General features: G+C 74.4%; 355 protein-coding genes, 6 tRNA genes and 1 pseudogene (1 of these 362 running past the window's edge). 229 read left to right on the top strand and 133 right to left on the bottom strand.

Annotated features, from left to right (window positions below; translation table 11 throughout):
- From DQ241_RS13915 to DQ241_RS13900, 4 genes are all read right to left on the bottom strand, one after another.
- Positions 1 to 968: serine hydrolase (locus DQ241_RS13915; protein ID WP_113830766.1), on the bottom strand; the 968-nt coding region annotated here is incomplete at its 3' end.
- Between the two features lie 64 nt (positions 969 to 1,032).
- A complete protein-coding gene (locus tag DQ241_RS13910) occupies positions 1,033 to 1,653 on the bottom strand; it encodes a nucleoside triphosphate pyrophosphatase (protein ID WP_113830765.1) in 621 nt (206 codons plus the stop codon).
- Positions 1,650 to 1,865: an acyl-CoA carboxylase subunit epsilon gene (locus DQ241_RS13905; RefSeq protein WP_113830764.1), complete on the bottom strand. Its 216-nt coding sequence runs from the start codon at positions 1,863 to 1,865 to the stop codon at positions 1,650 to 1,652. The genes DQ241_RS13910 and DQ241_RS13905 overlap by 4 nt, the downstream gene beginning before the upstream one ends.
- Positions 1,862 to 3,490, bottom strand: coding sequence for an acyl-CoA carboxylase subunit beta (locus tag DQ241_RS13900; RefSeq protein WP_113830763.1), 1,629 nt, complete (start codon positions 3,488 to 3,490; stop codon positions 1,862 to 1,864). Before DQ241_RS13900 ends, DQ241_RS13905 begins: the two co-directional genes overlap by 4 nt.
- Positions 3,491 to 3,592: 102 nt before the next feature.
- Between DQ241_RS13900 and DQ241_RS13895 the strand changes: the two genes are divergently transcribed.
- From DQ241_RS13895 to DQ241_RS13880, 4 genes are all read left to right on the top strand, one after another.
- The gene (locus tag DQ241_RS13895) at positions 3,593 to 4,438 is read left to right on the top strand and encodes a biotin--[acetyl-CoA-carboxylase] ligase (protein ID WP_113830762.1); all 846 of its coding nucleotides are present in this window, start codon (positions 3,593 to 3,595) and stop codon (positions 4,436 to 4,438) included.
- A 31-nt stretch (positions 4,439 to 4,469) separates the two neighbouring features.
- Positions 4,470 to 5,090 (top strand): PH domain-containing protein, encoded by a 621-nt coding sequence (locus DQ241_RS13890; RefSeq protein WP_113830761.1) that lies wholly within the window; start codon positions 4,470 to 4,472, stop codon positions 5,088 to 5,090.
- A gap of 84 nt (positions 5,091 to 5,174) precedes the next feature.
- A complete protein-coding gene (locus DQ241_RS13885; protein WP_113830760.1) occupies positions 5,175 to 6,323 on the top strand; it encodes an exonuclease SbcCD subunit D in 1,149 nt (382 codons plus the stop codon).
- Positions 6,320 to 9,280 (top strand): AAA family ATPase, encoded by a 2,961-nt coding sequence (locus tag DQ241_RS13880; protein ID WP_113830759.1) that lies wholly within the window; start codon positions 6,320 to 6,322, stop codon positions 9,278 to 9,280. The genes DQ241_RS13885 and DQ241_RS13880 overlap by 4 nt, the downstream gene beginning before the upstream one ends.
- Here the strand turns inward: DQ241_RS13880 and DQ241_RS13875 are convergent.
- Positions 9,277 to 10,722: a hypothetical protein gene (locus DQ241_RS13875; protein WP_113830758.1), complete on the bottom strand. Its 1,446-nt coding sequence runs from the start codon at positions 10,720 to 10,722 to the stop codon at positions 9,277 to 9,279. The genes DQ241_RS13880 and DQ241_RS13875 overlap by 4 nt on opposite strands.
- Positions 10,723 to 10,951: 229 nt before the next feature.
- On the opposite strand from DQ241_RS13875, the gene DQ241_RS13870 reads away from it, so the two are divergent.
- Genes DQ241_RS13870 through DQ241_RS13860 form a run of 3 tightly spaced genes read left to right on the top strand, consistent with a single transcriptional unit; the run spans position 10,952 to position 13,874 of the window.
- Positions 10,952 to 12,163, top strand: a complete 1,212-nt coding sequence (locus tag DQ241_RS13870; RefSeq protein WP_199584517.1) for a 5-(carboxyamino)imidazole ribonucleotide synthase — start codon at positions 10,952 to 10,954, stop codon at positions 12,161 to 12,163.
- Between the two features lie 49 nt (positions 12,164 to 12,212).
- Positions 12,213 to 12,692, top strand: a complete 480-nt coding sequence (gene purE / locus DQ241_RS13865) for a 5-(carboxyamino)imidazole ribonucleotide mutase (RefSeq protein WP_113830819.1) — start codon at positions 12,213 to 12,215, stop codon at positions 12,690 to 12,692.
- 24 nt (positions 12,693 to 12,716) lie between these two features.
- Positions 12,717 to 13,874, top strand: a complete 1,158-nt coding sequence (locus DQ241_RS13860; protein WP_113830757.1) for an acyl-CoA dehydrogenase family protein — start codon at positions 12,717 to 12,719, stop codon at positions 13,872 to 13,874.
- Positions 13,875 to 14,159: 285 nt separating this feature from the next.
- Here the strand turns inward: DQ241_RS13860 and DQ241_RS13855 are convergent, their stop codons facing one another.
- From DQ241_RS13855 to DQ241_RS13835, 4 genes are all read right to left on the bottom strand, one after another.
- Positions 14,160 to 14,852, bottom strand: a complete 693-nt coding sequence (locus DQ241_RS13855) for a bifunctional 2-polyprenyl-6-hydroxyphenol methylase/3-demethylubiquinol 3-O-methyltransferase UbiG (protein WP_113830756.1) — start codon at positions 14,850 to 14,852, stop codon at positions 14,160 to 14,162.
- Between the two features lie 271 nt (positions 14,853 to 15,123).
- Positions 15,124 to 15,915, bottom strand: a complete 792-nt coding sequence (locus DQ241_RS13845; protein WP_113830755.1) for a TIGR03089 family protein — start codon at positions 15,913 to 15,915, stop codon at positions 15,124 to 15,126.
- Between the two features lie 32 nt (positions 15,916 to 15,947).
- Complete coding sequence (locus DQ241_RS13840) at positions 15,948 to 17,597, bottom strand: LCP family protein (RefSeq protein ID WP_233492429.1); 1,650 nt, start codon at positions 17,595 to 17,597, stop codon at positions 15,948 to 15,950.
- A 211-nt stretch (positions 17,598 to 17,808) separates the two neighbouring features.
- A complete protein-coding gene (locus DQ241_RS13835; RefSeq protein ID WP_233492428.1) occupies positions 17,809 to 19,185 on the bottom strand; it encodes an LCP family protein in 1,377 nt (458 codons plus the stop codon).
- A 550-nt stretch (positions 19,186 to 19,735) separates the two neighbouring features.
- Between DQ241_RS13835 and DQ241_RS13830 the strand changes: the two genes are divergently transcribed.
- From DQ241_RS13830 to DQ241_RS13810, 5 genes are all read left to right on the top strand, one after another.
- The gene (locus tag DQ241_RS13830; protein WP_113830753.1) at positions 19,736 to 21,715 is read left to right on the top strand and encodes an N-acetylmuramoyl-L-alanine amidase; all 1,980 of its coding nucleotides are present in this window, start codon (positions 19,736 to 19,738) and stop codon (positions 21,713 to 21,715) included.
- Positions 21,705 to 23,639 (top strand): SpoIID/LytB domain-containing protein, encoded by a 1,935-nt coding sequence (locus tag DQ241_RS13825; RefSeq protein WP_113830752.1) that lies wholly within the window; start codon positions 21,705 to 21,707, stop codon positions 23,637 to 23,639. Before DQ241_RS13830 ends, DQ241_RS13825 begins: the two co-directional genes overlap by 11 nt.
- Positions 23,640 to 23,731: 92 nt before the next feature.
- Positions 23,732 to 24,571 carry an ABC transporter permease gene (locus DQ241_RS13820; protein WP_199584515.1) on the top strand — a complete coding sequence of 280 codons (840 nt, stop codon included), beginning with the start codon at positions 23,732 to 23,734 and terminating at the stop codon, positions 24,569 to 24,571.
- Between the two features lie 2 nt (positions 24,572 to 24,573).
- Positions 24,574 to 25,350, top strand: coding sequence for an ABC transporter ATP-binding protein (locus DQ241_RS13815; protein WP_113830751.1), 777 nt, complete (start codon positions 24,574 to 24,576; stop codon positions 25,348 to 25,350).
- Positions 25,347 to 26,258 carry a glycosyltransferase gene (locus DQ241_RS13810; protein WP_233492427.1) on the top strand — a complete coding sequence of 304 codons (912 nt, stop codon included), beginning with the start codon at positions 25,347 to 25,349 and terminating at the stop codon, positions 26,256 to 26,258. Before DQ241_RS13815 ends, DQ241_RS13810 begins: the two co-directional genes overlap by 4 nt.
- Positions 26,259 to 26,264: 6 nt before the next feature.
- Here DQ241_RS13810 and DQ241_RS13805 read toward each other — a convergent pair whose 3' ends face one another.
- From DQ241_RS13805 to DQ241_RS20615, 3 genes are read right to left on the bottom strand one after another with little or no spacing between them, the layout of a single operon-like run.
- On the bottom strand, positions 26,265 to 27,167 hold the full coding sequence (locus DQ241_RS13805; protein WP_199584513.1) for a glycosyltransferase family 2 protein: 903 nt from the start codon (positions 27,165 to 27,167) through the stop codon (positions 26,265 to 26,267).
- The gene (locus DQ241_RS13800) at positions 27,164 to 28,780 is read right to left on the bottom strand and encodes a glycosyltransferase (protein ID WP_113830749.1); all 1,617 of its coding nucleotides are present in this window, start codon (positions 28,778 to 28,780) and stop codon (positions 27,164 to 27,166) included. The genes DQ241_RS13805 and DQ241_RS13800 overlap by 4 nt, the downstream gene beginning before the upstream one ends.
- 50 nt (positions 28,781 to 28,830) lie before the next feature.
- A complete protein-coding gene (locus tag DQ241_RS20615; RefSeq protein ID WP_158545938.1) occupies positions 28,831 to 30,756 on the bottom strand; it encodes a DUF6541 family protein in 1,926 nt (641 codons plus the stop codon).
- A gap of 125 nt (positions 30,757 to 30,881) precedes the next feature.
- Here DQ241_RS20615 and DQ241_RS13790 point away from each other — a divergent pair, with 125 nt between their 5' ends.
- Positions 30,882 to 32,192, top strand: a complete 1,311-nt coding sequence (locus DQ241_RS13790) for an acyltransferase (RefSeq protein ID WP_147252381.1) — start codon at positions 30,882 to 30,884, stop codon at positions 32,190 to 32,192.
- 25 nt (positions 32,193 to 32,217) lie between these two features.
- Here DQ241_RS13790 and glf read toward each other — a convergent pair whose 3' ends face one another.
- On the bottom strand, positions 32,218 to 33,405 hold the full coding sequence (glf, locus tag DQ241_RS13785; protein WP_113830747.1) for a UDP-galactopyranose mutase: 1,188 nt from the start codon (positions 33,403 to 33,405) through the stop codon (positions 32,218 to 32,220).
- Between the two features lie 158 nt (positions 33,406 to 33,563).
- Here glf and DQ241_RS13780 point away from each other — a divergent pair, with 158 nt between their 5' ends.
- The 5 genes from DQ241_RS13780 (at position 33,564) to DQ241_RS13760 (ending at position 38,413) form a co-directional block, all read left to right on the top strand.
- The gene (locus DQ241_RS13780; RefSeq protein WP_113830746.1) at positions 33,564 to 34,478 is read left to right on the top strand and encodes a glycosyltransferase family 2 protein; all 915 of its coding nucleotides are present in this window, start codon (positions 33,564 to 33,566) and stop codon (positions 34,476 to 34,478) included.
- A 2-nt stretch (positions 34,479 to 34,480) separates the two neighbouring features.
- Positions 34,481 to 35,578, top strand: coding sequence for a mannose-1-phosphate guanylyltransferase (locus DQ241_RS13775; protein WP_113830745.1), 1,098 nt, complete (start codon positions 34,481 to 34,483; stop codon positions 35,576 to 35,578).
- A 116-nt stretch (positions 35,579 to 35,694) separates the two neighbouring features.
- Positions 35,695 to 37,095 carry an acyltransferase gene (locus DQ241_RS13770; protein WP_158545937.1) on the top strand — a complete coding sequence of 467 codons (1,401 nt, stop codon included), beginning with the start codon at positions 35,695 to 35,697 and terminating at the stop codon, positions 37,093 to 37,095.
- 77 nt (positions 37,096 to 37,172) lie between these two features.
- Complete coding sequence (locus tag DQ241_RS13765) at positions 37,173 to 37,994, top strand: glycosyltransferase family 2 protein (protein WP_199584511.1); 822 nt, start codon at positions 37,173 to 37,175, stop codon at positions 37,992 to 37,994.
- Complete coding sequence (locus tag DQ241_RS13760) at positions 37,991 to 38,413, top strand: DUF2304 domain-containing protein (protein ID WP_158545936.1); 423 nt, start codon at positions 37,991 to 37,993, stop codon at positions 38,411 to 38,413. Before DQ241_RS13765 ends, DQ241_RS13760 begins: the two co-directional genes overlap by 4 nt.
- 50 nt (positions 38,414 to 38,463) lie before the next feature.
- Here DQ241_RS13760 and DQ241_RS13755 read toward each other — a convergent pair whose 3' ends face one another.
- The 3 genes from DQ241_RS13755 to DQ241_RS13745 form a co-directional block, all read right to left on the bottom strand.
- Positions 38,464 to 40,392 (bottom strand): HNH endonuclease signature motif containing protein, encoded by a 1,929-nt coding sequence (locus DQ241_RS13755; RefSeq protein ID WP_113830742.1) that lies wholly within the window; start codon positions 40,390 to 40,392, stop codon positions 38,464 to 38,466.
- 205 nt (positions 40,393 to 40,597) lie between these two features.
- Positions 40,598 to 41,608 carry a glycosyltransferase family 2 protein gene (locus DQ241_RS13750; RefSeq protein WP_113830741.1) on the bottom strand — a complete coding sequence of 337 codons (1,011 nt, stop codon included), beginning with the start codon at positions 41,606 to 41,608 and terminating at the stop codon, positions 40,598 to 40,600.
- A complete protein-coding gene (locus DQ241_RS13745) occupies positions 41,599 to 42,912 on the bottom strand; it encodes a lipopolysaccharide biosynthesis protein (protein ID WP_147252380.1) in 1,314 nt (437 codons plus the stop codon). Before DQ241_RS13745 ends, DQ241_RS13750 begins: the two co-directional genes overlap by 10 nt.
- A 429-nt stretch (positions 42,913 to 43,341) precedes the next feature.
- Between DQ241_RS13745 and DQ241_RS13740 the strand changes: the two genes are divergently transcribed.
- Both DQ241_RS13740 and DQ241_RS13735 read left to right on the top strand, forming a co-directional pair.
- Positions 43,342 to 44,574 carry a hypothetical protein gene (locus tag DQ241_RS13740; protein WP_113830739.1) on the top strand — a complete coding sequence of 411 codons (1,233 nt, stop codon included), beginning with the start codon at positions 43,342 to 43,344 and terminating at the stop codon, positions 44,572 to 44,574.
- A gap of 298 nt (positions 44,575 to 44,872) precedes the next feature.
- Positions 44,873 to 46,297, top strand: coding sequence for an SGNH/GDSL hydrolase family protein (locus tag DQ241_RS13735; protein WP_158545935.1), 1,425 nt, complete (start codon positions 44,873 to 44,875; stop codon positions 46,295 to 46,297).
- 400 nt (positions 46,298 to 46,697) lie between these two features.
- On the opposite strand, the gene DQ241_RS13730 is transcribed toward DQ241_RS13735, so the two are convergent.
- Positions 46,698 to 47,111 (bottom strand): polymer-forming cytoskeletal protein, encoded by a 414-nt coding sequence (locus tag DQ241_RS13730; RefSeq protein WP_113830737.1) that lies wholly within the window; start codon positions 47,109 to 47,111, stop codon positions 46,698 to 46,700.
- A 217-nt stretch (positions 47,112 to 47,328) separates the two neighbouring features.
- On the opposite strand from DQ241_RS13730, the gene DQ241_RS13725 reads away from it, so the two are divergent.
- The 5 genes from DQ241_RS13725 (at position 47,329) to DQ241_RS13705 (ending at position 53,385) form a co-directional block, all read left to right on the top strand.
- Positions 47,329 to 48,249, top strand: a complete 921-nt coding sequence (locus DQ241_RS13725; protein ID WP_147252379.1) for a hypothetical protein — start codon at positions 47,329 to 47,331, stop codon at positions 48,247 to 48,249.
- A 45-nt stretch (positions 48,250 to 48,294) separates the two neighbouring features.
- On the top strand, positions 48,295 to 49,065 hold the full coding sequence (locus tag DQ241_RS13720) for an SDR family NAD(P)-dependent oxidoreductase (RefSeq protein WP_113830735.1): 771 nt from the start codon (positions 48,295 to 48,297) through the stop codon (positions 49,063 to 49,065).
- Between the two features lie 158 nt (positions 49,066 to 49,223).
- Positions 49,224 to 50,162 (top strand): DNA-3-methyladenine glycosylase, encoded by a 939-nt coding sequence (locus DQ241_RS13715; RefSeq protein ID WP_113830734.1) that lies wholly within the window; start codon positions 49,224 to 49,226, stop codon positions 50,160 to 50,162.
- Positions 50,163 to 50,378: 216 nt separating this feature from the next.
- On the top strand, positions 50,379 to 51,947 hold the full coding sequence (locus DQ241_RS21380) for a glycine-rich protein (RefSeq protein WP_199584510.1): 1,569 nt from the start codon (positions 50,379 to 50,381) through the stop codon (positions 51,945 to 51,947).
- A gap of 157 nt (positions 51,948 to 52,104) precedes the next feature.
- A complete protein-coding gene (locus DQ241_RS13705; RefSeq protein ID WP_147252378.1) occupies positions 52,105 to 53,385 on the top strand; it encodes a hypothetical protein in 1,281 nt (426 codons plus the stop codon).
- Between the two features lie 13 nt (positions 53,386 to 53,398).
- Here DQ241_RS13705 and rfbA read toward each other — a convergent pair whose 3' ends face one another.
- Genes rfbA through cofD form a run of 3 tightly spaced genes read right to left on the bottom strand, consistent with a single transcriptional unit; the run spans position 53,399 to position 56,292 of the window.
- On the bottom strand, positions 53,399 to 54,268 hold the full coding sequence (gene rfbA, locus DQ241_RS13700) for a glucose-1-phosphate thymidylyltransferase RfbA (protein ID WP_113830732.1): 870 nt from the start codon (positions 54,266 to 54,268) through the stop codon (positions 53,399 to 53,401).
- Positions 54,269 to 54,296: 28 nt separating this feature from the next.
- Positions 54,297 to 55,349, bottom strand: coding sequence for a coenzyme F420-0:L-glutamate ligase (locus tag DQ241_RS13695; protein ID WP_113830731.1), 1,053 nt, complete (start codon positions 55,347 to 55,349; stop codon positions 54,297 to 54,299).
- Complete coding sequence (gene cofD / locus DQ241_RS13690; RefSeq protein ID WP_113830730.1) at positions 55,342 to 56,292, bottom strand: 2-phospho-L-lactate transferase; 951 nt, start codon at positions 56,290 to 56,292, stop codon at positions 55,342 to 55,344. The genes DQ241_RS13695 and cofD overlap by 8 nt, the downstream gene beginning before the upstream one ends.
- Before the next feature lie 349 nt (positions 56,293 to 56,641).
- On the opposite strand from cofD, the gene DQ241_RS13685 reads away from it, so the two are divergent.
- Both DQ241_RS13685 and DQ241_RS13680 read left to right on the top strand, forming a co-directional pair.
- Complete coding sequence (locus DQ241_RS13685; RefSeq protein WP_179722282.1) at positions 56,642 to 56,896, top strand: WhiB family transcriptional regulator; 255 nt, start codon at positions 56,642 to 56,644, stop codon at positions 56,894 to 56,896.
- 65 nt (positions 56,897 to 56,961) lie between these two features.
- Complete coding sequence (locus DQ241_RS13680) at positions 56,962 to 57,816, top strand: hypothetical protein (protein ID WP_199584509.1); 855 nt, start codon at positions 56,962 to 56,964, stop codon at positions 57,814 to 57,816.
- On the opposite strand, the gene DQ241_RS13675 is transcribed toward DQ241_RS13680, so the two are convergent.
- Together DQ241_RS13675 and DQ241_RS13670 are read right to left on the bottom strand one after the other, a co-directional pair.
- Positions 57,791 to 58,684 (bottom strand): hypothetical protein, encoded by an 894-nt coding sequence (locus DQ241_RS13675; protein WP_147252377.1) that lies wholly within the window; start codon positions 58,682 to 58,684, stop codon positions 57,791 to 57,793. The genes DQ241_RS13680 and DQ241_RS13675 overlap by 26 nt on opposite strands.
- A 42-nt stretch (positions 58,685 to 58,726) precedes the next feature.
- Positions 58,727 to 59,194, bottom strand: a complete 468-nt coding sequence (locus tag DQ241_RS13670; protein ID WP_113830727.1) for a metallopeptidase family protein — start codon at positions 59,192 to 59,194, stop codon at positions 58,727 to 58,729.
- A 140-nt stretch (positions 59,195 to 59,334) separates the two neighbouring features.
- On the opposite strand from DQ241_RS13670, the gene DQ241_RS13665 reads away from it, so the two are divergent.
- The 8 genes from DQ241_RS13665 (at position 59,335) to DQ241_RS13630 (ending at position 67,447) form a co-directional block, all read left to right on the top strand.
- Positions 59,335 to 59,685 (top strand): DUF3499 domain-containing protein, encoded by a 351-nt coding sequence (locus tag DQ241_RS13665; protein WP_113830726.1) that lies wholly within the window; start codon positions 59,335 to 59,337, stop codon positions 59,683 to 59,685.
- Between the two features lie 24 nt (positions 59,686 to 59,709).
- Positions 59,710 to 61,074 (top strand): phosphomannomutase/phosphoglucomutase, encoded by a 1,365-nt coding sequence (locus tag DQ241_RS13660; protein ID WP_113830725.1) that lies wholly within the window; start codon positions 59,710 to 59,712, stop codon positions 61,072 to 61,074.
- The gene (locus DQ241_RS13655; RefSeq protein ID WP_255410991.1) at positions 61,071 to 61,280 is read left to right on the top strand and encodes a Trm112 family protein; all 210 of its coding nucleotides are present in this window, start codon (positions 61,071 to 61,073) and stop codon (positions 61,278 to 61,280) included. Before DQ241_RS13660 ends, DQ241_RS13655 begins: the two co-directional genes overlap by 4 nt.
- A 10-nt stretch (positions 61,281 to 61,290) precedes the next feature.
- Positions 61,291 to 62,433: an SIS domain-containing protein gene (locus tag DQ241_RS13650; RefSeq protein ID WP_113830724.1), complete on the top strand. Its 1,143-nt coding sequence runs from the start codon at positions 61,291 to 61,293 to the stop codon at positions 62,431 to 62,433.
- 102 nt (positions 62,434 to 62,535) lie between these two features.
- Entirely contained in the window at positions 62,536 to 63,480 is a 945-nt protein-coding gene (locus DQ241_RS13645) for a DUF808 domain-containing protein (RefSeq protein WP_113830723.1), read from the top strand.
- Between the two features lie 19 nt (positions 63,481 to 63,499).
- Entirely contained in the window at positions 63,500 to 65,278 is a 1,779-nt protein-coding gene (locus DQ241_RS13640) for a glycerol-3-phosphate dehydrogenase/oxidase (RefSeq protein WP_113830722.1), read from the top strand.
- A 66-nt stretch (positions 65,279 to 65,344) separates the two neighbouring features.
- Positions 65,345 to 66,520, top strand: a complete 1,176-nt coding sequence (gene manA / locus DQ241_RS13635; RefSeq protein ID WP_113830721.1) for a mannose-6-phosphate isomerase, class I — start codon at positions 65,345 to 65,347, stop codon at positions 66,518 to 66,520.
- A 66-nt stretch (positions 66,521 to 66,586) separates the two neighbouring features.
- Positions 66,587 to 67,447, top strand: coding sequence for a DUF1524 domain-containing protein (locus DQ241_RS13630; RefSeq protein ID WP_113830720.1), 861 nt, complete (start codon positions 66,587 to 66,589; stop codon positions 67,445 to 67,447).
- A gap of 4 nt (positions 67,448 to 67,451) precedes the next feature.
- Here the strand turns inward: DQ241_RS13630 and DQ241_RS13625 are convergent, their stop codons facing one another.
- The 3 genes from DQ241_RS13625 to DQ241_RS20610 form a co-directional block, all read right to left on the bottom strand.
- Positions 67,452 to 67,823, bottom strand: coding sequence for a multidrug efflux SMR transporter (locus DQ241_RS13625; protein WP_158545934.1), 372 nt, complete (start codon positions 67,821 to 67,823; stop codon positions 67,452 to 67,454).
- Between the two features lie 2 nt (positions 67,824 to 67,825).
- Complete coding sequence (locus DQ241_RS13620; RefSeq protein WP_255410992.1) at positions 67,826 to 68,440, bottom strand: bifunctional 2-polyprenyl-6-hydroxyphenol methylase/3-demethylubiquinol 3-O-methyltransferase UbiG; 615 nt, start codon at positions 68,438 to 68,440, stop codon at positions 67,826 to 67,828.
- A gap of 73 nt (positions 68,441 to 68,513) precedes the next feature.
- A complete protein-coding gene (locus DQ241_RS20610; RefSeq protein ID WP_158545933.1) occupies positions 68,514 to 69,509 on the bottom strand; it encodes a glycosyltransferase family 2 protein in 996 nt (331 codons plus the stop codon).
- A gap of 237 nt (positions 69,510 to 69,746) precedes the next feature.
- On the opposite strand from DQ241_RS20610, the gene DQ241_RS13610 reads away from it, so the two are divergent.
- The 9 genes from DQ241_RS13610 to hpf all read left to right on the top strand — a co-directional run bounded on the left by DQ241_RS13610 (position 69,747) and on the right by hpf (position 82,562).
- A complete protein-coding gene (locus DQ241_RS13610; protein ID WP_158545932.1) occupies positions 69,747 to 72,059 on the top strand; it encodes a hypothetical protein in 2,313 nt (770 codons plus the stop codon).
- 156 nt (positions 72,060 to 72,215) lie between these two features.
- Positions 72,216 to 74,084: a glycosyltransferase gene (locus tag DQ241_RS13605; protein WP_113830715.1), complete on the top strand. Its 1,869-nt coding sequence runs from the start codon at positions 72,216 to 72,218 to the stop codon at positions 74,082 to 74,084.
- A 58-nt stretch (positions 74,085 to 74,142) separates the two neighbouring features.
- On the top strand, positions 74,143 to 74,937 hold the full coding sequence (locus DQ241_RS13600; protein WP_113830714.1) for a class I SAM-dependent methyltransferase: 795 nt from the start codon (positions 74,143 to 74,145) through the stop codon (positions 74,935 to 74,937).
- Positions 74,938 to 75,093: 156 nt separating this feature from the next.
- Positions 75,094 to 76,590 carry an adenosylhomocysteinase gene (gene ahcY, locus DQ241_RS13595; protein WP_113830713.1) on the top strand — a complete coding sequence of 499 codons (1,497 nt, stop codon included), beginning with the start codon at positions 75,094 to 75,096 and terminating at the stop codon, positions 76,588 to 76,590.
- 150 nt (positions 76,591 to 76,740) lie between these two features.
- A complete protein-coding gene (mtrA, locus tag DQ241_RS13590) occupies positions 76,741 to 77,457 on the top strand; it encodes an MtrAB system response regulator MtrA (RefSeq protein ID WP_113830712.1) in 717 nt (238 codons plus the stop codon).
- A gap of 46 nt (positions 77,458 to 77,503) precedes the next feature.
- Complete coding sequence (mtrB, locus tag DQ241_RS13585) at positions 77,504 to 79,240, top strand: MtrAB system histidine kinase MtrB (protein WP_113830711.1); 1,737 nt, start codon at positions 77,504 to 77,506, stop codon at positions 79,238 to 79,240.
- The gene (locus DQ241_RS13580) at positions 79,237 to 80,952 is read left to right on the top strand and encodes an LpqB family beta-propeller domain-containing protein (RefSeq protein WP_113830710.1); all 1,716 of its coding nucleotides are present in this window, start codon (positions 79,237 to 79,239) and stop codon (positions 80,950 to 80,952) included. The genes mtrB and DQ241_RS13580 overlap by 4 nt, the downstream gene beginning before the upstream one ends.
- An 82-nt stretch (positions 80,953 to 81,034) precedes the next feature.
- Positions 81,035 to 81,790, top strand: a complete 756-nt coding sequence (locus tag DQ241_RS13575; protein ID WP_113830709.1) for a ComF family protein — start codon at positions 81,035 to 81,037, stop codon at positions 81,788 to 81,790.
- 103 nt (positions 81,791 to 81,893) lie between these two features.
- On the top strand, positions 81,894 to 82,562 hold the full coding sequence (gene hpf, locus DQ241_RS13570) for a ribosome hibernation-promoting factor, HPF/YfiA family (protein ID WP_233492426.1): 669 nt from the start codon (positions 81,894 to 81,896) through the stop codon (positions 82,560 to 82,562).
- A gap of 38 nt (positions 82,563 to 82,600) precedes the next feature.
- On the opposite strand, the gene DQ241_RS13565 is transcribed toward hpf, so the two are convergent.
- The gene (locus DQ241_RS13565) at positions 82,601 to 83,152 is read right to left on the bottom strand and encodes a GNAT family N-acetyltransferase (protein ID WP_113830707.1); all 552 of its coding nucleotides are present in this window, start codon (positions 83,150 to 83,152) and stop codon (positions 82,601 to 82,603) included.
- 10 nt (positions 83,153 to 83,162) lie between these two features.
- Entirely contained in the window at positions 83,163 to 83,555 is a 393-nt protein-coding gene (locus tag DQ241_RS13560; RefSeq protein WP_113830706.1) for a TIGR03618 family F420-dependent PPOX class oxidoreductase, read from the bottom strand.
- Positions 83,556 to 83,658: 103 nt separating this feature from the next.
- Between DQ241_RS13560 and secA the strand changes: the two genes are divergently transcribed.
- A complete protein-coding gene (secA, locus tag DQ241_RS13555) occupies positions 83,659 to 86,610 on the top strand; it encodes a preprotein translocase subunit SecA (protein WP_113830705.1) in 2,952 nt (983 codons plus the stop codon).
- 57 nt (positions 86,611 to 86,667) lie between these two features.
- On the opposite strand, the gene DQ241_RS13550 is transcribed toward secA, so the two are convergent.
- Both DQ241_RS13550 and DQ241_RS13545 read right to left on the bottom strand, forming a co-directional pair.
- Positions 86,668 to 87,228: an Rv3235 family protein gene (locus DQ241_RS13550; RefSeq protein ID WP_113830704.1), complete on the bottom strand. Its 561-nt coding sequence runs from the start codon at positions 87,226 to 87,228 to the stop codon at positions 86,668 to 86,670.
- A 49-nt stretch (positions 87,229 to 87,277) separates the two neighbouring features.
- On the bottom strand, positions 87,278 to 87,988 hold the full coding sequence (locus DQ241_RS13545) for a LysM peptidoglycan-binding domain-containing protein (RefSeq protein ID WP_113830703.1): 711 nt from the start codon (positions 87,986 to 87,988) through the stop codon (positions 87,278 to 87,280).
- A gap of 93 nt (positions 87,989 to 88,081) precedes the next feature.
- Here DQ241_RS13545 and DQ241_RS13540 point away from each other — a divergent pair, with 93 nt between their 5' ends.
- Positions 88,082 to 88,651, top strand: a complete 570-nt coding sequence (locus DQ241_RS13540) for a hypothetical protein (RefSeq protein ID WP_113830702.1) — start codon at positions 88,082 to 88,084, stop codon at positions 88,649 to 88,651.
- Between the two features lie 10 nt (positions 88,652 to 88,661).
- Here DQ241_RS13540 and DQ241_RS13535 read toward each other — a convergent pair whose 3' ends face one another.
- Positions 88,662 to 88,922 carry a helix-turn-helix domain-containing protein gene (locus DQ241_RS13535; protein WP_113830701.1) on the bottom strand — a complete coding sequence of 87 codons (261 nt, stop codon included), beginning with the start codon at positions 88,920 to 88,922 and terminating at the stop codon, positions 88,662 to 88,664.
- Positions 88,923 to 89,122: 200 nt separating this feature from the next.
- On the opposite strand from DQ241_RS13535, the gene DQ241_RS13530 reads away from it, so the two are divergent.
- From DQ241_RS13530 to DQ241_RS13515, 4 genes are all read left to right on the top strand, one after another.
- Positions 89,123 to 89,902 carry an SAF domain-containing protein gene (locus DQ241_RS13530; protein WP_113830700.1) on the top strand — a complete coding sequence of 260 codons (780 nt, stop codon included), beginning with the start codon at positions 89,123 to 89,125 and terminating at the stop codon, positions 89,900 to 89,902.
- Positions 89,902 to 91,194: a chromosome partitioning protein gene (locus tag DQ241_RS13525; RefSeq protein ID WP_113830699.1), complete on the top strand. Its 1,293-nt coding sequence runs from the start codon at positions 89,902 to 89,904 to the stop codon at positions 91,192 to 91,194. The genes DQ241_RS13530 and DQ241_RS13525 overlap by 1 nt, the downstream gene beginning before the upstream one ends.
- A gap of 63 nt (positions 91,195 to 91,257) precedes the next feature.
- Positions 91,258 to 92,640 (top strand): wax ester/triacylglycerol synthase family O-acyltransferase, encoded by a 1,383-nt coding sequence (locus DQ241_RS13520; protein ID WP_113830698.1) that lies wholly within the window; start codon positions 91,258 to 91,260, stop codon positions 92,638 to 92,640.
- A gap of 85 nt (positions 92,641 to 92,725) precedes the next feature.
- Positions 92,726 to 93,238 carry a hypothetical protein gene (locus tag DQ241_RS13515; RefSeq protein ID WP_113830697.1) on the top strand — a complete coding sequence of 171 codons (513 nt, stop codon included), beginning with the start codon at positions 92,726 to 92,728 and terminating at the stop codon, positions 93,236 to 93,238.
- On the opposite strand, the gene DQ241_RS13510 is transcribed toward DQ241_RS13515, so the two are convergent.
- Positions 93,181 to 97,395 carry an FtsK/SpoIIIE domain-containing protein gene (locus DQ241_RS13510; RefSeq protein WP_113830696.1) on the bottom strand — a complete coding sequence of 1,405 codons (4,215 nt, stop codon included), beginning with the start codon at positions 97,393 to 97,395 and terminating at the stop codon, positions 93,181 to 93,183. The two genes, DQ241_RS13515 and DQ241_RS13510, sit on opposite strands and share 58 nt — an antisense overlap.
- Before the next feature lie 149 nt (positions 97,396 to 97,544).
- Here DQ241_RS13510 and DQ241_RS13505 point away from each other — a divergent pair, with 149 nt between their 5' ends.
- The gene (locus DQ241_RS13505) at positions 97,545 to 97,838 is read left to right on the top strand and encodes a WXG100 family type VII secretion target (protein ID WP_113830695.1); all 294 of its coding nucleotides are present in this window, start codon (positions 97,545 to 97,547) and stop codon (positions 97,836 to 97,838) included.
- A gap of 196 nt (positions 97,839 to 98,034) precedes the next feature.
- The gene (locus DQ241_RS13500; protein ID WP_113830694.1) at positions 98,035 to 98,544 is read left to right on the top strand and encodes a MaoC family dehydratase; all 510 of its coding nucleotides are present in this window, start codon (positions 98,035 to 98,037) and stop codon (positions 98,542 to 98,544) included.
- Between the two features lie 36 nt (positions 98,545 to 98,580).
- Here DQ241_RS13500 and DQ241_RS13495 read toward each other — a convergent pair whose 3' ends face one another.
- The gene (locus DQ241_RS13495; protein WP_199584504.1) at positions 98,581 to 99,000 is read right to left on the bottom strand and encodes an NUDIX domain-containing protein; all 420 of its coding nucleotides are present in this window, start codon (positions 98,998 to 99,000) and stop codon (positions 98,581 to 98,583) included.
- Between the two features lie 60 nt (positions 99,001 to 99,060).
- On the opposite strand from DQ241_RS13495, the gene DQ241_RS13490 reads away from it, so the two are divergent.
- The 6 genes from DQ241_RS13490 to DQ241_RS13470 all read left to right on the top strand — a co-directional run bounded on the left by DQ241_RS13490 (position 99,061) and on the right by DQ241_RS13470 (position 102,793).
- The gene (locus DQ241_RS13490; protein ID WP_113830693.1) at positions 99,061 to 99,684 is read left to right on the top strand and encodes a DUF6758 family protein; all 624 of its coding nucleotides are present in this window, start codon (positions 99,061 to 99,063) and stop codon (positions 99,682 to 99,684) included.
- 186 nt (positions 99,685 to 99,870) lie between these two features.
- On the top strand, positions 99,871 to 100,029 hold the full coding sequence (locus tag DQ241_RS20880) for a hypothetical protein (protein WP_199584502.1): 159 nt from the start codon (positions 99,871 to 99,873) through the stop codon (positions 100,027 to 100,029).
- Positions 100,030 to 100,036: 7 nt separating this feature from the next.
- On the top strand, positions 100,037 to 100,678 hold the full coding sequence (locus tag DQ241_RS13485) for a PH domain-containing protein (RefSeq protein ID WP_233492425.1): 642 nt from the start codon (positions 100,037 to 100,039) through the stop codon (positions 100,676 to 100,678).
- A gap of 47 nt (positions 100,679 to 100,725) precedes the next feature.
- Positions 100,726 to 101,583 carry a PHP domain-containing protein gene (locus DQ241_RS13480; RefSeq protein WP_113830811.1) on the top strand — a complete coding sequence of 286 codons (858 nt, stop codon included), beginning with the start codon at positions 100,726 to 100,728 and terminating at the stop codon, positions 101,581 to 101,583.
- A gap of 38 nt (positions 101,584 to 101,621) precedes the next feature.
- Entirely contained in the window at positions 101,622 to 102,476 is an 855-nt protein-coding gene (locus DQ241_RS13475) for a PD-(D/E)XK nuclease family protein (protein WP_233492424.1), read from the top strand.
- A 2-nt stretch (positions 102,477 to 102,478) separates the two neighbouring features.
- The gene (locus DQ241_RS13470) at positions 102,479 to 102,793 is read left to right on the top strand and encodes a hypothetical protein (protein ID WP_113830692.1); all 315 of its coding nucleotides are present in this window, start codon (positions 102,479 to 102,481) and stop codon (positions 102,791 to 102,793) included.
- On the opposite strand, the gene DQ241_RS13465 is transcribed toward DQ241_RS13470, so the two are convergent.
- From DQ241_RS13465 to DQ241_RS13450, 4 genes are read right to left on the bottom strand one after another with little or no spacing between them, the layout of a single operon-like run.
- The gene (locus DQ241_RS13465) at positions 102,783 to 103,664 is read right to left on the bottom strand and encodes an oxygenase MpaB family protein (protein ID WP_233492423.1); all 882 of its coding nucleotides are present in this window, start codon (positions 103,662 to 103,664) and stop codon (positions 102,783 to 102,785) included. The two genes, DQ241_RS13470 and DQ241_RS13465, sit on opposite strands and share 11 nt — an antisense overlap.
- The gene (locus tag DQ241_RS13460; protein ID WP_113830691.1) at positions 103,661 to 104,569 is read right to left on the bottom strand and encodes an alpha/beta fold hydrolase; all 909 of its coding nucleotides are present in this window, start codon (positions 104,567 to 104,569) and stop codon (positions 103,661 to 103,663) included. Before DQ241_RS13460 ends, DQ241_RS13465 begins: the two co-directional genes overlap by 4 nt.
- 43 nt (positions 104,570 to 104,612) lie before the next feature.
- Positions 104,613 to 105,740: a PQQ-binding-like beta-propeller repeat protein gene (locus tag DQ241_RS13455; RefSeq protein WP_113830690.1), complete on the bottom strand. Its 1,128-nt coding sequence runs from the start codon at positions 105,738 to 105,740 to the stop codon at positions 104,613 to 104,615.
- A 58-nt stretch (positions 105,741 to 105,798) separates the two neighbouring features.
- Complete coding sequence (locus DQ241_RS13450; protein ID WP_113830689.1) at positions 105,799 to 107,334, bottom strand: DEAD/DEAH box helicase; 1,536 nt, start codon at positions 107,332 to 107,334, stop codon at positions 105,799 to 105,801.
- Between the two features lie 454 nt (positions 107,335 to 107,788).
- Here DQ241_RS13450 and DQ241_RS13445 point away from each other — a divergent pair, with 454 nt between their 5' ends.
- The gene (locus tag DQ241_RS13445) at positions 107,789 to 108,439 is read left to right on the top strand and encodes a ferritin-like fold-containing protein (RefSeq protein ID WP_113830688.1); all 651 of its coding nucleotides are present in this window, start codon (positions 107,789 to 107,791) and stop codon (positions 108,437 to 108,439) included.
- A gap of 57 nt (positions 108,440 to 108,496) precedes the next feature.
- Here DQ241_RS13445 and DQ241_RS13440 read toward each other — a convergent pair whose 3' ends face one another.
- The gene (locus DQ241_RS13440) at positions 108,497 to 108,733 is read right to left on the bottom strand and encodes a DUF3107 domain-containing protein (RefSeq protein WP_113830687.1); all 237 of its coding nucleotides are present in this window, start codon (positions 108,731 to 108,733) and stop codon (positions 108,497 to 108,499) included.
- 97 nt (positions 108,734 to 108,830) lie between these two features.
- On the bottom strand, positions 108,831 to 109,481 hold the full coding sequence (locus tag DQ241_RS13435; RefSeq protein ID WP_113830808.1) for a TetR/AcrR family transcriptional regulator: 651 nt from the start codon (positions 109,479 to 109,481) through the stop codon (positions 108,831 to 108,833).
- A gap of 71 nt (positions 109,482 to 109,552) precedes the next feature.
- Here DQ241_RS13435 and DQ241_RS13430 point away from each other — a divergent pair, with 71 nt between their 5' ends.
- The 8 genes from DQ241_RS13430 to DQ241_RS13395 all read left to right on the top strand — a co-directional run bounded on the left by DQ241_RS13430 (position 109,553) and on the right by DQ241_RS13395 (position 121,290).
- On the top strand, positions 109,553 to 110,587 hold the full coding sequence (locus DQ241_RS13430; protein ID WP_113830686.1) for an alpha/beta fold hydrolase: 1,035 nt from the start codon (positions 109,553 to 109,555) through the stop codon (positions 110,585 to 110,587).
- A 256-nt stretch (positions 110,588 to 110,843) separates the two neighbouring features.
- Positions 110,844 to 111,629, top strand: a complete 786-nt coding sequence (locus tag DQ241_RS13425) for a DUF3152 domain-containing protein (protein ID WP_233492422.1) — start codon at positions 110,844 to 110,846, stop codon at positions 111,627 to 111,629.
- 86 nt (positions 111,630 to 111,715) lie between these two features.
- Positions 111,716 to 112,876: an adenylyltransferase/sulfurtransferase MoeZ gene (gene moeZ / locus DQ241_RS13420; RefSeq protein ID WP_113830684.1), complete on the top strand. Its 1,161-nt coding sequence runs from the start codon at positions 111,716 to 111,718 to the stop codon at positions 112,874 to 112,876.
- Between the two features lie 73 nt (positions 112,877 to 112,949).
- Positions 112,950 to 113,531: a TIGR03086 family metal-binding protein gene (locus tag DQ241_RS13415; RefSeq protein ID WP_113830683.1), complete on the top strand. Its 582-nt coding sequence runs from the start codon at positions 112,950 to 112,952 to the stop codon at positions 113,529 to 113,531.
- An 84-nt stretch (positions 113,532 to 113,615) separates the two neighbouring features.
- Positions 113,616 to 113,909, top strand: coding sequence for an MGMT family protein (locus tag DQ241_RS13410; protein ID WP_113830682.1), 294 nt, complete (start codon positions 113,616 to 113,618; stop codon positions 113,907 to 113,909).
- A gap of 86 nt (positions 113,910 to 113,995) precedes the next feature.
- Entirely contained in the window at positions 113,996 to 114,730 is a 735-nt protein-coding gene (locus DQ241_RS13405; protein ID WP_158545931.1) for a biosynthetic peptidoglycan transglycosylase, read from the top strand.
- 72 nt (positions 114,731 to 114,802) lie between these two features.
- Positions 114,803 to 117,985 carry an ATP-dependent DNA helicase gene (locus DQ241_RS13400; RefSeq protein WP_113830680.1) on the top strand — a complete coding sequence of 1,061 codons (3,183 nt, stop codon included), beginning with the start codon at positions 114,803 to 114,805 and terminating at the stop codon, positions 117,983 to 117,985.
- Complete coding sequence (locus tag DQ241_RS13395) at positions 117,982 to 121,290, top strand: ATP-dependent DNA helicase (protein ID WP_113830679.1); 3,309 nt, start codon at positions 117,982 to 117,984, stop codon at positions 121,288 to 121,290. Before DQ241_RS13400 ends, DQ241_RS13395 begins: the two co-directional genes overlap by 4 nt.
- 9 nt (positions 121,291 to 121,299) lie before the next feature.
- Here the strand turns inward: DQ241_RS13395 and DQ241_RS13390 are convergent, their stop codons facing one another.
- Entirely contained in the window at positions 121,300 to 121,569 is a 270-nt protein-coding gene (locus tag DQ241_RS13390) for a glutaredoxin domain-containing protein (RefSeq protein ID WP_113830678.1), read from the bottom strand.
- A gap of 65 nt (positions 121,570 to 121,634) precedes the next feature.
- Entirely contained in the window at positions 121,635 to 122,480 is an 846-nt protein-coding gene (locus DQ241_RS13385; protein WP_113830677.1) for an alpha/beta fold hydrolase, read from the bottom strand.
- Between the two features lie 57 nt (positions 122,481 to 122,537).
- On the opposite strand from DQ241_RS13385, the gene DQ241_RS13380 reads away from it, so the two are divergent.
- Entirely contained in the window at positions 122,538 to 123,950 is a 1,413-nt protein-coding gene (locus DQ241_RS13380; RefSeq protein ID WP_113830676.1) for a M20/M25/M40 family metallo-hydrolase, read from the top strand.
- Here DQ241_RS13380 and DQ241_RS13375 read toward each other — a convergent pair.
- Complete coding sequence (locus DQ241_RS13375; protein ID WP_199584500.1) at positions 123,947 to 124,714, bottom strand: putative protein N(5)-glutamine methyltransferase; 768 nt, start codon at positions 124,712 to 124,714, stop codon at positions 123,947 to 123,949. The genes DQ241_RS13380 and DQ241_RS13375 overlap by 4 nt on opposite strands.
- 45 nt (positions 124,715 to 124,759) lie before the next feature.
- Here DQ241_RS13375 and DQ241_RS13370 point away from each other — a divergent pair, with 45 nt between their 5' ends.
- A complete protein-coding gene (locus tag DQ241_RS13370; protein ID WP_113830675.1) occupies positions 124,760 to 125,644 on the top strand; it encodes a DUF2510 domain-containing protein in 885 nt (294 codons plus the stop codon).
- A 16-nt stretch (positions 125,645 to 125,660) separates the two neighbouring features.
- On the opposite strand, the gene DQ241_RS13365 is transcribed toward DQ241_RS13370, so the two are convergent.
- Positions 125,661 to 126,140, bottom strand: a complete 480-nt coding sequence (locus DQ241_RS13365) for a GNAT family N-acetyltransferase (RefSeq protein WP_199584498.1) — start codon at positions 126,138 to 126,140, stop codon at positions 125,661 to 125,663.
- 72 nt (positions 126,141 to 126,212) lie between these two features.
- Between DQ241_RS13365 and DQ241_RS13360 the strand changes: the two genes are divergently transcribed.
- Genes DQ241_RS13360 through nudC form a run of 3 tightly spaced genes read left to right on the top strand, consistent with a single transcriptional unit; the run spans position 126,213 to position 129,837 of the window.
- Positions 126,213 to 127,523: a pitrilysin family protein gene (locus DQ241_RS13360; RefSeq protein WP_199584496.1), complete on the top strand. Its 1,311-nt coding sequence runs from the start codon at positions 126,213 to 126,215 to the stop codon at positions 127,521 to 127,523.
- Positions 127,520 to 128,869 (top strand): pitrilysin family protein, encoded by a 1,350-nt coding sequence (locus DQ241_RS13355; RefSeq protein WP_113830674.1) that lies wholly within the window; start codon positions 127,520 to 127,522, stop codon positions 128,867 to 128,869. The genes DQ241_RS13360 and DQ241_RS13355 overlap by 4 nt, the downstream gene beginning before the upstream one ends.
- Positions 128,866 to 129,837 carry an NAD(+) diphosphatase gene (nudC, locus tag DQ241_RS13350; RefSeq protein ID WP_199584494.1) on the top strand — a complete coding sequence of 324 codons (972 nt, stop codon included), beginning with the start codon at positions 128,866 to 128,868 and terminating at the stop codon, positions 129,835 to 129,837. Before DQ241_RS13355 ends, nudC begins: the two co-directional genes overlap by 4 nt.
- On the opposite strand, the gene DQ241_RS13345 is transcribed toward nudC, so the two are convergent.
- The 3 genes from DQ241_RS13345 to DQ241_RS13335 form a co-directional block, all read right to left on the bottom strand.
- Positions 129,830 to 130,363, bottom strand: coding sequence for a uridine kinase (locus tag DQ241_RS13345; protein ID WP_233492421.1), 534 nt, complete (start codon positions 130,361 to 130,363; stop codon positions 129,830 to 129,832). The two genes, nudC and DQ241_RS13345, sit on opposite strands and share 8 nt — an antisense overlap.
- Positions 130,364 to 130,479: 116 nt before the next feature.
- Positions 130,480 to 131,082: an ANTAR domain-containing protein gene (locus DQ241_RS13340; protein ID WP_113830672.1), complete on the bottom strand. Its 603-nt coding sequence runs from the start codon at positions 131,080 to 131,082 to the stop codon at positions 130,480 to 130,482.
- A 7-nt stretch (positions 131,083 to 131,089) separates the two neighbouring features.
- Positions 131,090 to 131,353, bottom strand: a complete 264-nt coding sequence (locus DQ241_RS13335) for a mycoredoxin (RefSeq protein ID WP_113830671.1) — start codon at positions 131,351 to 131,353, stop codon at positions 131,090 to 131,092.
- Between the two features lie 152 nt (positions 131,354 to 131,505).
- On the opposite strand from DQ241_RS13335, the gene DQ241_RS13330 reads away from it, so the two are divergent.
- The 4 genes from DQ241_RS13330 to DQ241_RS20405 all read left to right on the top strand — a co-directional run bounded on the left by DQ241_RS13330 (position 131,506) and on the right by DQ241_RS20405 (position 134,744).
- Positions 131,506 to 133,536, top strand: coding sequence for an ATP-dependent helicase (locus DQ241_RS13330; RefSeq protein WP_113830670.1), 2,031 nt, complete (start codon positions 131,506 to 131,508; stop codon positions 133,534 to 133,536).
- A gap of 190 nt (positions 133,537 to 133,726) precedes the next feature.
- Positions 133,727 to 134,023 carry a hypothetical protein gene (locus DQ241_RS13325; protein ID WP_113830669.1) on the top strand — a complete coding sequence of 99 codons (297 nt, stop codon included), beginning with the start codon at positions 133,727 to 133,729 and terminating at the stop codon, positions 134,021 to 134,023.
- 140 nt (positions 134,024 to 134,163) lie between these two features.
- On the top strand, positions 134,164 to 134,508 hold the full coding sequence (locus DQ241_RS13320) for a WhiB family transcriptional regulator (RefSeq protein WP_199584492.1): 345 nt from the start codon (positions 134,164 to 134,166) through the stop codon (positions 134,506 to 134,508).
- Positions 134,505 to 134,744 (top strand): hypothetical protein, encoded by a 240-nt coding sequence (locus DQ241_RS20405; RefSeq protein WP_147252376.1) that lies wholly within the window; start codon positions 134,505 to 134,507, stop codon positions 134,742 to 134,744. The genes DQ241_RS13320 and DQ241_RS20405 overlap by 4 nt, the downstream gene beginning before the upstream one ends.
- An 88-nt stretch (positions 134,745 to 134,832) precedes the next feature.
- Here DQ241_RS20405 and DQ241_RS13315 read toward each other — a convergent pair whose 3' ends face one another.
- The 3 genes from DQ241_RS13315 to DQ241_RS20875 form a co-directional block, all read right to left on the bottom strand.
- A complete protein-coding gene (locus tag DQ241_RS13315) occupies positions 134,833 to 136,155 on the bottom strand; it encodes an AarF/ABC1/UbiB kinase family protein (protein ID WP_233492420.1) in 1,323 nt (440 codons plus the stop codon).
- Positions 136,156 to 136,235: 80 nt separating this feature from the next.
- On the bottom strand, positions 136,236 to 137,279 hold the full coding sequence (locus DQ241_RS13310; RefSeq protein ID WP_113830668.1) for a ThiF family adenylyltransferase: 1,044 nt from the start codon (positions 137,277 to 137,279) through the stop codon (positions 136,236 to 136,238).
- Positions 137,280 to 137,386: 107 nt separating this feature from the next.
- Positions 137,387 to 137,539 carry a DUF5679 domain-containing protein gene (locus DQ241_RS20875; protein ID WP_012950213.1) on the bottom strand — a complete coding sequence of 51 codons (153 nt, stop codon included), beginning with the start codon at positions 137,537 to 137,539 and terminating at the stop codon, positions 137,387 to 137,389.
- A gap of 412 nt (positions 137,540 to 137,951) precedes the next feature.
- Here DQ241_RS20875 and DQ241_RS13305 point away from each other — a divergent pair, with 412 nt between their 5' ends.
- Positions 137,952 to 138,626, top strand: coding sequence for a M48 family metallopeptidase (locus DQ241_RS13305; protein WP_233492419.1), 675 nt, complete (start codon positions 137,952 to 137,954; stop codon positions 138,624 to 138,626).
- A 43-nt stretch (positions 138,627 to 138,669) separates the two neighbouring features.
- On the opposite strand, the gene DQ241_RS13300 is transcribed toward DQ241_RS13305, so the two are convergent.
- Positions 138,670 to 140,007 carry a zinc-dependent metalloprotease gene (locus tag DQ241_RS13300; RefSeq protein ID WP_113830667.1) on the bottom strand — a complete coding sequence of 446 codons (1,338 nt, stop codon included), beginning with the start codon at positions 140,005 to 140,007 and terminating at the stop codon, positions 138,670 to 138,672.
- A 104-nt stretch (positions 140,008 to 140,111) separates the two neighbouring features.
- On the opposite strand from DQ241_RS13300, the gene DQ241_RS13295 reads away from it, so the two are divergent.
- The 3 genes from DQ241_RS13295 to DQ241_RS13285 all read left to right on the top strand — a co-directional run bounded on the left by DQ241_RS13295 (position 140,112) and on the right by DQ241_RS13285 (position 144,407).
- On the top strand, positions 140,112 to 141,134 hold the full coding sequence (locus DQ241_RS13295) for a PDZ domain-containing protein (RefSeq protein WP_113830800.1): 1,023 nt from the start codon (positions 140,112 to 140,114) through the stop codon (positions 141,132 to 141,134).
- 161 nt (positions 141,135 to 141,295) lie between these two features.
- Positions 141,296 to 144,259 carry a UPF0182 family protein gene (locus tag DQ241_RS13290; protein WP_233492435.1) on the top strand — a complete coding sequence of 988 codons (2,964 nt, stop codon included), beginning with the start codon at positions 141,296 to 141,298 and terminating at the stop codon, positions 144,257 to 144,259.
- Between the two features lie 71 nt (positions 144,260 to 144,330).
- Positions 144,331 to 144,407 (top strand) — tRNA-Met (locus tag DQ241_RS13285).
- A 56-nt stretch (positions 144,408 to 144,463) separates the two neighbouring features.
- Here DQ241_RS13285 and DQ241_RS13280 read toward each other — a convergent pair.
- Positions 144,464 to 144,919 carry a hypothetical protein gene (locus DQ241_RS13280; RefSeq protein ID WP_147252375.1) on the bottom strand — a complete coding sequence of 152 codons (456 nt, stop codon included), beginning with the start codon at positions 144,917 to 144,919 and terminating at the stop codon, positions 144,464 to 144,466.
- An 83-nt stretch (positions 144,920 to 145,002) separates the two neighbouring features.
- Positions 145,003 to 146,361: a threonine/serine exporter ThrE family protein gene (locus DQ241_RS13275; RefSeq protein WP_158545930.1), complete on the bottom strand. Its 1,359-nt coding sequence runs from the start codon at positions 146,359 to 146,361 to the stop codon at positions 145,003 to 145,005.
- 171 nt (positions 146,362 to 146,532) lie between these two features.
- Here DQ241_RS13275 and DQ241_RS13270 point away from each other — a divergent pair, with 171 nt between their 5' ends.
- The 6 genes from DQ241_RS13270 to DQ241_RS13245 all read left to right on the top strand — a co-directional run bounded on the left by DQ241_RS13270 (position 146,533) and on the right by DQ241_RS13245 (position 150,324).
- Positions 146,533 to 148,071, top strand: coding sequence for a BCCT family transporter (locus DQ241_RS13270; protein ID WP_113830663.1), 1,539 nt, complete (start codon positions 146,533 to 146,535; stop codon positions 148,069 to 148,071).
- The gene (locus DQ241_RS13265) at positions 148,068 to 148,271 is read left to right on the top strand and encodes a hypothetical protein (RefSeq protein ID WP_113830662.1); all 204 of its coding nucleotides are present in this window, start codon (positions 148,068 to 148,070) and stop codon (positions 148,269 to 148,271) included. Before DQ241_RS13270 ends, DQ241_RS13265 begins: the two co-directional genes overlap by 4 nt.
- Positions 148,272 to 148,290: 19 nt before the next feature.
- Positions 148,291 to 148,367: transfer RNA gene (locus DQ241_RS13260), tRNA-Met, on the top strand.
- 138 nt (positions 148,368 to 148,505) lie between these two features.
- Positions 148,506 to 149,783 (top strand): cytochrome P450, encoded by a 1,278-nt coding sequence (locus DQ241_RS13255; RefSeq protein WP_233492418.1) that lies wholly within the window; start codon positions 148,506 to 148,508, stop codon positions 149,781 to 149,783.
- On the top strand, positions 149,780 to 149,974 hold the full coding sequence (locus DQ241_RS13250) for a ferredoxin (RefSeq protein WP_113830661.1): 195 nt from the start codon (positions 149,780 to 149,782) through the stop codon (positions 149,972 to 149,974). The genes DQ241_RS13255 and DQ241_RS13250 overlap by 4 nt, the downstream gene beginning before the upstream one ends.
- A gap of 59 nt (positions 149,975 to 150,033) precedes the next feature.
- A complete protein-coding gene (locus DQ241_RS13245) occupies positions 150,034 to 150,324 on the top strand; it encodes a GNAT family N-acetyltransferase (RefSeq protein ID WP_113830660.1) in 291 nt (96 codons plus the stop codon).
- Between the two features lie 6 nt (positions 150,325 to 150,330).
- Here the strand turns inward: DQ241_RS13245 and DQ241_RS13240 are convergent, their stop codons facing one another.
- Complete coding sequence (locus DQ241_RS13240; RefSeq protein ID WP_113830659.1) at positions 150,331 to 150,840, bottom strand: VOC family protein; 510 nt, start codon at positions 150,838 to 150,840, stop codon at positions 150,331 to 150,333.
- Positions 150,841 to 150,930: 90 nt separating this feature from the next.
- Between DQ241_RS13240 and DQ241_RS13235 the strand changes: the two genes are divergently transcribed.
- Positions 150,931 to 151,236: an antibiotic biosynthesis monooxygenase gene (locus DQ241_RS13235; protein ID WP_113830658.1), complete on the top strand. Its 306-nt coding sequence runs from the start codon at positions 150,931 to 150,933 to the stop codon at positions 151,234 to 151,236.
- Positions 151,237 to 151,238: 2 nt separating this feature from the next.
- Here DQ241_RS13235 and DQ241_RS13230 read toward each other — a convergent pair whose 3' ends face one another.
- A complete protein-coding gene (locus tag DQ241_RS13230; protein ID WP_113830657.1) occupies positions 151,239 to 151,508 on the bottom strand; it encodes a helix-turn-helix domain-containing protein in 270 nt (89 codons plus the stop codon).
- A gap of 54 nt (positions 151,509 to 151,562) precedes the next feature.
- On the opposite strand from DQ241_RS13230, the gene map reads away from it, so the two are divergent.
- Entirely contained in the window at positions 151,563 to 152,333 is a 771-nt protein-coding gene (gene map / locus DQ241_RS13225) for a type I methionyl aminopeptidase (RefSeq protein ID WP_113830656.1), read from the top strand.
- A gap of 59 nt (positions 152,334 to 152,392) precedes the next feature.
- Here the strand turns inward: map and DQ241_RS13220 are convergent, their stop codons facing one another.
- The gene (locus tag DQ241_RS13220; protein ID WP_113830655.1) at positions 152,393 to 153,529 is read right to left on the bottom strand and encodes a cystathionine gamma-synthase; all 1,137 of its coding nucleotides are present in this window, start codon (positions 153,527 to 153,529) and stop codon (positions 152,393 to 152,395) included.
- Positions 153,526 to 154,935: a cystathionine beta-synthase gene (locus tag DQ241_RS13215; protein ID WP_113830798.1), complete on the bottom strand. Its 1,410-nt coding sequence runs from the start codon at positions 154,933 to 154,935 to the stop codon at positions 153,526 to 153,528. The genes DQ241_RS13220 and DQ241_RS13215 overlap by 4 nt, the downstream gene beginning before the upstream one ends.
- A 119-nt stretch (positions 154,936 to 155,054) precedes the next feature.
- On the opposite strand from DQ241_RS13215, the gene DQ241_RS13210 reads away from it, so the two are divergent.
- From DQ241_RS13210 to DQ241_RS13200, 4 genes and pseudogenes are all read left to right on the top strand, one after another.
- Positions 155,055 to 156,065 (top strand): aldo/keto reductase, encoded by a 1,011-nt coding sequence (locus DQ241_RS13210; protein WP_113830654.1) that lies wholly within the window; start codon positions 155,055 to 155,057, stop codon positions 156,063 to 156,065.
- Between the two features lie 7 nt (positions 156,066 to 156,072).
- Positions 156,073 to 156,366 (top strand): annotated as a pseudogene (locus DQ241_RS21295) (FGGY family carbohydrate kinase); the annotation flags it as partial.
- A gap of 91 nt (positions 156,367 to 156,457) precedes the next feature.
- The gene (locus DQ241_RS21100) at positions 156,458 to 157,447 is read left to right on the top strand and encodes an FGGY-family carbohydrate kinase (protein ID WP_255410989.1); all 990 of its coding nucleotides are present in this window, start codon (positions 156,458 to 156,460) and stop codon (positions 157,445 to 157,447) included.
- 91 nt (positions 157,448 to 157,538) lie between these two features.
- The gene (locus DQ241_RS13200; protein WP_113830653.1) at positions 157,539 to 157,718 is read left to right on the top strand and encodes a hypothetical protein; all 180 of its coding nucleotides are present in this window, start codon (positions 157,539 to 157,541) and stop codon (positions 157,716 to 157,718) included.
- A gap of 21 nt (positions 157,719 to 157,739) precedes the next feature.
- Here DQ241_RS13200 and hisN read toward each other — a convergent pair whose 3' ends face one another.
- Complete coding sequence (gene hisN, locus DQ241_RS13195) at positions 157,740 to 158,513, bottom strand: histidinol-phosphatase (RefSeq protein WP_370444378.1); 774 nt, start codon at positions 158,511 to 158,513, stop codon at positions 157,740 to 157,742.
- A 52-nt stretch (positions 158,514 to 158,565) separates the two neighbouring features.
- Positions 158,566 to 158,748 (bottom strand): DUF2795 domain-containing protein, encoded by a 183-nt coding sequence (locus DQ241_RS13190; protein ID WP_113830797.1) that lies wholly within the window; start codon positions 158,746 to 158,748, stop codon positions 158,566 to 158,568.
- A 52-nt stretch (positions 158,749 to 158,800) separates the two neighbouring features.
- On the opposite strand from DQ241_RS13190, the gene DQ241_RS13185 reads away from it, so the two are divergent.
- The 3 genes from DQ241_RS13185 (at position 158,801) to DQ241_RS13175 (ending at position 160,910) form a co-directional block, all read left to right on the top strand.
- Complete coding sequence (locus tag DQ241_RS13185; protein WP_113830651.1) at positions 158,801 to 159,337, top strand: DUF2087 domain-containing protein; 537 nt, start codon at positions 158,801 to 158,803, stop codon at positions 159,335 to 159,337.
- Positions 159,338 to 159,356: 19 nt separating this feature from the next.
- Positions 159,357 to 160,085 (top strand): peptidase E, encoded by a 729-nt coding sequence (locus tag DQ241_RS13180; RefSeq protein WP_113830650.1) that lies wholly within the window; start codon positions 159,357 to 159,359, stop codon positions 160,083 to 160,085.
- A gap of 66 nt (positions 160,086 to 160,151) precedes the next feature.
- On the top strand, positions 160,152 to 160,910 hold the full coding sequence (locus DQ241_RS13175; RefSeq protein ID WP_113830649.1) for a hypothetical protein: 759 nt from the start codon (positions 160,152 to 160,154) through the stop codon (positions 160,908 to 160,910).
- 63 nt (positions 160,911 to 160,973) lie between these two features.
- On the opposite strand, the gene rsgA is transcribed toward DQ241_RS13175, so the two are convergent.
- The 3 genes from rsgA to DQ241_RS13160 form a co-directional block, all read right to left on the bottom strand.
- Positions 160,974 to 161,843, bottom strand: coding sequence for a ribosome small subunit-dependent GTPase A (gene rsgA / locus DQ241_RS13170; protein WP_233492417.1), 870 nt, complete (start codon positions 161,841 to 161,843; stop codon positions 160,974 to 160,976).
- 131 nt (positions 161,844 to 161,974) lie between these two features.
- Positions 161,975 to 163,258 carry a 3-phosphoshikimate 1-carboxyvinyltransferase gene (gene aroA / locus DQ241_RS13165; protein WP_113830648.1) on the bottom strand — a complete coding sequence of 428 codons (1,284 nt, stop codon included), beginning with the start codon at positions 163,256 to 163,258 and terminating at the stop codon, positions 161,975 to 161,977.
- A gap of 28 nt (positions 163,259 to 163,286) precedes the next feature.
- Entirely contained in the window at positions 163,287 to 164,750 is a 1,464-nt protein-coding gene (locus tag DQ241_RS13160) for an NAD-dependent succinate-semialdehyde dehydrogenase (RefSeq protein ID WP_113830647.1), read from the bottom strand.
- 134 nt (positions 164,751 to 164,884) lie between these two features.
- Here DQ241_RS13160 and DQ241_RS13155 point away from each other — a divergent pair, with 134 nt between their 5' ends.
- The 3 genes from DQ241_RS13155 to DQ241_RS13145 are packed head-to-tail and all read left to right on the top strand — an operon-like array spanning position 164,885 to position 167,581.
- Positions 164,885 to 165,631, top strand: coding sequence for an SOS response-associated peptidase (locus DQ241_RS13155; RefSeq protein WP_113830646.1), 747 nt, complete (start codon positions 164,885 to 164,887; stop codon positions 165,629 to 165,631).
- A 1-nt stretch (position 165,632) separates the two neighbouring features.
- Positions 165,633 to 167,156: a fused MFS/spermidine synthase gene (locus tag DQ241_RS13150; RefSeq protein WP_113830645.1), complete on the top strand. Its 1,524-nt coding sequence runs from the start codon at positions 165,633 to 165,635 to the stop codon at positions 167,154 to 167,156.
- 38 nt (positions 167,157 to 167,194) lie between these two features.
- The gene (locus tag DQ241_RS13145; RefSeq protein ID WP_113830644.1) at positions 167,195 to 167,581 is read left to right on the top strand and encodes a nuclear transport factor 2 family protein; all 387 of its coding nucleotides are present in this window, start codon (positions 167,195 to 167,197) and stop codon (positions 167,579 to 167,581) included.
- 3 nt (positions 167,582 to 167,584) lie between these two features.
- Here DQ241_RS13145 and ybaK read toward each other — a convergent pair whose 3' ends face one another.
- The gene (gene ybaK / locus DQ241_RS13140; protein ID WP_113830643.1) at positions 167,585 to 168,058 is read right to left on the bottom strand and encodes a Cys-tRNA(Pro) deacylase; all 474 of its coding nucleotides are present in this window, start codon (positions 168,056 to 168,058) and stop codon (positions 167,585 to 167,587) included.
- 206 nt (positions 168,059 to 168,264) lie between these two features.
- On the opposite strand from ybaK, the gene DQ241_RS13135 reads away from it, so the two are divergent.
- Together DQ241_RS13135 and rsrA are read left to right on the top strand one after the other, a co-directional pair.
- Positions 168,265 to 168,951 carry a sigma-70 family RNA polymerase sigma factor gene (locus tag DQ241_RS13135; RefSeq protein ID WP_113830642.1) on the top strand — a complete coding sequence of 229 codons (687 nt, stop codon included), beginning with the start codon at positions 168,265 to 168,267 and terminating at the stop codon, positions 168,949 to 168,951.
- The gene (gene rsrA, locus DQ241_RS13130) at positions 168,951 to 169,280 is read left to right on the top strand and encodes a mycothiol system anti-sigma-R factor (RefSeq protein WP_113830641.1); all 330 of its coding nucleotides are present in this window, start codon (positions 168,951 to 168,953) and stop codon (positions 169,278 to 169,280) included. The genes DQ241_RS13135 and rsrA overlap by 1 nt, the downstream gene beginning before the upstream one ends.
- A gap of 111 nt (positions 169,281 to 169,391) precedes the next feature.
- Here rsrA and DQ241_RS21465 read toward each other — a convergent pair whose 3' ends face one another.
- On the bottom strand, positions 169,392 to 169,466 hold the full coding sequence (locus tag DQ241_RS21465; protein WP_099459150.1) for a 50S ribosomal protein bL37: 75 nt from the start codon (positions 169,464 to 169,466) through the stop codon (positions 169,392 to 169,394).
- Between the two features lie 172 nt (positions 169,467 to 169,638).
- Here DQ241_RS21465 and DQ241_RS13120 point away from each other — a divergent pair, with 172 nt between their 5' ends.
- Both DQ241_RS13120 and DQ241_RS13115 read left to right on the top strand, forming a co-directional pair.
- A complete protein-coding gene (locus DQ241_RS13120; protein ID WP_113830640.1) occupies positions 169,639 to 170,679 on the top strand; it encodes a biotin carboxylase N-terminal domain-containing protein in 1,041 nt (346 codons plus the stop codon).
- A gap of 53 nt (positions 170,680 to 170,732) precedes the next feature.
- Positions 170,733 to 170,954 carry a biotin/lipoyl-binding carrier protein gene (locus tag DQ241_RS13115; RefSeq protein WP_113830639.1) on the top strand — a complete coding sequence of 74 codons (222 nt, stop codon included), beginning with the start codon at positions 170,733 to 170,735 and terminating at the stop codon, positions 170,952 to 170,954.
- A gap of 4 nt (positions 170,955 to 170,958) precedes the next feature.
- On the opposite strand, the gene DQ241_RS13110 is transcribed toward DQ241_RS13115, so the two are convergent.
- On the bottom strand, positions 170,959 to 171,456 hold the full coding sequence (locus DQ241_RS13110) for a GNAT family N-acetyltransferase (protein ID WP_113830638.1): 498 nt from the start codon (positions 171,454 to 171,456) through the stop codon (positions 170,959 to 170,961).
- A gap of 27 nt (positions 171,457 to 171,483) precedes the next feature.
- On the opposite strand from DQ241_RS13110, the gene DQ241_RS13105 reads away from it, so the two are divergent.
- Complete coding sequence (locus DQ241_RS13105) at positions 171,484 to 172,965, top strand: sensor histidine kinase (protein WP_113830637.1); 1,482 nt, start codon at positions 171,484 to 171,486, stop codon at positions 172,963 to 172,965.
- A gap of 78 nt (positions 172,966 to 173,043) precedes the next feature.
- On the opposite strand, the gene DQ241_RS13100 is transcribed toward DQ241_RS13105, so the two are convergent.
- Positions 173,044 to 173,295 carry a WhiB family transcriptional regulator gene (locus tag DQ241_RS13100; RefSeq protein ID WP_113830636.1) on the bottom strand — a complete coding sequence of 84 codons (252 nt, stop codon included), beginning with the start codon at positions 173,293 to 173,295 and terminating at the stop codon, positions 173,044 to 173,046.
- A 292-nt stretch (positions 173,296 to 173,587) separates the two neighbouring features.
- Complete coding sequence (locus tag DQ241_RS13095) at positions 173,588 to 174,610, bottom strand: diacylglycerol kinase family protein (protein WP_113830635.1); 1,023 nt, start codon at positions 174,608 to 174,610, stop codon at positions 173,588 to 173,590.
- A gap of 82 nt (positions 174,611 to 174,692) precedes the next feature.
- Between DQ241_RS13095 and DQ241_RS13090 the strand changes: the two genes are divergently transcribed.
- Positions 174,693 to 175,163 carry a hypothetical protein gene (locus tag DQ241_RS13090; RefSeq protein WP_233492416.1) on the top strand — a complete coding sequence of 157 codons (471 nt, stop codon included), beginning with the start codon at positions 174,693 to 174,695 and terminating at the stop codon, positions 175,161 to 175,163.
- A 5-nt stretch (positions 175,164 to 175,168) separates the two neighbouring features.
- Here the strand turns inward: DQ241_RS13090 and DQ241_RS13085 are convergent, their stop codons facing one another.
- The 5 genes from DQ241_RS13085 to sodN form a co-directional block, all read right to left on the bottom strand.
- Positions 175,169 to 175,951 carry an HAD-IIA family hydrolase gene (locus tag DQ241_RS13085; RefSeq protein WP_113830634.1) on the bottom strand — a complete coding sequence of 261 codons (783 nt, stop codon included), beginning with the start codon at positions 175,949 to 175,951 and terminating at the stop codon, positions 175,169 to 175,171.
- Between the two features lie 76 nt (positions 175,952 to 176,027).
- Entirely contained in the window at positions 176,028 to 176,507 is a 480-nt protein-coding gene (locus DQ241_RS13080) for a GNAT family N-acetyltransferase (RefSeq protein ID WP_113830633.1), read from the bottom strand.
- A 13-nt stretch (positions 176,508 to 176,520) separates the two neighbouring features.
- Positions 176,521 to 177,321 (bottom strand): CDP-diacylglycerol--serine O-phosphatidyltransferase, encoded by an 801-nt coding sequence (gene pssA / locus DQ241_RS13075; protein WP_113830632.1) that lies wholly within the window; start codon positions 177,319 to 177,321, stop codon positions 176,521 to 176,523.
- Positions 177,322 to 177,333: 12 nt separating this feature from the next.
- On the bottom strand, positions 177,334 to 177,999 hold the full coding sequence (locus DQ241_RS13070) for a phosphatidylserine decarboxylase (RefSeq protein WP_113830631.1): 666 nt from the start codon (positions 177,997 to 177,999) through the stop codon (positions 177,334 to 177,336).
- 143 nt (positions 178,000 to 178,142) lie between these two features.
- Positions 178,143 to 178,547 (bottom strand): superoxide dismutase, Ni, encoded by a 405-nt coding sequence (gene sodN / locus DQ241_RS13065; protein ID WP_113830630.1) that lies wholly within the window; start codon positions 178,545 to 178,547, stop codon positions 178,143 to 178,145.
- Between the two features lie 50 nt (positions 178,548 to 178,597).
- Here sodN and DQ241_RS13060 point away from each other — a divergent pair, with 50 nt between their 5' ends.
- The gene (locus DQ241_RS13060) at positions 178,598 to 178,966 is read left to right on the top strand and encodes a S26 family signal peptidase (protein ID WP_233492415.1); all 369 of its coding nucleotides are present in this window, start codon (positions 178,598 to 178,600) and stop codon (positions 178,964 to 178,966) included.
- 4 nt (positions 178,967 to 178,970) lie between these two features.
- Here DQ241_RS13060 and DQ241_RS13055 read toward each other — a convergent pair whose 3' ends face one another.
- The gene (locus DQ241_RS13055; RefSeq protein ID WP_113830629.1) at positions 178,971 to 179,573 is read right to left on the bottom strand and encodes a dTDP-4-dehydrorhamnose 3,5-epimerase family protein; all 603 of its coding nucleotides are present in this window, start codon (positions 179,571 to 179,573) and stop codon (positions 178,971 to 178,973) included.
- A gap of 45 nt (positions 179,574 to 179,618) precedes the next feature.
- On the opposite strand from DQ241_RS13055, the gene DQ241_RS13050 reads away from it, so the two are divergent.
- Complete coding sequence (locus tag DQ241_RS13050; RefSeq protein WP_113830628.1) at positions 179,619 to 180,806, top strand: NADP-dependent malic enzyme; 1,188 nt, start codon at positions 179,619 to 179,621, stop codon at positions 180,804 to 180,806.
- Positions 180,807 to 180,813: 7 nt separating this feature from the next.
- On the opposite strand, the gene DQ241_RS13045 is transcribed toward DQ241_RS13050, so the two are convergent.
- Positions 180,814 to 181,539, bottom strand: coding sequence for an RtcB family protein (locus DQ241_RS13045; RefSeq protein ID WP_233492414.1), 726 nt, complete (start codon positions 181,537 to 181,539; stop codon positions 180,814 to 180,816).
- Between the two features lie 252 nt (positions 181,540 to 181,791).
- Here DQ241_RS13045 and DQ241_RS13040 point away from each other — a divergent pair, with 252 nt between their 5' ends.
- Both DQ241_RS13040 and DQ241_RS13035 read left to right on the top strand, forming a co-directional pair.
- Complete coding sequence (locus tag DQ241_RS13040; RefSeq protein WP_158545929.1) at positions 181,792 to 182,457, top strand: TauD/TfdA family dioxygenase; 666 nt, start codon at positions 181,792 to 181,794, stop codon at positions 182,455 to 182,457.
- Positions 182,454 to 183,371: a hypothetical protein gene (locus DQ241_RS13035; protein WP_113830626.1), complete on the top strand. Its 918-nt coding sequence runs from the start codon at positions 182,454 to 182,456 to the stop codon at positions 183,369 to 183,371. Before DQ241_RS13040 ends, DQ241_RS13035 begins: the two co-directional genes overlap by 4 nt.
- A 28-nt stretch (positions 183,372 to 183,399) precedes the next feature.
- Here the strand turns inward: DQ241_RS13035 and DQ241_RS13030 are convergent, their stop codons facing one another.
- Positions 183,400 to 183,810, bottom strand: a complete 411-nt coding sequence (locus tag DQ241_RS13030) for a hypothetical protein (RefSeq protein ID WP_113830625.1) — start codon at positions 183,808 to 183,810, stop codon at positions 183,400 to 183,402.
- A gap of 121 nt (positions 183,811 to 183,931) precedes the next feature.
- Entirely contained in the window at positions 183,932 to 184,429 is a 498-nt protein-coding gene (locus DQ241_RS13025; protein ID WP_113830624.1) for a hypothetical protein, read from the bottom strand.
- An 83-nt stretch (positions 184,430 to 184,512) separates the two neighbouring features.
- On the opposite strand from DQ241_RS13025, the gene DQ241_RS13020 reads away from it, so the two are divergent.
- Positions 184,513 to 185,067: a hypothetical protein gene (locus tag DQ241_RS13020; protein WP_113830623.1), complete on the top strand. Its 555-nt coding sequence runs from the start codon at positions 184,513 to 184,515 to the stop codon at positions 185,065 to 185,067.
- A 244-nt stretch (positions 185,068 to 185,311) separates the two neighbouring features.
- Here the strand turns inward: DQ241_RS13020 and DQ241_RS13010 are convergent, their stop codons facing one another.
- The 6 genes from DQ241_RS13010 to DQ241_RS12985 all read right to left on the bottom strand — a co-directional run bounded on the left by DQ241_RS13010 (position 185,312) and on the right by DQ241_RS12985 (position 192,225).
- Complete coding sequence (locus tag DQ241_RS13010; RefSeq protein WP_113830621.1) at positions 185,312 to 185,731, bottom strand: hypothetical protein; 420 nt, start codon at positions 185,729 to 185,731, stop codon at positions 185,312 to 185,314.
- Positions 185,728 to 187,668 (bottom strand): hypothetical protein, encoded by a 1,941-nt coding sequence (locus tag DQ241_RS13005; RefSeq protein WP_113830620.1) that lies wholly within the window; start codon positions 187,666 to 187,668, stop codon positions 185,728 to 185,730. Before DQ241_RS13005 ends, DQ241_RS13010 begins: the two co-directional genes overlap by 4 nt.
- Positions 187,665 to 189,455, bottom strand: a complete 1,791-nt coding sequence (locus DQ241_RS20605; protein ID WP_158545928.1) for a hypothetical protein — start codon at positions 189,453 to 189,455, stop codon at positions 187,665 to 187,667. The genes DQ241_RS13005 and DQ241_RS20605 overlap by 4 nt, the downstream gene beginning before the upstream one ends.
- Complete coding sequence (locus tag DQ241_RS12995; protein ID WP_113830619.1) at positions 189,452 to 190,882, bottom strand: hypothetical protein; 1,431 nt, start codon at positions 190,880 to 190,882, stop codon at positions 189,452 to 189,454. The genes DQ241_RS20605 and DQ241_RS12995 overlap by 4 nt, the downstream gene beginning before the upstream one ends.
- 88 nt (positions 190,883 to 190,970) lie before the next feature.
- A complete protein-coding gene (locus tag DQ241_RS12990; RefSeq protein ID WP_233492413.1) occupies positions 190,971 to 191,462 on the bottom strand; it encodes an RtcB family protein in 492 nt (163 codons plus the stop codon).
- Between the two features lie 49 nt (positions 191,463 to 191,511).
- Complete coding sequence (locus DQ241_RS12985) at positions 191,512 to 192,225, bottom strand: metal-dependent hydrolase (protein ID WP_113830618.1); 714 nt, start codon at positions 192,223 to 192,225, stop codon at positions 191,512 to 191,514.
- Between the two features lie 126 nt (positions 192,226 to 192,351).
- On the opposite strand from DQ241_RS12985, the gene DQ241_RS12980 reads away from it, so the two are divergent.
- Entirely contained in the window at positions 192,352 to 192,843 is a 492-nt protein-coding gene (locus DQ241_RS12980) for an SRPBCC domain-containing protein (RefSeq protein ID WP_158545927.1), read from the top strand.
- Between the two features lie 87 nt (positions 192,844 to 192,930).
- Here DQ241_RS12980 and DQ241_RS12975 read toward each other — a convergent pair whose 3' ends face one another.
- The 6 genes from DQ241_RS12975 to DQ241_RS12950 form a co-directional block, all read right to left on the bottom strand.
- Entirely contained in the window at positions 192,931 to 193,116 is a 186-nt protein-coding gene (locus DQ241_RS12975) for a DUF6104 family protein (protein WP_113830616.1), read from the bottom strand.
- A gap of 11 nt (positions 193,117 to 193,127) precedes the next feature.
- Positions 193,128 to 196,895 (bottom strand): multifunctional oxoglutarate decarboxylase/oxoglutarate dehydrogenase thiamine pyrophosphate-binding subunit/dihydrolipoyllysine-residue succinyltransferase subunit, encoded by a 3,768-nt coding sequence (locus tag DQ241_RS12970; protein ID WP_233492412.1) that lies wholly within the window; start codon positions 196,893 to 196,895, stop codon positions 193,128 to 193,130.
- Between the two features lie 147 nt (positions 196,896 to 197,042).
- On the bottom strand, positions 197,043 to 197,852 hold the full coding sequence (locus DQ241_RS12965) for an ankyrin repeat domain-containing protein (protein ID WP_113830614.1): 810 nt from the start codon (positions 197,850 to 197,852) through the stop codon (positions 197,043 to 197,045).
- A gap of 64 nt (positions 197,853 to 197,916) precedes the next feature.
- On the bottom strand, positions 197,917 to 198,672 hold the full coding sequence (locus DQ241_RS12960) for an ABC transporter permease (protein ID WP_113830613.1): 756 nt from the start codon (positions 198,670 to 198,672) through the stop codon (positions 197,917 to 197,919).
- Positions 198,669 to 199,568 (bottom strand): ATP-binding cassette domain-containing protein, encoded by a 900-nt coding sequence (locus tag DQ241_RS12955; RefSeq protein ID WP_113830793.1) that lies wholly within the window; start codon positions 199,566 to 199,568, stop codon positions 198,669 to 198,671. Before DQ241_RS12955 ends, DQ241_RS12960 begins: the two co-directional genes overlap by 4 nt.
- Positions 199,569 to 199,739: 171 nt before the next feature.
- The gene (locus DQ241_RS12950) at positions 199,740 to 200,948 is read right to left on the bottom strand and encodes an MFS transporter (protein WP_113830612.1); all 1,209 of its coding nucleotides are present in this window, start codon (positions 200,946 to 200,948) and stop codon (positions 199,740 to 199,742) included.
- A gap of 91 nt (positions 200,949 to 201,039) precedes the next feature.
- On the opposite strand from DQ241_RS12950, the gene DQ241_RS12945 reads away from it, so the two are divergent.
- The 5 genes from DQ241_RS12945 to DQ241_RS12925 are packed head-to-tail and all read left to right on the top strand — an operon-like array spanning position 201,040 to position 205,812.
- The gene (locus DQ241_RS12945; RefSeq protein ID WP_233492411.1) at positions 201,040 to 201,510 is read left to right on the top strand and encodes a universal stress protein; all 471 of its coding nucleotides are present in this window, start codon (positions 201,040 to 201,042) and stop codon (positions 201,508 to 201,510) included.
- 14 nt (positions 201,511 to 201,524) lie between these two features.
- Positions 201,525 to 202,586, top strand: coding sequence for an adenylate/guanylate cyclase domain-containing protein (locus tag DQ241_RS12940; RefSeq protein ID WP_113830610.1), 1,062 nt, complete (start codon positions 201,525 to 201,527; stop codon positions 202,584 to 202,586).
- A gap of 28 nt (positions 202,587 to 202,614) precedes the next feature.
- A complete protein-coding gene (locus DQ241_RS12935) occupies positions 202,615 to 204,252 on the top strand; it encodes an ABC-F family ATP-binding cassette domain-containing protein (protein ID WP_113830792.1) in 1,638 nt (545 codons plus the stop codon).
- A 19-nt stretch (positions 204,253 to 204,271) separates the two neighbouring features.
- Complete coding sequence (locus DQ241_RS12930; protein WP_113830609.1) at positions 204,272 to 205,042, top strand: SDR family NAD(P)-dependent oxidoreductase; 771 nt, start codon at positions 204,272 to 204,274, stop codon at positions 205,040 to 205,042.
- A gap of 26 nt (positions 205,043 to 205,068) precedes the next feature.
- The gene (locus DQ241_RS12925; RefSeq protein ID WP_233492410.1) at positions 205,069 to 205,812 is read left to right on the top strand and encodes a glycoside hydrolase family 16 protein; all 744 of its coding nucleotides are present in this window, start codon (positions 205,069 to 205,071) and stop codon (positions 205,810 to 205,812) included.
- Positions 205,813 to 205,819: 7 nt separating this feature from the next.
- Here DQ241_RS12925 and DQ241_RS12920 read toward each other — a convergent pair whose 3' ends face one another.
- The 4 genes from DQ241_RS12920 to DQ241_RS12905 all read right to left on the bottom strand — a co-directional run bounded on the left by DQ241_RS12920 (position 205,820) and on the right by DQ241_RS12905 (position 208,588).
- Positions 205,820 to 206,236: a nitroreductase/quinone reductase family protein gene (locus DQ241_RS12920; protein ID WP_199584490.1), complete on the bottom strand. Its 417-nt coding sequence runs from the start codon at positions 206,234 to 206,236 to the stop codon at positions 205,820 to 205,822.
- A 73-nt stretch (positions 206,237 to 206,309) separates the two neighbouring features.
- A complete protein-coding gene (locus DQ241_RS12915) occupies positions 206,310 to 207,203 on the bottom strand; it encodes an alpha/beta fold hydrolase (RefSeq protein WP_113830791.1) in 894 nt (297 codons plus the stop codon).
- Positions 207,204 to 207,251: 48 nt separating this feature from the next.
- Positions 207,252 to 207,671, bottom strand: coding sequence for a VOC family protein (locus DQ241_RS12910; protein ID WP_113830606.1), 420 nt, complete (start codon positions 207,669 to 207,671; stop codon positions 207,252 to 207,254).
- 62 nt (positions 207,672 to 207,733) lie between these two features.
- Positions 207,734 to 208,588: an SDR family oxidoreductase gene (locus DQ241_RS12905; protein WP_113830605.1), complete on the bottom strand. Its 855-nt coding sequence runs from the start codon at positions 208,586 to 208,588 to the stop codon at positions 207,734 to 207,736.
- Positions 208,589 to 208,719: 131 nt separating this feature from the next.
- Here DQ241_RS12905 and DQ241_RS12900 point away from each other — a divergent pair, with 131 nt between their 5' ends.
- Positions 208,720 to 209,079 carry a helix-turn-helix domain-containing protein gene (locus tag DQ241_RS12900; protein WP_113830604.1) on the top strand — a complete coding sequence of 120 codons (360 nt, stop codon included), beginning with the start codon at positions 208,720 to 208,722 and terminating at the stop codon, positions 209,077 to 209,079.
- Positions 209,080 to 209,112: 33 nt separating this feature from the next.
- On the opposite strand, the gene DQ241_RS12895 is transcribed toward DQ241_RS12900, so the two are convergent.
- The 3 genes from DQ241_RS12895 to DQ241_RS12885 form a co-directional block, all read right to left on the bottom strand.
- Positions 209,113 to 209,184: transfer RNA gene (locus tag DQ241_RS12895), tRNA-Arg, on the bottom strand.
- 60 nt (positions 209,185 to 209,244) lie between these two features.
- Positions 209,245 to 209,865 carry a DUF305 domain-containing protein gene (locus tag DQ241_RS12890; protein ID WP_233492409.1) on the bottom strand — a complete coding sequence of 207 codons (621 nt, stop codon included), beginning with the start codon at positions 209,863 to 209,865 and terminating at the stop codon, positions 209,245 to 209,247.
- A 58-nt stretch (positions 209,866 to 209,923) separates the two neighbouring features.
- Positions 209,924 to 210,718 (bottom strand): DUF3105 domain-containing protein, encoded by a 795-nt coding sequence (locus DQ241_RS12885; protein ID WP_113830603.1) that lies wholly within the window; start codon positions 210,716 to 210,718, stop codon positions 209,924 to 209,926.
- A gap of 121 nt (positions 210,719 to 210,839) precedes the next feature.
- On the opposite strand from DQ241_RS12885, the gene argS reads away from it, so the two are divergent.
- The 24 genes from argS (at position 210,840) to DQ241_RS12765 (ending at position 234,460) form a co-directional block, all read left to right on the top strand.
- Positions 210,840 to 212,501: an arginine--tRNA ligase gene (gene argS, locus DQ241_RS12880; RefSeq protein WP_113830602.1), complete on the top strand. Its 1,662-nt coding sequence runs from the start codon at positions 210,840 to 210,842 to the stop codon at positions 212,499 to 212,501.
- On the top strand, positions 212,498 to 213,991 hold the full coding sequence (gene lysA, locus DQ241_RS12875; RefSeq protein ID WP_113830601.1) for a diaminopimelate decarboxylase: 1,494 nt from the start codon (positions 212,498 to 212,500) through the stop codon (positions 213,989 to 213,991). The genes argS and lysA overlap by 4 nt, the downstream gene beginning before the upstream one ends.
- A complete protein-coding gene (locus DQ241_RS12870; protein ID WP_113830600.1) occupies positions 213,988 to 215,283 on the top strand; it encodes a homoserine dehydrogenase in 1,296 nt (431 codons plus the stop codon). Before lysA ends, DQ241_RS12870 begins: the two co-directional genes overlap by 4 nt.
- Complete coding sequence (gene thrC / locus DQ241_RS12865; protein WP_113830599.1) at positions 215,280 to 216,353, top strand: threonine synthase; 1,074 nt, start codon at positions 215,280 to 215,282, stop codon at positions 216,351 to 216,353. Before DQ241_RS12870 ends, thrC begins: the two co-directional genes overlap by 4 nt.
- A complete protein-coding gene (thrB, locus tag DQ241_RS12860) occupies positions 216,350 to 217,312 on the top strand; it encodes a homoserine kinase (protein WP_113830598.1) in 963 nt (320 codons plus the stop codon). The genes thrC and thrB overlap by 4 nt, the downstream gene beginning before the upstream one ends.
- A gap of 354 nt (positions 217,313 to 217,666) precedes the next feature.
- Positions 217,667 to 219,658 carry a transcription termination factor Rho gene (gene rho / locus DQ241_RS12855; RefSeq protein WP_370444381.1) on the top strand — a complete coding sequence of 664 codons (1,992 nt, stop codon included), beginning with the start codon at positions 217,667 to 217,669 and terminating at the stop codon, positions 219,656 to 219,658.
- Between the two features lie 134 nt (positions 219,659 to 219,792).
- Positions 219,793 to 220,023 (top strand): 50S ribosomal protein L31, encoded by a 231-nt coding sequence (gene rpmE / locus DQ241_RS12850; RefSeq protein WP_113830596.1) that lies wholly within the window; start codon positions 219,793 to 219,795, stop codon positions 220,021 to 220,023.
- A 135-nt stretch (positions 220,024 to 220,158) separates the two neighbouring features.
- On the top strand, positions 220,159 to 221,238 hold the full coding sequence (gene prfA / locus DQ241_RS12845) for a peptide chain release factor 1 (RefSeq protein ID WP_113830595.1): 1,080 nt from the start codon (positions 220,159 to 220,161) through the stop codon (positions 221,236 to 221,238).
- The gene (gene prmC, locus DQ241_RS12840) at positions 221,235 to 222,089 is read left to right on the top strand and encodes a peptide chain release factor N(5)-glutamine methyltransferase (RefSeq protein WP_113830789.1); all 855 of its coding nucleotides are present in this window, start codon (positions 221,235 to 221,237) and stop codon (positions 222,087 to 222,089) included. The genes prfA and prmC overlap by 4 nt, the downstream gene beginning before the upstream one ends.
- Before the next feature lie 24 nt (positions 222,090 to 222,113).
- The gene (locus DQ241_RS12835; protein WP_113830594.1) at positions 222,114 to 223,505 is read left to right on the top strand and encodes a Stk1 family PASTA domain-containing Ser/Thr kinase; all 1,392 of its coding nucleotides are present in this window, start codon (positions 222,114 to 222,116) and stop codon (positions 223,503 to 223,505) included.
- A 46-nt stretch (positions 223,506 to 223,551) separates the two neighbouring features.
- Positions 223,552 to 224,193, top strand: a complete 642-nt coding sequence (locus tag DQ241_RS12830; RefSeq protein WP_113830593.1) for an L-threonylcarbamoyladenylate synthase — start codon at positions 223,552 to 223,554, stop codon at positions 224,191 to 224,193.
- A gap of 165 nt (positions 224,194 to 224,358) precedes the next feature.
- Positions 224,359 to 225,600, top strand: a complete 1,242-nt coding sequence (locus DQ241_RS12825; RefSeq protein ID WP_233492407.1) for a glycosyltransferase family 4 protein — start codon at positions 224,359 to 224,361, stop codon at positions 225,598 to 225,600.
- The gene (locus DQ241_RS12820) at positions 225,597 to 226,091 is read left to right on the top strand and encodes a hypothetical protein (protein WP_113830592.1); all 495 of its coding nucleotides are present in this window, start codon (positions 225,597 to 225,599) and stop codon (positions 226,089 to 226,091) included. Before DQ241_RS12825 ends, DQ241_RS12820 begins: the two co-directional genes overlap by 4 nt.
- A 118-nt stretch (positions 226,092 to 226,209) precedes the next feature.
- Complete coding sequence (locus DQ241_RS12815) at positions 226,210 to 226,449, top strand: AtpZ/AtpI family protein (protein ID WP_233492406.1); 240 nt, start codon at positions 226,210 to 226,212, stop codon at positions 226,447 to 226,449.
- Complete coding sequence (atpB, locus tag DQ241_RS12810) at positions 226,446 to 227,264, top strand: F0F1 ATP synthase subunit A (protein WP_113830590.1); 819 nt, start codon at positions 226,446 to 226,448, stop codon at positions 227,262 to 227,264. The genes DQ241_RS12815 and atpB overlap by 4 nt, the downstream gene beginning before the upstream one ends.
- A gap of 64 nt (positions 227,265 to 227,328) precedes the next feature.
- Positions 227,329 to 227,556, top strand: coding sequence for an ATP synthase F0 subunit C (gene atpE / locus DQ241_RS12805; RefSeq protein WP_164704633.1), 228 nt, complete (start codon positions 227,329 to 227,331; stop codon positions 227,554 to 227,556).
- Between the two features lie 40 nt (positions 227,557 to 227,596).
- Positions 227,597 to 228,169: a F0F1 ATP synthase subunit B gene (locus tag DQ241_RS12800; RefSeq protein WP_113830589.1), complete on the top strand. Its 573-nt coding sequence runs from the start codon at positions 227,597 to 227,599 to the stop codon at positions 228,167 to 228,169.
- Positions 228,169 to 229,041 (top strand): F0F1 ATP synthase subunit delta, encoded by an 873-nt coding sequence (locus DQ241_RS12795; RefSeq protein WP_113830588.1) that lies wholly within the window; start codon positions 228,169 to 228,171, stop codon positions 229,039 to 229,041. Before DQ241_RS12800 ends, DQ241_RS12795 begins: the two co-directional genes overlap by 1 nt.
- 67 nt (positions 229,042 to 229,108) lie before the next feature.
- The gene (gene atpA / locus DQ241_RS12790; RefSeq protein WP_113830587.1) at positions 229,109 to 230,746 is read left to right on the top strand and encodes a F0F1 ATP synthase subunit alpha; all 1,638 of its coding nucleotides are present in this window, start codon (positions 229,109 to 229,111) and stop codon (positions 230,744 to 230,746) included.
- A gap of 3 nt (positions 230,747 to 230,749) precedes the next feature.
- Positions 230,750 to 231,724, top strand: a complete 975-nt coding sequence (locus tag DQ241_RS12785; protein WP_113830586.1) for a F0F1 ATP synthase subunit gamma — start codon at positions 230,750 to 230,752, stop codon at positions 231,722 to 231,724.
- 56 nt (positions 231,725 to 231,780) lie between these two features.
- The gene (gene atpD / locus DQ241_RS12780; RefSeq protein ID WP_113830585.1) at positions 231,781 to 233,226 is read left to right on the top strand and encodes a F0F1 ATP synthase subunit beta; all 1,446 of its coding nucleotides are present in this window, start codon (positions 231,781 to 231,783) and stop codon (positions 233,224 to 233,226) included.
- Between the two features lie 170 nt (positions 233,227 to 233,396).
- Positions 233,397 to 233,579 (top strand): hypothetical protein, encoded by a 183-nt coding sequence (locus DQ241_RS12775; protein ID WP_113830584.1) that lies wholly within the window; start codon positions 233,397 to 233,399, stop codon positions 233,577 to 233,579.
- Positions 233,580 to 233,649: 70 nt separating this feature from the next.
- Positions 233,650 to 234,045 carry a F0F1 ATP synthase subunit epsilon gene (locus DQ241_RS12770; RefSeq protein WP_113830583.1) on the top strand — a complete coding sequence of 132 codons (396 nt, stop codon included), beginning with the start codon at positions 233,650 to 233,652 and terminating at the stop codon, positions 234,043 to 234,045.
- Positions 234,046 to 234,058: 13 nt separating this feature from the next.
- Entirely contained in the window at positions 234,059 to 234,460 is a 402-nt protein-coding gene (locus DQ241_RS12765) for a DUF2550 domain-containing protein (protein ID WP_113830582.1), read from the top strand.
- Here the strand turns inward: DQ241_RS12765 and DQ241_RS12760 are convergent.
- Positions 234,457 to 235,071, bottom strand: coding sequence for a cob(I)yrinic acid a,c-diamide adenosyltransferase (locus tag DQ241_RS12760; RefSeq protein ID WP_113830581.1), 615 nt, complete (start codon positions 235,069 to 235,071; stop codon positions 234,457 to 234,459). The two genes, DQ241_RS12765 and DQ241_RS12760, sit on opposite strands and share 4 nt — an antisense overlap.
- A 112-nt stretch (positions 235,072 to 235,183) precedes the next feature.
- Here DQ241_RS12760 and DQ241_RS12755 point away from each other — a divergent pair, with 112 nt between their 5' ends.
- From DQ241_RS12755 to murA, 3 genes are read left to right on the top strand one after another with little or no spacing between them, the layout of a single operon-like run.
- On the top strand, positions 235,184 to 235,954 hold the full coding sequence (locus DQ241_RS12755; RefSeq protein ID WP_113830580.1) for an ABC transporter ATP-binding protein: 771 nt from the start codon (positions 235,184 to 235,186) through the stop codon (positions 235,952 to 235,954).
- Positions 235,955 to 235,960: 6 nt separating this feature from the next.
- Complete coding sequence (locus DQ241_RS12750) at positions 235,961 to 238,375, top strand: ABC transporter permease (protein ID WP_113830579.1); 2,415 nt, start codon at positions 235,961 to 235,963, stop codon at positions 238,373 to 238,375.
- Positions 238,376 to 238,401: 26 nt separating this feature from the next.
- Positions 238,402 to 239,682, top strand: a complete 1,281-nt coding sequence (gene murA, locus DQ241_RS12745; RefSeq protein WP_113830578.1) for a UDP-N-acetylglucosamine 1-carboxyvinyltransferase — start codon at positions 238,402 to 238,404, stop codon at positions 239,680 to 239,682.
- 4 nt (positions 239,683 to 239,686) lie between these two features.
- On the opposite strand, the gene DQ241_RS12740 is transcribed toward murA, so the two are convergent.
- Positions 239,687 to 239,980 (bottom strand): hypothetical protein, encoded by a 294-nt coding sequence (locus tag DQ241_RS12740; RefSeq protein ID WP_113830577.1) that lies wholly within the window; start codon positions 239,978 to 239,980, stop codon positions 239,687 to 239,689.
- A 111-nt stretch (positions 239,981 to 240,091) separates the two neighbouring features.
- Here DQ241_RS12740 and DQ241_RS12735 point away from each other — a divergent pair, with 111 nt between their 5' ends.
- The 3 genes from DQ241_RS12735 to DQ241_RS12725 all read left to right on the top strand — a co-directional run bounded on the left by DQ241_RS12735 (position 240,092) and on the right by DQ241_RS12725 (position 244,436).
- Complete coding sequence (locus DQ241_RS12735; RefSeq protein ID WP_113830576.1) at positions 240,092 to 242,110, top strand: protein meaA; 2,019 nt, start codon at positions 240,092 to 240,094, stop codon at positions 242,108 to 242,110.
- A gap of 18 nt (positions 242,111 to 242,128) precedes the next feature.
- Positions 242,129 to 242,899: an enoyl-CoA hydratase-related protein gene (locus tag DQ241_RS12730; protein WP_113830575.1), complete on the top strand. Its 771-nt coding sequence runs from the start codon at positions 242,129 to 242,131 to the stop codon at positions 242,897 to 242,899.
- A 178-nt stretch (positions 242,900 to 243,077) separates the two neighbouring features.
- Complete coding sequence (locus DQ241_RS12725) at positions 243,078 to 244,436, top strand: dicarboxylate/amino acid:cation symporter (RefSeq protein WP_113830574.1); 1,359 nt, start codon at positions 243,078 to 243,080, stop codon at positions 244,434 to 244,436.
- 51 nt (positions 244,437 to 244,487) lie between these two features.
- Here the strand turns inward: DQ241_RS12725 and DQ241_RS12720 are convergent, their stop codons facing one another.
- On the bottom strand, positions 244,488 to 245,348 hold the full coding sequence (locus DQ241_RS12720; protein WP_113830573.1) for a hypothetical protein: 861 nt from the start codon (positions 245,346 to 245,348) through the stop codon (positions 244,488 to 244,490).
- 56 nt (positions 245,349 to 245,404) lie between these two features.
- On the opposite strand from DQ241_RS12720, the gene nucS reads away from it, so the two are divergent.
- The 3 genes from nucS to DQ241_RS12705 all read left to right on the top strand — a co-directional run bounded on the left by nucS (position 245,405) and on the right by DQ241_RS12705 (position 248,252).
- Positions 245,405 to 246,076 (top strand): endonuclease NucS, encoded by a 672-nt coding sequence (gene nucS, locus DQ241_RS12715; protein ID WP_113830788.1) that lies wholly within the window; start codon positions 245,405 to 245,407, stop codon positions 246,074 to 246,076.
- Positions 246,077 to 246,162: 86 nt separating this feature from the next.
- Positions 246,163 to 247,944: a 3-hydroxyacyl-CoA dehydrogenase family protein gene (locus DQ241_RS12710; RefSeq protein WP_113830572.1), complete on the top strand. Its 1,782-nt coding sequence runs from the start codon at positions 246,163 to 246,165 to the stop codon at positions 247,942 to 247,944.
- A 2-nt stretch (positions 247,945 to 247,946) separates the two neighbouring features.
- Positions 247,947 to 248,252: a hypothetical protein gene (locus tag DQ241_RS12705; RefSeq protein ID WP_113830571.1), complete on the top strand. Its 306-nt coding sequence runs from the start codon at positions 247,947 to 247,949 to the stop codon at positions 248,250 to 248,252.
- Here DQ241_RS12705 and DQ241_RS20600 read toward each other — a convergent pair.
- The 4 genes from DQ241_RS20600 to mce all read right to left on the bottom strand — a co-directional run bounded on the left by DQ241_RS20600 (position 248,249) and on the right by mce (position 252,860).
- The gene (locus DQ241_RS20600) at positions 248,249 to 249,565 is read right to left on the bottom strand and encodes a class F sortase (RefSeq protein ID WP_158545926.1); all 1,317 of its coding nucleotides are present in this window, start codon (positions 249,563 to 249,565) and stop codon (positions 248,249 to 248,251) included. The genes DQ241_RS12705 and DQ241_RS20600 overlap by 4 nt on opposite strands.
- A gap of 86 nt (positions 249,566 to 249,651) precedes the next feature.
- Positions 249,652 to 250,827, bottom strand: a complete 1,176-nt coding sequence (locus tag DQ241_RS12690; RefSeq protein ID WP_113830570.1) for a hypothetical protein — start codon at positions 250,825 to 250,827, stop codon at positions 249,652 to 249,654.
- Between the two features lie 160 nt (positions 250,828 to 250,987).
- A complete protein-coding gene (ccrA, locus tag DQ241_RS12685; protein ID WP_113830569.1) occupies positions 250,988 to 252,319 on the bottom strand; it encodes a crotonyl-CoA carboxylase/reductase in 1,332 nt (443 codons plus the stop codon).
- 76 nt (positions 252,320 to 252,395) lie between these two features.
- Positions 252,396 to 252,860: a methylmalonyl-CoA epimerase gene (gene mce, locus DQ241_RS12680; protein ID WP_113830568.1), complete on the bottom strand. Its 465-nt coding sequence runs from the start codon at positions 252,858 to 252,860 to the stop codon at positions 252,396 to 252,398.
- Positions 252,861 to 253,070: 210 nt separating this feature from the next.
- On the opposite strand from mce, the gene DQ241_RS12675 reads away from it, so the two are divergent.
- Both DQ241_RS12675 and meaB read left to right on the top strand, forming a co-directional pair.
- Complete coding sequence (locus DQ241_RS12675; RefSeq protein WP_113830567.1) at positions 253,071 to 254,261, top strand: acetyl-CoA C-acetyltransferase; 1,191 nt, start codon at positions 253,071 to 253,073, stop codon at positions 254,259 to 254,261.
- The gene (gene meaB / locus DQ241_RS12670) at positions 254,258 to 255,283 is read left to right on the top strand and encodes a methylmalonyl Co-A mutase-associated GTPase MeaB (RefSeq protein WP_113830566.1); all 1,026 of its coding nucleotides are present in this window, start codon (positions 254,258 to 254,260) and stop codon (positions 255,281 to 255,283) included. Before DQ241_RS12675 ends, meaB begins: the two co-directional genes overlap by 4 nt.
- On the opposite strand, the gene DQ241_RS12665 is transcribed toward meaB, so the two are convergent.
- Both DQ241_RS12665 and DQ241_RS12660 read right to left on the bottom strand, forming a co-directional pair.
- Positions 255,247 to 256,134: an MFS transporter permease gene (locus tag DQ241_RS12665; RefSeq protein WP_113830565.1), complete on the bottom strand. Its 888-nt coding sequence runs from the start codon at positions 256,132 to 256,134 to the stop codon at positions 255,247 to 255,249. The two genes, meaB and DQ241_RS12665, sit on opposite strands and share 37 nt — an antisense overlap.
- On the bottom strand, positions 256,131 to 256,613 hold the full coding sequence (locus DQ241_RS12660) for a hypothetical protein (RefSeq protein ID WP_113830564.1): 483 nt from the start codon (positions 256,611 to 256,613) through the stop codon (positions 256,131 to 256,133). Before DQ241_RS12660 ends, DQ241_RS12665 begins: the two co-directional genes overlap by 4 nt.
- A 127-nt stretch (positions 256,614 to 256,740) precedes the next feature.
- Here DQ241_RS12660 and DQ241_RS12655 point away from each other — a divergent pair, with 127 nt between their 5' ends.
- The gene (locus DQ241_RS12655) at positions 256,741 to 258,219 is read left to right on the top strand and encodes an NAD(P)/FAD-dependent oxidoreductase (RefSeq protein WP_113830563.1); all 1,479 of its coding nucleotides are present in this window, start codon (positions 256,741 to 256,743) and stop codon (positions 258,217 to 258,219) included.
- A 20-nt stretch (positions 258,220 to 258,239) separates the two neighbouring features.
- Here DQ241_RS12655 and DQ241_RS12650 read toward each other — a convergent pair whose 3' ends face one another.
- A complete protein-coding gene (locus tag DQ241_RS12650) occupies positions 258,240 to 258,746 on the bottom strand; it encodes a C40 family peptidase (RefSeq protein WP_233492405.1) in 507 nt (168 codons plus the stop codon).
- 358 nt (positions 258,747 to 259,104) lie between these two features.
- Positions 259,105 to 259,998 (bottom strand): endonuclease domain-containing protein, encoded by an 894-nt coding sequence (locus DQ241_RS12645; RefSeq protein WP_113830786.1) that lies wholly within the window; start codon positions 259,996 to 259,998, stop codon positions 259,105 to 259,107.
- A 149-nt stretch (positions 259,999 to 260,147) separates the two neighbouring features.
- Between DQ241_RS12645 and DQ241_RS12640 the strand changes: the two genes are divergently transcribed.
- From DQ241_RS12640 to DQ241_RS12625, 4 genes are read left to right on the top strand one after another with little or no spacing between them, the layout of a single operon-like run.
- Positions 260,148 to 260,684: a MarR family winged helix-turn-helix transcriptional regulator gene (locus tag DQ241_RS12640; RefSeq protein ID WP_113830561.1), complete on the top strand. Its 537-nt coding sequence runs from the start codon at positions 260,148 to 260,150 to the stop codon at positions 260,682 to 260,684.
- 22 nt (positions 260,685 to 260,706) lie between these two features.
- On the top strand, positions 260,707 to 262,386 hold the full coding sequence (locus DQ241_RS12635) for a methylmalonyl-CoA mutase (protein WP_113830560.1): 1,680 nt from the start codon (positions 260,707 to 260,709) through the stop codon (positions 262,384 to 262,386).
- A gap of 25 nt (positions 262,387 to 262,411) precedes the next feature.
- Positions 262,412 to 262,771 carry a VOC family protein gene (locus tag DQ241_RS12630; RefSeq protein WP_113830559.1) on the top strand — a complete coding sequence of 120 codons (360 nt, stop codon included), beginning with the start codon at positions 262,412 to 262,414 and terminating at the stop codon, positions 262,769 to 262,771.
- 46 nt (positions 262,772 to 262,817) lie between these two features.
- Entirely contained in the window at positions 262,818 to 263,780 is a 963-nt protein-coding gene (locus DQ241_RS12625; protein WP_113830785.1) for a tetratricopeptide repeat protein, read from the top strand.
- Positions 263,781 to 263,787: 7 nt separating this feature from the next.
- On the opposite strand, the gene DQ241_RS12620 is transcribed toward DQ241_RS12625, so the two are convergent.
- The 5 genes from DQ241_RS12620 to DQ241_RS12600 are packed head-to-tail and all read right to left on the bottom strand — an operon-like array spanning position 263,788 to position 273,389.
- A complete protein-coding gene (locus tag DQ241_RS12620) occupies positions 263,788 to 265,170 on the bottom strand; it encodes a neutral zinc metallopeptidase (RefSeq protein ID WP_233492404.1) in 1,383 nt (460 codons plus the stop codon).
- Positions 265,171 to 265,199: 29 nt separating this feature from the next.
- Positions 265,200 to 268,055 (bottom strand): 1,4-alpha-glucan branching protein GlgB, encoded by a 2,856-nt coding sequence (gene glgB / locus DQ241_RS12615; RefSeq protein WP_199584487.1) that lies wholly within the window; start codon positions 268,053 to 268,055, stop codon positions 265,200 to 265,202.
- Positions 268,056 to 268,106: 51 nt separating this feature from the next.
- A complete protein-coding gene (locus DQ241_RS12610) occupies positions 268,107 to 269,477 on the bottom strand; it encodes a hypothetical protein (protein WP_113830558.1) in 1,371 nt (456 codons plus the stop codon).
- Entirely contained in the window at positions 269,474 to 271,306 is a 1,833-nt protein-coding gene (gene treS, locus DQ241_RS12605; RefSeq protein WP_113830557.1) for a maltose alpha-D-glucosyltransferase, read from the bottom strand. Before treS ends, DQ241_RS12610 begins: the two co-directional genes overlap by 4 nt.
- 52 nt (positions 271,307 to 271,358) lie before the next feature.
- Positions 271,359 to 273,389: an alpha-1,4-glucan--maltose-1-phosphate maltosyltransferase gene (locus DQ241_RS12600; RefSeq protein WP_113830556.1), complete on the bottom strand. Its 2,031-nt coding sequence runs from the start codon at positions 273,387 to 273,389 to the stop codon at positions 271,359 to 271,361.
- A gap of 137 nt (positions 273,390 to 273,526) precedes the next feature.
- Between DQ241_RS12600 and glgP the strand changes: the two genes are divergently transcribed.
- The 3 genes from glgP (at position 273,527) to DQ241_RS12585 (ending at position 278,254) form a co-directional block, all read left to right on the top strand.
- Positions 273,527 to 276,076, top strand: coding sequence for an alpha-glucan family phosphorylase (gene glgP, locus DQ241_RS12595; protein ID WP_113830555.1), 2,550 nt, complete (start codon positions 273,527 to 273,529; stop codon positions 276,074 to 276,076).
- Positions 276,077 to 276,199: 123 nt separating this feature from the next.
- The gene (locus DQ241_RS12590) at positions 276,200 to 277,168 is read left to right on the top strand and encodes an FHA domain-containing protein (protein WP_113830554.1); all 969 of its coding nucleotides are present in this window, start codon (positions 276,200 to 276,202) and stop codon (positions 277,166 to 277,168) included.
- A gap of 768 nt (positions 277,169 to 277,936) precedes the next feature.
- Positions 277,937 to 278,254, top strand: a complete 318-nt coding sequence (locus DQ241_RS12585) for a hypothetical protein (RefSeq protein WP_113830553.1) — start codon at positions 277,937 to 277,939, stop codon at positions 278,252 to 278,254.
- Positions 278,255 to 278,376: 122 nt separating this feature from the next.
- On the opposite strand, the gene DQ241_RS20400 is transcribed toward DQ241_RS12585, so the two are convergent.
- Both DQ241_RS20400 and DQ241_RS12580 read right to left on the bottom strand, forming a co-directional pair.
- Entirely contained in the window at positions 278,377 to 278,565 is a 189-nt protein-coding gene (locus DQ241_RS20400; RefSeq protein WP_147252374.1) for a hypothetical protein, read from the bottom strand.
- Between the two features lie 91 nt (positions 278,566 to 278,656).
- Positions 278,657 to 279,463 (bottom strand): hypothetical protein, encoded by an 807-nt coding sequence (locus DQ241_RS12580; RefSeq protein WP_113830552.1) that lies wholly within the window; start codon positions 279,461 to 279,463, stop codon positions 278,657 to 278,659.
- Positions 279,464 to 280,449: 986 nt separating this feature from the next.
- Here DQ241_RS12580 and DQ241_RS12575 point away from each other — a divergent pair.
- A complete protein-coding gene (locus DQ241_RS12575; RefSeq protein ID WP_113830551.1) occupies positions 280,450 to 280,647 on the top strand; it encodes a hypothetical protein in 198 nt (65 codons plus the stop codon).
- A 420-nt stretch (positions 280,648 to 281,067) separates the two neighbouring features.
- Here DQ241_RS12575 and glgX read toward each other — a convergent pair whose 3' ends face one another.
- Positions 281,068 to 283,200, bottom strand: coding sequence for a glycogen debranching protein GlgX (gene glgX / locus DQ241_RS12570; protein WP_113830550.1), 2,133 nt, complete (start codon positions 283,198 to 283,200; stop codon positions 281,068 to 281,070).
- Between the two features lie 70 nt (positions 283,201 to 283,270).
- Between glgX and DQ241_RS12565 the strand changes: the two genes are divergently transcribed.
- From DQ241_RS12565 to ligA, 14 genes are all read left to right on the top strand, one after another.
- A complete protein-coding gene (locus DQ241_RS12565) occupies positions 283,271 to 284,077 on the top strand; it encodes an ABC transporter ATP-binding protein (RefSeq protein ID WP_233492403.1) in 807 nt (268 codons plus the stop codon).
- A gap of 10 nt (positions 284,078 to 284,087) precedes the next feature.
- Positions 284,088 to 284,876: an enoyl-CoA hydratase/isomerase family protein gene (locus DQ241_RS12560; RefSeq protein ID WP_113830548.1), complete on the top strand. Its 789-nt coding sequence runs from the start codon at positions 284,088 to 284,090 to the stop codon at positions 284,874 to 284,876.
- Between the two features lie 145 nt (positions 284,877 to 285,021).
- Positions 285,022 to 286,167 carry an extracellular solute-binding protein gene (locus DQ241_RS12555; RefSeq protein WP_199584481.1) on the top strand — a complete coding sequence of 382 codons (1,146 nt, stop codon included), beginning with the start codon at positions 285,022 to 285,024 and terminating at the stop codon, positions 286,165 to 286,167.
- Positions 286,168 to 286,292: 125 nt separating this feature from the next.
- Positions 286,293 to 287,072 carry an ABC transporter permease subunit gene (locus DQ241_RS12550; protein ID WP_233492402.1) on the top strand — a complete coding sequence of 260 codons (780 nt, stop codon included), beginning with the start codon at positions 286,293 to 286,295 and terminating at the stop codon, positions 287,070 to 287,072.
- A complete protein-coding gene (locus tag DQ241_RS12545; protein ID WP_233492401.1) occupies positions 287,069 to 287,956 on the top strand; it encodes an ABC transporter permease in 888 nt (295 codons plus the stop codon). Before DQ241_RS12550 ends, DQ241_RS12545 begins: the two co-directional genes overlap by 4 nt.
- A complete protein-coding gene (locus DQ241_RS12540) occupies positions 287,953 to 289,026 on the top strand; it encodes an ABC transporter ATP-binding protein (protein WP_113830546.1) in 1,074 nt (357 codons plus the stop codon). The genes DQ241_RS12545 and DQ241_RS12540 overlap by 4 nt, the downstream gene beginning before the upstream one ends.
- Entirely contained in the window at positions 289,023 to 290,129 is a 1,107-nt protein-coding gene (locus DQ241_RS12535; RefSeq protein WP_113830545.1) for a PLP-dependent cysteine synthase family protein, read from the top strand. Before DQ241_RS12540 ends, DQ241_RS12535 begins: the two co-directional genes overlap by 4 nt.
- 137 nt (positions 290,130 to 290,266) lie before the next feature.
- Positions 290,267 to 291,046, top strand: a complete 780-nt coding sequence (locus DQ241_RS12530; RefSeq protein ID WP_113830544.1) for an electron transfer flavoprotein subunit beta/FixA family protein — start codon at positions 290,267 to 290,269, stop codon at positions 291,044 to 291,046.
- A gap of 36 nt (positions 291,047 to 291,082) precedes the next feature.
- Positions 291,083 to 292,045, top strand: a complete 963-nt coding sequence (locus DQ241_RS12525) for an electron transfer flavoprotein subunit alpha/FixB family protein (RefSeq protein WP_113830543.1) — start codon at positions 291,083 to 291,085, stop codon at positions 292,043 to 292,045.
- Positions 292,046 to 292,144: 99 nt separating this feature from the next.
- On the top strand, positions 292,145 to 293,536 hold the full coding sequence (locus DQ241_RS12520; protein ID WP_233492400.1) for an MFS transporter: 1,392 nt from the start codon (positions 292,145 to 292,147) through the stop codon (positions 293,534 to 293,536).
- On the top strand, positions 293,533 to 294,723 hold the full coding sequence (locus DQ241_RS12515; protein WP_113830542.1) for a cysteine desulfurase family protein: 1,191 nt from the start codon (positions 293,533 to 293,535) through the stop codon (positions 294,721 to 294,723). The genes DQ241_RS12520 and DQ241_RS12515 overlap by 4 nt, the downstream gene beginning before the upstream one ends.
- A complete protein-coding gene (gene mnmA, locus DQ241_RS12510) occupies positions 294,720 to 295,793 on the top strand; it encodes a tRNA 2-thiouridine(34) synthase MnmA (RefSeq protein ID WP_113830541.1) in 1,074 nt (357 codons plus the stop codon). Before DQ241_RS12515 ends, mnmA begins: the two co-directional genes overlap by 4 nt.
- The gene (locus DQ241_RS12505; RefSeq protein ID WP_113830540.1) at positions 295,790 to 296,770 is read left to right on the top strand and encodes a methionine synthase; all 981 of its coding nucleotides are present in this window, start codon (positions 295,790 to 295,792) and stop codon (positions 296,768 to 296,770) included. The genes mnmA and DQ241_RS12505 overlap by 4 nt, the downstream gene beginning before the upstream one ends.
- Positions 296,771 to 296,828: 58 nt before the next feature.
- Positions 296,829 to 298,967 (top strand): NAD-dependent DNA ligase LigA, encoded by a 2,139-nt coding sequence (gene ligA, locus DQ241_RS12500; RefSeq protein ID WP_113830539.1) that lies wholly within the window; start codon positions 296,829 to 296,831, stop codon positions 298,965 to 298,967.
- 10 nt (positions 298,968 to 298,977) lie between these two features.
- On the opposite strand, the gene DQ241_RS12495 is transcribed toward ligA, so the two are convergent.
- Positions 298,978 to 300,816, bottom strand: a complete 1,839-nt coding sequence (locus DQ241_RS12495; protein ID WP_113830538.1) for an HNH endonuclease signature motif containing protein — start codon at positions 300,814 to 300,816, stop codon at positions 298,978 to 298,980.
- A gap of 137 nt (positions 300,817 to 300,953) precedes the next feature.
- Positions 300,954 to 301,622 (bottom strand): ACT domain-containing protein, encoded by a 669-nt coding sequence (locus tag DQ241_RS12490; protein WP_113830537.1) that lies wholly within the window; start codon positions 301,620 to 301,622, stop codon positions 300,954 to 300,956.
- A gap of 178 nt (positions 301,623 to 301,800) precedes the next feature.
- Here DQ241_RS12490 and gatC point away from each other — a divergent pair, with 178 nt between their 5' ends.
- Genes gatC through gatB form a run of 4 tightly spaced genes read left to right on the top strand, consistent with a single transcriptional unit; the run spans position 301,801 to position 305,337 of the window.
- The gene (gatC, locus tag DQ241_RS12485; protein WP_113830536.1) at positions 301,801 to 302,118 is read left to right on the top strand and encodes an Asp-tRNA(Asn)/Glu-tRNA(Gln) amidotransferase subunit GatC; all 318 of its coding nucleotides are present in this window, start codon (positions 301,801 to 301,803) and stop codon (positions 302,116 to 302,118) included.
- A complete protein-coding gene (gatA, locus tag DQ241_RS12480; protein WP_199584480.1) occupies positions 302,115 to 303,653 on the top strand; it encodes an Asp-tRNA(Asn)/Glu-tRNA(Gln) amidotransferase subunit GatA in 1,539 nt (512 codons plus the stop codon). The genes gatC and gatA overlap by 4 nt, the downstream gene beginning before the upstream one ends.
- Positions 303,650 to 303,838: a hypothetical protein gene (locus DQ241_RS12475; RefSeq protein ID WP_113830535.1), complete on the top strand. Its 189-nt coding sequence runs from the start codon at positions 303,650 to 303,652 to the stop codon at positions 303,836 to 303,838. The genes gatA and DQ241_RS12475 overlap by 4 nt, the downstream gene beginning before the upstream one ends.
- Complete coding sequence (gene gatB, locus DQ241_RS12470) at positions 303,835 to 305,337, top strand: Asp-tRNA(Asn)/Glu-tRNA(Gln) amidotransferase subunit GatB (RefSeq protein WP_113830534.1); 1,503 nt, start codon at positions 303,835 to 303,837, stop codon at positions 305,335 to 305,337. Before DQ241_RS12475 ends, gatB begins: the two co-directional genes overlap by 4 nt.
- Here the strand turns inward: gatB and DQ241_RS12465 are convergent.
- A complete protein-coding gene (locus DQ241_RS12465; protein WP_113830778.1) occupies positions 305,334 to 306,479 on the bottom strand; it encodes a sorbosone dehydrogenase family protein in 1,146 nt (381 codons plus the stop codon). The two genes, gatB and DQ241_RS12465, sit on opposite strands and share 4 nt — an antisense overlap.
- Positions 306,480 to 306,527: 48 nt before the next feature.
- Here DQ241_RS12465 and DQ241_RS12460 point away from each other — a divergent pair, with 48 nt between their 5' ends.
- The gene (locus DQ241_RS12460) at positions 306,528 to 307,472 is read left to right on the top strand and encodes a 2-hydroxyacid dehydrogenase (protein ID WP_199584477.1); all 945 of its coding nucleotides are present in this window, start codon (positions 306,528 to 306,530) and stop codon (positions 307,470 to 307,472) included.
- Here DQ241_RS12460 and DQ241_RS12455 read toward each other — a convergent pair.
- On the bottom strand, positions 307,466 to 307,846 hold the full coding sequence (locus DQ241_RS12455) for a PH domain-containing protein (RefSeq protein WP_113830533.1): 381 nt from the start codon (positions 307,844 to 307,846) through the stop codon (positions 307,466 to 307,468). The genes DQ241_RS12460 and DQ241_RS12455 overlap by 7 nt on opposite strands.
- 38 nt (positions 307,847 to 307,884) lie before the next feature.
- Positions 307,885 to 308,838, bottom strand: coding sequence for a helix-turn-helix transcriptional regulator (locus tag DQ241_RS12450; RefSeq protein WP_233492398.1), 954 nt, complete (start codon positions 308,836 to 308,838; stop codon positions 307,885 to 307,887).
- 87 nt (positions 308,839 to 308,925) lie between these two features.
- On the opposite strand from DQ241_RS12450, the gene ilvD reads away from it, so the two are divergent.
- The 6 genes from ilvD (at position 308,926) to ilvC (ending at position 319,818) form a co-directional block, all read left to right on the top strand.
- The gene (gene ilvD / locus DQ241_RS12445; RefSeq protein ID WP_113830532.1) at positions 308,926 to 310,632 is read left to right on the top strand and encodes a dihydroxy-acid dehydratase; all 1,707 of its coding nucleotides are present in this window, start codon (positions 308,926 to 308,928) and stop codon (positions 310,630 to 310,632) included.
- A gap of 68 nt (positions 310,633 to 310,700) precedes the next feature.
- On the top strand, positions 310,701 to 313,313 hold the full coding sequence (locus tag DQ241_RS12440; protein WP_113830531.1) for a bifunctional diguanylate cyclase/phosphodiesterase: 2,613 nt from the start codon (positions 310,701 to 310,703) through the stop codon (positions 313,311 to 313,313).
- Entirely contained in the window at positions 313,310 to 316,030 is a 2,721-nt protein-coding gene (locus DQ241_RS12435) for a bifunctional diguanylate cyclase/phosphodiesterase (RefSeq protein WP_113830530.1), read from the top strand. Before DQ241_RS12440 ends, DQ241_RS12435 begins: the two co-directional genes overlap by 4 nt.
- A 218-nt stretch (positions 316,031 to 316,248) precedes the next feature.
- On the top strand, positions 316,249 to 318,132 hold the full coding sequence (locus tag DQ241_RS12430; RefSeq protein ID WP_113830529.1) for an acetolactate synthase large subunit: 1,884 nt from the start codon (positions 316,249 to 316,251) through the stop codon (positions 318,130 to 318,132).
- 13 nt (positions 318,133 to 318,145) lie between these two features.
- Complete coding sequence (gene ilvN / locus DQ241_RS12425) at positions 318,146 to 318,673, top strand: acetolactate synthase small subunit (protein WP_113830528.1); 528 nt, start codon at positions 318,146 to 318,148, stop codon at positions 318,671 to 318,673.
- Between the two features lie 116 nt (positions 318,674 to 318,789).
- The gene (gene ilvC / locus DQ241_RS12420) at positions 318,790 to 319,818 is read left to right on the top strand and encodes a ketol-acid reductoisomerase (RefSeq protein WP_113830527.1); all 1,029 of its coding nucleotides are present in this window, start codon (positions 318,790 to 318,792) and stop codon (positions 319,816 to 319,818) included.
- 80 nt (positions 319,819 to 319,898) lie between these two features.
- On the opposite strand, the gene DQ241_RS12415 is transcribed toward ilvC, so the two are convergent.
- Positions 319,899 to 320,510, bottom strand: coding sequence for a DUF805 domain-containing protein (locus tag DQ241_RS12415; protein WP_113830526.1), 612 nt, complete (start codon positions 320,508 to 320,510; stop codon positions 319,899 to 319,901).
- Between the two features lie 191 nt (positions 320,511 to 320,701).
- Here DQ241_RS12415 and serA point away from each other — a divergent pair, with 191 nt between their 5' ends.
- The 3 genes from serA to DQ241_RS12400 are packed head-to-tail and all read left to right on the top strand — an operon-like array spanning position 320,702 to position 323,831.
- Positions 320,702 to 322,303, top strand: a complete 1,602-nt coding sequence (gene serA / locus DQ241_RS12410) for a phosphoglycerate dehydrogenase (protein WP_113830525.1) — start codon at positions 320,702 to 320,704, stop codon at positions 322,301 to 322,303.
- A 16-nt stretch (positions 322,304 to 322,319) separates the two neighbouring features.
- Positions 322,320 to 323,342, top strand: coding sequence for a 3-isopropylmalate dehydrogenase (locus tag DQ241_RS12405; RefSeq protein WP_113830524.1), 1,023 nt, complete (start codon positions 322,320 to 322,322; stop codon positions 323,340 to 323,342).
- 15 nt (positions 323,343 to 323,357) lie between these two features.
- The gene (locus DQ241_RS12400; RefSeq protein ID WP_113830523.1) at positions 323,358 to 323,831 is read left to right on the top strand and encodes a hypothetical protein; all 474 of its coding nucleotides are present in this window, start codon (positions 323,358 to 323,360) and stop codon (positions 323,829 to 323,831) included.
- A 7-nt stretch (positions 323,832 to 323,838) separates the two neighbouring features.
- On the opposite strand, the gene DQ241_RS12395 is transcribed toward DQ241_RS12400, so the two are convergent.
- Positions 323,839 to 324,243, bottom strand: a complete 405-nt coding sequence (locus DQ241_RS12395; protein WP_113830522.1) for a hypothetical protein — start codon at positions 324,241 to 324,243, stop codon at positions 323,839 to 323,841.
- A gap of 197 nt (positions 324,244 to 324,440) precedes the next feature.
- On the opposite strand from DQ241_RS12395, the gene cimA reads away from it, so the two are divergent.
- Entirely contained in the window at positions 324,441 to 326,027 is a 1,587-nt protein-coding gene (gene cimA / locus DQ241_RS12390; RefSeq protein WP_113830521.1) for a citramalate synthase, read from the top strand.
- 1 nt (position 326,028) lies between these two features.
- Here the strand turns inward: cimA and DQ241_RS12385 are convergent, their stop codons facing one another.
- Positions 326,029 to 326,358, bottom strand: coding sequence for a putative quinol monooxygenase (locus DQ241_RS12385; protein WP_199584475.1), 330 nt, complete (start codon positions 326,356 to 326,358; stop codon positions 326,029 to 326,031).
- 69 nt (positions 326,359 to 326,427) lie between these two features.
- Entirely contained in the window at positions 326,428 to 326,844 is a 417-nt protein-coding gene (locus DQ241_RS12380) for a VOC family protein (RefSeq protein ID WP_113830519.1), read from the bottom strand.
- A gap of 42 nt (positions 326,845 to 326,886) precedes the next feature.
- Here DQ241_RS12380 and DQ241_RS12375 point away from each other — a divergent pair, with 42 nt between their 5' ends.
- The 10 genes from DQ241_RS12375 to DQ241_RS12330 all read left to right on the top strand — a co-directional run bounded on the left by DQ241_RS12375 (position 326,887) and on the right by DQ241_RS12330 (position 335,066).
- Positions 326,887 to 327,699 (top strand): fumarylacetoacetate hydrolase family protein, encoded by an 813-nt coding sequence (locus DQ241_RS12375; RefSeq protein WP_113830518.1) that lies wholly within the window; start codon positions 326,887 to 326,889, stop codon positions 327,697 to 327,699.
- Positions 327,696 to 329,168 (top strand): glutamate--tRNA ligase, encoded by a 1,473-nt coding sequence (gene gltX, locus DQ241_RS12370; protein ID WP_113830517.1) that lies wholly within the window; start codon positions 327,696 to 327,698, stop codon positions 329,166 to 329,168. Before DQ241_RS12375 ends, gltX begins: the two co-directional genes overlap by 4 nt.
- Positions 329,165 to 330,151 (top strand): type II CAAX prenyl endopeptidase Rce1 family protein, encoded by a 987-nt coding sequence (locus DQ241_RS12365; protein WP_147252373.1) that lies wholly within the window; start codon positions 329,165 to 329,167, stop codon positions 330,149 to 330,151. The genes gltX and DQ241_RS12365 overlap by 4 nt, the downstream gene beginning before the upstream one ends.
- Positions 330,152 to 330,228: 77 nt before the next feature.
- A tRNA-Gln gene (locus tag DQ241_RS12360) sits at positions 330,229 to 330,300 on the top strand.
- Between the two features lie 47 nt (positions 330,301 to 330,347).
- Positions 330,348 to 330,420: transfer RNA gene (locus DQ241_RS12355), tRNA-Glu, on the top strand.
- 101 nt (positions 330,421 to 330,521) lie between these two features.
- A tRNA-Glu gene (locus DQ241_RS12350) sits at positions 330,522 to 330,594 on the top strand.
- 184 nt (positions 330,595 to 330,778) lie between these two features.
- Positions 330,779 to 331,867 carry a galactose-1-phosphate uridylyltransferase gene (galT, locus tag DQ241_RS12345; protein WP_113830515.1) on the top strand — a complete coding sequence of 363 codons (1,089 nt, stop codon included), beginning with the start codon at positions 330,779 to 330,781 and terminating at the stop codon, positions 331,865 to 331,867.
- Positions 331,864 to 333,033, top strand: coding sequence for a galactokinase (galK, locus tag DQ241_RS12340; RefSeq protein WP_113830514.1), 1,170 nt, complete (start codon positions 331,864 to 331,866; stop codon positions 333,031 to 333,033). The genes galT and galK overlap by 4 nt, the downstream gene beginning before the upstream one ends.
- A gap of 27 nt (positions 333,034 to 333,060) precedes the next feature.
- Positions 333,061 to 334,743: a sodium:solute symporter family protein gene (locus DQ241_RS12335; protein WP_113830513.1), complete on the top strand. Its 1,683-nt coding sequence runs from the start codon at positions 333,061 to 333,063 to the stop codon at positions 334,741 to 334,743.
- Between the two features lie 17 nt (positions 334,744 to 334,760).
- Entirely contained in the window at positions 334,761 to 335,066 is a 306-nt protein-coding gene (locus tag DQ241_RS12330) for a hypothetical protein (protein WP_113830512.1), read from the top strand.
- Positions 335,067 to 335,109: 43 nt separating this feature from the next.
- On the opposite strand, the gene DQ241_RS12325 is transcribed toward DQ241_RS12330, so the two are convergent.
- Positions 335,110 to 335,811 (bottom strand): IclR family transcriptional regulator, encoded by a 702-nt coding sequence (locus tag DQ241_RS12325; RefSeq protein WP_113830511.1) that lies wholly within the window; start codon positions 335,809 to 335,811, stop codon positions 335,110 to 335,112.
- Positions 335,812 to 335,871: 60 nt separating this feature from the next.
- Here DQ241_RS12325 and leuC point away from each other — a divergent pair, with 60 nt between their 5' ends.
- Positions 335,872 to 337,278: a 3-isopropylmalate dehydratase large subunit gene (leuC, locus tag DQ241_RS12320; protein WP_199584473.1), complete on the top strand. Its 1,407-nt coding sequence runs from the start codon at positions 335,872 to 335,874 to the stop codon at positions 337,276 to 337,278.
- A 3-nt stretch (positions 337,279 to 337,281) separates the two neighbouring features.
- Entirely contained in the window at positions 337,282 to 337,887 is a 606-nt protein-coding gene (gene leuD, locus DQ241_RS12315) for a 3-isopropylmalate dehydratase small subunit (protein ID WP_113830509.1), read from the top strand.
- On the opposite strand, the gene DQ241_RS12310 is transcribed toward leuD, so the two are convergent.
- The 3 genes from DQ241_RS12310 to cofC are packed head-to-tail and all read right to left on the bottom strand — an operon-like array spanning position 337,884 to position 341,506.
- Positions 337,884 to 338,804, bottom strand: coding sequence for a bifunctional NUDIX hydrolase/histidine phosphatase family protein (locus DQ241_RS12310; protein ID WP_113830508.1), 921 nt, complete (start codon positions 338,802 to 338,804; stop codon positions 337,884 to 337,886). The genes leuD and DQ241_RS12310 overlap by 4 nt on opposite strands.
- Positions 338,788 to 340,860 carry an RNA degradosome polyphosphate kinase gene (locus DQ241_RS12305; protein WP_233492397.1) on the bottom strand — a complete coding sequence of 691 codons (2,073 nt, stop codon included), beginning with the start codon at positions 340,858 to 340,860 and terminating at the stop codon, positions 338,788 to 338,790. Before DQ241_RS12305 ends, DQ241_RS12310 begins: the two co-directional genes overlap by 17 nt.
- Positions 340,861 to 340,864: 4 nt before the next feature.
- Positions 340,865 to 341,506, bottom strand: coding sequence for a 2-phospho-L-lactate guanylyltransferase (gene cofC / locus DQ241_RS12300; RefSeq protein WP_158545925.1), 642 nt, complete (start codon positions 341,504 to 341,506; stop codon positions 340,865 to 340,867).
- 113 nt (positions 341,507 to 341,619) lie between these two features.
- On the opposite strand from cofC, the gene DQ241_RS12295 reads away from it, so the two are divergent.
- From DQ241_RS12295 to DQ241_RS12285, 3 genes are read left to right on the top strand one after another with little or no spacing between them, the layout of a single operon-like run.
- Positions 341,620 to 342,438 carry a 1-acyl-sn-glycerol-3-phosphate acyltransferase gene (locus tag DQ241_RS12295; protein ID WP_233492396.1) on the top strand — a complete coding sequence of 273 codons (819 nt, stop codon included), beginning with the start codon at positions 341,620 to 341,622 and terminating at the stop codon, positions 342,436 to 342,438.
- Positions 342,435 to 343,430, top strand: coding sequence for an NAD(P)H-dependent glycerol-3-phosphate dehydrogenase (locus tag DQ241_RS12290; RefSeq protein WP_113830505.1), 996 nt, complete (start codon positions 342,435 to 342,437; stop codon positions 343,428 to 343,430). Before DQ241_RS12295 ends, DQ241_RS12290 begins: the two co-directional genes overlap by 4 nt.
- Positions 343,427 to 344,563 carry a cystathionine gamma-lyase gene (locus DQ241_RS12285; protein ID WP_113830504.1) on the top strand — a complete coding sequence of 379 codons (1,137 nt, stop codon included), beginning with the start codon at positions 343,427 to 343,429 and terminating at the stop codon, positions 344,561 to 344,563. The genes DQ241_RS12290 and DQ241_RS12285 overlap by 4 nt, the downstream gene beginning before the upstream one ends.
- Here the strand turns inward: DQ241_RS12285 and DQ241_RS12280 are convergent.
- On the bottom strand, positions 344,537 to 345,304 hold the full coding sequence (locus DQ241_RS12280) for a phosphatidylcholine/phosphatidylserine synthase (protein WP_113830503.1): 768 nt from the start codon (positions 345,302 to 345,304) through the stop codon (positions 344,537 to 344,539). The genes DQ241_RS12285 and DQ241_RS12280 overlap by 27 nt on opposite strands.
- Positions 345,305 to 345,381: 77 nt before the next feature.
- Between DQ241_RS12280 and DQ241_RS12275 the strand changes: the two genes are divergently transcribed.
- Both DQ241_RS12275 and DQ241_RS12270 read left to right on the top strand, forming a co-directional pair.
- Positions 345,382 to 346,527, top strand: coding sequence for a D-alanine--D-alanine ligase family protein (locus DQ241_RS12275; RefSeq protein WP_113830502.1), 1,146 nt, complete (start codon positions 345,382 to 345,384; stop codon positions 346,525 to 346,527).
- A complete protein-coding gene (locus tag DQ241_RS12270) occupies positions 346,524 to 347,186 on the top strand; it encodes a hypothetical protein (RefSeq protein ID WP_233492395.1) in 663 nt (220 codons plus the stop codon). The genes DQ241_RS12275 and DQ241_RS12270 overlap by 4 nt, the downstream gene beginning before the upstream one ends.
- A gap of 4 nt (positions 347,187 to 347,190) precedes the next feature.
- On the opposite strand, the gene DQ241_RS12265 is transcribed toward DQ241_RS12270, so the two are convergent.
- Both DQ241_RS12265 and DQ241_RS12260 read right to left on the bottom strand, forming a co-directional pair.
- Complete coding sequence (locus DQ241_RS12265; RefSeq protein WP_233492394.1) at positions 347,191 to 347,721, bottom strand: DUF3515 domain-containing protein; 531 nt, start codon at positions 347,719 to 347,721, stop codon at positions 347,191 to 347,193.
- A gap of 94 nt (positions 347,722 to 347,815) precedes the next feature.
- Positions 347,816 to 348,049 (bottom strand): Lrp/AsnC ligand binding domain-containing protein, encoded by a 234-nt coding sequence (locus DQ241_RS12260; protein ID WP_113830500.1) that lies wholly within the window; start codon positions 348,047 to 348,049, stop codon positions 347,816 to 347,818.
- A gap of 92 nt (positions 348,050 to 348,141) precedes the next feature.
- On the opposite strand from DQ241_RS12260, the gene DQ241_RS12255 reads away from it, so the two are divergent.
- From DQ241_RS12255 to DQ241_RS12245, 3 genes are read left to right on the top strand one after another with little or no spacing between them, the layout of a single operon-like run.
- On the top strand, positions 348,142 to 349,179 hold the full coding sequence (locus DQ241_RS12255) for a thiamine-phosphate kinase (protein ID WP_113830499.1): 1,038 nt from the start codon (positions 348,142 to 348,144) through the stop codon (positions 349,177 to 349,179).
- Positions 349,166 to 349,678, top strand: coding sequence for a GNAT family N-acetyltransferase (locus DQ241_RS12250; RefSeq protein ID WP_113830498.1), 513 nt, complete (start codon positions 349,166 to 349,168; stop codon positions 349,676 to 349,678). The genes DQ241_RS12255 and DQ241_RS12250 overlap by 14 nt, the downstream gene beginning before the upstream one ends.
- Positions 349,666 to 350,292: an AAA family ATPase gene (locus tag DQ241_RS12245; RefSeq protein WP_233492393.1), complete on the top strand. Its 627-nt coding sequence runs from the start codon at positions 349,666 to 349,668 to the stop codon at positions 350,290 to 350,292. The genes DQ241_RS12250 and DQ241_RS12245 overlap by 13 nt, the downstream gene beginning before the upstream one ends.
- A gap of 169 nt (positions 350,293 to 350,461) precedes the next feature.
- Here the strand turns inward: DQ241_RS12245 and rpmB are convergent, their stop codons facing one another.
- A complete protein-coding gene (gene rpmB / locus DQ241_RS12240; RefSeq protein WP_029339036.1) occupies positions 350,462 to 350,653 on the bottom strand; it encodes a 50S ribosomal protein L28 in 192 nt (63 codons plus the stop codon).
- Positions 350,654 to 350,793: 140 nt separating this feature from the next.
- Between rpmB and DQ241_RS12235 the strand changes: the two genes are divergently transcribed.
- From DQ241_RS12235 to smc, 12 genes are all read left to right on the top strand, one after another.
- A complete protein-coding gene (locus tag DQ241_RS12235) occupies positions 350,794 to 352,416 on the top strand; it encodes a DAK2 domain-containing protein (protein ID WP_113830497.1) in 1,623 nt (540 codons plus the stop codon).
- A 22-nt stretch (positions 352,417 to 352,438) separates the two neighbouring features.
- Positions 352,439 to 354,622: an ATP-dependent DNA helicase RecG gene (gene recG, locus DQ241_RS12230; protein ID WP_233492392.1), complete on the top strand. Its 2,184-nt coding sequence runs from the start codon at positions 352,439 to 352,441 to the stop codon at positions 354,620 to 354,622.
- Entirely contained in the window at positions 354,619 to 355,173 is a 555-nt protein-coding gene (gene rsmD / locus DQ241_RS12225; RefSeq protein ID WP_113830495.1) for a 16S rRNA (guanine(966)-N(2))-methyltransferase RsmD, read from the top strand. Before recG ends, rsmD begins: the two co-directional genes overlap by 4 nt.
- A complete protein-coding gene (gene coaD / locus DQ241_RS12220; RefSeq protein WP_113830494.1) occupies positions 355,170 to 355,655 on the top strand; it encodes a pantetheine-phosphate adenylyltransferase in 486 nt (161 codons plus the stop codon). Before rsmD ends, coaD begins: the two co-directional genes overlap by 4 nt.
- A complete protein-coding gene (locus DQ241_RS12215) occupies positions 355,652 to 356,332 on the top strand; it encodes a hypothetical protein (RefSeq protein ID WP_113830493.1) in 681 nt (226 codons plus the stop codon). Before coaD ends, DQ241_RS12215 begins: the two co-directional genes overlap by 4 nt.
- Before the next feature lie 161 nt (positions 356,333 to 356,493).
- Positions 356,494 to 357,117, top strand: coding sequence for a DUF177 domain-containing protein (locus DQ241_RS12210; protein ID WP_113830492.1), 624 nt, complete (start codon positions 356,494 to 356,496; stop codon positions 357,115 to 357,117).
- A 2-nt stretch (positions 357,118 to 357,119) separates the two neighbouring features.
- Positions 357,120 to 357,299, top strand: coding sequence for a 50S ribosomal protein L32 (gene rpmF / locus DQ241_RS12205; RefSeq protein ID WP_113830491.1), 180 nt, complete (start codon positions 357,120 to 357,122; stop codon positions 357,297 to 357,299).
- A 47-nt stretch (positions 357,300 to 357,346) separates the two neighbouring features.
- On the top strand, positions 357,347 to 358,087 hold the full coding sequence (gene rnc, locus DQ241_RS12200) for a ribonuclease III (RefSeq protein WP_370444380.1): 741 nt from the start codon (positions 357,347 to 357,349) through the stop codon (positions 358,085 to 358,087).
- 5 nt (positions 358,088 to 358,092) lie between these two features.
- The gene (mutM, locus tag DQ241_RS12195) at positions 358,093 to 358,995 is read left to right on the top strand and encodes a bifunctional DNA-formamidopyrimidine glycosylase/DNA-(apurinic or apyrimidinic site) lyase (RefSeq protein ID WP_113830489.1); all 903 of its coding nucleotides are present in this window, start codon (positions 358,093 to 358,095) and stop codon (positions 358,993 to 358,995) included.
- Positions 358,992 to 359,261 (top strand): acylphosphatase, encoded by a 270-nt coding sequence (locus DQ241_RS12190; protein WP_113830488.1) that lies wholly within the window; start codon positions 358,992 to 358,994, stop codon positions 359,259 to 359,261. The genes mutM and DQ241_RS12190 overlap by 4 nt, the downstream gene beginning before the upstream one ends.
- Before the next feature lie 151 nt (positions 359,262 to 359,412).
- Complete coding sequence (locus DQ241_RS12185) at positions 359,413 to 359,601, top strand: hypothetical protein (protein ID WP_113830487.1); 189 nt, start codon at positions 359,413 to 359,415, stop codon at positions 359,599 to 359,601.
- 60 nt (positions 359,602 to 359,661) lie between these two features.
- Entirely contained in the window at positions 359,662 to 363,228 is a 3,567-nt protein-coding gene (smc, locus tag DQ241_RS12180) for a chromosome segregation protein SMC (protein ID WP_113830486.1), read from the top strand.
- A gap of 59 nt (positions 363,229 to 363,287) precedes the next feature.
- Here smc and DQ241_RS12175 read toward each other — a convergent pair whose 3' ends face one another.
- Both DQ241_RS12175 and DQ241_RS12170 read right to left on the bottom strand, forming a co-directional pair.
- On the bottom strand, positions 363,288 to 364,103 hold the full coding sequence (locus DQ241_RS12175; protein ID WP_113830485.1) for an endonuclease/exonuclease/phosphatase family protein: 816 nt from the start codon (positions 364,101 to 364,103) through the stop codon (positions 363,288 to 363,290).
- A 12-nt stretch (positions 364,104 to 364,115) separates the two neighbouring features.
- Entirely contained in the window at positions 364,116 to 365,771 is a 1,656-nt protein-coding gene (locus tag DQ241_RS12170; RefSeq protein ID WP_113830484.1) for an alkaline phosphatase D family protein, read from the bottom strand.
- Positions 365,772 to 365,825: 54 nt separating this feature from the next.
- Here DQ241_RS12170 and ftsY point away from each other — a divergent pair, with 54 nt between their 5' ends.
- The 7 genes from ftsY (at position 365,826) to DQ241_RS12135 (ending at position 373,400) form a co-directional block, all read left to right on the top strand.
- Entirely contained in the window at positions 365,826 to 367,013 is a 1,188-nt protein-coding gene (gene ftsY / locus DQ241_RS12165; protein ID WP_113830483.1) for a signal recognition particle-docking protein FtsY, read from the top strand.
- Entirely contained in the window at positions 367,003 to 368,181 is a 1,179-nt protein-coding gene (locus DQ241_RS12160; RefSeq protein ID WP_147252372.1) for a hypothetical protein, read from the top strand. The genes ftsY and DQ241_RS12160 overlap by 11 nt, the downstream gene beginning before the upstream one ends.
- The gene (locus DQ241_RS12155) at positions 368,178 to 368,786 is read left to right on the top strand and encodes a hypothetical protein (protein ID WP_113830481.1); all 609 of its coding nucleotides are present in this window, start codon (positions 368,178 to 368,180) and stop codon (positions 368,784 to 368,786) included. The genes DQ241_RS12160 and DQ241_RS12155 overlap by 4 nt, the downstream gene beginning before the upstream one ends.
- Positions 368,787 to 369,000: 214 nt before the next feature.
- On the top strand, positions 369,001 to 370,332 hold the full coding sequence (locus DQ241_RS12150) for an ammonium transporter (RefSeq protein ID WP_113830480.1): 1,332 nt from the start codon (positions 369,001 to 369,003) through the stop codon (positions 370,330 to 370,332).
- Positions 370,329 to 370,667, top strand: a complete 339-nt coding sequence (locus DQ241_RS12145; RefSeq protein ID WP_113830479.1) for a P-II family nitrogen regulator — start codon at positions 370,329 to 370,331, stop codon at positions 370,665 to 370,667. Before DQ241_RS12150 ends, DQ241_RS12145 begins: the two co-directional genes overlap by 4 nt.
- 100 nt (positions 370,668 to 370,767) lie before the next feature.
- The gene (locus DQ241_RS12140; RefSeq protein ID WP_113830478.1) at positions 370,768 to 373,131 is read left to right on the top strand and encodes a [protein-PII] uridylyltransferase; all 2,364 of its coding nucleotides are present in this window, start codon (positions 370,768 to 370,770) and stop codon (positions 373,129 to 373,131) included.
- A gap of 80 nt (positions 373,132 to 373,211) precedes the next feature.
- Entirely contained in the window at positions 373,212 to 373,400 is a 189-nt protein-coding gene (locus DQ241_RS12135) for a hypothetical protein (protein WP_113830477.1), read from the top strand.
- A gap of 7 nt (positions 373,401 to 373,407) precedes the next feature.
- On the opposite strand, the gene DQ241_RS12130 is transcribed toward DQ241_RS12135, so the two are convergent.
- Together DQ241_RS12130 and DQ241_RS12125 are read right to left on the bottom strand one after the other, a co-directional pair.
- Entirely contained in the window at positions 373,408 to 374,457 is a 1,050-nt protein-coding gene (locus DQ241_RS12130) for a hypothetical protein (protein ID WP_113830476.1), read from the bottom strand.
- On the bottom strand, positions 374,454 to 374,897 hold the full coding sequence (locus DQ241_RS12125) for a hypothetical protein (protein WP_113830475.1): 444 nt from the start codon (positions 374,895 to 374,897) through the stop codon (positions 374,454 to 374,456). The genes DQ241_RS12130 and DQ241_RS12125 overlap by 4 nt, the downstream gene beginning before the upstream one ends.
- Before the next feature lie 288 nt (positions 374,898 to 375,185).
- On the opposite strand from DQ241_RS12125, the gene ffh reads away from it, so the two are divergent.
- Positions 375,186 to 376,108 carry the 5' portion of a signal recognition particle protein gene (gene ffh, locus DQ241_RS12120; protein ID WP_113830474.1) on the top strand. It continues 643 nt past the right edge of the window, so 923 of the gene's 1,566 nt are visible here — the first part of the coding sequence; the start codon lies at positions 375,186 to 375,188; the stop codon falls past the right edge of the window.

Below are 376,108 nucleotides of genomic sequence, written 5' to 3'. Positions count from 1 at the left end.
CCGTCCCAGTCGCCGACGTACACCTCGTCGGCGGGCTCGCCGTACCGGAAGACCCGGTTGGCCACCCCGGTGAACCTGTCGTCGAGGAAGTACGCGGACCCGCTGCCCCCGATCGCACTGGAGTTCTGCGGGTCGAGGTCGACCGAGCCCTCCGGGAACATGGCGCGCACGGCCCCCGTGACGGAGGCCTCGAGGTGGGCTCCGCCGCGTGCGCTGGGCTCGGTGGCGAGCACCGCGAACACATAGCGCCCCCCCGGCCCGACGAACCCGGTGGAGTGCCGGAAGACCGCGCCGTCGACGCAGCACATCCAGCCCTGCTTCTGGCCGATCCACGCCTCTCCCGGCAGCCCGTCCCGCAGTCCGAAGAACTGCCAGTAGCCGTCGGTACCGCGAGGTGTGGACCGTTGCAGCTGGTCGATGATGAATGCGCGCGACCCGGCCGAGAGCCCACCCGCACCGGCCAGGAGCCCCTGGTAGTAGACGACCATGTCGTGCGCGGTGACGAGGGTGTTGCCCCAGTACCTGACGTTGGACGTCAGGTCGGTCTCGCGGAGCCCGTACCGGCCGATGACGTCGCGGACGATGGTGTTACCGCCGTAGGCCGACCAGAAGCGGTTCGCGGCCGCGTCGTCGGAGGACCTCAGCATCGAGCCCAGGGCGTCGAGATCCGCGGCGCTGAGGCGGATCTGGCCGAGGTCCTGCCGTCGGAGGAGGTTGTCCGCGATGAACACCTTCATCACCGACGCCGACTGGACGTGCTGGTGCGCAACCGCACCGTTGTCCCTGTACTCGCCGGTGACCCGGTCGAGCACCGCGATCCGGATCGTCGTCCCCCGGGTGGCCGCGTAGCTGGAGCCTGCGTCGACCCGTGACTGGAGGCTGCCGGCTGCCTGCGCCGCGGTCACGGTGCCGAGGATCAAGGCGAGCCCGACGACCGCCGTCGTGGCGCGGCGGAGCAGTCGAGACATCCAACCCCCGTAAGTCCGCGGAAGCATCGCACGCCGGTCAGGGGCGGTCAAAGACGCCCGGGCTCTACCGGTGGCTGTCGTCGGCCCACAGGTCGGTGATCGCCAGGCCGCGCTTGGCCAGCTGCGTCCGCAGCACCGTCAGCGACAGACCCACGACCGCGGCAGGGTCGCCCTCGACGCGTCGTACGAACGGCGCTCCCAGCCCGTCGAGGGTGAAGGCGCCCGCGACCGCGAGGGGTTCTCCGCTGGCGAGGTAGGCCTCGATCTCCTGGGAGGTGGGAGTCGCGAAGTACACGACCGTCGAGGCCACCGCGATGTCGCGGCTGACGACGGCGCCGTCCCGGACGTCGAACAGCGCCTGCCCGGTGTGCAGGACGCCCGACCGGCCGGACATCCGGCGCCAGCGGTCGCGCGCCTCGGCGGCGTCGGCGGGCTTGCCGAGCGGCTTGCCCGCGAACTCCAGCAGCGAGTCGGCGCCGATCACCAGGGCGTCGGTCTCCCGCTTGGCGACATCGGCGGCCTTCGCCGTGGCGAGCAGGGCGACCTGCTCGGCGACGCGGGGGGCGGAGTACGCGGACTCGTCGACCCCGCTGACCACGACCTCCGGGGCGAGGCCCGCCTGCCGCAGCAAGGACAACCGTGCCGGGGAGGCCGAGGCCAGCACCAGCCTGCGCTCGACGCTCACGCGGATCTCCCGGCGGCGAGCCAGCCGCCCGGCCCGGGCCGCAGCGGCCGGCGGTGGGAGAAGGCGGGTGAGGCCCACGCGCCCACCGGGGTGGGGCGCCGGCGCCCGCGGCGCTGCGACAGGGCGGCCACCACGACGGTGAGCGCGGCGAGCTCCTCGGCCGAGGGCTCGCCGCGGACGACCCGCAGGAGTGGCTGCTGCTCCTCGCTCACAGCGGGATGTTCCCGTGCTTCTTGGCCGGCAGGGTCTGCCGCTTGTTCGCGAGCACCCGCAACGCCTTGGTCACCTGGACGCGGGTGTGCGACGGCGGGATGACGGCGTCGACGTACCCGCGGTCCGCGGCGATGTAGGGGTTGGCGAGGGTGTCCTCGTACTCGGCGATCAGCTCGGCGCGGCGTGCCTCGGGGTCCTCGGCCGCGGCCAGCTCCTTGCGGTACAGGATGCCGACGGCGCCCTGCGCGCCCACGACGGCGATCTGCGCGCTGGGCCAGGCGAGGTTCACGTCGGCGCCGAGGTGCTTGGAGCCCATGACGTCGTAGGCGCCGCCGTAGGCCTTGCGGGTGATCACGGTGATCAGCGGGACGGTGGCCTCGGCGTAGGCGTAGATCAGCTTCGCGCCGCGGCGGATGATGCCGTCCCATTCCTGCGAGGTGCCGGGCAGGAAGCCGGGGACGTCGACGAAGGTGAGCACCGGGATGTTGAAGGCGTCGCAGGTGCGCACGAAGCGCGAGGCCTTCTCGCTGGCGTCGATGTCCAGGGTGCCGGCGAACTGGGTGGGCTGGTTGGCCACGACGCCCACCGGGCGGCCCTCCACCCGGCCGAAGCCGATGAGGATGTTCGGCGCGAACAGCGGCTGCACCTCGAGGAACTCGCCGTCGTCGAGCACGTGCTCGATGACGGTGTGCATGTCGTAGGGCGTGTTCGCCGAGTCCGGGATGAACGTGTCGAGCTCGAGGTCCTCGTCGGTGAGCGCGTCGGGCAGCACCGTGTCGACGGGGGCGACGTCCAGGGCCGGCAGCGGGTCGAGGTTGTTGCTCGGCAGGTAGGAGAGCAGCGCCTTGACGTAGTCGAGGGCGTCCTCCTCGTTCTCCGCCAGGTAGTGCGCGACGCCGGACTTCGTGTTGTGCGTGCGGGCGCCGCCGAGCTCCTCGAGGGAGACGTCCTCGCCGGTCACGGTCTTCACGACGTCGGGACCGGTGATGAACATCTGGCTGGTCTTGTCGACCATCACGATGAAGTCGGTGAGCGCGGGGGAGTAGACGTGCCCACCGGCGGCCGGGCCCATGACCAGTGAGATCTGCGGGATGACCCCGGAGGCGTGCACGTTGCGCTGGAAGATCTCGCCGTAGAGGCCGAGCGAGACCACGCCCTCCTGGATCCGCGCGCCGCCGCCCTCGTTGATGCCGATGACGGGGCAGCCGTTCTTGATGGCGAAGTCCTGGACCTTGACGATCTTCTCGCCGTAGACCTCGCCGAGGCTCCCGCCGAAGACGGTGACGTCCTGGGAGAAGACCGCGACCGGCCGGCCGTCGACGGTGCCGTACCCGGTGACGACGCCGTCGCCGAACGGGCGCTTCTCGGCCATCCCGAAGTTCGTCGAGCGGTGGCGGGCGAACTCGTCGAACTCGGTGAACGAGCCCGGGTCCAGCAGCGCCTCGATCCGCTCGCGGGCGGTCATCTTGCCCGCTGCGTGCTGCTTCTCGACCGCTCGCTCGGAGCCCGCGTGCTGGGCCTCCTGCACGCGGCGCTCGAAGTCGGCCAGCTTCCCGGCCGTGGTGTGGATGTCGATGTCGTCGGGGACGTGCTCCCCGGCGTTCTCGAGTTCGGCGGCACTCACGCGGTGCTTCTCCTCGCTGGGCGCTGTCCGGCCGCGTCGCTGCGGCACTGCTTGGGTCGCGCGTGACCTCGGCAGCTCGGTCACGGGCCGTAGCGTAGGGGAGTGCCCGACACGCCCTCATCCCGATCCCGGTGGACGGATCTCGAGCGTCCCGCGCTGGACGCGGAGGCGCTGCAGTCGGCGCTCGTGCGGGACACCTCGCTGTGGCGCTCCCTGGAGGTCCTGCCCGAGGTCGGGTCCACGAACACCGAGCTGCTCGACCGCGCCCGGGACGACCTCCCGGAGGGGGCCGTCCTCGTGGCCGAGCACCAGGTCTCCGGTCGCGGGCGGCTGGACCGGGTGTGGACGTCGCCGCCGCGCGCGGGCCTGACCGTCTCCTTCCTCCTGCGGCCCGACGTGCCCGCGGCCCGGCGGGGCTGGCTCCCGCTGCTGACCGGGGTCGCGCTGGCCGAGTCGGTGCGCGAGACGACCGGGGTGCTGTCCTCCCTCAAGTGGCCCAACGACCTGCTCGCCCGGGACGGGCGCAAGCTGGCGGGCATCCTGGCCCAGAGCAGCGGCGACGCCGTCGTCGTCGGCGTGGGGCTGAACGTCTCCACATCGGCTGCGGAGCTGCCCGGAACCGGGACGTCGCTGTCGGTGGTCACCGGGGGGACCGTCGACCGCGGGCCGCTGCTGCTGGCCTTCCTGCGCGCGGTCGAGTCCCGCTACCGCCGGTGGGCGACCGTGCTCGGCGACCCGGTGAGCTCGCAGCTCGCGCAGGACTACCTCGGCTGGTCCTCGACGGTCGGCAGCGAGGTGGAGGTGACCCTGCCGGACGGCTCGGCCCTGCACGGCACCGCCCAGGCGGTCGACTGGGACGGCCGGCTGGTCGTGCGGACGCCCGAGGGCACGGTCGAGCTGGCCAGCGGCGACGTGCGACACGTGCGGACACGCGCCGCGGAGGGCTGATCGCCGCCGGTTCCTCCGTCATCCTGGCGGCATGCCCTACCCGGACAAGCTGCTCGCCGAGGACGAAGAGGTCGTGCGGCACCTGCACCCGCACTGGCTGACGGTCTTCTGGCCGGTCGTCCGGCTGCTGCTCGTCGTGGCGGCGGCGTCGTTCGGTGCCGCGATCGTGCCCGACGGCCGCCAGCAGGGCGTGGTCCGGCTCGGCATCGTGCTGCTGGCCGCGTTCCTGGTCCTGGTCACCGTCGTCGTCCCGCTGCTGCGCTGGCGCACCACCCACTACGTGATCACCACCCACCGGCTGCTGTTCCGCGAGGGGATCCTCGCCCGGCGCGGCCGCGACCTCGGCCTGGGCCGGATCACCGACGTCTCCTACACCCAGACGCTCTGGGAGCGGCTGATCAACAGCGGCACCCTCACCATCGAGACCGCCGGCGACAGCGGCGCCACCGTGCTGGAGCGGATCCCCGACAGCGACGGCGTCCAGCAGCTGGTCAACCACATGATCGAGGAGGACGCCGACCGCCGGGCCCAGGAGAACGCGGGCTACATCCGCGACGGCTGGGACGACGGGTGGGCCGACGACCACCGGGACCGCTGGGACGACGGGTGGGGCGACGACCCGGGCGGCACCCGGCGCACGCGGGTGCTGTGACAGCAGGGGCGCCCGCCCCGGTGTGACGGTTCCGTCACGGCGAGCCTGACCGGTTCTGTCGGACCCCCTGCCTACGTTCCGGCCATGCGGCTGCTGCACACCTCCGACTGGCACATCGGCCGCACCCTGCACGGCACGGACCTGCTCGCCGAGCAGGAGCAGGTGCTCTCCGGCCTCGCCGACGTCGTGACGGCGGAGCGGGTGGACGCGGTGCTGGTGGCCGGGGACGTGTACGACCGCGCCGTCCCCTCCGCGGACGCGACCGCGGTCCTGGACCGGGTCGTCGGGCGCCTGCTCCGCGCCGGCGCCCAGGTGGTCCTCACCCCCGGCAACCACGACTCCGCCCGCCGGCTGGGCACCTTCTCCGGCCTGCTCGCCGCGGCCGGGCTGCACGTGCGGGCGGCGACCGCGGCGCTGGACGAGCCGGTGCTGCTGGCCGACGAGCACGGCGAGGTCGCCGTGTACGGCCTGCCCTACCTGGAGCCCGAAGTGGCCCGGCACGAGCTGGGGTTGACCGGGGGCCGCAGCCACGAGGCGGTGCTCACGGCGGCCATGGACCGCGTGCGGGCCGACCTGTTCCTCCGGCCGGGAGCCCGCTCGGTCGTCCTCGCGCACGCCTTCGTGGGTGGCGGGATGCCCAGCGACAGCGAGCGCGACATCTGCGTCGGCGGGGTCGACCTGGTCCCGGCGCCGGTGTTCGACGGGGTCGACTACGTCGCCCTGGGCCACCTGCACCGCCCGCAGACCCTCTCGCCTCGGCTGCGGTACAGCGGATCGCCGCTGGCCTACTCCTTCGGCGAGGCGGGGCAGCAGAAGCAGGCCTGGCTGGTCGAGCTCGACGGGGCCGGCCTCTCCGGCGTGCGCCCCGTCCCGCTGCCCACGCCGCGCCCGCTCAGCGTGCTCACCGGCGAGCTCGACGAGCTGCTCGCCGACCCGGCCCACGCCGCCGCCGAGGAGCACTTCGTCTCCGCCCGGCTCACCGACGCCGTCCGCCCGACCGACCCGATGCGGCGGCTGCAGGCGCGCTTCGCGCACTGCGTCCACCTGGAGTGGTCCGGCACGGCGGCCGCGGGCGACGGGCGCAGCTACCAGGAGCGGTTGCGCGGTCGCGGTGACCTCGAGATCGCCGGCGAGTTCGTCGACCACGTCCGGGGTGCGGCCATGACCCGCGCCGAGCGGGAGCTGCTGGCGCGCGCGCTGGGCGCCGCCGACCGCGCCGAGGTGCTCCGGTGAGGCTGCACCGGCTCGCGCTGACCGCCTTCGGGCCCTTCGCCGGCACCGCGGAGGTCGACTTCGACGAGGTGGGCCGCGACGGACTGTTCCTGCTGTGGGGGCCGACGGGCGCGGGCAAGACGACCCTGCTCGACGCCGTCGTCTTCGCGCTCTACGGCACCGTGCCCGGGGCCCGCGGGGAGGAGAAGCGGCTGCGCAGCGACCACGCCGACGCCGCCACCCGCACCGAGGTCACCTGCGAGCTGACCCTGGGCGCCGAGCGGCTGCGGGTGACCCGCCGCCCCGAGCAGCAGCGCCCGAAGAAGCGCGGTGAGGGGTGGACGAAGGAACAGGCCACGCTCACCGTCACCCGGCTGACCGACGGCGGCTGGGAGCCGGTCAGCACCCGCATCGACGAGGGCTCCGAACACCTCCGCACCCGGCTCGGGCTCGACGTCCACCAGTTCTGCCAGGTGGTGCTGCTGCCGCAGGGTGACTTTGCCCGCTTCCTGCGGGCCGAGCCCGAGCACCGGGCGGAGCTGCTGCGCACGTTGTTCGACGTGGGCCGCTTCGCCCGGGCGGAGGAGTGGCTGGCCGAGGAGCGGGCGGCCGCTCGCGACCGGGTGGCGGCGCAGCGCGCCCGGCTGAGCACGCTGCTGGCCCGGGTCGCCCAGATCGCCGACGCCGAGATCCCCGAAGACCTCGCCCCCGAGCTGGTCGGGGCCCCCGGCAGCGGCGCTGCGGCACCGTGGGTGGACCGGGTCCGTGCAGCTGCGGCCGAGCGGCGCGCCGCCGCTGTCGCCCGCGCCGAGGAGGCCGCTGCCCTGGTCGCCGAGGTGGACCGCGCCCTGGCCGACGCCCGGGCGCTGGCGGAGCGGCACCGCCGCCGCGACGACGCGGCCGCCGAGCTGGACCGGCTGACCGCCCGGGAGCCCGAACTGGGCGCCCTGCGCGCCGAGCGGGACGCGGCCCGGCGCGCGGAGTCCCTGCGCGACGTGCTCGCCGCGGCGGCCGCCACCGCGGCGGACGCCGAACGGGCTGCGACCGCGCTCGCCGTCGCCCGGCGTGCCTGGGCTCCGGTGTCCGAGGGGCAGGAGGCCACCGCAGCGCGGGCCCGGCAGCTGCGGGACGGCGCTGCGGAGGCTCGTGCGCTGCTGCCCGAGGTGGCGCGGGGCGAGGAGCTCGAGCGGGCGGTCGTCCGCCTGGCGCGGCAGGTCGCCGGGCTGACCGGCACCTGCGAGCGGGAGGCGGCGGCCGCGGAGAGCTGGCCGATCCGCCTGGCCGCGGAGCAGCAGCGGGTCGACGGGGCGCGGGCCGCCGCGGAACGACTGCCCGGGTTGGAGGCCGCGGCCGGAGCGGCGGCCGCCGCCCTGGATGCGACGCGCACCGCCCGCTCACTGGAGGAGCGGCTCACCGGCACCCGGCAGCTGGTCGGCACCCGCCGCGAGGCGTGGTCCGACGCGCGGGAGCGCTGGCTCGACCTGCGCGCGCGCCGCCTGGACGGCATGGCCGCGGAACTGGCCGCGCAGCTCGCCGACGGCGTCTCGTGCCCGGTGTGCGGCAGCGTCGAGCACCCCCGGCCGGCCGAGCACGACGGCCCGGTGGTCACCGCTGACGACGAGCGGGCCGCGCACGAGGCGGCCGACGCCGCGGAGGCGGCCCTCGCCGCGGCGGCTGCCCAGGTCGAGGCCGGGGAGCGCGAGCTCAGCGCGCTGCGCGCCCGCGGGGACGACCGCTCGCCCGAGGAACAGGCGGCCGCGCTGGCGGAGCTGCGCGCTGACCTGGCGGCGGCGGCCGAGCGGGCCGCCGGCCTGGAGGCCGCCGACGCCGCGCTCCGCGAGCTGGTCGAGGAGCGGGAGCGGGCGGCGGCCCGGTTGGCGGAGGCCCGGGAGGAGCTGCGCGCCCGGACCGCCGAGCACGACGCCGCCGCGGGCGCGCTGGCGGAGCTGCGCAGCCGCCTGGCCGCCGCACGCGGGGACGACGCCGACCTCGCCACCCGGGTCGCGCGGCTGACGGACGCCGCGACCCGCTGCGAGGCCGTCACCGCCGCCGAGGTCGACGAGGTGCGTGCCCGCGCCGCCGCCGAGGTCGCGGGCGGAGTGGCCCGTGACCGGGTGTCCGAGGCCGGCTTCGACGACGTCGCGTCCGCCCGGGCGGCCCTCCGCGACCAGGCCCGGCAGGCGGCGCTGGAGCGCGAGCTCGAGCAGCACGACACCCGCACCCGAGTCCTGCGCACCGTGCTCGCCGACCCGCAGCTGAGCGATCTGCCGCCGCGGCCGGACGTCGCGGCGCTGGAGGACCGGTGCTCCGGCACGACGCGCGAGCGCGAGGAGGCGGTGGCCGAGCTCGAGCGCGCCCGCCGGTGCGCGGCCTCCCTCGACGCGCTGGCCGGCGAGGTCACCGCGGCCGAGGTGGAGCTGGACGACCTGCGCGACTCCGCGGACCAGATCACCTCGCTGGCCGACCTCACCGCCGGGCGTGGCGCCAACACGCGGCGGATGCGGCTGCAGTCCTTCGTGCTCGCGGCGCGCCTCGAGCAGGTGGCCGAGGTCGCCAGCCGCCGGCTCCAGGACATGTCCGGCGGGCGCTACACCTTCTTGCACAGCGACGCGCAGGGTCGGCACGGTGCCCGCGGTGGGCTGGGGCTGGACGTCTTCGACGAGTACACGGGCACGCGCCGGCCGACCAAGACGCTGTCCGGCGGCGAGAGCTTCATGGCCTCACTGGCCCTCGCCCTCGGCCTGGCCGACGTCGTCACCGCCGAGACCGGTGGCGTCCGGGTCGACACTCTCTTCGTGGACGAGGGCTTCGGGACGCTGGACGCCCAGGCGCTGGACGCGGTCATGAGCGTGCTGGACGAGCTCCGTCGCGGGGGTCGCACCGTCGGGGTGATCAGCCACCTCGAGGAGCTGCGCACCCGCATCCCGACGCGGCTCGAGGTCGTCGCCGGCCGGCACGGCTCCCGGTTGGCGGGCTAGCAGGCCGCCCCGTCGCGGGCCCGCTCCTCGGCGATCAGCTCGCGGAGCGACGACAGGATCCGTTCGGCGCTGCCGGCCGGACCGAACAGGTCGGCCACGTTGGCGGCCTGCCGCTCCCGCAGGGGATCGGCGTGCCCGGCCAGGAACCGTCGGGCCAGCGCCTGGGCCTCGGGTACGGAGCCGGCCGTGTGGACGCCGGTGAGAGCCTGCTCGCCGATCTCGTTGAAGGGGCGGTGCCCCTCCCGCTCCACGAAGACCAGCGGCTTGCCCAGGACCTGGTACTCGATGAGCATGCTCAGCCCGTCGGTGATCAGGACGTCGGAGGCGGCCAGCAGCGGTGCGTAGTCGCCATCGGTGAACAGAGCGGTGTTGGGCAGCTGCTGCCAGCGCTCGAGCCATCCGTCGAACTCCTCCCGCGACACCGGCGAGTGCGTCGAGGACGGGAACGTGAGCAGCGCCGGGTGCGGCATGAACACGAACTGCACCTCCGGTTGGCTCGCCGCCCACGCCAGCATGTCGTCGGCGATGAGCGGGAAGGTCCCGAAGTCGGACCACCCTCGGCCGATGCTGTGGTGGGCGGACCACACGATCCGTCGACCGGGTGCCGACTCCCAGGAAGCGATGGGCCAGAACGGTGCGGCGCTCCGGAGGCGATCGGCCTTGGGATGTCCCGTGACGCGGAACTGGGTGCCCGCGCGAGCACCGTCGCGACGGGCCATGGCCGCCATGCGCTCGTTCGCGCAGAAGACCACCCAGGCGGCCCGGTGGTACGCGCTGTCGACGGCCGAGTTGGCCCCACGCTCGTCCGGGACGTTCTGCACCAGGTTCATGGTCTCGTACGGGAGCAGGCACAGCCGCGCGAAGGTCAGCCGGTCGGTGGCCAGATCGGCCGGGATGTCGGCGTCCCACTGCGCCTGCCGGACGACCAGGTCGGGGTCGATGGCCTTGATCAGGCGCAGCGCCTCGTCGTGCTCGTGGGCGGTCAGCCGCAGGTGCGGCACCCCGCGGGCATCCAGCCCGCGGTGGACCTCCTCCTCCTGCTCGAACCGCGAGGCACCCGGGAACCGGCGCGGGATCGTCGCGACGATCGGCTCGAAGTCCTCGGCGGCCCGCATGGCTTCCACGAGGCCGTGGCAGCCGTCCCACGCCTCGATGTGGTGCACCAGGAACAGGGCACGGGTGCGCGGCCGTTGCAGCGTCCCTCGGCGGGCAGCCAGGTGCACGGAGTCGCGGAGCTCGGTGAATCGCTGGTCGGTGACCGCCTCGCCCCGGTGGCCTCGTGCGTGGATCTCGTCCAACGATCGGTTGACGGTGTCGTGAGCCGCTGCGAGGGCAGCACCGAGGGTGTCGAGGCGCTGGTGCAGCTGCGCCACCTGCCCTTCCACGGCGGCGAACCGGTGGAGGAGGTGGCGGAGCTTCTTGCGGGGGTGGTGCGGGAGCATCGGGAGCGGAGCATCCTGTTGTCGTACGGGGGCGTCGGCTGGTCTCGTCCGGGCGCTCGGCGCCCGGGTCCGGCGCGAGCCGAAACGGCCAGCTTACGGACCGTCCGCACTGGAGCGGGGACCTCACGTCGCACCACGTCCGGTGAGCCGGCGGGGCGAGAGGTGCGCGTCGGATGGGTGCCGGGGCGCAGCCCAGGGTGGGTCGGGGCCCTCGGCTAACCTCTGCGCGATGGCCGCTCCCGTGGACCCGCGCACCGGGCTGCCCGTCGTCGCGATGGTGGGCGGCGGTCAGCTCGCCCGCATGACGCACCAGGCAGCGATCGCGCTGGGCCAGTCGCTGCGCGTCCTCGCCGCCTCGGCGGAGGAATCAGCGGCGCTCGTCGCCGCCGACGTCCGCATCGGCGACCACCGCGACCTCGCCGCGCTGCGCGACCTGGCCGAAGGGGCGACCGTGCTGACCTTCGACCACGAGCACGTGCCGACCGAGCACCTGGACGTTCTCGAGGCCGCGGGGCACCGGGTCGCGCCCGGGCCGCAGGCCCTCGTGCACGCGCAGGACAAGCTCGTGCTGCGCCGGGTCCTGGGCGAAGCCGGTGAACCGCAGCCGGCCTGGGTCGAGGCGCACACCGTCCACCAGGTCACCGGCTTCGCCGACCAGGTGGGCTGGCCGGTGGTCCTGAAGACACCGCGCGGGGGCTACGACGGCAAGGGTGTGTTCGTCGTCGACGGTCCGGACCAGGTGGCCGACCTGCTCGAGCGGCACGGCACGCTGCTGGTCGAGGAGCGCGTCGCGATGGTGCGCGAGCTCTCCGCGCAGGTCGCCCGCTCGCCGTTCGGCCAGGTGGCGGTGTGGCCGGTGGTCCAGACCGTGCAGCGGAACGGCGTCTGCGCCGAGGTCATCGCTCCCGCGCCGGACCTGCCCGACGAGCGGGCGTCCGCCGCCCAGGAGCTGGCGGTGCGCATCGCCGACCGGCTGGGCGTCGTCGGCATGCTCGCCGTCGAGCTGTTCGAGACCCCGGACGGCGTGCTGGTCAACGAGCTCGCCATGCGGCCGCACAACTCCGGCCACTGGACGATCGAGGGAGCGGTGACCAGCCAGTTCGAGCAGCACCTCCGGGCCGTCCTCGACTACCCGCTTGGGTCCACGGCGATGACCGCCCCGGTGGCCGTGATGGCCAACGTGCTGGGGGGCGCGGCCGCCGAGCCGGGGTGGTCCGGCCCGGCCCTCGACGAGCGGATGCACCACCTGATGGCGCACTGGCCGGACGTGAAGCTGCACTGGTACGGCAAGTCGCAGCGGCCGGGCCGCAAGCTCGGCCACCTCACGGCGCTCGGCACCGATGTCACCGAGGTGCGGGCGCGGGCCGTGGCCGCGGCGCGCTACCTGGCCGACGGCGTCGTCGACCCGGCCTTCGCCTTCGAGCACGAGCACGAGCACTGAGGAGCAGGGTGTGACCGAGCCGAGCGCCGCGCCCGTGGTGGGCATCGTCATGGGCAGCGACTCCGACTGGCCGGTCATGGAGCCGGCCGCGCAGGCGCTCGAGGAGTTCGGCGTGCCGTACGAGGCGCACGTGGTCTCCGCGCACCGGACCCCGCGCCGCATGCTCGACTACGCCGAGTCGGCCGCCGGCCGAGGCCTGCAGGTGATCATCGCCGGCGCCGGAGGAGCGGCCCACCTGCCCGGCATGGTCGCGGCCGCCACGCCGCTGCCGGTGATCGGCGTGCCCCGGCCGCTCGACCGGCTCGACGGCCTGGACAGCCTCCTGTCGATCGTCCAGATGCCGGCCGGGGTGCCGGTGGCCACGGTGAGCATCGGCGGGGGGCGCAACGCCGGCCTGCTCGCGGTGCGCATCCTGGCCGCCTCGGACGAGGTGCTGCGCGCAGCGGTGAGCCGTTTCCAGGAGGAGCTCGCCGAGTCGGTCCTCGCCCGCGATCTCACCCTCCAGGAGCGTCTCGGTACCGAGAGCTGAGCAGCCGGGCGTAATCTGCTACCCGTGAGTAGCAACGCTGGGCTGTACGCGCTGACCGAGGAGCACGAGGCCATCCGGGAGGCGGTGCGCGACATCGCCGAGCGCGAGATCGCGCCCTTCGCCGCCGAGGTGGACGCCGACTCGCGGTTCCCCGTCGAGGCCCAGAAGGCGCTCACCGCCGCCGGCTTCCACGCCACACACATCCCCGAGCAGTACGGCGGCGAGGGTGCCGACGCGATCGCGACGTGCATCGTGATCGAGGAGGTCGCCCGCGTCGACGTCAGCGCCTCGCTCATCCCCGCGGTGAACAAGCTGGGCTCGATGCCCGTCATCCTGTCGGGGTCCGAGGAGCTCAAGCAGAAGGTGCTCGCCCCGATCGCCGCCGGCGACGCGATGATCAGCTACGGCCTGTCCGAGCGCGAGGCCGGCTCCGACGCCGCAGCGATGAAGACCCGTGCCCGCCTCGAGGGCGATACCTGGGTGCTCAACGGCACCAAGGCCTGGATCACCAACTCCGGGGTCTCCGAGTGGTACACGGTCATGGCCGTCACCGACCCGGAGAAGGGCGCCAACGGCATCTCCGCCTTCGCCGTCCACCGCGACGACCCCGGCTTCGCCGTGGGCCCGAAGGAGCGGAAGATGGGCATCAAGGGCTCGCCCACCTGCGAGCTCTACTTCACCGACTGCGCCATCCCGGCCGACCGGATCGTCGGCGCGCCCGGCACCGGCTTCAAGACCGCGCTGCGCACCCTGGACTTCACCCGGCCCACCATCGGCGCCCAGGCCGTCGGCGTCGCGCAGGGGGCGCTCGACGCCTCGATCGCCTACGTCAAGGAGCGCAAGCAGTTCGGCACGGCCATCGGCGACTTCCAGGGCGTCCAGTTCATGCTGGCGGACATGGACATGAAGATCCAGGCGGCCCGCCACCTGGTCTACGTGGCCGCGGCCGCCGGCGAGCAGGGCCGCCCCGACGTCACCCGGGTCTCCGCCGCGGCGAAGGCGTTCGCCTCCGACACCGCGATGCAGGTGACCACCGACGCGGTCCAGCTGTTCGGCGGTGCCGGCTACACCCAGGACTTCCCGGTCGAGCGGATGATGCGCGACGCCAAGATCACACAGATCTACGAGGGCACCAACCAGGTCCAGCGCATGGTGATCGCCCGGAACCTCCTGCGGAAGTAGGCCAGAGCCTGCGATCGCAGGTCGTGGAACGAGGTTCGCGGGTCAACCCGGTGATGGGCTGGGAGCATCAGCCGAGCGATGACAGCTACCACCGCTGCCGTCGGTGCCGCCGATCCGGAGGACCACGCCATCGGTGGCGAGCACTCATCCGTCCAGCTCACCGGCCTGAGCGGCCCTCGCCGAACCGGTCGACCGACCGCCAGGCCCTACCACCCCCCAGGTCCAGCGCACGGCGATCGCCCGGAACCTCCTGAGGAGGTAGCTCCCACCAGCGGGCTCAGCGGATCAGGACGGCTTCCGGGCCAGGACCACGAACTCGTTGTAGGTGAACGCCTTGCCGGCCCACCGGGGGAACGGGAAGGAGAACGAGCGCTCGACCGTCAGACCCAGCTCCGCGCTCAGGGCAGCGAGGCCGGCGAGGTCGACGAACCGGACGTGCGTGGCATCGGAGGCCCATCCCCGCTCCTGCGGGCAGATGAACAGCACCCGGCCGCCCGGTCGGAGGTAGGGCAGGTACTCGCGGACCAGCTCGAGCGCCGTCGCGTGCTGCACGTGCTCGATGACGTGGGCGAGCAGCAGCGTGTCGAAGGAATCGGGCCGGTCGTAGGGGCCGCCGCGGAACTCGTCCGGCGTGAAGGCGGTGAACCCCCGGGCCCGGGCCGTGGCGACCGAGGTGGGGTTGTGGTCGATCCCCACGCCGTTGCCGTCGAGGTGGGCCAGGTTGCGGCCGATGCCGCAGCCGACGTCCAGCACCCGGCCGAGGTTGAGCCGGCGGACGTTCCAGCGGTAGGGCCGCTGGACGTCGAGCCACTGCTTCCACGAGACCCCGCCGAGGCGCGCCAGCCGCTCGGTGTAGGCGACGGAGGCGGTGTCGGCAGCGGAGGTCCCGGTCGGGTCCCCGGCTCCCTCGCCGGCCGGAACCGGCCGGTCCGGGACGGCAGCGAAGTCGGGGGGCGTGGACGTGGAGCGCTCGGTCATCGGACTCCTCGGCGGTGGTCGATGCGGGCCATGGTCCCGACCCTAGGCTGCGCCGCGCCCGGGGTGGAGTGCGTCGGGCTGCTCGGTCCAGCAGCCGGGAGACCGCCGCCAGCCGGTCGTCCCCGGCCACGCCGACCACCCCGGACGGGTGCGCAGCGCGTCCAGCGCACCGCGCGCCGCCTCCCGGTCCCCGAGCCGGGAGGCCGCCAGCCCCGCGTGGAGGTCGCGCGCCCCGGCCGCCGCTCCGTCGTGCCGGCCGCCAGCCGTGCCCTCAAGCGGGACGACCCAGCTGGCGCACCCCGTCGATCCGCAGGCCGAGGGTGGCGGTGACCCGCTCGGTCTCGGCGCGCCGCACGAGGGCGCCGCCCTCCGGGCGCCGGCACAGCACGATCGACGCCCCGGCGGCGAGGGGGGCCAGCAGCCAGGTGACGGGTCCGGCCTCGGCCGCGGTTTCCTCGTCCACCATGATGCGGTCCCCGGGAGCGATCCCGAGCAGGCCCGCGAGCTGCTCGGCGCTCTCGACGAGCCCGGCCAGCGAGAGCGTCAGCTCTCCCAGGAGCAGGCCGGGGGCGGCGGGATCGGGCGGTACGAGCGGGACGAACACGTCCCCGTGGGTCCGCACCTCGAGCGCGAAGTCCCGGGCGGGGCCGGTGTAACCCGGCATGCCCAGCCCGAGAGGGTGCAGCGACAGGCCGAGCACGTCGTCCGGCAGGTCCACCTCCGCCAGCTCCGGCAGCCTGTCCTGGGTGGACAGGACCACGTCGGCCGCCGCCAGCTCACCGTCGTGCTCGGCCGCGGTGTCCAGCACGGCCGCGCCGCAGCTCCACACCCCCAGCAGCACCGCGGCGGTCTGCCAGTGGGGCGGCAGGACGACGGCGACGACGCTCCCCGGGCCCACGTCGAACTCGTCCTGCAGCAGGTTGGCGGTCTTGGCGACCCAGTTGGCCAGGGTGGTGGCCGACAATTCCGTCCGCTCCCCGGAGGCGTCGTCGTAGAAGGTCAGCAGCGGCCGGGCGCGATCGCGGTCACGGGCGAGCAGGGCGGCCGGGCCGGAGGGAGGCATGGGCGCCAGGATCCCAGGTCCGCGGTGCGACCTCACCTGCTGGTCGGCGGCTGCCCCTGGGCCAGCGCCTCCTGGGCGGCGACAGGGTCGTAGGCGCAGGCGTCGGCCGCCGCGGTGGCCGGGGACGGAGCCGGTCCGGTGGGCGCGGGCACCGGGCCGGCCACCGCGGTGGTACCCGGGCCGGCCTGGACGGCCGCCGGGGCCTCGGGCGCGGGTGCGGCGCCGGGAGCCCCCGGGTCGGCCAGGGCCTGCCCGACGATGCTGCGGATCCGGTCGTAGTCCGGATAGGCAGGACGGATCACGGAGTCGTCGAAGACCACGCTGCGGATACCGGCGTCCTTGATCTTCAACGCGAGGTCGGCCAGCCGGCCGACGACCGCCTGCGGGATGTCGGTGCTCACGATGTCCTGCGTCGTCGCCGCGATCTCCTGGTACCTGGTGAGCAGGGTGATCGGGTCGGCCGCCGCCACGATGGCGTCCAGCACGCACCGCTGGCGGTCCATCCGCTGGTAGTCGTCGAGCCCGAACCGACCGCGGGCGTAGTCGAGCGCTCGGTCGCCGCCCATCAGCTGGTCAGGGCCGGGCGCGATGTAGGCGTGCGGCAGGTGACCCAGGGTCGGCTCGCCCCCGATCGGCACGTAGTAGTTCACGTCCACGGTGATCCCGCCCAGGGCGTCGATCATCTGGCTGAAGCCTTCGAGGTTGATCAGCACGTGGTAGTCGATGGGCAGCCCGAGCGCCTCGCCCACGCCCTGCTTCAGGAACTCCGCGCCCGGATCGGCGACGTCACCGAGCACGTCGGGATGGGCGGCCGGCCCGTTGCGGTAGACGGCATTGAGCAGGCTCTCGCTCTCGCTGCCGGCGTCGAAGCCGTCCGGGTACACCTGGGCGAGCGGGCTGCCGGGGGGGAAGGGCAGCTCCTGGAGGTTGCGCGGCAGGCTGAACGTCGTCGTCGCGCCCGTCTCGGTGTCGATGCTGGCCACGATCACGGTGTCCGTCCGCACCCCGTCCCGGCCGTCGCCGCCGTCGCCGCCCAGCAGCAGCACGTTGACCCGGTCCTTGTCGCCCCACGGGTCCGCCGCGGTCCCGGCCGGGATGTCGTCGGCGTCGCTGCCGGCCGCGAACAGGTTGGTGAGCAGGTCCCGCTGCGCCGCGGCCAGCTGGACCACCTCGAACGCGGGCGCGGCGATCCCCAGGGACAGCAGGACGACCACGACGCCGCCGATCAGGCGCGGACCGGCCGCGGTCGTGCCCGGCGCCAGGAGGCGGTAGCCGGCGACGACGACGAGCACCCACGCCAGGGCCCCCACCGTCGCGGCCGCGATGACGAGCACTAGGACGGTCGGGTTCACGGCGATCTGCAGGGCCACGTCGTGGCCGGCGGTCGCCAGCCACACCACGCCGGCGAGGGCGGCGGCGAAACCACCGAGCAGCCACCAGCCCGCCTTCCGGTAGCCGGCGGCGAGGAGCGCGGACCCCGGGAGCAGGGCGCCCAGCACGGTCAGCCCCAGCGCCCGCCCGAACCCGCTCGACGAGCGCGGTGCGCCGGTCGGCGTCCCGCGGCGCGGGGCCGGCCGGCCCAGCCGCGGATCCAGCCGCGCCGGGAGCGGGCGGCCGAGCCTCGGGTCCAGCCGCGCCGGGAGCGGGCGTCCGTGCGCCGCTGCCGTCCAGTCGTGCTGCACCCCGCGTACCTCCTGTGCTCTGGCTCGGCGGCCGGTCGCCGGTTCCGGCAGAGGTTAGGCACGCGTCAGGGGGGTCGGGACGCGCGACACGTCTGCGCCGCCCCGCGGCCACCGGGAGTCCCCGGTGACCGCTCCTGTCACACGGGGCGGGGGTCCGCGGAACCCGGAGAGGTACCGGTGACGAACTGGTCCAGCGTCGGGAGCTGTTGCCTCAGTTGATGCAGGTCGTGTCCGCCGCGGTCCGCGCGGCCGCCTCGTCGGCCGGTGCCGCGGGAGCGGTGGACGCGGTCACCGGGGCGCCGACTCCCGCGAAGTCCGAGCCCAGCACCAGCTGCACGGTCCCGCCGGCGACGTCGTCCGACGGCACCGTGGCGGCTCCGGGTACGGCCGCTGCCACCGTGGCGGCCAGCGCGTCGTCCCCCGGTGCGAAGCGGATCTCGGTCGTCGCGTAGTCGCTGCTGTCGGCGTTCCCGGTGGAGGTGACGACGAAGCCCGCTGCTTCCAAGTCTGCCGCCGTCTCGCCGGCGAGCCCCGCGGTCCCCGAACCGTTGTAGACGGCGACGGGCACCTCCCCGGGCGCCACGGTGTCGGCGGGCTCGGCAGGTTCGGCGGGAGGGGCGTCGGGTTCGGCGGAGAGGTCGGCGAAGAAGTCGTGCAGCGTCTCCTCGTCCGCCAGGCGCAGGATGTAGCGCCCGTTCTCGTCCTCGTCGTCCCCGACGTACGGGACGGTCTGGAACTCGATGCTGCCGGCGGTGACGGCCTGCATCTGCTCGGCGAGGCCGAAGAGGTCCAGCGACTCGTCGACGGTCAGCGCGCCGGCCGCCGCCTCGACGAGCTCGCGCTGCTTGCCGAGGTCGAAGAAGACGTTCTCCGACAGGATCTTCCGGAGCATCGCCGCGATGAACGTCTGCTGGCGGACGATCCGGTCGAAGTCCCCCCGCTCGAGCCCGTGCCGCTGCCGGACGAAGGCCAGCGCCTGCTCACCGCTGATCGTCTGCACACCGGCCGGGAGGTTCACGCCCGAGTACGAGTCCCGGGCGGCCGCGCAGAGGTTGACCTCCACGCCGCCGAGCACGTTGGACAGCTGGAAGAACCCGAGGAGGTCGACCTCTGCGTAGTGGTCGATCTGCAGGCCGGTGAGACCGCTGATGGTCTGGATCAGCAGCTGGGCCCCGGCTGCCTGCCGCGCGGCGTCGTCGCTGCCCTCGGGTGCGCCGTGGTAGCCGAAGGAGTAGGCGGCGTTGAGCTTGTCCTGCCCGTACCCCGGGATCTCCACCCAGGAGTCGCGGGGGAGCGAGACGAACGAGGCCTGGGATCCGTCGGACGGCACGTGGACCAGGATCATGGTGTCGGTGTTGAGGCCGGAGTCCTCGCCCGCGTTCAGCTGCGCCAACTGCTCCGGGGTGAGCCGGCTGCGGCTGTCGCTCCCCACGAGCAGCAGGTTCATCGCCTCGCTGCGGCCGGCGTTCCCCTCCGTGGGGATCGCGTCGGTGCGGTGGACGCTGGCGTCGGCCAGGCGCCCCAGGTGCCAGCCCCAGCCGCTCGCCCCCAGGACGGCCACCGTCAGCACGGCCGCGACAAGGCGCACTGCCGTGACGATCCGCCGCCGCGCCGGTCGCCGCCCGCCAGCGGGTCGGGGGGCCGGTCCAGGTCCCGCCGGGCGCCGTCTCGGGGCCCGTCCTGCCCGTGGGTCGACCCGTGCCGGCAGGGCTCGGCCTCCGGGCTCTCCGGCGTCGTGGTCTGGGTGGTGGCTCACGGGATCCCTCACGAAGGCAGGAGCGGGTGCGCGGACGGAGCGCGACAGCGGCGGCGTCGATGCGGTCGCAGGAGCTCAGCGGCCAGGCTAACCACGGACGCCGTCGCTGCGGGTCCCGCGACACGGCCGGGACCGTTCCCTCTCCCGCACCGGGGGTCGAGCCCGGGACGGGTGGGGGCGCTGGAGGTCAGTGGGGTGGCTGTGGCACGACACGGTCATGCGGGCCGGGGAGTGCGCCGATGTCGATCGGCCGTGTGCGAAAAACTACCGAGGGTGACCGGCGCGCCTTCGGAACCGGAGCGTGCCGGCCGGTGAAGCTGCCTGCGGCGCCCTGTTGCCAGGTGCGCCTGGGCCCTCGTCGTCTCTCCGGAGGAACCATCCCGTGCGCCGCTTGCTCGTAGGCTCGTCCGCCTTCCTCATGCTCACCGGCATGGTGCTCGTCCTGCCCGTCTACGCCGCTCCGGCGCCGGCGGCGACGCCGGTGGAGCCCTCGATCGCAGGCGTGGAGCTGGGCTCGGTGGACCGACCCCGGGACGACGCCGTCGTCACCGCCGACGGCGCGGTCGTCGACGCCGGCCCCGACGCCGACGTGGCCGAGGGCGCCGCGGTGCTGCCGGCCGATCCGTCGCCGCAGGACCCGGTCGCCGCCTCGGGCGAGGAGCTCGACGGCGTGCCCGCGCTCACCGTCTCCCGGCCCGACACCGAGCCGTTCTCCGCGATCGGGGTCACCTGGTCCGAGGACGAGTCGGTCGTCGGCGTCCAGGTCCAGGTGCGCACCAAGAACGCCGAGGGCGCGTGGGGCGAGTGGCAGACCCTCGAGCAGGACGACGTGGAGCTGAGCGAGGACGGGCCGTCGGGCGCCGTCCGGGGTGGCACCGATCCGCTGTGGACCGGACCCTCGCGCGGCGTCGAGGTGATCGTGCAGGCCGTCGACGGCTCCGAGCCCCGCGACGTGCAGCTCGAGCTCATCGACCCGGGCAGCAGCCCGGCCGACGACGTCCCCGGGGCGCCGACGATCACCGACACGGCGCACGCGGCGATGACGATGCCGGCCATCTACTCGCGGGCCCAGTGGGGGGCCGACGAGGGGCTGATGACCTGGGGGCCGGAGTACGCGCCGACGCTCAAGGCCGCCACGATCCACCACACCGCGGACAGCAACGACTACGCCGCCGCCGACGTGCCGGCGATCATGCGCTCGATCTACGCCTACCACGCCGTCAGCCGGGCGTGGGGCGACATCGGCTACAACGTCATCGTCGACAAGTTCGGCCGGGCCTGGGAGGGCCGCTCGGGCGGCCTGGCCAGCACCGTCATCGCGGCGCACGCCGGCGGGTTCAACACCTCCACCTTCGGCATCTCGCTGCTCGGCAACTACGAGCTGGTCACCCCGTCGGCGGCGATGATCGAGACGGCCGCTGCGGTCGCCGCGTGGAAGCTCTCGCTCCACGGCGTCGACCCGAAGGGCACCACGGTGCTCACCTCCAGCGGCGGTGGTACGTCGAAGTACCCCGCCGGCCGGGCGGTCACCCTGCCGACCATCTTCGGCCACCGCGACGTCGGTGCCACGGCCTGCCCGGGCAAGCACGTCTACAGCCGCCTGGGTGACATCCGCGACCTGGCCGCGGCCAAGGTCGCCTCCGAGGGCCCGGCCGAGGCGGTCGCCGCCCCGGTGCCGGCCCAGACGATGCTGCGCAACGACAACGTCGGCGGGGTGGCGCAGTGGACGACGGACCGCGGGGTGCCCGGTGACGTGCCGCTGGCCTGCGACTGGGACGGCAGCGGCAACGAGACGATCGGGCTGTTCCGCCGCGGGAGGTTCCTGCTCTTCGACTCCAACGCCACCGCCGCTCCCGCGTCCGCGGACTTCTTCTTCGGCGACCCCGGTGACGTGCCGCTCTGCGGTGACTGGGACGGGGACGGCAAAGACACCGTGGGGCTCTGGCGCAAGGGCGTGTTCTTCCTGAAGAACAGCAACACCTCCGGCCGGGCCGACGGGTCCTTCGGCTACGGCAACGTCGATGCCCAGCCGCTCGTCGGGAACTGGGACGGCGACCCGTTCGACACCGTCGCCGTCTTCCAGGCCGGCGCGGTGTACTACACGAACAGCAACCTCGTCCCGCTCGCGGCCGGGGTCACCCCGTTCGGGGACCGCACGGACGTGGCGGTGGCGGGTGACTGGAGCGGCTCGGGCAAGGACAGCATCGGGGTGTTCCGCAACGGGACCTTCTACTTCGCCAACTCCCTGATCCGCACGCGCGGCGACCTGACCGTGCACTTCGGGGACCGCGGGGACCGGCCGCTGGTCGCGGACTGGGACGGCAACGACACGACGACCGTGGGGATCAGCCGTGGGTACTGAGCTGCGGACCCGGTTCCGTCGCGGGGTCGTCGTCGGCCTGGCCGCCGCGGGGCTGGCCGCCGGCGTGACGGTCGCGGCGCCGGCCCAGGCGACCGTGACCGGTGACATCACCATCACCGGGCACGGCTACGGCCACGGGCGCGGCCTGGGGCAGTGGGGCTCCTACGGCTACGCCACGGCCGGGGCCTCGTACCGGGACATCGTCGGCCACTACTACGGCGGAACGGTCATCTCGGCGCAGCCCGACGGGCCGGTGGGCGTCCAGCTCACCGCCCAGGACGGCCTGGACCTCGTGGTGACGTCGGGCCGGGACTTCACCGTCGGCGGCGTGCACGTCTCCGCCGGTTCCGCGGCGCGGGTCACCGCTCGTCCCGACGGCAGCTTCCTGCTCACCACCAGTTTCGGCTGCGCGGCGCCGGCCGTCTGGACGACGCCGATCGGCACCTCCCGCGTGGCGCCGACCGTGGAGCCCGGCGGGGACCTGAACGCCATGCTCAGCCTCTGCACCCCCACCGGCACCCGGCAGTACCGCGGGGAGCTCTCGGTGGTCTGGACGGGCAACGGGCAGCGGACCGTCAACACCGTCCGCATGGAGGACTACCTCCGCGGCGTGGTGCCGCGTGAGTCCCCGGCCAGCTGGGGCGACGCCGCCGGCGGCAAGGGCATGGAGGCGCTGAAGGCCCAGGCCGTGGCCGCCCGGTCCTACGCCTGGGCGGAGAACCGCTCCAGCTGGGCCAAGACCTGCGACACCACCTCCTGCCAGGTGTACTCGGGAGCCGGCATCAACGGCTCCTCGGTGGAGGACCGGCGCACCGACGCCGCCATCGCCGGTACCGCGGGCGTCGTGATGCGCACACCGGCCGGCGCGATCGTGCGCACCGAGTTCAGCTCGTCCACCGGCGGCTACACCGCCGGCGGCGCCTTCCCGGCCGTCGTCGACGAGGGCGACACCGCCTCGCCGTACCACAACTGGACGACGAAGGTGCCCGCCTCCCGGGTGGTGAGCGCATTCGGGGTGGGGGAGCTGACCGGCATCCAGGTCACCCGCCGCAACGGCCTCGGGGCCGACGGCGGCCGGGTGCTCGCGGTCGAGATCTCCGGGACGGCGAAGACGGTGACCGTGACGGGCAACGACGTCCGCTCCCGGCTGGGCCTGCGCTCGGACTGGTTCTCCGTCGACGTCGGCGGGGGCGTTCCGGCCGGACCGGGCCCGCAGGCCCCGCCGGCGCCGCCGGTGCAGCCGTTCGTCTACCGGGCGTCGGGCAACCAGCCGGGCGCCTCGGCCGTCCCCGTGCCGTTCGGCCAGGTCGGTGACATCCCGCTGGCCTGCGACTGGAACGGCGACGGCGTGAGCACCCTGGGCATCTTCCGCCGGGGCGTGTTCTACACGACCGACGTCCCCGGCGGGGGCGTCGCGCAGCAGGTCTTCGCGTTCGGCCAGCCCGGGGACCAGCCGGTGTGCGGTGACTGGGACGGCAACGGCACCGACACCGTCGGCGTCTTCCGCGGCGGCATGGTCTACCTGCGCAACAGCAACTCGACCGGCGTCGCCGACGGCTCGTTCGGCTTCGGCGACCGGGGCGACCGGCTGATCGCCGGCGACTGGAACGGTGACTCGTTCGACACCGTCGGGGTGTGGCGCAACGGCTGGTTCCACCTGACCAACAGCAACCTCGTGGCGACGACGGCCGCCTCGGTCGCCTACGGCAGCCCCGGGGACCTGCCGGCGACCGGGGACTGGGACGGCAACGGCACCGACACCCTCGGCATCCTGAACGCGGGCACCTTCTACCTGCGCAACGACTGGGTGTCCGGCCGCGGGGAGCTGAGCTTCGGCTTCGGCGACCGCGGTGACGTGCCGGTGGTCGGTCGCTGGGCGGCCGGCGCGGGTGGTGACGTCGTCGGCGTCGCCCGCTCGTACTGAACCGGGTGGGCCCTGGGGCACCGGTGACCACTGGGTCGCCGGTGCCCAGGTCCTCCCGGGCAGAGGCGATCGGACAGGTACCGTCAGTGCCCGTGCCGACCGTCCCACCCGAGTCCCCGTCCCGCAGCTGGTCGCGGACCGTCGACGACCTGGCCGGGGGGTGGCGGCAGCGCTCGCTGTGGGGTCACCTCGGCTGGCAGGACATCAAGCAGCGCTACCGCCGCTCGGTGCTCGGGCCGATCTGGATCACGATCAGCATGGCGGTCACCGCCGTGGCGCTGGGCATCCTCTACGCCGGCCTCTTCGGCAACAGCCTCGCCGACCAGCTGCCCTACATCCTGGTCGGGTTCATCGTCTGGGGCTTCATCAGCGGGTGCATCCTCGAGGGCGCCGACGTCTTCATCGCCAACGAGGGGCTGATCAAGCACCTGCCCGCACCGCTGAGCGTGCACGTCTACCGGTTGGTCTGGCGCCAGACGTTGCTCTTCGCGCACAACATGATCGTCTACCTGGTCATGCTGGTGATCTTCCCGCAGCCGCTGAGCGCGACGGTGCTGCTCGCCATCCCCGCGTTCGCGCTGCTGATGGTCAACGGCGCCTGGATAGCCGTGCTCCTGGGCATCATCACCACGCGGTTCCGCGACCTGACGCCCATCACGCAGAGCCTCGTGCAGCTGCTGTTCTTCATGACGCCGATCGTGTGGATCTACGAGGACTTCCTCGCCAGCGAGAACCCGGCGATCGCCGAGCGGGCTCGGCTGGCCGAGATCAACCCCTTCCTGCACTTCCTGGAGATCATCCGTCGGCCGCTGCTCGGGCAGGAGCAGCACCTGCGCCACTGGGTCGTCGTCCTGGTCATCGCCGTGGTCGGGTGGGCGGCGGCGCTGTTCGTCCTGCGCCGCTACCGGTCCCGCGTCTCGTATTGGGTGTGAGCATGTCGACCGAATCCGCCTCCGACGGCCGTCGCGAGGTCAGCATCACGACCAAGGACGCCTGCGTCGACTTCCCGATCTTCGACGCGAAGAGCCGCTCGCTGAAGAAGACCGTCATGGGCCTGGTCGGGGGCAACATCGCCAGCACCAGCAAGGTGCCGATCATCGAGGCGCTGACCGACGTCAACGTGCACCTCGAGCACGGGGCCCGGGTGGCCCTCGTCGGCCACAACGGCGCGGGCAAGACGACCCTGCTGCGGCTGCTGGCCGGCATCTACGAACCCACCCGCGGCGTCGCGGAGATACGCGGCCGGGTGGCGCCGATCTTCGACCTCGGCGTGGGCATGGACCCGGAGATCTCCGGCCTGGAGAACATCATGATCCGGGGCCTGTTCCTCGGCATGACCCGCAAGCAGATGGAGGCGCGGGTCGACGACATCGCGGACTTCACCGAGCTCGGCGACTTCCTCCGGATGCCGCTGCGCACCTACTCCACGGGCATGCGGGTCCGGCTGGCCCTCGGCGTGGTCACCAGCATCGATCCGGAGATCCTGCTCCTGGACGAGGGGATCGGCGCGGTCGACGCGGCCTTCCTGGAGAAGTCCAAGCGCCGCCTGGCCGATCTCGTCGAGCGTTCCGGTCTGCTGGTCTTCGCCTCGCACTCCGACGAGTTCCTCCGCGAGCTGTGCGACTCGGCGATCTGGATGGAGCACGGGCGGGTCAAGCAGCACGGCGAGCTGGAGGAGGTCCTGCGGGCCTACAAGGGCACCCCCGCGTGAGCGACGACCTCACGGGCACTGCCGGCGGCCGCATCGTCGCCGTCATCGTCACCCGGCACCGGCGGGACCTGCTCGGCCGCAGCCTGGCCGCGATCGCCGAGCAGACCCGGCCGGTGGACCACGTGGTGCTCGTCGACAACGGGCCCGACCATCCGGTGGAGGACGTCGCGCGGGCCAGCGGGCTGCCGATCACGTACCTGCCCAGCGAGCGCAACCTCGGTGGTGCCGGTGGTTTCGCGCTGGGCATGCTGCACGCGCTGGCGCTCGGGGCGGACTGGGTGTGGTGCGCCGACGACGACGGCCGCGCCGCCACCCCCGACGTCCTGGAGACGTTGCTGCGGGTGGCCGACCAGCACGACCTGGCCGAGGTCTCGCCGATGGTCGCCGACGAGAGCGACCCGGCTCGGCTGGCCTTCCCGCTGCGCCGCGGCCTGCGGTGGCGGCGGACCGCCGGCGAGTTCGCCGACGTCGACGTCATCCACGGCTACGCGTCGCTGTTCAACGGTGCGTTGTTCCGCGCCGCGGCGCTCGATGTCGTCGGCGTCCCGGACAGCCGGCTGTTCTTCCGCGGTGACGAGACCGAGATCCACCGCCGGCTGCGCCGGTCGGGGCTGCGCTTCGGCACCGCCACGAGGGCGTTCTACCTGCACCCTGAGGGGACGACGGAGTTCGTGCCGATCCTCGGGGGGCGGCTGTCGGCGCAGTACCCGGAGAACGAGGTCAAGCGGTACTACACCTACCGCAACCGGGGCTATTTGCTCGCCCGGCCGGGCATGCGCTGGATGGCGCCGCTGGAGTACGTCCGGTTCGGCTACTTCTTCCTCAGCCGGGGCGACTGGGCAGGCCTGCGCGAGTGGCTGCGGCTGACCCGGGCCGGCCGGCGCGAGCGGCTCACCCGCGCCGGCTGACCCGGCTCACAGCACGGTCTTGGGGAACTCCGGCTTCGGGTCGAACGTCAGGCCCTCGAGGAACTTCCTGGCCAGCTCGAGGCGCAGCTTGCGCGGCACGCGGCCTTCCTTCAGCCCGCGGTGCACCCGCTGGGCGAACCGCAGCGCGGCGGCCTTGTCCACGTGGTGCCACTGGTAGGACGCCTCGTTGCGCACGCCGTAGGAGAACTTCCAGAGGTTGCGCTCGTTGACGTCGGCGAAGTTGACGCCGCGGTTGGTGGGCAGGTCGTGCACGACGCGGCTGTCCAGGCACTGGATGCCCGGCGCGGCGGCGGTGATCCGCCGGGTGTACTCCTGGTCGTCGAACCAGATGAAGTACTCGCTCAGCGGCAGCCCGTACTTCGCCATCGTCCAGCGCGGCACGAGGACCGACACGAACGAGCAGTGCTCGACGAGCACCACGGGCAGGCCGCGGACGAGCAGGCGGCCCCAGTCCCAGGTGGTGCCGGGGTTGTTCATCTCGCAGACGTCGCCGTCGACCCACTGCACGACCGAGCAGGCGAACGGCAGCTGCATGCCCATCTGCTTCTCGGCCGCGTCCAGACCGGACAGCAGCTCCGCGAGCGCGTCGGGCTCGGCGTAGCAGTCGTCGTCCATGATCCAGGCGAAGTCGGCGCCGCCCTCGTAGGCCAGCTTCATGCCGGTGGCGAAGCCGCCCGCGCCGCCGGTGTTGGTGTCCAGCCGCACGACCTCGATCCCGGGCCGGGCGCCGTACTCGGCGAGCACCGCGGGGGTGTCGTCGGTCGAGGCGTTGTCGATGACCAGCACCCGATCGGCCGGGCGCGACTGGGCGGCCAGCTTGTCGAGGACGGTCGGGAGCTTGTCCGCGCGGTTGTACGTGACCACGACGGCGGTGACGGAGAGGGTCATGCGTTCCATTCCTTGTAGAGGTCGCGCGTCCACTCGCGGGCGTGGGGGAGCGCAGCGAAGGCCTGCACCTTGCGCTGCTGCTCGGCGGCCCAGCGTGCGCGCTGCTCGGGGTCGGTCACGGCGGTGATGACCCGCTCACGAGCCGCCGCGAGGAACGGCAGCGGGTGGCGGGGGCAGAGCAGGTCGTCGACGACCACCGAGCGCTGCGAACCGACGTCCGCGCTGATGACGAGCGCGTCGTGGGCGGCGGCCTCGAAGCTGGTCAGCGTGACACCCTCGTTGTCCGAGCTGATGACCAGCACGTCGGCGTCGTCGAGGGTCTCGGACACCGGCTGGTCCACGCCCCGCATCTCGAGGACGCTCCCGAGGCCGAGCCGGCGGCTCATCGTGCGGATCTCGTCGGCCAGCTCGCCGTCGCCGTGCATGACGAACCGGGCGTCGGGGAGGTCGCGCCGCAGGCGGGCTACCAGCCGCAGGAAGAGGTAGGGCCGCTTCTGTTGGGTGAGCCGGCCGACGAAGGCGACCGTGGTCCCCCCGTCGCGCCTCAGGGCGGGCGCGCGCGTGGTCGGTGTGAGGTCGGCGAGGGTGGCCAGCACGACCTTCTCCCGCGGCACCTTCATGTCCTGGATCAGGTAGTCGCGCAACTGCGGCGAGATGACGTGGTGCACGTCGATCGCGTCGGTGACCCGGACGGCGATCTCGACGAACCCGCCGGTGCGCCACTCCAGGATGTGCAGCGAGTCGGCGATGTGCACCCACGGGAACCGGGCCCGGATCCACGGCAGCCGCTCGTAGAGCCACGTGCAGTGGTGCAGGTGGATGCCGCGGATGTCGAAGGCGTCGAACAGGCCGTTGAGGAGGGTGGCGTCCTGGTGGGCCTCCAGCGGGGAGGTGATCGGCAGGAAGACGGCGTCGGCCAGCTCCGGCCGGGTCACCCACGGGCTGCTGCTGGCCCGGTCGGTGAGGACGATCGGCAGGAAGCCGGCCTCGGCCGCGGCCTGGATGCACTCCAGGGCCCAGCGCTCGGCGCCACCGAGCTCCAGCCAGTGCAGCCCGAACAGGACCGCGCGGGGCTTGTCCCCGGGAGGCGGTGCGGCGGCAGCGCTGCGCGGGGCCGAGCGGGTCCGGGGGATGTCGCGGCGGGAGGGCCGGCGCTCCAGCTGGTCGGTGCGCCGCTGGCGGAGCGCGTCGAAGGCGACCGGCGCGCGCGACCGGGCGGCGAAGTGCGCCCGGTGGAACGGGGAGGGCGTGAGCGGCTTGGCCTGCACGAACTCCGGCCGCTCGCCGCCGAGGTCGACGACGAGGTCGAGCGGCTCCACGTCGTCCGGTGCGTCAGCGTCCGCGGCGCCCGAGACGGTGACGAGCGCGACCGGCCCGGACGCGCCGTCCCACGTCATGCGGGCGACCGCCCAGCCCGTCGTCTCGGGCACGGCGCCGGCCTCCCCCCGGTGGGCGAGCACCCGCAGGACGCGGCGCGGGTGCGTCAGGACGGACACGGTGAGCGCGCCGTCGAGCAGCCGCCGCTCCCGGTCGTCGAGCTCCTCCCACCACGTCGCCTCGTGCACCGAGTAGACGCGGGATGCGCCCGGCCCGAGCGGGGTCTGGCTGGTCATGTCGGTGGTGCCTCTCTCGTCCGTTCGGTCCGGCGTCGGTCGTGCGGAGTTCAGCTCGTACCTCGTTCCACCCGGTAGATGGTCGCCGCGTCGTTCGACCACACCTCGGTGAGGCCGGGGACGGCGTCGAGGCCCTCGAGGCCCGGGGCGCGGGAGACCGTGTCGGTGGCGAACCCCTCGCCGACGATGACCCAGCGCACGTCCAGCGACTCCAGGGCGTCCTCGACCGCGGCGGAGTCGCGCTCCGGTGCGAAGTCCTCGATCAGCGTGATCCGGTCGCTGCCGAACTGCTCCGGGCTCGACGGCTGGGTCAGGGGCGTCTTGAACACCAGCGGCAGACCCTCCAAGGCGTACGCCCACGGGGACCCGTCGGCGGGATCGTTCAGCACGGTGCCACCGTCCCAGAGTCGCGCCAACTCGGCATATGCCGCCTCCTCGCCGGAGGACACCGTGGGGCCGTCCCTGTACGGCAGGGAGACCTGCCGGGTGTTGCGCTCCAGGTAGCCGTTCGGGGTCAGCAGGACGAGCAGCACGGCCAGCAGCCCGACGACGACGGAGCCGCGCGCGACCAGGGCGGCGGGCGGCGGGCGGCCCGGCAGCCGGTCCAGCAGCCGTAGGACCCAGTCCTCGAGCCGGACGAAGCCGGCGGCGGCGAGCACGGCTGCGGGCACGACGAACAACGCGGCCAGCCGCCAGCGGTCGTTCCACCACACCGAGGTGAGCCGCAGCGACACGGCGGTGTCGTAGGAGGCCGCGAGGACGAAGAGGGCGAGGAAGACACCGGCGCCGACGAGGAACGGGCGCAGGGCAGGGCTCCGCAGGGCGGCCACCGCACCCAGCAGGAGCAGCAGCGCCAGCCACCACTGCGGCCACAGCGTCTCGTGGTTGAAGAGGAGGAGCCGACCCACCGCGCCGCCCGGTGTCTCGGTCGCCGGCCAGTCGATCTCCGTCGCGTTCCCGGCGACCCCGGTGAGCCCGCGCAGGCCCGGGGACGCGAGCACGACAGCGGCGGCAGCGGTCAGGACGACGGCCAGCAGCGTGCGGCGGTCGCGCCACGGCCGGTCGGTGCGCCGGCCGGTCAGGAGCAGCAGCGCCATGAGGAGGGCGGCGGCCACGGCGGCGCTGGGGTGGGTGGTGAGGAGCCCGACGGCGGCGACGGCCAGCGCGCCGGCGACGCCGACGCTCGGGGAGCGGACCAGCCGCACGAGCAGCCCGCAGGCGGCGGGCAGGACGGCGATCGCCAGCGCCAGCGGGAGCAGCGGGCCGAAGTTGACGAGGTCGTAGGGGAAGGCGGAGAACATGCCCGCGAGGAGCGCGCCGGCGAAGACCATCGCAGGCCGGGGTGCCACGACGCGCAGCAGCGCCACCAGCGAGAGGGCGAACACGGCAGGCAAGCAGGCTGAGAGGCTGTTGAGGACCGTCTGCACCGGCTCCACGCCGCTGTCGAAGAGCAGCGCCCCGAGGGAGTGGTAGGTGTGCGGGTAGTAGTAGTCGGGATTGGCCGGCTGGGCGACGGCCGCGAGCGCCGAGGGGGCGGCGTCCTGGGTCTCGGCGATGTAGCGCACGGCGTTCGCGTGGAACATCGCGTCCCAGTACTGCGGGATGCCCTCGAGGTTCTGCGTGCCGCGCTGCACCGCGAGGGCGCCGACCACGGCGGTGCCGGCGAGCGCCGCGCCGATCGCGACATGGTGATGAAGCCCATAGCGGATGGCGCAGGGGCTGGCGTGTCCCCGCCAGGGGCGGGCGCACGCGACGGCCACGGCGCACAGCACGAGCAGCCCGACCAGCGTGCTCGTCGTCGTCCACGCGATGCCGGTCATCCCGTACCAGGCGGCGAGCACCCCGGCCGCACCGACGGTCAGCGCGGGGGAGGAGCCCACGAGCACCCATCCGCGCAGGCCCAGGGCGAGGCCGAGCACGAAGCCGGGCACGAGCAGGAGGGCGAGCGCGGCCGCGATCACCGGCGCGGAGCTCACGTGGGGCCCGGCGGAGTCGCGTACACGGGGGGCCAGTCTAGGGGGGCCGCGGACCCTGCCGGGGACGCCGGGGACTCTGGAGCGGTGTCGCCGCCGCCGTCCGGTGCTGCCTTACTGTGCCGGGCATGACTGCACAGCAGCCGGTGGCTCTGAGTCGGCTGCCCCGCCGGATCCCGGAGATCCGACCACTCACCGGTCTGCGCATAGTCGCTGCCCTCCTCGTGGTCGTCTTCCACATCCGGGGCAACCTGCGCGCCGCCTTCCCCGACGTCGCCGAGGCCTTCTGGCCGATCCTGGATTCCGGGCTGCTCGGCGTCGACCTCTTCTTCGCGCTCAGCGGCTTCGTGCTGACGATCAACTACGTCGACGCCGCTGGAGTGCGGCTGGCCCGGTCGCGGACGGCGCGCTTCCTGTGGGCGCGGATAGCCCGAATCTGGCCGGCGTACGCCGTCACCCTGCTCATCGCCGGCATCTGGCACGCCGGGTTGCCGGTGGTGGGCTGGGAGGACCCGGTGCCGCCGGAGGACCTGTCCGCGATGAGCTTCCTGCGCCAGTTCTTCCTCGTCGTGCTGTGGGACGAGCCCGGCTACGACCGGCTCACCTGGAACGGCCCGGCCTGGTCGGTGAGTGCCGAGGCGCTGGCCTACCTCGCCTTCCCGGTGCTGGCCCTGCTGCTGTTCCGCCTGGACCGGGCGGTGCGGGCGCGCACCCTGATCTGGCTGGGCCTGGCCGTGCTCGTGCCGCTGATGATCCTGGGGTCGATCAGCCTCTACGGCCCGTACCTGTGGCTCATCCGGCTGGCCGGCGGGTTCGTGGCCGGTTCCCTGGCCGCGCTCGTCGTCCGAAAGGTGTGGGCGCACATCGACGAGCACCCGCACCGGTCCTGGCCGACCGTGCTCACCTGGGTGTCCGTGGTCGGCGTCGTCGGGACGCTGTACCTGACCTACGGGATCGACCGGCCCGCCGCCCGGATCCTCGCGGTGCTGTTCTTCCCGCTGCTGCTGATCGGGCTGTCCTTGAGCCGCTCCGGCCTCTCGCGGCTGCTGGCGACCGAACCGTTCGTGTTCGGCGGGCGGATCTCCTACAGCGTCTACCTGACCCACATGGTGCTGGTCATCGAGCCGTTCTGGGCGCTGCAGACCAGGTGGCCGGGGTCTCTCCCCGACGACTCGCTCGTGGCCAGGTCCTACTTCATCGCCGTCCCGGTGCTGGCCTGCCTGACCGGCTGGCTGCTGTGGCGCTTCGTGGAGGAGCCTGCCCAGCGCAAGATGCGGACGATGGTCGTCGACGTCCCTGCCGAGGACGCGGAGCGGGCCCCCGAGCTACCCACGCTGCAGCCGGCCGGCGACACCGTCGTCGGTGGCCGGGTCGACCCGCAGGCGGTGGCCGCGGCCGACGGCGGCGTGGGGCTGGACCGAGCACCCGCCGCGAGGTGAGCGGCCCCCGTCGTCCGCCCGGGAGTCAGTCCTCCAGGCGGCCGTCGAGGGCGGCGCCCTGGTCGAAGAACGGCCGGATCCGGTTCTCGAACATGGTCAGCGCCGAGCCGATCGCCATGTGCATGTCGAGGTACTTGTAGGTGCCGAGGCGGCCGCCGAACAGGACGCGCTTCTCGGCGGCCTCCTTCGTGGCCAGCTCGCGGTAGGTCTCGAGCTTGGCGCGGTCCTCGGGGGTGTTGATCGGGTAGTACGGCTCGTCGCCGCTCTCGGCGAAGCGGGAGTACTCGCGCACGACGACGGTCTTGTCGGTCGGGTAGTCGCGCTCGGGGTGGAAGTGCCGGAACTCGTGGATCCGGGTGTAGGGCACGTCCTCGTCGCCGTAGTTCATGACCGAGGTGCCCTGGAAGTCGCGGATCGGCAGCACCTCGGTCTCGAAGTCCAGGGTGCGCCAGCCCAGCTCGCCGGCGGAGTAGTCGAAGTACTTGTCGATCGGCCCGGTGAACACGGTGGGGACGTCGGAGGGCAGCTCGTCGCGGACGTCGAAGTAGTCGGTGTTCAGCCGCACCTCGATGTTCGGGTGGTCGGCCATGCGGGTCAGCCAGGCGGTGTAGCCGTCGACCGGCAGGCCCTCGTAGGTGTCGTTGAAGTAGCGGTTGTCGAAGGTGTAGCGGACCGGGAGCCGCGCGATGACCTCGGCGGGCAGCTCGGTGGGGTCGGTCTGCCACTGCTTCTTCGTGTAGCCGCGGATGAAGGCCTCGTAGAGGGGCCGACCGATCAGCGAGATGGCCTTCTCCTCGAGGTTGGCCGCCGACGCGGTGTCGAGCTCGCCGGCCTGCTCGGCGACCAGGGCCCGCGCCTCGTCGGGGGAGAAGCTCTTGCCGAAGTAGCCGCAGATCGTGGCCAGGTTGATCGGCATCGAGTAGGTCTGCCCGCCGACGATGGTGAAGACCCGGTGCTGGTAGTTCGTGAACGAGGTGAACCGGTTCACGTACTCCCACACCCGCTTGTTCGAGGTGTGGAAGAGGTGCGCCCCGTACACGTGCACCTCGATGCCGGTCTCCGGCTCGGGGGCGGAGTAGGCGTTGCCGCCGATGTGGTCGCGGCGGTCGATCACCAGCACGCGCTTGTCCAGCTCGTTCGCCACCCGCTCGGCGACGGTCAGGCCGAAGAATCCGGAACCGACGACGACGACGTCAGGGCTACCTGTGGTCACGCCCGGCGACGATACCGCCGTGGTCGCTCTCGGCCCGCGCCTGGCCGCGCTCGTGGAGTCGGGGGTGCGACACCAGTGTGCGCCTGCGGTGTCGGTCCCGGCCGTCGAGAGCGCGGCGGAACGGATCGCGCGGAAGGGGCCGTGGCTAGGGTGGTCGGGTGCCTGACGCCCCGACGCCGCTGCGCGTGGTCGCCGTCACCTACTCGCCGGGCGAGGCGCTGGATGGCTTCGTCGAGTCGCTGGCGCAGGCCACCAGCCGCCCGGTCGAGGTGGTGCTGGCCGACAACGGCTCCACCGACGGGGCGCCGGAGCGGTCCGCGGCCGGGCACCCGCACGTCCGGTTGCTGCGCACCGGCGGGAACATCGGTTACGGGGCGGCGGCCAACGCGGGCCTGGCCGACCGCACGGAGGGCTATGCGTTGATCGCGAACCCCGATGTGCGGTTCGAGCCCGGATCGGTCGACGAGCTCCTTGCCGTCGCGGCGCGCTGGCCCCGGGCGGCGACGGTCGGGCCGGCGATCCGGACCCCGGACGGCGACCTCTACCCGTCGGCCCGCGACCTGCCGTCGCTGAGCACCGGCGCCGGGCACGCGCTCCTGGGCTGGGTCTGGCCGGCCAACCCCTGGACGGCGCGGTACCGGCGCGAGCGGGAGAGCCCGCGCGAGCGGACGGCGGGCTGGCTCTCGGGCTCCTGCTTCCTGGTCGACCTGGCGGCGTTCCACTCCGTCGGCGGCTTCGACCCCGGCTACTTCATGTACTTCGAGGACGTCGACCTGGCCGAGCGGCTGGGTCGTCGCGGCTGGCTGCACGTGTACGCGCCATCGGCCGTGGTGGTGCACGAGGGCGGCCACGCGACCCGGCGCGAGCCGCACCGGATGCAGCGGGTGCACCACACCAGCGCGCTGCGCTACCTCTCCGGCCAGTACCCGCGGCGGCGGCACGCCCCGCTGCGCGTGCTGCTCCGGGCGGGGCTGGGCGGTCGGATGCTCGTCTCCTACGTCAGCGGGCGGGTGGCAGCGGGTGCGCGGTTCCAGCGCGGCGCCGACGAGCTGCGCCCCGCGCGGAAGGGCTGACCGTGCGGCACGCGGTCATCATGGCCGGCGGCTCGGGCACGCGGCTGTGGCCGTTGTCGCGGGCCGGGCGGCCCAAGCAGCTGCTGGACGTCCTGGCCGACGGCGACGGCGGGGCGCACAGCCTCCTGCGGGAGGCGTTCACCCGGTTGCAGGCGGTGCTGCCGACCGGGCAGATCTGGGTGTGCACCGCAGTGCGCTACGCCGAGCAGGTGCGGACCGCGCTGCCCGAGCTGGCCGCCGACCGCCTGGTGCTGGAGCCCGTGCCGCGGGACACCGCGAACGCCGTGGGGTTGACCGCTGCCCTCGTGGCCGACGTCGATCCGGACGCTGAGCTGGCCGTGGTGAGCGCCGACCACGTCATCCGGCCGGTGGAGCGGTTCGCGGCGGCGCTGCGCTCCGCGTACGAGGTCCTCGCGGTGCGGCCGCGGGCGCTGGTCACGCTGGGCGTGACGCCGACCTCGCCGGCCACCGGCTTCGGCTACGTGCGGAAGGGCCCGCCGGTCGCGGACGGCGTCGCGGAGGTGGCCTCGTTCACCGAGAAACCGGACCGGGCGACCGCCGAGCGCTACCTCGCCGGGGGCGGGCACCTCTGGAACTCGGGGATGTTCGTGTGGCGGGCGCAGACCGTGCTCGACGCGCTGGCCGAGCACCTGCCCGAGTCGGCTGCCGGGCTGGCGCGGGTGGTCGCCGCACCGGCCGGCCCGGCTCGGGAGGCGGTGCTGGCCGAGGTGTTCCCGACGCTGCCGAAGATCAGCGTCGACTACGCGGTGCTGGAGCCGGCGGCGAGCGAGCCGGGGCGGGTGCTGGTGGTCGACCTCGACGTCGACTGGCTCGACGTGGGCTCCTGGCCGGCGTTGGCGGCCACGCTCGACGACGACGGCGCGGGCAACGCGGTGCGCGGGCTGACGGTGGTGGTCGACGGCACCGGCAACGTGGTGCTCAGCGACGACCCCGAGCACCTGGTGGCCCTGGTCGGGGTGCGCGACAGCGTGGTGGTGCACACCGCGGACGTGACGATGGTGTGCCCGGTCGGGGACGCCGAGCGGGTCAAGCAGCTGCTGGCAGCCGTGGAAGATCGGCAGGGTCGGCGCTTCTCGTGACCGTGCGGTGCGGGACGTGGGACTCGTGGGGCACCAGTCACTCCATGTGTTAGTGACGTAACGGTCCGTCGGAGTGTTGGTCGCCTCCAGGGTGGGCGCTGGTGCACGGTGGACCGGTGAGCAGCAGGCACGCCGCGGGCGACACCCGTCGGTCGATCCCGGCGGCGGCCGCTCCCTCCGAGCGGCTGACGTCGCTCGACGGGCTGCGCGGCCTCGCCGCGCTCGTGGTCGTCGTCCACCACTGCGCACTGGTGCTGCCGTCGCTGGCAGCGCAGGCCGCCGCTCCGGACCGGAGCGCAGCGACCTGGTGGCTGACCTACACGCCTGCGCACCTGCTGTGGGCCGGCGGCGAGGCGGTGCTGGTCTTCTTCGTGCTCAGCGGGCTGGTGCTGGCCCTGCCGCACCTGCGGCCTTCCCGGCCGGGGACCTGGCTGCCGTACTACTGCAAGCGGGTGCTGCGCCTGTACGTGCCGGTCATCGTGGCGGTCGCGCTGACCGGGGCGCTGGTGACGCTGTTCCCGCGGACCGCCGACCCGGCGCAGAGCTGGTGGATGAACGCGCACGCCGTGCCGGTGCAGCTGTTGACACTGGTCCACGACGCGTGGCTGCTCGACGGCACCGGCTGGCTGAACTCCGCGCTGTGGTCGCTGGAGTTCGAGGTCGCCTTCTCGTTGCTGCTGCCGGTGTTCGTGGTGCTGGCGCGGCCGCTGGCCGTGCCGCTGTGGGGGTCGGTGCCCGCGGTGCTGCTCGCCTGCGGCTGGGCCACCGCGCGGGGGCACGAGCGGCTCAGCTACCTGATGGTGTTCGCGGTGGGCGTGCTGCTGGCCCAGCGGTTGCCGACGCTGCGTGCGTGGGCCGACCGGATCAACGGGTCGGCGCGGTCGGGGCTGATGTGGAGCGGCCTCGGCGGGCTGGGCGTGCTGGTGCTGCTGGGTGAGTGGTGGCTGAAGCTGGTCGTCGGCGACCCGACGCTGTGGTCGCCGATCGGGCGGCCGGCCGGGGTGCTCGGTGCGGCGGTGCTGGTCTTCTGCTTCCTGCACTGCCGCTCGTTGCGCGCGCTCGGGAACAGCCGGCCGCTGCAGTGGCTCGGCACCGTGTCGTTCTCCCTGTACCTGGTGCACGAGCCGATCGTGGTGTCGGTGGCGACGCTGGTGCCGTCGACGCCGCTTGGGGTGCTGGTCGTGCTGGCCGTGGGCGTCCCGGTGAGCTTCCTGGTCGCCGTCGTGTTCCACCGGGCAGTCGAGCGGCCGAGCCAGCTGCTGGCGGGGTGGGCCGGCCGGGTGGTGCGTCGGCGGGTTGCACCTCCGGTGCCTGACCCGGCGGAAACGGTTCGGCTGGCCGCCCCCGTGCCTGCGGTCGGACCGCTCGGGGCGGGGCCGATCCCCGTGCAGCCGCACGCCGGCACGCGCTCGAACGCGGCCGCCGGGCCGCGGGTCGCGGTGCGAACGGGGGCCTCGTACGCGGCTGCAGGGCCACGGGTTGCGGTGCCGACGCGCGCCCGGCACGCCGGCAGCTGAGCGCGCCCGGGCGGGGCCGGTCCCACCCCCGCAGACCCGCTGTCCCTGACCCTGATCGACCGAAGGAGACCGCACGGATGAGCGTGCAGGCGCTGCAGGACGGCCGGCTTCGCCCGGCGGCACGGCTAGCATCGCTGCCGATGGACGCGGGAGGGGACGAGCGCGGGACCCGACCGGCCGAGTTCTCCGGCCAGGTCCGCGGGCCCTGGGACGACACTGTCGTCGTCGTCCGGGTGTACAACGAGGCGCCCGTCGTCGGGGGGGTCATCGCCGAACTCGTGGCCGCGGGTCTGCGGGTGATCGCGGTGGACGACGCCAGCACCGACGGCTCGGCCGAGGAGATCGACAAGGCCGGGGCGTTCCGGGTGAGCCACCCGGTCAACCTGGGGGCCGGCGGTGCGCTGCAGACCGGGTTCGAGGCGGCGCTGCTGCTCACCGACGCGCAGTACATCGCCTGCTTCGACGCCGACGGCCAGCACCAGCTGCCCGACCTGCTGGGCATGATCGAGAAGATCCGCGAGGGCTACGACGTCGTCATGGGGTCGCGGTTCCTGGAGGGCGACGGGCCGACGCAGATGAGCTGGCTGCGGCGGGTGATCCTGCGGACCGCCGCGAAGCTGCTCAACCGGGGTAACACCACGCGGCTGACCGACGCGCACAACGGGCTGCGGATCGTGGCGCGGCACGTGGCCGCGGACGTGCGGTTGTCCTACGCCGGCATGGCGTACGCCTCGGAGCTGGAGCGCTACCTCACCCGGCCCGAGTACCGGATCACCGAGTACCCGGTGCACATCCTGTACACGGACTACTCGCGGGCCAAGGGTCAGCCGCTGCTCAACAGCATCAACATCCTCGCCGAGGTGGCTGCTCACCGGGTCACCCACTGGAGTCGCAAGTGATCATCCAAATCGTGCTGGTGCCGGCGCTCGTGCTGGCCGTGGTGCTATCGCTCCGGTCGCGGGCGTCGCTGCGCGGCCAGGCCCGCCGGAAGATCGTCGCGGCTCTCACCGTCGTCGCGGGGGCGCTGGCGGTGATGTTCCCGGACCTGCTGCAGGCCCTGGCCGACGCGGTGGGGGTCACCCGTGGCACCGACCTGCTGCTGTACGTCCTGGCGGTGGTGATCATCTACCTGGTGGGCAGCACGAGTGCCCGGTTCCGGGAGCAGGAGGCACGGATTGTGCTGCTGGCCCGGCAGGTGGCGTTGTCGGACGCGGTGCTCCGGTACGCGGAGGCGGCGGGCACCGGCTCAGGGCAGCGGGTGGACCAGGGGCCGCTGGCGGTTCCTCGCGGCGTCGAGCAGCACCCCGCCCACCGGTAGGACCTGCCCTTCCCCAGGCCGTGCGCAGGGTGCCGGCCTCGCCGTGGGTCTCAGAACGGGATGAGGGTGCTGGCCGGAACGGGGCGGCTCGTTCTGAGGGTGGCGAGCAGGTCGGCGTACTCCTGCTGCCCGGTGCGGGGTGCCGGCGTCACGGTCGGCGTGCTGCCGTCGTCGGTGCCGAAGGCCGGCGGGTAGGTGGTGAGGACGAGCCCGCCGGGCAGGGTCCACACCAGGCCGCCGTCCTCGTCGCGGTGCAGCTGCCAGCCCGGAGCCTGGTGGGACAGCCGGTGGTGGTGCTCGCAGAGGCAGGCGAGGTTGTCGTGCGCGGTCGGCCCGTGGGGGTGGGGGACCTGGTGGTCGAGGTCGCAGCAGCGGGCGCGGGCGCGGCAGCCCGGGAACCGGCATCGCCGATCGCGGAGCTTGACGAAGCGGTGCAGTGGATCGGTGGGCGCGTAGGCGTCGGTGCCCGGTGGTGGCCCGAGCCCGCGTCCTGACGCGGCGGCCGCCCGGAGTTCGATGCTGTCGGTCAGCGCCAGGAGCGCGCCGGTCAGCTGGTCGGTCAGCGCGATGCGCGGCCGCTCCGCGAGCGCGGTGTCGATCAGCCGCCGGATGTCCAGCAGCCGGGTCAATGCCTCCCGCACGGATGCGCTGACTTCTGCACCGGCCCGGCCATCGGAAGTTCGCCCGGGCGGTGCTGCCCCGGCGGGTGGGTGCATGTCGGCGTGGGCCGAGACGAGCGCCTCGGCAGCGGCCAGCTCCTCGGCTCGCAGTGCGGCGAGGCGCGCCGCGTCCTGGTCCTCGGCGGGAGCCGGGGCCTCGCTCGTGGGGGCGGCGGGGTCCTCGTCCTCGATGCCGGTCGGGGTGGGGGCATCGGTGTCGGGGGTGGCGTCGCGGTGCGTCTCGGGGCCGGTGGTGTCGGGCTGGTCTGCTGCGGGGCGCGGGAGGAAGCCGAGCGCATAGGCCAGTTCCCGGACCATCGCCGCGGGCACGAGCTCGCCGTCCACCTCGCCGGGCTCGTCGGCTCCGGGTCCCTCGCCGGTGAGGGTGTCCACCCCGGCGATGAGCGTCAGGAGCACCTTGACCACCGGGTGGTCGGCGTGCGGCCGGAGGATGAGGTCGGCCGCGCAGTCGGTCATGCGCTGCTGGTGGGTCCGTGGGTCGCGCTCGCCGTTCTCGTCGACGGCGCAGGCCTTCGCGTACTCGCTCAGCGCCTGGTGGACGGCGCGGCCCAGCGGCCCGGCCAGCACGATGGTCAGTGCCGCCATCCCGTCGTCGCGGGCGTCCAGCCGCACGTGCCGGTCGCGCACCGCCTTCGCCAGGCGGTCCGCGGCTGCGGCGGCGTCGATGCGGGCGAGCGCCCGCTTGAGGCAGGCGCGAAGCGCGGCGACGGTCTGCTGCGGAGCTCGGGGCAGGACGGCAGCCTCGACCGCCGCGCGCTTCTCCGGCGTGGACACCGGGCCGGCGTAGTCGACGATCAGGCGTGCGTGGGCGGGGGAGATGTCTCCGCGGCTCAACGCGGCGAGGGTGGCCGGCAGCTGCTCCACCAGCGTGACCGCTTCGAGCAGCATGGTCGATGCGGTGCGTCCGCTGACGCTCAGCGTTGCTGCCGCCTCGTCGACCGCCCATTCGCTGACCTCGGCGAGCCCGTCGGGACGCGCCGCGCGCGAGGCCGCCGAGGCTGCACCGACCTCGCCCTGCGCGCGGTCGAACATCGCCGCCGGGCGGTTGCGCGCGAAGGAGGCCAGCGCCCAGGCGCGTTCGGCGGCGACGCGGGCCGCCGCGCGGTCGGCAGCCACCGCCGCATCCAGGTTCCGCGCGCCGGCGGACAGCAGCCGGGCTCGTGCGTCGAAGAAGCGCTGCTGCTCGTCGCGGACGAAGGCGGCGGCGTCGGGGTAGTCCTGGCCGAACGGTGTGTCGAGGCAGGCGCGGAAGTAGGCGACGTACTCCTCGTCCGCCAGCACCACCTCAGTGTCGAACACGTGTTCGATGGTACCGGTTGTGCGGGCCGTCGACCAGCCAGAAGCCGCCGGAAGACGCGGGCAGAGCAGACTCCTGACGGCCCCGGCTGGGTCGGGCCGACAGGGTGCACGGACGCCTCATGCGCTGCAGGGAGATCGACGCATCTCCGCACTCTGTCGAGCCGGCGAACACCTCGAAGGGCCGGCCCCGCCCAGAAGAGCAGCGCTACAGCAGCCGGCGCACCAGCTGCCAGTAGCCGTTCATCACGGCGTTGAGCAGTCCGCCGCCGACCGGTAGCGGCAGGACGCTCTGGTCGAACCGCGCGGTGAGCAGGTGGGCCAGCTGCCGGTCGCTGCGGCGGCGCACCGCCTGCACCGCGCGCCGGTGGGTGGTCAGCCAGCGGTGCTCGCGGACCAGCCAGCGGTAGCCCCGGAGCTTGGCCGGCAGCCAGCCCCCGGCGGCCGCGACCAGCAGCATGGCGAGCTCGAACCCGAGCAGCGCGGGGGAGAGGAGCAGCAGCGTGCGGCGCTGGTAGAGGCTGAGCACCATGGTCAGGCGGTTGCGCTCGAGCAGGTAGAACTTCGACGGGTTCCGGCCGAACTCGTAGTGGTGCAGCACGACGGCCGACGGCACGTACACGACGTCCCACCCCTGCTGCCAGCAGCGCAGGGACAGGTCCGCGTCCTCGCAGTAGGCGAAGAACGGCTCGGTGAAGCCGCCCAGGGCGTTCCACACCTCGCGGCGGCAGGCGACCGCCGCCCCGGTCGCGCTGGGCACCGGCTTCTCGACGGCGTGCGCGTCGGCCCGCTCCCCGAGGTGCCCCGCCCAGGACAGGCCGAGCACGTGCACCGGGTTGCCGTCGGTGTTGAGCAGCTCGGGGGTGGCGGCCAGGCGCAGGCTGGCCGAGGCCAGGCCGACCTCCGGCCGGGCGGCCACGGCGATGAGAGCGGCGAGCGCACCCGGTTCCACGAGCGCATCCGAGTTGATGAACGTCAGGTACTCGGTGTCCGTCGCGGCCGCGCCGAGGTTGCACCCGCCGGTGAAGCCGGTGTTCGTGCCGGGGTCGAGCACCTGGACGCCGGGGCGGTCGCGCAGCGGTTCGAGCGAGGGGCTGGTGCACCCGTTGTCGACGACGACCACCCGCACGTCGACGTCGACGGAGGCCAGCAGCCGGTCGACCACCTCGTACAGGTAGGGCTGCTCCCCGTAGGCGAGCACCACCGCGGTCACGTCCACGAGGAGTCCTTCCGGTCGACGGGCGCCGGCACCGGGTCGAGCGGCGCCGAGGTGAGGGGGTGCCGCAGTCGCAGCCGCATCGCCACCGCGAGGACCACGAGGGCGACGGCGCTCGCGGCGAGGAAGGCGTAACCCACCCGAAGCTCGAGGCGCAGCGGCAGCAGCAGGGCGAGGAGGAAGGTGGCGGCGCCGGAGGTCCAGCCGACCACCGAGGCGCGGTAGCCGCGGACCGAGATGAGGGCCTGCCCCACGGCGGAGCCGACCATGAACAGGCCGCTCGCGGCGGCCAGGGGCCAGAGGTCGGAACGCGTGGTGACGAAATCCGGCCCGTAGAGGAGGCGGACCAGCCACGGGCCGAGCGCCACGATGACGACCAGGCCCGCCGCGCCCAGGGCCGCGACGCCCCCGGCGACGAGGTCGAGCCGTCGTCGGAACCCGGCGACGTCGCCGGCCGCGGCGAGCGCCGCCATGCCGGGCAGGAAGGAGGCCTGGATGGCGGCGAACAGGAAGAGCGGTACCCGGGCGAGCACCAGCACGCTGATGAAGATGCCGGCGCGCGCTTGCTCCTCCGCCCCGGCCAGGACGTTCACCGCGACCGGTGCGGCGTTCACCACGAACTGGCTCGCCAGGGCACCCAGGGTCAGCCAGCCGATGGCGCGGCGCAGGTGGCCCGGCGGGTCCGGGGGGCCGGGCAGGAGCGCGGGGCCGAGCCGGCGCGCGGTGAGCGCGACGGCCAGCACGGGCGCGAGCGCGAGTCCCAGGCCGTACCAGCCGGCGGTGGCGATCCCGATGACGGCGAGGACGGCGGCGGAGCCGATCCGCAGCACGCCGTCGATAGCCAGCTGGGCGCCGTAGCGCGGGAAGAACTGCCCGCCGGCGAACGCCCCGCGCGTCAGGTGTTCCGCGCAGAGCCCGACCAGGCCGAGGAACAGCGCCAGCACCATCACCTGCTCGCCGTGGAAGACGGCGTCGGCGAGCGGTCGGCTGCCCACCAGGAGGGCGAGGCCAGCGAGGACGACGACGGCGAGCGCGAGGAGGCAGGCGCGGAGGAAGACCGGCCGGGCTCCCTGCCCGGAGGCGTCCCGGTGGGCCGTCGATCGGCCGATCTCCTGCTCGAGCGGCTGGAAGAGGGCGGGGCCGAGCGCGTTGATGAGCACCCACAGGGTGCCCAGCGGCGCCAGTTCCGCGGGCCCCAAGGCGTACCCGCAGACGGAGAGGAAGGCGACAGAGGCGAGCCCCAGGACGCCGAGCCCGACGGCCACCGGGCCGATCTGCCGGACCGCAGCGGGTAGTTGCCTCGCCACTCTGCTTCCCCCTCGGTGCGCCGCGAGGCGCTCGACCTCAGCCTATGGCGCCACAGGGAGGCGGCCGCGTCCAGCCGCAGTCGCCGCCGGTGGGCCCTCGGTCACGCGACTGGCGGGGCCGGTGTGACGTGGGGGGCGAGTGGGGCCCGGGGCCGAAAAGGCGCGTGTCGACCTACGTCGCGGACTCGATCGGGCCGAAACGCCGCGTGTCGGGCGGCACATAGCAACATCTGTCAGGTGCGACCGGACACCTTCGGGGAGACATTCCGTCCGGTCGCCGATGACGAGCCGCTCAGGCGCAACTCCACACATCGATTCGCGCCGACACGCACCAATCCCGCCGTCTGATGTCCTTGCTTCGAACTCCGCCGCTGCTAACTTTCCGTCAGTCGCCCAACACGGGGCGCGATCGATGGGGGTTCCATTCTCATGAGCAAGCGCACTCTTACGGTCAGCTTCCTGACCGCGGGTCTGACGGCCGGCATCCTCGCCACGGCCGTCGGCCCGGCCGCAGCACAGGGCAACCCGCTCCCCAGCGGGGGCAACGCGTTCTTCCTCTCCGGCGCACTCAACACCACCGGCGTTGCGCAGAAGGTGTACGCCTACGGCAACGTCGGCGACCAGGTCTACTACGGCGACTGGTTCGGCACCGGCGAGGACGTCCCGATGGTTCGTCGCGCCAACATCTACTACGTCAACGACCCCGACGGTAAGGCGATCGTGTTCGCCTACGGCAACCCGGACGACGAGGTCCTCGTCGGCAACTGGGACGGCGAGGGTGCCGACCTGAACGGCGACGGCGACGCCACCGACACCGTGTTCGGTGTGGACGAGGCCGACGCCAAGACCGACTCGCTGGCCGTGCGTCGTGGCAACCACTTCTTCGTGAAGAACGACAGCTTCACCACCGGCAAGGCCGACAGCGAGTTCTTCTACGGCGACGCGGGCGACACCGTCCTCGTCGGCAACTGGGACGGCGAGTTCTCCGCCAGCACGCCCGCTGTCGACCACAACGGCAACGGCGTCATGGACAAGGGCACGCCGGCCTACGCGGCCGACGTCACCCCGGCGACCGACACCGGCTGGGACGCGAACGGCAACGGCAGCTACCTGGACGCCGGCGACCGTCAGCCCGGCACCGGTGTTGACAACAACGGCGACGGTGACTTCACCGACGGGGCGTCGCCGGCCGTGCCGGCCGACGTCCCGGCGAAGCCTGGCAAGGGCGACACCATCATGATCCAGCGCGGCAACCAGTTCTTCGTGAAGAACGCGATCACCACCGGTATCGCCGACTACACGTTCTACTTCGGTGACCGCGGCGACGCCGTCCTCGTGGGCGACTGGGCCACCCAGCCCACCCCGCGCGTCGGCTCGACCGCTGCGAAGCCCCCGGCGGACGCCGACGGTGCCGACCAGCTGGCGATCCGGCGGGGCAACATCTACCACCTGAGCACCGAGCTCGAGGCTGCCCGTGCGGACAAGAAGAACCCGGTCGCTTCCCGCGTGTTCGCCTTCGGTGAGGTCAACGACGCCGTCTTCGTCGCGAAGCTGGCCAGCCCGGCTGTCGACGCCTACGGCGACGACATCGCCGACGACGCCGGCACCACGGGCGACGACGAGTCCGTGATCACCGGTGACGGGTTCGGCGTCCGCCGCTGATGCTCGGCTGACACCGTCGGACTCTCCCTCCGGGGACTGAGGCCGGCACTGCACCACCGCACTGAACGACCGCACCCCCGGTCGGGCCTCCGGGCCCGGGCGGGGGTTCGGTCGTTCCTGCGTCCGACGGGGTCCGCCACGCCGGACGTGCCTGGGTGCGACGGTTCCGTCACAGACCGACGTACGGTGACCCCGCTGGCAGCGAGTCGCTCCGGCGGGTTATCGACGTCGCACCCGGTGCGAAGCACGCCGCTGAGGCAGGCTGCTCGCGGGTGTCAGACCTCCGGGGGAAGACGCAGTGCTCATCGGCGCCAAGACCATCGCCACGTTCTTCGCTCTCATCGCCCTCGCGGGTGGTCAGCTGCGCGGCGAGGTCGCACCGCCGCCGACGGGGATCTCCGTCGCCGTCGTGGGCGACTCGTACGCCGCCGGCGTCGGCGCCACACCCACGCGGGCCTGGCAGCACTACGCCGCCCTCGAACTCGGCTGGTTCGTGGAGTCGGTCCGCGCCTATCCGGGCGCCGGCTACGTCAACCGGGGGACGTACCAGCCGTACGAGGTGGCGTTGGCCCTGGATCCGCTCCCACCGACGGTGAGCCAGGTGGTCGTGCAGGGCGGCTTCAACGACATCGCCTATGAACCGGCCCAGGTGGGCGCGGCCGTGACCCGCACCCTGGCGCTCATCCATGCGCAGGCTCCGCTGGCCGAGGTCACGGTCGTCGGCATGTTCGACCCGGGCCCCGGAACGTTCACCGGCAGCTACCCCAACATGCTCGCCAACGCCGAGGCGATCCGGCAGGCCGTCGTGGCCGCCGGTGACCGGTACGTCGACGGTCTGCCGATGCGCTACGAGGTGGGGCCGGACCGGGCGCATCCGACGGCAACCGGTCACGCCGAGCTGGGGCACGCGGTCGCCGGGGCGATCCGAGTGTCCGTTCCCGGGGCGGTCCCGCACAGGACCGGGGCACTGAACTCGCGTCAGGCCGCGGTGATCGGCGTCTCCCGCGTGGGGCCGCACGGAGGCCGGTGGTTCCACCTCGCCAGCACCCAGGGGGGCCAGCTCGGCCCGGTCGCGACGATGACGTTCGGGGAGGCCGGCGACGTGCCCGGCCTCCTTCCGGACGCGAGCGGCCGGTGCATGCCCGCGGTCTACCGGCCCTCGACCGGCATCCTCTACGCCGCGTCGGACCTCGTCGACGGCGGTGGGGTGGTCGAGGCCGTTCCCGTCGGCCGGCCAGGCGACCAGCTGGTCCAGAACGGCTCGTCCGCCTCGCCGTGGGGCCGTGCGGTGATCCTGCGGCGTCCTTCGCAGAGCGCATTCGTCGAGCAGGTCCCGGGGCCGTCCGGTCCCGACGCCGGCTCCCTGGTCCTCGGTCGGCCGGGCGACCGGGGCTTCCTCTACTCCGCGACCGGCACCGGCACCACGCTCGGTGTCCACCGGTCCGAGACCTCGACGTTCTTCATCGCCGAACCGGCGGCGAGGTCGGCCACGGCGGTGACCGCCATCCCGTTCGGGAATCCCGGCGACCAGGGGCTGGTCGGCGCCTGGGGCTGGTCGGACGTGGACGGATCCGACCGGGTCGGGGTCTTCCGCCCCGCGACGGCGCAGTGGTTCCTCGCCGGGGGGTCGCTCACGGCAGGTGTCGCCACCCCCACCACCGAGGTGACGTCGTTCGTCTTCGGCGATCCGGGCGATACCGCGCTGGCCTGCGACCCGGTCTGACCGGTAACGCCTCCCGGGGCCGAGCCGCCGTCCTGCTCCAGCCGAGGACGCGGCGACGGGGCGGAGATCCGCATACGTGCGGCGGGCGCTGAGTCGCTTCGGACCTGGTCGCGGAGGAGGGTTGCCTCCGCTCGGCAAGTGCCCGAGCCCCGGCGATCGAGGGGGGCCGTCATAGCCAGGGCCCGGGCACCAGCGCCGGCGCGGTCAGTGGGGCGACAGCGACAACACCCTCAGAGTCGTGCGGCGGGAGCGTTCGAGCCGCTGAGCGCTGAGATTGAGCAAAGTGTAGGTGGCCTGCACGGGAACGCGCGGCAGGCGCGCTCAGGACACCCCGGTCCGTTCGCCACCACGCAGGTTCTTCGGCGTTCGCGGACGGTCGACCGGCTCGCCGAGCGCCGACTCAGGTGGCCGGCACCCAGCTGCCGTCGGGCTGCGCCCGCATCATCGGGGCGTCCTCAGGAATGTTGAAACGCACCGGGCCGCGGACCGGCGTCCACGAGCCGTCCTCCTCCAGTCGGCGGCCGTTCAGGATCGTGCCCACGGCGAACAGCACGTCGGCCTCCGGCTTGATACCAAGCAGTCCGTCGATGATCCCTCGGAAGCGAAGCTTCCCGCCGCGCACGTGCACGTCACCGTTCACGACCGCGGAGACGTCGGCCTGTCCGTCCAGGCGGACCTCGATCGGGCCGTTGCACGTGCCGGTGAGAGTCAGCTGGCCGGTGACCGTGGCCCCTCCGTGGAGCGTCCCCTCGATCTCGAGCGCGCCGTTGACCGCCAGGGGCCCCTGTACGTGGCCGGTCAGCTTCTTGAACATGCCGCAACCTCTCTCGGATCCGAAGCCCGAAGATACGTCCGGTCACCGGGGGGTTCCGCGGACCCCCGGGGAGAAGGAGGGCGGGGCTCCTGGGACGAGCGGGTCTCGGAAGTGGTCATGCGGCGGATCCCGTGCCAAGGTCTGGGGGCGTCACGGAGGCGCGGAAGCGGGGGTCATCGTGGGACGTCGGACGCGGGCAGGCGTGACAACAGCCGTCGTGACAGCTGGGTTGCTCGGGGCGGGGGCCGCTCCGGCCGCTGCCCAGGGCACGCCGATCGGGGGCTCCGGCGTCGGCTACTACCTCAACGACGCCTTCACCGGCCAGGCCAATCGGGTCCTCACGTACGGTGAGCGGCTGGACGACGTCCACGTCGGCGACTGGGACGGCAACGGCACGGACACCCTGATGGTGCGGCGAGGGAACAGCTTCTACGCCAGGAACAGCGCCACGTCGGGCCCCGCGGACGTCGTCTTCTCCTACGGGGACCCGGGCGACACCGTGCTGGTGGGCGACTGGGACGGCAACGGCTCGGACACGCTCGTGGTCCGCCGCGGCGGCACCTACTTCGTCAAGAACACCGTCAGCACGGGCACGGCCGACGTGGTCTTCTCCTACGGCGATCCGGGCGACACCGTGCTGGTGGGCGACTGGGACGGCCAGGGCGGGGACACCCTGACCGTCCGCCGGGGTGGCCGTTACTTCGTCAAGAACGATCTGTCGACCGGGGTTGCCTCGGGCGAGTTCCTGTACGGGGACCCGGGCGACGTCGTCCTGGTCGGCCGCTGGTCGGCGGGCCAGGCCGGTGACACGCTCGGTGTCCGGCGGGGGAGCACCTACTTCCTCCGGAACTCCCTGACCTCAGGGGTGGCCGACACGGTGTTCGCGTACGGCGAGCCCACGGACACCGCGTTCACCGGAGACTGGAACGCCGACGGTCTCGACACCCTGGGTGTCCGCCGCGATATCGTCCCCGTTCCGGCCCCTGTGCCGCCGGGACGGCCCGCCGACGTGGACTGTGCAGACTTCGCCACCCAGGCGCAGGCGCAGGCGTGGTTCACCCGCTACTACCCCGCCTACGGCGACGTGGCCGGTCTCGACGCGGACGGCAACCTGCGGGCGTGCGAGAGCCTGCCGTGACACGTCGCACCAGCAGGCCGTAGGGCCCCCATTAATGTCCGGGGCATGAAGAACCTCGACGTCGCTGCGGTCGTGTCCGGTGGCGCTTCCGGCCTGGGGGCGGCCACCACGCGCGCGCTGGCCGCCCGCGGCGCCGCCGTCACCATCCTCGACCTGCAGGAGGAGCGTGGCCAGGCGCTGGCCGCCGAGCTGGGTGGGCACACGACCTTCGTCCGCACCGACGTCACGGACGAGGCATCGGTCCAGGCGGCCATCGAGGACGCCACCGGGAAGGACCGCCCGCTGCGCATCGCGATCAACTGCGCCGGGATCGGCTACGCCGGGCGGGTGGTCGGCCGGGACGGCGTGCCGCACGAGCTCGACGCCTTCACCCGCACCGTGATGGTGAACCTGGTCGGCACCTTCAACGTGCTCCGGCTCGCCGCGGCCGCGATGGCGCGCACCGAGCCGACGGAGGACGGCGAGCGCGGCGTGGTGGTCAACACGGCGTCGATCGCGGCCTACGACGGGCAGATCGGCCAGGCCGCGTACGCCGCGTCCAAGGGCGGCATCGTCGGGCTGACCCTGCCGGCGGCGCGCGACCTCTCCTCGGTCGGCGTCCGGGTGTGCACGATCGCCCCCGGGCTCGTCGACACCCCGTTGCTGGCCGGTCTCCCCGAGGACGCCCGGACCGCGCTGGCCGCCGGCATCCCGTTCCCCAAGCGGCTGGGCCGGCCGGAGGACTTCGCCCAGCTCGCGCTGGCGATCGTCGAGCACGGCTACCTCAACGGCGAGGTCATCCGCATGGACGGCGCGCTCCGCATGGCCCCTCGCTGACCCGTTCCGGACCGTCGCCTTCGCGACGTACCCGCCACGGCGGGGTGCTCCTGGACAGCTGACGATCCGGCGGGGAAGCTCGGAGCCCAGAGCCCGCCGGCGTGGTCGCACACCGCTCCTGTGCGCACGAGCGAGGCCGCGCAGCCGAGGAGAACCAGTTGAGCACCGCCGTCCTTCCCGCGGCGACCTCTCCCTCCTTCGAGAGCGAGTGGCGACCGGACTGGCCGCTGGACCTCCGGCGGGCGCTGCAGCCGCACCAGCGCGGCGCCGGTGACCCGACCCTGCGCTACGACGACGCCGGTGCGGCCTGGCGCACGACCACGACACCCGACGGTCCGGCGACCGTCCGGATCGACCACGCCGGTGGGTCCGTCCGCATCACGGCCTGGGGTCCGGGCGCGGCGTGGGCGGGGGAGCGGGTGCCTGGCTGGCTGGGTGCCGACGACCAGGTCGATGACTTCCGGCCGGACGGGCATCCCCTCGTCGCCCGGCTGCACCACGGCATGCCGTGGCTGCGGCTGGGTGGCACCGGCCGCACCTGGGACGCTCTCGTCCCCGCCGTCCTCGAGCAGAAGGTGACCGTCGTCGAGGCGCACCGCGTGTGGCGTGAGCTGATCCGGCTGGCCGGTGCTGCGGCGCCGGGGCCGGCGCCCGAGGGCATGCGGGTGGTGCCGTCGGCGCAGCGGGTCCTCGACGTCACGGACTGGCAGTGGCACTCCTGCGGCCTGGACGGCGCTCGCCGCCGCGCGCTGCGCGCCGTCGCCTCCGTGGCCGGCCGCCTCGAACCCGCCGGTTGCGACTCACCCACCCTGCAGCGGCGGCTGACCACGGTGCCCGGCATCGGCGTCTGGACGGCGGCGGAGGTCGTCCAGCGCACCCTCGGTGACCCCGACACGGTGAGCGTCGGCGACTACCACCTGAAGAACATCGTCGGCTGGTCCCTGGCCGGCCGGAAGACCGACGACGCCGGCATGCTCGAACTCCTCGAGCCCTGGCGCGGGCACCGGCAGCGCGTCGTCCGGCTGCTGATCGCCGGCGGCAGCCGCCCGCCGCGGCGGGGACCGCGCAACGCCCCGACGAACTACCGGCGGATCTGACCTCGCCCGGATCTGGTCTCGCCCGGATCTGGTCTCCGCCTTCCGGCGACGACGACAGGAGACGCAGGCGCCCCAGCCACCACAGACGCCTCGCCCTCGGCCCTGACTGCAGCCGAACGGGCATCTCGGACTCATAACGTCTCGGCAACGCCGTCCCGGTGCAGGTGTCGCACGCCTGCGCGATCCGGGGCGCACCGCCCGCACCGAGGAGTCCCCGTGATCCGCCCCGTCTTCCGCTCGTCCCTGGCCCTGACCGGGGTCACCGGCATGGTCAGCGCCGGGCTGCTCCTCGGCGGGGCGGCACCCGCCGTCGCGGACGAGGTGTGCGTGACGGCGACGGGGTCGCCGACCGTCACCTGCACGTACCTCGCCGCTGGCACGGAGCACGTCTTCGTCGTCCCGGACGGAGTGACGAGCCTGGCCGTCACGGCCGTCGGCGGCACCGGTGGTCGCGCGGTCGACGGGCCGGCGGCGGGGCAACCCGCCGCGGTCACCGGCACGCTCGCCGTCTCACCGGGCAGCAGCCTGTTCCTCGCCGTCGGCGGCAACGGTGGCGACGGTGCACGTGCCATCGACGGCGCCACGGCGCCAGGAGGAGCGGCCGGGGCGAACGGGGGAGCGCCGGGTGCCGACGTCGTCGCCACGGACGACGAGGCGGCGACCTCGGGCGCCGGGGGCGGTGGCGCCTCCGACGTCCGCACGATCAGCAGCTCGGAGCCCGGCAGTCTCGAGTCGCGACTGCTCGTGGCCGCGGGCAGCGGCGGGGGAGCCCTGCTGACGGCTGGTGGCGCCGGCGACCCGACCGCGTGGTCCTACGCCGAGCCGGTCGAGGAGCTGCCCGTCGAGGAGGTGCCGGTCGAGGAGCTGCCGGTCGAGGGGGCGCCCGTGCAGGAGGCGCCGGCCGACGAGGCGGCGCCGGTCGCAGACCTGCCGGCCGAGGAAGCGCCTCTCGCCGAAGCGCTCGTCGAGGAGCCGCCGGCGCTTCCGCTCGAGCAGTGGCGGAACGAGGGCCGGTACGGCGCCGGGATGCCGGGGACCGCGTCCGCAGGTTCCCCCGTCTCCGGCGGCGGTGGCGGCGGCGGCGTCTTCGGCGGTGCCGGTGGCGAGCCGGGGGCAGCCGGTTCCGGCGGCACGTCGCTGGTGCCCGTCGGTGGATCGAGCTCGCTCGCCGAGGGCCCCGCCTCGATCGTCCTCACCTACACCGCGGCTGACGCTCCGGTCCCCAGCGCACCGACCGAGCCGGCGCTGGAGACGGAGCCGGTCACCGAGGAGCCGCCCGTCTCCGAGGCAGCACCCGTCGTCGAGCCCGAGCCGGTCGTGGAGCCCGAGCCGGTCGTGGAGCCCGAGCCGATCGTGGAGCCCGAGCCGATCGTGGAGCCCGAGCCCATCGTGGAGGCTGCGCCCGTGGCGGAGGTCGCCCCGGTGGTGGAGACGGAGCAGGCGCCCGTGGTCGAGCCGGCGCCCGAGGTCGAGTCTGCGCCCGTCGTCGAGCCCGCACCTGTCGTCGAGACCGAGCCCGTCGTCGAGCCGGCGCCCGTGGTCGAGACCGTGGAGCCGTGGACCCCGGGGTTCTGGTCCGGCGCCGGGGGGGACGAGTCCGACGTCCTCGAGACCACCGAGAGCACGCGGCTCGCGCTGGCGGCCGAGGAGGCGGAGGTCCAGGCGGCGAGGGCGCTGCTGGACGCCGACGGCGTCGGGCTGCTCGCCGCCGGGGTGGCCGCCAGCATGACGCTGGCCATGACCGTCCTCCTCGTCCTGAGCATGCGCCGCCGGTCGGACGACTGACGATCGGCTCGCACCCCTGGTGCGGCCGAGCCGCTCACTCACGGAACTCCTTCGGGTGATCGCGCTGTCGCAACCACGGATGTCGAGGCGCAGGTGGCAGGGTCCGTTCGGGTCGCCACGGGGGCGTCCGGGATCGGGGCATGACATGGGGCTGCGGATGCGGGCAGGAATCGGGATCGCGGCGATCGTCGCGACCCTGCTGACGGGAACCGGAACGGCGTCGGCGCAAGGGACGACCGTCGGCGGCGTGGGCGCGATGTACTACCTCAACGACGCCTTCACCGGCCGCGCCAACATCGAACTGGCCTACGGGGACCACGGCGACGAGGTCTACGTCGGCGACTGGGACGGCAGCGGCACCGACACCCTGATGGTGCGCCGGGGACTCACCTTCCACGCCCGCAACAGCGCCACGTCCGGGGCCGCTGACGTGGTCTTCTCCTACGGCGACGCGGGCGACACCGTGCTCGTCGGGGACTGGGACGGCAACGGTTCCGACACGCTCGCCGTCCGCCGCGGCAACACCTTCTTCGTCAAGAACAGCGTCACCACCGGCACGGCCGACGTCGTGTTCACCTACGGCGATCCGGGCGACACCGTGCTCGTCGGCGACTGGGACGGCCGCGGCGGCGACACGCTCATGGTGCGCCGGGGCAACCACTACTTCGTCAAGAACGACCTCTCGACCGGCACCGCGTCGAGCGAGTTCTTCTACGGGGACCCCGGCGACGTCGTCCTCGTCGGCCGGTGGTCGGAGGGCCAGGCCGGCGACACGCTCGGCGTGCGACGGGCCGCCACGTACTTCCTGCGCCACTCGCTGACGTCGGGCCCGGCCGATCGGGAGCTCGCCTACGGTGAGCCCACCGACACCGCGTTCAGCGGCGACTGGAACGGCGACGGCCTCGACACCCTCGGCGTCCGACGGGCACCGGCACCCCCGGCACCCCCGGCACCCGTCGGCGGGTCCGCGTTCGGCGACGGCACCCACCGGGTGAATGCGGGGATCGCACCGGGCACCTACCGCTCCGGCGCGGCGGCGGACTCCTGCTACTTCGCTCGGACGTCCGGCTTCGGCGGCACGTTCGACGAGATCATCGCGAACGGGATCGGGCGGGCGCAGATCGTGACGATCGCTGCCACCGACGTCGGCTTCGAGTCCAGCAGGTGCGGCAGCTGGCAGCCGGTGGCGGCCACGTACCCGCCGGCTCCCGTCACGGTGTTCGAGGTCGGCACATACGTGGTCGGCCGGCACATCGCCCCGGGCACCTACCAGGCCAGCGGCTCGGCCGATTCCTGCTACTGGGAGAGGCTGTCGGACTTCTCGCACGAGGGGGTCGACGGGATCATCGCCAACGGTTTCGGGACGGTGGTCTCGATCGATCCCGCCGACGCCGGCTTCTCGAGCTCCGGCTGCGGCGTCTGGACCCGGATCGGCTGACCGGCCGGGAGGGTCAGCGACCCTCGCGCAGCAGGCCGATGAGGTAGTCGCCGTAGCCGCTCTTGGCCAGCGGCTCGGCGGCGCGGCGCAGACCGTCGTCGTCGAGCCAGCCGTTGCGCCAGGCGACCTCCTCGATGCAGCCGACCTTGAGACCCTGGCGCTCCTCGACCACCGACACGAACTCCGTGGCCTGGCGCAGCGACTGGAACGTCCCGGTGTCCAGCCAGGCGGTGCCGCGGTCGAGCGCGGTCACCGTGAGGCGCCCCTCGCGCAGGTAGTGCTCGTTGACCGCGGTGATCTCCAGCTCGCCCCGAGCGCTCGGCGTGATCCCCCGCGCGATCTCGACCACCTGGTTGTCGTAGAAGTAGAGCCCCGGGACGGCGTAGGAGCTCTTGGGCTCCGCCGGCTTCTCCTCGATGGACAGCACACGTCCCTCGTCGTCGAACTCCACGACGCCGTACTCCTTCGGGTTGGACACGTGGTAGGCGAAGACGTGCCCCCCGTCCGGTTCGGGCAGGCGGGACAGCGCGGTGCCGAGCCCGGCCCCGTAGAAGATGTTGTCACCGAGGACGAGCGCGACCGACTGCTCGCCGATGAAGTCCGCGCCGATGAGGAACGCCTGGGCCAGCCCCTCCGGCCGGGGCTGCGCCGCGTACTCGATGCGCATGCCCAACCGGCTGCCGTCACCGAGCAGCGCGCGGAAAGCCGCCTGGTCCGCGGGCGTGGTGATGACGAGCACCTCCCGGACGCCGGCCATCATCAGCGTCGAGAGCGGGTAGTAGACCATCGGCTTGTCGTAGACCGGCATCAGCTGCTTGCTCACGGCCTGGGTGATGGGGAACAGACGGCTCCCCGTGCCACCGGCCAGGATGATCCCGCGCATGGGGCGCCACGCTACCCAGAGCTGCCGGTCAGCGGGCGGAGGTCCCCAGCCACAGCCTCCCGACGAGTGAGGTGCCACCGGCGGTGGCCGCCGGTTCCCACCGGGTGGCCCAGCCCTCGGCGTGCAGCTGGACGATCGCCGCGCCGAGCAGCGCCCCGAGGTTCACCGCGGTCGTGGTGGTGACCGCGTCGCTCAGGTGCACGTCGACGACGCCGTCGCCCTCTCCGCCGTAGCGCAGCACCACCGGGAACTCCGGCAGCGCGGTGCTTGCGGCGCGGAAGGCGGCCGCGACCGCGTGCAGCTCGCCGCCGCGCGGCACCAGCTCCGCGGCGGGGGAGCGGGTGGGCACGACGTCCCGCGAGCCGTAGGGGAACAGGTCGTCGGCCGGTGACCGCACGAGCGGGCGGGTGCCCTCGTCGACCTCCGGCCGCGCGATCGCCAGGCCGCGGACCACCGCGACCGGCACCCCGTCGAGCTTGCCCTTGACCAGGTCGGCGGCCGAGGCCAGCTCGTCGACGACGGCGATCCGGGTCGTCTCCAGCCGGTTGCCGTGCGCGTCCACGGCGCCGCGGTGGTCGGTGAGCGCCGCGATGCCGGCCGACCCGACCGCGACGTCGGTGAGCCCCTCGCGCCACGTGCGGCCGAAGGTGTCGCTCACCACGACGGCGACGTCCACGCCCAGCAGCGCCCGCAGCCGCTCCCGCAGCGCGCGGGCCGAGGCGTCGGAGTCCTCCGGCAGCAGCACGAGCGCCCCCTGGTCGACGTTGGACGCGTCGATGCCCGCGGCGGCCACCACCCAGCCCTGCGGTGTCTGCACGATCCGCAGCGGGCCGCGGCGGGCCACCAGGCGCACCGTCTGCCCCTCGATGGCGGCCTGGCGGGCCGCCTCGCGGTCGGCGCCCGGATCGACCCGCACCAGCGCGCCCTCGACCTTGGCCACGACCTTCGAGGTCACCACGACGACGTCGTCGTCGGCCAGCCACGGCGCCGCCCGCGCGATGGCACCGGCCAGGTCGTCGCCGGGTGAGAACTCGGGTAGCTCCCGGACGGGGAGCACGGAGATACCGGCCGGTTCAGGCACCTGCCGCCTCCAGCGCCGCGCGGGCCAGCGCCGTCGTCGCCTCGGGGGAGGACATCAGCAGCGGCACCCGGCGCACGTCGACGCCGGGGACGTCGGCGTCGTCGTCGGGGGCCACGAGCCAGGCGTCGAGCAGGCCGCCATCGGGGCGGGCGCCGTAGTGCCGGCCCACGCCCTGCGCGCTCACCTCGATGCCCAGCGCGGGCAGGCAGCGGTCGGCCATGCCGCGCACGACCGCGCCTCCCACGATCGGCGAGACGCCGGCGACCCGCCCGCGGATGGCCAGGAGCGCCTCGCGCAGGCCCGGGACGCCGAGCACGGTGCCGATGGACACCACGGGGTTCGACGGCGCCAGGAGGACCGCGTCGGCGGCCGCGAGGGCCTCGACGACACCCGGCGCCGGGCGAGCGGCCTCGACGCCGATCTGGACGAAGCTGCGCGGGTCGAGGCCGGCGCGGTGGCGCACCCACCACTCCTGGAAGTGGATGGCCCGCGGCCGGCCCGTCTCCGGGTCGTCGACCACGACGTGGGTCTCGACCCGCTGGTCGCTCATCGGCAGCAGCGTGACGCCGGGCTGCCACCGCGCGGACAGCGCGGCGGTGACCGCCGACAGGGGGTAGCCGGCGTCGAGCATCCGGGTCCGGATCAGGTGGGTGGCCAGGTCGCGGTCGCCGAGGCCGAACCAGGTCGGGTCGGCGTCGTAGGCGGCCAGCTCCTCCTTGACCGTCCAGGTCTCCCCGGCCCGACCCCAGCCCCGGTCCTCGTCGATGCCGCCGCCGAGGGTGTACATCACCGTGTCGAGGTCGGGGCAGATGCGCATGCCGTGCAGGGTCACGTCGTCCCCCGTGTTCACCACGGCGGTGATCTCCGCCCCGGGTGCGGCGGCCCGCACCCCCCGCAGGAATCGAGCCCCACCGGTCCCACCAGCCAGCACCACGATCTGCACGAAAGACATCGTGCCCGATAGGCAGTTGTGCACTGTTCCACGGGCGTGTCGGGGTTCTGCACGAGATGTGACGAACACCCTGTGACGCGTGGGGCAGGTGTGGCGTGTCGCTTACACCGGGCGAAGTTGACGGGCAGGCAACGACACGCGTGTAATTCCGGCGATGTCTTCGCCTGCACGAGGGTCCGGGAACGTCTCGACGGCCGCACGCGAGGACAAGAGCGAGAGGGGACGCACCGACATGGCCGAGGTTTCGTGGCTCAGCGACTACGTCAACGCGACGGAGCGGTCGACCGACCGCTTCGGGGCGGGCGCCGGCCAGGGCCTGGGCACCGGTGCGGGACCCGGGATCGCCGGGCTGCTGGGAATCGGCCTCGAGGCCGACGCGCAGTCGTGGCAGGAGCGCGCGCTGTGCGCCGAGACCGACCCGGAGGCGTTCTTCCCGGAGAAGGGTGGCTCCACCCGCGAGGCGAAGAAGATCTGCACCGGCTGCGAGGTCAAGGCCGAGTGCCTCGAGTACGCGCTGGCCAACGACGAGCGCTTCGGCATCTGGGGCGGCCTGTCCGAGCGTGAGCGCCGTCGCCTCCGCCGCCGCGCGGTGTAACGACAGCACGCACCCCCGCAGCCCGCCGACAGCGTCCATCGGCGGGCTGTGGTGCTATCTGGGGCGTGCCCACCCGGATCGCCGTCGGCCGGGCGCGCGTCGTCCGGGAGGTCCGGGCCGCCGAGCCCCTCGCCGAGCGGTTGCGGGCCCCGCTGACCGCCCGGCCGCCCTGGCTGACCGCCGTCCTCGTCGTCCAGGCCGCCCGCCGGCTGCCCGGCCGTCCGGTGGCGGTCGTCGTCGGCGGCGACCTGGACGCGGCCCCGCGGGCGGCCGCCTTCCTGTGGTTGCGCCGCCGGGGGCTCGGCACCGCCGTGACCCTGCTCGGCGACGGCGTCGGACCGGTGCCCGGCGGGCGGCCGCACGCCCGCCTGCTCGCCGCCGACGACGACGCGGCCGCTTTCCTCGCCGACGGCATCGCGGACCTGCTGGGCACCCTGCGCGGGACGTGGTCCCTCCGGCTGGCCGGGCTCCCGCTCGGCGATCCCACCGCCCGCCGGCTCGCCGCCCGCTTCCGCGGCGGGGCGCTGGCCACCGCGCGCACCGGGCGGCTGGTCGACGAGCTCGGCGACGAGGGCGTGGCCCGCAGCCGGGACCCGCGCGAGCTCGAGCGGTGGCTGCCGGCCCTGCTGGCGCGGGTGCCCGACGCTCGCTCCCGCACCTTCGTGCGCTCCGCCGCGAGGGTGCACGCCGCCGCCGGTCGGCTGGAGCTCGCCGTGACGCAGGACGCCGGGGGAGAGCTGCGGGACGGGCTGCTCACGCTGGTCGACGGCGAGGACAGGTGGGCCTGGTGGAGCACCGCCGCGCTCGCGGTGGAGATGGGCGCCCCGGCGGCCACGCTGACCGTGCCGCCGCGCCGGCTGCTCCCGGCGCCGGACGCCATGCGCTGGCTGCGGGTCAGCGGCCGAGGCGCAGGGCGCTGAGCGACTCCTCCTCGCGCGTCGAGGCGAGCTGGTCGCCCACGCGCAGCTCGCCGGTGGCCGGCACCCACCCGTCGGCGTCCTCGTCCCCGGCGGCCTCGACGGTCACGGTGAGCTCGAGGACGCGGCCGCTCGGCCGGGGTGCCGTCCCGGCCGGCCGGACGGTGGTGGCGAACCGGCCCGAGACGAGGAGGCGGTCGCCTTCCCGCTCGACGCGGAGGTCGGGTGCCGTGAGCTCCGCGTGCTCTGTCCGCGCCTCGCGGCACGCCGGATCGCCGGGGGTCGCCGGAGCCCGCGTCGTCAGGCAGTTCGCCGTCGGGAGCCGGAGACGCGCCACGGCCCGCCCGTCCTCCGTGGTCAGCTCCAGCTCCGGGTGGGCGACGGTGACCCCCACGGCGTGCTCCTCGAGGACGATCCCCTCGAACGCGAGCCGGGCCTCCGTCCCGTCGTCGGCGCCGGTGGACGGCGCGCCCGTCGACGGCCGGCCGGAGGGTGCCGGATCGGCGGCCGGGGTGCCGGTCCCCGCGGCGACGGCGGCCGCCACCCCGACGACGACCAGCACGGCGAGCGCGAGCGCGGCCAGCACGGTGGCCGGCCGCGCTCCGCGGGCCGGCTGCTCGGCGGGAGCCGGGGGCCCCGCCGGGGCCAGGGACACCCAGCCGGCCTCCCGCGAGCCGGCCGGCGCCGTGCCCGGCGGGTGCTCGAGGAACTCGGCGAGGTCGTCCGGCGGCGCGGACGGCGCCGCCCCGGCGGAGTCCCGGGTCCGGGACCGCAGCGCACGGGCCAGCGCCCAGCCGGCGACCAGGAGCGCGATCCCCAGCACCGCGCCGAGCGCGAGCCACGGTCCGGCTGCCGCCGCGGGTAGGTCCATCCCGCCCAGCATGTCAGGGCCCGGACGAGCGGCCGGCGGGGCTCAGGCGGTGGGGTCGATCTCCTCGGGGTCCCGGCCCAGCAGCACCGCCACCTGGTCGACGACGACGTCGCGGACCAGGTCGGCGAGGTCGTCCCGGTCGGCCGCGCGGACCTCCAGGGGGCGCCGGTAGACGATGATCCGCGGCGGCACCTCGCGGCCGTCCTCCCGGTGCGCGGGCAGCACCCGGGCCAGCGGCACGCTGCCGTCGTCGAGGACGTCGGCGTCCAGCACCACCTCGTCGGGGCTGCTGTGCTCCACCCAGGGCACGTCCTCGACCGCGAACTCGACACCCGCGAGCTCGCGCTCCCAGCGCCGCTCCAGGTCCTCGACGGCGTCGAGGACCAGGTCGTCGAACTGCTCGGCGCGGGTCCGGGAGAGCGGCACGTCGGTCGGGACGAGCCGTCCCCGGAGGCCGCGCCCGTGGCGGTCGCGCCGGGATCGGCCGGGGCGGCGAGGCGGTCGGGTCATGACCCGAGCAGCCTACGGCGAGGTGCGGCGCGACCCACGGGGTTCCCGTGCAGGATGGTGCGCGCCGCCCCGAAACGCCGGTGCGCCTGCTGCGGAGGCCCCCCGGCCGGGTTTACTGTGCCTTGCGTGAGGAACCGGTGGTGAGGCAGTCACGTCGCTGCTCGCGCAGCGGCTGCGCGCAACCGGCAGCGGCGACCCTGACCTACGTCTACGCGGAGTCGACAGCCGTTGTCGGTCCGCTGGCGACGTTCTCCGAACCGCACAGCTACGACCTGTGCGAGTTCCACGCCGAGCGGCTCACCGTGCCGCGCGGGTGGGAGGTCGTCCGCCACGAGATCGACCTCGAGGACGCCGGCCCGACCGGTGACGACCTGCTCGCCCTGGCCGACGCCGTGCGCGAGGCGGCCCGCCCGGAGCCCCCGCGGGACCCCGCCGACGACGGCAGCGGCACCCGCCGCGGCCACCTGCGCGTCCTGCCCGACCTGCCCTAGGTCGCAGCGCTTAGGGTCACCCCCGTGCGTGACCTCTCCTCGATCATCAAGGCCTACGACGTCCGCGGCGTCGTCCCCGACCAGTGGGACGAGGACGTCGCCCGCGCCATCGGGAGCGCATTCGCCGAGTTCGTCAGCAACGAGAGCGGCGCCACCACCGTCGTGACCGCCCACGACATGCGCGAGTCCTCGATCCCGCTGTCCCGTGCCTTCGCCGAGGGGGTCATCGCCCGCGGGGTCGACGTCGTGGAGGCCGGTCTCGGCTCCACCGACCTGCTGTACTTCGCGGCCGGCTCGCTGGACGTGCCCGGTGCGATGTTCACCGCCAGCCACAACCCGGCGCAGTACAACGGCATCAAGATGTGCCGCGCCGGGGCCGCGCCCATCGGGCAGGACTCCGGCCTGGCCACCATCCGCGAGTGGGCGCAGCGCGACGCCTACGACCGCGTGCCCGAGCGGGTCGGTGTGGTCACCGCGCGCGACGTGCTGGCCGAGTACGCCGGTCACCTGCGCTCGCTGGTCGACCTGTCCGCCATCCGGCCGCTGAAGGTCGTCGTCGACGCCGGCAACGGCATGGGCGGGCACACCGTCCCGGTCGTGCTGGCGGACCTGCCGCTGGAGATCGTCCCGCTCTACTTCGAGCTCGACGGCAGCTTCCCGAACCACGAGGCCAACCCCCTCGACCCGGCCAACCTCGTCGACGTGCAGGCCGCGGTGCGCGAGCACGGCGCCGACATCGGCCTGGCCTTCGACGGCGACGCCGACCGGGTCTTCGTCGTCGACGAGCGCGGGGAGCCGGTCAGCCCGTCGGCGATCACCGCCCTGGTCGCGGTGCGCGAGCTGGCGAAGGGCCGGGGGACGACGATCATCCACAACCTGATCACCTCGCGCGCCGTCCCGGAGATCGTCCGCGAGCACGGCGGAGAACCGGTGCGCACCCGGGTGGGCCACTCGTTCATCAAGGCCGAGATGGCCCGCACCGATGCGGTGTTCGGCGGTGAGCACTCCGCGCACTACTACTTCCGCGACTTCTGGCGGGCCGACACGGGCATGCTCGCCGCGATGCACGTGCTCGCCGCGCTGGGGGAGCAGAGCCGGCCGCTGTCGCAGCTGACCGCCGGCTACTCCCGGTACGCAGCCTCGGGTGAGATCAACTCGACCGTCGCCGACGCCGCCGCCCGGACCGCCGAGGTGCGCGAGGCCTTCGGAGGCCACGACGGCGCGCAGGTCGACGAGCTCGACGGCCTGACCGTCACCCTGCCCGACGGCGCGTGGTTCAACCTGCGGGCCAGCAACACCGAGCCGCTGCTGCGGCTGAACGTGGAAGCGCCGGACTCGGCGCGGATGACCGAGCTGCGCGACGAGGTGCTGGAGATGGTGCGGGCATGAGCACGCCGAACGGAACGACCGCCGGGCCGCTGGGCCTGGACCCCGAGCTGCTGGCCATCCTGGCCTGCCCGGACGCCCACCACACCCCGCTGACGGTGGACGAGGCCGCGAGCGAGCTGGTGTGCAGCACCTGCGGCCGCGGCTTCCCGGTGCGCGACGGGATCCCGGTGCTGCTGCTGGACGAGGCCCGGCACCGGAGCGCGTGAGGGGCCCGGCATGATCTCGCCCGAGCTGGCCGAGGAGATCCTCGACGACCTCGAGCTGCTGCGGGCCCGCGACCCCCGCGGCCTGCTGCCCGCGGTCGCCGGCGCCGGCGCGCAGGTCCGGGAGACCACCCGGCTCACCGACGAGGCCGGGCTCCAACGGATCACCGACGGCGGCCGGCCGCGTGGCCTGGTCGTCGTCGGCCGGCGGGAGGGTGCCGTCGCCGCCTCGGTGCTGCGGGCCCTGCTCGGGCCCGGCAGCCCGGTGACCGTCGACCACGTCCCGGGGCCGGCGCTGCCGGTGTGGGTCGGACCGAGCGACGTCGTCGTGGTCGCGACGCGGACCGGCGCCGGCGCGTACGCGGTGGGGCCGGCCTACGAGGCGGCCCGTCGCGGCGCGGCCCTGCTCGGCATCGGCGCGGAGGACGCCCCGTTGCGCGCGGCGTGCTCGAGCGCTCGCGCCCCCTACGTGCCGTTGCCGACGTCCCGCGTCCGGCACACCACGCTCTGGTCGCTGCTCACCCCGATGCTGCGCCTGGCGAACGGGCTCGGGCTGCTCCCCGGGGAGGCGGCCGACCCCGAGGCGACCGCCGCCGCCCTCGACGAGATCGCCCAGGAGTGCGGGCCGGCGCAGGAGACCTTCGCCAACCCCGCGAAGACCCTGGCGCTGGAGCTGCTGGATGCGCTCCCGGTCATCGTCGCCGAGGGGCCGCTCGCGGGAGCGGCGGCCACCCGGGTCGCCGACCAGCTGGCCACCCTCGCGGGGTTGCCGGCGCCCGGCTTCCGCCTGCCCGACCAGCGGGTGGCCGCCTGCACGGTCCTGGGCGGCCCGCTGGCGCCCCAGGACGGGGACGACTTCTTCCGCGATCGCGCCGAGGACGAGGGCCGCCGGCTACGGCTGCTCACCGTCCGCGACGCCGAGGCGGGCGGGCACGACGGCGGCGGTGAGCGCGATCCCCGATCGGCCTCGGAGGCTCTCGACCAGGTGCTGCGCACCGCGGCGGAGCACGGCGTCCCGGTCAGCGCGCTGGCCGAGCACGGGGAACCGGAGCGCTACGGGCGGCTGCCGCGGGTGGCCCGGCAGCTGGCCGTGGCCGACTTCAGCGCCGTGTACCTGGCGTTGGTGCTCGACAACGAACGCGCGTTGCGTCCCTAGCCGCTCGGGGTACCCCCGGCGGGTCCGACCGGCGCGCAGCCCGCGGGCACGCCACCATCTCTGGCACGGCACGCGGGTGCCGACCGATCGGAAGGACTTCCCTTGGCGGGTGGACTGGTAGCCCTGCTCGACGACGTCGCGGTGCTCGCGAAGGCCGCGGCCGCCTCGTTGGACGACATCGGGGCCGCGGCCGGGCGGGCCAGCGTCAAGGCCGCCGGCGTCGTCGTCGACGACACCGCCGTCACGCCGCAGTACGTGCACGGCCTGAACGCCGAACGGGAGCTGCCGATCATCCGGCGGATCGCGCTCGGGTCGCTGCGCAACAAGCTGCTGCTGATCCTCCCGGCGATCCTGCTGCTCAGCCAGTTCCTCGACTGGCTGCTCACGCCGATCCTCATGGTCGGCGGCGCCTACCTCTGCTACGAGGGAGCCGAGAAGATCTGGCACCGGCTCACCGGCCACGCCGAGGAGCACGCGACGGTGGAGGACGCGCTGCCGGACGAGAAGACGATCGTCTCCGGCGCCGTGCGCACCGACTTCATCCTGTCGGCCGAGATCATGGTCATCTCGCTCAACGAGGTCGCCGACGAGGCCTTCCTCTCCCGGGCGGTCATCCTGGCAGTGGTCGCGGTCGGCATCACCGTGCTCGTGTACGGCGTCGTGGGCCTGATCGTGAAGATGGACGACATCGGGCTCAACCTGGCCCAGCGGTCCGGCCGGGCGGTGGCCGGCATCGGCCGCGGGCTGGTCAAGGGGATGCCGAAGCTGCTGACCGCGCTCACCGTCGTCGGCACCGCCGCGATGCTGTGGGTCGGCGGCCACATCATCCTGGTGGGCACCGACGAGCTGGGCTTCCACCCGGTCTACGAGTTCGTGCACCACCTCGAGGAGGCGGTGCACGACGCGACCGGAGCGTTCGGCGGGGTGCTGGGCTGGCTGACCAACACCGTCGCCAGCGCCGTCCTCGGCCTGGTGGTCGGGGCGCTGGTGGTGCTGGTGGTGAACCTGACGGTGCACCGCCGCGGGGCGCGCGCCGGAGCGCACTGAACCAGGGACAGTAGGAGCCATGCACCCGGGGGAGACCGACCGCACGCTGCTGTCACCGGAACGCCGCCGCGCCGACCGCGCCCGCCTGCCCGACGAGGTCGTCGACGTGCTGGTGATCGGCGGCGGGGTCACCGGCGCCGGCGCCGCGCTCGACGCGGCCAGCCGGGGGCTGTCGGTGGCGCTGCTCGAGGCGCGCGACTTCGCGGCGGGCACCTCGAGCCGGTCCAGCAAGCTCATCCACGGCGGGCTCCGCTACCTGGAGCAGTTCGCCTTCCCGCTGGTGCACGAGGCGCTGCAGGAGCGGGCCCGGCTGGTGCGGACGATCGCCCCGCACCTGGTCCGCCCGCTGCCGTTCCTGCTGCCGCTGACCGCACCCGCCTGGCAGCGCGCCTACTACGGCGCCGGCGTGGCGCTCTACGACGTGCTGGGCGCGGCGTTCACCTCCGAGCGGTCGATCCCGCGCCACCGGCACCTGTCCCGGCGGGCCACGCTCGAGGCCTTCCCGGGGCTGCGTGCTGACGTCGTCCGCGGCGCCATCCGCTACTGGGACGCGCAGGTCGACGACGCCCGGCACACCCTGGCCGTGGTCCGCACGGCGGCCGGTTACGGCGCCCGGGTGCTCTCCAGCGCCCGGGTGACCGGGCTGCTCCGGGACGGGGAGGGGGCGCAGGCGCCGGTCGTCGGCGTCCGGGTGGCCGACCTGACCGACGGCACGTCGTTCACCGTCCGGGCGCGCAGCGTCGTGGCCGCGACCGGCGTGTGGAGCGACGACATCGGCGCGATGCTCGGCGACTCGGCGCCCAGCCTCAAGGTGCGCGCCTCCAAGGGCGTGCACCTGGTGGTGCCGAGGTCGGCCATCGACGGCTCGGAGATCACCCCGAACGGGCTGATCCTGCGCACGCCCACCAGCGTGCTGTTCGTCATCCCGTGGGGCGAGCACTGGATCCTGGGCACCACCGACACCCCGTGGCGGCTGGACCGCGACCACCCGGCGGCCAGCAGCGCCGACATCGCCTACCTGCTCGACCAGGTCAACCGGGTGCTCACCCGGCCGGTGACCGCCGACCAGATCCTCGGCGTGTACGCGGGGCTGCGGCCGCTCCTGGCCGGGGAGTCCGACGAGACCAGCCGGCTCTCCCGCGAGCACGCCGTCGTCACCCCCGTGCCGGGGCTGGTGCTCGTGGCCGGCGGGAAGTACACGACCTACCGGGTCATGGCGGAGGACGCCGTCGACGCCGCGGTGGCCGGGCTGCCCGGCGTGCCCGCGTCGCGGACCGCGCACCTGCCGCTGGTCGGCGCGCACCGCTGGACGGAGGTCCGCGATGCGGCCGGGACGCTGGCGGCCGGGGCGGGCGTGCCCGTCGAGACCGTCGAGCGGCTGCTGCACCGGCACGGGGACCGGACCCCCGACGTGCTGGCACTGGTCGCCGCCGACCCGGCCCTGGGCCGGCCGGTGACCGGCGCGCCGGAGTACCTGGCGGCGGAGGTCGTGCACGCGGTCACCGCCGAGGGTGCGCTGCACCTGGACGACGTCCTCACCCGGCGCACCCGCATCTCGATCGAGACCGCGCACCGGGGCGTGGAGTCCGCACCGGACGTCGCCCGGCTCATGGCCTCGGTGCACGGCTGGCAGGAGGACTTCCTCGCCCGCGAGATCGCCCACTACGAGGCGCGGGTCGAGGCCGAGCGGGAGTCGCAGCGGATGCCCGACGACCGCACCGCCGACGCCGCCCGGCTCGGCGCCCCGGACGTCAGGACCGCACTCGCCGACGCTCCGCGGAGCGCGACCACCGGCTGACTCCCTCCCCCGAAGGGGGCGTGAGGCGTGGAGCCCGCCGAGATCGGGACGTAGCCTGCACGAACGATGTGGCAGCTCACCAACGGCGTTCGCTTCTACCCCTGGGGCAGCCGGATCGTCATCCCCGAGCTCCTGGGGCAGCCGGTGCCGGCCGACCGGCCGCACGCCGAGCTGTGGGTGGGCGCGCACCCGGGTGAGCCGAGCCGGCTCCCCGACGGGCGGCCGCTGGACGAGGCGATCGCCGCCGACCCCGAGGCCCTGCTCGGCGGCGCGGTGCTCCAGCGCTTCGGTGCTCGGCTGCCCTACCTCATGAAGGTGCTGGCCGCCGACCAGCCGCTGTCGTTGCAGGCGCACCCCACCAGCGAGCAGGCCGAGGCGGGCTTCGCCGCCGAGGAGTCGGCGGGGGTGCCCCGCGACGACCCGACGCGCACCTTCAAGGACCCGTTCCACAAGCCCGAGCTGCTCCTGGCCCTCACCACGTTCGAGGCGCTCTGCGGCTTCCGGCCGGTGGAGGAGTCGCTGCACTGCCTGGCCAAGCTGCAGGTGCCGGAGCTCAAGCCGACGATCGCCGCGTTGGCCCGTGGCGGCCTGCGGGCCGCGGTGCCGCAGCTGCTCGCGTTGCCCGCGGACCGCCGCGCCGAGCTGGTCGGGGCGGTCGCCGCGAAGGCGGCCACGTTCGTCGCCGCGCACGACCCCGAGTTCATCAACACCTACCGGTGGGCGGCCACGCTGGCCGAGGCCTACCCGGGCGACCCCGGCGTCGTCATCTCGCTGATGTGCAACCACCTCAAGCTGGCGCCGGGCGAGGCGGTGTTCCTCCCGGCCGGCAACTTGCACGCCTACCTCTCCGGTGCCGGCGTCGAGGTGATGGCCAGCTCCGACAACGTGCTGCGCGGTGGGCTCACCGGCAAGCACGTGGACCTCGCCGCGCTCATCGAGGTGCTGGACTTCAGCGACGGCAAGGTCCCGGTCCTCCACCCGGTCCTGGGCCCCGGCGGCCTGCGCTACCCCGTGCCGGTGGAGGACTTCGACCTCACCCGGTGCCAGCTCGACGACCAGCAGGGCACCCTGACCACCCGCGGTCCGCAGCTGCTGCTGTGCACCGAGGGGACCGCGGTCCTGGCCTCGTCCGACGGCGAGCTGGTGCTGGGCAAGGGCTGCGCGGCATTCGTCCCGGCCGGCGCCCCGGTCAGCGCCCGCGGTCCCGCCGTCCTCTACCGGGCCACGACGAACCTCTCCTGAGCCGCCGGCCGGCACGCGTGTCGCGGACCGGGGCGGTGCGTGCCCGCACGTAGCGTCGACGGGGCCATGACCCGTCGCGTCCGCGCCCTCGCCGCACCGGTCCTCGCCCTCGGCCTCCTCTGCGGCTGCTTGCCCGAGGCCGCGAGCCCGACGCCGGGGGAGCCGAGCGGCACCGTCGAGGCCCTGCCGGGCACGGCGCTCGACGCACTGGACGACCTCGCGGTGAAGGGGCGGGCCCCGCGCACCGGGTACGAGCGCGAGCTCTTCGGCGACGGCTGGGTGGACACCGACCGCAACGGCTGCGACACCCGCAACGACGTCCTGGCGCGGGACCTGACGGAGGAGTCGTTCCGCGAGGGGACCCGCGACTGCGTCGTCGTCTCCGGCACCCTGGCCGACCCGTACTCGGGGCGCACCATCGAGTTCCGGCGCGGCGAGGGCACCAGCGAGGCGGTGCAGATCGACCACGTGGTGGCGCTGTCCGACGCCTGGCAGAAGGGCGCGCAGCAGTGGGACGACGCCACGCGCACCGCCTTCGCCAACGACCCGCTCAACCTGCTCGCCGTCGACGGCCCGCTCAACATGCAGAAGAGCGACGGGGACGCGGCCACCTGGCTGCCACCGAACCGGGGCTACCGCTGCGCCTACGTGGCCCGGCAGGTGGCGGTCAAGGCCGGCTACGGGCTGTGGGTCACCGAGGCCGAGCGCACCGCCATGGCGACCGTGCTCGGCGGTTGCCCCGACGAACCGCTCCCGGCCACCGGGGAGGCCGTCGCCGAGGTCCCGGCCGTCCCCGCGCCGCAGGTCTCGGTGACCTACCGCGACTGCGCCGACGTGCGCGCCCGGGGAGCGGCGCCGATCCGCGAGGGCGACCCCGGCTGGTCACCGTCCTTCGACGGCGACGGCGACGGCGAGGGCTGCGAGTGAGCGCTCAGGCCGTGGAGACGAGGGCGACGCCGACGACGATGGTGACCAGGCCGAGCACGAGGCGCACGCTCATCGGCTCGTGCAGCAGGAGCCAGGCGAGCAGGGTGCTCATCGCGATCGTCGCCCCGACCGCGATGGGATAGGCCACCGACAGCGGTACCCGCGCGAGCACGACCAGCCAGAGCACGAAGCTGGTGGCGTAGCTCAGGGCGCCCAGAGCGGCGAGCAGCACCGGACCGCGCAGGAGTTCACCCGAGCGGACGAGCGAGGCCGCGGTGCCGATGTGCGCGCGCAGCAGCACCAGGCCGACCACGCCGAGGACGACGTACCCGGCGAACGCGCCGACCACGAGCGGGGAGAGCCGCTGCACCAGCACCGTCAGTCCGCGGACGGCACGGCGACGGCGAACAGGCTGACCCCGCGGCGACGGCCCAGCGGCAGGAACCGCTCGAGGGCCACCACCGCGCGCAGACCGAGGTTGACCGGACCGGCCACGTCGTCGAGGTCGCTGCCGGTGCTCGCCCGTCGGCGCAGTGCGGCCAGCGGCCGGAGCAGCACGTTCCACGAGCGCAGCTGCTGGATCTCGAAGCCGGCCTCGGTGAGCAGCGTGCCCAGGGTGTCGGCCGTGTACCGCCGGAGGTGCCCGACGGCGTCGTCGTGCGCCGACCACAGCGTCGGATCGGCGGGGACGGCGACGACGAGGACGCCGTCGGGCCGCAGCACCCGGCGCAGCTCCCGCGCGGCCTGCGCGTCGTCCTCCAGGTGCTCGAGGACGTCCAGGGCGATCACCACGCCCATGGCGCCGTCGCGCAGGGGGAGCGCGTGGGCGTCGGCACGGGCGACCTGGAGCCCGCGGGACCGGGCCAGCTCGGCACCGGTCGCTGAGTACTCGAAGGCGAGCGGACGCCAGCCCAGCGACTGCAGCACCCTGGTGTTGCCGCCTGCAGCCGCCCCGATGTCCGCGGCCCACCCACCGGTCCGGCGGTCGCGCAGGATGCGGCGCAGGACGCTGCGCCGCTCGGCGTACCACCAGTGGTGGTGCTCGAGGCGGGCGAGCTTGGCGATCTCAGCGGCGTCCAGCGGGGGGCTCCTCGCGGTCGTCCTCGACTCGGGGGCGTCGCCCGGTCTCCTGGTCCACGCGGTACATCGGGCGCTGCTGCACCTCTTCGTAGATCCGCCCCACGTAGGCGCCGAGGACGCCCAGGCACAGGAGCTGCACGGCGGCCAGGAACAGGACCGCCACGGACACCGACGCCCACCCCGGCACGGTGCGCCCCAGGAGGAACGCGACGATGACGCCGACGGCGCCGAGCAGCGCCAGGACCGACGCCGAGGCCCCCACCGTGGTCGCCAGGTGCAGGGGCGACGTCGTGAACGACGACAACCCGTTCCAGGCCAGGCTCACCATCTTGCGCACCGGGTACTTCGTCCGGCCGGCGGCCCGGGGCTCTCGGCGGTGCTCCACGACGGCGCTGGGGAAGCCCAGCCACGGGATGAGCAGGCGGTAGACGCGGTGCCGTTCCGGCAGCATCCGCAGCGCCAGCACCACGCGCCGGGAGAGCAGCCGGTAGTCGCCGACGTGGTCGGGCAGGTCGACCCCCGCGCCCCGGCGCACCAGGTCGTAGTAGGCCGCGGCCGTCCAGCGCTTGAAGCGGGAGTCCGTGCGGCGGTCCGAGCGGCGCGCGTAGACCACGTCGACGCCCTCGGCGACGGCCCGTTCGAGCATCACCGGGATCAGCTCCGGCGGGTCCTGGAGGTCGGCGTCCATGGTGACGACGTAGTCGCCCTCGGCGTGGTCGAGCCCGGCGGTGAGGGCCAGCTGGTGGCCGACGTTGCGGGCGAGGACCACCGGCTCCAGCTGCGGCCAGCCCACGGAGGTCTTGCGCAGCAGCTCTCCGGTCCCGTCGCGGGAGCCGTCGCCGACCATGACCACCTGGTAACTGACGCCCAGGCCGTCGAGGACGGCGCGCAGGCGGCCTTCGAGGAGCGGCAGGACCTCCGCCTCGTCGTAGCAGGGGACGACGACCGAGAGGTGGGGGCGCGGGCCCGGCTCCGCCGTCACGACCGGCCCGACTCGCAGGGGTGGCCGCCACGGCCACCGGCCGACCGCACGACCGCACGACCGCGGCAACGCGGCGACCCGGCGCCATGCCGGGCACCCTAACAGCGATCGGTCGTCCCACGACCGCCTTACCGGACCGCGGTGGTCGCCGCCGGGCGGTAACCTCGGCGTCCCCTCGGCCGCCGCGGCTACCCCGTCACGACCGGACGGTGCGGCCCGACCGACTGCAGAGGACGCATGGCCACTTCGCCCGTCGCGGGAGGGAGAGCGGTGCGGGCGGCCGGCCCGGCCACGGACCACGACCGCCGGCCGCCGCGCTCCTGGCCCGCGGTGCTGCTGTCGGCCGGCGTCGTGGCCGGCCTGTTCACCGTGCAGTTCCTCCGCAACCACCGGTTCGCCTACCTGGACGACCGGCAGGCCGACGGCGTCGCGAAGCTGGTCGACATGGGCCGCATCCTGGCGGCGGGAAAGTGGCCCTGGCTCAGCACGAACGTGGTCAACAGCGGTGGCTACGCCGTGGAGTACCAGAACGGCGTCTTCAACCCGGTGAACCTCGCCTTCGGCGTGCTGATGGGCCACCTCGACGACGCGGCGTTCGCCTCGTTCCTGCAGCTGCTCGCCCACCTGACGGTGCTGGCGGCCGCGGCCGCGTGGCTGGGCCGCCTCGTCGGGCTGAGCACGGCCTGGTCGGTCGCCTTCGCGGCGTCGGTCGGGTTCGGCCCGTACACGGTCTTCTGGGGAGCCGGCTGGTACCAGGCGGTCGTCTCGTTCTCCTGGTTCGTCCTCGCCGTGGCCGCCGTCGTCGCGCTGCACCGTACCGAGCAGCAGCGCTACGGCTGGGTCCTGCTGGTGGCGGCCTTCCTCTGCCACCAGAGCGGCTGGCCGCTGGCCATCCCGGTCCTGGGGCTGTTCGTCGCGGCGGTCGTGGTCGCCCGTCTGGTCACCGGCTGCGCGCGCGGCGCGACCGGTTGGATCGCGGCCTGGTACGGCGGCGGAGTGCTGACCCCGCTGGTCGGCCTGTACCCCCTGCTGGTGTCCTTCCGGTTCGCCTCGCGCAGCTCCTCCATCAGCAACGAGGCCAACGCGAACGTCGCGCCGCTCGAGGGCCTGCTGCACGCCGCCGACCCGTCGTACTACGGCTGGTTCACCAGCTTCGACGGCTACCGGCTGCAGGAGCTCCCGCACTTCTACGTGGCCTGGTTCGTCCTGCCCGTGCTGCTGCTCTGGCGTCCGGCGCCGGTCGGACCGCGCGTCCGTGCCCTGGCCGGGGCGACGGTCGCCCTGTCCGTGGTGACCGCGCTGGGCGCACTGGGCCCGGAGCGAGCCCTGGTCTTCCGGTTCCCGACGCGCTTCCTGCAGTACTGGGGCTTCTTCCTCCTGCTCGCCGTGGCGCTGCTCGTGGCCCACGGCCGCTTCGCCCCGTCCGGGCGCCGGCTGGCAGCGCTCGCCGCGAGCCTCGTGCTGCTGGTGCTGAACTCCCTGCAGGCGGATCCCGACGGCCCGGCCCGCGTCGTCGGCCTGGGCGCCCTCACCGCGGTGCTCTGCCTCGCGCTGGTCGGGCCGCGTCCGGCGCGCCCGCCCGGCAGGCGGTGGCGCCTGGTGGTGCCGGACGCGCCCGGGCGCGCCTCGGGCGCCGTGGTGGCCGTCGGCACCGTCCTGGTCCTCGGGGTGCTGGGCTGGCTGCACCCCATGGCCCGCGGTTTCGACTGGGGTTTCCCGCAGGAACCCGGAGCCCTCGAGACGTTGTCGCGCGAGGACTACACGCTCTGGTACGGGAGCTACGCGCCGCTGGAGGCGCCCGGCGAGCTGCCGTCGCCGGCGCCCCAGGCCGAGCAGTACTACGAGGAGTACCGGCCCTCCTCCACCGGGCTGCTGACCGGCGACCGGCAGATCAACGGGTACAGCCCGCTCGCGCACCGGTTCCTCCGCGAGCACGTCCCGCTCGACGACCACGGGAACTTCGGCGACTCGGGCGCTGAGCTCTTCACGTCCGTCGACGGGGGCACCGGGCTGACGTGGCTGGAACTGCTGCGCGTCGACCAGGTCGTGGCGCAGCACGGCCCGCGGGACGTCCAGCTGGCCGAGGAGCTCGACGGCTCCTGGCGGCGCACGTCGATCGGGGAGCACACCTCGACCTACCGCCGGGCTCCCTACCGGCTGCCCGGCCTGGTCTCCTACGCGGCCCCCGGGGTGGAGATCGAGGACCGGGAGAGCTGCCGCCGGCAGCACTCCCGCGAGTGCGTGCGCGTCTCGGGCGGTGACGGCGGCCGGGTGGTCTTCGCCCGCCTGTGGTTCCCCGGGTACACCGCCACCTTCGCGGGGCGCCCGGTCGACGTCGTGCGGTACGAGGGCACGCTGGTCGCCGTGGACCTGCCCGCCGGTGCGGCCGGCGACCTGGTGCTGTCCTACCGGTCGCCGGCCGTCGTCCCTCTCGGTTCCCTGGCGGTGGCCGTGGTAGCCGGGCTCGCCGGGGCGCAGGTCGTGGCGTCGCGGCGGGCACGCGCGGTCCCACGGGGGCGGGCCGAGCCCGCTGAGGTCTCCACGAGGTGACGGTCCGGCGACACCCTGCTCGCGCTGCGTCTCCGACCACGGGGGCTGGGCACGAGCCACGACGCACCGGTCGGCCGGAACGGCTGCGTCCGGTTACGGTCAGGCGCACCTGCGTGATGACGTGAGCACGCCTGCCGCCTGACAGGGGTTCCGAGAATGGTCCTGCACGCCGAGACCCGGACGAGATTGCGCCTTCCGGAGGCGGGCCGGACCGCCGATCGGATCGTCGCCCAGCGCACCCACTTCGCCGGACCCTCGCTCGAGGCGCCGGACGAGCTGTACGCCGTGGCGATCAGGGGCGTCATGGTCCGGGAGCGGGACCGGGTGGTCCTCGACGGCCACGCGCGGGTGTCGACGAACACCTACTTCGGCCGCTTCCCCGCTTCCTACTGGCAGCGCTGGACGTCGGCCCCGTCGGTCGACGTCACGGCCGTCGTCAGCGGCACGGGCCTGGTGCGGGTGGTGGCTTCCGACGCCGACGGTGACCCCCGCACGGCGGCCGCCGCCCGCGTCGAGGACGCGCACGGCGAGGAGGTGCACCTGACCGTCCCCCTCGACATGTTCGTCGACGGCGGGGCGCTCTGGGTCGAGCTGCAGACGACCACCAGCGGCATGACGGTCGAGCGCGTCCGCTGGTCCGTGACCGCCATCCGCGCCCGGCGCGCCACGGCCGTGGTCATCTGCACCTTCAACCGGGCCGACGACTGCCTGGCCACCTTGCGCGCGCTGCTCTCCGACCCCGAGGTCGTGCAGGAGCTGAGCGCGGTGTACGTCGTCGACCAGGGCACCGACACGGTCGACTCGCGTGCCGGGTTCGCCGAGGTGGCCGGCGCGCTGGGGCCGGCGCTGCGCTACGTCCGCCAGCCCAATCTCGGCGGTGCCGGGGGCTTCACCCGCGGCATCTTCGAGGCGGTCCGGAACGAGACCGTCGACCGGGTCAACCTGCTCCTGATGGACGACGACATCCGCGCGGAGCCCGACACCGTCGTGCGGCTGCGGGCACTGGCCGACCGCGCCGACCAGCCCGTCCTGGTGGGCGGGCAGATGCTCAACCTCTACCACCCCGACCGGTTGCACGTCGGCGCGGAGACCGCCGACCTGGCGATCCTGCGCGCCGGGTTGCCGGTGCCCGACGCGCTCGTGGGCGCCGACGTCACGGAGGAGCAGCAGGAGCTCCGGGTCGATGCCGCGTACAACGCCTGGTGGACCTGCCTGATCCCCTCGGAGGTGGTCGAGGCGGTGGGCTACCCGCTCCCCGTCTTCTTCCAGTGGGATGACATCGAATTCGGCCTGCGGGCGCGGGCGGCCGGCTTCCCGACCGTGACCCTGCCGGGCGCCGGCGTCTGGCACGCCGACTTCTCCTGGAAGAACTGGGACGACTGGTCCCGCTACTTCAGCTTCCGCAACTCGTTGATCACCAGTGCGCTGCACAGCGAGTTCGACCGCCGTCGGATCACCGAGCACCTGGTCAAGCAGCTCGTCGACTACCTGCTCTCGATGCGCTACGGGCTGGCCGCCCTCGTGCTCCGCGCCGTCGAGGACTTCCTCGCCGGCCCGGACGTGCTGCGTGACGGTGGCCGGGAGACCGTCGCCTCGGTGCGCCGGCTCTGGTCGCAGTTCCCCGAGACGGCCAACCACCCGGCGAACGACGTGCCAGGTGTGCCGGCGACGGAGATGACGAGGACCGCGCCCGGCGGGTCCCCCTCGATGATGCGGTCGGTCCTGGCCAAGCGACTCCTCTGGCACGTGCTGCGCAAGTCGCGCGGCACCGCGGCCATCGCCAGCGCGGACGCTCACTGGTGGCACGTGTCCCTGTTCGACACGGCCGTCGTCACGGACCCGTCGCAGTCCGGTGTGCGCGTGCGGCGCCGGGACCGCGCCCAGGCCGCGGAGCTGGCGCGCCGCGCCGCTGGGGTGCTGTGGCGGTTCAACCGGGACGGCGACCGGGCGCGGGACGAGTGGCGCCGCCGACTCCCCGAGCTGACCAGCAGGGAGACGTGGGGCGAGCTGTTCGGCGCCATGTGAGCGGCAGGCCGGCCGGGCCGGGGACTTCCCGCCGGCGGTCTCCAGGAGGGAGCGCGGGATGACCCAGCGGAGCAACGCCGTCGTGGCAGCGGTCCGGCGGTGGACCGCCCGGCACCTGCTGGCCCCGGTGGAGGCCCGTGTTGCGCGGGTGGTGCGGGCGGAGATCGAGCGCGCCGTCCAGGAGGTCCGCGACGCGGAGTTCCGCGCACGGCGCGACCTGCTGGCCGTGGGGGAGCGGGACGCCGCCCTCAGCAGTGCCCGGTGGGCCGCCGAGCGCATGCCGACGGTGCGCGTCTTCCACGATCCGACCAGCACGCTGCGGTACGCGCTGGAGATCGCCCCGCGAGGTGGCATGGCGCTGGAGTTCGGCGTCTTCACCGGGCGTTCCCTCGCCGAGATCGCCCGCGCCCGTCCGGGTGGCCGGGTCTACGGCTTCGACTCGTTCCGAGGACTGCCGGAGGACTACCGCCCGCACGTCCGGGAGGGCGCCTTCGCGGTCGATCGCCTGCCCCGGGTGGAGGGCGCCGAGCTCGTCGTCGGCTTGTTCGCCGACACGCTCCCCGGCTTCCTGGCCGAGCACGTCGGACCGGTCGACCTCGTCCACGTGGACGGCGACCTCTACTCGTCAGCGGTCACGGTCCTCGACCTCCTCGGGCCGCGACTCGGCGCCGGTTCGGTGCTGGTCTTCGACGAGTTCTTCAACTACCCCGGCTGGCAGCAGCACGAGTTCCGCGCGTGGCGTGAATGGCAGGAGCGCACCGGCGCGGAGGTCGCCTACGAGGCCTACACGGGCAACGACGAGCAGGTGGTGGTGCGGATCATCTCCCCGGGACCGGACGCACCCACCGGCTGAGCGGCGCCCGTCACTTGCGCCCGGGTCCTATTCTGGTCCACGGCACGAGCCCCGCCGAAGCCTCGGCATGCTCGCTCTCCCCGTCGTCGGGGATCGCAGCGAACCCGCATCCGACCGCATCGTCCGGCCCCGTGCCGGGCGGAACCTGGAGCCCTCATGACCGCCAGCACCGGCACCCGCCCCCTGACCACCCCCACCGGCGAGCCCGACTTCAAGGTCGCCGACCTCTCCCTGGCCGCCTTCGGCCGCAAGGAGATCCAGCTCGCCGAGCACGAGATGCCCGGCCTCATGGCCCTGCGCGCCGAGTACGGCGACCAGCAGCCGCTGGCCGGCGCCCGCATCGCCGGCTCGCTGCACATGACCGTGCAGACCGCCGTCCTCATCGAGACGCTGAAGGCCCTCGGCGCCGACGTCCGCTGGGTCAGCTGCAACATCTTCTCCACCCAGGACCACGCCGCCGCCGCGATCGTCGTCGGCGACGGCACCCCCGAGCAGCCCGCCGGCGTGCCGGTGTTCGCCTGGAAGGGCGAGAGCCTGCCCGAGTACTGGTGGTGCACCCAGCGGCTGTTCGAGTTCCGCGACGAGGCCGGCGAGGTCGTCGGGCCGAACATGCTGCTCGACGACGGCGGCGACGCCACCCTGCTGATCCACCTGGGCACCCGCTTCGAGGCCGACGGCGTCGTCCCGGACACCACCGAGGCCGACTCCGAGGAGTACGGCGTCATCCTGGAGACCCTCCGCGGCACCCTCGCCGAGGACGGCGGCTACTGGACCCGCATCGGCCAGGGCATCGCCGGCGTGACCGAGGAGACCACCACCGGCGTCATGCGCCTGTACGAGCTCGCCCGCGACGGCCGGCTGCTCTTCCCGGCGATCAACGTCAACGACTCGGTCACCAAGAGCAAGTTCGACAACCTCTACGGCTGCCGGCACTCGCTGATCGACGGGCTCAACCGCGCCACCGACGTGATGATCGGCGGCAAGGTGGCCGTGGTGTGCGGCTACGGCGACGTCGGCAAGGGCTGCGCGGAGTCGCTGCGCGGCCAGGGCGCCCGGGTCATCGTCACCGAGATCGACCCGATCAACGCGCTGCAGGCGGCGATGCACGGCTACGAGGTGACCACGCTGGACGAGGTCATCGGCAAGGCCGACATCATCATCACCGCGACCGGCAACAAGGACATCATCACCGCCGAGCAGCTGGCCTCGACCAAGCACCAGGCGATCATCGGGAACATCGGCCACTTCGACAACGAGATCGACATGGCCGGCCTGGCCCGCACGCCCGGCGTCGTCCGGACGACGATCAAGCCGCAGGTCGACGAGTGGCGGTTCGCCGACGGCCACACGATCATCGTGCTCTCCGAGGGCCGGCTGCTGAACCTGGGCAACGCCACCGGGCACCCCAGCTTCGTCATGAGCGCCTCGTTCTCCAACCAGGTGCTGGCGCAGATCGAGCTGTGGACCAACCGCGCGGCCTACGAGGGCAAGGAGCCCACGGTCACCGTGCTCCCGAAGAAGCTGGACGAGCACGTCGCCCGCCTGCACCTGGACGCCCTCGGCGTGAAGCTCACCGAGCTCACCAAGGTCCAGGCCGACTACATCGGCGTGCCGGTGGAGGGCCCCTACAAGAGCGACCACTACCGCTACTGAGGAAGGACCCCCTCGCCCCCCACGCCTCGCTCCGCTCGGCGTCGGCCCCTGCGAGGGGGCCGTTCCAGCCCGTCACGTCGGCCGTTCCGGCCCCACCCGCCCCACCCGGGCGGGTGGGGTGCGGGCGTTCTGGGCCGCGACCAGCGCAGAATGGGCGCCGTGCCACCCACCGCTCCCCAGAACGGGCCCGCCCGCGGCCGTGTCCTGGTCGTCGACGACGACGCCGCCCTCGCCGAGATGCTCGGCATCGTGCTGCGCCGCGAGGGGTACGAACCCGCCTTCGTCTCCGACGGCAACCGCGCGGTCGCGGTCTTCCAGCAGACCCGACCCGACCTGGTGCTCCTAGACCTGATGCTGCCCGGCCGCAACGGCCTGCAGATCTGCCAGGACATCCGCCAGCAGTCCACGGTGCCGATCGTCATGCTGACCGCCAAGGGCGACACGATCGACGTCGTGCAGGGGCTGGAGGCCGGCGCCGACGACTACGTCACCAAGCCGTTCAAGCCGGTCGAGCTGGTGGCCCGCGTGCGCGCCCAGCTGCGCCGCGGCGAGACCGGCCAGGCCGAGAACCTGAGCATCGGCAACGTGCAGATCGACGTCCCGGCGCACCAGGTCACCCGGGACGGCGTCCCGGTGGCGCTGACGCCGCTGGAGTTCGACCTGCTGGTGGCCCTGGCTCGGAAGCCGCGGCAGGTGTTCACCCGCGAGCTGCTGCTCGAGCAGGTCTGGGGCTACCGGCACGCGGCCGACACCCGGCTGGTCAACGTCCACGTGCAGCGGCTGCGCGCCAAGATCGAGAAGGACCCGGAGAAGCCCGAGGTGGTGCTCACCGTGCGTGGCGTCGGGTACAAGGCCGGCCCGCCGTGATCGGCGGCGGCGCCGGTTCCGGCGCCGGATCACCGACAATGGAGTCGTGACCGCCACCCGCACCCCACCGGCGGGCACGGGCACCGGCCCGTCCCCGGGCGGCGGCCGACGGCGCCCGCTGCGCCTCGAGCTGGTCCGTGCGCGCCGCGGGCTGCGCCGGCGCGCCCGGCTGGCCCGGCGGCGGCTGCGCCGCGGCAGCCGGGGCGTGGTCGCCCGCGCGCTGCAGGCCTGGCGCTCCTCGCTGCAGGTGCGGATCGGCGCGATCACGATGGTCGTGGCCGGCACGGTGGTGGTCATCGTGAGCCTGGTGCTCTTCAGCCAGATCCGTGACCAGCTGCTGTCGGTGAAGCGGCAGGCCGCGATCGACCAGGCCCAGGCCGGTGTCTCCTACGCGCAGAGCCAGGTGGCCGGCATCGCGACCGGCGACGCCTCCAGCGTCCGCAGCACGCTGACCCGCACGGTCACCCAGCTGCTCCAGCGCGGCGGCGCGGCCGGCGACTTCGACGTGGTCATGGTCTACCGGACCGGCGAGGGCGGGCAGGAGATCCCCGCCGTCAGCCGCAGCCGGACCTTCATCGTCGACGCGCTCCCGGACGACCTGCGGGCCGACGTCGACGCCGGCAGCCAGTCGTACAAGTACGAGCAGGTGCCCGTCGGGACCCGCGACGACCGCCAGTCCTCGCTGCTGGTCGGCGCGCCGGTGCCCACCGAGACGCCGGGCACCGAGCAGATCGAGCTCTACTACGTCTTCCCGCTGACCCAGGAGGCGGAGAGCCTCTCGCTGATCCGCAGCACGGTGGTCATCAGCGGCATCGCCCTGACGCTGTTCGTGGTGGGCATCGGCGTGCTGGTCACCCGGCTCGTCGTCGACCCGGTCCGCCGCGCGGCCGGCACCGCGCAGCGGCTGGCCGAGGGGCAGCTGGAGGAGCGCATGACCGTCAAGGGCGAGGACGACCTCGCCCGCCTGGCCACCAGCTTCAACGCCATGGCCGACAGCCTGCAGCGCCAGATCACCCAGCTCGAGGGGCTCTCCCAGCTCCAGCAGCGGTTCACCTCCGACGTCTCCCACGAGCTGCGCACCCCGCTGACCACGGTGCAGATGGCCGCCGACGTGCTGCACGAGGCGCGCGGTGACTTCCCGCCGCACGTGGCCCGGTCCGCCGAGCTGCTGCGCGCCGAGCTGGACCGCTTCGAGGCGCTGCTCACCGACCTGCTGGAGATCAGCCGCTACGACGCCGGGGCCGCCGTGCTGGAGTCCGAGGCCACCGACCTGCGGTCCCTGGTCGACCGGGTGGTCGACGGGATGAGCGCGCTGGCCCGCCGGCACGAGTGCGAGCTGGTGGTCAACCGCCCCGACGAGCAGGTCATCGCCGAGGTCGACGCCCGCAGGGTCGAGCGGGTGCTGCGCAACCTCGTCGGCAACGCCATCGAGCACGGCGCCGGCCGCCCGGTCGAGATCACCCTCGCGGCCAACCGCACCGCCGCCGCGGTGACCGTCCGCGACCACGGCGTCGGGCTGAGCTCGGCCGACGCGCAGCACGTCTTCGACCGGTTCTGGCGCGCCGACCCGTCCCGCGTGCGGACCGTGGGCGGCAGCGGCCTGGGGCTGTCGATCAGCCTGGAGGACGCGCGGCTGCACGGCGGCTGGCTGCAGGTGTGGGGCCAGCCCGGCGCCGGCGCGCAGTTCCGCCTCACCGTGCCGCTGACCGCCGGGGGAGAGCTGACCAGCTCGCCGCTGCCCCTGCGGCCGGTGCACCTGCGGCGCAGCTGGAGCACCCGGTGACCCGCCGTCTCCTCGCGCTCGCGGCCGCCCTGCTCGCGCTGGCCGGCTGCTCCACCGTGCCCGGCAGCTCGCCGACGGTGCAGATCACCCAGGCCCCGGTGCGCCCGGCCGAGGACGTCGGCATCGAACCGCTGGGGCCCGAGCCCGGCGCGACGCCGGAGGAGATCGTCCGCAACTTCATCGACGCCGCCGCGAGCACCGTCCGCGGGCACCCCGTGGCCGCCGAGTACCTGGCTCCCGAGGCGGCCCGCGAGTGGAGCGACGCCGAGGGCATCACGATCATCAGCCCCGACTACGCCACGGTCGCCACGGAGGCCGGCGCGGTGCAGGTCACCGCCAACCTCGTGGGGACCGTCGACGGGCGCGGCATCTTCTCCATCGCCGCACCCGGGGTGTTCACCCGCGAGTTCACGCTCGAGGAGGTGGACGGCGAGTGGCGGATCACCAACCCGGCCGACGGCCTGGTGATGCTCGAGCCGGACTTCGAGCGGATCTACGACCAGCTGGACCTCTACTTCCTCGACCCCACGCAGCAGCAGCTGGTGCCCGACCCCCGCTACCTGATCACCGGCGAGGCGCAGCCGACGACGCTGGTCGAGAAGCTGCTCGAGGGGCCGTCCTCCGCCCTGGCGGCCGGCGTGAACAACCCCGTCGGCGGGGTGCAGCTGGAGCGCACCATCACCGTCGACGGGCAGAACGCCACGGTCGAGCTGGGCAACCTCCCCGCCGAGCCCGGCCCGCAGCTGTCGGAGATCTGCGCGCAGCTGGTGTGGACGCTCACCCAGGTCGACGCCCAGCGGATCCGCACGGTGACGGTGACCGTCGACGGCGAGCCGGTGGAGGGCGTCCCGCAGCGGATGTCCACCGACGACTGGTCGGGCTACGCCCCGGATGCGGCGCCGCTGGAGAGCATCGGCCACTACCTGGACGCCGGCGCGCTGCGCACGGTCACCAGCGGGGAGCCGGCGCCCGGCCCGGCCGGGCAGGGCGCCTACGGCCTGGTCTCGGCCGCGATCTCCGCCGACACCCGCACCGGGCAGCTGTCGTTCCTGGCCGGCGTGCGCCCCGAGGGGGGCGGCGCCGCGCTGCTGGCCGGCCCCTACGGGGGTGAGCTCGTGCCGGTGGTCACCGGCGGCACGCTGAGCGCTCCGACGGTGGCGGCGACCCGTCCGGAGGTCTGGGTGCTGAGAGACGGCGTCGACGTGGTCCGCGTGCCCTCCAACGGCCCGCCCCAGGCGGTGAACGTGCCCACGCTGGCCGGGCTGGGGCGCGCCCAGGTCCTGCAGCTCTCGCCGGACGGCGTCCGGGCGGCGCTGGTCATCGACGGGCCGCAGGGCCCCCGGCTCTACGTCGGCACCGTCGTCCGGTCCGAGGACGGCGGGGTGGCGGTGCGCGACCTGCGCGAGGTGGCGCCGACCCTCTCGCAGGTGGTCGACGTGGCCTGGCGGGACAGCAGCACGCTGTGGCTGCTGGCCGGGGACGCCGGCGAGGACCGGATCGTGCCGTACTCCGTCGGTGTCGACGGGTGGGGGCTGACCGACGTGCGCACCTCGGGGCTGCCCGGCCAGCCCACGGCGCTGGGCGCGGCACCGACCCGGCCGCCGCTGGTGAGCGCCGGGGGCACGCTCTGGCAGTGGTCGGGGGGCACGTGGGTGACCCTCGTCCGCGGCCAGGAGCCGGTACGCGGCTCCGAGCCGTTCTACCCGCTCTGAGCCGTCCACAGGGGAGGACCCCGTCCTCCTCAGGGTCCGGGAGCGCGGCCCGAGCCCGGTGATCCGGCCATAGGCTGCCGCGGTGGACCGCGGGTGGCTCAGCGCGCTGGCCGACCTGGTCCTGCCTCGTACCTGCGCGGGGTGCGGTCGGCCCGCGTCCCCGCTGTGCGGTTCCTGCGCGGCGCTGCTGGCCCGCCCGCGCCCGGCCGCGCCCCGGCGGTTCCCGGACGGCTTCCCGCCCACGGCCGCCGCCGGGGCCTACCGGGGGACGGTGCGGCCGGCGGTCGTCGAGTTCAAGGAGCGGGGCAGGGCGGAGCTGGCCGTCCCGCTCGGCGCGGCGCTGGCCCTCGCGGTGGCCGCCGTCGTCGCCGCGGTGCCGGGGCCCTGGCGCGGCCCGGTGCTGCTGGTCCCCGTGCCGAGCTCGGCGGCCGCGCTGCGCGCCCGCGGGCGCGACCACGTGCGGGAGCTGGCCGGCCGGGCCGTGCGAGAGCTGTGCGCGGCCGGTCTCCCCGCGGCGCAGGCGCCGCTGCTGCGCCGCCGCGGTCGCGTCCGCGACTCCGCCGGCCTGCCGGCCGCGCAGCGGCGGGCCAACCTCGCCGGCAGCTTCGTGCTCGCCCGTCGGCCGGCCGCCCCGGAGGGCCTGCTGGTGCTCGTCGACGACGTCGTCACCAGCGGCGCGACGCTCGCGGAGGCGGCATCGGTGCTGGCCGCGGCGGTGCCGGACGGCGGCCCGCCGGTGCTCGGGGCGGTGGTCGCGGCCACCCCGCGGACACCGCCCCGGGTGCCGCTGCCGGGCGTCGTCGCGGTGAACGGTTCCGGTCGCGAGGGGGTCCGCTGATCGACTGTCGGGACCCGTGCGGAGGGACTAGCGTCGAAGCGACCAACGCCCCGTCCCACCGGGAGGTCTCATGGAGATCGTCGTCCGCGGTCGAAACGTCGAAGTGCCCGAACACTTCCGGCAGCACGTCTGGGAGAAGGTCCGAACGTCGGACCGGTTCGACGGCAAGCTCAAGATCCTCCGCATCGACGTCGAGCTGTTCCACGAACCCAACCCCCGCCAGGCGGCCAACTGCCAGCGCGTGGAGATCACGCTGCGCGGCAAGGGGCCGGTCGTCCGCGCCGAGGCCTGCGCCCCCGACTTCTACGCCGCGCTCGACCTGGCCGCGGGCAAGCTCGAGAACCGGATGCGCCGCGCGGCCGACCGCCGCCGGGTGCACCACGGCCGCCGCACGCCGGAGAGCGTCCGGCTCACCGGCAACGCCGTCGCCGAGCCCACCGGCTCCGCGGCCGATGCCCTCGAGCGCGAGCGACAGCTCGCCGAGGGCCCCCACGTCACCGATCTGGACGAGCACCTGCCGGGCCAGATCGTCCGGGAGAAGCACCACCCCGCGACTCCCATGACCGTCGACCAGGCGCTCCACGAGATGGAGCTGGTCGGCCACGACTTCTACCTGTTCCAGTGCGCCGACACCGGCAAGCCGACGGTCGTCTACCGCCGGCACGCCTACGACTACGGCCTCATCCGGCTGACCGACGACCTCCCGCTCGACGGGGACGCCGCGCACGCCCCGGCGGCGACCACCGCGGCGCCGGCCGGCGCACCCGCCTGACGGGGGAGGGGGCGCGCCGGCCGGCGCGCCCCCTCCGCTCAGTCGGCCGGGAGCCGGGAGAACAGCGCGGCGTCGCCCCGGGTGCCGTCCCGGTAGCCCAGGGAGCTGCGGACGACGCCCTCCTGCCTGAACCCAGCCCGCCGCGCCACCGCCTGCGACGCCTCGTTCCGGACGTCGGCGTAGAGGTGCACCCGCGGTGCACCCAGGCCGAGGGCCCACCCGCCCAGCGCGTGCGCCGCCTCCGCGGCGTACCCCTTCCGGCGAGCCCACGGCGCGATCCAGTAGCCGATCTCCGGGCCCAGCCGTCCCGGGACGAAGTGCACCCCACCGGCGCCGACGAACTCGCCGTCGGCCTCGATCGCCACCGGCATGCCGCGGTGCTCCAGCCGCTCGCCGGGCGCGATGTCCTCGACCCAGGCCCGCGCGGACTCCGCCGTGTACGGCACGTCAATCGCGGTGATCCAGCGCTGGATCTCGTCGTCCTGGCAGGCCCGGTGGACGTCGTCAGCGTCTTCGGGTCGGTACGGGCGCAGGACGAGGCGTTCGGTGCGCACCACCTCGGACGGCAGGTCGATCAGGCTGAGGTCCACCTGGGCAGTGTCACGCGTTGCCGAGCACCCGGTCGACCGCGATCTCGATGACCACGCGAGCGGGGTTCTCCCGGGGTTGCCGGTAGCGCTGCGCGTAGCGGTCGACGGCGTCGGCCACCGCGGCGGCGTCGTCCCGCACCACCGCCGTCCCCTCGAGGGTCAGCCACCGCCGCCCGTCGACCTGGCAGACCGCGACGCGGGCCTGCCCGTCGCGCACGTGCCGGGCCTTGGCGGAGCTGCCCGAGGTGATCACCCGGGCGGTCGCCGTCGCCGGGTCGTAGGTGACCCCGACCGGGACGACGTGCGGGCTGCCGTCGGGACGCAGCGTGGTGAGCGTGGCCAGGTGCCGTTCGGTGAGGAAGGCGAGGGTTCCGGGGTCGAGCCGGTGGGGTTCACGGGACACCGGGGGAGGCTAACGGGACACCGGGGGAGGCTAGAGGAGCGCGTGGGGCGGCTCAGCGGTGCGGACCGGCGACTGTCCCTGCGGTCACGCCTACGCTGGGGTCGTGGTGTTCTCGAAGATCCTCCGTGCCGGTGAGGGCAAGCAGGTCCGGCGACTGTCCAAGATCGCCGATGCCGTCGACTCGCTCGCCGATGACTACACCGGTCTGACTGATGCGGAGCTGCGGGCCCAGACCGACCAGTTCAAGGCGCGGTACGCCGACGGGGAGTCCCTCGACGCGATGCTGCCCGAGGCGTTCGCCGTCGTCCGCGAAGCAGCCACCCGCACCCTGGGCCAGCGGCACTTCGCCGTGCAGCTCATGGGTGGCGCGGCGCTGCACCTGGGCAACATCGCCGAGATGAAGACCGGTGAGGGCAAGACGCTCACCGGGGTGCTGCCGGCGTACCTGAACGCCCTCTCGGGCAAGGGCGTGCACATCATCACGGTCAACGACTACCTGGCCAAGCGTGACGCCGAGTCGATGGGCCGGGTGCACCGGTTCCTGGGCGTCACCGTCGGGACGATCCTGTCCGGCGAGCCGCCGGCGGTCCGCCGCGAGGCCTACGCCTGCGACATCACCTACGGCACGAACAACGAGTTCGGCTTCGACTACCTGCGCGACAACATGGCGTGGAGCAAGAACGACCTGGTGCAGCGCGGGCACCACTTCGCGGTCGTCGACGAGGTCGACTCGATCCTCATCGACGAGGCCCGCACCCCGCTGATCATCAGCGGCCCGGCCGAGACCAGCGCCAAGTGGTACAGCGAGTTCGCCCGCATCGTCCCGGCGATGAAACGCGATGTGCACTACGAGGTCGAGGAGGCCAAGCGCACGGTCGCCGTCACCGAGGAGGGCGTCGAGTTCGTCGAGGACCAGCTCGGCATCGACAACCTCTACGAGGCGGTCAACACCCCGCTGATCGGCTACCTGAACAACGCCCTCAAGGCCAAGGAGCTGTTCAAGAAGGACCAGCAGTACATCGTCTCCAACGGCGAGGTGCTGATCGTCGACGAGTTCACCGGTCGCGTGCTGGCCGGACGCCGCTACAACGAGGGCATGCACCAGGCCATCGAGGCCAAGGAGAAGGTGAAGATCAAGGACGAGAACCAGACGCTCGCCACGATCACCCTCCAGAACTACTTCCGGCTCTACGAGAAGCTCTCCGGGATGACCGGTACCGCCCAGACCGAGGCCGCCGAGCTGCACCAGACCTACAAGCTGGGCGTCGTCCCCATCCCGACGAACCGGCCGATGATCCGCGAGGACCGCTCCGACGTCATCTACAAGACGGAGAAGGCGAAGTTCGACGCCGTCGTCGACGACATCGCCGAGCGGCACGAGAACGGTCAGCCGGTGCTGGTGGGCACCGCGAGCGTCGAGAAGTCCGAGCTGCTGTCGAAGTACCTGCTCAAGCGGGGCATCCCGCACGAGGTGCTGAACGCGAAGAACCACGCCCGTGAGGCCGCGATCATCGCGATGGCCGGGCGGCCGGGCGCGGTCACCGTCGCCACCAACATGGCCGGCCGCGGTACCGACATCCAGCTCGGCGGCAACGCCGAGTTCATCGCCGACGAGGCGCTGCGGGCCCGGGGGCTCACCCCGACCGACACCCCGGAGGAGTACGAGGCCGCCTGGGACGACGCGCTGGAGGCGGCGCACGCCCAGGTGAAGGCCGAGCACGAGCAGGTCGTCGAGGCCGGCGGCCTCTACGTGCTGGGCACCGAGCGGCACGAGAGCCGCCGCATCGACAACCAGCTGCGCGGACGTTCCGGACGCCAGGGCGACCCGGGGGAGTCGCGGTTCTACCTCTCCCTGGGCGACGACCTCATGCGCCGGTTCAACGGCCCGATGCTCGAGTCGATGATGAACACCCTGCGGGTGCCGGACGACCAGCCGATCGAGTCGAAGATGGTCAGCCGGGCGATCAAGTCGGCGCAGACCCAGGTCGAGCAGCAGAACTTCGAGGTCCGCAAGGACGTCCTCAAGTACGACGAGGTGCTCAACCGCCAGCGCACCGTCATCTACGACGAGCGGCGCAAGGTGCTCGAGGGCGCCGACCTGCACGAGCAGGTCCGCGGCATGGTCGACGACGTCGTGGTCGCCTACGTCGAGGGCGCGACCGAGACCGGCTACGCGGAGGACTGGGACCTCGAGCAGCTGTGGAGCGGGCTCAAGCAGCTCTACCCGGTGGGCCTGACCGTCGACGAGCTGGTGGCCGAGGTGGCCGGCGGCGACGTCTCCGACCTCTCCGCCGAGGACCTGAAGACCCAGCTGCTCGACGACGTGCACCGCGCCTACGAGGCGCGGGAGGCTGCGCTGGGCTCGGAGGTGATGCGCGAGCTGGAGCGGCGGGTGCTGCTGAGCGTGCTCGACCGCAAGTGGCGCGAGCACCTCTACGAGATGGACTACCTGCGGGCCGGCATCCACCTGCGGGCGATGGCGAACCGCGATCCGGTCGTGGAGTACCAGCGCGAGGGCTACGACATGTTCCGCGCGATGCTCGACGGCATCAAGGAGGAGTCGGTCGGCTTCCTGTTCAACCTCGAGGTGAAGACCAAGGAGGAGCAGGCGGCCGAGGCCAAGGCGAAGCAGGACGAGGCCGAGGCCAAGGCGCTGGCCGCGGCCCAGGAGGGGACGGCGCGGGTGCTGGCCCGCCAGGCCGCGCAGGCCCAGGCGGCGGCCGCCCCGGCCCCGGCCAAGGCCGCGCCCACCGCCCGCCGGTCGCAGCCGAAGCCCGCGGCGGCCGCCGCGGCCCCGGCCCCGGAGACCGAGACGCCGTCGGCGTCGGGTACCGGCCCGCAGCTGGCCGTCAAGGGCCTGGAGGCGCCGCGCACGCCGGAGAACCTGACCTACTCCGCGCCGAGCCTGGACGCCTCCGCCAAGGACGGCGGCAAGGCCAAGGCCGCGAAGACGGCGACGGTCACCGGCACCAAGGAGACCCCGCGCAACGCGCCCTGCCCGTGCGGCTCGGGCAAGAAGTACAAGCAGTGCCACGGGGCGGCCGGCGCCAGCTGACCGACCTCACGACGCCCCGCCGACCGGACCGGTCGGCGGGGCGTCGTCGTCCCGGGGTCAGCCGATCTGCAGGGCGGTGCACCGCCAGCGGCCGTCGATGCCCTCGAGCCGGGCGGCGACGGCGTGCGCTCGCCCGGCGCGGCGGGCGACGGCCACCACCTCGGCCACGCCGTCCACGGGCTCACCGACGTGCACCTTGCCGACGAGCAGCGGCGCCGTCCCCTCGGCGCACCACCGGGGGCGGCGGCCCGCCGAGAGCGCGGCGTAGACCCCTGGGGAGGTGAGCTGCTGCAGCTGGCTGGCGGGTCGCCGGCCGGACAGCACCTCCAGGGCCAACGTGATGAGCCGGCGGCCCGTGGCGACGACGTCGGGCAGCTCGTCGCGCGCCGACAGCGTCGGGGCGAACTCGTCGAGCGGTACCGCCGCGGTGGCCCGCGGCCGGGGACCGGGCCGGTAGGTCGGGCGCGGGACGGCGACACCGGGCAGCAGCAACCGGACGGGGATCCGCGGGTCCTGGGCGGGCGGCTGCGGGGTCCGCACGCGGACCAGCCGCAGCGGGGGCCGGGGGACGTCGGGGGCAGGGGACGGCGGGGTCGTCGGGCGCACGGGGACGGTCATCGGTCTTCCTTCGGGGAGAGCGTGGTCGGGCGGTGACGGGGGCTCGGGGTCACGGCGGTGGGCGCAGGACCTGACCGGGGAGCAGGAGGTCCGGGTCCGCGCCGATGACGGAGGCGTTCGCCGTCCACCAGGCGTGCACGGCGTCCGCGGTCTCGGCGATGCCGGGCGGGCGGCCCAGCTCGGTGGTCAGCCGGGCGGCGGCGATGTCCCAGAGGCAGTCGCCCCGGACGACGACGTGCTCGCCCGGAGCTGGGGCCGTCGGGGTGTCCGGCCAGTCGGGCACCGGCGCGGGTGTGGTGGGTGCGGGCGTGCTGGGGGCCGCGGCGGCCCGGGCCGGCCAGTCCGGCACCACGCCGGGGGCGGTCTCGGCCGAGGCAGCCGGCGCGGTGACGACCAGCAAGGTGGCGGTGCCGCCGAGCGGAGCGGCGACGCTCAGCCCGACCCCCAGGGCGAGGGCCGCGCTGCGTCGCGCGCCGGCGGGCAGCACGACCCGGGTCACGACCTCCGCGCAACGCCCGAGCGCGCCGGGCGCCGCCGAGACGGCGGTCAGCAGCAGACCGAGCGCCCCCCACACCCAGGCCACCCACGCGAGCAGTCCCGCGGCGGCGGTGACCAGGACGTCGGAGCCGAGGGTGTCGGCGGTCCGCTGACCGTCGGCCACCGCGCGCACCATCTCGGCGACCGGCGGCGTCAGGACGTGCAGGGCCAGGGCGACGCCGGCCATCACCGACGTCGTCGCGGTCAGTCGTCGTCCGGACATGCAGCCTCCTTCGCGATGGATGCCACTAAAGCAAGCAAATGCAACCAAACGCAAGTCAATGCGGCGATCTAAGCTCAGGCATGGAGGTGGGGCATGCGGTGGCATCAGCTCTTCGCCGACCTCGAAGCGCAGTTCGAGGCGGAGCAGGACGCGGCCGAGCGGGCCGGCGCAGCGTCGAGGACGCGTGCCGAGGTCGGGGCCGTGCGGCTCGTGGACCGCGTGCGCGGCGCGCTGGGCGGACACGTGGTCCTGACCTGCCGTGGGGCGGGCAGCGTCTCCGGCGAGCTCACCGACACCGGGGCGGACTGGCTGCTGGTGACGGAGGAGCGCGGCCGGGAGTGCCTGGTGGCCGTCTCCGCGGTGCGCGCGGTGGCCGGGTTGGGGCGGCGCACCGCGCCGCCGGAGGACCCCGGACCGGTGCGGGGGCGGATGGACCTGCGCTGGGCCCTGCGCGGGCTGGCCCGCGATCGCGCCGCGGTGCACCTGGTGCTGGACGAGGGCTCAGTGCTGCGGGGGACGGTGGACCGGGTGGGTGCCGACCACGTGGAGCTGGCCGAGCACGCGGCCGAGGACCTGCGTCGGGCGAGCGCGGTGCAGGGGGTGCGGGCCGTCGCGCTCGACGCCGTGGCGGTCGTGCGGACGTCCCCGCCGGGGTGGGACTAGCCCGGCGGGATCAGGACTGGGAGCTGGTCTCGGCCGAGGACGCGGTCTCCGCGGCGGCCGGTTCCTCCGGCGGCACCGTGCCGGCCCGTGCCTCGGCGTACTTCTGCTGGATGAAGCGCTCGAGCTCGTCGACCTCGATCCGCCACTGCCCACGGCCGCCGATCTGGATCGCGATGAGCTCCTTCCGCCGCACGAGCGCGTAGGCCTGCGACCAGGAGACGTTCAGGATCTCGGCGACGTCGTCCAGCGTCAGGAAGCGGGGCGTGGGCATGGGTCCTCTCCATCCGGTCGACGCCAGTCTGTCAGTCGCACCGGTGACCTCGCGGTGCTGTCCACACCCGAACGTGTGGATGAGCGGAGCGGGCCACCGCGTCCATGACGCATCATTCGCATCCGAATGCCGTCATGTCGCGTCAACGGCAGGCGACGCGCCGCGTCGCGCGCCGACGCGCTGGAGAGGTGAGCCCGCCCGTGACCGCCGTGAGTCCCGCGCCGCCGCAGGCTGCGACCCCGCTGCCACCCGGCCCGGCTCCGCGGCGCCTCCGCCCGCCGAGCTGGCTGGACCTGCGGCTGGTCCTCGGGGTGCTGCTGGTCCTGGGCTCGGTGCTGCTGGGGGCCCGGGTGGTGGGTGCCGCCGACGCCACCGTCCCCGTCTGGGCCGCCGCCGGCGACCTGGCCGCGGGGACCGCGCTGACGGCGGACGACCTGATCGCGGTCGACGTCCGCCTCGACGACGCCGCGGGCGCCTACCTCTCCACTCGCACCAGGCCCGAGGGCAGCACGCTGTCGCGCGCCGTCCGGGCGGGGGAGCTGCTGCCCGGATCGGCCCTCGAGGAGCCGGACGCCCTCGTGCAGGTGGCGCTGCCGGTGCAGACGGGCTACGTGCCGCCCGGCCTCGAGCGCGGTGGGCTGGTCGATGTCTACGCCGTGGCCGATCCGGCGCTGGGAGCGACCACGGAGGCGGGCGGTGAGGTGACGCTCGTCGTCGAGCAGGCCACCGTGCAGGCCCTGTCGGGTCGCGCGGAGGGCGTGCTCTCGACGCCGACGAGCACCGTGCAGGTGGTCGTCTCCGTGGCGCAGGACGACGCGGACGACGTGCTCGCGGCGATCGGAGGGCGTCCGCTGGTGGTCGTCCTCCGGAACACGGTGGACGGCGACGCCGACGCGGCGGGCCGCGTGCCGGCCCGGTCCGGCTCCGCCGCGGCGGGTGCGGCGCAGACCGCAGGTGCGGCGGCGGGACCGACCGGCTGATGGGCGTCCAGGTCTTCACCGCGGTCACCGGCGCGGCGTGGGAGTCGGAGCTGGTCGGAGCGCTCGACCGGGCCGACCACGGCGTGACCGTCGTCCGCCGCTGCGTCGACGTGCCCGAGCTCCTCGCCGCGGCGGCGACCGGCACCGGGCAGGCGGCGCTGCTGTCCGCCGAGCTCCGGCGCCTCGACGGGGACGCCGTCTCCCGCCTCACCGCCGCCGGCGTCGCGGTGGTCGGGCTGGTGGAGCCGGGGGACGAGCGCGCGGCCGCGCGGCTCCGGCAGCTGGGCGTGCAGCACGTCCTGCCGGCCGATGCCGCGGCCGACGTCATCGCGCGCGCCCTGCGCGAGGCGGTCGCCGGAACGCCCCGCGAGAACCGCGACGTGGCCGATCCGCGGGCGGCCCTGCCCGCGCTGGGCATCCCGGTGGAGGAGACCGACCGGCCCGCCGGCCGAGGACGGGTCGTCGCGGTGTGGGGGCCGACCGGCGCACCCGGCCGCACGACGGTGGCGGTCGGGCTGGCCGACGAGTCCTCGCGGCTCGGCGTCTCCAGCCTCCTCGTGGACGCCGACGTCTACGGCGGCGTGATCGCCCAGCTGCTCGGGCTCCTGGACGACTCCCCGGGCCTGGCCGGGGCCGCTCGCCAGGCGAGCGCCGGGACGCTGGACGGGGCAGCGCTGGTGCGGCTGGCCTGGGCGGTCCGCCCGCAGCTGCGGGTGCTCACCGGGCTGGCCCGGGCCGACCGGTGGCCGGAGCTGCGACCCCGCGCGGTGAGCGCGGTGCTCGAGGAGGCGCGCCGGCTAGCGGAGCTCACCGTCGTCGACTGCGGGTTCAACCTGGAGGACGACGAGGAGCTGTCCTTCGACACCGCGGCTCCCCGGCGCAACGGAGCGACGCTGGCCGTGCTCGAGGACGCCGACACGGTCCTGTGCGTCAGCGGCGCGGACCCGGTCTCGCTCCAGCGCAGCGTGCGCGCCCTCGACCACCTGCGGGAGGCGCTGCCGGCGGTGGAGCCGGTCGTCGTGGTGAACCAGGTGCGCCGGGGACCGGTTCCCGGCGACGCGCAGCGGGAGATCGCCGCGGCCCTGGAGCGCTTCGCCGGCCGGCAGGTCGCCTTCTTCCTGCCCGCAGACCGGCGGGCCACCGACGCCGCTCTGGCGTCGGGCCGGACCCTCGCCGAGGTGGCTCCGGGATCGACGCTGCGCACGGCGCTGCGGAAGCTCGCCGCCACGCTGGCCGGCGTCCCCGCTCCGGCCCGCCGCCGCGGGCTGGCCCGGGAGCGCCGGGCGGGCTGAGCGCTGGAGTGTCCGAAGACCCGGTGCCCGTCGTAGCGTGAGCCCCCGACGCTGAGGAGAACGATGGTCGAGCGGCTCAACCCCCTGGACGCCTCGTTCCTGTACCTGGAGGAACCCGACACCCCCATGCACGTCGGGGGTATGCTGGTACTGGAAACGCCCCCCGGCGGCATCGAGGCGCTGGCCGCGCTGGTCGAGGCGCGGCTGTCCCTGGTGCCCCGGTACCGGCAGCGGGTGGTCGAGGTCCCCGGGCACCTGGCCGATCCGGTCTGGGTCGACGACCGCGACTTCGACCTCGCGTACCACCTCCGGCGCAACGGCCTGCCGCGGCCGGGGACCGAGGCCCAGCTGATGGACCTGGTCTCCCGGCTGGCCTCGCGGCCGCTGGACCGCAACCGCCCGCTGTGGGAGGCCTACCTGATCGAGGGGCTCTCGGGGGGCCGGGTGGCGGTCGTGACGAAGACCCACCCCGCCCTGGTCGACGGCCTCAGCGCCATCGACATCGGCCAGGTGCTGCTCGACGTCGACGAGCACGCACCGCTGCCCGAACCGATCGAGTGGCGCCCGGCCCCGGCTCCCGGTGGCGGGCAGCTGGTGCTCCAGGCGATCGACGAGTACGTGCGCCGGCCGTCGTCGCTGCTGGAGAACGCGCGGGGTGCGGTCAGCGACCTCCGCTCCACCGGCGTGCGCGTCGCGGGCGTGGCGGGTGGGCTGCTGCGCGCGGTGCGGTCCACGGTGCTGCCGGCCCCGCACAGCCCGCTGAACGCCCCGATCGGCCGGCAGCGCCGGGTCGCGGTCGCGCGCGCCTCGCTCGACGACGTCAAGCTGGTGCGCAAGGCGCACGGCGGCACGGTGAACGACGTGCTGCTGACCGTCGTCACCGGCGCGCTGCGCGAGTGGTTGCTGTCCCGGGGTGAGCCGGTGGTGGGCGGGACGTCGGTCCGGGCGCTCGTGCCGGTCTCGCTGCAGGACGACGAGGTCCAGACGGCCGGCCGGGTGACGTCGCACCTGGTGGACCTCCCGGTGGGCGAGCCGAACCCGCGGGTGCGGTTGACCCGGCTGAGCTACGCCATGCGCGGGGTCGCCCGGCAGGGCCACCGGACGGCCACCGCCGACAGCCTCATCGCGCTGACCGGGTTCGCCCCCTCCACCCTGCACGCGCTGGGCGCCCGCGCCGCCCGGGGGCTGTCACGTCGGTTGTTCAACCTCGTCATCACCAACGTGCCGGGTCCGCAGGTACCGCTCTACGCGGCCGGCGGCCGGATGCTGGAGGTCTTCCCCGTGGTGCCGCTGGCCCGTGGCCAGGGCCTGTCGATCGGGATGACCAGCTACAACGGGACGGTCTTCTTCGGGTTCAACGCCGACCGGGACAGCGTGGGTGACGTCGACGTGCTGGCCGACCTCATCGAGCAGGAGGTGAACGAGCTCGTCGAGAGCTCGCGCTGACCCGCACCCCTGATCCCCACCTGGCGCGGGTGGCCCCCGCTCGGGCGGCTACCGTCGCTCTTCCACCGATGAAGGGAGTGCCCGGGTGCGCGTCTACCTGCCGGCCACCACCACCGTGCTCCGCACCCTGGTGGACGACGGGGTGCTGACGGGGCCGCACACGGCGTTCGCGGTCACGCCGCAGCTGCGGGCGTTCTACGAGCGCAGCGACCCCGCTGCCGATCTCGAGGAGCTCGAGTACGCCGCCCTGCTCACCGCGGCCCGGGCCAGCCTGCGGCTCCTGGACGTGGATCCGACCGCGGCCCGGCGGCGCGTGGTGCTCGCCGCCGACGTCCCCGACGACGCCGTGGCGCCCATGGACGACCCCCACGTCGAGCGCGGGGCGGTGCGGGTCAGCGCGGACGTCCGGATGCGCGACGTGGCCAGCGCGCACATCGACGGCGCCGAGGCGGAGGACGACGTGCGCGCCGCCGTGAACGTGGTGCTCGAGGCAGATCTCGGCAGCGAGGACGCCCAGTTCGTCGTCGACCAGGCCGAGGGTCACGAGTTGGCCTGGTACGCGACGCAGGAGCTCGGCCCCGCGCTCGAGCTGCTCTGACGGGGAGGCCCGCCCGCCTGGTCGCCGAGCCGGTGGCGGGCGACCTGGACGCGGCTCAGGGCGCCGTCGACTGCCAGCCACCCCGAGCCGGGGCGGTTCGGCAGGCCTGCCCGGGGGAGCCGGACCCCGATCAGATCCGCCTCCGCGGGCCCCGGGCGCAGCAGCAGGGCGGTGCGCGCACGGCGCAGGGCCGCCACCGCCCCCTGGAAGTGCGTGGTCAGCTGGCCGGCTGAGCCCGACAGCACGAGCAGGACGTCCGTGGCTGCTCCCGCGACCGGGAGACCGCAGAGCGCCGGCCACTCCACGGGCGCGCCCACGTCGTCGGCGACGACGACGCCCGGGTGTCCACCCAGCCGCCCGTGCCAGGCCGGGATCGCCCCCGGGTCCTCGGCGTCCAGCCAGGTCGCCGGCTCCGGGGTGTCCGCCTGCCGGCTCCGCGCTCCGTGGCCCAGCCAGGCCACCTCGGCGCCGCGGGCCTGCAGGTCGCGGGCGAAGGCGCGGAGGGCGGAGGTCCGCCCGCTGCCCGGTGGGCCGACGACGAGCACACCGCGCCGGCGGGTGAGGTCCAGGCCGAGCGGCGTGCCGTCGTCGCCGCCCGGGCCGATCGTCAGCCCCAGCTGCCCGGGCGAGCGTGCGGGCAGGGGCAGCGCCGGGTCCGGAGGCAGCACGGTGATCCGCACCCGCGACGGGTCCGCGACGGGGGTGGTGCCGGCTCCCGGTGGTCCCGGTGCTGTGGGCAGGAAGAGCTGGCACTCCGCACCGTCCTCGCCGACGAGCGCACGGCCCGGTGGCCGGTGGCTCGGCACCACGCGCGCCGGCAGCCCGGCGACGGCGTAGTCCGCGCGGTCCGGCAGCGGCAGCACCAGGCGGAGCCGGGCCGCGGCGGCGAGCCGGCCGCCCGGGACCGCCCGGTCGGCGGTCAGCACGCTGGTCAGGCAGGCGGCGCCACCCTCGCGGACCAGGCGGAGGAGGGCGGCCGAGCCTCGGGTGGGGTCGGCCTCGTCGAGCAGCGCGCCGACCTCCTCGGTGCCGTCGACGAGCAGCAGGAGGAGCGGCCTGGGGCCCGGGCGTTCACCGGATCTGCGGGCGGCGACCTCCTCGGCGAGCCGGTCCACCAGCCGTGTGGCGCGGAAGGCATCGTCCCCGGCGATCGCGGTGCCGGTGTGCGGCAACCCCGCGGCCTCGGCGGCGAGATCGCCACCGGCGGTCACGACGTGCACGTGCAGCCGGTCGGGGGGCAGCGCGGCGGTCGCGGCGCGCAGCACCGCGCGCAGCAGCGTCGTCCGCCCGCTGCGGGGTCCGCCCACCGCGAGCACCCCGCCGCCGTCGGCGAGGTCCAGATCCAGGAGCTCCTGGGTCTGCCGGTCGGGCAGGTCGAGCAGGCCCAAGGGCAGCCGGGTGGCCCCGGCGGGGCGAGCAGCGGACCGGCCCGGCTCCAGCCGGTCGGGCAGCGGAGGGCGCCAGGGGCGGTGCGGTTGGGCCATCCCGCTCCGGCGGGCCTGGACGGTCAACGCGTCGACCACGCGGGCGAGGTCGGTGGCAGCCGCCGTTGCGGAGCCGGTCCCCGGCGTGGGGGTGGTCACCGGCCACGACCAGCGGCGCACGACCGGGTCGGCTGTGGCGGTGCCCTCGGCTCCCGACGTGCGGGCGCCCTGGAACAGCTGCGGCTCGGCGCTCCCGCGTCGGAGGAGACCGCGACCGGGCAGCCCGGGATGGAGGAACGCGGCATCCGGGGCTCCCAGGACGTCGCGGGAGTCCGCCTCGTCGGTCGTGCGCAGGCACACGCGCAGGGCGCAGTTGGCCCGGATCTCGGGTGACACGACGCCCGCCGGGCGCTGGGTGGCCAGGACGAGGTGCACCCCGAGCGATCGCCCACGCTGGGCGATGCCCACCAGCCCGGGGACGAACGCGGGCAGCTCCTCGGCCAGCGTGGCGAACTCGTCGACGACGATGACCAGCCGGGCGAGCTCGACCTCCTCGGGCAGCGCAGCCACGTCCGGCACCCCGTGGTAAGCGAGCAACGCCTCGCGCCGGGTGAGCTCCGCGCTCAGCGACCGCAGCGCACGCGTGGTCGCCTGGCCGTCCAGATCGGTGAGCAGACCGACGGTGTGCGGCAGGCGGGCCGCCTCGGCGAACGCCGCGCCACCCTTGTAGTCGACCAGCAGGAAGGAGCAGCGGTCCGGTGGGTGGTTGAGGGCGAGGCCGCAGATCAGGGCCTGCAGCAGCTCCGACTTGCCCGCGCCGGTGGTGCCCGCGACGAGGGCGTGCGGCCCGTCCCGGCACAGGTCGACGAGGAGCGGCCCCTCCGCGGTGAGCCCCAGACTCGTCGACAGGGTGCCCCGGGACCGCGACCACGTCCCGCGGGTGGCGCCGTCCGCCTGCACGGTGACCGCCCACTCCGGCAGGTCCAGCAGCCGGACCTCGGCCGGCACCCCCGTCGCCGACGCGCCGGGAGCGAGGTCGGCGAGCTCCCGCGCGAGCTCGGCGGCGACGGGCTCCGCGATGCCGTCGGCCAGGATGCTGCTGCGATCGACCGTCCCGTCCTGGTGGAGCGTGGCGGTGCTGCCCGTCTCCCCGGCCAGCACCAGCGTGGCGTCGACGGCCGCCCACAGCTCCTCGGCCGACTCACCGGCGGTGAGCACCAGCACGCCGGCCGAGCGGGCCGTGCGCAGCGCGGCCGCGGTCCGTCCGCCGACGGGGCGGTCCACCACCACGACCGACCGTCGCAGCTTCGGGCCGCGCCCTGCCGACAGCGCCGCCAGGTGCCTGCGGAGCGCCGCGTCGGCGTCGTCCCCGCAGTCCGGTGGTGCGAGCCGGACCGAGCCAGCCGGCAGGTGCGGCAGCCACCGGAGCCACGTCCACTCCGGCAACCGCTGGGGCGAGGTGAGGAGCAGCAGGTCCACCGCGTCGGGGGGGTGCAGTGCCACCAGCTGGACCAGGAGCGCGCGCAGGACTCCGGTGCTCCGTGCGCGCGGGCCCACGACCGCCAGCCCGCCGCCGGCGCGCAGGTCCACCGTGACGGGCACGTGGTCGGCGCGCTCGATGGCCCGTGAGCCGTCCCCGACCCGCGTGACCCGCGTGGTCCCGGGGCCCGTCCCGATCCGGACGACGAGAGGGGCGTCGGGCGCTCCCGTCCTGGACCACAGCAGCGCACCGCGCCGCCGGACCGCGGCGGCGACCGCGGCGGGCCCGGGGTGCTCGTACTCCGCGGCACGGACGTCGGCGTCGACGGCCTCGGCCAGCCGTCGGCGCGCCTCCAGCAGCTCGTGCTCGTACCGCTGCCGCTCCCGGCGGCCGCTGCGGCGGCCGGACCACCGGTCGGCGAGCCACGTCCCGACGCCCACGACCGGGCTGAGCAGCGCGAAGAACAGGAAGGTCGGAGTGCTCAGCAGCCAGGCGAGGCTCGCACCCGCGACCGCGGGGAGCAGCACCGCCGCCCAGGCCAGACGGCGGGGTGGCGGGGGGTCCGGTGGCCGCGGGAGCGCGATCTCGACGTCCGGTCGGGGGCTGTGCAGGCGGCGGACCGGGTGCACCCTGGTTCGTCCACCCGGCATCGGGACCTGGGTCACGGTGGGGGACCCGGCGCCCGACAACGACAGCGTGCTGGCGCCCAGCCGCAGTGCCGAACCGGGGGACCAGCGGCGGGCCCGTTCCGCCAAGCGCTCCGCTCCGAGCGAGCTGCCGTTCGTCGAGCCCAGGTCGGCGACGGTGACGCCACCGTCGCCGACGTCGAGGAGGACGTGGCGCCGGGAGACGTCGGGGTCGGCGAGGCGCACGTCCGCCTCGCTCCCGCGGCCGATGACGTGCAACCCCTGCGACAGGGCCATCGACCGCGCCGCGTCGGGGCCGCCGGCGACGTGCAGCTCCATGGCGCTCGCGGCCGTGGGCGCGACCGCCGGCGGTCGGGCGAGCCCGAGGACCGCGCCGTGCCGGAGCCGCGGATCGCTCAGGAGGACCTGGTCGTGCAGCCGCACGGCGCCGTGCCAGAGCTCCGCGACGTCGAGACCCAGCCCGGCCTCCAGCGCCCTCAGCACGTCGCCCAACGGGTCGTCGTCCCGGGCGGTGACCTCGACGTCCACCGAGCCCTCGAGCCCGTGGAGGGTCCAGCAGCGGACGGTGGAGGGCGGCCGGGACGCGGACGCGGACGCGGGGTGCACCTGGGCATCGTCGACGTCGCGCGGGCCGTGCAGCGCCGGACCGGGCGCATCTGTGGACAACCGGGGGGCTGTGGACGGTCGGAGCCGCCCCCTCCTGCCGGCACCTAGCGTTCGGCCGACCGGGACGGACCCGGATCGGAGGAGGAGACGTGAAGGTCGACATCGGAACCCTGCACTCGATGGCGGGGCAGTGCCGCGCCGAGGCCGCGGAGACCGCCGGACGGCACGCCGTCCTGTCCGGCAGCATCAACTCGTCGGTGCTCGACGGCTGGACCGACAGCCAGGCGGCCGCCCAGTTCACCGAGCTCTACGAGCAGTGGCGACGCTCGGCGCAGGGGGTCAGCGACGCGCTGACCGGTATGGGCGGCCTGCTCACCGCCGTCGCCGGGTCCTACCAGCAGCACGAGGCCGACATGGCGGCCCGCATCGGGGCGATGCTCTGACCACGCCGCTGGACCGGTGCGCGGAGCTCCGGTCGGGCCGCTCCGCGTGCGGCCGGCCGGGGCCTCCGTAAGATCACGACCCGTCCAGACGGGTCACCGGTGCTCCGTCACGGGCTGCGGGGCCGGCGCACGCCTGGACTGCCGTGGCCCGGTCGACCGGTGCACCCGCACGCGCGTCGAGGTCGGGAGCGAGTCCATGCAGTTCGGTCGGTACTACGAGGAGTTCGAGGTCGGGGCCGTCTACAAGCACTGGCCCGGGAAGACCGTCACCGAGTACGACGACCACCTGTTCTGCCTGCTCACCATGAACCACCACCCGCTGCACATGGACGTGAACTACGCGGAGAAGACCACCGACTTCGGCAAGAACGTCGTCGTCGGCAACTACATCTACTCGCTCCTGCTCGGCATGAGCGTCCCCGACGTGTCGGGCAAGGCGATCGCCAACCTGGAGATCGAGTCGCTGCGGCACGTGGCGCCGACCTTCCACGGCGACACGATCTACGGCGAGACGACCGTCCTGGACAAGACCGAGTCCAAGTCCAAGGACGACCGCGGCATCGTCCACGTCGAGACGATCGGCTACAAGCAGGACGGCACCGTCGTCTGCATCTTCCGGCGCAAGGTCATGGTGCCCAAGCGGTCCTACGGCGAGGCCCGCGGCGGCGAGCAGCCCGGCCGCCCGGAGCCCACGCCCCGCGGCTGAGCCGGGGAGACGCGACGTGCCCGGGGTGCTGCCGGCTCAGCCCGGCAGCGCCCCCCACGCGCGCAGCGTCTCCACCAGCAGCGGCGTGCACGCCAACCGGTCCAGGGTCGCGGCGTCGGCGAACAGCACGTCGGCGGCGTCGTCCCCGGCCACCGGCGCGGCTGCGGGATCCAGCAGCGTGCAGGCGAAGTCGGCGACGTCGTACACGACCCCGTCGCCGGGGATGCGGATCCGGCCCACCTCGGCGCCGGCCCGCACCCGCAGCCCGGTCTCCTCGAGCACCTCGCGCTCGACCGCCTCCACGGCGGACTCGCCGGCCTCCACCCGGCCGCCGGGCACCGACCACAGCCCCGCGCTGGGGGCGTGCCCGCGGCGGATCAGCAGCAGCCGGCCGGCGTCGTCGAGGACCACGGCGCCCACGCACGGCACCAGCGGCAGGTCCTCGACGGCAGTCACGCCGCCACGCTACGCAGCTGCGCTTGACGAAGCCCGCACGTCCCAGGACGGTGATCCCCGATGAGCGTCTCGCCGGTGTGCCCCCGCTGCGGCGAGGAGCTGGTCGTCCGCCACGGCTCCGCCGCCCAGGCGTGGTGCCACACGCACGGCGCGGTCACGCCCCTGCACCACACGGTCCTCGTGGCCCACGACGCGATCGCGGCCGTCACCGCCGACGCGCGGGTGCCCGCGTGGGTGCCCGACCCCGTCCCGGCCGGCTGGTCGGTGACCGGCCTGGCGTGGGGCGGCGAGCCCGGGGCGCGGGCGATCGTCGTCGACACCGCCGGGCCGGCGCCCCTGGGGGGCTCGGCCGAGCTGGTGCTCGTCGCCGAGGAGCCCGGCACCGGCGTCGGGTGCGGCTACGCCGGGCTGCCCGGCCTCGACCCGGGCGACGTCATCACCGGCCCCGCGTCCGTGCACGTCGAGGCGGCCGGCCAGCACACACCCCTGTGGGCGGTGCCGACCACCGACGACCGCGCCGCCTTCGTCGGCGAGGCCTACGGGGTCTGGCTGTGGCTGGTCACCTGGCCGATGGACGCCGCCTGGCTGCTGGCCGAGGAGCTCCGGCTCCTGGACCTGAGGGACCGGATCTACCCCGACCTCCCGCTCGGCCCGCCCAGCGAGCACCTCCTGCCGGGACGGTGACCGGCCGGTGACGGCCCGCCGACGGGAACGCCCTGGCCCGTTTCATGATCGGCGCGTCGCGGTCGACCCGGCTGGGGCCTGTGTTACCCATGGGACGAACGCGTCCGCCGCACCCCGACGGCGGGCCTTCCCACGCAGGTCCGGGGCGTCGTCCGACCTGCCCGTTCGAGAGCTCCGGAGGTGGCGGTGAACCTGAAGAAGGTCCTCACCTGGTTGGTGGTCGCCTTCGTGGTCTGGTACGTCATCCAGGCTCCGGAGTCCTCCGCCGAGATGGTCCGCAACGCCGGGGAGGCCCTCGGGGACGCCGCCTCGTCGCTGGCCGCCTTCGTGACGTCGCTGACCTGAGCCCGGCGTGACCGCCACCGGGACGGACCGGCTGCCCGGCCGGGCCAGCAAGGACGCCGCCAAGTACCTCCTCGACGACGAGGAGGTCGTGCTCGCGACCCGCCGGCACTGGGCGGTGCTCATCGAGCCCACGCTGCGGTTCCTGCCGGTGTTCCTCGTCGGCGGATGGCTCTTCCTGCTCGACCCCGACAACCGGTTCACCACGCTGGTCGGGCTGGTCGCGGTGCTGGTCGCCCTCGTCGTCTTCGGGCTGCGCGTCGGCGAGTGGTGGATGCGGTACTTCATCGTCACCCGGCGCCGGGTGCTGCTGACCTCCGGCGTCATCGTCCGGACCGTCACGCTGCTGCCGCTGCGCCGGATCACCGACCTCACGTGGAAGGAGACCCTGGGCGGACAGATCCTCGGCTACGGCACCTTCCGCTTCGAGTCGGCCGGCCAGGACCAGGCGCTGCGCAACCTGCCGTACATGCCCGACGCGCAGAACCTCTACAAGGAGGTCAGCAAGCTGCTGTTCAGCAGCGACTGGGGCGGCGCCGCCTCCGGTGGGGACGACGAGGGCAACCCCGACCCGCCGCCACCCCCGCAGCCGCCGTCGCAGGACCGGCGGGACACCGCACCCATCCCGCCGCTGCCCCCGCAGCAGTCCTGACCTCCCCGACGGGTGCGCGGCGGACCGGTGGGGCAGGCTGACCGGTGATGCGGATCGACCTGCACACCCACTCCTCGGTGTCCGACGGCACCGAGACCCCGGCGCAGCTGCTGGCAACCGCCGGCGCGGCCGGGCTCGACGTCGTCGCGCTCACCGACCACGACACCACCGCCGGCTGGGCGCTCGCCGAGGAGGCGCGGCCGCCCGGCCTCACCGTCGTCCCCGGCATGGAGCTGTCCTGCCGCTGGTTCCCCGACGACCAGCCACCGATCAGCGTCCACCTGCTGGCCTACCTGTTCGACCCGCTGTCACCCGCCTTCGCGGCCGAGCGCGCCCGCCTCCGTGACGAGCGGCTCAGCCGCGGCGAGCGGATCGTCGAGGCGCTGGCCGCCGACGGGCACCCGGTGGCGTGGGAGGAGATCGTCGCCGCCTCCGAGGGCGGCGTGGTCGGCCGGCCGCACGTGGCGCGGGCGCTGGTGCGGGCGGGCGTCGTCGCGTCCGTCGACCAGGCCTTCGCCACGCTGCTGCACCACCGCAGCCCCTACTACGTGGCCAAGGCCGACACCGACGTGCGCGAGGGCATCGCGCTGGTCCGGGCCGCCGGGGGAGTGCCGGTGTTCGCCCACGGCCTGGCCACCAAGCGGGGCCGGGTGGTCGGCGACGACGCCGTCGCCGCCATGGCCGAGGCGGGCCTGCTCGGTCTGGAGGTGGACCACCCGGACCACAGCGACGAGGAGCGGGCCCACATGCGGGGCCTGGCCGACGAGCTCGGACTGCTGCGCACCGGCTCCAGCGACTACCACGGGGCCAACAAGACGACGCCGATCGGCGCCTGCACCACCGACCCGGAGCAGTACGAGGCGCTGCTGGCCGCCGGTACCGGCGCCGCGCCGTACCGCGACTGAGCGCCGGGACGTCGGCCCCGCTGGTTACCGTGGCGGGCATGCGCAACCCGACCGACGGCGGCCAGGCGGTCCTGCCCGGCATGCCCCGGCGGCTGCTGCGCGCCAGCCCGAAGTCGCTGGCCGACTTCTCCGACTGCCCGCGCCGCTACCGGTACGCCAACGTCGACCGGCCCACCCCGCCGCGCGGCCCCCGCTTCGCCCACCACACGGTCGGGACGGCGCTGCACCAGGTGCTGTCCTCGTGGTGGGACCTGCCGGTCGAGCGCCGCACGCCCGGCGCGGCGCGGCAGCTGCTCTACGCCGCCTGGACGCCGGCCGGCTTCCGCGACGCCGAGCAGTCCGACCGCTGGAAGGCCCGCGCGGCCGGCTGGCTCACCGAGTACCTCGACGGCGTCGACCCCACCGACGAGCCGCGGTCCCGCGAGCGCACGGTCAGCACGATGACCGAGCGCATGACCCTGTCGGGTCGCGTCGACCGGATCGACGAGCGCGGCGACGAGCTCGTCGTCATCGACTACAAGACCGGCCGGACGCCGAGCACCGACGACGAGGCGCGCGGCTCGCAGGCCCTGGCGCTGTACGTGCTCGCCGTCCGCCGGACGATGCGCCGGCCGTGCAGCCGGGTGGAGCTGCACCACGTGCCCAGCGGCACGGTCGCGGCCTTCGAGCACACCGAGAAGTCGCTGGCCAACCACGCGCGGCGGGCCGAGGACATCGCGATCGACATCCAGGCGGCGAGCGAGGCCGTGGCCGCCGGCCAGGACCCGGACGCGGCGTTCCCCGCCGTCCCGGGCAAGCAGTGCGGGTGGTGCGACTTCCGGTCGAGCTGCCCGGCCGGCCAGGCGGCCGGTCCGGCCCGGGAGCCGTGGAGCTTCCTGCCCGAGGAGGACTGACCGTGCCGGGGCCGACCCGCGGCCTGCACCGCTGGGCCCTGGGGCTGGCGGTGCTCCTCGCGGTCGCGCTGGCGGTGACCACGTGGCAGGACTCCGGCGCGTGGGCGCTCGTCCTGCTCGGCGTGCCCGTGGCGCTGAGCGCCGCCGCCTACCGCGCCGCGCCGACCGCGTCGTCCAGCTGGCAGACCGGCGCCGCCGCCGTCCTCGTGCTGGTCTGGGCGGTGCTCCTGGCGCAGGGCATCGGGTTGTTCTTCCTCCCGGTCGCGGTCCTGCTCGGCCTCGCCGCGTTCACCGAGACCGAGGTGGTCAGGCGCTGAGCCGCTCCGCGCCGGCCCGCTCGAACCCGGCCCGCACGATCGGCGAGCGGTACGCCCGGTCGGGCAGCGCCAGGAACCCGGCGCGGAACGCGCGCAGGCCGGTGGTCGCCGCCGCGTCGGTCAGCGGGAGGCCCGGCAGGGAGTACATCCGCCGCGCCCACCCCGGCAGCAGCGCGAAGCAGAGCCCTGCCAGCGAGCCCCAGACCGGCCGGGCCGGCGTGAGCACCTGCAGCCAGCCGGGCATCGGCGGGAGGAACAGGTCCCGCACGCCCTTCACGGCCGCGGGGGTGGCCCGCAGCTCGGGCCGGATGCCGGCGAAGTACGCGTCGAGCTCGGCGACCGACGTCGGCACCGTCTCCAGCGGCACCCCGACCAGCTGCGCGAAGGCGACCTGCTCGGCCACGTAGCGGTCCGCGTCCCGGTCCGGGAGGTCCAGGCCGGCGCGGCGGGCGGTGGTCAGGATCGACTCGACCGCGCAGCTGTGCACCCAGAGCAGCAGGTCGGGGTCGTCGACCCGGTAGGCCCGGCCGGTCGTCTCCTCGACGCCGGAGAGCTTCCGGTGGTAGCCGCGCACGCGGGCGGCCATCCGGCGGGCCTCGGTCCGCGTGCCGAACACGGCCGTCTCCATGTACTGGCCGGTGCGGGTGATCCGCATCCACCAGTCGTCCTTGAATCCGGCGGAGTTGCGCGCCACGCCGTCCATGGCCACCGGGTGCAGCGCCTGGAGCATCAGCGCCCGCATGGCGCCCAGGTGGTAGGCGGGGTCGCCGTGGATCCGCCAGGTCACGCTGCCCGGCCCGAAGAAGCCCAGCCGGTCCTCCTCCTCGGTCCAGTCGTCCGGGGAGGGGAGCGGGGCCAGGCGCCGGTTCATGCGATCGAGCCCCAGAACTCGCAGAGCACCTGGACTGTGCGTTCCGGGTTCTCGACCGCGGGGGAGTGGATCGAGTTGTCGATGACCTCGTACCGCGCACCGAGCCTGCGGGCCATGTCCGCCTGCACGTGGGGCATCCACGCGTCGTCGGCCTCGCCGTGCGCCACGAGCACCGGGACGCCGGTGGCCGCCAGCTCCGCGACGCGGTCGGGTTCGGCGAGCATCGCGTCGGCCATCCCGCGCAGCCCGGCCGCGCTGTTGGCCAGGAAGCGGCGCGCGTAGAACTCGCGGGTCGGTGCCGGCACCGCCTGCGCCTTGGGATCGGTCATCGCCACCTGCTCGAGCGTCTGGTGCACCAGCTCGACCCCGCCCTGGTCCAGCAGCGGACCGAGGAAACCGAGCAGCTCCGCCCGCCGGCCGCCCAGCTCTGCCGGTCCCGAGCCGAGCAGGGTGAACGTGGTGAACAGCCCCGGTTCGGCGATCACCGCCGACCGGGTGACCAGGCCGCCGAAGCTGTGACCCAGGAGGTGCAGCGGCGCACCGTTCTCCTCGCGCAGCTCGCGCGCGACGGCGACGACGTCACGGCAGAGCTCGGGCACGGTGTAGCCGGCCGGGTCGTCGGGACCGGGCGACTCGAACTGCCCGCGCTGGTCGACGGCCACCACCCGGTACCCGGACGAGGCGAGCGGCCGCAGCAGCGGGGCGAAGTCCTCCTTGCTGCCCGTGTAGCCCGGGACCAGGAGCACCGTGCCCGACCTGCCCGGGCCGGTGTCCAGCGCGGCGATCGGGCCGGCGCCACCGGCGAAGGTGCGCGGCCGCGCGTCGTGATCGGCGAGCTGGCGCAGGTCGTCGGTGGGGATGGCGAGGGTGACGGAGTCGTAGTCGGGACCGCCGGGCAGGACCATGGTTCCCAGTGAACCTCGCTCGGGCGCCGCGTGCCGCGCCGGGTCAGCGGTAGCCGACCACCCCGTCGTCCAGCCGCAGCACGACGACCGGTCCCAGCGCCGTGGCGGTGCCGCCCTCGGCCACGCCCGAGGCGGTGGAGGAGGCGCGCTCCGCCCCGGTCGCCGGGTCCAGCAGCGCGAAGCCGTCGGTCCGCGGTACGACCAGCGCGGGGACCGTGTCGTCGGCGGGCGGCCCGGGCAGCCCGGTGGCCGGCGCCGTCCAGCGGGGTTCGCCCGTGGCCGGGTCGAGCGCGGTGAGCCTGCCCTCGGCGTGCAGCAGCACCGCACCGCCGGCCGAGGTCATCGCCGCCGTCCCGGTCACGGGGAGCAGGGCGCGGGCGGCGCCGTCGGCGGCGGCGAAGGTGCGCAGCTCGCCGTCGACCCGGACGGCGATCAGGTCGTCGGCGCCCAGGAGCGCCACGTCGGCGCCGTCGGGGGCCGGGACGTCGACCACCCAGCGCTGCGTGCCGGCGAAGCCGTCGAGCACCCGCAGCTGGACGGCGTCGGCGTTGCCGCAGCGCTGGACGACCGCGACGCCCGCGCTGCCGACGGCGGCGTCCAGCCACCGGCACCCGCTCGGCGGCCGTTCCCGCCACCGCAGGGTGTTGCCGTTCGGGTCGAGGGTGACCACGCCGGACGAGGTCTCGGCGAGCACGACGGAGGAGGTCGAGCTGAGCTCGATGTCGGGGCGCAGGTCGAGGTTGCGGGTCCACGCCCGCACCCCGGTGCCGGCCACCAGCGCGACCGCCTCGTCACAGCGGCCGGCGGTGCGGAACACGGCGACGACGACGCCGTTGGTGGCGGTGGCGCCGCACAACCGCGCGTTCGAGCGGGTGTAGTGCCACACCTCGTCGCCGGTCAGCGGGTCCAGGGCGCGCACGCCGTGCTCCTCGCCGACGACGACCCGGGCACCCTCGACGACGTCGGCGGGCAGGGTCGACCCCTCGGCCGACCAGACCTCGGAGACGGCGCCGCCCGGCGTCCCCGTGGGGACGTCGGGCGGCGGAGCTGTCGTGCTCTCGGTGGCCGCCGCGTCGGAGCCGCGCCAGAGCAGCGCGGCGACGAGCACGAGGGCCGCGACGGCCGCCGTCCACACCCACACCCGCAGCGGCAGGCGGCCGACGGTGCTCATGGCCCCGTCCGGAGGCTCGCCGCGAGCGTGCGAGCGGTGAGAGGGACGGGGTCCTCCATCAGGAGTCGGAGGCGCTGGCGGCGGCCTCGCCACCCTGCGCGGCCCCGCCACGGCCGGAACCGCCACGGCGACGGCGACGACGGCGCGGCTTGGCGGCCCCGCCCTCGGCGGCACCCTCGGCCGGGGCGTCGGCCGCGGCGGCCGGGGCCTCGGCCTGGCCCTCACCGCTCCCGCTGCGGGTGCGGCGTCGCGGACGGCTCTTGCCGCCGCCGGCCGGGCGCTCGGTGTCGGCGGGACGTCCGCCGCGGTCGGCCGGGCGGTTGCGCTTCCCCGTCTCGCCGAGGTCCTCGAGCACCTCGGCGTCCAGGCCCTCGCGGGTGCGCTGCGAGCGCGGCAGCCGGCCCTTCGCGCCCTCGGGCACGTCCAGGTCGGTGTAGACCCACGGCGAGGTGGAGTAGGTCTCCGGCGGGTCCTCGAAGCCGAGGCCGAGCGCCTTGTTGATCAGCTGCCAGCGGGGGATGTCGTCCCAGTCGACCAGGGTGACCGCGACACCGGTGGAGCCGGCACGGCCGGTGCGGCCGATGCGGTGCACGTAGGTCTTCTCGTCCTCGGGGCACTGGTAGTTCACGACGTGGCTGACGCCGGTCACGTCGATGCCGCGGGCGGCGACGTCGGTGGCGACCAGCACGTCGACCTTGCCGCTGCGGAACGCGCGCAGCGCCTGCTCGCGGGCGCCCTGGCCGAGGTCGCCGTGCACGGCGGCCGCGGCGAACCCGCGGTCGACCAGCTCGTCGGCGACCTTCTGCGCGGTGCGCTTGGTCCGGCAGAAGACCATGACCAGGCCGCGGTCGCGGGCCTGGAGCACGCGCGAGAGCAGCTCGGGCTTGTCCAGGTTGTGCGCCCGGTAGATGAACTGGGTGGTCTGCGGGACGGTCGAGCCCTCGTCGTTGCCGTGCGCGCGGATGTGCGTCGGCTGGGTCATGAACGACCGCGAGAGGGTGACGATCGGGCCCGGCATGGTCGCCGAGAAGAGCATCGTCTGCCGCTTCTCCGGCACCATCGCGAGGATCCGCTCGATGTCGGGCAGGAAGCCCAGGTCGAGCATCTCGTCGGCCTCGTCGAGGACGAGCACCTTGACCTTGCCCAGGATCAGGTCGCCGCGCTGCGCGAGGTCGAGCAGCCGGCCGGGGGTGCCGACGACGACCTCGACGCCCTTGCGCAGCGCCTCGATCTGCGGCTCGAACGCCCGCCCGCCGTAGATGGCCTCGACGCGCAGCCCGCGCTTCGCGCCGGCGGTCGCGAGGTCACGGGACACCTGGACGCAGAGCTCACGGGTGGGGACGACGACCAGCGCCTGCGGCACGCCGTCGCCGCCCTCGGCCGGCGGGGTGACCCGGTTGAGCAGCGGGACGCCGAACCCGAGCGTCTTGCCGGTGCCGGTGCGGGCCTGACCGATGAGGTCGTTGCCGGTCAGCGCGAGCGGGAGCGTCAGCTCCTGGATGGCGAAGGTGCGGGTGATCCCGGCGTCGGCCAGCGCGGCGACGATGTCGGGGTGGACGTCGAAGTCGCTGAACAGCGGGCTGTCGGTGGCCACGGGCGCGCCGCCCAGCTCCTCGACCTGCTGCTCCAGCTCCTCGGGAGCGGGCGCGCCGGACTCGGCGCGGTCGAGGTCGACGGCGGTGGTGTCGGTGGGAGTGGTGTCGGTGGGGGTGTTCTCGGTGGAGGTCAGTGCTCTCGCCTCTGGTCTGCTGGGGGACCGGCTCCGGCGGCGGGGATCGCCGTCCTCGGACCTGTCCCGGTCGGTTGTCGCGGGATCGGTTCCAGCGCCGACGCGGCCAGCAAGACCGGGCGGGATCGGCCCGGGAGACAGCCCGGAGGGGCGTCGTCCGACGGTCGTCAGCGCACAGATGAACTAGCGAGCCGAACGGCTCACCGATTCCCATGCTAGCGGAGGCACCGGTTAGCCTCTGCCCGCCGCACGCGCGGTGTGGTCCGCCCCACTCCGCCGGGGCGGCGCACGCCCTCCCTCCGAGCACAGGAGATCCCGAGTGAGCGAGGCCGATCAGGGTGCCGTCGTCGACCTGCTGGGGGTGCTGGCCTACGCCGAGCTGACCGCCTTCGACCGGCTGGCCGAGGACGCGCGGATGGCCCCGACGCTGACCGGTCGGGCGGCGCTGGCCCGCATGGCCGCCGCGGAGATCACCCACCACGTCCGGCTCACCGAGCGGCTGGTCGAGCTCGGCGCCGACCCGTCCGCGGCGATGGCGCCGTTCACGTCGGCGCTGGACACGTTCCACGAGAGCACCCGGCCCAGCACGTGGCTGGAGGGGCTGGTGAAGGCCTACGTCGGCGACGGCCTGGCCGCGGACTTCTACCGCGAGATCGCCGAGTTCCTGCCCGACCCCGACCGGGCCCTGGTGCTCGAGGTGCTGGACGACACCGGGCACGCCGACTTCGCCGTCCGCGAGGTGCGCGCGGCCATCGCCGCGGACCGCCGGCTCGCCGGCCGGCTGGCGCTCTGGGGACGGCGGCTCGTGGGGGAGGCCATCACCCGCTCGCAGGCGGTCATCGCCGAGCACGACCGGCTGGCCGACCTCATCGTCACCGGGACCGGTGACCTGGCCGGCATCGGCCGGCTGATCGAGCGGATCACCGACGCGCACACCGAGCGCATGAAGGCGCTGGGGCTGCGGCCCTGAGACGACGACGGGGCGCCCACCGCGCGTGCGGTGGGCGCCCCGTCGTCGTACGGGCGATCAGCTGCCGGCGATGAACCCGACGCGGCGCTGGTCGGCCTGGGCGATCTCCACGTAGGCGATCCGGTCGACCGGCACGAGCACCCGGCGACCGCGCTCGTCCTCCAGGGTCAGCAGGCCGTCCTTGGTGGCACCGGACATCGCCTTGGCGACCTCCGCGGCGATCTCTTCGGGGGTGTTGGGGCTGTCGATGACCAGCTCCCGGGGGGAGTGCTGGACGCCGATCTTGACTTCCACGTGGGCGATGCCTCCTCGTTGGCGGAACTGGCCCAACGCTAGTGCAGGCGGGCGCGGTCGGTCCGGTCGTGCCGGTGCGCCGACAGCGAACGACGGCTCAGGAGGACAGCTGCTCGCCGTCGGCGAGGCGCGGGAATCCCGAGATGCCCCGCCAGGCCAGCGCCGACATCAGCGCCACGGCCTCGTCGCGGGAGACGGTGCCCTTGCGCGGCAGCCACCAGCGGGCGCTGGTCTCGGCCAGGCCGGTGAGCCCGGAGGCCAGCAGCAGGGCCCGCTCGGGGTCGGCACCGGTGTCGGCGGCGATCACCTCGGCGATCGCCTCGACGCAGACGCCGGTGCCGCGGTCGACGATCGCGCGGACGTCGTCGTCGTTGCGCAGGTCGGACTCGAAGACGAGGCGGAAGGCCTCGCCGTCGGAGTCGATGAAGGCGAAGTAGGCGCCGACGGCGGCGTCGACCCGCGCGCGGTTGTTGTCGGTGGCCGCCATGGCCTCGCCGACCCGGTCGGCCAGCTCGGAGACGTGCTCCTCGAGCAGGGCCAGGTAGAGGTCCCGCTTGCCCGGGAAGTGCTGGTACAGGACCGGCTTGCTCACCCCGGCGCGGTCGGCGATGTCGTCCATCGCCGCGGCGTGGAAGCCCTGCGCCACGAAGACGTCCTGCGCCGCGCGCAGCAGCTGGAGCCGGCGGGCGCCCCGCGGGAGACGGGACGTGCGTCGGCTGGCCGCGGGTGCTGGGCGTGGGGGCTGCATGGCGAACGGCATGTTACCGGCGGGTTCTCGCCCCGGATGCGCCGCTCACCCGTGCGGTTACCGTCGAGCGGGTGACCGACGCCTTCCTCTCCGACGCGCCGCGCCCGGAGGGCGGCGCTCCCGACGCGCCCGCGTCGAGCACCGCGCTGCCGGAGCTGCACCGGTTGCTGCCGCCCTGGCCGGGGGACCAGCTGCCCGTCAGCGGTGGTGAGGTCTTCGTCCGCCGCACGCCCTGGACCGGCCCGGTGGACGGCGACGTCGACGGGGCACCGCGCGAGCGGGCGCTCTACGTGCACGGGCTCGGTGGGGCGTCGACCAACTGGACCGACCTCGCCGGGCTCCTCGCCGTCCGGCTCGAGGGCTGGGCGGTGGACCTGCCCGGGTTCGGCCGCTCGCAGCCTCCGCCGCGCGGCCGCTACTCGATCCGCGGCCACGTGCGCGCCGTCGTCGACGTCCTCGAGCACGTCCGCGCGCAGCCCGGCGAGGGCCTGGGCCGGCCGGTGCACCTGCTGGGCAACTCGCTCGGCGGCCTGGTCAGCCTGCTCGTCGCCGCCCACCGCCCCGACCTGGTCGCGACGCTCACCCTCGTGTCGCCGGCCATGCCGGTGTACCGGGTGCCGCCGTCGTTCAGCCGGGCGCTGCTGCTCCTGCTGCTGCCCGGCATCCCGTCGCTCGCGGAGAAGCGGATGGCCGGGATCACCCCGGAGGAGAGCGTGCGGGCGATGGTGCGCATGTGCTTCGGCGATCCGGCCCGGGTGCCGCGCGAGCGGATCGACCAGGCCGTCGCCGAGATGCGGGAGCGGTCGGAGCAGCCGTGGGCCGATCGCGCGCTCACCCGCAGCATGCGCGGCCTGATCACCTCCTACCTGCGGGTCGGGCGGGCCAACGCCTGGCGCATGGCCGCCTCGCTCTCCCAGCCGACGCTGGTGATCTGGGGCGACCGGGACAAGCTCGTGGACCCGGCGCTGGCGCCCCGGCTGGCCGCCGTCGTCCCCGACTCCCGGCTGCGGCTCCTGGAGGGCATCGGCCACGTCGCGATGCTCGAGGCGCCCGAGCCGACGGCCCGCGCCGTGCTGGGCATGCTGGAGCAGCTGCCCGGGCGCTGAGACGTGCCGCGTCGTGCGGCTGTGGCCGGCAGACGACGCTGCGTGAGACCCTGGGGCCGACGCAGGGACGAGGGCAGGGGGACGGTCAGTGGCGGGACGCCTTCCCGACGGCCGGGGACCCGCCTCCGCCGTCCGCGGCCTGCCGCCCGCGCGTCCCGCCGCCCGCGGCGCACCGGTCCGGTCCGGGCCGCTGGTCGCTGCCCCCGACCTCGACACCGCCCGGGCGCGGCGTCGTCCCCCCGCGCCCGGTGGACGGGTGCGGCGCTTCGCCCGCCGCTACGGCTGGCGCGCCTACGCCGTCCCCCTGCTGACCATCGCCACGCTGCTCACGCTCGGCGACCTCGCGCTGGACGAGCCGGCCGGCACGGCCGTCGCCGGCAGCACCACGGCGGCGCCGACGCCCGAACCCGAGGACCTGCCGGGCATCGCGGCCGCGCCGACCACGCCCGCCCAGGGCGACGCCGAGCCGACCGGCACCCCGGTGGCGACCGGACCCGAGACCTACGTGGAGCAGGGCGCCGGCACGGTCTCGGTCGTCGACGGCGGGTCGGCCGTGTACGGGACCGGCCCGCTGCGCCGCTTCGTCGTCGAGGTGGAGGACGGCATCGGTGTCGACGGCGAGACCTTCGCCCAGGCGGTGACGGCCACGCTCGGCGATCCGCGCTCGTGGGGGAACGGCGGGCGGATGTCGTTCCAGCGGGTCGGCGCGGTCGAGGCGGCGGCGAGCCAGTACGAGTTCAAGGTGACCCTGGTCAGCCCGGGCAGCATGGAGCGCTACTGCCCGGGCGTCGGCACCGGCGGCTACACCTCCTGCCGCTACGGCGAGCGCGCGGTCATCAACCTGGCGCGCTGGGCCACCGCCGTCCCCGACTACCAGGGTGACGTCGCCACCTACCGGCAGTACGTCGTCAACCACGAGGTCGGTCACGCCCTCGGCAACGGCCACCAGCCGTGCCCGGGTGCGGGCCAGGTCGCCCCGGTGATGCAGCAGCAGACGCTCGGCCTCGAGGGCTGCACCAAGAACGCCTGGCCCTACCCGTAGCCGCGGGAATCGGCCCGCCTGGCACGCTGTTGTGCGGAAGAACGCGCCGGCCCAGAGCCGGGAAACCGCGACCCCGAGGAGCAAGCGTGTCCCTGCCACCCCTGGTGGAGCCCGCCGCCGACCTGTCCATCGACGAGGTCCGCCGCTACAGCCGCCACCTGATCATCCCGGACGTCGGCATGGACGGGCAGAAGCGGCTGAAGAACGCCAAGGTGCTCGCCGTCGGCGCCGGTGGCCTCGGCTCGCCCGTGCTCATGTACCTCGCCGCGGCGGGTGTCGGCACGCTGGGCATCGTCGAGTTCGACGTCGTCGACGAGTCCAACCTGCAGCGCCAGATCATCCACGGGCAGTCCGACGTCGGCCGGTCGAAGGCGGAGAGCGCGCGCGACTCCATCAAGGAGATCAACCCGCTGATCGACGTCCGGCTGCACGAGACGCGGCTGGACAGCGACAACGTCCTCGACATCTTCAGCCAGTACGACCTGATCGTCGACGGCACCGACAACTTCGCCACGCGCTACCTCGTCAACGACGCGTGCGTGCTGCTGAACAAGCCCTACGTGTGGGGCTCGATCTACCGGTTCGACGGTCAGGTCTCGGTCTTCTGGAACGAGCACGGTCCGAACTACCGCGACCTCTACCCGGTGCCCCCGCCGCCCGGGATGGTCCCCAGCTGCGCCGAGGGCGGCGTGCTCGGCGTCCTGTGCGCGACGGTCGGCGCCATCCAGGCCACCGAGGCGGTCAAGCTGATCACCGGCATCGGCGAGACGCTGCTCGGCCGGCTCATGGTCTACGACGCCCTGGAGATGACCTTCCGCACGATCAAGGTGCGCAAGGACCCCGAGGGGGAGCCGATCACCGGGCTCATCGACTACGAGGCGTTCTGCGGCGTGGTCTCGGAGGAGGCCCAGCTGGCGGCCGCGGGCTCGACGATCACCGTCGACGAGCTCAAGGACATGATGGACGCCGGCAAGGACTTCGAGCTGATCGACGTCCGGGAGCCGAACGAGTACGAGATCGTATCGATCCCCGGCGCGAAGCTCATCCCCAAGGACGAGCTGCTCTCGGGCCGCGCGCTGGCGCAGCTGCCGCAGGACAAGCCGATCGTGCTGCACTGCAAGACCGGTGTCCGCTCCGCCGAGGTGCTCGCCGCGGTGAAGAACGCCGGCTTCAAGGACGCCGTCCACGTCCAGGGTGGCGTGACGGCGTGGGCCACGCGCATCGACAAGGCGCTCCCCACGTACTGAGTGATCCCGATACGACTGGCCCGGTGCGTCCCCTCGGGGAGCGTGCCGGGCCGTCGTCGTCTTGACTGGCGGCATGGCCGACTTCTCGCCCGTGGAACTCCTCGAGCTCTTCCAGCGCGCGCAGGCGCTGTTCACCGACCGGGTGGACGCCGTCGACCCCGACCAGTGGGAGGACGAGGCGCTGCCCGGCTGGACGGTCGCCGACCTGGTCGCGCACCTGGTGAGCGAGCACCTCTGGGCGCCGCCGCTCCTGGCCGGCGAGCCCTACGCCGAGGGCCGGTTCCCGGACGAGACCTCCGACCTGCTCGGCGACGACCCGTTCACCGGCTGGGAGACCGCCGCCGACGGCTCGCTGTCGGCCTTCGCCGAGGACGACGCCCTGGTGCGCACCGTCCACCTCGAGCGCGGCCCGACGCCGGCGACCCAGTACATCCTCGAGATGACCGCCGACCTCACCGTGCACTCCTGGGACCTCGCCCGCGCCACCGGTGGGGACGCCGAGCTGGACGGCGAACTGGTCACCGCTGCCCTCGTCTTCGCCGAGCAGCTGCCCGAGGACGGCGTCCCCGGCGTCTTCGACCCGCCGCTGGACGTCTCGGCGTCCGCGTCACCCCAGACCCGGCTCCTGGCCCGCTTCGGCCGCAAGGACTTCTGAGAGCAGGCCGCCCTCGCCCCCCACTGCTCGGACGCTCGCGGCGGGGCCCTGCAACGGGGCCGGGGAACGGGCCAGGATGGGCGCGTGACCGATGCCGCCCTGGACGTCGACGAGGCGGTGTTCGACGTCGTGGAGCGGATCCCGCCCGGTCGGGTGAGCACCTACGGCGCCATCGGGCGGCTCGTGGGCGTCGGTCCGCGCCGGGTCGCCCGGGCCCTGTCCCAGGGCGGGGGAGCGGTGCCCTGGTTCCGCGTGGTCCGGGCCGACGGCTCGGCCGCCGAGCCCGTGCGGGTGCGCCAGCTCGAGCTGCTGGCCGCCGAAGGGGTCCCGCTGCGCGGCGGCCGGGTCGACCTGCGCGCCGTGGGCTGGCCCGGTTGAGTCGTCCCCCGGGATGACGGGGATCACGACCAAGATCGTCCGGAAGGACGATGCGGGCGGACGGCCGCCCGCGATCGGATGGCAGCGTGCTGAACCCGACCACCGAGCGCCTCCGCCGTCCGTCGCCCCGCCTGGCCCGCATCGGGCGGCGGGTGCTGCTCGCGGTCGTGGCGGTCGCCGTCCTCGTCGTCGGCACGACGTGGGCGCTCACGCCGGGGGTGGACGACGCGCGCGCCCGGGTCGACGCGCGGCTGAGCGCGTTCGGTGGCGCCGCGCTTTCCGGCGACGTGCCGCCGCGCATCGCCGCCGCGCTGCTGGCGACGGAGGACAGCCACTTCGCCGACCACATCGGCGTCGACTGGCGCGGCGCGCTGCGCGCACCGCTCGGCCTGGTCACCGGGGACGACCTGGGCGGCTCCACGCTGCACCAGCAGCTGGCCCGCGTCCTCTACGAGGACGGCGCCACCGATCCGCTGGCCAAGGCCCGCGCGGTGGTGCTCGCGGTGAAGCTGGACCGCGGGTGGACCGACGAGCAGATCCTGCGGATGTACCTGGACGCCGCCTACTTCGGGCACGGCTTCTACGGGATCGAGGCCGCTGCCGAGGGCTACTTCGGGCTGGCTCCCGCCGAGCTGGACTGGGCGCAGGCCTCGGTGCTGGTCGGCCTCGTGCAGGCGCCCAGCGCCTACGACCCGCTGGTGCACCCCGAGCTGGCCGCGGCCCGCCAGGCGCACGTCCTGGACCGGCTGGTGGACGTCGGCGAGCTGGACCGCGACACCGCCGACGAGATCGCCACCGAGCCCTGGGGTCTGGTGGGCTGACGCACGCCCGGGAGTCGTCCCACGCGACCCAGCCGTCCCGGAACCGTCGGAGGTCCGTGCTTCCATCGAGGGGTGGCGCAGCGGGGGACGGAGAGCGGGCCGGTCTACCGGCTCGTGCAGGGTGCGGCGCCCCGGGTTGGCGCCCCGCGGCTCGACCGCACGCAGCAGGCGGTCGTCGACCACCCGGGCGGCCCGCTGCTGGTGCTCGCCGGACCCGGCACCGGCAAGACGACGACGATCGTCGAGGCGGTCGCCACCCGCATCGAGGCCGGGGTCGACCCCGAGCAGATCCTGGTCCTGACCTTCAGCCGGAAGGCCGCCGCCGAGCTGCGCACCCGCATCACCGGCCGGGTCGCGCAGACCATCCGCGAGCCGCTGGCCCGCACCTTCCACTCCTACGCCTACGGCGTGCTGCGACGGGCGGCGCTGCTGCGCGGCGAGGCCCCGCCGCGGCTGCTCACCGCCGCCGAGCAGGACGCCGTCGTCGCCGAGCTGCTGCGCGGTGACGTCGCCGAGGAGGGGGCGGTCCGCTGGCCGTCCGACCTCGCCCCGGCGCTGGCCACCGCGGGGTTCCGCACCGAGCTGCGCGACCTCCTCCTGCGCGCCACAGAGCGCGGCGTCGGGCCCGAGCAGCTGGCCGCGTGGGGCCGGGAGACCGGCCGGGACCACTGGGTGCACGCGGCCTCCTTCCAGGAGCAGTACGAGGCGGTGACCGCCTTCTCGACCGCGGGCCGCGGCGACGCCTCCGGCTACGACCCGGCCGAGCTGGTGCGGCAGGCGATCGCCGAGCTCGACAGCGACGCCGAGCTGCTGCGGCAGGAGCGCGAGCGGGCGCGCTGGCTGTTCGTCGACGAGTACCAGGACACCGACCCCGCGCAGGTCGAGCTGCTGGAGCTGCTGGCCGGCCGGGGCGGCAACCTGGTCGCCGTCGGCGACCCCGACCAGTCGATCTACGCCTTCCGCGGCGCGGAGCCGCGCGGGATCACCCAGTTCGCCGAGCGGTTCCGGCACACCGACGGCCGGCCCGCCGGCCGGGTGTCGCTCGGGGTGTCCCGCCGGTCCGGGGCCGAGCTGCTGCGGATCAGCCGGGTGGTCGCCGAGGGGCTGCCCGGCCCGTGGGAGCACCGCCGCCTCGAGGCGGGGGAGTCGGCCGACCCGGGCACCGCCGAGGTGCACGTCTTCGGCTCCGCCGCCGTGGAGGCCGCGTACCTGGCCGACGTGCTGCGCCGCGCCCACCTGCTCGAGGGTGTCCCGTGGTCGCAGATGGCGATCGTCGTGCGCACCGCCGGCGCCCTGGGCCCGCTGCGCCGGGCGCTGGCCTCGGCGGGCGTGCCCGTGGGGATCTCCTCCGACGACCTCCCGCTGGCGGTCCAGCCCGCGGTCGCGCCCTTCCTGCAGTGCCTGACGGCGCTGCTGCCCGGTCGGGACGGCGAGCAGGCCGGCCTCGACGAGCCGGCCGCCGAGGCGCTGCTCGCCTCCCCGCTGGGCGGCGCGACGGTGCTCGACCTGCGCCGGCTGCGCCGCGCGGTGCGGATCGAGCTGGCCAAGCAGGGGGTCGACATCGCCGAGCGCGGCACCCCGCTGGCGCTCGCGCTGGAGGACGACGCGCTGCTCGAGCGGCTCCCCGAGCACGTGGCCCGGCCGGCGCTGCGGGTCTCCGCGGTCCTCGCCGCGGGACGCCTCGCGCTGGCGCACGGCGGCACCGCGGAGGACGTGCTGTGGGCCATGTGGCAGCGCAGCGGCCTGGCCGGCCGGTGGGCCCGGGCCAGCGCTGCGGGCGGCCCGCCGGGTGCCGTCGCCGACCGCGACCTCGACGCCGTCGTGGCACTGTTCGACGCCGCCGCGGGGTTCGTCGACCGGCTGCCGTCGGCCGACGTCCGTGCGTTCGTCGCCCACCTCTCGGCGCAGGAGCTGCCCAGCGACACCGGCGCCGCCCGGGCCGCGGCGGGGGAGACGGTCCGGCTGCTCACCGCGCACGCGGCCAAGGGCCTGGAGTGGGACCTCGTCTGCGTGGCCGGCGTCCAGGAGGGGGTCTGGCCCGACCTGCGCGAGCGCGCCTCCCTGCTGGGGGCCGAGGTGCTGGTCGAGCGGGTCGCCGGCATCGACGGCGCCGCCGTCGACCGCCGCACCCTGGCGCTCGCCGAGGAGCGCCGGCTGTTCTACGTCGCCGTCACCCGCGCCCGCCGGCGGCTGGTCGTCACCGCGGTGCAGGGGGCGCTCGACGGCGCCGACGCGGGGGCCACCGCGTCGCGTTTCCTCGACCTCGTCGTCCCGCCGCCGGAGGACGGCCGGCCGCTCACCGAGCTGCCGCGCTCGCTCACCCTGCCCGCGCTGGTCGCCGAGCTGCGCCGCGCCGTCACCGATCCGGCGACCCCGGCGGCGCGCCGGTCCACCGCCGCGTCGGTGCTCCGGCGGCTGGCCGACGAGGGCGTGCCCGGCGCCTCGCCGCGCGACTGGTGGGGGCTGGCCCCGCTGTCCGACGACGCCCCGCTGGTGCCCGAGGAGGACGACGTCCGCGTCCGCCCCTCGCACATCGAGACCTTCCAGCGCTGCCCGCTGCGCTGGGTGCTCGGTGCCGTCGGCGCCGAGGCCTCGCCGGACACCACCCGCACGGTGGGCACGGCGGTGCACGCCGTCGCCCAGCAGGTCGCCGAGGGGCTGCCGGCCGCCGAGGCCCCGGCGGCACTCGACGTCGAGCTCGACCAGCTCGACCTGGGGCCGGGGTGGTCCGACCAGCGCCAGCGGGCCGCCGCCCAGGACATGCTGTCCCGCTTCCTGCGCTGGCACGCGGCCAACGACCGCGAGCTGGTGGGGGTGGAGGAGAACTTCGACGTCGTCGTCGGCCGCGCGCGGCTGCGCGGCCAGGTCGACCGGCTGGAGCGCGACGCCGAGGGCCGGCTGGTCGTGGTGGACCTCAAGACCGGCAAGACCGCGGCGAAGAACACCGAGGAGCACGGCCAGCTCGCCGCGTACCAGGTCGCCGTCGGGGCCGGCGGCTTCGGCGGGCACGGCGACGTCCCGGGCGGCGCGGCGCTGCTGCAGGTGGGCACCGGCGCCAAGGCCAAGGAGCAGCACCAGGAGCCGCTGCCGGCCGACCTGCCGGTCGAGCAGACGTGGGCCGGTGAGCTGATCGCCACGGTCGGGGACGGCATGGGCGCGGCCACCTTCGAGGTGCGCACCGGCACCCACTGCCAGCGCTGCCCGATGCGCCGCAGCTGCCCGATGCACGAGCGCGGCCGGCAGGTGACGGGATGAGTGACCAGCTCAGCTTCGACGACCTGCTGGGTGCCGCTCCGGGGGCCGAGGAGCCGCGACGGGTGCTCAGCCCGGCCGAGGTGGCCGCGCGCTGCGGGCTGTCCTACGCGCCCTCGCCGGAGCAGGCCCGGGTCGTCGAGGCCCCCGCGGACCGGCCGCTGGTCGTCGTCGCCGGCGCCGGCTCGGGGAAGACCGAAACGATGGCGGCGCGGGTCTCCTGGCTGGTGGCCAACCGGGTGGTCGAGCCGGAGGAGATCCTCGGGCTGACCTTCACCCGCAAGGCCGCCAGCGAGCTCAACGAGCGCATCCACCTGCGGCTCGGCGCGCTGGCCCGGCACCCCGACACCGAGCCGGCGCTGCGCGACCGGCTGGCGATCGCGCAGCCGACCGTCTCCACCTACCACGGCTACGCCGCGGCGCTGGTCGCCGAGCACGGGCTGCGGATCGGGGTCGAGCCCGGTGCCGGCGTGCTCGGCCCGGCGATGTGCTGGGGGCAGGCCGCCACCGTCGTCGCCGCCTACACCGGCGACATGGACGACGTCCCGCTGACGCTCCTCACCACGGTCGAGGACGTGCTCGCGCTGGCCTCGGAGATGGGCGAGCACGACGTCACCCCGGCCGCGCTGCGGAACTGGACGGCGCGGCTCGAGGCGCAGATCGCCGGGTACGCCGATGCGCCGAAGAAGCGCGGCCCGTACGCAGCGGTGAACGACATGCTGGCCCGGCAGCGCGCCCGCGTCGCGCTGCTGCCGCTGGTCGAGGCCTTCGAGGCCCGCAAGCGCGCCATGGGCTCGATCGACTACGCCGACCAGGTCGCGCACGCCGCGCGGATCGCCGTCTCCGCGCCGGAGGTCGGCCGCCGCGAGCGCGCCCGGTGGAAGGTCGTGCTGCTCGACGAGTACCAGGACACCAGCGTCGGCCAGCTGCGGATGCTGGAGGCGCTCTTCGGCGGCAGCACCGGCCACGCGGTGCTCGCCGTCGGCGACCCGCGGCAGTCGATCTACGGCTGGCGCGGAGCGTCGGCCGGCACCATCGAGCGGTTCGACCGCACCTTCCCGGGGCGGGGCGCGAAGCGGGCCGAGCGGCTGACCCTGGCCACCAGTTGGCGCAACGACGAGGCGGTCCTCGCCGTCGCCAACGCCGTCTCCGGGATGCTGCCGCCGCCCGAGCACCCGCTGCCCGACCTCGCCCCTGCCCCGACCGCGGGCCGGGGAGCGGTGACCGTCGGGCTCTACGACACCGTGGCCGACGAGACCGCAGCGCTGGCCGACCGGCTGGCCGCCTGCTGGCAGAACGAGGACCCCCTCGTCGCCCGCTCGGACGGGAAGCGCCCCACCGTGGCGGTGCTGGTGCGCACCCGCAAGCAGCTGCCCGGCATCGCGGCTGCGCTGCGCGAGCGGGGGCTGCCGGTCGAGGTCGTCGGCCTCGGCGGGCTGCTCGAGGTGCCCGAGGTGTCCGACGTCGTCGCGACGCTGACCGTCCTCGTCGACCCCACGGCCGGCGACGCGCTCGGCCGGCTGCTGACCGGTGCCCGCTGGCGGATCGGTCCGCGCGACCTGGCCGCGCTGGAGGCCCGTGCGCGGGCGCTGGTGCACACCCGCCGGCCGGTCCGGCCGACCGAGGAGGGCGCACCGGCGGTCGAGGCGCCGCCCGAGCGGGGCAGCATCGTCGAGGCGCTCGACGACCTCGGCGACGCGGCCGCCTACTCGCCGGCCGGGTGGCGGCGGCTGCGCCGGCTGGGCGCCGAGCTGGCCCACCTCCGCAACCGGCTGGGGGAGTCGCTGCCCGACCTGGTCGACGAGGTCGCGCGCACCCTGGGCCTGGAGACCGAGCTGGCCAGCGCGCCCGAGGCCAGCCCGGCCGGTGCCCGCGCCCACCTCGACCAGCTGCACGCCGTCGCCGCGGAGTTCACCGAGCTCGCCGAGCTGCCGTCCCTGCCGGCGTTCCTCGGCTACCTGCGCGACGCCGAGGAGCGCGAGCGCGGCCTGGAGCCCGGCGAGGTGGCGGTCAACCCGGAGGCGGTGCAGCTGCTGACCGGGCACTCGGCCAAGGGGCTGGAGTGGGACGTCGTCGCCGTGCCCGGCATGACGGTCGACCAGTTCCCGGCCCGCAGCAACGCCAGCGACTCCTGGATCAAGGACCCGGGCGCCGTCCCGGTCGACCTGCGCACCACCGACCGCGAGGAGCTGCCGCAGCTGAAGCTGCCCGTGCCCGGCTCGGGCGACCAGGCGGCGGTCCGCGATGCGCTCGAGCAGTACGTCGAGGACTGGAAGGCGTTCGGCCTCGACGAGGAGATCCGGCTCGGCTACGTCGCGGTCACCCGCGCCCGGCACCTGCTGCTGTGCTCCGGCAGCTGGTGGCGCGACGGCGTGAAACCCTGCGGGCCGTCGGTGCTGCTGCACACGGCGAAGGAGGCCTGCGAGGCCGGCGCGGGCACGGTCGTGCACTGGGCGTCCGCACCCGAGGACGGCGCGACCAACCCGGCGCTGGAGGAGTGGCCGATCGGCGTGTGGCCGGCCGACCCGCTCACCGCCCGGCGGCGCCGCGCGCTGTCGGCCGCCGCGGAGCTGGTGGAGTCCGCGTCGCCGCACCCGCTGGACCCCGAGCGCTCGCTGGGCGACGACGACCCGCTGGTCACCTCGTGGGTGCGCGACGCCGACCTGCTGCTGCGCGAGCGGGCGCGGCAGTCCAGCCCGACCGTCGACGTGCCGCTGCCCTCCCACCTGTCGGTCTCGGCGCTGGTGACGCTGCGCCGCGACCCGGGTGAGCTGGCCCGGCGGCTGCGGCGGCCGATGCCGGCCGCCCCGGCACCGCAGGCCCGCCGCGGTACCGCGTTCCACGCCTGGCTCGAGGAGCGCTTCGGGGCCAACCGGCTGGTCGACCTGGACGAGCTGCCCGGATCGGGCGACGAGTTCGCCGCCCCGGACGACGCGCTCGCCGAGCTGCAGGAGGCGTTCCTGGCGAGCGAGTGGGCCGACCGGCAGCCGCTCGAGGTCGAGGTGCCGTTCGAGACGCCGCTGGGCCCGCTGACCCTGCGCGGCCGGATCGACGCGGTCTTCCGGCGGGAGGACGGCGGCTACGAGGTCATCGACTGGAAGACCGGCCCGCCGCCGTCCGGCGCCGAGCTCACCGCCGCCGGCGTGCAGCTGGCCGCGTACCGGCTGGGCTGGTCGCGGCTGACCGGCGTGCCGGTGGAGCAGGTCAGCGCGGGCTTCCACCACGTCGCCGCGAAGGAGACCGTGCGTCCGGTCGACCTGCTGGACGAGGCCGGTCTGCTCGCCCTGGTCACCGGCGGCCAGGCATAGCGGGCCGGGTCAGCCCCGGGCGGCGGCCAGGGCGGCGCGCAGCTCCCGCATCGACGGGTTGCTCAGGAACGTGTCCGCACCGATCCGCACGGTCGGCACCAGCTCGTCCCCACCGTTCACCCCGCGCACGACGGCCGCCGCCTCGGGATCCGCCCAGATGTCCACCGCGCGGTAGGGGATGCCGGCCAACCTGAGGCGGGTGCGCAGGTGCAGGCAGAACGGGCAGCCGGCACGCCAGTAGACGGTCAGCTGGTCGGCGGCCGTCGGGGTCTCGGTCACGGCGCACTCCTCGGCAGGGGCGGGTGCGGCCCAGTGTGCTCCGACCGCGGTGCGCCGCGGCGCGGTCAGCTCGAGGCGATGCGGTCGAGGATGGCGGCGGCCAGCTGCTCCGGTGCCTGCTCCGGGATCCAGTGCGTGACGCCCGGCAGCTGCACGAACCGGTAGTCGCCCGGCACGAACTCCGCGCAGGCCTCGGCCGCCATGCGGCCGATCGCGACGTCGCCGTCGCTCCACACGTACGTCGTCGGCACGCCGATCTTGTCCACGCGGACGTCGGAGCTCATGGCCCGGTACCAGTTCAACGCGGCGGTCAGGGCCCCCGGGGCGGACAGCACACCCACGTACTCGTCCACGGTCTCGGGGGAGATGCCGCTGGTCTCCACGTCGTACATCCGGCGCAGCCGGCGGGCCTCGTCGGCGAGCAGCACCTCCTCGGCCTTGCCCGCCTGCCAGAAGAGCCGGATGTAGGCCGAGCGCTCCTTCTGCTCCGGATCGGCGCGGTAGGCGGCGGTGTAGGCAGCCGGGTGCGGCACCGACACGGCGGTCAGCGACCGCACCCGGTCGGAGTGCCAGCCGGCCAGCGCCCACGCCACGTTCGCACCCCAGTCGTGCCCGACGACGTCGGCGACCGGGATCTCCAGCGCGGTCATCAGGTCCGCGGTGACCTGCGCGAGGTTCTGCAGCGCGTAGGCGTCCACGTCGGCCGGCCGCGCGCCGGGGGAGTAGCCCAGCTGGTCGGGCGCGTAGGTGCGCAGCCCGGCCTGCGCCAGCAGCGGCGTCACCGCCGCCCACGACGCCGACGTCTCGGGGAAGCCGTGCAGCAGCAGCACCGGCCGCCCGTCCTCCGGTCCGTCGACGCGCACGTCGAAGGTCAGGTCGCCGACATCGGTGCGCAGCAGCTCTCCGGGCATGCCCCGGACGCTAGCCGGGCACGGGCCGCGGCGCGCCCGGCGCTACCGTCGGCAGCCGTGACCAGCCCCGAGCGCGAGTACGTCTCCGCCCACCTCGACGACCTGCACGCCGACCTCGACGCCTGGCTGCGCATCCCCTCGATCTCGGCCGACCCCGCGCACGCCGGCGACGTCGCCGCGAGCGCCGCGTGGCTGGCCGAGGCGCTGCGCCGCACCGGCTTCCCGACCGTCGAGGTCTGGCCGACCCCCGGGGCCCCCGCCGTCTACGCCGAGTGGCCGAGCGCCGACCCCGACGCCCCGGTCGCGCTCGTCTACGGCCACCACGACGTCCAGCCGGTCGACCCGCCGGAGCTGTGGGTGCACCCGCCGTTCGAGCCGACCGTCGTCGACGGCCCCGACGGCCCGGAGCTGCACGCCCGCGGCGCCATCGACGACAAGGGCAACGTGGCGTTCCACCTGCTCGGCATGCGCGCGCACCTCGCCGCCAGCGGCCGCGACACCCCGGCGGTCACCGTCAAGCTGCTGATCGAGGGCGAGGAGGAGTCCGGCTCACCGCACTTCGCCGACCTGCTGCGCGAGCGCCGCGACCGGCTCGACTGCGACGTCGTCGTGGTCAGCGACACCGGGATGGCCGCGCCGCACCTGCCCAGCGCCGTCACCTCCATGCGCGGCCTGGCCGACGTCGAGCTCACCCTGCGCGGCCCCGCCGTCGACCTGCACTCCGGCTCCTTCGGCGGCGCCGTCCCCAACCCGCTGCACGCCATGGCGCGGCTGCTCGCCGCGCTGCACGACGACCAGGGCCGGGTCACGATCCCCGGTTTCTACGACCGGGTCCGGCCGCTGTCCGACCGCGAGCGCGAGCTCATGGGCCGCGTCCCCTTCGACGAGCAGGAGTGGCTGGCCGGCCCGGCCGCCTCCCGCACCACCGCGGGCGAGGCCGGCTTCACCACGCTCGAGCGGATCGGCGCCCGCCCGACCGCCGAGGTCAACGGCATGTGGGGCGGCTACCAGGGCCCCGGCCACAAGACGATCATCCCGGCCGAGGCGCACGCCAAGCTCACCTTCCGGCTGGTCGCCGACCAGCGCCCGCAGGAGATCGGCCCGCTGGTGCAGTCGTGGGTCGAGGCCAACCTCCCGGCGGGCATCGAGGCGGAGGTGCACGCCCCGCCGGCCGGGGTCGCGCCGTGCGCCAGCGACCTGGACTCCCCGTGGATGGACGCGCTGCTGTCGGCCATCGCCCAGGCGTGGGACTCGAGGGCCGACGACGTCCTCTTCCTCAAGGAGGGCGGCAGCGGCCCGGAGGCCGACCTCGTCGAGCAGCTCGGCGCGCCCCTGCTCTTCCTGGGCGCGGGCCTGCCCACCGACCGCATCCACTCGCCCAACGAGCGGGTCCTGCTCCCGATGCTGCACCGCGCCGCCGAGGCCACCGCCCACCTGTGGCGCGAGCTGGCCGCTCGGAGGCCCGCCTAGCCCCGGGTGCCGAGGACGACGGTCGCGCCGCGCTCGCCGTCCTCGGCCACGGCCGGGAGTAGGCCGGCGGCGGCCACGGCGGCGGTCGCGGCCGGCACCTGCTGCCCGGAGGTCTCGAAGAGCAGCACCCCGCCGACGGCGAGCCACGACGCGGCGCCGTCGATCACCCGCCGGGCCACGGCCAGGCCGTCGTCCCCGCCGTCGAGCGCCAGCCGCGGCTCGTGGTCGCGCGCCTCCGGGGGCATCGACGCGATCGCCGCCGTCGGCACGTAGGGGACGTTCGCGACGAGGACGTCGACCCGCCCGCGGAGCCGGGCCGGCAGCGCGTCGAACAGGTCTCCCTGACGGACGTCGACGCCGGGCAGGTTGCGCACGGCGCAGGCCACCGCCGCTGCGTCGAGGTCGGCGGCGGTCAGCTCGACGCCCGGGACCCGCGCGGCCAGCGCCGCCCCCACCGCGCCCGAGCCGCAGCACAGGTCGACGACGACGCCACCGGGCCGGGCGAGGGCCGCCGCCCGCTCCACCAGCAACTCGGTGCGCCGCCGCGGCACGAACACGCCCGGCGCCAGGGCGATCCGCAGCCCGTCGAAGGACACCCAGCCCAGCAGCTGCTCCAGCGGTTCCCCCGCCACCCGCCGGTCCACGAGGTCGACCAGCGCGGCCCCGGTCGCTGCCCCGGTCAGCAGCGCGGCCTCCTCCTCGGCGAACACGCAGCCCGCAGCCCGGAGCCGGGCGACCACGTCGGCGGGAGAGGACGGCGTCACGGGCGCGGACGGTACCCCCGGGCGGCGCCGTCCTAGGCTGGCCGCGTGACCGGAGAGGGGCAGCCGCCACCGCCGCCGGGCTGGTACGCCGATCCCGACGGCACGCCCGGCATGGTGCGGTGGTGGAGCGGGTCGGGCTGGTCCGACGTCGCCGTCCCCACCGGCCCGGGCGTCGCCGTCCAGAGCTCGCCGGTGCTCGCACCCACCCGGCCGGAGGTCCCGCAGCCGCAGCCCGTGCCGGAGCCGCAGCCGCGCAGCCGCCGTGGCACCTGGCTGGTCCTCGGCGCCGTCGCGGCGGTGGTCGCCGTCGTCGTCGGGCTGGTGGTCGGCACCCGGGACCACGACGAGCCGGCCGCCGCCCCCGCCGACCGGCCCGGCTCCAGCCAGCTGCCCTCGGGACCCACGTTCACGCCCAGCACCGTCCGGATCATCGACGAGCAGTCCGGCATCTCCTACCCGTACCTGGGGGAGGGGTGGCGGGAGTACGACTTCGCGTTCATGGCGGAGACGTCGACCGTCGCCGGGCAGTACTTCACGACCCAGGAGCTCACCCCGGCCGGCGACCGGTTCATCGCCCAGTGCACCTCCGGACCGGTGCGGGAGGGCCTGGGCTGGACCGGCCCGGGCAGCGAGGCGGCCACGGCGGCCGCGCTGGCCGACAGCGTGCGCGGCAACTACTACCCGGGCCCGAACGAGCGGCGGATCCTGCGCGACGAGCCGCGCACCGTCGACGGGCACGCCGCCCACCTGCTGGAGTTCCAGCTCTCCTGGGACGTCGAGGGCTACGACGCGACGGGGGAGCGGGCCGCGCTGCTGGTGGTCGACGTCGGGCGGCCCGCCCCGGCGCTGCTCTACATCTCGATCCCCAACACCCACGCCGAGCTCTACGGCGTCATCGACGCGGTCGTGGGCGCCGTCGAGGTGCTCTGAACCGGCGACGGCCGGCTCAGCGCTCGACGGACAGCCGCATCGCCGGGTAGCGCGCCTCGGTGAAGCCGAGCGAGCGGTAGATGCCGATCCCGGCCGCCGTCGCGGACAGCCGGACGGTGCCCGCGGTGGTCTCGGCGCGCACCCAGTCCAGCACCGCCGCGACGCACGCCCGCCCGAAGCCGCGGCCCCCGTACCCGGGCAGCGTGCAGACGTTGAAGAGCTCGGCCCGCACCCCGGAGGGGTTCCACGGGTTGGGGCTGTGCGGCTCGCACTCCACGGCGGCGCCGCTCACCGGCCGCCCCTCCACGTCCACCACGAAGGCCGCGAACCGGGCGGGGGACGCCAGCCGTTCCGCGAACCAGCCGAGGGACGCCGACCGCCAGGGCGCCGCGGCGGGGCCGGGATCGGTGCCCATGGCGGCGAACATCGCGGCCCGCAGCTCCACCATCGCCGCCGCGTCGTCCGGGCCCGCGCGCCGCACCGCTCCTCCGTGCACGGCGCCATGCTGCCCGGTCGCGGACGCCGACCGGACGGCGCACCGTCCTCCGGCGCGGCTACTGTCGGGAGCGTGACTGCAGCTGGGGCCGATCTGACCCTGCGGCACCCGGTCGAACGGTTCACGCTGGACAACGGTCTGCGCGTCGTCCTCGCCCCCGACCGCAGCGTGCCCGTGGTGGCGGTGAGCGTCTTCTACGACGTCGGGATGCGCAACGAGCCGGAGGGGCGGACCGGGTTCGCCCACCTCTTCGAGCACATGATGTTCCAGGGCTCGGCGAACGTGCCCAAGATGGAGCACGCCCGGCTCGTGCAGGCCGCCGGTGGCACCTTCAACGGGTCGACCCACCAGGACTACACGAACTACTTCGAGGCGCTGCCCTCGGAGGCGCTGGAGCGCGCCCTGTTCCTCGAGGCCGACCGGATGGCCGCGCCGGCGATCACCGAGGAGAACCTCCGCAACCAGATCGACGTGGTGAAGGAGGAGATCCGGGTCAACGTGCTCAACCGGCCCTACGGCGCCTTCCCCTGGCTGCAGCTGCCCGCGGTCGCGTTCGAGAGCTTCGCCAACACCCACGACGGCTACGGCTCGTTCGTCGACCTCGAGTCCTCCACGGTCGACGACGCGGCGGACTTCTTCTCCCGGTACTACGCCCCGGGCAACGCGGTGCTCTGCATCGGCGGCGATCTCGACGTCGCGGAGACCGAGCGGCTCGTGCAGCGCTGGTTCGGCCCGGTCCCCGCCCGCGAGGTGCCGCCCACGCCGGTCACCGGCGAGCCCTCGCCGACGACGGTGCGCTCCGCCGTCGTCGAGGACCGGCTGGCCACCGCGCCGGCGCTGGCCCTGGGCTGGCGGGTCCCCGACCCGGTGGGCGACTTCGACACCTACCTGGGCACAGTCCTGCTGGCCGAGCTGCTCAGCGAGGGCGACGCCTCCCGCCTGGAGCGCCGGCTGGTCCACGACGACCGCACCGCGATCGCGCAGAGCAGCTACGTCGGCCTGTTCGGCGACCCGTTCGACGTCCGCGACGCCACGCTGCTCACCACCCAGGTGCACCACCCGGCCGCTGTCCCCGTGGAGAAGGTCGAGTCCGCGGTGCACGAGGAGATCGCCCGCGTCGCGACCGACGGCGTCGAGGCCGACGAGCTGCAGCGGGTGCAGGCCCGCACGGAGGCGCAGCTGCTCCGCCAGGCCGACTCGGTGCTCGGGCGGACGCTCGCCTTCGCCTCGGCCGAGCTCGTCCACGGCCGCGCCGAGCTGGCCGGCGAGCTCGCCGCGCGGCTGGCCGCGGTCACGCCGGAGCAGGTCCGGACCGCCGCGCAGGGGCTCGACCCGGGCACGGTGGCCCGGCTGGAACTCCGTCCCGGGGGAGGACGCCGGTGACCGCCGCCCTGATCCCGCCGCTGGGCGAGCCCCGCCCCCAGCCCGTTCCCGAGGCGACCGAGACCACGCTGCCCAGCGGGCTGCGGGTCGTCGTCGTCCCCCGTCCGGGCGTGCCGCTGATCGAGCTGCGGCTGCGGGTGCCCTTCGCGGCGCCGAGCACCCGGGGCGCGGCGGCGCACACCGCGCGCGCCTCGGTCCTCGCCGGTGCGGTGCTGCTCGGCACCGCGTCCCACGACCAGACCGGCATCGCGCAGCTGCTGCAGAGCCACGGCGCCGAGCTGTCGGTCGCCTCCGACGCCGACCGGCTGGTGCTGGGGACGACGCTGCTGCCGGAGGGCCTCGGCGCGGTGCTCGGCGTGCTGGCCGAGCTGCTCACCAGCGCCACCTACCCGGCCGGGCCGGTGACCGGTGAGCGCGACCGCCTGGTCGAGCGGATCACCATCGCCCGGTCGCAGCCCGGCGTCATCGCCCGCGCGGCGCTGGCCGCCCGCCGCTTCGGCACGCACCCGTACGCGGTCACCCTGCCCGAGCCGGAGCTGGTCGGCGCGGTCACCGCTCCCGCCCTGCGCAAGCTGCACCGCGAGCGCGTGGTCCCCGGCGGCAGCTCGCTGGTGCTCGTGGGCGACCTCGACCCGGCCGCCGCGACCGACGCGGTGGCCGCGGCGCTGGCCGGCTGGGCCGCTCCGGGCACCGCGACCGAGAGCGCCCCGGCGCCCGCCCGGCACGAGCCGGTGCTGGAGCTGGTCGACCGACCCGGGGCCGTGCAGTCCAACATCCGCCTCGGCGGGCCGGCCCCGCGCCGCACCGACGCCGACCTGCCCGCCGCGCGGCTGGCCGCGATGATCTTCGGCGGCTACTTCTCGTCGCGGCTGGTCGAGAACATCCGCGAACGGCGGGGCTACAGCTACAGCCCGCGCAGCTCGGTCGACCACCAGGCCGGTGCGGCGTCCTTCCTCGTCGAGGCCGACGTCGCCACCGAGGTGACCGGGCCGGCGCTCGTGGAGACGCTCTACGAGCTGGGCCGCATGGCGCTCACCGACGTCACCGAGGCCGAGCTCGACGCCGCCCGCCGCTACGTGCTGGGCAGCATGGCGCTGTCCACGGCGACCCACGCCGGGCTGGCCAGCACGCTGACCGCGCTCATCGGCGCGGGGCTGCCGGTCGGCTGGCTGGCCGAGCACCAGCGGGCGCTGGAAGCGGTCACCGTGGACGAGGTGCGCGCGGCCGCGCTGCGCTACCTGGCGCCCGCCGGGCTCACCGCCGTCGTCGTCGGCGACGCCGAGCACGTCGAGGCACCCCTCGCCGCCCTCGGGCCGGTCACCGTGCGCCGGGACGCCGGGGAGTGAGCGTCCCCCCGGGCGGCAGCACCGCGGCGGACAACCCGGAGCGCGACCGCATGCCCGAGTCGGCCTGGGGCGCCAGCACGGCCCCCACGACCGGCGACGTGCCGCTCCTGTCGCGGGTGGCGCACGACCGCGCCCACCTGTCCCGCTCGCTGCCCGACCCCACCGCGGGCCGGCCGGTGCGGGTCCTCGTCGTCGACCAGCAGCGCGCCGTCCCCGTCGTGGCGCAGGGCGGCAGCACGCGCCTGGTGTGGGCCGAGCAGCCGGCGCTGCCCGCAGGTGCGGTCTTCCTCGGCGAGGCCGACGGCATCCCGTACGCGGCGGTGCGCGGCGAGCGGGCGCCGGCGGTGGACGGCCGGGCGGTCGACCGGTGGGCCGGGCTGCGCGAGGTGGGCGCGGAGCTGGAGGACCTCGACGCCGGGCTGCTGGCCCAGGCGGTGGGCATCCTGGAGTGGCACGAGCGCAACCGGTTCAGCCCGCTCACCGGCGCGCCCACCACCGTGGAGCGGGCGGGCTGGGTGCGGCGCGACCCCACCACCGGCACCGAGATCTTCCCGCGCACCGATCCCGCGGTGATCATGCTCGTGCACGACGGGGGCGACCGGGTCGTCCTCGGCCGGCAGGCGGTCTGGCCGGCCGGCCGGTTCTCCATCCTCGCCGGCTTCGTGGAGCCGGGGGAGTCCGCGGAGGCCGCGGTCGCCCGTGAGGTCGAGGAGGAGGTCGGCCTGCGGATCACCGACATCCGCTACGTCGCCAGCCAGCCGTGGCCGTTCCCGCAGTCGCTGATGCTCGGCTTCGTGGCCCGCGCCGAGCCTGGTCAGGAGATCCGCGTGGACCCGACCGAGATCGAGGAGGCGCGCTGGTTCACCCGCGACGAGCTGCGCACCCCCGACGGGCTGCTCGCCATCCCGCCGTCGATCTCCATCGCCCGGTACATCCTGGACCGCTGGGTGAGGGACGAGCTCAGCTGAGGAAACGCCCCTGGAGCACCAGCGCCGGGCGGTCGGGGTGGTCGGCCAGCACCACGGCGTCGGCCAGCGCCACGGGGTCGACCTCGTCGTCGTAGCGGTCGAACGCCGGCAGCGCCCACTGCTGGTCGGCCGGGGTCAGCCGCCGCCGCGCGGCGGGCGCCAGCCGCAGGTGGACGACGACGTCGAAGGGCAGCCCCACGCCCTGCAGGAGCGTGCCCGGCACCAGGAGGACCGCCCGGTCCGGGACGGGTCGCGGCCGGGCCCGGGCGGCGCGGTCGCGGTCGAGGTCCCACAGCACCGGCAGGTACTGGCCGGTGCCGCCCGGGCCGACCGGCGCGAGCACCTCGCGGGTGAGCGCCCCGGCGTCCAGCCAGTCGGTGTAGCGCGCGTCCGGGTCGGTGCGCCCGTGCTCCAGGCGCAGCGAGGCGGGCCGGTAGAAGCCGTCGGCCGGCACCACGACCGCGCCGCGGCCGAGCGCGGGCAGCCGGTCGGCGACCGCGGCGGCCAGCAGGTGCGGCTCGGCCACCTCCGGGCCGTCGACGGCGACGCGCAGCGCGGCGGCACCGGGCTCGGGCGACGCCCCGGCGACCAGGGCGGCGAGCCGGTCGGCCAGCGCGGCCGGGGAGAGCGGGAGCGGTCGGGTCAGGACCGGCCGTCCGCGATCGCCAGCGGGGGCGTCGGCTCGGCGGGCTGCGCCACCGGGACGGCGGGGTCCGCAGCCGGAGCGGCGTCCTCGGCGAGCCCCTCGAGCACTTCGCGGGCGAGCTCGGCCACCGGTCGGCCCTGGGAGCGGGCCTCGCGGCGCAGGTTCTCGAACGCCGCCCGCGGGCCGGTTCCGTGGCGCTCGGCGAGGACGCCGATGGCCCGCTCGGTGGCCACGCGTGCCGCCAGCGCGTGCTCCAGCTGGGCCACCGTGCGCTCGAGCGCGGCGATGCGGGCGGCGACGGGGTCGACCTCGGCCGGGGGCCGGCCCGGCCCGCGGGCGGACCGGCGGGCGGAGCGGTCGGGCTCGGGTACGGCGCCGAGCTCCTCGGCGACGAGGTCGGCGAGGGACAGGCCCTCGACGAGGTCGCCCACCGGGTCGAGCCCGTCGGGGGAGACGACCGCCCAGCCCTGCGGGGTGCGGGTCAGGGCGACGGGAAGCGGCGCGGGCTCCCCGGTGGGCAGCGGCTCCGACGGCGCACGGTCACCCCGCCCCGCGAGCGGGTGCGACCGCTCTTCCGCGGGACGGGGGCCGGGGATCACGAGGAGCTCACGCCTCCGCGCGGGCGAGCTGGTCCTTGACCTGCTCGAGGCTCGGGTTGGTCAGGGCGCTGCCGTCGGCGAAGACGAGCGTGGGCACGGTGCGGTTGCCGCCGTTGGCGGCGGTGACGACGTCGGCGGCCTGCGGGTCCTGCTCGATGTCGACCTCGGCGAACTCGATGCCCTCGCGCTGCATGAGCTTCTTCAGCCGGACGCAGTAGCCGCACCACGTGGTGGTGTACATGGTCACGGCTGCGCCGGGGGTCGCGGTCATCGGGGTGGATCCTCCATGGTCGTCGTGCGTCGGTCCACCCCTGGACGGGTGAACGCCGTGTCCGGGTCAACGTGCCGTTCCTGGGGATGCTTCCCCGCTGCGTCGGCAGCGGCTGGGAGGATCGACGGGTCAGCCGACGAGAGGGAGGCCCGATGCCGCCGACGAGCGCCGTGACCCGGTCGGGGTCGCGGGCGGACGACGTGCTGGCCGGCCTCGACGACGAGCAGCGCGAGGCCGCCCAGGCGGTCACCGGACCGGTCTGCATCCTCGCCGGTGCCGGCACCGGCAAGACCCGCACGATCACCCACCGCATCGCCTACGGCGTGCACACCGGCGTCTACGTCCCCGAGCAGGTGCTCGCGGTGACCTTCACCGCGCGCGCGGCCGGCGAGCTGCGCGGCCGGCTGGCCGCGCTCGACGTCGGCGGGGTCCAGGCCCGCACCTTCCACGCCGCGGCCATGCGGCAGCTGCGCTACTTCGCGCCGCGGGTGCTCGGCGGCCCCATGCCGGCGCTCATCGAGAACAAGCTGCGGGTGGTGGCCACCGCCGCCGCGCGCAACCGGCTCACCACCGACCGCACCAGCCTCCGCGACCTGGCCAGCGAGATCGAGTGGGCGAAGACCACGCTGGCCACGCCCGACGACTACCCGGCCCGCGCCAAGGCCGCCGGGCGGGAGCCCCCGTTCGAGGCCGCTGCCGTCGCTGCGGTGTACGCCAGCTACGAGTCGGCCAAGCAGCGCGACGGCGCCCTCGACTTCGAGGACCTGCTGCTGGTCACCGCCTACGCGCTCGAGGAGCACCCCGACGTCGCCCGGCAGGTGCGCGGCCAGTACCGGCACTTCGTCGTCGACGAGTACCAGGACGTCAACCCGCTGCAGCAGCGGCTGCTGGACGCCTGGCTCGGCGGCCGCGCCGAGGTCTGCGTCGTCGGTGACCCGAACCAGACCATCTACTCGTTCACCGGTGCCGACCCCGACTACCTGCTCGGCTTCGCCGACCGCTATCCCGACTCCACGGTGGTCAAGCTCGAGCGCGACTACCGGTCGACGCCGCAGGTCGTCGGGCTGGCCAACCGGCTGATCGGGATGGCCCCCAGGCGCAAGGGGCTGCCCGGGCTGCGGCTGCTCGGCCAGCGCGCCGACGGCGTGGAGCCGCGCTTCGTCGAGCACGCCGACGAGCCGGCCGAGGCGGCCGCCGTCGCCGCGCGCTGCCGGGCGCTGATCGACGAGGGGACGCCGGCGTCGGAGATCGCCGTGCTGTTCCGCATCAACGCGCAGTCGCAGGTCTACGAGTCCGCGCTGGCCGACGTCGGCGTGCCCTACGTGCTCAAGGGCGGCGAGCGGTTCTTCGAGCGCCCCGAGGTGCGCGAGGCGGTCCTGCTCCTCCGCGGCGCGGCGGCCGGCGGCAGCGAGCCGGGGATGCTCGTGCCCACCGTCCGCGACGTGCTCGCCTCGACGGGCTGGGTGGAGCACCGGCCGCCGGCCGGGGGAGCGGCGCGCGACCGCTGGCAGTCGCTGTCCGCCCTGGTCGACCTCGCCGTCGACCTCGTCGCCGAGAACCCGCAGCTCGACCTGCCCGGTTTCGTGCAGCACCTCGCCGAGCGCGCCGACGCCCAGCACGCGCCGACGGTCCAGGGCGTCACCCTGGCCTCGATGCACGCGGCCAAGGGCCTGGAGTGGGACGTCGTCTTCGTCGTCGGGCTGGTCGACGGCGTGGTGCCGATCGCGCAGTCGCTGTCCCGGCCGGACGCGGTGGAGGAGGAGCGGCGGCTGCTGTACGTCGCCATCACCCGGGCGCGCGAGCAGCTCACCTGCTCCTGGTCGCTGGCCCGCAACCCCGGGGCCAAGCGGGCCCGGCCGCGCAGCCGGTTCCTCACCGGGCTGGCGCCCGACTCCGGGCCGACGGCACCGCCGTCCAAGCGCCCGGCCAAGCGGCAGAAGGTGGTGCTGGAGGGCGCGGCGGGGGAGCTGTTCGAGCGGCTGCGCGGCTGGCGCAGCCAGGCCGCCCAGGCCGCGTCGGTGCCGGCCTACGTGGTCTTCACCGACGCCACGCTGCAGGCCATCGCCGAGACGCGACCGGCCAACCTCCGCGAGCTGTCCGCGCTGCCCGGTGTGGGTGCCCGCAAGCTCGAGCTCTACGGCGAGGACGTGCTCGCCACCGTGGTGGGCGACGCGGCCTCCTGAGGGCTACCGGCACGTCGCGGACGGCGACGGCGGGCCGGTTGCGGCACCGCCCCGATCCCGTTCGGGCGACGCGCGCGTTAATTGGATTGACCCTGTCCGCGCCGCCCCCCTAGTGTCCCTGCACACACGAACTGCACCGCCCCGACCGCGGCCGCCCGGCCGCGATCGACGACCCGAGAGGAGGGGCGACGTGATCAAGACGATGTGGACCGACGCCCCCAGCGGGTTCTCCGCCCTGGGCGGCGCTGACGTGCGCTCGTACGCCTGCACCCGCTCCGTCGCCGGTGTCGTCATGGCGGGCACTGCCGCTCCGTTCCACGGGACCGGTCTGCCCATCGCCCGCCGCCTCCGCGGCATCGATGACTTCGGCGCCGTCCGCGAGTCGGCCCTGCAGCCGGCCCTCGCCGTGAGCGACCTCGACAGCACCACCACCGACAACAACGGCACCACCCTCGGGATCCAGTCCCGAGGAAGACCGCAGAGCTAACCGCTCGCCGGTCCTCCTCGAGGCCGCGGAACCCGAACCCCGGGATCCGCGGCCTTCTTCATGTCCGCGGCACCCGGCCCCGACTTCGGTCGGCGGGCCTTCCGCCGGCCGCGACACGACGAGAACGAGGAGGAGCGGCAGTGCAGCAGACGATCGACCGCCCGACGTCCCACCGCCGAACCGGGCTCCCCCGGACCGGCGGTGCGACGCCGAGACGGCCGCACACGCCTCTGTCACCCGCACCGGTACGGCGCCCGCTGCCGTGCCGTGAGGAGGACCCGGAGCTCTGGTTCGCCGACACCCCGGCGCAGCTGGAGCTGGCGAAGACCTTCTGCGCCGAGTGCCCCGTCCGCGACGCCTGCCTGGCGGGCGCGCTGGACCGGGGCGAGCCCTGGGGCGTCTGGGGCGGCGAGATCTTCGAGCGCGGGGTGGTCATCGCCCGGAAGCGGCCGCGCGGCCGCCCCCGCAAGGTGACCGCCGCGTGAGCACCCACCAGCAGTTCCCCGCGCCGATCGGCGCGGGCCCACCAGCCAGGACCAACTCGAAGGAACCAGCCATGCACACCCTCGAGCACGAGCTCGCGCACCACCGCATGCAGGAGATGCAGGAGCAGGCCATGGCCGCCTCGCGCGCCCACCGCCTGTACCTGGCCCGACGCGCCGCCCGGCGCGCCGAGCGCGCGGTCCGCCGCGCCGCCCGCCTGAGCGCGGCCGTCTACTGAACCGCAGCCGGCCGATCCAGGTCGGTCACCGACCACCCGACCGAGGCCGGGTCCGGACGCTCCCGGTGCGTCCGGGCCCGGCCTCCTGCTATCCCGTGAAGCCGGGCAGCCACTCCTCGATGACCGAGCGGAAGGGACCCTCGGCGTCGAGCTGGCACAGCACCCCGATGGACCCGATCGTCACCCGGTGGATGAGCAGGTAGGCCGGGGGCAGGTTGAGCTGGCGGCCGAGCCGGCTCATGTCGCTGCGCGGATCGGCGAGGCGACCCGCCTGCTCCTGCATCCACGCGCGGGTGAAGTGGAAGCGCGGCCGGGCGACCGGGTCCAGCATGGGGAGCAGGAAGTCGAGCACGCCCTGGGCGTCGATCTGGGCGCTGGGGAGCACGAAACCCTCGGACCGCAGGTCGGCCAGCACCTCGTCGGCCTTGCCGGCCAGCGCCCAGCGCAGCAGCCGGCCGATCGGCTCGGGGTGCCCGTCGGGCAGCCGGGCCGTCGCCCCGAAGTCGATGACGCCGAGGCGCCCGTCGGGCATGAGCCGGAAGTTGCCCGGGTGCGGATCGGCGTGCAGCAGCCCCGCCCGCTGCGGGGCGGAGAAGTGCAGCAGCGCCATGAGCAGACCGGCGCGGTCGCGCTGCTCACGCGTCCCGTCGGCGATGATCCGCGACAGCGGCGTGCCCTCGAGCCACTCCGAGACGATGACCTTCGGGGCGCTGGCCACGACCCGCGGGACGACGATCTGCGGATCGCCGGCGTAGGCGGCGGCGAACTGCCGCTGGGCGTCGGCCTCGAGGCCGTAGTCGAGCTCCTCGACCACGCGTGCCTTGAGCTCGGCGATGAGCGGCTTGACGTCCATGCCGGGGAACAGCGCGGCGAACAGCCGGGCGAAGCGGCTCAGCTGGTTGAGGTCGGCCATGAGCGCGGTGGCGGCGCCCGGGTACTGGATCTTGACCGCCACGTCGCGGCCGTCGCGCCACGTCGCCCGGTGCACCTGACCGATGCTCGCGGCCGCTGCGGGCCGGTCGTCGAAGTCGGCGAACCGCTGCCGCCACGTGCCGCCGAGCTGCTGGGCGAGCACCGCGTGCACGGTGCGCACCGGCATCGGCGGCGCCTCCTCCTGCAGCTTGACCAGCGCCTCCCGGTAGGGCGCCGCCATCTCCTCGGGCACCGCGGCCTCGAAGACCGACAGCGTCTGGCCCAGCTTCATGGCGCCACCCTTGAGCTGGCCGAGGACGGCGAACAGCTGCTCGGCGGTGCGCTGCTGCAGCTCGGCGGCGACCGCGTCGGCGGACTGACCGGAGAGCCGCTTGCCCAGCCCGAGGGTGGCCCGCCCGGCGGCGCCCAGCGGGAGGGAGGCCAGCCGCGCGGTCCGGGACACCGAGCCCCGCGGCATCACCGGTCGGTCGTCACTCACGCGTCCTCCTCGTCGGCGCCGTGCCCCGTTCGTGCGGCACCGCCGGTTGGTCCGTGGTGAGCCCGCGAGCGCGCTCACCGTCATTCTCCCCTGTCCGGGGCTCCTCCCGCTGCCGCACAGCCGCACTCCGGGTGCGGCGGCCAGCGGCGCACCCGCGCGGCGAGGTCCGGAGGTACCAGCTCCAGGGTGCCCCCGAGGGTGACCGGCGCGGCGGACCGGTCCACGAACGCGAGCACCTGGACCGCCGCCGTCACCGCGGTGAGCAGGCACGTGACGGTCGCCCCGCTGGCCGGCACCTGCCCGGCGGTGAGCTGGGCGGCCAGCTGGGGCCAGGCCGGATCGGCGTCCCGGCGGTGCAGGTCGGCGCAGCGCAGGCAGCTGGTGGCACCGGGGACGACGAGCGGACCGACGATGCCGGTGGCGCCCCGGACGGTGGCCACCAGGTGCGGCACGCCGTCCCGCTGCAGCCCGCCGACGGCGGGATCGGACGCGGCCCACGGCCGGGTGAGGACGACGAGGTCGGGGCGCACGCCGTCGGGGAGCGGGCGCAGGTCGGTGAGCGGGCTGGCCCGGCGCACCGCGTCGGCCGCGGCCAGGGCCCGGGGCCGGCCCTCGTCGCCGGCGGCCAGCCCGCCGACGACGGCGTCCTCGGCGGTGGTCAGCCCCGGATCCCGGACGCTCACCCGGCCGATGCCGCTGGCGCCCAGCACGGCGGCCAGCGGGACCCCGACGCGCGTGGCGCCCTCCACGACGACCGTGGCCGCGCGCCGCGCCCGCCACCCACCGGGCGCGGCGAGCTCCACGGCGGCACGCGCCGCGGCCGCCGGTCCGGCGTCGGTCGCCAGCAGGTCCCCGGCGTCGGCGTCGACCAGGAGGCCGGCGTCCCGGAGGCCCTCGAGGACGGCGGTGACGGCTGCGCCGTCCAGCCCGCTGCGGGTGGCGTCGGCGAGCACGGCGTGCTGCACCCGCCGGCCGTCCAGCCCGCGCAGCAACCGGGCCAGACCGGCCGGCGGCGGCTGGACCAGCAGCCCGTCGGTGGAGTCCACGCCGCCGACCTGCAGGCCGTCCGCACCGCGGTGCAGGAGCGGGGTGGCGGCGGGGAGGAAGGGGCGGGGATCGCTCACCCGGGCAGCGTCGCAGCGGGTGCACCGCTCGCGCCGGCGTCGTCCACAGGTCCGGGAACGACGACGGCGGCGCTCCCGTGGGGAAGTCGCCGCCGTCGCGGTGCGGTTCAGGCCTTGCCGAGGATCCGGTTCATCTTGGTGCCGCAGACCGGGCAGGTGCCCTGCGCCATCCGGCGACCGGACTCGCTGACCTTGACCTCGCCATCGAAGTCGCGCTTCTCCTTGCACTTCACGCAGTAGCCGTTGTAGCTCTCCGCCACGGGATCTCCTCGGTCGTCGGGTGGTTCTGGGGGGATGGCGGCGCGCTCGCCGGGCGCCGCATGCGCGAGCACGCTACCCGTGCCGCGCGTTCCCGCCACCGGGGGCGGCCGCGTCCGCACGCCCGGCGCGAGCCGTCTGCCCACAGCCTGTGGACAGAGCTGTGGAGCACGTGGGGACCGTTCGGCGTGTCCCTGTGCGCGGCCGGGGGAGGGGGACGGGGACAACCCGCCGGCGCTTCCCCCGACAGGGGTTCCGACCTGCGGCTATCCCGCGCCGACCGTTGTGGAACGCACCGGTCGGGGTGCGCGTGCGCCGGTCGGGCGGGGCCGGTGTCCACCGGTCGTGCGACGTGCACCCGAGCGGGTGTCCTCGGGCGGGCGCGCAGCCGCCCCCGTGGCTTACGGTGCCCCCGTGCCCGGATCGCCGCCTGACGCTTCCGCACACCCCGAGCCGGACGGCGTCCCGCCGTCGCTCGAGGGTGGCGGTCGAGCGCTGCCCGCGGCCCGCGGCAGGTCGGCCGATCCCGTCCCGCCGACCGACGGCGAGGACGTCGTCGAGGTGCGGCGCAGCGCCCGGCGCCGGCGCACCGTGACGGCGTACCGGGAGATGGGCCGCACCGTCGTCCTCATCCCGGCGGCGTTCAGCCGCGCGGAGGAGCAGCGGTGGGTGGCCCAGATGGTGGCCAAGCTGCGCACCCGCGAGGAGCGGCGCCGGCGCTCGCTCGGCGGGAACGACGAGCTGATGGTCCGCGCGCGTGCGCTGTCCGCGGCGCACCTGGACGGGCTGGCCGAACCGGCCAGCGTCCGCTGGGTGGACAACCAGCAGCGCCGCTGGGGGTCGTGCACCCCGACCGACCGCAGCATCCGGCTGTCGAGCCGGCTGCAGTCGATGCCCGACTACGTCATCGACTACGTGCTCGTGCACGAGCTGGTGCACCTGCTCGAGCCAGGGCACGACGAGCGCTTCTGGGCGCTGGTCGCCCGCTACCCGCGCGCCGAGCGGGCCCGCGGGTTCCTGGAGGGCGTCGAGCTGGCCAACACCGCCGGAGCGGCCGGCGAGCAGCCGGCTCCCGACCTCGTCGACTGAGAGGAACGCCCTCGCGCGCTCGGGGCGGGCCGCCGGAGGCGGCCTACTGGTCGTCGGCGGGGGGGTCCTGGGCGTCGTCGGCGGTGAGAGCGCGCAGCTCGTCGTCCACGCCCTGGCGGGCGACGAAGTCCAGCGGCTCGTCGAGGTCCTCCGACGTCGGCAGCAGGTCGGGGTGCGACCACAGCCGGTCGCGGGCGTCCGCGCCGTGCTGCTGGGTCATCGCGCCCCACACGGTCGCCGCGTCGCGCAGCCGGCGCGGCCGCAGCTCCAGGCCGACGAGCGTGGCGAAGGTCTGCTCGGCCGGGCCGCCGGAGGCGCGGCGACGGCGCATCGTCTCGGCCAGCGCACCGTGGCCGGGCAGCCGATCGGCGGCCGCTGCGGCGACGACGGTGTCCACCCAGCCCTCGACGAGCGCCAGCAGGGTCTCCAGCCGGCGCAGCGCCATCTGCTGCTCGGGCGTCTCCTCCGGCTCGAGCACGCCGCTGCCGAGCAGCCGCTGGATGCTCTCCGGGTCGTTGGGGTCGATGCCGCCGCCGGCCATCGCCTCGCCGAGGCCGCGCTCGATCGCCTCGCGGTCGATCGTGATGCCGCGGGCGTAGGCGTGGACGGCGTCCTGCAGCTGCTGGCGCAGCCACGGCACGTGGGCGAACAACCGCTGCGAGGCCGCCTCGCGCAATGCGAGGAAGAGGCGGACCTCGTCGGCCGGCCGGTCCAGGCCGGCGGCGAACTCCGCGACGTTCTGCGGCACGAGCACGGCGGTGCCGGCGGGGGCGAGCGGCAGCCCGACGTCGGTGCTGGTGACCACCTCGTCGGCGAGCTTGCCCAGCGCCGAACCCACCTGGGCGCCGAACATCAGGCCACCCATGCGGCCCATGATCCCGGCGACGGGGCCGAAGCTCATGGCCGCCTCCTGCGGCAGCGCGCTGGTCATGGCAGCCACCACCCGCTCGGCGAGCGGGTCGATGAGCGCACCCCACGCCGGCAGCGTCTGCTCTACCCACTCCACCCGCGACCAGGCCGCGGTCCGCTCGATGCCGGAGGGCAGCTCGGTCACCTGGTCCAGCCAGAGGTCGGCGAGCCGCAGCGCCTCGGCGACGGCGGTGCGCTCACCCTCCGACGTCGGCTGGTGCCCCGCGGCCAGCTGGCTGATGGCGCCCTGGCGGGCCAGGTCCCAGTTCACCGGGCCGCCGGACCAGTTCATGAGCTTCTGCAGCTCGGCGAACAGCGGCATCTTGCCGAGCACCTCCTCGGGCGTCCCGCCGCCGGCGATGCCGCCGAAGAGCGCGCCGAGGCCGAAGGGGTCGCCACCGCCGGGCTGGTCACCGCCCCGGCGCTCGGGGTCGCGGTCGGGGAGTCCGAAGCCGAAGGGGACGTCGCTCATGCACCCACGGTAGACGTGTGATCTTCGTGCGCGGCGGCTCGTTCGCTGGCAGCGCACGCCCGCGCGACCGGGGCGGTCAGCTCCGTCGCATACCCTCGCCCGTCGTGACCCGTCGGATCGCCGTCCTCACCGCCGGCGGCGTGCTGCTGGTGCTCCTCGGCCTGCTCGGCACCACGCTGCCCGTGCCCTACGTCGCGCAGGTGCCCGGCCCCACCTTCAACACCCTCGGGGACATCGACGGCGAGCCGATCATCGAGATCCAGGGCCGGGAGCGCAACGACGTCGAGGGCAACCTCAACCTGACCACCGTCGGCGTCGGTCGGGGCGGGCTGAGCCTGGTGCAGGCGGTCCGCGGCTGGTTCGACGACGAGGTCGTCGTCGTCCCCGAGGAGTCGGTGTACCCGCCGGACCGGACGCCGGAGGAGACCCGCCAGGTCAACCGCGAGGCGTTCCTGACCTCGGAGCAGGCGGCCGAGACGGTGGCGCTCGGTCACCTCGGCTACCCGGAGAAGGTGGTCGTGCGCGGGTTCGCGGAGGAGTCGCCGGCGGAGGGGCAGCTGGAGGAGGGCGACGCGGTGGAGTCGGTCGACGGCCGGCCGACCCCCGATCTCGACGCGCTCGACGCCGTCCTGAGCAGCACCCCGCCGGGCACCGAGGTCACCGTGGCCTACACGCGGCTCGGCCGGCCCGGCACCGCGACCGTCACCACCAAGGCACCCGAGGAGGGTGAGGGGTCGCTGCTGGGCATCACCGTGCTGGAGCAGCCGTCCGCGCCGTTCGACGTCGACATCCAGGTGGAGGACGTCGGCGGCCCCTCGGCCGGGCTGATGCTGACCCTCGGCATCCTCGACCTGGTCGGCGACGACGACCTCACCGCCGGGGCGGTCATCGCCGGCACCGGGACGATCAACGGCGAGGGGGAGGTCGGGCCGATCGGCGGGATCGGGCTGAAGATGGTCGCCGCCCGCGAGATCGGCGCCGAGCTGTTCCTCGTCCCGGCCGGCAACTGCGAGGAGGCGCTGGCGGCCGACGACCCCGGGTTCCCGCTGGCCGAGGTGGCCACGCTGGAGGACGCGCTCACCGCCCTCGAGGACTTCGCCGCGGGCCGGACCCCGGACACCTGCTGAGGCCGGGGAACCCGGGACGCCGCCGAGCGTTGTGCTGGGATGACCGGAGGAGCGCGCCGAGGGTCGACCGCCTCCTCCCCGACGTGGGTGCCGCGGCAGCAGTGCTCCCGCCGGCCCCGCACCTGAGACCGACCCGTACCTGAAGGAGACCGCTCGTGGCCATGCGGCCCCCCGTGCCGGTGCCGACGCTCTCGCGGCGCGCCAAGCTGGTCCTCGGCGCCATCGCCGTGCTGCTGGTGCTCTTCACCGTCATCGGCACGCTCACCAACGTCTACGTCGACTACCTGTGGTTCGACGAGACGGACTACACCGAGGTCTTCTGGACCGAGCTGCAGGCCCGTGCGCTGCTGTTCGCCGTGGCCGGCGTGGCCACCGGCGGCCTCACGGCCCTGTCGGTGCACCTCGCCTACCGGTTCCGGCCGACGTTCCGGCCGATGTCGCTCGAGCAGCAGAACCTCGAGCGCTACCGGCAGTCGCTCGAGCCGCGCCGGGGCCTCGTGCTCACCGCCGTCGGCGTCGTCCTGGGCCTGTTCGCCGGGTTCACCGCGCAGAGCAGCTGGGAGACCTGGCTGACCTACCGGAACTCCACCGACTTCGGCCAGACGGACCCGCAGTTCGGCCTGGACCTGTCGTTCTTCGTCTTCGACTACCCCTTCTACCGGCTGGCGCTGGCCTTCGGCTTCGCGATCGTCATCCTGGCCCTCATCGGCGCGCTGCTGACCCACTACGTGTTCGGTGGGCTGCGGCTGCAGACGCCCGGCCAGAAGATGACCGCTGCGGCCCGCGTGCAGATCTCGGTGCTGCTCGGCCTCTTCGTGGCGCTCAAGGCCGTCGCGTACTGGCTGGACCGCTACGGGCTGGTCTACTCCGACCGCGGCGACGTCTTCACCGGCGCCAGCTACACCGACGTCAACGCGTTGCTCGTGCCGAAGACGATCCTGGTGTTCGTGGCCGCGGTCTGCGCGATCGCGTTCTTCGCCAACATCGTCGTCCGCAACTTCCTGCTGCCGGCCGCCGCGCTGGTGCTGCTGCTGATCTCCAGCCTGGTGATCGGCGTGGCGTACCCGGCGATCGTGCAGCAGTTCGTGGTGAAGCCGAGCGCCAACGAGCGGGAGGCGCCCTACATCGAGCGGGCCATCGAGATGACCCGCCAGGCCTACAACCTGGACGACATCGAGTACGTCGACTACGCGCAGGAGACCACCGGCGCCGAGGTCGACCCCGAGGTCGCCCTGGCCGAGCTGCGCGACGACACCGAGACCATCCCGAACGCCCGGCTGCTGGACCCCAACGTCCTGGCCGACACGTTCACCGCGCGCCAGCAGATCCGCAACGTCTACGGCTTCCCGGAGAAGCTGGACATCGACCGGTACACGATCGACGGCGAGACCCGTGACTACGTGGTGGCGGTGCGCGAGCTCAACAGCGCCGGGCTGTCGGAGAACCAGAGCTCCTGGATCAACCGGCACACCGTCTACACCCACGGCAACGGCTTCGTCGCCGCGCCGGCCAACGAGGTCGTCGCCGGCACCGAGGGCGGTGAGCCGAACTTCACCACCGGCGACCTGCCCACCCGGGGCGAGATCGTCCCGGAGCAGAGCCGGGTCTACTACGGCGAGCTGATCCAGGACGGCGGGGCCGACGTCTACTCCGTCGTGGGTGCGCCCGAGGGCGCCAGCCCCCGCGAGTTCGACCTGCCCGAGGGCGGCTCGGACGACCGGCAGATCAACAACACCTACGACGGCGAGGGTGGCGTCTCGGTCGGCAGCTTCTTCCGCCAGCTGACGTTCGCCATCTACTACCGCGAGCGGAACTTCCTGCTCTCCAGCGCGGTCAACGAGCAGTCGAAGGTCATGTACGTCCGCAACCCGCGCGACCGCGTCGAGAAGGCCGCGCCCTTCCTCGAGGTGGACGGCGACCCGTACCCCGCGGTCATCGACGGCCGGATCAACTGGATCCTCGACGGCTACACGACGTCGGACTCCTACCCCTACGCCGAGCAGATGGAGCTGGGCGAGGCCGCCGCGGACGCGCTCACCGGCACCGGGACCACGGCGCTGCCCGACGACACGTTCAACTACATCCGCAACTCGGTGAAGGCCACCGTCGACGCCTACGACGGCACGGTGACGCTCTACGAGTGGGACAAGGACGACCCGGTCCTGCAGACCTACATGAAGGCGTTCCCGGGGGTCGTCGAGCCGCGGGAGAAGATGTCCGACGAGCTGGTCGACCACGTCCGCTACCCGGAGGACCTGTTCAAGGTGCAGCGGGACATCCTGACCCGCTACCACGTGGACGACCCGGTCGACTTCTACAACCAGAGCGACCGCTGGCAGATCCCGGACGACCCGACCCAGGACGTCCAGGAGAACCAGCCGCCGTACTACATCCTCGCCCAGCGGCCGGGGGACTCGACGGCCAGCTTCCAGCTCACCAGCGCGCTGAACGCGTTCCAGCGGGAGAACCTGTCCGCGTTCGTGTCCGCCTCCAGCGATCCGGAGAGCTACGGGGAGATGCAGGTGCTCCGGCTGCCGGGGAACACGCCGTTCCGCGGTCCGCAGCAGGTGCAGAACTCGTTCACGACGAACAACCAGGTGCGGCCCGACCTGACCCTGTTCGAGAGCGAGAACTCCAACGCCGTCTTCGGCAACCTGCTGACCCTCCCGATCGGCGACGCCGGTCTGCTCTACGTCGAGCCGCTGTACGTGGAGGGCACCGGCGAGAGCGGCTTCCCGCTGCTGCAGCGGGTCCTGGTCAACTTCGGTGACCGGATCGGCTACGGCAACACCCTCGCCGAGGCGCTGGACCAGGTGTTCGGGCCCGGGGCCGGGCAGGTGGCGACCGACAGCGACGGTCAGCCCGAGGAGGGGGACACCGGGGCCGAGGGGACGCCCACCGAGACACCGGAGACGACGACGCCGCCGGCGCCGGCGCCGGACGGTGGGGGGGCGGCGACCCCGGAGATGGACGCCGCGGTGGCCGACATCAACGCCGCGCTGTCGGCGCTGGCCGATGCCCAGCGCAACGGCGACTTCGCCGGGCAGGGGCAGGCGCTCGAGCGGCTGCAGACCGCGGTCGAGGCCTACCAGTCGGCGCAGGCCGCTGCGCAGGGCGGCGACTGACCGCCGGGTGCCGGGGGTGGCCCCGCAGATCGGGCCACCCCCGGCACCCCGTGGTACGGTGGTCGTACCGACGCGGGGTGGAGCAGCTCGGTAGCTCGCTGGGCTCATAACCCAGAGGTCGCAGGTTCGAATCCTGTCCCCGCTACCACCACGAAGGCCCGGTCACCACGGTGACCGGGCCTTCGTCGTCCGCGTGCAGGCCGATCAGGCGGGCACGAACTCGTCGCTGCGTCGCCGGCTCGGGGCGGCCGGGGCCGCGGAGCGCCGGGCGGCCGGAGCCGGTGCGGCGTGCGACCGGCGCGGTGCCGGCGGGGTCCGGACGTGCTCCGGCTCGAGCGGCCGACGCGAGCCGGCCAGCAGCACGTGCGGCCGGGTGGCGTCCTCGTCACGCGGGGCCACGATGGCGGCCGGCCGCGCCGGGGGAGCGGGGAAGGGCTCCCGCCGCGGCGGACGGGCCGGGTCCGGCAGCCGGAGCTCGGCCAGGTCCTTCCAGGTGGAGTGCCGCAGCCCGTCGACGACGCAGCGCACCCGCGCCACCACCCGGCCGTCCTCGGTGTGCCGCCAGCCGAGCAGCTCACCGGAGTACCAGATGCCGCGGTGGTGGATCTCCACGGGCTGGGGGTCACCGGCGAAGGCGCTCATCGCCGGATCCCCCATCACGAGCGGGACTGTAAGCGCGGGGACCGGGCCGGACCGGAAGGCGCGCGTGCGCCTGGACCCGTGCGGCAGGGCAGTCCCACCACTCACACGAACCCGCGCCCCGGCCCCCCTCCGGCTGCCGGGCGAGCGGTCGCACCCGGCTCCGCCCGGCGCGACGCCCGGGAGCGCAGCAGCCCGGTCAGGCGGCGCTCGACCGGCGAGGCGGTGCGGCGCAGGGCCCGGGCGAGGTACTCGCCGAAGAGGGCTCCGGCGGCGAGGGCGACGCCGATCGTGACCGCTGTCCCGAGCAGCGTGATGCCGCCGAGGGTGTCGCCCTCCGAGAGCCGGCGCAGCGCGCGGTAGATCGTCAGGCCCGGCAGCAGCGGGATGATGCCGGCGGCGACGTAGACCAGCGCGGGGACCCGCTGCTGGACCGCCAGCGTGTAGCTCGCCATGCCGATGAGCACGGCGGCGGTGGCCGAACCCAGCGTCGCCGACAGGTCCAGGTGCTCCACGCCGAGCAGCACGGCCCACCCGGTGGCGCCGGCCAGCGCGGCGGGGACGAGCGTGCGACGGGGGGCGTGGTTGGCCACGGCGAACGCGGCCGACGCCACCGCGGCGGCCAGCAGCTGGAGGGGCACGTCGCCCAGCCCGGTCGCCGGCGGGTCCCAGATGCGCACCGGCACGCCGAGCCGGACCCCGACCGAGAGAGCCACGGCGATCCCGCTGATGATGCCGGCGGTCAGCAGGAAGGTCTCGAACGCGCGGGCGCTGGCGGTGACGTAGAAGCCGGTGATCGCGTCGTGGACGGCCCCGACCAGCGTGACACCGGGGAGGAGCAGCACGATGCCGCCGGCGACCACCAGCGACGGCCGGACGCCGACGTCGGCCGCGACCAGCCCCAGGGCCACCGCCGTCGCGATGAAGCCGCCGACGGCGTTCTGGAAGAAGGCCGGGATGCCGCGGCGGCCGAGCGCGTCGATCGCGAGGTCGACCAGCACCGTCGCGCCGAACGCCGCGGCGGTCACCTCCGGGCCGGCACCGAGCAGCAGGGCGACCGCGGCGGCCAGCAGCGCGCGCGCCACGGTGACCGTCACCCGGCCGTAGGGGTGCCGCGTGGCTGCCACCGACCGGAGCCGCTCGTCGGCCTGGACCGGGGTCGTGCGGCCCTCCACCAGGTCGGTGACCAGGGCGTGCACGGCGCTGACCCGGGAGTAGTCCAGCTCGCGGAAGCGCACCAGGCGCAGCCCGCTGACCGGGGCCGGGTCGCCGGGGAGGTGGCCCGAGACGGTGATCGAGGTGAAGGTGATGTCGCACTCGACGCGGTGCAGGCCGCCCGCGCGGGCCACGGCGGCGCACGTCTCGGTCACCTCGGCGGCGCTCGCCCCGCCCGACAGCAGCAGCTCCCCGGTCCGCAGCGACAGGTCGACGGCGCGGTGGGCGTCCTCGGCGGTGGGTGGCACCTCCCCACGATCCCCGATCGGCCCGGTGCCGGCCGACGTGGGTCTGGTCACCTCCGGGAACGTGCGACCGTCGCCGGCACCTTGCACTCTCGGACACCTGCGGGGCTTCGACGCCCCGTGACAGGCCGGCCGCGGCCGGCGTCCCGGACACGCAGGAGGATCTTTCTACCCGTGCGCAGATCATCGCCCGTCCTCTGGGCCTCGCTCGCCGTCGTGCTCCCGTTCGTGCTGTGGGGAGCGGTCTGGCCCGGCAGCCTGGCCTCCGCCACGGAGGCGGCGCGTGGGTTCGTCGTGGACCGCTTCGGGTGGTTCTACCTGCTGACGGCCACCATCGTCCTGGTGGCGGCGATCGCGCTCGCGGCGTCGCGCTGGGGGAAGGTGCGCCTGGGCCGGGACACCGACGAGCCCGAGTACAGCACCACCGCGTGGTTCGCCATGCTCTTCAGCGCCGGCATGGGCATCGGGCTGGTCTTCTGGGGCGCCGCCGAGCCGGTGGCGCACTTCGTCGCCCCGCCGACCGCCGACCCGGAGACCACGCAGGCGGCCCGTGACGCCTTGCGGTACTCGTTCTTCCACTGGGGCCTGCACCCGTGGGGCATCTACGCGCTGCTGGCCCTGGCGCTGGCGTACGCGCGCTTCCGCCGGGGCTGGCGCGCGACCGTCAGCGGTGCGCTGCGCCCGGTGCTCGGCGACCGCGTGGACGGGCCGCTGGGCACCGTCGTGGACACCGCTGCGGTCGTCGCGACCGTCTTCGGCGTCGCCACCTCGCTCGGGTTGGGGGCCGCGCAGATCAACGGCGGTCTGCACTCGCTCGCCGACGGGATCCCGATCGGCTCGGGGGTGCAGCTGGCGATCATCGCGGTGGTCACGGTGCTCTTCCTCGTCTCGGCGATGTCGGGCATCAACCGCGGGATCAAGTGGCTCTCCACCGCCAACGTCGTCCTGGCCGTGGGGCTCTTCGCCTTCGTGCTGCTGACCGCCTCCTCCGGCCGGCTCGTCGGCGCCTTCACCACCACCCTCGGCGGCTACCTCGCCGAGCTGCCCACCATGAGCCTGCAGACCGGGCCCTTCGACGAGCAGCGGGCCGAGTGGATCAACGGCTGGACGGTCTTCTACTGGGCGTGGTGGATCTCGTGGTCGCCGTTCGTGGCCACCTTCATCGCCCGGATCTCCCGGGGCCGCACGATCCGCGAGTTCGTCGTCGGCGTCCTCGCCGTGCCGACGCTGGTGAGCGGCCTGTGGTTCTCCGTCTTCGGCGGGGCGGCCATCCTGGCGGAGCAGGACGGCGCGGAGCTGGCGGGGCAGCCGACCGAATCGCAGCTGTTCGGGCTGCTGGACACGCTGCCGGGCGGGCTGGTGGCCGGGATCGGGGCGATGCTCCTGATCGTCACCTTCTTCGTGACCAGCGCCGACTCGGCCACGTTCGTGCTGGGCTCGCTCACCTCCCGGGAGGGGCGCGACCCGGCGCGGTCGGTCACGGTGGTGTGGGGCCTGGTGATCGCCGCGTCGGCCGCGGTGCTGCTCGTGAGCGGCGGGCTCGTCGCGGTGCAGACGGCGTCGATCGTCGCCGCGTTCCCGTTCGCGGTGGTCCTGCTCCTCGTCCTCGCCGCGCTGGTGCGCGGCCTGCGCGAGGAGTCACGACGGCCCCGCGACCCGGCCGTCGGCGCGAGCGCCGGCCGGGCAGGCGCCGGGGAGGTCGTCCGGACGTGAACCGCTGGTGGTGGGCCTACGGCGCCTACGCCGTGGGCAGCGTGGTGTTCCTCCTGTCGGCCCTGCGCCAGGGCTCGGCGCTCCTGGCAGTCGGCAGCACCCTGTTCCTCGTGGGGACGATGCTGTTCGTCGTCCCGGACGCGGCGCGCCGGCTGAGGGAGGACCCCGGGGAGCCCGGCGGCACCGGCCGGGGTGGATGAGGTATGGTGGTCTCACCGACGCGGGGTGGAGCAGCTCGGTAGCTCGCTGGGCTCATAACCCAGAGGTCGCAGGTTCGAATCCTGTCCCCGCTACCACCACGGAGGGCCCGGTCACCACGGTGACCGGGCCCTCCGTCGTTCTGCCGCCGGTGCGTCCGCGCCGAGTGTTGTGCATCACGTCCGCCGGTCTCTAGGTTGCGGAGGACACCGATCGCCGTCGCTCGGAGGCCCCCCGTGACCGCTACCGCCGCACCCGTGCCGGACGCCATCGACCTCTCCGACAGGGACTTCTGGCTGGAGCCGCCGGAGGTGCGGCACGCGGTGTTCGACCGGCTGCGCGCCGAGGACCCGTTCGCCTTCTTCGCCGAGCCCGAGGTGCCCGGGATGCCGGTCGGCCCGGGCTACCACGCCGTCACCCGGCACGCGGACCTCGACGCCATCAGCTCGCAGCCGCAGGTCTTCTGCTCGGGGAAGGGTGCGGTGTCGATCCAGGACATCCCGGCCGACCTGAACGAGTTCTACGGCTCGATGATCAGCATGGACGACCCCCGGCACGCCCGGATCCGGCGGATCGTCTCGAAGACCTTCACGCCCCGGATGCTGGAGCGGGTCGTCGACTCCGTCCGCGGGATCGTCGAGGACGTCCTGGTCGAGGCCAGGCGGACCGCGGAGGCGCAGGGTGGGCGGCTCGACGTCGTCGCCGACATCGCCGCGCCGATCCCGCTGCGGGTCATCTGCGACATGATGGGCGTGCCGGCCGAGGACCGGGCGGCGGTGCTGGCGGCCTCCAACGTGATCCTCTCCGGCGGCGACCCGGAGCTGATCGCCGACCAGGAGGAGCCGCTGACCGCGCTCTTCGAGGCGGGCATCGCGCTCGCCGGGATCATGGAGCGGCTGGCCGCCGAGCGGCTCGAGCGGCCGACCGACGACCTGACGACGGCGCTGGTGACCACCGAGGTGGACGGCGAGCGGTTGACCCACCAGGAGATCGCCTCGTTCTTCATCCTGCTGCTGGTGGCGGGCAACGAGACCACCCGCAACGCGATCAGCCACGGGCTCCAGGCGCTGCAGGAGCACCCCGAGCAGCGCGCCCGGTGGGCGGTCGACCCGTCGATCGACAAGACCGCCGTCGAGGAGGTGGTGCGGTGGGTCAGCCCGATCACCTGGATGCGCCGGACCGCCACCCGGGACGGCGAGCTCCACGGCCACCGGTTCTCCGCCGGTGACAAGTTCCTGCTCTTCTACGCGGCGGCCAACCGCGACCCCGCGGTCTTCGCCGACCCGCACGTCTTCGACCTGACCCGGGACCCCAACCCGCACGTCGGCTTCGGCGGGCACGGGCCGCACTTCTGCCTCGGCGCGCACCTCGCCCGCCGGGAGCTCGCGGTGACCTTCCGGGCCGTCTTCGACCTGCTGCCCGACCTGGAGGTCACCGGCCCGCCCGACCGGCTGCGCTCGTCGTTCGTGAACGGCCTCAAGCGGCTGCCCGCCCGGCTGACGGGTGTGCGGTGAGCCGGATCGAGGTCGACCGCGACCGGTGCGTGGGCTCGGGGACCTGCGAGGCGCTGGCTCCCGACGTCTTCGAGGTCGACGACGACGGCGTGCTCGTGGTGCACCGCGAGGAGCCCGGCGAGGAGGAGCTCGACGACGTCCGCGACGCGGTGCAGGCCTGCCCCACGCGGGCGCTGGCCCTGGCCGACTGAGCGGCGCCGGATCGGGTAGCGCCGGAACACCGCCCACCGCCCGAGGAGTTGCCGCAGGCATGGAGACCACCGTCCGGGACGTCCCGGAGTCCGACCGCTACGAGATCCGGGACGGCGACCGCGTCCTCGGCCTGGCCGCCTACGAGCGGCGCGGCGACACCGTCGTGTTCACCCACACCGAGGTCGACCCCGACGCCGGGCAGTCCGGCCTGGGCAGCACGCTGGTGCGGGCCGCGCTGGACGACGTCCGGGGCAAGGGCGGTTCGGTGGTGCCGCGCTGCTCGTTCGTCAAGGGCTGGATCGAGCGGCACCCCGAGTACCAGGACCTCGTCGCCGACCCGGAGCGCTGACCGGCCTCAGAGGACCTTGGATCCGTACATCTCGCCGAGCGGGTCGGCGATCAGCTCGATGCGGGCGCCGTCGGGGTCGCGGAAGTAGACCGAGACGCCGCTGTGCACCTCGTGCTCGACGCCGGCCGCGGTGAGCCGCTCGACGAGCTGCTCCCAGCGCTCGGGGTCGACGCTGATCGCCATGTGGTGCAGCCCGCCGAGCACCTCGGCGTAGGGGCCGACGTCCAGGCCGGGGAAGTCGAAGAAGGCCAGCAGGTTGCCGTTCCCGATGTCGAAGAAGAAGTGCGACGAGCCCGGGTAGTCGCGGTTCTCGATCAGCTCGGTGAGGGGGAAGCCGAGGACGTCCTGGTAGAAGCGGACGGTGCGTTCGACGTCGCTGCTGATGAGGGCGGTGTGGTGCAGCCCCCGGGCGGTGGACGCAGGCCGCTCGCCGGCCGGCGTGAGGTGGGCGGCGCGGATCCGGTCGCGCTCGGCCTCCAGGGCGGCCAGGTCCCGGGTGTTCTCGGCGGTGGTCATGGCAGGGCTCCTCTTCGCTGCGGCGTTCGCCGGGACAACCCCGTGTCCTGGGCAGGCGTTCCCGGCGCCGGTCCTGCGTAGCCTGCCCCGGTGATCCTCGAGCACGCACCCCTGACCGTGCGGGCCGGTGAGCAGGAGGCCTTCGAAGCCGCGTTCGCCCGGGCCCGCCGGCTGATCGCCGCCGTCCCCGGTTTCCGGCGGCTGACGCTCTCGCGCTGCCTGGAGCGCGACACCGGGTACCTGCTGCTGGTCGAGTGGGACCGGCTCGAGGACCACACCGAGGGGTTCCGCGGCTCGCCGGCCTACCAGGAGTGGAAGGCGCTGCTGCACGGCTTCTACGACCCGTTCCCGGTCGTCGAGCACTACGCCGAGGTGCTGCGCGCCGACCCCGCCTGACCTCAGGCGGTCAGCGCCGTCCCGTCGGCCGACCTGCCGAGCTGCTCCGTCAGCCGGTCCAGCGGCAGGTCGAGGGCGTGCGCGAGCGCGGCGACGGTGAAGAACGCCGGGGTGGGCACCCGCCCGGACTCGATCTTGCGCAGCGCCTCCAGGCTCACGCCGGAGGCCGCGGAGACCTCGGCGGGGGTCCGGGTGCCGCGCGCCTCGCGCAGCAGGGCACCCAGTCGGCGGCCGCGCTCGCGCTCCTCGGGGGTCAGCGGGGGGCGCACCATGCGCGTGATACTAATACCGGTATTGCAATACCGGAAGCCGCCGAGGAGGCCCCTGTGATCGAGCTCCGCACCCCCGGAGAGCTGGACGCCATGCGTGCCGCCGGGGCGGTGGTGGCCGACATGCTCGCCGCGGTGCGCGCGGCCGCCGCCCCCGGCGTCCGGCTGACCCAGCTCGACGCCATCGCCCGCGACGTGCTCGCCGACGCCGGGGCCACCTCGCCGTTCGAGGGCTACGCGCCGCTGCCGACGACCCCGCCGTTCCCCGGCGTGGTGTGCCTGTCGGTCAACGACGTCGCGCTGCACGGCATCCCGACGCCCGACGTCCTGGACGACGGCGATCTGCTCAGCGTGGACGCCGGCGCGACCCTGGACGGCTGGGTGGGGGACAGCGCCATCACCTTCGCGGTGGGCACGCCGCGGCCGGAGGACCTGGCGCTGGTGGCCACCGCCGAGCGCGCCCTGGCGGCGGGCATCGCGGCAGCCGTCGTCGGCAACCGGGTCGGCGACATCTCGGCCGCCATCGGCGCCGTCGGCCGGGCCGGCGGGTGCGGGATCAACACCGACCAGGGCGGTCACGGCGTGGGCCGCACCATGCACGAGGCGCCGCACGTGCCGAACGAGGGGCGGCCCGGGCGCGGGGTGAGGCTGCAGCCGGGGCTGGTCATCGCGATCGAGCCGTGGTTCCTGGCCGGTGGCTCCGACGACTACACCGTCGACGCCGACGGCTGGACGCTGCGCAGCGCCGACGGCAGCCGCGCCGCCCACGTCGAGCACACCGTCGCCGTCACCGAGGACGGCCCGAGGATCCTCACCGCCCCCCGCTGACCGCGCCGTCCAGAGGTTCGCCCGGAGCGTGCGAGGGGTGAGGGGTGAGGGGTCCCGTCTCAGCCCAGCGCCTGCTCCAGGTCGGCCAGCAGGTCGTCGACGTCCTCGATGCCGACCGAGAGGCGCACCAGGTCACCCGGCACCTCCAGAGGTGAGCCGGCGGCGCTGGCGTGCGTCATCCGTCCCGGGTGCTCGATCAGCGACTCCACGCCGCCGAGCGACTCGGCCAGCGTGAACAGCTGGGTGCGCTCGCAGACCTTCAGCGCAGCGTCCTCGCCGTCCCGGAGCCGGAACGAGATCATCCCGCCGAAGCCGGACATCTGCTTCGCCGCGACCTCGTGCCCGGGGTGGGTGGGCAGGCCCGGGTAGAGCACCGCGGCGACGTCGGACCGGGCGGAGAGGAACTCCGCGATCCGGGCGGCGTTGGCGCAGTGCCGGTCCATCCGGACGCCGAGGGTCTTCAGGCTGCGCAGCACCATCCACGCGTCGAACGGGCTCGCGACCGCGCCCATCGCGTTGTGGTTGTAGGCCAGCTTGTCGCCGAGCGCGGCGTCCCGGGTGATCAGGGCGCCGCCGACGACGTCGGAGTGGCCGCCCAGGTACTTGGTGGTCGAGTGGACGACGACGTCGGCACCGAGGGTGAGAGGCCGCTGCAGGTAGGGCGAGGCGAACGTGTTGTCGACGACGAGCAGCGCGCCGGCCTCGTGCGCGATGGCGGCCGTCGCCGCGATGTCGGTGATGTTCAGCAGCGGGTTGCTGGGGGTCTCGCACCAGACCACGCGCGTCGTGGGCCGGATCGCCGCGCGCAGCGCCTCGGGGTCGTCGAGGGCGACGGGCGTGTGCTCCAGGCCCCACTCGGACAGCACGCGGGAGATCAGCCGGAAGGTGCCGCCGTACGCGTCACCGCCCAGGACGACGTGGTCGCCCGACCGGCACACCGTGCGCAGGAGCGTGTCCTCGGCGGCCAGGCCGGACGCGAACGCCAGCGCGGTCGTGCCCTCCTCGAGGGCGGCCAGCGCGGCGTGCAGCGTGTCCCGGGTCGGGTTGCCGCTGCGGCTGTACTCGTAGCCGCCGCGCAGCCCGCCGACGCCGTCCTGCTTGTACGTCGTGGTCAGGTGCAGCGGGGGGATGACCGCGCCGGTCGCCGGGTCGGGGTCCTGCCCGGCGTGGATGGCGCGGGTGTTGAAGCCGGTCATGCCCCGACCGTAGGCGCGAGGCCGGCGGACGGCAGACCAGCGAGGTGCCCCAGGACGTCCTGCCGGGTCACGACGCCGGCCGGCTTGCCGTCGACGTGCACCAGCAGCGCGTCGGCCGACCCGAGCTGGGCGACCGCGGCCTGCACGGCCTCGCCGGAGCCGACGATGGGCAGCGGCGGCGACATGTGCTTCTCGACCCGGTCGGCCAGCGAGGCCCGGCCGGCGAACAGCGCGTCGAGCAGCGTCTTCTCGTCGATCGAGCCGACCACCTCGCCGGCGGTCACCGGGGGCTCCGCGCGGACGACCGGGAGCTGGCTGACGCCGTACTCGCGGAGGATGTCGATGGCGTCGCGGACGGTCTCGTTCGGGTGGGTGTGCACCAGCGTCGGGGTGCTGCCGCCCTTGGCCTCCAGGATCTCGCCGACGGTCTCCCCGCCGGTCTCCTCGAGGAAGCCGTAGTCGGCCATCCAGGTGTCGTTGAAGATCTTGTTCAGGTAGCCGCGGCCGCCGTCGGGGAGCAGGACCACCAGGACGTCGTCCTTGGTGAGCCGCTCGGCGACCTTCAGCGCGGCGACGACGGCCATGCCGCAGGAGCCGCCCACCAGCAGGCCCTCCTCGCGGGCCAGCCGCCGGGTCATGGCGAAGGAGTCGCCGTCGGAGACGGCGATGATCTCGTCGGCCACCTCCTGGTCGTAGGTGGACGGCCAGAAGTCCTCGCCGACGCCCTCGACCAGGTACGGGCGGCCGGTGCCGCCGGAGTACACCGAGCCCTCCGGGTCGGCGCCGATGACCTGGACCTCCCCGCCGGACTGCTCCTTGAGGTACCGGCCGACGCCGCTGATCGTGCCGCCGGTGCCCGCCCCGGTGACGAAGTGGGTGATCCGCCCCTCGGTCTGCGCCCAGATCTCCGGCCCGGTCGTCTCGTAGTGCGAGCGGGGGTTGTTCGGGTTGGAGTACTGGTCGGGCTTCCAGCCGCCGGGTGTCTCGCGGGCCAGCCGGTCGGAGACCGAGTAGTAGGAGCGCGGGTCGCTGGGGTCCACCGCGGTGGGGCAGACGACGACCTCCGCGCCGTAGGCCTTGAGCACGTTGATCTTCTCCTGGCCGACCTTGTCGGGGCAGATGAAGATGCACCTGTAGCCGCGCTGCTGCGCGACGAGGGCCAGCCCGATGCCGGTGTTGCCGCTGGTCGGCTCGACGATCGTGCCGCCGGGCTTCAGCAGGCCGGCCTCCTCGGCGGCGTCGACCATGCGCACCGCGATGCGGTCCTTCACCGAGCCGCCGGGGTTGAGGTACTCGACCTTCGCCAGCACCAGGGGCGCGTCGGGACCCAGGTGGCGCGTCACCGACGACAGCTTGACCAGCGGGGTGTTGCCGACCAGGTCGACGACGGACTCGGCGTACTGCACGGGATTGCCCTCCTCGCGGGCGCCGACCTCCGGCACCCCGACCCGACCATCCCACCAGACCGCTGCTCCGGCCGTCCCGGCGGTGGCGGCGGCCGGAGCGGCGGGGCGAGGATGCGGGCATGACCTCGACCGCACCCCTCGGCACCCGCACCCTCGGCGGCCTGACCGTCTCCGCCCTCGGCCTGGGCTGCATGGGCATGAGCCAGAGCTACGGCACCGCCGACCGGTCGGAGTCGCTGGCGACCATCCACCGGGCGCTCGACCTGGGCGTCACCTTCCTCGACACCTCCGACGTCTACGGCGACGGGCACAACGAGGAGCTGGTGGGCGAGGCGATCGCCGGGCGGCGCGACGAGGTGCAGCTGGCCACGAAGTTCTCGCTGTCGCGGGACGAGCAGGGCCGGACGGTCGTCGACGGCCGCCCGGAGAACGTGCGCCGCTGCGCCGAGGCCAGCCTGCGCCGGCTGGGGGTCGACGTGATCGACCTGTACTACCAGCACCGCGTCGACCGGACCGTGCCGATCGAGGACACCGTCGGCGCCATGGCCGAGCTGGTGCAGCAGGGGAAGGTCCGCCACCTCGGGCTGTCGGAGGCGAGCGCGGCCTCCATCCGCCGCGCGGGCGCCGTGCACCCGATCGCCGCCCTGCAGAGCGAGTGGTCGCTGTGGACGCGCGACCTGGAGCAGGAGGTCCTGGGCGTGGCCCGCGAGCACGGCATCGGCATCGTGCCGTTCAGCCCGCTCGGCCGGGGCTTCCTCACCGGCGCGATCACCAGCCCCGCCGACTTCGGCGACGACGACTTCCGGAAGGACCACCCGCGGTTCCAGGGCGAGGCCTTCCAGGCCAACCTGCGGCTGGTCGACGCGGTGCGCGCGATGGCGGAGGAGAAGGGGGCCACCGCGGGACAGCTGGCCCTGGCCTGGGTGATGGCGCAGGGGCCCGACGTCGTCCCGATCCCGGGCACGAAGCGGCGCCGGTACCTGGAGGAGAACGTCGGGGCCGCGGCGGTCGACCTGACCGCGGACGACCTCGCTCGGCTGGACGCCATCACCGGCCCGGACGCCGTCGTCGGCACCCGGTACCCGGACGCGGGCTACGCGTACGGGGACAGCCCGGAGCGCGGCGCGTGAGCCGCTGATGGCCGCGCTGTGGCTCGGGGCCGACCTGGGCACCAGCGGTCTCAAGGTCGTCGCGGTCGACGAGGAGGGCCGGGTCCGCGCCGAGGCGGAGGCCGGCTACGAGGTGGGCGCGCCCGCGCCGGGGTGGGCGGAGACCGACGTCCGTACCTGGCGGACCGCGTTCGACGAGGCGACGACGGGGCTGGCGCCCGCGCTGCGCGGTCACGAGGTGCGCGGGCTGGGGTTGTCGGGGCAGATGCACGGCGCCGTGCTGGTCGATGCCGCCGGGGCCGCGTTGCGCCCGGCGGTGCTGTGGCCCGACCGGCGGGCGGAGCGCGAGCTGGACCGGTGGCGCGCTGCCGGCCGGGAACCGCGCTGCGCTGGCGAACCCGCTGGCCCCCGGCATGACCGGACCCGTGCTGGCGTGGCTCGCGGCGCACGAGCCCGACGTCGTCGGCCGCGCGGCGGCGGTGCTCCTGCCCAAGGACGCGCTGCGGGTGGCGGTGGCCCGCGGCCCGCTGGTCACCGACCGGAGCGACGCGTCGGCCACCCTGCTGTGGGACGTCCCGGGCGACGGCTGGTCCGAGCCGGCCACCGCGGCGGCCGGTGTGCGCCGGGACCTGCTGCCCGGCGTCCGGCCGGCCGACGACGTCGTGGGGACGGCGACCCTGGCCGGTGCCGAGGTGCCCGTGGTGGTCGGCGGGGCGGACACCCCGCTCGCGCTGCTGGCCGCCGGCACGACCGGCGGCGCGCAGGTCAACCTCGGCACCGGGGCGCAGGTGCTGCGGCCCGGCTGGGACCCCGTGCCGGTCGAGGACCCGGTGGTGCACGGCTACGCGCAGGTCCTGGCCGGCTGGTACTCGATGGCGGCCCTGCAGAACGGCGGCTCGGCCTGGGCGTGGGTCCGGCAGGTCCTCGGCCTGACCTGGGCGGAGTTCTTCGAGGCGGCCGCGTCGACCGGGCCCACCCGCGTCGTGTTCCGGCCCTTCCTCACCGGCGAGCGAGGCGGCGTCGCCGGTCCGCACGACCGCGGTGGCTGGAGCGGGCTGGAGGAGGGCACGACGCGCGCCGAGCTCGTCCGGGCCGCGGTCGAGGGCGTGGTGTTCGCGATCGACGCGGCGCTGAAGCTGCTCGACCTGCCCGGGAACGGGGCGCCGCTCGTCCTCACCGGGGGCGGCGGCCGGGCGCCGGTGGTGCGCCGGCTGCTCGCCGACGTCACGGGCCGGCGCGTGCGGTGGTCGCCGCTCCGGAGCGCGTCGGCGATCGGGGCGGCGCTGCTGGCGGCCCGGGGCACGGGGGCCGAGGTCGTCCCGGCGGGGGAGGGGGCGGCCGTCGTCGAGCCGTCCCGGGACGCCGGCCTGGACGCGGCGCGGGAGCGCTGGCGCGCGGGCTGAGCCGGGTACGCGTGGAACGGAGCGCCGCCGGGCACCGTTGACCCGGTAGCGAGGCCGGATCCCGGCCTCCCCGACGGGAGGAGACGACCCCATGGCGTCGTTGTTCAACAAGGTCGTCCAGCTCGCCAACAGCCCCAAGGGCAAGCAGGCGATCGCGCAGGCCACCGCCAAGGCGCAGCAGCTCGCCAACGACCCGAAGACGAAGGCGAAGATCGACGACGTCCGCCGCCGGTTCTCCGGCGGCCGCGGCGGCGCGGGCCCGACTGCCTGACCGCGGTCCCGGCCCGGCCGCTCAGGCCGGGTCGGGGACCCGCAGGCGCTGCAGGACGGCGTCGTGCAGCGCGCCGTTGGTCGCCACCGCGCTCCCCCCGGCCGGACCGGCGTTCCCGGACAGGTCGGTGAACGAGCCGCCGGCCTCGCGGACGAGCACGTCGACGGCGGCGAGGTCCCACAGCGAGACCTCGGGCTCGCAGGCGACGTCCACCGCACCCTCGGCCAGCAGGGCGTAGCTCCAGAAGTCGCCGTAGGCGCGGGTGCGCCACACCGACCGCGTGAGGTCCAGGAAGCCGTCGAGCGCGCCCCGCTCCTCCCAGCCCGACAGGCTGGAGTACGACAGGCTCGCGTCGGCCAGGTCGGTCACGCCCGACACCCGGCAGCGGACGGCGTTCTCCAGCCGGCGCCCGGTCCACGCGCCGACGTCCTTGGCCGCCCACCAGCGCCGGTTGAGGGCCGGCGCGGACACCAGGCCGACCACGGACTCGTCGCCGTCCATCAGCGAGATGAGCGTGGCCCACACCGGCACCCCGCGGACGAAGTTCTTCGTGCCGTCGATCGGGTCGATCACCCAGCGCCGCGAGCCGTGGCCGGTCGTGCCGAACTCCTCGCCCATGACCGCGTCCCGGGTGCGGGCGCGGCTCAGCGAGATCCGCAGCTGCTCCTCGATCGCCCGGTCCGCGTCGGTGACGGGGGTCAGGTCGGGCTTGGTGTCGACCGTCAGGTCCTGCGCCTTGAAGCGCTCCATGCTGATCGAGTCGGCCTGGTCGGCCAGCACGTGAGCCAGCCGCATGTCCTCTGAGAAGCCCCGACCCGACGTCATGGGCACCCAACCTAGCGGGACGTCAGCTGAAGACCGCTGAACTGACCCCCGACGGCCCTTCGTACTCCCGGTCCTCGATGCCGCGGAGGGCCTCCAGGACGTCGTCGCCGGCGTCCTGCTGCTCCGCGTGGGAGACGATCGCCTCCTTGCCGGCCGGGTAGTCCATGCCCGACAGGGCCTTCTGGATGTCGATGGGGCTCACCATGCCCGGGCCGGTACCCGGCATCGACCGGGGAATGCCTGGATACCGTCGGTCCGTGGACGCCGCGACCATCGCCGGGCTGCTGGCCGACCCCACCCGGCTCAAGGTGGTGGCGGCCCTCGCCCTGGGCGCGGGCACCATCGAGGAGGTGGCCGCCTCCTCCGGGCTGCCGCTCAAGGCCGTCGCGCTCGCCGCCCGCCGGCTGGACCGGGCCGGTCTGGTCCGGCGCGACCGGCACGAGCTGGGGCTGCGGGCGGAGCTGTTCGGCGCTGCGGCGCGCGCTGCCGCCGAGGCCGCGCCGCCACCGGAGCCGCTGTCGGACGACCCGGCCGAGGACGCCGTCCTGTCCGCGTTCGTCCGCGACGGCCGGCTGGTCTCCATCCCCGCCCAGCGCAGCAAGCGGCTGGTCGTCCTCGACCACCTGGTGCGCGTCTTCGAGCCCGGCCTCCGGTACCCCGAGCGCGAGGTGAACGCGCTGCTCGCGGTCTGGCATCCCGACGTGGCCGCGCTGCGCCGATACCTGGTGGACGAGGGGCTGCTCACCCGCGACGCCGGCGTCTACTGGCGCAGCGGGGGGCGGGTGGACGTCTAGCCAGAGGGGGAGCGGGCCGGTGGAGCGCCAGGTGTTCGCCTTCTCCGGGTTGCTCGCGCCGCGACCGGGCGAGCGCGGCACCCTCCCGCTGATCGAGCACGCCCTCGAGCTGGGACGCACCCGCTGGCTCTGGGAGGGCGCGGTCCGGCTCTGCTACCTGCCGACGGCGGCCGGGGACGACCCGCGCGTCGTCGGGCTCTACGAGCAGGTGCTGGGCGGCCGGGAGGACGTCGAGTTCTCGGTCCTGCGGCTCTTCCCCCGGCCGAGCGTGCCCGACGTCCGCACGCACCTGCTCCGCCAGGACGTCGTGCTCGTCGAGGGCGGCAGCCTGGTCAACCTGGCGGCCCTCTGGCGGGCGCACGGGCTGGACGAGGTCCTCACCGAGTGCTGGGAGGAGGGGGTCGTGCTCGCCGGCTCGGGTGCCGGCAGCCAGTGCTGGCACGCCGGCGGGCCCACCGACTCCTGGTCGGAGGAGCTGCTGCCCTCGCGCGCCGGGCTCGGGCTGCTGCCCTTCAGCAACGGCGTGCACCACGCCTCGCCGGGTCGCCGGCGCGCGCCCTACCGCCGGATGGTCGCCCGCGGCGAGCTGCCCCCCGGCTACGCCACCGAGGACGGCGTCGGCCTGCACTACGTCGGCGAGGAGATGGTCGAGGCGGTGACCGTGCGGGAGGGCGCCCGGGCGTGGCACCTGGCGCCCGACGGGCGCGGCGGCTGCCGCGAGAAACCGGTGACGACCCGCCTCATCTGAGTCGCCGTGTCGACATGTCGTCGAATCGGCTCGACGGCCTGCCGGCCGCGCCGCCACACTCGCCGCGTGACCTCCCCGGACGCCTTCGCCGCCCTCGCCCGGTCCTCGCCGTGGCGCTGGTCGACGCTGCGCTTCACGGTGACCGGGACCGGGCCGCACCGGGTGTGGGAGGAGCCGGTGCGTGCCTGGCTGCGCCGACCGGACGCGCTGCGGGTGGAGAGCCTGGCGGCCGACCTCGTGCAGGTCGTGCGGGGCGACCGCCAGCGGGTCGGGGTGTTCGGCCCCGGCGGCGGGCGCACCGAGCAGCTGCCCTGGGCGGGGGAGCCCGGTGCCCCGGCTCCCGTGCTGCGGCCCGACGGGCTGGTGGACAGCCGGCCGGACTCGTTCGAGCTGTCCGGCGACCCGATGTTCCAGAACTACTACTGGATCGCGCTGCTGGACCCCGCCGAGCTCGCCGACGGCGTGGAGGTGGAGGGCGTGGCGGCGGTCCAGCACGGCGGGCGGCCGGCGTGGGAGGCGGTGCTCCGCCCGGCGGCGGCCTACGAACCGCGCTGCGGCTGCTGCTCGCTGCTGCGGTCGGCCGCGGTCGACGAGGCGGAGTGGGGGAGCCCGCAGCTCGACCGGTACCCCGAGAGCTACCGGGTGCGGCTCGACGTGGGCACCGGCGTCTGCGTGCTGGTGCAGGCACTGACCGAGGAGGCCGCCGTCGCGGGTCACGACCTGCGGATCGAGGCCGTGGACGAACCGATGGGGGACGAGCTCTTCGTCGACCGACGGCCGTGGCCCCGGTGGTCCGACCGCACCGGCTGGGCGCCGGCGACGTGAGGGAACGGCCGGCCTCCAGGGGCCCGCGCCGAGCGTGCGAGGGGTGGGGGAGTGCTGGTCTCCCTAGTAGCCGGGGCCGACCTGGCCGACGGCGGCCAGCAGCACCCGGACCGCGTCGAGCTGCTCGTGCCGCTGCGGCGGTCCGGCGTCGGCCCAGGCGTCCAGGGCGCAGTCGGGGTCCTCGGCGGTGTGCCCGCACCCGGGCGGGCACTCGGTGGCGGCCTCGGCGATGTCCTCGAACGCGACCAGCACGTCGTCGGCGGTGACGTGCGCCAGGCCGAACGAGCGGATACCGGGGGTGTCGATCACCGTGCCGCCGCCGGGCAGGTCGAACAGCACCGCGGACGACGACGTGTGCCGGCCCTTGCCGATCTTGCTGACGTCGCCGGTGGCCCGCAGCGCGTCCGGTACGAGCCGGTTCACCAGCGTCGACTTGCCCACGCCGGACTGGCCCACGAAGACGCTCATCCGGTCGCGGATCCGCCCGAGCAGCTCCTCCAGGGGGAGCTCCCGCGACATCGGCACCGCGTCCAGCCCGAGCCCGGCGTAGCGGTCCAGCAGCGGCTGCGGGCTGGCCAGGTCGGTCTTGGTGAGGCACAGCACCGGCTCGAGCCCACCGGCGTAGGCGGCGACCAGGCAGCGGTCGAGGAAGCCGAGGGCGGGCTCGGGGTCGGTGACGGCGGTGACGATGACCAGCAGGTCGGCGTTGGCGACGACCACCCGCTCGGTCGGGTCGGTGTCGTCGGCGGTGCGGCGCAGCGAGGTCGTCCGCTCCTCGATCACCACGATGCGGGCCAGCGTGTCCGGGCGGCCGCTGGTGTCGCCGACCACGCGCACGCGGTCGCCGACGACGACGCCGTGCCGGCCGAGCTCGCGGGCTCGCATCGCCGTGACGTCGACCGGCCCCTCGGGGCCGTCCACGCGCACGGTCATCCGCCCCCGGTCGACCGACACGACCAGCCCGGGGACGGCGTCCTCGTGCGCCGGGCGGATGCGGGTGCGCGGGCGGGAGCCACGTCGGCTGGGCCGGAAGCGGACGTCGTCCTCGTCGTAGCTGCGCTTGCTCAGCGGGCCACCCCGCCGGTCGTGCCCACGGCGTCGTCCCAGAGGCGGACGAACTCCGGCAGGGTCTTGCCGACCGCCCCCGGGTCGGCCACCTCGACACCGTCGACGGCGAGGCCGAGGACGGCGGCGGCCATGACCATGCGGTGGTCGCCGTAGGAGCTCAGCCGCGCCGGGCGGGACGGGCCCGGGGTGATGACCAGGCCGTCGGCCCGCTGCTCGACCGCGGCGCCGACGGCGGTCAGCACCTCGTCGAGGGCCTGCAGCCGGTCGGTCTCGTGCCCCCGCATGTGCGCGATGCCGGTCAGCTCGGACCGGCCGTCGGCCAGCGCGCACAGCGCGGCCAGCACCGGCACGAGCTCGCTGACGTCGCCCAGGTCGGCGACGAGCGGCCGGACGGTGCCCGTCCCGGTGACCTGCAGGCCGCCGTCGTCGGTGCGGGCGACCTCGGCCCCCATCTCGGCCAGGTACCGGTCCAGCTGGACGCCCGGCTGGGTGCTGCCGTCGGGCCAGTCGCGCACGGTGACCCGTCCGCCGGTGACCAGCGCCGCCGCGAGGAAGGGGGCGGCGTTGGACAGGTCCGGTTCGACGACGACGTCCCGCGCGGCGATCGGCCCGGGGGCGACCCGCCAGCCGCGCCCGGTGCGCACGACGTCGACGCCGTGGGCGCGCAGCGTGGTCACCGTCATCTCGACGTGCGGCATCGAGGGCAGCCCGCCGGTGAGCTCCAGGTCGGCGCCCTGGTCGAAGCGGGCGGCGGCGAGGAGCAGGCCGGAGAGCACCTGGCTGGACTCGCTGGCGTCGACGACGGCGGCGCCGCCAGGCACCCGGCCGGTGCCGTGCACGGTGAACGGCGCCCGCCCGCGTCCGCCGTCGTCGATCTCGACCCCCAGCGCCCGCAGGCCGGCGATCAGCCCGGCGTTGGGCCGCTCGCGCAGCCGCGGATCGCCGTCCACGCGCACCGCGCCGTCGGCCAGCGCGGCGACCGGCGGCAGGAAGCGCAGCACCGTGCCGGCCAGGCCGGCGTCGACGTCCGCGGGGCCGCGCAGCGGGCCGGGCGTGACCACCCAGTCGGCGCCGTCGTCCTCGATCCGGACCCCGAGCGCGCGCAGCGCGGCGGCCATCAGGTCGGTGTCGCGCGCCCGCAGCGGGCGGACCAGCCGGCTGGGGCCGTCGGCCAGCGCCGCGAGCACCAGCGCCCGCGCCGTGACCGACTTGGACCCGGGCAGCGCGACGACGGCGTCGACCGGCGCCGCGCGCCGCGGGGTGGCCCAGACCTCCGTCATGGCGGCCATCCTGCCCGACGGCCCGGGCTCACCCCGCCTGCGGCTTGTCCGCCGTCTTGGCCGGGACGGTGCGCAGCAGCCGCCGGTTGGCGAACTCGAACATGGCCAGCTCCGAGAGCTCGCGGCCGTAACCGGAGCGCTTCACGCCGCCGAAGGGCAGCTCGGGGGAGGAACCGGTGGGCTGGTTGATCCACACCATGCCCGCCTCGATCCGCTCGGCGACCGCGCGGGCGCGGTCGAGGTCGCTGCTCATGACGGTGGCGCCGAGCCCGTACACGCTGTCGTTGGCCAGCGCGACCGCCTCGTCGGCGTCCTTGACCCTGTAGACGACGGCGGCCGGGCCGAACAGCTCCTCGTGGTAGGCGCGCATGTCCGGCGTCACGTCGGTGAGGATCGTCGGCTGCACGAACGCGCCCGGGTGGTCGGGGCGGGTGCCGCCGGTGACGACCGTGGCCCCCTTGTCGACGGCGTCCTGGATCTGCGCGTGCAGGTCGCGGGCGGCCTGCTCCGACGACAGCGGCGCCAGGGTGGTGCCCGGCTCGGCCGGGTCGCCGGGGGAGAAGGTGCCGAAGGCCTGGGCGAGCCCGGCGACGAACGGCTCGTAGACGTCCTCGGTCACGATCAGCCGCTTGGCGGCGATGCAGGCCTGGCCGGTGTTCTGCATGCGCCCCGAGGTCGCCGCCTTGACCACGGCCGGCAGGTCCTCGGCGTCGAGCACGATGAACGGGTCGCTGCCGCCGAGCTCGAGCACCGACTTCTTCAGGTGCTTGCCGGCCAGCGCGCCGACGGCGCTGCCGGCGCGCTCGCTGCCGGTGAGGGTGACGCCGGCGATCCGCGGGTCGGCGATGACCTGCTCGACGTCGGCGATGCGCAGGAACGTGTTGGTGAGGACGCCCTCCGGGGCGCCGGCGTCGCGGAAGAGCTGCTCGATGGCGAGCGCGCACTGCGGGACGATCTCGGCGTGCTTGAGGATCACCGTGTTCCCGAGCACGAGGTTCGGGCCGGCCACGCGGACCACCTGGTAGAAGGGGTAGTTCCACGGCTCGATGGCCAGCAGCGCACCGACCGGCCGTGTCTCGACGAGCGCCTCGCCCTTGCCCATGAGCGGCTGGATCGGCGTCGGCTCGAGGAACGCCGGGCCGTTGTCGGCGTAGTACTTCAGGATCATCGAGCAGAGGAAGAGCTCGCCGGCGGCCTCCTCGCGGCGCTTGCCCATCTCCCGGGTGATCAGCGCGGCGAGCTCGTCGCGGCGCTCGTCGAGCAGCTCCGCGGCCCGCGCCACGACGGCCGCGCGCTCCTGCACCGGCCGCTGCGACCACTCCCGGTAGGCGGCGTGCGCGCGCTCGACGATGCCGTCGACGGCCTCGGTCGGGGTGAAGTCGAACTCCTGCTCCGTCTCGCCGGTGAAGGGGTTGACCGTGGCGTAGCGCCGCTCGGCGCTGTCGCTGGCGGTCTTCGGCTGCTCAGTGGGCGGGTTCTGGGTCGCGGTCACGCGGGTGATCCTCGTCTCTGGACGGTGGTGTGCGTCAAGGGGCCCTACCCGGTGGGCGGCGGCCCGCACGCCCGCGCCGGATGTCGGCGGCCGCACCTAGAGTCGGCGGCGTCGCCGTGCCCAGGAGGTGCCCCATGTGCGGTCGCTACGCCGCCAGCCGCAGCCCCGAGGACCTCGTGGTCGAGTTCGAGGCGGTGCGCGCGGAGGGCCAGCCGGCGCTGCCGGCCGACTACAACGTCGCCCCGACCAAGGACGTGTACGTCGTGCGCCACAAGAAGGAGCGCGACCCCGAGGGGGCGCCGACCGGAGCGGGCCACCGCGAGCTGCGCGCCGTCCGCTGGGGGCTGGTGCCGTCCTGGGCCAAGGACGTCTCGGTCGGCAACCGGATGCTCAACGCGCGGGTCGAGTCGCTGACGGAGAAGCCGGCGTTCAAGAAGGCGGCCGCGACCCGGCGGTGCCTGGTGCCGGCCGACGGCTGGTTCGAGTGGGCCAAGCGGCTGGACTCGCCGGGCAAGCAGCCGTACTTCATCACCCCGCAGGACGGTTCGGTGCTGGCCTTCGCCGGGTTGTGGGAGGTCTGGGGCCGCGGGGAGGACCGGCTCTACACCTGCACCGTGGTGACCGCTCCGGCCGTCGGTGCGCTCACCGAGATCCACGAGCGGATGCCGCTGGTGCTCCCGCCCGACCGCTGGGCCGACTGGCTGGACCCGGCGCGCGAGGACGTCGAGACGCTCGCCGCACCCACCCCGCCGGAGGTCGTCGAGGCGCTCGAGCTGCGCCCGGTCGGGACCGCGGTGAACAACGTGAAGAACAACGGGCCGCAGCTCCTGGCCCGCGCCGAGCAGGTCGCCGAGCCGGCCGACCAGCCCGCCCTCTTCTGACGTGGCGCTCACCGCGGAGGAGCCCGTCGGCACGGCCGGCGCGCTGCCCGGCTGGGTGGCCGCGACCGTCACGTTCCTCTCCTCGGGCGCGGTCCTGGTCCTGGAGATCGTCGGGCTGCGGCTGATCGCCCCCTACGTCGGCATCACGCTGCAGACCAACACGGCGATCATCGGGTTCGCGCTGGCGGCGATCGCCCTCGGCGCGTGGACGGGCGGGGCCGCTGCCGACCGCACCGATCCGCGCCGGCTCATCGCCCCGCTGATGGTGGTCGGTGGTGCCTGCGTCGTCGCCGTCCTGCCCCTCGTGCGGTTCACCGGGGCGTGGCTCACCGGGGCCGACGCCGGGGCGGTGCTCCTGCTGGCCGCGGTCGCGGTGGTCGTCCCGGCCGCGCTGCTGTCGGCCGTGCCCCCGATGGTGGTCAAGCTCCAGCTCGCCACCCTGTCCGAGACCGGGGCGGTGGTGGGCCGGCTCTCCGGCATCGGCACGCTGGGCGGCATCGCGGCCACCTTCCTCACCGGCTTCGTGCTGGTCGCGGTCCTGCCGAGCAGCGTCATCCTCGTCGCCACCGGCGTGGTCACCGTGCTCACCGGGGTGGCGGTCGCGGTGCTGCTCCGCCGCCGGGACGGCTCCGCGGTCGGCCGCGTGCCCGCGGCCGCGCTGGTGGCCGCGGTCGCCGGCACGCTCCTCGCTGCCCTGGCACCGAGCCCCTGCGAGGAGGAGACGGCCTACCACTGCGCCCGCGTGGTCGCCGATCCGGAGCGGGGCAGCGGGCGCGTGCTCTGGCTGGACACGCTGCGGCACTCCTACGTCGACACCGCCGACCCGCGGTACCTCGAGTTCGAGTACGTGCGGGCGATCGCGGCGGTCACCGACGCGATCGCGCCGGAGGGCGAGCCGCTGTCCGCGCTGCACATCGGCGGCGGCGGGCTGACGATGCCGCGCTACCTGGCGGAGGTGCGCCCGGGCACGACCAGCCGGGTCGTGGAGGTCGATCCGGGCGTGGTCGCCATCGACCGCGAGCAGCTGGGCCTGGAGACCTCCGACGCGCTGCGGGTCGACGTCGCCGACGGGCGCGTGGGGCTGGGGGAGGAGCCCCCGGGCGGGCGGGACCTGGTGGTGGGCGACGCGTTCGGCGGCCTGTCCGTGCCGTGGCAGCTCACCACCCGGGAAGCGCTCGAGCTGGTCGACGCCGCGCTCGCCGACGACGGCGTCTACGCGGTCAACCTCATCGACCACCCGCCGCTGGGCTTCGTCCGCGCGGAGCTGGCCACGATGCGCCAGGTGTTCCCGCACGTCCTGCTCCTCGCCGCCGCTCCCGTGCTGGCGGGCGAGGAGGGCGGCAACGTCGTCGCCGTGGCCTCGCGCGGGTCCCTGCCGGAGGCGGCGATCGCGCGTGCGCTGGAGGCGCAGGGCTCGGACTGGCGGATCGCCGAAAGGGCGGAGCTGGCGGACTTCGTCGGCGACGCGCAGGTGCTCACCGACGACCACGCCCCCGTCGACCAGCTGCTGACGCCGTACGGCTGAGCCCGCCGCGGAGGGGCAGCCTGTGGCAGCGTGCCGGCGTGGACCGGGACGGCGTGCTGCGGTGGGTGGGGGAGTACGAGCGCGCGTGGCGCGGGGGTGACCTCTCCGCCGTCGCCGGGCTGTTCACCCAGGACGCCCGCTACCGGACCTCGCCCTACTCGGAGCCCAAGGTCGGGCACGCCGAGATCCGGGCCTTCTGGCTGGCCGACCAGGGGCAGTCGTTCACGGTCGCCGCCGAGCCGGTCGCGGTCGAGGGCCGCCGGGCGGTCGTGCGGCTCGAGGTGCGGTACGGCGATCCGGTCGAGCAGGAGTACCGCGACCTCTGGGTGCTGGGCTTCGCACCCGACGGCCGGGTCGAGGAGTTCGAGGAGTGGGCCTACTGGCCGGGCAGGCCGTTCACCGCCGAGGACGACCCGGACCGCTGACCGTCAGCGGCCGATCGGTGCGGTGCGGGCCCGGGTGAGCCGCACCAGGTCGCCGGGGGCCAGCTCCACCTGCAGGCCACGCCTGCCGGCGCTCACCATCACCGTCGGGAAGGCCAGCGCCGACTCGTCCACGACGGTCGGCAGCGCCTTCTTCTGGCCGAGCGGGCTGATGCCACCCAGAACGTAGCCCGTCGTCCGCTCGGCGTCGGCCGGATCGGCCATCGCCGCCCTGCGGCCGCCGACGGCGCCGGCCAGGGCCTTGAGGTCGAGGGTGCCGGACACCGGGACGACGGCCACGGTCAGCGCGCCGTCGACCCGGGCCACCAGCGTCTTGAACACCTGGCGCGGGTCGGCGCCGAGCGCGGCCACGGCGGCCTCGCCGTGCCCCTGGTCGGAGGGGTGCTCGGGGTCGTAGGGGTGCAGGGTGTGCGCCACCTCCGCCCGTTCCAGGGTCCGCACCGCCGGGGTCGCCGCCACGGCGGGGCACTGTATCGGGGCAGACCGGATCTGCTCGCGGGGGAATGCGCCCGACCTGCGGCTCCGTTGCACCGGCCGTGAGCAGCACCGTCTCGACGCCCCGCCAGCGGGCCGCGAACCGGCGTCCCCCGGGCCGCCCGGACGCGGCGCGGCTAGGATCGACCGACGTGGTGCCCCGCGTCACGGGGCACCGGAGAGGACGGTCGGTGCCTGAGGAGTCCGCGGTCGAGAACCCCGGTCAGATCCCCGGCCCGGTGGAGGTGCCCGAGGCCCGCGAGGGCGGCAGCCGCACCGAGGTCGCCGAGACCCGTGCCGAGCGGGACGCGCGCTTCGAGCGCGACGCCCTGCCCTTCCTCGACCAGCTCTACCCGGCCGCGCTGCGGATGACCCGCAACCCGGCCGACGCCGAGGACCTGGTCCAGGAGACCTTCGTGAAGGCGTACTCGGCCTTCCACCAGTTCGCCGAGGGCACCAACCTCAAGGCGTGGCTGTACCGGATCTTGACCAACACCTACATCAACAGCTACCGCAAGAAGCAGCGGCAGCCGCAGCAGTACCCGACCGACCAGGTCCAGGACTGGCAGCTGTACGCGGCCGAGGAGCACAGCTCCAGCGGGCTGCGGTCGGCCGAGATCGAGGCGCTGGACCACCTGCCGGACTCCGACATCAAGGAGGCCCTCCAGCAGCTGCCGGAGGACTTCCGGCTGGCCGTCTACCTGGCCGACGTCGAGGGGTTCGCCTACAAGGAGATCGCCGAGATCATGGGCACGCCCATCGGCACGGTGATGTCCCGGCTGCACCGCGGCCGCCGCGGGCTGCAGAAGCTGCTGGCCGACTACGCCCGTGAGCGCGGCTTCGTCCGCGCCGGAGCCGGTGAGGAGGCGAGCCACTGATGAGCGACGACGCTCCGCAGGCCGGCGAGCCGATCGAGATCAACTCGTGCGACGACGTCCTCACGCACGTCTTCGAGTTCCTCGACCACGAGACCAGCGACGCCCGCAGGGGAGTCATCGCCGAGCACCTCGAGGACTGCTCCTCGTGCCTGCGGGAGTTCGGCATCGAGCAGGAGTTCAAGGCGCTGGTGCGCCGCCGCTGCGGCGGCGACGTCCCGCCGCCGTCGCTGCGCGAGCGGATCAAGCTGCAGCTGACCACCGTCTCCTTCGAGGAGGACGGCACCCAGGTCAGCGTCGAGCGCATCTCCGTCGAGCGCACCGCCGAGTAGCGGCCGGAGAACGACGAACGCCCCGCCACCCGCGACAGCGGGGGCGGGGCGTTCGGCCCCCTGCAGGGTCCCGCGGCGAGCGTGCGAGCCGTGGGGGGCAGGGGGGTTTCCTCAGGCGTTGGGACGCTTGCCGTGGTTGGCCTTGCTCCCCTTGCGGGAGCGACGCTTGCGACCTCGCTTCGACATTCGCTGCCCTCCTCTCGTGACCGGTGGGCTCTGCGAACCCGGTGGATCGCGGACCGGGACGACGGCGCACGTAGGGTGCGCGGCATCACCGGAGCCGCCAAGCTGACGGGGTAAGCCTCTCACGGGGCGGTCCGGTCGTGCGCTGGACGGGGGACACGCAGGAGGAGCACCGGTGGCGAACCTGGGGATCGAGAGCGTTCTGGTGGCCGGCCGGGGGCCGGCCGCCTGCGGGGTCGTGCAGGCCTGCGAGCGGCTCGGCGTCAAGGCGGTCGCGGTGCACTCCGAGGCGGAGCGGTCGGCGCGGCACGTGCGCCTGGCCGACGACGCGGTCCTGCTCGGGCCCGCGCCGGCCAGCGAGTCCTACCTCGCCGTCGACCGCATCGTGGAGGCGGCGCGGCGCAGCGGGGTCACCGCCGTCCTCCCCGTCCCGCCGGCGCTGGCGGGCAACGCCCGGCTGGCGGCCGCCGTCCTCGACGCGGGCCTGGTGTGGGTGGGGCCGGACCCGGACGTCCTCGAGCGGCTCGGGGGCGACGGCGTGGAGCCGGCCAGCGAGCGCGGTCTGCTGGCCTGGGTCACCGAGGAGGGCCTGCGCTTCCCGACGCCGGTCTCCCGCGACCGCGCCGCCGGCATCGCCCGGGTGTCGTGGACGCCGGAGGAGCGGACCTCGGTCCCCGCCGCGGCGGGTCGGCTGGCGGAGGTCGGCTGGCGGGGTCTGGTGACCGTCGGGATCGCGCCCGACGGGGAGCTGGCCGAGGTGGCCGCCGGGTTCTCCCTCGACATGGCGGTCCTGGAACGGGCGCACGGCGTCGACGCGGTCGAGCTCGCGCTGCGCAGCGCGGCCGGTCCGCGCGCCGAGGGCCGGCCGGGGTCCCGGGAGTGGCAGGCCGCGGTCGCGGTGCAGCTGCGCTCGACCCTGCCGCCCGGGACCGAGGGACGCATCACCGGCCGGCTGCCCGGCACCGGCCGCCGTCGCACCGCCGGCCCGGAGGAGGTGGTGGCGGTCAGCGGGTACGAGCGCGGTGACCGCCTCGACGGCTGGTACGACGCGCTGCTGGCCACCGTCAGCGCCGCGGCGCCGGACACCGCCACGGCGGCTCGGGCCGCGTCCCGCGCGCTGACCGAGGTCGCCGACGTCGGGGTGCCGCACGACGGCCCCGAGGTCTGCGCGGTGCTGGGTCGGCTCGCCGAAGGCAGCGCGGTACCCAGCGCCTGACGTCGGAGTGCTTGGATGAGCACGGCAGGACGGCGGACGACGGAGGGTGCCCGGTGGCGGTCGAGGAGATCCACGCCGAGATGGTGTCCAGCGTCTGGAAGGTGCTGGTCACCCCCGGGGCGCAGGTGGCGGCCGGCGACACGCTGGTCATCCTCGAGTCGATGAAGATGGAGATCCCCGTCCTCACCGAGCGCTCGGGGACGGTCCAGGAGCTGCACGTGGTCGAGGGCGAGGTCCTCCAGGAGGGCGACCTCATCGCCACCGTGGCCGACTGAGCGGTCAGAGCTCCAGCTCGTAGACCCGCAGGTCGATGCCGGGCACCGGGGTCCAGTCCCGCTCCGGCAGCCGGGTGAAGCCCAGCCGTTCGTAGAGCCGGTGCGCCGCGGTCATCAGCGGCCCGGTCGAGAGCACCATCCGCTTCTTGCCGGCCGCCCGCGCCCGGTCGAGGCACTCGGTCATCAGCCGTTCGCCGATGCCGCGGCCCTGCGCGGCCGGGTCGACCACGAGCATCCGGACGGCGGCCTCGTCGTCGGACTCGGTGACCTCGCCGAAGTCGCCGTCCAGCACGAGGGCGACGCTGCCGATGATCCGGTCGCTCCCGTCGCGGACCACCAGCAGCTGCGCGCGGCCCGCCCGCCCGGCGACGTCGGCCAGCTCCGGGTGGTAGGCGGGTGAGGCCAGGCCGCCGTCGGCGTAGACGGACACGGTGAGCTCGGCGATGCGCGCGTAGTCGGCGGGGACGGCGGGCTCGATCCGGAGCGGGGAGACGTCGACCACGCCGTGCAGCCTAGGCTCGGCGCCACCATGAGCAGCCTCTCCGAACGCCTGACCCGGGGGTCGGCGTCGCACCCCTCGCAGGTCGACCACTCCCGGCGGCTGGTGGCCGACTGGCAGCTGCTGGCCGACCTGTCCTTCGCCGACCTCACGCTCTGGGTGCCGCTGCCCACCGGCGCCTGGTGGTGCGTCGCGCAGGTCCGCCCGCTCACCGCCCCCACGAGCCGGCCGGAGGACCTGGTCGGCACCGAGGTGGAGGCCGAGGCCGCGCAGCCGTTCGTCCTGGCCCACCGCGAGGGCCGCCCGGTCACCGAGGGGGAGCCGGACTGGTCGGGTGTCGCCCCGCGGCGGCGGGAGGTCATCCCGGTCCGGCACGACGGGGTCGTGGTCGCCGTCCTGGCCAAGGACACCAACCTGGCCGTCACGCGGTCGCCGTCGACGCTGGAGCTGACCTACCTCGACATCGCCGCGGACCTCTGCCTCATGGTGTCGGCCGGGACCTTTCCGCCGGAGAAGCTGCAGGACGCCGAGATGAGCCCCCGCGTCGGCGACGGGCTGGTCCGGCTGGACGGCCGGGGACGGGCGGTCTACGCCAGCCCCAACGCCCTGTCGGCCTACCGCCGGATCGGCGTCGAGGGCGACCTCGTGGGGCAGGACCTGGCCGCGGTGACCCGCACGGTCGCCGCGGACCGCGTGGTGGGCGAGGCGGTGGCCGCCGGCATCGCCGCCGCGGTGGCCGGCCGGTTCCCCGATCCCATGGACGTCGAGGGCGACTCGGCCACGATGCTGGTCCGGGCCCTGCCGCTGCAGGCGCCGGGGGTGGAGGAAGGCGCGCTGGTGCTGGTGCGCGACGTCACCGACGTGCGCCGCCGCGACCGGGCGCTGCTCACCAAGGACGCGACGATCCGCGAGATCCACCACCGCGTGAAGAACAACCTGCAGACCGTCGCCGCCCTGCTGCGGCTGCAGGCCCGCCGGATGACCGAGCCGGCCGCGCGCGCGGCGCTGGAGGAATCGGTGCGCCGGGTGGCGTCGATCGCGGTCGTGCACGAGACGCTGGCCGGCAGCCGGGAGGACGTCGTCGACGTGGACGACGTCCTGGACCAGGTGCTGCCGATGCTGGGCGACCTCACCTCGGTCGGCCCGGCCGCCCGCACGCGCCGCACGGGGTCGTTCGGCGAGCTGCCGGCCGAGGCGGCGACGCCGCTGGTCCTCGCGGTGACCGAGCTGCTGCACAACGCCGCCGAGCACGCCTTCCCCGACGGGGAGCCGGGCGCCATCGAGCTGGTCGCGGAACGGTCCGGGGACGACCTGGTGGTCCGGGTGCGGGACGACGGCCGCGGGCTGCCCGACGGCTTCGACGTCGCGCAGAGCGACGGGCTGGGCCTGCAGATCGTGCGGACGCTGATCGTGGGCGAGCTCGGCGGCACGCTGGCGATGGGCTCCCCGGGGGAGGGCGTCGGCACCGAGGTGGTGCTGCGGCTGCCGGGGGCGGCGGGCTCACGGCGCTGAGATGCGCCGAGGCCGGTCCGGGAAGTCCCGGACCGGCCTCGTGGCGGTGCGTGCGGTGAAGCCGCGGTGTGCGCCGGATCAGGCGGTGTGCACCCGGGTCCGAGCCTGGCGCCGCTTGAGCGCGCGCCGCTCGTCCTCGGAGAGCCCACCCCAGACGCCGGAGTCCTGACCGGAGCGGAGAGCCCAGTCCAGGCACGACTGCACGACCGGGCAGCGCTGGCACACTGCCTTCGCCTGCTCGATCTGGACGATCGCGGGGCCGGTCGTCCCGATCGGGAAGAACAGCTCCGGATCCTCGTCCCGGCAGAGCGCGCGGTGGCGCCAGTCCATGGCGGTGTACTCCTCGGTGTCGTCTACGGTTGGTACGTCAGTCGCCGTGCCAGGTTCGCCTGCGCCGAGCCGACACCGCCGAGCCGACACCGGGGTCTCCAGCGCCATGGCGGCAGCGACTGCCTGCTTTGTTACCGGCAAGTTGCGTTCCAGCAGCGATGCTTTCACGGGACCGTCGCCTGTCAAGCGAAACCAGGTCAGCGCCGACCCCCGCGTGAGCAAGCTCACCACGGCCGTGGTAGGCGTGCCACTCGGGTGGGTTAGCGCGTTCCGGAACCTCTTCAGGTAGCGGTCAGGAGACGACGCGCAGGGCGGCCGGGACGGAGCGGATCCGCAGGCCGGTGGCGGTGCCGAGGTGCTCTCCGTCGACCTGCCAGCCCTGGGGCCGGACGGCGGTCAGCGTCAGCTCCGGGAGGTCGTGCCAGCGGTGCAGGCCGCGGCCGCGGAGCACCGGCCGGGCCGCCAGCGTCTGGCGCAGCGTGCGCAGCATGCCGAGGGTGTGCATGCGCCCCAGGGCGAAGACGTCCAGGCCGGTCTCGAAGGAGGCCTCCGGGGTCGGGTTCACCGGCCGCGCGCCCAGGTAGGTCCACGGGCTGACGTTGGAGATCAGGCAGAGGAACAGCTGCTGGACCGGCTCCTGGCCGGGTACGTGCAGCGTCATGGCGGGACGGCGGCGCTCCCGGCCGAGCAGGAACGCGGCGGTCCCCTCCCGGACGTAGAGCGCACCGGTGGAACGCCGGCCACGCGCGCGCTGGGCCTCGACGCGGGCGATGACCTCGGCGTCGAAGCCCAGGCCGGCGGCGAAGACGAACCAGCGCTCCGGCGTCCACCCCGGGTCGGCCGCCGCGTCGGCGGTCGCGGCGCGGGCGGCCGCCGACGGGTCCCCGCCCGCCAGCGGGGCGGTGCTGGTGCCGCCGGCCGACGCCGTGCCCAGCGACACCAGCCGGGTGCGCCCGGCGCGGATCGACGCCAGGATCTCGGCGGTCGCCTCGACCGGGTCGCGGGACCGGCCCAGGGCGCGGGCGAAGACGTTGGTGGAGCCGCCGGGGACGACGGCGAGCGTGGGCAGGTGCGGGCTCGGCCCGCGCTCGAGCAGCCCGTTGACCACCTCGTTCACCGTGCCGTCGCCGCCGAGGGTGACCACGAGGTCCATCCCGTCGGCGGCCGCGCGGGCGGCGAGCTCCCGGCCGTGGCCGCGGTGGCCGGTCTCGGCGACGTCCACCTTGAGCTCGCTGGCCAGTGCCCCGACGAGGACGTCCCGCATCTTGGCGGTGGTGGTCGTCGCCGCCGGGTTGACCACCACGAGCGCGCGCATGGTTCCCAGGCTAACCAGGGGCCCGGCCCGGGACCGGGCGAACCCGCCGGTCCCCGGGGGGTCGCCGCGTAACCTCGGCGCCGTGAGCGAGCAGAACCGCCCCCCTCGCCGGCTGGCCGACCGGCTGTTCGGCGCGTCCGCTCCGGCGCCCGCCCCCCGCCCCGACCGTGCCCGGCCGGGGGCCCCGCGGTCCGTGCGCCAGGCCGCGCTCGTGGTCGCCGTCGAGGCCGGCGCGCTCGCCGTCCTCGGGCTGGTCCTCCTGTGGCTCACCCTCACCGGCGACCCCGACAGCGTGCCGCGCGCGCTGGCCGAGGTCGTGCTCGCCTGGCTGGTCGCCGGGGTGCTCGCGGCCGCGGCCACGGGGCTGTCCCGGCTGTCGGGCTGGGCCCGCGGACCGGTGATCGCCCTGCAGGTGTTCTTCGGGCTGTCCGGCTTCGTGGCCGCCTTCCAGGCCGGCCGCCCCGAGATCGGCGTGCCGGTGCTCGCCCTGGTGGCTGCGACGCTCTACCTGCTCATGACCCCCGAGGCGCGCGAGGCGTTCGAGGGCCGCTGACGCCGCTAGACGAGGTCGATGACGTCGGCGATCGAGTCGCAGATCCGGCTCGGCCGGAACGGGAAGCGCGAGACGTCGGCGGCCGCGGTCGACCCGGACAGCACGAGCACCGTCTCCAGCCCGGCCTCGATGCCGGCGACCACGTCGGTGTCCATGCGGTCGCCGACCATGATCGTGCTCTCCGAGTGCGCCTCGATCCGGTTCATGGCGCTGCGGAACATCATCGGGTTCGGCTTGCCCACGAAGTACGGCTCGGCGCCGGTCGCGCGGGTGATCATCGCGGCGACCGACCCGGTGGCCGGCAGCGGGCCCTCGGGGGAGGGGCCGGTGACGTCGGGGTTGGTGGCGATGAACCGCGCGCCCTTCCCGATCAGGCGGATGGCGCGGGTGATGGCCTCGAAGGAGTAGGTGCGGGTCTCGCCGAGGACGACGTAGTCCGGGTCGGAGTCGGTCATGACGTAGCCGACCTCGTGCAGCGCCGTCGTCAGGCCGGCCTCGCCGATGACGTAGGCCGAGCCGCCGGGCAGCTGGGTGTGCAGGAAGTCCGCCGTCGCCAGGGCCGAGGTCCAGATCGACTCCTCCGGCACGTGCAGCCCGGTGCGGGACAGCCGGGCCGCGAGGTCGCGCGGGGTGAAGATCGAGTTGTTCGTGAGCACGAGGAACCGGCGGCCGCGGTCGACCAGCCGCTCCAGGAACTCGGCGGCGCCGGGCAGCGCCTTCTCCTCGTGCACGAGGACGCCGTCCATGTCGGTGAGCCAGCACTCGACCGGCCTGCGCTCGGTGGTCATCGGTTCCTCCGCTCGTGCCCGGTCGGCCGGGCTCTCGTGCCGGGTATCGGCAGGTCAGCGCGCCGTCTTGAGGTGATCAGGCCCCTCGCGCGGCGAACGTGGCGAGGGCGTCGTCGGTGAGCCGGAAGACCGTCCACTCGTCCATCGGCACGGCGCCGGCGGCCCGGTAGAACTCGATAGACGGGGTGTTCCAGTCCAGCACCGACCACTCCAGCCGCGCGTATCCGCGCTCGACGCAGACCTCCGCGAGCGTGCGCAGCAGCTCCTTGCCCAGGCCGGTGCCGCGGTGCTGGGGCTGCACGTACAGGTCCTCGAGGTAGATGCCGTGGGTGCCCCGCCAGGTGGAGAAGTTGAGGAACCACAGCGCCATGCCGACGACCTCGTCGTCGGCCACCGCGACGTGGCCGAAGAGGGCGGGGGAGCCCCCGAAGAGCCGCTCGGTGAGCTGGTCCTCCGTCAGCTGCACCTCGTGCAGCGCCTTCTCGTAGTCGGCCAGCTCCCGGACGAGGGCCACCACGGCCGGGACGTCGCCGGGGCGGATCGGGCGCACGGTCACGGCCGGGCCTCCGTCATGACAGCGCCTCCTTGAGGCGGGCGGGCAGCAGCCGGCCCAGCGGTGCCAGCACGGGCACCAGGACCGGCGAGAACAGGTAGCCGTAGGCCAGCACCAGGCCCGTGGTCGCCGGCTCCAGCGCGAACCCGACGACGAGCACCAGCGCCAGGGCGATCATCCCGTAGGGCTTGCCGCTGCGCGGGCTGACCAGCGACCGGAACGAGCGGAAGCGCACCGTGCTCACCATGAGCAGGGCCGGGACGGCGAGCACGAGCAGCACCCACAGCCGGTCGCGGCCGTGCATCTGCTCGCCGAACGCGGCGACCGAGGCCAGCACGACGCCGGCCGCACCCGGGCTGGGCAGGCCGGTGAAGTACCGCTTGTCCGCCGTCGGGTCGATGGTGGTGTTGAACCGGGCCAGCCGGATGGCGGCGCAGGCGACCCACAGGAAGCAGACCACCCAGCCCAGCGGGTCCCACTCGTCCCGGCCCTCGGAGAACAGCGTGAAGGCGACCAGCGCCGGTGCCAGGCCGAAGGACACCAGGTCGGCCAGCGAGTCGAACTGCAGACCGAACGGCGTCACCGCCCCGACCAGGCGCGCGACGGCGCCGTCGGTGATGTCGAACAGGACCGACAGGCCGATGAGCACCGAGGCCAGCCCGTGGTCGCCGCGGATCGACACGAGGATGGCGCCGAAGCCGCAGAGCATGTTGGCCAGCGTGAAGAGGCTGGGCAGCGTGGCCAGCGCGCGCCGGCGGGTGCCGCGGACCGAGCCGCGGACGAACTCCACGGTGGCCGTGCGCCGGGTGGGGGGCATCGGCGCGGCCTCTCAGCCGGCGGCCGGGAAGCGGGCGATGACGGTCTCGCCGCCGCGCACGCGCTGCCCGGTGCGCACCGTGATCTCGCACTCCGGCGGGACGAACACGTCCATGCGGGAGCCGAACTTCATCAGCCCCATGCGCTCGCCCGTGGCCAGCCGCCGCCCGACGCCGGTGCGGGTCACGATCCGCCGGGCCAGGACGCCGACGATCTGCCGGAAGACGACCGTGCGGTCGCCCTCGCGCAGCCACAGCTCGCTGCGCTCGTTCCGGTGCGCGGACTCCTTGCGGTAGGCGGCCAGGAAGCTGCCCGGGCGGTAGGAGCTCTCCACCACCTCGCCGTGGAACGGGGAGCGGTTGACGTGCACGTCCACCACGGAGAGGAAGACGCTCACCTGCTGCCACTCGCCCTCGGGCGCGACGCCCTCCTGCGGCTCGCCGGCGACCATCACCACGCCGTCGGCGGGGGAGAGGACGTCGTCGGCGTCGGGCGGCACCGCGTCGCAGCGCCGGTCGGGGTCGCGGAAGAACAGCGCCATGTAGGCGGAGAGGGCGACGAACGGCCAGGCGGCGAGCCGCAGGCCGCGTCGTCCCGTGGCGCGCCCCGTCGTCGCCAGGACGGCGGCGGGGGCCAGGGGCCCGGCGAGGAACGGCCACCCGGCCGGATCGATGCGCATCGTGGCCAAACCGTACCGGCCGCCTCCCGGGTCGGTACGGCCGCGACCGGACGGCCGCCGCCGGCCGCTCCGTTCGCGGCCCCGGACGCGGAACGGCGCCGGCCGACAGGTGTCGACCGGCGCCGTCCGACGCGTGGCAGGGATCAGGCCGCGGCCTTGGTCTCCCAGAAGATCTTGTCGATCTCGGCGATGTAGTCGAGCAGCTTCTGGCCCTCGGCGGGGTCCATGCTGCCCTTGCCGCCCGCGGCACCGGCCTGCTTGGTGGCCTTGTTGAACAGCTCGTGCAGGTGCGGGTACTTCTCGAAGTGCGGGGGCTTGAAGTAGTCGGTCCAGAGCACCCACAGGTGGTGCTTGACCAGGTCGGCGCGCGCCTCCTTGATCAGGACGGCGCGCATCTTGAAGACCTCGTCGTCGCTGGCCTGGTACTTCTCCTGGATGGCCTTGACGGACTCGGCCTCGATGCGGGCCTGGGCCGGGTCGTACACGCCGCAGGGGAGGTCGCAGTGCGCGGTGGCCTCCACGGCGGAGAACATGCGGAACAGGCGCATGGATTCAGCCTCCGGTTTCGTGGGTCGGTTCGTCTGCGACCCTACTCCCGGTGAGCGGCGGCGACAGCGGGAGCGACCAGCGGGAACGCGGCCTGGCCACGCCGTGGGTGCGGGTGCGGGTCAGCGGCCCGTCCATGTCCCCGACGGTGCGCGACGGCGACCTGCTGCTGGCCCGCCGGGTCCGCCCCGGCACCGCGGTGCCAGATGGCGCCGTGGTCCTGGCCCGTTTCCCGTCCCGCCCCGGGCTGCTCGTCGTGAAGCGTGTGCGGAGCAGCGTGGCCGGCGGCCACTGGGTGGAGGGGGACAACCCGTTCCGCACCGACGACAGCCGCGCGTTCGGGCCGGCGGTCGTCGTCGGCCGGGTGGTCGGCCGGCTGTGGCCGCGGCCCGGTCGCGTGCCCCCGGCGCCGGAGCTCTGAGCGGTCAGGCCCCGCGCAGCTGCGCGTAGCGCGCGGTGCACTCCTCGTAGGTGGGCAGCAGCCCCTGCTCCCGCGCCTGGTCGAGGGTCGGCGCGGCCTGGTCCTTGGCCGACAGCTCGAACTCCACGTCGGTGGGCCAGGGCAGCGCCAGGTCGGGGTCCAGCGGGTGGATGCCGAACTCCCGCGCGGGGTCGTACCCGCTCGTGACGAGGTAGGTGACCGAGCTGCCGTCGGCCAGCGACACGAACGCGTGGCCCAGGCCCTCGGCGAGGTAGACCGCCCGCGGCTTCTCGCTGTCCAGCTCGACGACGTCGTGGACGCCGAACGTGGGGGACCCGACCCGGACGTCCACGACCACGTCGAGCACCCGCCCCGCCGGGCAGTAGACGTACTTGGCCTGGCCGGGGGGGACCAGGGCGAAGTGGACGCCGCGGAGCACGCCGCGCGCCGAGACGCTGTGGTTGGCCTGGACGAGCGTCAGCGGGTGGCCGACGGCCTCGGACAGCGCGTCCGCCCGGTACCACTCCGTGAACCGCCCGCGTGCGTCGCCGTGCGGCACCAGGTCGAAGGCGAAGCTGTCGGGGACGGCGAGCTCATGGATCTCCACACCGGCACGGTATCGGGACATGCCGGTGGCTACGCTTCGGAGTCCATGAGCGGCAACGAGTCCTCCGGCGCACGACCCGACCGCTTCGCCGACGACCCGGCGTTCGCGGTGCACGAGGGCGGGAAGCTCTCGGTGGTACCGAACCGCCGCATCGAGTCCGTGGCAGACCTGGCGCTCACCTACACGCCGGGGGTCGCGCGGGTCTCCAGCGCCATCGCCGCCGAGCCCGGGCTGGCCCGGCGCTTCACCTGGGCCTCCCGGGTCGTCGCCGTCGTCTCCGACGGAACGGCGGTCCTGGGGCTGGGGGACATCGGACCGGCCGCGTCGCTGCCGGTCATGGAGGGCAAGGCCTGCCTGTTCGCCGAGTTCGGCGGCCTGAACGCCGTCCCGATCGTGCTCGGCACGACCGACGTCGACGAGATCGTCGACGCCGTCGTCGCCATGGCCCCGTCCTTCGGCGGCATCAACCTCGAGGACATCAGCGCGCCGCGCTGCTTCGAGATCGAGGACCGGCTGCGCGAGCGGCTGAGCATCCCCGTGATGCACGACGACCAGCACGGGACGGCGATCGTCGTGCTGGCCGCGCTCCGCAACGCCGCGACGGTGACCGGCCGCCGGATCGGCGACCTGCGGGTGGTGGTGTCCGGGGCCGGGGCCGCCGGGGTGGCGTGCACGAAGATCCTGCTCGAGGCCGGCGTCGGCGAGATCGCGGTGGCCGACTCGCAGGGCATCCTGCACCCGGGCCGCGAACTGGCCGGGACGAAGCAGTGGCTGGTCGAGAACACCAACCCGGCCGGCTTCGCCGGCTCGATGGTCTCCGCGCTCGAGGGGGCCGACGTCTACCTGGGGGTCTCGGGCGGCTCGGTGCCCGAGGCGGCGATCGCCTCCATGGCCGACGACGCGATCGTCTTCTCGCTGGCCAACCCGACCCCGGAGGTCGATCCCGAGATGGCGGCGCGGCACGCCGCCGTCGTCGCCACCGGGCGCAGCGACCTGCCGAACCAGATCAACAACGTGCTCGCCTTCCCCGGGGTCTTCCGCGGGGCGATCGACGCCGGTGCCACCGCGATCACCGAGGAGATGAAGCTGGCGGCCGCCGACGCGATCGCCGGCGTGGTGGCCGACGAGCTGCGGCCCGACCACATCGTCCCCAGCCCGCTGGACCGGCGGGTGGCCACCGCGGTGGCCGAGGCCGTGGCCGCCCGCGCCCGCGAGCAGGGTGTCACGGTCTGAGCCCTGCTCAGTCGCCCTTCACGTTGACCAGCTGGTGGAGGGTGTGCCGGATCTCCACGAGGTCCTCGGCGTCCCGCATGACGACGTCCACGTCCTTGTAGGCAGCCGGGATCTCGTCGAGGAAGGCGTCGGAGTGCCGCCACTCGATGCCCTCCATCGCCCGCTCCAGCTGCGCGCGGGTGAAGGTCCGTCGCGCCGAGCCGCGGGAGTGCACCCGGCCGGCGCCGTGCGGCGAGGAGTTCAGCGAGTCCGGGTTGCCCCGGCCCACGACGACGTAGCTCGCCGTCCCCATCGAGCCCGGGATGAGGCCGTCCTGCCCCTTCCGCGCCTCGATCGCGCCCTTGCGGGTCACCCACAGGTCCACGCCGTCGTGCCGCTCCTGCTGGGTGAAGTTGTGGTGGCAGTTGATCCGCTCCTGCTCCGGGGTGCCGTCGGCGCGCATGTGCTGGGCGAGCGCGTCGGCCACCCGGTCCATCATCTCCTCGCGGTTGAGCAGCGCGAAGTGCTGCGCCCACCGCAGCTCGGCGACGTACCGGTCGAACTCCGGGGTCCCCTCGTCCAGCCAGGCGAGGTCGCGGTCGGGGAGGTCCAGGTGCTCGTCGCGGGCCCGCTGCTGCGCGATCGCGATGTGCTTCTGGGCGATCCTGTTCCCGACGCCGCGGCTGCCGGAGTGCAGGAACAGCCACACCCGCTGGTGCTCGTCGGCGCTGACCTCGATGAAGTGGTTTTCCACTCGTTGAGGGGTGACAACCTGCAGTCCGTCGACAACCCCCCGGCACGGACGCACTGACCACCTGAGCCCTCGTCCACCCCCGGTTCGGAGCGGCGCCACGAACCTGTCGGCGGTCTCCCCTAAGAGGCGGTGTAGGTCCACGGAACCGGACGTGCGGAGGTCACGTTCTGCAACCGCAGCCACCCGCCGAGCGCCATCTCCTCGCAGGAGAAGATGGGGCGCCCCGGCCCCGAGCGCAGACGCAGGAGAGTGATGGACGACCTCGCCGATCTCGTCAAGGCAGCAACGTCGTCGGGATGGGCTGTGGGCTCCGCCAGGCTGTACCAGTTGCGCAGCCGGGCGTTGGCGCTGGGGTGGGAAGAGCTTGCGACCCGCAAGGGCGACGGTGCGGTGAGCGTCCTGCGTCCGACGGCGGCCGAGGATGCGCACCCGCGCTCGTTGAGCGCCGTGCATGGGCTGGGTCAGCAGCCGCTGCACACCGATGGGGCGCATCTGCAGGAGCCGCCAGACATCGTGATCCTCCACGCCGCCGAGCCGAACGGGACGCCGACGCTGCTCTGGAGCGAGACGTCAACGATCACCAACCCCGCGTACCCCCGCATCGCCCGGCCGCCCTGTCTGGCCGGCGGGATCTTCGTGGTGGCCAGCGGGAGCAACCGGTTCCTCGCCTCCGCGTACGACGACCGCGGGGGGTACCGCTACGACCCGGGGTGCATGACGCCGGCCGACGAACGGGCTCACGAGGCTGTCCGGCACTTCGAGTCGCTGGCCGGCGGTGCCTACCGCCAGGAGTGGACGGCATCCGACCAGGTGCTGGTGATCCGGAACCGGCGCACCCTCCATGCTCGGGCGGCCGTCGCCGAGGACGACGGGGATCGCCAGTTGACCCGCATCGCCTACCGGGTGCCGGGGCGATGACCGCGTCGTTCACCGAAGACGCGCTGTGGATGAAGGCGCGCCTGTTCATCAACCGGGCGATGGACTCCGAAGTCCACCGCAGCTTCGACGAGCAGGCGCTGTGGGCGTCGCTGGGGCTTGAGGTCCTGGGGAAAGCGGCCCTGTCGCGGGTGTCCCCGCTGTTGATCGCCACACCCGATGAGGACGGCAGCAACCTGCTCATCGCCAGTGGCCTGGTGGAAGGTGAGGCGACGTTCCACTCGGTGCAGGCCAAGACCGTCTTCGCGCGCTGCGCGAAGGCGTTCCGACCGTTCAGTCTGAAGGAGGCGAAGCTGATCGCGGCGGGGCGCAACGAGTACCTGCATGGGGGCGCGCCCACGATCGGTCCCCTGCCGCCGCACGCGTGGTGGCCCCGGTTCTGGGCGCAGGCGGTCATCCTGCTCACCGCGCAGGACCGGGAGATCGAGGAGCTCGTCGGTACCGATCGCGTGTCGGTCGTGGAGGAGCACCTTGCCCGCAACCGTGAGCACCTAGCGCAGCGCGTGGAAGCACTCATCGGTCGAGCCAAGCAGCGGCTCGCCCTGCACGAGCAGGGCCTCATGACCGCACGCCAGGAGGCGGAGTGGGCAGCAACCGCCGACCCCTCCGCAGGGCTGGGCCACCACGCCGAGGCAACCTGCCCGGCGTGCGGGGCCACCGGCCTCCTCGAGGGCCGGGAGGTCTTGTCGTATGAGGTCAACTACGAGCGGACGTACGAGGAGGACTACGACGTGTGGGTCAACCTCAGCGTTGGCTCGGACTACTTCAGCTGTCCCCGGTGCCACCTCGTTCTCGACGGCTACGAACTGCTCGACGCAGCCGGGCTGGACGACCAGTTCCCCGATGTCGGCAGCATGGCCGACTACCCCGACCCGGACGACTACGGCAACGACTGATCGGCTGGGGGGAGTCCGCGGAACGCGGCTAGGCGTCGACGGCTTGCACGAACCGCGTAGCGGCGTTCAGGGCCCGGGTCGGGTCAGTGGTGGCCACCTGCTCGGGCACGTCGCCGGACAGGAAGCTGCTGGGCGACGTCAGCCAGGCCCACGCGGCCCAGCCGCCGATGCCGGCGCCGAGCAGCACCTCCAGCAGAGGCCGCAGTTCAGGCCGCGGGTCGCCGCCGGCGGTGATCTGGAACGCCGGAACCCGGATCGTGCCGTCCCGGGGGTCCAGGGCGATCAGAGCCCGCTCCAGCCGGCGAGCGGCCACCCAGCCGCCGACGGTGCCCACGTCCGGCTCGCCGCGACGCTCGGCCAGCTCGGTGAGCGTCAGCCAACCGGTGGCGATCAGCTCTTCCCGCTGCGCGGCCAGGCGCCGCACCTGCTCGTCGGTCATCGGCCGACTCCTCGCCGCACCGCTGACCACGCGTCTGCTCGAATCGCCGCTGGGCACGGCCGGAGGGTACGGGTGAGCACCGACATCGCACCGGGATTCACCCGTGCTCAGACCGACGCGGTCACCGCTCCGGGAACGGCGTGAGGTCGTCCTCCCAGGTCCTCGCGGCCGCGATCAGATCCTCGCGACCGACTCGGAGCGGGACGCTGTACGCGTAGAAGGCGTACCCCGCCTCCTCGTCAGCCCCCGGCCGACCGGCCACTGACTCAAGCGAGAGGTGGACGCGGACGACCAGGGCGTCGTCTTCCGCGGCTGCGACGCTGAACCCGAGGTTGGGCTCCGTGAAGGTGAGCAGACCCTCTGAGTCCTCGGTCGGGGCCTCGGTCACCGCGACGCGGCCGTCGGCAGCCGCCCGGAGCCAGTCGCGCAGCTCCCGCGCTTCCCACGTGGTGAGGCAGGAGTCGTCGAACTTCCAGGACTCTCCTGCCGCCGTCCGCACCCTGCCGTGGACCTCGAGCCAGTTCGCGTCCCAGTCTCCCGGCTCCTTCGGCGCGGCGGGGAACTGGTAGCGGGTCGGCCGGAGTTCGACGCTCGCGCCGTCGAGGGAGGTCAGCAGCACCGGGCGAGCATGTCAGGGGCTGCAACGGTCTGACGCAGCCCGGCCTCAACCGTGCGACACGATGGCGTGGCGATACTGCTGTCGTGACCTCGGAGCTCGCGACGCTACGGCTTCGGCCCGCCGTCCACACGCACGACGTCCAGGACGGCCGCGTGAGGCGACACCCGCAGTCGCACTTCCTGGACTTCCTCATCGACGGCGTCTCCCTGGTGAGCACGGCCCATGAGCAGGACAACCTCGTCACCGACCTGAACCGGGACTGGGTGCCGGACGCTGTCGCCCCGGCCGTCGAGACGCTCCTGGGCCGGCGCGCGAGCCCAGACCTGGACGCGGGTCGAGTCCCTCTCCTCGTCTGCGGGTCGTGCGGGGACCTGGCCTGCGGCGCCGTCACGGCGAAGCTGGACGTGGGGACGAAGGAAGTGACGTGGTCGGAGTTCCGATGGGAGAACGGGTACGAGGGCCCGGAGCCCATCGACTCACTGCCGGACCAGGTCAGGTTCGACCGCGCCCAGTACGAAGCCGAGCTGGCGGATGCCGTCCACCGCGTGGCCACTCTGCCCGAGAGTGAGCCACGCTTCCTGGAGCGACCGCGCCGCGGCCGGCACCTCCGTTGGCCCTGGAAGCCGCGCAAGGACTGACGCTGCGCGCCTCACACGGAATGCTTGCGTGCCGCCACCCGGTAGAGGGCGAGTAGCCGTTCAACCTGCCGCGGCTGGAGGCCGACTTCGCGCATCAGCTCTGCGCGTAGGCCCGACGCCCGGCTGAACGCCTTGCGGCAGGCGTCGTCGCAGTACTGCCTCGCACGGCCCTGTCGCCGCGGCCCGTGCTGCAGCTCGCGACCGCACTGCCGGCACCAGCCGGGCACCTCCGCCGCCACCGTCGCTACCCGCGGGTCCGGTCGAACGCCACGATCTCACGGCGTGCGGCGCGGTCTCGCTCGGCCTGCAGACTGGCCTCGGCCAGCTGGAGGTGGTGCAGCGCCCGGTCGCGCTCCTCCTCGGCCTTCTTCCGCTTGTCCCGCTCCCGCGTGAGCCCGGCACGCGCCTCCGCCAGCTGCTCGAGGAGCCTGGCGTGCGGGGAGTCCGGGGCCGGCCGCCAGTTGCTGCGGAGCTGACCCACGAAGGCGGCGACCGGCTTGTGGTCCTTGTTGAGGGCCTGCCGGGTGACCCCGCTGAGGCGGGCGACCTCGCTCAGGCTCGGCCGCTTGCCGCTGACGAGCAGGGCCAACGCGGCGGCGGTCGCCCGCAGCCGGGTGGGGGTGCTGGTCAGCAGCTCGAGGTCGACGTCGTCGAGCTCGGTCACCGACCCTGCACCTCGATCAGGTCGCCGAGGTCCCGCTCGATCAGCGCGGCGTTCTCGCCGGCCTGCTCGCGGGCGAGCTTGGGCATGCTGCGGTCGCGGGTGAGGCTGAGCAGCCGGTCGTGCTTGACCTGGTGGGCGGCGAGCGTCGCGCTGACCGTGGTGTGGTTCAGACACCGGTTGGGCTGGCAGAAGGCCTCCAGCGGGGTGCCGTCCTCGGCGCCGCATAGAGCGAGGTCCGGGTCGAAGTCGCACCAGCCGAACTCGGTCAGGCGGATGCCGCGGGCGTGCTGGCGCAGCAGCATCCGGAGGCGGCGGTCGTCTTCTTCCACGCGCGGCTCCCGGCTCAGGGCCTCGTGCACGGCCGCGAAGACGTCCCGCTTCCGCCGGCCGTCGGGCCCGGCCGGCAACCGGGGCCCAACGCCGGCCTCCACGGCCCGCTCCCAGACGTGGAACTCGTCCACCATCGCGTCGACGACGACGTTCTCGTACAGCTCCGCGACCTCCTCGTACAGCTCCCGCTGGCCGAGCGCGACGGCGTCGGGCGCGACGCGGAAGTACCCCGCGGCGGTCTCCGGGTGCTGCCACTTGAACTGCTCCATCGCCGCCTGCGGCCCGTGCGGCCGGGCGGACACGATGCGGGCGAAGGTCCGCCGCAGCTCACGGCCGTCGGGCTTGACCAGGACGGCCAGCCAGGCGGCGCGGTCGGGTCGGTCGGCCGCCAGCAGCGCGGCGGTCGCCGCGTCGTCCTTGACCGGCAGGGGCGGCACGATGCCCCGGCGCACCAGGTCCTGGCCGGCGCGGGCCACCTGGTCGATGGCCCGCTCAAGCCGGGCCGTCACCCGGGCGCCGTCGCGCTGGCCGTGGACGGCCCTGCGGTCGAAGAGCGGTGCCTGGCCCGTCGCGGCGAAGCGCCGGTCCGGTGGCACGTCCTTGACGTCCAGGAGCCGGGTCAAGACGCCGACGGCGTCGGCGACGATTGGCGGCACCAGCCACCTCTCCTGGCGTGGCCGCTCCAGGCCCTTGACCAGGTAGCTGCGCAGCAGCCACCTGGTGGTGCCGGAGACCTCGATCGCCTCCAGGGGGCTGTGTCGCGGCACCGCGTCCAGCTCGGTGGCGCGCATGCCGGTGAAGGCCGCCGTCACGAACAGGCAAGCGCCGGCAACCTGACCGAGCAGCTCGCTGCCCTGCGCCTCGAAGCCGTCCCGGTCGAGCCACACCACCTCCCGGCCCTGGGCGTCGACGACCAGGAGGGGTTGGGCGGCCCGGTTCCGCTGCATCGCCTCATGCCGGTCCAGGATGGCGTGCCCGTGCTCCACCAGGAACATCCCCAGGGTCAGCCACGGCCCCAGCACGTCGGCCACCGACAGGGGTGCGGTGCTGTTCACCCGCCGACGCGCTGCGGCGACACCGCCCCCGAGGCTCAGGCCGCTGACGCCGGGCCACGGTTCGTGCGTGAGCCGGTCCACGCCGGGGCTCATCGCCCGGGCGTAGAGCGCGAACGACTTCAGGGCGCTGATGCGGCGGTAGTTCGGGCGCAGACCGCTCTCGTCCTTCCAGGCGTCGTAGTCCTCCTGGGTCACCGCCGCCAGGCTGCCCGCCCGTGCGTGTAGCCAGGCCAGGTCCACCGTCAGCCCGGCGAGCCAGCGCTCGACGGTCTTGAGGTCCTTCGGCTTGCGCCCCGTCAGTTCGGTGGTCACCTCGGTGTGCAAGAACGGGCGCGTCGCGAGGATGAACAGCTCCTTCAGGGCGTCCCGTAGATGCGCGGGGATGCCGCCGAAGTGCAGGCGCCGCCGCACGCTGGACGCGGTGTCCCGGTGGCCGGAAATGTCCCAGGAATCGTCGTCGTAGACGCCCGATACCGGCTCACCGAGCAGGTCGGCCAGCGGGCGTCCGCTGAACCGGCTCGCCGATGTCCGTCGCAGCGGGATGACCGTCACGTGTAGACCTCCTTCAGGCGCTCGATGCGGTGCTGGGCTTCGGCGATCTCCCGCGCGGCGTCCTGCTTCGCCCGGTCGGAGAACCGCGACAGGACGTGCTGGACACCGATGTCGACGCCACCCCAGCGCTGCACGAACTGCTCGGCGGCCATCTGCCGGCGCTCCGCGTCGATGCTGTCGCTCAAGGCCAGGATCACCGGCAGGTGGTGGCGGGTGTGGATCGCGTTCTCGCAGAGCAGGCACGCGAACGGCGTCTGCCGGCACAGGGTGCCGACCGCCTGGCCGGGGGCCTGGCGCGCGTTGCGGCAGGTGGCGGTACCGCTGTCGTCGCCCTCGCCGCGCACGATGCGCTCGGCGGTCGCCGGGTCCACCCCGTGGTCCACCAGGAGGGCGAGCACCTCGTCGCGCTGAAGATCCGCGTCGATCACCAGTTGCGAGCTGCGGACCAGGCCCAGCAGATCGTCCTGCGCCTCGGCGATCACGGCCTGGCGCTCGTCGGGACTGAGGGCGGCACTGCGGTACATCGCCCAGGCGCTGAGGCGGCTGTGGTTGGGGTCCAGCCGGCCGGCGACCCCGGGCCCCAGCGCGCGCTCGCTGCGCTCCGCCCACGACTTGCGCATCCGTCTCGTGCTCAGCCGGAGGCGCGCGCCGTCGGGGCCCTCGATGCCCTCGTGGCCTTCCTGCACCAGCGGCCGCGACGGGACGTAGGTGAGCACCGGGAGCCGAACCGTCTTCACGCTCGTGCGTCCGTCCCGGGCCTTCGACCGCCACAGCCACACATGCTCCGTGCCGGTCCAGCGACGAGCCGGTGCGGTCAGGTCGATCCACCGCTCCAGTACCCGGCCACCGCTCCAAGTGCTGACGGCGTTGCCCCGGCGGCTCACAGCCCGGTCGGCCCGCGCCTTCACCCCGGCGATCTCCATGACCGAGGAGCGGCCGGGCAGTCGCCGGACGTCGGTGACGTCCATGCTGGCCAGGACCTGCCCCTCCGCCCCGTACTCGTTGATCACCAGGAGCGTCGCGGCGAGTGCGTCCTGCACGTCGGGGAACAGCGCCTCGATGGCGGCGGCTCGACCGGTGCGGTCCGCGGCGACCCGCTCGTCGAAGGCGTGAACGAGGACCCAGGCGCTCCACCATCGCTTCGCCGCCACGGTGGCCGCGCCGTCGTGCGGAGGGGGCTCCACGTCGAGGATCCGCTGTGCGGCGGCGATCGCCTCCTCGTCCGGCGCATCGGGCCCTACCCCCAGCAGCCGGAGAGTCGCGTTGCGCCGGGAGAACAGCGCCGACAGGCGGTCCTTGCACCAGTCAATGACGCAGTCGAGCTCCGCCGGGGTGTACGGCTTGGACGGCTTCGCGTAGCCGAACAACGTGAGGTTGCGCAGGTAGCGGACCAGGGCGTCGTTGCCCGCCGTCAGTGCCGCGTTCAGCAGCAGCCGCCGGGCCAGGACGGTGCGGACGGGAACCGGGGTGGTGAGGTCGGCGAAGAGGGCCGCGTGCACGTGACCGACCTGCAGCGTGGCGGCGTCGGGAGGGTCCGTCGAGTGGGCGGCCAGGCGGTCACCGACCAGGCGGGCCGCGGAGAGGTACATGCGGCCTGACCCCGGGCTCTTGAGCTCGCCGCCCCGGTCGACGAACAGCGGCAGGGTCGCGTCGCGCAGCTGCTGGCGCAGCGGAGAAGCGGGGACGACGGCGAAGTCCAGCAGGCTGGTGTGACCGTCGGCGGTCAGCAGGATGCCCACCGGTACGTCCGACGGTTCCGAGGCCAGGCCGCGGTGCGGGTCCCTCACCCGACCTCCTCGCGGAGAGCGGGGTTGTGCTGGGGGTCCGCGTTGACCGACAGGAGCAGGTCCCACAGCGCCGCATGCTGGTAGATCAACGTCGTGTCAGGGCCAGCGTGGCCCAGTGACTCCTGTACCAGCAGGCCGGTGTTCTCGTGGGTCACGAGCTCGGCCCACACCGGCCGGCGGCCGTGCGCCGCGACGAAGGCGGCGATGTGCTCTCTACGGGCGGCGAGGAAGCGCGTCAACGCCGTCGCGTAGGTGTGTCTCAGGTGGTGCATGCTGTAGGACCAGTGCAGGTCGCCCCACAGCGCCGCGCATCGGGAGCCGGCCAGGGCAAGGGCCTCGTTCAGCGCCGTCGGGTTCGTCAACGGTGCGCCGTTGGCGGTGCGGTGGTTGAGCAGCACCAGCGGGGAGCCTCCGCCAGGCAACACGAGGCGGCGGCGGGCCGCGAGGTCGAGGTCGTTCCACTTCTCCGTGCGCTGTCGGCTGTCGACGCAGAAGGTGACCTCGCGCCGGTTGGTGCGCTCGACCACCACTTCCAGCGGCCGCTGGGGCCGCCAGGTCGCGTTCCGCGCGATGTTGCGCCGATCGCCGCGGACGTAGGCGTGCACAGGGCGCAGCCAGTCCGAGAAGGCGATCGCCCGACGACCGGAGTCGTTCTTGGCGGTCTGGTCGGCGACCGCGAGGGGAGTGAACCCGTCGGGGTGCGGCGGGGGCAGCTCGAAGATCGTGAAGGCCAGGACCTCGCTGTGCCGGAGCCCGGCCGCCAGGCCCAGTCCGACGCCGGCGGCGTTCCGCTGCGCGGTGAGGTACCCCTGGAAGGTGGGGTCTGGCCCGCCGCCGTCTGGCAGCTCCCCGAGTAGCCCCACGCGCAGGAAGCGTTCCTGCTGGTCGCTTGGGATGGGCTCGCGTTCGGACCTGCTGCGGCGGCCGCCGTCGAGGCCGGCAACGACCTCCACCGGCCCCCAGCGGGTCTGCACCGTCTTCGTGCTGAACGGCAGCTCGGTGATGCGCCGCGCGCGTACGGCCCACCGGTAGAAGCTGGTGATCGCAGCGCGCCGCTTCCCGATCGTGCTTGCCGCATCGCCGACCGGATCCGCGCTGCGGTCCTCCTGGTCGACCCCGGTGCACTTGAGCTGGTAGGTGCGCAGCATCTCGTCGCCATCGAGGAGGACCTCATCGGCGAGGAGGCCGACGCCGAACTCCTCCTCGAAGTGCGCGGCCAGCCTGACGACCTCCCGGGCGTACGTCTCCCAGGTGTCCGGGCTGTGCGAGGAGGCGAGCCCGAGGAGCCAGTGGTTGACGTCCGCGACCGGGCGCTGGTCGTCGTCGAAGACCGTGGGCAGGCCACCGACCCTGAGTGCCCGCGGGTCGGGTGCGAACCCTGCGTCTGCTGCGTACTCCGGCTTCCACTTCAGGACCCGATAGGGCACGGCCCACCTCCCGCGGCGGAGTCTGGGGGAGGCCACTGACAGGTTCGTGGCGCCACTCCGGACCGGGGGTGGACGAGGGCTCAGGTTGTCAGTGCGTACGTGCCGGGGGGAAGTGGTTGCCCGAGCCGAGGCTGCCCAGCTGCAGCGCCCAGTTGGGCGCGGTCGAGGTGACCGAGGAGAGCACCCCCAGGTCGTCGCCGAGCCGCTCCAGCTCCGCGACCCGGTCCTTCGCAGACGGCGTCAGCCTCTTGTTGTACCTCCCGGCCGACAGCGGGACGGCGCGCTCGATGTCCCCGCGCAGCGGCGCCAGCGGCCCGCGGCCGCGCACCTCGTCCACCGTCCACGGCGTGCGGACGGCGATCATGCCGCAGCCGATGTCCACCCCCACCGCGGCCGGGACGACGGCGCCGCGGGTCGGCAGCACCGAGCCCACGGTGGCGCCCTTGCCGAGGTGCGCGTCGGGCATGAGCGCCACGTGCGGGTGCACGATCGGCAGCGAGGCGGTCCGCTCGGCCTGCCGGAGCGTCTCGGCGTCGAGGATGCTCGCCCAGTTCAGCAGCGTGCCCGAGAGTCTCTCCACCCCCCGAGTCTGCGGGCCGTGGCAGCCCCGGGCGACCCGGTTTCCCGGCTCAGCCCCGGGCGAGGATGCGATCGACGATCGGGTCCACCGCGTCGCGGACGTCGGTGTTCGCCCAGATGAAGCCGACCGTGGCGATCAGGAACAGCGGCACGAGCACCGCCTTCTCCAGGGTCGCGCCGGTGCGCACGGGGAAGAACACCAGCCGGCCGCGGTGGACCAGCCAGAGCAGCGGGGTGGGCACGCCGGCGGTGGTGATCGCGTCGCCGACGATGTGCGTGAGCACGCCCGCGGCCACCGCCCAGGGCAGCCAGGTCGGCGGCGGGCTGTGCTCCAGGAGCAACCACGCGCCGCCCCACGAGAGCAGCACGTTCCCGATGACCGTGTTCTCGGCCCGGCCGGGGATCACGAAGTGCAGCGCGCGCAGCGCGAGACCGATCGCCAGCGCCATCACCAGCAGGCTGGACCAGTAACGGTCGGCGGCGAGCAGCGCCAGCCCGCCGAACGCCAGCGGCGCCAGGACCGCGTCGTGGGTGCCCCAGCGGTGCCCCCCGGCCAGCCGGCCGACCGCACCCGACGGCACGTCGGTCACCGGACCCCACATGTCGGAGACGGTGGACCCGCGCTGGTCGAGGTCGGGCAGCATCGCGAAACCGCCGACGGCGGCGATCCAGGACATCTGCGCGACCGCGCCGTGCACCGGCGCCCACGGCAGGGTGGCCGCACCGGCGGCGAGGCCGGAGAGGGCATGCGAGTGACCGAGCACGGACCCAGCGTCACCCCAGCGGCGCCAGCACCAGGGGAGGCGCGCCCTGCGGGCGTCGGCAGGCCAACCGATGAGTCCGGCCCGCCGACCCGGTCGGAAGGGCAGACGGACGAGGAGGAGGACGACATGACGTCGACGCAGGCGGCGGGCACGTTCCGGGTGAGCCGGACGGTGGCCGCACCCATCGGGGCGGTGTGGCGGGCGTGGACCGACCCGGCGCTCGTGCGCGCCTGGTGGGGCCCGGACGGGTGGAGCTGCCCCCGCGCGGACGTGCGCTTCGCCGAGGGTGCCTCGAGCGTGGTGACGATGCGCGGGCCGGACGGCACCGAGATCTCCAGCCTCTGGAGCTACCGCCTCATCCGGCCGCAGGAGCGCATCGAGTTCGACTCCCGCTTCTGCGACGCGGACGGCACGCCGGTATCGCCGGCGGCGGCCGGGCTGCCGCCCGCCGTCCCCGACGTCGTGCCGCACGTCGTGACGCTGGCCCCGCAGGGCGACTCGAGGACGCTGCTCGTGGTGGAGGAGTCCGGCTACCAGCCGGGGCCGGTCCTGGAGATGTCGCGGCAGGGCCAGGAGCAGTGCCTGGACAAGCTGGTGGCGGCCGTCGAGGGCAGCTGAGCCGGTCCCACCGACATGCGCACGGGCGCGGTATCCGGTTGCCCGGCTACCGCGCCCGTGCGCATCTCGGCGGCTACGGCCGTCCCGTCACTCGTCCTCGACGTCGTCCGTCCCGCCGCGGGCCAGCCAGGTGGCCAGCCGCTCGACCGGCACCTCGAAGTCGGGGTTCAGATCGACGAACGCCTGCAGCTCGTCGGCCAGCCAGGCGAGCGTCACCTGCTCCTCGCCCCGCCGCGCGGCCAGCTCCTCCAGCCCTCGATCGGTGAAGTACACGGACGACCGCCTCAGTCCGAGAAGGCCTCGGCGACCAGCTGCCGCTGCTCGACGTCGTGCACCTTGGCCGAGCCCACGGCGGGGCTGGCCGAGGCCCGGCGGCTGACCCGGCGCAGGGTCCGCCCGTCGAGGTGCTCGGGCAGGTTGATCGCCATGAACTGCCAGGCGCCCATGTTCGCCGGCTCCTCCTGCACCCAGACCAGGTCCGCGGCGTTCGGGTACTTCGCGAGCTCGGCGCGGATCTGCTCGGCGGGCAGCGGGTAGAGCTGCTCGACGCGCACGATGGCGGTGTCGGCGGTGCCCTCGTTCTCCCGCTGCGCCATCAGGTCGTAGGCGACCTTGCCGCTGCACAGGAGCACCCGGCGCACGGCGGCGGCGTCGAGCGGCTCGCCGCCCACACCCGGGTCGGGCAGCACCGGCCGGAAGCCCTGCTCGGTGAAGTCCTCGAGCTGGCTGACCGCCACCTTGGCCCGCAGCAGCGACTTCGGCGTGAACACGACCAGCGGCCGGTGCACGTCCGACAGCGCCTGGCGGCGCAGCAGGTGGAAGTGGTTGGCCGGCGTCGTGCAGTTGGCGACCGTCATGTTGTTCTCGGCGCACAGCTGCAGGAACCGCTCGATCCGGCCGCTGGAGTGGTCCGGACCCTGGCCCTCGAGGCCGTGCGGCAGCAGCAGGACGACGCCGGAGCGCTGCCCCCACTTGGCCTCGCCGGAGCTGATGAACTCGTCGATGACCATCTGGGCGCCGTCGACGAAGTCACCGAACTGCGCCTCCCAGAGCACGAGCGCCTTGGGGTTGGCCACCGAGTAGCCGTACTCGAAGCCGAGCGCCGCGTACTCCGACAGCAGCGAGTCGTAGACGAAGAACTTCGCCTGGTCGTCGGAGAGGTTGGCCAGCGGCGTGTACTCGGCGGCGTTGTCGCGGTCGATCAGAACCGCGTGGCGCTGCACGAACGTGCCGCGGCGCGAGTCCTGGCCGGCCAGGCGCACCGGCACGCCCTCCATGAGCAGCGAGCCGAAGGCCAGCAGCTCGCCCATCGCCCAGTCGACGTTGCCCTCGCTGGTCATCGCGGCCCGGCGCTCGAGCATCTTCTGCAGCTTCGGGTGCGGGTGGAAGTCCTGCGGGAACGAGACGTGCGCGTCGCCGATGGTCTTGAGGACCTCCCGGGTGATCGCCGTCCGCACCGTGGACTCCTGCGCCGTCCGCGGGTCCATGACCGGCTCGGGCTTGGAGGCGTCCTTCGCGTCGTGGGTCTCGGCGAAGGCGCGCTCCAGCTGGTCGCGGTAGTCCTTGAGGGCCTCCTCGGCCTCCTGGAGCGTGATGTCGCCGCGGCCGACCAGCGCCTCGGTGTACAGCTTCCGGACCGAGCGCTTGCGGTCGATGATGTCGTACATCAGCGGCTGGGTCATCGACGGGTCGTCGCCCTCGTTGTGCCCGCGGCGGCGGTAGCAGACGAGGTCGATGACGACGTCCTTCTTGAACTCCTGCCGGTACTCGACCGCCAGCCGCGCCACCCGGACGCAGGCCTCGGGGTCGTCGCCGTTCACGTGGAAGATCGGCGCGTTGACCATCCGGGCCACGTCGGTCGAGTAGAGGCTCGACCGCGCCGCGGCCGGGCTCGTGGTGAAGCCGACCTGGTTGTTGACGACGACGTGCACGGTGCCGCCGGTGCGGTAGCCGCGCAGCTGCGAGAGGTTCAGCGTCTCCTGGACGACGCCCTGGCCGGCGAACGCGGAGTCGCCGTGCAGCAGGACGGGCAGCACGGTGAAGCCGCGGTCGCCCTTGTCGATCATGTCCTGCTTGGCGCGGACGACGCCCTCGAGCACGGGGTTGACCGTCTCCAGGTGCGAGGGGTTGCTGGCCAGCGAGACCGAGATCTGCGCGCCGTCCGTGAACGGGTTCTCGAAGGTGCCGTTCGCGCCCAGGTGGTACTTGACGTCGCCGGAGCCCTGGACGGTGCCGGGGTCGATGTTGCCCTCGAACTCGCCGAAGATCTTCGAGTAGCTCTTGCCCAGCACGTTGGCGAGCACGTTGAGCCGGCCGCGGTGCGGCATGCCGATCGCGACCTCGTCCAGGCCGTGGTCGGTGCCGGCGATGAGGACCTCGTCCAGGACCGGGATCAGCGACTCGCCGCCCTCGAGCGAGAACCGCTTCTGGCCGACGTACTTCGTCTGCAGGAAGGTCTCGAAGGCCTCGGCGGCGTTCAGCCGGCCCAGGATGTGCTTCTGCTTGTCGCGGTCGGGCTGCTCGGCCTTGAGCTCGACCCGCTTCTGGAGCCACTGGCGCTCCTCGGGGTCGGTGATGTGCATGTACTCCACGCCGACCGTGCGGCAGTAGGAGTTGCGCAGCACGCCGAGGATGTCGCGCAGCGGCATGACCTGCTCGCCGGCGAACCCGCCGACCGGGAAGGTCCGGTCGAGGTCCCACAGGGTCAGCCCGTGCTGGAGGATGTCCAGGTCGGGGTGGCTGCGGACCTTGAACTCGAGCGGGTCGGTGTCGGCCATGAGGTGGCCGTTGCGCCGGTAGGCCTCGATGACCTCGATGACCCGGGCTTCCTTGTCGATCTGCCCCTCGCGGCTGACCCGCACGTCCGGCATCCAGCGCACCGGCTCGTAGGGGATGCGCAGCGAGCGGAAGACCTCGTCGTAGAAGCCGTCCTCGCCGAGCAGCAGGGAGTGCAGCTTGCGCAGGAAGTCGCCGGACTCGGCGCCCTGGATGATACGGTGGTCGTAGGTCGAGGTGAGCGTGATGATCTTCGAGATGCCCATCTCGGTGAGCGCCTCGGGGCTCATCCCCTGGAACTCGGCGGGGTACTCCATCGCCCCGACGCCGATGATCGCGCCCTGCCCGGCGGTGAGCCGCGGCACCGAGTGGTTGGTGCCGATCGTGCCCGGGTTGGTGAGGCTGATCGTGGTGCCGGTGAAGTCCTCCATCGTCAGCTTGTTGTTGCGGGCCCGACGGATGATGTCCTCGTAGGCGGCCCAGAACTGGGCGAAGTCCATCTCCTCGGCGGCCTTGATGCTGGCGACCACGAGCGACCGGGAGCCGTCGGGCTTGGGCAGGTCGATGGCCAGGCCGAAGTTGACGTGCTCCGGCTGCACCAGGGTGGGCTTGCCGTCGACCTCGGCGAAGGCGCTGTTCATGTTCGGGAACGAGTCCAGCGCCCGGACCAGCGCGTAGCCGATGAGGTGCGTGAAGGACACCTTGCCGCCGCGGGAGCGGGTCAGGTGGTTGTTGATGACGATGCGGTTGTCGGCCAGGAGCTTGGCCGGGACCGCCCGCACGCTCGTCGCCGTCGGCACGGTGAGCGAGGCGTTCATGTTCTTGACGACCGCGGCGGCGGCACCGCGCAGCGGCGACTGCGTGCCGCCGGCGGGCGCGGCCGGCTTCGGCGCAGGCTTGGCCGCGGGGGCGGCGGGCTGCTGCTGGTCGGTCCGGTCGGCGGCGCGGTTGACCACGGTTCCCTCGGACTGGGGCTCGACGCGCGTCGAGCGCGCGGGGGTGGACGGGGCGGCAGGCGCGGCCTGCGGGGCGGGCGCCGGAGCGGCCGGCGCCTTCGGTGCGGGGGCGGCGGCCGCGGGCTTGGCGTCGGCCGTCGTGCTGCGGGCCCCGCCGTCGACCGGGCTGCCCGGCCGGTAGTCGGCGAAGAACTCGTGCCAGGCCTGGTCCACGCTGGACGGGTCGGCGAGGTACTGCTGGTACATCTCCTCGACCAGCCACTCGTTGGCGCCGAAGCCGGCCACGGGGGAGTTGGAGGAGGACGGCCGGGGGGAGCTCACGCTTGACACGGGGTCGAGTGCCTTCTTCGTCTGTGGACGGGGTCTGGACCAGTGATCGAGTCTACGCCCGCGGCCCCGGTCCGACCCGGCGCCACGGGAGGCGGCGGCCGGGTGTGAGCCGTGACTCGCACCGCGCCGCCGGGAGGGTCAGTCGGTGGCCCCCCGGGTGACGAGCAGCTCGGCGATCGCGTCGTGCGCACCCGCCGCGTCCGCCGCACCGCCGCGCGCCCGCGCAGCGGCGACACGGGCGATGTCGAGGGCGCTCGCGCCGTCGTTCGTCGTGGCGTTCACATCGGCCCCCGCGTCGAGCAGGAGCCGCACGATCTCGGCCGCGGCGTCGCCCGCCGCGGCCGCGACGGCGGCGTGCAGCGGGGTGCGGCCGGTGGCCGCGTCGCGGCGGTCGGCGTCCGCACCGGAGTCCAGGAGCAGCCCCACCACCTCCCGCCGGCCGGCGCCGGCGGCGGCGTGCAGCGCGCCGGAATCGGTGTCGGCGCCCCGCTCGAGCAGGAGCTGCGCGGTCCGCGCGGCCCCGCCCAGCGCGGCCCAGGACAGCAGGTCCAGGCCGGCGGAGGTCGCGTCGACCGCCCCGCCGTCGTCGAGGGCCGCGGCCAGCCGGTCGGCGTCGTCGAGGTAGGCGGCGCTCGGCGCGTCGACGTCGGCGCCCAGCTCGACGAGCACCGGCACCAGCTCCGGGGCGAGCTCGAGCGCGACGTGCAGCGGCGTGTCACCGTGCTCGGTCCGTGCGCCGAGGTCGGCCCCGGCCGACACCAGCTGCCGCACGATCCCGGGGCGGGACTCCGCGACGGCGACGTGCAGCGGGGTCCAGCCGTCCTGGCCGGCCCGCTCCACCGTGGCGGTGAGCAGCCGGGGGAAGGCCTCGACGGCGGCGCCGACGGCCTCGGCGTCGCCGTCGGCGATCAGCCGGCAGAGGCGCTGGGCGGTCATGCGGGTGGTCACGCGGGAGTCCCCCGTTTCGCGGGCGGTCGGGCGGTCGGCCGGGCGCGGCACCGCGCCCGGCCGCTCACACGACGTCGCGCCGGACGGCGAGCAGCGTGCCGAGCAGCGCCGCCACCAGACCGTAACCGAGCAGCAGGAGGCCGCCCTGCCAGGCCTGGAGCAGCTCCGGGCCCTCGAAGGTCGCCGTCAGGGCTTCCAGGGCACCGCCGGGCATCCACTTGTACGCCCCGGCGGTCGCCGGCACCGAGCGGATGATCGGCTCGACGACGAACAGGTAGACCAGCCCGCCGACGATGGCCCCGACCTGGTTGCGCAGCAGCGCGCCCAGCCCGACGCCGATGACCGAGTAGATGATCAGCGCCAGCCAGGAGCTGGCCATCGTCTCGACGTTGTCCGCGTTCAACGCCGGTGCCGAGCCGAGGGCCCCGGCGTGGATGGCCACGACGACGTAGTTGACGACCACGACCACCAGCGCGAACGCCGCCCCCGCCAGCGCGTAGGCGATCAGCTTGGCGATGACGACCTGGCCCCGCTTGGGGGTGGTCAGGAAGGTCGGCGTGGCGGTCCGGTGCCGGTACTCCTGGGTCATCCCGATGATGCCGAGGATGAGGAACAGGATGTTCGCGTTGGCCGCCGTGGACAGCGCCAGGTCGTCGTAGGCGGCGGTGCCCACCTCGGGGATGCCGGACTCCGGGTCGCCGGCGAACGCGGTGAAGAAGACGGCGAAGGCGGCCACCATCACGACGGCGCCGAGGAGGAGCCCCAGCCAGACCTTCGTGGTGAAGAGCTTGGTCAGCTCGGCGCGGACGAGCCGGATCATCGGGTGCCCCCCTGGGAGGTCGCGCCGGCCGCCGGTGCGGCGAACTGCTCCTGGCCGGCGGTGAGCTGGAAGTAGATCTCCTCGAGGCCGCTGGTGTGCGCCCGGAGCTCGTGCAGCTCCACCCCGGCGGTGAAGGCCCGGTGCCCGATGTCGGCGGGGGAGCGGCCGGTCACGGTCAGGCTGCCGCCGCCGTCGAGGGCGACCTCGGCCCCCTCGGCGCGCAGCAGCTCGGCGAGCCGGTCGGCCTCCGGGCTGCGGACGAGCACCGTGCCGCCCTGCGCGGCACCCGCGCGGAGGTCGGCCATCGAGCCCTCGCGCACGAGCCGGCCGGCGCCGACGATGACCACGCGGTCGACCGTCTGCTCGACCTCGGACAGCAGGTGGCTGGACACCAGCACGGTGCGGCCCTGGTCGTGGGCCAGGTGGCGCAGGAAGCCGCGCAGCCACTGGATGCCCTCGGGGTCCAGCCCGTTGGCCGGCTCGTCGAGGACGAGCACCGCCGGGTCGCCCAGCAGCGCGGTGGCCAGGGCCAGGCGCTGCCGCATGCCCAGCGAGTAGCCGCCCGCGCGCCGCCCGGCGGCATCGCTCAGCCCCACCTGCACGAGCACCTCGTCGGCGCGCGACAGGGGCAGCCCGGCCGCCCGGCAGTAGACGCGCAGGTGGTTGCGCGCTGACCGGGCCGGGTGGAACGCGGTCTCGAGCACCGCGCCCACGGTCCGCGTCGGGGCCGGCAGCGCCGTGTACGGCGTGCCGTTGAAGGTGGCGGTGCCGGCATCGGGGTTGATCAGCCCCAGGACCATGCGCAGCGTGGTGGTCTTCCCGGCGCCGTTCGGGCCCAGGAAGCCGGTCACCTGGCCGGGTTCGACGGTGAAGCCGAGGTCGGAGACCGCGCGCACGGCCCCGAAGGACTTGGTGAGTCCGCTGACCTCGACCCGCACGGGTCCGGTGGCCGCGGTGGTTGCGCTGGAAATGGCGCTCTCCTCGTCGTCGGGCGGGTCGGGACCATCCAAGCGCACCCGACCCCGCAGGTGGGAGCCATTTCCGGTCCGGGCGCGCCGCCCCGGCGGTCAGCCGTGCGCGACGGTCCGCGGCAGCACGCGGCCGACGACGGCCGCGACGAGGCCGGCGACGACGACGGTGACCAGCGCGAGGCGCAGGCTGGTCGCGTCGGCCAGCACGCCGATCAGCGGCGGGACGACGAGGAACCCCAGCCGGAGCAGCAGGTTGACGACTGCCAGACCCACCCCCGGCCGGAGGCCCGGCAGCTCGTCGGCGGCGTGGTAGACCGCCGGGATCAGCGTGGCGACGCCGAGACCGGCCAGCGCGAAGCCGACCAGGGTGAGCGGGACGGAGGGCAGCGCCAGAGCGGCACCGAGCCCCGCGGCCGCGAGCAGGCCGCCGATGCGCACCACGCGGCGCTGCCCGAAGCGGTCGACGGCGCGGTCGCCGGTGAACCGGCCGACGGTCATGGCCAGCGAGAGCGCCACGAAGGCCAGCCCGGCGGTGGCCGGGCCGGCGTCCAGCTCGTCGCGCAGGTAGAGCGCGCTCCACGAGCTGCCCGCGTCCTCGACGAAGGCCCCGCAGGCGGCCAGCACGCCCAGCAGGGCCATGCCGGTGACGACGACGGCCCGTGTCGGCGGCACGATCGCCCGGGTCGTCTCGTCGGCGGGGATGTCGGGGCGGTCGTCCTCGTCCGGGCCCGGCAGCAGGAACCGGGTGCCGAGCAGCGCCGTGGTGCCGAAGACCAGCGCGACCACGCCCAGGTGCAGCGACAGCGGGATCCCGAGCCCGGCCGCCGCGGCACCGAGGAGCCCGCCCGCCACCGACCCGACGCTCCAGAGGCCGTGGAAGGCGTTGAGGATCGACCGGCCGTAGCGCCGCTGGACCCGCAGGCCCTGGGCGTTCATGGCGACGTCGACGCTGGCGTCGACAGCGCCGGCCACGAGCAGGGCGCCGGCCAGCACGCCCCAGTGCGGCGCCGAGGCGGCCGCCCAGATGGCTGCGGCGAGCACGGCCAGGCCGGTGCTGGCCACCCGTGCCGACCCGAGCCGGCGGATCACCGGTGCCACGGCGAGCCCCGCGAGCAGCGCGCCGAGGGGCTGGGCGGCCAGCGCGGTGCCCAGCGCGGAGTTGCTCAGCCCGAGCTCCGCCTTGATCTCCGGCAGCCGGGGGATGAGGTCGGCGTAGAGCACGGCGTTGAAGAAGAAGCAGGCGCCGACCGCCGCGCGGGCGCGGCGCAGCGCCGCGTCCGGGGCGATGGTGCTGGTCGGGGGCATGCGGCGGCGTCCTGTCGCGATCGGCACGGGGGTGGCGGGGGTCCATGATCTCCGGGTGACCCCCGGCACACGGTCACATAGAGTGCGCGCCGTGAGCGACAGCGCGAACGCCTACCGGACGGTCGTCGTCGGCACCGACGGCTCGGAGTCCTCGCTCCGGGCGGTCGCCCGGGCCGGCGCCCTGGCCGGCGCCTGCGGGGCCACCCTCGTCATCGCCTGCGCGTACCTGCCCGCCGACGCCGACGACCGCGAGCTGACGCGGGCCCAGGACGCCCTGGGCGACGAGGCCTACCAGGTGATGGGCTCGCACCCGGCCGAGGACACCGTCCGCACCGCCGCCGAGCGCGCCGCGAAGGCCGGGGCGGGGGACGTGCGCACGGTCGCGGTCCAGGGTTCCCCGGTGGAGGCCCTCCTCGACGTCGTCCGCCGGGAGGACGCCGACCTGCTCGTCGTCGGCAACCGCGGGCTGGCCGGGATCAAGGGCCGGCTGCTCGGCTCCGTCCCGGCCGACGCCACCCGCCGCTCGACCTGCGACGTGCTCGTCGTGCACACCACGGGCTGACGCGGGGCGCAGGCGTGGACGAGCCCGGCGAGGTCCCGGCCGGGGACGCCCGGGAGGCGCTGGAACGGCTGCTGCTCGACGGGCCGCGCCGGTACACCCGGCTGCAGGTGGCGCAGCGGGCCGGCATGCCGCCCGAGCGCACCCAGCGGCTGTGGCGGGCCCTCGGTTTCCCCGACGCCGCGGACGACGACCCGGCGTTCACCGACGCCGACGTCCAGGCGCTGGCGGTCCTGTCGACGCTGATCGACTCCGGGTTCGTCGATCCCGCGACCGAGGCCTCGATCGCCCGCGCGATGGGGCAGTCGCTGTCCCGGCTGGCCGACTGGCAGACCGACATGCTCGCCGACGCCCTCGGGCGCGGCGGGGACCGGACGCGGGCCTCGACCGAGGACGCCGTGGCCGCGGCGCGTGCCCTGCTACCGGCCCTGCGGGAGGTGCAGGACTACGTGTGGCGCCGGCACCTCGCGGCCAACGCCGACCGGCTGCTCTCCGCGGTCGGCCCCGGCGACCGGCGGGAGCTGGCGGTCGGCTTCGCCGACCTGGTCGGCTACACCTCCCGCAGCCGCGGCATGGGCGGCCGCGAGCTCGGCGCCATGGTCGAGGACTTCGAGGCCATCGCCACCGAGGTCATCGCCCGCCACCACGGCCGGGTCGTCAAGACGGTCGGGGACGGCGTCCTGTTCACCGCGACCTCCGCGGTCGACGCCGCCGAGATCGGGCTGGCGCTCCCGGACGCGTGGAACGCCGACGACCGGCCGAAGCTGCGGGTCGGGGCCGCCTACGGCCCGGTCCTGACCCGGCTCGGCGACGTCTACTCACCGGTGGTCAACCTGGCCAGCCGGCTCACGTCGCTGGCGCGGCCGGGCGCGCTGCTCGTCGACCGCGACCTCGCCCAGCGGCTGCGCGAGCTCCCCGAGTACCGGGTGCGGCCGCTGCGCCGGGTGTCGGTGCGCGGCTACGACCACCTCCAGCCGTGGCTGGTGCGCCGCCGGCGGACCGACGCCGACGTCTCGCCGGAGCACTACGAGGACGCCGACTTCGACGACGAGACCGGCGAGGAGCCCTCCGGGAACTGAGTTGCCCGCGGTGGCAGGCTGGTCCCTCGTGAGTGCCACCCTCGTCGCCCGCGGCCTGGCCGCCGGGCACGGCGCCCGCGTCCTGTTCTCCGATCTCGACCTCGTGGTCGCCCCGGGCGACGTCGTGGGCCTGGTCGGGGTCAACGGCGCCGGCAAGTCCACCCTGCTGCGCACCCTGGCCGGGGACCTCCCCGCCGAGTCCGGCAGCGTGACGGTCAGCCCGCCCACGGCAACCCTCGGGTACCTGCCGCAGGAGCACGAGCGGCGGCCGGGGGAGACGGTGCTCGCCGCACTGGCGCGCCGCACCGGTGTCGCGCAGGCGCAGGCGGCGCTCGACGAGGCGACCGAGCGGCTGAGCGCGGGGGAGGACGGCGCGGACGACGCCTACGGCGACGCCCTGGAGCGCTGGCTGGCCCTCGGCGGGGCGGACCTCGACGAGCGCGCCGCGGAGGTCGTCGCCCAGGTGGCGCCCGGGGTGGCGCTCGACGCGGGGATGACCGGGCTGTCCGGTGGCCAGGCGGCGCGGGTCGGGCTGGCCTCGCTGCTGCTGTCCCGGTACGACCTGCTGCTCCTCGACGAGCCCACCAACGACCTCGACCTCGCCGGGCTGGACCAGCTCGAGCGCTTCGTCACCGGCGCGCGGTCGGGCATCGTCGTGGTCAGCCACGACCGCGAGTTCCTGTCCCGGACGGTGACCCGCGTCGTCGAGCTCGACCTCGCCCAGCAGCTGGTCCGCGTCGTCGACGGCGGCTACGAGGCCTACCTGGCCGAGCGGGAGGTGGCCCGGCGGCACGCGCGCGAGGAGTACGAGGAGTTCGCCGAGACCAGGGCCGGCCTCGAGGCGCGGGCGCGGATGCAGCGGAACTGGCTGGCCAAGGGCGTGCGCGACTCGATCAAGAAGTCCAAGGACGGCGACAAGCACATCCGGGCGCACAACCGGGCGTCGTCGGAGAAGCAGGGCGCCAAGGCCAAGCAGACCGAGCGGATGATCGAACGGCTCGAGGTGGTGGAGGAGCCACGCAAGGAGTGGGAGCTGCGGATGGAGATCGCCGCCGCCCCGCGGGCCGGTGCCGTGGTGGCCGCCCTGCGCGGCGCCGTCGTCCGCCGGGGCGGCTTCACCCTCGGCCCGGTGGACCTGCAGGTCGACTGGGGCGACCGGGTGGCGATCACCGGCGCCAACGGGTCGGGCAAGTCCACCCTGCTCGCCGCGCTCCTGGGCCGTGCCGAGCTCGACGAGGGCACCGCGTCGCTCGGGCCCTCGGTGCGGATCGGCGAGATCGACCAGGCGCGGTCGCGGTTCTTCGGCCCGGAGCAGCTGGTGGACGCCTTCGGCGCGGAGGTGCCGGACTGGCCGACGGCGGAGGTCCGCACGCTGCTGGCCAAGTTCGGGCTGACGCACGAGCACGTGCTCCGCCCCGCGGAGACGCTGTCGCCGGGCGAGCGCACCCGGGCGGCCCTGGCGCTGCTCCAGGCGCGGGGGATCAACGTGCTGGTCCTCGACGAGCCGACCAACCACCTCGACCTGCCGGCGATCGAGCAGCTCGAGCAGGCGCTGGGCGGCTACACCGGGACGCTGCTGCTGGTCACGCACGACCGCCGGATGCTCGACGCCGTGCACACCACCCGGCGGCTCGAGGTCGTCGACGGGACGGTCACCGAGCGCTGACCTCGGCTAGGTTCGGGCGGTGACCGATCGGACGATCCTGGACCTGTTCCGCCTCGACGGGAAGGTCGCCGTCGTGACCGGCGCGTCCTCCGGGCTGGGGGCGGTGTTCGCCCGGACCCTCGCCGAGGCCGGTGCCGACGTCGTCCTCGGCGCCCGCCGCACCGACAAGCTCGCCGAGACGCAGCGCGCGGTGGAGGCGACCGGCTGCCGGGCGATCGCGGTGCGCACCGACGTCGCCGTCCCCGAGGACTGCCAGGCGCTGGTCGACGCCGCGATGGCCGAGTTCGGGCGGGTCGACGTCCTGGTCAACAACGCCGGCATCGGCACCGCCGTCCCGGCCACCCGCGAGACGCCCGAGCAGTTCCGGTCGGTCATCGACGTCAACCTCAACGGCTGCTACTGGATGGCCCAGGCGTGCGCGCGGGTCATGCAGCCGGGCAGCTCGATCGTGAACATCTCCAGCATCCTGGGGCTGACCACCGCCGGTCTGCCGCAGGCCGCGTACGCCGCGAGCAAGGCGGGCCTGATCGGGCTCACGCGGGACCTGGCGCAGCAGTGGACCGGCCGCAAGGGCATCCGGGTGAACGCGCTGGCGCCCGGGTTCTTCGCGTCGGAGATGACCGAGCAGTACCCCGAGGGCTACCTGGAGCAGCAGATGGGCCGCGTCCTCGTGGGCCGGGCCGGCGATCCGGTGGAGCTCGCCGCCGCGCTGGTCTTCCTGGTGAGCGACGCCGGCGGCTACGTCACCGGGACGACGATCCCGGTCGAGGGCGGGCTGCTCACCAGCTGAGCTGCCCCGGCGCTAGCGTGCCGGCCGTGCGCGAGCAGCTGGACGAGCGGTTCCCGGGCAGCACGCTGGACCCCGAGGTCTGGTTCCCCTGGTACCTGCCGCACTGGAGCTCCCGCGCGGAGTCGGCGGCGACGTACGACGTCCGCGACGGCGAGCTGCACCTCACCATCCCCCCGGACCAGCCGCTGTGGTGCTCCGAGCTGCACGACGAGCCGCTGCGGGTCTCCTGCGTGCAGTCCGGCTCCGCGCCGGGGCAGCAGCCGTTCGCCGACGGGCTGGTCGTGCGCGAGCAGCACCCGCCGTTCCGGGGGTACACGCCGCGGTACGGCCGGGTCGAGGTCCGCATGCGCGGGGTGGTGGACGCCGGCTCGATGGTGGCGTTCTGGATGTCGGGGATCGAGGACGTCCCCGAGCACTCGGGCGAGATCTGCGTGGCGGAGATCTTCGGGGACGCGGTGCGGCCGGGGTCGGCCGAGGTCGGCATGGGGGTCAAGGCGTTCCGGGACCCGGGGCTGCGCCAGGACTTCGTGGCGCCACGTCTGGACCTCGACGTCGCCCGGTTCCACGACTACGCCGTGGAGTGGGCGCCGGGCTCCCTGGCGTTCCGCGTCGACGGCGCCGTCGTCCGCACCCTGGACCAGGCCCCCGGCTACCCCGTCCAGCTGATGATCGGCGTCTTCGACTTCCCGGCCCGCGCCGGCGGGCGGGAGCCCGGGTTCGTGCCGGAGCTGGTCGTCGCGTCGGTCCGCGGGACCCCGGCCGTGGGCTGAGCGGCCGTCAGCGGGGCTCGAGCACGAGCACCGGCGTCTCGGTGGCACGGTTGCCCGCGTAGGCGTCGAAGTCCCCGTTGACCGCCACCCACCGCGCCCAGAGCCGGTCCCGCTCCGCGCCGGTGGCGATCCGGGCGCGCACGGGTCGCGGCTCCCGGCCCGACAGCCGAACCACCGCGTCGGGGTGCGCCTGCAGGTTGAGCGCCCACGCCGGGTGGCCCTCCTGCCACCCGTTCATGGCGACCAGCACGAGGTCGGGCCCGTCCTCGAGGTAGGCCACGATGACGTCGCGCTGCTGACCGGTCCGCCGGCCGGTGGTCGTCAGGCGCAGGGCGCCCCAGCCCCGCTTGTTCGCGGGCGTCCAGAGGAACCGTCCGCCGCTGAGCCGGTGCAGGGCGCGGTGGACCCGCCACGCGGTGCGCACGAACCACGTCGGCGGTATCCGAGGCGGTCGTCCCGGAGCGTCCACGACCGGCATCGTGGCAGGCCGGACGCGGTCAGCGGGCCTCGGCGCCCGCGATCAGCGCGGTGATGCGGTCGATCAGCTGCGGCCACAGCGCGCGCGGGAGGTCGTGGCCCATGCCGTCGACCACGAGCAGCTCCGCGCCCGGGATGGCCGCCGCGGTCGCCCGCCCGCCGCTGACCTGCACCAGCGGGTCCTGCTCCCCGTGGATCACCAGGGCGGGCACGTCGAGCTTGCCGAGGTCCGGCGTGCGGTCGGCGCAGGTGAGGATCGCGGTCAGCTGCCGCGCCACGCCGGCCGGGTCGTAGGCCCGGTCGAACGACAGCCCGGCGCGGGCACGGACGTCGTCCTCTGCGAACTCGAAGCCGGGCGAGCCGATGACCCGGTAGGTGTCGACGACGCGCTGGACCGCCGCCTCGCGGTCGCCGGCCGGGGGAGCGAGCAGCACCGCCAGCGCCGACTCGGCCGGTGCGCCGACCGAGGGGTCGCCGGTGGTGGACATGATCGAGGTGAGGCTGCGGACGCGCTCCGGGTGCCGGATGGCGACCAGCTGGGCGATCATCCCGCCCATCGAGGCGCCCACGACGTGCACGCTGCCGAGACCCAGGACGTCCAGCAGCCCGGCCGTGTCGTCGGCGAGGTCGTCGAGGCCGTAGGCGATGCCGCTCCGGTCGCCGCCCAGCACGGACATGATGTCCGGGGCGCCGGCCTCGTGGACGTGCGTGGACAGCCCGATGTCGCGGTTGTCGAAGCGGACGACGAACAGGCCGCGCTCGACCAGCCCGGCGCAGAACTCGTCGGGCCAGCCGATCATCTGGGTGGCCAGCCCCATCACCAGGAGCACCGGCGGGTCCGCGGGATCGCCGAAGGTCTCGTAGGCCAGCTCGATGTCGCCGACGGACGCCGTCCTGATGCCGCTGCTCTGCATGCCGCGGACGCTAACCCAGGCCGCTGAGACGCCGATCACGGCCTCCGGTCACCACGACGGCACCGACCCGTCCGGCGAGATGAACTCGAGGCAGTTGCCCACGGGGTCGTCGGCGTAGAACCGCCGGTGGCCGGGGAAGCCGGCGTCCCAGACGACCGGGACGCCGGCTGCGGACATCCGCTCGGCCAGCCCGTCGAGGTCCCGCACCCGGATCCCGGGATGGGCCTTGCGCGCCGGCCGGAAGTCCGGCTCCACCCCCAGGTGCAGCTCCAGGCCGTCGGCGCGGACCCAGAACCCGCCCCGCGCCGCCAGCGCAGGCGGCTTCGCCAGCTCGACCATCCCGAGCAGGTCGACGTAGAAGGGGCGGCACAGGTCCTCCGCGCCCGGGGGGATGGCCAGCAGCACGTGGTGGAGGCTGTACCCGGAGGCGGAGCGGTGATCGGGCCCGTAGCCCTGCGGCGAGGTCACCCATCCGACCCTAGCCAGGGCCGGAACCCGGCCGGGGTCGGAGCCCCCGGCCGGGGTCCCGCTCAGCCGTGCACGGCCGCGGCGATCGCCTCCGGCATCGAGGTGGGGGCGCGGCCGAGCAGGCGGGCCAGGTCGTCGCTGCCGGCGTCCAGCTCCCCGGCGGCCAGGCCGCGGTCGCCGTCGGCGAGCACCTCGGCGACCGGCTCGGGGAGGCCGGCGCCGACCAGGACCTGGACCAGCTGCTCGACCGGGACGTCGGTGTAGCTGACCTCGCGGCCCGTGGCGTCGGAGACCGCGGCGGCCAGCTCGGTCATCGTGAACGGGGCGCCACCGAGCTCGTAGACCTCGCCGGCGTGCCCGTCGGTGGCGAGGACGGCGGCCGCGGCCTCGGCGTAGTCGGCCCGCGTGGCCGCGCTGACCCGGCCGGAGCCGGCGGCCCCGACGATGCCGTGCTCGAGGTAGGTCGGCAGCTGGCCGGTGTAGTTCTCCAGGTACCAGCTGTTGCGCAGCAGCACGTGCGGGACGCCGGAGCCGCGGAGCAGCTCCTCGGTCGCCCGGTGCTCCTCGGCCAGCCGCAGGGACGAGCTGTCCGCGCGGGTGATGCTCGTGTACGCGACGAGCCGCACCCCGGCGGCCCGGGCGGCGTCCACCGCGTTGCGGTGCTGGGGGATCCGCCGGCCGGCCTCGCTGCCGGAGACGAGCAGCAGCTTCTCGGCGCCGGCGAAGGCCTCCGCCAGCGACGCGGGGTCGTCGTAGTCGGCCCGGCGCACGGTCACGCCCCGCTCGCGCAGGTCGGCCAGGGTCTCCACGCGCCGTCCGGTGGCGACGAGCCGGTCGGCGGGGACGCCGCGGCGCAGCAGGGACTCGACGGCGAGCCGGCCCAGGTGGCCGGTGGCTCCGGTGACGACGATCGACATGGGTGCTCCTGCTCGGCTCCGGCCGCGACCTTCGCGGCTCCGAAGGCGGCAACCCGGAACACCGGGCTGCCACTTCCCGTTGGAGAGCAGGCACTTCGAAGTGCGGTAGGTAACCCGAGGAGAGTGACCAGGTGAGACCCGATCCCTACACCGCTGCATGCCCCAGCCGCCAGGTGCTCGACCGGATCGGGGACCGCTGGACGGTCCTGCTGCTCGGCGAGCTCACCGGCGGGCCGCGCCGGTTCACCGAGCTCGGCCGGCGGGTGGAGGGCATCAGCCAGAAGATGCTCACCCAGACGCTGCGCGGCCTGGAGCGCGACGGCCTGGTGACCCGGACGGTGCACGCCACGGTGCCGGTGCGGGTGGACTACGAGCTGACCGACCTGGGCCGGACGCTGTCGGCGCCGATCGCCGCGCTGGAGGCGTGGGCGCGCGACCACATCGAGGACGTGGTGGCGGCGCGGTCGCGCTACGACGAGCGGGAGGGCTGACGGCCCGGGACCCGCGGCCGTGCGGTGGAAGGGTGCCCCCGGCAGGATTCGAACCTGCGCACCCGCCTCCGGAGGGCGGTGCTCTATCCCCTGAGCTACGGGGGCTCGTCGTGGTGGGGCGTCGAAGAAGTTACCAGCCCGCTCCGGGAGTCCTGACGGCGGTGGTCACGGAGCCGGCAGCGGGGTGCCGCCGCGCGCGGTGAGCATGTCGGTCATCGTGCTCACCTCGTAGCTCTGCGAGTCCTCGATGCTCTGCGCGAGGTCCCGGACCGCCTGGAGCTCGGCGTGCTCGGCGGCGTACTGCGCCATGTCGAAGCCGCCCTGGTGGTGCCGGATCATCAGGCGGAGGAACTCGACGTCGAACGCGGTCCCGGTGAGGCCGCGCAGGTTCGCCAGCTCGTCCTCGGTGGCCATGCCGGGCATGAGCGCACCCGAGGCCGCGTCCATGCCGGCCATGTCGTGGCCGTGCCCGGCGTCGCCCATCCACGCCATCGTGTCCCCGCCCGACAGCGGGATGCCCCACAGGGCCAGCCAGCCCTGCATGCGGCCGGCCTGGTTGGTCTGCGTCGCGGAGATGTCGAAGGCGATCGACTCGACCTCCGGGTCGTCGCTGCGCTCGGCGACCAGGTTGGCCATCTCCACGCCCTGCAGGTGGTGCACCGACATGTCCAGGGCGAACCCGGCGTCCACCGAGTCCGCGGCGGGGGTGACCGGCACGCGGTCGACGGCGACCGCCACCGCGACGGCCAGCCCGCCGCCGATGAGCATCAGGCCCACGGCGATCACCGCCAGCAGCGCGGTGCGCAGCGGCGATCGGGACGCCGCGGGGTCGAGGGGGGTCGGGTCAGCCGTTCTGCTCGCCGCCCTCGGTCATGTCGCCGTCGACGGGCGCGTCACCCTCGCCCGGGGCAGTGGTGCTCGGGGTGCCGGCCAGCTGCGGGCTGGCGAGGAAGTCGGGCCGCTCGCAGGTCGCGCCGGGCTCGGGGAAGTCGCCGGACTTGAAGGTCATCAGGTCGGCGAACTGCTTCAGCCGCACGTCGTCGGCGCTGTCGACCTTCAGCTGGTCGCCCCACGACTGGATGCTGATCGGGGAGTCGAGGCCGACGTAGGGCGACATCATCCGGCCGTTCTCGCCCTCGACGAGCTCGGCGAGGGTGTCGATGTCGGCGTCGGACACCTCGTCGGGGTTGTAGGTGATCCACACCGCGCCGTGCTCGAGGCCGTGGACGGCGTTCTCGTGCCGGATGTCGACGTCGTAGACCGTGCCCGTGCAGTCGGCCCAGACCGGGTCGTGCGGACCGCCCACCGGCGGGGACTGCTCGTAGTCGACGGTCGTCGTGACGTGGTCGCCGCCCGGGTAGTCGTAGGTCTGGACGCCCTCGATCTCGTCGGCGGACTCGACCTTGTCGGCGTTGGCCTCGTTCACCTGGACGACGGCGTAGGTGATGACCGCGGCGGCGAACACGACGACCGCCAGCGCGCCGGCGATCAGCCCCCAGGGGCGCTTCTGGGCGTTGGCCACGACCGTCGTCGGGGGACGCGTGCGCCCACCCTTGCCGCGGTTGCCCGCCCCTCCGGATCCGGACCTCGAGGCGCCGCCGCGCGGGCGGGCGTCGTCGGGCTTGCGGTCCTTGGCCAAGGCCACTCCTCGGGGTGCGGGTGCGCGGAACGGCCGCGAGTCTAGGTCGCGAACCTGGACGGGCCCTGGGAAGCGGGGCGGGGCGGGCAAAGCCGGTTGGGCCGGTCAGTACGCTCGTGCGGTGACACCGGAGCAGCTGCAGGACGTCGTTCGTACCGCCCTGGGCGCGGTCGTCGAGCGAGGCGAGCTGCCCGTCGAGGTACCCGCCGAGGTCGTGATCGAGCGGCCGAAGAACCCCGAGCACGGCGACTACGCCACCAACGTCGCCCTCCGGCTGGCCAAGCCGGCCGGCCGCCCGCCGCGCGAGGTCGCCGAGCTGCTCGCCGGTGAGCTCCGGGCGCACGACGGCATCGCGCGGGTCGACATCGCCGGCCCCGGCTTCCTCAACATCACCCTCGCGCAGGGCGCGCTCGGCAAGATCGCCGTCGACGCGGTGACGGCAGGGGACGCCTACGGCCGCACCACCGCCCTGGCGGGTCAGCGGCTGAACCTCGAGTTCGTCTCCGCCAACCCGACCGGCCCCGTGCACATCGGCGGCACCCGCTGGGCCGCCGTCGGTGACGCGCTCGGCCGGCTGCTGTCGGCCAGCGGCGCCGAGGTCACCCGCGAGTACTACCTCAACGACGCGGGCGCGCAGATCGACCGGTTCGCCCAGAGCCTGCAGGCGGCCGCCACCGGCGGCGAGGTGCCCGAGGGCGGCTACGCGGGCAGCTACATCGCCGAGATCGCCGGCCAGGTCGTGGCCGCCGAGCCCGGCCTGCTCGACCGGCCGGCCGAGGCGCAGCTGCCGGTCTTCCGCGCCAAGGGCGTCGAGCTCATGGTGGCCGAGATCCGCAGCACGATGGAGTCCTTCGGCGTCCACTTCGACGTCTGGTTCTCCGAGACCTCGCTGCACCGGAGCGGCGCGGTCGAGAAGGCCGTGGCCACGCTCCGCGAGCAGGGGCACGTCTTCGAGGCCGACGGCGCCGTCTGGCTGCGGACCACGGACTTCGGCGACGACAAGGACCGGGTGCTGGTCAAGGCCGACGGCGAGGTGACCTACTTCGCCGCCGACTGCGCCTACTACCTGGACAAGCGGGCCCGCGGCTTCGACAAGGTCGTGATCATGCTGGGCGCCGACCACACCGGCTACGTCGGCCGGTACAAGGCGCTGGTCGCGGCGGCCGGGGACGACCCGGCCACGCACCTGGAGATCCTCATCGGCCAGCTGGTCAACCTGCTGCGCGACGGCGAGCCGGTGCGGATGAGCAAGCGCGCCGGCACCATCGTGGTGCTCGAGGACCTGGTCGACGCGATCGGCGCGGACGCCGCCCGGTACGTGCTGGCCCGGGCCTCGGTCGACCAGCAGATCGACATCGACCTCGACCTGTGGACGCGCAAGACCAACGACAACCCCGTCTTCTACGTCCAGTACGCCCACGCCCGCATCTCCTCGGTGCTGCGCAACGCCGCCGACCTCGGCCTCCACCTGGGCGAGGCCGCGGACGTCGACGTCGCCTCGCTGGTGCACGAGCGCGAGAACGACCTGCTCCGCGCGATCGGCGAGTTCCCCCGGGTCCTCACCGCCGCCGCCGAGCTGCGCGCCCCGCACCGCGTGGCCCGCTACATCGAGGAGCTGGCCGGGACCTACCACCGGTTCTACGACGCCTGCCGCGTGCTGCCCCGGGGGGACGAGGAGGCGACGTCGCTGACCACCGCGCGGCTCTGGCTGTGCGCCGCCACGGCGACGGTGCTCCGCAACGGCCTGGCCGTCCTCGGCGTGACCGCCCCGGAGCGGATGTGAGGGCGCACCCGGCGGGGCCGCTGCACGGGAACATCACCCAGCCCTCGCCTGCCGGCGCCCCGCCCCAGGACCTGGGGGCGCTCGACCCGCACGTCTGGCCGCGCTCGGCCCGGCGGGTCGACGGCGAGCTGCACCTCGGCGGCCGGCCGGTCACCGAGCTGGCCCGGGCGCACGGCACGCCGCTGTTCGTGCTGGACGAGGAGGACTTCCGCGGCCGGGCCGCGGAGTTCGCCGGCGCCTTCACCGACGCCGACGTGCACTACGCCTCCAAGGCCTTCCTCTGCGGGCAGGTGGCCCGCTGGATCGCCGCCGACGGCCTGCACCTGGACGCCTGCAGCGGCAACGAGCTCGCCGTGGCGCTGGCTGCCGGCTTCCCGGCCGAGCGGATCGCGCTGCACGGCAACAACAAGTCGCTGCTCGAGCTGCAGGCGGCCGTCGACGCCGGCATCGGCCGGATCGTGCTGGACTCCTTCGACGAGATCGACCGGCTCGTGCCGCTCGCCGAGGCCCGCGTGGCGGCCGGCGGTGCCCCGGTGCCGGTGCTCATCCGCTCCACGGTCGGCATCGAGGCGCACACCCACGAGTTCATCGCCACCGCGCACGAGGACCAGAAGTTCGGCTTCTCGCTGGCCACCGGCGATGCGCTGACCGCGGCGGTCCGGGTCATCCGCGAGCCGTCGCTGCTGCTGGCCGGGCTGCACAGCCACATCGGCTCGCAGATCTTCGACACCGCCGGCTTCGAGGCCGCCGCGCACCGCGTCGTCGGCCTGCTGGCCCAGGTGCACCAGGCGACGGGGGAGGTGCTCGGCGAGCTCAACCTCGGCGGCGGGTTCGGCATCGCCTACCTCCCCGAGGACGACCCGGTGACGCCGGCCGACGTCGCCACCCGGCTGCGCGCCGTCGTCGAGGCCGAGTGCGCGGCGCTCGGCCTGCCCGTGCCGCGGCTGGCGGTCGAGCCCGGCCGCGCCGTCGCCGGCCCCGGGACGGTCACGCTGTACGAGATCGGCACGATCAAGCCGGTCCGGCTGGGGTCCAGCGGCACGCCCGGGGCCCCGCTGGTGCGCAACTACGTGTCGGTCGACGGCGGGATGAGCGACAACATCCGCACCGCCCTCTACGACGCCAGCTACACCTGCGTGCTCGCCAACCGGACGTCGGACGCCCCGCCCGCGCTGTGCCGCGTCGTGGGCAAGCACTGCGAGAGCGGCGACGTCCTCGTGCGCGACCTCTGGCTGCCCTCGGACGTGCAGCCCGGCGACCTGCTGGCCGTCGCCGCGACCGGGGCCTACTGCTGGTCGATGGCGAGCAACTACAACTACCTGCTCAAGCCGCCGGTGGTCGCGGTGCGGGACGGGGAGGCGACCGAGATCGTGCGACGTCAGACACTGGCGGACGTGTTCGCCCTCGACGCCGTCCTCGCCGACGTGCCGGCCCCGTCGCCGGCCCTCGACCAGCCCGCGCCCGAGCACGCCGCGGGAGCCCGCTCGTGACCGCGCCGCTGCGGGTCGCGCTGCTGGGCTGCGGCACCGTCGGCAGCGCCGTGCTGCGCCTGGTCCGGGAGCAGGCCGGTGACCTGACCGCGCGCATCGGCCGGCCGGTCGAGATCGCGGGCATCGCCGTCCGCCGTCCCGACCACCACCCCGACGTGCCGCAGGAGCTGCTGACCACCGACGCGCTCGGCTTGGTCACCCGCGACGACGTCGACCTGGTCGTCGAGGTCATCGGCGGCATCGAGCCGGCCCGCACGCTGCTGTACGCGGCGTTCGAGCACGGCAAGTCGGTGGTGAGCGCGAACAAGGCGCTGCTGGCCGAGGACGGCCCCGGCCTGCACGCCGCCGCGGCCAAGGCCGGCGTCGACCTCTACTACGAGGCCGCCGTGGCCGGGGCGATCCCGCTGCTGCGCCCGCTGCGCGAGTCGCTGGCCGGTGACCAGCTGCGCCGGGTGGTCGGCATCGTCAACGGCACGACCAACTTCATCCTGTCCCGCATGGTCGAGACCGGGGGCGGGTTCGCCGAGGCGCTGGCCGAGGCCACCGAGCTCGGCTACGCCGAGGCCGACCCGACCGCCGACGTCGACGGTTTCGACGCCGCGGCCAAGGCGGCGATCCTCGCCTCCCTGGCCTTCCACACCCCGGTGTCGTCGGCCGACGTGTACCGCGAGGGCATCTCCGCGGTCACCGCCACCGACGTCGCCCGCGCCGCCGAGATCGGCTGCACGGTCAAGCTGCTGGCCATCTGCGAGCGGGTGCCCAACGGCGGCGGCGAGGACACCGTCGCCGTGCGGGTGCACCCGGCGATGATCCCGACGACGCACCCGCTGGCCTCCGTCGGCGGTGCGTTCAACGCCGTCTTCGTCGAGGCGGAGGCCGCCGGGCAGCTGATGTTCTACGGCCAGGGCGCCGGGGGAGAGCCGACCGCCAGCGCCGTCCTCGGCGACCTCGTCGCGGTGGCCCGCAACCGGGTGGCCGGCGCCTCCGGGCAGGGACCCAGCGGCTACGCCGACCTCGCCGTCCGGCCCATGGCCGAGACCCCCACGCGCTACCACGTCAGCCTCGACGTCGCGGACAAGCCGGGCGTCCTGGCCGCCGTCGCGCAGGAGTTCGCCCGCCACGAGGTGAGCATCTCCACCGTCCGGCAGACCGGCCGGGGCGACGCCGCGACGCTGGTCATCGTCACGCACAGCGCCCCCGATGCCGCGCTGTCCGCCACCATCTCCGCGCTGCGCGACATGCCGGCGGTCCGGGGGGTCACCAGCGTCCTGCGCGTGGAGGGGTTGTCATGACGGTGTCGTCGCGGGTCTCGCCCGGCTGGCCCGGGCTCATCGAGGCCTACCGCTCCCGGCTGCCGGTCAGCGAGACGACGCCGGTCGTCACGCTGCAGGAGGGCAACACCCCGCTGCTGCCGGCGCCCGAGCTGTCCCGGCGCACGGGGTGCGAGGTCTACCTCAAGGTCGAGGGCCTGAACCCGACCGGGTCCTTCAAGGACCGGGGCATGACGATGGCCATCACCAAGGCCGTCGAGGAGGGGTCGAAGGCGGTCATCTGCGCCTCGACCGGGAACACCAGCGCCAGCGCCGCCGCCTACGCCGCCCGGGCCGGGCTCACCTGCGCCGTCCTCGTGCCGCAGGGCAAGATCGCGATGGGCAAGCTGGCCCAGGCGCTCGTGCACGGGGCCCAGCTGCTGCAGGTCGACGGCAACTTCGACGACTGCCTCGCGCTGGCCAGCAAGCTCGCCATCGACTACCCGGTGAGCCTGGTCAACAGCGTCAACCAGTTCCGGATCGAGGGGCAGAAGACCGCCTCGTTCGAGATCGTCGACGTGCTCGGCGACGCCCCCGACATCCACTGCCTGCCGGTCGGCAACGCCGGCAACATCACCGCCTACTGGCAGGGCTACCGCGAGTACGCCGCCGACGGCACGGCGACGCGGACCCCGCGCATGTGGGGCTTCCAGGCGGCCGGGTCGGCGCCGATCGTGAACGGGAGGGTCGTCGAGCGCCCGGAGACGATCGCCACCGCGATCCGGATCGGCAACCCGGCGTCCTGGACCAAGGCGTTGGCCGCCCGCGACGAGTCCGGCGGCCGGATCGACGCCGTCACCGACCGCGCGATCCTCGCCGCCTACCGGCTGCTGGCCCGCAGCGAGGCCGTCTTCGTCGAGCCGGCGTCGGCGGCGTCCGTGGCCGGTCTCCTGCAGGTCGCCGCGGCCGGGGAGCTCGAGCCCGGGCAGACCGTGGTCTGCACCGTCACCGGCAACGGGCTCAAGGACCCGGAGTGGGCCATCTCCGGCGCGCCCGCCCCGGTGACCGTGCCGGTCGACGCCGCGGTGGCCGCGGCCCAGCTGGGCCTGTGACGCCGTTCCCGGCGGACCGGGTGCGCATCCGGGTCCCCGCGACCAGCGCCAACCTGGGGCCGGCGTTCGACTGCGGCGGCCTGGCCCTGGCCTGCCACGACACCCTCGAGTTCTCCCTGCTCGAGCGCGGATCGCTGGAGATCGTCGTGCACGGGGAGGGGGCCGGCGCGCTGGCCTGCGACGAGACCCACCTCGTCGCCCGCGCCTTCCACGCCGGCTGTGCGGAGCTCGGCTGGGACGCCCCCGGGCTGCGGATCGAGGCCGACAACGGCATCCCGCAGGGGCGGGGGATGGGTTCCTCCGCGGCCGCCGTCGTCGCGGGTCTGCTGGCGGCCTGGGCGCTGTGCCCGGACGTCGACGCGGTCGACGGCGACGCCGTGCTCCGCCTCGCCGACGCGATGGAGGGCCACCCCGACAACGTGGCCGCCTGCCTGCTCGGCGGCGCCACCCTCTCCTGGGCGGACCGGCACGGGGCCGTGGCCGAGCGGCTGGAGGTGTCCGACGAGGTGCTGCCCGTCGTCCTCGTGCCGGAGACGGTGCTCCCGACGCACGTGGCCCGGACCCTGCTGCCGGACCAGGTGCCGCACGCCGACGCGGCGTTCAACGCCGGTCGCGCCGCGCTGCTCGTGCACGCGCTGACCAGCGCGCCGGAGCTGCTGCTGGCCGCGACCGAGGACCGGCTGCACCAGCGGCAGCGGGCCGCTGCGATGCCGGCTTCACTCGCGCTGATCGACCGGCTGCGCGACGCCGGGCACGCGGCGGTGGTCTCCGGCGCGGGACCCAGCGTGCTCGTGCTGACCCGGCGGCACCCCGATGACCCGGCGGGCGACCCGGCGCAGGCGGTGCGCGTCCACGAGGTCGCGGCACTGGTCCCGGACGGCTGGCGCGTGCTCCCGCTCGACGTGGACGCCACTGGGGCCCGGGTGTTGCCTGTGACCCCGCAGGTATCGTCTCGGTAACGGGGAACACGCTGGGAACCACCGGTGTTGTCTGGCCTGTGAGCTGCGTCTAGGCTCATCGGCGTAGCCGCCCACTCGGGCGAGCCTCGCGCGGGGCCGAAGCAGACGATCTCTCTTCGCCGCTGATCCGCCCCGCATCTCTCGACCTGTTCCCCCTCCTTTCCCGCCCCCGGGCCGGAAGCGACGGGGACCGGGGACCCCCTGCGCTGGAACGCGCAGGTCACCGCAGGGAAGGACCTGTACGTGAGTGAAACCACCGACCTCGTCGAGACCGGCGCCGCCGGTCCGGACGAGGCAGCTGCCGCTTCTGGGTCGGCGGGTCGCCCCCGCCGCCGCGGCAACGGGCTGTCCGGGATGCTGCTGCCCGAGCTGCAGCGCCTCGCGGCCGAACTCGGCATCGCCGGCACCGCCCGCATGCGCAAGGGCGACCTCGTCGCCGCCATCTCCGCGCGCCAGGTGGGCGAGGGCGCAGCCGCCCCCGCGCCGCGCGCCGAGAAGCAGGACGACGCCGCCGACGACGCCCGTGGCGTCGCCGCGACCGCGGCGCCGCTCGAGGCCCCGATCACCGGAGGCGCCAACGGCGGCCCCGTGACCGCCGCGCCGACCCGCACCCGGCGCGGCGCCAGCCGCCCGGCCGGGTCGCCGACCCCCGACGCCCAGCCCGCCGCCGAGCCGGCCGTCGAGGCGCCGGCCGCCTCCGCTCCGGCCGAGACCGAGCAGCGCGACGGCGAGCAGCAGGACGGCGACCGCCCGCAGCGCAACCGCGACCGCAACCGCAACCGCGGCGACCGGGACGGCGCCGACCGCGCCGAGCGCGGCAACCGCGACGGCCAGGCGCGTGACGGTCAGAACCGCGACGGTCAGGCTCGTGACGGTCAGGCCCGTGACGGTCAGGGCCGCGACGGCCAGAACCGCGACGGTCAGGGCCGCGACGGCCAGAACCGCGACGGTCAGGCCCGCGACGGCCAGAACCGCGACGGCAACCGGGGTCCTGACGGCAACCGCGACCGCGGCGGCCGGCAGGAGGCCCGCAACCGCACCGACGAGCGCGGCCGGACCGACGGCCGCAACGACGTCCGGGACGACGAGGACGACGACGACTTCGAGGGCGGCCGCGGCCGCCGGGGCCGCCGCTACCGCGACCGCAACCGGCGCAACGCCGGCGGTCGCGACCGCTTCGACCAGGGCGAGCCGACCGTCAGCGAGGACGACGTCCTGCTGCCCGTCGCCGGCATCCTCGACGTGCTCGACAACTACGCGTTCGTCCGCACGTCGGGCTACCTGACCGGCCCGAACGACGTCTACGTGTCGCTGTCGCAGGTGCGCAAGCACGGGCTGCGCCGCGGTGACGCCATCACCGGCGCCGTCCGCCAGCCCCGCGAGGGCGAGCGCAAGGACAAGTACAACGCGCTGGTCCGCCTCGACACGGTCAACGGGCTGGACCCGGAGCAGGCGCGGAACCGCCCGGAGTTCACCAAGCTGACCCCGCTCTACCCGCAGGACCGCCTGCGGCTGGAGACCGAGCCGCACCTGCTGACCACCCGCGTCATCGACCTGGTCATGCCGATCGGCAAGGGCCAGCGCGCGCTGATCGTCTCGCCGCCCAAGGCCGGCAAGACGATGGTGCTGCAGTCGATCGCCAACGCGATCACGAAGAACAACCCCGAGTGCCACCTCATGGTCGTCCTCGTCGACGAGCGCCCCGAAGAGGTCACCGACATGCAGCGCTCGGTGAAGGGTGAGGTCATCGCCTCGACCTTCGACCGGCCGCCGTCGGACCACACCACGGTCGCCGAGCTCTCCATCGAGCGGGCCAAGCGCCTGGTCGAGATGGGCCACGACGTCGTCGTCCTGCTGGACTCGATCACCCGCCTGGGCCGCGCCTACAACCTGGCGGCCCCCGCCAGCGGGCGCATCCTCTCCGGTGGTGTCGACTCCACGGCGCTCTACCCGCCCAAGCGCTTCCTCGGCGCCGCGCGCAACATCGAGAACGGCGGCTCGCTCACGATCATCGCCTCGGCGCTGGTCGAGACCGGCTCCACGATGGACACGGTCATCTTCGAGGAGTTCAAGGGCACCGGGAACGCGGAGATCAAGCTCGACCGCCGGCTGGCGGACAAGCGGGTCTTCCCGGCCGTCGACGTCAACGCGTCGGGCACGCGCAAGGAGGAGATCCTCATGTCGCCCGACGAGCTGGCCATCGTCATCAAGCTGCGCCGGGTGCTCGCCGCGCTCGAGCCGCAGCAGGCGCTGGAGCTGCTGCTCGACAAGCTGAAGAAGACCCGCAACAACGTCGAGTTCCTCATGCAGATCCAGAAGACCACGCTGGGCCCCGGCCAGGAATGACCCTGGGCGGCCGGCCGGTCCCCCGATCTGGGAGACTGGTCGGCCGAGCCCCGCTGGCGCGGCCGGAAATAGCCGTCCGGTCCCCGGCGTTCACAGCACTGAACGACACAGACTTCGTAGAAGAGGCAGCAGCCATGAAGCCCGACATCCACCCGGCCTACAACGTCACCACCGTGACCTGCGGCTGCGGCAACACCTTCACCACCCGCAGCACCAGCCCGACCGGTCAGCTGACCGTCGAGACGTGCTCCGCCTGCCACCCCTTCTACACCGGCAAGCAGCGCATCCTCGACACCGGTGGCCGCGTCGCCCGCTTCGAGAAGCGGTTCGGCAAGCGCGCTGCCGGCGCCGGCGCCGAGAAGTAGCACCTCCGACGGCGCCCGTCCCACCTCGTGTGGGACGGGCGCCGTCGTCATGTCCGCCCCACGCGAGCTTTCGGTACAGAAAGCTCCCGCACACCCGCAGCTTTCGGTACCGAAAGCTGGGTCGAGAGGTCCCCGATGAGCAGCACCGACACCGCCGCGCCCGACCGGCTGGCCGTGCTGCTGGCCGAGCACGCCGCGCTGGAGGCCGAGCTGGCCGACCCGGCGGTGCACGCCGACCAGTCCCGCGCCCGCCGGCTGGGCCGCCGCTACGCCCAGCTCGCCCCGCTCGTGGAGACCGCCCGCGCGCTGGAGGAGGCACGCGGCGACCTGGCCACCGCCCGGGAGCTGGCCGCCGAGGACTCCTCCTTCCGGGAGGAGGCCGCGGGCCTGGAGCAGCGCATCCCGCAGCTGGAGGACCGCCTCCGCGAGCTGCTGCTGCCCAAGGACCCCGACGACGACAAGGACGTCATCCTCGAGATCAAGGCGGGGGAGGGTGGCGCGGAGTCCGCGCTGTTCGCCGGCGACCTGCTGCGCATGTACCTGCGCTACGCCGAGCGCCGCGGCTGGGCCACCGAGGTGCTCGACGCCGTCGACGCCGAGCTGGGCGGCTACAAGGACGTCGCCGTCGCCATCAAGTCGCGCACCGACGAGGGCATCTGGTCCCGGCTGAAGTTCGAGGGCGGTGTGCACCGCGTCCAGCGCGTGCCGGCGACCGAGAGCCAGGGCCGCATCCACACCTCCGCGGCGGGCGTCCTGGTGCTGCCCGAGGCCGAGGAGGTCGACGTGACGGTCGACCCCAACGACCTGCGCATCGACGTCTTCCGGTCGTCCGGGCCCGGCGGGCAGAGCGTGAACACCACCGACTCCGCCGTCCGCATCACGCACGTGCCGACCGGCATCGTGGTCAGCTCGCAGAACGAGAAGAGCCAGCTGCAGAACAAGGAGTCGGCGCTGCGCGTGCTGCGCTCCCGGCTGCTGGCCGCCGCCCGCGAGGAGGCCGCCGCGACGGCGAGCGACCAGCGGCGCAGCCAGGTCCGCACCGTCGACCGCAGCGAGCGGGTGCGCACCTACAACTTCCCGGAGAACCGGATCTCCGACCACCGGGTCGGCTACAAGTCGCACAACCTCGACCAGGTGCTGGACGGCGACCTCGACGCGGTGATCGACGCGCTCAGCCAGGCGCACACCGCCGAGCTGCTGGCGGCCGGCTCCTGAACCCGCGCACGCTGCTCGCCGACGCCGCCCGGACCCTGGCCGAGGCCGGCGTCGAGTCGCCGCGCGTGGACGCCGAGCTGCTCCTGGCCCACGTCCTCGGCACCTCGCGCACCGCCCTGCTGACGCTCGCCGACGTGGACGACGACGCCGCCGCCCGCTTCGCCGCGCTGCTCGGCCAGCGGGCCGACCGGGTGCCGCTGCAGCACCTCACCGGGCGGGCCGCGTTCCGCCACCTGGAGCTCGCGGTCGGGCCGGGGGTCTTCGTGCCGCGGCCGGAGACCGAGCTGCTCGTGGACTGGGCGCTGCAGCGCCTCGACGGGCTCTCCGGGCCGATCGTCGTGGACCTGGGCAGCGGCTCCGGCGCCATCGCGCTGTCGATCGCCCACGAGCACCCGGGGGCCCGCGTCACCGCCGTCGAGCGCGACCCGGGCGCGATCGCCTGGACGCGCCACAACGCGCTGGCCAGGGTCGGTGCCGGCGACACCCCGGTCGGCGTCGTCGCCGGCGACATGACCGACCCGGCGCTGCTGTCCGAGCTGGAGGGGCGGGTCGACGTCGTCGTCTCCAACCCGCCGTACGTGCCCGACGGCGCGACCGTGCCCCGCGAGGTCGCCGACCACGACCCGCCGCTGGCGTTGTGGGGCGGCCCCGACGGGCTCGACGTCGTCCGCGGGCTGCTCGGGACGGCGGCCCGGCTGCTGCGCCCCGGTGGCTGGCTGGGCATCGAGCACGCCGACCAGCAGGGGACGGCGCTGCCCGCGGTGGTCCGGTCGCACGGCAGCTTCACCGACGTCGAGGACCACCCGGACCTGGCCGGCCGCCCGCGGTTCACCACCGCCCGGCGCGGCTGACCGCACGGGTAGCGAGGAGGAGGAGTGGGGCCGCAGACCGGTCTGCTCGGGAACCGCTACGAGCTCACGTCCCTGATCGCCGGCGGCGGCATGGGCCAGGTGTGGCGGGGCCGGGACACGCTCCTGGACCGGCCGGTCGCGGTCAAGGTGCTGCGCGACCAGTTCGCCGGCGACCCGGAGTTCCTGGCCCGCTTCCGGGCCGAGGCGCAGCACGCGGCCCTTCTGACGCATCCGCACATCGCCGCGGTGTTCGACTACGGCGAGGTGCGCCCGCACGCCGGCGCACCACCGGTCGCCTACCTCGTGATGGAGCTGGTCGAGGGGGAGTCCCTCGCCGACGTGCTCCGCCGGGAGGGGCGGCTCGACGTCGCCCGCACGCTGGACGTGCTGCGCCAGGCGGCCGACGGGCTCGCCGCCGCGCACGCCGCCGGGGTGGTGCACCGCGACATCAAGCCGGCCAACCTCCTCGTCGGCCGCGGTGGCGCGGTGAAGCTCACCGACTTCGGCATCGCCCGCTCCACCTCGAGCGCCGCCGTCACGCGCACGGGTCAGGTCGTCGGCACCGCGCACTACCTGTCCCCGGAGCAGGCCGGCGGGCAGCCGGCCGGACCGGCCAGCGACGTGTACGCCCTCGGCGCCGTGGGCTACGAGTGCCTGGCCGGACGGCGGGCGTTCGAGGGCGAGAGCGCCGTGCAGATCGCGGTCATGCACCTCCGCGACGTCCCGCCGCCCCTGCCGGCCGACGTCCCGCCCGCCGTGCGGGCGCTGGTGGAGCGGGCCATGGCCAAGGACCCGGCGATCCGCTTCCCGGACGGCGCGGCGCTGCGCGACGCCGTCGAGCGGCTGGTCGCCGGGACCTCCACCACCCGGCTCGGACCGCCCCCCACCGCGGTGCTGCCGGCTCTGCCGCCGGCCGCTCCGGGTGCCGCGGCAGCGTCGCCCCGACGGCGCCGGCCGGTGCTCGCCGCCCTGGCCGCGCTGATCGCCGTCGTCGCCGTCGTCGGCGCGGTCACCGCGATGACGGGGGAGGACCCGGGCACCGGGACCACCGATCCGGCCCCGACGACCAGCAGCGCGCCCGAGGGGGTCGACGTCGTCGCGGAGGCATACCTGGGCCGGCCCGTCCGCGACGTCCAGGCCGAGCTGATCGGCGCGGGCCTGACCGTCGAGCTGGTCGCGGTCGAGACCGGCGCGGTGCCGGCCGGGCAGGTGACCGCCGTGGCGCCGGTGGGGACCCTGGCGCCCGGCAGCCCGGTCCGGCTCGAGTACGCCGTTCCCCCGGTGCCGGCCCCGGCTCCCGCGCCCGCACCGGCCGATGACGGCGGGGGAAACGGCAACGGCAACGGCAAGGACGACGACGGGGGGCGCGGGAACGGCAACGGGCGGGACCGGGGCGACGAGGACGGCGACGACTGACACCGGCCGGTGGTCCCTGCCGGCGCCGGTGCGAGACTCCTGACCCGTGGCCGACATCTACGACTGCTCCGACCCCGCCGCCCGCGCCGCCGGCCTGGACGCCGCGGCCGCCGCGATCAGCCGGGGCGAGCTGGTGCTGCTGCCCACCGACACCGTCTACGGCGTGGCCGCCGACGCCTTCAGCCCCGACGCGGTGACCGGGCTGCTCGCCGCGAAGAACCGTGGCCGGGGGATGCCGGTCCCGGTGCTCGTCGGCGAGGCGTCCACCCTCGGTGGCCTGGTGCTGCGCACCCCTCCCGCGGCCACCGCGCTGGCCCAGGCGTTCTGGCCGGGTGGGCTCACGCTCGTCGTGGAGCACGCGCCGTCCCTGGCGTGGGACCTCGGTGACGCGGAGGGGACCGTCGCCGTGCGGCTGCCCGACGACGAGCTGACCCGCGACCTGCTGCGCCGGACCGGGCCGCTGGCCGTGTCCAGCGCGAACCGCTCGGGCCGGCCGGCCGCCACGACCGCGCAGGAGGCGGCCGAGCAGCTCGGCGAGCACGCGACCGTGGTGCTCGACGGGGGGCCGCGGGCCGACTCGGCGGCGAGCACGATCGTGGACTGCACCGCCCCCACCCCGCGGGTGCTGCGGGTCGGCGCCGTCCCGGTCGACCGCCTCCGCGAGGTCGTCCCCGAGATCACCGACTGACCGGGCACCGCCCCGGGGTCGTCAGCAGGGTTCTCCCAGGGGTGGGCGATACCGTGGGGACGCCGCGCGCGACCGCACGGCGTCCCCACGTCACTGGAGAGCGGCTGAGATGAGCACGCTGCGCGCCGGCGCTCTCCCCGAGCCGACCCCCGGCGGCTGAGCCGGATGCGCGAGTACGCCGTCGTCCTGCTCACCGCCGCGCTGGTCACCTTCCTCACCACCCCGGTGGTGCGGATGCTCGCCATCCGCTTCCGGATGATGGCCGCACCCCGCGAGCGGGACGTGCACGTCATCCCGACCCCGCGCGGTGGTGGCGTCGCGATGTACCTCGGGGTGGTGACGGCGGTGCTCGTGGCCAGCCGGCTGCCGGCCCTGCAGCGCACCTTCGACGACTCGCAGACCTACGCGGTGCTCGTCGCCGGCGGCCTGATCTGCGCCCTCGGCGTGCTCGACGACAAGTGGGGCCTCGACGCCCTGACGAAGCTCACGGGGCAGATCGCCGCGGCCGGCGTCATGGTGCTCCTGGGCGTGCAGCTGGCCTTCCTGTTCCTGCCGGTGGCCGACATCGGCACGATCTCCCTGGGCCCCGACGTCGGCGTGCCGCTGACCATCCTGCTGACCGTCCTCGTGGTCAACGCGCTCAACTTCATCGACGGCCTGGACGGGCTGGCCGCCGGCGTCTCGGCCATCGCTGCCCTGGCGTTCTTCGCCTACAGCTACCACCTGGGCGTCGTCGGGTACGACGACGTCGCCAGCGCCCCCGCCCTGATCACCGCGGTCCTCGCGGGCGCCTGCCTGGGCTTCCTGCCGCACAACTTCAGCCCGGCGCGCATCTTCATGGGCGACTCGGGCTCGATGCTGGTCGGGCTGATGCTCAGCGCCGCCGCGGTCACCGCGACCGGCGGGGTGGACCCGCAGTCCTTCGACTCCGCGGCCACGCTGCTGCCCCTCACGCTGCCGCTGCTGGTGCCGATCGCGGTGCTCTTCATCCCGTTCATCGACCTGGTGATGGCGGTCATCCGGCGGACGAGGCGCGGGCGGTCGCCGTTCGCCCCCGACAAGATGCACCTGCACCACCGGCTGCTGTCGATCGGCCACTCGCACCGGCGCGCGGTGCTGGTCATGTACTTCTGGGCGGCCCTGCTGTCGATGGGCTCCGTGGCGCTGTCGATCACCGGTGGCCGGGCCGAGCTGCTGGTGGTCATCGCCGTGCTGCTGGTGATCGGCGTCGTCGTCGTCCTGAGCCCGCGCGCCCGCCGCGCGGCCCGCGAGGCGCGCGCCGCCGAGCTGGAGGCCCAGCGGGAGCGCAGCCGGGCCGACCACCCGACCGCGCGCGCCGTCCGGCCGCCCGCGGGGACGCCGACCCGCACCACCCGTGCGGCCCGTGCCGGGCGGGTGCTGCGGTGACCGCCCCCGCGCCGCGCAGCACGGCGCCCTGGGACCTGGGGTTCCTGCGCGTCGGCAGCCTGGTCACCGCCGCGGCCACGGCCGTCGCGGCGCCGGTGGCCGGCATCGTGGGCGGCTGGGGGAGCGCGGTGGCGGTGCTCGTGGGCGCGGCCGTGGTCGCCGGGTTCTTCGTCCTGTCGGGCGTGGTCATCGCCTGGGCGGGCGGCATCGACGACGCGCTCGCGCTGCCCGCCGCGCTCGGGACCTTCCTGGTCAAGCTGCTGGTGCTCTTCGCCCTGCTCGGCTCGCTGCCCGAGGACGGGTGGCTGGACCGGCTGGTGCTCGCCTGGACCGTCATCGCCGGGGCGCTGCTGTGGAGCGGGGTCCAGATGCGCTGGGTGTGGACGCGGCAGGTGTTCTACGTGCCCCCGCCCGCGGCACCGGCCGAGGCCCCGTCCAGCGGCCGTGACGCTTCCCCGCCGGACCCGGAAAGCCCGGCGTCGCGCGGCTGAGATAGTGTCCGGAGTGATGGCCGAGAACAGCCCTGCTCGCAGGGACGCTCGACCGCGTGCCGCAGACGCCGACCGTCAGCCCTCCGGGGCGGACATCGGCTGGGGCATCACCGGGACCATGCTCTCGGGGATGCTCGTGTGGGGCGGGGTCGGGTGGCTGCTCGACCGCTGGCTGGAGACCCGCTTCTTCATCCTGGTCGGCATCATCCTGGGCCTGGGAGTGGCCATCTACCTGGTGGTCGTCAAGTACGGCGCCGTCGATCCGCCCCCCGCGGGGAACCGGCCCACCAGCACGACCCGGGGCGGGCAGCGGAGCCGGCCACCGGAGTACCGGAAGACGCAGAAGGGACGACGGTGACCTCCAGCGCCTCAGCGCTCGGCAGCGTGCTCGCTGCCAACGGCGAGGGTTTCGAAGCTCCGACCGTCGAGGAGTTCTATCCGGAGCCGATCGCCGAGTTCGACCTCTTCGGGATCGCCTTCGAGATCACCCGCATCACGCTGATCATGTGGGTCGCGACCGCGGCCATGATCGCCCTGATGGTGGCGGCCGTCCGCAAGCCGTCGATCATCCCGGGCAAGATGCAGTTCATCGGCGAGAGCGGCTACTCGCTCATCCGCGACGGGATGGCCCGCGACGTCATCGGCCCCAAGGGCCTGCCGTTCGCGCCGTTCCTGGCCTCGCTGTTCTTCTTCATCCTCGCGAACAACGCGATGTCGATCGTGCCGCTGGCGCAGATCTCGCCGATGTCGAAGTTCGCGTTCCCGCTCGTGCTCGCGGTGATCGTCTGGATCGTCTACAACTGGGTCGGCATCCGCGAGCAGGGGGCGGGCCGCTACTTCAAGGACGCCGCCGTGCCCCCGGGCGTGCCCGTCGGGGCGCTCATCCTGGTGACGCCGATCGAGTTGCTCCAGGTCTTCATCATCCGGCCGTTCACCCTCGCCGTGCGGCTCTTCGCGAACATGTTCGCCGGCCACATGCTGCTGGCGGTGTTCGCCCTCGGCACGGTCTACCTGCTCAACGTGGGCAACTTCTCCATCATCTTCGCCCCGTTCTCGTTCCTCATGGCGCTGGCCATGACGTTCTTCGAGCTCCTGGTGATCGTGCTGCAGGCCTACGTCTTCACCGTCCTGACGGCGACCTACCTCAACGGCGCCGTCGAACCCGCCCACTGACCGCTCCACCCCCGCCAGCCACCCGGGACGACCCGGGTGACCGACACAGGAGGAAGACCCCCCAATGATCGAGGTACTCGCAGAGCTCGAGGGCAACATCGGCGCCGTCGGCTACGGCCTCGCGGCCATCGGCCCCGGTATCGGTGTCGGCATCGTGTGGGCCGCCTACATCCAGGCGACGGCCCGCCAGCCCGAGTCTGCCGGCCTGACCCGCACCTACGCCTTCCTCGGTGCCGCCCTCTCCGAGGCGCTGGCGCTCATCGGTCTGGTCGCGCCCTTCATCTACGGCTGAGCCAGCCGGTCCTGTCCAGCTGACTCAGGGAGCTCAGAGCATGAACATCCTCGCTGCGGAGTCGCACAATCCGCTGATCCCGCCGGTGGGCGAGATCGTCGTCGGCACGATCACGTTCGCGATCCTCGCCTTCGTGATGATCAAGTTCGTGGTGCCCCGCTTCGAGCAGGTCTTCCAGGAGCGCCGTGCGGCGATCGAGGGCGGCATCGAGCGGGCCGAGGCGATGCAGGCCGAGGCCAAGGCAGCGCTCGAGCAGTACCGCGCGCAGCTGGCCGACGCCCGCAACGAGGCCGCCCAGATCCGGGACGCCGCCCGGGCCGAGGGGCAGCAGATCCTCGAGGAGCTGCGCGCCCAGGCCCAGGAGGAGTCGGCTCGCATCGTCGCCCGCGGCGAGGAGCAGCTGGCCGCCCAGCGCCAGCAGGTGGTCAACCAGCTGCGCGGTCAGATCGGGACGCTCGCCGTGGAGCTGGCCGGCCGCGTGGTGGGCGAGTCCCTCGCCGACGACGCGCGCCGCAGCGGCACGGTGGACCGCTTCCTGGACGAGCTGGACGGCATGACCGCGACCGGTGACGGTCGCGGCGGGGCCGTCCCCGTCGGCGAGAGCAACCGCTGATGGAGGCCTCCAGCCGCGAGGCGCTCGTCGAGGTGCGCGAGCGCCTGGCCGAGATCACCCAGCCGGCCGGGGGTGTCCTGGCGAAGGCCCGGGACGCCGTCACCCGGACGCCGCGGGCCGCCACCGGTCCGGAGCTCCTGCAGCTGGCCGACGAGCTCTTCGCGGTCGGCCGGCTGCTCGACGGCACGCCGACGCTGCGCCGGGCCCTCTCGGACCCGGCCGGCAAGCCGGACGAGCGCGCCGCGCTGGTCCGCCGGCTGCTGTCCGCGAAGGTCTCGGCCGCCACCCTGGACCTGCTGGAGACCATCGCGCGGCAGCGCTGGTCGCGCCCGCTGGACCTGGTGGAGGCCACCACGGCCCTGGCCGTCGAGGCGTCCCTGGACGCCGCGGAGGCCCGCGCCGAGCTGGAGAGCGTCGAGGACGAGCTGTTCCGCTTCGGGCGGATCGTCTCCGGCGACCAGGACCTGGCGCGCATCCTCGGTGACGCCTCGGCGCCGGTCGAGGGCAAGGCCGCGCTGCTGGACCGGCTGCTCGCCGGGCGGGTCAGCCCGGTCACCGAGCAGCTGCTCCGGAACGTCCTCACCAGCCGGCACGTCGGCAACGCGGGTGCGGTCGTCGAGGAGCTGTCGGAGGCGGCCAACCGCCGCCGCGGCCGGTCGACCGCGCACGTGACCACCGCCGTCCCGCTGACGGCGGCCCAGGAGCTGCGGCTGACCGAGTCGCTGGGCCGGCTGTACGGGCGGACCATCGGGTTGCAGGTGACCGTCGACCCGGACGTCGTCGGCGGCCTGGTCGTCCAGGTGGGCGACGAGGTCATCGACGGCAGCATCGCGCAGCGACTGGAAGCAGCCCGCCGGCGCCTCGCCGGCTGAGCCTCCTCCGGCCCCCAGGGCCGCACCAACCCAGACATCACCCCAGCAGGGAAGAGGACGACACGCCATGGCCGAGCTGACGATCTCCGCAGACGAGATCCGCAGTGCCATCCAGAACTACGTCACCGAGTTCCGCCCCGACGTCTCCCGCGAGGAGGTCGGCACCGTCACCGAGGCCGGCGACGGCATCGCGCGGGTCGAGGGGCTGCCCTCGGTCATGACCAACGAGCTGCTCGAGTTCGAGAGCGGCGTGCGCGGTCTGGCCCTGAACCTGGACGTCCGCGAGATCGGCGTCGTGATCCTGGGTGACTTCTCCGGCATCGAGGAGGGCCAGCAGGTCCGCCGCACCGGCGAGGTGCTCTCGGTCCCCGTCGGTGACGGCTACCTCGGTCGCGTCGTCGACCCGCTGGGCAACCCGATCGACGGTGCCGGCGACATCGCGACCACCGGCCGCCGCGCCCTCGAGCTGCAGGCGCCCACCGTGGTGCAGCGCCAGTCGGTGCACGAGCCGATGCAGACCGGGATCAAGGCCATCGACGCCATGACCCCGATCGGCCGCGGTCAGCGCCAGCTGATCATCGGCGACCGCCAGACCGGCAAGACCGCGATCGCGATCGACACGATCATCAACCAGAAGCAGGCCTGGGCGACCGGCGACCCGGCGCAGCAGGTCCGCTGCATCTACGTCGCCGTCGGCCAGAAGGGCTCGACGATCGCGGCGATCCGGTCCTCCCTCGAGGAGGCCGGCGCGATGGAGTACACGACGATCGTCGCCGCCCCCGCCTCCGAGGCGGCCGGCTTCAAGTACATCGCCCCCTACACCGGCTCGGCCATCGGCCAGCACTGGATGTACGAGGGCAAGCACGTCCTCATCGTGTTCGACGACCTGTCCAAGCAGGCCGAGGCCTACCGCGCGGTGTCGCTGCTGCTGCGCCGCCCGCCGGGCCGCGAGGCCTACCCGGGCGACGTCTTCTACCTCCACTCCCGCCTGCTGGAGCGCTGCGCCAAGCTCTCCGACGAGCTCGGCGCGGGCTCGATGACCGGCCTGCCGCTCATCGAGACCAAGGGCAACGACGTGTCGGCCTACATCCCGACCAACGTCATCTCGATCACCGACGGCCAGATCTTCCTCGAGACGGGTCTGTTCAACTCCGGTGTCCGCCCGGCCATCAACGTCGGCATCTCGGTGTCGCGCGTCGGTGGTTCCGCGCAGATCAAGGCGATGAAGTCGGTCGCCGGCCGGCTCCGCCTGGACCTGGCCCAGTACCGCGAGCTGGAGGCCTTCGCCTCGTTCAGCTCCGACCTGGACGCCTCCAGCCGGGCCACCCTGGACCGCGGTCAGCGCCTGGTCGAGCTGCTCAAGCAGGGGCAGTACTCGCCGTTCCCGGTGGAGCGCGAGGTCGTCTCCCTGTGGCTGGGCACGACGGGCAAGCTCGACGTGGTCCCGGTCAGCGACGTGCGCCGCTTCGAGACCGAGTTCCTCGACTACATCTCCCGCGGCGACAACGGCATCTTCGACACCATCCGCCAGTCGAAGAAGCTCGACGACGACACCGTCTCCAGCCTGGAGCGCGCGGTCGAGGCCTTCTACGGCCAGTTCACCACCGGTGAGGGCGAGACCCTCAAGGTGAACGAGCCCGAGGCCGAGGCCATGGACGCCTCGGAGCGTGGCCAGGAGCGCGTCCAGGTCAAGAAGAAGGCCTGACCCGTGGCCGCCTCTCTCCGCGCGCTGCGGCGCCGCATCCGCTCCACGCAGTCGACGAAGAAGATCTTCTCGGCGCAGGAGCTGATCGCCGGTGCCCGCATCGTGCGCGCCCAGGCCCGGGTGGAGGCGTCCAAGCCCTACGCCCGGGAGATCACCCGCGTGCTGTCGGCGCTCGCGTCGTCGGCCTCGCTGGACCACCCGCTGCTGACGGAGCGGCAGAACCCGAAGCGGGCGGCGGTCCTCGTGATCACCTCCGACCGCGGGTTCGCCGGCTCGTACAACGTCAACGTGCTCCGGCGCACCGAGGAGCTGCTCTCGCTGCTCCGCCAGGAGGGCAAGGAGCCGGTGCTCTACGTCGTCGGCCGCAAGGGGGAGACCTACTACTCCTTCCGCGACCGCGAGATGGCGCAGACGTTCACCGGCTTCTCGGAGCAGCCCCGGTACGAGGACGCGCAGGCGGTGGGCTCGGCGCTCATCGACGTCTTCACCGCCGGCATCGACGACGAGGACGGCGGCGCGGGTGCCGACGGCGTCCTCGGCGTGGACGAGCTGCACATCGTCTTCACCGAGTTCCGGTCGCTGCTGTCCCAGGTCCCCGTGGCCAAGCGGATGGCGCCGCTGGAGGTCGAGGAGGTCGAGGAGTTCGACTACGAGCGCGAGGACCGGGAGCACGGCGTCACCACCGGTGACTCCGGCGTCCCGACGTCCTACGAGTTCGAGCCGTCGGCCGAGGGGCTGCTGGACGCCCTGCTGCCGAAGTACGTCACCACCCGCATCTACGCGGCGATGCTCGAGGCGGCCGCCTCCGAGTCGGCGTCGCGGCGGCGGGCGATGAAGTCGGCCTCGGACAACGCCGAGGAGCTGGCGAAGAACCTGTCCCGGCAGGCGAACCAGGCCCGCCAGGCGGAGATCACGCAGGAGATCAGCGAGATCGTCGGTGGCGCCGACGCGCTGGTCTCGTCCAACGCGGGCGACTGACCCGCCCACCACCGTTCCTTTCGCAGCACGAGCCCGAGGGCAGGAGAGCAGTACAGATGACCGTCACCGAGGACCGTCCGACCAGCTCGCAGACGCAGGCCAGCACCGGCCGCGTGGTGCGGGTGACCGGGCCGGTCGTCGACGTCGAGTTCCCGCGCGACGCGATGCCCGACCTGTTCAACGCCCTGAAGGTCGACGTCACCCTGGCCGACCTGGGCAAGACCCTCACCCTCGAGGTGGCCCAGCACCTGGGTGAGAACGTCGTCCGCACCATCTCGATGGCGCCGACCGACGGTCTCGTCCGCGGCGCCGAGGTCACCGACACCGGCAACCCGATCATGGTGCCGGTGGGCGAGGCCGTCACCGGGCACGTGTTCAACGCCCTCGGCGACTGCCTCGACACCCCGGGGTACGGCACGGACGCCCCGCACTGGTCGATCCACCGGCACGCGCCGCGGTTCGACCAGCTCGAGGGCCGCACCGAGATGCTGGAGACCGGCATCAAGGTCATCGACCTGCTGACCCCGTACGTGGCCGGCGGGAAGATCGGCCTGTTCGGTGGTGCCGGCGTCGGCAAGACCGTGCTGATCCAGGAGATGATCCGCCGCGTCGCCCAGGAGTTCGGTGGCGTGTCGGTGTTCGCCGGTGTCGGCGAGCGCACCCGTGAGGGCAACGACCTCATCACCGAGATGACCGAGTCCGGCGTCATCAACTCGACCGCGCTGGTCTTCGGCCAGATGGACGAGCCGCCGGGCACGCGTCTGCGGGTGGCGCTCTCCGCGCTGACGATGGCGGAGTACTTCCGCGACGAGATGAGCCAGGACGTGCTCCTCTTCATCGACAACATCTTCCGGTTCACCCAGGCCGGCTCCGAGGTCTCCACGCTGCTCGGCCGCATGCCGTCGGCCGTGGGCTACCAGCCGACCCTGGCCGACGAGATGGGTGAGCTGCAGGAGCGGATCACCTCGACCCGTGGCCGGTCGATCACCTCGATGCAGGCGATCTACGTGCCCGCCGACGACATCACCGACCCGGCGCCGCACACCACGTTCGCCCACCTCGACGCGACGACCGTGCTCTCGCGGCCGATCTCGGAGAAGGGCATCTACCCGGCCGTGGACCCGCTGGACTCCACCAGCCGGATCCTCGACCCGCAGTACGTGGGCAACGAGCACTACGACATCGCCCAGCGGGTGAAGCAGGTGCTGCAGCGCTACCAGGAGCTGCAGGACATCATCGCCATCCTCGGCATCGACGAGCTCTCCGAGGAGGACAAGGTCACCGTCAACCGGGCCCGTCGCGTCGAGCGCTTCCTCTCGCAGAACATGTTCGTGGCCGAGGCGTTCACCGGTCAGCCCGGTTCCTTCGTCCCGCTGTCGGAGACGCTGCAGGCGTTCAAGGCGATCACCGACGGCGAGTACGACAACGTCCCGGAGCAGGCCTTCTTCATGTGCGGTGGCCTCGAGGACCTCGAGAAGAACGCGGAGCAGCTGAAGCGCTAGCCGCTGCGGCACCCCGTCCGACGGCCGGGTCTCCCTCCGGGGAGGCCCGGCCGTCGTCGTCCCGTCACCCGAACGGTTGTATTCCGGGTCACATGGCTCCAGTATCGGTGCCGCAGTGCCGACCATCACCCTGGTGCGCCCGAGCCGCGGGCGCCGTCCCGAGGACCGACGTGGACACCACGACCGCAGCCGCCGCCCCCGCCGGCAGCTCCGGGGACACCTGGAGCTGGGCTCCCTACGCGCCGGAGGAGTCCGTGCGCTACCGCCTGGAGGAGTGGGCGCCGCCGACGGCGGTACGCCGACCCTGGGTCCGGGTCGGCCGGTTCACGCTGCTCTACCGCCGGGCCTGCTGAGGCCCCGTCCGGAACCGGTGAGCCGGGCGCGGCTAGAGTGGTAGCCCCGTCCGTGATCCCGAGGAGTGTCGTGGCGACCCTGCAGGTCGAGTTGGTGGCCGTCGAGCGCAAGATCTGGTCCGGCGAGGCCGAGCGGGTCATCGCCCGCACCACCGAGGGCGAGCTGGGCGTGCTGCCCGGCCATGCGCCGCTGCTGGGCCAGCTGGCCGACGGCGGTGTGGTGACCATCCGCGTCGCCGGCGGTGAGGACGTCGTCGTCGCCGCGCACGGCGGCTTCCTGTCCGTCAGCGACAAGGGCGTCTCCATCCTCGCGGAGACCGCCGAGATCTCCACCGAGATCGACGTGGAGCGCGCCCGCGAGGCGCTGCGCCGCGCCGAGTCCGAGGGCGACGACCCCGAGTCCATCGCGGCGGCCCGCCGGGCCCAGTCCCGCCTGCAGGCCGCCGGCGCCTCCGCCACCGCCTGACCTCAGCGCGACCGTGACCACAGCCCTGCTGGTCCTCGTGGGGCTGGCCGTGCTGGTGGTCGCGGTTGTCTTCCTGCTCCGCCGCCGGTTCCTGCTGTCCGGCCTGGGGGCGGTCACGATGTGGTTCCGCCCGGCCGGCTCGCCGCGCTGGTCGGTGGGGGTGGCCTGGTACGGCGGTGAGGCGCTGCTCTGGTACCGGGCGCTGTCGCTGTCGGTGCGCCCGCAGCAGCGGCTGTGCCGGGCGGACTTCCGGGTCGACGCGCAGCGCCCGGCCGGCCGCGACGACCTCGCGCTCCCGGACGACGTCGTCGTGCTGGAGTGCGTCACCGCCGAGGGCCCGCGCGAGCTGGCGATGGACCGCTCGACGGTGACCGGCTTCCTCTCCTGGCTGGAGTCCGCGCCCCCCGGCAACTAGCCCTGCTGCTGCGCGGCCGCCTCGCGCTGCGCGTGCGCACCGCTGTGCGCGCCCGGCTCCCACAGCACGTCGCCGCCGGGGTTGGCGACCCGGGACAGGATGAACAGCAGGTCGGAGAGCCGGTTGAGGTAGCGGGCGGTCTCGGGGTTGGTGCGCTCGGGCTCCGCGGCGATCAGCGCCCACACGCTGCGCTCCGCGCGCCGGGTCACCGCCCGGGCCTGGTGCAGCAGCGCGGCCAGCGGCGTGCCGCCGGGCAGGATGAAGCTGTCGAGCTTGGGCAGGGCGGCGTTGTGCTCGTCGCAGGCCGCCTCCAGCCGTTCGGTGTAGGCGGCGGTGATCCGCAGCGGCGGGTACTGCGGGTCGGGCACGACCGGCGTGCACAGGTCGGCGCCGACGTCGAACAGGTCGTTCTGGATGCTGCGCACCAGCTCGGCCAGCGCCGGCTCCGGGGAGCCCAGGGCGAGGGCCAGGCCCAGCACCGTGTTGGTCTCGTCCACGTCCGCGTAGGCGACGACGTGCGGGTCGGTCTTCGGGACCCGGCTCATGTCGCCGAGGTGGGTCTGCCCGGCGTCGCCGGTCTTGGTGTAGATGCGGGTGAGCCGGACGGTCATGGCGGCGAGCCTAGGTGCACCGCGGCACCCCGCGGCGTCCCGGTGCCTTCGACCCTGGCAGGTGGACCCTTGGACCGCTGCGCCGGGCAGCGGTACCGCCTGAGGTGGTCGCATGGCACATCCGCTGCGGCAGGACGCGCGCCCCGTCGTCGACGCCTCGACCACCGCGCGCGGCAGCCGGATCGACCTCGACGGGGTGAGCCGGCGCTACCGGGTCGGGGAGGTGACGGTCACCGCGCTCGAGCAGGTGGACCTGCACGTCGACGAGGCGGCGTTCGTGGTCATCCTCGGCCCGTCCGGGAGCGGCAAGACCACGCTGCTGAACCTGATCGGCGCCCTCGACGTCGCCACCGAGGGCCGGGTCCGCGTGGCCGGCCAGGACCTCACCGCCGCCTCCCGCGTCGAGCGGGCGCGGCTGCGGCGGCACACGGTGAGCTTCGTCTTCCAGAGCTTCAACCTGTTCCCGGGTCTCACCGCGCTCGAGAACGTGCAGTTCGGCGCGGACGTCGCCGGCCGGGAGCACCCCCGTGAGGCGGCGGCCGCCACGCTGGCCGAGGTGGGCCTCGAGGCCCGGGCGGCCCACTTCCCGCACCAGCTCTCCGGAGGCGAGCAGCAGCGCGTCGCGATCGCCCGCGCCCTGGCCACCGGCAACCCGGTCCTGCTGGCCGACGAGCCCACGGGCGAGCTGGACTTCCGCACCGGCGTGGCCATCCTCGAACTCCTCCGCCGCCAGGCGGAGGCGGGCACGACGGTCCTCGTGGTCACGCACAACCGGGAGATCGCCCGGGTGGCGGACCGGGTCGTCGAGCTGTCCAGCGGGCACGTCGTGGGCGACGGGCCGCCCCCCGGAGGCCGGGCACCGGTCTCCGAGCTGCACTGGTAGCCGGCAGTGCGCACCCGGGGGCTGTTCCTGCGCTGGACCGCGCGGGATCTGCGCAGGCGCTGGCTGCTGGTCGCCGCCATCGCGCTCGTGCTCGCGCTGGGCACGGGCACCTACGCCGCCCTGATCGGCTCCTCGGACTGGCGCCGCGAGTCGAACGACCGCAGCTTCGCCCTCCTGCGCATGCACGACGTGCGGATGACCCTGAGCGAGGGGCTCACCGCCGACGCCGGCGTGCTGGCCGACGCCGTGACCCGGATCCCGCAGGCCGGCCAGGTGCAGGACGTCGCCGAGCGGCTGGTGGTCCCCACGCTGGTGGACGTGTCCGGCCCGGGGGAGCAGGTCCTGGTGCCGGGCCGCATCGTCGGGATGCCGGTCGACCCGCCGGTGGACCTGCTGCACGTGACCAGCGGTCAGGGCCTGCGGGCCGGCGACCCCGCCGTCGTCCTCGAGCGCTCCTTCGCCGACTACTACGACCTGCCCGACGCCGGGACGCTGCGGGTGGCGGGGAACCGGGCGGTGTCCTACGCCGGGCACGGCCAGCTGCCCGAGTACTTCGCCATCGCGGGCGGAGGTGGTGGCTCGTTCACCACGGAGGCGGGCTTCGGCGTCGTCTTCGCGCCGCTGGAGACCGCCCAGCAGCTGGCCGGCGCTCCCGGCCGGGTCAACGAGGTGGTGCTGCGCCTGGCCCCGGGGGCCGACGACGAGGAGGTCGCCGCGGCGCTGGAGGACGAGCTCGCCGGCCGCGGGCTCGCCGGGACGGCGGTGGTCAAGGGCGAGGAGGTCGTCTACCGCACGCTCTACGAGGACATCGACGGCGACGAGCAGTTCTGGCGGATCATCGCCGGGCTCCTGCTGGCGGGGGCGGCCTTCGCGACGTTCAACCTCACCACCCGCGTGGTGGAGGCGCAGCGCCGCGAGATCGGCATCGGCATGGCGCTCGGGCTGCCGCGCTGGCGGCTGGCCATCCGGCCCCTGGCGCTCGGGCTGCAGATCGCGGTCGTCGGCGTGCTGCTCGGCGTCGTGGTGGGCGTGGTCACCGGCCGGCTGTTCGGCGGCCTGTTCCGGTCGCTGCTCCCGCTGCCGGTCTGGGAGCAGGCCTTCCCCTACGCCACCTACCTCCAGGCGGCCGCGCTGGGCTTCCTGCTGCCGCTGCTGGGCGTGGCCTGGCCGACCTGGCGCGCCGTGCGGGTGGAGCCGGTCGAGGCCATCCGGGTCGGGCACCTCGCCGCCAGGGGGACGCGGCTGGCCCCGCTGCTGCGGCGGATCGCGCTGCCCGGACGGTCCTGGCACCAGATGCCGGTGCGCAACCTCGTCCGGACGCCGCGGCGCACGGTGCTCACGGCGCTCGGGATCGGGGCCGCGATCGCCACGCTGGTGACCGTCTTCGGCATCCTGGACTCCTTCACCCGGACGCTGGACGACTTCGACGCCGAGACCACGACCTCGGCGCCGGACCGGGTCACCGTCCAGTTCACCGACGTGCTGCCGGAGGACGCGCCGCAGGTGGCGGCCGTGTCCGCCGCCCCGCAGGTCGGCGGGTCCGCCGCGACGCTGCTCGTGGAGGGGACCGCGCGCGCGGGGGGCGAGGAGGTGCCGCTCGCGCTCTCCGTGCGCGACATGGCCGGCGGGCTGTGGCGGCCCACCGTGACCGGCGGGGATCCCGCGGACGGCGTCGTCCTCAGCGAGGTCGCCGCGCGGGACCTCGGCGTGGCGCCCGGCGACCGGGTCGAGCTGGACCACCCGCAGCGGAGCGCCGCCGGGGTCACCCGCGCCACCACCGAGGTGGTCGTCGCCGGCACCCATCCCGGGCCGATCCGGGCGGTGGCCTACCTCGACCGCTCCCGGGCGGCGCCCTTCGGCATGGCGGGGCTGGTCAACGTCCTCGAGGTGTCGCCGGCGGGAGGCGTGACCCAGGACGAGCTCACCCGGGCGCTGTTCGAGGTGCCCGGCGTCGCCTCCGTGCAGGCCGCCACCGCCGTCACCGACAGCTTCCGCGAGGCCCTCGGGGCCTTCACGAGCGTGCTCGGGGTCGCCGCCGCCATCACCCTGCTGCTCGCGCTGCTCATCGCGTTCAACGCCACCAGCATCGCCACCGACGAGCGGGCCCGCGAGCACGCCACGATGTTCGCCTTCGGGCTGCCGCGCCGCGCCGTGCTCGCGATGAGCATGGTCGAGAGCGCGCTGATCGGGCTGCTCGGGACCGGAGCCGGGGTGGGGCTGGGGTACCTGCTCACCCGCTACACGGTCGAGGTGCAGCTGCACCGGACGCTGCCGGAGTTCTGCATGCCCGCGGTCGTCTCGCCCACGACCGTCGGCGTGGCGCTCGCCCTCGGCGTGGGCGCGGTGGCCCTCACGCCCCTGGTCACGCTCCGCCAGCTCGGCCGGATGGACATCCCCGCCACGTTGCGCGTCGTGGAGTAGCGCCGGCCCTCTCGTAGGGTGGGCCGGTGGAGTGCTTCGAGGTGTCCGGTGGAACCGCCCTGTCCGGCCGGGTCCGCGTCACCGGCGCCAAGAACAGCGCCCTCAAGCTGATGGCGGCCGCGCTGCTCGCGCCGGGCCGCACGGCCATCGACGAGGTCCCCGACATCCTCGACGTCGCGATCATGAGCGAGGTGCTCCGCCGCCTCGGCTGCGACGTCACCTACGAGCGGACGCCCGGCAGCGGGGGAGGGGGCCGGGTCGTCGTCGACGTGCCGGAGAAGCCCTCCACCGAGACCGACTACGACCTGGTGCGCCGCATGCGGGCGTCGATCAGCGTGCTGGGCCCGCTGGTGGCCCGCTGCGGCAGCGCCCGGGTGGCCCTGCCCGGCGGTGACGCGATCGGGTCCCGTGGGCTGGACATGCACATCTCCGGCCTGGAGCGCCTCGGCGCCACGATCGTCAGCGAGCACGGGTTCCTCGTGGCCACCGCGCCCCGCCTCACCGGGACGTCGATCTGGCTGGACTTCCCGTCGGTCGGCGCCACCGAGAACCTGGTGATGGCGGCCGTGCTCGCCGAGGGCACCACGGTCATCGACAACGCGGCCCGCGAGCCCGAGATCGTCGACCTCTGCAGCATGCTCACCGCCATGGGTGCCCGCATCGACGGCGCCGGCACCTCCACGATCACCGTGGAGGGCGTCGAGGGGCTCTCCCCGGTGGAGTGCACCACGGTGCCCGACCGGATCGTCGCGGGCACGTGGGCCATCGGCGCGGTCATGACCCAGGGCGACGTCGTCGTGGAGCGGGCGGTGGCCGAGCACCTCACGGTGGCGCTCGACAAGCTGACCGACGCCGGCGCGACCGTCGAGACGCTGCCCGACGGCTTCCGGGTGGCCATGCAGGACCGGCCCCGTGCCGTCGACGTCGTCACCCTGCCGTTCCCCGGGTTCCCGACCGACCTGCAGCCCATGGCGGTGGCGCTGGCCGCAGTCTCCACCGGGACGGCGCTGATCACCGAGAACGTGTTCGAGGGCCGGTTCATGTTCGTGAACGAGCTGGTGCGTCTCGGCGCGGACGTCCGCATCGACGGGCACCACGCGGTCGTGCGGGGCCGCGAGCGGTTGTCCAGCGCCCCGGTGCTGGCCACCGACATCCGCGCCGGCGCCGGGCTGGTGCTCGCCGGGCTGGTGTCCGACGGCGTGACCGAGGTGCAGGACGTGCACCACGTCGACCGCGGCTACCCCGACTTCGTCGAGCAGCTGCGCGGCCTGGGCGTGCGGATCGAGCGGACCCAGCGCCCCGCCTGAGGCCTCAGCCGCGGAACGTCGCGGCCAGCGCCCGCGCCCGCTCGGCGTCCTCGGGGAAGACCAGCACGTCGGTGCGGTGCGGTGCCGGGCTGCGCAGGGTCGACCGGATGCCCGCGTCGGAGAGCACCGCGCGCAGCGCCAGCGCCGTCGAGCGGGTGGCCACGGTGGCGACCGGGGCCAGCAGCCCGGCCTCGGGCCGGGCGCGCGGCCGGCCGCGGCCGTAGCCGGGGCCGAACGCCCAGCGCGTGATGAGCGCCAGGGCGGCCACCACCAGGACGGCGATGATCACGCTCGTCATCGGTCCGACCTCCCGTCCGTGCTCCGTTCGAGTGTGCCACCGGCCACAGGCAGGGGAGACCTCCGGCCACGGGGCTGCTACCGGCGGGTAACCGCCCTACACTCCGCTGGCATGCCGTTCCCTTCAGCGCCGAAGGAGCGCGACCGCCCCTGGGTCATGCGCACCTACGCCGGCCACTCCTCGCCGGCCGAGTCCAACGCCCTCTACCGGCGGAACCTCGCCAAGGGCCAGACCGGTCTGTCGGTGGCCTTCGACCTGCCGACCCAGACCGGGTACGACCCCGACGACGAGCTCGCCCGCGGCGAGGTCGGCAAGGTCGGTGTGCCGGTCACGCACATCGGTGACATGCGGGCCCTCTTCGACGGCATCCCGCTCGACGAGATGAACACGTCGATGACGATCAACGCGACGGCGATGTGGCTGCTCGCGCTGTACCAGGCCGTCGCCGAGGAGCACGGGCACGACGTCTCCAAGCTCGCCGGGACGACGCAGAACGACATCATCAAGGAGTACCTGTCGCGGGGCACCTACGTGTTCCCGCCGGCTCCGTCGATGCGGCTGATCACCGACATGGTCGCCTACACGGTCACGACCATGCCGAAGTGGAACCCGATCAACATCTGCAGCTACCACCTGCAGGAGGCGGGGGCGACGCCGGAGCAGGAGATCGCCTACGCCCTGTCGACGGCGATCGCCGTCCTGGACTCGGTGCGCGACTCCGGCCAGGTGCCGCAGGAGAAGTTCGGCGAGGTCGTCGCGCGCATCTCCTTCTTCGTGAACGCGGGTGTCCGCTTCGTCGAGGAGATGTGCAAGATGCGCGCGTTCACGCAGCTCTGGGACGAGCTGACGCAGGAGCGCTACGGCGTCCAGGACCCCAAGCACCGGCGGTTCCGGTACGGCGTGCAGGTCAACTCCCTCGGCCTGACCGAGGCGCAGCCGGAGAACAACGTCCAGCGGATCGTGCTGGAGATGCTCGCCGTCACGCTGTCCCGCGACGCCCGCGCCCGTGCTGTGCAGCTGCCGGCCTGGAACGAGGCCCTGGGCCTGCCCCGGCCGTGGGACCAGCAGTGGTCGCTGCGCCTGCAGCAGGTGCTGGCCTACGAGACCGATCTGCTCGAGTACGAGGACCTCTTCACCGGGTCCGTCGTCGTGGAGAAGAAGGTCGCCGAGATCGTCGAGGGCGCCCGCGCCGAGATGGCCCGCGTGCAGGAGATGGGCGGTGCCGTCGCGGCCGTCGAGTCCGGCTACATGAAGGGCCAGCTCGTCGGCTCGCTCGCCGAGCGGCGCCGGCGGATGGAGAGCGGCGAGGACGTCGTCGTCGGCGTCAACAAGTTCGACAGCACCGAGCCCAACCCGCTCACCGCGGACCTCGACACCGCGATCATGGTCGTCGACCCCGCCGTGGAGGCCGCCGCGCAGGAGGCCGTGCAGAAGTGGCGGGCCGAGCGCGACCCCGAGCCGGTGCAGCGGGCGCTGGACCGGCTGCGCGCCGCCGCGGGCACCGACGAGAACCTGATGCAGGCCACCCTGGAGTGCGCCCGCGCCGGCGTGACGACGGGGGAGTGGGCCGGCGTCCTGCGCGAGGTCTTCGGCGAGTACCGGGCGCCCACCGGCGTCGCCGCGGCCAGCGGCGGCGGTGAGGCCGACCAGACCCTCACCGAGGTCCGCGAGCGGGTGCGCGCCACCGGCGAGGAGCTGGGCGGGCGGCTGCGCTTCCTGGTCGGCAAGCCCGGCCTGGACGGGCACTCCAACGGCGCCGAGCAGATCGCCGTCCGCGCCCGCGACGCCGGGTTCGAGGTGATCTACCAGGGCATCCGGCTGACGCCGTCGCAGATCGTCTCCGCAGCGGTCGAGGAGGACGTGCACGTCGTCGGCCTGTCCGTGCTCTCGGGCTCGCACCTGCAGGTGGTGCCGGCCGTGCTCCAGGGCCTGAAGGACGCCGGCCTCGACGACGTGCCGGTCGTGGTCGGCGGGATCATCCCCGACAGCGACGCGCGCCGGCTCCGCGAGCTGGGCGTGGCCCGGGTGTTCACGCCGAAGGACTTCGGGCTCAACGACATCATGGGCCAGGTCGTGGACGTGATCCGCGAGGCGAACGGCCTGGGGGAGAAGGTCCCGCAGCCGGCCTGAGGTCGCTAGCGTCGGGGGATGACTGACGGCGCACCCCGGGTAGAGCGCGACGGCGACGCCGTCCGCATCACGATGGTGCGGGCGGCGCGCCGCAACGCGCTCTCCCGCGAGCACCTGACCCAGCTGCTGGCCGCGGTCACGGACGTCGGGGAGTCCGACGCGACCGGGATCGTGCTGGCCGCCGAGGGGCCGGTGTTCAGCGCCGGGCACGACTTCGCCGACGTCGCCGGCAAGCCGGTCGCGGAGGTGCGCAGCCTGCTCCAGCTGTGCACCGAGCTGATGCAGACCATCCAGGACGTCCCCCAGGTGGTCGTCGCCCGCGTGCACGCCCTGGCGACCGCCGCCGGGTGCCAGCTCGTCGCCTCCTGCGACCTCGCCGTCGCCGCCGAGTCCGCCGGCTTCGCCGCACCGGGCGGCAAGGGTGGCTGGTTCTGCCACACCCCGATGGTGGCGATCGCCCGCAACGTCGGGCGGAAGCGGGCGATGGAGCTGGCCCTCACCGGCGACGTGATCGGCGCGCGGACGGCGCTGGAGTGGGGGCTGGTCAACCGGGTGGTGCCCGACGCCGAGCTCGATGCCGCGGTCGCGGACCTCCTGGACCGGGCGACCCGCGGTTCCCGGGCGAGCAAGGCCTGGGGCAAGCAGACGATGTACGCCCAGCTGGACCGCCCGGAGCGCGATGCGTACACGACGGCGGTCGAGGTCATGGCGGCGGCGAGCCAGCTCGACGGGGCGCGGGAGGGCATGGCCGCGTTCCTGGAGAAGCGCTCCCCCGTCTGGACCGACTGAGGTGAGACCGGCCACATCCGGCATGGATGCGGCCGGCCGGGCATTGATCCCTTCCGTGCAGAACCTGTGGGGCCTGACGCGCCGGCGCGCGCTCGACTTCGGGCGGACGACGACCGCGAGCTGTTGACGCTCCCCGCTCCCGCCGTCCCCTCCCTCCCGCAGAACAGGTAGCCCACCCGTGCTCGCTCGTCTCCGCCGCGTGCCCTTCGGCGCGCAGGTCCTCCTCGCCCTCGTGGTCGGCGTCGCCCTCGGCTTCGTCGCCCGCGAGATGGGCACCGTCTCCGACGGCTCGCCCAACTGGCTGACCAGCACCCTGCAGACCATCGGCAGCAGCTTCGTCTCGCTGCTCAAGGCCCTGGTCCCGCCGCTGATCGTCACCGCCGTCGTCGTCTCCATCGCCAACCTCAAGCAGGTCTCCAACGCCGCCCGCCTGGCCGGGCAGACGCTGCTGTGGTTCGCCATCACCGCGCTCATCGCCGTCGCCATCGGCATCGGCCTGGGCCTGCTCACCGAGCCCGGCAGCAACAGCTCGGTCGACGCCTCCAGCGCCCAGGACGTCGGCACGACCGGCGGCTGGTGGGACTTCCTCAAGGGCCTGGTCCCCGGCAACATCCTCGGGCTGCAGGCCTCGGCAGGTGCCGACGGCTCGGTCGGCCTGTCGTTCAACGTGCTCCAGCTGATCGTCATCTCGGTCGCGATCGGCGTGGCGATCCTCAAGATCGGCGCGGCCGCCGAGCCCTTCCTCAACCTCACCCGCTCGGCGCTGGCGGTCGTGCAGAAGGTCCTCTGGTGGGTCATCCTGCTGGCCCCGATCGGCACCGTCGGCCTGATCGGCAACGCCGTGGCCAGCTACGGCTGGGACTCCCTGGGCTCGCTCGGCGTCTTCGCCGGCGCGGTCTACGCGGGCCTGGCCCTGGTGCTGTTCGTCGTCTACCCGGTGCTGCTCAGGGCCCACGGCCTCTCGCCGCTGCGGTACTTCGCCGGTGCCTGGCCGGCCATCCAGCTGGCCTTCGTCTCCCGCTCCTCGATCGGCACCCTGCCGGTGACCGAGCGGGTGACCGAGCAGAACCTCGGCGTCCCGCGGTCCTACGCCTCGTTCGCCGTCCCGCTGGGCGCCACCACCAAGATGGACGGCTGCGCCGCGATCTACCCGGCGCTGGCCGCGATCTTCGTCGCCCAGTTCTTCGGCGTGGACCTGTCGATCACCGACTACCTGCTCATCGCGCTGGTCTCGGTCATCGGCTCGGCGGCCACCGCCGGCGTCACCGGCGCCGTCGTCATGCTGACCCTGACGCTGTCGACCCTGGGCCTGCCGCTGGCCGGCGTCGGCCTGCTGCTGGCGATCGACCCCATCCTCGACATGGGCCGCACCGCGGTGAACGTCGCCGGCCAGGCGCTGGTGCCGACCATCGTGGCCAAGCGCGAGGGCATCCTCGACGTCGAGCGGTACAACTCGACCTCGCCGGTCGAGCCGCTGGCGACGGTGGAGGAGCAGGACGGCGTGGACGCCGACCTGCGCCGGCCCGCCTCGGTCTGATCCCCGCGCGCACGGGCCCGGTCCTCCTCGGAGGGCCGGGCCCGTCGTCGTTCACCCGGTCAGGTCCGCGCAGGTGGACTCGTGCGGGAGCAGGGGCCGGAACGTCACCGACCAGGTGCCGCCCGCCGACGACCACGGCGTGAGCACGGTCGCGGCACCCGCCGCCTCCCGCACCGCGACGGCCTGCTCGCCGGTGGCCACGACGCAGGAGACGTCGGGACCGATCGGCTCCCCGGGCAGCGCCGGCCCGGGCCACGGCTGCGGGGGCCCGGCGAAGTCGACGCCGGAGCCGTCGTCCTCCGGGGCGGTCCACGGCCGGACGACGGCGGCGACGGCGGCCGGCTCGTAGACCTGCGGCGAGCCGTCACCGGGCTGCGCCACGCCGAGCAGGCGGTCCAGGAGCTCCTGCAGCTCCGCGCGGGCCGCCTCCTGCTCCGCCGACAGACCGCCCGCGCCCATCCCCTCCGAGAGCGCGTAGGCCTCGCGGACGAAGCGCTCCTCGGCGGTGACGACCGTGAACCTCGTGGACGGCGCATCGGCCACGGGAGGGGAGCCGAGGTCGGCGGTGTCCGCCACGCCGGCGTCCAGCGCCAGCTCGACCAGTTCCTGGACCTGCCCGACGGGCACCTGGCGCACCTGCACGTTGGGCCAGGCGAACCCCCGGTAGATGGCGGCCACCGGTCCCTGCCCGAAGACGCGGCCGTCGGCGTGCACGCTGACCAGGGGCAGCCGGCCGGCGTCGGCGCCCGGCTGGGTGAACCCGCCCACGCGGTCGACCTGCAGCACCAGCGCCCCGGGATCCCCGGGCAGGTCCGGTGACGGTGCCGGGTCCGGCGCCCCGGCCGGCTGCTGCCCGCACGCCCCGAGGGCACCGACCAGCACGAGCACCGCCGCCGCACGCAGGACCGCCATGCCTGCTCGACGTCGGGGTGCGGCCGGCGGTTCCCGAGCAGGTACCGTCGGCGCCCGTGCGCCTGGTCATCGCCCGCTGCTCCGTGGACTACATCGGGCGGCTCACCGCCCACCTGCCGATGGCGACCCGCCTGCTGCTGGTCAAGGCCGACGGCTCGGTCTCCATCCACGCCGACGACCGCGCCTACAAGCCGCTGAACTGGATGACCCCGCCCTGCACGCTCAGGGACGAGCTGGCCGACGGCAGCGGCACCTGGACGGTCACCAACAAGGCCGGCGAGCAGCTGGTCATCACGATCGACGCCGTCCTGCACGACCACTCGCACGAGCTCGGCGTCGACCCCGGCCTGCAGAAGGACGGCGTCGAGGCGGAGCTGCAGCGGCTGCTCGCCCTGCACGTGGAGACCTTCGGGGCCGGCTGGTCGCTGGTGCGCCGCGAGTACCCGACCGCCATCGGCCCGGTCGACCTGCTGTGCCGCGACGCCGACGGGCGCACCGTGGCCGTCGAGATCAAGCGCCGGGGCGAGATCGACGGCGTCGAGCAGCTCACCCGCTACCTCGAGCTGCTCAACCGCGACCCGCTGCTGGCCCCGGTCAAGGGCGTGTTCGCCGCCCAGGAGATCAAGCCGCAGGCCAAGGTGCTCGCCCAGGACCGCGGCATCGACTGCGTGACCGTCGACTACGCCGTCCTCAAGGGCACCGACGACCCGTCCCAGCGCCTCTTCTAGGCCCGGCTCCCCGGTAGCACCCGCGAACGGGGAACCGGCGGGTGAGAGACTGCCCGCGATCACCGACGGTGGGAGGAGATGGCAACGTGGCCAGGGAACTGAACGAGGTCGGCGTCGTGGGGCTGGGCACCATGGGTGCCGGCATCGCGGAGGTGCTCGCGCGGGCGGGCCTGTCGGTCACCGCCGTCGAGGTCAGCGACGAGGCCGTCGCCCGCGGGCGCGCGCACGTGGAGCAGTCCACCGACCGCGCGGTGAGCCGCGGCAAGCTGGACCCCGCCGACCGCGACGCCATCTTCGAGCGGATCCGGTTCAGCTCCTCGATGGAGGACCTGGCGAACGCCGAGCTGGTCATCGAGGCCGTGCCCGAGCGCATGGAGCTCAAGGCGGACATCTTCGCGAAGCTGGACAAGATCTGCCCGCCGGACACCATCCTGGCGACGAACACCTCGAGCCTCTCGGTCACCGAGCTCTCGGTCGTCACCGGCCGGCCGAGCAAGGTCATCGGCATGCACTTCTTCAACCCCGCGCCGGTCATGAAGCTGGTCGAGGTCGTGCGCACCGTCGTCACCGAGCCGTCGGTCGTCGAGGACGTCGAGGCGCTGGCCGCCCGGCTCGGCAAGGTCGACGTGACCATCGGCGACAAGGCCGGGTTCATCGCCAACGCGCTGCTGTTCGGCTACCTCAACCACGCGGTCTCCATGTACGAGAACCGCTACGCCTCGCGCGAGGACATCGACGCCGCCATGCGCCTGGGCTGCGGCCTGCCCATGGGCCCGCTCGCGCTGATGGACCTCATCGGCATCGACACCGCCTACGAGATCCTCGACACGATGTACAAGCAGTCGCGCAACCGGCTGCACGCGCCCAGCCCGATCATCAAGCAGATGATGACCGCCGGTCTGCTGGGCCGGAAGGTCGGCCGCGGCTTCTACACCTACGCCGAGGAGGGCTCGGCCGAGGTCGTCGCCGATGCGCAGACCCCGACCCCCGGCGGCGCCGCCGAGGGTGCCCGCGAGGTGCGGACGGTCGGCGTCGTCGGCTCGGGCACGATGGCCACCGGCATCATCGAGGTCGTGGCCAAGGGCGGTTACGACGTCGTCTTCGTGGCCCGTGCGGCGGAGAAGGTCGAGGCGGTGCACAAGGCGCTGGCCAAGTCGCTGGAGAAGCAGGTGCAGCGCGGCCGCCTGGAGGAGTCCGCCCGCGACGAGATCCTCGGCCGGATCACCGGCACGACCTCGCTGGACGACCTCGCCGACCGCGACCTGGTCATCGAGGCCGTCGTCGAGTCGCTGCCGGTGAAGGAGGCGCTGTTCGCCAACCTCGGCGAGATCGCCAAGCCGGGCGCCGTGCTGGCGACCACCACGTCGAGCCTGCCGGTCATCGAGTGCGCCAAGGCCAGCGGCCGCCCCGCCGACGTCGTCGGCATGCACTTCTTCAACCCGGCCCAGGTCATGAAGCTGGTCGAGGTCGTCTCCACCATCTCCACCGCTCCGGACGTGGCGGCCACCATCCACGCGGTCTCGGCGCAGCTGGGCAAGCACGCGGTGTCCTGCACCGACCGCGCGGGCTTCATCGTCAACGCGCTGCTCTTCCCGTACCTGAACGACGCGGTGAAGATGCTGGAGGCGCACTACGCCACGGCCGACGACATCGACGCCGCGATGAAGGTGGGCTGCGGGTACCCGATGGGTCCCTTCGAGCTGCTGGACGTGGTGGGCCTCGACGTGTCGCTGGCCATCGAGCGGGAGCTGTACACGGAGTTCCGCGAGCCCGGGTTCGCGCCCGCCCCGCTCCTGGAGCACCTGGTCACCGCGGGCTACCTCGGCCGCAAGACCGGCCGCGGCTTCCGGGACTACGCCGGCCGCTGAGCGTGCCCCGTCGCCGTCCGCGCGCCGGCTCCCGCCCGCAGGGCCGGGAGCCGGCGCGTCGCGCGGAGACGGTCGAGGAGGCCGCCGACGGCGACTGGGTGGTGCGCCCCCTCACCGGCTCGGCCACCGGTAAGACCTACCGGTGCCCCGGCTGCGACCAGGAGATCCGGCCGGGGACACCGCACGTGGTGAGCTGGCCGGCCTACGCCCGGGACTCCGACCTCGACCCCTGGGACACCGACAGCGCCGCCGACCGGCGCCGGCACTGGCACACCACCTGCTGGCGGGCCCGCGACCGCCGTCGCTAGCCGGCTCGGGCGGAGACGACCAGGTTGTCCTCGTAGCTGCCGGCCACCCGGTCGAAGGCGCCGCCGCAGGTGATCAGCCGCAGCTCGGGCCCGGGGGTGGCGCCGTAGACAGCGGTCGTGGGGAAGGCGTCCTTGGCGTACCGGTCGACGGCGGTGACGACGAAGCGCACGGTCGTCCCGTCGGCGCGATCGACCAGCACCTCGTCACCTGGCACGAGCCGGTCCAGCCGCGCGAACACCGTCGGCCGGCCGGCCCAGTCGACGTGCCCGGCCAGCACGGCCGGCCCCTGACCACCCGGCGCCGGACCACCGGCGTGCCAGCCGGCGACCGCCGGGTCGGCGGGCACCACGAGCGCGCCCGCGCCGTCGACGCCGGTGGCGGGGACGGCGGCATCCACCCCGGCGGCGGGGACCCGTAGCCGCACGGGCGCCGCCACGGCCACCGCCGGGCTGCTGGCCGCGGCCGCGACGTCCGCGGGCCGGGGGAGGGCGGGAGAGGTGCCGGGGAGCAGCGCGGCCGCGAGGACGACGGCGGCGGCCAGCCGGGCGGGGTGCCGCCGGCCGAGGGCCAGGCCGGCGACGACCAGCGCGCCGGTCAGCAGGACGGCGGGCTGCCCGCTCCCTCCGCCCGCCTCCACGCCACCCACCGGCACGACGGCGGGCGCGACGGCGTCGGGAAGGGCACGGAGCGCCAGGCCGGCGCCCTCCGGCGCGTCCAGCGCGAGCACCGTGACCACGCTGCCGGGCCGGAGGTCCAGTGCCAGCTCGGCCACCGCCGTGCCCGCGGTGACCCGCACGGTCGAGGTGCCGGCCGGCACCTCGATCCAGGCTCCCGCGGTGGCGAAGGGCAGGTCCGCGGCCAGCGGAGGGCCGCCGGAGAGCTCGGCGTCCAGCTGCGCTGCCGAGCCCGCGGCCGCGAGGACGCGCACCCGGGCCGCTCCCGGTCCGGGGGCGCTCAGGTCGTCGGCGAGGGCGGTGAGCGCGATCGACTCGAACCGGCCGCTCAGCGCGACGGTGCGGGCAGTGCCGGCCGGGACCTCGACGCGGGTGGACAGCACGGGAGGGCTACTGGACGGGGCGCCGGCCGCGCGCACGCTGAGCGCGTAGGCGCCCGGTGCCAGGTCGCGGTACCCGCCGGCGTCCCCGTAGGCCAGACCGGTGGCGAGGTCGGGCCCGGCGTCCACCGCGGGGCCGGTCGCCGGTGCCGGGGTGAGCGCGACGTCGACGGCCGGGGTGTCGGGGGAGAGGTGGACCACCCGCAGCCGCCCGGTCTCCGCCGCCCCGGCGGGCGCGGCCCAGCCGAGGGTGAGCACGACCAGCGCGACGGCCAGCAGCCCGCACGTCGTCCGGACCGTGCGGTCGCGGCACGTGCGGGCTGCCGGCCGAGCGTGCGCTGGGTTCAGGAACGACCCTGCCCGACGGGAGCGTCGATCGCCTGCGTGCTCGGCCCGGTGGTGGCGCCGGTGCGCGGGGGCATCGGCAGCTGGCGGGTCGGCGGGTTGGTCTCCGTGCGGGTGGGCTGCTGCGCCGCGGCCTGCTCGCCGGCAGCGCGGGTGGGCTGCTGCGCCGGGGCGGTGGTCTCCACGGCCGGGGCGGAGGGGGCCGTGGTGCCGCTGTCCTCGGCCGCCGGGGCGGCGGGCGCCGGCGTGGCCTCCGGAGCCGCGGCGGTCGGGGCGGTGGTCTCCGCCGCGGCGGAGGTGCCGGTGCGCGGCGTCGGCTGCGGGCGGCGCTCGGGCTCCCGCTGCTCCGGCTCGCGGGCGGCCGGTGCCTGCTGCGGGCGGTCGCCGAGGTCGGGCAGGTTGTCGAGCAGACGGCGGGCCTGGATGAGCCGGCCGGTCAGCTCGTCCCGGACGTCGCGGATGGCCTCGGCCTTCGCCTCGCCCTCGGCGATGAGCTGGGCGGCCTGCTGCTCGGCGGCGGCGATCCGCTGGCGGGCGGCCTGCGTGGAGACGCGCTCGCGCTCCTCCTCGACGCGGGCGGCCTCGGCACGGCGGGCGCGCTGGGCGATGTCGAAGTCCTCCTCGACCTTCGCCCGGCGGGCCTGCGACTCGGCGTCGAGGCGGGCGACCCGCTCCTGGGCCTTGGCCACGAGCTCGTCGGCGCGCTGCTGGGCCTTCTGCATGATCTGCTCGGCGTTCTGCCGGGCCTCGGCGATCATGCGCTCCACCTCGGCCTGCGCGGCGGCGTGCCGCTCCAGCAGCGCGCGCTCCTCGGCGGCGGTCTGCTCGCGCACCGCCTGGGCGTCCACCTCGGCGGCGCGGCGGATCTCGGCCGCCTCCTCCTCGGCGAGCTGCAGCATGTGCTGGATGCGCTCGCTGATGTTCTCGAAGGTGGGGGCGGAGGCGGTCGCGGCCTTGCGGCGCAGCGCCTCGATCTCGCCGTGCATGGCCGACAGCTGCGAGGCGAGGTCGGCGGTGCGGGAGACGGCGGCGTCGCGGTCGGCGAGGGCGATGCGGAAGTCGGCCTCGAGCCGCTCGATCGTCTCGGCCACCTGGTTGCGGTCGTATCCCCGGAGGACGACGTCGAACGAGTGCTGCGCCTCGTGCATCGGCAGTTCGTGGCGGGGGTCGCTCATGCCGCCATCCTCGCAGACGCGGGAACCGTGCGTCAGCGTGTCGGGAGGACCCGGATCCCAAGCGTCCCGGACGTCCCGTGGGCCACGACGCGGCGCTGCCGGACGCACGAGGGCCCGGCTCCCCTGGGGGAGCCGGGCCCTCGCGACCGGGTGCCGCGGTTCAGACGCCGCGGAAGCGGTTGATGGCGTCGACGTGCTTCGCGCGCTTCTCGGCGTCCTTGACGCCCAGCCCCTCCTCGGGGGAGAGGGTCAGCACGCCGACCTTGCCCTGGTGGGCGTTGCGGTGGACGTCGAGGGCGGCCTGGCCGACCTCGTCCATGGGGTAGACCTTCGACAGGGTCGGGTGGATGAGCCCCTTGTCGATGAGCCGGTTGGCCTCCCACGCCTCCTTGTAGTTGGCGAAGTGGGAGCTCAGGATCTTCTTGAGGTTCATCCAGAGGTACCGGTTGTCGTACTGGTGCATGTAGCCGGTGGTCGACGCGCAGGTGACCACGGTGCCGCCCTTCTTGGCGACGTAGACGCTGGCGCCGAAGGTCTCGCGGCCCGGGTGCTCGAAGACGATGTCGACGTCCTCACCGCCGGTCAGCTCGCGGATCTTCTTGCCGAGGCGCTGCCACTCCTTGGGGTCCTGGGTGTTCTCGTCCTTCCAGAACCTGTACTGCTCGGCGGAACGGTCGATGACCAGCTCGGCGCCCATCTTGCGGACGATCTCGGCCTTCTCCGGGCTGCTGACCACGCACACCGGGATGGCGCCGCCGTTGAGCGCCATCTGGGTGGCGTAGGAGCCCAGGCCGCCGGACGCGCCCCAGATGAGCACGGTGTCGCCCTGCTTCATCGCCGCGCCGTTCTTGCTGACCAGCTGCCGGTAGGCGGTGGAGTTCACCAGGCCGGGTGCGGCAGCCTCCTCCCAGGAGAGGTGGGCCGGCTTGGGCATGAGCTGGTTGCTCTTGACCAGGGCCATCTCGGCGAGGCCGCCGAAGTTGGTCTCGAAACCCCAGATCCGCTGCTGCGGGTCCATCATCGTGTCGTCGTGGCCCGCGGGGTCCTCGAGCTCCACCGAGAGGCAGTGCGCGACGACCTCGTCACCGGGCTTCCACTTGTTCACGCCGGGGCCCACGCGCAGCACGACGCCGGCCAGGTCGGAGCCCACGATGTGGTACGGCAGGTCGTGCCGCTTGGTCAGCTCGGAGACCTTGCCGTAGCGCTCGAGGAAGCCGAACGTGGACACCGGCTCGAAGATCGACGTCCAGACGGTGTTGTAGTTCACCGACGAGGCCATGACGGCGACGATCGCCTCGCCCGGGCCGAGCTCCGGGGTGGCGACCTCCTGGACGTGCAGCGACTTGCGGGGGTCCTTCTCCTTGGTGGGCATCCCCTGGAACATGTCCTGCTCGTCCTTGCGCACCACCACGGCGCGGTAGGACTCCGGCACGGCCAGACCGCCGATGGCGTCCAGCTGGTCGGCGAGGATGGCGTCCCTGATCTCGTTCACGCGTGCTCCCGGGTCTTCTTTGGCTCGGTAGGGCGGTACGGCGGTGCGTCGGCCGGATGTTACTGGTGGGTAGCGATCAGTGCCCAGCGGCCGGCTGGACCAGCTCCACGAGGACCCCGCCGGCGTCCTTCGGGTGGATGAAGTTGACCCGGCTGTCCGACGTCCCGCGCTTGGGGGTGTCGTAGAGCAGCCGGAGGCCGCGCTCGCGCAGGGTCGCGCTGACCGCCTCGACGTCGTCGACGCGGAAGGCCAGCTGCTGCAGGCCCGGACCGGAGCGGCCGATGAACTTCGCGATCGTCGACTCCGGCGTCAGCGGGGCGAGCAGCTGGATGCGGGTGTCGCCGTCGCCGACGGCGAGCATCGCCTCGCGGACGCCCTGCTCCTCGTTGGTCTCCTCGTGCACGGAGCGCACGCCGTACTTCTCGGCGTAGAAGGCGATCGCCTCGTCCAGGTCCGGGACGGCGATGCCGACGTGGTCGATGGTGGTGAACAGGCCCGCGGGCAGGCCGGCGGCGGTGTGATCGGCGTCGGTGGTGGTCACGAGGGCATGGTGCCGAACAGACGTCCATGACGACAGCCGGAGTGGCGGTCTTCACCCGTCGGGCGTGACCGCGACCACAGATCTGGCCCTGCCGCACGTCGGGGCGCGGATTTATCCTTCCGGGAAGGCCCGACGCCGCGCCGGTTCCCCGCCGCGGTGCGACCCGACAACGGGGCCCGCCAACGACGGCGGCCCGGCACTGGAGGCAGCATGTCCCGCTCCGTCATCGTCAGCGGCGCCCGCACCCCGATGGGCCGGCTCCTCGGCTCCCTCAAGGACTTCTCGGCGGCCGACCTCGGCGGCGTCGCCATCAAGGCCGCGCTCGAGCGGGCCGGCATCTCCGGTGACCAGGTCGACTACGTGATCATGGGTCAGGTCATCCAGGCCGGAGCCGGCCAGAACCCGGCTCGCCCGGCCGCGGTCGCCGCGGGCATCCCCATGTCCGTGCCCTCGCTGACCATCAACAAGGTGTGCCTCTCCGGCCTCAACGCGATCGCCCTGGCCGACCAGCTCATCCGCGCCGGCGAGTACGACGTCGTCGTCGCCGGGGGCATGGAGTCGATGACCCAGGCGCCGCACCTGCTGGCGAACTCGCGCACCGGCACCAAGTACGGCGACACCAAGCTCGTCGACGCGATGGCCCACGACGGGCTCTCCGACACCTTCGACCAGGTCGCGATGGGCGTGCTGACCGAGCAGGCCAACAGCCGCTACGACCTGACCCGCGAGGAGCAGGACGAGTTCGCCGCGGGCAGCCACCAGAAGGCGGCGCGGGCGCACAAGGACGGCATCTTCGCCGAGGCCATCGCGCCGGTCCTCATCCCGCAGCGCAAGGGCGACCCGATCGAGTTCACCGAGGACGAGGGGATCCGGCCCGACACCACGGCCGAGAGCCTGGCCAAGCTGAAGCCGGCCTTCGCCAAGGACGGCACGATCACCGCCGGCACCGCCTCGCAGATCTCGGACGGCGCCTGCGCGGTCGTCGTCATGAGCGCGGAGAAGGCCGCTGAGCTGGGCATCACCCCGATCGCCGAGATCGGCGCGCACGGCGTCGTCGCCGGCCCGGACGCGACCCTGCAGTCCCAGCCGTCCCGGGCCATCCAGAAGGCCTGCGAGCGCGAGGGCATCGACCCGAAGGACCTCGACCTGGTCGAGCTGAACGAGGCCTTCGCCGCGGTGGCCATCGTCTCCACCCGCGAGCTCGGCATCGACCCGGAGAAGGTGAACCCGAACGGCGGCGCCATCGCCCTGGGCCACCCGGTCGGCATGAGCGGTGCCCGCGTCGTGCTCGACGTGGCGCTGGAGCTGCGCCGCCGCGGTGGCGGTGTCGGCGCCGCCGCGCTGTGCGGTGGCGGTGGCCAGGGCGACGCGCTGATCCTGCACGTCCCCGCCCAGGCGTGACGTCGGACGGCACCGCCGTCCAGGCGCCGGCCCCGGAAGCCCCCCGCGGGCGCCGGGGCCGGCGCGCTGTCGACGTCCCCGCGCTGGTCGCCGGCGCCCGGGAGGGCGACGCCCGCTCGGTGGCCCGGCTGATCTCGCTCGTGGAGGACGCCAGCCCCGCCCTGCGCGAGGTGGCGGCCGCTCTGGCGCCGCACACCGGCAACGCGCAGGTGCTCGGGCTCACCGGGTCCCCGGGCGTCGGCAAGTCGACGACGACGACGGCGCTCGTGCGGGCGCTGCGGGCGGCCGGCAAGCGCGTCGGCGTCCTCGCGGTCGACCCGTCGTCGCCGTTCTCCGGCGGCGCGCTGCTCGGCGACCGGGTGCGGATGCAGGACCACGCCGGCGACGGCGGGGTCTACATCCGGTCGATGGCCTCGCGCGGGCACCTGGGCGGGCTGTCCTGGGCCACGCCCCAGGCGCTGCGCGTGCTCGACGCCGCCGGCTGCGACGTCGTGCTCATCGAGACCGTGGGCGTCGGGCAGTCCGAGCTGGAGATCGCCTCGCTGGCCGACACCACGCTGGTGCTCGTCGCCCCGGGCATGGGTGACGGCATCCAGGCGGCCAAGGCCGGGATCCTCGAGGTGGCCGACGTCTTCGTCGTCAACAAGGCCGACCGCGACGGCGCCGACCAGACCGTCCGCGACCTGCGGTACATGCAGTCGCTCGGCGGCCGGCACTCCGAGGCCGGCTCCTGGCGGCCGCCGATCTGCCGCACCGTGGCGGCGCGCGACACCGACAACGGGATCGACGAGGTGCTGGCGAAGGTCGAGGAGCACCGGCAGTGGCTGGAGTCCTCGGGCGAGGGGCACCGCCGTCGCACCGAGCGGGCGGCCCGCGAGATCGAGGCGATCGCCCTGGCTGCGCTGCGCGCCCGGCTGGGTGACGTGCACGGCTCCGCCGCGCTCGCGACCCTGGCCGAGCGGGTGGTGGCGGGCGAGACCGACCCCTACGTGGCTGCCGACGAGCTCGTCGCCCAGCTCTGAACCACCGGCCGGCGCCGGACCCGCTCGACCAGCCGCTCCCAGGGCGCGATCGACAGGACCGCGACGCAGTGCGGCAGGAAGATGATCTGCACCCCGGCGTAGGTCATCACGTGGAAACCCAGCAGGAAGACGACCAGGGCGATCCGCGCCCGGTCGCTGCGCACGAACAGCATGAGCGGGGCGGCGAACTCCAGGACCAGGATGGCCCACTGCGCGGTCGGCAGCAGGCCCGGGACGTCGACCGTCCAGTCGGCCAGGTCGGTGCCGCGGCGCAGCACCGCGCGGGTCAACGTCGACCCGGTCGGCCAGTCCCACCCGCCGAAGCGCACCTTGGCCCAGGCGGCGAGGAAGTAGGTGAGCATGACGGCGACGAAGATCGCCGCCATCGCCCAACCGGCGGCCTCCGACGACCGGCGGTCGCGGAAGCGGGCCCGGCCCACGGTCGGCAGCACGGCGAGCGCGACGAGGAAGGCGATCCGGTCGTGGTCGACCTTGCCGTAGCTCATCGCGATGACCATCCACTCCGCGTAGAGCACGAACACGGCCGCGCCCAGCAGCCGCGGAGCCCGGCCCGTGGCCGCGGCGACCGAGGTGACGACCAGCGCCCACATCACGACGGTCACCACTGCGTGCGTCGGCGTCGGGAGGTGCAGCAGCCGGCCGATCAGCAACGGTTGGTACCACTCGGTCGGCACGTCGGCGTGCGCGCGGACCCAGGCCGTGGTGAGGAAGACGTCGACCAGGATGAACAGGTAGGCGATCACCCGGAAGACCGCGACCCGCGCCAGCGGCACGGGCTGGAACCACCAGCGGCGGCTGCCCGGCGGTGCGGTCGGTGCGGCGGTGCTCATCGGTCCCCGTCCTCCAGGTCGTGCTGGACGACGACGCGGTCGGTGTAGCCGCCGGTCGGCCGTCCGTCGGCCAGCTCCAGGCGGCGGTGCACCACGCGCACCGACACCAGCTCCGGGGCCGAGGGGTGCGCCTCCTCGAAGGCGTCGGCCAGCAGGCCCAGGAGCTCGGGGTGCTCCCGTATGCGGTGGATCTGCCCCTCGAACTCCGCGCGGCGCAGCCCGACCTGGCCCCCGGAGAGCTTGATCTCCTCACCCGCGGCGGTCAGCCCCACGGCGCGGGTGGAGATCACGGGGGTGTTGGGGTCGTTGCGCGTCGAGTACATGCGGAACGGGCCGAACGGGAACTCGTCGTCGTCGCCCCAGAGCGTTCCGGCGAGCAGCAGGGCCAGGACGACGGCGACACCGGCCAGCCGCCGGCGGCGTGCCGCCGGCGTCAGCCGGACGACGTCCGCCGCGGCCGCAGGTGAGAGCTGGTGCACGGGCGCAGGCTAGATCCGGCCCGGCACGGTCCGACAGGGGCGCGCGCACGACCCGCCCCAGGTGCCCCACGTCGACTCACCGGCCCCGGAACTTGCGGATCCTCCGGGCCCTCGTGAGGATCGCCAGGTGAGCGCACCCGCCGGTCGACCGGATGCCGTCGTCGTCGGTGCGGGTCCCAACGGCCTCGCCGCGGCGCTGCGGCTGTCCGCCGCCGGCCTCCGGGTGCAGGTGGTGGACGCCGGGGAGCGCCCGGGTGGCGGCATGCGCACCGAGGAGCTGATCCGCCCCGGGTTCCACCACGACGTCTGCTCCACCGTCCAGCCGATGGCCGTCGCGGCGCCGTTCTTCCGGGAGTTCGACCCGGAGAGCCGCGGTGTCCGGTTCGTCCACCCCGACATCAACTTCGCCCACCCGCTGGACGGGGGCCGGGCCGCCCTGTCGCACCGCTCGCTGGACGCGACGGCGGCCGGGCTCGGCGCGGACGCGGACGCCTACCGCCGGCTGTTCGGGCCGCTGGTCGAGCACGGCACCGACGTCGTCGACTTCTTCCTGTCGAGCCGGCTGCGCTCGCTGCCGACGAAGAGCGTCGCCCAGGTGACGAAGTTCGCCCTGACCGGCTTGCCCAACGTGCGCTGGCTGTCGCACCGGTACTTCGACACCGAGGAGGGCCGGGCGCTCATAGGCGGCGCGGCCGCGCACGGGATGCTCGACCTCACCCAGCCGCTGACCTCCGCGCTCGGGATGCTGCTGGCGATGCTGTCCCACCACGTCGGGTGGCCGCTGATCGAGGGCGGGTCGCAGAAGCTCGCCGACGCCATGGTGACCGCCCTCGAGGAGCAGGGTGGCGAGGTGGTCACCGGCCACCGGGTGACCGACCTGCGCGAGTTCGAGGGCGTGCCGGCCGTGCTGCTCGACACCGCGCCCGAGGACTTCGTCGCGATGGCGGGGGACCGGCTCAACGAGGGCTACCGCCGGTGGGTGCGGCGCTACGAACACGGCGCCGGCGTCTTCAAGATCGACTGGATCCTCTCGGAGCCGGTGCCGTGGGCCAACCCGGACGTGCGCCGCGCCGGGACCATCCACGTCGCCGGTGACCTCGATGAGACGATCGCCGGGGAGCGGGCGCCCAACGAGGGCCGGATCACCGACCGGCCGTACGTGCTCGCCGTCCAGCCGACCGTGCCCGACCCGACGCGGGCACCCGAGGGCGGGCACATCTTCTGGGCCTACGTGCACGTGCCGCACGGTGCCGACGTCGACATGACCGGGCCCATCGAGGACCAGATCGAGCGGTTCGCGCCCGGCTTCAAGGACACGATCGTCGCGCGGGCCACGAAGACCGCCGTCCAGATGGAGCAGTGGAACCCGAGCTACCTCGGCGGCGACATCTCCAACGGCCAGGCGACGCTGCGCCAGATGCTGGCCCGCCCGGTCCCGCGGTGGAACACCTACCGGACGCCGGTGGAGGGCGTGTACATGGCGTCGGCCGCGACCCCGCCCGGTCCGGCCGTCCACGGCATGTGCGGTGACCTGGCCGCGCGGACCGCGCTGCGCGACGTCTTCGGCGTGCGGGAGATCCCGCCGCTGCGCCCGGCCCTGGGCTGAGCCGGGCGCAGCGCGCCGTCCTAGGCGATGCGGCGGGCGGTGTTGTAACCGGCCATGTCCACGGTCGTGTACTCGACGCCGGTGGACTCGGTGCCGGCGTGCACGATCTGGCCGTCGCCGACGTAGATGCCCACGTGGCTGATCGGCTCGTAGTAGAAGACCAGGTCCCCGGGCTGCAGGTCGGCCCGAGCCACGGGGGTGCCGACCGTCGCCTGGTCGGCGCTGCGCCGCGGCAGCTCGATGCCGGCGGAGCGGTAGGCGTAGCTGGTCAGCCCCGAGCAGTCGTAGGCGTCGGGGCCGTTGCCCCCGTAGGCGTAGGCCTTGCCGACCTGCGAACGGGCGGCGTCGACGGCGGCCTGCGACGCCGGGGTGGGGGCGGCCTGCGTGGTGGCGGCGGGCGTGGGCTCCGCGGCCGCGGCGGTGCCGACGGCGCCGGGGGTGAGGGTGAAGGCCAGGGTGGCCGCGGCGCCGGTGAGCAGGCCGGCGGCCGTGCGGCGGTGGAGGCTGTGCGGGCGAGTGGTCGCCATGGAGGCGGCTCTCCTTCCGTTCGCCCGCCGCGGCGCGGGCACGGCGCGGCACACCTCGGCGCGGGGGCTGGGTGTGCGTGCGGGCGGCTCGCGAGCCGGGCGGGCCCTCTCGGGGGCGCACCGCTCCGGCGGCTGCGGCGGTACCGATCCGGGGCCACCCTCGTCGGGCGACGACCACCCGGTCGGCCGTTCCAGGCTAGGAAGGCCCCGGGGCGCCCTCAACAGGAGAGTCGACAGGTCGAGGAGTCGACGAGGCGACATGTCGCGCCGGCACTGGGAATACCGGCAGCGATGTGAGCCGCGTCACTCTCGTCGCCCGACGCCGAGATGTGCACTGCGCCGCTGACCGACGGGCCGGTCACCGGTGCAGTGCAGATCTCGAGGCGAGCACCTCGGCCAGACGCGTGATGAGCCGCTCGGGATCCCGGAGATCCCGTGCCGTCACGAAGACCACAACCCACCCGGCGGCCGTCAGCCGGTTCAGGCGTTCTCGGTCCCGGGCGAACTGACCGGGTTCCCCGTGCCACGCGCCGTCGTACTCCAGGGCCACGCGCAGCTCTGGCCATGCGAAGTCCACCCGAGCCACGAAGCGGCCGTTCCGGCGGATCGGGTGCTGCGCCACGGGTGCAGGGAGTCCCGAGCTGTGCACCAGCAGGCGGAGCCGGGTTTCCTGCGGGGACCCGGCGAGTCCGTCCGCCCGCCCCACGACCTCCCGCACGTACCGGCAGTCTCGTCCCGTCAGAGCGGCGGCGGCCGAGCGGACGTCCGTGATGAGTGCGGTCCCCGGGAGGAGGAACCGGTCGACCGCGATCACAGCCTCCTGCAGCGGTCGGGTGCGCGCGAGGTCCACGGCGGTGCGGACGGCGCTCGTCGTGCGCAGGCCCTGCCGGCTGACGACGTCGTCCCGGTGGAGGTGGCGGCGGGTGATCCGCAGCCCTGGCACGGGGCGAGCGCGTGACCCGGCGGGCAGCACCACCTCGACGTCGTCCTGCGGGCCGGCGAGGTCGATGCCCCAGAGCACGGCGGCCGTACGCCCCGCAGCGACCGCTCCTGGGTGGAGGTGCCGCAGGGCGGCCCGGGCTCGGAGCGCGTGCGTGACCGGGAGCCGGGCGTCCGCGTAGACGTCCGGGAACAGCCGGCGCCATGCGCTGCTCTGCAGCTGGTGCCGGGTGAGCAGGCCGTCCTCGATGACCGCCGAACCCCGGAAGAGGGCGCCGGACAGCTGGTGGGGGCGGTGTGGGGCCGGCGGCACCGGGGCACTGTGGCCCACCCCGCGGCGGTGGCGCCGGCGGCGTCCACAGGCGCGGGGGCGAGATGCGCGCGAGGCCGCCATCACTCGTGCGGGACACCGGCCCCGCGCATGTCTCGGTGGCGGAGGGCGGCGCCGGTAGCGTCGGGCGCATGGTCCGACCGCTGGGGCTGCCGTTCGACCCGATCGAGCGCGCGGGGGAGACGTGGGAGCAGCGCTTCGGCCCGGCCGCGGCGATGCGTGCCGCGACCAGCGTCTTCCGCGTCCAGCAGATCCTGCTGGCCCGCTTCGACGAGGTGCTCAAGCCGCACCGGCTCACCTTCGCCCGGTACGAGGTGCTGGTGCTGCTCACCTTCAGCCGCACCGGTGAGCTCCCGCTGAAGGTGATCGGCAGCCGGCTGATGGTGCACCCGACCAGCGTCACCAACGCCATCGACCGGCTGGTCGCCGCCGGCTACGTCGACCGGCGCCCGAACCCGGCCGATGGCCGTGGCGTGCTGGCCTCAATCACCGACGCCGGCCGGCAGGTGGTCACGACGGCGACGGCGGCGCTCACCGAGCTGGAGTTCGGCCTGGGCGACCTGCCCGAGGCCGACCAGCACCTGCTCTTCGACGTCCTCAAGCGGGTGCGGCTGGGGGCGGGGGACGTGGCCGACGCGGATCCGGCCGGAACGCTCGACCGGGGATAGTTGGACGTCCTACTATCCCGTCATGGGACAGGACGCCGGGCAGCGGTGGCAGCAGCGGTACGACGCGGCGCTCGCGGGCGGGAAGGTCCGCGACGCGGACTTCACGACGCTGTCGGGCGTCGAGGTGGCGCCGGTCTACGGACCGGCTGACGAGTCGGCGGTCCCCGGGTTCGACCGGATCGGCTATCCCGGCGAGTTCCCGTTCACCCGTGGCCTGCACGCCACCGGCTACCGCGGACGGGCGTGGACCATCCGGCAGTTCGCCGGCTTCGGCAACGCCCGGCAGACCAACGAGCGCTACAAGATGATCCTGGCCGAGGGCGGCGGCGGGCTGTCGGTCGCCTTCGACATGCCCACCCTCATGGGCCGCGACTCCGACGACCCGCGGGCGCTCGGCGAGGTCGGCCACTGCGGCGTCGCCGTCGACACCGCCGCCGACATGGACGTGCTGTTCGACGGCATCGACCTCGAGGCGACGACGACGTCGATGACGATCAGCGGGCCCGCCGTCCCGGTCTTCTGCATGTACCTGGTGGCCGCCGAGCGCCAGGGCGCCGACGTCGGGAAGCTCAACGGCACGCTGCAGACCGACATCTTCAAGGAGTACATCGCGCAGAAGGAGTGGCTGTTCGCCCCCGAGCCGCACCTGCGCCTGATCGGCGACCTCATGGAGTACTGCGCCGAGAACATCCCGGCGTACAAGCCGATCAGCGTCTCCGGCTACCACATCCGCGAGGCCGGTTCGACCGCCGCGCAGGAGCTCGCCTTCACCCTCGCCGACGGCTTCGCCTACGTGGAGCTCGGCCTGTCTCGCGGCCTGGACATCGAGCAGTTCGCGCCCGGTCTGTCGTTCTTCTTCGACGCGCACATCGACTTCTTCGAGGAGATCGCCAAGTTCCGCGCCGCGCGCCGCATCTGGGCCCGCTGGCTGCGCGACGTCTACGGCGCGACGACCGAGAAGGCGCAGCAGCTGCGCTTCCACACCCAGACCGCCGGTGTCTCGCTGACCGCCCAGCAGCCGGACAACAACATCGTCCGGACGGCGGTGGAGGCCCTCGCCGCGGTGCTCGGCGGCACCCAGAGCCTGCACACCAACGCCCTCGACGAGGTGCTCGCGCTGCCCAGCGCCAAGGCCGCGCAGATCGCGCTGCGCACCCAGCAGGTCATCGCCGAGGAGACCGGGGTGGCCAACGTCGCCGACCCGCTCGGCGGCTCCTGGTACGTCGAGGCGCTCACCGACGAGCTCGAGCGGCAGGCCGAGGCGATCTTCGCCCGCATCCGCGACATGGGCACCGACGGCACGATGACCAGCGGCATCCTGCGCGGCATCGAGGAGGGCTGGTTCACCGGCGAGATCGCCGAGGCCGCCTTCGTCTACCAGCGCGCTCTGGAGAAGGGGGACAAGAAGGTCGTCGGCGTCAACACGCTCACCGGCTCCGGCGACGCCGCCGACACCCTGGAGATCCTGCGCGTCAGCCACCAGGTCGAGATCGACCAGAAGGCCGAGCTCGCCCAGCGCCGGCAGCAGCGGGACGACGACGCCGCCCGCGCCGCCGTGGCGCGGATGGTCGAGGTCGGCCGGACCGAGGCCAACATGGTTCCCGCGATGCTCGACGCCGTCCGCGCCGAGGCGAGCCTCGGCGAGATCTGCGACGCGCTGCGCGCCGAGTGGGGCACCTACACCGAGCCCGCCCGTTTCTGACGTACCCACCGGGCAGCATGCCCGCATGGCTGATACCCACCGGCACCACGCGATCGACTACGTCGAGCTGACCGTCCCCGACCTGGCCGAGGCCGAGCGCTTCTACGCCGAGGCGTTCGGGTGGGAGTTCACCGACTACGGGCCGGGCTACGCCGGCATCCGGAGCGGGGACGGCGAGGTCGGCGGCCTGCGGCTGGACGCCGAGCCGCCGAAGCCCGGCGGCCCGCTCGTGCTGCTGTTCTCCGACGACCTCGACGCCACGGTGGCCGCGGTCGAGGCGGCCGGCGGGCGGGTCACCGCCGGGCCGTACGAGTTCCCGGGCGGGCGCCGGTTCCACTTCACCGACCCGGGCGGCAACGAGCTCGGGGTCTGGGCGGAGGCCTGAGGGCCGCCCCCGACACGCCCGGACCCGCGGTGGGATGATCGGGGGCATGCAGCCCACCCGTCCCGGACGCCCCGACCCGCGGGCGCAGGCCCAGCAGGCGCAGATGGCCGCCGCGATGGCCGGCGCCGTCGACCTCGCCGCCGTGAAGGCCCGCTCGGAGGCCGCCGCGCGGGCGCAGGCGGCACCGCCGCCGAGCCCCGCGGCCCCGGCCGGCGCCCCCGGGAGCGCCGTCGTCGACGTCACCGAGGCCACCTTCCAGACCGAGGTGCTCGACCGGTCCTTCCAGGTCCCGGTCGTCCTCGACCTGTGGGCGGAGTGGTGCGGGCCCTGCAAGCAGCTGTCGCCGGTGCTCGAGCGGCTGGCCGCCGAGGGCGGTGGCTCCTGGGTGCTCGCCAAGGTCGACGTGGACGCGAACCCGGCGCTCGCCCAGGGCCTGCGGGTCCAGGGCATCCCCGCGGTGAAGGCCGTGTGGCAGGGGCAGCTGGTCGCGGAGTTCACCGGTGCGATCCCCGAGGACCAGGCCCGGCAGTTCGTCACCGAGCTGGTCCGCGCCACCACCGGAGGAGCGGTGCCCGGCGAAGGCGAGCCCGAGCCGGCCGAGGACCCCCGGCTGGACGCCGCGGAGGCGGCGCTGGAGCGCGGGGACCTGGCCGCCGCCGAGGCCGCCTACCAGGCGATCCTGGCCGAGGAGCCCGACCACCCCGACGCCGGCATCGCCCTGCGCCAGGTGCAGCTGTTCCGCCGGGCCGAGGAGGCCGGCCCCGACGCGCTGGCCGTGGCCGACGCGAACCCGGACGACGTCGCCGCGCAGACCCGCGCGGCCGACTTCCTGCTGGGCACCGGCAACATCGAGGCGGCGTTCGAGCGGCTGCTCGACGTGGTCCGTCGCACCGCGGGGGAGGACCGCGACCGGGCGCGCCAGCACCTGGTCGAGCTCTTCGCCGTCGTCGGCGACGAGGACCCCCGGGTCGGTGCCGCCCGCCGGGCCCTCATGATGGCCCTCTTCTGAGCGGTCCTCAGGCCCCGACGTCGCAGGCAGGCAGCCCCTCGACGAACCCGTTGCGGAACAGGTCGACGAGCTGGAAGCCGGTGAGGCCGACCGCCGGCACGACCGACGGGTCGTCGCCGAAGGTGAGCAGGAACTGCACGCTCTCGTCCACGTCCCCGGGGGAGATGCCGACGCTGGTCTGCTGGTCGTAGACCTGGAAGGCGTACCAGCCGCTCAGGCAGACGGCCGAGCGGACGGCGTCCTGGTCGTCGGTGGACAGGCCCAGCTGGTCGCGCACCGCCAGGCCGTACGGCAGCGCGATGGCCGTGGCCAGGGCGAAGTCACCGAGCTCGTAGGCATCCGGCGCGAGGTCGGTCTCGTCGAACCCGACGACCCGGTCGTCGGCGCAGTAGACCAGGTCCTGGCCCGGATCGGTGGCGCACCCGGGCGCCTCCCCGTCGAAGGGCTCGATCGCGGGGGCGTCGAAGGGTGCGCCGAAGACCTGGTCGAACGCCGGCTCGAACGCCTCCGGGAGCGAGCGGTCGACGATGTCCAGCAGGTCGGGGTAGCTGGCGTTGCCGCCGGTGAACTGCTCGCCGGGCGAGAACTCGTTCTGGGTGAGCACCCGGTCCACGCCGAAGTTGTCGCGGCACGCCTCGGCGCCGCTGTCGAAGCCCTCCTGGAACGCCGACACCCGGTCGAAGTAGGAGCCGTGCGCCTCCTGCGCGTTGATGTCGGTGCCCACCGGGTCGCGCAGCAGGAGGTACCCGCGCAGCAGCTCGTCGAGCTCGGGGGTGCGCAGCGTCGAGTGCTCGGCCTGCCCGTCGGCCACCCACCGCGTCCAGGTGCCGGCCAGGCAGTCGGCCTGGGTCTCGGCGAGGATCGACGCCCCCGGCGAACCGACCCGCGCCTGCACGGCGTGGCCGAACTCGTGGGACATCACCAGGGCCGGGATGAACCGGCCGAACTCCTCGCCCAGCTCGGCCAGGAAGGTGCGGTCGTAGCTGATCGAGTCCGAGTGCGGCGCCGACGGGTCGAGGCAGTAGAACGCGTTGTCCTCCACCTCCGAGGGGTCGCTGCCGCAGCCGATGCCGTCCGGGTAGACCGCCGGGTCGGCGTTGCCCGGGTCGACGCTGAAGTAGCCGCCCTCCAGCGGTGACCACTGCTGCCCGAAGACCTCGGGCAGCTGCTCGGTCCAGAAGTCCTCGAGGTCGGCCAGGGCGTTGCGGGCCAGGATGTCCACCGCGTCGTCGGTGGCGCCGACGACGGTGAGCTCACCGCCGCCGACGTCGGTGACCGGCGGCTGCGCCGGGCTGGCCTGGCCCACGACCACGATCGAGCACGCGGGCAGGGTGAGCATCGCCAGCAACGCCGGCAGGACCGCCCACCGTCGGCGCCGCTGTCCGTTCATCGTCCCCCCGGCCCGTGCACCCGCCCGGTTCAGCCCTCGTGCTGGAACCAGACGGTACCCAGCGGAGGCGCCGAGACCGTGGCCGAGTACGGCTGGCCGTGCCACGGTTCCGCGACCGCCTCGATGCCGCCGTAGTTGCCCACACCGGAGCCGCCGTAGCCCTCGGCGTCGGTGTTGAGCACCTCGCGCCAGTGCCCCGGCCGCGGCAGGCCGATCCGGTACTCGTGGTGCGGGGAGCCGGAGAAGTTGACGACGCAGGCCAGCGCCGAGCCCTCCGCGGGAGCGGCCTCGCCGTCGTCGTCACCCGTGGTCGCCGGGGCCGCCCCGTACCGGAGGAACGACAGCACGTTGCCCGAGGCGTCGTTGGCGTCGATCCACTGGAAGCCCGAGGGCTCGACGTCCAGCGACCAGAGAGCGTCCAGCTCCTTGTAGCGGGCGTTGAGGTCGGTGACCAGCTGCAGGACGCCGCGGTGCGCGGGGTCGTCGAGGTGCCACCAGTCCAGCGAGCGGCTCTCGGCCCACTCGGAGTCCTGCGCGAACTCCGAGCCCATGAACAGCAGCTGCTTGCCGGGGTGGGCCCACATGTAGGCCAGGTAGGCGCGCAGGTTGGCCAGCTGCTGCCACCGGTCGCCCGGCATCTTCCGCAGCAGCGAGCCCTTGCCGTAGACGACCTCGTCGTGGCTGATCGGCAGCACGTAGTTCTCGGAGTAGGCGTAGTGCATCGAGAACGTCAGCTGGCCGTGGTGGTAGCTGCGGTACACCGGCTCGCGCTCGACGTAGGCGAGCGAGTCGTGCATCCAGCCCATGTTCCACTTGAACCCGAAGCCCAGGCCGCCCAGGTGGGTGGGGCGGGTGACGCCGGGCCAGGCCGTGGACTCCTCGGCGATGGTGACCACGCCCGGGACCTCGCGGTAGATCGTCGCGTTGAACTCCTGCAGGAACGCGACCGCCTCGAGGTTCTCCCGGCCGCCGTACTTGTTGGGCAGCCACTCGGAACGCGAGTAGTCCAGGTAGAGCATCGAGGCGACGGCGTCCACGCGGATGCCGTCGACGTGGAACTCCTTGGCCCAGTACAGCGCGTTCGCGACGAGGAAGTTGCGCACCTCGGAGCGGCCGAAGTCGAAGACGTAGGTCCCCCAGTCGAGCTGCTCGCCGCGGCGCGGGTCGCCGTGCTCGTACAGCGGGGTGCCGTCGAAGCGGGCCAGCGCCCACTCGTCCTTGGGGAAGTGCGCGGGGACCCAGTCGACGATGACGCCGATGCCGGCCTGGTGGGCGCGGTCGATCAGGTAGCGCAGGTCGTCGGGGCTGCCGAAGCGCGAGGTCGGCGCGTAGTACGAGGTGACCTGGTAGCCCCAGGAGCCGCCGAACGGGTGCTCGGCCAGCGGCATGAACTCGATGTGCGTGAAGCCGGCGGCCGAGACGTAGTCGACCAGCTCGTCGGCCATCTCGCGGTAGGACAGACCCTGCCGCCACGAACCGGCGTGCACCTCGTACACGCTCATCGGCCGCTCGTGCCAACCGCCGCGGGTCCGCTCGGCCAGCCAGGCGTCGTCGCTCCACTCGTGGGTGGACTCGGTGACCACGGAGGCGTTCAGCGGCGGCACCTCGGTGGCGAAGGCCAGCGGGTCGGACTTCTCCCGCCAGGTGCCGTCGGCGCCCAGCACGTGGTACCGGTACCGGCTGCCCACCTGCACGCCGGGGATGAAGATCTCCCAGACGCCGGAGGAGCCCAGCGAGCGCATCGGGTAGGCGCGGGCCTCCCAGTAGTCGAAGTCGCCGGTGACCTTCACGCCGCGGGCGGCCGGCGCCCACACGGCGAACGAGACGCCCTCGACCGGCCCACCGGGGGTGTCGTACCGGCGCACGTGCGCGCCGAGCACCTCCCACAGCCGCTCGTGCCGGCCCTCGCGGATGAGGTGCTCGTCGAGCGGGCCGAGGGTGGGCAGCCAGCGGTAGGGGTCGTCGACGGTGTAGCTGGTCGAACCGCCCTGCCCGTCGGGGTAGGCGACGTCGATGCGGTAGTCGCCGGGCTGCCGGGGGAGAGACGCCTCGTAGATGCCGCCCTCGTGCAGCCGGGTGGCCTCGTACCGGGTGCCGTCCTGGTCGACGACGGCGACGGAGACGGCGTCGGGGCGCAGGGTGCGCACCACCCAGCCCTCGCCGGACTCGTGCGCGCCCAGGATGCCGTGCGGGTCGTGCGACCAGCCCTCGACGATGGCCCGCAGCTCGTCGTCGGTGACCTTGCGCGTGCCCTGGCCGGCGGACGCACCATCCTCGGCGGGGCGGTCCTCTGGCGCCTGCGGGGTGCTGGGCGCGGCGGGGTCGGGGTCCGGCGGCTCCGGGGGGCCGGCCGGTGCGCCCGTCCCGTCGCCCGGCTCCGCGATGGGGGCGGGGGCCACGGTCGGGTTCTCCGTGGCGACGGCGTCCTCGGGTGCCTGGGGTGCGCTGGGCTTCGCCGGGTCGGGGTCCGGCGCCTCCGGCGGCCCGGCGGGCGTGCCGGTCCCGTCGCCGGGCTCGGCGATGGGGGCCGGCGCGATGACCGGCGGCACGGTCGTGGGGCCACCCTCGGGCGCGGTGGAGGCGGTGCTGTCCTGCTCCGCGGTGGTCGTGGTCTCGGCCGGGTCGGCGACGTTGCCGCCGGAGGCGGCCTTCTTCGCGGTCGCGCGCTTGCTCGTGCGCTTCGCCGCGGGGGCGGCCGCCTTGGCCGGGGCGGCCTTCTTGGCGGGCGCCTTCTTGGCCGCCGCCTTGCGCGCGGTCTTCTTCGCCGGCGCGTTGACGACCGGCTCCGTGCCCGCCGCCGCCTCGGCCTCGGCCACTCGCTGCTCCACGGCGCGCTGCAGCTCGTCCTTGCCGGCCACCGGTCCGTTCCGGTCTTCGCTCGTCATCGTCTCGCCGTCCTCTGGGTGCCGTGTGCTCGGGTCTGCCTGGTCCGCGCGTCAGTCCTGGCCGGTCAGCCGGGACAACGAGTTCAGCGGGATCATCAGCCAGTGCGGACGGTTGCGTGCCTCGTAGACGCACTCGTAAACCGCCTTGTCGGCCTCGAACGCCCGAAGGAGTGGTGATCCACCGCACGGGTCGATGCCGCTGGCGTTCGAGTAGCCGGTGCAGTACGCCGCGCGGTTGCGCTCCGCCCACTCCTGCGCCCGGTAGGCGCGCTGCGGGTCGTCGGGCTGCTCGACCAGCATGTGGCGGGCGGCGTAGTCGAAGCTGCGCAGCATGCCGGCCACGTCGCGCAGTGGGCTGTCCAGCTCGCGCCGGGCGGCCAGCGGGCGGGCCGGCTCGCCCTCGAAGTCGAGCACGATCCAGCCGGTCGCCGTGCGCAGGACCTGACCGAGGTGCAGGTCGCCGTGGACCCGCTGCCGGACGACCGGCTCGGTGCTCCCGGCGACGGCGGCGTAGATCCGGCGGATCCCGTCGGCGTGCTCGGCCAGCTGCGGGACGATCTCGATCGCGGCGTCCAGCCGTTCGCCCATCTGCCGGGCGACCGTCGCGTACCAGTCGCGGTCGGCGGGCTCGGTCGGCAGCACCTTGGCCATGTCGTTGTGCACCGAGGCGGTCGCCGCGCCCAGCCGCTCGCTGTCCGCGGCGAAGTCGCCACCGACCTCGTCGGCGTGCAGATCGCCCTCGGCGTACAGGTCCCGCACGCTGGCGGTGGCCAGCCGCCAGCCGTCGCTGGCGTTGGGCACGAAGGTCTGCAGCATCGCGACCGTCGCCGGCGGCTCGGCCGGGTCGGGGTCGTCGATCTCGATGTGCCCCAGGAGCGGCGCGATGTGCTCGTTCTCGGTGCGGCGGAGCGCGTCGTGGATCTCGACGTCGGGGTTGAGACCCGGCTCCAGCCGGCGGAACAGCTTGAAGATCGCCTCCTGGCCGTAGACCAGGGAGGTGTTGCTCTGCTCGGTGGACACGATGTCGCCAGGCAGCCCCTCCGGGATGTAGGCGACGCCGGCGGGGTGGAAGTGCATCGGGCCGACGGTCGAGGCGTTGACCAGGTGGATGAGCCACGGGGTGGTGGCGTCGCGGTCGCGCATCGCGTCGTAGGCGAAGGACTCCCGCCCGTCGTTGGTCACCGAGCCCACGAACGCCGCGGACAGGTCCTCGACGGCGTGGTCGCGCCACGACAGCGGCACCAGGTAGGTCTCCGACCCGCCGTCGGCGTAGCTGACCGTCACCCGGTGCACGGAGAGGACCGGCTCGCCGCGGTCGAGGAAGAAGCCCTCCTCGGAGATCCCGGCCCACTCCCGGCCCTTGCTCCCGAACCACCGCTGGCCGGGCATCCACTCGCGCAGCAGGTCGGCCAGCGCCGTCATCGGTTCTCCTCCGCGTCGGGCTCAGGGCGGTTGTCGCCGACGGTCTCCTCGGCGTCGCTCACGATGCCGCCGGCCAGCAGCGAGTCGGCGACGGCGCTGGAGCCGGTGGTCTCCCAGTCCTCGACCTCCTCCGGCTCCGGTTCGGCCGGCTTGGCCAGCTCGAACCAGTAGAAGCCGTGCCCGGCGAGGGTGAGCATGTAGGGCAGGACGCCGATCTGCGGGAACTCGACCCGGCCGGTGAGCTCGATCGGCGTGTAGCCCTCGAACTGGCGCAGGTCCAGCTCCACCGGCTGCGGGAAGCGCGACAGGTTGTTCACGCACAGCACGACGTCGTCGCCGAAGCGGCGGACGAACGACAGCACCGTCGGGTTGCGCGAGCCGATCTCCTCGAACGTGCCCAGGCCGAACGTCGGGTGCTGGTTGCGCACCTGGATCATCCGGCGGATCCAGTGCAGCAGCGAGGTCGTGTTGCGCAGCTGCGACTCGACGTTGGTGACCTGGTAGCCGTAGACCGGGTCGGCGTTGAGCGGCAGGTACATCCGCTGCGGGTCGGCGGTGGAGAAGCCGCCGTTGCGGTCGGGGGTCCACTGCATCGGCGTCCGGACGCCGTCGCGGTCACCGAGCCAGATGTTGTCGCCCATGCCGATCTCGTCGCCGTAGTAGAGGACCGGCGACCCGGGCAGCGACAGCAGCAGCGCGTTGAACAGCTCGAGGGTGTTGACGTCGTTGTCCAGCAGCGGGGCCAGCCGGCGGCGGATCCCGATGTTGGCCTTCATGCGGGGGTCCTTGGCGTACTCGCCCCACATGTAGTCGCGTTCCTCGTCGGTGACCATCTCGAGGGTCAGCTCGTCGTGGTTGCGGAGGAAGACGCCCCACTGGCAGTTGTCGGGGATGTCCGGCGTCTGGGCCATGATCTCCGAGATCGGGAAGCGCTGCTCCCGCCGCACGGCCATGAACAGGCGCGGCATCACGGGGAAGTGGAACGCCATCTGGCACTCGTCGCCGTTCTCGCCGAAGTACTCGACGACGTCGGCCGGCCACTGGTTGGCCTCGCACAGCAGCACCCGGTCCGGGTAGTCCGCGTCGACGATCTTGCGGACCTGCTTGAGGAACTCGTGGGTGCGCGGGAGGTTCTCGCAGTTGGTGCCCTCCTCCTCGAACAGGTAGGGCACGGCGTCGAGGCGAAAACCGTCGATGCCCATGTCCAGCCAGAAGCGCAGGGCGTCGATGATCGCCTCCTGCACCTTGGGGTTCTCGAAGTTCAGGTCGGGCTGGTGGCTGAAGAACCGGTGCCAGAAGTACTGCTTGCGCACCGGGTCGAAGGTCCAGTTCGAGCTCTCGGTGTCGACGAAGATGATCCGCGCGTCGGCGTAGCCGGTGTCGTCGTCGGCCCACACGTAGAAGTCGCCGTAGGGGCCCTCGGGGTCGCTGCGGCTGGCCTGGAACCAGGGGTGCTGGTCCGAGGTGTGGTTCATGACGAAGTCGATGATCACGCGCATGCCGCGGGCGTGGGCCTCGTCGAGGAACTCCTTGAAGTCCTCGATGTCGCCGAACTCGGGCAGCACCGCGGTGTAGTCGCTGACGTCGTACCCGCCGTCGCGCAGCGGCGAGGCGAAGAACGGCGGCAGCCAGAGGCAGTCGACGCCCAGCCACTGCAGGTAGTCGAGCTTGTCGATCATGCCCCGCAGGTCGCCGACCCCGTCGGCGTTGCTGTCGGCGAACCCGCGCACGAGGACCTCGTAGAAGACCGCGCGCTTGTACCACTCGGGGTCGGTGCCGGGCGGCGGCAGCGTGGAGCGGGGGGAGGAGTCGGGGACGGGAACGGTCATGGGTGGGGACTGCCCTCGCTCGGGATCGCGTGTGTGCAGGGGGAAGGGGCGGTCACTCGCCGACCGACGGCGGGAACTGCACCGGCCGCGGGAAGGAGATCGCGAAGACGTGCGCCGGCTCGCGGAACGGGTCGAGCTCGACGTAGTTGAACTGGCCCCAGTCGTAGCGGTCGCCGGTGATCTCGTCGGTCACCGCGAACCGCTCGTGCCAGTCCAGCCCCAGCGACGGCAGGTCCAGCGACGTCGTCCCGATCTGCCGGTCGCGGCTGGACAGGTTGACGACGACGAGGACGGCGTCGTCCGAGCCCGGATCGGTCTTCGTGAAGCACAGCAGGTTCGGGTTGTCGACCGGGTGGAAGCGCAGCGTGCGCAGCTGCTGCAGCGCGGGGTGCGCCCGGCGGATCTCGTTGAGCCGGCGCAGGTACGGCGCCAGGCTCCGGCCGGAGGCCTCCGCGCCGGCCCAGTCGCGCGGCCGCAACCGGTACTTCTCGCTGTCGTAGTACTCCTCGCTGCCCGGCTTGACCGCCACGTGCTCGAACAGCTCGAAGCCGGAGTAGACGCCCCACGTGGGGCTCATCATCGCCGCCAGCACGGCCCGGATCTTGAACATCGGCGGGCCGCCGAACTGCAGCGACTCGTGGAGGATGTCCGGGGTGTTCACGAAGAAGTTGGGCCGCATGTAGTGCGCGTTGGAGGCCAGCTCGCGGCCGTACTCCTCGAGCTCGCCCCGCTCGGTCCGCCACGTGAAGTACGTGTAGGACTGGGTGAACCCGATCCGCGCCAGCTGGTGCATCATCGCCGGCCGGGTGAACGCCTCGGCCAGGAACAGCACGTCGGGGTCGGTCCTCTTGACCTCCCAGATCAGCCAGTGCCAGAAGTTCAGCGGCTTGGTGTGCGGGTTGTCCACGCGGAAGATCCGCACGCCCGCGGCCATCCAGTGCCGCACCACGCGCAGCACCTCGGCGTAGATGCCCTCGGGGTCGTTGTCGAAGTTGACCGGGTAGATGTCCTGGTACTTCTTCGGCGGGTTCTCCGCGTAGGCGATCGTGCCGTCGGGCTTGGTGGTGAACCACTCCGGGTGCGCCTCGACCCACGGGTGGTCCGGCGCAGCCTGCAGGGCGAGGTCGAGCGCGACCTCCATGCCCAGCTCGCGGGTGCGGGCGACGAACGCCTCGAAGTCCTCGAGCGTGCCGAGCTGCGGGTGGACGGCGTCGTGGCCGCCCTCGTCGCTGCCGATGGCCCACGGGGAGCCGACGTCGTCGGGGCCGACGTCGGAGGGGTTGCCGCCGGGGAACTGCGGCGAGTTCGGGCCCTTGCGGTTGACCTTGCCGATCGGGTGGATCGGCGGCAGGTAGACGACGTCGAAGCCCATGTCGGCGATCGCAGGCAGCCGGTCGGCCGCGGTCTGGAAGGTGCCGTGCGTGGGCGCGCCGCCGACGACGGCCCCCTCCGAGCGCGGGAAGAACTCGTACCAGGAGCCGTAGAGGGCCCGCGGCCGGTCGACCCACACCTCGTAGTCGGGGGAGGGGGTGACCAGCTCGCGCACCGGGTGCTCGTGCAGGTAGCGCTGCAGCCCGGCAGCTAGGGCCGGTGCGATGCGGACGGTCAGCTCCTGCGAGGTGTCGCGCAGGGCCGCGGCCGCGGCCTCGACCCGGCCGCGCCAGTCGTCGCCGGCCTCGGCGGCGACCCGGTCGAGCAGGCGGGCGCCCTCCTCCAGGTCGTTGGCCAGCTCGTCGGGGCCCTGCCCGGCCTCGACCTTCACCTCGACGGCGTGCTTCCAGGTCTCCAGCGGATCGCTCCACGCCTCGACGCGGAAGGTCCAGCGGCCCTCGCGGTCGGGGACCACGGTGGTGATCCAGCGGTCGGGCTCCTCGCCGAACCGCGACATGCGGTTCAGCGGGCCCGGCTTGCCGTCGGGGTCGGTCCAGACCACGTCGGCGGCGACGGCGTCGTGGCCCTCGCGGAACACCGTGGCGGTGATCGGCAGGTGCTCGCCGACGACCGCACGGGCCGAGAAGGACCCGCAGGACACGACGGGGGCGACATCGGAGATGCCGAGGCGGAGGTCAGCGCGGCCAGTCATCGCCGCAACGCTATCGAGGTCGCGGGCCACGGGCACTTCGGCGAGCACCCGTCCGGGTGGGACGGGTGGGGACGGTGGTGCGCGGCCCCCTCCGCGGAACCCCTGGTGGAACGGGCGAGGCTGGTTAGTCTCGTCCGGTGCGAGCACTCCGCCGGTTCACCGTCCGCGCCGCCCTGCCCGACCCGCTCCTGCCGCTGTCGCAGCTGGTGACCAACCTGCGCTGGTCGTGGCACCCGGAGACCCGCGACCTGTTCGAGGCGCTGGACCCGGAGCTGTGGCGCACCTGCGGCGGTGACCCGGTGCGCGCGCTGGGCGAGGTGTCGGCCGAGCGGCTGGCGCAGCTGGCCGGCGACCGCCGCTTCGTCCGGCGGCTGCAGGACGCCGTCGACGACCTCGAGGAGTACCTCGGCACGCCGCGCTGGTACCAGTCGCTGGGCGACGAGGCGCCGCGGACGATCGCCTACTTCTCCGCCGAGTTCGGCATCACCGAGGTGCTGCCGCAGTACTCCGGCGGCCTCGGCATCCTCGCCGGCGACCACCTCAAGGCCGCCTCCGACCTCGGCGTCCCGCTGGTGGGCGTGGGCCTCCTCTACCGCGCCGGCTACTTCGCGCAGGGGCTCTCGGCCGACGGCTGGCAGCTGGAGCACTACCCGTCGCTGGACCCGCACGGCCTGCCGGTCAAGCTGCTGCGCCAGCCCGACGGCTCCGCCGTCGTCATCACCGTGCCGCTCCCCGAGGGGCGCACCCTGCACGCGCACGTGTGGAGGGTGCAGGTCGGCCGGGTGTCGCTGCTGCTGCTCGACAGCGACATCGAGGAGAACGCGCCGGCCGAGCGCGGGGTCACCGACCGGCTCTACGGCGGCGACGAGGACCACCGCCTGCGCCAGGAGATGCTGCTCGGCATCGGCGGCGTCCGGGCCCTGCGCGCCTACTGCGCGCTGACCGGCACGCCGGCCCCCGAGGTCTTCCACGCCAACGAGGGCCACGCCGGGTTCCTCGGGCTGGAGCGGATCCGGGAGCTCATGGAGTCGCACGGGCTGGCCTTCGCCGAGGCGCTGCAGGCCGTCCGCGCCGGCACCGTCTTCACCACCCACACCCCGGTGCCGGCCGGCATCGACCGGTTCCCGAGGTCGCTCATCGAGCGCTACTTCGCCGGCTTCGGCGTGCCGCTGCAGGAGATGCTCGCGCTGGGTGCCGAGGAGGACCCGGCGAAGTACAACATGGCGCACATGGGGCTGCGGCTCGGCCAGCGGGCCAACGGCGTGAGCCAGCTGCACGGGCACGTCAGCCGCGGCATGTTCCGCGACCTGTGGCCCGGGTTCGACGAGGCCGACGTGCCGATCGGCTCCATCACCAACGGCGTGCACGCCCCCACCTGGACCGCCCGCGAGCTGGTCGAGATGGGCACCCAGACGACCAGCCAGGGCGACCCGGTCGACGTCGCCGGCCCGGTGCACTTCGACGGCGTCGACCGGATCCCGGCCGGTGACCTGTGGACCACCCGCCGGCTGCTGCGCGGCCGGCTGGTGGACGAGGTGCGGCGGCGGCTGCGGGAGACCGCGCTGTCCCGCGGCGCCACCGAGGCCGAGGTCGGCTGGACCGACAGCGCGTTCGACCCCGACGTCCTCACCATCGGGTTCGCCCGCCGGGTGCCGTCCTACAAGCGGCTGACCCTGATGCTGCGCGACCCCGCCCGGCTCAAGGCGCTGCTGCTGGACCCCGAGCGGCCGATCCAGCTGGTCATCGCCGGCAAGAGCCACCCGGCCGACGACGGCGGCAAGAAGCTCATCCAGCAGATGGTCGCCTTCGCCGACGACCCGGAGATCCGCCACCGGATCGCGTTCCTGCCGGGCTACGACATCGGCATGGCCCGGTACCTCTACTGGGGCTGCGACGTCTGGCTGAACAACCCGCTGCGCCCGCTGGAGGCCTGTGGCACCTCGGGCATGAAGGCCGCGCTGAACGGTGGGCTGAACCTCTCCATCCGCGACGGGTGGTGGGACGAGTGGTTCGACGGCCAGAACGGCTGGGCCATCCCCACCGCCGACGGCGTCAGCGACGCCGACCGGCGCGACGAGGTCGAGGCGCGGGCCATCTACGACCTGCTCGACAACCAGGTGCTGCCGCGGTTCTACGAGCGCGACCGCGACGGCGTGCCCGGCCGCTGGGTGGAGATGGTGCGGCACACGCTGCGCGAGACCGGCCCCAAGGTGCTGGCCACCCGCATGGTGCGCGACTACGTGCAGGCGCTCTACGTGCCCGCCGCCGGCTCCGCCCGGGCCATGGCGGCCGACGGCTACGCACCGGCCCGCTCGGAGGCCACCTGGCGGGCGCACCTGCTGCAGCACTGGTCGACCGTCCGCGTGGCCCACGTCGAGGCCACCGGCGCCGGCGACACCCCGGAGATCGGGTCGACGCTGGCGCTGCGCGCCGAGGTCGAGCTCCCGGGGCTCGCGCCGGACGACGTCCAGGTGCAGGCCGCCTACGGCCGGGTGGACGACGCCGACGGGCTGCACGACGTGACCACGGTGCCGATGACCCACGAGCAGACCGACGGCTCCCGGCACTGGTTCACGGCGACCGTCCCGCTGGAGCGGACGGGCGCGTTCGGCTACACCGTGCGCGTGCTCCCGCACTCGGCGTACCTGGCCGATCCGGCCGAGCTGGGCGTGGTGACGACGGCCTGATCCGGATCGCTTGAGACTCTCAAGCCACGCGCGCCCCAGTGATCGTGTGTGACCTCGTGCGGGCACGGCGTGGCGGTGGCACGCGGGCGCCGAACCCGGCTTCGGGTCACTAGGCTGGCCGTCATGCCCGACCGCTGTGAAGTCCTCCCTGGAGATGCCGTCGTCGCCCGCCGCGACGGTGGCCTGCTGTGGGTCGACGCTCCCGGTTCGCCCGCACTCGTCGCGGCCCTGCACGCCTGCCTGGGCGTCTCCGGCCCCGGTGCCGACCGGGTGCTGTCGGCCGTGGCCGCCCAGGTGAGCTCGCTCGCCTCGGGTTCGGCCTCCTACGCCCTCGTCCTCGCCGACACCGGCGCGGGCACCGGTGTCGCCCTCTGGTCCGGCAAGGGCCAGCCCGCCGTCGACGGGGTGCCGGTCTCCGGTTCGTCGGTCGACGGCGGCACCCTCGCCACCGGGTTCTCGCTGGGGCGCACGCTCTACGTGGGCCCCGGCGCGGCCCCGTCGTCGTCGGCGGCCGGTGTCTCCTTCGACCTGGTCGAGGGCACCGTGCCCGGGTCGGGCGCGCTGCTGCAGGTCGCCGCGCCCGCGCCGGCCGGCGCCACGCCGGTCTCCGCGCCGTCGTCCTCCTCTTCCTCGTCCTCGTCGCCGTTCAGCGCGTCCTCGGACGCCGGCTTCGGCTCGAGCCGGGCCTCGGTCGCCGCGGCGCCGGACTCCGGCGAGCAGACCGCGTTCTGGCGGCCCGACGCGGCACCCGCTCCGGTGCTCCGCTTCGACGACGGCCTGGTGGTCACCGTCGACGAGGACCTCGTGCTGGGTCGGCGTCCCGACAACCACGAGATGGTGACCAACGGCGGCGCCCGCCCGGTGCCGATCGCCGACACCCAGAACGTCCTCTCCTCGGCGCACGCCGCGCTGACCCGCTCGGGCAGCGAGGTGTCCCTCGTCGACCTGGGCTCGCTCAACGGCACGCACGTCGCCGGCCCGGAGGCCACCGAGTGGACCCAGCTGGAGCCCGGCGTGCCGCACGTGCTCTCCGACGGCGACCGCCTGCTGCTCGGCTGGACCGTCATCACCTTCGAGCAGTCCCCGGAGTAGCTCCGCCCGCCGTTCCCGGCAGACGCTGTGCGCCGATGCCCCGTTCCGAGTCCTGGAACAGGGCATCAGCGCACTTGCTCGCTCGTCTGGAGGAGCGAATCGGCGTTCGGTGCGCCACCGCCTCGAGGGACGTCGACCTCTCGACCGACTCGGGACGTCTCGTCGGCCGCGTCCTCGGCGCCGTCCCCCGCGCCGACAATCGCGCGACGCACCGAGCGCCAGCTCCTCGCCAGCGCGCAGCGGGCCGTGCTGGGGCGACCGCCCACCGGTCCCCGGCCGCTCGGCTGGCAGGCCGACAAGGTCGCGCCGCACCCGGACGAGGCTCGGCGGCGACTGCGCCTTCGACGCGGTGCTCGCCGGTGCCCCCTGCGGACCGTAGCCCGGGACTGGAAAGCGCCTGGCTGACCACACCCCCGGCGCCCCTGACAGCCCGACGGGTGCGGTACGTCCTGACCAGCCCTCGGTACGCCGGGCGGCGAGCGACCCGCTCGGGGAGCGGGCGGGCGTGACAGGTGGTCGGCTCGGGGAGCAGAGCGGGCGTCGTCGGGGAAGAGACGTTCCGCGCTGTCATCGAGTTGGGCGGCGCCTCGCGCACCACCCAAGACACCCGGCGTTCCCACTTCCTTTTCGGGCTTTCCCGGTGCGTGGCTTGGGGGGCACCCTGCAGCACCGGGAGCCACGCAGCATGGCGTCCGCACGCTGAAGTACTCGGTGTCCCGCCACCTGGCCCGGTCCGCCGAGCCGATCGAGGCATGAGGCGGTGAGCTGGTGGTGTCGCGACTGTCCCGCCCCGACGCCGCTGAAGTGCTGATCGACACCGTCCGCCCCGACGTCGCCGCGCAGCGGTCCGAGGCGGCAGCGAAGCGGGCGCGGCTCGGCCAGCTCGCCGACCTGCTGGCTGACGGCACGCTGACCCGCGAGGCGGTTCGCACGGCATCCGCGCGGTTGCCTGCCGACCTGGCCGACGTCGAGGCGTGCATGGCCGACAGCGGCCGGGCCGACGTGCTCAGTCTGCCGGGGATGTGCGGGCGGTGTGGTCGGTGCTCGACCCCGACCGTCAGTGCGCCGTCGTCCACGCTCTGCTGACCGTCTCGCTGCACTCGCCGGGACGGGAGCGGCGCCACTGCGCCCGACACGGTCGGCGTTGCTCTCGCTGACCCGGGGTGCGCGAAGGGCCCCTACCGAGCGGTAGGGGCCCTTCGTCTCGTCTACTTGCCGGTTACCCGGCGGATCGTTCCCTCGCCAGCGCCGACCTTGCGAAGCTTCGTGACGAAAGATGTCGAAGGCTGCTTCGGGATCTTCACGTGCTCGGAGAGAACGCCGTACTTGCCGGTGGAACGGACTCGCCCGGTGCTGGTGGTCTGTCGCTTGTGGGTGCTGTTGTGGGTCATGGCCATATGGGGCTCCCTTGGCTCTCCGTGGGCCGAACTTAACCTGCTCGGCTGTGGCCCACCAGTGGATCTCGCCCCCGGTGGGGGTGTCATGCCGCTAGCGAGCCAGGCAGTTACCGATCGCAGAGCTTGCGTCCTTTAAGTGTCGGCGCGTGTGGGCGGAGTTCTTGTCGAACCGCGGAAGATCTCCGGCCGCACCATCGAGTGCAACGCAGCCGAGAACCTTCGATCTTCCGTTACTTCCCTCCCGGATGATTGGCAGCGCCCAGACGACGCGGGCCTTCGAGCGACGGGCCTGGAACTCTGCGAACGTGAAGCCCTGTCGAACGTCCTCCGGGGCTTGAGCCCACTCTTCCGGGGAGCAGTCGGCCCAGTCTGCCCACGTGTCGGCCACGTCAGCTCTGACCAGATCGCCCCGCGCGACGCAGAGACCGATGATGCCCATCCCGGGACGCCACACGGTCTCGGAGGCGTCGTGTCGGTCGTGAGCCTGATGTCGGTCGAGCCGCCACAGCACTTCCCGCCAGGGGAGGGGAAGGCGCCATGACCAACCGTCCGCCTTGCTGTACGAGGGCCACTGCCAGATCCAGCGCCGTCGGACCTCGTACGCGGCGAAGCCGAGCGTTTCCGGGCGCGCCTTGGAGTCCTCCAACACGTTCAAGAACATGGTGAAGAGGCTGTCGCGGACGTCCTGCTGCAATCGTTCCCGGCGGGCCTTGCGGCGCGTGCCCCACAGCCCTGCTAGCTGCGAGATCAGGGTGACCACCGCGGCCCCCACCACCAGGACGACGAGCGTCTTGCCGGTCAGCTTCCAGACGTTCGCCGCCTGCAACCCGGCCGCGACTGCGGCGAAGGCACCGATCAAGTAGCCCAAGATCTTCATGATCGTTGAGACCCGGACCACGCACGCTCCTCGTTACAGCACTACAACGACCCGTGAGACTAGGTGTCGTATGCAAGCAGGCTGACGGGAGGGTGACCCGCGTCTCGTCGATTAGACCGCTGCGCCTCTGATCGCGCGCGGGTGACCGGTTGAGCTTCGCCCATGCCTTCGCCCCGGCCGTCCACTCGTCCGCGAGCGCGTCGGCGGTCTCGCCGAGCGGGACCGCCGGTCGCCGCCGGGCGGCGCTTGGTCAGCAGCTCGACTAACTCGGGGCCGGGCTGGTCGACGGTCGCCGGGGCGCGCCCCACTCCGTCCGCCGGGAAGCGCGCGCCAGGGCTCGGACAGGTAGGACGACCCGCCGCCGCGCGCAGTTGGGCGCGGACGACCTCGACCGCCTGCGACGCGGCGGCGAGCCGGTCAGCGGACGCGCCCTCGCGACGCGGCCGACGGCGCTCGGGCCGGACATCGCGGTACGCCTCGTCCGCGTCCTCGCGGGCCTGTTCGGCCGTCGCTGCGGCGCGATGTGGTCGGTCAGGACGGTGCGCATGGCCAGGCCTCTTGTGGTGGCATCTGCCGGGTGCCCAGCAGTCGTGCCCGGTCGCGTTCGACGGTCAGCAGGCCGTTCGCCCCGGCGAGGCGCACTTTCGAGTCGTCGTCGCCGAGTGGGTCGCCGTACACCCGCGCGACCTGATTGAGCCGCAGTTCGGACTCGCGCGTAGCTCATCGAGTTGCTGGGCAGGCGTGGCGGCGCTGCCCCCAACCGAGCAGCTTCGCCGCCCGGTTGGGGGGTGCCCCCCCCGTTCGGCGGCCACGTCACGGACCGACCGGGCCCGGGCGTGCAGGTCGAGGCAGTGGCCACCCGCTCGCGGTGGGCGGGCGGTCGTGCCCTACGCGCGAGCGCGCGCCAGGGACGCGCTCGGACGCGGCCGCGACTTGTCGGACCCGTGCGAGACAGTGTCGCGCGGAACCTGTGCCGCCCGAGGCGCAGGGCGGACGAAGGAAAGCGCATGGCAGTCACGGTTCGGACGACCCGCACCAGCGCAGGGAATCACATCAAGGTCACGCACGCCGAGGCGAACCACATCGACATCGCGAACGGGCACCTGCTGGTGCTGAAGTGGAACGGCGGGGGCTACGACACCATCGCCGCGTACGCCCCCGAGAAGTGGATCGACGCGACCACGGAGCAGTCCGCCGCGAAGTGAACCGACGGCGGGGCGAGGTATGACCTCGCCCGCCGTCCGTCACCGATCCGAGGCGCCCGTCACACGCGCTGCGGGCACTGGTCGACCGCCAAGCATCAACTGCACACCCGCCGCGCTCGCAGTCGCTCGCCGTGGTCGGCCCGCTCGCTGTCGAGTGCGCTCCGGTCGAATCGGGGTGCCTGATCGCCGCACAGTGCGCTGGGGAGCGACGGGACGTCCGTCAGAGTCGCCACTACCAGCGCAACGGTGCCGTCGCGCCTCACTGGCCCCCTCCCGCACCTGCAGGACGACGGTGTTCGGCCCGGTGACCGCCCGCGCAACTGCGGGGCGAGCCCGCCAGGATGGACAGACTCGTCGTGAGCAAGTGACCGAGGGCGGGCCGGGGCACGACCGCCGCCTCCGCATTCCCGGCAGCTGATCTCAGGGGCGGCGCAGGACCCGGAGCGCCCACACGCAGCGGGCCGGGAGCTCCAGCTCGCCGGGTGCGACGAACGCCGGCTCGGGCGGCGTCCCGGTCGGGTACTCGGTGGAGACGACCAGCTCGTAGCCGTCCGCCCACGGCGGGCCGGGCAGCGTCACCGGCACCGGCTCGGCGCCGGCGTTGAGCTGCACCAGGAACGAGTCGTCCACCACCGGCCGCCCGTACGCGTCGCGGTGCCGGATGCCGCGGCCGTCGAGGTACATGCCGATCGTCTGCAGCTCGCCGTCGAACCAGTCGGCGCTGGTCAGCTGCACGCCCGCGGGTGAGAACCAGGCGAGGTCGCGGGTGCCACCCGAGCCGGGGATCTCGTGCCCCTCGAAGAACGCCTCCTGCCGCAGCACGGGCGAGGAGCGGCGCAGCCGCAGCAGCGTCGTCACGAACTCGCGCAGGTCACCGTCGACCCGCGACCAGTCCAGCCACGACAGCTCGTTGTCCTGGCAGTAGGCGTTGTTGTTGCCCAGCTGCGTGCGGCCGAGCTCGTCGCCGGCGGTCAGCATCGGCACCCCGGTGGACAGCAGCAGCGTGGCCAGCAGGTTGCGCACCTGCCGCTCGCGCAGCGCCACGATCTCGGGGTCGCCGGTCGGCCCCTCGACGCCGCAGTTCCAGTTCCGGTTGTGGCTCTCGCCGTCCCGGTTGTCCTCGCCGTTGGCCTCGTTGCGCTTGTGCTCGTAGGCGACCAGGTCGGCCATCGTGAAGCCGTCGTGCGCGGTGACGAAGTTGATGGAGGCGAACGGGCGCCGGCCGTCGGAGCGGTAGAGGTCCGACGACCCGGTCAGCCGGTAGGCGAGGTCGCGGACGCCGACCTTCGCGCCGGCCCACACGTCGCGGACGGTGTCGCGGTACTTGCCGTTCCACTCCGTCCACGGCGGCGGGAAGTTGCCCACCTGGTAGCCGCCCGGCCCGACGTCCCACGGCTCGGCGATCAGCTTCACGGTGCTGACCACCGGGTCCTGGTGGACGACGTCGAAGAACGCCGACAGCCGGTCGACGTCGTGCATCGAGCGGGCGAGCGCCGAGGCGAGGTCGAAGCGGAAGCCGTCGACGTGCATCTCGGTGACCCAGTACCGCAGCGAGTCCATGAGCAGCGCCAGGACGGCGGGGCGGCGGACGTCGAGGGTGTTCCCGCAGCCGGTGTAGTCGGTGTACCTGGCCGGGTTCATCCCGTCGAGCCGGTAGTAGCCGGGGTTGTCGATGCCCTTGAGCGACAGCGTCGGGCCGGTGTGGTCGCCCTCGGCGGTGTGGTTGTAGACGACGTCGAGGATGACCTCGATGCCCGCGGCGTGCAGCGCCTTGACCATCGTCTTGAACTCGGTCACCTGGCCGCCCGCGCCGCCGGCGGAGCTGTAGGCGGCGTGCGGGGCGAAGTAGCCGAGGGTGTTGTAGCCCCAGTAGTTGGTCAGGCCACGGCGGAGCAGGTGCGGCTCGCTGACGAAGTGGTGCACCGGCAGCAGCTCGACGGCGGTGACGCCGAGGGAGCGCAGGTGCTCGACGAAGGCCGGGTGGGCCAGGCCCGCGTAGGTGCCGCGCAGGTGCGGCGGGACGTCGGGGTGCCGGGCGGTCGCGCCCTTGACGTGCACCTCGTAGATGACGGTGTCCGACCAGGAGGTGCGCAGCGGCCGGTCGCCGTCCCACGGGAAGGTGTCGTGGACGACGACGCCGCGCGGCACGACCGGCGCGGAGTCCCGTCCGTCGGGGGCGCCGCCGTCGGGGGAGTCGGCGTAGGCGAACAGCGCGGGGTCCAGCCGGACGTCGCCGTCGACGGCCCGGGCGTACGGGTCGAGCAGCAGCTTGGCGGGGTTGAACCGCTGCCCCGAGGAGGGGTCCCAGGGGCCGTGCACCCGGTACCCGTAGTGCTGGCCGGGCCCGATGCCGGCCAGCCGGCCGTGCCACACCTGGTGCGTGGTCTCGGTCAGCGGCTGCCGGTGCTCGGTGCCGTCGGCGTCGAACAGGCAGAGGTCCACGGCGTGCGCCCCGGCCGACCAGAGGGCGAAGTTCGTGCCCGTGCCGTCCCAGTGCGCGCCGAGCGGGGTGGGGGAGCCGGGCAGGACCTCGGCGACCGGGTGCTCGATCACCGCCCGATCGTGCCAAGCGGATCGCGGATGGGCGTGCAGGTGCGCCGCGGCGGGTTGGTTGGATGGGCCCGTGTCGAGCCCAGAGCCCGCCCAGGGGGCGGTCGTCCGGATGACCGGTGTCGATGTCGTGCGGGGTGACAACCACCTGCTGCGCGGGATCGACTGGCGGGTCGAGGCCGACCACCGCTGGGTGGTGCTCGGGCCCAACGGCGCCGGGAAGACCACGCTGATGCAGCTGGCCGGCGCGCAGCTGCACCCGACCCGCGGGGAGGTGCGGCTGCTGGGCGAGACGCTCGGCGCGGTCGACGTCTTCGAGCTGCGGCCCCGCATCGGGATCACCAGCGCGTCGCTGGCGCAGCGCATCCCGCCGGCGGAGACGACCGGCGACATCGTCGTCTCGGCCGGGTACGCCGTCGTCGGCCGCTGGCGGGAGCGCTACGACGTCCACGACCTGACCCGCGCCGGGATGCTCATGGAGCAGTGGGGCGTGGCGCAGTACGCGCACCGGCCCTTCGGCACCCTCAGCGAGGGCGAGCGCAAGCGGGCCCAGATCGCCCGCGCGCTCATGCCGGACCCCGAGCTGCTGCTGCTCGACGAGCCCGGCGCGGGCCTGGACCTGGGCGGGCGCGAGGACCTCGTCTCCCGGCTGTCCGACCTCGCCCGGTACCACTACGCCCCGGCGCAGGTGCTGGTCACGCACCACGTCGAGGAGATCCCGCCGGGCTACACGCACGCGCTGCTGCTGCGCGGCGGCGAGGTGGTGGCCTCCGGCGCGTTCGACGACGTCCTCACCGCCGGCACGCTGTCGGACACCTTCGGGCTGGCCCTGGACCTGACCCGCACCGACGGCCGGTTCACCGCCCGCCGCGCTCGTTAAGGTGCCGGGCATGGCATCGACGCCCGAGTTCGTGACCCTGCAGGTCGAGGACGGGGTGGGCACCGTCCGCCTCGACCGCCCGAAGATGAACGCGATCGACGAGCAGCTGCACCGCGAGGTGCGTGCCGCGGCCCTGGAGGCGGCGGAACGCGCCGACGTGCGTGCCGTCGTCCTCTACGGCGGGGAGCGGGTGTTCGCCGCCGGCGCCGACATCAAGGCCATGTCGCAGCTGACCGGCTCGAGCATGGTCGCCTGGGGCCGCGAGCTGCAGGACTCCTTCCGCGCGGTGGCCCGGGTCCCGAAGCCGGTCATCGCCGCGGTCACCGGCTACGCGCTCGGTGGCGGCTACGAGCTCGCGCTGTGCGCCGACTTCCGGGTGCTCGGCGCCAGCGCCAAGATCGGCCAGCCGGAGATCCTGCTCGGCGTCATCCCGGGCGCCGGTGGCACCCAGCGGCTGGCCCGCCTGGTGGGGCCGGCCAAGGCCAAGGACCTCGTCTTCACCGGCCGGCACGTCGCCGCCGAGGAGGCGCTGGAGATCGGTCTGGCCGACGCCGTCGTCCCCGACGACGAGGTGTACTCGACCGCCGTCGCCATGGCGAAGAAGTTCGCCGCCGGCCCGCCGCTGGCCCTCGCCGCCGCCAAGCGGGCCATCGACGAGGGGCTGGACCTGCCGCTGGACCAGGGCCTGGACCTGGAGAGCCGGCTGTTCGCCGAGCTGTTCGACACCGAGGACCAGAAGACCGGGATGAGCTCCTTCCTGGAGAACGGTCCCGGCAAGGCCCGGTTCGCCGGTCGCTGAACCGGGCGGTCCGTCGCCGAACGGTCATCCGACCGTCATGCAGGAGTACCCGGCGCGGACCGCTCGGGTCCGCCACAATGCGCGAGGCCGCCCGCCCGGGGCCATCCGGTCCACGGGCGAGGGCGGCACCACACCAGGAGGACTAGTGCGACGCACCACCCTGCGGGCCGCGGTCGCGGTCGTGACGGCCGGAATGACGCTGACCGCCTGCGGCTCCGACGACGGCGGCAGCGGCTCCGGCGGCAGCGGTTCGGACTGGGCCACCGCGACCTCGGCGGAGGACGGCGGCGGCATGGACGCGCTCGTCGAGGCGGCGAAGGCCGAGGGCGAGCTCAACGTCATCGCGCTGCCCCCGGACTGGGCGAACTACGGCGAGATGCTCGAGACCTTCAGCGAGAAGTACGACATCGAGATCAACTCGGCCAGCCCCGACGGATCGAGCCAGGACGAGCTGAACGCCGTCGAGAGCCAGCGCGGCCAGGACCGGGCGCCCGACGTCCTCGACCTCGGGACGGCGTTCGCCCGCCAGGCGCAGGGCCAGGACCTGCTCGCGCCGTACAAGGTCGAGACGTGGGACGACATCCCCGAAGGCCAGAAGGACGCCGACGGCCACTGGTTCAACGACTACGGCGGCTACCTGTCGATCGGCTGCAACGCCACCATCGTCGGGAAGTGCCCGACGAGCTTCGAGGAGCTGCTCGACCCGCGCTACGCCGGCCAGGTCGCGCTCAACGGCAACCCGACCCAGGCCGCCGCGGCCTTCGGCGGCGTCTGGGCGGCCGCGCTGTCCAACGGCGGCAGCCTGGACGACATCGGCCCGGGCATCGACTTCTTCGCCGAGCTGAAGGACGCCGGCAACTTCAACCCGGTCGAGAGCACCCCCGCGACCATCGACAGCGGCGAGACCCCGATCGTCCTCGACTGGGACTACCTCAACGCGTCCTACACCGAGGACCTCGCGTCCGCCGGCACGACGTGGGAGGTCGCCGTCCCCTCGGACGGGCTGTTCGGCAGCTACTACAGCCAGGCCATCAGCAAGTTCGCCCCGCACCCGGCGGCCGCCCGTCTCTGGCAGGAGTTCCTGTACAGCGACGAGGGCCAGAACATCTGGCTGAAGGGCGGCGCCCGCCCCGTCCGCCTGCCCGCCATGGAGGACGCCGGGACCGCCGACGCCGACGCGCTGGCCAAGCTCCCCACCGTCGAGGGCTCCGCGGAGTTCCCGACCGAGGAGCAGGAGACGGCCGCCAAGCAGGTCGTCAACGAGCGCTGGAACGCGGAGATCTCGGGCTGAGCACCACCGCAGCACCGGTCGCGCCGGCCCCTCGACGCAGGGGTCGGCGCGGGCGGCTGCTCACCGTCCTGGGGGCGCTGCCGTTCTTCCTCTACGTCGGCGTCTTCCTGCTGCTGCCCATCGGGGTGCTGGCCGTCGAGGCCTTCCGGGCCACCGACCCGGTCACCTTCGAGGAGACCTGGTCGACCGGTTCGATCACCGCGATCACCGAGGGGCCCTACCGCCGCGCCTACCTGGGCAGCCTGCAGCTGTCGGCGATCACCGCGGTGCTCGGCGCCGTCCTGGGGCTGGCGCTGGCCGTCGCGATCCTGCGCGCCCGGCGCGGCCGGTTGCTGCGCCGCCTGGTGCTCACCGCCTCGGGCGTGCTGGCCAACTTCGGCGGCGTCCCGCTGGCCTTCGCCTTCCTCGCGACGATCGGCGGGCAGGGCGTGGTCACCGCCTTCCTGTCCGACACCCTCGGGATCGGGCTGGGCGGGTTCACGCTCCAGTCCATGACCGGCCTGGCGGTGGTCTACCTCTACTTCCTGATCCCGCTGATGGTGCTCACCATCGTCCCGGCGCTCGAGGCGCTGCGCCCGCAGTGGCGGGAGGCCGCCGACAACCTGGGCGCCACCGGCTGGCAGTACTGGCGGCACGTCGGCGGGCCGGTGCTCCTGCCCCCGGTCCTCGGCGCGACGATGCTGCTCTTCGCCTCCGCCTTCGCCGCCTACGCCACCGCGAAGGCGCTGGTGGGCAGCAGCGTCCCGCTGGTCACCCTGCAGATCGCCGACGCGCTGTCGAGCAACGTCGTCGTGGGCGCCGAGAACCTGGGCAAGGCGCTGGCGCTGGGCATGGTGCTGCTGGTCGGCCTGGTCATGGCCTTCTACGCCTGGGTGCAGAAGCGCACCCAGCGGTGGCTGTCGTGACCGCGCTCGCGGAGAGCGTCGCCGGTGCCGGCGGCGTGGCTCCCGGGACCCCCGCGCGGCCCTCGCGCCGGCGTGGCTCCGGGGCCTGGCGGTTCGCCGTCCTGCTGGTCCTCGGCGTCTACTTCCTCGTCCCGATCGGGGCCTCGGTCTGGTACACGGTCCGCGACCGGGTCGACGGCGGGGTCACCGGCCGCGTGTACGGCGCGATCCCCGGCGCCGAGGGCTTCGCCGAGGCGTTCGGCCGCTCGCTGCTGCTGGCCGGCCTGACCGTCGTCCTGGCGCTGCTGCTCATGGTGCCGACCGTGGTGCTCGTGGAGCTCCGGCTCCCGAAGCTGCGCACGGCGGTGGAGCTGCTGACGCTCGCGCCGCTGGTGCTGCCCCCGATCGCGCTGGTCGTGGGTGTCCGCAGCGTGCTGGCCTGGGCGCCGGACTACTTCTACGGCACCCCGGTCGCCGAGGCGATGTTCGCGCTCCAGCGCCCGTCCCTGCCGTGGATCCTCGTGCTGGTCTACGTCGTCCTGGCGCTGCCGTTCGTCTACCGCGCCCTGGACGCCGGCGTGCGCGGCTCGGACCTGCGCACCCTCACCGAGGCCGCCCGCAACCTCGGCGCCTCGTGGCCGCGGGTGCTCGGGTCGGTCGTCCTGCCGGTCCTGCGCACCTCGGTGCTCAACGCGGCGTTCCTCACCGTGGCCCTCGTGCTCGGCGAGTTCACCGTCGCCTCCATCCTCGGCTTCGAGACCTTCCCCACCTGGATCGTGCGGATCTCGGGGTCCCAGGCGCAGCTGTCGGTCGCGGTGTCGGTGCTGTCGCTCGTCGTCACCTGGCTGCTGCTGCTGCTCATCTCGGCGCTCGACCGGCGCCGGGGCACGAAGGAGAGCTCATGACCACCGCCCCCGCTCGCGTGGACGCCCCGGCGCGGCCCGGCGTCGCCGTGCATCTCGAGGGGCTGACCCGCCGCTACGGCTCCGTCGTCGCCCTCGACGGGCTGGACCTCGACGTCGCCGGCGGCGAGTTCCTGGCCCTGCTCGGTCCGTCGGGTTGCGGCAAGACGACGGCCCTGCGGGCGATCGCCGGCTTCGACCAGCCGGACGCCGGTCGGGTGCTGGTCGACGGGCGAGACGTCACCGACGTGCCGCCGAACAAGCGGGACATGGGCATGGTCTTCCAGGCCTACAGCCTGTTCCCGAACCTGACCGTCGCCGAGAACGTCGCCTTCGGGCTGCGGGTGCGCCGGCGCGGCAAGGCCGAGCAGATCGGCCGCGCCGCGGAGCTCCTGGAGCTCGTCGGCCTGGCCGACCGCGGCGACCGCTACCCGCACCAGCTCTCCGGCGGCCAGCAGCAGCGCGTGGCGCTGGCCCGCGCCCTGGCCGTCGCGCCGCAGGTGCTGCTGCTCGACGAGCCGCTGTCGGCGCTCGACGCCCAGGTGCGGGTGCAGCTGCGCGAGGAGATCCGGCGGATCCAGCTCGACCTCGGCATCACCACCGTGTTCGTCACCCACGACCAGGCCGAGGCGCTCTCGGTGGCCGACCGGGTGGGCGTCATGCGCGCGGGCCGGCTCGAGCAGGTGGCGAGCCCCGACGACCTGTACGAGCGGCCGGCGACGGCGTTCGTGGCGGAGTTCGTCGGCACGATGAACCGGTTGCCGGCCACGCTGTCCGGCGGCGAGGTCGAGGTGCTGGGGGTGCGCCGGCCGGTCGCCGGGTCCGCGCCGGCCGGGCCGGTCGAGGCCCTGGTCCGCCCCGAGGCGTTCACCGTCACCCCGGACGGCGCGGCACGGGTGGTGACCCGCACGTTCTCCGGGGCGGTCACCCGGCTGCTCGTGGCCCTGCCCGGCGGCGTCGAGGTGCGGGTCGACCTGCCCAGCGCCGACAGCCGGGACCTGGGCCCCGGATCGCCCGTGACCGTGACCCCCGCCGAGCGCCCGGTGCTCGTGGTCCCGGCGGAACCGGCGTGAGCCCGGTCGTCGACGTCGACCGCTCCGACCCCGCGGGACGGGCCTGGGTGGACCGCGCGGTCGCCGTCGTCGAGGCGGACGCGCGGCGCAGCGCGGACACGCACCTGCTGGTCTACCCGCTGCCGCCCGAGTGGGGGGTCGACCTCTACCTCAAGGACGAGTCGACCCACCCCACCGGCAGCCTCAAGCACCGGCTGGCCCGCTCGCTGTTCCTCTACGGCCTGTGCTCGGGGCAGATCACCGAGGGCAGCACGGTCGTCGAGGCGTCCAGCGGCTCGACGGCGGTGAGCGAGGCGTACTTCGCACGGATGCTCGGCCTGCCGTTCGTCGCGGTCATGCCGCGCTCGACCAGCCCCGAGAAGGTGGCGCTCATCGAGTTCCACGGCGGCCGGTGCTCCTTCGTGGACAACCCGCCGGACATGTACGAGGCGGCCCGGCGGCTGGCCGCCGAGTGCGGCGGGCACTACCTCGACCAGTTCTCCTTCGCCGAGCGGGCGACCGACTGGCGCGGCAACAACAACATCGCCGAGTCGATCTTCGAGCAGCTCTCCGCCGAGCGGCACCCGGTGCCCGAGTGGGTCGTCGTCGGCGCCGGCACCGGGGGCACCAGCGCCACGATCGGCCGGTACCTGCGCTACCGGCGGCACCCCACCCGGCTGGCCGTCGTCGACCCGGAGAACTCGGCTTTCCTGCCCGGCTGGGCCGCGGGGGAGCCGGGGTGGACGACCGGCGTGCCGTCGCGGATCGAGGGCATCGGCCGGCCCCGGGTCGAGCCGTCGTTCGTGCCCACGATCGTCGACCGGATGATCGGCGTCCCGGACGCCGCCTCGCTGGCCGCGATGCGCCACCTCGAGCGGGTGACCGGCCGCCGGGCCGGCGGCTCCACCGGCACCAACCTCTGGGGTGCGCTGTCCCTCGTCGCCGAGATGGTGGCGGCCGGGCGGCAGGGGAGCGTCGTCACCCTGCTGTGCGACGGCGGCGAGCGGTACGCGCACACGTACTACTCGGACGGGTGGGTGGCCGAGCAGGGCCTCGACCTCGCCCCGTACGCCGCCACGCTGCGGGTCTTCGCTGAGACGGGGGAGTGGCGGGCGCCCGCGTGACCGGCCTCACCCATCCCCGGGATCCCGGCCGCTTTACGGGCCAGTAACCTCCATGATCGGTGCTGATCTCTTTCTGAGCGCAGGCGGGCCGTCGCGCCCGCACACCCCATGACCCCATCGCGGAGGTAGGTCTGGCGATGAACATCGTCGTTCTGGTCAAGCAGGTCCCCGACTCCGGCAGCGAGCGCAAGCTGGACGCGTCGGACAACACCGTCGCCCGCGCGTCCGCGGACAACGTCCTCAACGAGATCGACGAGTACGCCATCGAAGAGGCGCTCACGATCAAGGAGGCGCAGGGCGGTGAGGTCACCGTCCTGACCGTCGGTCCCGACGGCGCCACCGACGCGATCCGCAAGGCGCTGTCCATGGGCGCCGACAAGGCGGTGCACGTCTCCGACGAGGCGATGCACGGCTCGGACGCCGTCCAGACCAGCGCGGTGCTCGCCGCCGCGCTGCAGCAGCTCGAGTACGACCTCGTCCTGTGCGGCGCCGAGGCGACCGACTCGCAGATGAGCGTCATGCCGGCGCTGCTCGCCGAGCGCCTGGGCCTGCCGCAGCTGTCCGGGGCGCGCAAGCTCACCGTCGACGGCGGCGTCGCCCGCATCGAGCGGCAGACCGACGGCGGCTACTGGGCCGTCGAGGCGCCGCTGCCCGCCATCGTGTCCACCTGGGACACCATCAACGAGCCGCGCTACCCCTCGTTCAAGGGGATCATGGCCGCCAAGAAGAAGCCGGTCGAGACCAAGTCGCTGGCCGACCTCGGCATCGACGCCTCCACCGTGGGCCTGGCCAACGCCACCACGCAGGTGCTCGACTTCGCCGGCCGCCCGCCGAAGGGCGAGGGCGTCAAGGTCAACGACGAGGGCGACGGCGCGCAGAAGTTCGTCGACTTCCTCGCCAGCCAGAAGATCGTCTGAGCCCGGCCCGGATCGAAGGAAGAGGAGAAACCACTCATGGCAGAGGTCCTGGTCCTGGCCGAGCTGAACCCGGCCGGCGGCGGTGTCCGCAAGACCACCCTGGAAGCCCTCACCGCGGCGCGTGCGCTGGGTGAGCCGTCGGCCGTCGTCATCGCCGCCCCCGGCACCGCCGCGGGCGTCCGCGACCAGCTCGCCGAGTACGGCGCGGCCACCGTCTACGTCGCCGAGGCCCCCGAGGTCGACGAGTTCCTCGTCGCCCCCAAGGCCGAGGTGCTGGCCCAGCTGGTGCAGGAGAAGTCCCCGGCCGCCGTCGTCGTCCCGTCCTCCCCGGAGGGCAAGGAGATCGCCGCCCGCGTCGCCATCAAGGTGGGCAGCGGCTTCCTGACCGACGTCACCGAGATCGCCGCCGACGGCACCGCGACCCAGGTCGCGTTCGCCGGCCAGGTGATCGTGCACTCCAAGGTCACCGCCGGCACCCCGATCTACACGCTGCGCGGCAACTCGGTCGCCCCCGAGCCGGCTCCGGCCGCGGGCACCGAGCAGACCGTGGCCGTGTCCATCTCGGACGCCGCCAAGGGCGCCAAGGTGACCGACCGGGTCGTCGAGCAGAAGAGCAGCCGCCCCGAGCTCACCGAGGCCTCGATCGTGGTCTCCGGCGGTCGCGGTGTGGCCAGCGCCGAGAACTTCTCGATCATCGAGGCGCTCGCCGACTCGCTCGGTGCCGCCGTCGGCGCCTCGCGCGCCGCGGTCGACTCCGGCTTCTACCCGCACAGCTTCCAGGTGGGTCAGACCGGCAAGACCGTGTCGCCGCAGCTCTACGTCGCCGTCGGCATCTCCGGTGCCATCCAGCACCGCGCCGGCATGCAGACCTCGAAGACCATCGTCGCCATCAACAAGGACCCCGAGGCGCCGATCTTCGAGCTCGCCGACTTCGGTGTCATCGGCGACCTCAACACGGTGGTCCCGCAGGCCACCGAGCTGGTCAACGCCCGCAAGTAGCGGTCAGCGCCACCACGCAGCCGAGCGCCGTCCCCTCCGGGGGCGGCGCTCGACGCGTGTCCGGGAAGTGTCGGGACGACGGAGGGGTTGGGCCAGGACGTGGGTGACGGGACGACGACGGTGTTCGGCCGCGCTCACCGGCTGACCACCGCCGGCCTGCTCATGCTGGTCACGTTCGTGGCGTTCGAGTCGATGGCGGTGGCGACGGCCATGCCCACCGCGGTCGCCGAGCTCGACGGGCTGGCCTGGTACGGCTGGCCGTTCAGCGCCTACCTGGTCGCCTCCGTCGTCGGGATGGTCGCCGGCGGCGACGTCGGCGACCGCCGCGGCTCCCGGGTGGCGCTGCTGGTGGGCGTCGCGCTCTTCGCCGCGGGCCTCCTCCTCGGCGGGCTGGCCGGGTCGATGGCCTGGTTCGTCGCGGCCCGGGCGGTGCAGGGCGTCGGCGCCGGGATCATCAGCGTCGCCCTGTACGTCGTCGCCGGGCAGGCCTACGAGCCGGCGCTGCGGCCGAAGCTGTTCGCCGCCTTCTCCGCCGCCTGGGTGCTGCCGGCGCTGGTCGGGCCGCTGCTGGCCGGGCTGATCACCACCCACGCCGGGTGGCGCTGGGTGTTCCTCGGGCTGCTGCCGCTGATCGCCGTCGGCCTCGGGCTGATCCTGCCGGCGCTGCGCCGCTTCGGCGCCCCCACGGCTGCGCCGGAGGGCGCGCGGCACCGGCACTGGTGGGCGCTGCTGGCCGGGCTCGGGATCGCCGCGCTGCAGTACGCCGGGCAGCGGCTGGACCTGCTCGCCGTCGCCGTCGCGGCGGGCGGGCTGGCCGCCCTGGTCGCCGGGCTGCGGCCGCTGGTGCCGGCCGGCACGGTGCGGCTGCGCCCGGGGCTGCCCGCCGTCGTGGGCGGCCGCGGGCTGCTGGCCGGCGCCTTCTTCGGCATGGACGTGCTGCTCCCGCTGACCCTCACCGAGCTGCACGGGTACACACCGACCGCGGCCGGGGTGCCGCTCACCGCCGGCGCCCTCGGGTGGGCGCTGGCCTCGCAGCTGCAGAGCCGGCGGCCGGACGTGCCGCGGGTGCGCATCCTGCGCGCCGGCTTCGCCCTGCTCGCCGTCGGCCTGGCCACCAGCGCGCTGGTCACCGTCCCGGCGCTGCACGGCTGGCCGGTCTACCTCACCTGGGCGGTCGCCGGGCTCGGGATGGGCCTGGGCATGCCCAGCCTCAGCGTGCTGCTGCTCGACCAGTCGCCCGAGGAGCGCCGGGGCGCGGACTCCGCGGCGTTCCAGATCGCCGACGTCACCGCCTCGGCCCTGGCCATCGGTACCACCGGCGTCCTGGTCGCGGCGGGCGTGGCCGGGGTGCTCTCCTTCGAGGCCGCGGTGCTCACCGCCGTCGCCGTCCTCACCCTGCTGGCCGCCCTGGGCGCGGCGGCCGCGCCCCGGGCCGGCTCCCGTCCCGCGCCGGAGGCCCGGGATACCGCGACTACCCTGGCGGCGACATGACGTACCTGGACCACGCGGCGACGACCCCTGTGCTGCCCGAGGTGCTGGCCGCGATGAGCGAGCAGCTGGGCCGCGTCGGCAACGCGTCCTCGCTGCACGCCAGCGGCCGGGCCGCGCGCCGGGTGGCCGAGCAGTCCCGCGAGCGGCTGGCCGAGGCGCTGGGCGCCCGCCCGTCGGAGGTGCTGTTCACCGGCGGCGGCACGGAGAGCGACAACCTCGCCGTCAAGGGGCTGTTCTGGGCCCGCCGGGCCGCGGACGCCCAGCGGCGCCGGCTGGTGGTCAGCCCGGCCGAGCACCACGCCGTCCTGGACAGCGTCGAGTGGCTGGTCAAGCACGACGGCGCCGAGGTCACCTGGCTGCCGGTCGACCCGGCCGGCCGGGTGCACCCCGAGGCCCTCGCCGACGCGCTGGGCGACGGGCGCGACGTCGCCGTCGCCAGCGCCATGTGGGCCAACAACGAGATCGGCACGGTGAGCGACGTCGCGGCGCTGGCCGCGGTCGCGCACGCAGTCGACGTCCCGCTGCACACCGACGCCGTCCAGGCGGTCGGGCAGGTGCCGGTCGACTTCGCGGCGAGCGGGGTCGACGCGCTCACCATGGCCGGCCACAAGCTCGGTGGTCCGATGGGCGCCGGCGTGCTGCTGCTGCGCCGCGAGGCCGAGTGCACCCCGCTGCTGCACGGCGGGGGCCAGGAGCGCGACGTCCGCTCCGGCACCCTCGACGTCGCGGCGATCGTCGGCCTGGCGACCGCCGCGGTCAGCGCCGTCGCGTCCCGCGATGACCGCGCGGCCCGGCTGGCCGCGCTGCGCGACCGGCTCGTGGCCGGGATCGTCGCCCAGGTGCCGGACGCCCAGCTGAACGGCGCGCCGCTGGACGACGTCGTCGCCGGCGGGCCCGGGCGGCTGCCCGGCAACGCGCACCTGTCCTTCCCCGGTGCGGAGGGCGACGCCCTGCTCATGCTGCTCGACGCCAAGGGCATCGAGTGCTCGACCGGATCGGCCTGCAGCGCCGGGGTGGCCCGGCCCAGCCACGTGCTGCTCGCCGTGGGTGCCGACGCCGACCGCGCGCGCAGCTCGCTGCGGTTCAGCCTCGGGCACACGTCGACCGACGCCGACGTCGACGCCGTCCTCGAGGTGATCGCGCCGGTGGTGGAGCGCGCGCGCAACGCCGGGATGGGCCGGCGGTGAGGGTCCTCGCCGCGATGAGCGGGGGAGTGGACTCCGCCGTCGCCGCCGCACTGGCGGTCGACGCCGGCCACGACGTCACCGGTGTGCACCTGGCGCTGTCGCAGGACCGGCAGACGCTGCGTAGCGGTGCCCGCGGGTGCTGCAGCGTCGAGGACTCGCACGACGCGCGCCGGGTCGCCGACGAGCTGGGCATCCCGTTCTACGTCTGGGACATGGCCGACCGGTTCACCGAGGACGTCGTCGACGACTTCGTGGCCGAGTACGCCGCGGGGCGCACCCCGAACCCGTGCCTGCGCTGCAACGAGAAGATCAAGTTCTCCGCGGTGCTCGACCGCGCCCGCGCGCTGGGCTTCGACGCCGTCGTCACCGGCCACCACGCGCGGCTGGCAGACGGGCAGCTGCGCCGTTCGGTCGACGCCGCCAAGGACCAGTCCTACGTGCTGGGCGTGCTCACGCCTGCGCAGCTGGCGGCCGCGGCGTTCCCGCTGGGCGGGATGACCAAGGACCGGGTCCGCGAGATCGCCGCCGAGCGCGGCTTCGCGGTGGCGGCCAAGCCCGACTCGCACGACATCTGCTTCATCCCGGACGGCGACACCCGTGGCTTCCTCTCGCGGAAGCTGGGCAGCCGCCCGGGGCCGGTGGTGGACGCCGCCACCGGGACGACGGTCGGCGAGCACGACGGCACCTACGGCTTCACCGTGGGCCAGCGCCGCGGGCTGGGCGTGAGCGCCGGTGACTCGCGGCCGCGCTACGTGCTGGGCATCGAGCCGGTGTCGCGCACGGTGACCATCGGGACCGCCGACCAGGCGTCGGTCGACGAGGTGCGCACCGGCGTCCCGACGTGGACCGGGACGGCGCCGTCGCTGCCGTTCCGCTGCGAGGTGCAGCTGCGCGCGCACGGCACCCCGGTGGCGTGCGAGGTGTCCGCGGACGACGGCGGCGGTCTGGTCATCGAGCTCGCCCAGCCGCAGCGCGGGGTGGCGCCGGGGCAGTCGGCGGTGCTGTACGAGCCGGACCCGGTGCGGGGTGACCTCGTCCTGGGGCAGGCCGCCGTGGCGGGCGCCCGGTGACGTCGGCGTTCGGCGCCGCGACGGGCGTCGGGTCCCTCCCCGGCACCGACCCCGCCGAGGCGGTGCGCCTCGTCCTCGGGGAGCTGCCCGACCTGCCGCACCTGCCCGAGCTGCCGGGCCGCGGCGCCGGCGCCGACATGATCGGCCGCAGCGCCGCGCTGCTCGTCGACCTCGCCGTCGACCTGACCCCGGCGGGCTGGCGGCTGGTGCCGCGCTCGGGGGTCGACCAGCGCCGCGCGGCGGAGTTCCTCGCCCGCGACCTCGACGCGCTGCACGACCTGGCCGAGGGGTACGCCGGGCCGTTCAAGGTGCAGGCCGCCGGGCCCTTCACCCTCGCCGCCTCGCTCGAGCGCATTCGCGGCGAGCGCGCCGTCGTCGACGCCGGCGCCCGGCGGGACCTGGCGCAGTCCCTGGCCGAGGGGGTCGCCGCGCACGTCGCCGCGGTCGGCGCGCGGCTGCCGGGCGCGCGGGTGGTCGTCCAGCTGGACGAGCCGAGCGTCCCCGCCGTGCTGGAGGGCGGGCTGCCGACGGCCAGCGGGTTCGGGCGGCTGCCCGCCGTCCCCGCCGAGCAGGTCGAGCAGGAGCTGCGCGCCGTCGTCGAGGTCCTGCCGGTGCCGGTGGTGGTGCACTGCTGCGCGCGCCGGATGCCGCTCGGGCTGTTCCGCGCCGCCGGCGCCGCCGGGCTGTCCTTCGACCTCGGGCTGGTGCAGGACCTGGACGCCGTCGGCGAGGCCGTGGACGCCGGGGTGCACCTGCTGACCGGCGTCGTCCCCGGCACTGACACCACCCTGCCGACGGCGAAGGCGACGGCCTCCCGGGTGCAGGCGTGGTGGCGGGAGCTCGGCTTCCCCGTCGAGCAGCTGCTCTCCGCGGTCACGCTCACGCCCGCCTGCGGTCTGGCCGGAGCGAGCCCGTCCTACGCCCGCGCCGCCATGACCCACGTGCGCGAAGCGGCGAAGTACCTGCAGCCCGAGTGACCGCCCTGACCGGGTGACCACCGGTTCGCCGTCGCACCCTCCGGATACCGTTCCGGGCGTGAGCACCGAGGCCGAACTCGACGCACCCGTGGTCGCCGCCACCACCGACCGCGAGGACCTCACGGAGGTCCCCGACGAGGCGCGCACGCGGCACCGCGACCTCTCCGAGGAGCTGGACCGCTACGCGTTCGCGTACTACGTGCGCGACGAGCCGCTTGTGAGCGACGGCCAGTACGACGCGCTGATGGCCGAGCTCAAGGCGATCGAGGCGGCCCACCCGGCGCTGGTCACCCCCGAGTCGCCGAGCCAGAAGGTCAACGGCGGGTTCGCGGCCACCTTCGCGCCCGTCGAGCACCTCGAGCGCATGCAGAGCCTCGACAACGCGTTCAGCAGCGACGAGCTGTCCGCCTGGGCGGCGCGCGTCGAGCGCGACGCCGGCAGCGGGGTCAGCTGGCTGTGCGAGCTGAAGATCGACGGCCTGGCCGTGGCGCTGCTGTACGAGCGCGGCCGGCTGGTGCGGGCCGCGACCCGGGGTGACGGCGTCACCGGTGAGGACGTGACGGCGAACGTGCGCACCATGCAGGACATCCCGCAGCAGCTGACCGGTGACGACCTGCCGGAGCGGCTCGAGGTGCGCGGGGAGATCTACTTCCCGGTCGCCGCGTTCGCCGACCTGAACGCCGCGATGGTCGAGCAGGGCAAGGCCCCGTTCGCCAACCCGCGCAACGCCGCGGCCGGGTCGCTGCGGCAGAAGGACCCGCGGGTCACCGCCTCCCGGCCGCTGCGGCTGATCGTGCACGGCCTGGGCTCCCACGACGGCTGGCAGCCGGAGCGGCAGTCGGAGGCCTACGGGCGGCTGCGCGAGCTCGGGCTGCCCACCAGCGAGCGCTACGAGGTGGTCGACGACCTCGAGGGCGTGTGGGCCTACATCGAGCGGTACCGCGAGCAGCGGCACTCCGTCGAGCACGAGATCGACGGCGTCGTGGTCAAGGTGGACCAGGTGGCGCTGCAGCGCCGGCTGGGCTCGACGTCGCGGGCGCCGCGGTGGGCGATCGCGTTCAAGTACCCGCCGGAGGAGGCGACGACGAAGCTGCTCGACATCCGGGTCAACGTCGGTCGCACCGGTCGGGTCACGCCGTTCGCCTACATGGAGCCGGTGAAGGTGGCCGGCTCGACCGTGCAGCTGGCCACGCTGCACAACGCCAGCGAGGTGAAGCGCAAGGGCGTGCTGATCGGCGACACCGTCGTCATCCGCAAGGCCGGCGACGTCATCCCCGAGGTGCTGGGCCCGGTGACGGCGAACCGGGACGGCTCCGAGTGTGAGTTCGTCATGCCGACGCACTGCCCCGAGTGCGGCACCGAGCTGCGCCCGGAGAAGGAGGGCGACGCCGACATCCGCTGCCCCAACGCCCGGTCCTGCCCCGCGCAGCTGCGGGAGCGCGTCTTCCACGTCGCCGGCCGCGGTGCCTTCGACATCGAGGTGCTCGGGTACGAGGCGGCGATCGCGCTGCTGCAGAGCGGGCTGCTCCAGGACGAGGGCGACATCTTCTTCCTTGACGAGGAGAAGCTGCAGCGCAGCGACTTCTTCACCAAGAAGAACGGCCAGCTATCGGCCAACGGCGCGAAGCTGCTGGCGAACCTGGACAGCCGCAAGGACGTCCCGCTCTGGCGGGTGCTCGTCGCGCTGTCCATCCGGCACGTCGGGCCGACCGCCGCCCAGGCGCTGGCCCGCGACTTCCGCTCCCTCGACCGGATCGCCGAGGCGAGCGAGGAGGAGCTGGCCGCGGCCGACGGCGTCGGGCCCACGATCGCGAGGTCGATCCGCGACTGGTTCGCCGTCGACTGGCACCGGGGCGTCGTCGAGCGGTGGCGGCAGGCCGGTGTGCGCATGGCCGACGAGGGGGAGGACGCCGGACCCGGTCCGCTGACCGGCGTGACCGTCGTGGTGACCGGATCGCTGCGGGACTACAGCCGGGACCAGGCGACGGCGGCGATCCAGGAGCGCGGCGGCAAGGTCACCGGCTCGGTGTCGAAGAAGACCGGGTTCGTGGTCGTCGGCGCCGATCCCGGCAGCAAGTACGACAAGGCCGTGCAGGTCAAGGCGCCGATCCTGGACGACGACGGCTTCCGGGTGCTGCTCGAGCAGGGGCCGGACGCCGCCCGCGAGGTCGCCACGATCGGCGAGGGCAGCGAGTAGCCCCCATCGGTCAGTAGGGCGGCGGTGTCGTCGTGGCGGTCAGGCCGCTGGGTGTGGTGACGGTGAGGGTGCCGTCGGGCCGGAGGTCGTAGGTCCAGCCGGGGGCCTGGTGCTTGCCGCGGTGGTGGCCGGTGCAGAAGCCGGTGAGGTTGTGCGCGGCGGTGGGGCCGTCGGGATACGGCCGGTCGTGGTCGAGTTCGCCGCGGGCGACGAGGCGGCGGCAGCCTGGCTGGCGGCAGCGCCGGTCGCGGGCGCGCACGTAGCGGTCGAGGCGGGTGGCGGGCCGGTAGCCGTCGGTGGGTGGTGGTGGGCCGAGACCGGTGCCGTGCTGGGCGGCCCGGCGCAGCTCGGGGGCGTCGGTCAGGGCGAGCAGCGCGCCGGTGAGCTCGTCGACGAGCGCGATGCGGGGCCGGTCGGCCAACCCGCCGCCGGCGGTGGCCTCCAGCAGGTCGGCGAGGGCGGCCCGCGACGCGTCGGTGGCTGCGGCCAGGGCGTCGAGGGCGTTGCCGGCTGCGCTGATCCGGCCGGCAGGGCTGAGCTGCCAGGCGTGCTCGTCGAGCGCGTCCGCGCGCTCGGCGTCGGCCACTGCCCGGCGGGCACGGCCCAGCGCGGAGTCGAGGTCGAGCAGCGCAGCGCCGGCGGCGTCCACGGCCGTGTCGGCGGTCGCCCACCCACCGGTACCGGTCGCGGCAGGGGTGGCGGTGTCGTCGTCGGGCTGCTGGGCCCGTGCCGGCTCGTCGAGGCCATCGTCGGGTGGGTACCAGGCGGCTTCACGTGCCCAGATCTGCTCCATCACCTCCGGCGGTGGCTCGTCCTCGCCGCCCCACTCGCCGCGCAGCGCCCGTGCTTCGACATCGGCCCACCAGCGCTCGTCGGCCGCGGTCCACCGCTCGGCGTCGATGTCGGCGCGCTCGGCGGCCGGCGCGCCGTCGGCAGCGGGGAGCAGGCCGAGGGCCCGGGCCAGGGCGCGGACCATCTCCGCGGGCACGGCCTGCCCGCCGATCTCTCCCGGCTGGTTCCCGCCCAGCAGCGCCGGCACCCCGGCGACCACGGTCAGCTGCGCCCGCACCGGGCCGTGGTCGTGCTCGCCCGGGCGCAGCACGAGGTCCAGCAGCACGTCGGTCATCTTCTGGCCGCGGGTCCGGCGGTCCCCGGGCTCGTCGAGGGCGTCGGCGTAGCGGCCCAGGGCGTCCATCAGCGCCGCCGCCTCCGGTGTGGTGAGCAGGGCGGTGACCACCGACATGCCCTCGCGGTGGTCGGGACGGGCGGAGATGCCGCGCTCGCGCAGCGCCTTCACCAGCCGCCGGGCGGCGGCCTCCGCGTCGTGGGCCAGCACCAGCCGGCGCAGCTTCGCCCCGAGCTGTGGCGGGGTGGTCACCGACCGGCCGGCTACCCAGTCCAGAGCCTCCCGCTCCACCCACCCCCGCACGGTCGCGTCGGCGATCGGGGCGACGTGGTCGAGCAGCGGCCGCAGGTGCCCGACGTGCAGCCGCCCGGCCTCCAGCGCGGCCAGCACGCCCGGCAGCCGGTGGACCAGGGCCAGCGAGCGCTCCAGCAGGTCCTCGGCCGCCGGCTGGCTGATCGACAGCGCGATGACCAGCTCCGGCGCGGCCCACTCGCTCACGTCCGCCAGCACCTCGTCCCGCGCCGCGCGGCGCCCCGCGCTCATCGCCCCCGGCTCACCCGGCTGCCGGTCGGCCGATGCCGGCCGCGACGCGGCGAACTCCGCCACCGCGCGAGCACGCACCGCCGTCTGCCGGGCGATCTCCCGGTCCGCGGCCTGCATCGCACCCAGCGCACCCACCGCCCACCCCACCGCGGGGGCGGGCGGAGCGGGAGCCGCTGTCATGTGATCGATCGTATGTTCGACCACTGACAGTTCTCGGGCGGCGCACGCAGGTCTGCGGCGAAGCGCGGCGTCAAGGAGCCGGGCCTCCGACGGGCGGCCCGGGATGGCGGACCGGGAGTCGGCCGACTGCTCCTGGGTCAGGCCGGTGGCAGGTACGTCACGGTCGCGGCGATGCCGGTCAGGTGCACCAGCCGCAGCAGCTCCGAGCGGCGGAACGCCGGCCCGCCGGAGCGGCCCAGCACCACGGCGCAGCCGTCCCCGCCGTACGGCGTCGCCATCATCTCGATCATCATCTCGCGCCACCGCTCGGGCACCCAGTCGTCCTCGCTCGGCAGGAGCCGGGGCGTGGTCAGCGGCATCCAGGGCAGCTCGACGTCGTCGAACGCGGGGGCCGCGTCGGAGGCCGCGATGACCTGCCAGCCGACGGTCGGCCCGCAGTCGAGGACCACCGCCCACCCGGCGTGGAAGACCCGCGGCAGCTCGGCGGCGAGGAGCTTCTCCGCCGTCCCCGCACCCGCGCGGGACAGCGACTCCAGCAGCTCCAGCTCGCGGTGGGTGTCCAGCGGGCCGGCGAACGGCCGCAGCGACTCCACCTGCACGCCGGGGATGCCCTGGGCCACGGTGATCAGGCTGTCGGGCAGCCGGTCCGGGGGCAGGTCGACCACGACGTCGTCCACGGCGACGCCGTTGCCGCGCTCGAGCACGTCGAGGGACACGATGTCGATGCCCGCGGTGCCGAGCGCGGTCGCGACGGCACCCAGGATGCCGGGCCGGTCGGGCACGACCAGGCGCAGGAGATAGGACACGGTTCCTCCGGACTCGTCCTCGCGTGAGCGCCGATCCGCGTCGATCGTGGGCACGGGCAGCTTCTCACGCTGACGGGGCGCCGGGACCCCCCACGTACAGTGGCAAGGTCAGGCCCCGGTCCAGGGAAGGGCCGCCGGCGAGACCGTCGCGCACCGCTGAAGTGGAGTTCCGCCCCGAATGAGCACGCCGTCCCCGAAGGGTCAGCTGTCCCGAGACGAGGTGGCCCACCTGGCGCACCTGGCCCGGCTGGCGGTGACCGACGAGGAGCTCGACCTCTTCGCCGGGCAGCTGGCCGCCGTGCTGGACGCGGTCGCGCAGGTCGGCAAGGCCGACGTCGCCGACGTCCCGCCGACCACGCACGCGGTGCCCATGACCAACGTCATGCGGCCGGACGTCGCCCGTCCGAGCCTGCCGCGCGAGGTGGTCCTGGCCGGTGCGCCGGCCGCCGAGGACGACCGCTTCCGCGTGCCGCGCATCCTGGGGGAGGAGGCGTGAGCACCCCCGTGAGCGCGCCCCTGACCAGCACCGACGCCGCCGAGCTCGGTCGGCTGCTCGCCGCCGGCGAGGTCAGCTCCGCCGAGGTGACCCAGGCCTACCTGGACCGGATCCAGGCCACCGACGGCGACCTGGGCGCCTACCTCCACGTCGACGCCGACGCCGCGCTCGCCGCGGCCGGCGAGATCGACGCCGCCCGCGCCAAGGGCGAGGAGCTCGGCCCGCTGGCCGGCATCCCGCTCGCGCTCAAGGACGTCGTCGTCACCGAGGGCGTGCCCACCACCAGCGGCTCGAAGATCCTCGAGGGCTGGCGACCGCCGTACGACGCCACCGTCGCGGCGCGGCTCAAGGCCGCCGGCACCGTGCTGCTCGGCAAGACCAACATGGACGAGTTCGCGATGGGCTCCTCCACCGAGAACTCCGCCTACAAGGTCACCCGCAACCCGTGGGACCACGACCGCATCCCCGGCGGCTCCTCCGGCGGCTCGTCGGCCGCGGTCGCGGGCAGCCTGGCGCCCTGGGCCATCGGCACCGACACCGGCGGCTCGATCCGCCAGCCGGCCGCCGTCACCGGCCTGGTCGGGCACAAGCCCACCTACGGCTCGGTGTCCCGCTTCGGCCTCATCGCGTTCTCGTCGAGCCTCGACCAGGCCGGGCCGATGACGCGGACCGTCCTCGACGCCGCGCTGCTGCACGAGGCCATCGGCGGGCACGACCCGCTCGACTCCACCAGCATCGACGCGCCGGTGGGCGTCCTCGCCGAGGCGGCCCGCCGCGGCGCCGAGGGCGACCTCACGGGGCTGCGCGTCGGCGTCGTCACCGAGCTGGGCGGCGACGGGCACACCGACGGCTACGAGCCCGGGGTGCTCGCCCGCTTCGCCGAGGCGGTCGCGCTGCTCGAGGGCATGGGTGCCGAGGTCCGGCAGGTCTCCTGCCCGGCCTTCGACCTCGCCCTGCCGGCCTACTACCTGATCGCGCCGAGCGAGGCGTCGTCCAACCTGGCCCGCTTCGACGGCGTCCGGTACGGGCTGCGCGTCGGCGACGACGGCAGCCGCGACCTCGACGAGGTCATGGCGCTCACCCGCGAGCAGGGCTTCGGCCCCGAGGTGAAGCGCCGGATCATCCTCGGCACCTACGCGCTGTCCAGCGGCTACTACGAGGCCTACTACGGGCAGGCGCAGAAGGTCCGCACGCTGATCACCCGCGACTTCACCTCCGCCTGGGACGACGTCGACGTGCTGGTCAGCCCGACCAGCCCGACCGTCGCCTGGCCGGTGGGCGCGCGAGTGGACGACCCGATCGCCATGTACGCCGCCGACCTGTGCACGCTGCCGGCGAGCCTCGCCGGCCTCCCGGCGATCTCCGTGCCGTGCGGGCTCTCCGACGGCCTGCCCGTCGGCTTCCAGGTGATGGCACCGGCCCTGGCCGACGACCGCTGCTACACGGTCGCCGCCGCGCTGGAGGCCGCCCAGGACTCCGCCCGCGGGCACCGGTTCCTCGACGGGCTCGCCACCCCCGCGGGGGGCGCCGCGTGAACGGGGCGCTCAAGGCCGCCTGGGGCCTCACCGCGTTCGTCATCGTCGCGGGGGTCGTCGGCTGGATCGCCACCGGCCGCCCCGTCTTCGCCGTCTTTCTCGTCCTCGGCGTGCTGACCGCGGTCGGCGCCGTGCTGACCGGTCGCGCCGAGCGCACCGCCTCGAAGGAGGACCCCACCCCGTGAGCACCGACACCCTGGTCGACTTCGACGAGGTGCTGACCCGCTACGAGCCGGTCATCGGGCTGGAGACCCACGTCGAGCTGGGCACCGCCTCGAAGATGTTCTGCGGCTGCTCCACCACCTTCGGGGCCGAGCCGAACACCCAGACCTGCCCCGTCTGCCTGGGCCTGCCCGGCGCGCTGCCGGTGGTCAACGAGGCGGCCATCGAGTCGACCATCCGCATCGGCCTGGCCCTCGGCTGCCGCATCGCGAGCTGGTCCCGCTTCGCCCGGAAGAACTACTTCTACCCGGACATCCCCAAGGGCTTCCAGACCAGCCAGTACGACGAGCCGCTGTGCACCGCCGGCCACCTGGACGTCGAGGTGGACGGCGAGACCTACCGCGTCGAGATCGAGCGGGTGCACATCGAGGAGGACACCGGCAAGAACCTGCACGTCGGTGGCGCCACCGGCCGGATCCACGGTGCCGACCACTCGCTGGTCGACTACAACCGCGCCGGCATCCCGCTCGTGGAGATCGTGACCCGGCCGATCCCGGGCACCGGCGCCAAGGCCCCCGAGGTGGCCAAGGCCTACGTCACCGAGCTGCGCGAGATCCTGCTCGCCCTGGGCGTCTCCGAGGTCCGCATGGAGCAGGGCAACCTGCGCTCGGACGTCAACACCTCGCTGGCCCCGATCGGCAGCCTCGAGTGGGGCACCCGCACCGAGACCAAGAACGTGAACTCGCTGCGCTCGGTCGAGCGCTCGGTGCGCTTCGAGATGCGCCGCCAGGCCGCCGTCCTGGACGCCGGCCGGCGCGTGGTGCAGGAGACCCGGCACTTCCACGAGGACTCCGGCAGCACCTCGGAGGGGCGCAGCAAGGAGGAGGCGACCGACTACCGGTACTTCCCGGAGCCCGACCTCGTGCCGATCGCCCCCGACGAGGAGTGGATCGAGAAGCTGCGGGCCGCGCTGCCGGAGCTCCCCGCCGCCCGCCGCGTGCGGCTGCAGGAGGAGTGGGGCCTGTCGGCCACCGAGATGGCGTGGATCGCGAACGCCGGTGCCGTCGAGCTGGTCGCCGGGACCGTCGCCGCCGGGGCCACCCCGGCCGACGCCCGCAAGTGGTGGCTGGGCGAGCTGGCCCGCCGCGCCAACGACGCCGGCGTCGAGCTCGCGCAGCTGCCGGTGACCCCGGCGCAGGTCGCGGAGCTGGCCGGGCTGGTCCAGGCCGGCACGGTCAACGACCAGCTCGCCCGCCAGGCGCTGGACGGCGTGCTCGCGGGCGAGGGCGACCCGGCAGCGGTCGTCAAGTCGCGCGGCCTGGCCGTCATGGGCGACTCCGACGAGCTGGTCGCCGCGGTCGAGGCCGCCATCGAGGGCAACCCCGACGTCGCCGACAAGGTGCGCGGCGGGAAGGTGCAGGCCATCGGTGCGCTCGTCGGCGCGGTCATGAAGACCACCCGGGGCAAGGCCGACGCCGCCACCGTGAAGCGCATGCTCGAGGAGCGGCTGGTCAGCTCCTAGAGCGGACTGCCTCCCGCGGCGGACGGCGGCTGGATGCGCAGCACCTTGTCGTCGTCCGCAGCGGGCGTCCCGATCCCGTCGCGGTTGGACGTGGTGATCCACAGCGCGCCCTGCGGGTCGAGGACGACGGTGCGCAGCCGGCCGTACTCGTCGCCCAGGAACTCCTCGGGCTCACCGGTGACGGCGCCGTTCTCGTCCAGCGCGACGGCGTGCACGCGCCGGCCGTCGAGCGCGCCCAGGAAGACGCCGCTGCCGGCCGCGGCGCAGCCGCCGAGCCCGTCCTCGCCGACCGGGATCTCGACGAGCGGGGGGATGCCGCCCGGGCCGTGGTCCCCGCCCTCGGTGAGCCGGTCGAGCTCGTCCGGGCCCTCCCGCGAGGCGTCGGCCGCGTAGGTGCCCTGGTCGCCGGCCGTGCACACCGCGGTGACGTCGCGGTGGCCGCTGCTGAACACCGGACCGCCCGCCCCCACCGCCCGGCCGAACACGTCGACCCGGAGCACCTTGCCGGCCAGCGACGCGGGGTCGGTCGACAGCGCCGGGTTCCCGGTGTCCCCGGTCCCCACGAGCAGGTGGCCCTCGGCGTCGAACACCAGCCCGCCGCCGTTGTGCACCTCGCCGCGGGGGATCCCGGTGAGCACCGGGTTGGGGGTGCCGCCGATCGGGAAGCGCACCACGCGGTTGTCGGTGGCCGTCGAGACGTAGGCGTACAGCAGCCCGTCCTCGGGATAGGTCGGCGAGATCGCCAGCCCGAGCAGCCCGCCGTCACCGGCGGTGTCGACGCCCGGCAGGGTCATCAGCTCGCGGGCGGGGGAGCGGTCGGGGAAGACCTGCAGCAACCGGCCGGTGTCGCGCTCGCCGACCACGGCGCTGCCGTCGGGCAGCAGCGCCAGCCCCGTGGGCACCGACAGGCCGGTGGCGACGACGTTGGGGTCCCCGCCCTCCTCCTCGGCACCGGGCTCGGCCGGTTCGCCGGGGACCGGCGCCTGCGACGACGGCGGCCCCACCTGGGGCGGCTGGCCCTCGGGCAGCGGGCGGAAGGGGCCGGCGGGCTCGTAGCCGTCGTCGCCGCAGCCGGCCAGCAGCAGCCCGGCGGCGGCGACGGCGAGCAGCCGCCGCGTGCGCACCGCCGTCGACCGCCCCACCCCGATCACAGTACGTGCGGTTCCTGGACGTCTGCCTAGAGTCGGGCCGTGCCCCGACTGAGCCTGCACCCCGACCAGCCGCTGCGCGTCCTCGTGCCCTCCCGGGCGCTCGCCGACGCCGTCGAGGCGGTGTCGCCGCGGGTGCGCGCGTTCCGGGTCGACGCCGCGGACGGGCCGCCGTCGGGCGAGGCCGCGCAGGCGCAGGTGTGGGTGCCGCGCAGCGGTGGCGCCGACCTGCCGCCCGGCTTCGTCGAGGCGCTGCCGGAGCTGCGCCTCGTGCAGCTGCTCAGCGCCGGCGCCGAGAAGTTCGCCGGCCGGCTGCCCGAGGGCGTGGTCCTCTGCAACGCCCGCGGCGCGCACACGCCGTCGACCGCCGAGTGGGTCCTCTCGGCCGTGCTCGCCGCCCAGCGCGGGCTGCCCGACTTCGTCCGCGCCCAGGAGCAGGGCCGCTGGGCGCCGGCCACGCACCGGTCGCTGGTCGGCGCCCGGGTGCTGGTCGTCGGCGCCGGCGACATCGGGCGCACCGTGGCCCGGATGATGGCGCCCTTCGACGTCGAGGTCACCTTCGTCGCGCGCACCGCCCGGGAGGGGGTGCACGGCACCGACCAGCTGCCCGACCTGCTGCCGCACGCCGACGTCGTCGTGCTCCTGGTGCCGGTCACGCCGGAGACCACCGGACTGGTCGACGCCCGTTTCCTCGCCGCGATGGCCGACGGCGCCCTCCTGGTGAACGCGGCGCGCGGCGTCGTCGTCGACACCGACGCCCTGCTCGCCGAGCTGGCCGCGGGCCGGCTGCGCGCCGCGCTCGACGTCACCGACCCCGAGCCGCTGCCCGAGGGCCACCCGCTGTGGTCGGCCCCCGGTCTGCTGCTCACCCCGCACGTCGGCGGCGCCGTGCCGCAGACCAACGCCCGCGCCGCGCGGGCGGTCACCGACCAGTTGGCCCGGGTGCTCGCGGGCGAGGAGCTGGCGAACGTCGTCGCCGACTACTGAGCCGGCGGGGCGGGCAGCGCGATCCGCCCGCCGGAGGCCTCGGCCAGCCGCAGCAGGTCGCGCGCCCGGACCACCGGCAGCCGCACCTCGGTGCCGGCGGTGGTGACCAGCCACAGGTCGCCCCGCTCGCCGACGCGGATGCCCGCCAGCTCGCCCCACGGGACCCGGCGCCGGCCGACGGCGCCGAGCGCGGTCACCGCGTCGGCGTCGACGTCCACCCCCACCCGCAGCACCCACACCGCCGCGGCCAGCGGCAGCAGGAACAGCGGCAGCCCCCACGGCGAGGCGGCGGCGGCCGGGGCCACGCACAGGACGAGCAGGGCGACGGCGACCAGCGCGCCGCGACTCAACCGGAACCGGACGGGGGTCTCCACGGGACGCCATCCTCCCACCGGCCGGGCGGTCGACCGCCTCAGGCCGTCATGCGGGCCAGCTTGCCCGCGGCGTCGCTGCCCTCGGCGGCGGTGTAGACGACCAGCTGCAGCCCCGGGGCGTCCGCGGGCGTCAGCTGGTGGTGCTCGAGCAGCAGCGTGCCGACGACGGGGTGCTCGAACCGCCGCTGCGAGGAGCTGAACCGGTCGACGTCGTGGCTGGCCCAGCCGGCGCGGAAGTGCGGGCTGGCCTCCTCCAGCCGGGCCACGAGGTCGGTCACCTCGCGGTCGGCCAGGCGCGGCCCCACCTCGGCGCGGAACTGGGTGAGGAAGCGGCGGCTGTCGGTCGTCCAGTCGCCGAGCAGCGCGCGCACCGCGGGATCGGTGAACACCAACCAGAGCAGGTTCCGGTCGCCGGCGGCCACGTCGGCCACGCCGGGGTAGAGCCGCTCGTAGGCCCGGTTCCAGCCGACGATCGCCCAGCTGCCGGTGATCACGTACGCGGGGGAGGAGCCCAGGGCGTCGACCAGCCGCTGCAGGTGGGCGGGCATGCTCCGGCCTCGCTGCAGGGCCCCGCCGCGAGCCTGCGAGTGGTGGGGGGCAGCGAGGTCCTTCAGGTACTCGTGCTCGGCCGGGGTCATGTGCAGCGTGCGGGCCAGCGCGTCGACCACCTGCCGCGACGGCCGGATGTCCCGGCCCTGCTCCAGCCACGTGTACCAGGTGTGGCTCACGCCGGAGAGCAGCGCGACCTCCTCGCGGCGCAGCCCCGGCGTCCGGCGCGGGCCCCCGGAGGGCAGCCCGGCCGCGGCGGGGTCGACCTGGCGGCGGCGCGAGCGGAGGAACTCGGCCAGCTCACGGCGGGCGGGTGGGGGATCGGCACGGCGGGCGGGTGGGGGATCGGCACGGCGGGCGGGTGGGGGATCGGCACGGCGGGCGGGTGGGGGATCGGCACGGCGGGCGGGTGGGGGATCGGCACGGCGCGCGGACGGCGGCACGTCGGCTCCTGCGGGTCGGTGGTGGTGTCGGTACCAGTATCGACGCCGTCCTTGTCGTCCGAACCAGGCGGCCTACCCTCGGCGGACGTGACGACCGTCGAGGACCCCCGCACCACCACCGCCGACGTCAAGCCGCGCAGCCGCGACGTGACCGACGGGATCGCCAAGGCGCCGGCCCGCGCCATGCTCCGCGCCGTCGGCATGGGCGACGACGACTGGGAGAAGCCGCAGATCGGTGTCGCCTCGTCGTGGAACGAGATCACCCCCTGCAACCTGTCCCTGGACCGGCTGGCCAAGCGGGCCAAGGAGGGCGTGCACGCCGCCGGCGGCTACCCGCTCGAGTTCGGCACGATCTCGGTCTCCGACGGGATCTCGATGGGCCACGAGGGCATGCGCGCCTCGCTGGTGTCGCGGGAGGTCATCGCCGACTCGGTGGAGACCGTCATGTTCGCCGAGCGCCTGGACGGCTCGGTGCTGCTGGCCGGCTGCGACAAGTCGCTGCCCGGCATGCTCATGGCCGCCGCCCGCCTCGACCTGGCCAGCGTCTTCCTCTACTCCGGCTCGACCCTGCCCGGCAAGCTCGGCGACCGCGACGACCTCACGATCATCGACGTCTTCGAGGGCGTCGGCGCGTGCGCCCGCGGCCTGATCACCCGCGAGGACCTCGACGCCATCGAGAAGGCCGCCTGCCCCGGCATGGGCTCCTGCGGCGGCATGTACACCGCGAACACGATGGCCAGCGTCGCCGAGGCGCTGGGCATGGCGCTGCCGGGCAGCGCGGCCCCGCCCGCGCCCGACAGCCGCCGCGACGCGTTCGCCGTCGCCAGCGGCGAGGCCGTGGTCAACCTGCTGCGCAAGGGCATCACCGCCCGCCAGATCATGACCAAGGAGGCGTTCGAGAACGCCATCACCGTGGTCATGGCGCTCGGCGGCTCGACGAACGCCGTGCTGCACCTGCTGGCGATCGCGCACGAGGCGCAGGTCGACCTCACGCTCGAGGACTTCAACCGGATCGGCGACCGCACGCCGCACCTGGCCGACGTGAAGCCCTTCGGCCGCTTCGTCATGACCGACATCGACCGCGTGGGCGGCGTCCCGGTCGTGCTGCGCGCGCTGCTCGACGCCGGCCTGCTGCACGGCGACGCGCTCACCGTCACCGGGAAGACGATGGCCGAGAACCTGGCCGAGATCGCACCGCCGGACCTCGACGGCACGATCGTGCACGCGATGAACGACCCGATCCACAAGACGGGCGGCCTGACCATCCTGCGCGGCTCGCTGGCGCCGGACGGCGCGGTCGTGAAGTCGGCCGGCTTCGACGCCGACGTGTTCGAGGGCACCGCCCGCGTCTTCGACGGCGAGCAGGGCGCGATGGACGCCGTCACCGAGGGCACCCTGAAGCCCGGCGACGTGGTCGTCATCCGCTACGAGGGCCCGCGCGGCGGCCCCGGCATGCGCGAGATGCTGGCCGTCACCGGCGCGATCAAGGGCGCGGGCCTGGGCAAGGACGTCCTGCTGCTCACCGACGGCCGGTTCTCCGGGGGGACGACGGGGCTGTGCATCGGCCACGTGGCACCCGAGGCGGCCGACGGCGGCCCGATCGCCTTCGTCCGCGACGGCGACCGGGTCCGGCTCGACCTGGCCAGCCGCACCCTGGACCTGCTGGTCGACGACGAGGAGCTGGCCCGCCGCCAGGGGGGCTGGTCCGCGCCGGAGCCGCGCTACACCCGTGGCGTCCTCGCCAAGTACGCCAAGCTGGTCGGCTCGGCGGCGCAGGGAGCGATCTGCGGCTGATCACCCGCACGGGTGACGTCGTCCGCACCGCCCTCGACCGGCGCCCCCGGGGTGCCGACTGACGGGGTGTGGACCCGCGTCGTTGGTGGCTGCTCGCGGTCGCCGTGCCGGTGCTCCTCGCCTGCGCGGCCGCCGCGGCGCACCCTGCCCTGAGCGGGTGGGGTGACCTCGCCGTCGTCGGCACGGGCCTGGTCGCCAGCGCGACCCTCTGGGTCGCCGGTGGCCGGCCCGGCCTGCCGTGGGGCTGGCGGCTGTTCGCCCTGGGACCCCTGTTCCCGGTCCTGGGCGCGGGCCTCGCCGCCGCGTCGGCACCGCAGACCCCGCTGGAGCACGTCGTGCTGCGCTGGGTGCCGACGGTGCCCGGCTACCTGATCGCGATCGTCGCGATCCTCGCCCTCGTCGAGCCCGGCCGGCTGCGCGCCGGCCGGCGGACCGCGGTAGAGGTCGCGCTGTTCCTCACCGCCGGCCTCGTCCTGTTCCAGCTCCTCGTCGTCCGCCCGGTGGGGGACTGGGGTGACCTCCGCCCGGGGGAGCAGCTGGTCCTGGGTGCCGCGGTCCTGGTCACCGCGGCCACCATCGCCGCCGCGCTCACCGTGCTCGGCGTCGTCGAGCAGCACCGGCGGCCGATGGCCCTGGTCCTGCTCGCCGGCACCGTCCTGCTCACCACCGGGCGGGGCCTGGGCACCTCCTCCATCCTGTCCGGCGCGCCCGCGCTCCTCGACGTCGCCCGCTTCCTCGTGGTGGGCGGCCTCCTGCTGCTCTGCGCGGCCGTCCTCAGCGATCCGGGCAGGGACCCCGTCGGGCGCCCGCGCCGCAGCGCCGCGCGGGCCTTCGACCTCGGCCAGCTCCTGCCCTACGTCGCCCTGCTGGTGGCCGTCGTCGCCGCCGGGGTGCTGCGCTTCTCCAGCGGACCGCTGGACGCGGCCGCCTGGGCGGGCATCGTCGTGGCCGTCCTGCTGGCCACGGTCCACCGCTGGCTGACCGGGTGCGAGCAGCACCGCATGGCCGCGGCCCTGCGGCGCAACGAGGCCTACTTCCGCTCCCTGGTCGGTGCCGGCCACGACGCCGTCGTGCTGCTCGACGGCGACCTGCGGGTGTCCTGGACCTCGCCGTCCCTCGAGCGGATCCTCGGGCCCGTGGCCGGCCGGCTGGTCGGCCGCCCGCTGCTCGACGAGGTGAACCCCGAGGACGCCGCCGGCCTGGCCACCGCGCTGGCCACCGGCGAGCCCGGGCTCCGCCTCCTGCGGCTGCGCGGCGCCGACGGCGGCTGGCACTACCTCGAGGCGGCCGTCTCCGACCTGCGCGACGTCGCCGACGTCGGCGCCGTCGTCCTCCAGATGCGGGACATGACCGAGCGGCACGCGCGCGAGCAGGCCCTGCTCGGCGTCGCCTACACCGACCCCATGACCGGGCTGCCCAACCGGGCCGGGATGGTGGAGGCGGTGCAGGCGGCCCTCGCGGACGCCGGCGCCGAGCCCGCCACCCTGCTCATGATCGAGCTCGAGGGCCTCGCCGCCGCCCGCGCCACCGCGGGCCGCGAGGTCGTCAGCACCGTCGTGGCCGAGGTCGGCCGACGGCTCCGGGCCACCGTCCGCGGCGACGACCTCGTCGCCCGGCTGGGCGGCGGCGCCTTCGCCGTGGTGGCCGCCGGGGACGACGCCGACGTCGACCGGCTGGCCGGCCGCTGCCTCGCCGTGGTCGAGCAGCCGATCGCCACGGCGGCCGGCATCGTCGACCTCACCGCGTTCGTCGGCGTGGTCACCCTCGAGGAGGGGCTGGGGCTCGAGGACGTCCTCACCCGGGCCGACCTCGCGGTCCGCGCCTCCCACGTGGCCGGGCCCGGGACCGCGCAGCGGTACTGCCCGGCGCTGGGCGAGGCCGCCGCGCGGCAGGAGCGGCTCTCCGCCGACCTGCGCGGTGCCCGCGCCCGCGGCGAGCTGTTCCTGCTCTTCCAGCCGGTGGTGTCCCTCGGCCAGCAGCGGATCGCCGGCCTCGAGGCGCTCCTCCGCTGGTGCCACCCCGAGCTGGGCGACATCCCGCCCGCGGAGTTCCTGCCGCTCGCCGAGCGCACCGGCCTGATCCGCGAGCTCCAGTCGTGGGCGCTGGAGCAGGCGACCGCGGCGGCCGCGTCCGCACCCGAGGACACCGTCCGCATCGGCGTCGAGGTGCCGGCCGCCTACCTCGCCACGGGCGCCCTGGTCGCCGACGTGGAGGTCGCGCTGCGGACCTCCGGCCTGCCGGCCCAGCGGCTCGTCCTCGAGATCGGCGCGGACGCCGTCGCCGCGGCCGACGAGCGGGCGGCGCTGGACGTCTCGACGCTGCGGCTCATGGGCGTGCGCGTGGCCCTGACCGGCTTCGGCGGCGGCTCCTCGGCCCTGGCGCACCTCACCCGCATGCCGATCGACCTGGTCACGCTCGACCGGACGTTCGTGTCGCGGGTCGACCGCGACCCGCAGATCCGGGCGCTGTGCGAGTCGGTGGTCGGCATCGGCCGGGAGCTCGGCATGGAGGTCATCGCCGAGGGCGTCGAGACGGCGGCGCAGCTCGCCGCCGTCCGCGGCTTCGGCTGCGCGTACGCGCAGGGCTTCGTGCTCGCGCGGCCCATGGCGTGGGCGCAGGTCAGCGCCCTGCTCAGCGAGGACGCCGGGGTGCTCTGGCCCGGGCTGGTCGGCACGCGGTGAGCGCCGCCGACGAGACCGTCGCGCCGCCGGTGTGGCCGCGCGCGCGGGTCGCCGCCCTCCTGACCGCCGCCGCGCTCGTGCTGGCCGCGCAGGAGCTGCTGCTCCCCGGCTGGACGGGGGTCCTCGCGCCCGCAGTCGTCGGGGTGGTGACGGTCGCCGTCTCCGTCCGGGTGTGCCTGCACGCCGCCGCCCTGCCGGGTTCGACGAGCGAGACGTGGCGGACCTTCGCGGTCATCGGCTTCCTGCTCGCGCTGGGCCAGCTCGTGCGCGCGGCCACGGGGGCGGGCATGAACCCCACGGAGTCCGGCCTCGCCGACCTGGCGCTGGCCGCCACCGGCCCGGCCGCCGCGGTGCTGTGCACCCGCCTGGTCCGGTCGGCCGGTACCCGGGTGCGCTTCCCGGTCGTCCTCGACGCGGCCGTGACGCTGATCGCCGTCGGCGTCCTCACCGAGGCGCTGCTGCCGGTCGCCGGGCGGGCCACGGCCGGCGCCGACGCCCTGCTCACCATCGGCTACCCGGCCGTCAGCACGGTCCTGTTCGCCGCCGGCATCGTCACCTTCGCGGGTGTCTCGGCCCCGCGCCGGAGGGCCGCGGCGTGGCTCCTGACCGGCTTCGCCGCGCTGGCCGTCGCCATGGCCAGCGGCGCCGTGGCCGCGACCGCCCCCTCGCCGGTGCTCGACGTCGTGACCACCCTCGCCTACCTGGCGATGGTCGGTTCGGCCACCCGGGCGCTGGCCGCCGACCCCGGTCCGGTCACCGCGGAGTCCAACGACGTGCCGCTGGTCGGCGTCGTCGTCAGCTACTGCCTGTCCTTCTCGGTGACGCTGGCACTGCTCGGCTCGTGGTGGGGCGGGCGGCCGCTGGTGCTCGTGGAGCTGCTCGCGGTGAGCACCCTGCTGGTGCTCACCTTCGTGCGGACCCTCGTGTGGGCCGCCGACGAGCGGCGGCTGAAGCGCCGGCTGCTGCGCACCGAGTCCTACCTGCGGGCGCTGGTGTCCAGCGCCGAGGACGTCACCGTCGTCCTCGACCGCGAGGGCACGATCACCTGGGCCTCCGGCTCGGCCCGCAGCCAGCTCGGCTGGACCCTGCGCGAGCTGACCGGCCGCCGGCTGCCCGAGCTGCTGCACGAGGGCGACCGCGAGGTCGTCACCCGTGCCGCCGGAGCGCTGGCCGGCGCGACGCCGCCGGGTCTGCCCGCGACCGTGCGGCTGCGCACCGCGGCCGGCGACTGGCGCGACGTCGAGATCTCCGGTGCCGCCCGGGCGGGCGTGCCCGGGACCGCGCTGCGCGACGGGCTGGTCCTGCACCTCCGCGACGTCAGCGCGCGCCGCTCGACGGAGCTCGAGCTGGAGCGCATGGCCTACACCGACTACCTCACCGGCCTGCCCAACCGGGCCCGGTTCATGGCCGCCCTCGAGGCCGCCCGGGCCCGGGCCGGCGAGGGGGAGCCCGCCTGCGTCCTCCTGGTCGACCTCGACGGGTTCAAGGCGGTCAACGACGTCGCCGGGCACGAGGCCGGTGACCGGCTGCTGGGCGAGGTGGCCGACCGGCTGCGCGCCGGCGCGCGCGACCGCGATCTCGTGGCCCGGCTCGGCGGCGACGAGTTCGCCCTCCTGGTGCCCGGGAACGCCGAGGAGGCCGCCGCTCTCGCCGAGCGGCTGCTCGGCCTGCTCGACCGGACCTACCGCGCGCCGGCCGCCGACGGTCTCGGCCCGGTCTTCCCCATCTCCGCCAGCATCGGCGTCGCGCCCGTGCAGCCGGAGGAGGAGGCGGCCACCGCCGTCCGGCAGGCCGACCTGGCGCTGCGCGCGGCCAAGGCGGCCGGCAAGAACTGCGTGCGCTCCTCGGGCACGGCGATCGACAGCGCGATGGGCCGGCGCACCCGGCTGGCCCGCGACCTCCCGGCCGCGCTCGAGGAGGGCCAGCTGCGGGTCGTCTACCAGCCCATCGCCGGCATCCACCAGGACCGGATCGTCGGGCTCGAGGCCCTCGTGCGGTGGGAGCACCCGCTGCTGGGCACCGTGGCGCCCGACGAGTTCATCTCCCTCGCCGAGGACGACGGTCTCATCGTGCCGCTGCAGCGCTGGGTGCTGGAGCAGGCGGCGACCGAGGCCGCGGCGCTGCTGGCCGAGGGCTGGGACCTGCAGGTGGGCATCAACGTCTCGGTGCGGCACCTGCAGGCCGGGAGCCTGGCCCCGGACGTCGCCAAGGTGCTGGCCGCGGCCGGCCTCCCCAAGGGGAAGTTCGTGCTGGAGATCACCGAGTCGGTGATGATCGGCGCCGAGGACCGGCTGGAGACCGACTTCGCGGCGCTGCGCGAGATGGGCTGCGTCATCGCCCTCGACGACTTCGGCAAGGGCTACTCGTCGCTGGCCTACCTGGCCCGGCTGCCGGTCGACGTGCTCAAGATGGACCGGGAGTTCGTCGCCGACGTCGACCGGGACCCGCGGGGCGCCGCGCTGGTGTCCAGCGTGGTGGACCTCGGGCGCAAGCTCGGCATCGACGTCCTCGCCGAGGGCGTCGAGACGGCGGGGCAGCTGGCCGAGCTGCGGGAGCTGGGGGTCGCCTTCGTGCAGGGCTGGCTGCTCGGTCGGCCGGTGCCGCCGGAGGAGCTGCGGACGCTGCTGACCACCTTCGACGGCGCCGTGCTGCGCGGTTCCGCCGACGTACCGCCGGATCTGGACGCCGATGTCCACCTGGTGGGACGGAGCGGTTGACGGCTGCGCTCCGCGGGGCGCACAGTGTGCAGGTGCCCTCCGCCTGCCTGCTCGTCGACGGCTGCCCCCGCAGCCTCCTCGTAGTCGCCTAGCGCGCCGGTCGCCCGACCGACGCGCTGACCCCTCCGTGCCTGCGGCACGAGGGGTTTTTTGTTGCCCGACACCCGTCGACCGAGCCGGCCGGCACCCGCACCAGCCCCGCCCAGGAGAGACCCGAGATGAGCACCCCCCCGAGCGAGTCCGCCACCCGAGAGGCCGCCACCCGAGAGGCCGCGGAGGCGCTGACCGGCGTCGAGACCACGGCGCGGTCCGTGGCCGCCGCCGCGGTCGAGCCGGCCACCGGCATCACCGGGGCGCAGAGCCTCGTCCGGTCGCTGGAGGCGGTTGGCGTCGACGTCGTCTTCGGCATCCCCGGTGGCGCGATCCTCCCGCTCTACGACCCGCTCTTCGACTCGAAGGTGCGGCACGTGCTGGTGCGCCACGAGCAGGGCGCCGGGCACGCCGCGACGGGGTACGCGCAGGCCACCGGGCGGGTCGGCGTCTGCATGGCGACCTCGGGTCCGGGCGCGACCAACCTGGTGACGCCGCTGGCCGACGCCTACATGGACTCGGTCCCGGTCGTGGCGATCACCGGTCAGGTGCCCAGCGGGTCGATCGGCACCGACGCCTTCCAGGAGGCCGACATCCGCGGCATCACGATGCCGATCACCAAGCACAACTTCCTGGTCACCGACGCCGCCGAGATCCCGCAGCGGATCGCCGAGGCGTTCCACCTGGCCGCCACGGGCCGTCCCGGGCCGGTGCTGGTCGACGTCCCCAAGGACGTGCTCCAGGCGACGACCGACTTCTCCTGGCCCCCGCGGCTGGACCTGCCCGGCTACAAGCCGACCACCCGCCCGCACGGCAAGCAGGTGCGCGAGGCCGCAGCGCTGATCGCCGGCGCCTCCCGCCCGGTGCTCTACGTGGGCGGCGGAGTGCTCAAGGCCGGCGCCACCGAGGAGCTGGCCGAGCTCGCCGAGCTGACCGGCGCCCCCGTGGTGACCACCCTCATGGCGCGCGGGGCGTTCCCCGACAGCCACCGCCAGCACCTGGGCATGCCCGGCATGCACGGCACGGTGGCCGCGGTGACCGCGCTGCAGAAGGCCGACGTCCTGGTGGCCCTGGGGGCGCGCTTCGACGACCGGGTGACCGGCGACCTCGCCACCTTCGCCCCGGACGCGCAGGTGGTGCACGCCGACATCGACCCGGCCGAGATCGGCAAGAACCGCAAGGCCGACGTGCCGATCGTCGGCGACGCGAAGGAGACCATCGCCCAGCTGGTCACCGCCCTGCGGGGCGAGCACGAGGCCGGCCGCACGCCGGACCTGGCCGCCTGGTGGGCCCAGCTCGACGACTGGCGGGAGCGCTACCCGCTCGGCTACGACTGGCCCGAGGATGGCGCGCTCTCCCCGCAGTACGTGATCGAGCGGATCGGCGCGATCGCCGGCCCGGACGCGATCTACACCGCGGGCGTCGGCCAGCACCAGATGTGGGCCGCGCAGTTCATCCGGTACGAGAAGCCCGGCACCTGGCTCAACAGCGGCGGCCTCGGGACCATGGGCTACGCCGTCCCGGCCGCGATGGGCGCCAAGTACGGCTGCCCGGAGACGACGGTGTGGGCCATCGACGGCGACGGCTGCTTCCAGATGACCAACCAGGAACTGGCCACCTGCGCCATCGAGGGCATCCCGGTGAAGGTCGCCGTCATCAACAACGGCAACCTCGGCATGGTGCGGCAGTGGCAGACCCTCTTCTACGAGGGCCGGTACTCCAACACCAAGCTGCACGCCCGCAACGCGGACGGCACGCCCAAGCCGGTGCGCATCCCCGACTTCGTCGCGCTCGCCGAGGCGCTGGGCTGCGTGGGGCTGCGCTGCGAGAGCAGGGACGACGTCGACGCCGTCATCGAGAAGGCCATGGCGATCACCGACGCCCCGGTCGTCATCGACTTCGTCGTCGGCTCGGACGCGCAGGTGTGGCCGATGGTCGCCGCCGGTGCCAGCAACGACGACATCATGGCCGCGCGCGGGCTGCGCCCGGTCTTCGGCGACAACCAGGTCTGAGGGGACGACGCAGATGACCCGCCACACGCTCTCGGTGCTCGTCGAGAACAAGTCCGGTGTCCTGGCCCGCGTCTCGGCGCTGTTCAGCCGCCGCGCGTTCAACATCGAGTCCCTCGCCGTCGGGCCCACCGAGAACCCCGACCTGTCCCGCATGACGATCGTCGTGGACGCGGAGAGCCAGCCGCTGGAGCAGATCACCAAGCAGCTGAACAAGCTCGTCGAGATCATCAAGATCGTCGAGCTGGACGGCGAGGCCGCCGTGCAGCGCGAGCTGCTGCTGGTGAAGGTGCGCGCGCCGATGGCCGAGCGCACCCAGGTGCTGCAGACCGCCGAGCTCTTCCGCGCCCGCGTCATCGACGTCAACCCGGACACGGTCACCCTCGAGGCGACCGGGACGCCCGACAAGCTGCAGGCCCTGCTCGCCGTCCTCGCCCCGCTGGGGATCAAGGAGATGGCGCAGTCCGGCACCGTCGCCCTGGGCCGCGGACCGCGGTCCATGTCGGGCGCCGGTACCTTGCGCCCGGTCGAACGCAGCGCCTGAGCAAGGACCCCGTCGCCCCCCACGACGCGCTCCGCACGCCGAGGGACCCTGCGACGGGGCCGAGAACCCACCCGAGCTTTATCGCGATAAAGCAGAACTCGAAGGAGCACGACCGCATGGCCGCCGAGATCTTCTACGACGACGACGCCGACCTCTCGATCATCCAGGGGCGCACCGTCGCCGTCCTGGGCTACGGCAGCCAGGGGCACGCGCACGCGCTGTCGCTGCGCGACTCGGGCGTCGACGTCCGCGTCGGCCTGCCCGAGGGATCCAAGAGCCGGGCCAAGGCCGAGGCCGAGGGCCTGCGGGTGGTCACGCCCGCCGAGGCGGCCGCCGAGGCCGACCTGATCATGATCCTGGCGCCGGACCACGTGCAGCGGCACCTGTACACCGAGTCCGTCGAGCCGAACCTGCAGGACGGCGACGCGCTCTTCTTCGGCCACGGCTTCAACATCCGGTTCGGCTACATCAAGCCCCCGGCCGGCGTCGACGTCGCCATGGTCGCCCCGAAGGGCCCCGGCCACCTGGTGCGCCGCGAGTTCGAGAACGGCAAGGGCGTGCCCTGCCTCGTCGCCGTCGAGCAGGACGCCAGCGGCAACGCGCTGCAGCTGGCGCTGTCCTACGCCAAGGCGATCGGCGGCACCCGCGCCGGCGTCATCAAGACGACCTTCGCCGAGGAGACCGAGACCGACCTGTTCGGCGAGCAGGCCGTGCTCTGCGGTGGCGCCAGCGCGCTGATCACCGCCGGGTTCGAGACCCTGACCGAGGCCGGCTACCAGCCCGAGGTCGCCTACTTCGAGTGCCTGCACGAGCTCAAGCTGATCGTCGACCTCATGTACGAGGGCGGCATCGCCAAGCAGCGCTGGTCGGTGTCCGACACCGCCGAGTACGGCGACTACACCTCGGGCCCCAAGGTCATCGACGCCCGCGTCAAGCAGTCGATGGGCGAGGTCCTGGCCGCGATCAAGGACGGCTCGTGGGCCGCGGCGTTCATCGCCGACCAGGACGCCGGGGCGCCGGACTTCAAGCGCCGCCGCGCCGAGGCCGAGGCGCACCCGATCGAGGAGACCGGGCGCAAGCTGCGCGGCCTGATGAGCTGGGTGTCGGCCTCCGACGACTACACCGGCACCGCCGCCCGCAACTGAGCGACGCAGAACGGCCCCCGTCACCGCGAGGTGACGGGGGCCGTTGTGCTCGTGGCGCCCTGCGGGGGCAGGGCGTCCTTCTAGTAGGCCGGGTAGCCGCCGCCCGCGAGGTACTTCGGCGAGGGACCGTGCTGGTTCGGGGCCGGGTCCCCGTCCTGGGCCCACCACACGATCAGCAGGATGATGCCCACCAGCGGCACGAGGGCGATCAGCTGCCACCAGCCGGACTTGCCGGTGTCGTGCAGCCGCCGCGCCCCGACGGCCAGGCCCGGGATGAGCAGGCCGAGCGCGACGATGATCTGCAGCAGCGGAGCGCCGATCGCCTGGTCGACGACCGAGGCGACGATCGAGGCCAGCACGTTGGCCAGGTAGAACCACCAGAACTCCGAGCGCCGGGCCCGGCCGGTGAAGACCGCGTACTGGTTCAGCACGCTCCGGACGGCGGTGGCGATGTCGAGCTGCGGGCTGGCGCCGGCGGGTCCGGCGTACCCGGGAGCCGCGGGGTAGCCCTGCTGGCCGTACCCCGGCTGGCCGTAGGGCTGCTGCCCGTAGCCGGGCTGCTGGCCGTACCCCTGCTGCCCGTACGGCTGCTGGCCGTAGCCACCGGGGGGCGGCGGCGGGGGCGTGCCCCAGGGGTTCTGGTCGCCACCGCCCTGCGGCTGGTCCTGGCCGGGGCCGGTCGGGTTCGTCATGGGACGGTGGTCCTCCTGATCGCGGGCCCGCCGTGGTGGCGGGCGGTGGCGCGGGAGTCTAGGGCGCGGGGGGCACGTCCCGCGCGCACGAACGGGGTCGAGCACCACCTGTCCCGCCCAGTGGGACGGCTGTCTCACGTCAGAGGGGCCGGTCGTCCTCCCCGCGGCCAGCGTCCCTAGGCTGTCGCCCTGTGACCACGACCGCGCCCGTCGTCCTGATCGCCGAAGAGCTCGCGCCCAGCGTCCTGGAGGTGTTGGGGACCGAGGTGGAGATCCGCCACGTCGACGGCGCCGACCGCGCCGCCCTGCTGCCCGCGCTGGCCGAGGCCGCGGCGGTGATGATCCGCAGCGCCACCCAGATCGACGCCGAGGCGCTGGCCGCCGCGCCGAACCTCAAGGTCGTCGCCCGTGCCGGCATCGGCCTGGACAACGTCGACGTCGCCGCCGCCACCGAGCGCGGCGTCATGGTGGTCAACGCGCCCACCTCCAACATCGTGAGCGCGGCCGAGCACGCCGTCGCGCTGCTGCTCGCCGCCGCCCGCCGCATCCCGGCCGCCGACGCGTCGCTGCGCGAGGGCCAGTGGAAGCGGTCGAAGTTCACCGGCGTCGAGGTCACCGAGAAGACCGTCGGCGTGGTCGGCCTCGGCCGCATCGGCCAGCTGGTCGCCCAGCGGCTGGCCGCCTTCGACGTCGAGCTGATCGCCTACGACCCCTACATCCAGCCCGGGCGGGCCGCCCAGCTGGGCGTCCGGATGGTGTCGCTGGAGGAGCTGCTCCGCGAGTCGGACTTCATCACCATCCACCTGCCCAAGACCCCCGAGACGCTCGGCCTCATCGGCGCCGACGAGCTGGCCACGACCAAGCGCGGCGTCATCATCGTCAACGCCGCCCGCGGCGGGCTGGTCGACGAGGCGGCGCTGGCCGACGCCCTGGCGTCGGGCCAGGTCGGCGCGGCCGGCATCGACGTCTACGCCAAGGAGCCGTGCACCGACAGCCCCCTGTTCGGGCTGCCGAACACGGTCGTCACCCCGCACCTGGGTGCCTCGACGAACGAGGCCCAGGACAAGGCCGGCGCCGCCGTCGCCCGGTCGGTGCGCCTGGCCCTGCAGGGGGAGTTCGTGCCCGACGCGGTCAACGTCCAGGCCGGCGGGGTCGTCGCCGAGGACGTGCGCCCGGGGCTGCCGCTGGCCGAGAAGCTCGGCCGCGTGTTCACCGCGGTGGCCGGCGGGCTGGCCCAGTCGCTCACCGTCGACGTGCGCGGCAAGCTCGCGGAGTTCGACGACTCGGTGCTGCAGCTGGCCGTGCTCAAGGGCGTCTTCTCCGACGTCGTCGAGGAGCAGGTCACCTACGTCAACGCCCCGCTGTTCGCCGAGCAGCGCGGGCTCGACGTCGCCCTCACCAGCGACGTGGAGAGCCCCACCTACCGCAACCTGGTCACCGTCCGCGGCGCGATGGCCGACGGCCGGCAGGTGACGGTCTCCGGCACCCTGTTCGGCAAGAACCAGGTGCCCCGGCTGACCGAGGTCGCCGGCTTCGAGATCGACCTGTCGGCGTCGGGCTACCTGCTGTTCTTCACCTACGCCGACCGGCCCGGGGTCGTCGGCGCGGTCGGTGCGGCGCTGGGCGAGGCCGGGATCAACATCGCCGGCGCCCAGGTCAGCCGGACCACCGAGGGCGGCGAGGCGCTCATGGCCGTCACCGTCGACAGCCCGGTCACGCCGGAGCTGCTCGAGGACATCGCCGGCCGCATCGGTGCGCGCGAGGCCCGCGCCGCCGACCTCGACACCCTCTGATCCAGGAGTTCCCCTCATGCGCTTGGCAGTGATCCCCGGAGACGGCATCGGCACCGAGGTGGTGGCCGAGGGGCTGAAGGTCCTCCGCGAGGTGGCCCCCGACCTCGAGCCCACCCAGTACGACCTCGGGGCCGCGCGGTGGCTGCGCACCGGCGAGCTGCTGCCGGACGGCGTGCTCGACGAGCTGCGCCAGCACGACGCGATCCTGCTGGGCGCGATCGGCGACCCGAGCGTCCCGCCGGGCATCCTCGAGCGCGGGCTGCTGCTGCGGCTGCGTTTCGAGCTGGACCACCACGTCAACCTGCGCCCGGCCAAGCTGTACGACGGCGTGCGCGGTCCGCTGACCGCCGAGGGCCCGATCGACATGCTCTGCGTGCGCGAGGGCACCGAGGGCCCCTACGTCGGCAACGGCGGCGTGCTGCGCAAGGACACCCCGCAGGAGATCGCCACCGAGGTCAGCCTCAACACCGCCTTCGGCGTGGAGCGGGTGGTCCGGTACGCGTTCGAGCGGGCCGTCGCCCGCCCGCGCAAGCACCTGACGCTGATCCACAAGACCAACGTGCTCACGCACGCCGGCGGGCTGTGGTCGCGGGTCGTGGAGGAGGTGTCGGCGGAGTTCCCCGAGGTCACCGTCGCCTACCAGCACGTGGACGCCGCGTCGATGTTCTTCATCACCGACCCGAGCCGCTACGACGTGATCGTCACCGACAACCTGTTCGGCGACATCGTCACCGACATCGCCGCCGCCGTCACCGGGGGCATCGGGCTGGCGGCCAGCGGCAACCTCGACGCCTCGGGCACCAACCCCAGCATGTTCGAGCCGGTGCACGGCTCGGCGCCGGACATCGCCGGGCAGGGGATCGCCGACCCGACCGCCACGGTGCTCTCGGTCGCGATGCTGCTGGACCACCTCGGCCGTGCCGAGCAGGCGCGCAAGGTCAACGCCGCGGTCGCCTTCGACCTCTCCACCCGCGACCCGCAGCAGCCGGTCCGGACGGCGGAGGTCGGCGACCGGCTGGCCGCGCTCGCCAGCGGCTGAGCCGGGGGCGGCCGGGTGGGCGCGGCGGTCATCGCCCTGGGAGCGGAGTGCGACCTGGTGACCGAGGAGGAGGCCCGGGCGGAGCTGCTCGCACAGGCCTCGTCGGCGGGCGCGCCCGACGCCTCCGGCTGGGCGCCGTACGCGCCTGAGCCCGGCGTGCCGGTCCTGGACCCGCGGGCGATCTCCTTCCGGGTGACCGAGTTCGCCGACCTCTCCGACGGGCGTCGGCTCCGGCTGCACGCCGATCGCGGGTTCACCACCGGTGGCGCTGCCGACCTCCTGGCGGGCCTGCGGCTGGAGCAGCTGACCGACGACGTCCTGGGTGCCGTGCTCCCCGACGACGCCGAGGACACCGGCGAGGACCACCCCTGGGCGGAGCTGGCCGAGCTGCTGCGCGCCCGGGGCGTGGACGTCGCCCCCGAGGACCTGCGCGACCTGCCCTACCTCGTCGAGTTCAGCGAGCGGGTGCTGGCCCGCTTCGGCGGCTGAGCGAGGCCTACGCGGGTGGCTCGGCCCGCAGCAGGTCCCCGACCGGGACGGGCAGGCTCGCCCGGCCCGTGTCGCCGGGGCCGGCGAACTCGGGGCGCACCACCGCGCCGGCGGGGGAGACCTCGACCAGCACGACGGGGTGCCAGTCCCATGCGGGCTCCGGCCGGTGGACCGGCTGCACGCCCCTCAGCGGGGCCCCGGGCAGCCGCGCCCACCAGCGGCGGTCCAGGGCCCGCAGGCCGCGGTCCCGCAGCAGCGCCGTGGCGTCCTCGACGGGCTGCGGCCCGGCCAGCGGGACGCCGGTGAGCAGCAGCGGCCGCACCGGGCCGTCGGCGTCGGCGTCGGCGGGGGCCAGCCAGCCGACCTGCTCGCCATCGCTGCGGTGCACGGGGGTCCAGCCGGTCGGGATCACGACGGGGCAGCCTGCCAGCCCGCGGCGGCGCGCTCACGTGATTTCCGGTGCCCGTGGTTTACTCGTCGCGATGTCCACCACCGGCACGTTCATTATCGCCTAGCGCGCAGTCCCTCCCCGACTGCGCGCAGACCTCCCGTTCCCGGGGGGTCTTTTTGTTTGCCGGGACGTCCCACCGACACGACCAGGAGCCAGGCGTGAGCACCGATCTCGACTTCCACGTCTTCGACACGACGCTGCGCGACGGCGCCCAGCGGGAGGGCGTCAGCTACTCCGTCGCCGACAAGCTGGCCGTCGCCCGCCTGCTGGACGAGATCGGCGTGGGCTTCATCGAGGGCGGCTGGCCCGGTGCGCTGCCGAAGGACACCGAGTTCTTCTCCCGCGCCCGCACCGAGCTGAAGCTGCGGCACGCGCAGCTGGTCGCGTTCGGGGCCACCCGCAAGGCCGGCGTCCGCGTCGAGGACGACCCGCAGGTGCGGGCGCTGCTGGACGCCGAGACGCCGGTGGTCTGCCTGGTCGCCAAGTCCGACGTCCGGCACGTCCGCGAGGCGCTGCGGACCACGCTGGAGGAGAACCTGGCGATGGTGGCCGACACCGTCGCCTTCTTCGTCGCCCACGGACGGCGGGTCTTCCTCGACTGCGAGCACTTCTTCGACGGCTACGCCGCGGACCCGGACTACGGCGTGCGGGTGCTGCAGGCGGCCTTCGACGCCGGTGCCGAGGTCGGCGTCCTGTGCGACACCAACGGCGGCATGCTGCCCATGGGCGTGGGCCGGGTGGTGGCCGACGTGCGGTCGCGGGTCGGCGGGAAGCTCGGCATCCACTGCCAGGACGACACCGGCTGCGCCGTGGCCAACACCCTCGCCGCCGTCGAGGCCGGGGTCACGCACGTGCAGGGGACGGCGAACGGCTACGGCGAGCGCGCCGGCAACGCCGACACCTTCGCGCTGATCGGCAACCTGGTGACCAAGATGGGCCTGCCGGTCGTGCCCGCGGAGTGCCTGCCGGAGCTGCAGCGGGTGAGCCACGCGATCGCCGAGCTGGCCAACATCGCCCCCGACGACCACCAGCCGTTCGTCGGCGCCTCGGCCTTCGCCCACAAGGCCGGCCTGCACGCCAGCGCCATCAAGGTCAGCCCCGAGCTGTACAACCACCTCGACCCGGCCGTCGTCGGCAACGACATGCGCATCCTGGTCACCGAGATGGCGGGCCGCGCCTCGGTCGAGCTCAAGGGCCGCGAGCTCGGCGTCGACCTCACCGGCCAGTCCGACGCGATCGGGCGGGTCGTCGACCAGGTGAAGGTGCTGGAGGCCGACGGCTGGTCCTTCGAGGCCGCCGACGCCTCCTTCGAGCTGCTGCTGCGCGCCCAGCTGCCGGATGCGCCGGCGCCGCTGTTCGAGCTGGAGAGCTACAAGACCTCCGTCGAGCACTGGGGCAACGGCGTGGTGGTCAGCGAGGCCACGGTCAAGGTGCACGTCGACGGCGAGCGGATCATCAGCACCGCGGAGGGCAACGGCCCGGTCAACGCGCTGGACAACGCGCTGCGGCAGGCGCTGGTCAACCGCCACCCGCAGCTGGCCGACGTCGCCCTGGCCGACTACAAGGTCCGCATCCTCGGCTGGAAGGGCGGCACCAGCGCGACCACCCGGGTGCTGATCGACACCACCGACGGCGTGGGGGAGTGGACCACCGTCGGGGTCCACGCCAACATCGTCGAGGCCTCGTGGCACGCGCTGGTCGACGCGCTCACCTACGCCGTGCTGCGCCGCCCCGCCGCCGGCTGAATCAGCCGCGCGGCTGGATCTCGCCCATCGGGCCGAAGCCGGGGACGTCGGGCGCGTCGACGTAGATGATCTGAGGCTGGGCGGAGACCAGGTCCGGCGCGACGTCGACGAAGCGCTTGAAGTGGTCGGTGCCGACGTGCGCGGCGCCGGCGTCGGCGTCCCGGAAGCCCTCGATGCAGACGAAGGTGTTCGGGTCCTCGAGGCTGCGGGACCACTCGAAGAACAGCGAGCCCTCCTCGGCGTTCACGCCGCGGGCGTAGTCCGCGGCCAGGGCGGTCCACTCGTCGGCGCGCTCGGGCCGGACGGGGAACTTGACGACGATCAGGATCACGGAAGGGCCTTTCTGCATGGTCGCCCCGAGTGGGCCCCGGAGGGGTCCGCGCAGGGGCGACGGGTGGGCTCATTCTGGCGGGGGGACGGCTCCTGGCCGCGGTTGCTGCCCGGAGGGCAGCCGATCACGCAGCAGGCAGAACTCGTTGCCCTCCGGGTCGGCGAGCACGTGCCAGCTCTCCTCCCCGGTCTGGCCGACGTCGGCCGGGGTGGCGCCCAGGTCCAGCAGCCGCTGCAGCTCGGCGTCCTGGTCGCGGTCGGTGGGGCTGACGTCGAGGTGCAGCCGGAGCTTGCCCGGCGTCGGGTCGTCGACCTTCCCGAAGACGAGGGTCGGGGCGGGGCCGCCGAACCCCTCCTCCGGGCCGATCTCGACGCTGCCGTCCTCCTCGCGGTCCAGCACCCGGTAGCCGAGCACCGCTGCCCAGAAGGCGGCCAGCGACTCGGGGTCCCGGCAGTCGACGACGACCTCGGAGAAGCGGCAGGCCATGGGCGGGCAGTAGGCAGGACGGGGCGCGGCTAACCTCGCACCGTGCGCATCGTCCGCTTCGCCTCGCCCCAGGGCATGTCCTTCGGAGTTCTCGACGGGGACGGCCAGGTCGCCCAGATCGAGGGCCACCCGTTCGGCCAGATCTCCTTCACCGGCGCCCGGTTCGCCCAGGCCGACATCCGGCTCCTGTCGCCGATCCTGCCCAGCAAGGTGGTCTGCGTCGGGAAGAACTACGCCGACCACGTCGCCGAGATGAACACCGGCGATGCGCCGAAGGAGCCGCTGCTGTTCCTCAAGCCCTCGACGTCGGTCATCGGCCCGGGGGACGCGATCCGGATCCCGCCGGGCAGCACCAACGTGCACCACGAGGTGGAGCTCGCCGTCGTCATCGGCGCCCGCGGCGCGCGCAACGTCAGCCCCGAGCAGGCCATGGCGAGCGTCTTCGGCTACACGATCGGCAACGACGTCACCGAGCGGGACATGCAGAAGAGCGACGGGCAGTGGACCCGCGCCAAGGGCTTCGACTCCTTCTGCCCGATCGGCCCGTGGATCGAGACCGACCTCCCCGCCCTGGGCATGGATCCCGCCGACCTGGCGATCAGCTGCAGCGTCGACGGGGAGCAGCGCCAGTCCGGGCGCACCAGCCAGCTCATCTTCGGCCTGTCGACGCTCATCTCCTACATCTCGCAGGTGATGACCCTGCTGCCCGGCGACATCGTGCTCACCGGCACCCCGGCCGGCGTGGGCCCGATCCGCCCCGGGCAGAGCGTCGAGTGCACGATCGACGGCCTCGGCACCCTGACCAACACCGTCGTCGCCGCCGACGCCGTCTCGACGGCGGGCGGCGCCCGATGAGCGCCACCACCCGCTTCTGCCCCTCGCCGACCGGCCTGGTCCACGTCGGGGTGCTGCGCACGGCGCTGTTCAACTGGGCGCACGCCCGGCACACCGGCGGCACCTTCGTCTTCCGCATCGAGGACACCGACGCCGCGCGCGACTCCGAGGAGTCCTACCGGCACCTCCTCGACTGCCTGCGCTGGCTGGGCCTGGACTGGGACGAGGGGCCCGAGGTCGGCGGCCCGCACGGTCCGTACCGGCAGTCCGAGCGGCACGACATCTACCGCGAGGTGGCCGCCAAGCTGCTGGAGGCCCGGCACGCCTACGAGTCGTTCTCGACGCCCGAGGAGGTCGAGGCTCGGCGGCTGGCCGCCGGTCAGGACCCCAAGCTCGGCTACGACAACGCCGACCGGGACACCACCGAGGCGGAGAAGCAGGCCTTCCGCGACGCCGGCCGCCAGCCCGTGCTGCGGCTGCGCATGCCCGACGAGGACCTGTCGTGGACCGACCTGGTGCGCGGCGAGGTCCGCTTCGCCGCCGGGTCGGTGCCGGACTTCGTCCTGGTGCGCGGCAACGGCGTCCCGCTGTACCCGTTCACCAACCCCGTCGACGACGCCCTCATGCGGGTCACCGACGTGCTCCGCGGCGAGGACCTGCTCTCCTCCACGCCCCGCCAGATCGCGCTCTACCGCGCGCTGACCGACATCGGCGTCGCGCAGGGCACGCCGCGGTTCGGCCACCTGCCGCTGGTGATGGGGGAGGGCAGCAAGAAGCTCTCCAAGCGCGATCCGCAGTCGAACTTCGACGTCTACCGGGAGCGCGGCTTCCTCCCCGAGGGGCTCATCAACTACCTGGCGCTGCTCGGGTGGTCGATCGCCGACGACCGCGACGTCTTCTCGCCGCAGGAGATGGTCGAGGCCTTCGACGTCACGCGGGTGAGCGCCAACCCGGCCCGCTTCGACCTGAAGAAGGCCGAGGCGATCAACGCCACGCACCTGCGGGCGCTGCCGGTGGAGGAGTTCGTCGACCGGGTCGTGCCCTTCCTGGCCGGCGCCGGGTTGGTCGCCGAGCCGCCCACCGCCGAGCAGGACCGGGTGCTGCGGGCCATCGCCCCGCTGGCCCAGGAGCGCATGGTCGTGCTGTCGGAGGCGGTGAACCTGCTCCGCTTCCTCTTCGTCGACGAGGTGGAGATCGAGGCCGCCGCCGCGGAGAAGCAGCTGGCGGGGGAGAGCGCCGTGCAGGTCCTCGACGCCGCCACGACGGCGCTGGGCGAGCTGGACGGCTGGAGCACCGCGGCCATCGAGGCGGCGCTCAAGGCGGCTCTGGTCGACGGGCTGGGCCTCAAGCCGCGGCTGGCGTTCGGCCCGGTGCGCGTGGCGGTCAGCGGCCGCACGGTCTCCCCGCCGCTGTACGAGTCGATCGAGCTCCTCGGCCGCGAGCGCACCCTGGCCCGGCTGGCCGCGGCCCGCGGGGTCGCCGCCGGATGACCGCTCCGGGGACGGATGCGGCGCTGGAGGACGGGCGGTACGCCGGCCCGCCGCCCATGCTGCGGCCCGACCCGGCGCCGGACCTCCCGTCCGCGGGCGTGGACGACGACGTGGTCGTCGCGCCGGCCGCCCCGCCGACGCCGTTCCTGCTGGCGATGCGGCGGCCGGGCTGGGCCTGGTGGCGGCCGGTGGCCGGCCTGGCGCTGCTGGCCTTCCTGGCCGGCATCGCGGTGGTGCTCGTGCGCGTCGTCACCCTGCTCACGGGGGTGCGGCCGGACGCCGGGCTGCCCGCCGGGGCGGACTGGCGCTCGTTGCTGCTCACCGCCGTCCCGTGGGCGCTGGCGGTACCCGCCGTGCTCCTGGCCTGGCCGCTCGCGCACGGCACCGGGCCGGGACCGGGGCTGTCCGCCGCCGGGCGGTTCCGGTGGCCGCTGCTCCGCCGGGCCGCGGTCCTGGCGCTGCTTTCGGTGGGGCCGGCGCTCGGCCTGGCCGTCGCCGCCGCCGTGCTGCTCGCCGACCGGGAGCTCCCCGGTCCCGTCGGCGCGGTCGGCTGGGTCCTGCTCGTCGCCGTGCTCCTGGTGCCGCTGCAGGCCGCCGGCGAGGAGTTCCTGTTCCGCGGCTACCTGGCCCAGTCCGTCGCCGCCTGGACCGGCCGCCCGCGCCTGGGCGCCGCGCTCGCCGCGCTGGGCAGCGCGGTCGCGTGGGCCGCCCTGCACGGCACCGACCACCTCGGCGGGTTCCTCGCCCGGGTCGCCCTCGGGCTGCTGCTGTCCGCGCTCGTCGCGCTCACCGGTGGGCTCGAGGCCGCCGTGGCACTGCACGCCGTCGTCGCGCTGCTCGTGATGGTGCTCACCGCGCTGCTCGGTGAGGGCGCCGTGCCGGGCACCGCCGGCAGTGCCCCCGGAGAGGTGTTCGTCCTGGTCAGCGCGGTGGGGGTGCTGGTCTTCGCGGCGCTCGCCACCCGGCGCCGGAGCGCCGCCTGACCCGCCGGGTGGAGGGGGGTGCGACCCCGCCCCGGGACGTCAGGTAAGGTCTTCTCCGGCGCCGTGAGAACGGCCCATGGGGTATGGGGTAATTGGCAGCCCGACGGTTTCTGGTTCCGTTAGTCTAGGTTCGAGTCCTGGTACCCCAGCGAGGAAGCTGACGTCCTGGCAGCGCATTCCTCCAGCACCACCGCACGGCCCCGTCGTCTAGCGGCCCAGGACGCCGCCCTCTCACGGCGGTAGCGAGGGTTCGAATCCCTTCGGGGCTACAGCAGGCGAAGGCCCCCGACCGGCAGGTCGGGGGCCTTCGTCGTCCTCCGGGCCCCCCCGTGCGAGGGGCGGTCGCGGGCGTGGCAGAATGTCGGTGCACGGCCCCGTCGTCTAGCGGCCTAGGACGCCGCCCTCTCACGGCGGTAGCGAGGGTTCGAATCCCTTCGGGGCTACAGCAGGGGAGAGCCCCCGACCGGTACCGGTCGGGGGCTCTCGTCGTCCCGGCGTCCCCCGACCGGGTGTTCCGCACGTCTCCCCGTCTCCGGTGGCCGCGTGATCATGACGGGTCTAGCGTCGGATCGGCGCTCGTCACGCACGGTGAGCGGCGCCGGTACCTGCACGGGAGGCGCATCCACGGTGATCCGGACGAGTCGTCAGCTGGCCGACGGCCGGGAGATCCTCTACTTCGACGACGACGCGCACCCGGCTCCGCACGACGCCGCCGACGGCCGCGACCTGCCGCCGGTGTCCACCCGCTCCCAGCTCCGCCACGACGCGCTGCTGGACGAGTGGGTCGTCGTCGCCTCGCACCGGCAGACGCGCACCTTCCTGCCCCCGGCAGACCAGTGCCCGCTGTGCCCGTCGCGGCCCGGCCGGCCCACCGAGATCCCCGACGCCGACTACCAGGTCGTCTCCTTCGAGAACCGGTTCCCGTCGCTGGCCACCGGCGTCGAGCGCGACGTCCCGGCGTACGCGCCGGGCAACCCGCTGGCTGAGCTGCGCCCCGGCTTCGGCCGCTGCGAGGTCGTCGTCTTCACCAGCGACCACGACCGCGACTTCTTCCAGCTCGGCGCCGACCGGGCCCGTCTCGTCGTCGACGTGTGGGCCGAGCGGACCCAGGAGCTGTCGGCCGTCGACGGCGTCGAGCAGGTCTTCGTCTTCGAGAACCACGGCGAGGAGATCGGGGTGACGCTGTCGCACCCCCACGGCCAGATCTACGCCTACCCGTTCGTGACGCCGCGGGTGGCGACGGTGCTGGGCTCCGTCCGCCGGCACCGGGAGCGCACCGGGAAGGACCTGTTCGCCCAGGTGGTCGCCGCCGAGCGGTCCGGCCCGCGCGTGGTGGCGGCCAACGAGCACTGGACGGCGTTCGTCCCGGCCGCGGCCCGCTGGCCCTACGAGCTGCAGCTGTTCCCCACGCGCCGCGTCCCGGACCTGCCCGCGCTCACCGACGCCGAGCGGGACGCGTTCGTCGAGGTCTACCTGGACGTGCTCGGCCGCTTCGCGCACCGCTTCGACACCCCGATGCCCTACATCGCCTCGTGGAACCAGGCCCCGGTGCGCGCCCGCGACGACTGGTGGCTGCACCTGCAGCTGTTCTCGCTGCGCCGGGCGCCGGGCAAGCTCAAGTACCTGGCCGGCTCCGAGTCGGGGATGGGCGCGTTCATCACCGACACCAACCCGGAGGACGTCGCCGAGCAGCTGCGCGCCGTGGTGCTGCCGTGAGGACCGACGACGCGGCGGCCGACCGGGCCGCGAGCGCCTTCCGCGAGCGGTTCGGCACCGACCCTGAGGGCGTGTGGGCGGCCCCCGGGCGGGTCAACGTCATCGGCGAGCACACCGACTACAACGGCGGCTTCGTCCTGCCGATCGCCCTGCCCCACGCGACCCGTGCCGCGATGGCCCGGCGGGACGACGGCCGGGTCGTCCTCCGCTCGCTCCAGCACCCCGACGAGGACGCCGACGTCGCCGTCGCCGACCTCGCGCCGGGCTCGCCGTCCGGCTGGGCCGGGTACGCCGCCGGCGTCGTGGCCGAGCTTGCCGGCTCCGTGCCCGGCGGGCTGAGCGTCCTCGTCGACGGCGAGGTGCCCGCCGGCGCCGGCCTGTCCTCCTCGGCGGCCCTCGAGTGCGCCGTGGCGGTGGCGCTGCGCGACCTCCTCGGGCTGGACCTGTCGCCCGAGGACCTGGTCGACGTGGCCCGCCGGGCCGAGAACGACTTCGTGGGCGCCCCGACCGGCATCCTCGACCAGTCGGCGTCGGTGCTGTGCACCGAGGGCCACGCGCTGTTCCTCGACACCCGCGACCGCGGCACCGAGCAGGTGCCCTTCGACCTCGCGGCCGCGGGCCTGGCGCTGCTCGTCCTGGACAGCGGCACCACGCACGACCACGCCGCCGGCGGCTACCGCGACCGGCGCCGCGAGTGCGAGGCAGCGGCCGAGCAGCTCGGGGTCCCGCTCCTGCGGGACGTCGCCGACGTGGCCGACCTCGAGCGGCTGCGCGACGGCTCCGCCGAGGGCGAGGTGCTGCACCGCCGGGCGCGGCACGTGGTCACCGAGGACCAGCGGGTGCTGCGCGTCGTCGGCACGCTCCGGGCGGGGGAGGACCCCCGTGCCATCGGGCCGCTGCTGACCGAGGGTCACATCTCGCTGCGCGACGACTTCGAGGTGTCGGTGCCGCTGCTCGACGCCTGCGTCGACGCCGCCGTCGCCGCCGGCGCCCACGGTGCCCGGATGGTCGGCGGTGGCTTCGGCGGCAGCGCGATCGCCCTCGTCGACGCGGACGCCGTCGACACCGTGACCGCCGCCGTCACCGACCGGTTCGCCCGGGAGGGCGCACCGGCTCCCCGCTCCTTCGTCGCCGTCCCGGCTGCCGGGGCCCGGCGGCTCAGCTGATCTCCCCACTCCGAGAAGAGGAACCCGATGGACGACCTGCAGCTCGACGCGAACGTCGTCGACTACGCGCTCGTCGCCGCCTACTTCGCCGTCGTCCTGGGCATCGGGTTCGCCGCCCGCCGCCGCGTCTCCGACAGCCTCGACTTCTTCCTGTCCGGCCGCTCGCTGCCCGCGTGGGTGACCGGTCTGGCGTTCATCTCGGCGAACCTGGGCGCGGTCGAGATCGTCGGCATGTCGGCCAACGGTGCGCAGTTCGGCATGGCGACCATGCACTACTTCTGGGTCGGCGCCGTGCCCGCGATGCTGTTCCTGGGCGTCGTGATGATGCCCTTCTACTACGGGTCGAAGGTGCGCAGCGTCCCCGAGTTCATGCGCCGCCGGTTCGGCACCGGGGCGCACCTGGTCAACGCCATCAGCTTCGCGGTCGCCCAGATCCTCATCGCCGGCATCAACCTCTACCTGCTGGCCCACATCGTCGAGCTGCTGCTGGGCTGGCCGCTCTGGGTCTCGCTGATCGTCGCCGCGGTCATCGTGCTCAGCTACATCACCCTCGGCGGGCTGTCGGCGGCCATCTACAACGAGGTGCTGCAGTTCTTCGTCATCGTCGCGGCCCTGGTTCCGCTGACGCTGATCGGCCTGCACCGGGTGGGCGGCATCGGCGGGCTGATCGACCAGGTCCGGGAGGCCGGCAACGAGGACATGCTCTCGTCCTGGCCCGCGACGAACCTGACCGGCTTCGAGAGCCCGTTCTGGTCGGTCGTCGGCATCGTGTTCGGCCTGGGCTTCGTGCTCTCCTTCGGCTACTGGACGACGAACTTCGTCGAGGTCCAGCGGGCCATGGCCACGCACTCGATCTCCGCTGCCCGCGCGACCCCGATCATCGGCTCGTTCCCGAAGATGTTCGTGCCGTTCGTCGTGGTCATCCCCGGCATGATCGCCACGGTCCTGGTGCCGGAGGTGGTGGAGGCGAAGGCGTCCGGCGACCCGGACTTCGACTACAACAACTCGATCCTCTACCTGATCAGCGACGTGCTGCCCAACGGCCTGCTCGGCGTCGCGCTGGCCGGCCTGCTGGCCGCGTTCATGGCCGGCATGGCGGCCAACATCTCCGCCTTCAACACCGTCTTCAGCTACGACCTGTGGCAGCAGTACGTCAAGAAGGACCGCCCCGACCACTACTACCTGGTCGTCGGGCGGTGGGCGACGGTCGGCGCGACGATCACGGCCATCGGCACCGCGCTGATCGCGTCGGGCTACACGAACCTGATGGACTACCTGCAGACGCTGTTCGGGTTCTTCAACGCGCCGCTGTTCGCCACCTTCATCCTCGGCATGTTCTGGAAGCGGATGACGCCGACGGCCGGCTGGACCGGGCTGGTGTCGGGCACCCTCGCCGCCGTCGCGGTCGCGTTCCTCAGCGAGGACGCGTTCGGCACGGTGTCGCTCGGCGTGATCCCGCTCGGCGGCCAGGGGGCCAGCTTCGTCGCCGCCGGGGCCGCGTTCGTCGTCGACATCCTGGTGAGCGTCGTCGTCACCCAGGTGACGGCGCCCAAGCCGGTCGCGGAGCTGGTCGGGCTGGTCTACTCGGAGACGCCGAAGGAGCAGCGCACCGACCCGGAGGCCCACCGGCTGCCGTGGTTCCGGTCGCCCACGAAGCTGGCCGGCATCTCGCTGGTCCTGGTCATCGCCCTCAACCTCATCTTCCGCTGAGCAAGGAGACGCATCCCATGAGCACAGCAGGGAGTTCCGCAGGCACCGGCGCGGGCGAGGGGTCGGGCCAGAAGCACGCCGCCGGCGCGTTCGACGTCCGCAGCGTCATCGCCGCCCTGATCGGCTTCTACGGGGTCGTCCTCGTCATCGTGGGTCTGGTGGACGCCGACGACGAGGCGCTGGCGAAGACCGACGGGTTCAACGCCAACCTCTGGGTGGGCGTCGGCATGATCGTCTTCGCGCTCGCGTTCGTGCTGTGGTCGCGGCTGCGCCCGATCGTGGTCGCGCCGAGCGCCGACGACGACGGGGCGCCGGGCCACTAGACGCGCAGCAGCTCGCCGTTCCCGGACGGCGGGAGCGGCCCGCTCAGCGGGCGGCGCGGGAGATCGCCGCCGCGGCGTCGAGCACCGCGCCGACCACCTCGGGGCTCGGCCGGCGGCCCAGCCGCTCCACCGGCCCGGAGATGGAGACCGCGCCCAGCACGGCGCCCGAGCCGTCGCGCACCGGCGCGGACAGCGAGGCGACGCCGGCCTCGCGCTCGGCGACGCTGTGCGCCCAGCCGCGGCGGCGCACGTCGAGCAGCGTCCGCGCGGTGAAGCTCGCGTTCGGCAGCAGCCGGTTCACCTCGTCGACCGGGGTGAAGGCCAGCAGCGCGTGCGCGGCCGAGCCGGCCGTCATGGGCAGGCGGGCGCCCACGGGGACGGTGTCCCGCAGGCCGCTGGCGCGCTCCGCCGCCGCGACGCACACGCGGGTGGCGCCGTCGCGCACGTAGAACTGCGCGCTCTCGCCGGTGACGTCGCGCAGCGTGGTCAGGTACCGGCCGGCGACCTCGCCGAGGTCGGCCGACCCGCGGCCCAGCTCGGCGAGCGCCGGACCCGGCGCCCACGAGCCGGTGTCGGTGCGCCGGACCAGGCGGTGGCCCTCGAGCGCCACGGCCAGCCGGTGCGCCGTGGCGCGCGGCAGTCCGGTGCGCGTGACGAGGTCGGCGAGGGTGGCCGGCTCGTCCGCGACGGCGCGGAGGATGGCCACTGCTTTGTCCAGAACCGCGACGGGGTTAGGCTGTCCCACACAGCAATACTCGCATCCCACAGCATGGGATGGCCAGCGAGACACCCGGAAGGACCAGCCGTGCCGAAGACCCTGGCCGAGAAGGTCTACGACGCCCACGTGGTGCGCAGCGCCGAGGGCGAGCCCGACCTGCTCTACATCGACCTGCACCTGGTGCACGAGGTGACCAGCCCCCAGGCCTTCGACGGTCTCCGGGCCGCGGGCCGCACGGTGCGCCACCCCGAGCTGACGATGGCCACCGAGGACCACAACGTCCCGACGCTGGACATCCTCAAGCCGATCGCCGACCCGGTCAGCCGCGCGCAGGTGGAGGCGCTGCGCCGGAACGCGGCCGAGTTCGGCATCCGGCTGGCCCCGATGGGCGACCGCGACCAGGGCATCGTGCACGTCATCGGCCCGCAGCTGGGACTCACCCAGCCGGGCATGACGATCGTGTGCGGCGACAGCCACACCTCCACGCACGGTGCGTTCGGCGCGCTGGCGTTCGGCATCGGCACCAGCGAGGTCGAGCACGTGCTGGCCACCCAGACCCTGCCGCAGTACCGCCCGAAGCAGATGGCGGTCACCGTCGACGGCGAGCTGCCCGAGGGCGTCTCCGCCAAGGACGTCATCCTCGCCGTCATCGCGAAGATCGGCACCAACGGCGCCGCGGGCCACGTCATCGAGTACCGCGGCAGCGCCATCGAGGCGCTGTCGATGGAGGCCCGGATGACGATCTGCAACATGTCGATCGAGGCCGGGGCCCGCGCCGGGCTGATCGCGCCCGACCAGACCACCTTCGACTTCCTGCAGGGCCGGCCGCACGCCCCGCAGGGCGCGGACTGGGACGCCGCCGTCGAGCACTGGCGCAGCCTGCGCACCGACGAGGGTGCGGTCTTCGACACCGAGGTCGTCCTCGACGCGGCGCAGCTGAGCCCCTTCGTCACCTGGGGCACCAACCCGGGCCAGGGTCTGCCGCTCACCGAGCGGGTGCCGGACCCGGCCGACTTCGCCGACGAGAACGAGCGCCGCGCCGCGGAGCAGGCACTGGCCTACATGGGCCTGGAGCCCGGCACGCCGCTGCGCGAGATCGAGGTCGACACCGTCTTCCTCGGCTCGTGCACCAACGGCCGGATCGAGGACCTGCGCGTCGCCGCCGACCTGCTGCGCGGCAAGAAGGTCGACCCGGGCACCCGCATGCTCGTCGTCCCCGGCTCGGTGGGCGTCAAGCTGCAGGCCGAGGCCGAAGGCCTGGACCAGGTGTTCGTCGAGGCCGGCGCCGAGTGGCGGGGCGCGGGGTGCTCGATGTGCCTGGGCATGAACCCCGACCAGCTCCAGCCCGGCGAGCGCTCCGCCTCCACCAGCAACCGCAACTTCCAGGGCCGGCAGGGCAAGGGCGGGCGCACGCACCTGGTGTCGCCGTCCGTCGCCGCCGCGACCGCCCTCACCGGGCGGCTGACCGCCCCCGCAGACCTGATCGGAGCCTGACCCGTGGACGCCTTCACCACCCACACCGGGACCGCCGCGCCGCTGCGCCGCAGCGCCGTCGACACCGACCAGATCATCCCGGCCGAGTACCTGAAGCGGATCACCCGCACCGGGTTCGAGGACGGGCTGTTCGTGGCCTGGCGCACCAACGAGCCCGACTTCGTGCTCAACAGGCCGGAGTACGCCGACGCCTCGGTGCTCGTGGCCGGCCCCGACTTCGGCACCGGCTCCTCGCGCGAGCACGCCGTCTGGGCGCTGCTCGACGGCGGGTTCCGCGTGGTCATCAGCTCGCGCTTCGCCGACATCTTCAAGAACAACTCGACCAAGTCGGGGCTGCTCACCGTCACGCTGCCCCAGGAGCAGGTCGAGGCGCTCTGGGCGGCCATCGAGGCCGACCCGGCGACCCCGGTCACCGTCGACCTGCAGTCGAAGACGGTCACGTACGGGGCGACGACGGTGCCGTTCGAGGTCGAGGACTACATCCGCTGGCGGCTGCTCGAGGGGCTCGACGACGTCGGCCTCACCGAGAGGCACCTGGCCGACATCGAGGCCTACGAGGCGCGCCGCCCGTCCTGGCTGCCCCGGGCGCTGCCCGTCCTCGGCGGCTAGGGGGCGTCCGGGTCGGGCGCGACGTCGCGGTAGTAGTCCGCGGCCAGCGCTCCCGGCCGGCCGCCGAGGGCCCAGGCGCTGCCCTTGGCGGCCGGCGGGAGCAGCCCGGTCACCCCGTGGCCGTGCACGCCGAGCGCCTGCAGCACGGCGGGGATGGTCCCGCCCTGGCTGCACACCACCGTCACCGCCGGGCCGTCGAGGATCCGCAGCGCGGCGTCCAGCGCGCGCCCGGGGTCCCCGCCGAACTCCGGTTCGCCGAAGTCGGGCTGCTGCTCGACGGCGAGGCCCAGCCGCTCGGCCAGGGGCGCCACCGTCTGGCGGCAGCGCAGCGGCGTGGCGCTGAGCACCGCCGCCGGGCCGAACAGCGGCAGCACCTGCGCGAGCCGGTCGGCCTGCTCCTCGCCGGCGGCGGTCAGCGGGCGCACGTCGTCGGGACCGTCCCACCGGTCGCTGCTGCCGGCCTTGCCGTGCCGCACGAGCAGCAGCCGCACCTCGCGCGGCAGGTCCGTGCGCGCGGCGTCGGCGATCACCTCCCGGTCGTGCCCGTGGGTGACCAGCGCGGCGGCGTCGCCGGGGGAGAGCCAGCGCAGCTCGTCGGCCTCGTCGTTGGCCGTGAACTCGCCGCCGGTGCAGCGCATCAGCCAGTAGTCCACCCGCTTGGGCGCGCCGTCGACGGCGTAGCGGGTGGTGAGCCCGCGCCGCCCGGCGACCACGGTCAGCCCGGTCTCCTCGACCACCTCGCGGCAGGCGGCCTGCACCGCGTGCTCCCCGGCGTCCAGCTTCCCCTTGGGCAGCGACCAGTCGTCGTAGCGCGGCCGGTGGACGACGGCGATCTCGATCCCCCCGCCGTTCCCGGCCGGCCGCCACACCGCGCCGCCCGCCGCGGCGATCGTGCGCCGATCAGCCGACGAGGTCATGGATCCGGCGGGTGAGCTCGGCCTGGTAGTCGCGGCCGTCGTGCCGCTCCCAGCTGCCGTCGCTGCCCAGCTCCCAGCAGCGGACGCCGGGCTGCATGGCGGCGTCCAGCGTCTCCTCGAGCTGCGTGCGCGCCCGGTCGTCGCACACCCGCATGAGCACCTCGACCCGGCGGTCCAGGTTGCGGTGCATGAGGTCGGAGCTGCCCAGCCACCACTCGGCCTCGCCGCCGTTGGTGAACGCCATGACCCGCGAGTGCTCGAGGAAGCGGCCCACGATCGAGCGCACCCGGATGGTCTCCGACAGCCCGGGGACGCCGGGCCGCAGGGCGCAGATGCCGCGCACCAGCAGCGAGATCGGCACCCCGGCCCGCGAGGCTTCGTACAGCGCGTCGATGATCCGCTCGTCGACGATCGAGTTGGCCTTGAACCGGATGCCGGACGGGCGGCCCTCCGCGGCGTTGCGCGCCTCGCGGCGGATCTTCTCGATCAGGCCGTTGCGGATGCCGTGCGGGGCCACCATGAGCGTGCGGTAGTTGGTCTGCCGCGAGTAGCCGGTGAGCACGTTGAACAGGTCGGTGAGGTCGGCGCCCACCCGCGGGTCGGCGGTGAGGATGCCGAGGTCCTCGTAGATGCGCGCGGTCTTCGGGTTGTAGTTGCCCGTGCCGATGTGGCAGTAGCGCCGGATGACGCCCTGCTCGCGGCGGACGACCAGCGCGGTCTTGCAGTGCGTCTTCAGGCCCACCAGGCCGTAGACGACGTGGCAGCCCGCGCGCTCCAGCGACCGGGCCCAGCTGATGTTGGCCTCCTCGTCGAACCGGGCCTTGATCTCCACCAGGACGACGACCTGCTTGCCGGCCTCGGCCGCCTCGATCAGCGCGTTGACGATGGGGGAGTCGCCCGAGGTCCGGTACAGCGTCTGCTTGATGGCCAGCACGTTCGGGTCGGCGGCGGCCTGCTCGATGAAGCGCTGCACGCTGGTCGCGAACGAGTGGTACGGGTGGTGGACCAGAACGTCGCCCTCGCGCAGCGTGGCGAACACGCTCTTGGGCGACTCGCCCTCCGACAGCCGCGGGTGCGTCACCGGCACGAACGGGTCGTCCTTGAGCTCGGGCCGGTCGAGGTCGACCAGTGCCCACAGCGCCGCCAGGTCGAGCAGGCCCGGCACGTGGACGACGTCGTCGGGGGAGACCTCCAGCTCCGAGATCAGCACCTCGAGGATCCGGGGGTCCATGGGCTCGGCCACCTCCAGCCGGACCGCGGGACCGAAGCGGCGGCGCGCGAGCTCCCGCTCCAGGGCCTGCAGCAGGTCCTCGTCGCGGTCCTCCTCGACCTCCAGGTCGGCGTTGCGGGTGACCCGGAAGAAGTGGTGGTCCAGCACGTCCAGCCCCGGGAAGAGCTGGGGGAGGTGGGCGGCGATGAGGTCCTCGAGCGGCAGGAACGTCGCCGTGCCGTCCGCGCCGCCCACCGGGACGAAGCGCGGCACGTTGTTGGGCACCTTGAGGCGGGCGAAGCGGGGCGCGCCGGTGTCGGGGTCGCGCACCGAGACGGCGAGGTTGAGCGAGAGCCCGCTGATGTAGGGGAAGGGGTGCGCGACGTCGACGGCCAGGGGCGTGAGCACGGGGAAGACCTGGTCGCGGAAGTACTCGCGCAGCCGCAGCGCGGCCTGCTCCTCCAGCTCGTCCCAGTGGACGATCCGGATCCCCGCCTCCTCGAGGCGGGGCAGCACGTCCTTGTTGAAGACGTCGGAGTGCCGCTGGACCAGCTCCTGCGTGCGCGCGGTGACCAGCTCCAGCTGCTCGCGGATGGTCAGCCCGTCGGGCGAGCGCACGGTGAGGCCGGTGCTCTGCCGGCGCTTCAGCCCGGCGATGCGGACCATGTAGAACTCGTCGAGGTTGCTGGCGAAGATCGCCAGGAACTTCACCCGCTCCAGCAGCGGCAGGGAGTCGTCCTCGGCCAGCTCCAGCACACGGGCGTTGAAGTCGAGCCAGGAGAGCTCACGGTTCAGGAAGCGGTCGGCGGGCAGCGCGGCGGGCGCTTCCGCGGTCTCGGGAGGCACGTGGTCATCGTGCCGCACGGAGGTGAACGGCGAGAGTCGGAGAGGCGGCCAGCACGCGCGCGGTGCGCGGGCCGATCCCCAGTGTGACCGCCGCCCGCAGGTCGTCGGCGGTGTCGACGTCGCGCAGCAGGCCCGGCCACTCCCCGCGGAGGGTGACCGCGCCGTCCGCCCGGTGCGCGGCGGCCGACCCCGCGCCGAAGCGGGGCCGCAGCCCGGTGCCGACGGCGGTGAGCAGCGTGGTGCCCGTGCCCTGGGCGTCGGCGACGAAGCAGCGCGGCGCGGCGCCGGCGGCGGCGAGGGCCGCCTCGAGCTCCGCGGGCCGCAGCGCGGGCAGGTCGGAGGAGAGCGCGGCGACAGCTCCGGTGCCGGCCGCCCGCGCCCCGTGCTCCAGCGCCGGGTTGAGCCCGCGGTCCGGTTCGTCGGCGATGGTGCGTGCGCCCAGCGCGCCGGTCAGCTCGGCCGCGGCCGGCTCGTCGGTGACGACGACGACGTCGGCCACCGCCGGGCAGGCCAGCGCGGCGGCCACCGTGTCGGCCAGCAGCGCGAGCACGAGATCGGCGTGCGAGGACCCCTCCGTGAGCGGGCGCAGCCGGGTCTTCGCGACGGCGAGCCGCTTCGCGGGGACCACGACCGACCAGCTGGGCACGACCACAATGTGAGCACACCGCGGGGCGCGACCCGATCGCACGGGAGGGCCCGGTGGTACCGGTGCGGGTGCCCAGGGTCGATCATGGGCTGGATCACACGAGAGGAGCGGCCGTGACGGAGCAGTCGTCGCCGGGGAGCGCGCCGGCCCCCCGGGCGCGCAACCTGCGACCCGGCAAGTGGCGCACCCGCGGCCGGATCGGCTGGGCGTTCTGGCTGTGCATCGCCGTGGTGTTCCCGGCCTCGAAGCTGATGTTCGCCATCCGCTACCGACACGGGGACCGCTTCCCGACCACCGGCCCGGTGCTCGTGGTGGCCAACCACATCTCGATCTTCGACCCGATCTCCTGCGCCCGGCTGGTCTTCGACCACGGCCGGATGCCGCACTTCCTGGCCAAGGAGTCGGTGTTCAAGGGCCTGGCGGGGGCGATCCTGCGCTCGGCCGGGCAGATCCCCGTCGCCCGCTACTCCTCCGAGGCGAAGGGCGCGCTGTCCGCCGCGCACGCCGACCTGCAGGCCGGGAACGTCGTCGTCATCTACCCGGAGGGCTCGGTCACCCGCGACCCCGACTGGTGGCCGATGCAGGCGCGCACCGGCGCGGCGCGGCTGGCGCTGACCACCGACGCCGTCGTCCTGCCGGTGGCCCAGTGGGGGCCGCAGACGCTGCACGACTACCACACGAAGAAGTTCCACCCGCGGCTGCGCGCGCCCGCCCACTACCTCATCGGGGAGCCGCTCGACCTGTCCGCCGTGCGTGCCGAGGTGCGGGCCGGCCGGCCGCTCACCGCCGATCTGCTCCGGGAGACGACCGACCTCATGATGGGCCGCGTGCGCGACCAGCTGGCCGAGCTGCGCGGGGAACCCGCGCCGGCCGCCTTCCACCCCCGGCCGCGCCGCGAGCTGCCCGGCGACCTCTCCGGGAGCGCCGCGTGATCCGGGCCGCGGTGCTCGGCGCCGGGTCCTGGGGGACCACCTTCGCGAAGGTGCTCGCCGACGCCGGCTGCGACGTGGCGCTGCACGCCCGCCGGCCGGAGCTGGCCAAGGCGATCACCGAGGACGGCGAGAACCGGGACTACCTGCCCGGGGTGCGGCTGCCCGAGCGGCTGCGGGCGACGGCCGACGCGGGGGAGGCGCTGCTCGACGCCGACGTCGTGGTCCTCGCCGTGCCGTCGCAGTCGCTGCGCGACAACCTCACGACGTGGACGCCGCTGCTGCCGGCCGACGCGACGCTGCTGTCGCTCATGAAGGGCATCGAGCTCGGCACCACGAAGCGGATGAGCGAGGTGATCTGCGAGATCACCGGGGCGGGGACCGACCGGGTGGCCGCGCTGTCCGGGCCGAACCTGGCCCGCGAGATCGCCGAGGAGCAGCCGGCCGCGACGGTGATCGCCTGCACCGACGCCGCGCGCGCCGAGCAGCTGCAGGAAGCCTGCATGACCGGCTACTTCCGGCCCTACACCAACCCCGACCTGGTCGGCTGCGAGCTCGGCGGGGCGGTGAAGAACGTCATCGCCCTGGCCTGCGGCATCGCCGAGGGCCTCGGCTTCGGCGACAACACCCGGGCCTCGCTGATCACCCGCGGGCTGGCCGAGACCGCCCGGCTGGGTCTCGCGCTCGGCGCCGAGCTGACCACCTTCGCGGGGCTGGCCGGCCTCGGCGACCTGGTGGCCACCTGCAGCTCGCCGCTGTCGCGCAACCGCACCTTCGGCGAGAAGCTCGGCCGCGGGATGAGCGTCCAGGAGGTGCAGGAGAGCACCCGGCAGACCGCCGAGGGCGTGAAGAGCTGCCGCTCGGTGCTCGACCTGGCCCGCGCCCACGGCATCGACGTCCCGATCACCGAGGCGGTCGTGCGCGTCTGCCACGAGGGCGAGGCCCCCGGGCGGATGGTGAAGGAGATCATGTCGCGCGGGGCGAAGCCGGAGTGAGCGAGGAGTCCTACGGCGACGGCACGCGGTCGGTGCGGGCGGGGGAGGGGCCCGCCGTCCCCGGTGCGCCGCTGCGGCCCTCGCCGGTCTTCGCCGCCCCGTTCCACCTCGGTGACCTGCCGCCGCGGGCCGGCGGCGTCGACGCGTACGCGCGCACCGAGCAGCCGACCCTGCGCGACTTCGAGGCCGCGGTGGGCGAGCTCGACGGCGGCCGGTGCCTGTCCTTCTCGACCGGGATGGCCGCGCTCACCGCGGCGGTCATGGCCTGCGTCGGCGCCGGTGACCGCGTGGTGCTGCCCTCGGACGGCTACTACGCGACCCGGATGCTGGCCGCCCAGGAGTTGGTCCGCTTCGGCGTCGAGGTCGAGTACGTGTCCACGCCGGAGGTCGGGGCGTTCGCGGCCGGCGGCGGGCTCGCGGGTGCGGCGATGGTGCTGCTCGAGACGCCGAGCAACCCGCAGCTCGACGTCTGCGACATCGCGGCCGTGGCCCGTGCCGCGCGGGCCGCGGGGGCGCTGGTCGCCGTCGACAACACCACGGCCACGCCGCTCGGGCAGCGCCCGCTGGAGCTTGGTGCGCACCTGACCGTCGGCAGCGACACCAAGGCGCTCACCGGGCACAGCGACCTGCTGCTCGGCCACGTCAGCACCACCGACGACGACCTCTTCGCCCGGCTCAAGGGCTTCCGCGACCGCACCGGCAGCACGCCGGGCCCGTTCGAGGCCTGGCTCGGGCACCGGTCGATGAGCACGCTGGACCTGCGGCTGGCCCGCCAGGCCGCCAACGCCGCCGCGGTGGCCGAGCTGCTGGCCGGGTCACCGGCGGTCACGGGCCTGCGCTGGCCGTGGCGGCCCTCGGACCCGTCGTTCGCGCTGGCCTCCCGGCAGATGCTGCGCGCCAACGGCGTGCTGTCCTGCGAGCTGGCCGACGAGGACGCCGTCGCCCGGCTGCTCGCCGCGACCCGGCTGTGGTCGGCGGCCACCAGCTTCGGCGGCGTGCACAGCACGATCGACCGCCGGGCCCAGTGGGGCGGGGACGCCGTGCCGGCCGGGTTCGTCCGGCTCTCGTGCGGCATCGAGGACACCGCCGACCTGGTGGCCGACCTGTCAGCCGCGCTGGACGGCCTCGGCTGAGCCCGCCCGCCGGCGGCTGCCGGCGACGGTGAGCCAGGTGCTCACGCCGAAGTAGTAGGCCAGGTAGGCCAGGCTCAGCACGACGACGACCGGGTGCGGGTCGGGGTACTGCACCAGCAGCACGGCGTAGCTGACCAGCCAGGTCGCCGCCAGCGCCAGGTTCAGGCTCCGCAGCAGCCGGGTCCGCGACGGGTAGACGTACTTCACCGGCACGAAGACCAGCACCGTGAGGACGGCGAGCGCGATGCCCACGCCGGTGGTGCCGACGTCGAGGACGATCGCGTAGAAGGCGACGACGTTCCAGTAGCTCGGGAAGCCCAGGAAGTAGTGGTCGTCGGTCTTCGCGTCCACGCGGCAGAACTGGTAGCAGGACGCCAGCAGCGGCAGCGCGGCGAGCACCCAGCCGATCGCGCCACCGGGCAGCCGGTCGGTCGTCCAGAGCAGCACCACGGGCGCGAAGACGTAGGTCAGGTAGTCGACGATGTCGTCCATCCGGGCGCCGTCGAACCACGGGATCGTCTGCTTGACCCGTGCCCGCCGGGCCAGCATGCCGTCGGTGCCGTCGATGAACAGGGTGGCCAGCACCAGCCAGAGCGCCGTCTCCACGTGGCCCTCGATCGCGGCCAGGACGATGAGCAGGCCCAGCACCGAGCCGCTGGCTGTGTACAGGTGGACGGCGGCACCGGCCAGCCGGAGCCGCCACGAGAAGTTCTCCACCGGGGGAGCTGCCTGATCCTGCACGCGACGAGGCTGCCACACCGGCCCGGTGTCGGCGGCACGGCGCGGATGGTGCCGGGGCGGCGGCTAGGGTCGACCCGATGAGCGGGCAGGCAGGCAAGGTGCGCGTCGCGGTCGTGTTCGGTGGCCGCAGCGCCGAGCACGCCATCTCCTGCGTCTCGGCGGGCAGCGTGATGGCCGCGCTGGACCCCGGGCGCTACGAGGTGGTGCCGGTGGGCATCGCCCGTGACGGGCGGTGGGTGCTGCCCGATCCGGGCCAGCCGCTGGCGATCACCGACGGCGTCCTGCCGGAGGTCACCGGGGGCACCGCGGTCTCCCTCGTCGGCGACCCGGAGGGCCGCGGGCTCGCGGTGCTGGAGCCCGGCGCCGGCATGGCGCAGGTGCTCACCGAGGTCGACGTCGTCTTCCCCGTGCTGCACGGCGCCTACGGCGAGGACGGCACCGTGCAGGGGCTGCTGGAGATGAGCGGGCTGCCCTACGTGGGCTCCGGGGTCTTCGCCAGCGCCGCCTCCATGGACAAGGAGTTCACCAAGAAGCTCCTGGCCTCGGCCGGGCTGCCGCAGGGCGACCACGTGGTGCTCCGGGACGCGGACGGCGCCGTGTGCCCCGACCCCGCGGTGCTCGACGAGGCCGCGCGCGAGCGGCTGGGCCTGCCGGTGTTCGTCAAGCCGGCCCGCGCGGGCTCCAGCATCGGCATCACCCGGGTCACCGACTGGGCGCAGTTCCCCGCGGCCGTGGCCGAGGCCGCCGCGATCGACCGGAAGGTCGTCGTCGAGGCCGCCGTCCCCGGCCGCGAGGTCGAGTGCGGGGTCCTGGCCGCCCGCGGCACCGGGCTGCCCGAGGCGAGCCTGCCGGCGGAGATCCGGCTGCGACCTGGTGTCGACTGGTACGACTTCTCGGCCAAGTACCTCGAGGACGCCGCGGAGTTCGACATCCCGGCGGCCCTGACCCCGGAGCAGACGGCGGCGGTGCAGGCCACCGCCCGCCGGGCCTACCTCGCGCTGGACTGCACGGGCCTGGCCCGCGTCGACTTCTTCCTCGGCACCGGTCCCGACGGCGCCGACCGGCTGGTGATCAACGAGGTCAACACCATGCCCGGCTTCACGCCCATCTCGATGTTCGCCCGCATGTGGGCGGCCACCGGGGTCGACTTCGCGGAGCTGGTGGACCGGCTGGTGCAGGACGCGCTGGCCGGCGCGGCGCGGGACGGCCGGGCGGCGCGGTGACCCGCGGGCGGCGTCGCCGTCCGGGTGCGCCCCTGCTCGCCGTGCTGCCGCTGCTGGGCCTCCTGGCCGGCTGCGGCGCCGAGCCGCGCGCGGACGGGCCGGGGGCCGCGCAGGCGGCCGACGGCCTGCCCGGCTCGCCCGAGGAGCTGGAGGCGGTCCTCGTCACCGTCGTGCCCTCGGACCTCCCCCGGCTCCCCGACGCCGCGCTCCACCCGCCCGCGGGTGCCAAGCGGCTGGAGGACGTCGCCACGTACGCCGAGGACCCGGCCCGGGAGCGGGCGGTGCTCGAGGACTACGGCTACCGCTTCGGCTGGGAGCGGTTCTGGGGCTCCGGGTCGGGGCAGGGGCCGGTCACCGGCGTCTTCGTCGACCAGTTCGAGGCCCCCGATGGCGCGACCGCCTACGCCGCGGACCTGGCGTCCAACGACGCCGAGCGCTACCGGGGCGTGCTGAGCGAGAACCCGCCCGACCTGCCCGAGGGGTGCCGGCAGCTGGTCGTGGCGGAGCCGGTGGAGGAGCTGAGCACGCCCGCCGCCTTCGCGTGGTGCGCCCGCGAGGTGTTCAGCGTGTCGGTGACCGCGATGGCCGGCACGCTGGACGAGGCGCTGGCCGAGGTCCGCGCGGTCGCCGCCGCGCAGCTGGACCGGCTCCCCGGGTGAGCCGCTACCCGGCCGGGTCGGGCTCCCGGCGTTCCAGCGCGGCGGCGATCTCCGTCGTCAGCGCCGTGACCGGGGCGCTGTCCACGCTCGCGGGCAGCCGCATCTCCACGTACACCGGCCGGTCGACCGCGGTCCACACCGTGGTCCCGGGGTCCGCGGTGTCGACGTACCAGCTGACCCCGTTGATCTGGATGGCGGAGGCGCCCACGACCCACCCCTCGGGACGGTCCACGCCGCAGACGAGCACCACCGCCGGGTCCCCCCACGCGTACGCGAACGGGGAGTCCGACTGCACCGGGCGGGACCGCTCGCCGGCCAGCTCCAGCGGGAGGGCGGACATGAGCGCCGGGCAGGCGGCGTCGGCCTCCGGCGTCACCGGCGGCACCTCGACCGGCAGCGGCGGCAGGTCCTCGCGCTGCGGCGCGGTGCTGCCGTCCAGCTGCGCCGGCCCGCTGTGCCCGGAGCGGCCGGCCGCGTCGTCGTCCCCGAGGACGTTGACCAGCACCAGGACGACGACCAGCACCGGCACGATCACCGCCGTGGCGATCAGCGCGATGCGGCGCAGCGGGTCCTCGGGCCGGGACGGCGCGGGGGGTTCCTCGGTCAGCGTGCTCTCCAGCCCGCCCGGGTCAGATGTTGACGACCGGGCAGGTCAGCGTGCGGGTGATGCCGTCGACCGACTGGACCCGCGCCACGACCAGGCGGCCGAGCTCGTCGACGGTCTCCGCCTCGGCGCGCACGATGACGTCGTAGGGGCCGGTGACGTCCTCGGCCCTGGTGACCCCGCTGATCTCGGCGATGGTCGTGGCGACCTGGGCGGCCTTGCCGACCTCGGTCTGGATCAGGATGTAGGCGTGGACCACGGGAGATCCTTCCTCCGGCGCCGTCGCCGATTCGTCGACCCCGCCGTGTGGCGGACCGGGAGCGAACCTACCGCAGGACCGGGGAGGGACTCGTGACTCGCCCCCGGCCGCTGGTCCCGCGGGACGACCCCGGCGACAGCGTGCGGGTCGTGGGCGAGTTCGGCGTCATCGCCCGCGTGCTCGCCCAGGCGGGCACCGCCCGGGTCACCGACGTGGGTCCCGGCGACGACGCCGCCGTGCTGCGCGCGCCCGACGGGCGGGTCGTGGCGACCACCGACGTCCTCGTCGAGGGCCGGCACTTCCGCCGCGACTGGTCGTCCGCCGAGGACATCGGCCGCAAGGCCGCCGCTGCCAACCTGGCCGACGTCGCGGCGATGGGCGGCACCGCGACCGCGCTGCTGGTCGGCCTGGCCTGCCCGCCCGACACCCCCACCACGTGGCTCGAGGGGATCGCCGCCGGGCTGGCCGAGGAGTGCGCCCCGCTCGGTGCGGCGGTCGTCGGCGGTGACACGGTCGCCGCGTCCCCCGGCAGCGACGGGGTCGTGCTCTCCGTCACGGCGCTGGGCGACCTCGGCGGCCGGGCACCGGTGCTGCGGTCCGGCGTGCGCCCCGGTGACGTGCTGGCCGTCGCCGGCCGGCTCGGCTGGTCGGCGTGCGGCCTGGCGGTGCTGCGCCGCGGGTTCGCCAGCCCGGTCGCGGTGGTCGCCGCGCACCGCCGGCCGACCCCCCCGTACGCCGCCGGGCCCGCGGCCGCCGACGCCGGCGCCACCGCCATGTGCGACGTCAGCGACGGGCTGCTCGCCGACGCCGGGCACCTCGCCGCCGCCAGCGGCGTCGTCCTCGACATCGACCGCGCGGCCCTGGTGCGCGCCACGCTCGAGCCGACCGGACCGCTGCAGCAGGTCGGCTCGGCGCTCGGCGTGGACCCGATGGCCTGGGTGCTGACCGGCGGGGAGGACCACGCGCTGCTGGCCACCTTCCCGCCCGGCGCCGACCTGCCCGAGGGCTGGGCGGTGATCGGTTCGGCCCGCGCGGCGGGGCAGGATGCCCGCGTGCTGGTCGACGGCGAACCGGCGGAGGAGGCGGCGCGCGCCGCCGGGGCGGAGGGCACCGGTCATGTCCACTTCTGACGGGGTGCTGCGCGACGGCCGCGCCGTCCGGCTGCGGGCGGTGCCCTACGACGACCCGCTGGCCCAGGAGCTCGTCGAGCGGGTCCAGCAGGAGTACGTCGAGCGCTACGGCGGGCGGGACGCCGCTGTCGTCGACCCGGCCGAGTTCCTGCCCCCGGCCGGGCTGTTCCTCGTCGCCGAGGTGGACGGCGAGCCCGCCGGCTGCGGTGCCTGGCGGGCGTTCCCGGACGGCGCGGCGGAGATCAAGCGGGTGTACGTCGAGCCGGCCTTCCGGCGGCTGGGCGTGGCCCAGGTCGTGATGGCCGCCCTGGAGGCCAGCGCCGCCGCGGCCGGCCACCGGTCGGTCGTGCTCAACACCGGCCAGGAGCAGCCCGAGGCCGTGGCCCTCTACGCCCGGCTCGGGTACTCCCCGGTGCCCGGCTACGGGGTCTACGCGTGCGCGCCGGACGCGGTGTTCCTCGGCAAGGAGCTGGGGGAGGTGCGGTCGTGGGCGTCGTGACCTTCTCCGCGTCCTACGGGGCGGCCGGGGCCGAGATCGCACCGGCCGTGGCCGAGCGGCTCGGGCTGCCCTTCCACGACCGCGCCATCCCCGCCCAGGTCGCGGGCCGGCTGGGCGTGCCCGTGGCGGAGGCCGAGGCCAACGACGAGACCGTCGTCCGCGGGCTCTGGCGGCTGGTGGCCAACCTCGGCACGATGCCCGACCCGGTGGGCGGGGTGCTGCCGACGTCGTCCCTGCCGGACGCGCGCGCCTACCGGGAGCAGACCGAGCGGGTGCTGGCCGAGATCGCCGACGGCGCCGGCGGGGTGGTGCTGGGCCGGGCGGCGGCCATCGTGCTCGGCGAGCGGCCCGACGTCCTGCACGTGCGGCTGAGCGGTCCCCGGGACCGGCGGCTCGCGGCCGCGCTCGGGCGGTCCGACCGGCCGGCCGAGGAGGTGCGCCGCGAGATGGAGGCCAACGACCGGGCGCGGGAGGCCTACGTGCGGCACTTCTACCGCTGCGAGGTCTCCTCGCCGCGGCACTACCACCTGGTCGTGGACTCCACCGCGCTGCCCATTGACTGCGTCGTCGACGTGGTCGTGACGGCGGCGCGCGCACGGGGCATCGGCGGCTGACCCGTGTTGATCAGGAGACCTGATCAACACGGGTCCTGGCTCAGCGTCGACCGTGAGCCAGGACCCGCGGAGGTGAGCCAGGACGGCGCCGGGCGTACGACGAAGAGCCCCGGAGGTCGTCGACCTCCGGGGCTCCTCGACGGTGTTCAGCTGTCGAGCGCGGCGTGGGCTACGCGCGCACGACCTTGCCGGCGCGGATGCACGAGGTGCACGCGTTGATCCGGCGGCGGTTGCCGGGGGCGATCAGCGCCCGCACGGACTGGATGTTCGGGTTCCAACGGCGCGGCGTGCGGCGGTGCGAGTGCGACACCGACATACCGAAACCGGGGCCCTTGCCACAGACGTCGCACACGGCAGCCACGGTGGATCACTCCCAGAAAGAATCGTTCACAGACGGCGGGGCAGGACGGCACCCGCATCAAGACCGTCCAGCAGTCTAACCGCTCCCCGGCCCGGACGTCGCCAGGGCCTCCCGGGGAGCCCCACGGGTACCCTCCGCCCGTGCTGCTGGCGCTGGACGAGACCGCGGTCGGCGAGTGGTGCCGGACGGCCGTCGCAGCGCTGTCCGAGGCCCGCGCCCGGCTCGACGACCTCAACGTCTTCCCGGTGCCCGACGGCGACACGGGCACCAACCTGCTGCTCACCGCGCAGGCCGCGCTGGCCGCCGTCGAGCAGGAGTCCGGCCGCACCACCGAGCCGGTGTGGTCGGTGCTCGCCCGGGGGGCGGTGCTCGGTGCGCGGGGCAACTCCGGCACCATCCTGGCCCAGCTGATGCGCGGCATGGCCGACCAGCTCGCCGGCCAGTCCCCCGCGGACGGGCCCGCGTTCGCCGCCGCGCTGCAGAAGGCGGCCGACACCGCCTACGGCGCGGTCGCCGACCCCGAGGAGGGCACCTTCCTCACCGTCGCGCGCGGTGCGGCGGAGACCGCGGTCGGCTGCGTGGCCGGGGGCCGCACGGAGCTGGCCGACGTCGTCACCGCCGCGGCCGACGGCGCACGGTCGGCGCTGGAGAGCACACCGGACCAGCTGGCGGCCCTGCGCGAGGCCGGGGTGGTCGACGCCGGCGGGGCGGGGCTGTGCGCCGTCCTGGACGCGCTCGTCACCACGGTGACCGGTGTGGAGCCGGCCCGGCCGCCGCTGGCCCGTCGCACCCCGGCCGGCCACCGGCACACGCACCGGCACGACGACGTGGACGCCCCGCACCAGCCGCCGCCCGGTCCGGGCAGCGAGGTGCAGTACCTGCTCGCCGACGCCGACGAGGCCGCCGTCGCCCGCCTGCAGGAGCGGTTGGCCGGGCTGGGCGACAGCCTGGTCGTCGTCGGCGTCGACACCCCGACGGGGCGTGAGTGGAACGTGCACGTGCACGTCTCCGACGTCGGGGCCGCGATCGAGGCCGGCATCGAGGCCGGGCGCCCGTACCGGATCTCGGTCACGCCGCTGGCGCCGGTGCCCCCGCCGGCCCCCGTCGCCGGGCTGCGCGCCGTGGTCGCCGTCGTGCCCGGCGAGGGCCTGGCGGAGCTGTTCGCCGGCGAGGGGGTGCGCGTCGTCGTCTGCGGAGCCGACGGCGTCACGGAGGACGACGTCCTCGACGAGATCGTCGCCTCGGCGGCCGAGGAGGTCGTCGTGCTGCCGAACGACCCCGCCCTCGCGCCGGCGGCCGGTCGCGCCGCCGCCCGGGCCCGCGAGCTCGGCCGGGACGTCGGGGTCGTGCCGACCCGGTCGCCGGTCCAGGGCCTGGCCGCGATCGCGGTCGGCGACCCCGAGCGGCGCTTCGGCGACGACGTCATCGCCATGGCCGAGGCGGCCGCCGCCACGCGGTGGGCCGAGGTCACCGTCGCCGAGCAGGAGGCGCTGACCAGCGCCGGGCGCTGCCAGCCCGGCGACGTCCTGGGGCTGGCCGAGGGTGACGTCGTCGTCATCGGCGCCGACCACGCCGCCGTGGCGTGCGAGCTGCTGGACCGGCTGCTGTCGGCGGGCGGTGAGATGGCCACGCTGCTGGTCGGTGCGGACGAGGCGCTCGGCGACGCCGTCTGCGCCCACTTGTCAGCGGTGCACCCCACCATCGAGGTGCTGAGGTACGCCGGCGGCCCGGGAACGGCGCCGCTCCAGGTGGGGGTCGAGTGAGGGGGAGGCGCCCGAGGTGGCCGTGACGCTGCAGACGCCGCTGGCGCGGGTGCTCGGGCCGAAGACCGCCGGCAGCATGGCCGAGCAGCTGGACCTGCACACCGTCCGCGACCTGCTGCGCCACTACCCGCGGCGCTACGCCCGCCGCGGCGAGATGGCCCGCCTGGACGACCTGCAGGTCGGCGACCGGGTCACGGTCCTGGCCCAGGTGAAGAGCGTCGAGACCCGCCGGATGCGCCAGCGCCGCGGATCGCTCACCGAGGTGACCGTCTCCGACGGCGGCAGCACGCTCAAGCTGGTCTTCTTCAACCACCGGCACGCCCACCTCGGCCCCGGTGAGTGGGGGCTGTTCGCGGGCACCGTCGGGCAGTACCGCGACCGGCTGCAGCTGACCCACCCCGACATGCACCTGCTGCGCGGGGACGGCGACGACGACGACTGGGCCCGCGCGCTCGTGCCCATCTACCCGGCGAGCAAGGACGTCTCCAGCTGGGTCATCCAGAAGTCGGTCAAGCTGCTCCTGGGCGCCGGCGGCGGGCTCGGTGACCTCGTGGTCGACCCGCTGCCGGAGGAGATCCGCGCCCGGCACGGCCTGCTGCCGCTGGCCGCCGCGCTGCTCGACATCCACCGCCCCACGACGTCGGAGGACATCGAGCGCGCCGAGCGCCGGCTCAAGTGGGACGAGGCGCTCACCCTCCAGCTGACCCTGGCCGCGCGCCGGCGCGCCGCGGCGCTCGAGCCCGGCGTGGCCCGCCCCCGGCGTCCCGGTGGGCTGCTCGACGCCGTCGACGCCGCGCTGCCGTTCGCGCTCACCGAGGGGCAGCGGGAGGTGGGGGAGGAGCTGGCCGGCGAGCTGGACCGCGACCAGCCGATGCACCGGCTGCTCCAGGGTGAGGTCGGCTCCGGCAAGACCGTCGTCGCGCTGCGGGCCATGGCCCAGGTCGTCGACGCGGGGGGCCAGGCGGCCCTGCTGGCGCCCACCGAGGTGCTGGCCGCGCAGCACGCCCGCGGCATCCGCGAGCTGCTCGGGCCGCTGGGGCGGGCCGGCGAGCTGGACGGCGACCCCGAGGGCACCCGCGTCGTGCTGCTCACCGGCTCCCTCAAGGCCGCCGCCCGGCGCCAGGCGCTGGCCGAGGTGGCCGAGGGGCGCGCGGGGATCGTCGTCGGCACCCACGCGCTGCTGCAGGAGGCGGTCGAGTTCGCCGACCTGGGCCTGGTCGTCGTCGACGAGCAGCACCGCTTCGGCGTGGAGCAGCGCGACGCCCTGCGCGCCAAGGGCACCCGCCCGCCGCACGTCCTCGTCATGACCGCCACCCCCATCCCGCGCACGGTCGCGATGACCGTCTACGGCGACCTGGAGACCTCCACGCTCCGGCAGCTGCCCAGCGGCCGCGGGGGCGTCTCCAGCTCCGTCGTCCCGGCCGCGGAGAAGCCGGCCTGGCTCGACCGGGCGTGGGCGCGGCTGCGCGAGGAGGTCGCGGCCGGCCGGCAGGCCTACGTCGTCTGCCCGCGGATCGGTGACGTCAGCGGTCCCGACGACCAGCCCGAGGACGCCGACGGCGCCCCGGAGGAGAACCCGGGCAGCGACCGCAGGCCGCCGCTGGCCGTGCTCGACGTCGCGGAGCTGCTGCGCGCCGGCCCGCTGGCGGGGCTGCGGCTCGACGTGCTGCACGGCCGGATGACGCCGGAGGAGAAGGACGCTGCGATGCGGGCCTTCGCCACGGGGGAGACGCAGGTGCTGGTGGCCACCACGGTGGTCGAGGTGGGTGTCGACGTCCCCAACGCCACCGTCATGGTCGTGATGGACGCCGACCGGTTCGGCGTCAGCCAGCTGCACCAGCTGCGCGGCCGGGTGGCCCGGGGCAAGCACGCCGGGCTCTGCCTGCTCGTCAGCGAGGCGCCGACCTCCTCGCCGACCGGGCTCCGGCTGGCGTCGGTGGCGGCGACCTCGGACGGCTTCGAGCTGGCCCGGCTGGACCTGGAGACCCGGCGGGAGGGCGACGTGCTGGGCGCGGCGCAGTCCGGCCGGCGCTCCGGCATCCGGCTGCTGTCGCTGCTGGAGGACGAGGAGCTCATCGCCGAGGCCCGGGCCGTGGCGACGGCGCTGCTGGCCACCGAGCGCGGGCTGGCCGACCACCCCGGGCTGGCGGCGGAGGTGGCCGCGCTGGCCACCGACGAGCGCGCCGAGTACCTGGAGAAGGCGTGACTCGTCTGATCGCCGGGCTCGCCGGGGGGCGGCGGCTGCAGGTGCCGGCCACCGGGGTGCGGCCGACCGGCGACAAGGCCCGCGGTGCGCTGTTCAACTCGCTCGGGTCGCTGGTCGACCTCGACGGCGCCGCCGTCCTCGACCTCTACGCGGGCTCCGGCGCCCTCGGCCTCGAGGCGCTCAGCCGCGGCGCCCGGTCGGTCGTGCTCGTCGAGTCCTCGCCGAAGGTGCTGCCGGTGCTGCGGGCCAACGTCGCCGCCGTCGGGCTGCCCGGCGCGCGCGTCGTCCCCGGCTCGGTGCCCGCGGTGGTCGCCGGCCGGGCGCCGGAGCCCTTCGACGTCGTCCTCGCGGACCCGCCGTACGACACCCCGGTCGCCGAGGTCCTCGGCGTGCTCACCGGCCTGGTGGCGGGTGGATGGCTGGCCCCGGAGGCGGTCGTCGTCGTGGAGCGGTCCAGCCGCGAGCAGCCGTGGGAGTGGCCGACACCCCTCGCCGGGCTGCGTGACCGCCGCTACGGGGAGGCCGTGCTCCGGTACGGTCGGCTGTCGTGAGACGCGCCGTCTGCCCCGGTTCGTTCGACCCGGTCACCAACGGCCACGTCGACGTCATCAACCGCGCCGCCGGGCTGTACGACGAACTCGTCGTCGCCGTGCTGGTGAACCCCGGCAAGGCCGGTCTCTTCCCGGTCGAGGAGCGCATCGAGCTGCTCCGCGAGGCGGTCGCCGACCTGCCCACCGTGCGGGTGGACAGCTTCCAGGGCCTGCTCGTCGACTACTGCCGGGCGCACGACATCCCGGTGATCGTCAAGGGGCTGCGCGCGGTCAGCGACTTCGAGTACGAGCTGCAGATGGCGCAGATGAACCGCGAGCTCGCGGCGATCGAGACGCTGTTCGTGCCCACCGCACCGCAGGTGGGCCACCTCTCCTCGAGCCTGGTCAAGCAGATCGCGATGTTCGGCGGCGACGTCTCCCGGCTCGTGCCGAAGGCCGTGGACGACCGGCTGCGCGAGCGCGCCCGGGAGCAGCGGTCGTGACCCGGCCCGGGCGCACGCACACCACCGAGGTCGTCTACCGGCTCTACGAGACCGTCGACGAGCTCACCACCGTCATCGAGAACGCGCGCAGCGTGCCGATGTCCGGCTCCTGCATGGTGCCGCGCGACCACGTCCTCGACCTGCTCGACGACCTCCGGGAGTCGCTGCCCGAGGACGTGCAGGCCGCCGGGGCCATCGTCGAGCAGCGCACCGAGATCCTCCAGCAGGCGCAGGCCGAGGCCGAGCGGTTGACCACGGTCACCCGCGAGGAGAGCGAGGCGCTGCTGGCGCAGAGCCGCCGGCAGCGCGACGAGCTGCTGGGCGTCGCGCGCCGGCAGCGCGACGAGCTGCTCGAGCAGGCCCAGGCCGACGCCGAGCAGCTGCTGGTCGACGCCGAGGCCGAGGCCGAGCGGCTGCTCGCCGAGGCGCGGGTGCACCGCGAGGTCATGCTGGGCGCCGCCCAGGAGGAGCACGAGCGGCTGATCACCGAGACCGAGGTCTACCGCGGGGCGGTCACCCGCGCCGACGAGCTGGGTGCCCAGGCGCACGCCGACGCCGCCCGGGTGCGGGCCGAGGTCGACGAGTACGTGGACACCCGGCTGGCCGACTTCGGCACCACGCTGGAGCGGATGCTGCGCTCGGTGGAGAAGGCCCGCACCACGCTGCGCGAACCCTAGAAGGACCACCCTGCCCCCCCCCGGACCTCGCTCCGCTCGCCCCGGGCCCCTGCAGGGCGGCCGTTCCAGTCCGTCGCGGTCGGGTAGTCTGTTGCACTGGTCCGACCGCCGGTGGCCCGTCCCCGGCCGGCCTCCTCCCACTGCCTACCGCGAGTACCGACATGCCTGCCGCACCTGCGCACCGCCGAGACGCCGCGTCCCCCGGGGACCGGCGTCCCGCGAGCAACCCCTGGAAGATCGACCTCCGGGAGCTCGGCCGCCGGGCGGGGTCGATGCAGGAGGTCGACCGCACCGTCCCCGCGCCGGAGGAGTGGAAGGTCGAGCTGATCGGCGTCCCCGCCGGCGCCGACGTGCACCTGCGGCTGCGCCTGGAGTCGGTCATGGAGGGCGTGCTCGTCTCCGGTGAGATCGAGGCGCCCCTCGTCGGCTCCTGCGCCCGGTGCCTCGAGCCGATCGAGGACACCCTGGTCCTCGACGTCCAGGAGCTGTACGCCTACGAGGGCAGCACCACCGAGGCCACCAGCGAGGAGGACGAGGTGCGCCGCGTCGAGGGCGACTTCCTCGACCTCGAGCCGATGGCCCGCGACGCCGTCGTCCTCAGCCTGCCGCTGTCGCCGGTCTGCGACGAGGACTGCGGCGGCCTGTGCGTCGGCTGCGGCCAGCGCGTCGACGACCTCCCGCCCGACCACTCGCACGAGCTGACCGACCCGCGCTGGGCCGGGCTCGCCGAGCGATTCGCTTCCTCGCCGGACACCTCCGGTGACGACACCCACAAGGAGAACTGATCGTGGCCGTTCCGAAGCGGAAGATGTCCCGCGCCAACACCCGCATGCGCCGCTCGCAGTGGAAGACCAGCGCTCCCACGCTCTCGCCGTGCCCGAACCGCGCCTGCGGCGAGCTCAAGCCCCCGCACGTGGCCTGCCAGAACTGCGGCCAGTACGCCGGCCGCCAGGTCCTCTCGGTCTGATCCCGGACCGCACTCCCGTGGGGACGACGGCCGCCGTGACGCACCCGATCGAGGGTGCGGCGGACGGCCGTCCCCCGGGTGGGGTCGAGCACGCCGAGCGCTCGGCCGGCTGGCTGCGCGACGCCCTGGGCGTCGAGCTGCCCGGCGGCCTGCTCGGCCTGGCGATGACCCACCGCTCGTTCGCGTACGAGAACGGCGGCCTGCCGACGAACGAGCGCCTGGAGTTCCTGGGCGACTCGGTGCTCGGGCTGGTCGTCACCGACGAGCTCTACCGCAGCCAGCCGGACCTCCCCGAGGGCCAGCTGGCCAAGCTGCGTGCCTCGGTGGTCAACATGACCTCGCTGGCCCGGGTCGCCCGCCGGCTCGGAGAGGGCGGCATCGGCCCGCACCTGCTCCTCGGCCGCGGTGAGGAGACCACCGGCGGGCGGGACAAGGACTCGATCCTCGCCGACGCGCTGGAGGCGCTGATCGGGGCGATCCACCTCGGCTGCGGGCTGGGTACCGCCTCGGAGATCGTGCACCGGCTGTTCGACCCGCTTCTGGAGGAGTCGGCCACCCGCGGCGCCGGCCTGGACTGGAAGACCAGCCTCCAGGAGCTCGGCGCCGAGCTCGGGCTGGGTGCGCCCAGCTACCTGTCGGAGGACGAGGGCCCCGACCACGCCAAGACGTTCACCGCGTCGGTGGTGCTGGGCGGCACGGTCCGCGGGCAGGGGCGGGGCCGGACGAAGAAGGCCGCCGAGCAGGAGGCCGCCGAGGCGGCCTGGCGCGCGCTCAAGACCGAGGCCTGACCGCCGTGCCGGAGCTGCCCGAGGTCGAGGTGGTCCGTCGCGGCCTGGCGCAGTGGGTCGCCGGCCGCACGATCGCCGCCGTCGAGGTGCACCACCCGCGCGCGGTCCGCCGGCACCTCGAGGGCACCGAGCACTTCGTGCAGGCGCTGACCGGACGCACCCTCACCGCCGCCCACCGGCGCGGCAAGTACCTGTGGCTGCCGCTGGCCGAGCCGGACGGCACGCCGTCGGACCGCGCCCTGGTCGGCCACCTCGGCATGAGCGGGCAGCTGCTGGTCGAGAAGCGCTCGGCACCGGACGAGACGCACCTGCGCGCCCGGTTCACGTTCACCGACGGCGGGCGCGAGCTGCGCTTCGTCGACCAGCGGACGTTCGGCGGGCTGGCCGTCGAGGACTCCCAGGGGGGCGGGATCCCGCAGCGGCTGGCGCACATCGCCATCGACCCGCTGGACCCGTCGTTCGACACCGACGCCTTCACCACCCGCATCCGACGGCGGCGCACCGAGGTGAAGCGGGCGCTGCTGGACCAGACGCTCATCGGCGGGGTGGGCAACATCTACGCCGACGAGGCGCTGTGGCGGGCCCGGCTGCACGGCGCCCGGCCGACCGACAAGCTCACCCGCGGCCAGGTCGCCGACCTCCTCGACGGCGTGCGCGACGTGCTCAGCGAGGCGCTGGAGCAGGGTGGCACCTCGTTCGACTCCCTCTACGTCGACGTCAACGGGCAGAGCGGCTACTTCTCGCGGTTCCTCGCGGTGTACGGCCAGGTCGACCGGCCCTGCCCCCGGTGCGGCACGGCGATCGTCCGCGAGCAGTTCATGAACCGGTCGAGCTACAGCTGCCCGGTGTGCCAGCCGTCCCCGCGGACCCGGCGGAAGCCGGCAGAGCCGCGCCAGCGCCGGTCATGAGCCGTCGTGTGGTCGCGCACGTGTCGGGCTCCGTGCAGGGCGTCGGCTACCGCTGGTTCGTGCGCGGGCTGGCCGGCGACGCCGGCGTCGCCGGATCGGCGACCAACCTCCCCGACGGCAGGGTGGAGGTCGTGCTGGAGGGCGACGACGACGCGGTCACCGCGGTCCTCGCGGCGCTCGACGGTCCCACCGCGCCGGGTGCCGTCCGCCACGTCGAGGTCCGGGACGAGCCGGTGCGCGGGGAGCGCGACTTCACCATCGGGTGACGAAACAGACACCAGCCCGACACGGTGAGTAGGCAGAGTGGCCGTTGACCTGTGCATGCGGGCCTGTCACCCTGGGAACACCAGTACCCGCGCCGACCGTTCACCGGGGCGCCGGTCACATCCCCTCGAAGTCTGAAAGGCCGTTCCAGCCATGGCCAAGGCCCTGTTCGGTCACGTCGTCGCCCCGTCGCAGCTCCGGGTGGTCGAGGAGAACGCCGTCCTGCGGGCGAAGGTTCGACGGCTGGAGCAGGAGCTCGAGGAGCTGCGCGCGCAGCGCGACGCCGCCATCGCCCACGAGCTGCTCTCCCTCGCCGGCGACACCGAACCCGTTCTCGCCTGACGCACCACCCGCACCACGCGCCCCTGATCAGGGGCTGATGCGGGCTAGAGTGCCTATCCCGTGCACCTCTCCAGCCTGACGCTCAAGGGCTTCAAGTCCTTCGCGTCCGCCACCACGCTCCGGCTGGAGCCCGGCATCACCGCCGTCGTCGGCCCCAACGGGTCGGGCAAGTCCAACGTCGTCGACGCGATCTCCTGGGTCCTCGGCGAGCAGGGCGCGAAGAGCCTGCGCGGCGGCAAGATGGAGGACGTCATCTTCGCCGGCACCGCCGGCCGCCCGGCCCTCGGCCGGGCCGAGGTGACGCTCACGATCGACAACACCGACGGCGCGCTGCCGATCGAGTACACCGAGGTGTCGATCACCCGCCGCATGTACCGCTCCGGCGAGAGCGAGTACGAGATCAACGGCGACAAGGTGCGGCTGCTCGACGTCCAGGAGCTGCTCAGCGACTCCGGCATCGGCCGCGAGATGCACGTGATCGTCGGCCAGGGGCAGCTCGACGCCGTCCTCTCCGGCCGGCCCGAGGACCGCCGCGCCTTCATCGAGGAGGCCGCCGGCGTCCTCAAGCACCGCAAGCGCAAGGAGAAGGCCCTCCGCAAGCTCGACGGGATGCAGGCCAACCTCGACCGGCTGGCCGACCTCACCGCCGAGCTGCGCCGCCAGCTCAAGCCGCTGGGCCGCCAGGCCGAGGTCGCCCGCCGGGCGGCGGGGGTGCAGGCCGACCTGCGCGACGCCCGCCTGCGGCTGCTGGCCGACGACCTCGTGCAGCTGCGCGACGCGCTGGACAAGGACGTCGCCGACGAGACGGCCGCCCGCGAGCGCCGGACCGCCGTCGAGCGCGACCTCGCCGTCGTCGCCCGCCGGGAGTCGGAGCTGGAGCGCGAGCTGGCCGCCAGCGCTCCGCAGCTGGCCGCGGCGTCGGAGACCTGGTACCGGCTGTCGGCGCTGACCGAGCGCTTCCGCGGTGTGGCGTCGCTGGCCGCCGAGCGCTCCCGCCACCTCGCCGCCGCCGCACCCGCGGCCACCGCCGGGCGCGATCCCGACCAGCTCGACGCCGAGGCCGACCGCGTCGCGGCCACCGAGGCCGAGCTCGCCGCCGGCCTGGAGGCCGAGCGCGGCCGGCTGGCCGCCGTCGTGGCCGAGCGCGGCCGGCTGGAGACCGCCCTCGCCGAGGCCGAGAAGGCCTGGGTCGCCGCAGCGCGGGCCCTGGCCGACCGCCGGGAGGGGCTGGCCCGCCTCTCCGGGCAGGTCGCCGCCGCCCAGTCGAAGGTCGCCGCCGGGCAGTCGGAGATCGAGCGGTTGGCCGTGGCCGCCGGCGAGGCTGCCGACCGCGCCGAGGTCGCCGCCGAGCGGCTGGCCGAGCGCCGCGGCGCCGCCGAGGAGCAGGAGGACTCCGACGTCGCGCTGGTCACCGCCCACCAGGACGCCGTGGCCGCGCACGCCGCGGCGGCCACGGTCGTCAGCGAGCTGACCGCCGCGGAGCGGGCCGCCGAGCGCGACCGCGCGTCCTGGCAGGCCCGCCGTGACGCCCTGGCCCTCGGTCTCACCCCGGCCGACGGCGCCGCCGCGGTGCTCGCCGCCGGGCTCCCCGGCGTGCTCGGCCCGGTGACCGAGCGGCTGACGGTGCACCCGGGCGACGAGGTGGCGCTGGCCGCCGCCCTGGGCGGGATGGCCGACGCCGTCGTCGTCTCCGGCGTCGCCGAGGCCGCGGCCGCGCTGGCCCACCTCGGCGGCAGCGGCGGCGGGCGTGCGGGCCTGCTGGTCACCGGCGGCCTGCCGCCCGTGCCGCGCGAGGGGTGGCCGGAGCTGCCCGCAGGCGCCCGCTGGGCGCTGGACGCGGTCGAGGCGCCGGTCGAGCTGCGCCCCGCGCTGGCCCGCGCCCTGGAGCGCGTCGCGCTCGTCCCCGACCTGACCGCCGCGGTGGGGCTGGTGCGCACCCACCCGCGGGTGCGCGCCGTGACGGCCGAGGGCGACCTGCTCGGCGCCGACTGGGCGCTGGGCGGTCAGCGCGACGCGCCGTCCAACCTCGAGGTGCGCGCCCGGGTGGACGAGGCCGAGCGCGAGCTCGCCGCCGCGGTGACCCGGGCGGCCGACCTCGCCGACCAGCTCGCCGCCGCGCGGGAGACCGCCCGCGCCCGCTCCGCCGACGTCGACACCGCCCTGGCCGCCCGCCAGGCAGCGGACAAGGGGCGGTCCGCCGTCGCCGCGGAGCTGGCCGAGCTCGGCGCGGCCGCCCGCTCCGCCGCCGCGGAGGCCGAGCGGCACCGGGCCGCCCGCGTGCGCGCCGAGGGAGCGGTCGAGCAGGCGCAGGTCGCGCTCACCGGGCTCGAGCAGCGGCTGGCCGAGGCGCAGAGCGCGCCGGTGGAGGAGGAGCCCTCGACCGAGGAGCGCGACCGGCTGCGCGCCGAGGTGTCGGTGGCCCGCCAGTCCGAGACCGAGGCCCGGCTGGCCGTGCGCACCGCCGAGGAGCGGGCGCGGGCGCTGCACGGGCGCGCGGAGTCGTTGCGCCGCCAGGCCCGCCAGGAGCGCGCGGCCCGCGAGCGGGCGGCCGCAGCGCGGGCGGCCCGGGAGCGGGGCGCCGCCGTGGCCGAGCGGGTGCGCGCCGACGCGGAGGTGGCACTGGTCGCGCTGGGCACGTCGCTGTCCCGTGCGGCCGCCGAGCGGGACGCGCTGGCCACCAGCCGCGCGGCCGCCGAGGCCGAGCTGCTGGAGGTGCGCGGCCGGGTGCGCGCGGCCACCGCCGAGCTCGACCGGCTGACCGACGAGGTGCACCGCGACGAGGTGGCCCGTGCCGAGCAGCGGCTGCGCATCGAGGCGCTGGAGGGACGGGCCGCGGAGGAGTACGGCGTCGACCTGCCCACGCTGGTGGCCGAGTACGGCCCGGCCGCCCTCGTGCCGCCCACCCCGGGGCAGGAGGCCGCCGCCGAGGCGGCGGGGGAGCCGGTTCCCGAGCCGGTGCCCTACGAGCGCGCCGTGCAGGAGCGTCGCGCGGCCCGGGCCGAGCGCGACCTGGCCACGCTGGGCAAGGTGAACCCGCTGGCGCTGGAGGAGTTCGCGGCGCTCGAGGAGCGGCACGCCTTCCTCGCCACGCAGCTGGAGGACCTCAAGACCACGCGCCGCGACCTGCTCACCGTCGTCCGCGAGGTCGACGAGCGGATCCACGACGTCTTCGCCACCGCCTTCGCCGACGTGGCCCGGGAGTTCGAGGGCGTGTTCGCCACGCTGTTCCCGGGCGGCTCCGGCCGGCTGGTGCTCACCGAGCCCGACTCGATGCTCACCACCGGCGTCGAGGTCGAGGCGCGGCCGCCGGGCAAGAAGGTCAAGCGGCTGTCGCTGCTGTCGGGCGGTGAGCGGTCGCTGACCGCCGTCGCGCTGCTGGTGGCGATCTTCCGCGCCCGGCCCTCGCCGTTCTACGTCCTCGACGAGGTCGAGGCCGCGCTGGACGACGTCAACCTGGGCCGGCTGCTCACCCTGGTCGAGCAGCTGCGGTCGACGTCGCAGCTGATCGTCATCACGCACCAGAAGCGGACGATGGAGATCGCCGACGCCCTCTACGGCGTGAGCATGCGCGGCGACGGCATCACCGGCGTCATCAGCCAGCGCCTGCGCGAGCTCGAGACCGCCTAGCGGCCCCCTCCAGGGGCCCGCCCCGAGCCCACGAGGGGCGGGGAGGAGGGGGTCCTGCTTCAGACGCCCGACTGCACGAGCAGGTCGACGACGAGCGGCAGGTGGTCCGAGGCGCCCTCGGCGTCGAGGACGTAGGCGCCGGCGACGGCCACGCCCGGGGAGACCCAGACCTGGTCGATCCGCCGGTGCGGGCTGCGCGCCGGGTGGGTGCGGCCCTCGTCGTGCTGCCAGAACCGCCAGCGGGACTGGTCCTCGCGGGCCCCGGCCAGCTGCCAGGCGTCGGTGAACCGCTGCCGCAGGGCGTCGAGCTCGGGGGCCTCGGGGCGGGCGTTGAGGTCGCCCACGATCACCCCGGTCTCCATCTCGTCGGTGTGCAGCGCGGTGATCGCGGCGACCTGCGCGGCGCGCTCCTCGGCCGAGCGGGTGGTGAGGTGCGTCGTGGTGACCCAGAGCGCGGCACCGTCGAGCTCGACCATCGTGCGCAGCGCGACCCGCGGCTCGCCGCTGCCCGGCAGCCGGTGCACGTCGCCGATCAGGATCGGCAGCCGCGACAGCAGCGCGTTGCCGTACTGGCGGCGCGGGGCGCCGCCCGGCCGGGGCTCGTCGATGGCCGGGCCCCACGCCAGCTGCATGTCCAGCGCCCGGGAGAGCAGCAGCGCCTGGTCGACGTCCTCGCTGCGCTCCCCGTAGTGCCGGTCGACCTCCTGCAGGCAGACGAGGTCGGCGTCGGCGGCGGCCAGCACCTGGGCCAGCCGCGGCAGGTCGTGCCGGCCGTCCTCGCCCACCCCGTGGTGGGTGTTGAACGTGACGAGGCGGACCGGGATCGGCGGCTGGTCCGGTCCGGGAGCGGGCTTCCACCCGGCGACGTCGCTCACCCGCCCAGCCTCTCAGGCGTCCGACAGCGGCATGTCCAGCACCTGCCGCAGTCGCGGGTCGCCGCGCTCGGCCACCCACAGCCGGAAGCGCGCCTCGCGCCCGGAGAGCACCAGCTCGCCGAGCTGGTTGCCGAAGAACGGCCCGGCCCGCTTCGTCCACTCCAGCTCGCTCGGCTTCGCCTTCGCCAGCCGCGCGAGCCGCTCGGTGAACCAGCGCGCGGCCCGGCTCCAGCCGATCTTGAAGCCCATGCGGATGGGGTGCGGTGCCTGGTTGTGCAGCGGCGAGACCGTCAGCTGGTGCACCCGGGACTCGAGCCCGCCCGGTCGCACCAGCTCGGCGGCGTAGGCGTGGTGGACGTCGCCGCCGAGGACCAGCGCGGTGGCCGGCGCGCGCCCGTGCTCCCCGCGGGCCAGGGCGGTGAGCGCCGTCCCCATCCGCTCGAACGAGTGCCCGAACGCGGCCCAGTGCTCGAGGTCGGCCGCCTGGCGCAGCTTCTCCGCCAGCCGCCCGCGGCGCCGCCCGGCGTGGCGCACCGCCAGCGTCTCGTTCCACCGCTCCAGCTCGTGGATCGCGTGGGGGAGCAGCCACGGCAGCGAGGTGCCGACGACGACGTGCTGCACGCCCTCCTCGACGGCCCGCTGCAGCGCGGCCTCGACCCAGTCGAACTCCGCGTCGTCCAGCATCCGGCGCGCGGACTCCTCCAGGACCCGGCCCGCGCGGCTGTCGACCATGACCAGCCGGGCCTCGCCCCAGTGCCGCACGTAGCTCCAGCGGATGCCGGCCGGCTCGGCGTCGGCCCGCTCGGCCATGTCCCGCAGCAGCGCGTCCGCGGGCTCGCCCTGCGGCAGCCCCTGCACCGCCTGCCAGGTCTCGTTCTCCGCCAGCTCCTGCGGGCTCAGGTTGCCCAGGTGCTGGTACACCCAGTAGCTCGCCAGGCCGCCGGTGATCCGCTCGTGCCACCACGGCTGGGAGCTCACCTCGGCGCGCCAGGCGGCGGAGGTGTTCCAGTCGTCGATCATCTCGTGGTCGTCGAAGATCATCGACGACGGGATGGTGGACAGCAGCCAGCGCACCTGCGGATCGGTCCACGACTCGGCGTAGAGCCGGGTGTACTCCTCGAAGTCCGCCGCCTGCGCGCCGGGCGCCCGGTTCAGGTCACGGCGCGCGGCGATCCACTCGGTCGTCGGCTCGGTCAGCTCGTCGGCGTAGACCTGGTCGCCGAGCAGGACCAGTGCGTCGGGCCAGCTCTCCTCCGGCTCGGCGGCCAGCTGCTGGGCGTAGAGGTCCAGCGCGTCGGGCGGGATGCCCTCGCTGTCCTCGACGGTCCGGGGGCTGGCGTACCGGCAGGAGCCGAACGCCAGCCGGAACGGGCCGGGCCCACCGGGGGTGCGGATCCGGCTGGGCGGGAACGGGGACTCCTCGGGCGGCCAGACCCGGGCCCCGTCCAGCCGCACGTCGTACGGCGTCGTGCTGCCCGGCTCCAGGCCCTCGACGACCACCAGCGCGTAGTGGTGGCCGGCGACGGCGAAGGTGCGCGCGCGGCGGTCCAGGACGGCGACCTCGCACGGCCGGTCGGTCTCCACCCAGACCGTGGCCGAGACCGGGTCGACGTGGCGCAGCAGGGGGCCGAGCAGCAGGGACGGCGGGGTCGGCTCGGCGGAGGTCATGGGCACAGCCTGACCTACCCGGCTGTGAACCCCGGTCCCTGGGAGACTCGGGGCATGGAATTCGTGCTGATCGCGATCGCGATCCTCGTCGTCGCGCTGGTGGCCGGGGTCGGCCTGCTGGTCGGTCGTGGCCGTCGCACCACCCGGCTGGACGACGACGCCGCCGTCGGCACGACGCTGACCCGGCCGCGCCCCCCGCAGGACACCGCCCCCGCCCCGACCGTCGAGCAGCCCGACGCCGTGGTGCCCGACGCGCCGCCGGCCGTGGAGCTCCCACCGGCCGAGCCCGAGCCGGGGCTGGTCTTCGAGACGCCCCCGCCGTCGGCCGGCCGCCTGGTCCGGCTGCGGTCGCGCCTGGCCCGCTCGCAGTCCTCGCTGGGCCGCGGCCTGCTCACCGTGCTGGCGCGGGAGAAGCTCACCGAGGACGACTGGGAGGAGATCGAGGAGACCCTCCTGGCCGCCGACGTCGGCATCGCCGCCACCACCCGGATCGTCGAGCGGCTGCGCACCCAGTCGATGGTGCTGGCGACCGCCACCGGCGCCGAGCTGCGCGAGCTGCTGGTCCGCGAGCTGGTCGGCGTGCTCGGCCCCGACCTGGACCGCACCCTGGGCACCGACCGGCGCGAGGGCAGGCCCGGCGTCGTGCTCGTCGTCGGCGTCAACGGAGCCGGCAAGACGACGACGGTCGGCAAGATCGCCCGCGCGCTCGTCGGCGACGGCAGGAGCGTCGTGCTGGGCGCGGCCGACACCTTCCGCGCGGCCGCCGCCGACCAGCTCGAGACCTGGGGCGAGCGGGTCGGCGTCCTCACCGTGCGCGGCCCGGAGGGCGGGGACCCGGCGTCGGTGGCGTTCGACGCGGTCCGCACCGGCATCGAGGGCGAGGTGGACACCGTCGTCGTCGACACCGCCGGCCGGCTGCACACCAAGTCCGGCCTGATGGACGAGCTCGGCAAGGTCAAGCGGGTCGTGGAGAAGCAGGCGCCGGTCACCGAGGTGCTGCTCGTGCTCGACGCGACCACCGGGCAGAACGGCGTCGTCCAGGCGCGGGTGTTCACCGAGGCGGTCACCGTGACCGGTGTCGTGCTCACCAAGCTCGACGGCACCGCCAAGGGCGGGATCGTGGTCCGGGTGCAGCAGGAGCTCGGCATCCCGGTCAAGCTCATCGGGCTCGGCGAGGGTCCCGACGACCTCGCGCCGTTCGAGCCGCGGGCGTTCGCCGAGGGGCTGGTGGGTGAGGCGTAGGCCGTCCTCCGAGGAGCGGGCCGGAGCCCACCCCCGGCGGATCGTGGTCACGCCCGCTCCGCTGCCCGCTCCCTTCCGCGCCGCCACGCGCCGCTCGCGCCTGGTCGCCGACGGGTCCGGCCTGCACTGGACCTCGGCGCGGGGACGCACGCGGTCGTGGCCGCACGGGCCGGACGGGCCGGCGACCGCCCGCGTCCTCAGCGGTGGACGGGCGCGCGCCGCCGGGCTGGCCTCGGGGCCGCTGCTGGTCGTGGGCGACGCGGCCGAGCGGCCGCTGCTCGTCGTACCGGTGGTGCAGTGGAGCGCGCGCCCTCCCGCGGCCGGGACGGGCGATCCGCTGCGGGAGACCGGGTTGCGGCCGCTCGTCGACGCGCTCGGCCTGACGGCCCGAGCCGCGGCGGACGACGCCCCCGCCGGTGTGCCGGTGGCCCGGGCGGTGCCCGGCTGGACCGGGTGGCAGTCCGCGGGGGCGGTGGTGGGGACGCTCGCCCTGGCGCTCGGCGTCGGGCTCGGCATCGCCCGCGGCGAGTCCACGGGCTGGGCCGCGGTCGGGCTCCTCGGCTTCGTGCTCCTGCTGGCGGCCGGCGCCGGCCCGGTGGTGACGGGCCTGGTCGGCGAGCGCCGCACCCGGGGCGGTGTGGTCGCCGAGCTGCGCCCCGACGGCGGCCGGCGCCGGCTGCTGCTCGTGCGGCGCGACACCGGCCCGGAGCTGGCCGTGCGCGAGGGCGACGGCGTCGAGGGCTGGTTGCCCGTCGGCGTCCACCCCGCCGCGGTGGCCGCCGTGCGCACCACCCCGGGCACGGTGGAGCTGGTCGACGGCGGGGGAGCGGTGCTGCAGTCGCTGCACGCCGTCCGGTGGCTGCCGGACGAGAGCGCCCGGCAGGAGCTGGAGCGGCTGTGCGCGGCGGCGCAGCTGCCCCTGAGCGCTGCCCTCGGGGGAGACCGCGTCCTGGACCTGGGCACCGACCTCCCGCCGGTGAGCTCCACCTGGCCGCGCATGCTGCCGCGCACCGGCTTCCTGGGCGGGCTCTGCGGCGCCTTCGCCGCGTTCAACGGTGCCGCGCTCCTCCGGGGTGCCGAGGGCGCGGTCCAGCAGTGGCTGGCTGCCGGATACCTCGCGGTTGCCGTGGTCGGGCTGCTCCTGTGGCTGGCTGTGCGTCGATCGTGAGCGCGGCGCCGCACCGGGACGTCGACCTCGGCCTGGACCTGCTCGTCGACCGCTGGCTGCCGCTGCCGCCGCCCGGGTCGGACGTGGCGGGCTGGGCCCGGGACGCCGCCGCCGAGCTAAGCGAGATCGACGGCCAGCCGGGGGCCGTGGGCCGGCTCGCCGAGCAGCTGCTGCTGTGGGCGGCCGACCCGGCGCGCGCCGGGCAGGACGTGGCCGCCGTGCTCGTGCCGGAGGCCGAGGTGGGCGTCTACGCCTGGCTGACCGCGTCGCGGTTCCCGGAGACGCCGACCGACGTCGCGGAGCTGGCGGCGCTGGCGGGGACGGTGGAGCACGTGGGCGAGGCCGACGTCACCACCGTCCCGCTGCCCGCGGGGCCGGCGGTGCGCTCCCGCGGCATCCGCGCCGCCGCACGCGAGGACGGCCTCGGCGAGCTGGTCGAGGAGGTCCGCTGGTGGGTGCTGCCGCCGCTGCTGGCGAGCGGACCCGACCCGGAGGCGGTCGAGATCACGATGTGCTGGGCCTCCGCCGGGGCGCACGAGGCCGACGACCTCGCCGAGCTCGCCGACGACATCGCCGCGACGCTGGTGGTCCGCCCGATCGAGTGACCGGCCGGCCCCGAGGGGCCGCTCCGGTGGGGCGCGCAACACCGCCGAAACGCAGCGGCCGGACACGCGGCGCGGAGTTCACGACCGCGAAACGTCGTCGCGCGGCTCGGGGAAACACGTCCCCGGCACGGTGAACTGCACGTCGCCGCTCGGCCCGAGCGCGTCGGCGTCCACCGATCCGGCCCCGTGCCGACGACCCACTCAGGAGGTTGCCGTGGTCAACACCGGCGACACCGCCTGGATCCTCACCAGCGCGGCGCTCGTGCTGCTGATGACCCCTGGCCTCGCGCTCTTTTACGGCGGCATGGTCCGCGCGAAGAGCGTGCTGAACATGATGATGATGAGCTTCGGCGCGCTGGCGCTGATCAGCGTGCTCTGGGTCCTCTACGGCTACTCGATCGCCTTCGGCGACGACGTCGGCGCGGGTCTGCTCGGCGACCCGAGCCAGTACTTCGGGCTCAAGGGTCTGATGGAGGACACCACCAGCGAGGCCGGCGGCCTGCCCACCATGGCCTTCGTCGGGTTCCAGGCGGTCTTCGCCATCATCACCGTGGCGCTGATCTCCGGCGCGATCGCCGACCGCGCCAAGTTCGGCTCGTGGATGGTCTTCGCCGGCGTCTGGGCGACGATCGTCTACTTCCCGGTCGCGCACTGGGTCTTCGACTTCAGCCTCGACGAGCACGTCGGCGGCTGGATCGCCAACAACCTGGCGGCGATCGACTTCGCCGGTGGCACCGCGGTGCACATCAACGCCGGTGCCGCCGGCCTCGCCCTCGCCCTCGTGCTCGGCAAGCGGCGCGGCTTCGGCCGCGAGGCCATGCGCCCGCACAACCTGCCGCTGGTCATGATCGGCGCCGGGCTGCTGTGGTTCGGCTGGTTCGGCTTCAACGCCGGCTCCGCCCTCGCCGCGAACAACACCGCCGCGGTGGCCTGGGTCAACACCCTGGTGGCCACGGCCGCGGCGACGCTGGGCTGGCTGCTGGTCGAGAAGCTGCGCGACGGCCACTCCACCTCGCTGGGCGCCGCGTCCGGCGTCGTCGCCGGCCTGGTCGCGATCACCCCGGCCTGCTCGGCGCTCTCGCCGGTCGGCTCGATCATCGTCGGGTTCGTCGCCGGTGCGCTCTGCGCCCTCGCCGTCGGCCTCAAGTACAAGCTCGGCTACGACGACTCGCTCGACGTCGTCGGCGTGCACCTGGTCGGCGGCCTCTGGGGCACCATCGCCGTCGGCTTCTTCGCCGACCCCGACGCCCCCGCCGGTGTCGAGAGCCTCTTCTTCGGGGGCAGCGTCGACCAGCTGTGGCGGCAGGTCGTCGGGGCGGTCGCCGTCCTGGCCTACTCCTTCGTCCTTACGCTGGTCATCGGCATCGTCATCCAGAAGACGATCGGCTTCCGGATCACGCAGGAGGACGAGGTCACCGGCATCGACACGGTCGTGCACGCGGAGTCCGGTTACGACTTCGCCTCGCTCGGCAGCAGCGGTTCCACTGCACCACTGGCCGGCCAGGCTCGCGCCGAGGCCCGTAGCACCGAAGGGGTCGGAGCATGAAGCTCGTCACCGCCATCGTCAAGCCGTTCAAGCTGGACGACGTCAAGAACGCCCTCGAGCTGATCGGCGTCCAGGGACTGACCGTCAGCGAGGTCCAGGGCTTCGGCCGCCAGCGCGGTCACACCGAGGTCTACCGCGGTGCGGAGTACCAGGTGGACTTCGTGCCCAAGGTCCGCATCGAGGTGGTGGTCAGCGAGCTGGACGCCGCCCGCGTGGTGGACGCGGTCGTCGAGGCCGCCTCCACCGGCCAGATCGGCGACGGCAAGGTGTGGGTGACCACGATCGACGAGGTCGTGCGCGTCCGCACCGGTGAGCGCGGCGACGACGCGCTGTAGCCCTCCGGGCTGAACGCCGGCCGGGGTGGTGGGTGACCACCGCCCCGGCCGGCTCCCTTTCCGGGGAGATCCCCGACCGACGACCTGCGGAGGGCCCACCGTGCTGGACACCGAGGCGCTGCCCGGCCTGACCCGCGCCGAGCGCGTGCGGGCGATCGACGGGTGGCTGTCGGGTCTGCTGGACGACGCGGTGGCGGGCACGCCGCCGCCGCGTCCGCGCCGCGGGGGGCCGCCCCCGCGCACCGGCACCGAGGGGATCGCGCTGGTCGCCGTCGGCAGCCTGGGACGCCGGGAGCTCCCGCCGCACGGCGACCTCGACCTGGTGCTCGTGCACGACGGCCGGCCGGAGATCGCCGCGGTCGCCGACGCCCTCTGGTACCCCGTCTGGGACGCCGGCCTGCGGCTGGACCACTCGGTCCGGTCGGTCGCCGACGCCGTCGCCGTCGCCGGCGCGGACGTGAAGGCCGGTCTCGGCCTGCTGGACGCCCGTCTCGTCGCGGGTGACGCGGAGCTGGCCTCCCGGCTCCGGACGGCGACCCTCGGCAGCTGGCGGCAGACGGCGGCGAAGCTGCTGCCGGCGCTGCGGGACCTGCGCCGCGAGCGCGCCCGCCAGCTGGGCGAGCTGGCCTTCCTCCTCGAACCGGACCTCAAGGAGGCCTACGGCGGGCTGCGCGAGGCGCAGGTGCTCCGGGCGGTGGCCGCCGCGCAGCTGGCCGACGAGCCCTCCGAGGAGGTGGAGCAGGCCTACGCGTTCCTCCTCGACGTCCGCGACGAGCTGCGCCGGCGCACCGGGCGCTCCGGCGACGTCCTGGTCCGGCAGGAGCAGCGCCCGGTCGCCGAGGCGCTGGGCCTGGCCGACGAGGACGCGCTGCTGCGCGAGGTGAGCCTGGCCGGGCGGCGGCTGGCCTTCGTGGCCGACGAGACGTGGCGCCGGGTGGAGGCCGCGCTGGTCCGCCGTCCCCGGGGGCGCTACCGCCGCGTGCGTCGCGAGCCCCTGGCCGAGGGCGTGGTGCGCCAGGGCGACGAGGTCGTGCTGGCCCAGGGGGCGAAGCCCGCGGCCGACCCCGGTCTGCTGCTGCGCGCGGCCGCGGCCGCCGCCCGCGCCGACCTGCTGCTGTCGCCCTACACGCTCAAGGTGCTCGCCGTGCACGGCCAGCCGGTGCCGGAGCCCTGGCCGGCCGAGGTGCGCTGGTCCTTCCTGCGGCTGCTGGCCAGCGGGCGGTCGGCCGTGGGCGTGCTGGAGCAGCTGGACCAGGAGGGCCTGCTCACCCGGCTGCTGCCCGAGTGGGACCGCGTCCGCTCGCTGCCGCAGCGCCACCCCTGGCACCGGTTCACCGTCGACCGGCACCTGGTGGAGGCCGCCGCCGCCGCGGCCGAGCTCACCCGCGACGTCGACCGGCCCGACCTGCTGCTGGTCTCCGCGCTGCTGCACGACATCGGCAAGGGCTGGCCGGGCGACCACAGCGAGGTGGGTGAGCCGATCGCGGCCACCATCGCCACCCGGATGGGCTTCGCGCCGGCCGACGTCGCCACGATCGCCACCCTGGTGCGCCACCACCTGCTGCTGCCGGCCACCGCCACCCGTCGCGACATCGACGACCCGGCCACCATCGAGCGCGTCGCGGAGACCATCGGCTCCGACGCCGCGGTGCTGCACCTGCTGCACGCCCTCGCGCAGGCCGACGGAGCGGCGACCAGCGCCTCGGCGTGGTCGCCGTGGAAGGCGCACCTGGTCGCCGCACTGGTGGCACGGGTGGCCGGCCGGCTCGGCGGCCTGCCGGCCGGGGAGGCGGAGCCGGTGCTCCACCCGGTCACCCCGCAGGTGACCTCGCCCGTCCCCGGCATCCCCGGCGCGGCGGGGCTGGTCACGGTCGGCATCGAGGACGTCGCGGACGGCCAGCAGGTGACGATCGGGGCACCCGACCGGCCGGGCCTGCTCAGCACCTGCGCCGGTGTGCTGGCGCTCAACCAGCTCGACGTCCGGGCGGCGAAGATCACCGTCGAGGACGGGTACGCGACCAGCGTGTTCGCCGTCCGCCCGCGGTTCGGCCGGGCACCGGTGCCGGAGATCCTGGCCGACGGCGTGCGGGCCGCGCTCGAGGGCAGCCTCCCGCTGGCCCAGCGGCTGCGGCAGCGCGAGGCGGACTACCGCCAGGACAGCGGGCGCACCGTGCCGCCGCGGATCTCCTGGCACAACGGCGAGGTCAGCGGGGACGCGACCGGCATCGTCGAGGTGCGCGCCGGCGACCGCACCGGGCTGCTCTACCGGCTCACCGCCGCGATCGCGGGGGAGGGGCTCGACGTGACCTCGGCCCGGATCGAGACCCTCGGCGGCGACGCGGTGGACTGCTTCTACGTCTGCAACCCGTCGGGGTCGCCGGTGGACCCCGACCAGCGGCGGCGGGTGGACGCCGCCCTGGCGGCCGCGACCGGTGCCGCCGTGGGGGCCGACACGCCGGTGTAGGTCCGCCCGCCTGTCGGTGGACCGTGCGACCGTCGAGGGCGAGCGGGACGGAACGGTCCCACCGGGGGAAGGACGGGCGCGTGGACAGCCAGCTGTGGCACTGCTCCGACTGCGGCGACGAGCGCGAGTTCGTGCAGCCGCCGTGCGTGGACGGCCACACCGAGGACGGCGGGGAGTGCCCGGAGTGGGCCTGCGCCGACTGCGGGGCCGCCCTGGTGCTCGGCGTCGTCGGAGTTCCCGAGGTGCACGGCCTGCGGCACGCCGCCTGACCCCGGGTCACCGCACGCTCAGCGCGACGCGGCCGTGCTCGGCCAGGGCGCCGTCGTCGACGAAGGCGATCCACCCGCCGCGGAGGATGACCGTCTCGATCAGCTCGTCCACCACGTCGTCCACGACGTCGGGGTGCTCGACGTCGTCGGCCGGGACCAGGAAGTCGCCGTCGGCGCTCAGCCGCGCCGCGTAGGTGAAGCTCTCCTCCACGGCCAGCATCTCCGGGCGCTCGCGCCGGGCGGCCAGCCACGCGGCGTCGATGCCGTCGACCACCGCCTGCCGGGACCGCCGCCGGTCCAGGTGCTGGAGCGCCTCGTCCTGCCGGCCGAGGAGGTAGGCGTCGAGCACCACCCTGATCCGCTGCACCAGGTCGACCAGGGGGAACCGGGTGACGTTGGCGGCCACCGTCCCCGCCAGCCGGCCGGTGTTCCGCGACGACCGGCGGAACCGTCCCACGACCCGCTCGGCGCCGACCAGCACCAGTGGCGCGGGGTGCAGCCGCAGGTGGGCGCCGAGCGCTTCGTCGACGCGCCGGAGGAAGGCGTCGAGCGGCGCCCCGTCCGCCGTGATCGGGAACGCGGAGCGCGGTGGTGGGCGGAGGTCGTCGGCCACGCCCTCGAGCAGCCGGGCCTGGCGCTCGGACAGCAGCAGGACGACGTGCCGCGGGGTGCGGTGCAGCGAGCGGACCAGGTCCCGCGTGGCGAACGTCGGATCCACCACCACCCGCTCGGTGACGGGCACCGGCAGGCGGACGACCTCGCGGACGTGCCGGCTGAGGTACAGCGCGATCCCGGCTCCGGTCGGTCCCCGCCGGGCGCCGGTGACCACGTCCTCGAGGGCGGCGACGAGCGCGTCCCGGTCCGGGACGCCGGCAGCGGCCAGGCGTGCTGCCGCGTCCTGCGCAAGCCGGCGCAGCCGCCGCGCGTCCTCGTCGGTCATGGCCGGCGCCGGGGTGGTGGCGGCCAGCAGCGAGATGCAGGGCTCGTCGCGCACCGAGTGCAGGGCGAACACCTGCTCGGGGGAGGGCCAGCCGATCCGGTCCAGGGTGGTGGTCACCGCAGCGGCCCGCCCACCCGGACCGCGTCCAGCCGCCGGGCCAGGCGCGACGCCAGCCGGTCCAGGACCCGCTCCCGCCGCCGTCCCCGGAGCCCGCGGACCAGGTGGACGCTCAGCGTGGTCCGGTGCGCGGCGCCGGCGGTGCGGCGGGAGACCAGGCCCATGAGCTCCACCACCGCCCGGTCCGCCTCCTCCGACAGGCGGGCCAGCAGCCCGGCGTCGAGGGTGAACGGCGTCCGGGGGAGGACCACGGCCACGTGCAGCGCAGCGGCTCCGGCCCGGTCCGCCTCCGCCAGGGCGGCGTCGACGCTCGCGGCCGCGGTCCCCGCATCGGTCACGACGGCGAGCAGGCGGCGCGCGCTCCGGGGCGGGGCGGGGCGGGCCGCGGGTGGAGGGGCGGCCGGGGGAGCGGCCGGGGGGTGGGTCACCTGGAGGGTCACGGGCGTCTCCGGTGCTGCGGCGAGGTCTCCCCGCGATCCCGGGGGATCGGCCGGACCCGGGTCTGGGGGCCGGGACTGACGGGTGCGGCGTCGCGGATGCGGTTCGGGTACTCCCCTCGCGGATCCCACGATAGATGAAGCAGCCTTCACCTGTCATCCCCCGGCGGGCGTCGGTCCGCGCGGCGCCGCGGCCGGGACCGTCGCGCGACGGCCGACCCGCGGGGGCCTCGATACCCTGGGGTCAGGTGGCGCGCCCCGTGCTGCGCCCGTGACTGCTGAGGACGTGCTGTGTTCGAGACCCTCTCCGACCGCCTGGACAAGGTCTTCACCGGCCTGCGTGGCAAGGGTCGGCTGACCGACGCCGACATCGACGCCACCGCGCGCGAGATCCGCATCGCGCTGCTGGAGGCCGACGTCGCGCTGCCGGTCGTGCGCGCGTTCATCGACGCGGTCAAGGAGCGCGCCCGCGGGGCCGACGTCTCCCAGGCGCTCAACCCGGCGCAGCAGGTCATCAAGATCGTCAACGAGGAGCTCATCCAGATCCTCGGTGGCGAGACGCGCCGCATCCGGCTGGCCAAGCAGTCGCCGACGGTCATCATGCTGGCCGGTCTGCAGGGTGCCGGTAAGACCACGCTGGCCGGGAAGCTCGGCCGCTGGCTCAAGGAGCAGGGGCACGCGCCGCTGCTGGTCGCCGCGGACCTCCAGCGCCCGAACGCGGTCAACCAGCTGTCCATCGTCGCCGGCCAGGCCGGGGTCGACGTCTTCGCACCCGAGCCGGGCAACGGCATCGGCGATCCGGTGCAGGTGGCCCGCGACTCCATCGAGCACGCGCGGCGCACCTTGCACGACGTCGTCGTCGTCGACACCGCCGGCCGGCTGGGCATCGACGCGGAGCTGATGCAGCAGGCCACCGACATCCGCGACGCCGTGCGGCCCGACGAGACGCTGTTCGTCGTCGACGCCATGATCGGCCAGGACGCGGTCACGACCGCGCAGGCCTTCCAGGAGGGCGTCGGCTTCTCCGGCGTCGTCCTCACCAAGCTCGACGGCGACGCCCGCGGTGGTGCGGCCCTCTCGGTGCGGTACGTGACCGGCCAGCCGATCATGTTCGCCTCCACCGGCGAGAAGCTCACCGACTTCGACGTCTTCCACCCCGAGCGCATGGCCTCGCGCATCCTCGGCATGGGCGACGTGCTCACCCTCATCGAGCA

Source organism: Blastococcus sp. TF02A-30, from assembly GCF_003319185.1.
Lineage (GTDB): Bacteria > Actinomycetota > Actinomycetes > Mycobacteriales > Geodermatophilaceae > Blastococcus.
The sequence above is the reverse complement of the archived record's forward strand: the minus strand, read 5'-3'. Positions and strand labels throughout refer to the sequence as shown.

Bases quoted from the DNA above. Each gene is read 5' to 3' on its own strand.
- DQ241_RS13670 (WP_113830727.1), bottom strand. From the start codon at position 59,194: ATGACCCGACCGCCTCGCCGCCCCGGCCGATCCCGGCGCGACCGCCAC.
- DQ241_RS12760 (WP_113830581.1), bottom strand. From the start codon at position 235,071: ATGACCGTCCGGCTCACCCGCATCTACACCAAGACCGGCGACGCCGGG.
- DQ241_RS12730 (WP_113830575.1), top strand. From the start codon at position 242,129: ATGACTGACGGCGCACCCCGGGTAGAGCGCGACGGCGACGCCGTCCGC.
- atpD (WP_113830585.1), top strand. From the start codon at position 231,781: ATGACCGTCACCGAGGACCGTCCGACCAGCTCGCAGACGCAGGCCAGC.
- DQ241_RS13640 (WP_113830722.1), top strand. From the start codon at position 63,500: ATGCACCCGGGGGAGACCGACCGCACGCTGCTGTCACCGGAACGCCGC.
- DQ241_RS12170 (WP_113830484.1), bottom strand. From the start codon at position 365,771: ATGACCTCCGCCGAGCCGACCCCGCCGTCCCTGCTGCTCGGCCCCCTG.
- DQ241_RS13395 (WP_113830679.1), top strand. From the start codon at position 117,982: ATGAGTGACCAGCTCAGCTTCGACGACCTGCTGGGTGCCGCTCCGGGG.
- DQ241_RS12415 (WP_113830526.1), bottom strand. From the start codon at position 320,510: ATGACGAACCCGACCGGCCCCGGCCAGGACCAGCCGCAGGGCGGTGGC.
- DQ241_RS13610 (WP_158545932.1), top strand. From the start codon at position 69,747: ATGGCCACTTCGCCCGTCGCGGGAGGGAGAGCGGTGCGGGCGGCCGGC.
- DQ241_RS13070 (WP_113830631.1), bottom strand. From the start codon at position 177,999: ATGCGCATCGATCCGGCCGGGTGGCCGTTCCTCGCCGGGCCCCTGGCC.
- DQ241_RS13870 (WP_199584517.1), top strand. From the start codon at position 10,952: ATGGCCGCTCCCGTGGACCCGCGCACCGGGCTGCCCGTCGTCGCGATG.
- rfbA (WP_113830732.1), bottom strand. From the start codon at position 54,268: ATGCGCGGGATCATCCTGGCCGGTGGCACGGGGAGCCGTCTGTTCCCC.
- DQ241_RS13240 (WP_113830659.1), bottom strand. From the start codon at position 150,840: ATGACCACCGCCGAGAACACCCGGGACCTGGCCGCCCTGGAGGCCGAG.
- DQ241_RS13500 (WP_113830694.1), top strand. From the start codon at position 98,035: ATGCAGTTCGGTCGGTACTACGAGGAGTTCGAGGTCGGGGCCGTCTAC.
- DQ241_RS13050 (WP_113830628.1), top strand. From the start codon at position 179,619: ATGAGCGGCAACGAGTCCTCCGGCGCACGACCCGACCGCTTCGCCGAC.
- DQ241_RS12210 (WP_113830492.1), top strand. From the start codon at position 356,494: ATGCCTGCCGCACCTGCGCACCGCCGAGACGCCGCGTCCCCCGGGGAC.
- DQ241_RS12625 (WP_113830785.1), top strand. From the start codon at position 262,818: ATGCAGCCCACCCGTCCCGGACGCCCCGACCCGCGGGCGCAGGCCCAG.
- DQ241_RS13290 (WP_233492435.1), top strand. From the start codon at position 141,296: ATGCGGCCCCCCGTGCCGGTGCCGACGCTCTCGCGGCGCGCCAAGCTG.
- DQ241_RS13095 (WP_113830635.1), bottom strand. From the start codon at position 174,610: ATGCGCGCGCTCGTGGTGGTCAACCCGGCGGCGACGACCACCACCGCC.
- DQ241_RS13805 (WP_199584513.1), bottom strand. From the start codon at position 27,167: ATGACCCTCTCCGTCACCGCCGTCGTGGTCACGTACAACCGCGCGGAC.
- DQ241_RS12980 (WP_158545927.1), top strand. From the start codon at position 192,352: ATGACGTCGACGCAGGCGGCGGGCACGTTCCGGGTGAGCCGGACGGTG.
- DQ241_RS13535 (WP_113830701.1), bottom strand. From the start codon at position 88,922: ATGCCCACGCCCCGCTTCCTGACGCTGGACGACGTCGCCGAGATCCTG.
- DQ241_RS13100 (WP_113830636.1), bottom strand. From the start codon at position 173,295: ATGGACTGGCGCCACCGCGCGCTCTGCCGGGACGAGGATCCGGAGCTG.
- DQ241_RS12740 (WP_113830577.1), bottom strand. From the start codon at position 239,980: ATGACGAGCGTGATCATCGCCGTCCTGGTGGTGGCCGCCCTGGCGCTC.
- DQ241_RS13845 (WP_113830755.1), bottom strand. From the start codon at position 15,915: ATGCCTCCCTCCGGCCCGGCCGCCCTGCTCGCCCGTGACCGCGATCGC.
- rsrA (WP_113830641.1), top strand. From the start codon at position 168,951: ATGAGCGACGACGCTCCGCAGGCCGGCGAGCCGATCGAGATCAACTCG.
- DQ241_RS13525 (WP_113830699.1), top strand. From the start codon at position 89,902: ATGGGCGTCCAGGTCTTCACCGCGGTCACCGGCGCGGCGTGGGAGTCG.
- DQ241_RS12540 (WP_113830546.1), top strand. From the start codon at position 287,953: ATGACCACCGCCCCCGCTCGCGTGGACGCCCCGGCGCGGCCCGGCGTC.
- mtrA (WP_113830712.1), top strand. From the start codon at position 76,741: ATGGGCGCCGTGCCACCCACCGCTCCCCAGAACGGGCCCGCCCGCGGC.
- DQ241_RS13085 (WP_113830634.1), bottom strand. From the start codon at position 175,951: ATGACCACCGAGCGCAGGCCGGTCGAGTGCTGGCTCACCGACATGGAC.
- DQ241_RS13720 (WP_113830735.1), top strand. From the start codon at position 48,295: ATGAAGAACCTCGACGTCGCTGCGGTCGTGTCCGGTGGCGCTTCCGGC.
- DQ241_RS13460 (WP_113830691.1), bottom strand. From the start codon at position 104,569: ATGGTCCTGCCCGGCGGTCCCGACTACGACTCCGTCACCCTCGCCATC.
- DQ241_RS13630 (WP_113830720.1), top strand. From the start codon at position 66,587: ATGACCCGTCGCGTCCGCGCCCTCGCCGCACCGGTCCTCGCCCTCGGC.
- DQ241_RS12675 (WP_113830567.1), top strand. From the start codon at position 253,071: ATGTCCCGCTCCGTCATCGTCAGCGGCGCCCGCACCCCGATGGGCCGG.
- prfA (WP_113830595.1), top strand. From the start codon at position 220,159: ATGAGCAGCACCGACACCGCCGCGCCCGACCGGCTGGCCGTGCTGCTG.
- DQ241_RS12275 (WP_113830502.1), top strand. From the start codon at position 345,382: ATGAGCGGGCAGGCAGGCAAGGTGCGCGTCGCGGTCGTGTTCGGTGGC.
- DQ241_RS13220 (WP_113830655.1), bottom strand. From the start codon at position 153,529: ATGACCGGCTTCAACACCCGCGCCATCCACGCCGGGCAGGACCCCGAC.
- DQ241_RS13765 (WP_199584511.1), top strand. From the start codon at position 37,173: ATGAGCGTGCAGGCGCTGCAGGACGGCCGGCTTCGCCCGGCGGCACGG.
- atpE (WP_164704633.1), top strand. From the start codon at position 227,329: ATGATCGAGGTACTCGCAGAGCTCGAGGGCAACATCGGCGCCGTCGGC.
- DQ241_RS12690 (WP_113830570.1), bottom strand. From the start codon at position 250,827: ATGAGCGACCCCCGCCACGAACTGCCGATGCACGAGGCGCAGCACTCG.
- DQ241_RS12495 (WP_113830538.1), bottom strand. From the start codon at position 300,816: ATGACAGCGGCTCCCGCTCCGCCCGCCCCCGCGGTGGGGTGGGCGGTG.
- DQ241_RS13035 (WP_113830626.1), top strand. From the start codon at position 182,454: ATGACCGCGTCGTTCACCGAAGACGCGCTGTGGATGAAGGCGCGCCTG.
- gltX (WP_113830517.1), top strand. From the start codon at position 327,696: ATGAGCGCCACCACCCGCTTCTGCCCCTCGCCGACCGGCCTGGTCCAC.
- DQ241_RS13030 (WP_113830625.1), bottom strand. From the start codon at position 183,810: ATGACCGACGAGCAGGTGCGGCGCCTGGCCGCGCAGCGGGAAGAGCTG.
- DQ241_RS12190 (WP_113830488.1), top strand. From the start codon at position 358,992: ATGAGCCGTCGTGTGGTCGCGCACGTGTCGGGCTCCGTGCAGGGCGTC.
- DQ241_RS13490 (WP_113830693.1), top strand. From the start codon at position 99,061: ATGAGCGTCTCGCCGGTGTGCCCCCGCTGCGGCGAGGAGCTGGTCGTC.
- rho (WP_370444381.1), top strand. From the start codon at position 217,667: ATGCTGCTGCCCGAGCTGCAGCGCCTCGCGGCCGAACTCGGCATCGCC.
- DQ241_RS13155 (WP_113830646.1), top strand. From the start codon at position 164,885: ATGTGCGGTCGCTACGCCGCCAGCCGCAGCCCCGAGGACCTCGTGGTC.
- DQ241_RS13385 (WP_113830677.1), bottom strand. From the start codon at position 122,480: ATGCCCGGAGAGCTGCTGCGCACCGATGTCGGCGACCTGACCTTCGAC.
- DQ241_RS13650 (WP_113830724.1), top strand. From the start codon at position 61,291: ATGATCTCGCCCGAGCTGGCCGAGGAGATCCTCGACGACCTCGAGCTG.
- DQ241_RS21100 (WP_255410989.1), top strand. From the start codon at position 156,458: ATGACCGGACCCGTGCTGGCGTGGCTCGCGGCGCACGAGCCCGACGTC.
- DQ241_RS12650 (WP_233492405.1), bottom strand. From the start codon at position 258,746: ATGGCGACCACTCGCCCGCACAGCCTCCACCGCCGCACGGCCGCCGGC.
- DQ241_RS12640 (WP_113830561.1), top strand. From the start codon at position 260,148: ATGGTCCGACCGCTGGGGCTGCCGTTCGACCCGATCGAGCGCGCGGGG.
- DQ241_RS12915 (WP_113830791.1), bottom strand. From the start codon at position 207,203: ATGCAGAGCAGCGGCATCAGGACGGCGTCCGTCGGCGACATCGAGCTG.
- DQ241_RS12665 (WP_113830565.1), bottom strand. From the start codon at position 256,134: ATGAGCACCGCCGCACCGACCGCACCGCCGGGCAGCCGCCGCTGGTGG.
- DQ241_RS13550 (WP_113830704.1), bottom strand. From the start codon at position 87,228: ATGACCGTCCCCGTGCGCCCGACGACCCCGCCGTCCCCTGCCCCCGAC.
- DQ241_RS13300 (WP_113830667.1), bottom strand. From the start codon at position 140,007: ATGAGCGACGTCCCCTTCGGCTTCGGACTCCCCGACCGCGACCCCGAG.
- DQ241_RS12250 (WP_113830498.1), top strand. From the start codon at position 349,166: ATGTCCACTTCTGACGGGGTGCTGCGCGACGGCCGCGCCGTCCGGCTG.
- DQ241_RS12145 (WP_113830479.1), top strand. From the start codon at position 370,329: ATGAAGCTCGTCACCGCCATCGTCAAGCCGTTCAAGCTGGACGACGTC.
- DQ241_RS12635 (WP_113830560.1), top strand. From the start codon at position 260,707: ATGGGACAGGACGCCGGGCAGCGGTGGCAGCAGCGGTACGACGCGGCG.
- DQ241_RS13040 (WP_158545929.1), top strand. From the start codon at position 181,792: ATGGACGACCTCGCCGATCTCGTCAAGGCAGCAACGTCGTCGGGATGG.
- rsgA (WP_233492417.1), bottom strand. From the start codon at position 161,843: ATGACCGTGCGCGTGGACGGCCCCGAGGGGCCGGTCGACGTCACGGCG.
- DQ241_RS12405 (WP_113830524.1), top strand. From the start codon at position 322,320: ATGCGCTTGGCAGTGATCCCCGGAGACGGCATCGGCACCGAGGTGGTG.
- DQ241_RS13435 (WP_113830808.1), bottom strand. From the start codon at position 109,481: ATGCAGCCCCCACGCCCAGCACCCGCGGCCAGCCGACGCACGTCCCGT.
- DQ241_RS12575 (WP_113830551.1), top strand. From the start codon at position 280,450: ATGGCAGTCACGGTTCGGACGACCCGCACCAGCGCAGGGAATCACATC.
- DQ241_RS12330 (WP_113830512.1), top strand. From the start codon at position 334,761: ATGAGCACAGCAGGGAGTTCCGCAGGCACCGGCGCGGGCGAGGGGTCG.
- DQ241_RS12620 (WP_233492404.1), bottom strand. From the start codon at position 265,170: ATGAACGGACAGCGGCGCCGACGGTGGGCGGTCCTGCCGGCGTTGCTG.
- DQ241_RS13790 (WP_147252381.1), top strand. From the start codon at position 30,882: ATGACTGCACAGCAGCCGGTGGCTCTGAGTCGGCTGCCCCGCCGGATC.
- pssA (WP_113830632.1), bottom strand. From the start codon at position 177,321: ATGCCCCCCACCCGGCGCACGGCCACCGTGGAGTTCGTCCGCGGCTCG.
- DQ241_RS13875 (WP_113830758.1), bottom strand. From the start codon at position 10,722: ATGCTCCCGCACCACCCCCGCAAGAAGCTCCGCCACCTCCTCCACCGG.
- DQ241_RS13200 (WP_113830653.1), top strand. From the start codon at position 157,539: ATGGCGTCGTTGTTCAACAAGGTCGTCCAGCTCGCCAACAGCCCCAAG.
- DQ241_RS12525 (WP_113830543.1), top strand. From the start codon at position 291,083: ATGGCAGAGGTCCTGGTCCTGGCCGAGCTGAACCCGGCCGGCGGCGGT.
- DQ241_RS13475 (WP_233492424.1), top strand. From the start codon at position 101,622: ATGCGCAACCCGACCGACGGCGGCCAGGCGGTCCTGCCCGGCATGCCC.
- DQ241_RS13480 (WP_113830811.1), top strand. From the start codon at position 100,726: ATGCGGATCGACCTGCACACCCACTCCTCGGTGTCCGACGGCACCGAG.
- DQ241_RS13465 (WP_233492423.1), bottom strand. From the start codon at position 103,664: ATGAACCGGCGCCTGGCCCCGCTCCCCTCCCCGGACGACTGGACCGAG.
- glgB (WP_199584487.1), bottom strand. From the start codon at position 268,055: ATGACGAGCGAAGACCGGAACGGACCGGTGGCCGGCAAGGACGAGCTG.
- aroA (WP_113830648.1), bottom strand. From the start codon at position 163,258: ATGACGGAGGTCTGGGCCACCCCGCGGCGCGCGGCGCCGGTCGACGCC.
- gatC (WP_113830536.1), top strand. From the start codon at position 301,801: ATGAGCACGCCGTCCCCGAAGGGTCAGCTGTCCCGAGACGAGGTGGCC.
- DQ241_RS13330 (WP_113830670.1), top strand. From the start codon at position 131,506: ATGCCGCCGACGAGCGCCGTGACCCGGTCGGGGTCGCGGGCGGACGAC.
- DQ241_RS12430 (WP_113830529.1), top strand. From the start codon at position 316,249: ATGAGCACCCCCCCGAGCGAGTCCGCCACCCGAGAGGCCGCCACCCGA.
- DQ241_RS12310 (WP_113830508.1), bottom strand. From the start codon at position 338,804: ATGACCTCGTCGGCTGATCGGCGCACGATCGCCGCGGCGGGCGGCGCG.
- ilvN (WP_113830528.1), top strand. From the start codon at position 318,146: ATGACCCGCCACACGCTCTCGGTGCTCGTCGAGAACAAGTCCGGTGTC.
- DQ241_RS13540 (WP_113830702.1), top strand. From the start codon at position 88,082: ATGCGGTGGCATCAGCTCTTCGCCGACCTCGAAGCGCAGTTCGAGGCG.
- DQ241_RS12515 (WP_113830542.1), top strand. From the start codon at position 293,533: ATGACGTACCTGGACCACGCGGCGACGACCCCTGTGCTGCCCGAGGTG.
- DQ241_RS13885 (WP_113830760.1), top strand. From the start codon at position 5,175: ATGCGGCTGCTGCACACCTCCGACTGGCACATCGGCCGCACCCTGCAC.
- DQ241_RS12755 (WP_113830580.1), top strand. From the start codon at position 235,184: ATGGCACATCCGCTGCGGCAGGACGCGCGCCCCGTCGTCGACGCCTCG.
- DQ241_RS12600 (WP_113830556.1), bottom strand. From the start codon at position 273,389: ATGACTGGCCGCGCTGACCTCCGCCTCGGCATCTCCGATGTCGCCCCC.
- DQ241_RS12950 (WP_113830612.1), bottom strand. From the start codon at position 200,948: ATGCCCCCGACCAGCACCATCGCCCCGGACGCGGCGCTGCGCCGCGCC.
- DQ241_RS12610 (WP_113830558.1), bottom strand. From the start codon at position 269,477: ATGACGGCGCTGGCCGACCTGCTGCGCGAGTGGATGCCCGGCCAGCGG.
- treS (WP_113830557.1), bottom strand. From the start codon at position 271,306: ATGACCGTTCCCGTCCCCGACTCCTCCCCCCGCTCCACGCTGCCGCCG.
- ftsY (WP_113830483.1), top strand. From the start codon at position 365,826: ATGGAATTCGTGCTGATCGCGATCGCGATCCTCGTCGTCGCGCTGGTG.
- DQ241_RS13675 (WP_147252377.1), bottom strand. From the start codon at position 58,684: ATGGACCTACCCGCGGCGGCAGCCGGACCGTGGCTCGCGCTCGGCGCG.
- DQ241_RS13855 (WP_113830756.1), bottom strand. From the start codon at position 14,852: ATGACCGAGCGCTCCACGTCCACGCCCCCCGACTTCGCTGCCGTCCCG.
- DQ241_RS13415 (WP_113830683.1), top strand. From the start codon at position 112,950: ATGGCCGACTTCTCGCCCGTGGAACTCCTCGAGCTCTTCCAGCGCGCG.
- DQ241_RS12800 (WP_113830589.1), top strand. From the start codon at position 227,597: ATGAACATCCTCGCTGCGGAGTCGCACAATCCGCTGATCCCGCCGGTG.
- DQ241_RS12335 (WP_113830513.1), top strand. From the start codon at position 333,061: ATGGACGACCTGCAGCTCGACGCGAACGTCGTCGACTACGCGCTCGTC.
- DQ241_RS12795 (WP_113830588.1), top strand. From the start codon at position 228,169: ATGGAGGCCTCCAGCCGCGAGGCGCTCGTCGAGGTGCGCGAGCGCCTG.
- DQ241_RS13600 (WP_113830714.1), top strand. From the start codon at position 74,143: ATGACCCAGCGGAGCAACGCCGTCGTGGCAGCGGTCCGGCGGTGGACC.
- DQ241_RS12590 (WP_113830554.1), top strand. From the start codon at position 276,200: ATGCCCGACCGCTGTGAAGTCCTCCCTGGAGATGCCGTCGTCGCCCGC.
- DQ241_RS12530 (WP_113830544.1), top strand. From the start codon at position 290,267: ATGAACATCGTCGTTCTGGTCAAGCAGGTCCCCGACTCCGGCAGCGAG.
- DQ241_RS13245 (WP_113830660.1), top strand. From the start codon at position 150,034: ATGGAGACCACCGTCCGGGACGTCCCGGAGTCCGACCGCTACGAGATC.
- DQ241_RS13800 (WP_113830749.1), bottom strand. From the start codon at position 28,780: ATGACCAGCCAGACCCCGCTCGGGCCGGGCGCATCCCGCGTCTACTCG.
- DQ241_RS12185 (WP_113830487.1), top strand. From the start codon at position 359,413: ATGGCCAAGGCCCTGTTCGGTCACGTCGTCGCCCCGTCGCAGCTCCGG.
- DQ241_RS13655 (WP_255410991.1), top strand. From the start codon at position 61,071: ATGAGCACGCCGAACGGAACGACCGCCGGGCCGCTGGGCCTGGACCCC.
- DQ241_RS13520 (WP_113830698.1), top strand. From the start codon at position 91,258: ATGGTCGAGCGGCTCAACCCCCTGGACGCCTCGTTCCTGTACCTGGAG.
- DQ241_RS13210 (WP_113830654.1), top strand. From the start codon at position 155,055: ATGACCTCGACCGCACCCCTCGGCACCCGCACCCTCGGCGGCCTGACC.
- DQ241_RS13230 (WP_113830657.1), bottom strand. From the start codon at position 151,508: ATGGTGCGCCCCCCGCTGACCCCCGAGGAGCGCGAGCGCGGCCGCCGA.
- ilvC (WP_113830527.1), top strand. From the start codon at position 318,790: ATGGCCGCCGAGATCTTCTACGACGACGACGCCGACCTCTCGATCATC.
- DQ241_RS12630 (WP_113830559.1), top strand. From the start codon at position 262,412: ATGGCTGATACCCACCGGCACCACGCGATCGACTACGTCGAGCTGACC.
- DQ241_RS12365 (WP_147252373.1), top strand. From the start codon at position 329,165: ATGACCGCTCCGGGGACGGATGCGGCGCTGGAGGACGGGCGGTACGCC.
- DQ241_RS13705 (WP_147252378.1), top strand. From the start codon at position 52,105: ATGCGGGCAGGAATCGGGATCGCGGCGATCGTCGCGACCCTGCTGACG.
- hisN (WP_370444378.1), bottom strand. From the start codon at position 158,513: ATGCGGCTGGCTCACGTGCTGGCCGACCAGGCCGACTCGATCAGCATG.
- DQ241_RS13730 (WP_113830737.1), bottom strand. From the start codon at position 47,111: ATGTTCAAGAAGCTGACCGGCCACGTACAGGGGCCCCTGGCGGTCAAC.
- DQ241_RS12735 (WP_113830576.1), top strand. From the start codon at position 240,092: ATGCCGTTCCCTTCAGCGCCGAAGGAGCGCGACCGCCCCTGGGTCATG.
- DQ241_RS13890 (WP_113830761.1), top strand. From the start codon at position 4,470: ATGCCCTACCCGGACAAGCTGCTCGCCGAGGACGAAGAGGTCGTGCGG.
- rpmE (WP_113830596.1), top strand. From the start codon at position 219,793: ATGAAGCCCGACATCCACCCGGCCTACAACGTCACCACCGTGACCTGC.
- DQ241_RS12720 (WP_113830573.1), bottom strand. From the start codon at position 245,348: ATGGCGGTCCTGCGTGCGGCGGCGGTGCTCGTGCTGGTCGGTGCCCTC.
- DQ241_RS12815 (WP_233492406.1), top strand. From the start codon at position 226,210: ATGCTCTCGGGGATGCTCGTGTGGGGCGGGGTCGGGTGGCTGCTCGAC.
- purE (WP_113830819.1), top strand. From the start codon at position 12,213: ATGGGCAGCGACTCCGACTGGCCGGTCATGGAGCCGGCCGCGCAGGCG.
- DQ241_RS13455 (WP_113830690.1), bottom strand. From the start codon at position 105,740: ATGAGCACCGTCGGCCGCCTGCCGCTGCGGGTGTGGGTGTGGACGGCG.
- DQ241_RS12825 (WP_233492407.1), top strand. From the start codon at position 224,359: ATGCGCGAGTACGCCGTCGTCCTGCTCACCGCCGCGCTGGTCACCTTC.
- DQ241_RS13190 (WP_113830797.1), bottom strand. From the start codon at position 158,748: ATGGTGAGCCCCATCGACATCCAGAAGGCCCTGTCGGGCATGGACTAC.
- DQ241_RS13105 (WP_113830637.1), top strand. From the start codon at position 171,484: ATGAGCAGCCTCTCCGAACGCCTGACCCGGGGGTCGGCGTCGCACCCC.
- DQ241_RS12905 (WP_113830605.1), bottom strand. From the start codon at position 208,588: ATGTCGATCGTCGTCACCGGAGCCACCGGCCACCTGGGCCGGCTCGCC.
- thrC (WP_113830599.1), top strand. From the start codon at position 215,280: ATGACGGTGTCGTCGCGGGTCTCGCCCGGCTGGCCCGGGCTCATCGAG.
- DQ241_RS13335 (WP_113830671.1), bottom strand. From the start codon at position 131,353: ATGACCGCGACCCCCGGCGCAGCCGTGACCATGTACACCACCACGTGG.
- ahcY (WP_113830713.1), top strand. From the start codon at position 75,094: ATGACCGCCAGCACCGGCACCCGCCCCCTGACCACCCCCACCGGCGAG.
- sodN (WP_113830630.1), bottom strand. From the start codon at position 178,547: ATGCGCCTGTTCCGCATGTTCTCCGCCGTGGAGGCCACCGCGCACTGC.
- DQ241_RS13740 (WP_113830739.1), top strand. From the start codon at position 43,342: ATGAGCAAGCGCACTCTTACGGTCAGCTTCCTGACCGCGGGTCTGACG.
- DQ241_RS20400 (WP_147252374.1), bottom strand. From the start codon at position 278,565: ATGGCCATGACCCACAACAGCACCCACAAGCGACAGACCACCAGCACC.
- manA (WP_113830721.1), top strand. From the start codon at position 65,345: ATGTGGCAGCTCACCAACGGCGTTCGCTTCTACCCCTGGGGCAGCCGG.
- DQ241_RS13545 (WP_113830703.1), bottom strand. From the start codon at position 87,988: ATGTCCGGACGACGACTGACCGCGACGACGTCGGTGATGGCCGGCGTC.
- atpA (WP_113830587.1), top strand. From the start codon at position 229,109: ATGGCCGAGCTGACGATCTCCGCAGACGAGATCCGCAGTGCCATCCAG.
- DQ241_RS12560 (WP_113830548.1), top strand. From the start codon at position 284,088: ATGGCATCGACGCCCGAGTTCGTGACCCTGCAGGTCGAGGACGGGGTG.
- DQ241_RS12960 (WP_113830613.1), bottom strand. From the start codon at position 198,672: ATGATCCGGCTCGTCCGCGCCGAGCTGACCAAGCTCTTCACCACGAAG.
- DQ241_RS13815 (WP_113830751.1), top strand. From the start codon at position 24,574: ATGTCGACCGAATCCGCCTCCGACGGCCGTCGCGAGGTCAGCATCACG.
- DQ241_RS12380 (WP_113830519.1), bottom strand. From the start codon at position 326,844: ATGGCCTGCCGCTTCTCCGAGGTCGTCGTCGACTGCCGGGACCCCGAG.
- DQ241_RS13605 (WP_113830715.1), top strand. From the start codon at position 72,216: ATGGTCCTGCACGCCGAGACCCGGACGAGATTGCGCCTTCCGGAGGCG.